Consider the following 461,373-nt stretch of genomic DNA (forward strand, 5'->3'; position numbering starts at 1 on the left):
CACAGGGCGTCCACCACTCATTTTAGAGCAGCGTTCCCAAGCTTTCTCCGGAGGGCCGCCACAGCCTGGTGGCCAAGCAGCAATAACAAGAATTAATTCTGCTCCCATTTCACCAAGCTGCGCTCCATTTTCTCCATACCATGCATCGGCACAAACCAACACTCCTATAGATACTCCCTCATAACGCAAACAAGTCAATCTTTTACCAGCAGTTGACCAACCTTCCGTTGCCGACCCTACAATTTTAAGTTTCCGATGCTTGTCGATAATTTCTCCTTTTGTATCAATAATCAAACAACTGTTATACTTTTTCCCATCGTCATGATCGAGTTCACCACACCCGAGAAAAACTGTAACCTGTAATTCCTTTGCCAAATCTAAAACAGGTTGAATGATATTCGTAATCTCTTTCTCCCAAACATATTCTCGACCCAGTTGCGTAAAAAAATATCCTTGCAATGCCATCTCTGGCGTAAGAATCCATTTTGCACCAGAGTTTGCTGCCATTTTTATTGATTTACATAAAACCTCTAGGTTTTTTTCTTGTGGTCCGCCACTTAAATTTAAATGTAATAATGCAATTTTCATCCCCATAAAAATCCTTTTTCTTTACAAATTCTTATCATTCACCTGAAAATGAAATATGCTGATTCGCAGGTTGTGCAAACGCATCCCCATAAACGGCATAAGCAATCTCCTTTACTCCATAGACAAAATCTTGCGAAGCGTTATAAATATACCCTTCTCTAGGGTAACGCAAGCCATTATTTTTAATTGCAGTAACCGTTTGAAGTGATGGATCATTTAAATATTCCTGATTAAATTCGCCGACATCGTAAGTTCCATGATCTTGATAGGAAGGCATTAAGAAAATATCCGGATTAATTCCTACAATCATTTCTTTCGTTAATACTTGTCCATTTTTTATTCCGGCTGCCGCTACGCCATTGATAACGCCTGCATAATTACACATCGCATCAAAGGTACAGCCACTTCCGCCATAAGTCGTCATCAAAGAAATCAAGACAATTTTTTTTCGCTGATTTTCAGGTATTTGCTCAACCTTTGCTTGAATATCTGCAAGTTCCTCCTTCATTTTTGCTAAGATTAAGTCACCTTTTTCTTCTTCTTTTAGTGCTTGCGCAATTAATTTAATCGTAGCTTGTGTATCAGCTAAGGTAGCCACCTCTGGAGTAACAATGACCGGAAATCCTAATTCCCTTAAAGAAGATACAGTATCAGCGGGTGTCCAGCCACTGGCAATAATTAAATCTGGTTTTAATGCAAAAACCTGCTCCGGCGAAGGGTCTTTGATTTTTACGGGAATCTTCTTCGCCTTTTCAACAATATTAGAGCTATAAGGATCATCTAATAAAGCATTAACCCCAACCATTTTATCTGTAGTCACCATGCCTAATGCAATAATGTCCGTATGCATAGACAAGGTTAAAATTTTATTTGGCTTATGCGGAATCTTTACCACGGTTCCTTGGCTATCCATGACCTCATAAGCATCTTGAGAAAGTTGACTTTCTCCGTTTTTCCCACACCCGCAGCATAAGAGGAATATAAAAATGCTGCATAAAATCAACCCAATTTGATATTTTTGCTTCCATTTATTTTTCATCATTTATTTCTTCCAAATCTCCTTCTAAGGATAAAAATAATTTTTCCAATTCAGCTTTTGTTTCTGGTTTCGCATTCCATAGCCCACGCTGATTGGCTTCTAATAGCACCTCAGCAATTCTGTGCAATGCCCATGGATTCACTTCCTGCATCCATTTTTGCATCTCTTCATTAAATGCATATTTTTCTGCGTATTTTTCATACATCCAATCTTCCATGACATTGCTTGTCGCATCCCATTGATAACTGACAGCAACGTAAGTCGCTAAATCACCGGCACCTTTATAACCATGTTTTTTCATCCCTTCAATATATTTAGGATTCATGGCTTCGCCTCTAAACCACCGTTTTAACTCTTCTGCTAAACTTCGCAACTGAATTTTTTTTCGATCTGAGCTATCGCTTACATAATTCCGTGGCATTTTACCGCTTATACTGCGGACAGCGGCTACCATACCACCACGATAATTATTATAATCATCCCCCGCTAACATAGAGGACTCGCGATGATCTACATTCTGCAAGGTAATCTCCATCTTTTCTAAACGCTTTTTAAATAGCTTTGGTAAATACGAACCAGCTGAACCGTCGCCATAGGCATGTGCGCCCCAACGAACGTACACATCGGCTAAGTCATCAATATTATCCCAATTTTTCGCTTCTAATACCGCACCAACACCTGCACCATGCGCTCCCGGTGGATCGCCAAAAATTCGATATGAAGCTTGTCGCCAAGCCTGTTCTTTCGCAGTACCTTCCTGTAGTAAGTCATCAACTTCCGCTAAAATATGTTTGCGAACATAATTTTGCTCAATACTTTCATCAAGCTGAGACACCATATCTACTGCTTTATTTAGCCAATCAATCGAAGCTAACATGCTATCACGAAACAGCCCGCTAATCCGTCCAGTTACGTCTATTCGTGGTCTTTTCAGCTTTTCTAGCGGAATAATTTCTAAGTCAATAACCCGCTTGCTGCCGCTTTGCCAAACGGGTTTTAAGCCCATTAAATATAAAAATTCTGCAACACATTGTCCATGATTACGCAAATTACTCGTTGCCCACAAAATAATGCCTACGCTCTCAGGATAATGCCCCTCCTCATTGATAAAACGTTCGATTACATAATCCGCCATCGTTTTACCGATTTCCCAAGCCGCCTCTGTCGGTAGAGTTTTGGGATCAACGCTATAAAAATTTCTCCCTGTCGGTAACAAATCCGCACCACCACTCGTTGGAGCTCCAGATGCACTTGGCTCAATATAAGCACCATTCAATGCTCGCAGGGTATTTTCAATCTCCAAAGTCGTCAAAAGTAAACTTGGTGCAATATGTTGACAAATATATCTAGCTACTTTTAAAAATTCTGTACGCTCTTGCTCAGTTAATTTTTCCGTCCAGGATAAATGGAAGATTCGTTCTGCTTGTTCTATCTCAAACTGCTGTTGATACAAGAGCACAATAACTTCACGACACTTTTGCCGAATTTCATCTAATAAAATGCCATAAGTCTTGCTTCCATCGGGAAGTAAAGTACCGCTATTTTCTAACAAGACGTAATAATCATATCCATAAATCATAGTCGCAATTGTTTTTGTCAGCGAGGGAATCTCACCATTTTCTAACCGTGTCAATTCTAACAAATACTCAATTAGTTCATCCCCTTCTGGAGGGCAACCCAAAATATGCAATCCATTATGAATCTGCATATTTTTTATATCCGTAATAAAAACGTGCAATTTCCCAAGATAATCATTAAAATCGCCATAATCAACGATTTCTTCAATCCTGCACTCAGCTGCTTTTTGCCTAATTAAATCTTCCAATATCGTTTTATTCTGCTCGGCAGCGATATCTTTTTGGAAATGAACATATTCTTCTAAAAGTTTTTCTAGCTCTTCTAATTCTTCATACACTCCGGCAACGGTCATCGGTGCAGATAAATAACTAATTAAACATGCAGCACTACGTCTTTTTGCCTGAATTCCTTCGCCAACACAGGTAATCCAATAATGATAAATATTCGGCATATTTCCCGTAGCAATGTCAGGATAGCAAGCGTTTGACATCGCTACGCCTTTTCCTGGAAGCCATTCCAAATTTCCATGCGTTCCTACATGAATCATCGCATCTGCTTGCCAAATCTCTTGTATCCAATGGTAAAAGGCTAAATAATGATGTGTTGGAGCACAATCCGGCGAATGATAAATTTTGGCCGGATCCTCGCCAAATCCACGTGGAGGCTGTACTGTAATATAAACATTTCCATTTTTCATTCCCGGAATCAGCAAAGTATCCTCATAACAAAATACTTCGCCTGGCACTCCTCCCCAATCATGGATCAACTGTTTTTTTGTCTCTTGTGGCAGAGTCTCAAAATAAGCTTGATATTGTTCTTTTGTTAATTTCCCATCAGCTTCTAAAATTTGTTTTTCTGAAATAAACCGCCGATCATTGGTGGCATGACTTGTTAGATCCGCAATAAATTCTTCGCGACTTACAGGCAAATGATCTACCTGATAGCCATCCTCTTTTAACCTTTTTAATAACAAGCGAATACTTTCAATAGAATCAAGGCTTGCTGCACTTCCGATGTTTGAATTTGTTGGCGGATAATTATGAAATATGATTGCAACTTTCTTTTCTTTATTCTGCTTTTTATTTAATTTAGCCCATTTTCCAGCCTTTTGTATTAACCGCTCAATTCGTTCTTCTAATATACATTTTGTATGTGCCCCCTCCTCTAATTCTTCTTGTGTTGCAACTGGTACACTATGAATAATTCCATCAAATTCAGGCAATGCAATCGCATAGGATAATTCATTCGCAGACATTCCTACAAAACTATTCTTCCACCATTGATACGTATTATATAAATGGTACGCTTGTAAGATTGGAACATTTAATTTTTTTAATGCTTCTAATGCAACAAATCCCGTAACCGTCAAAGAAAAAACAAAATTGTTAATTAACACGTCAATTATAGGGTGTCCATTTTGATAAAAAAACTTTTCTATATTGGTTTGTAAGTTAACCGCTCCTGTTTCTTCATTTGCCATTGTCGTAGTAAAAATCACAAGCGGAATAAATCCTTGCCTTTCAATTTCAGCAATTACTTGATTTGGATAAGATAAGTTCTGCCATAACCAATCTTCCCGCGAAAAAATCATACCAATGATCGGCTTATTGAGTGATTGCTTCTTTTCCAAATACTCCTCAATACTTAAGGTCTCATCCGGATAATTAGGATGATATACCCCAGCCCAGGGCATTTGTTTCGGTTCTTCTACTTGACAATTTTTTTTACAAAATGTTTTTGCAAGAAAAAGCCATAAATTTGAGAAATTCTCTAATCCTCCATAGCTAAAATATTTAAAAATTGTATTTTTTTCTTCGTGGGTTAAGCCTAAATCCAGTACATCGTCACCAGCATCCATGATGTGATAAAGATGACAAATCTCCTTTTGTCGCATATACATTGAGGACTTTTTTAGAAAATCACAACACAATCCCGTTCCCATCCATGAAATTAAAACAAAATCACACACTCGAATTTTCTCTTCCCAGCGTTTGTTCCAAATTTCACTATCATTTATATATTCTTGCACAAAAAAATTACTTAGCTGACTTTTTGCCTCTGCAAAAATTTGGGCTGATTTCATTCCAATATCATGATGTTCCATATTTGTAATAAATAATATCCTGCTCATATTCTTACTCCATTGCTCATTATATTAACAAAATAGGGCTGTTATCAGCCCTATTGCTTCTATCATCAAAATGCGAAAATGATTAAAATGAATATTGAACTCCAACTTGGAAGTTACGCCCTGGTGCTGAATACCAACTACCATCTGGATCCATATCATAACATTGATCTGTATAGAATTTATCAAAAATATTATTCACACGAATAAACGCTTTTGCATTGTCTTCGAATTGATAATTGATTGCTGCATCCCATATCCAAAAGGATGTAAATTCATCTGCAATATTTTTTCCCTTACGACCTTCTCGATCAATAATTCCTCTACCATTAAGCTGCATATCAAATTGATCCTTTTCATATTTCAACCCTAGATTCCAAGCACCACGCGGTAAATATCCATTCTGATTTGGATTTGAATATGCATTTTCCGGATCAATATATAAATGCGTATAACCTACATTTGCACTAAAATTATCATTCAATTGTTTTGTGAATTGGATATCCCAGCCACGGGCACTTTCTTCCCCAACATTGTAATATTTATAGGTATCCGAATTAAATCCGATCATATTTTCTGCTTTTCGCTTAAATATGTTGAAACTACCAGTGAAAGTTTTATCAAATTTGTGATTCACACCAAATTCTATTGTTTTTCCTGTTTCCGGTTCTAAATCTAAGCTGCCGTAAGAGGAATACAACTGATATTGATTTGGCGATACAAAGAATTCCTTATAACTCATATAGTAATTTGTATTGTCATTCGCTTCATAACCTAATACAACACTTGGCGTATTATGACGTCCATATACGGAATGATTGTCTGTACGAATCCCCGTCGTTAATGTCCATTCATCATTCATATGCCAAGCATCTTGCAAATAAAAGGCACGATTTGTAATCGTTCGATCTCGCCAAGCATCTGTATAACCATAACTTGTACTAGAATAATTCTTGATCTTATCTTGATAAAAATCAAAGCCGCCTACTAAAGTATGATTTTCTGTTGTATAGGTTACCTGGTCACTTACGCCTGAAGTCTCCAAGTCCATTAACCATACATTCATTGAGTCATTATAGTTATCATTGAGATAGTTCTTATTTTGATATAAGGAAATCTGATTTACTGCTCTTTCAGAAATGCGATTTGTGGATAAAATACTCAATCTTCTTTGGTCTTTTTCACCTTCACTAATTTGCGTTTCATGAAGGCCACCATTTTTGGGGCGTAAATAATCCGATTGATAAGATTCGTAAGTAAATATTAGCGAAGTATCTTCATCAAAATCTTTGCCGATTTTAAAATTAAAATCGTTTGCATTTACTTTATTTTGAATTGTATTGCCGCGCCCATCCTTAAAATCACCACTAATATCTTTTTGCGCGGCAAGCATCCAATAAACATTGTCATCCGTTCTTCCCGTATTCAAAAGACTATATTGTTCCTTGCCAAAACTGCCACCTGTAATTTCTAAGGAAGTTTTGTTATCACCTGCAGCGACTTTACGTGTAATGATATTGATTACACCACCTGAAGCATCTGAGCCATAAAGTGTTGAAGCTGACCCTTTTAATATTTCAATTCGTTCAATGCTATCCATATCTACTACTTCTGAAGCATTAAATTTTGAGAAAGTACTACCATTTGTATTTACTCTCATTCCATCAATAAGAACTACAATATTTTTTGTTCCATTAATATAAATACTGTTTGAAGTATAATTTCCGCCACCGTTTCCATAGTTTTGAATAGTAACACCTGGAACATCTCTAAGCACATCCGTTAAGTTTGTATAATGATTTTTTTCTAACATTTCACGCGTAACAACATTGATATTTGCAGGTGCTTTAAAAGCATTTTGTTCTATTTTAGATGCTGTAACAACAACATTGTCTAGCGTATATTCATCTAAGGTAGCGGCTTCTACACTTGGCAATGCTAACGAAACAAATGTAGTACAAGCAATCGTGGCTAAAACTGTTCTTTTTCGTAAAAAATCCCTTTTCATTGTAGATTCCTCCAAAAATAATTAATAGAAAAGAATAAAAAAACTCTGTTACGCGATTTGCGTACAGAGTTTTTCATGCAAAATAAACAGTATTCACTGTATATCTCCCATCCCTGTCGCTCGCAGGTCTAATGGTATGATCATGCAATGGCAGTTCTTCTGACTCAGATTCATCACTTCTCCAGCCTTCCCAAGATTTCTCTCAGTGACGTATTTGGAGTCGCTCCTCATTACAGCGGCGGGACCGTATCGGATTTACACCGATTTCCCTATTAAGCCTTTTGGCACCTATTGCGCGATTATGAAATTCGTTTTTCATCATAAACTATATAGTGGCTATATAGTCAAGCTTTTAAATGCATAAATTTATATTTTTCTCCAATTAACTACAATGAATTGCAGTCCGCTTCAAGCTACATTCCGAAAGATATGCCATTTTCTCTTTGCTGCCATACCATCTAGCAAAACACCCCCCGCCACACAACGAAAAATCCTTGCACTCTAAGCAAAAATGCAAACTATTTTTTATTACCTCTGCAACCTTGGCTTGTTTTTGTCTATCCACACCCGTTTTAATATTTCCAATATAAAAGTCAGGATTACCTACCAAAGAAGCACAAGCATAGATATCTCCAGTTGCATCAACATAAATTGCAGCACCATTCATCGCATGGCAATGAGCAAAAGTTGTTAAGCTGCCTTCCTTTAATTTTTCCACGCGTTCTAACTGCGCAAACAACATTTTACGTCCCGTTAATTTCTCAAGCTTTTGAGCTACGGTAAATGCTTCCTCTAATCCCGCTTTTACATCTTGAGGTTCCGCCGCTTTTATCTCTGCACCGCGTCCTTGTCCTCTTAGTAAATCAAACCCAATTCGCCTTACATTTCCAAGGTAATAGGCAAGCTCTACAATCCCTGTTAATTTATTTACATTTTGAGCTGTCACAACACAAGTCACACCGATTTGGATAGAATGATGTTTCAAAATTTCAATTCCATTTAAAATCGCCTGCATACATCCACTACCATTTGGAAAACATCTCTGCTTATCATTTTCCTGTGTTCTCCCATCTATGCTAACGCCAATTGCAACTTTTCCTTTTTTTAGGATTTTCGCGATTTTCTCAGTAATTAACGTTCCATTTGTTTGCACCTGCATTAATGCAGGAATTTTATTGTGCTGAACATATTCAATCACCGCTTGAATGACCGGAAAATTCAGCAGCGGTTCTCCACCACTAAATTGAAGGATAAACTTCTCTTTACTTCTTGCAGCAATATCTACTGCTTGAATCGCTGTCTCAACTGACATAAAATCAGCAGCATGTTCATTCGCATAGCAATACTTACATGATAAATTACAGGTACCGGTTAAACTAAGTAATAGCATCTTTGTCGATGTTTCAGATTGATTTAAAAACTCCATTTTTCTGCTCCATTAAATGCATAAATTCATTTGTTGTCATTACTTGTACTTGTGATTGCCGTATTAATGCATCGTATAAGTGTTTTGCTTCCCCATTTGTATAATCACGTTCTTCAATCGGTGTATCTTCCAAAATAATCAATTGTTTTGCAATAAATGCATCTTTTAAGTTCATTAAATTATTTATTCCATAGGCAATATTACAAAGTACTGTAAAGTTTGCATGACCAATTAACATGCGATTTTCCTCACTACTTGATTCATTGATAGGAGCAAAAGCTTCCTTATAAATCACCTTTGCTTTAAATGCAGACGCTACAATTGCGTCTCCATCTCCAGTTGATAATACCCCCGTACTAATCTTATAATGCTGTTCATATAACTTTCTTATTAAATCCGAAGCAATCCCTCCTCCACTAATAATGTGAATCCGTTGCTTGCTATCATTTCTATCCTCTTTATGATAAGTATAAATATCAAGCAGTCCCGATACATAATTATTAAACACTGCTGCATTCATCTGATACGCTTGATGTAAATTACCAGTAGTGATTACTTCTTCTGGTAATCCATCCGCTAAAACGTTACCTTTATTCAGTAAAATTAATCGAGAACAAAATTTTGCCGCCAAGCGAATGTCATGAACAACAATCAAAATAGTTTTTCCCTGACGACAAAGCTCTTTGCACTGACGAAAAATCTCTTCTTGATACGTTAAATCGAGACTAGCCGTAGGCTCATCAAGAAAGATCAAATCCGTTTCTTGGGTAAGAACCTTCGCTAATAATACACGCTGTTTTTCCCCACCTGACATATGATTAATATCCTTATCCGCTAAATGAGAGACACCTGTAAATTTCATATATTTTTCAGCAATTGCATAGTCCTCTTCACTTTCATTCTGCCACCATTCCAAATAAGGATATCGTCCTGCTAACACAACCTGTTTTGCTGAAAATCCAAATCCCGTATTAATTTCCTGCTGCATATAAGCAACTTTACGCGCAATCTGCTTTTCAGATAATGTATGTAGATTTTCCCCAAATATTTCGATAGTTCCTATTGCCGAATGAATTCCCCGTAAACTTTTTAGCAGCGTACTTTTACCTGCGCCATTGGGCCCGATAATACCAACAAACTCTCCTGGATTTACTGTAAAATTAATGTCCTGTAATATAGTATAATTGTCTATCGCTAATCCGACATTTTCTGCAATCAGTATAGGTTGTTTCATTATAGCTGCCCCTTCCGCTGCGCCCGTCTAAGTAAAAACAAAAAGTATGGTGCACCCATTAAAGCAGTCATTACACCCACGCGGATCTCCGCTGGCTGCGCAATCAATCTTCCCACCGTATCACACCCTAATAGAAAAGTCCCTCCAGCTAAGGCACAGGCTGGTAATAAAATCCGGTGTTCTGCTCCTAAGATAATCCTCATAATATGTGGCACCACTAACCCAACAAAGCTTATACTACCACTGACACATACTGCAGTAGCTGTTGTTAGTGAAGCAATGAATAATAAAAGCATTCTCAATTTGCCTACCGACATACCGACAGAGCGCGCTTCTTCCTCACCAAGAACAAGAATATTCAAATGTCTAGCTAATAAACATAAAATAATAATACCAAGCACAATTGGACCAACTGCCAAATACACATGTTCCCAGCGTCTATAGTCTAATCCGCCAACGGTCCAAAATAAAAATTCCCTCAATTTATATTCATTCATAAAAGTCAATATTCCTGAAGTTAATGCTCCTAAAAAAATACTAACAGCAACGCCGGCTAGTAATAATACCATGACGGGAATTTTCCCATTCCGCATAGCAAGAAAAATCGTTAATGCAACCGTTGCCAAAGATCCGATAAACGCAAAAAGAGGCATATAAAACATGCCTATAGCAGTCAATCCCGTAGAAATAGCTAATACAGCTCCCAGTGCAGCTCCACTTGATGCACCAATAATTCCCGGTTCTGCTAATGGATTACCAAAAACGCCCTGCATTACTGCACCCGTTACAGCTAACGCCGCCCCGACTAAAATGCCAACAAGCGTTCTAGGCATTCTAATATGCCAAATAACAGCGGTATCCTCAGCTGTTGGAACGGCATTCGTTAGTATTGGCAAATTTAATTGGTCAGTAAGAATATTTACGATAGATAAAAAAGGAATCTGAATTTGCCCAAAACTTAAGGACATTGCAAAAGTAAGCAAAAATAAAGCGACTAAAACAATTAAAATGATAATTTTTTTATTCAAAGCGTTCATAGCATATCCTTTTATTTAAAATTTTCTCAACGCACGTTGCTGTGTTCTTACTTTAGTTTGCCAATCCAAAGTTGATGTCTGCATAAATTCATGCACAAGATATTGAGGCTGTATCTTTTCCACAATTTTTTGCACCGTTTGTGTAGTAAACGGAAGATGTTCATCAATCTTTAGTACATGTTCCATAATATTGCCTATAGAATAATCACGAGTAATGTTTTCTTGTCTAATCTTTTTGACATACTCTCCCGATAATGAATAATGTAGATGAATTCCTTTTATATATCTGCTTTCTGCTCCCAAATTATTCAGAACTTGCAAAATATACTCTACACCATCTTCTTGCGTCACTAGGTTTTGATTTGTGTTCATCAAGTGTCCCGTATCCAGCATAATCCCTTTATTTTTATGCTGAATTCCAGCCATTAGTTTTTCTACGATATTTCTATCTAACAAAGTTAAGCCCGGCCACCATAAGTTCTCAAATAACAAAGTTACACCTTCTGGAATCACATCTGAAAGATCATTCACAAGTTCAATGATCGCTTCAATAACCATATTATCTTTATAATGAAACTTCCAATGATAAAGTTCCTCTTTTCTTGCCTGACTAACATGAAAAACAAGATATTTAGGATTCATTTTTATTGCTGCTGAAATATTCTCTTTATATAAAGCTAACCAATCATTTCGCGTCAAACCACCAAAGCAAGATTTAATCGCATCCGTATTTGGGAAACTTAATTTCAAGCCTTGTGAATTTCCTAGCCAAAAATCTAACCAATCACTCCAAAACCGTAAATGCACACCATAAATAAATTTTTCCGGATGCAAATTAGAATCCCACGGTTCCCAAAGCATCATCTCAATACCATCTAAGTTATTTTGCTTTAAAAATTTTCCAAGCTCTTTCGCATCATTTTTAATTAAATTATTATCCATGGAGTAATTTGATAAATTTACCAATTCAAGCAAGATTCAACTTCACCCTTTTCCTAATAACTTACCTAAAAAGTACATTTCATCCCGATTTGGATATTGCGTCCCATCATTGGATATGCACCCTGACTGCCAGCACATGGAGTTAATTCATAATCACGATTTGTAATATTATTAACTTTTAAATATGCTGTTAAATTATCTTCTACTGCATAGTTTATATTGGCATCCCATACCCAATATCCAGCAGAAGTAAAGTTATTTAAATTTCTCCCCGTAGCAGCAGTTCCAAATAAGTTTACATTCCAGCGATCAAGATTATAATGTATTCCAATGCGATATCCATTCGGTTGGCTATTATTTTTATCAGTAATATAATCCGCATTTGGCTGCTTATTCTCAACACTTAAATAAGAATATCCAACATCAATACTCCATATTTCACTTAATTTACTTTGTAAAGCTATTTCAAATCCTTTGCGTTTCTGCTCATCAATATTTTCAACTGTTGAAATATATGTGTTTGGATCATAATTCCAACGAATTGCATCTTTTACATTACTTCTAAATGCACTAGTAGATAGAGAAGTATTTTGAGATAACTGTTTATTAAACCCGATTGTAACTGTATCTCCTGTTTCCGGTTTTAAATTAGGATTTCCATACATCATCCAAGCTGGTTGATTCCAAAATAAATCATCCGCATTCGGCGCATTGAAAATTTTTCCCCATGAAATATATGCATTAGCCGATTCATCAAATTTATAATTAAAAGATGCTTTCGGCGTCGTTTTTCCACCAAACATATTGTGATGATCATAGCGTATCCCCGGTGTAAATGTCCAATGATCACTTAATGTAATTTCATCTTCCAAATAAATCGCTTTATTATTTATTTTTTCATCGTAATCACCAGCACCGTTGTTTATTACCCGTGTTTCTCGCCATTCAGCGCCGGCAATAACTTTATTATTTTCATTTAACCGCCACCCATCTTGCCAATCGAAGCCTTTTGCATGGTTGCTGTATTCCGCATATCCTGATCCACCATCAACATCATTAAATCCCTGTGAGGTATAGTTTGAATAATAACGAAAATATCCCGGAATATCTGTATCTTCTTTAAAATGATAGGTAATCGCCCAATTATTCATTAATTTATCCATCGTATCATTCTCATAATGGTTGGACACAAATCCACCCCAGCCCGAATAACCAAAGCCCGGAGCTTGATACCATTGACCGCTATGATCGCTCATATGTTCAACATTCAACGTTAACGAACTGCTATCATTAATCTCCTTATCCAAACGAAGCGTAAAATTATTTTTATCATAATTACTATTAGACATTTTTTTCGTATCACCGGTTTTAAAATCTTTATACTTCATATAATCCTGTTCAGATTTGCCAGCAGTTACGAACCAACTCCAATCCTTTTCACTGCCCTCAGTTGCAACTTCATAATTTTTCATTCCCCATGATCCCGAGCTTATATCAATCGTTGATTTATACTCTTTTGCACCTTTTTTCGTAATGATATTAATTACTCCACCAACGGCATCTGTCCCATAAAGAACGGATGCAGTTCCTTTAACAATTTCAATACGATCAATGTTCGCTAATGATGGAATTGTTTTTAAATCAATGCCGGCTCTATCCGTCGCCGTACCCTTATCCATATTCATTCTTCTTCCATCAACCATAACAATTACACGATCATCACCATTTAACCGAACAATATCTTGCCTACTCATAGATGCTTCCGTAACAGTAACACCATTAACACTTTTCAAAGCCTCCGCTAAATCACGAAAATGATTTTCTTCAATATCTTTTGCGGTAATAATACTCACATTTGCAGCTGTTTTTGATAATGGTGTCGCAACACGATTCGCTGTAACAACAACTGTATCAAGTAAATACTCATCCAATAACTCTTCTGGATTAGCATAAACTGAAGACATTGACAAAGACATCCCCATACAAACACTCAAAGTTAATAACATTTTCTTTTTATTTGTTCTACTCATTGTATTTTCAATCCCTTATTTTTAATTTATCATTACTCTATTTAAAAGAAAATTTTCACAATTATTAAATATAATCCGGTAATGGTCAATAACTATCCTTGCTTATCAAATTTAAGTAATTGTAAAGCTAAAGGTTCTATAAATATGACAACGAACTGCATCGCCATAGACGTTTTTTGCTGGTGAGAATGATAGGCGATACGCTGCTTTTACTGCCTCACTATCAAATGCATCATATCCAGAGGATGAAACTACCTCTACATTTTCCGCACTTCCATCTGTTCCAACAAGAACCTTTACCTTTACTGCCCCTTCAATCCCTTGCCGTTGCAATTTTTTCGGATAATTTGGCGCAGCATCAGCTATTAATTTAGGTGGTGTTTTAGGCTTTAATGCATCACCGTCTCCATTCCCATCGCCACTTCCATTTCCACTACCGCTTCCGTTTCCTGCTCCAGAATCACTTCCAGCGCCCTCTCCTTGTCCACTTCCTGAACCTTCACCTTTAGTCCCCTGCCCACTTCCAAGTGCAGAACCACTCGTGTTATTTCCATGATTCGTAGCAGTTTGATTAGGCGTACTTTTTTCAATGTGTTGTTTTCGTTCTTCTGTATACTGCTGCGTTACTGGTGGAATAGTTGTATCATTTTTTAATACAATATCTTCTACTGCTGGTTCTGTAACTTCTGGTGCAGCTCCATCATCACCACCGCCGTTATCACCACCACCAACATCTTCATAAACAGTCACATCAACCACCTTAGCCGTGCTACTATCCATGCGCATAAAAAGTCCAGTTGAAGCAACAAGAACAAATACAATAATATGTAAAAATAGCGATATTCCCAAGGACAAACGTTCTTCTTTGGATTGTTTATGCATGATTAACTCCTCCCAGATTCAGCAGCCAGACCAAATCGCGTTAATCCCGCACCTTTCAATTGATCCAAAAATACAATAACTTTTCCATAATCAATATCCTGATCAGCGCGTAGCACCACTGCAAATTTAGGATTTTTTTTATTTTCTGCCTTCGCTTGTGCAATCAATGTCTTTTCATCAATTTGTTGGTCTTCAAGCCATAAAGAACCATCTTTTTTCATCGTAACTAAATAATTCACATTTGTTTGCATTTCTGCGTTCTGCGCTTTTGGCATATTTACTGCTACAGTTTTTAAATCGACCATATATAATGTACTCAGCATAAAAAATACTAGTAAAAAGAACATAATATCGATCATTGGAATAATCATAACTTCTGGTTTTGCAAAAGAACGTCGATCACGCAGTCGCACGATGTATCACCTGCTCTTTATATGCCTCTACTACTGAAAAGCATTGCTCCATATCCGTTACAATATTTTCCAAGCGTTGTGCAAAATAAGAATGTACAGCTAAAGCAATAATTGCCACACATAACCCCATGGCTGTCGCAATCAAGGCTTCACCAACACCACCTGTAATTGCCATGGCTTGCCCAGATTCAAGGTTAAAAATACTAAATGCTGAAATCATCCCACTAATTGTACCCAACAATCCCAAAAGTGGTGCCATCGTAACAATTACATTTAAATAATATAAGCGTTTACGCATTTTAGACAACGCAACTCCAGATTGAATTTCTAAGTATGAACCTATTTTTTCATTATTTTTCGATTGTTTTATCATTGCCTGATATAAAATACCTGCTAAATCTCCATTGGTAGTATCCGCTAATTTTTTTGCTTCAGACGACTTCTCCTCTGCCATAAGTTCACAAAAATTTTCTGCAAACTTACGTCCTGAATCTGACCGTTTAAAATAAAAACCTCTCTCTACTCCAATTGCAACAACAAAAATAGAGCAAAGCAAAAGAATATACATAACAAATCCACCTTTGTGGAAAAACTCTACCCCTTGTACAAGAAAATCCATGTTAATCCTCCTCAACCTTTTTATAAAATATTAATTATTTTCCTTTACCTATTAAACACAAACTATGGTGATGCGAAAATCGCATCACCATTGATGGGAATTTAATAGTTATATAGATAACGCAAACCGACGTGTGTGCACCTAATAATGAGCAATCACTAAAAGAGAGTCAAATACTTATAAAGTAACTTTTAGGGTTGTGATATAGGAAGCCGGTTTGCGGATATCTCTTTTCTGCCACTTATTCTTCATAAGCGGCAAGCAGCCGCTGCATTGCCATAGTTGCTGAAATTTTACCTTCACCCACTTCTTCGTCAATGTGACTGCGGCATTCTCTTACCCGCTCATTTTGATAAAAGCGATTATGCAAATTTTCTTCAACCATTGAATATACCCATGCCAAAGTTTGTTTCTTACGACGAGAAGTAAAGACTCCACTTACGGTCACAGTTTCTTTAAACTTTTCGATAACATGCCACAAGTCATCAATACCTTCCCCCGTAAGCGAGGAACAAGTGTGTGCACGTGTTTGCCAACCTTCGGTAGCCTGTCGTAAATAATGAAGAATACGCTCATACTCCACTTTGACCATTTGGGCCTTTTGCTTATTATCGCCATCAGCCTTATTAATCAAAATTGCATCGGCAATTTCCATAACACCCTTTTTCATCCCCTGTAATTCATCTCCTGCTCCTGTTAAAACAACAAGCAAAAAGAAATCAACCATAGAGCGGACAGTAATTTCACTCTGTCCAACTCCAACGGTTTCTACCAAAATAATATCGTAGCCAGCGGCTTCACATAAAAGTAAAGTTTCTCTACTTTTTTTCGTAACTCCGCCTAATGTGCAACTCGACGGTGATGGTCTAATAAATGCATTTGGTTCCTTTGACAAATTCTCCATCCGCGTTTTATCACCTAAAATACTGCCCTTTGTAATACTGCTACTTGGGTCAACCGCCAATACTGCAACTTTATGTCCGCGCCCACACAATTTTGAACCAAGCGCTTCAATAAATGTACTCTTTCCCGCGCCAGGCACACCAGTAATCCCAACACGAATTGAGTTCCCTGTATGCGGTAATAATTTTTGCAATACTTGCTGCGCTAGCACCATATGCTTGGGCGAATTGCTTTCGATTAGAGTAATCGCCCTTGATAATAACATTCTGTCACCAGCTAAAACACCTTGCACATAATCATCGACTGTGAGCCTTGGACGTTTCACCCCACTTGCAGCTGTTTTTTCTAACGGGGCAGTCTTCTTTGTCATTCCGTCGTGCCCACCATCAACCCCAGTCATCACACGGCAGGCAAATTCACTGCCGGCACACTCAGGTTGCCAATCAGGTCGATAAGTTGAATTACTCATGATCCCAATTCAAGCGTTTTTTCAATTCTTCAAGGACTTTTCCGGCTGCAATCGGAATAATTGTCCCCGGTCCAAATATTGCTGCGGCACCATGTTCACGCAAGAAATCATAATCTTGGGCTGGAATAACACCGCCAATAACTACCATAATATCTTCACGTCCACGTTTTTTTAATTCCTCTATCAATTGTGGCAATAGAGTTTTATGCCCTGCGGCGAGCGAACTCATTCCCACAACATGGACATCGTTATCCACCGCATCTTGTGCAGTTTCCTCTGGTGTTTGGAATAACGGTCCGATATCAACATCAAATCCTAAATCCGCAAAGGCTGTTGCAATTACTTTTGCTCCACGGTCATGGCCATCTTGCCCCATTTTTGCAATCATGATTCTCGGACGACGACCTTCTGCATCTTCAAATTCATCTGTCATTTTGCGAACGCGTTTAATTTCATCTTCATCAGCAAATTCACTGCTATATACTCCAGAAATTGAACGAATAATGGCTTTATGCCGTCCAGAAACTTTTTCTACTGCATCGGAAATTTCACCAAGGCTCGCTCTTGCGCGGGCTGCATCTACTGCCAATGCTAATAAGTTTCCTTCCCCTGTTTCTACGGATTTTGTAATTGCTTCTAAACAAGATTGTACTTTATCATTATCACGATTTGATCGTAATTTTTCTAAACGACGAATTTGTGCCTGACGTACTGCTACATTATCAACATCAAGAATATCCAATGGATCTTCTTTATCTAAACGATATTTATTTACGCCAACAATCATTTCATCGCGCGAATCAATATGCGCCTGTCTACGTGCTGCCGCTTCTTCGATTCTCATTTTTGGCAAACCTGTATCAATTGCTTTTGCCATACCACCAAGTGCTTCAACTTCTTGAATATGTGCCCAAGCGCTTTTTACCAGTTCTTGTGTTAATGCCTCTACATAATAGGAACCGCCCCACGGATCCACAACTTTACAAATTTTTGTTTCATCTTGTAAATATAATTGTGTGTTACGAGCAATACGTGCCGAGAAATCTGTTGGTAAGGCAATTGCTTCATCAAGTGCATTCGTATGCAATGATTGTGTATGTCCAAGTGCTGCTGCCATCGCCTCAATACATGTCCGAACAACATTATTAAATGGATCTTGCTCAGTTAAGCTCCAACCAGAAGTTTGCGAATGTGTTCTAAGTGCCATGGATTTTGTTTTTTGCGGATTAAATTGTTTAATAATCTTTGCCCATAGCAAACGTCCAGCACGCATCTTAGCAACTTCCATAAAGTAATTTTTTCCCATTGCCCAAAAGAAGGATAATCGTGGTGCAAATGCATCTACACTTAATCCAGAATTTACCCCTGTTCTAATATATTCAAGCCCATCGGCAAGCGTATAACCAAGTTCAATATCCGCTGTCGCTCCAGCCTCCTGCATGTGATAACCCGAGATACTAATACTGTTAAACTTCGGCATAAATTGCGAAGTATAAGCAAAAATATCGCCGATAATCCGCATCGATGCTGCTGGCGGATAAATGTACGTATTACGCACCATGAATTCTTTTAATATATCATTTTGGATTGTACCAGCTAAAACTTCTTGTTTTACCCCTTGTTCTTCTGCTGCAACAATATAGAATGCTAGTACCGGAAGCACCGCTCCATTCATTGTCATTGATACTGACATTTTATCTAATGGAATTCCCGAAAATAAAATTTCCATGTCAAGGATTGAATCAACAGCAACCCCTGCTTTACCAACATCACCAACAACGCGTGGATGATCGGAATCATAGCCACGATGTGTTGCCAAGTCAAAAGCGATAGACAAACCTTTCTGCCCAGCTGCTAAGTTACGACGATAAAACGCATTACTTTCTTCCGCCGTAGAAAACCCTGCATATTGGCGAACTGTCCACGGACGAGTTACATACATTGTTGGATAAGGGCCACGCAGAAATGGTGGAATCCCTGCGACATAATGTAAATGATTCATCCCTGCTAAATCACTTCTCGTATATAGCGGTTTTAAATCAATTTGTTCCATCGTCCGTTGATACAATTCTTTAACACTACACCCTGTTTGTGCTTCTAATCTATCTTTCCATTCAGCAAAACTCTCTTGTTTTGCCTGTCCTTGAAAAGCCATTTTTGTAAAATCAGGTTGCATTATTTTATCCCTCCTTGTTGTTGTAGCCAAGTCAAGATATTATAGCAATTTGCCCGAACATGAATAAATTCCTCAACTCCTGCTTCACGATAAGATGCTTCATATTCTGGTGCTGGTGCGCCAGCAAGCATAACAATCATTTCTGGCTTTTCAGCTTTTATTTTTTTCGCAACTGGTGGAACAAGTTCCGGATACGTATCATCTGTTGAACAAATAATCGCGACTAAAGCGCCTGATTTTACTGCTGCTTCAGCTGCTTCATCGGTTGTCATAAATCCATCATTTTTAAGTACCTCAAAGCCACCTACTTCGAAGAACCCCGTACTAAAGTCAGCTCTAGGTTTATGTTGCGGTATTTTCCCCATATTCGCTAAAAAGATTTTTAATTTTTCGCCATGCTCTACTTCATAAGCTTTGGCTTTATCACGCAACTGTTCGAACTGTTCTGTAAAACGATGTTTTTCCACCATACAAGGAATATTTTCCCCTTCACTGGTTTCATATAAAACATTTCTTGCATCCTCTAATGTTGCACCTGCACTAAATACTGCTTCTAATACATTAATCAAATCATCTGATTTATTTTGAATACTTTGTCTTAACTGTAGTAATTTTTCATCACGAAATTTTTCATCAATGTCATCAACAAAATCATTAATTTGCTTTGTACGCATTTCTTTTATCGCTGCTACATCAAGTTCATTTTTCTCTAGCAATTCCTCTAGCGCATTCGCATACATATTTACACCAACGACACGATCTGCACGTTGTGCTAATTTTTTGAAGCGCTGCATCAATACATCTTTTACATCGCCTTGTACTTTTCCAGCCTTTAACGCTTCAATCATGCCGCCGTCAACTTCAACCTGTTGCATTACTTGCCATGACTTCTCAGCTACTTGTTTTGTTAAAGACTCAATATACCAGGATCCACCTGCTGGATCGACCGGTTGACATAAATTACATTCGTTTTGTAACATAATCTGCGTGTTTCTTGCAATACGTCTAGAAAACTCATCACCTAAACGAATCGCTGAATCAAAGGGTTGCACTTCTAAACTGTCAATACCACCAACAACCGCAGAAAAGGCTTCTGTTGTTGTTCTAAGCATATTTACATATGGATCATATACTGTTTTATTAAAGTTCGCAGTACATGCATGAATAATCATTTTTTGTGCTTCTTTATCACCGCCAAAACTTTCAACAACTTTAGACCATAACTGTCTTGCTGCTCTAAGTTTTGCAATTTCCATAAAGAACATTGCACCTAATGAAAAAGTAAATTGCATTTGTTTCGCAATTGTATTTATCTCTAGTCCACGTTTTTGTAATTCACGAATATAAGTAATCGCCGTAGCCAAAACATAACCTAATTCTTGAACAGCACTAGCTCCACCATCGCTATACACTTGCCCATCCAAGATAATCGTTCTTAACTCTGGCACATTTTTTTCTGTCCATTTCACTGTTTTTGCAAGTTCATCGAATAAATCATCTAACGATGCAGATAACTCCCCTTTTGCTACCAATACACCAATTGGATCAGCACCAATACAGCCATGTACATCAGTAAGTTTCTGAGAATTCGCTTTTAACATTGCACTGAGCATACTAATCATCAAGCTATTATTTGCACCACAATTGACATATAATTGATACTTTCTCAAATCCAATCCAGCAAAAACTTCGTACATATCTTGAATCGTACTGATTGATACACCACCCTTTTGAATTTGCTTGTCAATCTTATCACCATTTTGTCCTTGTTTTGTAAGTGCATCAAGTTTAATATTGATGGCAGTTGCACCTTTTTCCAACTCATGTTTAATTAATTTGTTTAATTCAGCTGGAATAACATCATCCATTTGTTGCGCAATAAGCCAAGGCTTTGTTATATAGCCCCCCTCATGTGTTCCCCGCATATAATTTTCCATGCCAGGCAAGTTTGATAATTCTTCTGGATTCGGTGCCATTTCCATAGTATACATTGGCTCTAAAGTAATGCCCTCATAGGTTTTCGTAAACAATTTTTTCTCGAAACTGCCACCTTTTAACGTAGCAATTGCTTCTTGTTTCCACTCCTCATAATCAGGAGCAACAAACTCATCAAAGCTAACCTTTGGAAGTTCAGCTTCTTGCAGCTCTTTTTCTTCTGTTTGTTTCATATTCCTAATCCTTTCTTGTAGCATACTGGTAACCTATTAAAGAGTTTTTATTAAAAAGGGAAGACAAGAGTGCCTCCCCCTTGTTTGAAAAAGGATGTCTCCGAGCGGAAACATCGGGCATACGCCCAGTACAATAAAAAATAAATATATGAGCAATGTTCTCCACCAAAGCTAAGAAGCGGAGAAAACTTTTTGACTAAAATAAAAAATCCTTCTTTGCCTACAATTGCAAAGAAGGATTTAAAGTTAATATATATTTACTAAATAAAAATCTCGACAAATATAAGTCGAGATAAATAGATTTAGAAATCTATAAATCTCCTTCCCATCGCTCGCAGGTCAAACGGTGATTGTTAATTAGGCAGTTCTCCTGGCTCTAGTTCATCGCTCGCTCAGTCTTCCCAGAATTTTTTCCAGTGACATTTGTTGAGTTCGCTCCCTAATACAGTGGCGGGACCGCGTTGGCATTTAACCAAACTTCCCTATTAAGTCCTTTCGGACACCTAATTCTATATATGAAATTTTATTTACTCTCATAAACAAGGCTTATCTTATCACTATGATTTATTTATGTCAATAGTGTTTGCGTATATTTTTTTACAAAAATTCTTATTTTACCAACAAATTTATGCAAACTAACATAAAGTTATTTAAAAATCTGAATTTGCCCGCACCACTTTTTCCATTCCAACGTCCCAGTAACAATAATATTAGGTGGCGTTCCAATCATCGTCATAATCCCACCAAACCCAGCAGCAAATGCTAGTGGCATCAACTGCCTAGATACAGGGATTTTCGCAACTGAACAAATGCCAATAATAACATCAGTCGTTCCTTTATTAGAACGAATAGAGGACAATATCGCGGCAACTAACATAATCGCAATCATTAGCTTATTTTCACTTTTTCCAGAGCCTTTTACGACGATATCGCCAATTTTCTGTGTGAATGAATCGAATCACATAGCCAAAAAAGCATAACACAAAAAATATAATGGACATGTTGACTGCTATATTTAAAAACGGATTTGTCGTCACTGGTTGCATATTACTTTCACCTCAATAATCATTTTAAAATTGCATAAAAAAACATATCTCTGCTAATCATTGAGATTGCCAAAAGCATCTATCCCATTATACAGTGGTGTGGATGATGGTGGAAAAGCATATGCTGTCAAAATGGAAAGGATCCATAGAGGTAACACACATAAAAAGTTGATGACGATTTTTTTATTTTTCTTTTCATAGTTTCCCCCTTTTCACTTTTTTGCAGATTTGCATTATCTTCTGCTCCGTTTTTGTATACAAATAAGTACTTCTTACAGAAATAAACTTCCTTATTATAATCTATGAAAAGAAGAATAAATTGGAAACAATCATTTTTAGGTTCTTCATCCTTTATCCGATGATTAACCTGCTCTAAGACTCCCATCTTCTACAAGCGGGAGTTATATCCATAGAGCACAGGCGAGCGACTAAATCCCTGGATAACGATTTCTAAAATTCAGATGGAGTTAAAACTCCATCTGAATTAAGAACTCTATTTATAAATATTGCTTTTATAGATGGTTATAACTATCTATAGGAGGTGATTTGATTGAGTCATATTGATATCAAAAAAACAATGGAGCAAACACTTTGTCAAAAGCAAGAGGAAATTAGAAACTACCAACGATTTTCACATGCATTTGATGACCCAGAAGCTGCAAAAATGTTTGCACATTTTGCAGAAGCAGAAATGTTGCATGCAACACAACTTATTGATATGCTAAAAAAATTCAATTAAAAAGCATAGTAAAATACGCCCAAGAGTTTATTCTCTTAGGGCGTATTTTTATCCGATCGATCATGTATCTCGGTAAGAGTTACAACTCCTACTGAGGCAGCTTTGTTTATCATTTGTCGTTTCAGTATGAACATGCTACAATGATATTCATCTACAAAGAAAAGAGGTTTAGCTGTGCAATTTATTAAAGAACTCCATCATTATCTACCAATAAACGAACAAGAAATCTCAGATAAAAAAGCGATGAGTCTAATGATTGAAAAATTTCCCGATACAATTTTATTACGTGACAACACACTTGCTCATATAGCTGTTTCTGGTTTTATTGTCAATCAAACTTATGATAAAACCTTGATGATTCATCATAATATCTATCAATCCTGGGGATGGACTGGTGGACACGCGGATGGGGATAGTAATTTATTGCAGGTTGCAATAAAAGAAGCAAAAGAAGAAACGGGAATCTCACAAGCTGCACCACTTACTAATTCACTTGCCGGAATTGATATTCTCCCTGTATTCAGTCATATGAAACAAGGGAAATTCGTCAATACACATTTACATCTTTGTTTTTCTTATCTGCTTCTTGCTGATGAGTCAGAAACATTACAATACAAACCTGATGAAAACAGCGGAGTAAAATGGCTACCCTTTAGTCAAATTTCTAACTATTGTTCAGAAGCTCATATGATCCCTGTATATGAAAAATTAATTCAAAAGGTAAAATACTATGCAAACAAATAGTACAACAATGATACTTAAAGAAATCGTTACACCCTTACTCCGTTGGTATCATAGCCATGCACGCATTTTACCTTGGCGTGAAAATCCTAATCCTTACTTCGTCTGGATATCCGAAATCATGCTCCAACAAACACGCGTCGAAGCAGTGAAACCATATTTCGATCGTTTTATTTCTGCCTTGCCAACCGTTGAGTCATTAGCTGAAGTTCCCGAAAATGAATTATTAAAACTTTGGGAAGGATTAGGATACTATAACCGTGCGCGAAATTTGCAGAAATCAGCACAAGAAATTGTTATAAATCATGATGGAAAGCTTCCTGCAAACTATAAAAAGCTTCTTTCCTTGCCTGGAATTGGGCCATATACGGCGGGAGCAATCGCTTCTATCGCTTATCAGATCCCCGTTCCAGCAGTTGATGGAAATGTTTTAAGAGTGATTACACGTTTACTAGCAAGTCGCGATGATATTATGAAAGAAAAAACTCGCAAAAAAATTGAATCGTACCTTGCGCAAGTTATCCCCGCAAATGAAGCGGGTAATTTTAATCAATCCTTAATGGAACTCGGTGCAACGGTTTGTTTACCAAAAGGAGCCGCAAAATGCTATAGCTGCCCGCTCAAGCAAATTTGTTTGAGTTTCGCTGAAGATTGCATAAGTGAAATCCCTGTCAAAACACCTAAAAAAACGAAACGCATCGAAAGTTATACAATGCTTCGCTTACAATATGAAAATAAAATTGCTTTGCAAAAAAGACCATCCACCGGCTTACTTGCAAGCCTATGGGAATTACCTCACCTAGATAATCACATGGGCCAAGCACAAATAATTCATTATCTCCAAGAAAAAAACTATAAAGTAAAAAATATTACTCCGCTTCCGCCTTCCAAACACATTTTCACCCATATTGAATGGCATATGATAGGATATTATATTGAGTTAGAACAAATCCCTGCCAAAAGCAATTATCATTGGATTTCACCACAAAACCTTATAGATGATTATGCCATACCAACGGCTTTTAAAGGTTATCTCTAAATTTTAAAAATAGATTTTCTATTAATAATGCTTTTATAAACTTTAAATATGTTTATAAAAGCATTATATTTCCCCTAATATATTTATTTTTGTCTAGTAAATCAATATTATGCCTTCATTATTTAGCTGACTTTACTTTGACAATAACACATCATTTCTACTATACTCTTATTTATGACATTTTAAGAATAATAGGAAAAGGTGTGATTTTTTTGAATCTATTCCGAACAAAAAGCATAGAAGATATGCGTGCCATGGCTAAAAATTCTGGCATGGTAAAAAACTTAGGAGCAATGGATTTAATTTTGCTCGGCATCGGCTGTGTTATCGGAACGGGAATTTTTGTGTTGACTGGCGTTGCTGCTGCAAAATATGCTGGTCCTGCAGTAATGATTTCTTTTATTATTTCTGGTTTAGCCTGTGCTTTTGCTGGCCTTGCCTATGCAGAATTTGCTTCTATCGTTCCTTCATCAGGTAGTGCCTATACATACACTTATGCATCCTTAGGTGAATTTATCGCGTTTCTCGTTGGTTGGAATCTAATTTTAGAGTACACTGTAACTTCTAGTGCCGTTGCTTCTGGCTGGTCGGGTTATGTTGTTGGATTACTAAAGTCGGCTGGGATAGAATTGCCACATGCATTCACTTTAGTTCCTGCTGATGGTGGCATTGTAAATATTCCAGCCATTTTAATTACAATGTTTTTAAGCTTATTGCTAATTCGTGGTACACAAGAAAGTGCCAAATTAAATAAAATTTTAGTATTTATTAAATTAGTAGCTGTATTTATCTTTCTTGCTCTTGCCGGTCCTAAAGTAAATCCTGTAAACTGGGAGCCATTTATGCCTTTCGGATTTTCTGGCATTGCGAGTGGTGCCGCTATTGTTTTCTTTGCTTACATTGGATTTGATGCTGTTGCGACCTCAGCAGAAGAATGTCGTAATCCATCTCGAGATTTACCAATTGGTATTATTGGGTCTTTACTGGTTTGTACAGTATTGTATGTTGTTGTTGCGGGAGTCTTAACAGGTGTTGTTCCTTATACTGAATTAAATAATCCCGAACCTGTAGCTTTTGCGCTGCGCTATATCGGGTACAATATCGGCTCTGCATTAGTTGCAGTAGGTGCAATTGCTGGTATTACTACAGTGTTACTCGTTCTTCTTTACGGACAAGCACGTATTTTCTTCGCGATGTCTCGTGACGGAATGGTTCCTGCAAAAGTATGTAAAATTCATTCCCGTTACAAAACACCATACCTTGTCACAATTCTTGGTGCAATTTTGGTATCGTTAATTGCAGGTTTTGCTCCTATCGGCTTGATTGCCGAAATGGCTAATATTGGTACATTAAGTGCATTTTTAATTGCTGCAATAGGTGTTTTGGTTCTGAGATTTACAAAGCCAGATTTACCGCGTAGCTTCAAGTGTCCTTTGATTTACCTTGTATCACCACTTGCTGTAATTTCATGTGGGTACCTCATGTATAATCTTCCCTTCGATACTTGGGTACGTTTCTTCGTTTGGTGCGCAATTGGCATATTCGTTTATTTTAGTTATAGCTACAAACACAGTGCAATCGCGGACCATGATGAAAATTAAAACAACTTTATAATTTATTAAAAAGCCCCTTAAATGTTTTCAAAACATTTAAGGGGCTTTTTAGTAGGATAGAAAATGAATATCTCAAGATTATATTAGTACTAAATACAATCTTTACTTTTATTGAAAAGTACCATTATAAATTAACCTTTGTCACTATCGACACATTATCCGCAGCAATAATTATTTTCGATACTAATTTTCTATTCAGTGAGAGTATTTCTCGTATGTATTAGTATTATTATCGCAATTATAGCAAATGAGCTACCATATAACCAAATCTCACCATACAAATTAGTATAGTAAAAATAATATTTTCTATTATCCTAAAAGATCATCTTTCACTTTTTCAATGCCAATTCGCTCAATCATACGACCAAACCGCTCATATTTTCTTGCATTTTCCTTATAATATTTTATTACTTTTTCAACTAAAGGCACTACTTCTTCTCTAGTAATATTTTCTGTCAATTTATCCGCTATTCTAGGTAAAACACCGGCACTACCGCCAATCACAATTGTATAACCTTTATTATTTCCCATAACCCCTAAATCTCTAACTGCATTTTCTGAACAGGAATTCGGGCAGCCCGATACGGCAATTTTAAATTTCGCTGGAAGCTCCATGCCGTGATACATTTTATCAATTTCTAATCCTAATGATACAGTGTCTTGTTGCGCCCGTTTACAAAAAGTTTGGGCAGGACAAATTCTAACACTACGTACACAGCTACCAATCGGACAACCTTTTTCCATTCCTAATTCGTTCCAAACAGCATCTAAATCATCTTCCTGAATACCTATAAGCGCTAATCGTTGCGAAGATGTAACTTTAATCGCAGCTGCGTTATATTTATCAAAAACATCTGCCATTTTCCGTAATATATTACTATCGGTAATAATGCCGCCCGGAATATGCGGAGCAACTGCATATGTTTTTTTATCTCGTTGAAGAATCGCACCTTGTTCTAAAATATCTTTTTTTATTTCCATAAAATATTTCTCCCCATAAAAAGTTATGTAAACTACATAATTAAAGAGGCAAGTATAATTTTCCTGCTTATTTTTTTAAATGAAGTAAGTGAAAAATCTAAAACTTGTTTATCTCTTCTGTTTACGTCGAAAATATAAAATACCAACAACTATTACCATCAATATAATAAAAACAATACTTACTTCATGTCCTATCGTTCGTAATACCTGCCAATTTTCACCTAATGCCATACCTATATAAAGAATTAACGCAGTCCATGGTAATGAACCTAAAATCGTATAAAATACAAATTTATATAGATTCACCCCTGCGAATCCAGCTGGCAATGAAATAAATGTACGAATAACAGGCAACATTCTACTAAAAAACACCGCACTAATTCCATACGTATCAAACCAATGCTGTGCACTATCTACATGCGATTTTTTCATTAAAAAATATTTTCCATACTGATCTACAAATGGTCGTCCACCATATTTCCCTACATAATAGGCAAAGAGCGAACCAACTAAACCACCAACCATTCCCCAAAACAAAGCTCCGCTAAAAGACATCTTTCCAATAAAAATTAAATACCCTCCAAACCCTAGAATTAGCTCACTAGGGATTGGAATACAAGCATTTTCCAATGCCATTAAAAAAGAGACTGCAAAATATCCCCATGAGTTAATAAACTCTAAAAAAACTTCCGTAAACTGTTCCATATAAATCTCCATTCCTGTCCTATTTATCAAATTATTTTATACTCTATTTTGAAAACAGACCATTATTATTATAAAACCAATAAAAATAATCGTCCAGTTATATCTCTATATTTTGCCTAGAGGCATAACAAATGTAAAAAGATTAATTAAACAATAATAACAACCACCCCGTAGAATTTTCAAGTTAAAGGTATTTTAAATCCTATTTGATTGAAAATATTTGGAATCCATTGTATAATTATTGTCATACATAGGAAATTATTATTTCTTTTTGTAAATTAATGCTGAAAAGGTGGGATTCTTATGGCAACGGTAAGAAATATCAATGGAACTTCTGACAGAAAGCCCGATGAATTTGATTCATGGAAAGATTTTTGGGAGTCTCGTACAGGGAAAAGTTTTGATAATTGCTCGTGCATCGGATGTTCAAACAAAGCCGAAATAGGTGGACATGTACAGAAGGAATCCGCTAACTCAAGAGATTTTTGGTATATAACTCCTTTATGCCAAAACTGTAATCACAAAACAGAACCATTCAGTGTCGTAGATTATAATTTAGAAAGAATAAATCCATACGATTAATAGAATTAACAAGCCCACTAAGAAATAAATCTTAGTGGGTTTTTTATTGTGTAAAAAACTTTTAGGTTTTCTTAAAAATATGAAAATCTAAAAAAATTCTATTATGAATGTCTTATTATAAAGATAAATCTAGCCATAAAATTTTTATAATTATTTAAATACTTTTTTATCTTCAATAACAATATGTTCAAATAACCACCTTTTTAAGAAGTCTCCAATTTCAACTAATACTTCATTAGGAGATTTTTTCAATTTATCATTATTAAAAGATAAAATAATATTTCTAAATTTTTTGTGTTTTTCTTGATGTTCTTTCAAATATTGAGGATCCATTTGTCTAATGAATAATTCTTCAAAATAAAAATGATATGTCGTATATTCTCTAAGTTTCGCTAAAACTTGGATGACCATTTCGCTAGTTATACCATAACATCTTATTAAAACCATCTGTTCGATATCTCGTGCTATTTTAAAAAGTTCCTTATGCTGCTCATCAATTTCCTCTACCCCAACACTGATAGACTCATCCCAATCAAATTTGAAATCAAACATTAAGACTCACCGCCTTTCACTTTCAATCATTTATCTCATAATGATTTTATACGGGTCTTAGCCTTTTGATTTTGGGTCCATCTGATCAAGAAGTTCTTGAATCTTTGGGGTGCAACGACGACCATGGCAAGACCCGGAACCCACCCCCGTGACTTTTTGCACTTCAGCTATCGTTCTTGCGCCATTGTCAATCGCTTTTTTTATACTAGTACGATTGATTCCTTTGCATAGACATACTTTTGTAAGTTTATCTAGAATGTTCTGAGGTAATGTCTCATTCTCCATGATTTGTCTCCTTTATGTTTCGGATATAATTAAATCTTGATATAGTATACTATATAATCTAGGAGTAAAATAAGTTATATAGTGCTGAACCACACAGCTTATTTTGTATTTTAAAAGCATTTTTTATGCAAACCCGTTTCGAAGTGCATTAACTGTTAATATAAAACTCTACTCTTTCTTAATTTGTTGAGCACAAAATAAATTATAGATCAACGGATTTTTTATAGATATTTCCTCCATCTAAACTTATAAAAAAAGTCATAATTTATATTTCCACACGTAAATATCCTATTAATTTTTAGAAAATCTTTGTTAAAAATAATTGCAAATGCAAAAGTAGAAAGAAAGAAATTTCACGGTGTCCGTCATAATTATTCAATACCAAGCCATAATGAAACAATTGTAAATGCTATAAAATATCTATATGAAAATCGAAATGGTATCAACAACACTTTATTTAAAAGCATTGTCGATACCATTTCGTTACCGTGATATACGGCTCATATTGTTACCAACCTTCCGACTGGTTATATTCACTGGTGCGCCTGGCACGATTCGAACGTGCGACACACGGCTTAGAAGTTTTTCAGCTATGATTTTATTGAAACTAATAGACCTTAATATAGCAAAACTACGTTAGTTTAAATAGTTTTCTTCCATATAATAGTGTTCTATCCATTTCATATTATCTTGTATTGGTGGACACAATCTGATATCCGTCCTTAAAGTTCCAACCAATTTTGTAACCTATCCATCCTTTATTTTAGCACCATCTTCGCTTTCTCTTCCGCATGACGAAATTGTGCATTTGCAAGTTTCAAAGGTGAAACCGTCTCTATTCGTTACCAGACGGTTCTGCGTATCGGGTATAACAACGAAACAAGGCCGTTAAAACCGTAGCAGTTCATCCCCTCTTTGAATTTCAAACTCTATTTTCTCCGCTATTCAAAATAGAGACACGTAAAAATAGTCCATTTTGTCACGATAATATCGCTAAAAAGAGTATCTCTGACTTTATTATTTTACACTTAATAGGTTTCATGTATCAACCTAAAGTTTCTACCACTCTATCAACGTTTGGGCGTTCATTAGGATTTTCCGACAACATTTCTAAAAATATATATTTAATATCATCATTAATACTACAATCATCAATTACGTCAATGTAATTATTTGATTTATTAACTAGTCTTCCATTTAATATAAACAAGCACGTCTGAGCCAAAGCATAAATATCCGCTTTGGCCCAATCAACATTAATTCCAACATTAGCGGCAATTACTTCAGGAGCAAAATACATATTACTCTTTTCGTTTAATATTTTCTTTTCAAGATTATTAAATACCGTATATAAAGCATACTCCGAAGTATCCTTCGTGCAATCAAAACGAGCTAACAAAGCCTTATATTTATCCTTTACCTTAAATATATAGAAAGCATCCGGACAAATATTTCTATGATAAAAGGGTGGTTCATACTCATGCATCGACATAATTCCACGACATATCCCTTTTATGATATCGATTTTTTCTTTTAGCGATAAATTTTTAAGTAATTCAAAATTTATTTTTAAAGGCCTTCCAGGTAATGAATATACTTGATATTTATAATCACCATTACTACTACAAATATTTTCAGTCGTACGTATTATATTGGATGGATCTTCAAAATTCTCGTCCCATAGCTTATTAACGGTTTCAATATCCCTTTTCTGGCTTAACGATATATTTTCAACATCAGAAGAAAATATATTATATAAAACTCTTCCATTCTTCTCATTTACAAATACTTTTTTTCCAGCTTCAAGATACAATCCCATATTTTCACATACTTTTTTAGGAACAGCTATATAGTCTCTAACAGGAATCATAGTGCTATCAAATTTGTGTTTTGCAGAATAATATATAGTCAAGAAATCATGAAATGAAACTAACATTTTCATACAATTTTCTTTATTGGGAATAAATTGATCTTTGATTTTCTTGTTAACATGTGAACTCTTACTTCCAAAATCATAAATATACTTTATAAATATTTTAATTGCTCTCCTATTATCTCTGTCATTTTTATTTCTATACTGATATTTTAATAACATAGGCTCAAAATCATTCACCCTATGTTTACATAATCCTATTATAATATTTTTGTAATTAATAATAGAAGCTGGTGTCGTAATTTCTGTTATGATTTCCTCCTCAATATCTTCATCTGTCTTTTCTGCATATTCCAATAACTGCTTTCTTCTTTTGCATTCTTCAAAGATTGCAAAATATTCATATGCCACACGCATTTTATGTGAAAAATCTATGTAATTAATTTTAAATACTTTCTCTGCTTCAAAAAATTTATTGAATAGCTCTATATCCTTTGTTACATGATAAACAAATGTAAAATTTCCCTTACCTATTATTTCTCCATTCTCTAATTTAATATATACCATTTAAATCACCCACCTCTTTTACAATTCAATATTTAATCTTTGTGAGTGAGACAGATTTTTTTTCATCTCCGCTATACATTGCGCAGATTCCGTATAATAACCTGTTTCCTGTCGAAATCCTCTTTGAGGATCCCCTTTGAATGAAAGCCAATTAAAGCTTGTAATTACCATAAATTCACTATCCATTATAAGCACTTTCTCGTGAGTATTATTTAATGCAATAAGTTCAAGGTTTTTACCATATTTCCTACTTTTTATATCATTAAGCTTATCAATAATCCATCTATCAGAATCTTCTTTCTTACTAATTCCATAGCCAATAATAACTCTCGTATTTCTTTTAGTAGCTTGATCAATTAAATCTAATACTTCATTATCAAGCCCCCCAGATTTAATCCAAGGGGAAATAATAAGCACTGAACTTTTAGCCTCTTTCAAGGCTTGAATAAGTAAGGGTCTATGGTCATAAGTAAATAAAATTCTATCGGCACCTTTACGCTCATTCTCCATTTCTTTAATTTTCTTTTCTAAAAAACGAATCTGTTGCGTTGCTGTTTCTTCATCTTCTTCAAAACCATCTTCTGTCTGCTCTTTAATAATAGTTAACTGCGTCTGCAATTGTGTGATTTGCTTTTCAAATTCTTTAGACTTCTGAGTAAATTCTTTAGCCCCTTGAATTACCTCATTGGGCAATAAATTAAGTAATGGACAATCCTCAATTTCATCAAAATTATTCTTTCTATCAAACTCAAATATTCTAGTATCATTATTGTACATATGTAATAGAATATTTTCATATTCCTGGCATCGTGTATGTTTATCAAATATCCTTAACTCAATGTCTTCTGTCCTTTTATTCATATATACTAAGACCGAGACCTTGTTGTATTCTACATAAACTTTTTCCATTTCAGGTATTGAAATTAAATCGCCTTCTAATTTATCTTTTGCAAAAACATTATCATTTTTAAATCTATTGATAGCTATCTTGACATTTTCAAAAGATAAATCGGTAAGTTCAGGTCTTTCTATATTGGGAATTATAGAAACTAAATCAAAATCTTTAATTTCTTTTTTTCTATATTTTCTCTTTGAGTCAAGATATACTTTTCCTGTAAACCCATCCATATATACTTTATATTCAACATCTTCCGGTATAATAAGAGCCGCCTCTTTTAATGCCTCTTTCCCTTTGTCATTCATCTTAACTTTTGAATTAAATATATCTACTGTTACAAGTTCTGTAGCCTGTAAATCTGCAATAGCAGAATGCACAGTACTCTTATTTACTCCTAAAAATTTACTAATAATGTCAATACTTTCCATGTCTTCATTTACGAATTTTAAAATAAATTCTTGTAATACAGATAAATTCTTTTTTTTCTGCATAGTGAGAATAAGTTCCATGCAAAATTGAGGAATCGCAGCTTCATAATATTTTACTATCTGAGCATTTGGAATTGCATGTGCATTCTTCTTTGCAAGTTCTTCTATTATCATTTACTTCACCTCTTCTACGAGACAATCTTCTCTATTCGAATATATATATTGCATAATTCCAACGAATGGATTATCTTGTCCATCTAATATAATCTTTCTCGTAACTGCCTGGTGATTACCAACAACTATTAAAAGCTCTCTAGCCCTTGAAAATGCGACATTCAAGCGTCTTGCATCTTTTAAAAAGCCTAAATTACCTTCTTCATTACTTCTTACCACACTATAAAATACAATATCCGTTTCTCTACCTTGGAATGCATCAACTGTATTAATTTCTATAGTAATATTATTAAATCTTGCTGAATACTTACTTTCGTAAATACTTGTAAGTAGATCTCTTTGTGCTCTATATCCGGCAATAATAGCTACTTCCTTTTTTAGCTTTAACTCTTCTAATTCATCATTAATAAGCAATAAATATTCAAAAATTACTGCAGCCTCACATCTATTCCTGTAAGTATAATATTGTCCAGATCTAATAATTTCTTCTTTATTATCGTTTCTACATGCTGTCGAAAGCCAAACTAATGAATTATTATCAAAAACCTTTAATGGAATTGATTTTTTATCTTTTGATGTCCTTGAAATAAGTTTTCCATCATAAAACATCTGACTAATGAGTTCTCCAATAATAGGATTCATTCTGTACTGCTCATCAAGAATACTCTTACACTTATCATTTAAATGTTCTTCTAAATACTCAAATAGACTTGTCTCCAAATCTTTTTTTGTAATATTATAATTGTTACCCTGTGGTTGTTTTATAAGATTTTCGTCTATAACTGGTGGAAGTTGCTTATGATCACCGACTAATACTATCTTCTTACCAAGAGCTATTGGTACTAGAATTTCAGGCGGTGTTGCCTTACCTGCTTCGTCGACAATAACCCAATCAAATTTCAAATCAACAGTAGCACCTAAACCTGCAATTCCAAGGCATGTCGCTCCAACAACTGTTGCATCTGCCACACTTTCCTGTAATAATCCATCTCCCTGCTCAACACGAGTAATCCACGCTTTGCATAATCCTTCTATTTTTGAAAACTGATTATACTTAATCTGATTTTCTTTTAATGAATTTTTTATAGTTACCTTTAGATTATCGTATTCTTCTCCTGATGATACACATAAAAAATCTTTCCAACACTCAATATCTTTTTCTTTTGATTCAATATCCACATTAATTTTCTCATATTTACGTTCAAATTCATCTTTCTGCTCTGAAAGATGAATAGATTCTTCTAAAACTTCTTCTAGTCTATTATTTAAAGCCATAATATCCTCTGTAAAAGTATCTACAATATTTGCAAGCTCTTCTCCTAAAATACAATTTGCTTTAATATGAACTAATTTTTTCATGGAAATTATCTTTTCATTGATAAATTTCCATTTATCATTTAATATATCAATTTTATTTTTTTCTTCTTCAATAACAGAAAGTTCCTCAGTTAGTTGTTCAATAGATTTAGATAATTGTTCGATTTCCAGAATTATATTGTTTTTTTCTTGTAAGGATTCATCAATACCTATTTCAGCTTTATAGCTTTCCACTGCTTCCTGACATTTTGCAATAACAGACGCTGTCCACTCTTGACAAAAAGCATCCAATGTATAATTAATAACACTTTCGGAGAATTTTTCCTTAATGCCAATACGAATCATTTTAATTTCAGACATTAATTCTTTAATTTTAGTAAGAGAATGATCTACCGCTACATGTGACTGTGAAGCTATAAGAATCTGATTCTGAGGATTTCTTTTTAAAATCTGATATACTAATTCACTAATAAATGTTGTTTTACCCGTACCAGGAGGGCCTTGCAACAAAAATAAATCATCAGCTGATAGTGCCATCTCCAAACTTAATAACTTAGATTTGTCTATAAAAGATGATTTACAATCTTTAGCACTAATTAATTCATTTTCTCTGGAAGTCGCTTTCTCTGGATTAAAAATAATATCACTAATTGTAGGATTAACAATCTCTTTAAATCTTACATTTTTCAAAGCCCTTGTTTGTCTATTTAATGCACTTTCAAACATTTTATTACTTATCGAAATCTCACCTGAATCAGCCACATTTTCTATATTAATATTTCTAGCCAAGTCAATAATCATCTTTGAATTTTTACATTCACGCATAAAACCTACCTCGTACACTTTGAAAATGCTGTTTCGCATAGTCATTGTAAGCATATTATCAGGTGAAAATTCTATTTCAAGTACATCTTTTTCAAGTTCAACCTCTATCGAATTCTCTTTTTCGTTAATAGTAAAACTCCTATAACGAATAGTACATTTTTCTTTTTCCATCTTGTTTCTTTGAAGTTTAAGAATTTCGCTCCATTTACTTGCAATATCCTTTACATGTAAATTATCAGCTTTAATCTGATTTTTCACTTTTTCATATTCCATAATTTCTTCAATAAGTTTATTTATATCTATTTCTCCTGTTGATACAATTCTATTACCTGAAGCAGATATTTTCACTTTGTATGGAACTTCATATGCATTTTCTTTTCTATCCATTAATTCAGCACCATTCAAAAATCTAATACTGATGATAGTAAAACGCTTGCTATTTCTATTATCAATTTTACAAATACAAATATACTGTTTTCCCATAAGATCATAAGATATTTCATTCATATCTGATCGCTTTGTCCTAATATAATGCTTTCCTGATAAGTCCTTTTCAATAGCCGCAGCTGCTAAAGGAAGTTCATCTTTATCTATATAGCCATACTGAAATAAAAGAGTAGAAGCTTTTTTAGTTAACCCTAAGCTAAGAAATTTATCCTGACTAAGTTGAGACTTAGTATATACTATATCACGCTTAATTTCTGATATTTTGGCATATCTTAAATTAGTTTCTTTATTAAGCATCTTAGAAATAATATCTTTTATTTCTTCTGGCAAGTCGCTAATATCTAAATTATCTTTATCTTTTATCTTTTCCCCTTTAAAAATTTCATAGAAAATAAGGCCAAGTGAATAAATATCACTTTGACCTGTTATTGTTTTCCCCTCTGCTTGCTCTGGTGAACGATATTGGGGTGTAGAATAATTACAAACAGTATAATCACTATAGAATGTATCTATGAATTTACTAATACCAAAATCAATAATTTTAACAACATTATCTTGGTTGAACATTATATTCGATGGCTTTAAATCTCTGTGTACAATATCTTTCTTATGTAAGTATTCTACTGCTCCAAGAACCTGCTCCATTAGCTCAAGCTTTGGATAATAATCATTAATACATAAATCTTCAAAAGCTTCTTCAAAATTCTTACCGTTAACATATTCCAAAACAATATAGAATTTTTCAAGAGCGTCATCAAATCCTTTATCGATGATTTCAACAATGTTAGTGTGTTGTACTTTTTCTAGAGATTCTACTTCGCGCTGAAATATTTTTTCTTGAAGGTCGTCATTCTTTCCACAAGAACATTTATCAAACAACTTAACGACAATAGGTGTACCATATTGATCTTCACATAAATACAGTGTAGACATATTTCCACCAGGGATTTTTCGTATAATACGATATTGGTCATCTACCCATTTGCTAGCCATGTCCATTTCTCCTTTAGTACTTAAAATAATTTAAGTTATAATAATTGTAGGGACGATTCTTTTGAAATAAATAAAAAATTTTAAAAATATATCCAAATTAGCGCACCAACGGTGCAAAAGTGAATATATTACATTGCCAAAAATAGCAAAGCTGACAGAGCTAACTCAAAGTATAATCGCTAAAACAAAACTATGTAGAATCTCCCCTTCGATTTTTTCTCCACATTTTTCTTTGATTATTAGCTCAAATTCTCGTATTCTATCTAATCATCCGTACTAAGCACAATAAATCTTGTAGCGACGTATATATGCCATTCTGTCATTATTCAACTTGATATGTCTGTTGCTGGCCCAATTTTACCTATTATAAGCTACAAATTTTTTCAATTTCCATTCTTCTAATGACTATAACATCTAAATTTGCTATAAAACAACAAAAATCCTGCCAAAATAACAAAAATTTGACAGCTATTCTAATTTTTATTGCCATTACCAATGATATGTTTCACCTAGATTAGTTTTATAAACGCTGTAAACAAATAAAAGGTCTATTAATGAAACCACTCATTGCCTCCCTAGACCCAAAAAAGGTTCTAGCAAAATGCTAGAACCCTTGATTTCATACGGTGCGCCTAGGGCGATCCCAAAGCTCGACACACGGTTTAGAATTTTTTCAGCTATACTCTTATTAGTTATAATAGGTTTTAATATAGCAAGAATGCACTAATTAAATAGTTTTATTCATCTCATGCTATGGGTTATTAGTGGGCAAAAAATGCTCATAGTACTAGAAAACAGATTTTTCCTATTCTTTTCACTTTTAGGGTAAGCCTACGTACCGTACTCCCCTGCTCATATATTGGTAAATATCCCCTGTAGTTTACAGAATAATTAAGTTATACTGTCACTTATAATGTATAAATCTGGAGGTAAGTATCATGACATATAACCCTAAACAAAATTCTGAGCTACAGGATATTAGAAATAAAATAAAAAATCTTAATGAAAAGCTTAGCCAACTTGAAGCAAAGTATGACAATGAAGAAAAACTTAATGAAGAAAATGAGAAAAGTAAGAAAGAGTTAAAAAAGCATCCATTTTTAGCTACTATGATTCCTCTTAATCTTATAGTTATTATATATGGTGTGTATTGTACGATATTAATCATTGCTCATGATTGTATGAAAGCATGGAACTTTGAGCCAAACACAATTGAATTTATTGGCACAGGTGCTAGCCTTATAGTTCCAATAGCGCTTTTACTAGGTTTGCAGAGATTTTTGAAACATCAGCAGTTAATTCAATATGAACCTTATTTTAAATTTGGGAATAGTATTTTGACTATTTTAGCATCAATTATTTCACTCTACCTTCCAGAATCGATTGTATTTTCGAGCAAGGGAGTTTTTGGAGTTGTGTACATTGCGTCATTAGTAAATTGTGCTATCAGTTACTATGGTTCGAAAAAGTAGGTTTTCTCTTTATTGACCCCACGCTTAACGGAGGCTGCTGAAAAATTCCTTTGTTTTAAATAAATGTATAATCGCATAGAAAAAGACCGTTAGAACGCATTCATTGCGCTTCAACGATCTTTCTTTTTAATTGCACTTTGGAGAATACAGACTTTTTTAGCAGCCTTCGCTTAACTGTATAAAATCAAGTCATATTCTCATGATGCGTTGACTGGTCAATTACCAACGCATCACACTTATAGCATTTACCTTAAAAGAGTTACTAACCTAACCTCATTCAACCGAAAACGTTCTCTTAATTAAGGTACTTTTAATATTATAAACTTGTCTTATAAGTCTTGTAAATAGGATAATATCCTCTTCAACGAGTCTCAAACGAATCGTAAAATTGTTTGAGCTTATTATTATTCTACTCAATACAAGCCGTATGGTGTTATATGTAACCACTCATTTCTTGAATTAATACGAAAATCAACACGAATATAGTTCCACTTCTGGAGAACAGCTATAAATTCAATCGTACTATCATTCACTCTTAGAAATTCAGTTTTAAAATTATTAAATATCTTCTTCTCTTCTTCATTTAACCTGTTATAGCCTTTAATCATGGGTAACACTCCTAGTTATGCTCCCGTGGGAACGTTTTTTGATGGCTATAGCTCACGTTAGGAGCGGAGTGAAGTCAAGTGATCATGGAATAGCGGAGCGTAGTGAGCATATGCCGTGAAAGCACTTGACGTAATGAGCACCGACAGTATAATTTTCATCACAAAAAACATTATTTCTAGTGCTTTTTTAAATCGTAAAATTGTTTGAGCTTATTAAGGGCTGTTTTTTCTAGATTGTCAAGAATACATAAATTGAATCTTGATATACCAATTCTCTTACCAATTGCAGTCCTGGTATAATCCGCATTGCAACCAATGCCAAACTTCATACAAATGACAATACGTTCTTCTTTAGATAGAATCTTTAATGCTTCTGGGAGTTTATCTATTTTCTTTTGCTGTTCTATTTTAGTTTCATTTTCTAATATTAACTCTTCAGGTGTTGGATCCCAAGATGCAAATAAAACTGTCTTAGTTCCAGCTTCATCAGCTTTTATTAGTCCATCTATATCAATAATTGACTCAGACATATTAGCAGCCGAAACAGTCTTGCTCATAAATTTTAGAGTGCAGTTTAATTCTATTGCTAATTCATTAATCTTAGGTGCTCGTCCTAAGATTTTTTCTAATTTGTTTCTCGCTGCATTATATTCCATAATTCGCCGAGTCATATATGGTCCGCAAATCGCTGAATAATTGTCTGTTATGTATTGATATATATGTTTTCTTATATTAGGAACAGCATATGTACTAAACCGACATTTTTTCTCTAAAGAAAAGCGTTCTATAGCATCATGTAATCCTTTATAACCTTCTTGAATTAAATCTTCTAATTGGATTAAGCATGATGACCTATATATATAATTTTTTGCAGTAGAATTGTATATTCTTTTCGCTACCATAATAACTAAAGCTCTATTACATATAAATAGTTTGGATCTTGCTGAATCGTCTTTATTCGTACACCATCTATGGAGCAAGTCGTATTCTTCTTCTTTATTTAGAGTACGATATAAAGGTTCTATTAATATCTGCTCTTTTTCATCTTCAAGATTAAAAAATCCTTTCAAAATTTTCACTCCTTTTTAGTAGGTGGGAGAAATCTTTCTGAATTAAAATTTTGGGTATCCTGGCTTGATGTGAAATTAGGTTTTCCATTTCTTCCTTCGTTTATTTTTTTATCATCACTCTTAATAAAACTTGATGGTTTTTCGGAGATTGAATGGTTGTCACCACTAAGATTATTATACTTTTCCGCTGAACCTACTCCCATGAAATTGCTTTTTACTTGACTATTAGAATCATCTGTAGGAGAACTAAAACCTCCACCACTTGAAGTATTATCTGATGCAGTAAAGCCACCTGTATCTTGCATTGTACTTCCACTGTCATTGGCGCCTGCAGTTGCAATTCTTAAGCCATTTGAAGCACCTCTTACTGTATTTGCCAAACCTCTTGCCGTACTTGAAGCAGCTTGAGAGATTTTAGTTGTTGCAAAACTTGCAGCCATCCCAGCCCCTAAAGCTGATCCTGCTGTCAATGATGGTGCTCCTCCCATAAATCCAGCAGCCATATTAGGAGCTTTCCATGCTAATAAGGCAACTGAAAATACCCCACTAATTAATCGTAAACAATCAACATTTGTTGGATTTTCAGGGCATGTCCACGTTTGCATTAATGGTAATGCTGCAGAAATAATAAATGTTAAAAACATCATTTTCACACCAAATGCAAAAGCCATTCCAATAGCCCTTGTAGCAATAAAAGACGTATATTGAAATGATGCAAAAGGTATTAATATTGGTAATAATGCAGCTGAAATTTTAAATTCTAATAAAGTCATGAATATTTGCCATGCGATAATATAAAAGCCAATAATTAAAACAATACTACTTCCAAAGAAAAATAAATTAGGAAATAATTTTGCTATGGTTAATTCTCCATTTAAGGTTGCAGCAATTATTTTAATTGTACTCCCAATAAAACTTCCATCTGGATTTTGGGCAGCTGTAAATGAATATACATTTTCACTTAAGTTATATCCAATCTCAATTATTTTTGATGGATTTGTTAACTCATCAATTGTAATCCCTCCACCTGCTGCCACGGATCCAGCCATAATTAAACTTTCCATTATGGCATTCATTAAAGTTGAGTAAGATTCTAGGAAAAAGGCGAACGTGCCATACTTTAATATTTTTGTTATTAAAAACGTATGTATTTCTACTTGTTCTAATTGTAATAATAGCGAAAAGAAAAAATCTAACGTAACAATAAGAATAAGTAAACTTTGAGCATGAGGCATAAGCAAAATTACCCCATTGTCACATATAGTTTGAAAATTAGCTAGTAAGCTAGTAAGCAAGCCCATTTTTATTTTCCTCCTATTTTGCCTATGCCAGCACCTTGATCATATTTTTCCCCCTCAACATGCTGTCTTTTTTCTACTGGAGTTTGTTTTTTATCTTCGTTATTAGCACTACTACCACAGCCGGCAATAAAGCTCATAGTGAAAATTAAAACTACTGAAAAAGCTACAATTTTTAAACTTCTAACTTTCATGATTTTCCTCCTAAAACGCGAATTATGCCTATCATATTTCCTAAAAGTAAAACGCCCCAAGCAACTAATAATAAAAGTCTAGTATTAGTAAAAATTTTTTGTTTGGGATTATATTGATAAGCACACCAAATCAAACACGGAAAAATGATAAGTAAAACAAAACTTAATATTTTGCTTGCAGTGGGGAATAAATTAATAGGAATCATTGGAACACCCCAAATAAATATTGAATAAATAATAAGGCTGCTTACTAGCTCTTTTTTATGAATTACACGACCCGTTTTGACTTCCATAATAAATAAAGCGATAAAAAAAACTACAAGTACGACTGTAAGAAAAACTTGTATATTTTGCACCCATTTCACATCCCTTTAATTTCTTTTTTTCGATACTTTTCTAAGTCTTCTTCCTGTATTTTCCCTACTGGTTTTGAGGTATATTTTTGATTAAGACTTTGTTGGCTTCTATCAAATTTTATAAAATTTGTTATATCATCTTTAAAAATATACACGTCAAATTTTTCATTATATTTGCTTAAATCATGAATTTTATGGGCTAAATTTTTATCCCGAACAAAATAGTTTACTTTTTTAACCGAATCATTAAAAATATATTGATTCAATATTTTTTTGAGCCTATCTCTATTCTTTTCGCTTATTTCAACTTCAATTGCTTGATCGCGAATAAGTAAATCTGGAATTCTCATCTTCCTTTCATTCAGATCACAATAACCTAAATCTCTTCTTGTTTCTCTGTCAGTTTCGATTTCGCCATCATCTTCTAAATTTTTCAAAAGGCTAAAATATAAATCAATAACGAGCATGTCATGCTCCAAGAAACAACGTTTCACATTTGTTGTTTTACAATTTAAATATTCAGCTCCATTTTCAGCAATTGTTATAATCGCTGGTTCATTTATTTGCAGTTTTGTTCTCATTAAATATTTTGCTTCTACCAAACGTTTCAAAACTCTATTTTGAATGATTTGATAACTTTTTTTATCAATAGGCATGTCCAATAACTGAATTAAATGTTTCTCATTACACCAACCAAACCGACCAATAAAATCTAAAACTTTGAAATCTCTTGGTACTAATAAAATTCTTTTCTCTTTCATGCTATACACTCCATTTTCAATTTTTTCGTTCCCCGTTCTAGGGAGGGTTGTAAGGGAGGGTTGTAAGGGAGGGTTGTAAGGGAGGGAACGGACCTTACGGAGGTAGTTTGAAGGAGGAAATCCTTCAAGGTCTTCATCTCTCTTTTCTTAATTTTTATCTTACTTTTTCTATTTTGTTTTTATTTACAAAACTAATTTATTGCTAATTTCTAAGCCAGTCGCCCCGCCATTTTTCTATGATTCTCTATTTTTCCAGACCTCACCCTAACATAAAGTATGTTGTTGGGGTGAGGTCTGGAAAAATAGAGAACGTAGCCGACAGGCGGAGAATAGAAGAATGGCGGGGCGACTGGCTGGCGTATGCATAGAAAAACCGTTGAACCCAAACTAGATTTTTCTATGCTTTTTTTATGACTTTTCAACAGATTATTGTTCAAAAACACCAGTTTTATTGTTGTATTTCGCCAATTTCACATTCTTTTTCATTACTTTTTTTTACATGAAAATTAATCGTTTTTTCAAGTGATTTTATAGCTTCTCCCTGTAAATTGGGCAGTAAATGAGAGTACGTATTTAAAGTCATTGCAACGGTTGCGTGACCCATTCTTTCTTGCACGATTTTTGGATTCACACCCGACATCAATAATTGAGACGCGTGCGTATGACGAAGGTCATGCGCCCTAAAACTTTCACTAATTCCTACCTTTTTTAAAAGAGGTTTAAAAATTCTTCTTGTGAAGTTACTTGGATGTAGTACATTACCAAAAATATTAGTAATTACTAAATCATTTTCATGATATTTATCTCCTAACTTTTCTTTATGAGCATTTTGCCAAGCTCTATATATTTTTAATGCTCTAATGGTAGATTCCATCAATGAAATTTGTCGCCTTGATTTTGCAGTTTTAGTATCTTGAAAATTTAAACTTGGCTTACTCGTATTGATTGTCCTTTTCACATAGATCAATCCATTTTCCAAATCGACGCAATCCCATTTCAATCCTATTAGCTCACCAAACCTCATCCCAGTTTCTAATGCTAAAACAATAAATATAAATGGTACTTGTCCATACTCTAATTTAAAATTTTTTGAGACTCGAATTAATTCATTCGACTGCTCAAAAGTTAAAATGTTAATTTCACTTTTTACATTTTTAAGTGCAACAGTCCCTTCCACTACATTCTTTTTAACGACACCATCTTTTTGTGCTTGATCAAGTGCTGCACGCAGATATTTTCTTGTAGCGTTTATCGTACTTGTTGAAATTCCAATTTCACCTTTACCGCCTTTTTCCAGAAGTTCATTTAGAACATGTTGTACCTGTACCCCTGTTAATTTTCGTATTTGCATATTACCAAGGCTGGGCTTGATATAACATCTTAGACATGACTCATATTTAGCAAATGTTTTTTCTCTAACTTTATTTTTCGCATAATTATCAAGCCAAAACTTTAGCCACTCCCAAAGAGTAATTTTTTCAAAATTGGGTAAAAGTCCATTTTCCACTTCTTTTTTCCATTGTTTACCTCTAGAAACTGCTTCACGTGCGGTTAGTGCTGAAAAACTTTTTCGCTTTGTTTTTCCTGTTTTAGGATCAAGATAGGAAAACCGTGCTTCGTAATTATTTCTTTTGGGGTTAAAAGATACTGTTCCCTCACCATGAAATCGTTTATTTGCCAAAATATCATCTACTTCCATTACTTTAAAATTGATTTAAATTCATTTCAAATCACTTCTATTGCATTTTATTTAATCTACCCAGACTGTTATTGTACTTTTTAAATTTATCTTGCCAGAATGAATTTTGAAAACTCGCATCACTTAAAACCGTATCATCGTCCAATTGTTGGTTTACCTGAATTCTCTTTTCTTTCATTTTTTCTCTTTCGCGTTTTTCAGTTTCATTAAATTGCCTATTTTTTCTAATAGAAGAAACAACCCATCCACTTAAATTACATATGCCAGATTTATTTGCTTCTGCATATTCAATGTTTTCTAGAATTTGTGTTGCATCATAATCTGAACAAAGTTCCTGTATGGTATTTTTTTCTATCTTATATTTTTCCAACAACATAATAATTTCTCTGTTGTTGTTGTTGTTGTTGTTATTAATATCTGTATTAGTACAATCATTATTATTATGTATTGGATTATCCGTCGCCGGATAATCGGTCTTCGGATAGTCCGGCGACGGTTTTTCCGTTTCTGGTGCAGTTTCAAAGATCACGTAATCATACCCAGCATATTTACCTTTTTCATTTCTTGCTTTAGTTCGAATTATATATCCGTTCTCTTCCAAGTTTCTCAATGCTGTTCGAATCGAATCACGTTTGTCATTTGACGATCGATTAACTAAATCTTCTACTCTGACTATCCAATTATCAGGCTTTGACATTAAATAAGCCCATACTCCTTTTGCTTTCCACGTCAGTCTGTTATCTTCAAGTGTTTTTTTATAAAGCTGAACAAAAGGATTTTCTTTATTTTTCTTTACGGTTACTTTTGACATAAAATTTATCACCTCTTAATTCTCTGTCAAATGACTTTTTTTCTAGTACGTGATATAATTTGTACAACAAATGTTTTACAATTGATTTACAAATTTAAATATTCCGTGAAGTCAAAAGTTCTTCAACGAACCAAGCTGGAATAAATGGCTTTCTTCCTATTTTGACAGCTTTAATTTCGCCGGTCTTGATTTTTGCATAAACTGTACTTTTAGATATTTTGTTGTTAAGTACTTCCCTGCGAAATTCGTCTACATCATAAAGCTTTTTTGTTGGTGTTGGCATTAGCTCTTCTTCCTTTGTAATTGTAAAAAGTTGTTCAGCTGGGACTTCAAAATATTTCGCAAGTTTTTGTGCTAATACCCATGATGGATCGTTTTGACACGTTATTAGAGAGCTAATCATTTGCCTACTAACACCTACTGATTTTGCTAGATCAGTAAAGGTTAAATTACGTTTTAAAATTTCTCGTTCAAAAAATTCACGTTTCATCTTTTTACCTCCTATTCTCTACCGCAACCACAGGTTGCTATTTATATTATTATATTACCGCAACCTACAGTTGCGGTCAAGGAGTTTTTATGTTTAATAAAGATATTTTTGTTAAAATTCTAAATCAATTAATGTCCGATAATAAAATTAGTAAACAAGAATTATCAAATATTGTAGGAGTTAGCCGCCAAGCGATTAGCAAAGTGGCAAACGGCATAAACCTTCCAACAATGGACAATTTAGTTATAATAGCTAATTATTTTGCAATTTCTTTAGATTATTTAGCCGGGCGTAACGATGATCCACAACATGAATACTATCTACAGAAAGCCGAAGAAGAGTTGTTAAAAGATGCACCAGAAGGTTTTGAAGATCACTACAAGTGCTATAAAGCAAGGTTTGACAACAAAACAGATTTGCAAATGATTATTAAATATCGTGAATTGAAAAAAGAATGGAATGAAGAAGGCATTATTAAATCCATTCAACGATACAATGATGTACGGAAACAGCTTCATCGACAACAACAAATTAATGATTTTTTAGAAAACCCAATAGATCAATTATTGGCTCCTAAAAAACCTGCTTTTCTAAATCAATATGCTGACCCAGAAATTCTGGGAAAAGTCGCATATAAAATGGCTAAAGAATATCAAACAAAAAAAGATAGCCAATCAGATTAATTCTGATTGGCTATCTTTCTTTATTGGTGGACAATTGGTGGACAAACAACAAAAAAGGCCTTAGCAAACTGCTAAGACCCTTGATTTCAAATGGTGCGCCTGGGGCGATTCGAACGCTCGACACACGGCTTAGAAGAGAGCTTTATATTTTTTTCTAAACTCTTCATGCATTTCACAAACTTCTCAAGCCCTTATAAATCAAGCTTTTCGGAATTTATCATTAAATAAACAAACACTACAATCCGTTAATATTTTTCATTATTTTTTATTAAAACCACATATTTTGTATCATTTTATCATTAATAAGCAGTTTATAAGCAGTGGATTTATCATTGAGCATATATAAAAAAATTACAATCGAAGTTGATAATTACAGCTTTAGATTCTCTCTTCAATCAAACTATCTATATCATTTACAATATAATTTGCACCTGTAGTATGCAAAGCATCATAACAGGCATAAAGATATTGGGATATATTGTATTTGCTAAATATATCTATGACCTCTTTTCCCGATATTCCTTTTTGACTCTTATATTCTTCTATACAATAAATTAAAAAAGGTAATTCTTTACTCATGCCTACCCCTCCTCTGGAAAAGTAATCTGTCCTGTTCTTTTTTCTTCATCATACATATGGTATAAAGTAAGCGGACTAAAATGCCAAAGTTTTGTACCTTCATCTTCCAGTAAACTATACAATTCAGATTGATATAGCTGATTTGTTGCTTCTATTTCATCAATATTTTCTTTATCGGAAATTATATAGATTAATTTTGGTAAAATTAATGTTAGTATCGCTTTAAAATGTTTATCTGACATTTTATTCTTCCCCCTTAATCGCCCCTTCAAAAGATAAATATTTAAGTGCTGTCTCTGTTGTAAATACAACTTGATCATATAATTTTTTTATTTTCAAATTATCTAAAGTTTGTTGTTTCGTTAATAGTCCCTCTGTATATAATGCAAAAGTTCGATAAACATCATCATCTGCGACTGCCCCTACGATAACATCGTATAGTTTATCGTTATATTCACCAGCTCGATTCATAGATACAAAATCAAGCCAGGCTTCATTTGCAAAATCAAATTTTAATATTTTTAAATGCTCAAATGCTTTTTCTTCATCAAAATTATATACATTAACTACAGGATTGCCAGTTTTTCGCCGTTTAATCACTTTATTAGCAAAACTGATTGCCTGATTTTTATTTGTTGTCGTATAAAATCCAAAACCAAAATCTAAAAATCTATTTTGTATAATCAATCTAGGTTGTTCAACAATCATATTAGAACCATGATAAAGTTTCATAACAAACATCCTTCTAATTTCAAAATAAAAATACTTGTAGTAATTATATCATATTAAAGGCAGCCTCATCTAGGCTGCCTTTAATTTATGCAACATTACTTCCATTATTTAATTTTTGACATTTCATACAAAGTGGTACCCCATGCTTACTTAGCGAATATTTATAAACCTTCTCCGTCAACTCATCTTTACATTTTTTGCAGAGATATTCATTAGCTACAACATTATTCGTTGTGGCTTTATTTTTTGCCGATTTCCCCTTATTTTCTTCATGTATTACATTAGATTCATCCGTACCACTATCTGCTTCTGGATCATCGCCGGTAGCAATGGCAAAGCTCATCATATACGCATATTTAATTCCTGCTGTTTGGGCTTTCATTATTGCTTTATCCCCTGAATCTTGACCACTGCCAAGTCCTATAAAGCTAACAGTTTCCCCACTATCCCCATCTACCAGCATTACGTCTACTTTTACTGTGACTAAATGCTCAATACTTCCTTTTGCCGTTGTTACTTCATCCATTCTCAGTAATTCAGTTAATACTATGGAACATAAATTATGTTTTACTAAGGCTTGGTTTATTTTTTCTAACACATCAGCACTTGTTGCATACGAATAATTATGAAAACTATTTCTTCCTTTCTTTTCTATATAGGACACTTCTTTCATGATTTCTACCAGTTTTTTTGCAATCTTTTGCATAATAAGACCACCTCTACTTACAAAGCTTACATTCATCACATTTTCTATGGAAATAATGTTCATCATCTACATAATAAAGGCAGGTAATCGGATTAAATATTGCTGTGCAGGTTGTTCCTTCATATTCAGCAATATATTTATTTCCGTCTACCTGCCTAATTAATGTTGCTACTGCAAAATCTCTTTTACTATGGATAAAGGCTCATACTTTTTTATTTTCTTTCCTTAGCCTGCTTTCCTTTCTTGTGTCGGCAACTGATAGGATTGGCTTGAATTTAGCAAGATTTCCTCCAAATAGCTAAATTCCATCGCAATGCTGCCAACATATTCTGTATCTATTTTTTCAATATCCGTATGGGATAGCATTATGTAAATGCTATCTGCTATTTCTTTTATTTGAGCGTAGCTTAATGTAAGTAACACTTCGGTATTACGACTTTTATTATTTAGCATAATACCGATAGATTGCTTGTTTTGTATAAGTTTTGCCTTTATTTCGCTATAGGTCATAACTGCATTGATAGTGCAACACATAATAATTCACTCCTATTTTGTTATTGTTCATCTTAGGCAATAGAATGATCGCCAAATTTATATTGACGTTTATATTTTTCAAATTCGCTTATTTCAAAAGTCCCATGACACCAATCTAAACAAGTACGTAAATCCTTAAATTCTTCAACAAAACATTCACCTTCGGTATTGTCAATACCAACAAACATTCCTTGATAACGGTAGTAAAAACACTGTCGAGGAACGAATCTTCTTTGGCACCATCTTTGCATTAGTTTTTGTGCTTTATGGTGGCTGATTCTCATTACATCCATCATATCTGCCATTATGCCAGCCTCCTTATCTTGCAATAGAAATTACATTTTTATTTTGTATCGGTGTTACATTTTTCATGGAAGGATTTATATCATTACTCGTCCTAGGATACGCTGATGCGACTAATTGATTCTTTATTGGTAATGCAAGTAGTTCTCCGCCTAGTCTTTCTAGCTCTGTAGCACGGTTGTAATCTTCTATATCTTGGCTAGACCTTGTGATTGCATTGATTAGCCCAAATTTTGAATTATCTCCTGCCATAATAAAGTGCCTTAAAATTCCGCCTCGTTCATTTTGATTGAGTACATATTTATCTGCTAACAGTTCTACTGTTTTAATAGGATCATCACCTGTAGATTGTTGTTTTGTTTGACGAAGTTTATCTACAGATAACATAAATTTCGCTTCATCTACAGCACATCTTACGGTATCTTGCACTTTCATAAAGAAAGCTTTATCATCAGCTTCTAATGTTTCATCACGATAGATTTCATAAGCGGATTCTTCACTTTCGACCTGTTTACCGACATGGTATCGCTTTTGGGCATAATCTTTAACAATTAAACCATTTTTACAAACTAAACGGTAAATTAATGGTTCTACTTTTAAACTGCCTAACCCGACTTCACTATTTGAGATAACAATTCCAGCTTGTACTATGTCATTTACATCAACTTCTGCTTTTAGCTTTTTATTAATGACTTTGATATACATGTGAGTATCAGTAATATCTGCGGAAACTATCTCTGCCCCTTTCATTTCTTTAATAATTGGCAGAACTGCTTCGGCTAATTCTAGGTTATCTAATCTACGGTAACGGTCGGATAGAAAGGCTCTAATATTCGTATCTAAGGTACGGAGCATTCTGCGTTCACCGTTTTTGCTAAACCAGCTATTGATATTTTCATCTAATAGCGATGGATATTCGAGTCGCATTTTCTGATAATACTTCAATGGAATCTGTAATCGGCTGGCAATTTGCTGATGGGTGAGGTCATTGACATTAAAGATTTGATTTGTATTTCCTAGGTCTACATCTAATTGGCTTTGTCCGTGTTCATTTGTTGTAATCATAAGACTACGAGTATCGGCAATAAAATCTTTTCTTGCCATACGTTGACGTTCTAATTCTTTGCATAATTCGATTAATGTTTTTCCTTGTTTCATGATAAATTCCTCATTTCTTTATTTTTACCTACTTATAAATAGGCAGAAAAATAGCAAGTGTACATCTATTCGCACACTTGCCATTGATTATATTTATTCAATTTTCCTGCGTTGTCATTTCACTCAATACATCTCTAATAATTATCAGCATAAACTCAATAAACACCGTAGAATCTGCATCACGATCTGCTTTACCTAATGCTTCATAATATTCTGCTTGTCTTTCTTTTACCAATGTTTCTATGGGAATCCAAGCAAATACTTCTTTCCATTGGCTCAAAAGCAACGTATGCCACATTCTCCCCATTCGTCCATTCCCATCAGCAAATGGATGAATAAACTCAAATTCATAGTGAAAAACACAACTTTTAATGAGTGGATGCACTTTAGATTCTTTATACCATTCAATAAGCTCCTGCATTAATTCCAGAACTCTATTTGCCGGCGGAGCTACATGTACGACTTTATCACCATTAAAAATACCTACACCACCACTTCTAAATCTCCCATTCTCTTTAACCAAGTCAAGCATAAGAATTTTATGTGCTTTTAACATATCTTCTATAGAAAGTGGCTCAAAGTCTAATAATATTTCATATGCTTCATAAGCGTTTTTTACTTCCCTAATCTCTTGTGGTGCTCCTAATATTCGTTTACCATTTAATATTGCTGTCACTTGATCTAGCGATAGTGAATTATTTTCAATCGCCAAGGAAGCTTGAATTGTTTTTATTCTATTTGCACGACGAAGTTTAGGATTTGTTGATAGATGATTTGATACATTTATGTGACCAATAAACTCACTAATCTCTGAGAGCATTTGTATCATATCATCAGTAATAGAAAATGGCGGTTTATATCCCATAAGTGTAATAACACTCTCCCTCTGATATTTTTCTATTCATTTATTATATCACACTTTTTAAACTTAATTTACAGCCTTATGTAATTTTATTCCATAACATTTATAAATAATCATAAAAATAGCGGATAAGCCTTTTCGCCTATTCGCTATCCTTCATATAAGAATTTAAATTTTTACTTACTCGTATTAAAATAATTTGCAAACCAAACACTATCCCAATGACTTGCTACCATCCATAAACAAATTAATGTTATCCCTATGCGTACAGGTTTAGGAAATTTTGACCCTGCCCACATTAAAATAATACCTACTGGCGGTATCATAATAAGCATTAATATAACAAACCACGTTGAATAGTACCACTTTTTCTTTTCCATAAATTCTCTCCTCTTTCTCTAACCAACAATTGCGTTTACAATCGACATTCCTATGTGATAAATAATATACATAACAATGAAAAATATCCACATCAAACAGCCTGGTTTTTTTCCCATATCTTTCACTCCAATCTAATAGAAACAATGCTTAAAATATTTTATTAATTATAATGAGTAAAATTAAAGGAACTCCAATTACGATTAACTTCCCAAATTGACCACAATATTCGCCTTTCCATAATAACTCTATATTTTTTGTATATGGTCCATCCACATTGCCTGAAAGCCCTTTATAAATTGTTTTGCCACTAAAAAACAGTACAAGTATCATTAAAATTCCTTTTATCATATTTGCCACCTTACATTTTCATCAATTTAATGTTTTTCAAAACTTTTATCTTTTTCATTTCTTACACCAAAGGCCATCGCATTAGCAGATTTTGAATAATACAAATAATAGATTTTATCGCCCCGTTTTACTTCTCTATCAATCTTTTTTAAATCCTCCCGACTAGATGTACCCCCAAGCTCATGGAATAAATTAAATGCATTCATTCCATCGCTATCTTTTAGCTCTGGGCTAATCGTATAAATAAATTGTACTCTAACCGCATTCAATATTTGCGAATCATTATTATAAGCTATTCGCTTTTCCATAGAATCTGACATCATCGCTGATCTGTCTGGTTCGTTGTATAAAAGAGTAGCATATCTAATGTTTCCATTTTTTTTATTAATTGTACAGCTTAAGAATAGATGGTCACTAAATCTATGTCCTGTGACATTTTGAACCTCACCTTCGTCTATTTTTAAATCTGGCATGACAATAGGTAAATTAGTTTCTTTGCTTAAAATATTAAATTGCTCTTGAAATTGTTTTGGCGTAAATCCGATAGAATAAGCTGTCTTACTTTCTCCTCCAGATGCCATAATTCCAACGACAAAGAATAATAAAATAATTCCCAAACACCCAAACGATCCTTTTTTCCATTTAGAAAGTTTTTTCTTTTCAGTTTCTACTTTTAAGTCACTTGTATTTTTGCTACTTTTACCAAACATATTGATCATTTCCTTTCATCATCTCAATTTTTAATACTAAATTCATTAGTTAGATAAATCTTTAAACTTAAATAACACCTCAATATTTATTCCTAAAGCATCAGCAATTGCAATAAGTACAGGTAATGAAACAGCATTTTTTACTAATCCACGTTCAATTTGCGACAAATAACAACTACTAATATTCACCTGTTCCGCTAACTGTGTTTGAGTTAATCTTCTGTATCTCCGATAGTAGCAAATATTTAAACCAATTTGACGCATTTGCTCTTGATATGCTAATTTCATTGTAAAAATTTCTCACCTCTCTTTGTTTAAATTATCTCATAATTCGTCATTTGCTCGCTTTAGAGAATAGTTATAATACTTTAACTACAGCTTATAGATTTAGACTTTTGCAATTCTTATTTTATTTGCCAATTAAAATAAGAAAGCAGCAACTAATTCTTTATCAGTTACTGCTTAGTAAATCTTGCTCTTTAAAGCTAAAATATGTATTTTTACCGATGATCACGTGGTCGAGAACTTTAATATTTATAATATCTCCTGATTTTACGACAACTTCGGTCATCCGTTTATCTTCCTCACTGGGAAACGGTTCTGAACTTGGATGATTATGTACTAATATGATATGGCTTGCCATAAGTTTTATTGCCGGGGAAAAGATTTCTCTTGGGGATGCTAAACTTGCATTGATTGTGCCTTTGGATATAAGCCTTTGACAAATAATATGATTTTTTGTGTTTAGCATAAGTATGCGAAATTCTTCTTGCTGTAAATCTTCCATATCGTGAAAATAGTCTGCAATATCTTGTGGTGATGAGATTTTTGTAATTCGCTTAGATTTTTCTTTTTGCATACGTGATAAAAGCTCTTTAATACAAGCTAATTTATGCAGCTTACTTTGTCCTAATCCTTTTGTAGTTTTTGCATCTACTGCTGATGTGTGCATGACAACACCATATAACGATTGATACTCTGCGATAAGCTGATTTACCGTAGATTCTGGTATGAAGGTACTTAACAATTCTTCATCTGATAAGCTTTCTAAATCTGATTTCATTTTAAAATCCTCCCTTAAAATAAACTTGGCACTAGCTAAATCAATAGCTAGTGCCTTTATGTATGTTCCTATGTTCCTTTGCAAGGGCTCTTCGTTATATGCGAAGGCTTGCAAGTTGTTTCATAGTTATAATATATAATCAAAAATTTATAATTTTACTATTTTATTTATATTATTTCCATTAATCATTTTTATGTTCTTTCCTCATAAAAATGATTCCATTATTCATTGTTCCTTTATAAGAAAAATTATTCTCTAATAAGACAGACTTATGAACAACAGCAATGGTTTCAAATATTTCTCCACCACTACTATCATACAAAACTACAGAAAAAATTTTATATCCTAACATATTCAAAACTGGATTCATATAAATTAAATCACATTGAATATAAATATAACCAATAATACACATTACACAAACCATTACTATAACATCTACAATATTTTCTAAAGATAAGCCTAAACATGGCAATAAATATAATGCAATATAATTCATAAAATATTCGCTACTTTTATTTTGTGCTTTACATATCGTATAAGATATATGATTTGTTTTTTCAGTCTCTTTTAAAATCCATTTCAAATATAAAAAAGATGTAATACTAATAACTAAAACAATTAGAAAAATCCAATTTTCTAATTCACTGCTAAAAATCATATGAACTACTTCTTCATACTCAATACAGTCCCTTCTATTTGGGAAAATCCTCTCAAAAAAATTCTTTATCAACATTAATAAAAACAATGGGATATACGATGAGCAAAATAACATTATTTTATGAAAATTTTTCATAAAAATCACCATCTATTTTATATTCTTTTCGACCGCTAATGCTAATAATCTTTCGTTACTTAATTCATCAATAACATAATGTCCTAATAATAAATCTAAAATTTCTTTTACTCCTCTTTTATTAGTATACGATATTTTTTTATCTTTTGTTAATGAGATTGATAGTTCTCTATTTTTTATTATTTGGGGAATATTTTTTATATATTGTGTATATTGCTGAAATTTATTTTCAACTACCAGACTTGCCAATCTAGGTAAATAAAATCCATTGCCCTTACAATCTTCAATAAATGAGTCTGCATCTTCTAATAAACCTGCTTTCTTTATACACTCGCTATTTTCTTCAATTACCTCAATAAAAACGTCTTTAAACCCAAAAATACTATTAAAACTATTTCTATTAATAATATAATAAATACCTTTATATAAGAATGCATCAACATGAGAATCAAAAGTTAAAATCTGCTCTTTTATTTCTTCAAGTTTATTTCCTGCAAAAATAAATTTTTGTGACCTTTTAAAAGCAGTATTAGGATGATAATACTTTTTAAACAATGTAACTTTTTCTTCTTTTTCTCCTTGATTAAAAAACATATCTAAAACAATAAAATCTATTTTTTCAAAATCTGTCTTTCGATCTACAAATTCAGGAGATTCCCCTGCAACAATATCTTGCAAAATTTCCTTGCCATTAATTACTTTTTCTTCATCAATCCATTGCAGTGAATCAGTTTGAGATGCAAGAAAATGAAATTTACAAACATCTTTATCTTTTAAAGAAATCAATATATTTTCTATGCTTTTTTTCATTATATCATTTATAGTTTCTTCATTTCCCGATAGAAAAAAAGCCTTATATTTATCTCTCTTCCTTTTAGTTTTTTTAAATAAAACCAGTTTATTAGATGCCTCTTCAATATTTTTTAAACAAAAATCGCATACCTCTTCTAATTTATCCTTTTCAAAAAAAATATTACCCATTTAGAACCTCCAAACATAATCTAATTTATTTTCGTATAAAAATTCAAACCATATTTTCTTGCCTAGTTAAGGGTTATTTTTACATTATCAAAAATTTATTGTCATCTTTTATTCTTCATCAGGTAATTCAATATCGAATCCATCTTCAAGTACAAATTTACGAAGTAATTCATCAATCCTAATATTTACTTTGAATAACGGAATACTTTTTCCTTCTATTTTTTCGAAGTATTCCTTTGCTTTTGTTTTATCTACCGAATTTTTCAACTCATCAAAACGCCCATACTCATTAATGTTTGTAGCATTCACTCTAAGTCCCATTAGATTTCTTAATATCTTCTGATCCACATTAAAAACTTTAGATAAACAATAAATTTGCTCCATTTTTGCCTTATCTTGATATTCAGTAATGTAATCTCTCAATGTTTTTCCTTCTTCTACCGTGACGTCACCTCTTTGAATATCATGAAGAAAAATATTTGCATATTTTTGTTCTTCCTGTGTTAATGTAGCAAAAGTTTTATGTAGCTCATTTAATGCTTGTTCAATAACTTCTTTAGCGGTTTCCTCCAAATGAATTAGTTTCAAATATTTATTAAAGCGAGAATTCATATAATCAGCATCAATTATACCTGTATCAATTTCAGTTAAATATCCTTCAATATTAAATGGAACATCGTTACTACTATTCTGGTTTTCTTCATTTGTTGAACCAAATAATTCCTTATAACGTAATGCCAAAATCAAATATGTATTTTCATTAAAACCTACTTTAACTTTTATTTTTCGTCTATCTTTTTCCTTTTTAATTTCATAAATTAACTTTTCCCATGTAAACCCTTGAATTTTAGCAGCTTCTAAATGCTCATTCAATTTTTTGAAAAGTGAGGCAAACTTTCCTCTCTCTGAATTATCATCAGGCAATTTTTCAAAATTAACAATTCCTGCATTAGTAAATACTTCACTAATTTCTTCAAAAAAGCTGTTCATCTTTTCTAAATTCTTATCAAGCTTTTGTACAAATAATCCAATCGGATTTTCGCCAGAATATTCTTTAATAGCATCATTTATATTCCTCTCCATTGTATGAGGCATACGATAATACCGAATCGTACCAAATGGTTTTTCGGGTCCAAATAAACGGTTTGTTCTTGAAAAAGCTTGAATAATATTTTCATACCGTAAAACTTTGTCCAGATATAATGTATTTACCCATTTAGAATCAAACCCTGTAAGCATTTGGTCAACAACAATCAATAAATCAAGTTGCAGTTCAGATTTTTCTGCAATTCTTGTATATGGTGCTTTATGTGATAATCTGGCAGCAATATCTTTTTTGAATTTATCGTGAGAAGAAAGTCCAAATTTCTGTCCGTATCTTTCATTGTAATCTTCCATGATTTCTACAAGCCCGTCCTCTTTAAAAATGCCACCATCCATATTATCTATATTGGGATCAAACAGTGCAGTTATTTTTAAATCAGGATTTTCCTTCTTTATCAAACGGTAATAATCAATCGCTTCCGGTATGCTACTGGTAGCAAAAATAGCATGAAACTTTCCTGCATGGCTTAATGTTAACCAATTTTCAATTATATCTTTGACCACTTCCCGTTTATGATCGTTTGTTTTATATTGACTTTTGGGAATATAATCTTCAATTCCTTTTATATATTTATCATTATCATCTTTAGAGCCTGCCATGGCAATTTCACTTTTATTTAAAAACCTATAATAAACTTCTTTCTTTTTTTCATCAGCAATTGCTTCTGCTTCATTTTTTGCTTTGGCTTGTTGTAAAGCCACTTCTTTACGTATATCAGTATCCTTAAATGTTGCCACTCTATATGTATCAAAACCCAGAACATTTTTATCACGTATACCATCTGCAATACTATAACGATGTAGTTCATCACCAAATACTGTTGATGTGGTATTCTTTTTCTTCTGATTTTTTTCGTTAATTGGCGTACCCGTAAAGCCAAAGAAAATAGCTGACGGAAATGTTCGCTTGATCGTTATTAACATATCGCCAAAGGTTGAACGATGAGCTTCATCGACAATAAAAACAATTCTCTTTGATTTCATTAATTCTAAATCTTTATCATTTAGCCCGTCTACTTCATCTTTTATATTGCTCATTTTTTGAATTGAAGTAACGATTAAAGTATCATGCGGATTAGAGCTTTTTAATTTTGTTACCAGAACACCTGTATTTTCAGTTGACTGCACCGTTTCATTTTCATCAGCAAATCCACGATATTCTTTTAATGATTGCGTACCAAGTTCAATTCTATCCATTAAAAATATAACTTTATCTGCGTCTTTGGAGTTAGCTATTAGCTGTGCTGATTTAAAGCTTGTCATAGTTTTTCCTGAGCCTGTTGTGTGCCAAATATGTCCACCTAATAAATTATTATCGCCCCACTTTGCTTTTGCAACTTTATCTGATATTGCATTTGCTGCGTAATATTGATAACTACGCATAACTTTTAACACACCATCTGTATCATCGGCAACAGTATAAAAACCAATTAGTTGATGTGCCATAGGGATTGATAGTAAAGAGGAAGCAATATCTTTCCATTCATTGATAGGTTGATTGTCAAAATTAGCCCAATGAAAATAATAATCACGATTAAACTTACCATCTATTCCAGGATTAGCAAAATAAAGCGTTTCTTTTGGTTCCATTGCGACAAAAACTTGTACTAATGAAAATAGGCCAGTAAAAATTCCTTCGTGCGAATATTTTTCAATCTGATTAGTAGCTTGACTAACGGCAATTCCATTTCTTTTTAACTCAATATGAATCACAGGCATTCCATTAATCAATAGCATTAAATCGCCACGTCGCTCATTTAAAATCTTGGATTTAGCTTTAAACTGTGGCTGCTGAGCTATTTGATAGCGACTCTGCCCTGCGGCAATTTCACTTCTATCGTATATTTTCAGGCTAACTTCTTTGCCAAAATGAAGTTCATCTACCGGATTATCTCTTGTAATCGCTACTGTTTTCCCATTGATAAACCCGTTCAATTTTAGTGGCGTTCTCAAGGTAGTAATCTGCTCAATAATTTGCTGCATCTCTCCATCTGTTAAAGGAATATTATTTAATCTATCACGGTCTTTATTATTTTGATAAAGAATAGTTGCCCAATTTTTTATTAAATCTTCTTCGGTAGGATATTTTAAGATATCAGTTTCCCACCCTTTACTAAACAGTACTTTGATTAGAGCTTCTTCAAAATCTTTTTCTTTTGTAAATATCATTCTCTTCTCCTGTTATAGCAAAATTTTACTTATTTAAGTTTTCCATTTTAAAAACGTTATAGCCTTCGTAATGATAACTAGCATCAATACCTTTCATATATACTTCACGGTCATCAATTTTATCAGTCAAGGCTTGCTTCAATAATAACTTTATTTCTACATCTTTAATCGGACTTCTTTCCATTGCCAACAGATAATCTTCTTTATCTACCTTGCTCCAGTCAACAACACATTTTATTTCTTTTTTTAGAATTAAATCAAGCCAAATTCTCGTACTACGACCATTGCCTTCACGGAAAGGATGAGCAACATTCATCTCAACATATTTTTCAATAATTTCATCAAAATTAGATTGAGGCATCTTATCAATATGATTAAGAGCAGCTTCAAGATACATTACAGGCACAAAACGAAAATTACCTTTTGCTATATTTACTTTACGAATCAGTCCAGCAAAATCATATAGTTCAGTAAACAAATACTTATGAATTTGAGCAAGCCCAACAAATTTACCAACTTCAAATGTATCAAGTAACCCTGTTTCGAATAAAGCAAGAGCCTTTTTTTTGCTTAGTTTTTCTTCGATTCTTGCCAACTCAGCAGAATCGTTAATTCCTAATTTATTCTCTAAAGCCATAATTGCCCCTTTCTTCTTAAACAAACATTTTTTCTAAACAAGATTTTTTGATATTTTTTAGTTTTTCTAACTGACGCTGATGAAGGGTGATAATGTTGTCGAGATTTTTGAAGTATACCCCTATTTGATACTGTGCCTCTACACTTGGTAGCTTAACTTCTGTTTTCAAAATATTATCATTGTATAATCTTTTGATTGTACTACCCTCAATTCCTGACCATACAGTAACCTCGTAAATATACTTCAAAAATGTATCATCAATTCTTTCATCGTGTTTTAACCATACAATATTAGAATCTTGAAAATACTCATCTTTTCCTGTAAATTCAACAGTTCTTCCAATACTCCCCGAAGCAGAAATTAAGATTGCCCCCTTATCAGGATATGGATATTTTGATTTATATGCCTCAAAAAGTTCTCTTGAAATATACGCATCGGGTTCTGCACCAAATGTTCCAATTTTATAAAATGGAACATCTCCTTCCTCTGATGTCTGTTCCTTGAAAATTCGTTTGCACATCGCAACAGAACCTAATTCTCCAAACTTACTCTGTTCCCAAGAGTCATTAAATCCTTTGAAACGAATTTCCGGTTTATCTTCGCCTTTTTTCGGAAACATTTTTTCTAGGCAAGACTTTTTAATATTTACTAATTTGTCATACTTACGCTGATGAAGGGTGATAAGGTTGTCGAGGTTCCTAAAATATGTTCCAATTACTTGTTGTTCCAAATACTCAGGTACTAAAACTTCGATTTCATTTATAGCTGTTTTTGATAAACTTGGAACTCCTGTTGACTCGTCTTTCTTTCTCCAATCAATATTCTGAAAAATATCAAAAGCAAAATTAAGGTCTATATCATTCCTCGGAACTGCGTAAAATAGCGTATCTACTGTCCAAAATGGTGCTTTTAGAATGTAAGGTTTATCAATCGTTCCTTTCCTTCCAATCCCAATAGCGTCATCATCATACGATAGAGCCTTATCTACACTTAACATATAGCCACCTGTTCCATACACAGGAATATCTCCCTCTGACAAGTGTTTATAATCTTTCCCACTGCAAACATCAACAACAGTTTCCAACTTACGCTGTTCCCACTCATCACTAAATTCCTTAAACCTAACCTCAGGCCTATTTTTCTTCTCAGTCATCCTATTCACCTTTTAATAGAGACTGAAATTCTCTAAGCCCTTTCATGTCAAACTCATTGCCTTCGATTTCATCAATTAAATCTGAAAGTGATATTTCTGCTTCTTTAATCTGCGTTGCAACATCCAAATAGGTAACAGCATATTTATCTGCAAGGTGCTGAATTTTCGTTACTAAATCCTTAATCATTGCTTCAGGTAAACTATGTATTGCCAAGGTTAGCGGATGAATCCACTTTTCTTCCAATAGTTCTAAAACTTGCTTGTCGGTTAGCTTTTCAATCGTTTCTTTTGTCAATAAATGAAGTTCATTACTCGCTTGTTTAACTTCTGTTTTTAGCCCTTTTTCTTCGACAAATAAATTGTTCACGCGGATTAGTTTTGCTTCCAGTGTATCTTCCGTAAAAGTTACATCTGATTGTAATTCTCTTATATAGGCACTTACTTTAGCTTTGGCATAAGTACCGTCTTTATTCGGTTCAATTTTTGACCATGACACTTGTGGATGATGTTTTACATAGTCTTCTTTTTCCGCTTTTTTAGCTTTCGCATCTAATAATTCCATATATCCGTTCAGGGCGATAATTTCGTCATTTTCAAATTCTGCATATATTTTCTTTACTTCTTCATTTAGTTCGGCTGAAACAAAAGCAGTATTATCTTCATTTAATGCTTTGGTAGTTTCTTTTTCCTCTTCGGTTAATGATTCCAGCATTTCTTCAAATTCTGCCGTAATTTCCAAAAGTCTATTTTCTTTTTGCTTTAACATGTTCGTTTCATCTTTTAAAATAATATTTTGTACCAACTCAAATGAAAGAACATGACCTATCCAACCTTCTTGTACTTCCTGTTCTTTCCCGTCCTTTTTCTTTACAACCATATTAGGATTCACTTTTTTAGTAGCCTCAAATCCTTCTGTTTGGATAATTTCAAGGTCTACGGCAATTTTTGACCACTCGTTATCTAACAATTGATAAGATTCATATTTATCAACTAGTGATATAGATTGTAATCGGCTGAATATTTCATCAGTAAGAATAGCTTCCTCTTGCGAAATATTTAATGTTGTCATTTTTTCAATGAATTCTTGTTTTAAATATCGCGGAAAATCAGCAAATGCACGATTAAAATTTTCAATAAAATTTTTAACATCGCGATGTTCAGTAACAGCATTCTTAATATTATCTACACCTAATGTGACGTAAGGTGTTTTATCATCAATAAATAAGGCAGTTTTAAGATTAGGAAAAGCTCTCCAGAAAACTTCTAATTCATTAAGTTCAGCTTTTGGAATTCCACCAAACATGGAAGCATAAATATCCCATGTTTCACTATTTTCGGATGAATCAACATACCGAGGAATATTCAAGTTATAGTCATTACTCCGAATTTCTTCAATGCTGACTTTCCGAGAGAATTTATCTACTTCTTCCCGATTTATTACAACATCTACTATTTTCTTTATGTCTGATGCTCTTAGTTGATTACTTTTTCCGACTTTTTCAAACCCTTTAGATGCATCGACAATCAATACGTCACTATGATCACGAACTTTTCTTAATACCATAATAATCGTAGGAATCCCTGTACCAAAGAAAATATTTGCGGGTAATCCTATAATCGCATCAATATGATGTCCTTCAACTAAGTTTCTACGAATATTGCCTTCTTCACCACCTCTAAACAGTACACCATGAGGCAAAACGATGGTCATAATACCATCAGATTTAACATGATATAAATCATGTAATAAAAATGCAAAATCAGCTTTGGATTTAGGTGCTACACCAAAGTTGGCATAGCGTGGATCAGTTTCTTTATTCGTAGTATCCCAAACTTGAGAATATGGCGGATTTGACACAACTGCATCTACGTGTAAAGGGTCATATGTGCCGATTGGGTCATTTTCCTCAAAAAATGGCCAGTCATCTTCTAATGTGTCCGCATTCCGCGTAACGATATTATCTGCGGAAATGCCACGCATAACTAAATTCATTCTAGTTAGATTGTAAGTATTTGCTTTTAGTTCTTGTGCGTAGTACTTGATAGGAGATTTCGCACTTATATGTTTAGCTACCGCCTGCCCTATATTAATTAGTAATGATCCAGAACCACTTGTCGGGTCATAAATTTTTATTTCATTTCTATCTTTAAGATGATTTGCTATGATTTCCGACATTAATACCGAGACTTCATGTGGAGTATAAAATTCTCCCGCTTTTTTTCCTGCGTTAGCAGCAAACATCCCAATCAAATATTCATAAATAAACCCAACTACATCATAGCCCTGTCTGCCATTCATCGGAATATCTTTAATAAGCTGAATTAAATCACTAATAGCTTTTGTCTGCGAACCTGAACTATCACCTAATTTACTTAGTCCTGTTTGCAACGTGTCAAAAATACGGTCAAATACTTTCTTATGGGCAGGATTAATCAAACGATTAAATGCCGATAATGCATCTCTAACATCTGAAACATCAAAATCCCGTCCTTTTTGGAGCCAAGTGGAGAAAAGGTCATCATAAGCTATAAAATATCCGACACCATTTTGAATAAATTTTACCGTCTCTTCATCCTCTTCAGTAAGTAGCTTTATATCCTCCTGTGTAAAATCATTTTCTTCTAAAAATTTAACTTCTTGATCCGATAAAAATTTATAAAAGATAAATCCTAAGATGTAATCCTTATATTCATTAGCTTCAATTTTGGAACGCATTTTATTTGCTGATTCCCATATTTTATTTGCAAGTTGTTGTTTATTCATAGTTCCTCCGATTGATTTATCTCTATATTTCTAAATAATAGTTTTATTATTACAAATTAGCTTTTTACATAACAAAAACCTTTTATAAAATTCTAAATAAAAGGCAACTTTTCTCTATAATTTTTCAATTTTTCGACTTCTTCAAAATATTGTTGTTTATTAAATGAAAATTTTCCCAGCTTATTGTATTGCCATGTTTTTCTATGTATTTGTTCAAAATCATACCATACAACAACATCTTTTCCTATATCAATTGCTACTTCTAGTGGCCAACATTCTACACAACCACATGTACAACCGTAAATAGGAACTTTCCATTTTGTAAAATTTTTCGATAAATCCTCATACAATTCTTTTGGAATAATTCCTATATAACTGCCTGCTAAACTTTTCTTTTTTTCTGCTGTAGCGAATGGCAACTCACATTCTTTTACCATATCAAGTAAATTTTCACCGTTTATAAAAATAGCAATTACATCATATAAACAATCATCACTTTGACAACCATCATCAAAAGAAATTTTTACAATTTTAAATTCAATCTTATCCATTCATATATTCCTCTAAACTCTTTAGATTATTCCCATAACTCATCTAGTGTTTTTGAATTTTTCAACTTCATATAAGATGTATATCTAGGCGATTGCGGTGCTTTTCCTTTTCCTCCTTTTAAAGCAATTCTTGAAATTTGTTTTAAACTACCTTTTTTGAAATTCACTATGTATTTATTGGTATCTTTATATTTTTCTATACTTTCCACTTCCGCTATATGTGTAATCGCAGAAATCGGCGCAACCTGATAAGCTGCTATATATTTTATTTTCTCAATCATCGCTGATGAAATACGGATGGAATACCATCTATCATTATTTAAAAACTCTTCATTAAAGCCCTCTTCTTGTGCAGGTACAACAATCGTATCTAGTTCATCATAGTCAATATTTTCGGCTAAGTCTACAATCACTTCATCTTGGAATGATGTTACTCTATGTATTTTGTCATTTCCACATGTATAGGTTTGAGCTTCAATAATATCCGTAGCAATTTTAATTTTTGCCAAAACACTTTCAAGCTCAGGGGTTTGTTCATCAATTACAATAATCACTGCTACATCTTTGTCAAAAATCAATTTATCCAATAACTCATTAGCATTACTAAATTTTGAGTTTTTAAAAAACTCATCCAATTTTTCTTGTTTTTTCGGATCTGCATTAATCTCATCAAGTAAAATTGTTTTAATTTTATGCTTACTAATATCAGAGGAAATTGCAAAACGCAATACTTGTTCCCCAATATGCCCATAAACATCATGACTATTAAGCTCAACTTCTACAAAATAAAGTGTTGGATTCTCATGAAACATTAGGTCTAAATAGTATCCATCCGGTATCGCTGCACCCTTATTCGATTTACCAATTTTCTTTTTTATATCAAAGTAAATTCCTTTATCACCAAAAATATAGTCAGAATGTTCAACAACCATTCTTTCATATTCTGCTTCCGTTTGATAGGAGTATAGGTTATATATCTTTTTCTTACTATCTATTATTTTGTACATATTAATCCCCCAAAAAGCTAAGATTTAAATTATGCTACACAATTTACTTTTTAAAGATATTATTTTTTTCATCATTCTATCTTAAAAAAATCTTGAATCCCCATTTTTCGCCATGCATCTAATTTCATTTGTTTTTCTTCCCGCGCTAATCGTTTTCTTTCTTCTTCCAATGATCTTAATTTTCCTTCCATGAAAAATATAGCTTCTCTTTGCTTTCTATCTTCAATATCTGGCAATAAAATACTTTTTAAGTCTTTAGTACTTAATAGTGGAATTGCCGTTCCAGATTTTTTCTTTGACAACATGTACTGCCCTACAGGACTTTCTAAGTACATTTTTATAATTTTAGAATGAAAATAGTCATTTTTTAATCTCATCCCATAAAAATTTTGCGACAATAATATTTTTCCCTTTATATATGGAATACGACAAATTTTTGTCAATTCCCCCCTAGCCGTAATAATAATGTCATTTTCTTGCACTTCGTACAGAGATACTTTCGCATTATTAGTTATCGTATAACTTTTTAACTTATCCATTACCAACTGACCATTTTGTACATCAGCAAGGTTAATAATTTTATATTCACCAGTTTCATCTTCTTGAATTTCTTTTGTTATATTTATCCCTCGATAAACATCTACAAATTTATCTAATGATGCATACTCTTTACCGTCTGGAAATGTCGTCCAATCAAAAGATACAACGCCCACACCCTCTACCGAAATTGTCCGTTTATATACATAACGACTAGGCAGTAAATTTGCTTCTTTTATCTCGTTTATATTAATAATACGAGATAACTCATCTTGATTTATTTTATTGCAATATATATCTACAATCTTTTGTATCTCAGTATCATCCAATATGCAATTTTTACGGTTTTGTACTCCCATGCTTTCAGCATTAATAAATAAAATTTTCTCTTTCATATTCTCTTGTTTATTTTTATTAAAAATAATTAAATTTACTGAAATTCCTGAATTTTTATAAAGTCCCTCTGGTAAAGCTACCACAGCTTCAATGACATCATTTTCTAACATTTTTTCTCTTACACGTTGGTCTTTTCCCGTACAAAAAAGACTTCCACTAGGAACCACTATAACTCCTTTTCCATCTTCTTTTAATGCATTCAATGTATGTGATGCAAAAAGTAATTCTGCTGAACGTGCATTTGCTAATCCATATGTAAATTGACCATATTTATCTATGACAATTTCATTCTCGATATTTTTCCACGTTAATCCAAATGGAGGATTCATTAAAACTAAATCAAACTGTTTCACTCGCCCATTTTCCATTATTGGTTCTAAAATAGGATTGGCAAACCTAGTAAATGACTTACTATATTTGAGAAATTCTCTTAATCGCCAAATATCAACATTGCTTTTATCCATATCACAGCGATAAATAATATCGTTTTGTACTTTTAACTGCATAAATTTCTCTTTACATAGTCCCATGCCAACAGCACCTAAGTATATTGATTTATCCTCTTGATTATTGAATATCTTCATTGCTAACTTCTCAATACTAGCAGGCAGAAACTTTGTTGCTATTGATTTACTTTCTTTTATAAGTAAATCATAAAATTCCACTAACTTATCGAAAGATATTTGATTAATTTCAGGTAATAGTTTTTCATTTACTATTTTTATTAACTCAAAATTAAAAATACTATTATTCTCATCATACGTCAAAATATTATATTGTAGATTTATTTCTTTAAAGTGTGTATTACCTAAATCATATGCTTCACTACTGCTGATCATATTATTAAACAATGTCGTACCATCTTCAAAATCCAGTTTTTTAATTACTAAGTATTTACCAATTAAAATTAAAGAACTTTTTTCATCTAATATCGAACATAAATTTTCTAGTAAATCCAAAACTATTTTTCTCATAAATGCTCTCCTAACTAAAATTATTACTCATTAAACAAATTCGTATGTAAACCCTTTTATCACGTAAAAAACCAAATTTTCACCGTATATATTACAGAAAAAATTAATGACATGCAGAAAAATATTCCGCCTATAAATGTACCTGCAAAACAAGATATGCAAAAAAACATCATAGCTCCAAACAAAACTCCTAAAAATATTGAAAGCGGCAATAAAAACAACCAATAAATTCCGTTTTTAACTATTATAATAATCACATCCTTTAGTTGCTTTATATAATACATTTCCAATAATATTTTAATTATAGTTTTTAAATTACTATTTTTATTTATTTTAGCATATTTATATTAAATTCAATACTATAAAATAGTTTTTATTTTACTATTTTATAAATTTTAATCTTAAATCAACTCTATTAATCTAACATAATAGTAAAAAAAACTTAAGGAGTTGATTATAATGCTGATTAATAAATCTGTTTTTCATGTATCTGATGCTGCCAGCTTACTTTGTTGTAGCTCACAAGTTATTTACGAACTTATTCATAACGATAAATTATTTGCCTACAAAGACGGTAAGGCATGGAAAATTCCAGAAAAGTCTATCACTGATTATATTAATGCCAGAATCATTAATACTGCTCTAACTAAACGATATTAAATTATACTCAAATACAATGCAATTTAATATTTCATGTCTAACATATTATTAAATACATTTAGCAGGAGGAATAAAATCATGGATAATCTTATTGGCGAAATAATAACTGTGGATGAACTATGCGAAACCTTAATGATTGGCAAAAATGCCGCTTATAAATTATTATCTTCTGGCGATATAAAAGCATTTCGTATTAATCGTATATGGAAGATTCCAAGACAATCCGTAACTGAGTATATTTATACCCAAATAACACAATCTCCCACAACCGATTAAGGTTGCGGGAGATTTATATTAGACTTAACTTTTATGTATTCTTTCATATCCATACTTCTAAGAATCGCTTTCAAATTTTTTAAAACTTTATCACCTTCTGTTTCCAAATTTAAAATAGGTTTTACCTCAGACAACATATAATTTAAGTATTTTTCAACTGACTTTTCCTTTTCATCCACCAATTTTTCTACTTTCAATGCCAATTGAAATTTTTCAACGTCAATACCTACTCCTTTAAACCCCCACAAATTATCTTTAGCAGATTTTCGAAGTCGACAATACTTAAACCCCAACTCTTGCAAAATATTAACCAAATCAACTCGTTTCATCGGAGCTTCTTGAAATCTTTTATTAAAATAATCGCAAAAAGCCGAATAAATGTCTTTTGCATAGCAATCTTTATTTTCATCAACTAAACAACAATCAATTAAAAATTTTTTTATAATTGCGTCATTTGTTAACGTGATTTTTTTCTTTTCTTTTTTCTTAGGATTACATAAAAGATTTAATCCATATGCTGTAAAAATCCAATTTATCCATTGAAAATCAACATCTGAAAAAACAATCTCATTTATCAGCTCTACTAATTTCTCATCTGCACTATCATTTTTTATTTCAATTATATTCAAAAGTTTAGGAAATTTTTTTATATAATCATCTATCTCTTTCTGAGTGGTAACCAAATGAATATATCGAAAATTACTAATAAAGGTTAAGTTGCCTACAACCTCGTCCTTCAATCTAATAGTTTTCCCCTTCAGAACACGCTGATAGTTTTTTACCATCTCTTCTGTTAACATTTGCTTTTTAAATGAAATATTAAGCATTCCCCCCTGCACCTTATCGCTTATCATTTCACTTAAACTTTTAATATTTTTTGTGTCCTGAATGTTATAATGTGATACAATATTTTCTTCAAAAAATTTCATTAAAAAAAGAGCAAATGCACCTGGAATATTTGTATATACTAAATTTAAAAATGGGGTAGGATCTTTTTCTAAACTTATCCTTGCAAATAATACTGCTAGTTGATTTATTAATGTAATATCATTTTGAGTAATTAATTCTAAAACCCTAATAAAACTTTCCGGCTTTTTCTTTAAAAAAATCGGCAATTTTTTTTCTAAATCATCTGCGTTCGTTACATTATCAACATATATAGTTTTTTTTCCTTTTCGAATATATGCAGCAGGAAAAGAATTTGTCTTAATTTTAGGGCTAGCTTCAATTTTAACTTTTTCACCTATATTTTTTTCATGAAATAAAGCTACAATCCTTTCCATAACAATACGTTGAAATGATTTATTTATTTTCATAGCAGGTTGATTTTTTAAATAGTACTTATTTACTAAATTTTTACAATTACACTTAAATACATTTTTCTTTAATATTGGTATTCTATGCTTAAATTTTTTTTTATTATAATCATTCAAAATTTCTTTATAACTAGCTTCACTTATCATCTTTGGAGATTGTTGTAAATTATTATTTTCTCCTAGATAAAAAATATTTGCATCAAACTTTTTAAAAGCTGTAGCTACATCAAAAAAATACTCTAAACAATTATTTTTAAATTTAAAAGCCATATAATCTCGCTCTGCTTTAGGCTCATCTTTCATACTATTTAATAAATCATATAAGTATTTAAACCATGCTTCATTTGGTTCTGGTAAATCCATATCTTTAAAAATTTTTTTGTAATTATTCTTATTTAATTTCCATATTTGTCCAAAAAGCCAAAACGCAATAACCCCATCAGAACAAATTCTAAAACAATTTACATTATACATAAATTGCACTTTTCCTTTAATTAACTCAACCTTTTGATAACCAATTATATTTTCCAAAGATTTATCAAGCACACGATAAAAAGGAATTCCTAATCGAATACATTCTCTATTTAAAACTTCTAAATAATAATTATTAACAAAATCAAAATACAATTTATATTTTTTTATATTTTTATTTTCCCATTCTACTTTTTTCATAATATCCAATATATCCCTTTAAACCATTTTACAAATTATAGGTGTGTCGAAAACAACTATGTGTCATTTTTTATTCTAAATCATTTAATTGTTTATGTAAATATTTTTTATTTATTATTTACTAAAATTTCAGTGGTTTTTTATTTATTATTTGTTATCTCTCTATTAAAATTTGAATTTATTGCGAATTTTATTATATCTATTTAACTATAAAATAAAAAAATACAGTAGGTATAACTAATATATAAATATATATTATATCTATTTACTATTACTTAATTTATAAAAATATAGTGTATAAATGGACATAAAATTCTCTACTATTTGGAGGGAGGTGTAAGCAAGGTAACGTTTTGTCGGACAAAGTCACCTTGCTTTTAAGATGAAAAAACACCAGCAAATTTACGAATCAAAAATCAGCACTCAAAAGAAGTTCAAAAAATCGTTTCGGTTAAATGAGGTCGAAGAAAAAAAGTTTCAAAAGCTTTTAAAATCCTCTGGTTTAAATCAAACAGATTTTATAAAAAATAGCTGTTTAAATAATCAGATCCACGCCATTCCCCATGCAAGTGAAATCGCAAGAACTTTAGCTGGGTTGCACAATAAAACAAACAGTTTAAATGATGATACTGTAGCACAAGAAATTAAAAATCAGATTAGCTATCTTGGTATGTTAATAACAAATCAACCGATAAAACCATTTTTTATTTGCAATAAAATAAGGAAGTGAATCCCATGGCTATTATAAAATTCATTGGAAACAATCGTCGAACTCTATATGGACAAGTTGAGTATCTCAAAGATCAAAAAAAGACTTCATCTGAATATAGCTATGGGTTTGGAGTAAATCCTGACTTCGCAACTGAAGATATGCGTACAATAAAGTTACTTCATCAACAAGAAGACGGCAGACAGTATAAGCAATTTATATTAAGTTTCGATAGGCAAGAACAAAATGAATTAACAACAGATAAACTAATGAAGATTGGTGTAAAAGTCGGACACTATTATTCAAACAATTATCAAATTCTAATGACTGCTCATTTTGATACCGACAATCTACATCTTCACTATCTTATTAATAGCGTAAACATTCATACAGGTCAAAAATTTACGTCTGGTCGACTAGATTTACATAAATTCAAGCTATATGTTGATGAGATATTAAAAAACTACAATATGCATCTGCGTATGTATTCCCCTGAGGTTTAAGCCATAATATTATTTGCTAAACTATATAAATTGAGTTATATATTATTGAATTGAGCAACGGAAATTTAATATTTTACACAACACCTAACTTTTCAGTAAAAATGAAAAGGAGGAATTTATATGATTTTAAAATATTATGGTGTTTTGGGAAGCAATGGAATCGGAGTTTATACGAATTGGAGGCTTGTAGAAGAATCAAAACCTTATATAAAAAATTTCATGAACAAAAAATTTTTTATAGCAGATGATGCATTAAAATTTGCGTGCTGGGGTGGTCAATATTCTCGTGGTATTAGATTACCTCTAGATAGTTTAACATTAGATAAATTGGAACTTAACCATTTTTATTATATTGACGAATTAAAAACATTATTAAACGCTGATTGTTCAAAAGGAGCATTTACCCCTTTTTATATCGTACACTAAAATGATGGACATTAAATTCAAATCAGAAGGGATAAAATAAAATGTACAAAAACAATAATGAAGTTGAATTTTTAACTGCTAGAGAAGTGTCTAGTGTATTCTTTCAAGGAAAGCTTCCCTATTCAGGAGTTCTTAAAATGACAAGAAATGGAGAACTACCAGCTATGAAACGCGGGAAATCTTATATTTATATGGTCTCCGCTCTAAAAGAATGGGCACAAAAAAACTTATCTAAACCTTCATGGGCAAATAAACAAAAAAATTTATAAAATAAATAAAAGCGTAAAAAGAGCTTAACTGAGTTATATCGGCTAGGCTCTTTTCTATTTAAAGGGGGTCATTATAATGCCAGGTTCATTGGTAGATTTAGGAAACAATAAATGGGAACTACGTGTTTCATTAGGCTACAATATCAACGGTAAACAAATCCGTAAAACCAAAAGAATAATTTCAAAATCAAAAAAAGCAGCAGAAAAAGAGTTAGCAAAATTTTATGTAGAAGTAACAAAGAATCCAGTCATTAAAGGTGATAAAATTTCATTTGGTGAATTTATTGAAATTTGGCAGCAACGTCATAATCAAAAATTATCCAACAAGACAAGTTATCGAAATAGCGAATTGTTGAAAAATAGAATTCTACCAGCGTTTTACTCCAAACAACTAGAAAAAATAACCGATATGGATATTGTGAAATTCATTGAAGAGCTTAAAAAGCCTCATATGAGACAAGATAAACGAAACTTAAATACATTATCTGATGGCAGTATTCAAATGCACTACAAACTAATCCGCAGTATATTAAATAAAGCTGTGCAGTGGCGTTATTTAGTTGAAAATCCCTGTCGTTTAATCGCCAAAGACGACATCCCAAAAGCAAATTATCGACGTTTACCAATTTGGCAGGAAAACGATTTAAAAAGGTTTCTTGCAACTTTAGAAAAAATAAGTAATTCACCACGTGAGCTTAAATATAAATTAATGATTAGCTTAGCCTTGATTACCGGTGCTAGACGGGGTGAATTTACAGCTTTGACTTGGGATTGTATTGATTTTGTAAATGCTAGAATTTATATTGAAAAAGCAAGTGAAGCTATAGCTAATAAGCCTCTTGCAATAAAAGTTCCCAAAACAAAATCATCTATACGCTGGTTGAATATAGATAGCTATACCGTCTCTTTGCTAAAGCTGCAAAAACAATTTCAAGATGAATTTTTAACCAAGCATCATTATTCGAATCCAAAGCAATTTATTTTCTTATCACGAAAAGTAATTAATCAAGAAGTTAGTCAAATCTATCCTTCTAGTTTGTACATATGGCTAAGTAAGTTTTGTAAAAAATATGATTTTCCAGCCATTACTGTGCACTCATTTCGACACATGGCTGCTAGCTATGCTTTAGCCTATGGAGTTCCATTGACAACTGTTCAACATATGCTTGGACACACGGATATAAAAACGACTGCTATTTACCTTCATGAACTTGAATCTAAACGTAAAGAAGCAGTACAGATACTCTCTAAACAATGGAATCAATTTAGAAATGCATAAAGCCCACAATTCTTGTATAATTTAAAAATTTTGATAAAAGTAAAAAGCCTTTGCAGATTGCAAAGGCTTAAATTTATTGTATATCTATAATTGGCTTATGTGATAAACAAGCAGTCGATAAGCAGTTTTATACAACAAAAAAGGCTCTAGCAAAATGCTAGAACCCTAATATTCACTGGTGCGCCTGGGGCGATTCGAACGCTCGACACACGGCTTAGAAGGCCGTTGCTCTATCCAACTGAGCTACAGGCGCGATTGATGGTCGGAGCAGCAGGATTCGAACCTGCGACCCCCTGGTCCCAAGCCAGGTGCTCTACCAAACTGAGCCATGCCCCGTCAACCACAATATATATTATAGCGATTTGAAATGTTCTTGTCAATAACTTTTTTTATTTATTTCAATTAAATATTTAAATAAAGTTCATTGGCTAACATCCATAATATATAGCTTTGTTAGTATAACAAATGAATTCCTATATGTCAAATAAAACTTATACTACTCACAAAAATAGCGCATACTTGTTTTTTTCCACTCTTTTACGGAATACAGCATCATATAATCTGATAAATTCGTTTGTTCCGCAATTCCATCGGCAATTTCAGCACACTCTTCTCGTGTATGAGCATGAATCATGGTATACATATTATATGGCCATTCTGGCACTGTATCTCTATCATAGCAGTGGGATACAGACGGATTCATCGCCATCAAAGCTCCAACTTCTTCAATCCGCTCCTGCGGAACAATCCATACACACAGAGAATTTGCAGCAAAACCTACTTCTCGATGTCTTAATACCGCACCAACTTTACGGATTCTTCCCGACCGTTTATATTCTTTTAACTTTGCTAGCAAAAGTTCTTCAGTAATTCCGATACGTTCTGCAATTTCTTTATACGGTTGAGCTACTAAAGGAAATTCTTCTTGTGATGCCCGAATAATTTTTTTATCTAGTTCATTCATTAAGCCTTCACCTACTTCAACGTAAACTGAACGCTAACCTTATATTTACGATTAGCAGCCATACTTATAATCTTTTCAACTCCAGAAATTTGACGAATCTCATCTAAAATTTTCGTTTGCGTTACTTTATTAGGTGTCAATAAAGTAAACCATAAGTTAAACTCACCTTCACGCTCATAATTGTGTGTCACACCTGGATATGTATTAATGGCAAGAGCAACATCATCCATACTTTCTTTTGTTACTTTAGCCGCTACTAACGTTCCTGCATATCCCAGTTTTGCGGAGTCAAAAAATGGACCTATCCTCCGCACATATCCATCTGCTTGCAATTCTTGCAATCGATGAATCACAGTCATTTCATCCGTTCCTAAAATCTCCGCTAAATCAGCAAATGGATGTGAACTTAACGGCAAATTTGTTTGCAGTAAATTCAGTAAATCTTTATCAAACGATGTTAACAAATTTCCCCGCTCCTCTATTATCTTTCCATTTCATAGATATATTTATATAAATAAAAGACAGTAATTACTGTCTTTTATCATCAACCTATTCTATTCTACCAAAACGGTACTAATCACGTCAAGCAAATCTGAACGTCCTTCACTTTTTACAGAAGAGTAAGGTAATACATCAAGATCTGGAACACCCAATACCTTTTTTATTTGTTTTACCTGCTTTTGTACAGCATTTTTACTTAACTTATCCGCCTTTGTTGCAATGATTAGTACAGGCAAATTATTTTCCACTAACCAGTTAAACATTTCAATATCACTTTTCATTGGATCATGACGAATATCTATCAATTGGCAAACAAATTGTAGCCGCGGCGATTTTAATAAGTATTCTTCAATGAATTTCGCCCATACTTTTCGATTTGCTTGCCCTGTTTTTGCATACCCATAGCCAGGTAAATCAACAAGAAAAAAAGATCTCCGTTCTTCTATGCTAGGGATTTTGGCACTTAATTCATAAAAATTAATCGTTTGTGTTTTTCCTGGTGTACCACTAACTCTAGCAAGTCCACCAACTCTGCTAAGCGAATTAATTAAGGACGACTTACCTACATTAGAGCGACCAATAAAGACAACCTCTGGTAAATCGCCTTCTGGGTATTGATCAGCACGCACTGCTGATGCAATATACTTTCCTTGTGTAATAATTATTTCTTCTTTCATTATTCACTCACCAACGCACATTTTAAAACTTCATCCATATTTTCTGCTAATACAAATTCTAATTGTTTACGCACATTTGCTGGGATTTCATCCATATCTCTTTTATTCTCGCTTGGAAGAATAATTGTCTTAATTCCCATACGATGTGCCGCCAATACCTTTTCTTTTAATCCGCCGATCGGTAAAACACGACCTCTTAACGTAATCTCACCAGTCATTGCAACATCGCTACGCACTTTTCTTCCGGTTAACGCAGAAATAACTGCTGTTGCCATTGTAATTCCAGCAGATGGCCCATCTTTTGGAATAGCACCCTCTGGTAAATGAATATGGATATCTTGCTTTTCATGAAAATCTGCTGGAATATTAAACTCTTCTGCTCTGCTTCTAATATAGGAAATACCTGCTTGCGCTGATTCTTTCATTACATCACCAAGCTGACCAGTTAAGATTAAATTTCCTTTGCCTTTCATAATCGTAACTTCCGTAGGCAATACATCCCCGCCAACCTCAGTCCAGGCAAGTCCAGTGCTTACACCAACTTGATGGTTTTCTTCTGCCTTACGATGCTGATATTTCGCTGCACCTAAAAATACATGAAGATTTTGCACCGTCACTTTGACAGACTTTTTATCTTCTTGCACAATCTGACGTGCAACTTTACGACAAACTTTTGCAATTGTCCGCTCTAAATTACGTACCCCAGCTTCTCGCGTATAATCACTAATAAGCTTTTTCAACGTTGCATCAGACAATTGTAATTGTTTTTCACTCAATCCATGTTCTTTTCTTTGTTTATCCACTAAATAACGCTTCGCAATTTGAATTTTTTCTTCTTCTGTATAACCTGCTAAGGTGATAATCTCCATACGATCACGAAGTGGTCTTGGAATATTATGAATACCATTTGCTGTTACAATCCAAAGAACTTTAGATAAGTCAAACGGAGCTTCTATATAGTGGTCACTAAAAGTGTTGTTTTGTTCTGGGTCAAGAACCTCAAGTAACGCCGCAGATGGATCTCCACGGAAATCAGCATTCATCTTATCAATTTCATCAAGCAAAAATACAGGATTTTTAGAACCTGACGTTTTCATGCCTTGGATAATTCGCCCTGGCATTGCACCGACATAAGTACGACGATGTCCACGAATTTCTGCTTCATCGCGTACGCCACCTAAGGAAGCCCTAACAAATTTACGCTGCATTGCACGTGCAATAGAACGCGCCAAAGATGTTTTTCCTACCCCTGGAGGACCAACTAGACATAGAATTGGGCCTTTCATATTATCCGCCAATTTACGAATTGCTAAATATTCTAAAATGCGTTCTTTTACTTCTTCAAGTCCATAATGGTCTTGATTTAGCACTTCTTCGGCGACATTAATATCTAGTCGATCTTCGGTAACTTCATTCCATGGCAAAGCTAATAGCCAATCAATATAAGTTCGAATTACGCCTGTTTCTGCTGAACTAGAGGACATTTTCTCTAAACGAGAAATCTCTTTATTGACTCTTTCAATAATCTCTTCTGGATAATTTCCATCTTCTAATTTTTTTCGGTATTCAGCAATCTCCACCGTTTTATCATCTTTATCGCCAAGCTCTTTTTGAATTGCTTTTAATTGCTCACGCAAATAATATTCTTTTTGCGTTTTTTCCATCTGCTTACGCACACGACCGCTAATTTTCTTCTCTAATTCAAGGATTTCCATCTCTCTGCTCAGAATTTCACACAGCTTTTCCAATCTGTCTTTCACTTCAATTGCATTCAATAGCTCTTGCTTATCTTCAATTTTTAAAGTTAAATGACTAGCAATCAAATCACTTAATCTGCCTAAATCTTCTACTACAACTACAGATACTAAAGTCTCGGGTGGAATTTTTTTGCTCAATTTTACCCATTGTTCAAATTGATGAATGACCGCTCTGCTTAATGCTTCAAGTTCTAAATTAGGTTCACTTTCTTCATTGAATTCTTTTACTTCGACTTCATAATGAGAACTATCTGTAACGTATTCAGTAATTTCTGCACGGTAAAGTCCTTCTACTAGAACACGAATCGTACCGCCTGGTAATTTTAGCAGCTGTTTAACCTCTGCAACTGTTCCTATCTTAAAAATATCTTCCGGTGTTGGATTATCAGTAGAAGCATCTTTTTGTGCTGCTAACATAATAATACGATCTTGTACCATTGCCTCTTCTAGCGCAGCAATAGATTTTTCACGTCCAACGTCTAAATGGATAATCATATATGGAAAGACCATTATTCCACGCAGTGGTAATAACGGTAACTTACGAGTTGTCATAATAAAAAACCTCCTATTTATAACTACTTTAATTAGTTTCAGCGTTAAGTGTCACAAATATTCTTATATTCTTACTCGCCCATTGAAAATCCTCTATTAACACCTATTTTTAGAAAAAAAATAGCTAAAAGTGCTTATTTTGTATAATTAAACACTTTTAGCTAACTTTATCCGCAGATTAACTCTATCTTAAGAAAATTTTTATGGAAAAAACAAATTAATTCTGCGTTGTTACGCCGGAAGCAGCAAGTATATCTGGTTTATCCATATGAATTTCTTTTATAGTAATTTCATTTTTATCCAAAATTGCATATGGAATAGCTTCACTAATATGTTCAATTGGAATAACTTCGATATCCATTTTTCCATATAAAACTTGCCAATTTTCTTTTGGAATTAGAACTCTTTGCGCCCCGGCTTGTTTTGCTGCTGCAACTTTTGCATTAACTCCTCCCACTGGTTTTACAAAACCACGGATAGATATTTCTCCTGTCATTGCCACTTTATTATCAATTGGCTGATTATAAAGTGCAGAATAGATTGAAATTGCAATGGTAAGCCCTGCAGATGGCCCATCTACAGGTGTTCCACCAGGAAAATTTACATGAACATCATAATCCGCAAAATCAATATGATATTGATTCGTAAGTACAGTCAAAACATTTTCTACTGATCCTTTTGCCATACTTTTACGACGCATTTTATGCCCCGTTGTCGTGATTTCCTCTTCGTCTACTACACCAGTAAGAGTTAATCGTCCTGTATGCGTTTTATTTGGCATCGCACAAACTTCTATCTCCATCATTGTCCCCAAATTTGTGCCATAGACCGCTAATCCATTTGCTACACCAATTTGCGGAATAACAGGAATCTTCTTGTCAGGTCTAGGGCTATACTGCCCAAAATTAATTACCCATTCTACATCTTCAGTTTTCACCAGGCTACCACGTTCATTCACTGCAATTCCCGCTGCAATCTGAGCAATATTTACTGCATCGCGTCCATTCATCGCATATTTTTTTATAATTTCTATCGCTTCTGACTCAACTTCAAAATGTATTTTACGAAAAGCATTTTGTGCTATAACAGAAATTTCTTCCGGCAATATTTGTCTAAAAAATACTTCGACACATCGTGATCTAATTGCGCTTGGTATTTCTTGTGCTTGCCTAGTTGTTGCCGCAATAAGACGAAAATCTGCTGGTAATCCATTCGTAAAAATATCATGAATATGACTTGGTATATTTTCATCTTCTCGGTTATAATAGGAACTTTCGAGAAAAACTTTACGATCTTCTAATACTTTAAGTAGCTTGTTCATTTGCAAAGGATGTAACTCTCCAATTTCATCTATAAATAAAATTCCACCATGTGCTTTAGTAACCGCCCCTGGCTTTGGCTGTGGAATACCGGCAACGCCTAATGCCCCAGCGCCTTGATAAATTGGATCATGCACCGTACCAATCAAAGGATCTGCAATTCCTCTTTCATCAAATCTTGCTGTAGTTGCATCGACTTCAATAAACTTTGCCTTTTTGCCGAACGGCGATACTGGACATTTTTTTGCCTCTTCCAAAATAAGTCTAGCTGCTGCTGTTTTACCAATTCCCGGCGGACCATAGATGATAACATGTTGTGGATTTGCACCGCATAAAGCTGCTCTTAAGGCTTTTATTCCTTCTTCTTGCCCAATAACTTCTTCAAAACTTTGCGGGCGTGTTTTCTCTGCAAGTGGTTCTGTTAGCGAAATTTCTCGCATGTTCGCTAACTTTTCCATTTCTTTTTTAGATTCCTTTTCAACAGCGACTTTATTGCCTTGTTGCGACTTCAACAGATTAAAAAAATAGAGTCCAATCACTATCGCAAAAAAGAATTGTATAACAGTAATAACATTAATTGCATAATCCACTTTTCTAAATTCCCCCTCATACTTATCCACTCATAAAGCAAAACTTGATTCATCTGGATTTTTAACTACATTTCTAGTATGAGCAAAGGGAATATTTTTATCCCCGAAAATAAATAAAGGGAGAGCATTTGCTCTCCCTTTATTTATGCAGATTCTTCTTTTGATTTCGCATCGTTTAGCGTTAAAACAGGCTCTGCTTTTTCTGAAATAACCTCTTTGGTTACCGTGCATTTTGCAACATCATCGCGTGAAGGAACTTCAAACATGACATTGCACATAGCAGCTTCAATAATAGAACGCAAACCTCTTGCACCTGTATTGCGCTTTAATGCTTCTTTAGCAATTAGCTTTAAAGCTTCATCTTCAAACTCTAACTTCACATTATCCATTTCTAAGAAACGCTGATATTGTTTTACCAATGCGTTTTTCGGTTTTAAAAGAATATTTACTAGTGTATCTTCGTCCAATGCATCCAAAGTAACCACTACCGGCAGTCTTCCAACGAACTCTGGAATTAAGCCAATTTTAAGCAAGTCTTCTGGAAGAACTTTTTTCAGCAATTCGCCAACTTTCTTCTTCTCCTTGCTTTTTACTTCCGCACCAAATCCCATTGTTTTTTTACCAATACGTGCTTCAATAACTTTTTCGATTCCATCGAAAGCACCACCACAAATAAATAAAATATTTGTCGTGTTGATTTGGATAAATTCTTGATGCGGATGCTTGCGTCCCCCTTGAGGTGGAACACTAGCAACTGTCCCTTCAAGAATCTTTAATAACGCCTGCTGTACGCCTTCACCAGATACATCGCGCGTAATTGATGGATTTTCAGATTTGCGAGCAATCTTATCAATCTCATCAATATAGATAATCCCTTTTTCTGCTCTTTCTACATCATAATCAGCAGCCTGAATTAATTTTAGTAAAATGTTTTCTACATCTTCACCTACATAACCCGCTTCTGTTAACGATGTAGCATCAGCAATTGCAAAAGGAACATTTAATATTTTTGCTAATGTTTGTGCTAGTAATGTTTTACCACTACCAGTAGGTCCAAGCATTACAATATTTGATTTTTGCAGTTCTACATCACCTGGTTTGTTGCCAAAATTAATTCTCTTGTAGTGATTATATACTGCAACTGCTAAAGCTTTTTTCGCATCATCTTGACCAATAACATATTGATCCAAAATATCACGTATTGCTTTTGGTTTGGGAACTTCTTTTAGCTCGACTTCAACATCTTCGCTAAATTCTTCCTCAATAATTTCGTTACAAAGTTCGATACATTCATCACAGATATATACCCCTGGACCTGCAACTAATTTCTTCACCTGTTCTTGAACTTTACCACAGAATGAACATTTTAGTTGACCTTTTTCATCCCCAAACTTTAACATACTATCACCTCACTATTTAGTGCTATCGGCTTTTTGATTAAGGCGAACAATCACTTCATCAATCAATCCATATTCCTTGGCTTGTTCACTAGACATAAAGTAATCACGTTCCGTATCCAATTGGATTCTTTCACGTGGTTGCCCAGTGTGTTTTACCAAGATATCATTACCAATCTCACGAAGGCGAAGAATTTCTTTTGCTTGAATCTGAATATCAGTCGATTGCCCTTGAGCTCCCCCCAAAGGTTGATGAATCATAATGCGAGCATAAGGAAGTGCAAACCGTTTTCCTTTAGCTCCAGCAGTTAATAGTAAAGACCCCATGCTAGCTGCCTGCCCCAAGCAGATCGTTGATACATCAGGTTTTATGTACTGCATTGTATCATAGATTGCTAGGCCTGCAGTTACAACACCGCCTGGACTATTAATGTATAAGTGAATATCTTTATCTGGATCTTCAGACTCCAAAAATAGCAATTGTGCAATAACTACATTCGCTACATTATCATCAATTGGACCTCCAATAAAAACGATACGGTCTTTTAATAAACGTGAATATATATCATAAGCACGCTCACCGCGATTAGATTGTTCCACTACCATAGGTACATAATTCATAAAATCACCTCGGTTATCAAATTAACCAAATGTCTTATTGTGCAATGCTGTCAATAATTAATTTTGCAGCTTTTTTGCGTAAAACTGTGCCAATAAGATCATTTACACGACCTTGTTCTTGAATAATTTTTTGGACTTGTTTAGGTGTAGCGCCATAAGCTTTTGCCATACCTTCTACTTCTGCTTGTAAGTCAACAGCTTCTACTTTCATTTCTTCTTTTTTCGCAATAGCTTCAAGCATCATATCAGTTTTTACATTGATTGTTGCTGCTTCACGATAATTGTTGCGAACTTGTTCCAAATCCATTTTAGTAAATGCTAAATATTGTTCTAAAGCCATACCACGATTTTGTAAATTGATATCTAGTTCTTCAATCATATGATCAATACGGTTTTCAATCATAAGTTCTGGTAGGTCAACTTTACAATTATCAGTTGCTTGCTTAATTGCTTCTGCACGCATTGAATTTTCAGCTTTTTCTGCTGCTGTTTTCTCTAAGTTCGCTTTAATATCTGCTTTTAATTCATCTACTGTAGCAAAAGCACTTGCGCCTTTTACAAATTCATCATTAAGCTCAGGAAGCTCTTTGCGTTTAACATCATTTACTTTAACTTTAAATAACGCTGATTTACCAGCAAGATTTGGAGCATGATATTCAGCAGGGAATACAACATTTACATCTCTTTCATCGCCAGCTTTTGCACCAACAAGTTGTTCTTCAAATCCTGGAATAAAGCTACCAGAACCAATTTGAAGTGGATAGCCTTCACCTTTTCCACCTTCAAAAGCTTCACCATCAACAAAACCTTCAAAATCAATCACAGCAAAATCGCCATCTTTTAATTCAGCGCCTTCAGCTACAACCATTTTTGCATTATGTTCAAGCATAGCATCAATTTGTTTTTGTATATCTTCTTCTTTAACTTCTTCAACTGTTTTTTCAACTTTTAATCCTTTATATTCACCAAGCTCAATTTCTGGTCTTGCTACAACTGTCGCTTTAAATACTAAATCTTTATCAACCGCTAAAGTAACAACTTCAATTTCTGGACGACCAACTGGAGTAATATTTTCTTTAGTTAAAGCTTCATTATATACTTTTGGAGCAATAATATCAAAAGCTTCATCTAAAATAGCTTGTTCACCAACACGGTTTTCAATTACTTTACGTGGAGCTTTACCTTTACGGAAGCCTGGTACATTGATTCTAGTTGCAATTTTAGCGATTGCTTGATCCATTGCTTTTTTTACATCTTCTTGTGGTACTTCCATTTCTAAAACAACTTTATGATTGTCTATTCTTTCCGCAGTAAGTTTCATTTATACTGTGCCCTCCGTTTTTTTCATATAAATATTTGTTTATTTTTGGCTTAAGAGTGTATTGCAGTCACAGCATTCCGAATCAGCAGAACCCAATACGCCATACAACCCATCATACCATAATTATCCGCCAAACACAAGTGAATACAAAATAAGCCCAGCAAAATCTGCTGGGCATAATCTTCATGGAGCGGAAAACGAGATTCGAACTCGCGACCCTCGCCTTGGCAAGGCGATGCTCTACCACTGAGCTATTTCCGCAGTTCACTGTAATGACCTTATACATAATAAAATAAATCATAATCCTTGTCAAGAAAGTTTTCTAATCCATTCAAAATGAAGAAAGTTTGATACATAAAACTAAAAACAAATCATATAGATGAAGAAAGTGATCATTGATTCTTTTATTTTTCGAAGGAGGTTATCTTTTGTATTATTATTTGCATTCACATTGTCATTTAGTTAAGGGTGCATTACGTGGTGCTATTTACGATTTACATACAAATAAAGTGTATTCAATCAATAACCGCGCTGTTGAACTTCTATCAAAATGTAAAGAAACTCCTATTGAAACTACTCTAACTTTAGAAGCAGAAAGTTTAGAGAAAAATGAACAAGAAAAACTTTTCTTTGATGAACTCACCAGCAAAAATCTTGGTGGATATTATTTTTTCCCCCGAATAGAAGAAAATAAAGAAGAAAATGTTTTTGTTCCTGCAAGGCTTGATTTCGCTTGGCTAGAACTTACAACCAAATGCAATAATCAATGCTTACATTGTTATACATCAAGCACTCCACAATCAACAAGTGATGAGATTCCTTTGCAACGCTGGTTAAGTTTAATTACAGAACTAAAAGAAAATGGTGCGACAGGATTGCAGCTCATTGGCGGTGAACCTCTATTATACTCTCATTGGAGGACAATCGTCTTGAAAGCCAAACAACAAAATTTTGATTTTATTGAGATTTTTACAAATGCTACATTAATTGATGATGATGATATTCGTTTCTTCTCTGAACACAACATTCATATTGCAACTACCCTTTATGCTGATAACGCCCAACTTCATGATGAAATCACACAATCCAGAGGAAGTTTCAATAAAACCGTCAATGCTATCAAAAAGTTACTCAATCACCGAATACCTGTGAGAATCGCATCTATCATTATGCGTAACAATGAAAATCAAGCGGAAGCAATTATGCAATTTTGCAACAGTCTAGGAATTGAGGCCTTACCACCTGACGTAATCCGTCCAGCGGGACGGGGGGCTAATGAAAATCTTTTACCGCTTCATTATAAAAAACCATCTATTCAACCTCCATTTTACGTAAATGAAACTGAATTTTACTTAGCTCAGCATTATAACCCTTGTTTAGTCGGCAAAATTGCAATCACAAGTCAAGGGAATGCCTTACCTTGTATCTTTTCCCGTGAATATATCGTCGGCAATATTAAAAATCAATCAATTCATGACATCGTAAACGCTGAACCTTTACAAAATTGCTGGACACTTAATAAAGATAAAATGCCAAAATGTAAAGACTGTGAATATCGTTACGCATGCCCTGATTGTAAAATTTTCTCACAATCCGATGCTTGTTCTTATGTAACAGAAAAATGTACTTACCAACCACAGCTTGGGACTTGGTCCAAGTAAAGCATGGATGAATTATCAGTTACTGCTCTTACGGTATATTAAGCTCAGCCTTCTATATTTAATATAATAAGTGCTTTTTGCTTATTTTCAATCAAATTTGCCTATTTCAGAAAACTTTATTAATATGATATAATAGTTTATAATCTTTGAAAAATTTTCTAAAAGCATAGAAGGAGAGTGATGGATTCATTGGACACCCCGTCAGTGAGTCTTGGATTATTTATAATTTTATCTTTAATTATTGGCAACGGAATCTTTGCCATGACGGAAAAAGCTGTACTTTCGGTGCGGCGAACAAAATTAGAAAAGCAAGCTGATAACGGCGATAAAAAAGCAACACGTATTTTAGATTTAATTGATGAACCGAATAAAGTACTATTAGCATTGCAATTGGGTATTACTTTAATTGGTATCTTAATTGGTATTTTAACCACAGCAGAGCTTATGCCTGCATTTTTATACTATATCGAGAATATTCCATTCTTAAATGAATATTCTACCTTTATCTCATGGACAGCAGCAATTGCCAGCACTATGTTCTTTACTTTAATTTTTGGCGAATTATTTCCCAAAAAGATAGCAGAGAATAAGCCTGAAGCAGTTGTAAAATTTATGGTAAAACCGCTAGAAATTTTCCTTAATGTTTCTACTCCGTTTATTGCTATTCTATCATTTATCAGTAATTTCATCTTGACCTTTCTTGGTTTGAAAGAAAAAAAAGAGATTACTGTAACTGAAGATGAAGTACGAACTTTAATTGAGCAAGGTACAGAAGAAGGTACTTTTGAAAAAACCGAACAAGACATGGTTGATAAAGTCTTTCGTCTTGGCGATCAGAATGCTTATGCTTTAATGACACCACGAACACAAATGATATGGCTCGATCTAGAAGAATCCTTAGAAGAAAATTTAAAGATTATCAAAGAGAATGAAGATACTACCTTTCCTGTTGGCAGAGGCAGTCTTGACGATTTCGTCGGTGTTCTTCATACAAAAGATTTGCTTTTAGATATTCTAGATGGTAAAAAAATCAATTTAGAACAATGTATCCGTACCCCTATTTTTGTTCCTAAATCCATGCAATCTTTTAAAGTTCTCGAAACATTAAAAGATGCAAGTATTCATGAAGCTATCGTTCTCGATGAGTTTGGTGGCGTAATTGGATTTATTACTATTCAGGACATTGTTTCTGAAATCGTTGGCGACATTTCTTTAGGTCAAGATGAAGAGGAAAACCAAATTATTGCACACGAAGATGGGTCTTGGTTAGTTGATGGTTTATTATCCATAGATGACTTTAAAGAATACTTTGATTTAGATGAATTGCCAGATGAAGATGAAGATCATTACCAAACTATGGGTGGCTTTGTAACCTCTTATCTGGATTATATCCCATCTCCAGCCGAAAAATTTATATGGAACAATTTTATTTTTGAAGTTATTGATATGGATCGCGCAAGAGTAGATAAAATCCTCGTAACAAAAAAAGCCAAAGAAAATATTGCTTAAAACAATGAAGAACCTCGAAGACTATCTGTCTTCGAGGTTCTTCATTGTTTTACCCGCCCATTTAGTGAAATAAGCAACTCATAAAAAATCAATGGTTTTAGTTACCGCCGTTACGGTTTCCATCTTCTATAATGTGGAGCCAAGGATCAGCTAAATCCCCGAATCAAGTTTTACTTTGTTAATCGCGCTCAATAATGCTTTTACCGAAGCAGTAATAATATCGTGATCAATACCTGCTCCCCATACAACTTTGCCCTTTTCACCCTTTAGGCTAATGTAAGCAACGGCTCTTGAAGTAGACCCTTGGTCCAATGCATGTTCTGTATAAGTTAAATCACTATAAGAAATATGCAAGTTTTCTTTTATTGCATTACTTACCGCATCTAATCTCCCATTTCCATGCCCTGAAATTTCTTGTTCCTTTCCATTCACAGATATCCTAGCCATAACCGCAAATCCATCTGTTTTAACAAAATGATAATCAAGAATATTTATTGGATTTTCTATGTTTACATACTCTTTATTAAAAATTTCGTAGATTTCTTCTGGCATTAATTCCTTATGTAGATGATCAGATACACTTTTTACTACATAACCAAAATGTTCGCGCATCTTTGCTGGCAATACAAAACCATATTTCTGCTCGAGTAGATATCCAATTCCACCTTTACCAGATTGACTATTAATCCGAATAACATCCCCATCATATTGTCTGCCAATATCTTTCGGATCAATTGGTAAGTATGGCACTGACCAATATCTTCGTTCTCCCTCTTCACGCCATTTCATACCTTTAGCAATTGCGTCTTGATGCGAGCCAGAAAAGGCTGCAAATACCAACTGTCCTGAATACGGCTGCCGGGCATATACTTTCATTCTGGTCATACGTTCATATAATTCAACAATTGCTGGCATATCCGAAAAATCAAGATTTGGATCAATCCCGTGAGAAAACATATTTAATGCAATCGTTACAATATCCGCATTTCCTGTTCTCTCACCATTACCAAACAAAGTACCCTCAATACGATCTGCTCCAGCAAGAAGCCCCATTTCAGAATCAGCAACCGCGCAACCGCGATCATTATGCGGATGAAGAGATACAATTACATTTTCTCTATATTTTAAATTCTGTGACATATATGCAATTTGACTAGCATAAACATGCGGCATTGACATAGATACCGTCACTGGTAAATTGATAATCACCTTATTATTTGCTGTTGGTTGCCACACATCTAGTACTTTATTACAAATTTCTAACGCAAAATCAATCTCTGTTCCAGTAAAACTTTCAGGGGAATATTCAAATTTAAAGTTTCCTTCATACTCATTTGCATATTTTTTAAGTAAATTTGCCCCAAATAATGCAATATCAATAACTTCTTCTTTCGACTTTCTAAAAACCTGCTCACGTTGTGCAACTGAAGTAGAGTTATATAAATGCACAACAGCCTGCTTAGCACCTCGTAATGCTTCAAAAGTCTTTTTTATAATATGCTCCCTTGATTGTGTCAACACCTGTATTGTAACATCATCGGGAATTAAATTCTCTTCAATTAGTTTACGTGTAAACGCATATTCTGTTTCTGATGCAGCTGGAAAACCAATTTCAATTTCCTTAAAGCCTAATTTCACTAAAAATTTAAAGAATCCAACTTTTTCATCTAAACTCATCGGAATAATCAACGCTTGATTTCCATCACGTAAATCTACACTACACCATATTGGTGCTTTATCCACATATTCTCTCTTTGCCCAGCTTAAATCTACAACAGGAGGCATAAAATACCCTCTAGTATATTTTTTACATTTGTCCATTTATTTAATCTCCCTTCCAATACTGTATAATAAAAAAAATCTTCCATCTCTATACTAAGAGACGAAAGACTTAAATCTTACGTGTTACCACTCTAATTCATTTGCTTTTGCAAATGCACTCTGTAGATACGGATTATAAAATAATCTTATATCCCCCTGTCTGATAACGGTCAGGCTCCGTCAATACCTACTCTTATACATTTCAGCATGCTGCCTTCAAGGCGAGTTCATATTTCCATCGCTATTGTTTTTCACCAACCAACAACTCTCTGAAAGCTTATGAAATACTACTATTCCTTTGCACTGCATTTCCATATTTACAACTTTACAAGTATGATATCACATTGACTCTTTCTTCGCAAGCCTCAAAAAGAATATTTCATAAAATAAAGGGTTTAACTATAAATATAGCGAAATGATTCAGTTATGACAAAAATATTTTGCAAATAAACATATAAAGGAAAGTTTATATGTTTTATCTTTTGTTATTTATTTTTTGGGGAGGTTTTATTATTTGCACAAGTTTTCAATTTTGCTTTTCTTACTTCTTACTTTTAATTTATTTGGCTGCATGCCAAGCAATACACCATATATTGATTTTGATAAAACACAATCTACCCCTCCAACAAATACGTATAATGATGAATCTAGTCGTCCGTTAAGAATCGCTGTTGCAACAGTTATTTCACCCCATGCTACAATAGAATATTACCGAAATGTTGCAAATCACATATCCAAACAATTAAATCGTCCCACAGTTCTAATTCAAAGAAAAACTTATGAAGAAGTAAATATGATTATGTCTAATGGAGATGCTGATATTGCTTTCATGTCTACGGGAGCTTATTCTGCATATCGAGGACTTACCGATATTGAGATCATCGCAATGGTGAATCACAGACAAACTTCATCTTACCATGCCCAAATCATTGTTCATAAAGATAGTGATATTTTCACTGAAGCCGATTTACAAGGAAAAAGCTTTGCGTTCACTGATCCTTTGAGCTTCTCTGGGCATATTGCAATCGTTGATCTTTTAAATAAAAGAAATATTCGGCCGGAGCAATATTTTAGTCGCTATCTTTATACCTACAGCCATGATAAATCAATTTGGGCTGTCGCTAATAAAGTTGTTGATGCAGCAAGTATTGACAGCATGATTTTTGATTACAGCCAAAAAATCCAACCTGAACTCGCAAAAAACATTCGCATTATTAGTATAATTGGACCTTATCCAACTGGTCCTGTAGTTGTTCGATCTAAATTAAATAAGGAACAAAAAGATGCAATCCAACATATCTTTTTAACAATGCACAAACATGAAGACATGCTAAATTCTTTAGATAATTTGCTTATTGATAATTTCATTCTTCCAAACGTTGAGCTATACAAACCGTTGCAAAAAATCTATGATCAAATTGGTGGCATATAATGAATTGGTTAAGAGAACAAAAATTATCAACAAAAATAAATACTCTCATCCTTGGAACACTCCTTACACTTAGTACAATTATGGTGATTCTAATGCATGGAATTACTAGAGATATTATGGAACGTCAAGTCGAACTGCGTGGCTATGAAATCGCAAATTATATTGCGGCTTCTGGGACAAATGATATTTTACAGGAGAATGCTTATGCCATCTTTGATCTAATAAAAAAGGTTAAAGATAATAATGAGGATGTTCGATATATTTTAGTTGTTGACTATTCGGGTAAAATTATTGGTAGTACATTTGAACAAGGTTTACCTAAAGGGTTGCCTGCTCATATTTCAACTGATAATATTATAAAAAGGCAAGTTGCCAAATATAATAGTTCAGAAGGAACGATTTATGAAGTTATCGTTCCATTAGAAAACGGTAACGTCGGTTCGATTCGCGTTGGAATGTCTAATAAGATCATGTATAATTTATTAGCCGTAACCTTAACAGAATTTTCTTTAACAATTTTTGCTCTAGCCTTCACCGCTGTTATTTTAACAGGCTGGTTAACTTCTATTATCATTAAACCTATTATTGATTTAGCTAAAGCAGCCGAAGAAATTAAAAATAATAACTATGCTGTTCAAACAGATTATGATACAAATGACGAAGTTGGTAATTTAGCGAAAACATTTAATGAAATGGCATTAAGTCTTGATCAGAAAGAAAAAGAAAATAATAAATTGTTAGAAGCTTTGCGCTTAAAGGAAATGAATCGTACCGTACTCCTTAACAAAATATTTACTGCGCAAGAAGACGAAAGAAAAAGAATTTCCCGTGAGCTGCATGATGGCGCTGGACAATCTATTACATCAATCCTCGCTTACTTGCGAATTCTGTTAGCAAAAACATCCGATGCATCCCAGCAATCGTTAATTTTAGCAGCACGTGACGTTATTGTTAATGTATTAAACGAATTAAAGCAGCTAGCTGTAGATTTACGCCCACCAGCAATTGACGATTTAGGTCTTATTTCTGCAATGGAAAAATATATTCATGGACTCACCGTTGCACACAATAACATTTATTTTAACGTAAGTTTACCAAAAGATGATTTTGAATTTCCTGATAAGATTACTTCTGCATTATATCGTATTCTACAAGAATCAACGAATAATATCATCCGACATGCTAAGGCAACAAATATTGATATTATTTTAAGTAAAAATCAAAATAACGTTCAACTTATCGTCCGTGATAACGGACGCGGTTTTAGTAAGGCAACATTAGAAAAAGCACAAAAAAATAATCACTTAGGTGTTTATGGTATGAAAGAACGTATTGAATTATTAGAGGGTGAATTTAATCTTAAATCTAAAATTGGCATTGGAACAACGATAACAATTAGAATCCCATTAAAATTGGAGTAGTGATATTATGAAAAAGACAAAAATTATTCTTGCTGACGATCACGCGATTCTCCGCACTGGATTAAAATTATTATTAAGCAATGAAGAATCCGTCGAAGTTGTCGGCGAAGCAAGTAACGGTAATGAAGTTTTAGAACTTACAGAAAAAATTCCAGCAGACGTCCTCATTCTAGATTTATCTATGCCAGGTGTTCATGGCCTTGATGTGATTAAAGAATTAAAAGAGCATAATAATCCAATTAATATATTGGTTTTAACAATGCATAGTGAGGAACAGTATATCAAAACTGCTATGGAAGCTGGTGCTTCTGGATATCTTGAAAAAAGCGCTTTCGATACGGAATTGCTTACGGCCGTAAAAACTGTTGCAGCGGGTAAAATTTATTTAAACAACCAGCATGCACTTCTGATGGTAAATTCTCTACTAAATAATACGTCAGAAGAAACAAAAGAAAAAGACCCTTACGTTCTTCTTAGCAAACGAGAAATTGAAGTATTAAAGCTTTTTGTTCGCGGTTATTCGCTATCCGAAATCGGCAAAATGCTTTCTCTAAGCTTAAAAACTATAGATACCTATAAGACTAGAATTTTTGTCAAGCTTGGATTAACAAAAAAAAGTGAGCTTGTTCAGTATGCATTAGAGCATGGTATTCTGACAGCTGATGATAATGATATGCCAACTTTAGATTGAGGAATAAATAATAAAAAAACAGTATCATAAATTATGATACTGTTTTTTTTATGTATAATCTACAAATAGAACATCATTACACCCTTTATTCTGGAAGGATATTCTATAACGACCTTTATTAAAGAATTACATAAGTAAATAAATAAAAGATTATGAATTAACTACACAACTTACGCCTATCCCATCTTTTTCTTTTAAATATTCGTAGATTTCCCCTACACCTTTAAAAATATAAGTTGGCTTTACATCTGACTCATTAACATCTTTCATTGTAGCTTCACCAGATAAAACAAGAATAGAAGTAATACCTGCATTTATGCCAGTTTTAACATCCGTATATAATCTGTCCCCAACCATTGCAAATTCTTCCGGTTTATACTGACATCTTTTTCTGAATACACTTTCTACAATTTCACGATTAGGTTTTCCAATAACTTTTGGCATTTTTCCTGTAGAAGCCTTGATTAACTCCATCATCGCTCCACAATCAGGAATATATGCATCGTTTGGCATTGGACAATTAAAATCAGGATGCGTTGCTATGTAAGGTACACCTGCACGAATTAAATCACAGCCTATAACAAGTTTTTCATAAGTTAATGTCTTATCAAAGCCTAAAACAACAAAATCTGGATTCTCATCTGTAAGAATAAATTTGTAGTCCAAAAATTGTTTTTCCAATTCTGGCGTTCCCATTAAGTAAACCCTCGCTTTTGGCTTTAAGCTATATAAATAGTTAACAGTAGCCTCTCCTGATGTCATTACGTCAATTGGATTACATGCTATACCCAGTCCTCGCATTTTTTGAACGTAATCATCACTGTTCTTTGAAGAATTATTCGTCATAAACAGATAGTCCCGACCACTTTCTTTTAGATATTTCAGAAATTCAGCTGCTCCTGGTAAAAGTTCATTACCAATTGTCACCGTCCCATCCATATCTAATAAAAAACACTTAATCTTTGATAAGTCTGTCATTTTATAATCTCCCATCATAAAAAATTTCTCTTTTCTCTTAAATTTCTATATTCAATTTTATTTTGTAATAAAAAGAAAAACCGCAATTAATATAAATTGCGGTTTTTGCTATATTCAGAGCACTAACCCAAAATTAACCTTTTGGTTTTGCATTCCATACTAACAATGCTAGTATGCAAGATAGAACTGCCGCACCAACCCAGAATTCACCAGCTGCGGTAAAATCGTAAATTGTTTTACCATCAACAACTGTTTTATTTGCATTGATGAAGTAACCAGTCACGTTTTCTTGAAGAGCAGCACCCATATAACTGAATAAACCAATCATACCCATTGCAGCACCAGTAGCTTTACGAGGTGCAATATCAACAGCCATTAAACCACCAAGGAAGCATACTAAGATACCCATGGAGAAACCGTAACAAACCATGCTGATAAGATCAATTGTGTCAGATTGAGGAGCCCATAAGAAAGCAGCTGTAGAAGCAGCATAAAGAATACCAAAAATTAAAGCTGGAACATTACGTCTTGAATTAAACACTTTATCAGAAATAAATCCACCAAGAATTGTACCAACAACACCAGCCATTTGCATTGTAGATAACAAACCAGAAGCACCAAGCATTGAATACCCTTTTGCTTCAGTTAAATATACAATCCCCCAAGACTCAATTGCATAACGAGTGATATAGCAACAAGCACTAGATAAACCAAGAATCCAAACTGCTGGACTTTTTACAACCATCATTTGTAATTCACTAACAGTTTTATCTTTCACCTCACCAGCAACTTCTTCGCCTTTGAAATCTGCAACGTTAGGTAAACCATATGTTTCTGGTCTATCATATAAAAACATATATAAGAACACAGAAGCAACCATAACAATGATACCAGGAGCAAGGAAACCTGCTTGCCAACTGTATTTTGTAACTAATACAGCAGTAACCATATAAGTAACAGCAGCACCAATATTATGACTCATAAACCAAATACCATAGAAGGTACCACGTTCCTTATTAGAGAACCATTGGTTCAACGCAATAATAGAAGGACCAGCACCAAAAGATTGAAACCAACCATTTAAACCATATAAAATTAATAAGAACGTAAATGTACTAGTTAACCCCATTAAAGCTGTACATAGACCAGATAAGAAAAGACCTGTAGCCATGAATTTTTTAACATTCAATCGGTCACATAAGAAACTATTTGCAAATTTACCAATAGCATAAGTGATAAAGAATGCCGATCCCATCATACCTAATTGTTGTGCATCAATAACCCCTGAATTCAATAAAGGTTTTTTAACAACTGAAAAGTTTAAACGTGTTACATAGTAAAAGGCATAACCTAATGTAATTGAAATAAATACTGACCAACGGGCTTTGTTAAAAGTTTTAGCAATAACATTTGGGTCATTACTAATTAACGGTTTATCCTCACCCGTTTTAAAAAAGTTCATAAAAGCTTGAAACATTTTTACAAGCCTCCTTAATATTTGTTCAAATGTAGAGTGTCCGATTCAGGAAAATAAATTCAAGCATTTATTTTCCTGAATTATTCAGTTTAATTAGTAAGCAGCGTCCATTCCGCCAGCAAGTTTTGTAGTGTGAACACGATTATAGTTAGTACCTGTATGATATTTGCTCTTTAAGTTAACTACAGGATCTCTTAATTCAACACCTTTTTCTTCAAGAACAGTTCTTAATAACCAAGGCTTATCAGAAATCATGCCATCAACACCCATATGTAATAGCATTTCCATATCTTCTCTACTATTTACTGTCCAAGGAACAACTTTCATACCTAAAGAATGTGCTAAAGCAACATCATCTTGGGAAATTTCTGGATAGTAAGGTGAAACAACATCCGCACCGATTGCTTTTGCTGCTAAATATGGATTACCTTGATAATCATCAATATCCAAGCCACCTAACCATGGAGATTTACCTTCTTCATATGCACGTAAGCATACGGAATCACGACCCCATGAAGGCTGTTCACACCACAATGCTACAGTTGTAATATTTGGATTAATTTGTTTCATGATAGGAATAGTTCTCCAATCAAATGTTTGAAGAGTTACACGATCTTCCATATCATATTTTTTAACTAATCTGTTAAATTCAGTTACAAAAGCAACTGGATCAACATCTTTTGTAGCTGTATAAGCAGCGCCACCTTCTGGATCTATGCACAACTTAGTTTCAGCATTAACTACAACTTTGTCATCACCATACTCTTTAATCAGTTGGAATAATTCTTCCAAAGTAGGCATTTGTGCACCTGGCTGAGCAATTTGAGTTTTTCCATGGCCTTCATAATATTCACCTTTTGGATCCATTACACCAATGTCAAATTTTTTAATTTCATTCACAGTCATTTGGCTGATAACATATTTGCCATTTTCAATGTAATTTCCATTTTTATCTCTCGTGATATCATGATTTAAAACTGGATTATGGCTCATTACGATTTTGCCATCTTTAGTAAATTGCATGTCACATTCAATCGAAGTAGCACCCATTTCCATTGCATATGCATAAGAATATAATGTGTTTTCTGGACGAGCATCACGGCCACCACGATGTGGTTGGAAGTCGAATACATCAAAGTTTACTTTTGCATAAGCTTGTTGTTGGTCTACCAAGCTGCCACCAAATCCGATTACGGCTGTTGCAACACCTGCAAGCACCATACGTTTCATTAATTTACTGTTCATTTTACTCCATCTCCTTTTCTCTAAATGAAATGACCCTTTCACTTTTCAAGTATACTATTTTCCCCAATTAATAAAATCAGATAAAATCTGAAGTTGTTGTAGGATTTTTATATCGATTTAATCGTTTTATTCCCCCATTTTTTATCGATATTTTATTATATTTTTTACGATATAAACTACAATAATATTGATTTTCCACGCTTTCTTATAATAAGAAAATTTTCCAAATTTTAAACAATCCCTTTATATTTCTAGTTACTAGTCAATAAATCCAAGAAAAATAAGTGTTTAAAAATTTCTTTAGAAATATTTGCATTTGTATTAAAAACAAAGAATATCTATCTATTTTTTCACTTCATTCCATTTATAGTAAGATTTATTCTTACTATAAATGGAATGAAGCTTTTTGCTAATCTGATATAAATTTATAATAATATAAGGCAGCCAATAAAATTTTTTTATTGGCTGCCTTATATAACTTTAATTTATTCTTCTATTATCATTATTATATTGACTATTTAATGGCTTTTTACTTGGTTCAGGGACTGCTATCCCATTTTCAATACAAACTTCTCGAAGTAAAGCTGGATCATCACTAATGATTCCATCAACTCCCAAATCTATTAATCTTTCCATTTCCGCTCTATCATTTACTGTCCATGGCAAAATTTTCATTCCTAATGCATGTGCTTCTTCTACAGTTTTTTTGGTCACCTGCGCATAATTAGGTGAAATAATATCAGCGGCGATTGCATGTGCAGCTTTTACAAAGTTTCCATCAAAAGCCTTTGCATCTAATCCACCTAACCAAGGGGAAGGTGCTGCTTTATCCATCGCCAATAATTTCGGATTTTTAGAAATCAAAGCTGCAAGTGTGATATCACTATCATATTGCTTCATTTCTATCAGCGTTCTCCAATCAAAAGATTGTAATACAACTCGATCTTGCATTCCATACTGAGTGATAACATCATGCAATTTTCTCACAAAAATATCAGGAGGCGTGTTATTAGCATGTTCCTTTTCATTTTTATCAGGAAATGATTTCGTTTCAATATTAAAAGTTACCTTATCATTGCCATATGCTTTTACCAGCTCAAAAACTTCAGCTAAAGTTGGATATTTAGCATCTTTGAAAGAAATTTGTTTTGAAAAATTATCATGATATTTATGCTCAGGATTAATTCCACCAATATCATATTTTTTCAATTGCTCTATCGTTAATAGGCGAACATCTTTTTCCTCGTTTTCCTTTAGCCATTTACCATCTTTTTTCGTCAAATAATAATATGTGCTTGGGTTATGAGACACAAACACTACACCATCTTTTGAAATATATGTATCCATTTCTAAGGTAGTAACACCTAGTTCCAATGCATTCGCAAATGCATCTAATGTATTTTCTGGACGAAGTGCACGTCCACCACGATGTGCCTCTAAGTCAAAACCTTCAATCACACATTTTGCCTCCACGGCCTGTTCAGTATGAAATCCAACCAAAAGAGAAGTCGCTATTAATGCACTGCTAATAATTTTTGCTAATCTTTTTTCATTTTTCATAAAAATCCCCTTTAACATTTATCTTTAATATTAAAATTATACGCAAACCTTTCTCTTAATGAAAACTTCAATGATTTGTTTTTGCACTGATTAATTAATACATCCGTTTAAGATCCTTTTAAGAAGTTCTAACCCTTTTCTTAAAATCATATAAAAATTTTTATAAGAAAGCAGTCGGATTTTTTCTGATTTTCATAGGATTTTTTCCGGAACGTTCAGTCAATTTCATTATTTATCTATTTTACAAATTCACAAAAACTTTTCTCACAATTTTATATACAAAAAGAAGGTATACAAATATTAAAATAAAAATTGTATACCTTCTTTTTATTAAAAATTGTATTTAAATCAATGACCCTAACGTATATTGCTTTATAAAATCATTAATTATCTATAACATCCTCTAAAAATAAAATTTTATTCAGCTGCATCTGCTCCACCCGTTAATTTTTTTGTTTCAACTTCAATATGCTCTGTTCCAGTATGATATATACTACCTTCATTTATTACAGGCTGTCTCATCGCAATTCCCCGTTTCTCAAGTACATTACGTAAAATCCAAGGTTTATCGGTAATAATCCCATCAACGCCCATATTTATCATCATATTCATATCATTTACATCATTTACTGTCCAAGGAACTACCTTCATCCCTAATTCATGCGCCTGCTCAACATTCTGTTTTGAAAATTCCATAAAATATGGAGAAACTACATTTACCCCAATTGCATGAGCAGCTAAAATTGGATTACCTTTATAATCATCAATATCTAGTCCACCAAGCCAAGGAGATTTACCTTCTTCATAGGCTCTTAAGGATAATGCATCTGGGCCCCATGATGCTTGTTCTTGCCATAAGGCAACAAGCTTAATTTTCGGATTAATTTTCTTCATTTCAATTAAAGTTCTCCAATCAAAAGACTGTAGTAAAACTCTGTCTTCCATATTGTATTTTTTCACAACTTCATTAAAGACTTTTACAAAACGTATTGGATCAACATTATTTTCATATGCAGCACCTGAAAGCGGATCAGGATAAGACTTAGTTTCAGCATTTATAATTACTTTGTCATCACCGTATTCTTTAATTAACTCAAAAACTTCATCTAATGTAGGAATTTTTGCACCAGGCACGCTAACTTGCGTTCTGCCATGCCCTTCATAATATTCACCACTATTAGGGTCCATTGTACCCACATCAAACTTTTGTATTTCTGCTAATGTCATATTGCGAATATCATATTTTCCGTCTTCAACATATTTTCCATTTTCATCTTTAGTTAAATTATGATTGAGAATTGGATTATGACTCATTACAATACGATCATCTTTTGTTAACTGCATATCACATTCAATCGTTGTCGCCCCCATTTCCATTGCATAAGCATAAGCGTATAAGGTGTTTTCAGGCCTTGCATCACGACCACCTCGATGTGCCTCAAAATCAAATAATTCATTTCCAAAGTCAACTTTTTCTTCATGCGCTTCTTCTTGTTTATTCGCTCCACCAATACCAAATAAAGCTGCTCCAACACCGACAACTGCAACCAATACTACAGCAACCAACACATACTTTAACCAATTATTTTGCCCCAACATCGTCATCTCCTTTTCAACTAAATAAAATTCTGTCAATTATCATCTGTATCAATTAAATTTTGATAAAGCAAAAATTATTTATCCAATAATTAACTCGTCCTAAAATTTCTTTTTGTTATAAATAGACTCTAGGACCAGCTAAACTTCTGGATAAATGTAACTAAAACTTAAATGGAGTTATAACTCCATCTAAGTTTTAGTCTTACTTTTCGCAACAAATCACTTGCATACGTTTATTATTTTCACTTTAAATGGTTTATTATACAATTTTGATTTTATAAGCTTTTAACCATGTATCCAATTGAATCAAATAGGCAAATAATTGTGCACCACCCATTAATTGCCCAAACCAAGGAATATTACTTGCTGCTAAATCTTGTTTAGCAATTTCATTTAATTTTTTAACATCCATTAATTCAGTCAACGGAGAATTTGCATCATTTAAAATATCCAGCGCCCAATTTCTAACAATATTTAAATACTCCGGATGATGAGTTTTGGGATAAGGGCTTTTTTTACGCCATAAAACATCATCAGGTAAAATTCCTGCCAACGCTTGACGCAGCAATCCTTTTTCGCGATTTTTATAATTTTTCATTTCCCATGGAATATTCCAAACATATTCCACTAAACGATGATCGCAATATGGTACACGTACTTCTAATCCAAAAGCCATACTCATTCTATCTTTGCGATCGAGTAAAGTCGGCATCCACCTTGTTAAACTCAAATAAAAAATTTCTCTCATACGTGCAGCAACTTTATTTTCTCCTTTTAACCGCGGAACTTCGCTAATTGCATCATCGTAACGAGTTTTTACATATTCAACCAAATCCATTTGTGATTTTACATTGTCATTTAGCCAATCTAAACGCATTTCAGGTTTAGGTGACCATGGAAAAGCATGTGAATTTATCATTTCCTCACGATAGAACCATGGATATCCACCAAAAACCTCATCTGCACATTCGCCAGATAATGCAACTGTGGCTCCCTTTTTTATCTCACGTGAAAACAAATATAAAGAGGTATCAACATCAGCCATACCTGGGAAATCCCTGGCTAACGTTGCTTTTGGCAAACTCTTCGCTAATTCAATATTATCAATTAAAATTCTATGATGACATGTATCACATGCTTTCACCATTTTTTCTACCCATGGTGCATCAGAATTTGGTTGAAAACTGCTCGCTTTAAAATAAATATCGTTGTCGATGTAATCCACCGAGTACGTATTTAACTTGCCTTTACCAGCCCTTTGAAATTCCATTGCTGCTAATGCAGTTAATGCACTAGAATCCAGTCCCCCAGATAAAAAAGTACATACATCAACATCGGCAACAAGCTGTCTTTGTGCCGTATCGATAAGTAATTCACGTACTTTTTGAACAGTTGTCTCAAAATTATCTTCATGCGCATGACTCATTAATGCCCAATAGCGATAATTACGACTTCCAGTTGCCGTATAAACAAAAGCATGCCCTGGTTTTAATTCAAAAACATTTTTAAACACGCCATTTCCTGGTGTTCTTGCTGGACCAACCATCAGAATTTCTGCCAACCCTTCAATATTAACTTCCGGCTTTATCAATGGATTTGCAAGCAAAGTCTTAACTTCTGAGCCAAAAATAAATTGACAATCTCTAATTGCATAAAATAAAGGCTTAACCCCTATACGATCACGCGCTAAAAAAAGTCTTTCTTTCGCTGCATCCCAAATTCCAAAAGCGAAAATTCCATTCAACTTCTCTACGCATTTCGTACCAAATTCCATATACGCGGTTAATAATACCTCTGTATCACAATTTGTTTCAAAATGGTAACCATATCCCTCTAATTCTGCCCTCAATTCACTGGTGTTATATAACTCACCATTATAAGTAATCACAAAATCGTGTCCATTTCTTCGTTTAATCATTGGTTGTGCCCCATTTGCAGGATCAACAACACTAAGGCGCCGATGCCCAAAAGCAATATTTGGACAAACATAACGCCCACTATCATCCGGGCCACGCATCTTTAGCGTATCAATCATCGCAGTCAAAGTTTTTTGGTTTACCGGATCCTCCAAACGATTTTCCCAGTCAATCCACCCAGCTATACCACACATCTCATTCAGCTCCTCTACGCAAAAAACAATCTATAGATTGTTATCTTTTAACAAAAACTCTCTTTTTATTCAGCAATTATTGCAATAACAATTCCAAATTTCAGCTTTTGATAAATAAATATTACATTTAAAAAGTAAATATTCCATATTCTTATTTCTATTCTTTCTGACAAAAACAATATGCCAATTTTTTCAATATCAAATAAAGTAAAATTTGAGTCCTTCTCCATTTGGATCCAATTTCACTTAACCAAAGACTTAAGCACTTTTAATTATCAGTTATAGAATAGGACAGTTTAACTTTTGTTTATTCATCAGATAAAATAAAATATGCACTTAAGCGGCTTTTTGCCACCCAGTGCATACTTTCTTAGCATATAAAATTTATTTTATTAAATCATTTAAATTCTAAACTATCCCCAACTACTCGTATTGTTACGTTATCGCCTTCTGATATTTCATTTGCTATAATTTTTTTACTTAATGCAGTTTCAACTTCTCGGCTTAATAATCGTTTTAGTGGACGCGCACCATATGCTGCATCATAACCGTGATCAGCAAGGAACTCTAGAACCGATTCATCCCAACTCAAATGAATTTTCACTTGTTTTTCCAACCGTTTATTTAAGTTTTCTAATAAAATAGCAGCAATTGCTTTTACCTGTTCTAACGCAAGTGCTTTAAACACTATAATATCATCTAAACGATTTAAAAATTCTGGTCGGAAATATTCCTTTAAAATCTCCATTACTGATTTTTCAGCTTCAATAAAGTCTTTTTGCAAAATTTCAGATGAACCTAAATTTGAAGTCATAATAATTACCGTGTTCTTAAAATTAACTGTTCTACCTTTACTATCTGTTAAATGTCCATCGTCTAGAATTTGTAACAGTACATTAAACACATCATGATGTGCCTTCTCAATTTCATCTAGCAATACGACACTATATGGATGACGTCGTACAGCTTCTGTTAATTGTCCGCCTTCATCATATCCAACGTACCCTGGAGGTGCTCCTATTAAACGCGCTACAGAATGTTTTTCCATGTATTCACTCATATCTAATCGAATCATATTGCGCTCATCATCGAAGAGAATTTCTGCAAGTGTTTTGGCAAGTTCTGTCTTCCCAACACCTGTAGGGCCAAGGAAAATAAATGAACCAATTGGACGATTCGGGTCTTTAATTCCTGCTCTCGCACGAATAATCGCTTCACTTACTACACGCACCGCTTCATCCTGTCCCACGACGCGTTTATGCAAAATATCTTGTAAATGCAAAAGCTTTTCGCGTTCACCAGTTAACATTTTCGTTACTGGAATCCCCGTCCAACGACTGACAACACGTGCGATATCTTCTTCTCCAACTTCTTCTTTAAGTAATTGATTGCTTTTTTCTTTTTCGGCTAAAGTTTCTTCTTCTTCCTTTAGCTGTTTTTCTAACGCTAATAATTTGCCATATTTTAATTCTGATAGACGATTTAAATCATACGCACGTTCAGCAGCTTCCATTTCACTTTTTACTGCATCGATTTCCTTTTTGATTCCACGCACACGTAAAATCGCTTGTTTTTCACTTTCCCACTTTGCTTTTAACTCATCAGCTTGCGCTTGCAAATCTTTTTTCGTATCCGCAATTGTCGCTAACTTTTCTTTTGATGCTTCATCCGTTTCTTTCTTTAGCGCTTGTTCTTCTATTTCAAGTTGCATAATTTTGCGCAAAACTTCATCTAATTGACTTGGCATAGATTCGATTTCAGTTCTCAATTTTGCCGCTGCTTCATCTACTAAATCTATCGCTTTATCTGGTAAAAAACGATCAGATATATAACGATCAGATAAAACTGCTGCTGATACTAAAGCTGTGTCACGAATCCTTACCCCGTGGTGTACTTCATAACGTTCTTTTAAACCACGCAATATAGAAATTGTATCTTCAACTGACGGCTGCCCAACCATTACTGGCTGAAATCTTCTTTCAAGAGCCGTATCCTTTTCAATATATTTTCTGTATTCATTAAGCGTAGTTGCACCAATACAACGTAATTCTCCACGCGCCATCATAGGTTTTAAAATATTTCCTGCATCCATTGCACCTTCTGCCGCACCTGCACCAACAACCGTATGCACTTCATCAATAAATAATAAAATTTTTCCTTCTGATTTTGCAATCTCTGTTAATACACTTTTTAAACGTTCTTCAAATTCCCCACGAAATTTAGCTCCTGCTACCATAGACCCAAGATCTAGAGAATACAGCGTTTTATTTTTTAAAGATTCCGGCACATCACCTGCAACGATTCTTCGCGCTAGTCCTTCAACAATCGCTGTTTTACCAACGCCGGGTTCCCCAATCAGAACCGGATTATTTTTTGTTCTTCTTGACAAAATTTCAATCGTACGACGAATTTCATCATCACGCCCAATTACTGGGTCAAGTTTCCCTTTTCTTGCTTGTTCTGTTAAATCACGCCCATATTTCTCAAGAGCTTTATATCCTTCCTCTGGGTTATCACTTGTTACATTATCCTTGCGATGCGTTTTTATTGCTGATTGAATTTTATTTTTTACTAAACCAAATTCTCTACACACGGCTACAACATCACTATCTCCATCTTCAACAACCGCTAATAATAAATGTTCTGTACTGATATAATCATCTTTCATTTCTGTTGCTAACTTTTCTGCTAAAGCCATTACACGATACATCGATGTACTCATCCGTATACCACTATCTTGACCACGTACAGACGGAATTCTTTGAATTAACTGTTCCATACGCGCTTTTAACAACTCTACATTTACATTACATTCATTAAAAATTGTGGACAGAAGACCTTCGCTTTCCTTTGCTAATGCAAGCAAAAGATGACTTGTTGTAATTTCTTGATTATAATGTAATGCTGCAGTTTGTTGTGCATCTTGTAAAACCGCCATTACTCTTTGCGTATATTTTTCTTGTGCCATAACTATAGCCTCCTTAAGATTTTATCTGCTTATTTATTGTTTACCAACGTTTACAAAAATATCATTAATTTTCTTTGATTATTATTATATCTCTAAAAGTCAAAAAGTCAAATATTTTTTTGACCTTTTGACTATATGACATAAAAAAAATGCTACAACTATGTAGCATTTTTTTATAAAAAACCCTTATTTTCAATCAGTCTTTGGCAAAAATTCTTATCATTCTGGCTGCACCTTTGCTTTCTTATAACGTTTATAGAGGTAAATCGCACCGCCTAAAGCTAGGACAAGAAGCAATGAATATATCGCAACTTCTTTTGCATTATTTTGAAAATAACGAACTGCGGGTTCGCCAAAATAATAAATAATAACAGCTTCTAAAAAAAATCTTTTTGCTCGTCCAAAAATTGATGCAACAATAAAAACAGGCCACTTTACATTAAAAGCCCCTGCGGATATGCTTACACATTTATAAGGAATCGGCGACATAGCTGCTAAAAAAATTGTCCATGACACGTTATCACTTTCTGAAAACTCCTGAATTTTATATGCGTATTTAGCTGGCATAACTTTATGTACCACAGGCATACCCCATTTATTTCCAATCCAATACCCAATAAAACCGCCTAAAACAGATACAATTGTCGCTACTGTTCCATAATAAATTGCCATGTTAGGATTTGCTAATGCCATAGGCAATAAAATTACATCTGGTAAAATCGGCGAACAAAAAGATTCAGTAAAAGTTACAACAATTAAACCTAGCATTCCCCATTCAAGCAACAAATCAATTAAACTTTCCATATATACTCCTCTGTAAAATAATCTTTTTATTCATTTATAACTCATGTCTTTTAAAAATAAATGAAGACACACATATTGTAAGTTTAACGATTATTTTGAGGAATTTCAAGTATTTTATACATGAATCAGCTCTAATTTTTGCAATACTTCTTTTAATTTCTCTGCATCTAAAGGCTTGGTAGCATATGCTTCGCAGCCAATTTCAAAAGCTTTATTCACATATTCTTTATCAGATAAAGCTGTTGTCATAATAACTTTTGCTTTTTTTTCACTCGGAATATTTTGCTGTTTCTCTAAGGCTCGAATTGTTTTCAAAACTCTTACTCCATCTACCTTTGGCATCATAATATCAAGACAAATTAAATCATATGGATTTTTTTCTTTTAATGCTAATAAAAAAGCATCTAACGCTTCCATTCCATCCACTGTAATATCACACTCGCCGTATTTTCCAAGCATTTTTGAAATCACCTTACGACTAATCAAATCATCTTCTGCTAATAGTATTTTCATTTTCTACACCCCTTTATTCATTAAAAATATTTAGTATATCTTTCAATAAATTTAACTGTTCCATTGCTTCGTCTAAATCTCCCCGTCTAGCTGCTAATTGAATTTTAAACAAAATACCATTTTCTTCTTCTTGATGATTTTCTTGAAAAATATCTCTCAACACTTCGGCTTTTCTTTCAATATTGTTAATATTTTCTTTACAAATTTCAACCTCTAAATCCTTAACTAATTCCAATAAATTTTTTACATGTATTTGTTGCTCATGCGTTTTATCACTAATTTTACTTAAACAATATGTCATTAAATCGTCTATATTTACTTCGTCTATATTCGTAGATGCGTTCTCAACATACTTTTGTAAGTGTGTATTTATCACTTCTTTTATTTTCGCATCCAACTCATCCATTGGAATTGGCTTTGCTATATATTCATCCATTCCATAGGACAAATATTTTTCCCTATCGCCACTTAGAGCATTTGCAGTAAGCGCAATAATTGGTGTATATGTCTCTTCCCTCTTTTCATAAGCTCTAATATATTGTGTTGCTTCCACACCACCCATTTCAGCCATTTGTATATCCATTAAAATACAATCATATTTATCAGTCTGCACGTTCTCTATAGCTTCTCTTCCATTGCTAACAACGGTTACATCATAATTCAATTCTTTTAAAATCTTACTTATAACAAGCTGATTTACGAGGTCATCCTCAACGAGTAAAATTCTTCTTTTTATCTTTTCTTTTCTATCTTCATTCGACGTACCTATACTTTTACTCTTTTCTATTTCTAAATTTTCAAGAGCTGAAACTTCTCTACAAGGCAAAACAAAGGTAAATTTACTGCCACTCTCATACGTACTCTCTACAAAAATTTCACCTTCCATCATTTCTACCAATTGTTTAGTAATCATGAGTCCTAATCCAGTCCCGCCAAACTTGCGTGTAATTGCCCCATCAACTTGACTGAATAATTGAAAAAGCTTTTTCTTATCATTTTCAGCAATTCCAATTCCCGTATCTATAACAGAAAAATTTAATTTTTCAATTTCATCTTCGACTATTTTTTTTGCAGTTAAAGTGACACTTCCTTCTCTGGTAAATTTAACCGCATTACTGATAAGGTTATCAAAAATCTGTTTTAAGCGTGTAGGATCACTAACAATATATCTAGGCAAATTTGAGGAAAGCAAGTAGGACAATTCTAAGCCTTTTTCTTCAGCCTTAACTGCATGTGCTTTGATAACATCTTCTATCACTCCATACAAATTAAACCGAATCATTTCCATTAAAAGTTTCCCAGCTTCCATTTTTGAAAAATCTAAAATATCATTGATAATTCTTAACAAAGAGGTAGAACATGATTTTGCTATCTTTAAATTTTCTCTTTGCTCTTCACTCAAGTTTCCTAATAAAGTTAAGTCAATCATTCCTACCATTCCATTAATTGGTGTGCGAATTTCATGACTCATATTTGCTAAAAATTGACTCTTAGCTTGATTTGCCTCTTCAGCTGCTAGTTTTGCTTTTTTCAATTGCTTCTCAGCCGATTTCTGCTCTGTTATATCTCTATATAATGCAGCAAAAAACCCTTTTTCCAAACTATAAACGGATAAATGCAACCATTTTTTAGTCATTCTACAATAAAACTCTTTATCAAATCTGCCACATCCAGCCAATGCAATTTTTCCGCATTCAGCAATCCAATCACTATAATTAATCGAGCACTCTGGGAAAATATCCGAAAAATTCATCCCAACAATTTTTTTCCTCCCAATCCCCATAATTTTTAAAAAATCGCTATTCACTTCAATAAATTGAAAATCCAGTGGTATATTTTTTTCATTCGTTACAATTCGATTATAAGTAAAGCCACTATGCATATTCATAAACAACGTATGATATTTAGTTCTACTATCTTGTACTGCCTTTTCAAACTCTTTTTTACTCGTAATATCGATACCAATCCCCACATATCCAGCTGGCAATCCGTCTACACCATATACTCTCTGATTTATGCACCATAACCATCTATAAATCCCTTGACAATTTTTCACCCGAAATTCAGCTTCATAATTATCTTTTGGATTCAGTTTTTTAAAAGAAGTACTTAAATCATCTGGATGTATATAATCAATCCATTTTGTATGATGAAGTTCCTTACTATCAAACCCTAAAAAATTTTTGCATTGATCATTTAAATAGATAAATTCCTTACCTTTAATCCACCAAACAATTCCGGGAAAACTTGATAAAATTTTAATATGAAAATCTCTAGAACGAGCAATTTCCAATTCTCGTTCTTTTCTTTCTGTTGTATCTAATAGACTAACGACAATATTCTGATTTTCTCCTTGTTTAGTTCGAGTTATACTTATTCTTAACCAAACGGATTTTTGTATTTCTCCATTTATATAATTAAGCAATGTTTCTATATTTTCTACCGCATTTACATTCGTAAGCACATTAATAATACCTGCACGAATTGCACATTCTTTGCAAGCAGAAGATTTTCCGCATCCGTATTCTAAACTATTTATACAGCAAAATGCATCTCCAAACTGGTTTCCTATAATACAATTACGATCTTTATTCATAATTAACAACGCAGATTGATTGATATTTGTAATTGCTCCGGCTTCATTTAGCGTGCACATTCCTACAGGCGATGAATTAAAAATTAATTGTAAATTTTCACGCTCATCTACAACATATTCTTCTAAATTATGCAATCTTGTAATATCACGTAATACTACCACACCACCAGCAATAGAATTATCATTTCTTCGTATTGGCGAACACGTTGCCGATAAATAAATTTTTTCTCCATCATTACGCTTTATTCCTGAGTTTTTTTCAAGCCCCACAACCTTTTCTTCAGAAATTGCACGTTTTATCGGACTATCCAAAATTTTCCCCGTATCCAAATTGATAATTGGACAAACCTCAGTAAAAGTTTTCCCATAGGATCCCTCAGTAGTCACATTAATAATCTTAGCAGCCGCCTCATTAATATAAACAACATTTCTCTGAATATCTGTCATAATGATCCCATCACCGATACAATCTAACACGTCATGGATTGGCATATACGATTCTTCAATACATTCTTTTAGCATAATATCACACTACTCTCTATACTAGATAAAAGAACAAATTTGCTCTGCGATTTGATCTAAAGGCACTTGTTTTTCCACTGCACCAATATTATAGGCGACGCGAGGCATACCATAAACAACTGAACTTCCCTCATCCTGTCCAATCGTTCTCGCACCAGCTTTACGCATATTGAGTAGCCCTTTCGCTCCATCATAACCCATTCCAGTCATAATTACACCGATTGCCTTATTACCATAAATCTCTGCAACCGAATTAAAAAGAACATCGACTGAAGGACAATGACCATTGACTTTTTCCCCTTCAAAACACTCTACGCAAATTTCCGCACCCCGCTTCTTTACTCTCATTTGCATATTCCCTGGAGCTATTAGCACTCTTCCTGGAAAAACTTCATCTCCATTTTTCGCTTCTTTTACTTCTAACTCACAAATTGAGTCAAGTCTTTTAGCAAACATATCTGAAAAAACCGGAGGGATATGCTGTACGATGACAATCCCTGGTATATTCCCTTTTAGCTCCGTAATCACATCTGTCAATGCAACGGTTCCACCTGTAGATGCACCAATTGCAATAATTTTATTTTGTACTTGATGAGAAGGCATAGACGAATCAATGAAAGATTTTTTATGTAATGTTCCTTGCTGAATTTTTGCATTTACAGCAATCTTTATTTTTGTAATCAAATCATTAAAAAAATCTCTATTCGTCAGGATCGCCTTTCCGTCAGGTTTTTTAATGAAATCAACGGCACCTAGTTGTATTGCCTCAAAAACACAATCATTTATAGAACTAATTACAATTGTTGGGATCGGATACTGAGGGATTAATTTTCGCAAAAATTCTATCCCGTTCATCTTTGGCATTTCTACATCTAAAGTCATAACATCAGGGTGATATTGAAGGATTTTATCTCTAGCATCGAATGGATCAACAGCAGTTGCAACTACTTCTATCATTAAATCTTTTGATAATGCTTTTGATAATGCCTCACGAAAAACAATTGAATCATCTACAATTAAAAGTTTTATTTTTCTCATATCATAATCCCTTTCTATACACAGCTGGCATTACATATTGAAAAGAAAAATCACCACGTTCAATAACTTCCGAATGCCCAATAAATAAATATCCTCCCGGTTCCAACCATTGATAAAATTTATTAACAAGTTCTTTTCTTGTCACACGATCAAAGTAAATCATTACATTACGGCAAAAAATTATATGAAACTTTTTTTTAAATAAAAATTGAGGATTATTTAAATTAAACTGCCTAAAAATAATTTCGTTTTTCAAAGAATTTTTTACTTGAAAATTATTTTCGTTTATCTGTTTAAAATAAGTTTTGCGCCACCTTTTAGGCAACATATCGATAGATTCATCATTATAAATTCCAAGGCGTGCATCATTCAAAGCAGAAGTAGATAAATCCGTAGCCAATAATTTTGTATCCCAAGACTGTTTTTGTAAAGAAAAAAAGTCTTGAATGATCATAGCTAATGTATACGCTTCCTCTCCCGTTGAGCATGCAGCACACCAAGTCCGCAAATCATTGTCTGAAAGTTTTTCTGAAAAATAAGGTAAAACCTCTTCCGAAAAATACTCAAAATGCTGAGATTCTCGCATAAAAAATGTATGATTTGTTGTAATTGCATTTGCTAAAATTTTATCTGCTTGCCCCGTTTTATCCTGTAATAAATATTGATAATAATCATTTGCATTATCAATTCCTAAACTCAAAAGCACTTTATGTAGACGGCCCTCAACAAGAGTTTTTTTCTCTCTTCCTAAATGAATACCAAATTTATTCTTTATATATAATGTTAATTTCCGAAAATCTTCTTCTGATAATATCCCCATTTTATCACCCGTTCGCTACCAACGATTATCAATTTAAAATTTGCTCGCATTAGATGATATATCATCTAATGCGAGCAAATAATTCCTAGTAATCAATACTTTCCAAATTCATCATCAGTTAAAGCAATTTGATTGATATCACTTTTCTTTTTACCATTTAATTTTATCTCAGATGATGATTTTTTCCTATCATCAAACTCAACTTTATCTTCATAAAAATTTTGCTTTACACTATTCTTTGTAAACTTAAATTCACCAATGGTGTCTTTTAATAAGCTTGCTTGTGCACTAAGTTCTTCACTAGCCGCTGCCGATTCCTCTGCTGTTGCCGAATTAGCCTGAACAACCTGTGAAACTTGAAGTACACCCTGATTAATTTGTTCAAGTGCTATGCTTTGTTCGTTAGAGGCATGAGCTATATTGTCGATAAGGCTAGCGACACCTGTTACTGCCTCTACGATAACATCAAGAGCTTCCGCTGTTTTATTCGCGATTTTTGTTCCCTCATTCACTTTAACAATAGACCCTTCAATCATCTCCGTAGTTTCTTCTGCTGCTTTTGCCGAACGCGCAGCTAGATTTCTTACTTCTTCTGCAACTACAGCAAATCCCTTTCCATGTTGCCCCGCCCGTGCAGCTTCAACCGCTGCATTTAATGCTAAAATATTTGTCTGGAATGCAATTTCATCAATTACTTTAATAATTTTTGAAATATTTGCTGAAGAACCGTTAATCTCCGTCATAGAAGTTAACATAGCTTTCATATGTTCATTACCTATTTTTGCATTTTTTTGCGCATTTATCGTAAGTTTATTTGCTTCATCAGCATGTTCTGCATTTAATTTTGTTTGGGATGAAATTTCTTCCAAGGACGACGATAATTCTTCCACCGAGCTTGCTTGTTCTGTCGCTCCTTGTGATAAAGATATACTGGCATCCGATACATTCTTTGCTCCCGCAGCAACCTGTTCCGAAGCTACATCAATATTAGCTAATGCAATATTCATATGATTCCGCATTTTTTCAAAAGCTTTTGCCAAAGAACCAATCTCATCTAGATTTTTTATTTTTAGTTGCGTAGATAAATCCCCATTCGCAATTTTTTCAGATGCATCTACCAATATATTTAATCGTTTAGCTATTGTACGAGCTAATAATATCCCTGCAACTATCGCTACAATTGTGACAACTAGCATAACAATCCACATCATATACATCGTTTGATGTGCGCGTTCACTAGCAGCTGTATTTTGCTTCATCCCATTTTCTTTTGCCAAATTATATAAAGATGCAAGACCTGTATTAATTTTATTTGAAGCCTCAACTGCTCCACTGTTAACCATAAAACTCCAAGCTTCTTTATCTTTATTCTGCAAAGCCATTTGAATGGCCTGATCCCTGAAATAGTTGTATTTTTCTAAATTATTTTTAAATTCACCTAGTTCTTTTTTTGCTTCTTCCGATTGTGCCTTTGAAAGAACTATTTGATAAGCATGCTCTAAATTTTTATCAACTTCTTGCAAGTTATGAATGCTTTCATTAATTGATTTTGCATCATCGTATAAAAAAACATCACGAAAAACACTGCGGCTCTGGTTGAAAATCGTCGCCATATTTGCGATTTCGCCTGTTGCCAAACCATAATTATTATAAATTTCACTATATTCATCGTCTAACTTATCCATTTGATATATCCCAGAAATACATACGCAAGCCATAATAATTGTGACACCAATCAATGCACACATAATTTTACTTCCAATTTTCATATTCTTCAAAAATCCCATCTTTATGCCTCCTCTAAAATTATATACTTATTTCAATTTTGATATATGTCTAAAAGTAAATTAAGCTTCCAATGCTGTAAATCTAGCTTTATCATCATCTCCAATTAATTTATCACAATCTAATAACAATTTAACCTCTTCACCAACTTTACCAATACCCTTGATGTATTTATTTTGTGAAGATTTAATGGCTGGTGGTTCAACAATATTTTCTTCTGGAATTGAAAGAACCTCTGATACACCATCCACAATAAAACCAATGGATATATCTCTAACATCAACAACAATAATACACGTTCGATCATTATATTCTCGAAATTCTTTTTTGAATCTTAATCGAATATCCATAACAGGAATGATCTTACCACGTAAATTAACAATACCGCGTACATATTCTGGAACTTCTGGGATTTCGGTAATTGGTTGAATCCCAATAATTTCTGTTACAACGGCAATTTCAATTCCATAAAATTCATTACCAATAATAAATGTAAGAAATTTTCCTTTTTGTGTATCTTCCTCTTCAATCATTTGTTCAACTATATTTTCCGCCATCTTATACCTCCTCCTTTTTCTTAAATTTTATTACTTAAACCAATCGCATCTAAAATTAAGCTGATACTGCCATCTCCTAGTAATGTACAACCAGTAATTCCTGCCATATTAGATATTTTCTTTATATAGTTAGGAACCGGCTTAACAACAATTTGCTGAACACCTACAAGATTATCAGCGAATATTGCCATTGTCATATGTTCAGATTCAACCATAACGATAATTCCTTTTGTTAAATCAATAACGTTTGTCTCAATATCATAAAATTTATGTAATCGTATAATTGGATAACATTGTCCTCGCACCATAATAAGCTCATTACCATTTGTATCGACTAAAATTTGTTTTTTAGCTGGTCTAAACGATTCTCGAATTGACATGATTGGTATCGTATAAGATGATTTTCCTACTTCAACAGTCATTCCATCTACAATTGCTAAAGTTAATGGAATCTTTAATGTAATAGTACTTCCTTTTCCTTGAATACTATCCAGTAAAATATTCCCACCAACCGCTTTAATATTCTGGACAACCACATCCATCCCAACACCACGACCGGAAAACTCTGTCACTTTTTCTTTCGTAGAAAAACCAGGTGCAAAGATGAAAGAATAAATTTCTTTGTCGGTGAGCTCTGATTCCGTTTTTGTTATTAAGCCATTGTTTCTTGCCCGCTCAAGAATTTTCTCACGATTAAGGCCTCTACCATCATCAATAATGTTAATAATAACTTCATTCCCGGCATTTTGCGCTTCAAGAGTTACTCTCCCTTTTATTGGCTTTCCTACAGCACTCCTCTCTTCCGGCATTTCAATGCCATGATCAATTGAGTTCCGAATAAGGTGCATCAACGGATCGGAAATATGCTCTATAACGTTTTTATCAACTTCCGTATCTTCCCCGACTAAAACTAATTCTACCTTTTTATCCAGCTTTTTCGACATATCCCGTACAATACGATTCATCTTCTGAAAGGTAGCATTTAAAGGAACCATACGAATTGACATCACACTATCTTGCAGCTCAGCACTAATCTTTCTCAATTGCCTCGACGCCTTATAAAAATTCTCCAACTCAAGATCTTTTAAGTCAGGATTTTGTGTCACCATTGCTTCAGCAATTACAAGTTCTCCCACTAAATCCATTAAATGATCCAATTTCCGAACATTTACACTGATCATACTTTGTGTAATGATCCCTTCGTGGCTTTCAGGTTTTAAAGATTTCTCTGTAAGAATCGGTTTTATTGGCAAGTCCTCAATAACAATTTCTTTTACAACTTTTTGTTCTTTTGGCCAATATTCACATTCCTGAACACTATCCAGCTTTTTTAATTCTAATTTTCTCAAAAATATAGTCTGATTCAATATCTGTTCAATTTCCTCATATGACTTATCAGTCGTTAAACAGATCTGAAAACCATTTGTACGAATTGCCAAAACCGTATCATCATCTTCTAAAATATTTTCTGGTTTATAATAAATTTCACTTACAACATCCTGTAATGCATTTAACACCGCATATCCTCTAATATTTTCCATTTCGCAATCTAATTCAAAAAATATAGTAGCATCAAATACATTTAATTCCTGATTACTTTTTATATTTTTATCTGCCCCTATATAATATTGCTGTTTTGGGGAAGATTTTTTCTTTTCTGAATTTTCAGATATATCTCCGTTTATTGACTTTAAATTTGTTAAAAAAGATTTAGTTTCTTCTACTAAATTGTCTGCAATTCCATCTGCATCATGCCCATCTTCAATTTTTGAAATCTCGCCCTTTATAAAATCAGCAGCTGATAAAATAATATCTGTTAAACCAGAACAATCTATATTAGGTGGATTTTTCTCGCGTATGTAATAAAAAATATCTTCAATCGCATGAGATAAACTCGATACCTCATTTACTAACATCATCGCCGATGATCCTTTAATCGTATGCATAATACGAAAGACTTCATTGACTTCATCATTGTTAAATGCACCATTTTTCTCACTTTGAATAGTCAATTGTTCCAGTTGTTCTAAAAGCTGATTTGTCTCAAAAATGAACATCTCCATCATCGGTTCATGTACATTTCCCACTTTATCATCTCCTTCAACCTATCCAATGGTTATTATATTTATCCTAAAACTAAATAAAGCACAAATTTTTTTCTACATTATAAAAAATTGCAGCACGAATGATTATCTACCTACAATCTTTTCAATTGTCTGAATAACAAAATCTTCTTTAAATGGTTTTACAATAAAATATTTAGCCCCTTGTAAAACAGCCTCTTTAATCATGGCCTCTTGTCCCATAGAAGAAACCATAATCACAACAACATCTTTATCTATCTTCCTCAACTCTTTTAAAGTAGTAATTCCATCCATATTCGGCATTGTAATATCTAATGTAACAAAATCTGGTCTGACCTCTTGATATTTTCGCAAAGCAATATTTCCATCATTCGCCTCAGCTGCAATTTGATATCCATTCTTTTCCAGCATTGTTCGCAATGCTAATCGAACAAATGCAGCATCATCCACGATAAGTACTTTTTTCATTTATCTTCCTCCACCAAAATCACCTATAAAAATTCTATAAATTAAATCACTTTATGAGAATCCACCTGGTACTTTTATCCTATTTTTGCTTCATTAGCCTAATTTCATATATTTCTTTCTTGTACTTATAATTAAACAAAAAGAATAAAAACTCCTACAAAATTCACGAAAATTATCCAAAAGATAATGAAATTATTTTCGCAAATTATAGGAGTTTTACACAAATCCATTTACTTTTTTTACTATTTTATTTTTTTTTACGGAAAAAGTTTAAAAATTTATCAAAAAAATCAGAAGATGCATTGGATGTAAATTTAAAACTAACGCGTTTATAATTTTCATTTGCACCAAAATAATTTTGTTTAGCAGCCATTCTATACCAGTGCATAGCAACTTCATCATTTTGTTCAACACCATCACCGAATTCATACAATCGTCCTAAAGAATCTTGTGCCGCTGCATTTCCATTATTCGCGGCTTTAATATACCAATCCGCTGCCGCCGTATAATTTTTCATATCTTCATATAATGCAGCTAAATTATATTCAGCTAAAACATAACCATTTGATGCTGATTCTTTATACCAACGAATTGCTTCGTCGTTATCTTTTTTCACACCTTTAGCAGACTCATATGCAACAGCTAAATTATTTTGCGCAACTCGTTCTCCTAACTCGGCGGCTTTCAAATAATACTCGGCCGCTTTTGCATAATCTTTTCTACAACCTTCACCCTTAGTATACATATAACCAAGTTTACATAATGCTAAAGGGCTATTTTGCATAGCAGCTTTCTCATACCAATTTAATGATTCTTTTAAATCTTTTTTTACTCCATTTCCCATGTAATATGCATAAGCTAATTGGCATTGAGCTTCTTGGTCTCCATTCTCTGCCGCTCTTTTACAATTTTCCATCATAACCTCCACTATACACTTCACAATACTATAATATGAGCTATTATAACATAAAAAAATAACGGTATCCACCACATGGGTGAATACCGCTTATCTCTACTAATATTATTTACTTGCTTCTTCAATTGCAACTGCTACAGCAACACTTGCGCCAACCATTGGATTGTTCCCCATACCAATTAACCCCATCATTTCTACGTGAGCTGGTACGGAAGAAGAGCCTGCAAATTGTGCATCGGAATGCATTCTACCTAAAGTATCAGTCATACCATAGGAAGCAGGACCTGCTGCCATGTTATCTGGATGAAGCGTTCTACCAGTACCGCCACCAGAAGCAACGGAGAAGTATTTTCTACCATTTTCAACACATTCTTTTTTGTATGTACCTGCTACTGGATGTTGGAAACGAGTAGGATTTGTAGAGTTACCAGTGATGGAAATATCTACACCTTCACTACGCATAATTGCAACGCCTTCTTGTACATCGTTTGCACCATAGCAACGAACTTTTGCTCTTTCACCATTAGAATAAGCAGTTTCGTTAACAATTTTTAATTCGCCAGTATAATAATCATAATCAGTTTGTACATAAGTAAAACCATTGATACGAGAAATTACTAATGCAGCATCTTTACCAAGACCATTTAAAATAACGCGTAATGGATCTTTTCTTACTTTATTTGCACTTCTAGCTAGACCAATTGCACCTTCAGCAGCCGCAAAAGATTCATGACCTGCTAAGAAAGCAAAACATTTTGTATCTTCAGTTAAAAGCATGGAAGCTAAGTTCCCATGACCTAAACCAACTTTTCTATTATCAGCAACGGAACCAGGAATACAGAAAGCTTGTAAACCTTCACCGATAGCTTTTGCAGCTTCAGCAGCTTTTGTGCAACCTTTTTTAATTGCAATTGCAGCACCTAAAGTATATGCCCAACATGCATTTTCAAAGCAGATTGGTTGAATACCTTTTACGATTTCTGCAACATTAATTCCTTTATCAAGACAGATTTTTTCTGCTTCTTCAAGAGATGCAATCCCAAAACCTTGCATAGCTTTTGTGATTGTATCAATACGACGTTCATAACCTTCAAACTTTGCCATACCAAAAATTCCCCTCTCTAAACTATTTTTGACTATTCTTGACGTGGATCGATATATTTTACAGCATCATCAAATCTACCATATTGACCAGTAGCTTTTTCCATAGCTTCAGCTGGAGCGATGCCTTTTTTAATCATTTCCATCATTTTCCCAAGATGAACAAATTTATAACCAATAATCTGATCATTTTCATCTAAAGCAATTTTTAAGATATAGCCTTCTGCTAATTCTAAATAACGAGGGCCTTTTGCCAATGTACCATATGTAGAACCAACTTGGCTGCGCAAACCTTTACCTAAATCTTCAAGACCTGCACCTACTGGAAGTCCGCCTTCCGAGAATGCAGTTTGTGTTCTACCGTAAACGATTTGTAAGAATAACTCACGCATAGCTGTGTTAATTGCATCACATACAAGGTCAGTATTTAATGCTTCTAATAAAGTTTTACCAGGAAGAATTTCAGAAGCCATTGCGGCAGAATGTGTCATACCGGAACAACCAATTGTTTCTACTAAAGCTTCTTGAATAATACCATCTTTAACGTTAAGTGTTAATTTACAAGCTCCTTGTTGAGGCGCACACCAACCGATACCATGTGTTAAGCCATTGATATCTTTAATTTCTTTGGATTTTGTCCATTTTCCTTCTTGCGGAATTGGTGCTGCACCATGATTTGTAGCACGTGCTACACAAGTCATTGCTTCTACTTCATGCGAGTAAATCATATTAGCTCTCCTCTCAAAATAAATAAACTCATGCCAAATAAGCGGCAATCGTTGTTAACCCAAATACACGTTAAAAGGACATAACCCCATAACCATATTTATATTACAACATTTTCATCATTATTGTAAATAGTCGTTTGATGTTATTCTTTAAAACTTTTCCAGATATATTGTCTAATTGACTACATTTATCGGCGCATTTGCAATAAAACCTGTTAAATTATCCGTTGCTATGTTCATTAATCTCCTGCGGGCTTCCAAAGGTGCCCATGCAATGTGCGGCGTAATAATGCAGTTTTTTGCCTTTAACAACGGATTATCTTTTTGCATTGGTTCAACAGCAATTACATCTACTGCCGCTCCATAAACTTTACCTGTATTTAGTGAATCAGCTAAGTCCTGTTCAACAACTAAAGCCCCACGTCCTGTATTTAAAATAATCACGCCATCTTTCATTTTGGTAATATTTTCTTTATTGATAATCCCTTGCGTCTTTTCAGATAGTGGACAATGAAGCGAAATCACATCCGAAACACTAAAGAGCTCATCCAACGAAACAAATTTAAACGTATCACTTTCTAAATTCTTGTCTGGATAATGACTATAAACAACCACTTTCATTCCTAATGTTTGAACAATCTTTGCTACAGATTTGCCAATTTTGCCAAAACCAATAATCCCAAATGTTTTTCCGTCTAGTTCGATAAGCGGTGTATTCCAATAAGAAAAATCCTTACTTCTCGTCCATTCGCCTGACATAACGCCAATGCTATGACTGCCAATGTTATGACAAATCTCCAATAATAGCCCTAATGTAAATTGCGCGACCGACATCGTACTATAGGCCGGCACATTGCAAACAGTAATTCCTAGTTTACGTGCATAATTTACATCAAGCACATTATAACCTGTAGCTAAAACACCGACAAATTTTAACTTTGGACACGCTTTTAGTATTTCATTCGTTAAAACTGTCTTATTAGTGAAGATGGCCTCCGCATCACCAATACGCGTTAAAGTTTCTTCCGGTGTAGTTCTATCATAAACTTTTAATTCCCCTAACGCTTCAATTCCACTCCAACTTAAATCCCCTGGATTGAGTACATATCCGTCTAACACAACAATCTTCATCATGAACACCTCACCTTAAAAAATATCCACTTACTCATTTCAACATTTCTATCTGTATTCCCTGTCTCCTTGGTTAATTCTTTATGGAGTATCTTTATTAAATTCTATCCTTGAAACTCATCGTATAAATTGAGCAAAGGTAAGCATAATGATTATCCATCACCCTAATATAAACGTTTCTTATACAGTGTGCCTTTTTCGCTGGAAACCAAAGGATAATAATCTTTGGCAACCTGCATTTGTGAAAATTTACTCAAGCTATATTCGTGTACAATTAAATAAACTTCTTTTTCTTCTTTTGTCCTTTCGATAAAATCTTCAAGTTTCTCTCTAGGGTATAAATATTTTCTTGACCAAATTCCAGTATCTACATGTTCATCTGGTAAGATAACCGACTTTATTTCACCATTCCAATAAAATAAAGCTGATGTTTGATAATCTCCGATATTTTCTACAATTGCATTTGGTGGAATAAACGCCGCCAAATGTCTTGCAGTCCTCATTTGTGCGTAATTGGGTAAAATGATCCCAGCCAATAAAAGATAGCCTAAAATAAAACTTACAGCAATATTACATAAAATTTTTCTTTGTTCTCTGGCAAATAAAATTGAAGCCCCGCCCCATAAAGCAAATATAGCACAGCCAAAATAAATAAATTCTTCATTTGTCTTTATCGCTTTTGCATTCCCCACACCTATGCCAAGAAGCAAAAATAACATTGGAATCATTACCCATAGCCAAATCTTTTTATCGTCCCTCTTCAAAAATTCATTTAATGTATATGCACTTAGAATAGCCGCTGGAAATAAAACCGGAAAGCTATAAGTTAAATATTTTGTCGCCATACAGGTGTAAAAAGCTACAGGTAGAACCAACCAAATAAGATAAAACCAATTTCGATCGGTTAGATTTCTTTTTTTGATTATCTCATAAATTGTTCTGATAAATATACCAGTCCAAGGGAGTAGAGCAACCGGTAACACTAAAAGATAGTAATAAAAAACATTCATTTCTGGATGTTCTGATATTGTAGCCCTTGCAATATTATGAAGACCAATAAAGCTATCAATAAAATCCCAGCCATGATGGATAAACATATAAACATACCATGGCATTCCTACGAAAACAAAGGCTAAAATACCTTGCCATGCATATAAATACTTAAACATCCCCCAGGACTTTGTGATAAAAATATATGCAAATAACGTTAGCATTGGTAATAAAAACCCTATCGGACCTTTCGTCAGCACTGCCAATCCTAAAGCAATATAAGCGATTATCCCATAAATTGCTCTTTCCTTTTTCCACGCTAAATAAAATAGACCTAGTGCAGAATTATGAAAGAAAAATAAAAATGCATCTGTAACAATTACTCTAGATAGTACCCAAAATTGTAATGATGTCGCTAATATGAATGCGCTCAAAAAAGCCATCGTTTTGCTTTTTTCATTGTACCATACAAACCAATACATAAAAGCAACACTTAAAGAGCTAGCAGCTATCATAGGAAAGCGTGCGGCAAATTCATTTAGCCCAAATATTTTATAGCTAGAAATCAGCATCCAATACGTAAATATTGGCTTATCATACCAATATTCACCGTAAATTCGCATAGACAAAAAATCATGACTTAACAACATCTCTTTAGCCGTGAGCGCATAATTAGATTCGACTGGATCTGTAATTGGAAAACTCCAAGTAAACATCCCATAAAAAATTAAACAAGAAATAAAAATTAAACATTCATTACGGTATTTCATCTTTTCGGTAAAACTACAGTAAATGTAGTTCCTTCTCCCAATTTACTCATCAATTTTATTTCTCCCTTATGCATGGTTACAATCCATTTCGCAATAGATAATCCCAAGCCACTTCCACCTATCGCTCGCGAACGAGCTTTATCCACACGATAGAATCGATCAAAAATATGATTTTGATCAGATTCGGATATTCCAATTCCAGTATCGATAACTTGAATAAAAACATTATTTTCATAACGATTCAAACTCGCTTTAATCGTAATTTTTCCTCCATCTAATGTATATTTGATTGCATTATCAAGCAAGATTAAAATAAGTTGTTTTATTCGCTCTAAATCAGCAAAAACTTTGATGTCAAATTCATTATTAAAACGAACTTCTATGGACTTCTCACCTGCCAAAGAACGGAGTTTTCGTATCGTTTCCTCAATTACTTCTCCTAAATAAAACTCGGTCTTGTTTAATTTATACCCTTGCCCCTCCGACCTGGCCAGGGTTAATAAATCCGTAACCAGCCTTGACATTTTGCGAATTTCATCTTTCATATCCATGATAATTTGTTCAATAAAGGGCGATTTGCTTAATGTCTGCTCTTGTTCGATCACCTCGACTGAAGACATAATTACACTTAATGGAGTCCTAAGCTCATGGGAAGCATCCGCAGTAAATTGTCGCTGTTTATCATATGCCAGTTTTATCGGCACCATTGCTTTTTTAGCCATGACATGACCAGCGATTGCCGCAATAATAAGGGCGATAATTGATACAACGATTATAATTGTTGTGGCTTTACGCATCCCTTTATAATACGTCGTTACATCGCGTCCAACATAAATCATTCCCACTTTTTCACCATTTACCATAATCGGAAGCGCTGACATCATGATTTTATATTCATCATCAAACTTTAATGTCGTAATTTTTCCAGTACCATCTTGCCAATGATTAATTTTATCCAATATCTGTGCTTTTATCTCCTCGGCCGGATTCAGTGCATTAAATAACTGCCCACTATTGTCATAGGCATAAAAAAACAAACGACGATTGTTGTTGTCTTCATCTTCGTCCATAAAAAACTCATTATGTTGAAAAAATATTGCATGTTCAACAGCTTCTTCCTGCGCGTACAACAAGACTTCATGCTCTTGCTCATTCGTGATTGACCATATCATACTCTCATGTACACAAAAAACTAATACGATAAAAAACATCGCCATAATCGCAGTATAATATAGACTTAATTTGCGGTGAATTTCATTAAACACGTAGCTATTCCTCCAATTTATATCCAATCCCACGAATCGTTTTAATCATAGTTCCAGCTTCATCAAGCCCCATTTTTCTTCTTAACAATTTTATATAAGACTCAATAATATTAGAATTAACTTCACCTTCAATTCCCCATACTCGTTCAATAATCCGATCACGCGATATTACGATTCCTTTATTTTGAACAAGCAAATCGAGAATCTGAAATTCACGTGGTGATAATTGGATCACGCTATCCCATCTTTTTACTAGTTTTTGTGTTCTATCTAGAGTAAACTCTCCAAAAACAATTGTTTCCTTTTGTATTTTTAAATTAGTCCGCCTTGCTAGAGCACGAATTCTTGCAAATAATTCTTCAAATTCAAACGGCTTTACTAAATAATCATCCGCTCCTCCATCAAGTCCCACCACTCGATCTTCAATCGAATCACGCGCCGTTAACATTAGAATTGAACTTTCACAACCATTTTCTCGCAATCTTTTACAAGCATCTATCCCACTTTCAACCGGCATCATCCAGTCCAATATAATGATATCGTAAGGATCAAACATGGCATATTCATATGCCATGTCTCCCGATGTTACCCAATCAACGAAATGTCCTTTTTGCTGTAACATATATTGAATTAATTTACCTAATTTCATATCATCTTCAGCTAATAAAATTCGCATAAACTCACCCACTTTGGACTTTATAGAGTAATAACACATCTTTTTGTTTATTAATAATCATTAAATTTTCTTTTTCCTTTATTGACAATTGATCAAAATTCTTTTCTCGAACTAAAAAGTACGCTTCTTTTTCCCCTTTCACTGCCGCCTGTAAATCTGTTTTTAATTCCCGTCCGGCAACTCCCGTATAATAACAAAAACCTGGTCGGTAAAACTTTTCAACATATACAGGTGTAGATTGATTAACATATACTTCATTAAAAACCTCAGCAGTCGGTTTTACTGATACAAAATCAGTAATGGCTGGAAAAATGCAATTCATTAAAATAACAACAAACCCCATCATTCCAACAACAATCCCCAATAAATAACATCGTCTATTCTTTACAAAATTACTCAAAAACACCCAACTAACCATTCCCACAAAAAGAACGCCCAGATATTTTATCCCGTTAATTTGGATTCCTAATTTATATTCGGCCGTTATTTCCAATACAATAAAAATTAAGAGACTAATCAACATCATCCCTGCTCCAGCGAAATTTAATGTTTTTATTCGAAATTCTTTAATACAGCGATTCATATACCAGCCTGTCAATAATGCCATTGGTGGATACATTGGTAGAATATAAGAAATTAATTTTGTCTGTGAAACACTGAAAAATACAAAAACAATACTAAGCCATATCATCAAAGCTAAAATATTTTTCCCCTTTTCTTTGTTTTTCTCCCTCCACCCTTCATAAAGAGCTGGCAGTAAGTAACTGACCCAAGGGAAAAATCCTATACAAAGAACAGGAAGATAATAATACCAGATCTGCCCTGATTCATGCTCTGGTGATAAAAATCGCGTAACATTATGAAAGCCTAAAAAAGTTTCAATAAAATCCATTCCATGTAAATTATACATCATTCCATACCATGGAACAGTAATTAACAAAAATATTATACCACCTTGAAAAATTTTTAAATTAAAAATTTCTATCCAATTCTTTGTTGCGATTAAGTGCAACAAAATAATTGCAAGTGGCAAAACAATGCCTACTGGACCTTTGGTTAATACCGATAACCCCATAAATACATACATTAATCTATATTGTTTGCTAAGATAAGCAAATATTACTCCGCTAAAAAAACAACTTAAGGTAATATCCGTAACCGCAGCTTTCCCCAGATAAAAATATTCAAAACTCGTTACTAATATCAAAGCTCCATATAGCGCTGACCTGCGATCAAATAAACGATTACCATAGTAGTAAACGAGCATAGCTCCAGCAATTGCCAATACCGCTGACGGTAAACGCGCCGAAAGTTCGGTTGCTCCAAAAAATTTTACCGCCAATGCAATCAACCAATAATACATTGGCGGCTTATCATACCAAAAATCCCCATATATTCTTGGGGAAATAAAATCATTATGATTTAGCATCTCTAGTGCCGTTTGTATATACACTGGTTCATCAGGATCTAAAAGTGGGACTGCCCCTAATTTAAATAACATAATAAATCCAGCCACGATCAATATAATTATCACATCTAAATTTTTTCTTTCCACAAAATCACCTATTTTCTAAATCTACTGCTACCACTATAAACCGCAAAAATGAAAAATAGCTGAAAAAGAAAAATTGTGCTAGAATAAACTAAAGAAGATTCGGAGGGGAATATATGGAAAATGAAACTGTATTATACGCATTAGAAGATGAGATTGCAACAATTACATTAAACAGACCTAAATCACTGAATGCAATGAATGAAGAACTCGTCGACAGTCTTAGGCATTGCTTAACTAGGGCAAGCCAAGATGAAAGCCGTGCGATTATCCTCACGGGGAATGGACGCGCCTTTTGTGCCGGCGGTGATTTAGCGCACCTGTCTACATTAACCGCACCAATCAAAGCAAAAGAATTTATCACTAAGGTTGGTAAGCTCGTCAAGCAAATCCAAGCAATTCAAAAGCCTGTCATCGCAATGGTAAACGGTGTAGCTGCTGGTGCCGGCTTTAATCTTGCCCTTGCCTGTGATATTATTTATGCGGCAAAATCCGCACGCTTTGCCCAGAGCTTCGCTAAGGTGGGACTTGTGCCGGATTGCGGCGGCATGTACTTATTACCAAGAGTTATCGGCCTACATAAAGCAAAAGAATTGATGTTTACTGCAGATTTAATCAATGTAGAAACAGCGAATCAACTCGGGCTAATTAACCATATTTCTGAAGATAATGCTCTTGCAGATGAAACTTACGCCTTTGCCAAAAAGCTAAAAGAATCAGCACCAATCGCTTTAGCAATGATAAAACAAACGCTAAATGAATCCGCTGATTTATCTTTAAATACTCTATTGAGTAAAGAGGGCGCTCTGCAAACCATTTGTATGCAGACAAAAGACTATCAAGAAGGACTTACTGCATTTAAAGAAAAACGTTCACCGTTATTTTCCGGGAAATAAAAATGCTGTTGTAGTAAGAGTTCATCACTCTTACTACAACAGCATTTTTCTAATTTCACATACTTCCGATTAGTTTTGCTATTTCTGTCAGTTTCTCGGCTGGTTTGACAAGTGCCATACGAATGTACTTCTCACCTAACTTTCCAAAAGCAGTTCCCGGTGTAACGACTACCCCAGTTTACTCTAATAATTCTTCGCAAAACTCCACCGATGAATTATGCATAATCCATTTTTTCCTCCTACTGCTTTAGCATGAAATATAATTTCTGTTTTAATTCTTAAATAAATTTCAAACTCCTGCCAAATTTGATAAATAGATGACGTCAAATGATTTCTTCTATAGACTCATTTGCTAATAGTATAAATTAAAATTTTATTATCGAAATTCACTTAAAACTAATTTTTTCATTTAATCTAAGGTTTTGCTAAACTTTTTAATACTGATTCCTAATGTTGCTGTAATAAAAATAACCAGCGCCAATATCTGGCCCCAAAGCAACTGAATGCTATTCCCTTTCAAAATAATTCCTCGCAAAATTTCAAGAAAATAAGTAATTGGTAGTAATCTTCCGAGATGATAAAAAATTTCTGGCATCGCATCGCGCGGAAACATAAATCCAGATAATAAAATACTTGGTAAGAAAATAAACAACGACATCTGCATTGCCTGCATCTGCGTTCTTGCATAACTCGAAATCAAAATTCCCAGAGTTAAGGAAGCAATAATAAATAAAGATGTCAATCCATATAGCAAAGCTATACTACCTCGAATCGGTAAGTCAAATACGATAATCCCTATCAATAAGGCAATAGTGGCTTGTACATAACCAACAAAGCTATAAGGAATAATTTTACCTAACATCAATTCGTATGATTTAAGCGGTGTAACAATCAACTGTTCCAACGTACCATTTTCCCGTTCTCGAACAATTGCCATAGAAGTAATCATCACCATCGTCATCGTTAAAATTACCCCCATGATTCCAGGAACCATATAATATGCACTCACAAAATCCTGATTGTACCAACTACGTATTCGTATATCATATAAATTCGCCTGTGTGTCTTTCCCTTTTTTGCTAAGCAACACTTCTTGTGATTTTAACTGTCCAATAGATTGTGCAGCACCAATTGCCGAAGATGCTGACATAGAATCCGAAGCATCTACTAATACTTGAATTGGTGTCGATTTTTCATGTTTAATATTCTCTGCTAAATCGGGCGGAATAATAATCCCAACTTTCGCTGATCCATCTTCAATGAGGCGATTTACCTTTGAAAAATCATCTACTACATATTCTACAGAAAAATATTCACTGGAGGTAAAACTCGCCAATAACTCTCTGCTTTCTGTACTAAGCGACTGATCAAAAACAACCGTTTTTAAGTGCTTAACATCCGTATTAATTGCAAAACCAAAAATCAGCAATTGAACAATCGGTAAGACCAGCATCATCGCTAAAGTTAAATTGTCACGCCGCATTTGAATAAATTCCTTTTTCAACAATGCTTTAAGTCTAATCATTAATCTCACCTCGCTTTAACTTGACATAATAAACAAATACATCTTCCATCGTCGGTACAATTTTTTTATATGTATATGCTGAAAAATAGCTTTCATTATCTTTTTCCAAAAGGACACGAAGAGTTTTTCCATGAATATATGCATCTTTAAATGGTAACCCGGTCTCTTTTATCTCTTGCAATAAGCCTAATGAATCATTACTTTCCAGTAAAATCAACGTCCCATCAATACTTTTTTTAAGCTCTCCTACACTGCCAAAAGCAATTAATTCTCCTTGATACATAAACCCAACAACATGGCAGTGTTCTACTTCATCCATAAAATGCGTACTAACCAAAACCGTTGTTCCCTGCTCCGCCAAGTCATAAATAATTTGCCAAAACATCCGTCGCGCTTTTGGATCTACCCCACCGGTTGGTTCATCAAGAAAAAGTAATTTTGGTTGATGTAAAATCGCACACCCCAATGCCAAACGTTGTTTAATCCCTCCAGATAGATTGGCTACAAGTGTCGACATCATATTTCCCAAATTTACCGTTTGCATTACCTCACGAATTCGATTTTCTTTTTCTCTCCCTGCTAAACCATACATTCCTGCATAAAAATCCAAATTTTCTATTACCGTCAAATCAGGATACAAACTAAATTTCTGCGACATATAACCAATTTTTTGTTTGATTTGCTCACTTTCCTTCGCAATATCAAAGCCCAATACTTTTCCACTACCGGCAGTTGGTGATAAAATCCCACATAACATTCGTATTGTCGTAGATTTTCCCGAGCCATTTGGTCCTAAAAACCCACAAATCCGCCCACGTTTCACTTGAAAATTAAGTTTATTCACTGCAATAAAATCACCAAATTTACATAATAAATCCTTCGTTTCAATTGCCAACTCCATTATTTATCACCACCCATATGCGCAATAGCAACAAAGACATCTTCTAAACACGGGGTTGTTTCTTCTAAACGATTTATTGCAATTTTGTGATTTACTAACGTGTCTTGTATCGCCTTTTTCACTACTTTATCATCCTTCACTATCAGATGATATTTTTCACCAAAAGAATTAATATCCAAAACAATTAATTTTAACAAATCACCAAGCACACGTTCATCTTTCATCGGCGTTTCCAAGGATAATATTTTATAGGGATAATTCTCTATCAATTGGTTTGGTGTTGCACACGAAACCAAACTACCATCTTTCATCAATGCAACTCGATGACACAATTCAGCCTCATCCATATAAGGAGTGGCAACAACAATCGTCATCCCCGTTTTATTCAACTCGTAGAGTAACTGCCAAAACTCTCTTCTCGCTACAGGATCAACACCTGTCGTCGGCTCATCAAGGAAAAACACCTCAGGCTTATGCATCAATCCTGCCGCCAACGCCAATTTTTGTTTCATTCCACCTGATAAATTCCCACTCAAACGATGTCTAAACTCCCACAAACCAGTAAATGTTAAAATTTTTTCTGTTTTTTCTTGAATTTCACTGTTTTTTACACCGTATAATGCACCAATTAACTCAATGTTTTCTAACACACTTAAATCCTGATATAAACTAAATTTTTGTGGAACATAACCAAAACGCCCTTTGATTCTCTCGATATTCTCTGTTCCTAAAACCGTGATTTTTCCTGTGAAATTCTTCAAAAGACCTAACATTAAACGGATTGTTGTCGTTTTCCCTGCACCATCTGGTCCCACGAGACCAAAAATTTCTCCTTGCTCAATTCGTAAATTCAAATCTTGGACGCCAATTACCTCCGAAAAATTTTTAGTTACATGCATTAACTCAATCATTAAATCTCACATCCGCAGGCATTCCTGGCTTTAATATGCCTTCTGTATTTTCCACCGCAATTTTTACTGCAAATACCATATTCGTGCGTTCATTTTTCGTAATGCTTTGCCGTGGTGTAAACTCAGCTTTTTCACTAATCTCTTTTACCCTGCCTACAAAGATCCGTTCCGGATAAGCATCTACAAAAACTTTTACCTCTTCTTTTAATTTCACCTTACCAATCTCAGTTGAAGGAATATAGATTTTCACCCAACAATCCGATAAGTCTCCTAAAGTAAAAAGGGAACTTCCAACCCCGACGTATTCACCAGCCTCAAAGTTTTTCGTCAATACAACACCATTTATCGGACTATAAACATCATGATCTTGGTAATTAAGCTTCGATGCCTTTAACACAGCCGTTAATCGCTCAACCTCAATTTTTTGCGCTAGAATAACATCACTGCGGTTCCCCGCTAAAACCAGTTTTTCATTTTCTTTTGCAGCCTGTAAATTTTGATAAGCAACTTCATAAGCTGATTTTGCATTATCTAAGCTTTGCTTTGCTACAACACCACCGTTATACAATTCTTGATAACGTTGATAATCAGCTAACGCTTTTTGATAAACTGACTCCATCGCCGCTGTACTTGCCGTTGCCGCATTGATTTCTTCAACTCTTGCACCTTTTTCTAAATCCATTAGCTGAACTTTTGCTTTTTCTAATGCCAGTGTATCACGATCTAACTGCGCCCTGCTATCCGCTTGATCAATTCTAGCTGCTAACGCCCCTTTTGCTATTGTATCACCTTCTTTTACTTGAAGAGAATCTATGTACCCATTCGTCTTCGTTGTAATATCTACTTTTGTCACTTCTACCGTTCCTGTATAAACAAGTGCATCTTCCTGCTGTTTATATAGTTTATAGCCTGCTATACAGAATAATACAATTAAAAATATGGAAACAAAAACCTTCTTTTTCTTCTGCATTTCCTTCACCTCTTTTTTAAATCATATTTACTCACTTGCAATCCCATAAAGATAATTTTTTAGTACATTAGTTAGATAAGCATCCACTGAATTTTCTTTATTCGGCATAATTTTTCTACGAATCGGTTTTGTAACAAAATAAAAAATTATCATTCCAGCTAAAGAAAATGCCGTATGTGGAATATCTAAATCACTTTTAAACTCCCCATCTTCTACACCAGCTTTTATCGTTTGATAAATAAAACGATAAACTTTCGAACTTTGATTCTCAACTATCGCTCCTCCATATTCTGTCGGACTTGTTACTTCATTCATCATAAATCTTGTCAAGTAAGGGTAATTTAAATGAACTTTTGCAACCTGGTTTGCAAAAAAACGAAATCTTTCCATAGCAGATAAACCGATTTGTTTTTCAACTAAGTCCAAAGCTTCTAAAACCGGTTTTAATTGATTCTTAAGTACCTCCTGATAAAGCCCTTCTTTACTCTGAAAATAATAAGAAATTGCTGATACATTCACCTGAGCTATACTTGTTACTTCCCTTACTGATACAGCAAAAAATCCTTTTGTAGCAAATAATTTCGTAGCAATTTCAATTAATTTTGTACGCGTATCTTTCTCCATTTCAACCTCCAAACAAACGATTGTTTGAATTCATTTTATCAAGCCATTTATTTACTGTCAATATAAAAAACAACCGCCCTTTGCATTTTTGCAAAGGGCGGTTATCCTCTATTTATTCTTCGTTACGATAATATTTATCTTTTACGATAACGTCGTGAGAGCTTCCTTCAACAATACTTGTTGCAGAAATCAATGTTAATTTCGCATTTTTTTGTAACTCAGGAATTGTTAATGCACCACAGTTACACATCGTTGAACGAACTTTATTTAACGTAACTGTTACATTATCCTTTAAGCTACCAGCATATGGAACATAGGAGTCAACGCCTTCTTCGAAGGATAATTTTTTATCTCCGCCCATGTCATAACGTTGCCAGTTACGCGCTCTATTGGAGCCTTCGCCCCAATACTCTTTTAAGTAATTTCCTTTAATTTTAACTTTATTTGTTGGACTTTCATCAAAGCGGGAGAAGTATCTACCGAGCATTACGAAATCAGCACCCATAGCTAAAGCTAAAGTTACATGATAATCGTGTACAATACCACCATCAGAACATACCGGAATATAAATTCCTGTTTCTGCAAAATATTCATCACGTGCAGCAACTACATCAATCAACGCTGTAGCTTGTCCACGTCCAATCCCTTTTTGTTCACGAGTGATACAAATAGAACCACCACCGATACCGACTTTAATGAAATCAGCACCTGCTTCAGCTAAGAAACGAAAGCCTTCACGATCTACAACGTTGCCTGCACCAACTTTAACTTCATTGCCAAAGTTTTTATGAATATATTCAAGTGTGATTTTTTGCCATTCAGAGAAACCTTCTGAAGAATCAATACAAAGTACATCTGCACCAGCAGCAATTAACGCAGGAACGCGTTCCGCATAATCACGTGTATTAATACCAGCGCCTACAACATAACGTTTTTGCGCATCAATTAATTCATTTGTATTCTCTTTATTATCCGTATAGTCTTTACGGAATACCATGTATTTTAAGCGTTGATTTTCATCTATTAATGGCAGCATATTTAATTTATGTTCCCATATTAAGTTATTCGCATCTTTTAAGGAAGTCGTATCCGCGTCTGCCCAAATTAATTTTTCAAAAGGCGTCATGAAATCTGCAACTTTTGTATCCATAGACATTCTTGTTACACGATAGTCACGACTTGTTACAATACCAAGTAATTTTCCTTCTGGCGTACCATCTTCAGTAACTGCCATCGTAGAATGACCTGTTCTTTCTTTCAGGTCGACAACTTCACGTAAAGTTGTACTTGGAAGAATATTAGAATCGCTTCTTACAAAACCTGATTTGTAATTTTTCACTCTAGCAACCATCGCTGCTTCATTTTCGATGGATTGAGAACCATAAATAAATGAAACACCACCTTCTTTAGCTAAAGCAACAGCCATTTTATCATCAGAAACGGCCTGCATAATCGCAGAAGTTAATGGAATATTCATCGAAATCGAAGGTTCTTCACCCTTTTTAAATTTTACAAGAGGAGTTTTTAAACTCACATTTGCTGGAATACATTCTGTAGAAGAATATCCAGGTACTAATAAGTATTCACCAAAAGTATGAGATGCTTCTGAAAAATAATATGCCATATATCTATACCTTCTTTTCTTTAAAGTTATTTTCCTTATTTTTATATTGTTTTGTATAATACTACTTTTTTATTACCCTTGTCAATATGCCTACTTTATTTTTAAAAATAAAGTACAAACTTCTTTTACACTAAGAATATTTTAACACTTTTTTTATTTATTATTAAATTTATTCTAACTTTTGTATACACTATACAATTTTCATTATTTCCCATAATCGAAGTTCAGATTAGCTTTTTCATCGCCCAATGGCTTGTCTTTCAAAGGACTTTTGGTTAACATTGGCACTAAACTTTCAGCCTCTTTTTTGGCTTTTTTAAAGATAGCATTATATTTATTTGAAAAAGAAGGCATACCATCTTTAATCCACTCATGTGCCACTTTCCCAATTGCATAAGTAGTGCAAATTCCTATTGGTATTTGCAATGGAGGAAAAGGGAAAACCGTAGTTAAAGTCTGACCTGCAAATACGCCTCCTAAAGCACCAAAAAACGCCCCTGCTGCACTTTTATCTAGCTTGTATCCATATAAATCAGCAATTTTTTTTATCATATAAAATTCATTTGCCATGAGACTTAAACTCCCTACTAGCGGTAAAACAACAATTGCACCGGCTCTAGCAGCACCCCAGCGGCATAAACTCTCAACTTCTTGTTCAATATCTAAAAATTCATTCATTCTCACGCCTCCTCTCAAAGCCTTCTTAATATATTATAACGTATAAATATCATAAAAAATACTATAGAACCAAAAGGTTCTACAGTATTTACAAATATATATTATATTACAAATCCACAAATTGATTAATCGCCGCTCCAGCTTTTGCCATTGGACTTACATATTCTTTTATCACATTGACAACAATAACCTGCGGCGTATTATTTTGTAATGCATGTTTAAATGCTAAACAAAATTCCTGATTTGTATTTACAGCTACACTTTCTATACCAAAGCTTCTTGCATAGGCAGCAAAATCCATTTCTTTTTCTAGCAAGCATGAAGCATAACGATCTTGGTAGAAAACATGTTGTAACTGCCGTATCATTCCTAAGCTACTGTTATTTATGATGATTGAAATAATCGGTAGATTCTGTGCTGCAATGGTATAGTATTCACTCCCTGTCATTTTTATCCCGCCATCACCAGCAATATGAATAATCCGTTTCTCCTTTTTTGCCAGCTGGGCCCCCATTGCTGCTGGCAACCCAAACCCCATTGTTCCTAGTCCACCCGAAGAAATCCAACTGCGAGGTTGATTTAACCTAAGATGTTGCGCAGCCCACATTTGATGCTGTCCCACATCTGTAACAAAAACAGTATCCAAATTTTCCGTTTGCTCTGCAAGAGTTCTCATTACCCAAGGTACATTTAAATAGGTATCATCATATACAAATTGATATTTTTCTCTCCATTGAAAAATCATCTTCCACCACTCATTATGATTTTCAATTATATCCATATCCGTAAGCATCATAAGTATAGCCTTCATATCTCCAGCTAAGCCAATACTGCTCATTACATTTTTGTCTATTTCTGCCGGATCAATATCAATATGTATAACATTCGTTCCTTTAATATATTTTTCACGATTTCCAGTAAGACGATCACTAAACCGGCTGCCTACCGCTATAATAACATCCGCTTCATACACAGCATTGTTTGCAGTTTCCAAGCCATGCAGCCCTGTCATTCCAAGAAATTGCTCATGATTGCTTGGAAATGCGCCTAGTCCCATTAATGTTGTTACTACTGGAAAATGGTGTCTTTCGGCAAAAGCCAATAATTCTTCACTTGCTCCTGCTGAAATTACACCACCGCCGGCAACAATCAATGGTTTTTTTGCCTGATTTAAGACTTCAGTTACCTGCATCATCAAATCTTCTATATCGTCTTTTCGTTTCCATTCTGGCATAATTGTCGTTGGAATAGGATCGAAATTTACTTCTTGATAAAAAATATCACGTGGAATATCAACGAGAACAGGACCTGGTCTGCCTGAACTTGCTACTTTAAAAGCTAATCTTATCATCTGCATTAACTTATTTATATCTTTGACTTGAAAATTGTGCTTCGTTACAGGCATAGTCACACCAATAATATCGACCTCTTGAAAAGCATCACGCCCTAATAGTGAAGTTGGCACTTGCCCCGTAATCGCAACAACTGGAATCGAATCCATAAATGCAGTCGCTAAACCCGTAACAAGATTTGTCGCTCCAGGCCCAGAAGTTGCAATGCAGACACCAACTTTCCCACTCGCTCTGGCATACCCATCTGCCGCATGCGCAGCACCTTGCTCATGCGCAGTTAATACATGATGAATTTTATTTTCATCATATAATGCATCATAAAGAGGTAATACCATGCCGCCTGGATAACCAAAGACGGTATCCACACCTTGTTCTAATAAACATTGTACTATCGCCTCAGCTCCTGTAACCAGCATGATGATTCCCCCTTAAATTTATTAAATACGTTCGGCAATTCGCGCCGCCATCTCTTCTGTTGTTACCTTTTTAAAACCATCTCTATATAAATCAGCTGTCCGGTAACCATCTTTTAATACTTTTTCTACAGCTTCTTCAACGCAAACTGCGGCATTTTCTTCATTTAAAGAATAACGGAGCAGCATTGCCGCTGATAAAATCGTACCAATTGGATTTGCAATACCAAGCCCAGTAATATCCGGTGCCGAACCATGAATTGGTTCGTAAAGGCTCGTGCATTCGCCGATGCTCGCCGATGGCATCATGCCAATTGAACCGCCGAGTACTGCGGCTTCATCACTTAAAATATCACCAAATAAATTTCCAGTAACGATAACGTCAAAATTTTTCGGTTTTAATGCCAATTGCATTGCACAGTTATCCACATACATATTTGATAGTTCGATATCTTTATATTCTTCAGCAACTTTCGCCGCGGTTCTACGCCATAATCTAGAAGAAGCTAATACATTCGCTTTGTCTACCGATACAACTTTTCCCTGGCGTTTTTGTGCGGTCTCGCAAGCGAGACGTACAATACGATCAACTTCAGATACACTATAGTTTTCTAAATCCCATGCACGTTCTACCCCATTAACAATTTCAGATTCACATTTCTCACCAAAATAAATTCCACCAATTAACTCGCGAACAATTACAATGTCCGTACCACTTACGATTTCTTCCTTTAGCGGTGAATATTCACAAAGTGAATCTGGCACTTTTACCGGGCGTAAATTTGCATATAAGCCAAGTTCTTTACGCAATCCTAAGATTGCCTTTTCTGGTCGTAATGAAGGATCAACATTATCCCATTTATCTCCGCCCACTGCACCAAATAATACCCCATCAGATGCCTTAGCAGCATCAATTGTACTTTGCGGCAATGGAGTACCATATAAATCATATGCAGTTCCGCCTGCATGATGCGTTTCAAATGTTAATTTAAGATTACACTTTTCAGCAACTTTTTTCAAGACCAAAACTGCTGCAGTCGTGATTTCTTCCCCAATTCCGTCTCCTGGTATAACAACAATCTTTGCCATATTAGTAATTCTCCTTTACGTAATTTACTAAACCGCCAGCTTTTGCAATATCTTGAATAAAGCCTGGTAGTGGCTGAGAATTACAAACAATCCCTGTATTTAAATTTTCAATGGTACCCGCATTTAAATCAATACGAATTTTATCACCTGCATTAAAATTCTTTACAGCTTCGCCAATTTCTAATAACGGCAAACCGATATTAATTCCATTGCGATAAAAAATTCTGGCAAAGCTATCAGCAATGACCACAGGCACACCAGACGCTTTAATCGCTACCGGAGCATGCTCACGTGATGAACCACAACCAAAGTTTTTATCTGCAATAATAATATCGCCTTTTTGTACTCTCTGGGCAAATGTCGAATCAATATCTTCCATGCAATGCATTGCTAATTCTTTTGGATCTGCTGTATTTAAATAACGTGCAGGAATAATTACATCCGTATCTACATTATCACCATAACGCCACACTTTTCCTTCTAATATCATCTTACTTTACCTCCTCTGGAACTGCAATTTTACCTAAAATAGCACTTGCTGCCGCAACATAAGGCCCTGCCAAATACACTTCACTATCTACATGCCCCATACGTCCACGGAAATTACGATTTGTCGTAGATACACAACGTTCGCCTGCCGCTAAAATCCCCATATATCCACCAAGACAAGGACCGCAAGTTGGTGTGCTGACAATCGCACCAGCTTCAATAAACGTCTCAATATAGCCTTTTTTCATTGCATCAAGATACACCTGCTGACTACCAGGAATAATAATTGCCCGTACATCTTTATGCACTTTATGCCCTTTCAATACACTAGCTGCTTGTTCCATATCTTCTAAACGACCATTCGTACAAGAGCCAATAACAACCTGATTAATTTTAATGTCTTCTAATTCCGTAACCACTTTTACATTCTCAGGTAAATGAGGTAGAGCAACTACAGGTTTTAAATCATCTAAATGAATCGTTACCGTGCGTTCATATTCAGCATCTTCATCAGCGCATACACAAGCATAAGATTTTTTTACTCTGCCTGTAATATAATCCATCGTTACTTGATCTACAGGGAAAATTCCATTCTTCGCCCCTGCTTCAATTGCCATATTTGCTATTGTTAAACGATCCGTCATCGTAAGACTGGCCACCCCTGCGCCTGCAAACTCTAACGATTGATAGCGTGCACCATCCACACCAATCCTGCCAATCAAAGTTAAAATGACATCTTTCCCTGTAACGCCTTGTGCTAATTTTCCTGTTAATTCAACTTTGATTGCCGATGGAACCTTAAACCAAGTTTCACCTGTCGCCATTGCCGCACCCATATCAGTTGAACCAACACCGGTAGCAAATGCACCAACTGCGCCATAGGTGCAAGTATGTGAATCTGCACCAATAATTAAATCTCCCGGTGCAACTAAGCCTTTTTCCGGTAAAATTACATGTTCAATTCCCATTTGCCCCACTTCAAAATAATGAACAATTTCATGCTGACGCGCAAAATCACGTACGATTTTTGCCATTTCAGCAGATTTTATATCTTTATTCGGTGTAAAATGATCAGGCACCAATGCAATTTTCGTTTTATCAAATACGGGCTTACCAATCTTGTTAAACTCTTTAATTGCTGGTGGTGTTGTAATATCATTCCCTAACACCAAATCCAATTTACATTTAATCAATTGTCCTGGTACCACTTTATCTAGCCCAGCATGTTTGGCAAAAATCTTTTCTGTCATATTCATTCCCATGCAAAAATCCTCCTCCAAGTTACCACATAATAACTTCACTTTATTTATTCAATAGCTAGCCCCTAATTCATTTGTTCTGCTTCATTTAATAGCGGCAGTTTAAAACTCCCATTCGACCCAACTTGTTTATTGATTGCATTTACGTATGCTTTTGCGGTTGCTTCCAGTACATCAGTACTAAGTCCGCGCCCACTATAAACAATGCCGGCCTCTTCAAGCCAAACAGTCGCTTCCCCCAATGCATCCTGCCCAGACGTAACAGCCTTTAGTTGATAATCCTTTAAAGAAAACTCTCTGCCAATTGCTTTTTTTATCGCCTTAAATAATGCATCTACTGGCCCGTCACCACAACTCGCTTCCTCCAAGACATCACCATTCATCTTTTCTAACCGAACTGAACCTGTTGCAATCGTAGCACTCCCACTTAAAATACTGTGAGAAAGCAAACGATAATGTTCCTGAATTTGTTGTTTTTTTGAATTAATTAACGCTTCAATATCACGATCGTAAACAAGTTTTTTCCGCTTTGCCAATTCTCTAAATTGTACATATAACTGGTTAACCACATCTGCACTTAATTCATAGCCAAGGTGCGCTACTCGTTCTTCAAACATCTGTCTTCCCGATAATTTATTAAGAACCATCGTATTGCGGCTGATTCCGATTGATTCAGGCCGCATAATTTCAAAGGTCGGCGCATGATTTGATACACTATGTTGATGACCTCCCGCCACATGAATAAACGCATTATCTCCAACAATTGCTTTATTCGGCGACACCATAATTCCACTTAATGTACTTACCAATCTAGATGCACGATAAATTTGCCGAGTATCAATATTCGTCGATTTCTTGTAATATTCATAACGAGTTGCCAACGCCATAACGATTTCTTCCAAGCTGGCATTGCCAGCTCTCTCGCCCAACCCATTTATCGTACACTCCACCTGCGTTGCTCCATAGATAACCCCAGCCAAAGAATTCGCTGTTGCCATTCCTAAATCATTATGACAATGTACACCAATTGTTACTTTATCTATATCATGAACATGCTCTTTCACATACTTCACTAAATGTCCAAATTCATCTGGTGTAGCATATCCTACAGTATCAGCAATATTAATTGTCGTCGCACCAGCTGCAATTACACCATTAAAAACCTGACAAAGAAAATCCCAATCAGAACGTGAAGCATCCTCAGCCGTAAATTCTACATCATCAATAAATTGTTTCGCATAACGTACAGCTTCTTGCGCATGTGCCATAACTTGCGCTCGCGACATTTTCAATTTATGCGCTAATTGAATATCACTCGTCGCTAAAAAAGTATGAATTCTCACGTTCTCATTTTTTCCTAGCGCCTGCTTTGCAATATCAATATCTTTTTGATTTGCCCGTACCAATGCCGAAACAATTGAAGTGGAAATTGTTTGACTAATCTTTTCTACTGCATGGTAATCACTCTTGGAAGCAACAGGAAAACCCGCTTCGATGATATCAACTTTCATCTTTGCCAAAGCTTCAGCGATTTCAACTTTCTCATGAGTTTCAAAACAGACGCCTGATGTTTGTGCCCCATCGCGCAAAGTTGTATCAAATATTTTGATTTTTCCCATCTTCTCCGCCTCCTTCATCCTTAGAAATCCTATTATAAAAGGGGATGCTGCTCAGCAACATCCCCTCTCTTTCACGCAGAGTCTTAATTTATGGACTCGCCTTTATCTAGCTTTCTATTCAATTAGTTATTAATTAATTTATCCTCGCCATTCCAGCTGTACAATTTACGCAAATCCTTACCAATTTCTTCCGATGGATGAAGCACTGCATTTTTGCGCATTGCATTAAATTGTGGACAACCTACTTCGTTTTCAACTAACCAATTTTTCGCAAAAGTACCATCTTGGATATCGGATAGAACTTTTTTCATTGCTTTTTTCGTATCTTCAGTAACGATTTTTGGTCCAGTAATATAGTCACCATATTCGGCTGTATTAGAAATGGAATATCTCATACCTTCAAAACCACTTTGATAAATAAGATCAACGATTAATTTCATTTCATGGATACATTCAAAGTATGCATTTCTAGGATCATAACCAGCTTCAACTAATGTTTCAAAACCAGCTTGCATAAGCGCACAGACACCACCACAAAGTACAGCTTGCTCACCGAAAAGGTCAGTTTCTGTTTCAGTTCTAAAATCAGTTTCAAGAACACCAGCTCTAGCACCACCAATTGCTGCGGCATAAGCAAGTGCCATTTGAAGAGCATTCCCTGTTGCATCTTGATGTACAGCAACTAAGCTTGGAACACCTTTACCAGCTTGGTATTCGCTTCTTACCGTGTGTCCAGGGCCTTTAGGAGCAATCATCGTTACATCTACATCTTTTGGCGCTACAATTTGACCAAAATGAATTGCAAAACCATGTGCAAACATTAACATATTTCCGGGTTTTAAGTTTGGCTCAATAGACTCTTTATACATTTTTGCTTGTTTTTCATCATTGATAAGAATCATAATGACATCAGCAAGTTTTGCAGCCTCGGCTGCTGTATATACTTTAAAACCTTGCGCTTCGGCTTTTGCCCAAGATTTGCTTCCTTCATATAAACCGATAATAACATTACAACCGGATTCCTTTGCATTTAATGCATGCGCATGACCTTGGCTACCATAACCAATTACAGCGATTGTTTTCCCTTTCAATAAAGATAAGTCACAATCTTGTTGATAATAAATTTTCGCCATTTTAACTCCTCCTAAAATTAAATAAAATAGAGATTAATTATTACTTGAAAATAAATTATAATACATCCTCACCATAATAATCTCTTTCTTCTCGTTGTTGATAAATCGTATGATCACCCCGTTCAAGTCCAATGAGACCTGTACGAATTGTCTCAAGAATACCATACGGTGATAACAGCCTTGTAAAAGCATCTATTTTCTCATCATCGCCAGTAATCTCAAAAATAAGTGTTGCCTTCTGCACATCTACTACTTTTGCCCTAAAAATTTCAGCAATTTTTAAAATGTCTAAGCGATTGCTTTCCTCCGCTTTGACTTTAAGCAGTGTCATTCCTCTATATACAGCTGAATCAGCTTCTAAAAGCTGCACAGCAACGACTTCCAAAAGTTTTTCTAGCTGCTTTACCATTTGTGATATTACAGCTTTATCACCATGAATAACGACTGTCATCCGAGAATACTCTGGTGATTGAGTTACACCAACAGATAAACTGTCAATATTAAATTCTCTGCGAGAAAACATACTAGCCACACGAACTAATACGCCGGGCTGATTTTGTACCAAGACGGATACAATATGTCGCTTACTCACCGCTTTCCCCTCCTAAAATAATCAAATAAAAACCGCCCCTACTGACAGAATCTACTCCATCAATAGGGGCGGATAAAATCCGCGGTACCACCCTACATTATACTTATATCGCCCGTAACCAGGCTCCCCTCTAACGTTGGGTTAACGTTTCCGCCTAACTCAAGAAGTTTCAGCAGAAAAGCTCACAGGCGAAGTCAGATTATACTTCCATACCGATTCACAGCAACCATCGGCTCTCTGAAATGTTCTTGTAAAACCCTTTACCTCTTCATCGCTTTTGCTTATTCATTTTACATCAAGTTAAATTAAAAATCAATATGTAAACTTGTAAATTTAAATCAAATTTGTATACATTATTGCAGTATTTTTAAACTTTGTCAAGGATTTTTTGTAAAGTCCGTATTTTTAGTAAAGATTTTTTGCAACAAAAATCTCTATTTTAAAAAACATACACAACAAATAATGTCACGTATTCTTTCATTGAAAAAACAAATAATAATGTCGTTCCCAAAATTCAAGATAAAAAAGGAGGCTTTTTCTATGAAAACAAACAAAAATAAAACTGCAGACAGCAAAAAGAAATATGGTACAATGACTGCTTCAGCGGATGCAAACAACGATTATACTAGCTCAACTGGCAGTAATTCAGCTACAAGCTCTATTACTTCAGAAAGCATGAGTGAATACGGTACAATGACTGCCTTAGAAGATAGCAATAAAGATTATAAGAAGAATTCACAAAGCAGTCAAAAAAGCTCTACCCCAAATCAAGGTTCTTTAACCTCTTCTTATGATTCAAACCAACAATCTTAATTATTACGAATGACGGGAGGATGCCAGTTTTGGCATCCTCCTTACTTATTCAAACCGTTTATTGCTAAGTACAAAGCTCCGTCCCGTTCCATTTTCATCAGAGAAATCAGATGGTTTTTCATAATTAATCGTTGAATTAACGACAAAAAGCTCCGCTCTTATATATATAATGCCTGTCAATACTGAATTAGAAATACCTTCAGGATATTTTGGCGTTTTATATTCAGAAAATGATATCCACCTTCCATGAATATCATTTTGTCCCTTTGCCCCCGTCATGCTTAACGCTTCACCTGAAACAATAAGACAATCTTTTGCTACGACAGCCTTTCCACTAGTATCTGGCGATAAGTCTACTCTTCCGTCTACAATAATCCTACAATTGCGAATATTCGCAGCTTCACCGATAAATAAATTTCCCTCTATCATAAGTATCTGATTGGCAATCGTATTGTTAATTACAAAAGTAGATTGCGTATGATCCATCACTCTTCCATTTTCCTTATTTACATAGATGCCATTTTCATATATATATTGTTTTTTTATTTCCTCTTTTGTTATCACCTTTGTAGATAATGAATTAAAATATTTTTCTTTAAACTGATTATATGTACCAAATGGCCAGTTTTTTTTCTCTTTTTCATAATTATAAATTTCACCCTTAATTTTACTTTCTCTGTTAGTTACCGCTCCATTTTCCGAATAAATCACATACTTATCGAATTCATCAAAAGGTATTCCAGAATCCTCTACCTTAAGGTCAGCAACGAGCACCTTTTTTGCCGAATTCACTCTTCCGATTGACTTAATTTTATAATTGCCCGCTGGAAGTTGTTCATTATTAGCAGGGATAAACGGTTCATATTGATTCTCTCCAACTAATTTTTCAATTTCCACTGTATAAGTTTCTTGACAACTCTCGTTTGCCACACCACCATTACGAAAATCCTGTAAAGTCTGAAGCCAAGACCAGTTTGCCATTTTGGCTTTTTTATCTTCTAATGCTAAAAACGTAATGCCTGCTTCTGCCGCATATTTTGCTTCGCTAGCATCCCGCGCCACGACTCCAGCCTTCACTTCCATATTAGAGAAACCAAATATACCACCTAAAAGAATACTCAATGCCATTAATACCAATAAACCGAAAATTACAGTACTCCCATTTTGATTTTCTTTTAATGCAAACACTTCATCACCAGCCTAGCAAAAATTTCTGATTGGCAAACTTCCATTTACTATCCATACAAATGCAGTTAATTAAGCATCGTTATAACTTCTTTCATTATTTTACTTTGATTTTTATATACAACATGTACCGTAAATTCTATTTGCTGATGATTTCTCCTATAAAAAGTTATTGACTTCAGACCTTCAATATGAAAACTTTTATTATCTATATTCGATTCAAGACGCAATTCATCTTGATTATTCTCATTTTGATATAACGCATAAAGCTGACCACCCTTTTGGTATTGCAATCGAGAAACTGCCACGGGTTCTTTTTCCTCTGCAATTGGGCTGCTAATAATTTCAGCTGCTTCTATCTCGTTTTTTGCAATTGCTAATACTGCTCGACCACTTTGTAAAGCCGTATCCCGTTCAATTGAGCTTTCATAAACTTGATAAGCAGATGAAAAAATTTGTGACATTCCTGCAAAAATGATAGCAAATAATGCAATACCAATGCATAATTCAATTAGTGTAAAACCTCTTTCCGACATATCTTTCATTCGCTTTATCATCCTTCTTCCCCATCATGATAACTCGTCAGCTGCACTTGCCCGACTTTATTCATATCATTCCACTTTACCGTAATATCGATTCTTTGTAGATTCCCGGTAATTGTCGTAGGTTCTATTAATACCTTATATTGTTTTCCTTCTGCTGATGGCACTTGTTTTTCCACTTTACTTAAAATTCCTTTTGTTAAACGAACATATCCTACTTGTTCACGTGCAATAGAGAGTGCCGATTGATAATTCTCAGCATAATTTACCCGATAAGGAATCGTATTATATGCGCCAATAATAGCTACTAAAGCAATACTTAAAATGACAATACCAATAATAACGTCAATTAAAATCCAGCCTTTTTGATGCATTATTCATGCCTCCCATTTTATACGATTCTCTAAAATATTTCATTCATAATTTAGAAAATTATGATTATATCTCTCTATATTTACCTATATATTATATTTTTTCCTTATAGTAAACAAGTCCTAACTTTTCTAAAATACATAAAAAAATCCTGTAGAGGCATAGATTTAAAAATCTAACTTCTACAGGAATTTTTATTATTTACCAGCTAATCTTTCATAGTTTTCACGACGTTCCTTCGCATCCTGTTCGGTTTTTGCAAATAACTTTTCTGCAATATCAGGATATTGTTTTTGCAATGCAGTATAACGAACTTCGCCTTCAAGGAATTCTTTAAAGTTTGCTGTAGGTGCTTTAGAATCTAAAATAAACGGATTCTTGTCTTGATCTTTTAATAACGGATTATAACGATACATTGACCAGTATCCTGCATCTACCGCACGCTTAGTTTCGAAATGACTGGATCCCATCCCTAGTTTTATTCCATGACTAATGCATGGTGCATACGCAATAATTAAAGATGGTCCCGGATATGCTTCTGCTTCTGCAATCGCTTTTAATGTTTGATTTTTATCCGCCCCCAACGCAACTTGTGCAACATAAATATAACCATAGCTCATTGCCATCATCCCGAGATCTTTCTTTCGCGTCATTTTCCCCTTCGCTGCAAATTGTGCGGTTGCTGCCGCTGGCGTTGATTTCGAGGATTGCCCACCTGTATTTGAATACACTTCCGTATCAAATACCAAGACGTTAACATCCTCTCCTGATGCCAATACATGATCTAATCCACCAAAACCAATATCATAAGCCCAGCCATCGCCACCAAAGATCCATTGCGAACGTTTTACTAAGAAATGTTTATTATCATAGATTTTATTTAATAATCTGTCATCACCTTTTTCTTTTTCTAAAATCGCAACTACAGCCTCAGCACGATCACGTGTTCCTGCACCTTCATTCATCTTATCCAGCCATTCTGTCAAAGCAGCTTTCAATTCTGGACTAATTGCTTCATTTAATACTGATTTTACATTTTCCGCAATCCCTTCACGAATCGCATTCACTCCAAGCAACATCCCTAAGCCAAATTCCGCATTGTCTTCAAATAATGAATTCGCCCATGCTGGTCCTTGCCCTTTATGATTTGTTGTATATGGAATAGATGGTGCACTCGCTCCCCAAATAGAAGAACACCCCGTTGCATTCGCAACCATCATGCGATCACCAAATAATTGTGTAACCAGTTTGGCATATGGGGTTTCTCCACACCCAGCGCAAGCTCCGGAAAATTCCAATAAAGGTTTTTCAAACTGGCTTCCTTTTACCGTCATTTTATTTATAGGATTTGGTTTAGGGGATACATTCATTGCATATTCCCAATTTGTATTTTCTTTATGAATCTGCGTTGCAAGAGGTTTCATTACCAATGCTTTTTCTTTCGCTGGACATACTTGTGCACAATTTCCACATCCTGTACAGTCATAGGGAGAAATCGCCATCGTATATTTCAAGCCTTTAGCTCCAACAGCATCTTTTAACCTCATCTCTTTAGGTGCGTTTGCCGCCTCTTCTTCATTAAGTAAAGCCGGACGAATCGTTGCATGCGGACAAACATAAGAACATTGATTGCATTGGATACAATTTTCAACAATCCATTCTGGAACTTTAATTGCAGCTCCACGTTTTTCATATGCAGATGTTCCAAGCGGGAAAGTACCATCTTCCATACCCTGAAATGCACTAACTGGTAAATTGTCACCTTCTTGACGATTCATTGGCTCAAGAATATTTTTAACGAAATCAGGAATATTTCTTCGCTTCATTTCTGGAATTTTTATATCAGCCCAGCTATCCGGCACTTCTACTTTAACTAAACTGTCAATTCCACGATCAATCGCCGCACAGTTCATATTGACAACTTTTTCTCCTTTATTTCCATAGGAAGTAATAACGGCATCTTTCAAATGCTTTACTGCCATATCAATCGGAATAATATTAGCCAATTTAAAGAAAGCCGATTGCATAATCATATTAAAACGTCCACCCAACCCAATTTCCTGGGCAATACCAACTGCATTTACTGTATAAAAATTAATTTTATTTTTAGCAATATACTGTTTCATTGCTAACGGTAGATTTTGCTCTAATTCTTCTCTAGACCAACTGGTATTCAATAAAAATGCTCCATTTGGTTTAAGCCCAGCCAATAAATCATATTTATCTACATAGGCTTGTTGTGAACAAGAAATAAAACCTGCTTTATGAATTAAATAAGGCGATTTTATTGGGGATTTTCCAAAACGAAGATGCGAGATCGTAATCCCACCAGATTTTTTAGAATCATAAGCAAAATATGCTTGTGCATACAAATCGGTATTATCACCAATGATTTTGATTGCACTTTTATTAGCACCAACTGTACCATCAGAACCCATTCCCCAAAACTTACATGCCGCGGTTCCTTCTGGAGTAGTATCAATATCATGTTCTGGCAATGGTAAAGACGTAAACGTTACATCATCTACTATTCCCACTGTGAAATTATCCTTTGGTTTTTCTTGTTTCAAATTTTCATAAATTGAAACAATATGACTAGGCGTAATATCTTTGCCACCTAATGCATAACGTCCGCCAATAATCATCGGACGCATATCAGTATTATAAAATGCATTTTTTACATCTAAATACAGTGGTTCTGCCAAGGCTCCAGGTTCTTTTGTTCTATCAAGAACGGCTACCCGTTTTACTGATTTCGGTAAGTATTTAAAGAAATGTTCAATAGAGAAGGGACGATATAAATGGACATTTAGTAGTCCGACTTTTTCTCCTTTTTCCCTTAAATAATCAACAGTTTCTTCAATCGCTTCACAAACTGATCCCATTGCAATAATAATATTTTCTGCGTCTTTTGCTCCATAGTAGTTGAATAAATGATAATCTTTACCTGTAATTGCATTGATTTTTTCCATATATTCTTCAACAATCTCTGGAAGTGCATTATAAAATTTATTTACAGATTCACGTTCTTGAAAGTAAATATCTGGATTTTGTGCTGTTCCACGCAAAACTGGATGATCTGGATTTAATGCTGATTTTCTAAATGCTTCAACAGCATCCATATCAAGAAGTTTTCCCAGCTCGTTATACTCAAGCACCTCAATTTTTTGAATTTCATGTGAAGTTCTGAAACCATCAAAGAAATTAATAAACGGTACTCTCCCTTTAATCGCGGCTAAATGCGCAACTGCACTTAAATCCATAACTTCCTGTACACTGCTTTCGGCAAGCATTGCACAACCAGTTTGCCTAGCTGCCATTACATCTTGATGATCACCAAATATATTTAAGGAATTTGCCGCAATAGCTCTAGCACTAACATGAAATACTGCTGGTAGTAATTCCCCTGCGATTTTATACATATTGGGAATCATTAGCAATAAACCTTGCGATGCTGTATAAGTAGTTGTAAGTGCACCCGCTTGTAATGAACCATGAACTGCTCCTGCTGCTCCTGCTTCTGACTGTAATTCAATCACTTTTACTGTTTGCCCGAAGATATTTTTCTTTCCTTTTGCAGCCATTTCATCGGCATACTCTGCCATTGGCGATGATGGAGTAATTGGGTAAATCGCCGCAACATCAGTAAAAGCATAAGAAATATACCCCGCAGCAGCATTACCATCCATCGTTTTCATTTTTCTTCCCATAATAAATCCCCCTTATCATCCCTGTAATATAATCAATAAAAATTTACAACACTTCACTAAATTAGAAAATTACCTTTATATGAAATATAGTAACGCTTTAAATAGAAAAATATTCAAAGGTTACTATAATACATAAGCAAATTATTTTATTTTTATATCCATTTAGTGTATTTTTATTCTTTTTCTTCTTATTTTTATTCGTCAGTTACTCCTTTATTATTGATATTATACAATGATGAAAGTAAAAAGTAAATATATACCGCTTAATCATATTATTATAATCTATAATAAAGCTGTTATTTATAAATAAAATTTATTATACTATCAATAAGAGAAGCAAAAATCTTTTTTACAAAAGCTTTTTGCTTCTCTTATACTTATAAAAAAGAATAGCTTTTATTTATGATTTAATCCGCTATGTGAATAACCATACACAAAATAAATAATTGTACCTAATATACTCCATGCAATAAATCTAACCCATGTCATAAATGCCAAATTCAACATAACATAAGCACATGATATGACTGCGCAAGCTGCAATCACATAAACTGCCGGGCATTTAAAAGGTCTCTCTGCATCAGGATATTTTTTTCTCATCACAACAACCCCAATTGAGGCGATAATAAATGCGAATAATGTTCCACTACTACACATTTCAGCAACTAAATGAATTGGTGTAAATCCACTAATCAATGCAACACCTAAGCCAACTAAAATTGTAATGATATGAGGTGTTCCAAAGCGCGGATGAATTGTACAAAGCCATTCAGGAATGAGACCATCACGTGAAATTGCATAAAATGCCCGTGTTTGCGCATACATCATAACCAATAAAACAGTCGTAAGACCTGCTAATGCACCCGTCCCCACAATCGCTGAACCAAAATGATAACCAAGTTGCCTTAAAACGAAAGTAACCGGTTCTGCTGTATCAAGTAATTCATAATGGACAACCCCCGTCATAACACCTGACACCAAAATATATAGCAGCGTACAAATTATCAAGGACCCAATAATACCAATTGGCATATCCCTCTTAGGATTTTTTGTTTCTTCTGCTGCTGTTGCGACAGAATCAAATCCTAAATAGGCGAAAAAAATAACTGCTGCCCCTGCTGAAACACCAGCAAAACCAAATGGCATAAATGGTTGCCAATTTGTTACATCTACTCTAGGACCTGCAAGAAATAAAAATAAGAAAATCGCACCAAATTTTACAGCTACTAAAATTTTATTTGCCGTAGTACTTTCTCTAATTCCTAAAACTAATAAATAAGTCATCAACAAAGTAATAATAATCGCTGGTAAATTCACTATTCCGCCATCGGCCGGAACTGCAGTAATTGCTAAAGGGATATCAATGCCAGCCGATTTTATCAATCCAACAAAATAAGCAGACCATCCACCAGCTACAGCACTAGCACCCACAGAATATTCTAAAATTAAATTCCATCCAACTAGCCAAGCGAGAAATTCTCCCATTGAAGCATATGTATATGTATAAGCACTACCAGAAACCGGAACCATTGAAGCTAACTCTGCATATGCCAAACTTACAAATGCACAAGTGACACTCGCAATTACAAAAGATAGCATTAGAGCTGGACCCGCATATTGTGCCGCCGCTACACCAGTTAAAACAAAAATCCCCGTTCCAATAATAATCCCCACGCCTAGCATAATAACATCAAACGCGCCAAGCGTCCTTCTTAACGATGTATTGGAAGCTTCCTGAGATAAAACTTCCATACTTTTTTTCCGAAAAATATTCATTTAGACACTCCTTTATCAAGTGAGACTTGATTCTCCTTTTAAAATTCTAGAATTTTAAAGAGGTTGGTCATCAAATCAAGCCCCCTGTAAGCATGCATATTATTATATCACATTTTGTTTATTATTTTACGTAAAAATTTAAAAAAGCACACATAGTATAAACCGATTTTACAAACAATAAACAAAATCTTTAAATATCATTTTTCCTAAAAAATTAGCAACCTATTTTAAATTATATCATTGAGGAGTGTATAAATGGAATTTCATGAAGTATTACGCGATACGTGGCAAACAGCCCTCGTTTTTCTCAGCTTACTTGTCTTCACAAGATTTCTTGGTAAAACACAAGTTGGACAACTTACTTTTTATGAATATATCAGTGGCATCACGATTGGCTCTATTGCTGGTAATATCATTGCTGCCGAACAAGAAAAATTCATTCCCCATTTTTACGATCTAATTCTATTTGTCGCCTTAACTTATCTTCTTTCAGTAACTACAATAAAAAACAGGTATCTTCGTCATATTATTGAAGGGTCAGCAACAATTATTATTGAAAATGGAAAAATACTGCGCGACAATATGAAGTCTCTGCGTTATGACTTAGATGAATTAAATGCTCAATTACGCCAACAGGGGATTTTAGACATTAGCGAAGTACAGTTTGCAATCTTTGAAACTACAGGCGAGTTAAGTATAATAAAAAAAGTCCAAGACCAACCTGTAAGCAAAAAAGATTTAAACATCACACCACAAGAAATTCAAATGCCTATTGAGTTGATCATGGACGGTGAAATTATTCATAAAAATCTAGTAAAACAACAGATATCAAGAGAATGGCTAGATGCACAACTTCAAAACCAAAATATTATTAGCCCACATGAGGTAATGTACGCAGGTTTAGATTCACAAGGACAATTTTTTTTAATAAAAAAATAGAATTTTGCTAAGAAAAAATTTTCTTATACCATTGATTAATTTTTGCGCCAAGCTGAATTTTTTCAAAAAATAAGAAGATAATTGGTATAACAAGCAAAGTAAATATAGTTGAAGATAATAGACCTCCGATAATTACCCATGCCATACTTACGCGAGTTTCAGATCCTTCTGTCATCGCTAAAGCTGTCGGCATCATGCCAACGACCATCGTAAGCGTTGTCATAAAAATAGGTTTTAATCTTACCTTACCAGCCTCAATAATCGCATCGTATGCATTCATTCCTCGATCCATAAGCGTCAAGGTATAGTCTAGTAATAAAGTACCATTTTTCGCTACCAATCCATCCATCACTAAAATTCCAATTAACGAATACAGATTGATTGAATTATTTGTTATCAGCAAAAATAACAATGACCCAATCATGCCAAGTGGCAAAGAAAACATCCGAATAAATGGGGTAAGTACAGATTCATACAGAACAGCTAATAACATATAAACGAGAATCAGTGATAAAAATAAAGCTTGCAGCATTTCAGTAAAGGTATCCATCATACGATCAGCTGCACCTTTAAATTTATAGGAAATACTTTTATCTAGATTTGCCCTATCCAGCGCCTGCTTTACTTCTGTCATCAATTCATTTAGCGTGCGATCGCCTGGATTCACGCTGATATTAATTGCACGTTGTTTATCTACACGCCGAATTGTAACCGGACCAACACCTTCTTCAATTTTTGCAATATCCCCCAAAAAGATCGCTCTGCCACTGGAGTAAATCGGTATTCTCTCGATATCAGAGCGTTTAAACCCGTCACTGCCCTTAAAACGAACATTAATATCTGTATCTTTATCATTATTATGTGCATCATTGGCAATTACACCTGCACCTTTTCCTGCAATCGCCGATGCAAAGGCCTTCTCCACATCGCCAATTGAAGTATTGTAATAATTCAATTTTTCTCGATCAAGTGTTAGCTGCATTTCTGGCATTCCTTCCGTATAGGAACTGCGCACATCTTTTACACCCGAAATATTTGCGAAAAGATCCTGCACTTGATATGAAGTATTTACCAACGCATCTAAATTATTACTATACAATTCGACTTGTAAAGAGTTCCCGCTCCCACCTCTACTGCCACCACTGGATACCCCAGCAATGGATGACTGCGTTTCCGTTACCCTTACCGTTGCATCCGTAACCTCTGTTTTGCAGAATGTTCTTACTTCATCAGCAATTTCCCAAATACTGCTCGACCGCTCTTTACGGTCAACTGTTTGCACCATAATTCTCCCACTGTTTGCCGTTTTTCCACCAATGCGCGATAAATAATGCTTTACTTCCGGTATTTGTTCTACACAATTTTCAATTCGCGCAATTACCATATCGGTCTGTTCAACCGTTGCACCTACTGGTAATTCTACATTGATTTCAAAACTACTTTCATCAGTTTTTGGCATATATTCTGCACCAATAATGCCTAAGGGAAATAAACTCATTGCTAAAACAAAGAGAAATAATGCCCCCGTTAAAATTTTTTTTGCATGAGATAAGCTCCACTTTAAAATTCTTTCATATTTTGCTACGGCTGATTCTTCTAACCAGTCCATCCATCGCCAAACTTTCCCTACAGGCATTTTTATGCCATTTGGGAAAAATCTTGATGCTAGCATTGGCGTGAGCGTATAAGAAACAAACAGAGAAAATAACGTAGCAAAAACGATCGTCAAAGCAAATTGCCTAAAAAACTGTCCTGTCATTCCAGTCATAAAGGCAATTGGCAAAAATACTACAACATCGCAAAGTGTAATTGCGATTGCCGCCATGCCAATCTCAGTTCTTCCTTCTTCAGCTGCAAGCTTACTCTCTTTCCCCATATTCATGTGCCGATAAATATTTTCAAGTACAACGATAGAATCGTCAACCAATATCCCTACACATAAAGCCATCCCCATCAATGACATCATATTAAAGGTAAAACCAGCGATATACATAACAAAAAAAGTAGAGATAAGCGACGTTGGTATTGCAAGCATAACAGTAAGTGTTGAACGCCAGCCACGTAAGAATAAGAATAATACTAGCCCAGTTGTACATAAACCTTCAATTAGCGTCATCAATGTATTGTTCAACGAATTTCGCACATATTCTGCCGAATTCGTTACAACAATAAATTTATATTTAGGATATTCCGCCTCTAATTCGGAAACTTTTTTTAACACTTCATCCGCAGTCGCTACAATATTCGCATCGCTATTTTTATAAATCGCCAAAGAAATTGCGTCCTGCCCATTGACTCTTCCATATCGGTCGGCACGGGCATCTTGTGCTTTAATATTTGCTACAGCTGTGATTGGAATATTCTGCCCTAAATTATTTGCAACTTTTATTTTTTCAATTTCAGCAGCATCCTGATATTGCGCAGTTACCCGGATATCCGTCTTTCGTGTATCTGTATATACGGAACCAGACGGCATAAGTTCATTTTCCGAATTAATTTTATTGATAATTTGATCTAAAGACAAATGATAAAATGCCATTTTATCCTTATCAATATCAATTGAAACCTCTTTAGCACGCCCGCCATATATTTCAATTTCTGCTACACCCGAAGCTTGCTGAATCCGCTCTTGAAATGTATTACTCACCATTGAATACATATCACTTAATGAGTCGTCAGATAAAACCGCGAGTTCAATCACTGGAGAGTCATTCATATCCCGTTTCATTACCACAGGTTCCTTTACTTCATCCGGTAAACGACCTCGGATTGCATTTACTTTTTTCGTCGCTTCAATGGAGGAGTAGTCTGCATTTGCTGAAAAATCCAGCTCTAAAAAAATTCGAGCATTCCCCGACGATGCCTCTGCCGTCATATGTTTTAAATCTGGAACGGAAGATAAAGCATCCTCAAGCGGTTTTATTACTTGCTGTTCCACAGATTCAACACTTGCACCTGGATAATCTACCGAAACTGTAACATATGGAGTATTTAATGACGGTAAAAGTTCCACACCAATTCGATAATAACTAAACAAGCCTAATACTATGAAAAAAAGCACAATCATTGTTATGCCAATAGGCCTTTGAATAGAAAATCGCGTTAAATTCATGATGGATCCACCTGCGATTCTTGACTGATTGCATTGATAGACATATTATTTTTCAATCTTGCCAAATTGCTGATCGCAATGATATCCCCTTCTACAACGCCACTTAAAATTTCAATTTCTTCGTCATTTCTAAGACCTGTAGTAACTTCTTTCTCTTGTGTTTTGTTGTTCTCATCCACTAAGAAAATATATTCTTTACCATTTCGCTGCATCAATGATTCTTTCGGAATCGTTAACGTTTGCTTGCGCTGTAAACTATAGAGGTCAGTACGAGCAAACATACCACTTAGCACTTGTGCATCTATATTTTTCAATTCAATTCTTACTATATAATGTTTAGTTGCAACGTCCGCAGCTGGACTGACATAAATAACGTCACCATGATATGTATTGCCTAAAGCTTCAATATTGATATCGACAGGCAAACCAACTTTAACTGCTGCAATATCCATTTCAGAAAGTTCACAATCCACATAAATCTTACTATTATCCACCAAAGATAATACTTTTTGCCCAGCCTGTGCAATCGCACCTACTTCAGCATTTCGATATCCAATCACGCCATCACGTGGCGCATACAATATTAAATCATCGCGTTGTTTCGCTAGCATTGCTTCACCTTTTTGTGATTTCTCCCAAGCCGCAAGCTTTGATTCTACACTCGCAGGAGTTTCTTCTGCCATGCGTTGATTAAGCAATGTATCTAAAGCTGATTTACTATCAATCATTTTCTGCGATACTTTCTCTAGTTCTTCTTTTGAAATTGCCCCTTGATCATATAACGTCGCATATCGTTCATAATTCGTTTTATCATGCTGATAATTTGCATTCACTTTATCATACAACGCTTGATAAGTTGCCACTGCTTCTTGTGCGTCAGCTTCAGCCTGACGACTTGCCGCATTATTTTGTAAAATAGATAAATCTAAATCGCCAGTATCTTGAACCAGTAATACATCTCCTTTATGTACTACTTGCCCTAAACTCACACGCACATCTTTTATTCGCCCCGTATATTTAGGAGCAATATCAATATTCGCCTCAGCAATAGTTTCTCCATATAACGAAATCCTTCTCATCATATCTTTTCTCTGCACAGTATAAGTGAGAACTTCTGGCTTGACTACCTCTCTATTTTTTTGAACCTCATTACGGTTCAATAAAAAATGAAAACCGCTCAATATTACACACGTTAAAATTAAGATAATTACCAACTTTTTTTTGTCAAGCTTAGACAAATCATATCTCACTCTATTCACCCCATGAAATCCCAAAATTTAAATTAAACATATCACAAAACCGTGACAAAACCGTGACAAAGATCTATTACTCATAAAAAATAACCGTCTTTCCAAAGGGATGACAGTTATTTTCAAAATATCACGCAATGAAATTTTTTTAATAATTCGAATCGAATTTCTTATGATAATTATGTCATTTCTTTATTAATAAGAATATTCTCCCATAGTCGCAATAAGCTCAATTTCAACTAATGCACCTTTTGGCAGGTTACTAACTTCAACACATGCCCTAGCTGGACATTGTTCTCTAAAATAATTTGCATAAACTGTATTCATCGCTACAAAATCATTAATATTTTTTAAAAATACAGTTGTTTTCACCACATTTTCAAAACCAATTCCAGCGTCATTTAAAATTGCTTTTAAGTTTTCTAAAGATTGCCTTGTTTGAACATCTACTCCGCCTTCAACAATCTCACCACTTTCTGGATTGATTGGAATTTGTCCTGATACAAATAAAAAACCATTTGATTTAATTGCTTGCGAATATGGTCCAATAGCCGCTGGGGCACATTTAGAATGTACAACTTTTTTCACTATTTCATCACTCCTTATCATGAATTAATCTAATATATTCTTTGCTAAATCCGGTCTTAAACAGTTAGATTCTCCTAAATATACATGAGCAATTTCCTCTTGTTTTTTATCTGTATTTACCAATAAAAGAACTCTCACACACATATCTAGACCATTTTCAACATCAAGTTCTTGCGTGCCAAACAAAGGAACTAAATTCCAACCAATTTTTCGCGCTGCCGCTGCTGGGAAAGCAGCATTTAAATCTGGTGTTGCACTAAAAATAGCAGCTCCAATATCAGATAACGCTAAATCATTTTTTTCTACTAATTGATTCAATAGATCTTGTACAGCTTCAAAAATTATTTCTTTTTTATTTTCACCTACAGTAATTGCGCCCCGTATCCCTTGCAAAAGTCAAACCTCCTAAAAATAAAAGCTTACACTATTTTTATTCGCACTATTTGTCAAAAATCCTATCAGCTTTACAAAATATTTCTTAAATCCTTTCTAACGCACTTTTAATATATGGACTACTTGTACATTTTTTATTAAATCTTTCATCATACTATAATCAATATTTCAATGTTATAATAAGCAAAGCTTCAGCCAATATTTTTATTTTAACTAAAAACATAGTCGCAATCTAAGTCTCTATAAACCCCTAGTTTTCACCAAAAACCAAGACATGTAAAGTGCTGAACTAAAAGCTTTGATTTGGTACAAAAGACTTAAATTTTTAGATAACCAACTTAGCTAGTAAATAAAATTACGATTAAAAAAGCCTAGCAGATAGCTAGGCTTTAATTTATTTTTACAAATACAGGAGTTTTTATGACAAATAATTTAAAAAAACATTTAGCTTTTTTACCTTAATAAAAAATGGCAATCCTTCCACAAATTTTCTCAATCAACGGAATATGGCTTGTTGTACCGTTTGCGGATTTATGCACATTTATCCTTGCTTATTATTTCATTCGAAAATACAACATCTTGCAAGGCTATCTAAAAGAATAGCTTATGGTAGCTGCCGACATAATGGATGTAATAACTTATTTTCCTTCTGCTCATATATTTTTTTGTATTTCTTTTTATAGTAGCTAATATTTTCTGCAATTCGGCAAACGTGCTGGATAAGTTTATCCGCCTCTTGATATGTGTTATATATCCCCAAACTTACTCTAACTAAACCCGGAAAATTTACTTGCGGATTCTGCCGATACCATTCAATATCCGCCTTGCTTAATCCCAACAGTTTCTGAACATATGGATGTGCACAAAATAATCCGCTACGTACAGCAATTCCACCTTCATAAGAAAGAATTTTCGCAATCAAACGATGCTCTATTTCTGGAAGTGTAAATGCAATGATACTAACTTTATCCTTGCATTCCCTAGGGCATCCATACAACCCAATTCCCTTTATTTTTCGGAGTCCTTTAATAATATACGTAATCAGATCTTGTTCATATTCATGAACCTCTTCCATATCCAGCTTTTGCAGGCAATGAATCGCAGCTAACAGAGCTGCCACCCCCATAACATTTGGCGTCCCTGCTTCCTCTTTATAAGGAGGTTTATCCCAATCAACAAAATCATGGGTAACAAGTGTTACAGCTCCACCACCTTTTGTGTTTGGTTGGCAGTGAGTAAATATTTCTGGTTTTCCAATCAGCGCTCCAGAACCAAAAGGTGCATACATTTTATGCGCCGAAAAAGCTAGATAATCAATTCCTTCTTCTTTCATATGAATCTCACGATGTGGAACCAATTGAGCTCCATCAATCAAAAGCTCAGCTCCATACCGATGTACTAAGTAACTGATTTGTGGAATGGAGTTAATATAGCCTGTAACATTAGAAGCTCCAGTGACCGCAACCAATCGAACATTTCCTTGGTATCCTTTTAATTTATACTCCAGATCATTTAAATCAAGTTTCCCCTCATGATTTATCCTCACATAGTCCATCGCAAAACTACTACGCCAAGGTAAATCATTTGCTAAATGCTCCATATCCGTACTAAGCACAATTTTTCCTTCTGCCTGATAACGCAATGCATTTGCGACAATATTAATTGCTTCTGTCGTATTCTTTGTATAAATTACAATATCATCACAATCAGCGCCTACAAACTTTTTGATAAGTTTTCTACCATTTTCAAATAAATCCGAGGATAAAATTGATTTATATCCTGTCCCTCGATGAATAGATGAGTACCATGGTGCAAAATCATTTAACTCTTTTAATACACTTTTAAAAGGTGGTGTTGTCGCCGCATTGTCAAAATTTATTCCAACTACTTCAGAACCATCAAGTAAAGGAATACATTCATCTACTCCTGCAACTAAGCGACGAAATTTTTGTTCAGGATTTTTCTTCATACTTTCATACCTCAACTACAGATTATTTATTTCTATAAAGTAGACTAGATTCGGATAAAGACTAGCTACTTTATAACCTAGCCACTCTTATCCTAGAACTTAGCCACTCTTAACTATCATTAATAAAAAATAGGATTTTTATAAGCAATTCATACTAAAAATTTTTATATGAATCCGTATTTCGCTAATTTGAGTGGAATAGCCCTCAGATAAAAACAACCTAATAAAATAAATTTCCTTTCAGTTTATGAGTATATAAGAAAAAAAAGAATAATAAACTCCATTTAATTCATTATTCTTGATGAAATTTATGTATAAAATCAATGTAGCAATAGTAATTTTTCCAGCTCTTTTACAGAATGAATAAGATAATCAGCATTTGCAGCTTTCAATTCAGCTTCTCCCCCAAAGCCATAAGTAACACCAATAGAATCAATACCATTTGCTTTGGCTCCGATAATATCATGTTCACGATCACCAACCATTACGACTTCCTTTAAATTCACATGGGGCAGCTGTTGTAAATCGAATGCAATAACTTCCGCTTTATTTATTCTCGTCCCGTCAAGATTACTCCCCGATATTGTATGAAAAAATTTTGTTAATTCATATCGTTCTAAAATAATTTTCGCTTGCACAGTAGGTTTTGCCGTTGCCAATAAAACAATTTTACCCGCTTGAGATAAATTTTTAATTAATTTATCAACTCCTTCATATAAAGTATTTTCTAAAATTCCAATTTTATCAAATCTTTCCCGATAGAAATGAATAGCCTTCCATCCGTCTTCCATATTCATCCCATATAGATTACAATAGGTTTCCAATAATGAGGGTCCAATGCAGCGTCGTAGTTTTTCTGTATCACTTTCTACTATTCCCATCTTTTTTAAAGAGTATTGCAGACATCTTACAATTCCCAGTTCAGAATCTATTAAAGTGCCATCTAAGTCAAATAAAATTATATTATACATATTTATTACCTCCAAGAGCTACAATTGATTTGATTATATACTATTATTACATTAAAGTATATTATATACTTTTCAGTCTATTATCTGGGAATACAATTAAATCGAAAAAAAACTGGTAAAAAAACAAAAAAATAAAAAAGGTATTTATTGCCACGTGTGGTATATAATATATTTGTGTGCAATTTGTAAAATAAATTTACGTTGGGAGATTACATTTAATGAGCAGTGCAATGATAAATGAACTTTGGGAATCCACTGACGATTTCTATACTCAAGCTTTTGAACATAATCCAACCGCATTACTTGTTATTGATGACGATATCAAAGTACTCCAAGTAAATGCGGCCTACGAAAAATTATTCCAAGTAAAACGCAAATTCATTATCGGAAAGAAGTTCCAATCGCCTATTCTTTCTAGCGATTGCTATCAACATTTACTTTATAATCATCGTCAGCGATATATTAATCCTGGTAGTGTACCTTCCCAATACATAATTGATTTAAAATTTAAAGATAATAGAAGTTTGACTGTATATATATCTGTTACAGTTCTTCCGAACCGCCAAAGCATAATTTCTATTTTAAATATGACTTCAGTACAAATTCTTCAGCCAAGATCCTTTAGCAGTGAAAAAAATCTTGAAACAGAGTACTCCTATATTGAAAATCTAAAAACTACTAGTGAATTGGCAGCTAGTGTTGGTCATGAGATTCGTAATCCAATGACTTCAATTCGTGGATTTTTGCAAATGATGCAAAAGAAATCCGAATATAATCAACATAAAACTTTTTTTGATCTTATGATTGAAGAACTTGATCGTGCAAATACAATCATTACCGAATATCTTCTATTAGCTCGCAGTAAACCAATGAAACCTAATGCGGAGAACCTAAATGACTTAATCACTCGTATTATGCCTTTGTTAAAAACAAGCGTGACAATTATTAATCAAGATATCAATACAGATTTAAATGAAATTCCTAAATTCTTAATGAATGGGAAAGAAATTCGTCAGCTTATTTTAAATTTTGTTCGCAATGCATTAGAAGCTATGCCAAACGGCGGCGAAGTAAAAATCACTACAAAATTAGAAAATGAAAATACAGTGTTACTATCAATCAGTGATCAAGGATTAGGAATTCCTCCCGAAATTATCAAGAAAATTGGTACGCCATTTTTTACAACAAAAGAAAATGGAACCGGGTTAGGTTTAGCAATTTGCTATAATATCGCAATCAAACATAACGCTACTATAAATATTGACTCCTCTGAAAATGGTACGACTTTCTATATTCGGTTTCAATTAAAATAGCTATCATTTCCTTTCTTTTTGTATAAATTCATTGTTAAAATAATTGCTTGCGTAGTCATATAACAAATGACTATATCAGTTATCAAAAAAATTTTTTTTTTTAGCCAAGAAAAGGATACGATTTTCTAGAAATAGAATCGTATCCTTTTTAACATCATAGAATAAAATTTTTGCAAATATGTCGAAAAGAATTATATAATATTCTGAGGAAAGGCTATGCTATCATGCCTGCAAATTCATTTGCAGACTATCAGATGTCTTAGACCCCATCATTGATAAAACTACCAAACTGAATATTTTCTTCTTTGAATTAGTAAGCTTCTTTCTATGCTTCTTATGACCATTCCATCATACTTCAGGTACGCTTTGCTGCATGACTTTACTCCATATTTTCTTATCATTCATAAAAAATTCTTTAACATCTAATACAATAATTGCATAATAAGTAAAAAAGAACCTCGAAGCAAAGAATCATCTTCGAGGTTCTCATTTTAATTTTTATATTTTTCTTTTTGTTGTTTTTTTACTTCTGCATTTTCTAAATATTCATCGTAAGTCATCGTTCTATCAATTAATCCATTTGGCGTAATTTCGATGATACGATTTGCAATCGTTTGAATAAATTCATGGTCATGCGATACGAAAAGCATCGTGCCCGTAAACGCAATAAGCCCATTATTCAAAGATGTAATAGATTCCAAATCAAGATGATTTGTTGGTTCATCTAATAGCAATACGTTTGAGCCACTCAGCATCATCTTAGAAAGCATACAACGAACTTTTTCTCCCCCTGAAAGTACAGATGCTTCTTTTAGTGATTCTTCTCCGGAAAATAACATTCTGCCTAAAAAGCCACGAATAAAGGATTCATCTTGGTCAACAGAATATTGACGAAGCCAATCTACCAAATTTAAATGCACGCCATCAAAATAAGCGGAATTATCTTTTGGCAAGTATGCCTGCGTTGTAGTAATTCCCCATTTAAATTCACCAGCGTCCGCTTCCATTTCACCCATAAGAATTTTAAACAACGTCGTCTTTGCCAACCCATCTGAACCTACAAATGCAATTTTGTCGCCTTTATTTACAAAGAAGCTGACGTTATCAAGTACTTTTTCACCATCAATAACTTTCGTTAAACCTTCAACTTGTAACAATTGATTGCCGGCTTCGCGCTCTGGTTTAAATGCGATATATGGATAACGGCGCGTTGATGGTTTAATATCATCAAGCGTAATTTTTTCTAATAATTTTTTACGAGACGTTGCCTGTTTAGACTTTGATGCGTTTGCACTGAAGCGTTGAATAAACGTTTGCAAATCTTTCATCTTTTCTTCTTTTTTCTTATTTGCATCTTTTGCCAATTGTAATGCTAACTGACTAGATTCTAGCCAAAAATCATAGTTACCAACATACAGTTGAATACCTTCAAAATCAACATCGGCAATATGCGTACATACTTGATTTAAAAAATGACGATCATGTGATACAACGATAACTGTATTTTCAAAATTTGCCAAGAAATCTTCCAACCAATTAATGGATTCAATATCAAGATGATTTGTCGGTTCATCCAATAATAAAATATCAGGATTACCAAATAAAGCCTGTGCTAATAATACACGTACTTTCTCTTTCCCACTCAAATCCGCCATTTTTTGTGTATGAAGTTCCTCTGGAATTCCAAGGCCATTTAATAAACGAGCTGCTTCTGGCTCTGCTTCCCAGCCATCTAATTCAGCAAACTCACATTCCAGTTCTGAAACACGCATACCATCTTCATCAGAAAATTCAGGTTTTGCATAAATTTCATCTTTTTCATCCATAATTTCGACTAAACGTTTATGCCCCATAATTACTGTACGCAAAACTTCATATTCATCAAATTCATAATGGTTTTGTTTTAATACTGCCAATCTTTCGCCAGGCGTAATGTCTACCGTACCTTTTGTCGGTTCAATATCACCAGCTAATAATTTCAAAAATGTAGATTTACCAGCACCATTTGCACCAATCACACCATAACAATTTCCAGGTGTAAATTTTATGCTTACATCTTTAAATAATATTCTTTTCCCAAATTGTAAAGTTAAACCACTCGTACTAATCATATGTTACTTAATCAATCCTTTTTCTATATTATCATATTTTATTAACCATTCAAAAAACCATACCATAGCTCATTATTCTATCATATTATATGAGTCTAGTCTAATAAATTCTGTAAATCTACAATTAAATTCGCTTCGCTATTTTTCCCCAATCTTCTTTATCTAAAAAAGACCCTGCTGAATTTTTTTCCATCTCTTGAAACATTTCAAAAGGAACTGTAAAAGAAAGTGTTTCAGCAGGAACAATTGGGCGTGCCGTTATATCTGTCATACCAATAACCGCTTTAGGTAACGATTTTTTCCCTTGTGCATACGGCAATAGACAGATAGATTGGCACCCCGCCGCAAATGGAATCACAACATTATCATTTGTCTCCCTATTATAATTTGCCAAAACAACTAATGCTGAAAGCTGATCCGGATTTGCATACATGCAAACTAAAGCTGGCTTTTCCGCTGCACAATCAACATCTTTTAACGGTTTGAAAATAACATACTCTGCTTCAATATCTGTATACGGAAGCGAATCAACAAAAGCTTTGGCTAATTCCGGCGTTTTTATATAACCTTCGCCTGCTGGATAGCCTTCGCCCCGACCCGTTGAAAGGAAATAATCAATACCACCTGGCATTAAATGATACTGATTGCCAAAGCAAATTCCTGCCATGCCACCGACACAGCCAGCAGTTTTACGATCAAATACCGCCGTTTTTCCTTTTGTGGCCGCAGTCAAAAGTGCAATTACGCAAGCGCGTTTTCCTTCTTGAAACTGCATTGCTTCCTTTGGCTTTTCATTACTAAACAAAATTGCAACTGGAGAATACTTTAATTTGAGTTTTTCTACTAATTGACTATTCATATCTCCCACTCCCATAAAATCATTTTTTAAGAAAAAAGAGACTAATTCAGCAGTAGCCAGACCAGTCTCATTGTATATAGGTTTACCTATGAATAATTAAATTAAATACATTCTCTACATCTTCTCGAAAATATTCAGTTTTATTTATAAAATTCGCGCAAAACTTCAAAATTCCTCTTCTTTTTTATATCGCATTAAATTATATCTGCAATTTCACGTTTTCCAACTTGCAAAGTTGGAATAAGGGACGATTCTCTTGGTTGCAAACTTATGTCATTAAAATTATATTTTTAACCTTTTTAATCGCTTTTTCATCAGTAACTTGATAACGAATTGTTCGTCGTTCTCCAAAATGTTTTTCTGCTAAATTTCTATTTATCATTACTTGAATACCTTTTTTCTGCACCTCTTTTACTTCAATAAGAAAATCAAAGGTTTATCTGACAATAAGTTTTGCCTGATGAGTCGGCAAAATAGTTATCAATTGTTCTTGTTGTACTACGTAAAGAACAGTAAAAGAAAGTTCTGGATTCACTGCCATATACCAAAGCTGTCTAAGAGGTAAGAATTGCTTTACATAATTTTTTCTTAGTTTTATTTTTATCATGAAATAAAATCCTCCTTAACATTTGTACGTTCATCATACAACTTAAGGAGGATTTTTTGTTATTATCATGTTAAATTTTTATAAATCAAAAAAATTTGTTTTTTCTTCTCACGATAATAATCTTTTTAATATTTTTCCAGTCTGACTTTTAGGGAAATGATCGACAATATGAATTTCCCTTGGTACTTTATAAATCGCCAGATTTCGCTGCAAATAATCCTTTACTTCTTTTTTATCAATGACTACACCATCCGCAGGAACGATATAAGCAACTACAGCCTGTCCTCGCAATTTATCTTCCCTACCAACAACAGCAGCTTCCATTACTCCATCATACGTATACAAGACCTCTTCAATTTCGCGCGGATAAACATTTTCTCCACTACTAATTAACATATCTTTCAACCGATCAACAATAAAAATAAATCCATCTTCATCTTGATATGCAATATCTCCTGTATGCAGCCATCCATCTGGTTTTAGTGCAGCCTTTGTAGCCTCAGGCAAATGATAATAGCCTTTCATTACATTATCACCTCGAACGATTAATTCACCGACTTCACCCCGAGACACCCCTTTTCCATTGGCATCAATAATTTTAACTTCGATGTCTGGTAATGGACAACCAATAGATCCCAAACGATATTTATTTTTCGTATTTACCGCGACAACAGGTGACGCTTCCGATAATCCATATCCTTCTAAAATTGTTAAGTTAAATTTTTTCGCAAAATCTGTAGCAATTTTTATTGGCAAAGATGTTCCCCCAACGATAAAAGTATGAACATTTGCCAAAGCTTCTGTCGGAGCTGTACGGGTAAGTATATTACAAATCGCCGGAACAGCATAAATTAAGTTGACATCAAACTTTTGTATTGCAACAACTGTTTCTTTTGGATTAAATGCATCTAAAATAGTAATTCTAGCTTTTGAATACAATGGATTTAATACTGCGCAAGTCCACGCAAAACAATGATACATCGGAAGTACACACAAAACATTATCATTTTCATTAATTCCAATTGCCTGTTTAAACATTCGAGCATTACTCACCTGATTTTTATGAGTAAGCATCGCACCCTTTGGATTTCCTGTTGTTCCTGAAGTATAAATAATAACACAGACCTCATCTTCCGTAAACGATTCCGGCAAACTCGGTGCAGGAACATATTTCCCTTTAATTTTTGCTTTGACTTCAATATCAGTTAACAACATTTTTTTCACTGGAAATTTATACTGATAAAATTCTAGTTCTTCTTTAATCTCAACTTCAACATCACTAATAAAAAACTTCATTTCTGCATCTTGAACAATATAAGCAATTTCACGTGCAGTAAGTTGAAAGTTGATCGGGACAACAACTGCTCCTAAACTTACAATTGCCATATATGCATAAATATAATACGCAGAATTTTTAGAAAGCACTCCGACATTATCACCTCTACGAATGCCTATTGAATATAAATAATTACGATACTCCTCTACGCTTATTTGTAAATCTCGATAAGTAATCTTTAGTTCGCCATCAATTGCAACTTTATCTGCTTGCCCTTGGTATATCAGATCTTGTACAAACACTTATTTAATCCCCCTATAATATAGAAATTAGCCAAATACAATCATATTTGGCTAATTAAACTTGCCCCTATTTTTGATAAATAAATTTTATCATATTTCTTTTATTTTCACCAAGCAAAAATTCTCCATCTTATTTTATCCAATGACTATCCTACTTATTTGACGAAATAAATGATTTACACAAAATCAAAAATTTTAATTTTTTCAAGCCAAAATTTTCATATTAAAATATATTAAAAAAATTTTTCAACAAAACCTTACGAGATTATTTATAACATATTTAAAGTCATTCTTGCGTATTTATTTCTTCCGATATTCCAATAGCTTTTATTGGCTGCCCAAATTGATCGAATATATTTGTATACGTAATATGATGCCAAAGATATCTTCCTTGTATATTTCTAATTTTAACTAAACATGTGACTGTTTTTTCTCCATTATATATCTTTTGATGAGCAACTAAATAATCCTTTGCCGTATCGGGATGTATGATTTCTTCTTTAATCAATGAATATGGCGCATCTTTAACTATTAAATCAACATCATATTGCTCAGCTATTTTTTGTGCATTCTTAAACTCATGTTTATTCAAATCAAATTCCCATATATAAGTATGAGTTTTATCTAAAGCAATTCGAAAACGTTCCTCGCTCACTTTTAACTCATCTAACGCCTTCTTAAGTTTCGCAGTCGTTGCTAAACTATCTTTTAATAAAATAATATTTTCTAAAATAGAACTGGTCAGTTTTGCAACACGTTTGGCAGTCTCAATTTCTTCATATGTCCATATGTGTTTTTCCCTTGTGAAAGAAAAAATCACAGCAGCACTCACTTTTTTTTCGCAATAAATTGGCATAGACAACTCTGCTTGAATCCCTTTATTCAAATAAAACTCCCCTAGGTCAAGTGGCAGTAAACTCACATCATTGCAAATCCAAGTTTCACCTTTTTCAACTATTCGAATTGCCCCTTCTTTATATTTACCTAAAAAAGTAAAATAATCTAAATACTCGATTAATTTATTTTTTGCAGACCACTGTGCAAGAATTCTAAACTCCCTAAAATTTACTATCGTTATATTATCAATTTCATAATGCCGCGCTACACAGTCTAATAAAATATTTAACGTATCTATACTTAAACCATTTTCAAACAAAATATTAGGTAGTAAGCTATTAAATTCATCCGTTTCTTTATAAAAGCCTTCAATCCGATGATTTTTCTTTTTCTTTAGTTCAGAAATCATGCTTTTATCATAAATCTTCCATTGATTCTTGCCATTCTTTTTTGCCTGATATTGCGCCTCATCACCAGATCGATAAATTTCTGTAAAAGAACTTCCATCATCAGGTGCAAAGGCGACTCCTAATGAACACGACAAACTAAATTCCGCTTTGCCAAAATTGATAGTATCTGGCATCGCTTTGCATATTTGATCTACCTTCTTTAAAACTTCTTCCCTTGTAGTAAAATAAGAAATAAAAATAGCAAATTCATCTCCACCGAGTCGCCCAATAACACCAAAATTCCCAATAATTGATTTTAGCAATGCTGTAATTTTTTTTAATACATTATCACCATATACATGACCAAAACTATCATTAATCCATTTAAAATCATCTATATCAAGAACAATCAAGGCCATTTCACTTTTAATCTTCTTTAGACGATCTTCTAAGAGCATTTCAAAAGTAACGCGATTATACACCCCTGTTAACTGATCACGTTCAGCACGCTCCCTTAATCCTAATTCATATTGCTTTTTACTATTAATATCTTTTACATACCATCGACAGCACAAATGCCCAGTGTTGCAATCATAAATTAAATTGGCGAAAGATGCCGCCCAAAAATAGTCATTACTCGCTGCATGAAAAGACCGATAGTCAAAAGATAAAATATAATTATTTTCATTTGATGCTAACGCCAAATAATTTATACTTAAATTCTTCAAAAACATCTCGCGGTCACTAGGATAAACAAGCTCATTTGCAACTGCCTCAATTACATCAGAAAAACTTGCACTTTTAGACAAAGATAAGGTTTTTAATATTCTTGGAGCTATTTCTTTTATCGTATTATTAGTTAAATCAAATTCAGCACAAAGAATAGCGTCTGAAATAATGACATCTTGATATTGTTTTTCCTGTAAATATTGAGTCTGTACCTTCATTTTCTCATCAATATCCGTTACAAAACATATATATGCTTCCTTTTCATCCTCCATCTCCATAGGAAAAATTAATAACGACACCCAATGATATTTTTCATCATACCATAATTGACGAAGCTCAATTGAAATAAAAGGTTTCCTATTAGATAAATTTTCTCTAACATTCGTTAATGATACAAATCTTAAAAAACGCTCTTTATCATCAGGATGTATTATTTTACTTGTAGCATTTTTTATTCCTTCATCAATACTCCCATTTTTAATTAAGGTTAAATATTTATTCTGTATATGATAAAGAATCTTATAAGTTCCATCAGTAACATTAATTTCAAATAACTCATGATAAAATTTTTGTACAGCTTTATTGTATTGTTCAAGCATTCGCGGAGTAAAATTTTCAAAATAAGTTACTATTTTTTTCATGCAGATACATCCTTCCACTATGACTAGCATCTATATATAAATGACAAAATTCATTTTTATTTTATAAAATATTACTCATATAGTTTATTATACCATTAATTATTTTTTCTGTATATTTACAATTTCATGCTCTTAAATTAAAGAAAACTCCAGGCTGATTTAATTCGCCTAGAGTTTTACTTAGCTTAATTATTCTACTAGAATTCTTTTTTAAAAAGCTTTTTTAATGTTATATAGTAAGCAATAATCAGTGGGATAGCCGATCCTATCCATGCTAATGGGCTAGCACTCGCTACACCTGCAAACCCAAAAAATTTCGCCATAACCATTGCAGCAAATACCCGCATAATAAGTTCCATAATTCCTGCAACTGTAGGAACTACACTTTTTCCCAACCCTTGCAAAGTATATCGGTAAATAAACAATAATGATAGCACCCAATAAAACACACCATTAATATTTAAATAAACTTGTGCTAAACGAATGACCTCTGTTTCATCATTTCCAACAAAAAAGCTAGTCATCCAGCCTCCAAAGAAGATATTTATCAATGCAATAAAAATACTAAAACCAACCGACATCAATATACATTGATTCACCCCTTGATTAATTCTTTCAATGTTTTTCGCCCCATAATTTTGTGCTGTATAAGCAGCCATTGCCATACCAAATGACATCATCGGCATAATTGCAATCATATCAATTTTTTGTGCTGCTGCAAACGCGGCAATCGCATTTGCTCCCAGATGATTTAGCGCAACTTGTAATACAATTGCACCAACTGCGATAATCGCCGCCTGAAACCCCATAGGAAATCCAATTTTTATGTGATCCCAAAGGATATTCCATTCAACGCGCCAATCAGACTTCTTAACATGTAATATTGGTAAATATTTTATGATATACCAGATGCACAATATTGCTGAAACAGCTTGCGCAACGACAGTAGCAAGAGCAGCTCCTTGAACCCCCATAGAAAATACTAAGATAAAAATCAAATCGAGACCTATATTTAATAAACTCGCTACAATAAGAAAAAATAAAGGCGTTCTGCTATCTCCTAAAGCACGAATCAAATTAGATAACATATTAAATATCATTGTAATTCCTATACCACTATATATTACAACAATAAATTGATAAGCATCCTCAAGAAGTTCTGGTGGAGTTTGCATAGTTTCTAAAAAAAATCGTGCAGTTAGTATACCAAAAATCGTTAAAAATACGGTAAAAGTTAACGTTAAAATTGCACAAGCAACGACACTTTTTCGCACGCCGATTTTATCATTTGCACCATACCGTTGTCCCGTAACAATAGAGAATCCTGAAGTCACTCCGATTAAAAAACCGATCATTAAAAACATTAAGCTTCCAGTAGAACCAACAGCAGCAAGCGCATGAATTCCCAAGGTTCGTCCTACAATTAAGGTATCAATTACAGCATATAATTGTTGGCATATATTTCCTATAATTAGCGGTATTGTAAAGCCTAGAATTAATTTTGCAGGGTTTCCTGCCGTTAAATTTTTTTCCATATATAATCTTCAACCTTTATTTTTATGGTTTCCTACCCTTCTTATTATTACCATTTTGTTTTTTAACTTTCATCATAACGACAATTTTCAAAATAATCCATATCCCATACGTAGACAAACAGAGAATATCTAAAAATTTTAAATTTTGAAAATCCATTCCCAATAATAATATAATACCTAAAATAATTGTAATCCACTCTAACTTAGATAACCTTAGCATAACTAATCTCCTATAAATTCAATAATTTTCTACTATTATATCATAGCTATATCCTGATACAGCTATTTTTCTAAAGCTTTTCCAAAATAAAAACCGTAAGAAAGTTCTTCTTACGGTTTTTACATCAAATGATGCATTTTAGTTAAATATTATCTCGCTGCTTTAATTTCAGTCCATGCTTTATCATATTTTACAAGATTTTTTGATAAATCATCAAATACTTCAGTATTTGCTAAAATTTGATCTCCAGGATATGCTGCAATATCCGCTTGTACATCTGGATCCAAATTCTTTTCTACTTCTGGAATCGGCGTAGCATAACCAATATATTCAACATTTCTTTGTGCAATATCTGGCCTTGATAAGTAGTTGATAAACTCTTCAGCTTCTTTTTTATGTTTTGCTCCTTTTGGAATTACGATAGAATCAAACCATAAATTTGTTCCTTCTTTTGGAATTGCATATTCTAGGTCGGAATTTTTCTCTTTCATGAACATAGCATCGCCAGACCATACCACAGCCATAGCAGCTTCACCAGATATCATCTTATCCTTTACTTCATCAACTACATATGCTAAAACAAGCGGTTTTTGCTCAATTAATTTTAGCTTAGCAGCTTCAATTTCATTATCTTTATCAGTATTTAAAGAATATCCAAGATATTTTAATGTAACACCAATAGAGTCACGAGGACTGTCTACCATTAGAATTTGTTTAGCATATTTCTTATTCCACAAAATTCCCCAACTATCCACTGGCTCTTGTACCATAGTTTTATTATAAATAATACCTACAGTTCCCCACATATAAGGTACAGAATACTCATTTTTCGCATCAAATGCTAAATTCTTAAATTTATCAGAAATGTTTTTATAGTTTGGTACATTGTTATAATCAATTTTTTCTAAAAGATCTTCATTAATCATACGTTTAATCATATAGTCAGAAGGAATTGCAACATCATAATCACTACCACCTGATTTAATTTTCACATACATATCTTCATTTGTCGCAAAAGTATCATAGATAACTTTAATTCCAGTTTCTTTTTCAAAATCTTTGATTACCTCAGGATCAATATAGTCTCCCCAATTATACACTTTTAACTGACGCTGTGCACTTTTTTCGCCACCACAACCAGTTAAAGCTACCACACTAAATACACATAGAGTTATAAAGAATAAAATCTTTGTTAATTTGCCCAATTTCACGCCTCCTTAAAATTCTCTTCATCTTTCGCAATGCGCCTATTAACCGCTAATAATAATATCAAAACAGCAGCAAATAGTAAAGTAGATAACGCGTTAATTGTTGGATGAATTCCCCTTCTCGCCATCGAATAAATTAAAATAGATAAATTATTCACTCCTGACCCCGTCGTAAAAAAGCTAATAACAAAATCATCAATGGACAAAGTAAAAGCAAACAATGCTCCAGTAATAATCCCCGGCATAATCTCCGGTAAAACAACTTTCTTAAACGCATAAGATGGACTGGCTCCTAAATCTAACGCAGCCTCATATAAGCTATTATTAAACTGTTTCAATTTCGGTAAAATTGCCAAAATAACATAGGGAACGTTAAAGACCGTGTGCGCAATCAATAATGAAAAAAATCCTAAGTCCATTTTAACAAAAATAAACAACAACATTAACGAAATTCCTGTTACGATATCAGGATTTAATACTGGTAGATACGTTAAATTCATAACGATATTTTTTTGAATAGGCTTCATATGATTATGAATTGCTAAAGCGGCAACCGTTCCAATAATCGTCGCTAAAATCGCTGATATTACTGCAACAGAGAGTGTGTAATAAAGCGCCGTTAAAATTTCACTATTATTAAATAACTCCTCATACCAGCGCAAAGTAAAGCCGTCCCAGCTGCCTCTAGATTTTGAATCATTAAAAGAGAATATAATGAGTACAAAAATCGGCGCGTACAGAAAGGCAAAGACAATTCCGGTGTAAGATTTTTTAAAAAAATTCATCACCAAAACATCCCTCCCCCTCTATTATCTTTTTCATAGCGTCCCATGAATGCTAAACTGCATAAAATCAAAGCCATCATAACAACGGATAATGATGCTCCAAAATTCCAATCACCAATCGCCAAAAATTGCTGTTCAATTAGGTTTCCTATTAACATATATTGACCACCACCAAGCAAACGTGAAATAACAAATGTAGTGACGGCAGGCATAAACACCATAATCATCCCAGCATAGACTCCTGGTAAGCTTAATGGGAAAGTAATCTTACGAAAAGACGTCAATTTATTTGCTCCAAGATCATCTGCCGCCTCTAGAAGACTCTTATCCAATTTCATTAATACCGAGTAAATAGGCAATATCATAAATGGCAGAAAATTATAAACCATCCCTAAAATAACTGCATAGTCGGTATAAAGAATATTAATTGTAGGTAAATGTAGATTCGTCAAAATAGAGTTAATTAACCCTTTTCTCTCTAAAAGAGTCATCCAAGCGTAAGTACGAAGTAAAAAATTCATCCACATTGGAATAACTACCATTAAAACTAGCATATTACGATACTTTATCGAAGTTTCAGATAAAATTAATGCCATTGGGTAACCAATAATAAAACAAATCACTGTACTAACTAATGCCAAATAAATTGAACGCAACAAAACTTCTAAATAAAGTGGTTCCATTACACGTTTTATATTCTCTAAAGAAAATGTAAATTCATTCGGTAATGTAAAAGCATAAAAGACAATTAATGCTAACGGCACAACTGTAAAAATTGCCATCCATATGTGATACGGATAAGCAATCCAACGTTTTTCCATTAAACTCTCACCTTCTTCATTACATGAATTTCATTTGGTCCAATATTCATTCCAATCGTTGCTCCAATTGGTGCCATTACTGTACTATGCACCATCCAAGCAAACTCGGCCGCTTTTATCATCATCTCATAATGTACTCCTTTAAAAGTAACCGACTCTACCCGACCAACCAACATTCCCGATCCTTGGTCAACAACTTGAATATCCTCTGGACGAACAACAATATCGACAGCTTCATTCTCTTGAAATCCGCCATCAACACAAACAAATTCACGTCCTGCAAAAAACGTCAAACCATCTTTTATCATTTTTCCATCAATAATATTACTTTCACCAATAAAATCAGCAACAAAAGGATTCTTCGGCTCATTATAAATATCTTCCGGATGACCAATTTGCTGAATTCGCCCACCATTCATAATTACAATAGTGTCACTCATAGTTAGAGCTTCTTCTTGATCATGAGTAACATAAATAAAGGTAATGCCAACTCGTTTCTGTATCTTTTTTAATTCAGTCTGCATATCCTTTCGAAGTTTCAAGTCTAATGCACCTAACGGCTCATCTAGCAATAATACCTCTGGCTCATTAATCAAAGCCCTTGCGATAGCAATTCTCTGCTGCTGTCCACCGCTCAAAGAATCAATTTTTCTTTTTTCAAAACCAGAAAGATTAACTAGCGCGAGCATTTCCTTTACTCGTCTTCTAATTTCATCTTTGGATACCTTTTTTATCGTTAAACCAAAAGCCACATTTTCAAATACATTCATATGCGGAAATAATGCATATTTCTGAAAAACTGTATTAATTCTTCGTTTATAAGGTGGAACATGATTAATATCTTTGCCCTCAAAAAGAACTGTTCCTTCCGTTGCTTGTTCAAAGCCAGCAATAATCCTTAACATTGTCGTTTTTCCACAACCACTAGGTCCTAATAAGGTTAGAAACTCATTTTTCCTAATATATAAATTAATCTTATCTAAAACGGTATGATCATCAAATTGTTTAGTAAGATTGACTAAATTGATAATATTTTGCTCATGTTCATGCATCAACTAAATCTGCCTTTCTCTATAAAATTACGCCTGTACCCCGACAAAATCCGGCAGACTACTACATAAATAAAATCACATTTTGCCAATAAAGTCAAGGAATAAAAATTTACAATAAATTAGTTATTTTTTTACGTTCTTCAACTAGTAATTAACGATATTTTAAAAGTTCCCTTTATCGTCATTTCTAATACAAAAATTTGAAAATTCATTCAAAATAGTAAAGAATACTAACAAAAAAAGCTTTGGATAAATCCAAAGCTTTACATTCCTATAATGGCGGAGTGGGTGGGGTTCGAACCCACGCACGCTTGCGCGTCTAACGATTTAGCAAACCGTCCTCTTCAGCCTCTTGAGTACCACTCCATGGACAATATAAAGTTGGCAGGGGCAGTAGGACTTGAACCCACAACCAATGGTTTTGGAGACCACTACTCTACCAATTGAGCTATACCCCTGTATATTATATGGGGTGACTAGTGGGAATCGAACCCACGAGTAACGGAGCCACAATCCGTCGTGTTAACCACTTCACCATAGCCACCATATAACAAAAGCCAAACGAATACTTATATTCATTTGGCCCTCTCTAACTAGCAACTACCTAACCTCCCAGGACGTTTCCATCCAAGTACTTTCGGCGTATATAGGCTTAACTACTGTGTTCGGTATGGGAACAGGTGGTACCCTATAGCTATCATCACTAGATTTCAACTGGCATCTACCTAACCTCCCAGGACGTTTCCATCCAAGTACTTTCGGCGTGTATAGGCTTAACTACTGTGTTCGGTATGGGAACAGGTGGTACCCTATAGCTATCGACACCAGATCCGTCTGTCTATAAACGCACATCTACTTCGTTACTGCTCAATCCGTTCAGTCAACGTAATTCTCATTACGCCTCCCTCTCTTCTTTCCGCTGCGCCTTGTATCTGCACATTTCTAGTCATCCGTGCTTTTTGAAGTGAACTTTCTTTTTAGATATGTTCCTTCAAAACTATACAGAAGAATTGAAATTAATCTTAACTACATTTTATTCTTGCTTTATTCCGCTTCGCTTAGATATGAAACTCACTCGCTCCATTTCTTTACGCTCGGAGTAAAGCGATTCGCTCAATCTACTTCATTCGCTTTCGCTCATGGTATATTGGCTCTCTGCTTTAAGTCAAGCCCTCGACCTATTAGTACCAGTCAGCTAAATACATTACTGTACTTACACATCTGGCCTATCTACCTTGTCTTCTTCAAGGGGTCTTACTAGATTACTCTATGAGAAACCTCATCTTAAGGCTGGTTTCACGCTTAGATGCTTTCAGCGTTTATCCTTTCCGAACGTAGCTACCCAACTGTACGCCTGGCGGCATAATTGGTACACCATTGGTTCGTCCACTCCGGTCCTCTCGTACTAGGAGCAGCTCCCTTCAAGTTTCTTACGCCCGCGATGGATAGGGACCGAACTGTCTCACGACGTTCTGAACCCAGCTCACGTACCACTTTAATGGGCGAACAGCCCAACCCTTGGGACCTACTTCAGCCCCAGGATGTGATGAGCCGACATCGAGGTGCCAAACCTCCCCGTCGATATGGACTCTTGGGAGAGATTAGCCTGTTATCCCCAGGGTAGCTTTTATCCGTTGAGCGATGGCCCTTCCACTCGGTACCACCGGATCACTAAGCCCTACTTTCGTACCTGCTCGACCTGTCCGTCTCGCAGTCAAGCTCCCTTCTGCCTTTACACTCTTCGCGCGATTTCTTGCCGCGCTGAGGGAACCTTTGGGCGCCTCCGTTACTCTTTCGGAGGCGACCGCCCCAGTCAAACTGCCCGCCTGACACTGTCTTGATGTTTGTTATTCATTCAGTTAGATTTTCAGTAAATAAAGGGTGGTATCCCAACATTGACTCCTATGATACTAGCGTACCATATTCTCAGTCTCCCACCTATCCTGTACATTATTTACCAAAAACCAATGTCAGGTTGCAGTAAAGCTCCATGGGGTCTTTCTGTCCAGTCGCGGGTAACCTGCATCTTCACAGGTATTTCAATTTCACCGGGTCCCTCGTTGAGACAGTGCCCAAGTCGTTACACCTTTCGTGCGGGTCGGAACTTACCCGACAAGGAATTTCGCTACCTTAGGACCGTTATAGTTACGGCCGCCGTTTACTGGGGCTTCAATTCAGATCTTCGAATTACTTCTAAACCCTCCTCTTAACCTTCCAGCACCGGGCAGGTGTCAGCACATATACTTCAGATTTCTCTTTCGCATGCACCTGTGTTTGTGGTAAACAGTCGCTTGGGCCTCTCTTCTGTCGCCTTCTTCAGCTCTGCTAGCTTGTAGCTTCACCAAAAATGGCTATCCTTTTCCCGAAGTTACGGATACATTTTGCCGAGTTCCTTAACGAGGGTTTTCCCGCGCACCTTAGGATTCTCTCCCCGCCTACCTGTGTCGGTTTGCGGTACGGGCACCTTTAATCTCACTAGAAGCTTTTCTTGGCAGCGTGGTCCAGTTAAATTCAATGTAATTGCTTACATCTTTCCGTCACTTCTCAGGTTTTTAAGATGCGGATTTGCCTACATCTCACCCTACCAGCTTAGACAGGCGTTTCCATCTGCCCGCTTAACCTTCCTTCTGCGTCACTCCATTGCTCAAACAATTATCGGTGGTACAGGAATCTTTACCTGTTGTCCATCGCCTACGCTCTTTGCCTCGGCTTAGGTCCCGACTTACCCTGAGTCGACGATCGTTGCTCAGGAAACCTTAGGCTTTCGGTGGGAAGGATTCTTACCTTCCTTTTCGCTACTCATACCGGCATTCTCACTTCTATACTCTCCAGCACTCCTTTCGGTATACCTTCGTCGTGTATAGAACGCTCCCCTACCCAACATACTTTAGTATGCTGACGCGACTTCGGTTCTGTGCTTTAGCCCCGGACATTTTCGGCGCAAAGCCTCTCGACCAGTGAGCTATTACGCACTCTTTAAATGGTGGCTGCTTCTGAGCCAACATCCTGGTTGTTTGTGAAGCTTTACATCCTTTGCCACTTAGCACAGCATTGGGGACCTTAGTCGGCGTTCTGGGCTGTTTCCCTTTTGACTACGGGTCTTATCACTCGCAGTCTGACTCCCAAGTACAAGTATAGCCATTCGCAGTTTGACTGGGTTCGGTAAGCTTTACGCCCCCTAGCCCGATCAGAGCTCTACCGTCTATACTTTTTACCTTGAGGCTAGCCCTAAAGCTATTTCGGGGAGAACCAGCTATCTCCGCGTTCGATTGGCATTTCACCCCTATCCACAACTCATCCCAAAACTTTTCAACGTTCACGGGTTCGGTCCTCCACTCAATTTTACCTGAGCTTCAACCTGGTCATGGATAGATCACTGCGGTTTCGGGTCTACAATATCTAACTTTCGCCCTATTAAGACTCGCTTTCGCTTCGGCTCCGTGTTTTCCACTTAACCTCGCTAGATACTGTAACTCGCCGGTTCATTCTTCAATAGGCACGCTGTCGCACATTTATAGTGCTTCAACTGCTTGTAGACATACGGTTTCAGGTTCTTTTCACTCCCCTCCCGGGGTTCTTTTCACCTTTCCCTCACGGTACTATACGCTATCGGTCGCCAAGGAGTATTTTGCCTTGGAGGGTGGTCCCCCCTGCTTCCCACAAGGTTCCTCGTGTCTCGTGGTACTCTGGATTCTGACCCACTTATTTATCTTTCATCTACAGGAGTTTCACCTTCTACGCTTGACTTTCCCAAGTCATTCGATTAGATAAATTTCGCTTTTTGTCAGTCCTCAACCCCAGTTGACCGAAGTCAGCTGGTTTGGGCTCTTCCCCGTTCGCTCGCCGCTACTTAGGGAATCTCATTTGATTACTTTTCCTCCGGGTACTTAGATGTTTCAGTTCCCCGGGTCTACCTTCTCATGCTCTTTGGCATGGATAACAGTACATTACTACTGCTGGGTTCCCCCATTCGGACATCCATGGATCAAGACTTACTTGCAGTTCCCCATGGCTTTTCGCAGCTTATCGCGTCCTTCTTCGGCTCTTGGCGCCTAGGCATCCGCCGTATGCCCTTAGTAGCTTGACTTACGTCATTTAAGCTCTAAGTTCATCATTTTTGATGCTTAGTTTGTTTTTTTGAATCCTAAAATGTCGTTAATTTACTCTCTCTTTTGAGAGGTTGATTAATTTCATTTGTTTCTTCTGTGTAGTTTTCAAAGAACATTTTTGAGTCAATACATACTTGTATTCCCTCAAAACTAATCAATGTAGATGCCAAATGTGTCGACCTGGATGACAAGAATTCTATTTCAAATTCTCATGTCTCCTTAGAAAGGAGGTGATCCAGCCGCACCTTCCGATACGGCTACCTTGTTACGACTTCACCCCAATCATCGGCCCCACCTTAGACGGCTAGCTCTCGTTAGAGTTACCCCACCGGCTTTGGGTGTGACTGACTTTCGTGGTGTGACGGGCGGTGTGTACAAGGCCCGGGAACGTATTCACCGCAGTATGCTGACCTGCGATTACTAGCGATTCCGACTTCATGTAGGCGAGTTGCAGCCTACAATCCGAACTGAGAGATTGTTTCTGGGGTTTGCTCCATCTCGCGATTTCGCTTCCCTCTGTCAATCCCATTGTAGTACGTGTGTAGCCCAGGACATAAGGGGCATGATGACTTGACGTCATCCCCGCCTTCCTCCGCGTTATCCGCGGCAGTCTCATTTGAGTTCCCACCTTTACGTGCTGGCAACAAATGATAGGGGTTGCGCTCGTTGCGGGACTTAACCCAACATCTCACGACACGAGCTGACGACAGCCATGCACCACCTGTTTTCTTGTCTTCCGAAGAAGAGGTACGTATCTCTACGTCTTTCAATCAATGTCAAGCCCTGGTAAGGTTCTTCGCGTTGCGTCGAATTAAACCACATACTCCACCGCTTGTGCGGGCCCCCGTCAATTCCTTTGAGTTTCAACCTTGCGGCCGTACTCCCCAGGCGGGGTACTTATTGCGTTAACTCCGGCACAGAAGGGGTCGATACCTCCTACACCTAGTACCCATCGTTTACGGCCAGGACTACCGGGGTATCTAATCCCGTTCGCTACCCTGGCTTTCGAGCCTCAGTGTCAGTTACAGTCCAGAAAGTCGCCTTCGCCACTGGTGTTCCTCCTAATATCTACGCATTTCACCGCTACACTAGGAATTCCACTTTCCTCTCCTGCACTCAAGAAAAACAGTTTCCATTCCATCACGGGGTTGAGCCCCGCACTTTTAAAACAGACTTATTTTCCCACCTGCGCTCCCTTTACGCCCAATAATTCCGGACAACGCTTGCCACCTACGTATTACCGCGGCTGCTGGCACGTAGTTAGCCGTGGCTTTCTCGTTTAGTACCGTCATTACCTCATACTATTCGCATAAGGCACATTCGTCCTAAACAACAGAGCTTTACGATCCTAAAACCTTCTTCACTCACGCGGCGTTGCTCCGTCAGACTTTCGTCCATTGCGGAAGATTCCCCACTGCTGCCTCCCGTAGGAGTTTGGGCCGTGTCTCAGTCCCAATGTGGCCGTTCATCCTCTCAGACCGGCTACTGATCGTTGCCTTGGTGGGCTGTTATCTCACCAACTAGCTAATCAGACGCAGACCCATCTTTTAGCGATAGCTTATATATAGAGGCCATCTTTAAATAACGAAACATGCATTTCATTATCAACATTCGGTATTAGCACCGCTTTCGCGATGTTGTCCCCATCTAAAAGGTAGGTTGTCTACGCGTTACTCACCCGTTCGCCACTAAGAATTACCGAAATAATTCTCCGTTCGACTTGCATGTGTTAAGCACGCCGCCAGCGTTCGTCCTGAGCCAGGATCAAACTCTCCAATAAATTTATTATTAGAAAGCCTAAATGGCTCAATAATTATCTTTTCTTTAAAAGAAATTGTTGTTACTTTTTTGTAACATTTGTTTTGTGTTTCGTTTAAAACGAAACCCGCACATCTGGCATAATTGAATCAAGTAATACATTACTTAATATCTACATTGTTTAGTTTTCAAGGAACACTTGGTTGCTGGCGAACCAGCTCATTTATATTAACACAATCAAGGATTGTTGTCAACATATTTTTTTGAAATTCTTTTTGATGAATTTCTTTTTAGTTAGTGCCGTAAGCGTTTCCCGCTGACGACTTTTATTATGATATCAGAAGAAATGTGCCTTGTCAACATATTTTTTGAAAAATCGACAAGGCATTGCATTCTTATTTTATTAAATTATTTTTCGTGTGCTAAATTATATAATTCAGCTGCTGTTTCTGATAATTTTACTAGTTCGTTTGCTACGCTTTCAATTGCGCTAGTCTGTTGACTAACAATTTCTAATGTAGCTGCCCCTTTATCTACAGTTTCATTTACAGATGAATTAATCATCCCTGTAAATTCTCTTATTTTTTCTACGGTTTCTTTCGAATTGCCGGATAACTTGCGAATTTCTTGAGCAACAACACCAAATCCAGCACCAGCTACGCCTGCACGAGCAGCTTCAATAGACGCATTTAATCCCAGCAATTGTGTTTCATTCGCAATATCTTTGATTAAATCTGTCACTTCGTTAATTTTTACTGAAATAAGATTTACATTTTTAATTTCATTATTTAAATTATTCTGATTTTCATTTACATCATTTGCTGATGCCGCTAATTCTTCCATCGTCGCAGATACATGCATTAGTTTTTCATTAATAGTTTCAGACATATCTTTTAAACAGAATTTATAATATCCCATTTGAGAAAATGCATTTGCCATTAAAAATAAAACATTTGCCGCTGCCTCTAAATTTTCCCGTGGCATATAATTAATCTCACGAACCGCTGCAACATATTTCTCTGGATTAACGCCAATTTCTTCTGCAATTTTTCTGTATTTGCTTTCTACTAACGGTTCAGTTAAAACTTGACCTCCTAAAATTGAACCAATCTGCTTCCCATTTAACATAATTGGAGCTGCAAAATCCATCAAACCAGCATGACATTCATAAATTGCAGGTCTACCATTTTTTGCTGATGTTTCTCCACCAATACGGTCACACTCCATACAACGCTTATTTCCAATTGGTGAATTACGCGTATATTCCATGCAAAATTTTGTCCAGTAACTAGGGCGTGTTATTGGATTTCCTTCTAAATCAACAGTAACAGCTGTCATTCCTAAACTTTTTGCAAAAGAATCTTGGAATGCTTGCAGAAACTTCATATCAAAAACATCTTCTACTTTTAAATTTTCTAAATCCTTTTCAATATTATTTGTCATAAACAATCACCTTTCTTCTTTATTATTTTATTTATAATCGAAAATTCATATTTTTAATTTTATGAATTTTCTGTTTATTTTTCCGTTAGAACCAGCTAACCTCATCTTTTAGATAACGCCAGCCAGCCTATTGAGCACACCCTATGTATCTTCTTCATTTAAAATTTATCTCTGTAAGTATTCTTTGTAACTCTTCTTTTAACTCTCTCAGCCTTTTTTCTATTTCCAAATCATCCTCAGTAATAATAGCTTTTTCTAGTTCCATCGCTTTTTCCCGCATATTAGTTATTCCTAAATTAGCTGATGTTCCTTTTATCGTATGAGCTAAAAGTCGAGCATCCTCATAATTTTTTTTATTAATAAGTTCTTTTACTTCCCCATCAGCATTTTTATATGAATTTATGTACTTATTAAATAAACGATTGAATAAATTTATATTTCCCCCTAACCGTTCCATAACATCGGCTTCATTAATAAAACTATAACAGATTTGTTTTTTCTCCATACTAACACCTCAAAATTTCAGCTATAAGTCCTTTGTGTTCCAAAAATTAGCATCTTTTTTAATAAAGTCTCTAATATGAATCAACTTTAACGCTAAATTTATTTGAGTACGAACATTGATATCGTCAATGGATGATTCTAAAATCTCTTCTATTTTTTGTTTACGCCATAAAACAGTATTTGGATGTATAAATAAACTAGCAGCAACACTTTTTATACTATTTGAAAAGATTAATTGTTCTAACGTTAACAAAAGTTCACTATTATTTTTACAATCATGCTGAATGATCTTCCCCAATGCATTATCGATAAAACGCTCTATATCCATTTTTTCAAAGGTATGAACAATAACTTCATATAATCCATTTTGCGAATAATCCAAGATAGCAACATCACGATTCTCATCTATTGCCATCATTAATCCAGCTAAAGCATCATAATATAATTGTTTAAAGTTAAGAATCATTCCTCTCGTAGTCGATACCCCAATACGAATTACTATTTTGGGAAATCGCATTTCTATTGACTCCTTTAAAAGTCCTGCAATTCTTTCCACATCGCCCATACTGCTTGGATACTGCATAAGTATACCTATACCAAAATTACTGTTCCATATCCATCCATAACCCTTTTCAATTAACCATTCTCCGATGCTTGCACGAATATTTTCTGGAGAATATGCCGTTTCATCTAACAGAGAGGTCGAAACCACATAACAAACTAATGGTTTTTGATTCTCAATTCCATATACGCTTAATAGTTGATTTTGCTGTTCTTGACTATATCCTCCCGTTAAAACACTGTTAAAAAAGCGACTGCGTTTTTGATATTCATATGTTAAATCGACTTTTCTCTCGGTCAGACGGCGTTCTGTTATATCTTGAACATGGGCGGAAATTATCTTTTTGTTATGAACGGAATTATCCATAATCGACATCGTAATTTGCAAAATGAAACGATTTGCACCAATAAATTCTGTCTCAAATTCAAAATTTTCTTCTGAGTTTATCACAGCTTCTATCGCAATCATAAATTGCTTCTGTAAATACTTCGGCAAACATTCAAGCAGATTTATGTTAACAAATTGTTCAGGAATTTCAGGAAAATAAACATGGTAATTACCAAACAATTCAAGAATCTCAGCTTTCTCATTCATAATAATTGCCGCATCTGAAATAGAACTAGCAAAATTCTTTAAAAGAGCTAGAGACTTCTTATGTCCTTGCTGCAATATTAATTGATTTTTTATTTTAGCATTAATAACCGTAAGATTATAAGGCTTTACAATATAGTCAACGGCTCCTAACTCTAACCCTTTCGTTACATCTTCTGTATCCGCTAAGCTGGTTAGAAACATAATAGGGATATGCATCGTTCTAATATCTTTTTTTAATAATTTGCACACTTGATACCCATCCATATCTGGCATCATAACATCTAACAGTATTAAATCTGGGATTTCTTTTTTTATATATTTTAAAACTTCTTTTCCACTATAGGCAGCCGTTAAATGACGTTCTTCATCGGCAATACCCGCCATTAATATTTCAACATCAGTCTCACTATCATCAGCAATTAAAATTTTATATTGATTTTTCTTTTTACTATTCATCTACATTCCACCTAATTATTTTTCCGTCCAAATTCTTTATTTAAACTAAATTCGCTATTGATAAAACATTTTCCTACATATAAAATTTTTTCACTATTTTTTTATAAAAAAATATAAATCTAGGACAAATTCACTGTTTTATTTTCCAAAACTTATTTTTATGTAAATTAATATCATATTGTGCACTATTCTTATTATATATGAATAGTAAGGAGTTTTTCCAATAAATCATAAATAAAAATTTATAAAAATTATTAACCCTTTCATATTCCTATGAATTCTAATTAAAAACCACGTACTAAACTCCAGTACGTGGCATAATTTTATAAAGAACAAAATTCTATTTTTTATTTTAGATCGAAATCCATCAGACTAAACATATCAACCTTATCAACCTTAAACTAAAAAGATGCTATCCAAATAAAATTATAATAATGGATAGCATCTTTCACTTATTAGATAAAAGCAATTTGTAACCGCATTTTTGCAATGTAAATTACAAGTTTATTTATGTCTCATATGTGGGAATAAAAGAACATCACGAATTGATGTGCTATCAGTTAAGAACATAACTAAACGGTCAACACCAATTCCCAAACCACCTGTTGGAGGTAGCCCATATTCAAGTGCCGTTACATAATCATGATCCATCATATGAGCTTCATCGTCACCGGATTCGCGTTGTTTTGCTTGCTCCAAAAAACGACCTTCTTGATCAATAGGGTCATTTAACTCGGAGAATCCATTTGCAAGTTCTCTTCCATAAATAAATACTTCAAACCGATCCGTATTTTCAGGCTTTTCTTTATTTCGCTTTGCAAGTGGCGATATTTCTGTTGGGTGACCAGTAATAAACGTAGGTTGAATCAAATGTTCTTCTACTTTATCTTCAAATATGGCATTTAAAATACCACCAATACCATGATTTTTTTCATATTTTACGCCTAGTTTATCAGCAATTGCACGAGCTCCATCAATAGTAGTAACATTACTAAAATCTTCACCTGTGTATTTTTCTACAGCTTCTGTCATGCTAAGGCGCGTCCAAGGTGAGCCAAGGTCAATCTCTGTTCCTTGATAGTTTATTGTTGCTTTACCCAGCACTTCTTTAGCAATACTTACAACAATTCCTTCTGTAAGTTCCATTAAATCATTATAGTCCGCAAATGCTTGATAAATTTCTACCGACGTAAATTCAGGATTATGACGAATAGAAATGCCTTCATTTCTAAATACACGCCCTAATTCATAAACTTTTTCAAAACCGCCAACAATTAAGCGTTTTAAGTAAAGTTCCGGAGCAATGCGTAAATATAAATCCATATCTAGCGCATTGTGATGAGTGATAAACGGACGAGCTGCAGCCCCGCCGGCAATTGGATGCATCATTGGAGTTTCTACTTCTAGGAAATCTCTTGCATCTAAATATCCACGCATCGCTTTAATAATTTTACTGCGTAATACAAAAGTATCTTTTACTTCTGGATTTACAATTAAATCTAAGTAACGTTGACGATAACGAGTTTCTACATCTTTTAATCCGTGGAATTTTTCCGGTAATGGACGAAGTGATTTCGATTGAATCTCAAAATTAGTTACTTTTAAACTGATTTCACCACGTTGTGTTCTAAACACAATTCCTTCCGCCCCAATAATATCACCAATATCAAGAAGTTTGAAATTCGAATAAATTTCTTCTCCCAATACATCTTGGCGAAAATAAAGCTGTATTTTTCCACTCATATCACCTACCGTAGTAAAACTAGCTTTACCATGTCCACGTACTGCCATTAAACGACCCGCAACACTTACCGTTTTTCCTTCTAATTCTTCAAAATTATCTATAACATCCTTCGCATGATGCGTATAAGCATAACGGCGACCAAAAGGTTCAATACCTTTTTCAGCAATCGCAGCCATCTTTTCACGACGAACTTTCATTAATTCATTTAATTCATCATTTTGAAGTTGTTGTTCATTTACTTCACTCATTAAAAACTTCTCCTCCAGCACTTACAACTTTCCCAGTTATCTTTTTATTTCAACAATTCTATATTGTAAAACCCCTGCTGGTACATGTACTTCTACTGTACTACCAACTTTTTGCCCAATAATAGCAGAACCTACAGGAGATTCATTGGATATTTTAAACTCAGTAGGATCCGCTTCTGCTGAACCTACCAAAGTATATTCTAAATCTTCATTGAACTCAAGGTCTTTAATAATAACAGTACAACCTAAATGAACTGTATCATTATTAGCACCTTCTTCAATGATATGGCTATTACGAAGCATTTTTTCAAGAGTCATAATTTCCCCTTCAATAAATGCTTGTTCATTTTTTGCATCTTCATATTCAGAGTTTTCGCTGATATCACCGAATTCAATTGCTTGTTTGATGCGTTCAGCTACTGCACCTCTACGAACAGTTTTTAAGTGATCCAGCTTCTCTTCAAGCTTTTTTAAACCCTCTTCAGTAAGCATTACCTGCTTTTCAGCCATCTAAAATATCCCCTTTTATACAATCTATTTTGTTTCTAGTAAATAAAAATAATCATGATTTCTATTATAAAAATCAAAAATCAGTGCTTTAGGCAATATAAATAGTGTCAAGTATAACTTGACACCTAGTCAATCCCTGCCTAACTGATTATTCATCATTATATGTTTTTTTTAAATCTTTGTCAATTACTTCTAAGTCTATCCTACATCTTGAATTGTTTTTTTTACATTTTTTAATTTTGCTTTTATCGCCTCAATTTTTTCTAAAGTTACAGGCTTTTCAAAACTTCTAAGCCCAGCCAATTTAAATCCATGTTTTTTTGCTAAACCCCCTATTACTTTTATTTGCTTAACTGTTAAGTCCCTACCAATGGTAAAGTTCTCGTATCTCTTTTCCAAAGCTAAAATCATAGTCTCAGCAATGCAAGCATAAGCAGTGTTTACAGGAAAGCCAAAATTTATTCCAAAATCTATATCACCAGGAATTTCAACAACGCCGCCTTCAATCACCAATACATCATCACGTATTTCATTTACCAATTTAGATACATTTCGCGGTCTAGCAACGTCACAAACGATTGCCCCTGTTTTCAAATCCTCTGGCATAATAATGCTATCAACTGCACTCGTTACCGTAATAATAATATCAGCTTTCTTTACTGCACTTTGTATTTGATTCGTTACCCTAACCGCAACTCCATGTTCACGGAAAATTTTATTTGCGAGCTTTTCTAATTTATTTACATTTCGTGCAGCTAAGGTTAACGCTCTTACTTCATCTGCTAAAATACATGCACACGCAGCACCAATCGAACCCGTTGCCCCTAAAATCAAAACATTTGCATTATATAAGTCTATTTCCATTAATTTTGCAGCTAATTTAGTCCCTTCTATCGCAGTCGCTACGGTATAGCTATTTCCAGTTGTTACAGGAATCGATAAATTTTTTGCTATTGTAATCCCTGCATCCCCAACAACAGACGTAAACGCACCAAGACCTAAAATTTTTGCTCCTAATTTTTCTGCTAATTTTCCTGTTTTAATTATTTTCTTAATCACATATTCTTGCGGTAACTCAAGAATCTGTTTAGATGTAAGCGGACAGGCAACAAAATTCCCTTCCACTTGATTATATTTAGATTTTACTCCACTAATTTTTGAAACTTTTAATGGCGGAAGCCATCTCATAAAATATTCCAATAACTCCGGCGGACAATATTTTGCATAAGAAAATTTATGAATTAAATCTTCCGGTGATAATGGATGTACAACAAATGCGAATTGTTCCATACTCTTAAATCACCTCAAAAAAATTGAATTCGTGGCTTTAATCCATATTTTTGGATTAGCCATTCATAATCATTTTGTTTCATTGCGCCTCCTTTGTTTGCCAATGCTACTAATACAGCTTCAATAACATTTGTTCCAAAAGACCGTCCTTCTAATAACGGTGTAGTCGTAATTAATAATTTGATTCCTAACGTTCTGAGTAAAAATTCATCCTCTTTCGTTACTGTATTGGTAATAATAATTTTCCCCTCAAGCTTTGGAGGTAAATTTCGTTTAATTATATGAAAATCACCAGCAATTACATCTGCATCAAGAAAATATTTTGTATAATGCGGATTCATTTGCTCTTGCGCTTTTCCTGTTGGATAAAGATATCGAATTGGAACCTGTGTAATAATTGGTAGAATAAGTTTGGCCGCAAAATTAAGAACTGTGAGGTGATGAATAGGAATCGGTATACTAAGCCCATAGAGCAAATCGCCAAATACAATATTTTTTGATATTTTCGACAAACTTCGTGCCATACCAAATCTATCTACCCCACAGACAAGTAACACTGATAAATTTTGAAAATTTATCACTTTATTATCTTGCAGCTTATAAATCACTTTTTCTTCTAGCGTATTTTTTAATCCACTCCCATCGACAATAGGAGTCTTTTTCACGATCTGCAGCAATTTTTTTGATTCTTTAAATGTATATTGTTTATCTCCCGCATATATGTATAAATCTGTTCCACCCAACCCAAAAGCATCTACTTTTCCATCAAGCTCCTGTAAATGCTGCCTGAGCACCTGCACATTTCCATCTGTTCCGATCCGTTTAATACTAACTTCTTCTCCTGCAAAATGTGTAACCACTTGATGATCTCGAGTTGATGAACCCAAACTAATACTTACAATTCGTTTCATAATCTCACCAGCTTAAAATAAAAATAACTACAGTCGATTGACTGTAGTTATTTTGTCCAAAAAAAAATTTTTTACTATATATCAGCTTCATCCAGTACACGAATAAAATCCGCTCTTGTCTCTGCTTGATTAAATTTTAATCTTAATTCCGAAGAATGTGCCAATCCCTTGGTGTACCACGTTGCATGCTTTCTCATTTCCCTAGCTCCAATATAATCGCCTTTATGCTCAATTAGCATATCCAAATGACGAATAATTACTTCTCTCCGCTGGGCAAAATTAGCTGACGGCAACTCCTCTCCAGTTAATAAGTAATGTGTTAATTGACGAAAAATCCATGGATTCCCTTGTGCCGCCCGTCCAATCATCACAGCATCACAGCCAGTATGAGCAAAAATTTTCTTCATATCCCGACATGTGCGAATATCCCCATTTCCAATTACAGGAATACGAATATTTTGTTTGACTTCGGCAATGATATCCCAATCCGCTTGTCCTGAGTAGTAAGCTTCACGTGTTCTCCCATGAACGGCAACTGCTGCAATCCCCGCTGCTTCTGCAAGTTTTGCCATTTCGACAACATTTACCGTATTATCGTCCCAGCCTTTACGAAATTTAACTGTAACCGGTAATTTTACCGCCTTTACTACGCTTTCCATAATAGAAAATGCAATTTTCGGAGTTTTCATCAAAGCTGACCCCTCATGGTTTTTCGTTACTTTTGGAGCCGGACACCCCATATTGATATCTAAAATATCTGCAACGCCTAGACTCTCTACATATTTTGCCGCTTCACTGATACTTTGCGGCTCCGCTCCAAACAATTGCAAAGAAATCGGTCGTTCAGCTTGATCAGTTTCTAGCATTTCCAAAGTATGTGAATTACGATAATTAATCCCCTTATCGCTGACCATTTCCGAGTAAACAAGCCCACACCCAAGCTCTCTCGCTAAAATTCGATAAGGTAAATCTGTAACTCCAGCCATTGGCGCTAAAAAAACTGGATTCGCGATCTCTACATTGCCTATTTTCACCCCATAAACCTCCTAAAAACGAATCGCCCGAACTCAAATAGCACGAGCGACAAAAAACTTTATCAACCTTATTATGAATTTCGTTTATATAATATATACAAACCATCTAATGTAAGAAAAGGCTCTACAATATCAATCGCCTTTGATTGTTTTGCAATTAAATTTGCTAAACCACCCGTTGCAACGACCTTTGCATCTTTGCCTAATTCCTCTTTCATCCGTCGAACAATTTCATCTACTTGCCCAGTAAATCCAAAGATAATTCCCGATTGCATACTTGCTACCGTATTGCGACAAATCACAGACTTCGGTGTAACAAGTTCAATCCTTGGTAACTTAGCTGCACGCTGAAATAAAGCCTCTGTTGAAATTCCAATTCCAGGCGCAATCGCGCCACCTAAGTAATCACCATTATCATCAATTGCACAAAATGTTGTTGCTGTACCAAAATCAATAATAATTAAGGGACCGCCGAACTTTTCATATGCACCAACAGCATTGACAATACGATCCGCTCCAATTTCACGCGGATTTTCATATTTTAATCGGATCCCCGTTTTTATTCCTGGTCCAACAATTAACGGCTCAATATTAAAATAGCGCTTACACATTTTTGAAATAGGTACAACAAGCGGCGGTACAACCGAAGAAATAATAATCGCCTGAATATCTTTTACATTTAATTTATGATGTTCAAATAAATTGTTAATTAGCAAACCATATTCATCACCGGTTTTTTGCCGATCTGTAGAAATTCTCCAATGGCGTAATAGTTGCTCGCCTTTATATGCACCCAATACAATATTACTATTGCCTATATCAAATACCAATAACATTTATAAATTCCTCCATCATTTTACGTTTTCGGCCTAATGGATACATCTCCAGCTAAAACACGCTCAACCCCATTTTCTGTTTCTACTAACAACGCACCATCTTCATCAATATCTTTTGCAATTCCAGAAAAAGTTTGATCAATCCCAATTACATTTACTGCTTGTCCTAATGTAATCGAATATGTTTTCCATTCGTTTAATATATGAAGGAACCCATTCTTTAATATTTCTAGATAAGCACTTTCTAATTCTACTAAAACTTGACTCAATAATTCTTTTCGCTCTATTGCATTGCCACTTATCGCTTGCAGAGATGTAGCAATCCTCTGTAACTCTTCAGGAAACTCTGCCTGCGCAATATTCACATTAATCCCAATACCAATCACAATATAATTCACGGCATCCATTTCCGCATTCATTTCCGTTAAAATACCAACAAGCTTTTTTCCTTCGTAAAATATATCATTTGGCCATTTTATCCCGCAACGAATTCCTGTGAATTTTTCAATAGCTTTCGTTACAGCTACAGCTGTCACCAACGTACATTTTGATGCATGTTGTGGTGCAAAAGATGGACGTAAAATAACAGATAGCCAAATTCCTTTACTTGCCGGCGAAAAAAATCCTCTTGAAAGCCTGCCTCGTCCACTATTTTGTGCTTCGCTAACTACAATTGTCCCCTCGACGGCTCCATCTGCAGCCAATTTTTTTGCTTCATTATTCGTCGAATCTGTGTCAAAAAAATGAACAACTTCTTTCCCCAGTAAATCACTTTTTAAAACAGACTTCACCTCATTCGGCAGCAATAAATCTGGAGTCCCCATTAGGGCATATCCACGTTTGGCATGACTGACAATCTCATATCCAGTCTGTTTCAATTCCCTAATATGTTTCCAAATTGCTGTTCTTGAAACATTTAAGTGTTTTGCAATCTCTTCTCCTGAAATATAATTTCCCGCCCTGCTTCTTAGCAGTTTTAGCACACTAGAACGCATATTTTTATGCTCCTTAATCTCACTTTCTATATTCAATAGCACTAATCAACCTAATCATAACGTATCATTTGTTGATAATCAAACAATATTATACAAAAATACAAGATATTTTTTCACTATTAAAGATACAGCAAAAGTTCACCTTAAACTATTCTTCAAAATATAAAATGTAAGTATTTATAATTCCAAGCAAATATGATAGCATATTTGTAAATATGTCACAATATAGCGAGGGATAATTTTAATGAAAATTTTAATTGCTGACGATGAATCTTCGATTCGCGAGGTCGTAGCTCTTTATTTAAAGAAAGAAGGTTTTACTGTCTTAACAGCTCGTGACGGTGAAGAAGCATTAACAATCGAAACAAATGAGCGACCTGACTTACTCATTTTAGACATCATGCTACCAAAACTTACAGGACTTGAGATTTGTCAATCGATTGAGCGTTCTGTTCCTGTTATTTTTCTTACAGCAAAAACAGCCGAGGAAGATAAAATTACAGGCTTCTCTTTAGGTGCTGATGATTATATTACCAAGCCATTCAGCCCTCGAGAATTAGTTGCTAGAACAAAAGCAGTCCTACGTCGTAGTGGATTGCTTCATGAATCAGATAATAATCTCTCTGTTGACGGAATGATGATCAACCAAGCACTAAAATCAGTTACAATCAATCAAAAAGAAATCTCCTTATCACCAAAAGAATTTGAACTACTCTCTTTTTTAATCCGCCATCCAAAACAAACCTTTTCCAGAGAGCAACTTTTAACAAATATATGGGGCTATGATTACGATGGAGATGGCCGAGCAGTTGATGCAACAATAAAACGACTTCGTCAAAAAATTGCCCATCCAGATTACAATTACATTCACACGATACGTGGATTTGGCTATAAATTTGAGGTTCAACATGATTAAATCACTCTTTGGAAAAATTTTCACCGCACATATTGCATTAATCTTAATTTTCACCTTAACGTTAGGCTTATTTCTTTCTCATGTCATCACTGAATACCTCATTGAAAGCAAACGTGATGATCTCTATAACAAGGGCATTGCCGCTGCCAGATTTCTTGATGCTGCATTTTACAATGAAAAAGTTCTAAACGAATTAATTGATGGATTAAGCGAATTATCTGGTTCGCAAATGTTTCTCATGGATAAAAACGGCATGATTTGTGCCGGAGTAGAACCTGGTCCACGTCCTCGCGAAGGACGAGAAATCCGCAATGGACAAAATCACAGTAAACATCATCAAAAGTTACTTGAAAAGGCCAAAATCGCATTTGAGCAAAATACGCCATGTTCTTGGATACAAAAAACGCCTCAAAACGATGAAGATCCTGCGATCTCTGTTGTAATTCCCTTAAAAGATCATCCTGATGTTGCCCTATTTATGCGAACCCCTATTCAAGGGCTTACGAAAACCTCTAGCGCAATTACAAACTTATTGTTATCTTGTTTAATCGCCACTTTAGTTCTAGCTGCTGTCCTGGCTTATTTTGTTTCACGCAATCTAACCAAACCAATTTCTGATATCACTAAAGCAGCACAAAATTTTGCCAAGGGCGATTATAGTAGCCGAACCAACGCCATTGGAACAGATGAAATTGGAAAGTTAGGGAATACTTTTAATGCAATGGCGACAAGTCTTGCTACCATTGAAAAAAATCGTCGTGAATTTTTTTCAGATGTAACACATGAATTAAAAACTCCATTAGCCGCAGTACAAGCTTTGACTGAAAGCATGTTAGATGGTGTTATTAATAGTAAAGAAGAACGGCAACGTTATCTAAGCACGATTGTAAAAGAAACGAATCGCATGAATCATTTAATTAATGATTTATTAGATTTAGCGCGTCTAGAGTCGTTATCTACAGATTTTAAGAATGAAAAACTTTCTCTTAAAGATTTTACTGATTCGCTACAATTAAAATACAGCTCCCTCTTAGAAGATAAAAATCTGCATTTTTCTTTCTTCTATGATAAAAACATTACTCATATTATCACTGACATTCGTTATTTTGAACAAATTTTTGCTAACTTAATCAGTAATGCAATTCGCTATTCTTTCCCTGATACAATCATTAAAATTACCTTTGCCCGGACTTCGCAACTTTTCCAAGTCGCCGTTGAAAATTCAGGGCACGGTATTCCCGAAAAAGATTTACCATTTATTTGGGATAGATTTTATAGAGTGGACAAATCACGCTCGCGCGAAAATGGTGGTACTGGCTTAGGGCTTTCAATTACAAAACAATTAGTAGAGCGCATGGGAGGAACTATTACTGCTCAAAGTACCATAGATGATAAAACTACTTTCAAATTTACTCTTCCTCAGATGAAAAGCTCATAAAAATTTTCTAATCTATCACTTTGTCACAGCTTTGTCATATTATTGCTTTATAGTAAAGTCAAACAAAGAGATGGAGGGATACAGCATGAAAGTATCTAATTTAAAAACAAAACTTTTAACAAAAAAATTTATTGCGCTAGCATTAGCTGGAACATTTGCCCTTGGAGGATTTGCTTTAACAAATTTACCTGAATCTATCGCTAATGCCGCAGCAAAATCGACGCAAAATTTTGATTGCCCAACAATGCACCCACGCTTCGGCGGAGATCAACAAATAACAAATGAAGAAATGGCGAAAAATATGGAACAATGCTTTGGAATTAGCCAGCAATCCATTCTAGATTATCACAATCAAGGTTGGCAAATGCATGATTTGCATCGAGCCGCTTCTATCGCTAAATTAAGCGGTAAACAAATAGGAGATATATTGAACGCAAAAACTACAACAAATACTTGGAGAGATGTTGCTGACTCTTTTGGCGTGACTAAAGAACAAATGAATGAGTTTAGGCAACAATTAATGTCTGAACGTATTGCAAAATCGACAGGAATGAATAAATCTATACTTAATCAACTTGTAAAAGAGGGCTACCATCCACATGATATCGTGATGGCAAATGCATTAGCTGAGAAATCTGGGAAAGATATTAAATCTGTATTGAGCATGAAGCAAATCAATAATCATTGGAAAGATATTGCTTCCCAACTTGGTATCGATGATAATGGATATCAAGAATGTCGTGAGCAAATCAAAAATTGCTTTGATGGGGATAGACCTTTTGGCAAACATGGTAATTTTCATCAAGGTGGGCGTAAAGACGGACATGGACCTCATAACAGAATGAATTAGGATGATTAAATAAAAAAAGCAATCAATTGATTGCTTTTTTTATTTAATCTTTTCTATAAATCTTTATTTAACAACTAAAACTGGAAAATGCCCTCTAGTTAGTAAAAACTGACTTACACTTCCCAGCAACATACTTTCGGCTAAATTTAAACCTCTTGACCCCATGATAATCAGAGAACTATTTAATTCTGAAGCTGTGGCTAGAATAGTTTCTGCTGGAAGCCCTGTTTTGCAATGAATATTTACTTTCATTCCTCTTGGTACATTTTTTACCACTCTTTCAAGAACTTTTTTCCCAGAGGTTTTCAAATTTTCTAAAACTTCAGCTGGTAGATTTAAATCACTTTTTAAATGATTTCCACCGGTAATCCCTGTAATATTTGCAACATATAAGAAATCAATCGTCCCTTCACTCAATTGAGCCAAGTTTATCGCTTTTTGTGCCGCCCGTTCAGAAATTTCTGATCCATCCACAGGAACTAAAATACGTGAAAAATCATTCATAAAAAGTCCTCCTTGCAGTAATTTTAATTTATCTATTTCTCTAAATAAATATAAAATCCTTCATTTGGTAGATACCGAAATCCAATTAGCCTTGTTCATCTAGTATCTTACAAGAATTTACTATTCAAAATCAAATTATATATTAACATTAAAGCTGTTCCCCAAATAAAAAGAGATGATATTTTATTTATTATTTTTATTTTATTTCCTAAGTTATCGGCAGCCCCCAAACATCGCCCTGCGAATGCAAGCAAAAAAAACCATATCCAAGAAACCAAGATACATGCGAATGTAAACAAGATTTTTTCTTCATTTTCATACTGTAAAGAACTTGTACCAATCACTCCTATAATGTCCAAAAAGGCATATGGATTAAGAAAAGACACAGACATAGCAAAAACAATCTGCTGTTTAGGCGAAAATGCTTTTACATTCACACCTGCCAAATCACCACAATTTCGCCAATTGATATATCCCATATAAAGTAAAAATAATATTCCGCATACTAACAAACAATCTTTTAATACACGAAAATGTATAAAAACCATAAATACTCCGCTGACTGATAAAATAATAAGGATAGTATCACTAATTGCCGCCGTTACAACTACAGGAATTGCATATAACAGTTTTCTTTGGACGATTCCTTGCTGAAAAACAAATAAATTTTGTACCCCCAAAGGTAAAATTAAACCTAAAGCTAAACAAAAACCATGAACAAATGCGATCATTTTCAATCTCCTCAACTAAAGCTTTTCTTTATCCAGCAACTAAGTAACTCTAAGACTTTTCACTTCTATAAGTTTGAGTCTAAAATAGTTTAATTTCTGGATAGGGATGACGCGATTCAAACAGAATAAGATTTCCATCTGAATCACGTCTACTTTATTATAAAGAATCTATCTTTCCATGTCTCCATCCAATCGGTTTATTTTTATACTATCCAATTGTTGAAGACGATGTTTATCATGAGTTATGGCTACATGAGCCTCCTCCATTACCATTAAGTCGCCTCATAGACAATCCCCAAAGGAGGATTTTACATATGGCTAAAAATAAATAAGCCGATATCAATTTATAAGCTATTTAAAGGCGCTCTCTCTTATCATATTTTGGTCAATCCAGGAAATCTTTACGATAATCTAAGTAATACTAATTTGCGCATTGCATATGCATATGCTAATATAAACGATTTAATTTATTCACTTCAGAAACTATCTGAACTAATTAAAATTGAATTTTAAAAATAGGAATAAAGTCCTCCCAAAAACATAAAAAATCTGCTATATTCTATCAGATTATAGCAGGAAAATTATTCTTAAAAATAGAATTTTTAACTAATTATATTTTTCGTTCTATTCTCGAATCTACATTAAGGAGAGGAACAATGTCGCAAATAATATTAAAGAGATATCCTTTAGCAGAACTAAAAGCTGGAATGATTGTAGGAAAAACTATTTATGACCACTTTGAGAGAGAACTTATTACGAAAGGGACCATTTTAACCAAGCAAATAATTGATGCCTTAGCAACTTATTTTGTAAGCTTTGTTACGATTGCCGAAGCACTTCCAGAAGATTCAGGTAAACCTATCGAAAACATAAAATTCTCTACGCCTAAAATCAAAGTTGCTGCAACATTAGATGCCTATGTAATCGATCAAGATTTTGTTGAATCTTATTATGTAGTATTTGATGCATTAAAACAATTATTTTCAATTTCTCGATATACAGGAAATATTAATCAACATTTATTAGCACAACTTGTTAACCATCATTTTTTCAAACTTTCTGATGGATTCAAAGCAATTACGCATTTACATAACCTTTCTAGAGACGGATATTATCTATTGCACCATAGTATTAATGTCGCAATTTTATCGGGAGTATTAGGACGTTGGTTACATCTGCCTAAACAAGAACTACATAATTTAATTATTGCCGGTTTACTACACGATATAGGAAAGACACAAATAGATAAAGAACTTTTAAATAAACCAGGAAAATTAACACCGATCGAGTTTAAAGAAGTTAAACAGCATTCCAAAAAAGGCTTCGACATCCTCCAACATACTAAACTTTTTGAAAATAAGGATATCCTATTAGGGGTATTACAACATCATGAACGTTTGGATGGTTCCGGATATCCTCTTGGCGTAACAGCAGATAAAATTCATAAATTTGCTAAAATTATTGCCATAGCAGATATTTATGATGCAATGGCATCCAATAAAGTTTACGCTGGTAAAAAGAATCCTTTTGACATTTTCACCGAACTATCTAATGAAATGACGAATAAACTAGATACACATTATTGCGTTTTATTTATCAAAAATGTATGTCATGCTATGATTGGAAATTGGGCAAAGTTAAGCAATGGAATGAAAGTGAAAATTATTTATATTGATGAAACTAGAATTTCGTCACTACCAATCGTTCAGTCAAATACGGGGGATTTTATCGATTTAAATAAAGAAAATGATATTACCATCGTCGAACTCTTAAGCGCTACAGATAATGAAACATTAAACTAAGAGTATCCGAAACAACGAAAAGCCATTCATAAAGTATCTTATATAATACTTTACGAATGGCTTATTTTTATTTACAGGTAAGTTTACACTTCAACAAACTTTACTAACTCTTCATTAAATCTGTCCTTTTCATCATAAAATGCTGCATGCCCACTATAATAAAATGGTACTAGCCTTGAACTTTTGATACTTTTGCTTTGTATTTCACCAAGTTGAAAAGGAACAACTTGATCATGAATACCATGAATAATTAAAGTTGGAACCGTAATTGTTTCAAGATCAGAAAATAAAACCTCACGAATCCACATATTTGCAATCGCCGCAGTTGCCCATCCAGCTGCCTGTAATCCTAACTGAAAGAACCATTCTGAAAAAGCTTGTGTAATATGTTGAAAGAAAAAAATATTGCCAAAATCCTGAAGCATTTTAGGTCGATCTGTATCTGTTTGATGAATCAGTTGTACAACGGTTTCCTTATCCAATCCATAAGGGAAGTTCGGGCGTTTAATCAGACTGGGTGCTGCTGCTGCAAATAGAGCCAGCTTTGATACACCATTACTATGATGCCGAGCCATGTATCGAATAGCAATTGCGCCTCCTGTTGAGTGTCCTGCCAGTATAATATCCTTTAATTCTAATGCATTAATAACATACCAAATATCATCAGCCAATGTATTATAATCATACCCCGTCCAAGGCTTATCAGAATTTCCAAATCCCCTGGTATCGACCCCGATACATCTATATCCCAGCTTTGGTAAACAATCGAATTGATATTCAAACAATTTATGACTTCCTGGCCAACCATGAACAAATAGAATTGTCTTTCTCCCTTCTGGGTTCAAATCTTCCACATAAATTTTTATATCTTCTGCAGCACTAACATAATACCCCATAAATATCCTCCAATACATAAACACCTATTTGAAATATCTTATTCATGTAAACAATAGTTTATGAAGAATCCAACCTATAATCTAATAATACAGATAATCTTTATCATTTTATAATGCTACACATAATCAGATGAAGAAATTGTAAAAAAGCATCCATCACTCAACTACATTATTTCATAAAAAAATGGACTCGGCATAATGCCAAGTCCATGGAATTCATGGTGGTCGGGGTGACAGGATTCGAACCTGCGACCTCATCGTCCCGAACGATGCGCGCTACCAAACTGTGCTACACCCCGAATTCACTATTTATTTTACTCCTCTAAATAAAAAAATCAACAGCTATTTTACGATTTTTCTAATTGTATAGGCATAAAGATATACTTTCCAGCCTTATTTTTAAAGACCTCTGCTGTTACTCCAAATACCCGTTCAAACATATTAACATCAATTACATCTTCTGGACTGCCCTGTCCTTCAATTTTTCCATCTTTTACAATGATAATTTCATCAGCAAATTGCATGGCATGATTAATATCATGTAATACCATAATAATAGAAATCCCATTTTTTTTATTTAGTTCGCTAATAATATTCATCACTTCTAATTGATGTGAAATATCTAAATAAGTAGTCGGTTCGTCAAGCATCAATAAAGACGGTTGCTGTGCTAGTGCCATTGCAATCCAAGCACGTTGTCTTTCTCCACCCGACAAAGTATTTACCAGTCTATTTTGCAAAGAAAGAATTCCCGTTTGTTTTAACGCCCACTCTACAGTATCCTTTTCATTAAATTCTGACTTACCCCACCACTTCCGATGCGGAAAGCGCCCGTATTCAACTAAATCTTTTACCGTTACATCAGCCGGAACTTGAGGTGCCTGCGGTAAAATTGCCATTTTTTGCGCCAATTCTCTCCTACCCATTTTTTTTATGTCTTCTTCCATAAAAGATATAGAGCCTGACTTACACTTTATCAAACCTGATAAGGCTTTTAATAACGTGCTTTTCCCGGATCCGTTAGGCCCAATAATAGCGGTTCGTTTGCTCCTTTCTATTTGCACTGATATGTCCTTTAAAATAACTTTTTCATTTATTTCTACTGTAATATGTTCACCTTTTAAAATTGTCATTACAACTCTCTCCTTAATAAAAACAAAAAGAAAGGAGCACCAATAAACGCCATAATAATCCCTACCGGTAATTCTATTGGAGCGAATGCCGTACGTGCAAACGTATCACTAAATGTAACTACCGACATTCCTAATAATGCCGAAGCAGGAACTAGGTACCGATAATCAGACCCGATAATCAATCTAGCTGCGTGTGGAACAACTAATCCAACAAAACCTAGTAAACCAACAACACTTACTGCACTTGCCGCTAAAAGCGCTGCTACTGCAGTCATCAGAATACGTGTTAATTCCACGTTAACACCTAGTCCACGAGCAATCTCATCACCTAGCTGCAAAATATTAAGATATTTCGCACCGAAGAAAGCAAGAAGAAAACCAATAATAGCATAAGGAAGAATAATATCGACATGCGGCCAGCTACGCGCTGCGAGACCTCCAACCATCCACATCAAAGCTCCATGTACTCTGTCACTATAAAAAATCATCAATGCAGATATTCCCGAACCAAGAAAAGCCGAAACTGCTACGCCAGCCAGAATAATACGAACGGGTCTGATTCCACCTTTCCAAGCTAAGATATAAATACAAACGGCTGCGAGCATTGCACCAATAAAAGCTACAGGTGTAATCAAATATTCCATTGCCGGAAATAGAATCATAATTGTAACTCCTGCGAGTCCTGCTCCTGATGATATCCCAATGATATGTGGATCAGCTAATGGATTTCGCATAATCGCTTGTAAAATTGCTCCCGATAATGCTAAATTCATTCCTACTAAAAGTCCAACAATTGTTCGCGGCAATCGAATATTATAAATAATTTGCTCATTTGTTCCTACTATCCCACTAAATAATGCTTGATAAATAGATTGATAAGAAATATCTACAGCTCCTTTAATCAAGCTGATCATAATTCCTCCAAGCATTAATATCGTAAATAAAATGAGAACAGATATCCGCCATACTTTAATTGGAATCCCAAACTTTTTATATTCATTTTCCTGTATTGGATTATTCTCCATTCATAAATACCTCTGGATATACTAATTTAGCCATCCTATGAACTGCTTCTGGATAGTGAATACTTGGATTAAGTAAAAATAACTCTTGTGGCAAGAAATATATCTTTTTATTCTTTACCGCTTCTAAAGAATTCCAAGCAGGATTACTTTCTACATCTTCTAACATGCGTTTTTTTATCGCCTCTAGTTCCCCCATAGTAACAACAAAAATAACTTCTGGGTTACTTTCTACTAATTTTTCTAAACTATATGGAGTAGAGTCAGGATCACTTTCTAAAGCTTTGCTACCTGTAGCAACATTTTTAAAACCAAGCATCTTTGCAGTAGATCCAGCTATACTACTATCCAGTTCTACGGTTACACTTTTAGCTGTAGAATGAAGAATTGCCACTCGTTTGCTTTCCTTTGGAACTTTATCAACAATATTTTTCACTTCTTTTTGCATTTTTTCAACCAATGCTTGTCCCTTAGCTTCATTTCCAACAACTTTCCCTAATGATTGAATTTTATCTATTACATCTTCATATGTTTTCATTTTTAATACAATCACCGGAATATGATTTGATTCTAAGATTGGAATAAATTTATTATGCATACCTTCATAAGCTATGACTAAATCAGGCTGAAGCCCGACAACTTTTTCAATATTAATCTGATAAACAGCGCCAACTTCTTCTATTGCTTTGAAATTTTCGGGAACATTAGATTTCGAGCTTGGTCTGCCAATGAGCTCTGCGTCAACTTCACTAAGAATTTCTAAAAAAGACGGTGATAATGCTACGATTTTTTTAGGATATTTATCAATGAATACGCTTCGATTTAAATCATCAATAACCGTTATTTTATTCTCCGCTGAATCAGCAGTATCCATCTGCTGTTTTTGATTGCCACATCCAGCTATAATCGATAAAGCAATCACAATGGCAAGAATAAAGAGACTTCTATATTTAAACTTTCTCATATAAATCTTTTCCTCTTCTTTTACCTTAAAATAAACTCAGCTTCACGTGGAACATAATTCCAGATGAAGCTGAGAAAACTATCTACGACGAGATAAAATAGTCGATAAGTAATTAACTTTTTTATCTTTCGCTTTTTCTAAATCATGAATAATTTCTTCTTCCGGCAATCCACAACGACTAATCATAACCGCTTTATCCGTTAACTGATTCTCTGTTAAACAATCTACGATTTCAGAGAAATTCTTATATACTTTCATCAAAACTACATTATCAGATACGGCAATTGCCTGTTTTACTTTAGCTTCTTCTGCTGTTGCTGGAATAATCGTTAAAATATCATTACCTTCAACTAGAGGATAACCAAGTTTACTCCCTATCGCGCAAAAAGCTGGTATTCCTGGAATTGTTTCAATTGGATACCCTTCGTTTTCTAACAATCTAAAAACATAAATATATGTACTATAAAACATTGGGTCACCTAAAGTTAAAAAAGCAATCTTTTTACCAGCTTTTAGTAATGCTAAAATTTCATTTTTGTTATTTTCCCACGCTTCAGGTGATTTCTCAAAGTTGACTACCATTGGGAAAACTTGTTTTACAATTTCTACATCATCACGAAGATATGGCCTAGCAATAGAAAGTGCTACACTATCCTCTTTTTTTTCAGTTTTTGGTGCAATAATGATATCGACTTCTTTAATCGCATTGATTGCCTTCACCGTTAATAATTCTGGATCCCCAGGCCCAACGCCGATACCATAAAAAATTCCTGACATTCGTTATCCTCCTAACTTACCTAACCAAATATGCTCTTATAGCATACCACATTATTTGAACATAGCCAACATAGTTCCTGCTGCAACAGCAGTGCCGATTACACCAGCAACATTAGGCCCCATTGCATGCATTAACAAATAATTGGACGGATTCGCCTTTTGACCAACAACTTGACATACTCGCGCTGCCATTGGAACAGCTGAAACGCCCGCTGCACCAACTAATGGATTAATTTTTCCTCCACTTGTCCAGTACATAACTTTACCTAAAAGAACTCCAGCTGCTGTACCAACTGCAAAAGCAAATAAACCTAACCCGATAATTTTTATTGTTTGTATATGTAAGAAATTTTCTGCTGACATCGTAAGTCCAGTTCCTGTCGCTAAGAAAATTGTTACAATATTAATTAAAGAATTCTGCGCTGTATCTGACAATCTGTCTGTTACTCCAGATTCTCTAAATAAATTTCCAAGCATAAGCATACCAATCAATGAAGTAATTGGTGGTAATAATAAACTAATTACAATCGTAGATACTACAGGAAATGCAATACGTTCAAATTTAGTTACTTCACGTAATTGTCCCATCTCCACCGCACGTTCTTTTTCTGTTGTTAAAAGTTTCATAATTGGCGGCTGAATGAGTGGGACTAACGACATATATGAATATGCGGCGACAGCAATTGCGCCTAACAGATGAGGTGCTAATTTAATTGTCATATAAATTGCTGTAGGACCATCCGCCCCACCAATAATCCCAATCGCAGATGCTTCTTGTACAGTAAACCCAAAGAACATTGCACTTGCTAAAGCCGCAAAAACACCAAATTGTGCTGCTGCACCTAGTAATAACATTTTGGGATTTGCAAGAAGCGGCCCAAAATCTGTCATTGCACCTACACCTAAGAAAATCAACGGTGGAAAAATTTCATATTGAATCCCGTAAGAAATCGCCTGCATGACACCAGGCTCAACATCAAAACCAGTCTTAGGTATATTTGCTAAAAGACAGCCAAATGCAATTGGACCTAATAATAATGGCTCAAATTTTTTGCCAAATGCTAAATACAATAAAAGAATACCAACTAAAATCATGATGCCATTGCCTATACTAAACCCGGCATATCCACTATTCGCCCAAACTGACTGCAACGCAATACTAAATGCTTCCATTTATTTATACCTCCTGTAAATAATTCTTTTTACTTTAATAGAGTTAATCGTGTATCTCTTTTATCGAGGTAATTCTCACGTCGCGATACCCATACGCCATAATTGCTGTGGTGATAACTGCAACCAACTCTTTTTCCTGTAATTTATCTGGTAAATCATCTTCAGAAACAACAACTGTCGCTGGCTGCATAGGTGCAGTCGAAATAATTTTTTCCGTGTTTTTTTTCTTCGTCGGATCAATAAAATGAATAAACTTAATCATACATCCAAGCAACCATAAAACACCGAATACAATGGTCATGTTAATTAACATGATTAAAAAGGGATTTGTTGTTACTGGTTCTCCATTCATAAAAACCCCACCTTTCTTCGTATTTTGTATACATATTAAACGTATCAAAAAATACCCTATAAGTAGAAATACTATATAAAAGTGGATTTTCCTTGTCGTTTTAGTAGAAATTATTAAATATCTTACAAATCCCAAGGATTTAACACTTGAAAAAATTTTTTATAAGTGAACTTTATCAACAGTTCGTCTCATAACTAAAGTCTTTAACTAGATTAAATATATGAAAAGATATGCACCCTTAATGCATATCTTTTCATATATTTTAATATTTTATTATTTCAAAGCTTCAAGAGCATGTTCTACATAAATTGCTTGAATTGCCACGTTACGTCCAATTCCACCAAATTGAACTTTAGTTTTATAACCATCCTTTTCAATCATAGATTTCCAAGAATCTTCTTCATCACCAGCCATATCATTATTGGCATGATCACCAGACACTACCATCAATGGCATAAATACTGCAGATTTATATCCACGTTCTTTAAACATCGCATACATGTCTTCAAAATTTGGATGGTCAACTTCTTCAACAACACCAATTAAAACAGACATTTTTTCAGCATCAAATGCAGCTTGTAATGTTTTATAAGTGTTGCCAAATGACTTGTTATTATCACGCGGCGAGCCATGCCCCATGAAAATGACAGCTTCATCTTTTTCTAAAGCTGGGAATTGTGTTGCTAAAGCAGTAGCCACAATTGCATAATCTTTTTCGTCAGTCATCAAAGGTTTTCCCACGGAAACTTTAGCAAACTCCTTTTCAAATTTGCTAACTGTTCCTAAAACTTTTCCTTCGTATTCTTCTCCATGAATCAAATGCGTTGGCTGAATTAAAATATCTTCATAGCCTTCTGCTTTTAATTCTTTTAATGTTGTTTCTAAATCATTTACTTTAATTCCTTGGTTTTCTAACATACGTTTCATTACTATTTTAGATGTAAACGCTCTTCTAAACTCACGATCAGGGAAAGCCTTCTTTAATGCATTTTCAATCCCTTCAATATCATTTTGTCTAGCTTCCTCAAAAGTAGTACCAAAACTTACAACAACTAAAGCTTTTTTACTATTTGCCTGTGCAACAGAAGCTCCCGTCATAAATACCGCTGAAACAGAAAAAACAACTGCCATTACTCCACATAATAAAGTTTTCATAAAATCCTCCCATATTTTCATCTTTAGAAAAATAAAAACCTTTTCTACTTCGCATAGAAAAGGTTCATCATATTCAGTAATAAATATAAGACTGACGAATCCCCCTCCCTATCGCTCGTAGGTATAACGGTGATGTTAAACAGGCAGTTCTCCTGGCTCTAGTTCATCGCTCACTCAGCCTTCCCAGAATTATTTCCAGTGACATTTTTGAGTTTGCTCCCTATTACAGTGGCGGGACCGCGTTGGCATTCAACCAACTTCCCTATTAAGTCCTTGCGGACACCTGTTTCTTTTATTTAATTTTACAATTGAATCGATTCGTGTCCAATAATACCATTAATGAATACCACTGTCAATAAAGACTATAACAATTTCTTAATTTTTCCTATGTAAATCTCTTGTACCTCTTTATTTTCACAAATTCCATGCGGATAAACTTCCACCTCATACCCCGCCTGTTTTAATCTATTTTTCCATGAACTTTTATCATCAGTCAGCAATTCCTGTTCTACATGTCCACCCGCAATAAATAATAATGGCATGAGAATAATTCTCCTGCCTTTAGACTTTACCGCCAAACGCTCTACTATATGCTCAAGACTAAAACATTCCTCCATTAACCCAATAAATACAGGAAGCTTGATTTTATTAAATGTTGATTGCAATAATTTATATTCTTGTAAGCACCGATTTTTTACACCATGCCCCATGAAAACAAATTCACAATCATCGAAATTCTTAAACTGCTTTTGTAGTGCACGGGCTAATAAAGTATAATTCACTTCATTTTCGCTTGCAGTTCCAACATACATTAATGGTTTTCCAATTTTTAAACTATTAAAAATCTGCCTCATTTTTTCTGCAACTTTAACAATTTTCTCTTCATACTCTTTTCCTGTCGCCAAATTTGTTGGCTGTATAACAACATCTAAAATACCTGCTTGTGCAAAGTCTTCTAAACATTCCTGAACACTTTTAACAGTAATTCCTTTGTTGTTAAGGTTTTTAGAAATAAATACTGAAGTAAAAGCGTTTTTGACAACTGCATCTGAAAAATTCAATTCTACTTGTTTAACAAAATCATTCAATAATGAATGTGCGTTTAAATTTGCAGATCCAAAACTTGTAATTAAAATTCCTTTTTTCTTTTCCATTTCAAATTCCTTTATGATAATAAAATAACAAAAAGCCCTCTAACCTATGTGTTAAAGGACTTCTATCTCATAAATGGTGATCCACCCGCGACTCGAACGCGGGACACCCTGATTAAAAGTCAGGTGCTCTACCGACTGAGCTAGTGGATCAAAATGGCTGGGGCAGCTGGACTCGAACCAACGCATGCGGGAGTCAAAGTCCCGTGCCTTACCAACTTGGCTATGCCCCAGTATTTTATGGGGTGACTAGTGGGTCTCGAACCCACGAATACCGGAGCCACAATCCGGCGTGTTAACCGCTTCACCATAGCCACCATAAAAACTGCTGTAAACCGTCATTTATTATAACAAAGCAATAACTTTATGTCAACTTCTTTATAAATAAATGGTGACCCTGGCAGGACTCGAACCTGCGACCCTTTGATTCGTAGTCAAATACTCTAATCCAACTGAGCTACAGAGTCACGTGCTTTACTTGTAATATTATATATATAAACAAATAGATTGTCAACATAATTTTTAAAGATATTTCAATAATTTTTAAAATGATTTATTTTGCTAAAATTTCTACACCATCATCAGTAATTAAAACAGTGTGTTCCCACTGTGCAGATAGCGAGTGATCTTTTGTATAAACAGTCCAATCATCATTTTTATCTATATAAACAGCATATTTTCCTGTATTAATCATTGGTTCAACCGTTAATACCATACCTGGGACAAGAAGCATTCCTGTTCCAGCTTCACCAACATGAGGTACAAATGGTTCTTCGTGGAATTTCTTTCCAATTCCATGTCCTCCTAAATCCGTTACTACTGAATAACCATGCGCATGCGCATGTAATTGTACAGCTGCACCAATATCTCCCAAAAATCCCCATGGACGAATAGCTTCAATTCCTTTTATCATACATTCACGTGCTACACGAACCAATTTTTCAGCCTCTTCACTTACATTGCCAATCATAAACATTCTCGATGCATCCGCATAATATCCATTGTAAATCGTTGTGATATCCACGTTGACAATATCACCATCTTTTAAAATTGTATCTTTAGATGGAATTCCGTGACATACAACATCATTAATTGAAACACAAATACTCTTTGGATATCCTTCATAATTTAAGCAAGCCGGAATGCCTCCTTGTGAAACAATATATTCATGAGCCAATTGGTTTAGCATCTCTGTATCAACGCCAACTTTCATATGCTCTGCAACTAAATCTAATGCTGCATCATTAATGACCGCACTTTTTTTTATTCCTTCAATATCGGTTGGTGTCTTTATAATTGTATGAGGTGGGCGAATTTGACCTTTATAAAAATCCAGTTTTATACTCATTATCTTTTCATCAAATTCCAAGTGACATTTTTTGTATTTTTTCCCACTTCCACACCAACATTGCGAATTTCTATCCATGTATTTATCCCTCTTTCCGTCTTTTACAATGTAATTATTATATACCGTAAGTAGAAAAAACAAAAGGCTTGCTTTTATTCTATGCAATTTAGAATTTATTTTACATTTAATCTTTTTTTGAAAAATGGCAAACAAAAAATTAAATTGCCATGTTCATCAGGATAACTAAGCCTCGGTAAATAAACTCTTACCATGCTACCTACCAAAAAAGCGGAAATCACCGTACCTTCCCGAATACCACGAATTTCGCCAAAGTAAATCAAAGATAACGTAAGCGCTATAATTACAAGTGAAACATCAAAAGCGATTTTTGTATAACCAAAATTAAACTTCCACTGCATTGCAATCGCATTTACTAAGCCTTCGCCTGACATCATAACTACATTGCCAATTACCTGCAACGTGACTCCTAATCCCAACAAAGCGCAGCCAATAAACAATAATAATAATTTAAATAAGTAATTTTCTGGCTGTATCAGAGAAAATAAAAGCATCGCCAGATCTATAAAACAACTAAAAATTAGCGTCATTGGAATCTGCAAAAATTGAATGTACTGAAACTGCCGTCGTAAAATAAATATTTGCCCTATAATAAAAAGCATATTAACAATGAATGTAAAACCACCTAAAGTAATCGGATAACGAAAGCTTAAGATATAAGGTACACTTGAAATCGGCGATGTTCCCAAGAAACTTTGAATAATTAAAGCAATGCCTAATGCCATAAAGAAAATTCCACATATAAACAAACAATATCGTTTTAAAACGGTCACTTTGTTTCACCTTCTTTAATTTCTAAACTATATAAAAACAAAACCCTCATCAAAGATGAGGGTAATATTTCTTAGTATGGTGGGCGATAACAGGATCGAACTGCTGACATCCTGCTTGTAAGGCAGGCGCTCTCCCAGCTGAGCTAATCGCCCATATAAAATTGGTGACGCGTACGGGATTCGAACCCGTGAAGCCGCCGTGAAAGGGCGGTGTCTTAACCACTTGACCAACGCGCCATGGCTCCTTGAGTAGGACTCGAACCTACGACCGATCGGTTAACAGCCGATTGCTCTACCAACTGAGCTATCAAGGAAGGAACATTTATTATTATAGCGGATTATTTTAAATAATGCAAGTACTTTTTTTATTTTTTTTGCAGGTTTTATAAATTTTTTTCCGAATTCTATCTAATACTAGCTTTAAACGCTAAATAACATCTAAAGGAGTCTTTATTTCATGGATCCAAGAATAGAAAAATTGGCTCATCAATTAATTCACTACTCAACAAGATTGCAAAAAGGTGAAAAAATCCTCATTGAAGTATTCGACGATGCACATCCACTTGCAAAAGCATTGATTAAAGAAGTATACAAAGTAGGTGCACTTCCTTTCCTAACCGTCAAAAGCAATGTCTTACAAAGAGAACTATTGCTAGGTGCAAGCAGAGAGCAACTCGACTTTATCGCCTCTTATGAATCTATACGTATGCGTGACATGAATGCCTATCTCGGTATACGCGCAAGTCAAAATGTCAGTGAACTCTCCGATGTACCAAGTGAAAAAATGAGTTTATATCAGCAGTATTGGCAACATCCAGTCCACAGTAATATCCGTGTTCCTCATACGAAATGGTGCGTTATGCGCTACCCTAATGGTGCAATGGCACAACTTGCTAATATGAGCAGTGAACAGTTTGAAGATTTCTATTTCAACGTATGTAACCTCGATTATGCAAGAATGGCTGAATCAATGACACCACTTATTCAGCTAATGAATCATACAGACAAAGTAAAAATCGTGGGTCCTAATACCGATTTGACTTTTTCGATCAAAGATATTCCCGCAGTAAAATGTTGCGGTCTCCGCAATATTCCCGATGGTGAAGTTTATACCGCACCAGTTAAGACTTCTGTAAACGGAAAACTATCCTATAATACACCTGCCGTTTATCAGGGGGTATCTTACGAAAATATTTCTTTAGAATTCAAAAACGGAAAAATTGTAAATGCAACAGCAAATCATACAGAGCAAATCAATAAGGTATTTGATACTGATGACGGATCTCGTTTTATCGGTGAATTCGCACTTGGTGTAAACCCATATATCACAAAGCCGATGAAAGATACTTTATTTGATGAAAAAATTTCCGGAAGTTTTCATTTTACCCCAGGTATGGCTTATAAAGAAGCGAATAATGGAAACTCCTCCTCCATTCATTGGGATTTAGTTTGTATTCAAACTTCTGAATATGGCGGTGGTGAAATCTATTTTGATGATGTATTAATCAGAAAAGATGGACTCTTCACCATACCAGAACTTCAAGGACTCAATCCTGAAAATTTAAAATAGCATTCCAAACGTTTCTGACTGGAAATAATACTTGCTCTTCGCTTATTTCCAGTCAAAACTTTTACTTTACATAAAGAAAGAGGTATTTCGATGATTATTATTAATCATTCTATATTACATATATTTGATTTCAATTCAGGTGTAACTGTTTTTTCTGATAAAGAATTAGCCATAGAAAATAGTGTAGAAACATTCTTGCTAAAACACTTAGAAAAATCATTTACCGACACTAATCTTAAAACAGGTAATTTTTATGAAACCAGTCCATTTAAATCTTCCCTTAGTAGTTATTTAAATGAGGAACTTCCTTTTGTTGATTTTTCTAAAGCACTCGCCAATTATGCTTATACAATGATTCAACGGGTCGAAAATCCTGAATCTACCGATCTTTTAATCTGTGACATTGATGTAGATACTGTCCGTTATATCGCTTTATTAAAATGCAATAATCGTATGGGCTTTGTTCATCAAGTCATGCAAGATGATGGTGGTGTTAAAAATGATATTATCAACCATTACGCGATTATGCCCATGTTATCACAAAAAATTGATGAATGTGCATTTATTAATGCTGAAACATTAGAAATTAAATTTACAGATAAAAAATACTCTATCGATGGTGATGCTGCATTTCTTCTTTCTGACTATATTTTGCAATGTAACTTTCAACTATCAAGTAAAGACTCATTAAAAGCAATGCAGACAATTGCCAAAAAAATAGCTGAAGATCATGGGCAGAATAGCGTCGACGCCATAGTAAAAACTAAAAACTACATTGTAGATAATATTGAATACTCTGAATCTGTAAATCCCGAAACATTAGGTAGGCAAGTCTTTGCCTCCTCCCCTATGCTGCAAGAGGAATATATTAAAGAGATTCGAACTGCTGGAATCAGCTCTCAAGTGAATCTTGATCGTGAATTTGCCATCAAAAAAACAAAAACGCACAGAATTAAAACTGACACAGGTATTGAATTAATTATCCCTGTTGAATACTTTGAAAATCAAGACTACGTTGAATTTATCAATAATCAAAATGGTACCGTCTCTATCAACTTGAAAAATATTGCAAAACTCATCAATAAGTAAAAGGAAATCCATATGTATGCATCACTTCCATACATATGGATTTCTTTCATTTCATTACCCTTCCACCTAATATTCCTAACCATTCATGAAAAAATATACAGGAAGTTTGTAAAGCGAAACTTGATGGAACCATTTTATTTACATAAAAGTCATTTTTACCACTTACTAAATAATCCGTTGGAACGGGCAAAGCATCAATGCCTTCTTTCTTAAAATTCATCATAGAACGCTCCATATGAAATGCAGATGTAACTAAGATTGCTTTTTCATATCCATTTTGCTTCATAATTTCGTGTACCAATTGCGCATTCTGCCGCGTATTTAAACTATTGTCTTCAATGATGATTTTTTCTTCTGCGACACCAATCCCCATTAGCATTCTCTTTGCAACTAAAGCCTCTCTGCCTGAATCAGAAAAAACCTTTCCACCAGACACAACAATCGGAATCTTTAGTTGATGTTGTAACCTCGCTGCCATCAATAAACGATTTGCTGCACTGCCAGATAAGTTTCCCTCTCCATCAATATCCGGAGTTTCCGCTGTAGCACCTCCGCCCAGCATAATGATAACATCCCCATGAATCGTTTCTGGAACCGTATATCGACTTTCTAAAGAATGAACTAAATAAGAACTAACATAGGAAGTAGAAAAAATATAAAAAAATAATGTAATTCCCATCAAAATTTTTGACCAAAACCGATTCGTTCGCCAAATTAAAATACTTACGAAAAAGAAAAGAAGAATAAAAATACCCGGTGGTAATAAAAAAGCAGCTATATTTTTTAAAGCATAAATCAATATGATTTACCTCCCCTCTATTTTTTTATTAATTTTATCAAAACTATATCTAACATGCAAAAATTTCCCCAAACTATGAGATTGAAAAATTATCTATTTATATATCAAATTAAATTCTTGCTTAAAATCAATTTAATATATAAATAGACAGGTTCTCCCGAACCTGTCTAAAGCGTTATTTATTGTTTATTCTGCGGAATCCCCACCGCCAGCCATTTTTTTCGTTTTTACGTCTACATAATCTACGCCCGTATGATATTTACTATTAGGATTTATCATTGGTTCATGCAATTTAATTCCACGTTTTTCTAATACACTGCGTAAAACCCAAGGCTTATCTGAAATCATACCATCCACACCCATATCAATCATCATATTGATATCAGTTACACTGTTTACTGTCCAAGGAACTACCTTCATTCCAAGCTCGTGTGCCAAATCCACATCTTGCTTAGAAATTTCCGGATAATAAGGTGATACAATATCTACGCCAATTGCTTTTGCCGCTAAAATTGGATTGCCTTGATAATCATCAATATCCAATCCACCAAGCCAAGGCGATTTTCCTTTCTGATATGCTCTTAGTGATACTGCATCGGGACCCCAAGAAGGCTGCTCCTGCCACAAAGCCACCAAGGAAATATTCGGATTCAATTTTTTCATTTCGATTAAAGTTCTCCAGTCAAACGACTGTAATAAAACGCGATCTTCCATACCATATTTTTTAACAACATCATTAAATGCCTTTACAAAACGAACAGGATCTACACTATTTTTATAAGCATCCCCAGATAATGGGTCAGGATAAGATTTTGTTTCTGCATTGACAATAACTTTTTTGTCTCCATATTCCTGAATTAATTCAAACAATTCATCTAACGTCGGTATCTGTGCACCTGGTACTGTTATCTGAGTCTTCCCATGCCCTTCATAGTACTCTCCACAATTAGGATCCATAACGCCCACATCAAATTTTCTAATTTCATCTAATGTCATTAATCGAATATCGTATTTTCCATCTTCCACATAATTTCCATTTTTATCTCTTGTGATCTTGTGATTTAAAATTGGATTATGACTCATCACAATACGATTATCTTTTGTCAATTGCATATCACATTCAATTGATGTAGCTCCCATTTCCATTGCATATGCATAAGAGTATAACGTATTCTCTGGACGCGCATCACGTCCACCACGATGTGGCTCAAAATCAAATACATCAAAACTTGCTTTTGCATAAGCTTGCTGTTGACTGACAAAACTTCCACCTAACCCAATCACGGCAGCTGTTAGACCTGCAATCACCATACGTCTCATTACCTTGCTTCTCTGCATCTCTTATCATCCCCTATATAATTATAAATAAAATTTTCCATTTATATTATATCTTTAATTTTTTAAAGATACAGTCAGATAAATTCTGATTTTTATTACAGAATATTTTAGGAGTAACTCAATTTAATTATATTATAAGGATAAATTTATGGCTGTCTTAAATTTTTATCTTAAGACAGCCGTTTTTATCCTTATTTAATTAACTCTTGTACAAATTGAGGCAATGCGAAACATGCTTTTTGTATTGCTGCTGTGTGATAACGGGTTTCTAATTTTTGACGATTCGTTAAATCTGTATCCATTGGTTTATGCTTTTTAGAACCAATAGTAAAACAATGCATTCCACCTGGATAAATAGGAATATATGCTAAATACATATCATGAATCGGGAAAATGCCTTTTACATCTTTCGTAATTTTTTTAATTAATTCTTGATGATAAAAAGGCGATTCTGTCTGCTGGACAAATAAACCATCCTCTTTGAGTGCTTTATGTACATTCTTATAAAATTCTTTTGTGAATAGCCCTTCCCCTGGGCCAATTGGATCAGAACAGTCTACAATAATTACATCATACGCATTTTCTGCAGCCGCCATATGAGCAATTCCATCACCAATTTTCAACTCTAGCTTAGGATGGTTTTCACGCATTGCCACGCTGATTTCCGGCAAATACTTCTTAGCAGCTTCAACTACCATACCGTCAATTTCCACCATTTCAACTTTTTCTACACTATCGTGGCGTACAACTTCACGTACAGCTCCGCCATCACCACCGCCAATGACCAAAACGCGTTTAGGATTAGGATGCATGTAAAGCGGAACATGCGCAATCATCTCATGATAAACAAATTCTTCTGCAATACTCGTTTGAAAAACTCCATCTAAAACAAGCATTCTGCCAAATTGATATGAATCTACTACTGCAACATCCTGAAACTCAGATTTTCCAGTAAAAAGGGTTTCTTTTACCCTTGTTGTTAAACCAAGATATTCAGTTTGATTTTCTGTGCACCATAACTGCATAACGATTACCTCCAATAGACAAAAATTCTCTGATAATAGAATTACTTTATCTTAAAAAAACAAATTAGTCAAATCTAGTTTCTTTAAGAATAATAAATGAGAATAAATCCATACCATTAAAAAGTTAATAATAACAAAAAGCTCCATGATATAAAATACCATGGAGCCAATAAAAATCAACTGGTGCGCCTGGTAGGAATCGAACCTACGCACCTGCCTCCGGAGGGCAGCGCTCTATCCACTGAGCTACAGGCGCAAATCATAACGAATAATATTATACCATATATAAAGCAGTAAGTCGAGTAAAATTAATTTACTTTACAAACCAAATGCTTTCTGTAGTAGTTTTATCTTCTACTGAAACCAACCGCCCATTAGCCATCGGATAAAAATTTTTTAATAAGTTTTTATATTATCCCTATCATACTCTATGCATTTTCTTTTTATTCAAGATTTTGTTTCTACTTTTATGTTGATACATTCTTGCATCTAAAATTTGCATAATTTCATCGAAAGTCAGTTCATTTCTATAGGTATATTCTAAAACGCCAAAAGCAAAAGATCGTCGGTAACCATCTTTTGCTGTTTTATTTAAAGAATTCAAATTTTTATTAATGCGCTCTAATAAAGTTATAACTTTTTTCTCTCTAAGGTTAGAAAAAACAATAATAAATTCATCTCCACCGTATCTACAAATAATATCCTGTGGCTGAGCTTTTTCCTTTAAGAGACCAACAACTGTGCGTAAATATTCATCGCCTTCTTCATGCCCATAATAATCATTTGCAATTTTTAAATTATCTAAATCAATAAAAGCAAAGGTTAATATCGCCTCTTGACTTATAGGGTTGTTTAATAATTGATGAATAATCTCGTAACCTGATCTTCTTGTATATACATCCGTCAACTCATCTTTTGTATATCTCGACATAGATTCTTCCATAATCTGCACTTTCTCTTCTAACCGCTTTCGTTGAGAAGATAATTTATCTAATGCCATTTGCATATAAGAAATCAGCGTTCCGATCTCGCCATAACTCACTTTTTTCCCTTCATCTGAAGCTTTACCGAACGTATCAAGAATTACTTTTCGATTATCTTGATACTGTTTTTCCAATACTTTATCATAATTAAAATCCGTGATTAATGAAGAAAAAATCATATCAATATTCATTTGATTTTTATTCGGTTCGCCCTTTTCACCGTTTTTAGCTCGACGATATTCATTTAAAATTTCAAGGACTTTCTTTTCTAAATCATTAACAATCTGCATTTGCTTCAAGCGTCTTAATAGAAAGTACCCTTTAAATTCCGCGTAATAAATAGGGAAATAATCATAATATTTATCTTCATATGAAGCATTTTTATCCACTCTAAAAAAGAAAACCGACGTTAAAGTATCATTTAACGGAATCCCCATAAACTCACCAAAGCATGAAAATCCTCCAATTGTAATATCTTTAAAAAGATTCATTTTATGAAGTTCTTCACTATTGACTACTCGCCTAGTAATACAATCATTCAATATTCCGGCAAAAGGTTTTGGTTTGTTCTTCATAAAAGCATCCCAATCGCATTGTAATGTCTCTAAAAAAGATGCCCGATGAATAACTAAAAGTTTTTCTCCAATGCCAATATCACAATAAAAATAAACTCTATTTTGTGTCTCGTCAATTTTTAAAATTGTTCGCGCAAAAATCTCTCCATTGACATCTATTGCAAAACTGTAATTATAAATAATCTTTTCTAACTCTTCTACTGTTTTACAAGAAAATTTGAACTTTAGCGCATCAATAAAATCTACAAAGCGTCCCTGCTCATCCAAAACTTTTGAAACATATCTCAGTGAAGGATTTGCATCCGCAATAATAAAGGAATTCCCAGTGCGACAAAATCCCTGACTTTTAAACACACCAAATTTATATCCCGAGTTTATTTTTAGCAGGCAAACCATTAGATGATTTTCTATTACTCGTTCCCCATTATACAAGTACGCACTTCCCAAGGCTTCATCATTTCCCGATGATCCTCCAACGAAAATACAAGGAAACTTTTGACTATCGTATACAGCTTGCATAACAAACGTTTCACATTTTGCCATTCCATCTATATAGGCAAGTGCAACCGTATCTTGCGCATTAATTGCCATACTAACATTCTGATTTTTTAACTTTTCTACAATAATGTCAGTTCTTTCTTTAGGCGTCATTATGCTCTCATTTTTTAATAAGTCATCATTCGGTAAATCTATAGTGAAAATTTGGCAATCGTTAATCATTCTATTTGAAAATGCCTGCAAAACTATTTTCTTTCTGCCAATTTGATTTGGCGGATAAATAGAATTTTTCCCTTCAAAATGGCAGAGTTCTCCCGCTGTAGAAATCATCATAAATTTTGTATTAACTGGTAAACATGCCTTTATAAACGCCCCTACTTTTGACATGTTACAAGCAGAGGATATAAATGCAATAAGCAATGCTACACCATCTGCTAAATTACATACATTAGCAACAGATTTTTGATTCAACTCAGACTGGTCAAGATATTCTACTCTTACATCATCTAAAGTTTGTCTTTCTAAACTTGTCTCATCAAATTGATTTTTCAGCATAGAACTCTACTCTCTTTCGTATCTCAGCCTTTTGTCCTACTACCATTTTATTTTCTATTTTACTATAAAATCTTACAAAAATCAGCATATTTTCATTTAAAGTAAATATTTTTTACATATTATAAAAAAATTAGATAAATTATTTCTTTATTTTAGTTTTTCTTCAATTATTTCTACTATAAATCTCAATACATTTTCTAGGCAAATAAAAAAGCTCGGAATACTCCGAGCTAGAATTGATTATTATTTAAAGCTAATTATTTAATTTAATAAATGGTGCGGGAGAAGGGACTTGAACCCCCACGCCAAAGGCGCCAGATCCTAAGTCTGGTGCGTCTGCCAATTCCGCCACTCCCGCATCAGTTAGCTTTTATATATTATCATTGATTAATCCTCTTGTCAATATTTTTATTATTTTTTAATAAATTTTCAATCAATACATCCATTTTTTCCTCTAAACCATCAATTCGAGATTTTATATCATTTATTTCATTCTGTAGCATAACTCCCTCTCGAGCTACTTTTTCTTCTGCTTCTTTATCCACTCTTCTTTGGTCATAATATACCATAACAGCTATAATCGCACTGAGTAAATCTACATAGACAAAAATTTCCTCCAAATCATTTAACGATTCTTCATCGAACACAACGTCACCCCATATAAAAGCCAATCTTCATCTAAGATTTTTATCATTTCACAGCGTAAGGTTTCATCACTAAAGTAACAAAAAATAGTATTGAAGAAATTAAGACAATGGTTGCCCCTGTAGCTGTATTAAAATAATATGAAGCAACAAGTCCAAAGATACCTGATAGCAAAGCAAATGTAATAGATATGCAGTGGTAACTCTGAACGCTATTCGTAATATTTCTAGCAGCCGCTGCAGGCAGGACAAGCATCGAATTAATAATCAATAAGCCTACCCATTGAATGCTAATTGCAACGACTATTGCTAACATAGCCGCAAAAATCATTTCAATAGCCATAGTATGAATACCTCTGCTTGATGCAAGCGATGTATTAATACTGATTAAAAGCAATTTATTAAATATAATCATCCAAACAATGAGTACTGCAATAAAAACGAAAAAAAGGACAACTAAGTCACTATCTGAAATACTCAATAAATCTCCAATCAAATAGGAAGAAAATTTATTAAAACTTCCTCCATATGACATAAGCATAAGCCCAATAGCAATCGCTGTTGAAGAAAAAACACCAATAATCGTATCCGTCGATGCACTGCTCTTTCCCTTAATATAAGTAATAATCCCTGCAAAAAGAACGGAGAAAAGAACAATTGATAAAAGTGGCTCTATACTTCCAAGGAGTGCACCTATCGCAACGCCAGTAAATGCACCATGCCCTAATGAGTCAGAAAAAAAAGCCATCCGATTGCTGACAACCATCGTTCCTAATAAGCCAAATAGGGGAGTAATCAAAATTATTGCTAGAAAAGCATTTTTCATAAAAGTATAAGACAGCCATTCAAAAGGCAAAGCCATATCGATAACTTGATAAATGAACTCCATTTTATTCCCCCCGTTCTCCATGATTTACTAACATCCCAAAAATCTTATGTGTCCGTGCATCCCTAAATACCTCTTTAGGTACTCCATTGCAAACTACTGTCTTATCTAATAACACGACTCTATCTGCATGTTTTGCTACTAAATTAAAATCATGAGAAATTAAAATAATTGCTAAATCATGACTTTTTCTCAACTCCGAAACAATTTCATAAAATATTTCTAATCCATTTTGGTCTACACCCGATACAGGCTCATCTAATAAGAGTAAGTCAGGCAGTGGGTTAAGTGCCAAAGCTAATAACACCCGTTGCAATTCTCCTCCAGAAAGTGCGCCTAATCGCCTATCTATTAAATGTTCTGCTTTTACCTTTTTCAATGTATGTAATACACTTTCCCGTTCTTTCGCTTTACTTTGAAACCAAGCTGGTCGATTGCTTAATGACACTCTAAACAAGTCCAATACACTCGTAGGGGTACTTAAATCGAAATTCAAATATTGTGGAACATAGCCAATCACTGGATTTCCGGTATGTTTTCCTTTAGCATCAAAATAATAGAGATTCCCTTGATGATCAATCTCACCTAAAATAGCTTTTAGTAAAGTACTTTTACCTGCACCATTCGGTCCAATTAAAGCGGTTAACTCCCCGCAATGAATATGAATATTCACATCATGAAAAACATCATTTTTCCCAAACGTAACAGAAAAACCATCTATTTTCGTACAGCATAATTTATTGCACTTATCGTCCGCTTTTCCTGTATGATGATGAAAAAACTTTCTTAACACCTTAAATCCTCCTAAATTACTCTTTAAACTCTTTACAATTTTTACAGTAACCATACACTTCAAAGATATGCCTTTTTACTGCAAATCCTTTTTTCTCCGCTTCTTCAAAATATCTATCATTGACAGGGCAATTTTCCATGCATTCCATCTCACCACATTTTAAACAAACCAAATGATGATGATGACCTGAGATCATCAATTCAAAAACATTTCCCTCTCTATTATTTGTATGAATCTCATGTACCAACCCTAACTGAACAAATATATCCAAATTGCGATATACTGTGTCTAGGCTAACATCTGGATTAGATTGCTTTACAAAGTCTAGAATCTGCTGCACAGTTAGAAATTTATCACATTTTAATAATGCTAAAATAACCGCACGCCTTTGTGGTGTAATTTTATAACCATTTTCTCTAAGTACCTTTATTATTTTTTCCATTTCATCAACTTCCTAAATAGTAAAATTCTTATTTAGTTTATCACAAATTTATTTTATTGCAAACAAAATTCCGGTAGTAATATTATTTACTACCGGAATTTTTCTGTATAATTCGGTTTAAATCTCGAATCTGATGCAATAAATGTTCATATTCCAAATCGTTGCTGACGTGAATAATCTGCTTGCGCAACATTTCTACTTGATTCTTTAATTTAGATATTGTTACTTCATTTAAGCCTTTCTTCTCTGTCATTTGAAAACCCCATTTAAAATTGATATGTTATTGTACCTGTTAGTGCATCTAAAAAAGAAATTCCACTATATCTTTTTAAAGACAAGTCACTAACTACAACTTTCATTACTCTAACTTTTTCTTTTATGCCATTTTGATGGAGTGTATGGCTTCCTAATGAATGAATAATATAAGGTGTATCATTTGTCATACCTAGATAAAGCATTACGTGCCCGTCAAAAAAAATTACATCACCAGCATTTAGTTGCTTTAAAGTATCCATTCTCTCTTCACTTGACATAGAGGACATCGGGATATACTTTCCTGCTGTCAATTCCTGTTCATCTGCATTACGTGGCAAATCAATGCCAAAAGAACGATAAATATCAGCAATAAAACTTGAACAATCCACACTATTTTTTAACCCACCCCATCCGTATGGTTCTTGCAGAAACTTAAAGGATTGTTGAATAATGTTATTTTTCGTATAGGGTAAGTTTCCTTCTATTAACTCAATGGTTTTCGCTATGTTTTGAGAAATCTCTATTAAATTCCCGTCTGCATTACGTGTCGGTAAAATTACTTGATAAAAACTTTCAGCACTTTCTGCTAATTTTATCTTACTCCCCATTTGATAAATTACAGCTTCATTTGCCCCTTGCAGTGCTATCTTATCTGTTAAGACAGTAAGAAAACGATTTGGCTGTACATAGGTGAGCCACATTTCGCGATTCGCTAATGCAATATCCTTTTTTAATACCCAGCCATAGTAATTGCGCATTTGAACAAAATAAAATTCTTTGGACTTGCTTTCATGTAAAATAACGACTGGTTCAGATGGATCAACTGCAGTTTCTTGCAAGTAATCAAACTCTTTATCTTCGGCTGATTCAAATATCCCTTCCACTGTCGGTAACGTCCGTAAATTACTTCTTCTTACAACAACGCCATACTGAACTTTATTATCTTCAAAAATCTCAGTCAAATTTCTTTCACTTAGTAATCTTTCTTTTTCTGCCTTAGACATAAGGTGCGATCCGATAAAAACAGATTCATCTAACACCTCTGTTTCTAACATTTTTTTCAATTGAGTTCCTGAAATTAATGTTGGATATTTGCTTAAATCATATACGCTGTTACTTCTATCTATTATTTCTTGATTAAATCTTGCTACTTCTTCATCATTTAGTATAAGTTCATCGCCATCTTTCTCTATTCCTTGCCAAAACTCTGCTGTATTTAGACGTGGATAATTTGTTATTCCAGAAGCAAAACATGCTTCTGTCATAACCCCCATAAAAACGAATACAAGAAAAATGTATAGCATAAAGCTCCCCCTCATTACGGTTAATAAGCTTTTTTTATTTAAAGTATATGTAAAGAGTTGAAAAAATTTGTTCATACTTTTGTTTCTTCCTTAAAATTTTATTCTAAACTCTATTACTTTAACACTTAAAAAGAAAATTGTAAATAAAAAGCCCTGCGCTTTAGCGCAGGGCTTTAACAAACATTTCTTATTTATTAAATAAGTTTTTTAACGCTTGCTTATTTGTATCTCTGTTTAATTGTGCCAGATATTCAGTAAGTTTGATATCTTTTGGACATGCTTGTACACAGTTTTGGCTGTTACCACAGCTACTAATGCCACCTTTGTCCATTAAAGCATTCAAGCGTTCTTCTTTAGAATACGCTCCAATTGGATGTAAGTTGAATAAATGCGCTTGAACTGTAGGTGCAGGACCAATGAAATCAGAACCTGCATTTACGTTAGGACAAGCTTCCATACAACAACCGCAAGTCATGCAACGAGAAATTTCGTATGCAGTTTCAGCAGTTTTAGGGTTTTGACGCGGAGCGTCATTATGAACTTCCCAAGTACCGTCAACTTTCACCCATGCTTGTACACGTTTTAAGCTTTCAAACATTACAGAGCGGTCAATCGCAAGGTCGCGGATTACAGGGAAAGTACGAGCTGGTGCTAAACGAATTGGTTGTTCCAAATGATCAATCAAAGCTGCACAAGCTTGGCGAGCTTTGCCATTGATAACCATCATGCAGGCACCGCATACTTTTTCCAGACAGTTACATTCCCAAACAACAGCAGTTGTTTTTTTACCATCTTTTGTTACAGGGTTCTTTTGAATTTCCATAAGAGCCGCAACTACGTTAAGAGCTGGACGATAGTCAACTTCAAATTCTTCTGTGTAAGGAGCACTTGTAGGGCTATCTTGTCTTTCAATAATAAAATGTACTTTTTTCTTAGTTTCTGCCATGATTATTTAGCCTCCTTCTTAGCAACAGCATAGTTACGAGGACGAGGTTTTACTAAAGAATGATCAAAATCTTCATAACTGATTACAGGTTCTTCAGTAGCTGGATCATAAGCAGCAACAGTAATCTTCATGAAACGCTCGTCATCACGTTGAGGGAATTCGCGTTTGAAGTGAGCACCGCGACTTTCATCACGCAAACGTGCAGCTTTTGTTACAACTAAAGCATAAAGAATCATATTGCGAAGTTGTCTTACAAACATAGCTTCTTGGTTTGCCCAGTTTCCTTTATCCGTTAAACCAATATTTTCCCAACGTTTAAGAATCTTTTTCACTTCTGCAAAACAGTAGTCAAGATCTTTATTTACACGTTCAATTGTTACATATTTGTTCATCAAATCGCCAAGTTCATGGTGAAGTTGATGCGCATTTTCAGAGCCATCCATTTTCAAGATCGCTTGATATTCGTCAAGACATTCTTTTTCTGCTTGTGCTAATTCAGCATCTGTAAGTTCAGACCCTTTTTCGCCTTCTTTAGCCCAACGCATAGCTTCTGGACCAGAAACTGTTCCCGAATATGCAGCGGAAAGAAGAGAGTTAGCACCAAGACGGTTTGCACCATGATATTGGTAATCACACTCACCTGATGCCATAAGTCCAGGAATATTTGTGTTATGTTTTCTGTCAACCCAAATACCGCCCATAGAATAATGAACTGAAGGATAAATTTGCATTGGAACTTTACGAGGATCATCACCAACAAATTCTGTATAAATTTCAATGATACCGCCCAATTTATGTTCCAAATAATCAGCTGGAATATGAGAGAGATCAAGATATACTCTGTTTTCGCCGTTAATACCAAGTTTTTGATTCATGCAAACATCATAAATTGCACGAGATGCTACGTCACGAGGTACAAGGTTACCATATGCAGGGTACATTTCTTCAAGGAAGTACCAAGGTTTACCATCTTTATATACCCAAACACGTCCACCTTCACCACGACAAGCTTCGGACATTAAACGATTTTTATCTGTACCAGGAATAGCAGTTGGATGAATTTGAATAAATTCAGGATTACCGATATGTGCACCTTGTTGATATACTGCGGATACTGCTGAACCGTTACAGATTGTAGAAGCAGTACATCTACCAAATACCATACCAGGACCGCCAGTAGCTAAGATAACTGTATCAGCACGGAAAGCTCTGATTTCCATAGAATTCATGCTTTGTGCTACGATACCACGGCAAACGCCTTCTTTATTTTTAATGATTTTAATGAATTCCCAGAATTCATATTTTTTAACTGTGCCTTTTACTTCCCATGCACGCACTTGTTCGTCTAGTGCATAAAGAAGTTGTTGACCTGTTGTGGAACCAGAGAAACAAGTACGTTTATTTTTCTGACCACCAAAGTTACGAAGGTCAAGTAAACCTTCATCTGTACGAGTGAATGTTACGCCCATACGGTCAAACATTTTAATTAATTTTGGCGCTGCTTCACACATACCTTTTACTGCCGTTTGGTCAGCTAGGAAGTCGCCACCATATACAGTATCATCAAAATGTTCATATGTGCTATCATTTTCACCTTTCGTATCCATACATGCGTTAATACCGCCTTGTGCGCAAAGGGAATGAGAGCGTTTTACTGGGCAATAGGAGAATAATTCTACTTCGCCGCCAGCTTCACAAATCTTTAAGGTAGCCATCAAACCAGATAAACCGCCACCTACAACTATAATTTTACTTTTCACGCAGGTTCTCTCCTTAATCTAGATTATATAGAATCGTCATCTCTATATCGATGTTATTAAGCAATAAAACGAGTAAGTGATACTACACCTAATACGGATAAAATCACGCATAAAGCCCATGCACATTTATTAACTACAGATTGAATGCGAGGACCTTTTGCGATACCCCAAGTGATAGTAAATGTGAATAAACCATTTGTGAAATGGAATACCGCTGCAACTACACCAATCGCATATAATACAAATATGATAGGATTGCTTAAATGTGCGCTCACAAGTGCAAAATCAATTGGTACGCCTGAACCTTTCATTGCAAAACGTAAATAGCCAACATGACCAATTAAAAATAATAAAGTATACCAAGCAGTCAATCTTTGTAAATAGAATTGCCAGTTACGAGTATACCCATATCCTCCAATTGCATTGTTTCTAGCTTGTAATGCAATATATGCACCATAAAGACCATGGAATAATAGCGGAATCGCGATAAAACAAACTTCCATAAAAATTAAAAGTTCATGAGGAATTGCTGCAAGTTTTGCTACAGCATCGTCAAAGCTTTTTGCCCCACCCATTACTGTCGAAACTGTAATCAAGTGTTCCAATAGGAAAACACCGACAGGTACTACACCTAATAATGAATGCAGACGACGTACATAAAAATCATTGTTACCCATGTTAAACCTCCTATATTTTTTGCGACCCTCACGAGTCAAATATTATAACTTACGATAAGGTGCTTGACCCTGTTCGTAGAAGTTATTACCTTCTGAATCAATTACTACGATAGCCGGAAAATCTTCAACTGTTAAAGCAGCAACTGCTTCTGGACCAAGTTCTGGATAAGCAAGCACTTCATATTTTTTAACCGATTTTGCAATAAGTGCTGCTGCGCCACCAACAGCGGCAAAATAAGTAACACCATGTTTTTTCATTGCTTCTACGACTTCTGGGCTACGGGAGCCTTTACCAATCATCCCTTTAATACCTTGATCAAGCATTGTAGGTGTATAAGCATCCATACGACCAGCTGTAGTAGGACCAGCAGAACCAATTGGATCACCAGGTTTTGCAGGTGTTGGTCCTAAATAGTAAACGATTTGATTTGTCCAGTCCACTGGCAATTTTTCACCACGCGCTAATGCTTCTGTCATCGCTTTATGAGCAGCATCACGTGCACTGAAAATCGTTCCGCTGATAAGTACACTATCACCAGCTTTTAAGCTGCGAGAGACTTCTTCTGTTAACGGCGTTGTAATACGAATTTTTTCACTCATTTTACATTCCCCTCCTATAACACAACTTCAGCATGACGCATTGCATGACAGCAGATCGTTACACAAACAGGTAAACCGGCAATATGCGTAGGATACCATTCAATGTTAACTGCAAGAGCTGTTGTCGTACCGCCAAGTTGAGGCCCGATACCAGTTTTGTTAATCATTTCTAAGAGTTCATTTTCTAATTTTGCATATTCAGGATGTGCATTACGAACATTAATGGAGCGAACAAGTGCTTCTTTAGAAAGAAGAGCTGCTCTATCCATAGTACCACCAATACCTACACCAACAACCATTGGTGGGCAAGGGTTAGGACCAGCATGTTTGATAATATCAAGGACAGCTTTTTTCACGCCTTCTACACCATCAGCAGGAACAAGCATTTTCAATCCGCTCTTGTTTTCACTGCCAAAACCTTTTGGTGCAAGTTTAATTTTTAATTTGTCACCTGGTACGATGGAAGTATAAATAACCGCAGGTGTATTATTTGTTGTATTCTTACGATCAAATAACGGTTCCGCCACAACAGATTTACGTAAGTAACCACTTATGTAACCATCAGCTACACCAGCATTTACTGCTTCAACCAAATCACCACCAACTAAATGAACATCTTGTCCAACTTCTAAGAAGATGATAGCCATACCCGTATCCTGACAAATTGGTCTATCTTCAGCCTTTGCAATTTCAGCATTTTTAATGATTTGATCTAAAACGTCTCTACCTACTGGAGATTCTTCAGTCCTACGACCTTCTACCAAAGCTGCATAAACATCATCCGGTAAATAATAAGCTGCTTCTTTACACATTTTTGAAACAACTTCAGTAACTTGTTTCACATCAATTTCGCGCAATTCAGACCCTCCCAATAATAAATTTTTTATATACTCAACAGCAACATGATAGCACATTTACTATGCCATTTCAACAATTTTTCAAAAGACTTTTAAACATATAATTGCCTTCCAAGCTAGATTATTCGTGCCTTTATGAGCTGTATAAGCCAAAGAACCCCAAACAATAAACTTTCATTATAATATAATAAATATATTTTACGATAATTATACCAATTCTATGATTTCAGGTTTAATATTTCCCCAATCATCAATTTCAATAATGGCAAATGTCGGATTTTTAAATCTAGGACGCGATACACTTCCAGGGTTTAAAATTAATAATTCATCCTCCCAATGCATCTCTGGAATATGTGAATGTCCGTAAATGGCAATATCAACCTCATATGTTTTAGCCATCCATTCTAATTCGCGAGTACTGGATTTAACCCCATACCGATGCCCATGACAAATCCATATTTCTTTCCCTGCACATTGAACAAACTCTTCTTCTGGACACTTTATTCCAATCCCATCACAGTTTCCTGCTACAGAAACAATTTTTGTTATATGATTTTTGCGAATAAAGTTAACATCATGATAATAATCCCCTGCATGTAACCAAACATCGACGTTACCTGCACTTTGGACAGCTTTTTTTACCGCATCTTCATCACCATGGCTATCACTCATTACACCTATTCTCATCTTAAGTACCCTGCTAATTTTTCAGCCATTTTTTTTAAAGCCTTGCCGCGATGACTAATTTTATTTTTTTCTTCCATTGATAATTGTGCCATAGATTTATTTAATTCAGGTAGATAAAACAAAGGATCGTACCCAAATCCACCATCACCAGAAGGCGCAAAAGCAATTTCTCCCTCGCAACTTCCATCGCAAGTAATTACAGTACCATCCGTATCTAAAAATGTTAACGCACAACGAAATCTTGCTTGCCGTTTATTTTTTGAAATATTCTCTAATGAAACTAATAATTTTTGGTTATTTTCCGCGTCAGTAGCATGTTCTCCCGCAAATCTAGCCGAATACACTCCTGGAGCATAATTTAAAGCATCTACTTCTAGCCCAGAATCATCGGCTAAACAAGCTTTCCCCGTATGCAAAGCATAATAACTTGCCTTAATGAGAGAGTTTTTTTCAAAAGTATCTCCATCTTCAATTGGCTCATCAACCTCAGGAAATTCAGCCAATGAAATTACTTTTACCGATAAGGTAGCAAAATACTTTTCAATTTCTGCAATTTTTCCTTTGTTTTTGCTCGCAATTACAATTTCTTTCACGGTTCGCGCCCTACTTTCCAAACCAATTGTCCAAGTACATCCTTTTGGTAATCAATGAGCTCTTGTATCCCCTTTTCGGCTTTTTCAAGCATAGCATTCATTTCTATCCGAGAAAAAGGGCGCTCTTCCCCAGTTCCTTGAACTTCAACAAAATTACCTTCTCCTGTCATAATCACATTCATATCTACAGCAGCATTTGAATCTTCTTCGTAACATAAGTCAAGGATAGATGTGCCGTCTTTTAATAAGCCAACACTAATTGCCGCAACAAAGTCTTTTACCGGAAATGGTTTCTCCGGATGATAAATTGTAGCTACAGCATCCACCAATGCCACAAACGCTCCTGTAATCGAAGCAGTTCTTGTCCCACCATCCGCTTGAATAACGTCACAGTCAATCATAATGGTTCGTTCACCTAATGCTTTTAAATCAATTACACTGCGAAGTGACCGACCAATTAATCTTTGAATTTCATGTGTCCTTCCCGACACCTTTCCACGCATTGATTCACGTGCATTACGTGTTTGCGTAGAACTTGGAAGCAAAGAATATTCTGCCGTAATCCAACCTTCTCCACTTCCTTTTAAAAATGAAGGAACTCTTTCTTCAATTGTCGCGGCACAAATTACCTTTGTATTTCCAAACTCAATTAAAACCGAGCCTGCTGGGTATTTTAAATAGTTCCTAGTTATTTTTACTTTTCTCATTTCATCGACTTGTCGTCCATCTACTCTAATCACAATTTCACCTACTATCAATTTGTTAACGTCATTTAAGCGAATTTTATACAAATCCTCTACTATTTTTAGCTACCTCTTATTTTATAACTACTTTGTGAAAACAGCAACTTAGTTAATCAATTTTTTCTTAAAATCTATCAAAACACAAGGAAAGAGGATAGATTATAGTCTATCCTCTTTCGCCGTGGTTTCATACTCTGCACTAGCCATTATATTTTGTAAAATTTTTTATAATTACAATCGGTGTTTTTTGTGACGCATTTCCAAACGGATTATCAATAAGTAAATGTGCAACTACTGCGCCATCTGTACCTTCGGTTACGCCGACGATACGAGAACGTTTCAAATCGTTAACATCAGCAATAACTACACCGTGACAACCTAACCGCTCTTTTATTTCATTCACTACATTTTGTGGATTTGCTGGTCCATACACAATATGTTTATCAAACGGAGGCATCGTACCTGTAACATCATCAATTAAAGCTGTTTGTTCACCACCCAATTGATAAAAAACGCCACGTTTACCAACTGCCATTGCAAGCATGCCAACAATAAAAGCAAAAAAGACACGCCACATACCTTCTACGTTCATTAACGCCTGCATTCCATAAGGGCTTGCTAAACTCCCATCCTGATGAATAAATCTGCATAAAACCCGTGCCAAAAAACAAGGCTGTATTTCTTCTGGTCTAACAATTCTTCCTTGTGTAATCGCCACTACACTCTCAGCCACAGATACTACATCATTCGGACCTATTTTATCTTTCACGTATTTATCCATTACATCTAATATATTATCTTTATCTGTTAAAATCCGTGTTGGTACCGGTATAATTTCTACATTCGCCATCTTTACATCTCCCTATTTATATAAAAACACTTCGAAGGAAGTCTAGACCTGCTTATCTCCCCAGCATAAACTTTCATTCACTGAAATTATGCCAAAGTAATTCCCACAGCTTGAGCTACCTCACTCGCTTTTAACTCAATTCTAGATTTCTCAATATGCCAATCCTTACGTGTTACCATTTGGTAGACAATATCAATTGGCATGTCCACCATATTAACTAAAGTATCTTTAATTGACTCATCTTTACGCGCAATAAGTTCTACTTCAACGATTAAGATAGCTTTGCTTCGTTGATAAATAATAAACGATTCAAAATAGTCATCCTCACGCAATGCATCCTTACGCTGAATCCGCGAATCCACTTCAACACCATCAAAATATTCATAAGGCATTAGATGACGGCTATAACAATCCATAATTGTGCCACATTGTTTACCTTCATTTGCAATTTCAACTTCACATTGCAGAGTAATACTCTTTTGAGACTGAGCGACTAATTTAAATTCGCTGCGCTCAGTATTTTTCACTACGAATTGAGCATTCCCCTTATTTTCAATATACAACCATGTCGCTAAAACAACGATGACTGCTATCCCTACTAAACCATATAAAACTACCAAAACTTACGCCCCCAATTATACTAATCTATACAATATTAGTATTATATCAAAAATTTGGTCAAATCTACATAAAAACATCAATAATCTGCTAAATTTATTAAATTAAATTTAGCTTTGTCAGTATTTAATATTAAATGGGTCATTTGCTTAGCTTTTTCGATATCAGCCGAAAAACACATTGTCAAATCTCCCATACTCTCATTCGCTGTTAATAGCTGTTCGCTTTGCAAGAGATTCATTGCATCCATCGCCGTAGATTTCGCCGGGTTGATTAAATGAATCTGACTTCCAACATATTTTTGCAAAATATCACAGATCAAAGGATAATGTGTACAGCCTAAAATTAATGAATCAATTCCACTCCCTCTAAATTCATTCATATACTCAGAAGTAACCTGTTCAAGCTCATTTCCTCTTATTTTTCCTCCTTCAATTAATGGAACAAAACTCGGACAAGCCATCGCATAAATTTCTACCTCAGCATCAATTTTTTCAGCCGCTCTGCTATGCATTTGATTCATGATTGTCCCTTGGGTAGCAATTACGCCAATTTTTTTTGTTGGACTTACTTCAATAGCGTCTTTAACAGCACTATTCATTGGCACAAGCAAAAATTGGTACATTGATGCAGCCTCTGAAAATCCACAAGCTGTCATCGTATTACAGGCAAATACCACCATCTTCACTTTTTGTTTTGCAAAAAATCGCAAAGTCTGATGCATAAAACATTTTACTTCCTCTGTCGCTCGGGATCCATACGGAACTCTTGCTGTATCTCCTACATAAATAATATCTTCATGTGGTAATAAAGCACGCACTTCCTTTACCACCGTTAAGCCACCGATTCCCGAATCAAATATACCGATTGGTGCATTCTTATTAATCATTGCACCCCCTCCTTAGCCCATGGATTACTTCAATATAAAAATAAAACACAGAATAAATCTTACAATTCTGCTATTTTCTTTAATTTTTCTACATACTCAGCCTCTAAACGAATAATTTTCCCTTCCATGTTTGTAAATAGATTTTGTGTTTTCCCCTCGGCTAACAAAGTATGATCTGCTTCACGAAACACTTGATAGGTAAAAGCCATTTTCACAGGAGTTAAAGCCGTCGGCGTCACTTCAATCACAATCCAATCATCAAATTTAGCAGAAGCCTTATACTTACATGAAACCTCCGTAATCGGAAAAACAATTCCCTTTGCCATTAATTCATTCAATGTAATTCCAGCTTTACGCAAAAATTCAACCCGTCCCATTTCAAACCAACGAAAATAATTTGCGTGATGAACCACAGCCATAGCATCCGTTTCATAAAAGTTAACTTTTGTTCTTACACTAAACATAATATCCTCCGCTCTAGTATTGTGATATTCAAAACAGCAAGATAAATGGAGACTTAACCATTTGGATAAAACACAATATTGTTTTACTCTTTGCAATAGTACATAAACTACAGAGTAAATCAAAAAATTCATATTGTCAATATAAATAAGTCTTGTTTAAGAACTAGATTTAAATTCTAAATTACATCCTATCTTAAATCATTAAAACTACAACCTAAGAGTAACCATTCTATCCTATAAAAATATACTATAAGAGAACGTATACTCACATTAGAATTAAACTCCTTTTTTTATACTTAATATCTATAAATTCATCGAAAAAATTAAAAATACCATGTTAACATTATTTGGATTCAGCCTTATATTTAATATAGTATTTAACTAAATAGTGCTTCCTCGTTAGGTGAGGCTCCTATATAAACATAGGCCACTGCCCGGAAATGTCGAGAGACGCCAATGGGTAGAACAGATATTATCAACATAAGGTTTTACTTAAAATGGCAGAGTTTTAACTTTACTCTACGCTAAACTCAAACGAGTGGTGAGGTCATTTACTGCTGTTTTGTTATGCATTTTTCTCGACTTTAGAGACCTTCCTGTTAGGAAGTTTTTTTTATTTGTAAAGGAAATGAGTATAGAGTGAGTGCAAATAGTTCTGATCCTAAAAGTCTTGTACCAGATGTGCTGACCAGCTATTTACACACAAACACAATTAAATTAGGAAGTGATTTATATGTCTGTATTTAGTAGTCACATACCCACCCGTCGGTTTTGTTTCGCCGACATACTGGTTATCGGATTTGTATTTGCAATCTTGTATTCCCTCCTACATCTGGGAGTAGGAATGACCGTTCCATTTTCAACAGAAGTCCAAATGGAAATTTCCACTGATCCTTCTGATTTACCTTATTATGCTGGACGGTCACTTCTTAGAATGTTTTTAGCTTATGGTGCATCTCTAATTTTCACTTTGATTTACGGTAGTATTGCCGCTAAAACTCGTATAGCGCAAAAGGTTCTCATTCCACTATTGGATATTTTACAATCTGTGCCGGTACTTGGATTTCTGTCTATTACTATTACCATGTTTATGGGACTATTTCCCGGTAGCTTGCTAGGTGTTGAACTTGCTTCCATCTTTGCTATTTTTACCGGACAGTGTTGGAATATGACTTTTAGTTTTTATCATTCGCTGATTACAATTCCTAAAGAACTTCATGAAGCGGCGGCAGTACTTCGCTTGAATTGGTGGCAACGATTTATTCACTTGGAAGTACCTTTTTCCATGATTGGCTTAGTATGGAACAGCATGATGTCCTTTGGCGGCGGTTGGTTTTTTCTGGCGGCTAGTGAGGCTATTACCGTTCTCAATGAAAGTATCCGGTTGCCTGGTGTTGGATCTTTCATGGCTACTGCCGTAGAAGAAGGCAATATGAAAGCACTCGTTTATGCTATTTTAACGATGGTTATTATGATTGTGCTGATTGACCAACTTTTTTGGCGTCCACTTGTAGTATGGTCGCAAAAATTTAAAATGGAACGAACAGAAGCTCTTGAAGTTCCAACCTCATTTGTATACGACATTTGTAAACAATCGATATTTTTAGTATGGTTACAAAAATATGCATTAATTCCTCTGTGGAAAATATTTTATAATATATTTAATTTTATCGCCCATGTTACTAATCGAACATCAGCTAAAATTCAAAGTATCACTTCCTGTTCTTATTTATCTTTCACTATAAAATGGACCTTGTTTTCTATAACGCTGTACTACACAGCACAACAAGCTTATGAAGGCTATCATATGATGGCCTCTATGGGATTTGAAAAGCTGGTAAATATTATCCAAGCTGGGTTCTACACTCTTGGGCGAGTAATGGCGTCCAGCCTAATCGGGCTACTATGGACAGTGCCTGTTGGAGTTTGGATCGGAACCAGTCCTAAGTTAAGTAAAATTTGTCAACCCATTGTGCAAGTAGCGGCTTCTTTTCCGGCAAATATGATCTATCCTTTCCTTGCTATATTCTATATAAAATACGCTGTTAACTTTGAATTTGGTGCCATTCCCCTAATGATGCTTGGTACTCAATGGTATATTTTATTTAATGTAATCGCCGGCGCTATGGCAATTCCTAACGACTTAAAAGAGGTTGCTACAGTCTTTAATCTTTCCAAATGGCAAAGATGGCGTAAACTGATTTTGCCATCCATCTTTCCCTACCTCATTACCGGTTGTCTCACTGCTTCTGGTGGCGCCTGGAATGCTAGTATTGTATCCGAACTGGTAATTTGGAAATCTAATCAACTCAGCGCTACAGGTCTAGGAAGCTTCATTAACCAAGTTACAGCTACGGGCGATTGGCCAGGGATTATTAGCGGTATTACCGTCATGTGTGCTTTTGTCGTCCTGATTAACCACTTGTTTTGGCGCAAACTTTATCAACTAGCTGAAACTAAATACCATTTGAATTAAAGGGGAAAAGCATTATGAGTAAACATGCTCTGATAGAATTAAAAAATGTCCAGAAAAAATGGGATATGGGTGGTAATGCTACTATTCCAGTTTTGACTAACATAAACCTCACCATTCGCGCTGGGGAGTTTCTTGCAATATTGGGCCCATCCGGCTCAGGAAAATCTACTCTTCTCCGCATTATCGCTGGGCTAACGCCAGTCAGTTCTGGGGAAATAATTTATTTAGGGAAGGAATATCACGGTGTAAACCCTGGTGCTGCTATGGTATTTCAGTCCTTCGCTCTATTCCCTTGGTTAACAGTATTAGAGAATGTAACGCTTGGTTTGGAATCTAAGCCCATTGCTGATGATGAAAAGAAAGAAAAAGCATTGCACATTATCGATGTAATTGGCCTTGATGGTTTTGAAAATGCATACCCCAAGGAGTTATCAGGTGGTATGCAGCAACGTGTTGGACTTGGGCGCGCTTTAGTAAGTGACCCCGATGTACTCCTGATGGATGAACCTTTTTCTGCCTTGGATGTATTAACAGCAGAGAATCTCCGGCGAGATTTATTAAAACTTTGGCGAGATAAAAAGATTCCCACCAAGACGATCATCATGGTAACCCATGGCATTGAAGAAGCTGTCTATATGGCTGACCGTATAATCGTAGTATCTGGTAACCCGGCACGCATTAATTACGATATGCAAGTTACTTTACCTCATTGTCGAGATAAAAAGGACCCATTGTTTACCAATTTCGTTGATAAACTATATTCTCTTATGATGAAGAAAGAACATATTGAGACGCATAGAGTCATTACTGTGAAAAACCGCGAAATAGCCATGATTCCTCAGGTATCAGCAGGTGCACTTACTGGTTTTTTGGAGTTTCTAAAGGATCTGAACAAAAAAACCGACTTATATAAATTAGCTGATCGTTTTATGATGGACAGTGAAGACTTTTTTCCTATTGTCGAAGGTACTACACTTCTCAAGTTTACTAAAGTCACAGACGGAGATATTGAACTTACACCGGAAGGTATTCTTTTCGCTCAAGCTTCCGTACTAGAGCGGAAGAAATTATTCCGCTCTCAACTTATACAACATGTACCTTTTATTAATAAAATTATAGCCATACTACAATCAAAATCTAATAAACGCATGAGCATTGAATTTTTTGAAGATATTTTGACCAATTCATTTTCCCCAACAGAAGTCCAAAAGCACATGAATATTCTAATCACTTGGGGACGCTACGCCGAATTGTTTGCATACGATGAAAAAAGCAAACAACTGTATCTAGAGGATACTACAAATTCCTAAATTACTATAACCTACTTATAATTAAAACCCCCAGCTGAGCTGGGGGTTTTATCATGCCTGTTCGGCGTCATTAATTTTATTCATTATTTAACTAAACAATTAACGACGGTCAAGAGAATAAATAACAAAAAACTTTATTATACTTTTAATAAAAAATCTAACATTAAAATAAAACTATATTAAAAAGCATAATTCAAGGTGGCTTCAAATGATTTATTTTTCATATCTTCACTTATCGTCTTTTGATCTTTATAAACTAAATTTACATTCGCATTATCATTCAATTTATGTGTAAGACTATAATGTATGCCGCGATTATCAAAGTCAAAATCACTTTGTTGCCCCATAGAAGCAAATTCCTCTACTCTAAATCCAGTAATAGAAATATCATTTTTGTCATCAAATTCGTAATTCAGTGCGATTGCATACGCTTTATTATCTGAATCACTATTGGATTTTGCGAACTCAGCAGTTAAGCTGCTCTTACCATATGTATAAGTTACATCTGCTGCCCAATGATTTGTACTAGCATCCCCTTGATAGCGTCCCAAAGTAACTCCATAACTAAAATCTTCGCTAGGGCTATAACCCGCTCTCATTGCATAAATTTTATTTTTAGATTCATTATCAGAATTATCTTCACGAGCAATTACCCCAGATAATTCAAAACTCTCATTTTCCTGCGCAAAAGAAATTCCATCTACAAAAGCCTTTTTCCCAATATTAGAATCCGGACGACTATATAATAAAGCAGTCTTGCCGATCGTTATATCCTGACGTCCAATCTTTAATGCTAATTCATCAGATTGATAATTAAATCCAAATTGATCTAACGTAGCAACTGTTTTTTTATTTTCTCCATATACTTCAGGAGAAATATTATAATCTGCTAATAGTGGATTCGTTGTCGTCTGAGCACCCAATCGTCCATATAACGACCAATTTGACCCCAGCTCAATTTCTCCCATGAGCTTTATGCTAGTAATCGTTCCAGAGATTGTATCTTCTCCTTCAGCAGTATCTCTTTGGTATTTTATACTTGCATCTCCTGTTACTTCAAGAGGTGCAGCGTACACCGGTATAGTTGTCATAATAACCCCTGCAACCATCATTGACATTATCTTTTTCATAAAATCATCCCCTACTACAATTTTTATTTAATCTAATAAATTCATTCCATACATTTACCATTACTGTAATATTTCGATTGTAACTGCACTAATTTTAACTCTGTCATTTTCTCTTTTATTCACCTAAAATCAAGAGAAAGTAAATTAATAATGTTTCTTTCCTCCTTACTCTTTTTATAAAATTAGAATTTAAATAGATTTAAAACTATATTTGATTTTGATATTGATAATTATTCTCATATTATAGTAAAAGAAATATCTTTTTTTGTCAAGAGAATATATAAGACCTCTTGAGCTTGAACTCAAGAGGTCTTATAACTTAATTTTTATTCAACTGTAACCGATTTTGCAAGGTTACGAGGTTTATCAACGTCACAGCCTCTTGTAATTGCTGCATAATAAGCAAGCAATTGAAGTGGAACAACAGCTAAAAGCGGTGCCAATAATTCATCTGTCGTTGGTACTTTAATAATATGATCCACATATTTTTCAATTTGATCATCATTTGCAAGTGCTATCCCAATAACGACTGCATCACGCGCTTTTACTTCTTTAATATTACTCAAAGTTTTTTCATAAACACTTTCTTGCGTAGCAAGTGCAATCACTGGTACACCTTCAATAATAAGTGCTAACGTACCGTGTTTTAATTCTCCTGCCGCATACGCTTCCGCATGAATATAGGAAATTTCTTTTAATTTCAATGAACCTTCTAACGCTACAGCATAGTCTAAGGAACGTCCAATAAAGAACACATCTTCATTAAATCCATATTTTTGCGCAAACGTTTTAATTGGTTCGACATCTTCAAGAATTTCATGAATCTGACTTGGCACTTGACGAAGTGCACCAATGAGATGTTTTGTATAATCTTTTTCAATCGTTTTCTTAATCTCAGACATATAAAGAGATAACATAAACATCATGATCAATTGTGTTGTATAAGCTTTTGTAGAAGCAACCGCAATTTCAGGTCCAGCCCAAGTATAAACTACTTGATCTGCTTCACGAGCAATAGATGAACCAACTACATTCGTTACCGCTAACGTTTTAGAACCAAGGCGTTTCGCTTCTTTTAGTGCAGCTAAAGTATCACTTGTTTCTCCTGATTGACTGATTACGATAGTTAACGTACGATCATCAATAATCGGGGAACGATATCTAAATTCAGATGCAATGTCCACTTCAACTGGGATACGAGCCAATTTTTCAATATAATACTTGCCAACAAAGCCTGCATGATATGCCGTACCACAAGCAACGATGAAAATTTTGCGAATAGAATTTAAAAACTCTTTATTCCATTTTAATTCATCCATTACGATAGCACTATCATCTTTTGCAATACGTGCAGACATTGTTTCACGAACCGCTTTGGATTGTTCATAGATTTCTTTTATCATGAAATGTTCATAGCCGCCCTTTTCCGCAGCTTCTGCATCCCAATTTACTTCAAATACTTTCTTCGTAATTGGCACACCTTCACGATTTGTAATCCAAACAGAATCCGATTTTACAACAGCAATTTCTCCATCACTTACAATATATGTTTTACGCGTTCTGGCAATAATTGCAGGAATATCAGAAGCGATAAAGTTTTCTCCTTCACCAAGGCCAATCACTAATGGATTGTCTTGTTTCGTACAAATTAATCTATCCGAGTCATGGCGAGACATAAATACAAGAGAATAAGATCCTTCAATTTTCTTTAATACTTTACGAACAGTTTCTTCAAAGTTACCATCATATAATTCTTCCATTAAATGCGCAACAACTTCTGTATCTGTTTCTGAAGTAAATACATGACCTTTTTCAATTAAATCTTCTTTTAGGTGCAAGTAATTTTCAATAATTCCATTATGAACGACAACAAAATCACCTGTACAATCTGTATGTGGATGAGAATTGCGATCAGATGGGCGACCATGTGTTGCCCATCTTGTATGCCCAATACCAACCGTACCAGTTGGAAGATTATTTTTAATTTTTTCTTCTAAAGCATTTAAACGTCCTACGCTTTTTTCTACATTTATTTTTTCACCATCAAATACCGCGATACCAGCCGAATCATAACCGCGATACTCAAGTTTTGTTAAACCTTCAATCAAAAACGGCGTTGCTTGCGCTGCGCCTACATAACCAACAATACCACACATAAAAGGATTCCTCCAATAAATTAAAATTCACATGATTATATTTTTTACTATATTACTGATTAAACTGCTTTGTCATACAAATCACTTTGTATTTTTCTCAGTTATTCACGACCTCAGTCAGCCGAGAGGCATCCGCCGACAATTCGATAAACCTCTCCCTCGTCATCTCATCAAATGAGAGCTAGCGCTATAATTATTTTATGATATTCTCTTTACAAATATTCTATCCGCCTCCTTTTTGTCCTTTACATAGAACAGAGGAGCTTAATTGCTCCTCTGCATGTACACATTTTAATATAATATTTCTATTTGGTCAATCATTATTTAACCTTGTTCTTTTTTGACTACATCGGCAATTTCATGACAAATTCGATCAAGCTGTGGTTGGTCAGGTCCCTCTGCCATTACGCGAATTAAAGGTTCTGTACCAGATGCACGGACTAAAATACGTCCGGATTCACCAAGTTCTTCATCACCAGCCATTATCGCCGCTTTAATTTTTTCATTTGCTTCCCATCCAGCTTTATCTCCTACACGTACATTTACCAACAATTGCGGATACCGTGTCATTACTCCGGCAAGCTCGGCAGATGTTTTGCCACTTCTTTTTACAGCTGAAACAAGCTGTAATGCCGTAATAAGTCCATCACCAGTCGTAGAAAATTCACTAAAAATAATATGCCCAGATTGTTCTCCACCTAAATTGTAACCATTTTCCAACATATTCTCTAATACATAACGATCACCAACTGCAGTGATTTCCAATTTACCACCATTTGCTTTAATCACTTGGTGCAATCCAATATTACTCATCACCGTTGTAACTAAAGTATTATCTTTTAGTGTACCCTGTTTTATTTTCTCTAAAGTACAAATTACCATGATCTGATCGCCATCAATCAATTGTCCTTTGTTATCTATAGCTAAACACCGATCGGCATCACCATCATGTGCAATTCCAATATCTGCTTTATGATCCAGTACCGCCTTTTGCAAACTTTCAATATGCGTTGAACCACAATTGTCATTGATATTCGTACCATTCGGGCGGTCATGAATCACGATAACTTCCGCACCAAGTTGTCTAAATACAATGGGTGAAGTTTCATAAGACGCACCATTGGAACAGTCCATAACAATTTTCATTCCGGCAAAACTATCTTTCACTGTATCAATCGCATAATCAATATATTCATTGATATACTCATGATGATACTCTACTTTTCCCACTTTATCCGCCAATGGGCGATAGTATGTATCATTTGTTTCCATCGTCCGTACAATTTCTTCTAATTCATCTTCTACAGCATCCGGTAATTTATAACCGCTTGCACCAAAAAACTTAATTCCATTATCATAATATGGATTATGTGATGCAGAAATCACGACACCTGCTTGCGCTTCCATTTTTCGAGTTAAAAAAGCTACTGCCGGCGTTGGCACTACACCAACAAGCACAGCTCTACCACCAGCACTACAAATACCTGCCGCTAATGCAGATTCAAACATTTTTCCTGAAATACGCGTATCACGCCCAATAATAATTACTGGTTGCTTGTGCGTATGTTCACCGAAATAAACTGTAGCAGCTCGTCCTAAACGAAATGCTAATTCTGGCGTAAGCTCACGATTCGCTTCACCACGTACCCCATCTGTTCCAAAAAGTCTAGCCAAATTTGTTTGCTCCCTTCAAATCACTCTATTCAATCTATTAAAATTATCTTGATTTAAAACGACTTATATTTGCGAATTACAGCTAAAGCAGCATTTAATCCATCTAATGCTGCGCTCATAATTCCCCCTGCATACCCTGCACCCTCACCAATCGGATATAATCCCTCAGTACTAATAGATACATACTCTTTATCACGAATAATCCTGCATGGCGCTGACGAACGAGATTCAATGCCTGTCATTACTGCTGATGGATGATCAAAGCCTTTAATTTTCCGTCCAAAATCAGCCAATGCATGTTTTAATGTATCCGTAATAAAATTAGGCAAACACTCTCTTAAATCCACTGGAGTTACACCCGGACAATAGGTTGGCTGAACAAGAAAATCTTTACTGCCACTTTTACCATTTAGAAAATCTCCAACTGTTTGCACTGGTGCAAAATAATTACTACCGGCACATTCAAACGCCAACTTCTCATATTTGCGTTGAAAAGCAATTCCATCTAAAACATCACTGCCAAAATCCTCTGGTCCAACGGTCACAAGTAACGCACTATTTGCCACACCTGAATCACGTCTAAAGTTACTCATTCCATTCGTTACTACCTGATTGAATTCAGATGTCGCCGCTACAACTTCACCACCTGGACACATGCAAAAAGAATATGCACCACGATTTGTTTCTTTATCTTGATAAGTCAATGCATAATCTGCAACCGGTAGCCGCTCGTGTCCAGCTTCTTTTCCATACTGTACAGCATCAATAAAGTTTTGCGGATGCTCAATGCGCACACCTACAGCAAAAGGTTTTGCCTGCATCGCAACCCCTTTTTGATAAAGCATTTCATAAGTATCCCGTGCACTATGACCGATTCCCAACATAAGCAGAGAACATTTTATCTGTGCATCCTGATTTACAACAACGCCACATACTCTACCTTCTTTGATTTCAACATCGGTAACTTGTGCTTCAAATAACACTTCGCCGCCCAATTGGATAATCTTTTTTCTCAAGTTTTTTACCATGATTTTCAGCTTATCCGTTCCAATATGCGGTTTATGTAAATATTTAATCTCCGCTGGTGCGCCCGCTTCCACAAATAAGTTTAACACATCACGCATTTTACTATCATTTACGCGTGTCGTCAACTTACCGTCAGAAAAAGTCCCCGCACCACCTTCACCAAATTGCACATTCGATTGCTCCGATAGTTTTCCAGTTTGCCAAAACAGCTCAATATCGTCATTACGACGATCAACATCTTTTCCCCGCTCCAATACCAACGGCTTATACCCATGCTGCGCTAAAGTAATCGCTGCTAAAAGTCCTGCTGGCCCAAGCCCCACAATGACAGGTCGCTCTTTTAAGCCAATATCACCATAATGAAGAACTTCTCTTTCTTTAGGTTCTACAATCGCGATATTTTTATCATTTTTTAATCTAGCTAAAACTTTTCTTTCCTCTACATCAACTTTTACATCCAATAAATACACAAAATAAATTGGACTGTTCTTTCTCCGCCGTGCATCAATAGCTTTACGCACAACAACCACCTCAAGTACGACTTGAGGTGGTATTTTTAAACGTTTTGCTACTAATTCTTTTAAAGGAGAAACATCGTCAAACGGCACATTAAAATTATTTATGCGTAACAATAATCTAAATCTCCTTGTGCTTTATTTCTTTTCTGCAACATCAATCTCAACCTGAATTACATCATTTATTACGGTAATACCAATCGGCAGCTGTAATTTGATCTGCTTTTTCGTCAAGCCTTTGACATCTGCTAAACTAATTGGTTCTGTATATACAACTTCTAATGTATCAACCACACGTTGATCCCCATAGATATCAATCTTTACTGGATTTAAGCGAACACCATGTAATACATAATTTGCCGCTAAATCATCTTTTACATTTGGCTTAATATCTACATATTTTTTATACAATCCTTTGACAACAGATACATCGACTTTGACCACTGCTGGCGTTATTTGTACATCTGAGACTTCTTTTCCATCATTATTCACTGCAACCACTGGAACAGCAACGTTAAAGTCGCTGTCTCTACCAGATAAATTTAAATACCCAACAACCTTTGCTACTTCATGTATGGCATTACTTGGTCCTTCAATTCGAACCTTTTCAAATGCAGGAACTACTTTTCCTATGGTCGCCCCAGATTCTAATGCTCCGGAAAAAGCAATTTCAACTGATACATCTTTCTGCACGATTTTGTCAATTTCAAAAATTGCACTTTCTGGCGATACAGTAACAACTTCAAATCCTTGTGGCAATGAAGTCTGTATTTTCATTGAATGCTTTCCTTCTGTAGCACCATTTAAATCAACATAAGCTTTAAAATCACGCTCTGTAGCCATAGCAAATAAACTTCGTGGACCTCTTATCTTTAACTTTACAGTCTCAACGGTTCGATTCACCACATAGCCATCAGCAGCATTTTGTACTTCTAATGGCACAGTTATATTGCTATCAATCGCGGGATTCTGTTCATTCATCACAAAAAACCATAAAATAATAGCTACAATTAAAGCGATAATTTTCGCAGCAACATTTCTATTTAACATATCCATCATTTCGAGTGCCTCCAATTAAACCAATCCATGATACTGGTTGGACGAGTCGTAAATAATGGTTTAAGATTTTGTTTCAGTTTTTCCGAATCAAGATGACGAGTCAATCTCCCACCTCTTGCAATAGAAATCGTTCCGGTTTCTTCACTTACAACTAACACAATTGCATCCGATTGTTCCGTAATCCCAATCGCCGCCCGATGCCGAGTTCCGAGTTCCTTACTAAGTGTCCGATCATCTGTTAACGGCAACAAACAGCCTGCTGATATCATTCGATTGCCGCGAATAATTGCCGCGCCATCATGCAATGGTGTATTCGGAATAAAAACATTAATTAAAAATTCAGATGATACCAATCCATCAATTTGAATACCCGTTGCAATATAATCACTCAATATATTTTCGCGCTCTAAAACAATCAATGCACCAATTTTATTTTGCGCCAGCACCATGACCGCCTTATCCAATTCGTTAACCAAAGATTTAGCTTCTTCTATATTTAAGAATACAGATTTACCAAATAATTTCCCCTGCCCTAAATGTTCCAAAGTTCGTCTAAGCTCTGGTTGAAAAACCAGCGGCAAAGCAACGAATACAAGCGTAACCGTTTTTTGCATTAACCAATAGATTACATTAAGACCTAGCCAATTGCTGACCATTGTAAGCACCAAAAGAACTAAAAGCCCTTTCACTAAAGTGATTGCCCTAGTATCTTTTAGTAGCATATAAAGTTTATATAAAATAAACGCTACAATCAGAATATCAACTATGTCAAGGAAGCTAATGGTTGAAATTAATCCTTTTAATTGTATTGGCATATACAAAACCCCTCAACTTAGTGTTCATAAAAAGCTATTCTCTTTTTTAAGGGTAAAAACCTTTTTTGTTTTGCGATGTTTTTAGATAAATAAGAAAAATAAACCTTAATGCCTATAACACCCTATATATTCTACACCGAAAATATGTCAAATACAAACATTATGACTGCATTTTTCTAATATATCTTATTGTATCTAATTATTCATAAAAAATCCCCGAATCATGATTTTTTCAGTCATCGGGGATTCTCTTTCATCCTTATTATAATTTTATAATTTCTTCAACAAAACCTAATGTATCTTTAACTTCACCGCTATGCAATCCCGTAATATGATCATACATCTTTTGCGTAAATGGACCTATTTTCCCATCATTGATAACCATCTTTTCGCCTTTATAATAAAGCTCACCTACAGGAGAAATTACAGCTGCTGTTCCTGATCCAAATACTTCTTCCAACTCGCCATTTTGATAAGCTTCATGTACTTCATCTATCGTAATACGACGTTCTGAGGTAGGTACACCCCACTCTTTTGCAACGGCTAAAACAGTTTTGCGCGTAATACCTGAAAGGATACTGCCACAAAGTGCAGGTGTAACAATTTCACCTTTTATTTTAAATAGGATGTTCATTGATCCGACTTCCTCAATATACTTACGATGTACACCATCTAGCCATAACGTTTGATCATAGCCTTTTTCATGTGCAACAAGACCAGCATGTAAACTTGCCGCATAATTTGCCGGTGTTTTTGCCTCGCCTAATCCACCCGGAACAGCGCGTACATAAGTATCTTCAACCATAATTTTTACTGGATTAAATCCAGCAGCGTAATAAGCTGCTACCGGGGATAAAATAATCATCATTTTGTATGTAGCACTTACACTAACACCTAAATAAGGATCTGTTGCAAAAATAAATGGACGAATATATAAACTTGTTCCTTTTTTCGCTGGAACCCACTCTTTTTCAATTTCAATTAATTTTCTTAATCCTTGATGAACCGTTTCGACATCCACTTCTGGAATATCAAGAATACGTGCTGAATTATTTAAACGATTAATATGGTCAAGCGGTCTAAAAATAACAATCCGATTGTCATGAGTACGAAAAGCTTTCATTCCTTCAAAAATTGCCTGCCCATAATGAAGCGTACAATTTGCTGGGCTGACAGATATATCACGATATGGAACAATTCTTGGATCATGCCAACCTTGTTTTGGGTTATAATCCATTTCGAACATGTAGTCCGAAAACTCTTTGCCAAATCCAATTTTGGATACATCAGGTTTCTCTTTTAATGCAGCAGCCTGCTCAAATCTAATTTCAGCCATAAAAACATCCCCTTAACGCTAATTCAAAAGCTATCTCCGAATCCGTTTCAACTCTAGAAAATCCAGAAATATACTTAAATCTATAATTACTTATTATATTGCTCTAATTGTATACATGTCAAGCTTACAGTCAGTGTTTTCTGATTTATTTCTCTATTCTGTATCTTTAGTATTTAATATATAAACAAAGTTTTCCTCCCAGTGGATTTATTCGTAAGATTTTTTCCTACATTATCTAAATTTAGGAAGGATTTTTTGCTATTTTTGTAGAATAACCAATGATAAAGTCAATGATTTATTAAATAGCCCAAAGAAAAATGCAAATATTTGATTATTTTTATTTATTATGTAATCACATATCTTTTTGATTATTTTAAGTTCAAGTTATTATATCATTATTTAGATATGTGAATTCTTTTTGTTTTCCCAAGAATGACCGGTCATTCAAATTAATTTAATCCACTAGGAGGTAAATTCTTTGAATCAAATTAGTAAAAATCATGGTTTCATTTTAGTAGATGTACTAACAGCTGTTATTGTCATTAGTATTGCATTCATTTCTGTTCTTGGACTTTATATTATGGTTAGTAAAACAAATATTATGAATGACGATGAAAAAACAGCGGTAATATTAGCACGTACGCAAATAAATTATTTAAAACAATATGAATATAGAGGTTTTGACCGATTAAATCTAAACTGGTGGAACATTTGTCCAGAAGTTTATAACCATCCTAGCAATCGAGCAAATGGGCAAGGAGAACATAAATACACTATAGAATGTACGGTTTTACCCGGATACGACTATATTAATGAAACAACAAAATCTCAAATAATAGATAATAATGGCTATCCAATAAAAAGCGGCAATAAATCCTTAATTGAGTTAGCAGAGCAAAACAATCAAATTATAAGTATAAAAAATGTTGATGATACGCTTCCAACTTGTGAAATACCTAATGAAATTCTTTCTAAATTCGATATTGTTCCAATAAAAATCACGGTTACTTGGCAAGAAAATATTAACGGAAATTCGATAGATAGAAGTTATGAAGTCATAAAATATTTTCTCAGCAAGCCTCAAAATTTATAGGAGGTCAACACTATGCAGAAACAAAAAGGATTTACCTTAATTGAATTGATGATTGGCATTTCTATTCTCACCATTATTCTTTCAATACTATTTTCAGTTTTTTCTTATTCGTATGCAACTAGTAGAAATCAACTCTCAAAACAATTTATTGAGACACAAGAAAAATTAATTCATCAAATATTGCAAGAAGAATTTAGAAATATGACTACAATTCAATTACCCGCAAAAGGAATAAAAGATATAAATAAAAATGATGATGATCCTTTCCAAGACACTACTAATCAAACAACTTGTCAATATAGTACATCATCTGGAACTCATCACATGCGCGAAGTCAATGCTTGCTTTATGGTCACAGATGCAAATGGTAATGAAATTCGTCGCACTCCAGAATGCATTGATATTACTCGCTCAACTCTGTTTACTGCCAGCTTTGAAGATCGTCGGTATATCCGCGTTCGAATGTTTCTCTTCGATCCTGATAATCCCAATTATCCAGCAGTCGAATATCAAGAAACTTTCTTCGCACCAAATGTGACAAGGGAGCCATAATTATGCTTAATAATAAAGGTTTTTCTACCGCCATTGCTTTAATTATTACAGCAATAATCCTTGCTGTAATAGCAGGATTATTGCCAGCAGCAACAAATATGCTACATATGACAAAAATAGATCAAAACGGAGAAATCGCTCAAGCAGTAGCTGAAGCTGGTGCAAAAAGAGTTCTTGCCGAATTTTATGAAGACATTAATGATGACTTAACAATCCATGATTATAATATCCCGCAACGAGTTACAACTGATTCCGATTCTCCTATTTATACTGCTACTTATACAACTACACATACCCATGCTTCCGGCACTAATAATTACACAATAATTTCTACAGGTAGATACAACAATAGTGAAAGAACCGTACGAGTAGATGTGCAAGCAAAAACAAAAGAAACTGCGGACTCATGGAATAGTTTTATGTATGATAAATTCTTTTTTGCTTTTGCTGAGGGTAAGATAGATTTATTTGCCGGATTATGGGGAGGAAATATATATTCTAAATCCCATATTGATTTATTAATTTGTATTGCTTGGGAAGCTATGCCTATCTATGCTTGTCCAGAAAATAATGTGCGAACAATATTAGGGCTGAGATCTCTAGATCCACAATCTAACCTTCTAATTAAAACCTATAATTATGTTAATAATGATGCAGGAATTTATAACCTTCCTGATAGATACATTGAAAACGCTCGTAAATTAGCACCTGAATGGGCTAAGGATAGCAATGTATCGGTATCAACAGCTAACGGGAAAAAAACTTACAAATTATTGCGAGATAAAGTATATCCCCCTGGTGAACGACTTTATATTGATGGAAATTTAATCATTGATGGCGATATCTCCCGCGAATTTCTCTATTTAACTTTGAAATTATCCCGCCCAGGTCAATTGGAAATTTTTGTAGACGGAGACCTTACAATACAAAATTCGGCTTGTATTGGCGATTATATAGAACAAAATCCAAATAAACAGATTCTATTAATTGTTCGAGGTAACGTTTTCGTTAATAAAAATGCTGGTCTTGATTATGTCACTTTGATTTCTTTTGGCAATATTACTTTTAAAAGTAGCGATGTTAATTTTTTTGGTGCTATGCAAGCTAAAGGAAATATTATTGCTGAACCTGTGCTTGGAAAGGTTGGCTCTATCTTAAAATATAAACGAAGTGCAATCAAACCATTTCGAGATATTGTAACGATAATTAACTCACCTCCAGGTAATGTCACACCTGCTGAATTTAAAATTTTAAGATGGCACTAAAAAGAAGCAGGCAGTCAAATCATTGACTGCCTGTTACTTTTTATTTCGTCGCTAATATATCACTATGAATTTTTAATATCTTTTGACCATACCCATTCCCAGGGATTGCCCATCTTCCATTTAAATCCGACCATGTTTTTGCTTTACCAAAATTGCGCGTAGTTTTTACCACATCATAACGTGGATCAACGATTGTTGCTTGTGGTTTTTTCGTTGTTGCATATGCCATAATATGTTGAATATGCGCTCTAACGCCAATTTGTGCCGATTTAAACCATGCACCTTTTACTCCACCGCCTATAGTACCTAATCCACAGTAATTATTTTGACCTGCCACCACTGATCCACCATAGCGGAAATAGCCAGTTTCTTGTAATGCTTGCGCAAAAGCAATATCCGGTCTGATTCCCTCGCGGTTTCCCTCTTCATAATAGTAATCTACTAATTGTTTAGGACTAACGGTAAGAGACGGTCTTGGATTAGATTTTAACAAGTATTTCAAACATTGCTCTTTTGTTGCAATTGCATCCCCCATAATGGAATATTCCTTGCTATTATTGCCATAGTCTTTTGGCTTATCTACCCATACAAACGGTTTTGCATTTGCAATCATACTAAATCCAGCAAAAACAAAAACAAAGGTCAAACAAACAATAGAAAATTTTTGTATGATCTTATTCTTCATATACTACCTCTACAACTTAAAATTCAAAAATTAGTGATGTAAAAAACCTAGTTGAATAATGAAAAGAACCATAAATACATACATCAATGGATGTACTGTTGATCCTTTACCACGTAACACTTTAATTAGCGGATATACGATAAATCCTACACCAATACCAGTCGCAATACTATAGCTGATTGGCATTAAGAACAATACTAGGAATGCAGGAAAAGCTTCCTCCATATCAGACCAATCAATTTTGCGAAGTCCGCCCATCATTAAGAAACCAACAACAATCAAAGATGGAGCTGTAACAGCTGGAACTGAAGCAAGCATCTGTGCAATTGGTGCACAAAATAGTGTAAGTGCAAATAAAATTGCAACAACAACCGCAGTAAATCCTGTACGTCCGCCTGCGGCTACGCCTGCGCCAGATTCAACATAAGAAGATGTTGGACTTGTACCAAGCATAGCACCGACTGTACTACCAATTGCATCAGCAAGTAAAGCGCCTCTTACTTTTGGGAATTTACCATCTTTAAGTAAGCCAGCTTGCTCAGCAACACCAAGCATTGTTCCAGTAGTATCAAATAAAGTAACAATTAAAAATGTAAATACAATTGCATATAAACCACCACTAAACACACTTTCAACATCCATTTGCATCATTGTGTGCTCAAGACCTGTTGGCATTGAAAAGAAACTTTCTGGAATAACAACTAAACCTTCAAAATATGCAATAACAGCTGTAACAATCATCCCAATAAATAAAGAACCTTTTACATTATAAACCATTAATACAGCTGTAACAATAAGTCCAATAATTGAAAGAAAAGTCATTGGCTCAGCTAAATTCCCCATAGTAACCAAAGTGGCTGGTGAATCTACAATAATTTTTGAATTTTGCAAACCAATAAATGTAATAAAAAGTCCAATTCCTGCTGTAATCCCTTGTTTTAAACTCATAGGAATTGCGTCAATTAAAGTATTACGAAATTTTGTCAATGATAATAAAACAAATATAACTGCTGATACAAATACTGCACCTAAAGCACCTTGCCATGCAATTCCACCTGCAATAACCACACCAAAGGCAAAATACGCATTCATTCCCATACCAGGTGCAAGAGCGATAGGATAATTCGCAAAAATCCCCATAATTAAAGTAGCAACAATCGTTGCCCCAATCGTCGCAACAAATACACCATTAAAGTCCATACCTGCTTGACTAAGAATTGCCGGATTTACGATTACTATGTAAATCATAGTAACAAAAGTAGTAAGACCCGCTAATATTTCCGTAGAAATATTCGTCCCACGTTCCGAAAACTTAAACCAGTTATTCACGATTTCTCCCCCTATAAAATCTCTCAAAAAATATTTATGGTACATATTAAAAACAGAAAAAGCTCATAACCCAATAGTCATAAGCTACTTAAAAATATATACCACTTTAGTATTTTATCATATTTATGATAAAATACCAGCTTTTTTGTAAAAATAAACGAGATATTGCCAAAAGCAATATCTCGTTTATTTTTACAACTTAATTTTTTTATCGTATTCATCAACAATTGCTTGCTGATTTTTCATGATTTCTTTTGCCGTTTTAATTTGTAATTCTACTTGTTGATAAGAAGTACCCCCAAAGGAATTACGGTTTGCAACACAAGTTTCTGGTTTGATTTCTTCTAAAATATCTTCTTCAAATAATGGCGAGAATTGTTTAAACTCTTCTAAAGTTAAATCCATCAGCCATTTCTTTTGTTCAATACAATAGTGTACACTCTTTCCGGAAACTTCATGTGCTTGTCTAAACGGTAAGCCTTTTTTTACAAGGTAATCTGCTAAATCCGTTGCGTTGGAAAAATCCTCACGGACAGCTTTTAGCATCAGTTCTTGGTTGACACGCATCGCACGAATCATTGCACTATATACGCTTAAACTAAATTTAACCGTATCAATTGTATCAAATAAACCTTCTTTATCCTCCTGCAAATCTTTATTATATGCAAGCGGCAACCCTTTTGCCGTTGTCAGCATCGCCATTAAATGACCGATCACTCTGCCTGTTTTCCCGCGTACAAGCTCAGATACATCAGGATTTTTCTTTTGCGGCATCATACTTGAACCAGTACAATGTGCATCGTCTAATTCAATAAATGAAAATTCACGTGAACACCAAAGAATAATTTCCTCACTGATGCGGCTTAAATGCATCATCATAATTGATGCAAAAGATAAAAATTCTAAGATATAATCACGATCACTAACAGCATCTAAACTGTTATTGTAGACTGCACCAAAATTTAATTGCTCAGCTACAAGTTGGCGATCAATCGGGAACGTCGTTCCCGCTAATGCACCTGCACCAAGCGGCATAATATCTGCCCGCTCATATACGCCTTTCAAACGGGAAAAATCACGATTTAACATTGAAAAATACGCTAACATATGATGTGCAAAAAGAATCGGTTGTGCCCGTTGTAAATGCGTATATCCAGGCATAATCGCATCTGAATATTTTTCCGCAACTTCAACGAGTGCTTTTTCCATATCAAGCACCAATTTTGCAATATTGGCAGTTTCTTTGCGTACATACATATGCGTATCTAAGGCAACCTGATCATTACGACTACGCGCCGTATGTAGTCTGCCACCCGCTTCACCGATACGATCAGTCAGCCTTTTTTCTATATTCATATGAATATCTTCAAGTGCGACATCAAAAGAAAAATTACCAGCTTCAATATCAGCTAAAATTCCTTGCAATCCATCAATAATTGCTTTTGTATCACTTTCTGGTATAATCCCGCATTTTGCAAGCATAGTTGCGTGAGCAATACTGCCTGCGATATCTTCTTGATACATTCGTTTATCGAATTGAATTGACGCTTGAAATTCATTAATCATTTCATCTGTAGTTTTTGAAAATCTTCCGCCCCAAAGTTTGCCCATTATTTACCTTCTTTTTGTTGCATTAAAGCTCTAACTTTTAACGGTAAACCGAATAAGTTGATAAAGCCTTCTGCATCCGCTTGATTATAAACTTCATCACGACCAAATGTAACAAATTCTTCACTGTACAAGGAATAAGGAGATTTGGAACCAGCTGAAATGATGTTACCTTTATAAAGTTTTAAACGAACTGTACCTGTTACAGTTTCTTGTGTCTGATTTACAAATGCATCTAATGCTTCACGCAATTGACTGAACCACATTCCATCATAGACAAGTTCTCCATAACGAATTGCTACAGTTTCTTTATAATGGAAAGTTGCGCGGTCTAAAGTTAAGTATTCTAATTCACGATGTGCATAATAAAGAATTGCCCCACCTGGATTTTCATAAACACCACGAGATTTCATCCCGACAAGACGGTTTTCAACAATATCAGTAATACCAACGCCATTTGCCGCACCAATTTCATTTAACTTTGTCAATAATTCTACTGCACCAAGCTTTTCACCATCTACAGCTACTGGAATCCCTTTTTCAAATTCAATTTCTACATAAGCAGGTTCATCTGGTGCTTGTTCTGGTGATTTTGTTACAAGATATACATTATCTTTTGGTGCATTCCATGGATCTTCAAGATCAGAACCTTCATGGCTTAGATGCCAGATGTTCCTATCCATACTGTATGTTTTATTGCTCGTTGCAACTGGAACGTTGTGTTTCGCAGCATAGGCAAGTGCATCTTCACGGGAACGAATATCCCAAATACGCCATGGAGCAACGATTTGTAAATCTGGTGCTAGCGCTTTTACCGTAAGTTCAAAACGAACTTGGTCATTGCCCTTACCTGTTGCACCATGCGCAATTGCATCTGCGCCTTCTTGACGAGCAATCTCAACTAGTGCTTTCGCAATAATTGGGCGTGCGAAAGAAGTGCCTAATAAATATTTTCCTTCGTATACAGCTCCTGCTTTTAATGTTTGCCATACGTATTCTTCAAGGAAAGGTTTTGTTAAATCTACGATAAACACTTTGCTCGCACCGGATGCTAATGCTTTATCATGAACAACGTCTAATTCGTCGCCTTGCCCAATATCTGCACAAACTGCAATAACTTCACAACCATTATAATTTTCTTTTAACCAAGGGATAATTACGGATGTATCTAACCCTCCGGAATATGCCAATACTACTTTTTTAATATCGCTCATTGTTTCCACTCCTCAACTCTAATTACTTTATGTATTAATCACACATCGTTAATGCCATAATGGCTTTTTGCACATGCAGACGATTTTCAGCTTCATCAAAAATTTCATCAGCATGTTTTTCTAAAATCTCTTCACTGATTTCTTCGCCGCGATGTGCTGGCAGACAATGCATTACCATCGCATCTGCTTTCGCATGTTGCATCAATTCTGTATTGATTTGATAATCCTGAAAGATTTTTACCCGTGCATCATGCTCAGCTTCTTGCCCCATGCTTGCCCATACATCAGTATAAACGATATCGGCATCTTTTACTGCCTCAATTCTATCGTTTGTTACTAAAATTGAACCACCCGTTACTTTTGCATCTTCGATTGCTTTTGCCGTAACCTCTGGGTTTGGTTCATAACCCTTTGGCGTAGCAACAGCAAAATGCATACCAACTTTTGCACAGCCGTACATCAAAGAATGCACCATGTTATTGCCATCACCGACATACGCTAATTTCAGACCTTTTAAGTTTTGTCCTTTATATTCTTGAATGGTCAATAAATCCGTTAATACTTGACATGGATGAAGTAGGTCAGTCAGCCCATTAATTACAGGAATGTCAGCATATTTAGCAAACTCTTCGACATCATCATGATTAAATGTACGAATCATAATCCCATCTAAATATCTTGACATTACTCTAGCAGTATCTTTAATCGGTTCACCGCGACCAATTTGCAAGTCATTCCCCGATAAAAATAATGCACTGCCGCCCAATTGATACATCCCAACTTCAAAAGACACACGTGTTCTCGTCGATGATTTTTGAAAAATCATGCCTAGCGTTTTTCCTTTTAATAAATGATGCTCAATTCCGGCTTTTTGTTTTGCTTTTAGCTCTTTTGCCAAGTTAAGAATTTGCTTTACTTCTTCACTTGTTAACTCGTGGATCGATAATAAATCTTTCCCTTTCATTCTATAAAACCCCCATACCGTACTATTATAGCACGCAACAAGAAAATATTTAATACTTTTACCGTTTCATTTATTGATGTTTTGCCAACACTTTATCCAAAATCACAATTAATTCATCGACATTTGCTTCCGTAATGATTAATGGTGGCACAAAACGTAGGACATTGCCTGCTGTACAATTGATAATTGCACCGTTTTTCAAGCATTCATCCACGATTTCACGACCTGGTTTTGTAAGCTCTACACCGAGAATAAAGCCTTTTCCACGCACAGTTTTGATGAGCCTGCTATATTTTACTTTTAACTTTTGAAGTTCACTTATAAAATACGCCCCTACTGTTTTTACATTGTCCAGTAAATTTTCTTCATCAATTGTATCCAATACCGTATTTGCCGCCGCACAGGCTAACGGATTGCCGCCAAAAGTTGAGCCATGATCGCCCGCATGAAAAGCAGCTGCATATTTGTCAGTAGCAATAAACGCCCCAATCGGTACACCACCGGCTAATCCTTTTGCCAAAGTTACAATATCCGGTTTTACCCCAAATTGTTCATAGGCAAACATCGTTCCACTGCGTCCAATGCCTGTTTGAATTTCATCGAAAATTAGCGCCGCATGGTATTTATCACATAATGCACGAACCTTTTGCAGATAATCCGCATCAGGAACATTTACGCCACCTTCGCCTTGAATCGGCTCAAGCATTACAGCACATGTTTTTTCGCTTATTATTGCTTCTAACGCTTTGATATCGTTGTACTCTACATAACGAAAACACTCTGGCAATGGACCTACACCCTGTTGGTATTTCGGCTGTGCTGTTGCTGTAAGCGTAGCTAAAGTACGCCCATGGAAGCAATGATTCGCCGTAATAATCTCTGATTTATCCGCATCGAATTGATGTGCATACTTACGCGCAAGTTTCATTGCCCCTTCATTTGCTTCCGCACCGCTATTTGCTAAAAATACTTTGCCAAGGCCGCTTAACTTTACTAACTTTTCCGCTAAAACTACTTGCGTCTGCGTATAATACAAATTCGAACAATGAATCATCTTTGCTGCTTGGTCACTAATCGCTTTGACGAGTTTTGGATGTGCATGACCAAGAACATTTACGGCAATCCCAGCCAAATAATCTAAGTACTGTTTTCCATCGGTATCATATGCATACACGCCTTTTCCATACGATAAAACGAGCTGATAGCGTGCAAACACCGGCATATAATAATCTTTATCCTTTTGAAAAATTTCTTCATTTGTCATCTAAGGTTCACTCTCCCTATTTTACAACTTCAGTTCCAATCCCCTGTGGAGTGAATACTTCTAGAATTAAGGAATGTGGCTGACGTCCATCAATAATATGTGTCTTGCCTGCCCCAGCTTCTAAAGAACGTAGACAAGCTTCTACCTTCGGAATCATCCCACCTGCAATCGTACCGTCATGAATCATATTCCGTGCTTCTTGTTGCGTAAGCGTCGAGATAAATGTACTCTTATCATGATAATCACGATAAATCCCTTCAATATCTGTTAGTAGTAACAGCTTTTCAGCTTCCAACGCACCTGCGACCTCTGCCGCTACATAATCTGCGTTGATATTATAACTTTCATTACCCTCACCAACGCCGATTGGCGCAATGACTGGAATATAATCTTGATCTAATAAGTCATTTAATATCTCCGTATTGATTTTCTTCACATCACCAACAAAACCAATATCAACTTTACGCAGTATTCCATTTTCATGTACAACTGCCAAATGCTTTTGCGCTTTGATTAACTCCGCATCTTTTCCACTAAGACCAACTGCTTTTACGCCATTATGATTTAATAAACTTACGATTTCCGTGTTAATTTTACCGACAAGAACCATTTCCGCAATCTGCACCGTTTCTTCATCCGTTACACGCAATCCACTGACAAATTCCGTCTCTTTGCCGACTTTTTTCAAAAATTCAGTAATATCAGGCCCGCCCCCATGCACGATCACTGGGCGCATTCCCACAAACTTCATTAAAACAATATCTTGGATAACTTTCGCTTTTAACTCATCATTAATCATCGCATTCCCGCCATACTTAATGACAATCGTCTTCCCATAAAAATGCTTGATATAAGGCAAAGCCTCCACCAAGACAGAAGCCTTATCTTCCGCTAAAAAACTCATCCTCCAAAACCTCCCCAAAACAAAACCTTTTAAACTAGCACTAAGAACGATTGCCGGCAGACGAGAAGTGCTTAGATGCTAGGTGCGCACCACAGCGATGTGAGAAAGTCGTACTTCACATACGTCGACCGAACCTGCGAGGAACAACGACGCAGCTATGTGCTTATCGGCTGCCCACCATCGTTCTGTCCCTATAATTTAACTCAGGTATGGTATTCTCCGTTTATCTTTACATATTCATAGGAGAAATCACACGTCCAAACCGTTGCGTTTTCTTCTCCTAAATGTAAATCAAGATTGATTGTGATATCATGCTCCGCCATAACATCACGAAGTGCATCTTCATCAAACTCTGCACCAAGACCTTGATCGTATACGACAATATCGCCAAGCGAAACAACTGTCTTTTCTGGTACCATTTTTGCTCCTGCATAACCGGCGGCACAAATAATTCTGCCCCAGTTTGGATCTTGACCGAAGCACGCTGTTTTTACTAATGGCGATTTTGCAATACTCATTGCAATTTTTTTCGCATCTTCAAAACTTTCGGCACCCTTTACATTGACTTCAAGGAATTTCGTTGCGCCTTCACCATCGCGGGCAACTAATTTTGCAAGCTCTGTACATACCGTATTTAATGCCGCTAAGAATGCATCATAATCTGCATCTTCCGTAGTAATCATCACATTTTCTGCCATGCCATTTGCCATAACAAGAACCATATCATTTGTACTTGTATCACCATCGACTGAAACCATATTAAAAGAAGTCGTTACAACTTTAGCTAATGCTTGTTGTAACAAGTCATGGCTGATTGCTACATCCGTTGTCACAAAACAAAGCATTGTTGCCATATTCGGATGAATCATCCCTGAACCTTTTGCAATACCGCCAATGTTTACTTTTTTCCCACCAATTTCAAAAGTAAAGGAACATGCTTTTGGATAAGTATCCGTTGTCATAATTGCTTTTCCCGCTGCAATACTACCATTATCATCCAGAGCTGTTGCAGCTTTTTTTATGCCAGATTCGACTTTATCCATTGGTAAATTCACACCGATAACGCCTGTAGACGCTACAAATACTTCTTCAGCGTTTACATTCAATTCCTTTGCTGTAAGTTCAGCCATTTTTTTAGCGTTTGCAAACCCAATTTCTCCAGTACAGGCATTTGCACAACCTGCATTGGCAACAATCGCTTGCCCTACACCATTTTGTGCAACTGCTTTCGAAACCCATACCGGCGCAGCAGCAACAAGGTTTTGTGTAAACACACCAGCTACAGTCGCAGGTACTTCACTATAAATGATTGCTAAATCATCTTTACCACTCTTTTTAATTCCGGCTTTGATTCCGGATGCTTTAAAACCTTTCGCAAGTGTAACACCTGCGTTATTTTCTCTTAACATAATAAAACCCCCCTAATATTTCTTTTTTATCTTTTATCAAAATCACGGATATAAAGGTACACCCTCTAATCCCATCTTTTCTTCAAAACCACACATAATATTAAAATTCTGCACAGCCTGCCCAGCCGCACCCTTAACTAAATTATCAATCACCGATAAGACGATGACTCTGCCCACACGTTCATCCACATGCCAGCCAATATCACAGAAGTTTGAACCACGAACATTTTTCGTTGCTGGATAGCCCCCCTGGCCAAGTAAACGAATAAAATATTCATCCTTATAAAGCTTTTCAAATGCTTCATTAACCATCTGCGTTGTAACACCCGGTTTTAAATTTGCATAACAAGTGCTTAATATTCCGCGTGACATCGGAATCAAATGTGGCGTAAAACTAAGTACAACCTCTTCACCTGAAAATTCAGACAGAGCCTGCTCAATTTCTGGAGTATGTCGATGCCCCCCAACGTTATATGCTTTCAAATTATCATACAGCTCGGTAAACAAATTCTCTACTTTCGCTGAACGACCCGCACCCGATACTCCAGATTTTGCATCAATCACTACAGTATGTAAATCGACTAATCCTTCTTTTGCCAATGGTGCTAAGGCAAGAATGCTTGCTGTTGTATAACAGCCTGCATTACCGACAATTGTCGCATTTTTGATTTGGCTACGATATAATTCTGCTAATCCATACACGCGTTTCGCATCTTTATGCGTATGATCAACTTTATACCACTTCTCATAAATGCTCGTATCTTTAAAACGATAATCCGCCCCCAAATCAATCAGCTTTACATTTTTCCCTTCAAAAGCTTTTCCTACCGCCATTGCATGACCATGTGGCAAAGCAATAAATACAACCTCACTATCTTTAGCAATCAAATCAATATCTTTCATACTAATTAATTTTTTTGTATAAACATTGTTTAAATGTGTGTATATATTTTCAATTCCCGTTCCAGTTTGACTTTCGGATGTAATATGAACAACTTCTACTTTCGGATGATTTTTTAATAATCTTAATAACTCTACTCCTGCATATCCTGTAGCTCCGATAACACTTACTTTCATCGAATTCCTCCTTACCAAGCAACTCTGTTAATTATTATACACCTTTTATGAATAATAATTCAATACTTTTTGCAAATTTATTCACATATATTCTATAAATATTTATTTATTTTTCTTAACTATATAAAACAAAACCTCTGAATATACACTTTCACTTTGTATATTCAAAGGTTTTATTCAGTCTTTATTATGCAATAAAAATATACACTGCTTCTCTTCGATAAATCCTTGGGTAAACATTTGTGGTGTTACCTCTTTTCCACCTACTACCCCAAGAAGTAAAAATAACTTACTAAAAGCTTCTTCATCTTCTAATGGTATAACTGATTTATCCATATTCAAAAGTGTCTTTATCTCTGCTTTCTCTATCGCTACACCAACATCCTGAATAATTTTCTTATCATCAGCTTGTCCAAATTTATTGAATTCTCCGACGGTCAGTACTATAACCCTTTTATTTACCTTATCAATTGCCTTCTGTAAACTCTTCCCAAAAGTATACATTTCTTCATATGGAAGCTGATTACAAGCGATACTGACAACTTGCCCTTTAAAGCCAGCTTTATACAAATAATAAAGTGGAATAAAACTTTGATGATCCATATCTCTTGATAGATGATTATCTTCCGCCTGCTGTGATAATTCTTCCAATTCAATACCTACACGCTTGCTCTGATTCATAATGCTTCGCATGAGTAAACTATCAGTTTCAAATCCAAGCACCATATCCGTTAAACCGAATTTACCCATATCACCTTTTATTCTTGGCTGTACATCGATCGTAATCGCTGATGGAAATAAATTTTGCTTTGTTACTATAACAATCGTTTGCGGTTTATACTGACAAATCATTTGCGATATTTTTTCCATATAATCTACTATTTTTTGTGTTTGCTTTTCTTTTGTCTCATGCAGCAGTTCAATCATACAGGACAAAAATGCTCCTCCAATTAATTTAGCCAACTCGATACCTCCTCAGCCTCCAGAATTTTGATGAAAATGATAGGATAATGCTTTTGCAATTTGATTTACCATATTTTCCTGATAATTTTTATCAGATAACAATTCAGATTCTTTTCGATTACTTAAATATCCTGTTTCAAGCAAAACTCCTGGAATATTGCTGGATTTTAAAATTAATATACTATTATCCAATTTTTCCGCTCTTTTATTATTAGGCGGATATTTTCTTAATAGCTCTTGCATAGTATGAGCTAAAATTTTATTTTCCATTAGTTTATCTGAATAAAAAACTTGTGCACCCGACCATCTTGTTGCTTTATCCGCATTACAATGAATACTCACAAATGCATTTGCACCTGAATTGTTAATCATATCCACTCTTGTTAACAAGTCATTCCTTTTCCCGCCCTTTCCCCGTGTATAATAATCAACATCACTTTCTCTTGTATAAATCACTTCTACACCATTCTCTGTTAAAATCTTTCCAAGCAATAAACTAATTTCCAAAGTAAGATCTTTTTCCTTCAAACCATAATAAGTTGCTCCGCTATCTATGCCACCATGACCAGCATCAATAATCACTTTTGTTCCTTGTAAATAATCTAACGAGACCATTTCCAGCTCATTATCGGCCAGATATTTTATCATTAAACTATGTGCTAAGAAAATAGTAATACTAAATAATACTACGCGCTTTAGCAGTGGAATCGAAATAAAATACGCTCGCATACTATGTGCCTCCTTAGCAAAACAATAAAATAGATTTAATTCAGAGACTTAGAGGCTCACCTATGCCTCATGGGTATAACTTCCACTTATAAAAGATAGAGTCTTAACACAGGTTAGTCATTGAATAAAAATTTTTAGAAAAAGAATTTATTTTTAAAATATGCGGCAAAATTCATTTATATGAAATGAATTTTACGTTTGAAAAGTTTAATATTTAGGGTAAAATATAATGAGATTTTAACTTGTATTATTATTGGAGGTTAGATATGCAACGTTTTCGTTTTGGACGTTTTTTTCTATATTTATTCATTTTGTTTTTTCTTTGTTTTTGGTTTTCGGGCGGTAATACTATTCTCAATTTTTTCGATCCTGCTTTAAAAACTACAATAAAGCAAGCTTTAGATGCAAATCAAATATCCTCTTTGACAAATGTGACAAATGAAACGAAAAATGATTTAACGTCTACTTATGACCGCATCTACCGTTTAATTGCACTTAAATCATCAGTAGATAGCAAAATTGCCAAACAAAATTATGTAAAGCTCGAAAATATTAGTTTATCTTTACAACAAGCAATCATCGCTACTGAAGATAACCGTTTTTATACGCATCCAGGTTTTGATGTTGAGGGAATTATGCGTGCGAGTCTAGTAAATCTACAATATGGAGAAGTTACCGAAGGCGGCAGCACAATCACTCAACAGCTTGTTAAAAATCTTTTTCTTTCACAAGATCGCTCCTTAAATCGCAAGATGGAAGAGTTTGCTTTAGCTGTCGATATGGAAATGCGCTATTCCAAAGAAGAAATTTTAGAATTATATTTAAATACCATTTACTTTGGTTCTGGTTTTTATGGCATCAGTGAAGCATCTATGGGGTATTTTGCAAAAATGCCAAATGAATTAACGCTTGCTGAAGCTGCAATGCTAGCGGGACTTCCTAATGCACCATCAGTTTATTCTCCTTATGTCGATTTTAATGCTGCAAAAAAACGTCAATCCGTCGTTCTAAGTCGTATGGCAGACACAGGCTATATCACACCTACAATTGCAAATGAAACAAAATCAGCACCTATCTACTTAGCAGAATAAAAAATGAGCATTTGACTGAAAATCAAATGCTCATTTTTTTATTTTATTTTCTTGCCGAACCCTGCATAAAAATCTTTCACGATCCGTTTATACATATCAATTAAATCTTTTTCAGCTTCACGGTAATCTACATAGCTATAAATTAAAGTATTATCTGCCGTCGTGAAAACCTCAAATTTCACCCTGATATGTGCAATGTATAGATATTTACCCTCAACGTAGTGTTCTACAGTCTCAGGAACTTTCACTTCATACTTCTTTCCGTCAACCCAATAGCTATAATCTCTATACTCAGTCGTTGTATAGTAATAAGGGTCTTTCCAAACCTTATCTATCCAATATTCTTGAATAGTTTCTTTAATCCAAACATCAGAAAATTCTTTAATCGCATCTTGCCATACTTGATCTCGTTCACTTTCATCAGTAATTGCATCTAAGTCAACAAGTTTATAACGAAGCAATTTACTCTTGATATCACGTGCAGTAAAAAAATTTCCATTCTTTACTTTTGAACTTCCATCATAAAAAGCATCACAAAGCAATCTCTGTGTTATCTCTTCATCAATATCATCAGAATAAGTAGGCTCCTCCATATATACATTTTGAATACCGCTAAAATTAAAATTACGATCTGCCCAAGTTTGATTTTCTGCAAAAACCATAGAAGTAGTTAAACTTAATAGAAAAATAACTAGAAAAAAAATCTTAAATCGTTTCATTAGCCTCACCTCTTTAAAATTAAATTTAGACTTTCTGACTAAAAGGATTATGATAATCCTAAAAACGAATTCATAAACGCAAGATCAATTCTACTATATTTTTTATTTTATTCGCTAAATTACTTTCTTTTCCCTTGTTTCTTTATTTTTAAAAATCTATTAGTCTTCATCTAGCCAAAATCTATTTTTTAATTTTTCGCAAAATATTACTTCTTTATTCACTACTATTATCATCGAATAAAAATACAGCTTATCTTAAAAAAGATAAGCTGCTATAAAGTAAGACTTGATTTTAGCGTAATTTTAACTTCGTCTAAATCATCAAATAAAGATCGAAATATTTAATTATTGTGATTTTCCTCTACAAAGCACTGGAATTTCTTTTATTACTTTACCATCAGTGACAAGATAAGCTTTTTCATATAAATTGCATGTTGGACAAATATGATTTGGAATTACTTCTACTTTGTCACCGACAGCAATTGCTTCACGAAATCCTCTATTGTAAAGTACAGCATGCTCATCAAATACGCCACTTAATCGTACATTATTTGAATTTTTAATCAGTCCATAGCCATAAGTAGTGCATATTCCTTCCGTGCGATTTTGTGAAGTCAATGCTTTTGCACCGGCATCGAGAACGACACGTTCAGCAGTAGGTCGACTAATTACACTAGACAAAACTGTTGCCGCACATTTACTAAAATCAGAAATTGCACTACCTTGTCCTACATCCATTAAAATGAAAGTTCCGGGACGAATTTCAGTAACACCTTCCGCAATTCCACCATGCATCAAAGATGGTGTTGAACCAATACTTACAATATCAATTTTATGTCCCATTGTTCGTAAAAGTTCGGCAGCTGCAACAGTACGTCTGTGCGCAATTCGTGCTAATCTAATGCATTCTTCCGCGCAGCTTGCTTTATAACAGTGTCCTTCGTGAGAAAATACACCTTTAAGCACTACATTTTTTTTAGAAAGAATATATTGACCTAATTCAAATAAAGCCTCATCTTCAATAACCCCCGAACGATTTTCCCCAACTTCAATTTCAATTAATACTTCTAAAGGTTTCGATGTATTTACAAATACCTTTTCGATTTGATCAATTTGTTCTTTGCCATCAACGCCGATGCGAATTTCAATTTTATCATGTAAAGCTTTTAATCTATTATATTTTATTTCACCAATGATTTCATTTGCAATAAAAATATCCTTTATCCCATTCTCTGCCATGACTTCCGCTTCACCAATCTTGGCAACAGCAATTCCTTTTGCCCCTTCATTAAGACAAAGCCTAGCAAGTTCAGGCATACGATGCGTCTTTGTATGAGGTCTTAAATTTACTTTACTTTCTTCCGCCTTATTTATCATCGACCGTAAATTCTGCATCATAATATTCTGATCAATTAACAATGCTGGAGTATCAATCATTACATATGGACTTTTAAAAGATTTCAATATACTCACCCCTTATTTTCTTCAGATTCTACTGCCGCAACCGCATCTATTTCAATAAGTGAATTAAAATGTAACCCTGCCGTCGGTACAATCGTACGAGCAGGCTTATGCTCACCAAAAAATTCGGCATAAGTTTGATTTACTTCTTCCCAACCATCAATATCCGATACATATACCGTTGTTTTTAAAACCGATTTTCTACTGCTACCACATTGAATCAAAACAGCTTCTAAGTTTGATAAAGCTTGTTTTACCTGATCTTTTAGAGACCCTTTGGGGAATTTTTCTTTTAGGTCATAATTTATTGGTAACTGCCCTGAAATATAGGCAATTCCATCATGAATAATCGCTGGACAATAATGTCCACTTGAAAATTTTGAGTGATTCGTATGAATAAACTCCATATTTCCACATCCTCTTTTCATCGAACTTGATTTTATAGAAAATTTTATATAAAATGAACTTAATTAAATTATTCTACGTCTATAATACATAATTTTTTCTATATTATCAATCTTTTCATAGAAAAATTTATATTTTAAAGGAGCTTTTATGAAAAAAGAATTAAGCAAATATATTCCTATGATAAAAATGCTTGCGCAAACTTTTGGGAAGAGCTGTGAAATTGTTCTGCATGATTTATCACAGCCTCAGTCTTCCGTCGTCTATACGATAAACAATCATGTTACTGGACGTCAAATTGGTCAACCATTTGATCATTTAATTAAACAAGTGCTTCTAGCAAAAGATTTTACCGATGATTATAAAGCAAACTATTTAATTTGTACGCCAGATAAAAGAGAAATAAAATCTTCAACAGTATTTTTGCGTGATTCTACTGATAAAATTATTGGTGCAATCTGTATTAATTATGATTTATCAGCATTGCGTAACATCCAAAATTTTTGCAATGATATGTTAATGATAGATACTGAAACGATTCCATCTGAAATTGAACCTTTTGATCATGTAGTAGAAATCGTGGATGATTTAATTGATAAAATTATCTCTAATACAGATGTAGCAACATTAAAACGTAAAGATAAAATTGAACTCATTCATTTCATGGAGAAAAAAGGCGTATTTTTAATTAAAGGAAGTATTGATAAAGTCGCTGAAAAAATGAACATTTCTAAAGTAACTGTCTATAGTTATCTTGATGAAATAAAAAAAATGGAAAACTAATAACGAAAGAGGATACACCATGACAACATTACCCAAAATTAAAGTTTTAGCAACCGGTGGTACAATCGCTGGAAGTTCAGCTTCTAGCACCGAAATGACAGGCTATCAAGCTGGCACATTAGGAGTTGACCTTTTACTATCTGCTGTACCCGGAATACAAAAAATTGTCGATATAAGCGGCGAACAAATTTCTGAAATTGACAGTTGTAATATGACTGAAGAAATATGGTTTAAGTTAGCGAATAAACTTAATGCTTTACTCGCAGACGATGAAATTACTGGTGTCGTTATTACACATGGTACCGATACAATGGAAGAAACTGCTTACTTTCTAAATCTCGTTTTAAATAGCAGCAAACCAGTCGTATTAGTAGGTGCAATGCGGCCAGCAACAGCCATTAGCGCTGATGGTCCGTTAAATTTATTAAACGCTGTAAAAATCGCAATTCATCCAGATTCTATTGGACAAGGTGTTCTTGTCACGATGAATGACGAAATTCATTCTGCCCGCGATGTAACAAAAACCAATACTTTCATGGTAAATACCTTCAAAGCAACAGAATTGGGTATTCTCGGCTATATTATTAATGGCGAAGTAAAATACTATCGTGCAACTACTCGCAAGCATACCACAAATGTAGATTTACCCTTAGAACATATAACAGAGTTGCCACAAGTAGAAATTATTTATGCACATGCCAATCAAAATCGTATTTTAATTGATGCTGCTGTAGAAAGCGGAGCTAAAGGAATTATTTATGCTGGTATGGGAAATGGCAGCATTCACTGCAACGCTGAAGCAGCTTTAATTGATGCAGCTAAACAAGGGGTAATCGTTGTACGAAGCAGCCGTGCAGGAAATGGTGTTGTCGTTACAACTAATCCGTTCTGGGATGAAAATAATTTTGTAAAATCAGATACTCTTAATCCTCAAAAAGCAAGAATTCTCCTCGCTTTAGCTTTAACCCAGACAAATAAACCCGAAGAAATCCAGAAAATGTTTAGTGAATATTAAAAAATCATTTTACTATTAGGAAGTGTTATTACGAAAAGAAAAGTTTTTTTTCTTCTTACATTACTATTCTTTACTACTTCCAGTTGTTTTGCTGAAACGATATCCGTACCTAAACGTATTGCGATTTTACCTACGATCAATCAAAGCGTTCCAAATTTAGAATTAGAAAACTATCTAAGAAGTGAATTGACAAAGAAATTACGTATTCCACTGAATGATATCATCCATGCCCACGAATATATTGCTGTAGAAGAAATCGAAGTCATTTTACCTGAGTTAAAAACACAATTCAATAATCCAGAAAAATTAAAAATTGCTGCTGATAAACTTTCGGCGGATTTAATCATTGGTATTGTAATTTTGAGTGCACATGAACGTCAATATCAAAACCTATGGAATGGCGAAACTTATTTATCAAGTAATATTTCACTGCGTTTAATTAGTTATGAGCGAGATACTGACACATTTTTTAACAAGAAAAAAAGTACTTCTTATCATGGAACATATATGTTGTTTGGACGTCTCCAACCTTTAGCTAAATCTACTATTGACAAACTATTAAACTCCTATCCCCTAAAAAAATTTTAAAATATTATTTTTTTAACATTGAATCTCTTTATTTCATTTATTCATTCTAAAAGTTCGTCTAAAAATACAATAGATTTGCATTAAAATAGGCTCCAAAGATAATTTATCTTTGGAGCCTATTTTTAATCTTTTAAATTTTAAATTTATTAATCATGGTTTGCATATCTTCTGCCATTTGCGCTAATGATCTTGATGATGATGCAATCTCTTCAGTTGATGCCGATTGCTGCTGTGTCGCTGCTGAAATTGATTGTGCCTGGTCTGTTGCCTGATGACTTACTTTATTCACCTTTTCAATTGATTCCACTATTTTTTCACTGCCTGTGGAAACTTGTTTTACCGATTGAGCAACTGTACCCATATTATCCGTGATTTCCTGTACCATATTCAAAATTGCTTTAAATGCACTTCCTACTTCTCTTATTGATTCCGACCCCGCTTTTACCTCCTTACTTCCGTTATCCATAGCTTCAACGGCCTGCATCGTATCTTTTTGAATGCTTGTAATAAGATTTGTAATTTCCTGTGTTGCATTTTGAGATTGTTCTGCTAATTTTCTTACTTCTTCTGCTACAACGGCAAATCCTCTTCCCTGTTCCCCTGCTCTAGCCGCTTCAATCGCTGCATTTAATGCTAATAAATTAGTTTGTCCTGCAATTCCAGAAATCGTATCAACGATTTGTCCGATTTGTTTTGAGTTTTCTCCTAGTCTTGCTACAACTTCTGCTGAATCAACAACCGTCTTTTCAATTTGTGTCATTTGTTCAATTGCATCCGACATTAATTTTTGACCTTGTTGTGCCTCTGTTGCTGTCTTATTAGAAATTTCACTTACTTTATTTGTTTGGTCTGCTACTTGTGCAACTTCATTTGCTACACCTGCAACTTCACTTGATGTTGCTTCTAACGTTACCATTTGATTTTGCATTCCTTCTGCCACGTTTACCACTGTTCCTGCAACATGATTTGCTGCTTCTGCAGATTGATGCGCACTTGCTGTCAATTCTTCTGATGATGCTGCAATCATTTCCGAGGAACCGGATACTTGACGAATGAGATCTCTTAGGTTGTCACTCATTGTATTAAATGCCTTAACTAAAGTACCAATTTCATCATTTGTCGTTACTTGCAGCTTTTCTCCTTGTAAATCTCCATTCGACATCTTTTCAGCGCTATTCGTTAACATGATAATCGGTTTTGTAATCATATTAGAGAAACGTAATCCTAGTACTAACAATACGATAATACTAATAATAGTGATAATAGTATAGTTGATTTTCATCGTTGCTAAATCGCTATAAACAAAGCTTTCTTCAACCATAATACCTACAATCCAACCCATATGTTCTACTTTTGCATAGCTAAAAATCATTTTTTGTCCATTGACGTTCACTTCAAAGTTTCCTTTATCATTAGTCTGCATCTCTTGCCAATGACTTTTAAATAATTCACTTTCTTGCATGTCTTTTTCTTCAATTCCGCCTTCACCTTGCGCAATTACAACTCCAGCTTTATCTATAATAAAGCCTTTTCCATGCTTATCAATATTTATGTTCTTTGCTATCTCGTTCATAATATCAAGAGAAATATCCATTGCCAAAACGCCTTGCGTTTTCCCCATAGCATCTTTATATGGAACTGCTGCACTAATAACATTTTTTTTAGTACCAATATCCATATATACATCAGTGAATATCAAGGTCCCTGAATTTTTTGCATTTACATACCACCCACGGGTAGTCGGATTATAGTCTGGTGGTAGAATATCTGCTTCATTCGATCTAATAAATAGACCATTTTCTCTCCCATTATAAAAATTTTGAACATCTTTATCATTCGCTAATCCCATTACAGACCCTTTTGCATTGATGATATCTTCCGGCATATGTAAAAAAGTATCTGCAATCATTGTCATTTTATTCGCTTTCGACATCATCCAGCTGTCGACTTCATATGCTTGCTGATCGACAATCATAGCTAACCTGCTTTCAATACTTTCTGTTAATTGCTTTTGAGAATTATAATATCCAATCCCCGATACAATAATTAAAATCGCTGCGATAACTGCAATTAACACCAAAAATTTATTTTTCATCCCCATACATATCCCTTCTTTCAGCATATTATACATTTATTATAACAAAATTCTAAAATAAGTTCATTGTTTTTTAGCTATTATTGTTATTTTGTGAAATAAGTCCTAGGAAAATTAAAGACTGATTCACGTTGAACTTCTCTAGAGGAAATAAGCATGCAAAAAAAATCCACCAGCTTAGCTGGTGGTATTTCATATGACGCCTGAAAGGCTACTTTACCAACAACATCAACAGGCGCATATGACGTCCTACAGCCGCATAAGTTTATTACTTGCTACCCGTGAACGGGTTATAGAACTCCTTAAAACTTAATTGATCATATATTTTATCTTCATGTAACTGATTCGCTATGTACTCTACTATTTTTTATCGTTTTTTCCTGCTGTATCTACATAAAATCCTCTACACCAAAATCTTCTGTTTCCATATTTGTATTTAAGATTTGCATATCTATCAAATATCATTAGGCTGCTTTTTCCTTTTAGATATCCTACAAATGCTGATACACTCATTTTCGGTGGTATTTCTACTAGCATATGTATATGATCTGAACAAACTTCGGCTCGTACTTCCATTCACATAATTCTCTTAATATCTGAGCGATTTCTTTACGCTTCTCTCCATAAAATATTTTCCTTCTATATTTTGGTGCAAATACTATATGATATTTACATCTCCATTTTGTATGTGCTAGGCTATTAGTGTCATCCTTTTGAATAGCCTCCTTTTGATTTTAGTTGCGGCTAATCAGACCTCTTCTAAATTTATCAAAAGGAGTTTTACTATTCATAGCTAAAGCTTTTCTGAACCACTGGCACAGCCAGTGGTTTTCTTTATACAAAAAGACTGATTCAACATAAAAGTTTGAATCAGTCTTTAAAATTATAATATAAATCTCTGGATAGCAATTTTTAAGATTCAGTTGGCCTTAAAACTTCATATGAAACAAGCGCGCCGTTTATCTCATAAATGTTTGCGATGCAATGTTCGTAATCAATGCAACTTTTTCTGGGCAAATCCCAATTAAAATTGTTGCAATTGAGCTAATTAATACTACCGCTCGAATTGCGCCAGAAATTACAATTTTGGTTTCATCTTCATCGTATTCCATATACATTGCTTTTGCTACCATCAAATAATAATATACAGAGATCATCGACATGATAAAGCCGACAAATGCCAACCATAAATAGCCTTGTTCAACAACAGCAGTAAATAAATACAATTTACCAACAAAACCAGCTGTTGGTGGAATTCCAGCCATAGAGAGTAGCGAAATCGTCATCACAGCTGCTAAAATTGGAGCTGTCCTCGATAACCCCTTAATATCTTTCGTATCTGTGCCACCTTTATATTTATCAATCACAGCAAGCACAGCAAAAGCACCTACATTCGCAAATACATATAAAAGCGCATAAAACATTACCGCTTTCATTCCTGCCACATCAGCGGCTACGATACCGACCATCATATAGCCTGCTTGTGCAATCGAAGAATATGCTAGCATTCTTTTTAAATTTTCTTGACGAATTGCCATAATATTACCAAATATCATACAAATTGCTGCAAAAATAGAGAGTATCGGTAACCAATAGTCAGCAGTAATCGGAAATGCCGTATATAAAATACGCATAAATACTGCTAAGCCTGCGGCTTTAGATCCCATTGCTAAAAGCGCTGTTATAGGAGTTGGTGCTCCTTGATAAATATCAGGCGCCCACATATGAAATGGAATGACTGATAATTTAAAGAAGAATCCAATCATCACCATTGTAATCCCTGCAAGTCCTGCTGCATAAAACAAATGATAATTCATACAAATGCCTGCAAAAGTAATCTGACTTGTCACACCATACACCAAACTGATTCCATATAACATCACTGCTGTAGATGCAGAACCTATCAATAAATATTTTACTCCGGCTTCACTTGATAAACGATTTCCTAACTTATAGCCAACTAAAATATAAAATGAAATCGTCATTAATTCTAACCCAACAAACATTGTTAAGAAATCATTCGCTGATGCCATTACCATCATACCTAATAAAGCAAACAGTAAAATAACATAATATTCACCACGATATTTTGGCAATGTCTCTACATAATCTAAGGAAAATAAAATGGTAAATCCTACAGATAAAATAAAGAGTTGTTTAAAGAATATCGCAAAGTTATCTAAGATAAATAAATTTTGATAAAAATATTCACTATGTCCTAAATGATACTGAGTGAACGTATGAAGAAATAAACCAAGCAGACCAAAAATCGCAATATAACCAATACTGCGTCGTGTCTCTTTTGCCGGCAGAATTAAATCAACTGCCATTAAAACTAATGCTAATACTAAAACTAGCAGCTCTGTGCTGATTATCGAAAAATTCATTTGCACATCCCTCCCAGTAAAGTCGGTGCATCACTTAATTGAGCAAATAAAGGCATTAGCGGTTCTACACCACTATTAATCACACCCATTAAAAGTTGAGGGAATATACCAAAACCAATTAAGACGATACCCAAAAGAATAAGCGGCATTAATTCCACGCCTTTAGCATCACGATATTTATCAAAACGTACTGAACGTGGACCAAACAATACTTTAGCTAATACCCGTAAGGTATATAAAGCGGTAAAGATAATGCCTGAAATTGCTAAAACCGCACAAACTGGATATTCACCAAAGGAACCAACAAAAATTGTAAATTCCGGCACGAATCCAATTAATCCAGGTAATCCAAGTGATGCCATCCCTGCAAGCATAAAACCTACTGCTATGCGTGGCATCTGATGAGCTAAACCACAAAGCTCATCTACACTGCGTAAATGCGTTTTCTCATAAACATAACCAATCATCGCAAAGAACAATGCACTCATCACACCATGTGCAACCATATTGGCAATCGCACCATTCACACTAATTACATTGAGTGCTGCAAAACCTAATAATACATATCCCATATGTGATACCGAAGAATATCCAATCACATATTTTAAATCTTTTTGCGCTAAAGCAATATACGCTGCATAAACAACATTAATCATTGCCAAAGCCGCAATGAGCGGTGCCCAAAATTTTGCGCCTAAAGGCAATACAAGAAGACCTAAACGAATCAAACCATATCCACCAATTTTTTTCAAAACACCAGCATGAATCATCGATACTGCTGTCGGTGCACCTGCGTATCCGTCTGGTGACCAACTATGAAAAGGAAACATCGATAAAAGAGATCCAAAACCAATAAGCAATAACAAGAAAGCAAAGATTTGAAATTCTTCGCTAAAATGCCCCATCTGCTGTGCAGCTACAAGCGCCTCCATACTAAAGGTTCTAAGTGGCCCCGGATAGGCCTGTAAATAAAGCGCAACGATACCAACGAGCATGAATGCTGACCCCATTAATAAATATATCGTTAATTTCATACCAGCATATTCTTTGGCAACTCGTTTTGTCGATCCCCAAATAAGTACCATGATATAAATTGGAATAACCACTAACTCATAGCACAGTAAGAAAATAAATAAATCACGTGCAATAAATGTGCCTGTTACACCAGCAATCAAAACTAATAATAGAATAAAGAACTCTTTGGAACGATTATCTATATTCCAGGAGCTAAATACTGCTGCCAAGCCAATTAAATTCGTTAATAATAACATAGGAAGCGATATTCCATCCACACCAACGGCATAAGCTACACCTAAGTCCGTAATCCACGGAATTTCTTCCACAAACTGCATTCCACCTAAAGAAATATCATAAGTTACATAAGCAAAAACTGTCATTCCTAAAGCTGCAATCATCGATCCAGCAGCAATTAATTTTGCAACTTGTTTTGATTCTTTAGAAACAAAACAAAGCATCAATGAGCCGACAATCGGTGCTAGCAAAATCGCCGTCATCAAAGGAAATTCACCCATTAAAAAGCACCTCCTGCCCGCATAAGTGCTAGCATCTTATACGCATAAAACAGACTAAATGCCAATAATGCGATTACACCGCAGAAAAAGACTGCTGCATATTGTTGTACTTGGCCAGTTTGTCCTCTGCTTAATAAGTTGCTAAACATTCCAGTAAATCTTGCCAATGCATTCACAATGCCATCGACAATATAAATATCAATTAAATATAAAATCTTACCTATACCATCAACAAAGTATTTTGTGAGTATTGCATAAAACTCATCAATATAATATTTATGGAAACTCCAGTCATAAAGACAACCAAATTTTTCGCTGATTGCATCCGCCGACCAACGTTTTGCAACATAAATATTCCAAGCTAAATACATTGCAAGTAACGATAATATAATAGAGGTTCCCGCAATCGTATAATCAATCCCGCCATGATGCGGAGATCCAAACCGTACCCAATCACCAAAGCCAAAAAGGTGTCCAAACAAACCACTCACTACTGCAAGTGTAGCCAAAACAATCAATGGTAACTTCATGCTAAATGGTGCTTCATGTGGTGTATGTTCATTTCGCGCTTCGCCGAAGAAAGTCACGAATAATAATCTAAACATATAGAAGGCCGTCATAAAGGCCGTAAGCGTTGCCAGTAAATATAGTGGCGTACTAACCGCCGCCGCTGCCGCTAAAATTTCATCTTTAGAAAAGAAACCGGCAAATGGAGGAAGTCCAGAAATTGCAAGGACACCAATTGTCATTGTAGCAAAGGTAACCGGCAATTTTTTTCTCAATCCACCCATTTTAAAGATATCCGCCTCATCATGTAGAGCATGCATAACTGCACCTGCGCCTAAGAATAACAGTGCTTTAAAAAATGCATGTGTCATCAGGTGAAACATGGATGCAGTAAGCGATCCTACGCCTAAAGCAAGCATCATATAGCCAAGCTGACTTACTGTAGAATATGCCAAAATACGTTTAATTTCACGTTGTGTAAATGCAATGCTAGCAGCAAAAAATGCAGTAAATGCTCCAAGCCATGCAATCACATCCATCACAAAAGGTAACTGACTAAATAAGAAATAAGCTCTAGCAATCAAATATACCCCAGCTACGACCATTGTAGCCGCATGAATTAATGCCGATACTGGCGTTGGTCCTTCCATAGCATCAGGAAGCCATACATGCAAAGGAAACTGACCAGATTTACCGATTGGTCCAACAAAAAGAAGTAACGCAACTACTGTCAAAAATGCTGTACCATAGACTGCAATATAGCCTGGCAACATCTCACGAAGCGATACAAAATCTAGCGTACCAAACGTAATTTGTAATAATAAAATACCGAGCAGCAAACCAAAATCTCCGACACGCGTTGTAATAAAAGCTTTTTTCGCCGCTTCTCTTGCCGAGATTTTGTGAAAATAATAACCGATTAATAAATAAGAGCATAAACCTACCAGTTCCCAAAAAACAAATAGTTGAACAAAGTTTACAGCGATAACTAAACCAAGCATCGAAGCCGCAAACAATGATAAATATGCAAAGAACCGTCCAAAGCCATTGTCTCCATGCATATATCCTACAGAATAAATCTGTACTAATAAAGAAACTAACGTAACAACAAATAACATCATCGCCGTCAATGGATCAATTAATACACCCATATCAATATGTAATCCAGGAATGCTCATCCAAGAAATTCTTTGTACAAATGGCGTTTCAACGGTGATATTTAAATTTAAAACCGCTTGTGCAATTCCAAGTGCCAAAGCAAAACTTGCTGTACTCATCGTAATCGCAACTGCTGCAGATAACCGCCAGCACTTTCTTACTCCAAGTCCAACAAACAAAAAAGCAATTGCAGGGAGTAGTGGAATCAACCAAGCGTGATGAAGTGCAAATTCACTAAACATAAAACTCCTCCTTCCTACCCTTTCATGCCATCTAATTCGTCTGCATTCACAGTAAATTTATCGCGATAAATTCTAAACGCCAAGGCAAAACCTATTGCAACTTCAGCAGCCGCAACGGTAATTGAAAATATCGTCATTACTTGTCCCGTAAGATCACTTACTGGAACAAAATGATTAAAAGCAATAAAATTAATATTCACTGCATTGAGCATTAACTCAATACACATCAAAATAGCAATAATATTTCTCTTTACAAATAAACCGTATAAACCTATACAAAACAAGAGCGCGGCTAAAACTAAAAAATGTGTTAGACCAATCGTCATACTTCATCCGCCCCTTTTGCTAAAATAATTGCCCCGACCATTGCTACTAATAACAATGCAGCTGCAACTTCAAATGCGACAATATATTGATTAAGTAATAACTCAGCAATCCCGCCTACCGTATCAGTAAACAAATTCGCATCTAATTGCCAAGGTGTAGCAACAAAAATGCTAATCATTACAATGGCAAATAAACCGACTAAAAATAGCGATGTCATTTTATGTCCATGATCCGGATTTGAATCATCCATACTTTCACGTCTTGTTAACATTACCCCAAGCGTAATCAAAATCGCAACTGCTCCTGCATAGACAAGAATTTGAACTGCCGCTAGAAAATCTGCATGTAATAAGATATAAACACCAGCTACACCAATAAAAGATACAGTAAGAAGCAATGCACTATGCACTAAGTTTTTCTTTGCAACAACACCAATTGCTGCAAACAAAGTAACTGCTGCAAGCAGATAAAAAGCAACTGAATACACTAACTCATTCATCTTCTTTCACCTCTTGCTGTTTTATTTTTATACAATCATACTCTGTATCTTTTTTGAAATAAACCGCATTTTCATAGTTTTTATCCCATGTTAAACACTTTACTGGACATGCTTCTAAGCATAAATTGCAATACATACATCTTCCTGAATGATGTATATACTTCTCAAGATGCCTTTTTTTATTTTCATCTACACTAACATCAATGGAAATTGCTTCGTTTGGGCAAGAAATCGAACACATTTTACATCCGATACATTTATCCTGATCAACAATTAATTGCCCACCGCGAAAACGCTCTGACATCGGCAATTTTTCTTCTGGATATTGAACGGTTTCCTTTTTCCCAAAACAATGTTTCCATGTGATGCCCATTCCGGTTAGTAAACCTTTGCCCCACATGTCATTTCACTCCTAACATAACCATCTATACACGTATACACCAATACCTGTTAATAATACATTAACTAATGCTACAGGCAATAGTACTTTCCAACCAAAAGATAGCATCTGATCTACCCTAAAGCGTGGGAATGTCCATCTAAACCACATAAAGATAAAAATCATTGCAAACACTTTAATCCAGAACCATAACATTCCCGGCAAATACGGACCATGCCAACCACCTAAAAATAAAGTCGTTGTCAAAATAGATGCCGCCAATAAATTTGCATATTCGGCTAAGAAAAATAAAGCCCAGCGCATACCACTATACTCAGTAAATGGGCCACCAATAATCTCTGATTCCCCTTCTACTAAGTCAAACGGAGTACGATTCGTTTCCGCAGTCGCACAAATAACAAAAATTAAAAAAGCTAGAGGTTGTAATGCAATAAACCAAACTTCAGACTGCATTTCTACAATTGTACTCATTTTCATTGAACCGGTAATCATCACAATACCAAGCAATGCAAACACCAGTGGAATTTCATAGCTAAGCATCTGCGCTACCGTACGCATTGCACCAATAAGCGAGTATTTATTATTCGATGCAAAACCACCCATTAAAAAAGGCAATACCGATTGAGCAGAAATTGCAATCACAAAGAAAATCCCAATATTCAAATCTGCAAAAATCGCACCATCATCAAAAGGAAACACAGAATATACAAGTGCCGCTGGCACAAATAACAACATTGGTGAAAGCGCCCAGACAATTTTATCTACCCGTTCGGGGATAATATCCTCTTTTCCTAACAGCTTCAACATATCAGCTACCGATTGTAAAGTTCCTCGTGGGCCAACACGATTCGGCCCTAGCCGAACCTGCATAAACCCGCATATTTTTCGCTCCATATAAACAAGAACAATTGCGGATGTTAAAACAACACCAAATATTCCACCAATTTTTACAAAAAGCATAATTATACTAACGATATCCATATTGCCGATGAACGCCATAAGTAAATTTTCTATCCAATCGGCAACAGACATCAATATCCCGCTATGCATACTCTCACCTGCCTAAACAAAAGTTTACTAACAATCCACTTCACCCATCAGTGGATCTATCGTTGACAATACCGCTACTACATCACCGATTAACATTCCCTTACACATCGTATCTAGTGCCTGCAAGTTAATAAACGACGGTCTTCTAATATGTATGCGATATGGCTTTAATGTTCCGTTGCTTACAATATAAAACCCTAGTTCACCACGAGGATTTTCCACACTATGATAAATTTCACCAGCCGGCGGTTTTAACGCCCGTGGCACTTTCGCCATAATTTCGCCTTCTGGCAATTGATCTAAAGCCTGACGGATAATCTTCGTGCTTTCCTCAATCTCTTTAAATCGAACGATATATCGATCCCAGTTATCGCCGTTTTTCCCTATCGGTATATCAAAATCAAAACGGTTATAAATACCATAGCCACCATCGGCTTTTCTCAAATCATATGCGATGCCGCTAGCACGAAGCGTAGGACCTGTTACACCAAAATGCATTGCCTCTTCTGCTGTCAAAATAGATGTCCCTTTCAAACGCATTTGAAAAATTTCATTTCCAGAAAGCAAATCATCATATTCTTTTAACATTTTAGGTACATAATCAAGAAAATCATAAGTATCTTTGATAAACTCTGGCTGTGCATCAGCAGCTACCCCACCGATACGTATATAGTGAAAAGTCATTCGTGCGCCACAAATCAAATTAAACAAATCAAGAATTTTCTCTCTATCACGAAATGCATAAATCATTCCCGTGCTTGCACCTAAATCAATTGCTAGAGTACCAATGAAAATTAAATGACTGGCAATACGATTAAGTTCAGCTACAATTACTCTAATATATTCAGCCCGCTGTGGCACCGTAATATTCGCTAATTTTTCAACCGTTTGACAATATGCCAAGTTGTTATTCATTGAAGAAACATAATCCAATCGATCTGTATAAGGAACTGCTTGCACATAATTTCTGCTTTCCAATAATTTTTCAATTCCACGATGTAAATATCCCATATGGGGTGTAACTTTTATTACTCGTTCACCATCAAGCTCCAATTCAACTTGTAAAACCCCATGCGTACTTGGATGCTGGGGTCCCATATTTAAGGTGTATTTTTCTGTAATAGGCATTCTCTAGCACCCCGTTTCCCGTTTTAAAGCTTTAAAGTTCTTTTGTAATGGATGTCCTTCAAAATCATCTGGTAATAAAATTCGTTTTAAATTTGAATGACCTTCAAAAATAATTCCCATTAAATCATAAATTTCCCGTTCTTGAAAATCTGCACTCTGCCAAATTTTAGTGATGCTTGGTACAACTGGATTTTCCTTTGGCAATCTAACTTTTACCACTACTGTATGACCCACCATCTGAGAATACAAATGATATACCATTTCGTAATACTCCGGATAATCTACAGCCGTTTCATTACTCAGCATATTTAGCCATATTGCCGGTTCCTTTTTTAAATATGTTAATACATCTAATAAATGTTTCGCATCTGTAAGAATCGCTGGAGAGTCTTCTTCACCGATAAACTCTACTGAATCCTTAAATATATTTTCAATTTTCCCCAATAAAACTTTATTCAGATATTTCCTGCTCATCTTTTCCCATCCTTACTACTTCAGGATTTTGAATTTTTTCTTTTAATTGCATTAGACCATAGATTAAAGCTTCTGGTCTTGGCGGACATCCTGGTACATATACGTCCACCGGTAAAATTTGATCAACGCCTGGGACAACAGAATATGAATCTGCAAATGGGCCTCCAGCATTTGCACAATTTCCCATTGCAATTACATATTTAGGTTCTGGCATTTGCTCATATAATCTTTTTAATGGCGGTGCCATTTTCCAAGTCAACGTCCCTGCAACGATTAATAAATCAGCTTGACGCGGCGAAGGTCTAAATACCTCATAGCCAAAACGAGACACATCAAAACGGGCTGCTGCCGAACACATCATTTCGATAGAGCAACATGCAAGGCCTGAAGTTAGCGGCCATAAAGAATTTCCTCTAGCCCATTTAAACAAACTATCCACACTTGTCACGATTACATTATCCTTTAACGAAGGTGGTACTAAATCAACTATTTCCATGTCAAAGCTCCTTTCTTCCAGGCATACCATAGACCCATAACTAAGATGCCCAAAAAGATAAACATTTCAATTAAAGCAAATAACCCTAGTTCACCAAACTTAACTGCCCATGGATATAAAAATACAGTTTCAATATCAAACACTAAAAATACTAATGCATATAAAAAATAACTCACTCGATATTGAACCCAGCTCTTGCCGATTGTATCGACGCCACATTCATAAGGCTTTTGTTTTTCCTCGGTTGGCTGACGAGGTTGTATAAGCCACGATGGTAATAATGCCATCAATGGAAAAAATAATGCAATAACAAGAAAAATTCCAACGCCACTAAATTCAGCCATTTTATCCTCTCCTTAAATTATTTTAAGTATATTATGAAAATTAAAATATAAATAAAGCTATTGCAATAAAGTATTTCACTTTCTGTAATAAAAATACTTAATCCACAAATTTCTAATTTTTTATTTTTATATGCTAAGCAACAAGATAATAAAAGCCCTCATCGAGGGCTTTTCCAGGCTCAAGATAAAAACATAGTAAAAATAATCAAATAATTTCAAATAAATAACAGTAATACCTTAATAAATCCTAACTATTTTACAGACATAAAAAAAAGCTGACTATAAAGCGGTCAACAAAATGACATCATTAAGTGATTCTATTAATAATATCAATTACAGACAATTATACTTATCGTCTAGATAATTGTCAATAAAATATACAAAAAAATACACAATCATTCATTTTTTATCTATAACTGTAAAGACATAATTCTCATTTATAGGTAAATCCATTTTATTGAAGATTCTAACTTCTTTCTTTACTTTTTATAGAAATATAAAAATGCAGCAAAAAGATTGAGAAATCTAATTTACTGCATTTTATTTTTATCCGATGGCTAACGTGCTCTAATACCCCTGCTTCTTTAAGTGGAAGTAAAGACCTTGTAAGCCCCTGGATTACGCGTCTGATTTCAGTGTGAGTTAAAACGCCTACTGAAACAGCCTTGTTTATGCTGCTTTATCTGATTTCTTCTCCAATTTTGCTTTGCCCGTTAAAAGCTGATTAAACTCTTTATAAAATTGTTTCGTTGCATCTTCATATAATTTAGCTGATTGTGCTCCACTCACACTAACACGCTCACTATAAATTAACTTTTGAGTAGTAACTTCATACACTTCAAAAAATATATGTGTATTTCGTTGTCTAACAACAGTTGGTACCATATAGACCTCTGCGTATTTCGCTAATGAGCTTAATTGGTCTTGATTGATTTTTCCCGTATAATCTCTTATCCCACTAATTTGCAAATTTACCTTATCAGGTCTAGTCAAAAAAGCGTGATAAAGAGCATCATTCGTTAAGGAATCCTTTTCAGTTGAATTATTTGCTTCACAAACAATCAATCTTCTAATGCTTGTAAAATCGAAATCTGAATCCGTTAGAATATTCTGCGCCCCTGCGACTTGTCCGTTAGATATGAATGTCCCTACCATAAATAACACTAATGCTAACTTTTTCAAAACACTCAACCCCGTTTCCTATATTTAACTATACATGACAAATTATACAACAAAATAGAAAAATTTTAAATAGAAAAATCAATAATATCCAATAATCTTTGTGGCGTATGAATAATATGGTCTGCCTTTGAATTTTCTAAAACCGTACAATCACGAAATCCCCAAGTAACTCCAACTGATATTACTCCTGCATTTTTCGCGGTCATTATATCCACTTCAGAGTCACCAACATATAAAGCATTTTCTGTCTTTACTCCGAGTTCTTCTAACGCTGCAAATACACCTGAGGGGTTCGGTTTTTTTGGCACTGTAATGGATTCGCCAATAGCTACCTGTATATATTCACTAAATAACTCTTTCTTTAATTCTTTTACTGCAGCATCAAATTTGTTGGATACAATTGCCATTTTTATCTTTCGTTCATTTAATCCTTGGAGGAGTTCTTTTATTCCTTCATATAAACATGTTTTATTTCGCATATTTTTTGCGTAATAATTACGAAAGACTTCCAAACAAGCCAAAGTCTTTTCCATAGTCGTCTGCTCTGGTACAGCACGTTCTATTAATTTTTGTACACCATTACCAACGAAAGCACGAACTTCTGCAATGGTTCTTATTGGATAACCAAATTGCTTTAGAGCAAAATTTACACTATCAGCTAAGTCTTCCAATGTATTTAATAAAGTTCCGTCCAAATCAAAAATTACTGCTTGATACTTCATCTTTCTCCCTCATTTTTTAATAAAATCAAAATAGTACAAAAAACCCTGCAACCTTGAGGTTTGCAGGGTTTGCAATTTCCATATGAAAATATAAATATTAACGTTTGGAGAATTGGGATGCTTTACGAGCTTTTTTCAAGCCGTATTTACGACGTTCTTTTTCACGTGGGTCACGTGTCAAGAAACCAGCTTTTTTAAGAGCAGGACGTAATTCAGCATCTACTTTTAAAAGAGCACGGGAAATACCATGACGGATAGCGCCAGCTTGTCCGGATGGACCGCCACCTTCTACCTTTGTAATTACATCGTATTTACCAAGAGTATCAGTCAAGTTTAAAGGTTGTTTAATAATCAATTCAAGAGTTTTCAAACCAAAGTATTCTTTAAGTTCACTACCGTTGATAATGATTTTTCCTTCACCTGGAACCAGACGAACTCTAGCAACGGAAGTTTTTCTGCGGCCTGTGCCGTAGTAAGTAACTAATGCCATTAATGATGTTCCTCCTTCCAGTTATTATCTAATATTTAAATTAAGTACTTCCGGCTGTTGAGCAGCATGTGGATGCTCAGAACCAGCGTATACATTTAATTTAGTGTACATTTTTGCACCAAGTCTATTTTTTGGTAACATTCCTTTAACAGCCATTTCTACGACTCTCTCAGGTCTTGTTGCTAGCATCTTGCCAGCTGTTGTAAATGTAGTTCCTCCTGGATAACCCGAATGGCGGAAATAAGTTTTTTGGATTAATTTTTTACCAGTGAATACTACTTTATCTGCATTGATAACGATGACATGATCACCAGTATCAACATGAGGTGTAAAAGTCGGTTTATGTTTACCGCGAAGCACTTTCGCAACTTCAGCAGCTAATCTACCTACAGTTTGACCTTCAGCGTCTACTACGTACCATTTACGTTCAATGTTTGATACGTTTGCCATAAACGTTGTTTTCATTCGATATTTCCCTCCTTGTAACAAACTTTCATACAATTCATAATCGTTGTGAAGATTTGTCCGTATTCCCGGGGCTAGTGGGAACTTGGTAAAAGCCTCATAGAGTCATTTTAATAAAAATAGTAAGTAAAGTCAAGCTATTTTTACTTTTTTAACAAAGTTTTCAATTCATCCAACTTCTCTAATCTACTCAATCCGCCCAAATCTTATCCACATACTTCTTGTGGATAATTAACAACACGAAATATTATACCAGTCTAGAATCCTCTTGTATAGCCTTTATTTAAAAAATCATTATATTTTTGCATAAAATAAACTTAATTAAAGTAGTTTTTAACTCTTTTGAAAATCTAATCGCTTTTATCCACATTTTCTTGTTCTTTTCTTGTCAATAGTTCACTTCTTTTAAATAAAGTCCTTGTGCAGGTGCCGTCGCACCTGCTTTCTTTCGATCCTTTGAGTAAAAAATTTCTCTAAATTTTTCAATTGAGGTTTTTTCTAATCCCACATTAACAATTGTTCCAACAATATTACGCACCATATGATAGAGAAAACCATTTCCCCAAAAAGTAAAAATAATTTCATTATTTTGCTTTTCACAATCTGCACGATAAATCGTCCGAACTGGATGCATAGGTGCACTGCCAGCTGCTTGAAAAGCCGAAAAATCATGTTCCCCAACGAGCATTGCCAATGCTTGATTCATTAAATCAATATTGAGGCTCTTTTTAACAAACCAAGTGTAACTGCGTAAAAATGGATCTAACAACTCTCCCTGCTGTACTCGATAAATATAAGTTTTATCTTTTGCCGAATGCCTTGCACTAAACTCCATATCCATTTCTCTTGCCTTTTGTACTACAATATCATCAGGTAATAAACTATTGATTGCTTTTACCACACGATCAATAGGAATTGTACCTATAGTAAAAAAATTGACAACTTGTCCATAAGCATGTACACCTGCATCTGTTCTTCCCGACGCTGCAAGTTCAATTGTATGACCAAATAGAACAGCTAGCTTCTGTTCTAAAATATTTTGTACTGATATAGCATTTTTCTGCCGCTGAAAGCCATGATATTGTCCTCCATCATAGGCAAGAACTAACATGATATTCCTCGCATTTTCTTTTAATTTCATTGATAAGTCAACCATACTAATACCCACACATATTTAGTAAAATTAATACTCCAAAAAAAATTACCATAATCCCATAAGATATGTAATCAATATATTTCAATTTTAGTTCTTTCATTCGTGTCCTATTTTCCCCACCACGATAACAACGAGCTTCCATTGCTGTTGCCAGATCATCAGCACGGCGAAAAGCACTAATAAATAAAGGAACTAATAATGGAATCATATGTTGCACACGCTTTTTTAAAGAACCTGTGGTAAAGTCTGCACCTCTAGATTCTTGCGCTTTCATTATTCGATCCGTTTCTTCTAACAACGTCGGAATAAATCTAAGTGCAATCGTCATCATCATTGCCAATTCATGAGCAGGCACTCCAAATTTTTTCAATGGATTTAATAAGCTCTCAAGTCCATCCGTTAAGGCCAGAGGAGATGTCGTCAAGGTTAATATAGAAGATAATACAATCAGTAAAATTAATCGAATTGAAATAAGTGCAGCCTGCGCAATACCTTCTTGCGTAATCGACAAAAATCCTATAGTCCATACTGTGATTCCCGGTGTAGAAATTAAATGGATAAGTATCGTGAATACTATAATCCATAAAAGAGGCTTTATTGATTTTAACAACATAATTATCGGTAACCGCGACAGAATAATAATAACTGCTGTAAAAGCAATTAAAAGACTATATGCAGAAAATGAATGTATCATAAAGATTATGCTAATCAAAGCAAGTAACTGAAGAATTTTTGTTCTCGGATCAAGTTTATATAAAAAAGAATTCCCCGGGAAATATTGACCTATGATTATATCACTTAGCATGATTTTTCCCCCTTAAAGCTGATAAAATGCTATCTACAGCTTGATTTATTGTTAATACATCCGTATTAACAGGAAGTCCTCGTTTTTCTAAAGCACGCATAAGCGATATAATTTGTGGTATGTCAAGTCCAGTATTTACTAACGTTTCTGTTTCTTTAAATACATCTGCCGGTTTACCATCAACTGCTACTTCACCTGATTTCATCACGATAAGTCTAGAGGCCATCTTTGCTACATCATCCATATTATGTGATACTAAAATAACTGCTATCCCAGTCTTTTTATGTAATTCAACAATTTTATTGAAAATTGCATCTCGTCCACATGGGTCTAGCCCTGCTGCTGGTTCATCAAGGACTAAATAATCTGGCTGTAACGCAACAACTCCAGCAATTGCTACACGCCTCATCTGCCCCCCACTAAGCTGAAATGGAGAACGTTCCTTGTACATATCGTAATCAAGATTAACAAAATTCATAGCACGGCGGACACGCTTATCAATTTCTTTTTTACCCAATCCCAAATTTTTAGGACCAAACGCGATATCCGCATAAATCGTCTCTTCAAATAGTTGATGTTCTGGATACTGAAATACCATGCCAACCTTTTTTCTCGCCAATTTAGATTTTTCATCTTTTTTACCAAGAACTATTTCATCAATTGTAATGGAACCATTTGTCGGCTTTAATAGCCCATTTAAATGCTGTACAAGTGTAGATTTTCCAGAACCAGTATGCCCAATAATCGCAACAAACTCACCCTTTTTTATTTCAAGATTGATATTCTTAATTGCTTGTTTCTCAAAAGGTGTCCTTGCCATATAAGTGTAAGATACATTGTTTAATTGTATTGACATAATGCCTCCACCAAAGCTTTATCTGTAATAATATTTTGTGGAATATCTATTCCTTTTTTTCTTAGTTTATATACGATTTGCGCTGCTAAAGGGACATCTAATCCTAACTCTTGCAATTTTTCTACTTCTGAAAAAACTTGTACAGGATTCCCTTGCATACAAATACTTCCTTTTTCCATAACAATAACACGATCTGCTTCTACAGCTTCTTCCATAAAATGTGTAATTAAAATAATTGTAATGCCTGATTCTTTATGTAAATTTTTTAATGTTTCTAATACTTCTGAACGTCCTTGTGGATCTAACATCGCTGTTGGCTCATCAAGTACAAGACACTCCGTTTGCATAGCCAAAGTTCCAGCAATCGCGACACGTTGTTTTTGTCCGCCTGATAATAAATGTGGTGCATGACTTCGATAAGATTCCATCCCTACCTGCTTCAATGCTTTTGTGACACGTGCTTTTATTTCATCACTTGGAACCCCTAGATTTTCTGGACCAAAAGCAATATCCTCTTCAACAATTGCTGCAACAATCTGATTATCTGGATTTTGAAAAACCATTCCTACCTTCTGTCTTATTTTCCATAAATCTTCTGATGATTTAGTATCTAATCCATCTACTTTACAAGTACCATTGGAGGGCATAAGAAGTGCATTAAAATGTTTTGCCAATGTCGATTTTCCTGAACCATTCGTACCAATAATAACTAAAAATTCCCCTTCATGTACATTTAAATTAATATCATGCAAAGCAATAAATTCATTTCCTGTATTCTCATGATAAATATGACTTAAATTTTTAACTTCTATTATGTTTTTCATCATTCACCTCTCAGATTAACAAATATAGTTCAGCAAGATTTAAATCTCCATTGAAAATGGATACACAGCCTAAAGATCTTTGTTTCCTCCTAAACCTGCAGGAGATTATTCTAAATAATATATAAAAAATCTTTTGCATCTTACTTAGTTCTTTATAATTATTTAATAGACTAAGTAAACCTTCTTATACAAAAAAATCGCCTTTATTGACGATTAAAAGTTTTAACCGTCAATAAAGGCGACCTTCAAGGTCGCCTCATTAAATACTTATTACACTAATTCAAGAATTGCCATCGGCGCAGCATCACCGCGACGAGGACCAAGTTTTAGTACACGAGTGTAACCACCTTGGCGTTCATTGTATTTAGGTGCAATTTCATCAAATAGTTTTTTCACAACTTCTTCGTCCATAAGACGTGCTAAAACTTGACGGCGAGCATGTAAGTCGCCACGCTTAGCCAAAGTAATTAGTTGATCTGCAAGACCACTAATTTCTTTTGCTTTCGCTTCAGTAGTTTCAATACGCTCATATTTAAAGAAGGAAGTCAAAATACTACGAAATAATGCTTTACGTGCGCTTGAATCACGGCCTAATTTTCTGTAGCCCATTCTCTTCCCTCCTCCTATTCTTCAAATTCAACAAGTGATAATTCTAGCTCATCAAGTTTTTTCTTAACTTCTTCAAGAGACTTGCGACCAAGGTTTCTCACTTTCATCATATCTTCTTCACTCTTTTGAGCTAATTCAGCAACTGTGTTAATGCCAGCTCTTTTTAAGCAATTGTAGGAACGAACTGATAAATCCAAATCTTCAATTGTCATTTCTAAAGTTTTAGAAACAGCACTTTCCGCTGGTTCAGTAAATGTTCCTTCAGTTTCTTCGTCTTCTTGAGGAACTCCGGCCATGTTCTGGAATAGTCTAAGATGAGCAATCATAATGCTTGCAGCTTTACTAACTGCTTCTTCCGGTCTCATACTACCGTCAGTCCATACTTCCAAAGTTAATTTGTCGTAATCTGTGACGTTACCCACACGAGTATCTGTTACCGTATAGTTAACCCTCTGAATTGGCGAAAAAATTGAATCGATAGGAATAATCCCAATGACATGATCAGGTTTTTTATTCTTATCGGAAGGGACATAGCCGCGGCCACGTTCAACGGTAAGTTCCATTTTCAGTGAACCGCTGGCATCTACTGTAGCAATGTGTAATTCAGGATTTAAAATTTCTACATCCGCATCAGTGATGATATCAGCTGCAGTAACGTTTTTTTCACCGCTTACATCAATTCTGATTACTTTTGGCTCTTCACAGTATGTTTTTAGGCAAAGTGATTTTAAATTTAAAATGATGTTAGTAACGTCTTCCCGAACACCTGGCACAGTAGAAAATTCATGAAGAACTCCTTCAATCCTAACTGATGTAACAGCTGCACCTTGCAAGGATGATAACAAGATTCGGCGCAAACTATTGCCAAGTGTAGTTCCATAACCACGCTCTAACGGTTCGCAGACAAATTTGCCATAACGATTGTCTTCACTAATTTCCACTATCTCAATCTTCGGTTTTTCGATTTCGATCATCTGGAATAACCCTCCTCATTTATGCGCAATACCAAGTTACGCTATGCCCACGGGTGAGGGCAGCTTATCTGGAGTACAATTCAATGATCATTTGTTCTTCGATAGGTACATCAATTTCATCACGATTAGGGAATCTTGTTACTGTACCGCCTAAGTTTTGCGCATCTACAGTAAGCCAAGCTGGTGTACTTAAAGAATCAAATGATTCTGCAAGACCTTTAAAGAATTCGTTTGCACGACTGGATTCTTTAATTGAAATTACATCGCCAACTCTTACTAAAGCGGATGGAATATCAAGGCGCTTGCCATTTACTAGGATATGACCATGAGAAACTAATTGGCGGGATTGTCTGCGAGTAGCAGCTAATCCTAAACGATAAACAACGTTATCTAATCTTCTTTCTAAAAGACCAAGTAGGTTTTCACCAGTAATACCAGGCATTTTTTTCGCTTTATCATAATAAGCTCTAAATGGTTTTTCTAAAACACCATAAATGAATTTTGCTTTTTGTTTTTCTCTTAATTGGATTCCGTATTCACTCATTTTTTTGCCAGCACGTCTTGGTTGACGTTTGGATTCTTTACTTAATCCAACTACAGCTGGTTCAATTCCAAGTGCTCTACATCTTTTAAGAGCAGGAACTCTATCTATTGCCATCTATTTTGCACCTCCTATTAAACTCTTCTACGTTTTGGTGGGCGACATCCATTATGAGGAATTGGAGTAACATCTTTAATTAAGTTAACTTCCAATCCAGTCGCTTGTAATGATCTGATTGCAGCTTCACGACCTGATCCAGGACCTTTTACAAATACTTCTACTTGTTTAAGACCATGCTCCATAGCGGCTTTTGCTGCTACTTCAGCTGCCATTTGCGCAGCAAATGGTGTGCTTTTTCTGGAACCTCTAAAACCAAGTCCGCCTGCACTTGCCCAAGAAAGTGCATTTCCTTTTGTATCCGTAATCGTTACGATTGTATTGTTAAAAGTAGAACGAATATGAGCAATACCATGCTCGATATTTTTACGTTCTCTTCTTTTTGGACGAGCAACTTTTTTAGCTACCAATGCTTAACCCTCCCTTACTTTTTCTTTTTAGCGCCAACAGCTCTTTTTGGACCTTTACGAGTACGCGCATTAGTTTTAGTTTTTTGACCTCTAACAGGAAGACCCATACGATGTCTTCTACCACGATAGCAACCAATTTCAACTAAACGTTTAATATTTAAAGAAATTTCACGACGTAAGTCGCCTTCTACTCTATAATTTTTATCGATGATCTCACGAAGTTTTGCAACTTCATCTTCAGTTAAATCACGAGTACGAGTATCAGGATTAATACCAGTAGCTGCTAAAATCTCTTTTGAAGTTGTAAGACCGATACCAAAAATGTATGTTAAAGCGATTTCGATTCTCTTATCACGAGGTAAATCTACTCCGGCAATACGTGCCATATAATAAGCACCTCCTAACCTTGTTTTTGTTTATGTTTGGGATTCTCGCAAATCACCATTACGTGACCCTTACGTTTAATTACTTTGCATTTCTCACAAATAGGTTTAACCGACGGTCTAACTTTCATTGCGTTTATGCCCCCTTTTCTTACATTGTCAATTTACTTGCCTGATGCCTGTTTGCACCAGACATCAAAAAGACTATTTGAAACGGTAGGTTATACGGCCACGTTTTAAATCATATGGCGTAAGCTCAATTGTAACTTTATCACCAGGTAAGATACGAATAAAATTCATCCGAATTTTACCTGAAACATGTGCCAATACAACATGACCATTTTCTAATTCAACTTGGAACATTGCGTTTGGCAATGCTTCAAGTACTTTTCCTTCAACCTCAATTACGTCTTGCTTGGACATGAGATCTCTCCCTCCTCGTCCGCTTGTCACAAATTATCCGATGTGCACTTGACGATAGCTAGGCGAATATCTTCATCCGTAACTTTTTTGTTACTTGCAAATTTATCAGCCACAGCCTCAGCAATCCACTTGTAAACTTTGACATGCCGAATATTTTTTTTCTTTGGATTGGCAAGCTTTCTTTCTCTGCCATTAGCGAGAAATACTTCCTTCCCTTTTATTGCGACAACCAGATAAATCTTATTTGCATCACGACCGGTAATGCTTTCGACTTTCTGACCTAATGATATAGGATAAACGCTCTTCACTTTTTAGATCACCTCAGCGTTTTGTTAAAATCTCGGGCTTACCATCAGTAACAACGATTGTATGCTCGAAATGTGCCGAAGGCTTTTTATCTTTTGTTACAACCGTCCATCCATCATGTAATGTCTTTACTTCGTGAGTTCCTAAATTAATCATCGGCTCTATCGCTAATGCCATACCAGCTTTCAACCGTGGTCCGCGACCAGCAGCACCGAAATTCGGTATCTGAGGATCTTCATGCATTTTTCTGCCAATTCCATGCCCCACATAGTCACGGACGATTCCGTAACTATGTTTTTCGGCGCATGTTTGAACAGCATTAGATATATCTCCGAGACGATTACCATCAATTGCTTGTTCAATACCCTTGTATAAAGACTGCTCGGTAACATTTAATAGTTCCTGCATCTCATCTGTAACTTCACCAACTGGAAAAGTCACAGCCGAGTCACCATTATAACCATTAATTACCGCACCAACATCAATACTGACATTATCTCCATTTTTTAACTTTTTTAAACCAGGGATTCCATGAACAACTTCTTCATTAATTGATGAACAAATTGTCGCTGGAAAACCACCATAGCCTTTAAAAGCGGGAATTGCTCCGCAGCTTATTATATATTTCTCGGCGATTTTATCAAGCTCGAGTGTACTAACTCCCGGCTTAACAGCGTTCTGAATCTCAACCAGCGTTTGTGCTACAATCTTACCAGCATCACGCATGTAGTCAATTTCTCGATCAGACTTTAGGATGATCATCCTATTCGCTCCTCAAGCTAGCAACAATATCGGTAAGAACTTTATCAATTGCCTGCCTACCGTCGATTTCAGTATATAAACCTCTATCTTGATAGTATTCCACTAACGGTTTAGTCTGCTGAGCATAAACCGAAAGACGTTTTGTCATGGTAGCTTCGCTATCATCAGCTCGTTGATATGTTTCTCCGCCACATGTATCGCATTTACCTTCTACTTGAGTAGGCTTATAAGTAACATGGTAAGTAGCACCACAGTTCTTACAAATACGGCGTCCAGTTGCCCGGCTGATTAAATCTTCAGCCGGAACACTGATGTTTATCACGCGATCAAGTTTTATCTTTAGTTCTTCAAGCGTGTTATCAAGTGCATCCGCTTGCTCAATAGTACGTGGAAAACCATCAAGAATAAAACCATTTTGACAGTCTGGTTTTGCCAGACGTTCTTTTACAATACCGATAGTTATGCTATCCGGAACCAATTGACCAGCATCCATACATGCTTTTGCTTGTTTACCCAGCTCAGTTCCTTCACTTACCGCAGCCCTAAACATATCTCCTGTAGAAATATGAGGGATTGTAAACTTTTCAACTAACATAGCCGCCTGAGTACCTTTACCAGCACCCGGAGGGCCCATTAATAGGATATACATTCGATTTCCTCCCTACTTCATGAATCCTTGATAGTGACGCATTAAGACCATAGCCTCAATTTGCTTCATCGTATCAAGTGCTACACCGACAATGATCAGTAGGGCAGTACCACCAAAATAAACCCCATCAATATTTGTAACAGCCGCGATAAAATTTGGTAAGATTGCGATTAAAGCAAGGAAAACTGCTCCAGCGAGAGTAATTCTGGTCATAACGCGGTCTAAATATTCTGCCGTTGGCTTGCCAGGACGTAATCCCGGAATAAAACCACCGTATTTTTTCAGATTCTCTGCCATATCCGATATATTTACAGTAACCGCAGTATAGAAATACGTGAAGAAAATAATCATAAGCGCATAAAGCACTGTTTGAAGTGGAGTTCCCCACGCAAAATATTCCGCAATTGTTTTTACCCATCCAATATCAATAAACTGGGCAATAGTTACTGGAAACATCAGCACGGATGACGCAAAGATTATTGGAATAACACCCGCTTGATTTACTTTAAGCGGAATGTGTGTTGAATGACCACCATACATTTTGCGACCAACGACACGTTTTGCATATTGTACAGGAATGCGACGTTGACCTTGTTGTATTGCAATTACAAATACAATCATCGCAATTGCAATAATTGCAAACAATAAAACATTGAATAAATTAATTGCGCCTGCTTGTAAGTACTGCCAAATGTGCATTACCCCTTCAGGCAATCTTGAAACTATACCAGCAAAGATAATAAGAGATATCCCATTACCGATGCCTTTTTCAGTAATCTGTTCACCAATCCACATCAAAAATGTAGTACCAGCTGTAAGCGTAATTGCTATTAAAAGAATTGACGCGAACCCTGGATTTATGATCGCAGCTTTTAATCCATAAGCCATACCAATCGCTTGAATAAAAGCTAAAAAAACAGTTGCATACCGAGTAATACGGGTAATCTTCTTTCGCCCTTCTACTCCTTCCTTAGACCATTGCTCTAATTGTGGTACAACTACTGTTAATAATTGCATAATAATTGAAGCATTGATATAAGGTGTAATACTCATCGCAAATACTGAGAATTTACTTAAAGCACCACCGGAAAATAAATCCAAAAGGCCAAAAAGGTTGCCGCTCGTGAACAATTTTTCGATTACACTCGCATCAACACCCGGAACAGGAATATGAGTTCCTAGTCTGAAGATAGCAAACATCGTCAGTGTGAATACGATTTTTTGTCTGAGCTCAGTTATCTTGAGTATATTTGACAGGGCCGAAAGCACCTTAGATCACCTCGACTTTTCCGCCAGCTGCAGTGATCTTTGCTTCAGCGGATTTTGTAAAGCCGTTAGCGATTACAGTTAATTTCTTTGTTAATTCGCCGTTACCTAAAATACGTACACCATCGCGTACATTTTTAAGAATACCAGCTTCAATTAAAGTTACTGGCGTTACTTCAGCACCGTCTTCAAAACGATTTAAGTCAGCAATATTCACTTCTGCGTATTCTTTTCCAAATATGTTAGTAAAACCACGTTTTGGTAGTCTACGATAAAGTGGCATTTGACCGCCTTCAAATCCTGTACGAACGCCACCACCGGAACGAGCGTTTTGTCCTTTATGACCTCTACCGGATGTTTTACCTAGGCCAGAACCTAAACCACGACCAACACGGGTACGTACTTTTTTAGATCCAGGCGCTGGAGCTAATTCGTGTAATTTCATGCATAGCACCTCCTTGAACTTAGTCTTGCAATTCTTCAACTGTAACAAGATGTTCAATTTTATGAACCATGCCGCGAATCACCGCATTATCTTCTTGTTCTACTGATGAATTGATTTTTCTTAAACCTAAAGCCTTAACAGTAGCTCTTTGTTTTTCAGGTCTGCCGATCAGGCTTCTGGTAAGAGTGATTTTTAGTTTTGCCATCAAAAATTCCTCCTTAACCCAAAAGTTCTTGAACAGTTTTACCACGAAGTTCAGCTACTAATTCAGCTTTTTTCAATTGTTCTAACCCTTTTAACGTTGCACGAACCATGTTATTTGGATTAGATGAACCAAGTGATTTTGTTAGGATGTTATGAATACCAGCAAGCTCAAGCACGGCACGTGCAGGACCACCAGCAATAACTCCAGTACCTTCAGCAGCAGGTTTTAAAAGTACGCGACCTGCACCAAATACACCAATAATTTGATGTGGAATTGATCTCTCTACTAGCGATACGCTAATAAGATTTTTCTTAGCATCTTCGATGCCTTTTCTAATTGCTTCAGGAACTTCGCCGGCTTTACCTAAACCAGCACCAACGTGACCGTTTCCATCTCCAACAACAACAAGTGCGCTGAATGAGAAACGACGTCCGCCTTTAACAACTTTCGCAACTCTGTTGATATAAACAACTTTCTCTTGTAATTCTAGAGAAGTGTAGTCTATTCTGGCCATAATTTACCTCCTTTTTTAAAACTTTTAGAATTTTAGTCCAGCTTCACGAGCTGCCTCTGCTAATGCTTTAATTCTACCATGATAGATATAACCACCACGATCAAAAACTACATCTTCAATACCTTTTTCTAATGCGCGTTTTGCAACTGCTGCACCAACTGCTTTTGCAGCTTCGATATTTCCGCCATAGTTCAATGCTAAATCTTTATCTTTAGAACTTGCTGCAACTAAAGTTACACCATTCACATCATCAATGATTTGCGCATAAACATTACTTAAGCTACGGAACACGTTTAAACGTGGTTTTTGAGCTGTACCAGAAATATTTTTACGTACTCTTAAATGACGTTTTTGACGAGCTTTATTTTTATCTGCTTTAAGAAGCAAGTTAGTCACTCCTTTCACTTAAAGATTACTTCTTGCCTTTACCGCCGGCTTTACCAACTTTACGACGAATAGTTTCACCTTCGTATTTAATACCTTTACCTTTGTAAGGTTCTGGTTCTCTGTATCCACGAATGTTAGCTGCCATTGCGCCAACTTCTTCTTTATTAATACCGGATACAATGATTTTATTTGGAGCAGGAACATCTAAAGTAATACCTTTAGGTGGTTCAACTACTACTGGATGAGAGAAACCAAGTGATAAGTTTACATTGTTACCAGCTTTCGCCGCTCTGTAACCAACACCATTGATTTCAAGAGTTTTTGTAAAACCGGTTGTTACGCCGATTACCATATTATTGATTAATGTGCGAGTAAGACCATGCAATGATCTATGTTCTTTTACATCGGAAGGACGTTTTACTGTAAGAACGTTACCTTCAATTTCAATAATCATATCTTTATGAAAAGCGCGAGTTAATTCGCCTTTTGGACCCTTTACAGTCACCGTATTATCTTCCATTTTTACTGTTACGCCAGCTGGAATCTCAATAGGTGCTCTACCAATTCTTGACATTCGTACACCTCCTAGCTACACAAACTATATTACCAAACGTAAGCGATTACTTCGCCACCAAGACCATTGCGACGAGCTTGCTTATCGCTCATCATTCCTTTTGAAGTAGAAACAATCGCGATCCCAAGTCCACCAAGTACACGAGGTAATTGCTCACTTTTTGCATATACACGTAAACCAGGTTTGGAAATACGTTTAATGCCAGTGATTACTTTTTCGCGATTAGGACCATATTTCAGGCTAATGCGAATAACACCTTGTTTATTGTCAGAAACGAAATCAAAATCTTTAATGAAGCCTTCTTCTTTTAAAATGTTAGCAATTGCTTCTTTAATTTTTGATCCCGGTATTTCTACTTTCTCATGATATACAGAATTTGCATTACGCAAACGAGTCAGCATATCAGCAATTGGATCAGTCATTACCATAGGTAGATATCCTCCTTCCGTTAATGTTTACCAGCTAGCTTTGGTTACCCCAGGGATAGCACCTTTGTAGCTTTGTTCTCTGAAACAAATACGGCACATTTCAAACTTACGAATAAATCCATGTGGACGGCCGCAAATTTTACATCTGTTATACGCACGAACTTTAAATTTAGGTTCGCGATTCCATTTCTCAATCATCGCCTTTTTGGCCACAATAAGTACCTCCTTTACGCGCTAAATGGCATTCCCATTAATTTTAGAAGCTCTCTCGCTTCTTCGTCTGTTTTTGCAGTTGTTACAATGATAATATTCATTCCACGAACTTTATCAATTTTGTCATACTCGATTTCAGGAAAAATTAATTGCTCTTTCAGACCCATGGAGTAATTTCCACGTCCATCGAATGCTTTTGCACTGATACCACGGAAGTCACGTACACGTGGAAGAGCAACATTCATAAATTTATCCATGAAATTGTACATGCGTTCACCGCGAAGTGTTACTTTCGCACCAATTGGCATGCCTTGACGTAATTTCCAAGCAGCTAAAGATTTCTTAGCACGAGTAAGCACTGGTTTTTGACCAGAAATAAGAGTTAAATCTGCTACTGCTGAATCAAGAACTTTAGGATTACCTACAGCCTCACCAACACCCATGTTAATTACGATTTTTTCTACTTTAGGAATTTCCATTACGTTTTTATATCCGAACTTTTCAGTCATAGCCGGAGCTACTTCATTAAGGTATTTCTCTTTCAGTCTATCCACTGACAGGTTACCTCCTTTCCATCATTTCTTATTTATCAACGATTTCGCCGCATTTTTTGCATGCGCGAACGAATTTACCATTTAATTCTTTTTTTGCAATACGAGTTGCTTTAGAGCATGCAGGACAAACCAACATAACTTTTGCAACATTCATTGGAGCTTCTTTTACCACGATGCCACCTTGTGGAGCACTTTGGCTAGGTTTTGTATGACGTTTCACTTTGTTTACGCCTTCAATAACAACCTTAGCTTTTTTCGGTAATGCTTCAATGATTTTCGCTTGTTTGCCTTTATCTTTGCCGGATAAAACAAGAACTGTATCGCCTTTTTTTACGTGCAATTTACTTTGTGACAAACTAGGCACCTCCTACCTTAGATTACTTCTGGAGCTAGGGATACGATCTTCATAAAATCTTTTTCACGTAACTCTCTAGCTACTGGTCCAAATATACGAGTACCTCTAGGTGTCTTATCATCTTTGATCACTACCGCAGCATTTTCATCAAAGCGAATATAAGAACCGTCAGGACGACGTAAACCTTTTTTAGAACGTACAACTACAGCTTTAACAACATCACCTTTTTTCACCATACCACCTGGAGATGCGGATTTAACTGCAGCTACAATTACGTCACCAATGTTAGCAAATTTACGGTAAGAACCACCAAGCACACGAATGCACATGATCTCTTTCGCACCAGTATTATCACCAACATTAAGCATTGTTTGTTGTTGAATCATTGTTTTCCCTCCTTTATGAAATTCTTCCATTCATAGAGAATACAAAAGTCGTTGTATTCTTATTTAGCTCTTTCAAGAACTTCAATAACTCTCCAACGTTTGTCTTTAGACAATGGACGAGTTTCCATGATTTCAACAGTATCGCCAATATGGCTGTCATTGTTTTCATCATGAGCTTTAAATTTTACAGTCTTTTTCACTGCTTTTTTGTAAAGTGGATGTTGCTCTAAATCTTCAACAGCAACTACAACTGTTTTATCCATTTTGTCGCTCACAACTTTACCGATTCTAGTTTTACGTTCATTTCTTTCACTCATGTAAAAAGCCTCCTTCCGTTGCATATCATTCTAGCCGTCGAAATCCTTACGCTTGCTCAGCTTTTAACTCTTGCTCACGTTGGATTGTCTTAATACGGGCAATCGTTTTCTTTACTTCTTTGATACGCATTGGATTTTCAAGCTGACCAGTAGCAAGTTGAAATCTGAGGTTAAATAATTCTTCTTTTAGGGAAGCAAGTTTTTGGTTAAGTTCACCAGCACTCATATCGCGTATATCATTAACCTTCATTTACTTCACCGCCCTCCGCTTGCGCTTTCGCCTGCGCTATTGATTGTGCTTTTGTTACGAATTTTGTTTTAATAGGAAGTTTGTGTGCTGCAAGACGCATAGCTTCTTTAGCTACTTCTTCAGCAACGCCATCCATTTCAAACATGATACGACCTGGTTTTACTACTGCTACCCAGTATTCAGGTGAACCTTTACCACTACCCATACGAGTTTCAGCAGGTTTTGCAGTTACAGGCTTATCAGGGAATATTTTAATCCAAACTTTACCACCACGTTTGATGTAACGAGTCATCGCAATACGTGCAGCTTCAATTTGTCTATTTGTAATCCATGCTGGTTCAAGCGCTTGTAAGCCAAATTCACCATGACTTACTGTGTTACCTCTTAGCGCTTTACCTTTCATACGACCACGGAACTGTTTACGGTGTTTCACTCTTTTTGGTAATAACATTATGCTTCGCTCCCTTCCACTTCGGCAGCAGCAGGTCTTTTTACTTCTGGTAAAACTTCACCTTTGAAAATCCATACTTTTACGCCAATTAAGCCGTAAGTTGTATGTGCTTCAGCAGTACCGTAATCAATGTCAGCTCTTAAAGTATGAAGTGGAATACTACCTTCACGATAAGATTCACTTCTTGCAATTTCAGCACCGCCTAAACGACCGCCTACCATTACTTTAATACCTTTCGCGCCCATACGCATTGTACGACCAACAGCTTGCTTCATCGCACGACGGAACGCAATACGACGTTCTAATTGAGCTGCAATATTTTCAGCAACTAATGTTGAATCAAGATCAGGTTGTTTAATTTCAGCAATATTGATATCAACGTGTTTAGTTGTTAATTTTTTTAAGCCTTTTTTAATAGTTTCAATTCCTGAACCGCCACGACCGATAACCATACCTGGTTTCGCTGTGTGAATCGTTAATTTTAAACGATTTTGTCCACGTTCAGTTTCAATTTTTGATACGCCCGCAGTACGAAGTGATTCTTTCAAATACTTACGAACTTTTATATCTTCATGCAAATTATTTGCATAATCTTTATCAGCATACCACTTAGCATCCCATGTTTTTACAACACCAAGACGTAAGCCATGTGGATTAACTTTTTGACCCAATTCGTTTCCCTCCTTCTTATCTTTCTTTTACAACAACTGTTACATGACTGGAACGTTTTAGGATTTTAAACGCTTGCCCACGGGAACGTGGATGAATGCGTTTTAATGTAGGTCCTTGATCTACATATGCTTCTGCAACGTATAATTTATCAACATTCATATCAAAGTTATGTTCAGCATTTGCTACCGCTGAGCCTAACACTTTTTCTATTACATCAGCACCAACTTTTGGTGTGAATTTTAAAATCGCAAACGCTTCTGCAACGTTTTTGCCACGGATTAAGTTCATGACAATACGAATTTTACGAGGCGTAATACGAATATATTTTGCAACTGCTTTAGCTTCCACAGATTAGCCTCCTTTCGGCAAAACTACTTAAGTGATGTACGTCTTTCTTCGCCAGAATGACCCTTAAATGTACGAGTCGGTGCGAATTCACCAAGTTTGTGACCTACCATATCTTCTGTTACATAAACAGGTACATGTTTACGTCCGTCATGTACTGCAATAGTATGACCAACAAAACTAGGAAGAATAGTAGAACTACGTGACCAAGTCTTTATAACCTTTTTTTCATTAGCATCATTCATAGCGTCAATTTTTTTCACTACGCTTTCATGCACATAAGGTCCTTTTTTAATCGATCTTGACAACGATGTATCCTCCTTTCGCAAGGCAGCGATGCTGCTCGTATAAAATGTGTTTTAATTATTTATTATTTCGTGCGAGCTTTAACAATAAGTTTGTCAGAAGCTTTTTTACGACGAGTTTTAGCACCCATAGCACATTTACCCCATTTAGTAACTGGATTTTTACGACCAACTGGGCTACGGCCTTCACCACCACCATGTGGATGGTCATTAGGGTTCATTGCAACACCGCGGTTTTCTGGGCGAACGCCTTTCCAACGATTACGGCCTGCTTTACCAATTGTAATATTTTCATGTTCAAGATTACCAACTTGACCGATTGTTGCACGGCAGTTGATGTGAACTTTTCTTAGTTCACCTGATGGCATACGAAGCAGTGCATAATCTCCCTCTTTCGCCATTAATTGAGCACCTGTACCAGCAGAGCGAACTAACTGTCCACCTTTACCGATTTTCAACTCAATGTTATGAAGCATAGTACCAACTGGAATATTTTTAATAGGTAATGCATTACCTGGTTTAATATCAGCATCAGGACCACTTACAACTTTATCTCCAACTTTTAAACCGTTTGGAGCTAAGATATAACGTTTTTCACCGTCAACATAGTTTAAAAGTGCAATACGCGCTGAACGATTAGGATCATATTCAATTGTTGCAACATTTGCAACAATACCATCCTTATTACGTTTGAAGTCAATGATTCTATAACGACGTTTATGACCGCCGCCTTGATGTCTTACAGTTAAACGACCTTGTTGATTACGACCGCCAGTTTTATTAAGCGATACAACAAGAGATTTTTCTGGTTTATCAGTAGTAATTTCATCGAAACTAGCTACTGTCATAAATCTTCTACCTGCAGAATATGGTTTAAAACTTTTTACTGCCATTGGGTTACCTCCTTTTCCAAAAAATCAGCTATTATACGCCTTCGAAGAATTCAATGCTTTCTCCTGGAGCAAGTTTAACAATAGCTTTTTTATAGTCTGGGCGTTTACCTTGAGTACGCCCCATACGTTTTGTTTTTCCTAAAACACGAACTGTGTTTACACTTGCAACTTTTACTTTGAAGATTTCTTCGACAGCTGCGCCGATTTCAATCTTGTTAGCACCCTTTGCTACAACGAAAGTATATTTACCTTCTTGCATTAAAGCAGTGGACTTTTCAGTTACAAGTGGACGGATTAAAATATCACGTGCATTTGCCATTACGCAAGTACCTCCTCAATGCGGGTAACTGCATCTTTAGTAATGAAAAGCTTATTATGATTTAAGATATCATAAACATTAAGCCCACAAGAACTAATAGCTTTTACACCAGGAATATTACGGGAAGATTTCTCCACGTTTTCAATCATATCAGCTGTAATGATAAGAGCTTTCTTATCAAAACCAAAATCTTTCATCATTTGTACAACGTTTTTAGTTTTAGGTGCTGCAAAATCAATGCTGTCAACTACCACTAATTCACCATTTTGTACTTTTGAAGATAACGCACATTTAATTGCTAAACGACGTTGTTTGCGAGGCATTCTGAATGCATAAGAACGAGGTGTTGGTCCAAAAACTGTACCACCGCCTACCCAAATTGGGGAACGAGTACTTCCTGAACGAGCACGACCTGTACCTTTTTGTTTCCAAGGCTTACGGCCACCACCACGTACTAAACCTCTAGTTTTTGTTGCATGAGTACCAAGACGTTGGCTTGCAAGTTGCATTACCACAGCTTGATGAACAAGAGCTTCATTCACTTCTACGCCAAATACGCTTTCATTTAATTCTAACTCGCCGGCCTCTTTGCCTGCGATTGTATAGACTGCTACTTTAGGCATAATATAGCACATCCTCCTTTCGAGCTACAAGAGCTTATTTCTTAGGTTTTACAGTATTTCTTATCACTACGAAGCTACCCTTAGGTCCAGGAATAGCACCTTTAATTAAAACTAAATTACGTTCAGCATCTACTCTAACAATGCTTAAACGTTGAATTGTTACTTTATGAGCACCCATGCGGCCTGGTAATTTTTTACCTTTTAGTACTCTACCGCCGCCACCACTGATCATTGCACCAGTTGAACCTGGTTCACGATGTGACTTGGAGCCATGCCCCATAGGTCCGCGTCTGAAATTGTGACGTTTGATACCGCCAGCAAAGCCTTTACCTTTTGCAGTACCAGTTACATCAATCAATTCACCAGCACTAAATATGTCAACGCCGATAACATCACCGACTTTATATTCAGAAGCATCAGTTAAGCGCATTTCACGAATAAATTTTACAGGAGTTACACCAGCTTTAGTGAAATGACCTTTCATTGGTTTCGTAACTTTTTTATCTTTAACAGTACCAAAACCTAATTGTACCGCATTATATCCATCGTTTTCAACAGTTTTGTTTTGAACAACAAAGTTTTTACCGGATTCAACAACAGTTACAGGAACTACTTTGCCTTCTTCAGTAAAGATCTGTGTCATACCAAGTTTTTTACCTATAATTGCTTTAGCCATTTATTCCACCTCCTCTTACAATTTAATCTCGATATCCACACCAGCTGGCAAATCTAAGCGCATTAAAGCATCTACAGTTTTGGAAGTTGGTTCTAAAATGTCAATTAGACGTTTATGTGTGCGCATTTCAAATTGCTCACGGGAGTCTTTATTAACATGTGGAGAACGTAGGATTGTAAAGATTTTTTTCTCCGTAGGTAGTGGAATTGGACCAGATACCATTGCACCTGTTCTTTTTGCAGTTTCAACAATTTTCACCGCGCTTTGATCAAGTGCTTTATGGTCGTATGCTTTTAAACGAATTCTAATTTTTTGTTGTTTTGGCAATTTAATTTCCTCCTTATCGCCCTTTTCTAGAACGGACATTTCTCCGCGCAAGTTCCCTTATCAATGATAAGCAATCTTCCACGTCATCGCATTTGGGGTACCAAAAGCCTTTTTTATAGGGGCGACTTCTGTCGCCCCTATAAAGCTAAGACTATAATTATGCTTCAATGGAAGTTACTACGCCAGCGCCTACTGTACGGCCACCTTCACGAATAGCGAAACGAAGACCTTCTTCAATAGCGATTGGAGTGATAAGTTCGATTGACATTTGAATGTTATCACCAGGCATAACCATTTCTACACCTTCTGGTAAGTTAACTACGCCAGTAACGTCAGTTGTACGGAAGTAGAACTGTGGACGATAGTTAGTGAAGAAAGGAGTATGACGTCCGCCTTCTTCTTTGGATAAAACGTAAACTTCACCTTTGAATTTAGTGTGAGGTTTAATTGAACCTGGTTTTGCAAGTACTTGACCACGTTCGATTTCTTTACGATCAACACCACGAAGTAATGCACCAATGTTATCACCAGCAACTGCACTATCAAGCAATTTGCGGAACATTTCAACACCTGTTACAGTAGTTGATTTAGGTTCATCGTTCATACCAACGATTTCAATAACATCGCCAACTTTAACTTCTCCACGTTCAACACGGCCAGTAGCTACTGTACCACGACCAGTGATTGTGAAAACGTCTTCGACTGGCATTAAGAAAGTTTTATCAGTATCACGAACTGGAGTTGGGATGTATTCATCAACAGCATCCATTAATTCAAAAATTTTAGCTGTATAAGTTGCATCACCTTCAAGAGCTTTAAGAGCTGAACCAGTGATTACAGGAATGTCATCACCAGGGAAGTCATAGCTGGAAAGAAGTTCGCGAACTTCCATTTCTACCAATTCCATAAGTTCTTCATCATCAACCATATCTGCTTTGTTTAAGAAAACAACCATAGCAGGTACGCCTACTTGACGGGAAAGAAGAATATGTTCACGAGTTTGTGGCATAGGACCATCAGCAGCACTTACAACTAAGATAGCACCATCCATTTGCGCAGCACCAGTGATCATGTTTTTTACATAGTCAGCATGGCCTGGGCAGTCAACGTGAGCATAATGTCTTTTCTCAGTTTCATACTCAACGTGGGAAGTGTTGATTGTGATACCACGTTCTCTTTCTTCTGGAGCTTTATCGATCATGGAGTAATCCATGAAATCAGCGCCGCCTTTTTCTGCTAATACTTTTGTAATTGCAGCAGTTAAAGTAGTTTTACCATGGTCAACGTGACCAATTGTACCAATGTTTACATGTGGTTTACTTCTTTCAAACTTTTGTTTTGCCATTGTTAAAAAATCCTCCCTTATTCGCCTTTGTTTTTAGCTGTAATAGCTTCTGATATATTTTTAGGAACTTCATCATAATGTGAAATTTCCATAGAGTAATTACCACGACCTTGTGTTTTAGAACGTAGGTCTGTTGCGTAACCAAACATTTCAGAAAGTGGAACGAATGCATTTACTACTTGAGCACCTGCGCGTGGTTCCATTCCTTCTATACGGCCACGTCTCGAGTTGATATCACCGATAACATCGCCCATATACTCTTCTGGAACAACAACTTCAACTTTCATATATGGTTCTAAAAGTACTGGAGATGCTTTTTGAGCACCAGCTCTAAAGCCCATGGAACCAGCAATTTTGAACGCCATTTCTGAAGAGTCAACATCATGATAAGAACCATCATAAACAATAACTTTAATATCAACCATTGGATAACCAGCAACAACACCGTTTTCCATAGCTTCTTTTACACCAGCTTCGATTGGACTGATATATTCTCTAGGAATCGCCCCACCGACAACCTTATTTTCAAAGCTAAATCCTACACCAGGTTCTTGAGGAACAAGTTCAAGCCAACAATGACCATATTGACCACGACCACCAGATTGACGAACAAATTTTCCTTCAGATTTAACTGTTTTACGGATCGTTTCACGATAAGCAACTTGTGGTTTACCTACGTTACAATCCACTTTGAATTCACGAAGCATACGGTCAACAATGATATCAAGATGAAGTTCACCCATACCGGAAATGATACATTGACCTGTTTCTTGGTCGGTAGCCATACGGAATGTAGGATCTTCCTCAGCAAGTCTTGCAAGTGCAATACCCATTTTTTCCTGATCGGCTTTTGTTTTTGGTTCAACAGCAACCGAAATAACAGGGTCTGGGAATTCCATGGATTCTAAAATGATAGGTGCTTTGTCATCACAAAGAGTATCACCTGTTGTAGTATCTTTTAAACCAACGGCTGCCGCAATATCACCACTGTAAACCATTTCGATTTCTTCACGACGATTCGCATGCATTTGTAAGATACGACCAATACGTTCTTTCTTGCCTTTTGTGGAGTTAAACACATAAGAACCAGAACCGATTGTACCAGAGTACACACGGAAGAACGCCAATTTACCAACATAAGGGTCAGCCATAATTTTAAACGCTAAAGCAGAGAATGGAATCTCGTCACTAGCTTCACGATGATCTTCTTCACCGCTATCAGGATTAACACCTTTAATAGCTGGAATATCAAGTGGAGATGGCATATATTCAATTACTGCATCAAGCATCGGTTGAACACCTTTATTTTTGTAGGAAGAACCACAAAGAACAGGAGTCATTTTGCAATCAATTGTAGCTTTACGAACAGCCGCTTTAATTTCTTCTGTTGTTAATTCTTCGCCTTCAAGATATTTCATCATCAACTCATCATCAGATTCTGCAACAGCATCCAATAAGATTTGACGATACTCTTCAGCCTTTTCCTTCATTTCATCAGGAATTGCTACTTCTTCACTCACTTTACCAAGTTCATCTGAATAGATGATAGCATCCATTTTAATCAAATCAACCATACCAATAAAATCTTCTTCAGAACCGATTGGTAATTGAAGTGCTACTGGATTAGCATTTAAGCGAGTTTTCATCATATCAAGAACACGGTAAAAATCCGCACCCAAGATATCCATTTTATTTACGTAAGCCATACGTGGAACATGATATTTATCTGCTTGACGCCATACTGTTTCAGATTGAGGTTCAACTCCACCTTTTGCACAGAATACAGCAACAGAACCATCAAGCACTCTCAACGAACGTTCTACCTCAACTGTAAAGTCCACGTGTCCTGGTGTGTCAATGATGTTAATGCGATGATCTAGCCATTGGCAAGTAGTAGCAGCAGAAGTAATGGTAATACCTCTTTCTTGCTCCTGCGCCATCCAGTCCATAGTTGCCGCACCTTCATGAGTTTCACCAATCTTGTGCACTTTCCCAGTGTAAAATAGAATACGTTCAGTAGTAGTGGTTTTTCCGGCATCTATATGAGCCATAATACCAATGTTCCGAGTCTTTTCAAGTGGAAACTGTCTACCCACTATTACATCGCTCCTTAATTAAGTATAGAGATAAAATTCTATTTAGATACTACCAGCGATAATGAGCAAATGCTTTATTAGCTTCAGCCATCTTATGAGTATCTTCTTTTTTCTTAATTGCTGCTCCTGTATTATTCGCAGCATCCATTAATTCAGCAGCTAATCTTTCATTCATTGTTTTTTCACCACGTAGTCTAGCGTAGTTCACAACCCAACGAATACCTAATGTCATACGACGATCAGGACGAACTTCTACTGGAACTTGATAGTTAGCACCGCCGACACGACGAGCACGAACTTCTAATACTGGCATTACATTTTTCAAAGCAGTTTCAAACACTTCTAATGGATCTTTACCAGTTTTTGCTCTGATACTTTCAAATGCATCATAAACAACTTTTTCTGCAACGCTTTTTTTACCAGATAACATAACTTTGTTAATAAACTTAGTTACGACTTTGGAATTATACACCGGATCTGGTAACACGTCACGTTTTGGCACAGCACCTTTTCTTGGCATATGAATCCCTCCTATTGGAAATTATCTTCAAATTATTTTTTTTGTTTAGCGCGTTTCGCACCGTATTTAGATCTACCTTGCATTCGATTTTGAACACCAGCAGTATCTAAAGCACCGCGAACGATATGATAACGAACACCTGGTAAATCTTTTACCCTGCCGCCTCTAATCAATACAACGCTATGTTCCTGAAGATTGTGACCAATACCAGGGATATATGCAGTTACTTCAATGCTATTAGTTAAACGAACCCTTGCGACTTTTCTTAATGCAGAGTTAGGTTTTTTAGGAGTAGTTGTATATACTCTCGTACACACACCGCGCTTTTGTGGACATTCTTTCAAAGCTGGCGCTGTGGATTTCTTCGTCATACTTTCTCTACTTTTACGTATTAATTGGCTAATTGTAGGCATACATGCACCTCCTTCCTCAAAATAAAGATTCATTATTTAATAACTTCAACTCAATTTATAAAAGAGTTGAAATTTTTAACAAAATTACTTTAGAATAGCGACCGCCGCTGCCCCAACTTCAATTTTGCAGGCTTCACCAAGTTCAGCCATCGTATATTCTTCAGAAAAAAGAATATTTTTCGCTTCGCATAAATTTTTTAGCGGAACAATTACACGCGCATCAGCATCATTTCCTAAAAAAACACTTTCTACTACATCTTTATTAATAGATTTTGTGACTTGCTTGATGCCAATAACCCGATTCGCATTCTTCAAACGATTAAGCGCCATAATTTTCACTCCCGTGTTTCACAGATGATTCTTCTCATTTCTGGCACTCGTATATAATACCATTTGAAATAATCATTGTCAACACTTATTTAATCAATATTTTTAAGTACACGGTGCGTGGTGTGTCATTAATTCATTATAACAAAAATCCAGAAAATTATACCTTTTATTTCTATTTTTTAATTTTTTTAATCGTCTATTATTAATCTACATCTATATTAAAAGAAAGATTTTAAAATTTTCATAATATGAAAGCAACAAATTCCTATTAATTCTTTATAAAAGAAAAAAGAGGACGAAAATCGTCCTCTTTTCTTATTCTTCAGTTGCAACAACTTCATCTTGTGATGGATGATTTTTTACAACATTAATATTACGATAACGTGTCATGCCCGTACCAGCTGGTACTAATTTACCGATAATAACATTTTCCTTTAAGCCGAGCAATGGATCAACTTTACCCTTTATTGCTGCATCAGTAAGAACACGTGTTGTTTCTTGGAATGATGCTGCAGATAAGAAGGAATCAGTAGCAAGAGAAGCTTTTGTAATACCAAGTAAAATTGGTCTAGCAACTGCGGGTTCTCCGCCAACTTCAATTGCTTTTGCATTTTCAGTCTCAAAGTTGTTTACATCAATATATTCACCAGGTAAGAAATCCGTATCACCAGATTCTTCAACTTTAACTTTATGAAGCATTTGACGAACCATAACCTCAATATGTTTATCATTAATTTCAACACCTTGAGATTTATATACTTTTTGTACTTCATATACTAAGTAACGTTGTGTAGCCTTTAAACCACAAACCCTTAGAATATCGTGTGGATTGATAGATCCTTCTGTAAGTCTATCTCCAGCTTCTACCATTTGTCCGTCTTTCGCAATAATGCGTGCACCGTAAGGAATTTGGTAAACACGTTCTTCGCCAGTTTCTGGGAAGATAGTTACTTTGCGCATCCCTTTTGTATCTTTAACTTCAGCGCGACCATCAATTTCAGCAATGATGGATTGACGTTTCGGTTTACGAGCTTCAAATAACTCTTCGACACGTGGCAAACCTTGTGTAATATCGTCACCGGCTACCCCACCCGTATGGAACGTACGCATTGTAAGCTGTGTACCAGGTTCACCGATAGATTGAGCTGCGATAATACCAACCGCTTCACCGACATCCACCTGATGACCTGTTGCCAAATTACGCCCATAACATTTGATACATACACCAAATTGTGACTTACAAGTAAGTACAGAACGAATTTTTACTTTTTTACGTACTTTACAAATACGTTCTGCTAAATCTTCATCTACTGCTTGATTAATTGCTGCAATAACTTCTCCTGTTTCAGGCTCAACAATATCTTCTGCAAGAACACGACCGGCAATACGATCTTTTAAGTGTTCAATAACAGCAGCACCTTCCATAATTGCCTGAACTTCAATACCGCGAATATTATTGTTACGAACTCGTACCTCTTTTGCATCGCTAGCTAGAATTGCTTCAATATGATCTTCTGTAAGCGGTACATTTGCAGGTACAATTTCATTTTCATTTTGATCAAATACAGCACTTGTTGTATTTTTACCAAGCATTTCGCGAATCATTGATTTTTTGATTGTCTCACGAACATGTTCTTCTGGCGCACCTAATGTGATTGTTTCTGTTGTCGTTGCATTGCTGATATCTCCTTCATAAGAAGTACCACGTACAACGATTTCAGGAATTGAATGTTCAGCAATCAGTTTAAGCTTTTCTTCATCAAGCACTGTTTCAATAGGAATGATTACTTCGCCCGTTTTCGGATCAGTTACTTCCGCTGCAAGCAAGCGTCCTAATAAAGAGTCTTTTAAGAACTCAATTGCTCCACTTGTAGAGTTTGCCAATTTCGCACGTTCACGAACTAAATTGATACCTACAATATCACAATCATCTTCACGAACAATTACATCTTGTGCAACGTCAACAAGACGACGTGTCAAATATCCAGAATCGGCTGTTCTAAGCGCTGTATCCGCAAGTCCTTTACGAGCACCATGCGTAGAAATAAAGTACTCTAATACCGTTAATCCTTCACGGAAATTTGCTTTAATTGGTAAGTCGATAATTTTACCTGATGGATCCGCCATAAGTCCGCGCATACCAGCGAGCTGACGCATCTGTTGGATATTACCGCGGGCTCCAGAGTTAGCCATCATGTAAATCGGATTAAATCTATCCAAGTTATCCATCATGGCTTTTGTTACATCATCTGTAGCTTTCGTCCATAAGCTGATAACTTTGTTATATCTTTCATCATCGGTGATGAGTCCACGACGATATTGTCTTTCGATCGAATTAACTTGTGCTTCCGTATTTGCAAGAATTTCTTTCTTCTCTTTCGGAATTTTGATGTCGGCAATCGCAACTGTCATACCAGCACGACAAGCATAAGAATAACCAAGATTTTTTACACGGTCAATAACTTCTGCAGTTTTTGCATTACCAAAGTTACGGTAACAGTTACCAACAAGTTTACCAAGGTTTTTCTTATCCATAAGAATACCTAAGCACCATTCCTCATTATCATCCTTATAATAATAACGAATTTCTGGTGGCAAGCTTTCATTAAAGATCATACGGCCAAGCGTGGTGTTAACCATACCATAACCTTCAACGCGCACTTTAATTTGCGCTTGCAATGATAATTCTTTATGTTGATAAGCAAGCAATGCTTCATTAATGCCAGTCATTACTTTGCCTTCACCTAAAGCACCTGGTTTAACAATTGTTAAATAGTACGCTCCAAGTACCATATCCTGCGTAGGAACAGCAACTGGGCGACCATCTTTCGTCGAAAGAATATTGTGTGCGGAAAGCATTAAGATACGTGCTTCTGCTTGTGCTTCTGCTGATAGTGGTAAATGGATCGCCATTTGGTCACCATCAAAATCGGCATTGTAAGCAGTACATACAAGTGGATGTAATTTTAACGCACGCCCTTCTGTAAGTACAGGTTCAAATGCTTGAATTCCTAATCTATGAAGCGTTGGTGCACGATTTAAAAGTACTGGATGCTCTTTAATAACTTCTTCAAGTACATCCCAAACTTCTGGCCTAATTCTTTCCACCATACGTTTTGCACTCTTAATATTATGTGCGTGACCAGCATTCACTAATTTTTTCATTACAAATGGCTTGAATAATTCAAGTGCCATTTCTTTAGGTAAACCACATTGATGTAACTTAAGTTCCGGTCCAACAACGATAACGGAACGACCAGAATAGTCAACACGTTTACCAAGTAAGTTTTGACGGAAACGCCCTTGTTTACCTTTAAGCATATCGCTCAAAGATTTAAGCGGACGATTTCCTGGGCCTGTTACTGGACGGCCACGACGACCATTATCGATTAATGCATCCACCGCTTCTTGTAACATTCTTTTTTCGTTACGAACAATAATATCGGGTGCACCCAAATCAAGTAACCGTTTTAAACGATTATTACGATTAATAACACGACGATATAAATCATTTAAATCAGAAGTAGCAAAACGGCCACCATCTAGTTGAACCATTGGACGTAATTCCGGTGGAATTACTGGTACAACATCCATGATCATCCACTCTGGTTTATTGCCAGATTTGCGGAAAGCTTCAACTACTTCCAAGCGACGAATCGCACGAATTTTACGTTGCCCGCTCACTTCTTTTAATTCTTGACGTAATTCTTTGCTCATTTTTTCTAAATCAAGTTCAGCAAGAAGCTTTTTAATAGATTCAGCACCCATACCAACTTTAAATGCTGCACCGTATTTATCTCGGTTTTCACGATACTCATTTTCTGTTAAAAGTTGTTTTTTTATCAAAGGAGTATCTGCAGGATCAAGTACGATATAAGAAGCAAAATATAAAACTTTTTCTAATGATCTAGGTGATATATCTAGAATCAATCCCATGCGACTTGGTATGCCCTTGAAATACCAAATATGCGATACTGGGGCAGCAAGTTCAATGTGCCCCATTCTATCACGACGTACTTTCGAACGCGTAACTTCAACACCGCAACGATCGCAAATAATACCTTTATAACGAATACGTTTATACTTACCGCAATGACATTCCCAGTCACGTGTTGGTCCAAAAATTTTTTCACAGAATAAACCCTCACGTTCTGGTTTCAATGTACGATAATTAATTGTCTCTGGTTTTTTCACTTCACCATGTGACCATTCTCTGATCTTTTCTGGCGAAGCTAAACCTATACGCATCGAATCAAAATTGTTTACATCCAACAAGGGGGTGTCACTCCCTTCTATTATTCGAAGTCATCTTCGACTAAATCATCAATTTCTAAAGATACATCAGCATCTTCATCGTCCAAATTCTCATCATTCGGGAATTTTCCAAGTTCAGCAATAATATCTAAATCAGCTGTATCAGGTTCAGCCTCTTCATTTCCTTCAGCATCATCGTTATATGCCTCAGGTTTTAAAGCTGGCTCCGTTGGTGGCTTTGGTTGTACGCCATCCACATTTAAATCTAATTGTTTTGCTGTTTCATTAATATCTTCATCTGTATCACGAATCATAATTTCTTGCGCATCTTCAGTTAATACTTTAATGTCAAGTCCGATACTTTGTAGCTCTTTAATCAATACTTTAAATGATTCTGGTACACCTGGTTCTGGTATATTTTCGCCTTTTACGATCGCTTCATACGTCTTAACACGTCCGACGACATCATCAGATTTTACTGTTAAGATTTCTTGCAATGTATAAGCAGCACCATAAGCTTCTAATGCCCAAACTTCCATTTCCCCAAAACGTTGTCCACCAAATTGAGCTTTACCACCCAATGGTTGTTGCGTTACTAAGGAGTATGGACCAGTTGACCGAGCATGAATCTTATCGTCAACTAAATGCGCCAATTTTAACATATAAACACAGCCAACAGTTACAGGGTTATCAAATGGATCTCCTGTACGACCATCGTAAAGAATCGTTTTACCATCATCACGAAGCCCTGCTGCTTTTAACGTTGAAAACACTTCTGTCTCTTTCGCGCCGTCGAATACTGGGGTTGAAATATGAATACCCGCAACATCAGGTACCGGCATACCATTTTTATCTATATCATAACCTAAGTCACGTAATCTAGTTTCTACTGTAGGATCACCAGCTTTAATCTGCATACCAAGCGCACGAGCTGCCATACCTAAGTGAGTTTCAAGTACCTGACCAATATTCATACGCGAAGGTACACCTAATGGGTTAAGTACAATCTGTACTGGCGTTCCATCTGGTAAAAACGGCATATCTTCCTCACGCATAATACGTGAAACAACCCCTTTATTACCATGGCGACCGGCCATTTTATCGCCGACAGAAATCTTACGTTTCTGTGCAATATAACAACGTACAAGATGATTTACTCCTGGTGGCAATTCGTCACCATTTTCACGACTGAACACCTTAACATCAACAATCTTACCAGCTTCTCCATGTGGTACACGAAGTGATGTATCACGTACTTCACGAGCTTTTTCACCGAAAATTGCCCGAAGTAACCGTTCTTCCGCCGTAAGCTCAGTTTCGCCTTTCGGCGTTACTTTACCTACTAAGATATCTCCTGGACGAACTTCAGCACCAATGCAGATAATACCGCGATCATCTAAATCACGTAAAGCTTCTTCAGCTACATTTGGAATATCACGTGTAATTTCTTCTGGCCCAAGTTTTGTATCACGAGCATCACATTCATATTCTTCAATATGTATGGAAGTATAGATATCTTCTTTTACTAATTTTTCACTAAGTAAAATCGCATCCTCGTAATTGTAACCTTCCCAAGGCATAAATGCTACCAACACATTATAACCAAGAGCTAATTCTCCATTGTCAGTCGCCGGACCATCAGCAAGAACTTGTTTTTTTACAATTACATCGTCTTTATGAACAATTGGACGCTGATTAATGCAAGTACCTTGGTTAGAACGAAGGTACTTTTGCATTTTATAAATATCTAACGCACCTTTTTCAGTGCGAATATGAATTTCATCTGCTGTTACTTTTTCAACCACACCAGAATTTTTAGCAAGAATCATTACCCCTGAATCGCAAGCAGCTTTATATTCCATACCAGTTCCAACAATCGGAGCTTGTGTACGAAGTAACGGTACCGCTTGACGTTGCATGTTCGCCCCCATTAAGGCACGATTCGCATCATCGTTTTCAAGGAAAGGAATCATTGCCGTTGCTATAGATACAACTTGTTTTGGCGAAACGTCCATATAGTCTACGCTTTCCCCCGGAACGAGTAATGTATCATGTTTATAACGCGCTGTAACGCGCTCATCAGCAAACCATCCATCATCATTTAATTCTTGGTTTGCCTGTGCAACAATCATTTCATCTTCTTCATCGGCAGTTAGATAACGAACATCATCTGTAACTTTGCGATTTACTTTATCTACTTTACGATATGGAGTTTCAATAAAACCAAATTCATTAATTCTACCATAAGTAGAAAGCGAACCAATCAAACCGATGTTAGGACCTTCTGGTGTTTCAATTGGACACATACGGCCATAGTGAGAGTGATGGACGTCACGAACTTCGAAGCCCGCGCGTTCACGACTTAAACCACCAGGACCTAATGCACTTAAACGGCGTTTATGTGTCAATTCACTTAATGGATTATGTTGGTCCATGAACTGTGACAACTGGCTGGAACCAAAGAATTCTTTAATCGCAGCTACAACTGGACGGATGTTAATTAAAGCCTGAGGGGTAATTACATCAACGTCTTGAATTGTCATACGTTCTTTTACGACACGTTCCATTCTGGATAAACCAATTCTAAATTGATTTTGCAACAATTCACCAACAGAACGAACACGTCTATTCCCTAGATGATCGATATCATCAGTATTGCCGAACCCATCCATTAAGTTTAATAAGTAGTTAATTGAAGCAATAATATCTTCTTTTGTAATTGTTCTATGTTTATACGGTAAAGTAGGCGAACAAATCATTTTGATTGGATTACCTTCTTTATCCTTAATTTTAATTTCAATTACTTGATCTGCTTCAAATAATTTAACTTCATCAAGCTCTTCTAGCATACTTTCAGTAACAACAGTATCTGCTGGAAGAATGATTTCCCCTGTTTCTTTATCAACAATAGGCTGATAAAGAGTTTTACCCATCAAACGTCTCTTCCAACCTAATTTTTTCGTCAATTTATAACGACCAACCGTAGCTAAATCATAACGTTTTGGATCAAAGAATAATGATTCTAATAATTGGGTAGCATTATCTACAGTTGGAGGTTCACCTGGACGAAGTCTTTTATAGATTTCAACCAAGGCTTCTTCTCTTGAATCCGTATTATCGCGTTCTAAAGTCGCTTTAATACGAACATCGTCACCAAATAATTCTGAAATCATCGTATTAGACCCATAGCCTAATGCACGAATCAATACAGTTACAGGTAACTTACGAGTTCTATCAACTCGTACCGAAATAACATCATTCGCATCTGTTTCTAATTCTAGCCACGCACCGCGATTCGGAATTACCGTAGCATTGTACAATTTTTTACCACTAGCATCAATCGTTTCACCATAGTACGCTCCTGGAGAACGTACTAACTGACTTACAATAACACGTTCCGCACCGTTAATAATGAACGTACCAGTATCAGTCATTAACGGAAAATCGCCCATAAACACTTCTTGTTCTTTTATTTCGCCTGTTTCACGATTAATCAATCGTACATTTACTCTTAGTGGTGCAGAATGCGTGACATCACGTTCTTTGCATTCATCAACATCGTATTTTGCTTCACCTAAGTTAAAAGCTTCAAACGATAACACTAAGTTTCCTGTAAAATCCTGAATAGGTGAAATATCGTGGAAGATTTCCTGTAAACCTTCCTTCAAAAACCACTCATAGGAATTTCTTTGAATATCAAGAAGATGAGGCATGTCCAGTACTTCTTTAATTTTTGCATAGCTATACCTGACTCTTTTGCCCACCGGAACAGGATTGAACATTAAATCCTTCACCCCTTAGCCCAATTTGACTAAACTTCGCAGTCATGGCAGGATAAAAATGATAAATGGAGAAGATATATAATATCAAAAAAAGACAAGGCTTTTGCTAAATAACATTTCACCTTGCTTTTTTATTGATGAGATACCATCTTCATCCTCCATTATATTACTATTTCCTACCAGTTCGCATGTTATACCTAAATTGAATATTTTTATTGCAGAAACCTACACAATCGTAGAAATATGTATTTTTATTATACGTTCTGCATTAAAAAATATTATCACAAACATCTTCATTTGTCAATCTTTTATTTATGAATTTATAGCAAAATTAAAGAGTACCTTTTGGGTACTCTTTAATTTTTCATATCAGTTAAAATTATTTAACTTCTACAGTTGCGCCAGCTTCTTCAAGTTTTGCTTTAAGAGCATCAGCATCAGCTTTACTTACTTTTTCTTTTACAGCTTTAGGAGCACCATCAACTAATTCTTTAGCTTCTTTAAGACCTAAGCCAGTTGCTTCGCGAACAGCTTTGATAACATTAATTTTGCTAGCACCAGCAGATGCTAAGATAACGTCAAATTCGCTTTTTTCTTCAGCAGCAGCAGCGCCAGCTACAGGAGCAGCAGCCATAGCTACAGGAGCAGCAGCGGATACACCAAATTTTTCCTCTAAAGCTTTCACTAATTCAGATAATTCAAGAACTGTCATGTTCTCAATAGCTTCCATAATTTGTTCTTTATTCATTATAAAATACCTCCAAAAATTCATTTTTATTAATTTATTGTTTTATTAATTCACGCATCACGCAGATTCTTTTTGTTGACGAATTGCATCAAGCGCATAAACCACATTGCGGATAGAACCTTGCAATACATTGACAAGACCGGCAATTGGGGATTGCATACCAGCAAGAACTTGTGCAATAAGCACTTCGCGTGCAGGTAATGCAGCAAGAGCTTTAACGCCATCGGCGTCAATTACTTTGCCTTCTACAAGACCAGCTTTTACTTCTAGAGCTTTTAATTTGTTTTCTTTAATAAACTCAGAAATAAGTTTTGCCGGAGCTACTGGATCAGTCGCAGAAATTGCGATTGCAGTAGTACCTTCAAGATATTGTTCTAAACCTTCAATACCTAACTCATTAGTCGCAATGCGAAGCATCGTATTTTTTACAACACGATACTCAACACCCGCTTCACGTAGTCTAGCACGAAGTTCAGTATCTTGAGCAACACTTAAACCACTATAAGTAGTTAATACAGCACCTTGGGCACTGCCAATTTTTTCTTTTAAACTAGCAACAACTGCTTGTTTTGCTGAAGTTACAGCCATGAACTACACCTCCTCTCATTAAATAACGCGAAAAGACCTCCGGCAGTAAATACCGGAGGTCGTAAATGGCAATGTAAGCCACACTTAAATCTCCGACCTCGGCAGGAGGACTACTCCATTATGCATACGCACCTGCTATCTACAGCCTTAAAAATTATTAAGTTGTAAGACTAAAATTAGCCTTTGGCGGAAACTTTAAGTGGATTAACCTTAATGCCAGGGCCCATAGTTGCGCTTACAGAAATTGAACGCATATATTGACCTTTAGCAGCAGCAGGTTTCACTTTATTTAATGTATCAATTAAGGTCTGGAAGTTTTCTAATAACTTCTCAGCATCGAATGACACTTTACCGATAGGGGCATGGATATTCCCAGCTTTATCTGTACGGTATTCGATTTTACCTGCTTTAATTTCATTAATAGCACGAGTAAGGTCTAAAGTTACAGTACCAACTTTAGGATTTGGCATTAAACCTCTTGGACCAAGGATTTTACCTAAACGTCCAACCGTACCCATCATATCAGGAGTAGCTACAGCAACATCAAAGTCTGCCCAGCCTCCTTGAATTTTTGCAACAAGTTCATCAGAACCAACAAAATCAGCACCAGCTGCTTCTGCTTCTTTCACTTTGTCGCCCTTAGCAAATACTAACACACGTTTACTTTTACCAGTACCATGTGGTAATACAACAGCACCACGAACTTGTTGATCAGCATGTTTAGGATCTACACCTAATTTTACAGCAAGTTCAACACTTTCGTCAAATTTAGCTGTAGCCGTTTTTTTCACAAGTTCAATCGCTTCTTGCGGATCATATAATTTATCTTCAATAAGTTTTGCAACTTCTTGATATTTCTTACCGAATTTTGGCATCTTTCTTTCCCCTTTCGTGGTAATAGCGGTTATTCCTCCCACAGATATCAAATGCAGAATTAATCTACGATTTCAATACCCATGCTGCGAGCAGTACCTTCAATCATGCGAGTAGCAGCTTCAAGGTTAGCAGCATTTAAATCTTTCATTTTACTTTCAGCAATTTCCATAGCTTTAGCACGTGGTAATTTAGCAACTTTCTTCTTGTTAGGTTCACCAGAAGCAGTTTCAATACCAGCAGCTTTTTTAAGAAGAACAGCAGCTGGAGGAGTCTTCGTGATAAATGTAAAGGATCTATCTTCAAAAACTGTAATCTCAACTGGAATAATAAGACCAGCTTGTTGTGCAGTTCTTTCGTTAAAGTCTTTTACGAAAGCCATGATATTAACACCAGCTTGACCTAGTGCAGGACCAACTGGAGGAGCTGGAGTAGCTTTACCAGCAGGAACTTGCAATTTTACAAGTTTAACAACTTTTTTCGGCATTTGTATTACACCTCCTTAATATAAACCATTAAATCTTTTCTACTTGAGTAAAATCCAGTTCAACTGGAGTTTCACGTCCAAACATACTAACAAGAACTTTTATCTTGCTACGTTCAGGATTAATTTCTGTCACTGTAGCTTCAAAATTCTCAAAAGCACCAGAAGTAATTTTCACCGCTTGTGATACTTCAATATCAAACTTCGGCTTCAACTCTTCAATCCCCATGGATTTAAGAATTCGTTTCACTTCAGCATCTGTCAAAGGTATAGGCTTCGTTCCAGAACCAACAAACCCAGTAACACCCGGTGTATTACGAACAATATACCAAGATTTATCACTTACAATCATTTCAACCAATGCATATCCAGGAAAAACTTTTTTCTTCGTGACTTTTTTTTGGTCACCTTTGTATTCAACTTCATCTTCCATAGGAACTACAATGCGAAAAATCTCATCTTCCATTCCCATAGAATGAACTTTACGTTCTAGATTAGCTTTTACTTTATTTTCATAGCCTGAATATGTATGGATTACATACCATTTTTTTTCGGATTCCATCACTTAAGGGACGACAACTACGTCCCCCACCCCCTTAGCCGAATTAACGTAAAAAAAGTTCTAGCAAACGCGCAAATACACCGTCAATTAAACCGATAAGCGCAGCTATAAACACTACAGAAATAAAAACCACACCTGTATACGCTATAAGTTCCTTTTTATTAGGCCATGATACTTTACGCATCTCCGCCTTTACTTCACGGAAAAATTTCTTAACACGTGAACCGTTAGCTTGAACAGCTGTTTCTTGAGCAGCCATCATTTCACATCCCCGTAACATACTGCTAGATACACCACAAAGTAAATTGGCAGGGGCAGTAGGACTTGAACCCACAACCAATGGTTTTGGAGACCACTACTCTACCAATTGAGCTATACCCCTATATCAAAACAAATTTAAGCAAAATTTTATTTTGTTTCTTTGTGTAAAGTGTGTTTTTTGCAAAACTTGCAGTATTTGTTGAATTCTAATCTATCCGGGTCATTTTTTTTGTTTTTATTGGTCTGATAATTACGTTGTTTACATTCAACGCAGGCCAATGTAACTGCATTACGCATCCTATGCACCCCTCTTGCCTGAAAATATACTACATTTCAAAATGTCACTAATATAATTTATCATAATTAATCCAAGCTGTCAACAGCTTATCCACACCTTTTTCTATCAAGATTATTCCAGCAAAAACTTATTTTAAAAACCTTCACAGTAATAAGTTGAAATAAACAGATACTTATGTAGATATTTTACTTATTATATACATTAATAAAACCTATATACATAAGTTTATGATAAACAGATACCTTGACATAAATAAAAACCCCAATAGGGGTTTGTTTTTTTGTTGGTGGCGGCGCAGAGATTCGAACTCCGGACACTGCGGGTATGAACCGCATGCTCTAGCCAACTGAGCTACGCCGCCGTATTTATGGAGCTAATGACCGGGATTGAACCGGTGACCTTATCCTTACCAAGGATACGCTCTACCGACTGAGCTACATCAGCGATCACTAACTTTTGTTTTGGTTGCGGGGGCAAGACTCGAACTTGCGACCTTCGGGTTATGAGCCCGACGAGCTACCAACTGCTCCACCCCGCGATATTAAATTAATGGTGGATGGGGTTGGATTCGAACCAACGAAGGCAGAGCCGGCAGATTTACAGTCTGCTCCCTTTAGCCACTCGGGAACCCATCCTTATTATGGAGCTGGCAAGAGGACTTGAACCCCCAACCTGCTGATTACAAGTCAGCTGCTCTACCAATTGAGCTACACCAGCGTTAACAACCTCATTTATTGTACACCGTTTCTTTTGCTTTGTCAACACTTTTTTTTGGTTGCGGGGACAAGACTCGAACTTGCGACCTTCGGGTTATGAGCCCGACGAGCTACCAACTGCTCCACCCCGCGATGTGTTTTATCAACCGGTGACGATATATAATATTATCACATGTTTTTTGATTTGTAAATACCTTTTTGAAAATATTTTATTTATTTTTTAAAAAATTATACACATTCTTAACATTTTACTAAAAATGTTAAGGTAATACTTGATCCAGGTAAAGTTTTCACTCTATCTGAACCTTAGTTGATCGTATCCAGAAACTTAGCCGCTCGCCTATGCCTGTGGGTATAACTAACTCCTCCTTATAAAGGTTAAAAGTCTTAGCGCAGCTTAGCTATCAGATAAAAGATGAAGAAAAATCAATTTTCTTCATCTTTCCATTCTCTATTTTACAAGATATTCGTATTTTTCTTTAAAGCGTTCAGGTGTTAAGTTAAATTCTTTTGCTAAAATTTTCAATTTATCCTCATTTATAAAATCATCTTTTACTAAACGAATCATATATTCTGTAGCAATAAAATAATTTAATGAATGAATATCCACATATCTTACTTTTGTTTTTCCTGTATTTTCATCGCGAATTTCTTCATATTTCAAAGGAACAATTTTATTATTTTGAATACTTACAACTGCATCCGTTCCACCGTCCATAAGGAAACTTACTGCTGCATAGCCAAGCGATCGCGTATAATCAATATCAAAAGAAATCGGTGCAGCGCAACGAAGCTCATAACCAATTTCCTTATCTATAATCGTTACGTTCAAACCAATCTTTTTCAATTCTATTATCACTAATTTTTTTAATACATCACCAAAATCAAGTTCCGAATAGCGAAGATGACCATGATCATCAAAACAAGCTGCGCCTAGCACACTAAAATCTTCTGGGGCAATCCTGTCGATAACACCTTCTGCGATAACCGCTACACCATAGTTACGACCAGTTGCATTCCTTTTTACAATCGAACCAACAAGTAAATCAACTACATGTTGCAGCCTAACTTCCTTTGTTTTAAACTCTTCAGGAATGATTGTAATAATCGCTCCAGCACTTTTTCCCATGCCGAGCGCTAAATGTCCAGCTGTACGCCCCATAGCAATTGCAAAATACCAACGATTATTTGTCGTACGTGCATCTTCCATCAAATTTTCTAACTCTGTAGTGCCTAATGCTCTAGCTGTTTCAAAACCAAACGTACTAATCCCTTCTGGCAAAGGTAAATCATTGTCTATTGTTTTAGGTACATGAACGGAATTGATTACTTTTCCACATTTTCGTGCATATTCTGAAACCTTTGAAGCACTGAAAGCAGTATCATCCCCACCTATTGTGACCATATACGTTACACCAAGTTCAAGCAAAGTATCTACCACTCTAGCTAAATCATCTTCATTCTTTGTTGGGTTGTATCTAGACATATGTAGAATACAGCCACCATTTAAATGAATGCGACTTACCATATCATAATTCAAAACTACATAGTTTTTCTTTCCTTGTGCTAGATGTGAAAAACCATCATACATTCCCAATACTTCAATGCCTTGTTTATGCGCTTCCATCGTAACTGCACTAATTACACTATTCATTCCTGGTGCTGGACCACCGCCGCAAATAATCGCCAATCTTTTCTTGTTTGTCATTCCATTTCCTCCCAAAATTTTTATCCTTGCTATCAGCTAAAAATTCACTTACAGATAGACAACGTTAAAAGAATATTCTTTAAAACTTTATATTATGAATATCTTGGTAAATAATTCCGGATAAAAGTTTTATCATTTATGTATTCGTCAAAATTACTATTTCATCCTTCATACAATACAAAACATACCATAAAAAAGGCATCTAATCATTTAATAGATGCCTTTTTTATATGACACAATCTCAATTTTTCTTTTATAAATGAGTATTTCTAATCAATTTTAACCTTGTCCACTTTTTATATTCGCATTAACTTTCTATGCTTTTTATCAATCGTGTCCCAGTCCACCACATAATCCATGTAGTTGCTTATTTATCGTCGTAAGTCCATTGTATACAGTATTTACATCTGTATCATCACTACGATTTTCTAAATAGCGTTCTAATTTACGTTTTACACGTTGCAAAGCATTATCTATAGATTTTACATGACGATCAAGCTCTACTGCAATTTCCTGATAAGATTTTCCATCAAGATATGCCATTAAAACTTTCCATTCAAGATCACTTAGGATTTGTCCCATTTTGGACTCAATATCTATAAATTCTTCTCTGCTAATTACTAATTCCTCTGGATCTGAAATTTTCGAACCAGATAGTACATCAAGTAATGTGCGATCTGAATCTTCATCATATATAGGTTTATTTAAAGAAACATAAGAATTTAACGGAATATGTTTCTGTCTTGTAGCTGTTTTTATTGCTGTAATAATCTGTCTGGTAACACAAAGCTCAGCAAAAGCCCGAAAAGAAGATAACTTATCGTTACGAAAATCACGAATTGCTTTGTATAAACCAATCATACCTTCTTGAATAATATCCTCACGGTCAGCACCAATCAAAAAGTAAGAACGAGCCTTCGCTCTAACGAAATTACGATACTTATTAATTAGATAATTTAGTGCGATAGTATTATTATTTTCTTTGGCTTCAGCAACAATCTCTTCATCTGTCATGTTCTCAAAGACACTATACAAATCTTCACTTTGAGTATTTGTACGCATCGCACCACCTCCTAACGGCATTTCCCAAACACTATATTTAATATAAACCAAACTCTTTCATGAAGAGTAACACCTAAAACTTCTAAATGAATTCAAAATAAACACTTTCGTTTAACTTGCAGACCAATAAAACAGAAAAAAAAACGCAATTAAGCGCCTCCAAAAAAGCAACAGACATGTTTACTTTACTGCAAATTATACCCTAGCACCCCATACTAGTCAAGCATTTTAAGAAATACTCCTCATATTTCCATACTTTCTATTGCTTTTTCCGCAAAATATCTAATTTTTTTGCAATATCATCATTTATTCGACCGCCTAATTCACGTCTCTGAATTTTATGTTTAGGCAAAGTATATTCCTCTGCTATTTTCTTCTTTGTCTTTTTTACATTCCTTAACATTTCTTTTGATGGAATACGATATGCTCCTGCTCCTAATATCACACTTTGTTCAATTCCGTCCGAGGTAACTACATACACTTCTTTGCCCTCGCGTACCAATTGATAAGCAAATTTTTCAATATAGCTATCTGCGGTCTCTCCTTCCTCAGTGTATACAACCACTAAATTTTCATTTATTTCATAATGTGATTCATTTCCACCAACAAATAATGCATCAAAAACTATCGTTATATCATAATGTTCAAACGCTCCATATTCAGCCATAATATCAATTAGACGATCTCTAGCATAGGATAAATTATCACGTAGTGCAACAAGCTCTGGCCATGAATTTATTACATTATATCCATCAATGATGTAGTGCTCTTTTTTATGCTTTTTCATCTTGTATCTCCTATGAATCTACAATCTCTATTCATTATAAACTACCCTTAATATAAAAGAAAGAGATACTCTTACAGTACCTCTTTCTTTTATATTGGCTTAATCCTATTCTCATTTAATTTGACGTTGTTTCATAGATTCATACATTAAAATTGATCCTGCTACCGATGCATTAAGTGAGTTTATTTTCCCCTGCATCGGAATCCTTACGAGAAAATCACACACTTCTTTGGTTAATCTGCCAATTCCTTTACCTTCGCTACCAATGACCAATACTAACGGACCTGTTAAATCCGCTTCATAATAATCTTTATCGCCGTCCATATCTGCCCCGACAACCCACATGCCAAGTCTTTGCAATTCCTTAATCGTTTGTGCGACATTGCCAATTTTCGCAACGGGTACATATTCTACCGCACCCGCCGAAGTTTTTGCAACTGTAGCCGAAAGTGGACAACTACGACGTTTTGGTATAAGCACACCATGTACTCCTGCTGCGTCAGCAGTCCGAAGAATCGCCCCTAAATTATGTGGGTCTTCTAATTCATCTAATAAAACAATAAAAGGTGGCTGACCAGCAGCCTCCGCTTTTGCTAAAATATCTTCAAGCTCAACATATTCAACAGGTGCAACATACGCCAAAACGCCTTGATGTCTCAAGCCTTTTGCCAAATCATTAATTTTCTTTATATCAACATCTTGAATCAGTATACCTTTTTCTTTTGCCACACCAATAACTTCACGAATCGAACCCTGTCTATCACCTTTTGCCAACAAAATCTTATTTACCCGTCCACTTTTTATAGCTTCCATCACACTGTTTCTGCCAACAATCATCTCATCTGTCATATTGTTTTCCATAGCCATCTTCCTTTTATTAAAGTTTTGCAAATAACTCCCGAACTTTTCCTGCTTGTCCACAAGACATTTTTCCTTCACGACAAATACCTTTTACACAAGAAGGTAAAGCTTTTTCATATAATACAGGTGATAAAGTTCTAAGCGCGATCACTTTTTTAATTGCCAATTCACGAATTTCCCATTGCGCATTCATACAAGTTCGATCTGCAAGCATGGAAATATCCGCCCGTGCATTTGTGGAAATCATCAATTTTATTTGATCACAATTTAATAAAAAGCACATTGCTTTATCCATACCATAACGCTTAGCTATATCTAAACGAAAATCTTTAAATTTTCTCGTCAATTCAATAAAGCGCTCTTTAAATTTAGAATTATTAATCGTCTGTGGAATTTTCACTTCACGATTTTCATCTAAGATTACTTTTACAAAATCCTCCCGATAATTCGATGTGATTCTATGGCGTTCTTGTTGATGATACGTCACTAAACTACACATCATCGCAAAACGGACTCTTGCCTGTTCGGCAATGCTGTCATGTCCATATCCCAAAACACGCTCTACTACTCCGCGAGCCTTTGTATCTGCTTCCTCACCCCAGCGTGCAATCACAGCTGACGGCGCGTCTTTCATCGTACTCGTCAACGCACCAAATCCTACTTTTTTATCTAGTTCCCCACATTGATCGAAAAAAACTAAATTATCCGTCGGTGATAATTTAGCAAACATCTCTGCATAAAAACTTTCCACTAATTCTGAATGTATCTCACGATTATTTTGCTGACAAATTAGCATAAATAAACGCTTTGGAACGAACTCTTGCAAACTTTCAGCGATTTCATCAAATAATGCACCATACTGTACATCATTAAATAAACGAAATAAATCAATTAGTTTGTCTCCTGCCATTGCTGTACATACATTTGTTTTTGCCATTAAAGGCAAAATATAGCGTGCATCTTCAATTGGGATCCCATGTAAGTAATGCTCAATTTTGGGACGACCTTTAAACTCGCCCGCTTTTTTTTCTGACATTTCGGCGTATAGAGAAAAGGCTTCTTTTAACAATGATTTCGCTTGAGTTTCATCCTCTTTGCTCAACTCCGGCAAGTCATAAGCCTCTTCCGTTAATGACACATATCGTTGACTCTGCTGCACATAGGAGTCTTTGCATTCACAAATTAACGTACTTTGCAAGCGATTGATATCCTCATAAATAAACGACAAGTTAATCGTCTTTAATAAACTTCTTAATTCACTTTCGCCAATTCGATTAATTTCATTCATCTCTAAACAAGCTTCTAATTCCTGTAAGCCAGTTGCGGTAAATTGCGTAATTTTCATCAATATCCCCCTAAATTTACACAAATCAAAACAACAAGAGAACGCTGGCTGGCAAAACCAAGGTTCTACCAGCCAACATTATGATCTTCGAAATCATTTTTTTCGTGTTTTTTGCATCATCGCTTTTGCAATAATTTGAAAAGATTTTTCTACAAGGTCATTTAAGCGGTCAAACCTCTCACTTAAATAGAGTGCTCCCAATAATGATTCAAAGCCGGTACTTGCACGATACTCAGCAACTGTCGCACTTTTAGGCACATGACTTTTTGCGTTACGCCCTCGCTTAAAAAATGTTTGCTCTTCTTCTGTTAATTCTTCAGCAATTCCTTGATAAGCAACTGCCTGCCAAGCTGCCGAAACAATTTTCGCCCCAAAACTATGCAGTACTTGCACCTTGTTCTGTTCATAAGCCAAAAGTTTTCCCCGTACATATAAGTTGAAATATGCATCACCAATATATGCTAAGACCAATGGATTCATTGCTTCTACTTTTATATCGTAATACTTCTGTTTCAATCCGCCTGTTTCTTCTTCTTGAAACATCGTATCCACAAGATATTTAAAATGTTCAAATTGCATTATTTTTTCCACCTAACGCCTGTTGGTGAATCTTCTAAGGTCACACCAATTGCATTTAATCCATCGCGAATTTTATCTGCAGTTGCCCAGTCCTTATTTTGACGTGCTTCTTGACGTAACTCAATAATAATCTTCATCAAATCTTCAACCATTTCTTGATTCTCCTCTTGTTTTCCCTCGCGTACATCAATTAAAATTCCCAAGATATCCGCCATATCAAAATAAACATCACGGGCAATGATAAAATCTTCTTTCGCGTGTGTAATTTTCCCTGTTGTTATCGCATTATAATATACATTAATTTCTTTTGCTAAGGCAAACATACTGCTTAGTGCTAATGCAGTATTAAAATCATCATCCATTGCCGCATAGAAATCTGCTTTTGCCTGTTTCGCAGCATCAACTAAAGACTTGCTAATTTCACTTGTTTCTCCTTCTGCATGTTTTTCTAATTCCATACAGTTTTCCATTGCCGTTTTTAGACGGTCAAGGCTGCGCGCTGCTTCGTTTAAGCGTTCATCACTAAAGTCAAGCGGACTACGATAATGTGTAGCAACAATAAAGAAACGTAAAACTTCTGCCGGATATTTTTCCAAAATATCTAATACAGTAAAGAAATTATTTAGCGATTTGCTCATTTTTTCTTCATTAATTGTAATAAAGCCATTATGTAGCCAATATTTTACGAAGCTATCATGATTAGAGCAACAAGCCTGTGATTGGGCAATTTCATTTTCATGATGAGGGAAAATCAAATCACTGCCACCACCATGAAAGTCAAACGTTTCCCCTAAATATTTAAGCGACATTGCCGAGCATTCAATATGCCAACCCGGTCTGCCTTTTCCCCAAGGACTTTCCCAAGCCGGTTCACCCGGTTTCGCACTTTTCCATAGAGCAAAATCCATTGGTTTTTGTTTACGTTCATCTATATCCACACGTGCACCAGCTTGCATATCTTCTAATTTTCTACCACTTAACTTACCATAACCTTCAAATCTTTCAACACTATAATATACATCACCATCTAATGGATAAGCGTAACCTTTTTCCACTAGAACTTCAATCATATGAATAATCTCATCCATATGCTCAGATACTTTTGGATAAACATCGGCGCGCTCTACATGTAATTGATCCATCACTTTAAAATATGCATCAATGTAACGATTGGAAATGTCTGACCATTTTACCCCTTCTTGATTTGCCGTCCGAATAATCTTATCATCAACATCTGTAAAATTTTGAATATGTTTTACTTTATACCCTGACTTTCTTAAGTAACGTTTAATTACATCCCATGTAACAAAAGGTCTTGCATTTCCTATATGAGGATGATTATACGGTGTAACTCCACATACATAAATACTTGCTTCACCTGCTACTTGTGGTACAAATTCTTCTTTTCGTTTCGTCAATGTATTATATACTCTCAAACTCACTGTTTCTACTCCTTTTCCAAATGCTTAATACGTTCTTCCAGCTGTTGAATGTTACGATGCATACACAACCACATTTCTTCTTCTGGATCTGGTAAATTATTATGTTCCAAATCAATAGATCTCGAATCTTCGTCTATTTTTTTACCATACATTAATACAACTTTCCCTGGAATACCTACTACTGTCGCATACGGTGGTACAGGTTTTAAAACAACAGAACCTGCACCAATTTTCGCATGTTCTCCAACGGTGAAAGATCCCAATACTTTAGCTCCACAGGCTACAACAACATTGTTTTTAATCGTCGGATGACGCTTCCCTTTCTCTTTACCAGTACCACCCAAAGTAACGCCTTGATATAGCGTTACATTATTACCAATTTCTGCTGTTTCTCCAATGACAACACCAGAACCATGATCAATGAATAAACCTTTGCCAATCGTTGCTCCTGGATGAATTTCAATTCCCGTTAAAAAGCGAGCAAAATTTGAAATCATTCTCGGCAAAACGACCCAACCACGTACAAATAAATAGTGTGCAATCCGATACAACCAAATCGCATGCAAGCCTTGGTAGCAAAATAACACTTCCCAAACACTCTTTGCCGCAGGATCACGATCAAAAACTACATCAATATCCTCTTTTATACGAGCAAACATCATATTCCTCCTTTAAAAATGAATAAAAAAAGACCGCCATCTCATACAGAGACGGTGGTCCGCGGTTCCACTCTGTTTAGACAAATAAAAATAAATGTCTCACTTACACAATAACGGTTGTTGCCGATTTGACCTACTATCTTCAGCCAAATAACTCCGAGGTGCATTTGGGTGATCGCCCCTTAGCATTGCTTCCAGCTTTGCAACGCCTCTCTGTCAAGATTCGATTCACTTACTCTCCTCATCATTGTTTTTACCTTGTATTCTATGATATACATCGTAAAATAATGCTTACTTATCCTCTAACACTCTGCATTGTTTTATCAATGCGTTGAATAACTCTTTCACGACCTAATACTGCAATTAATTGTACTAAATCTGGACCATGCATCTGACCAGTCATTGCAATACGAATTGGCATGAATACTTTTTTCCCGCCCACTTTTAACTCTTTTGTAATCGCTTTTAAAATTGGTTTTACTCCTGTAGCATCTACTATTTCTAAAGCATTCAATTTTTCTTTAAATAATGCAATCACTGCTGGAATTTCTTCATCGAGTAGCATTGCTTTTGCTTCCTCTGCATCTTCACCTTCGATAACAACATCATCATTAAAATAAATGCCTGCATAATCTACAATTTGTGCTGCATAACTTAAATGATCTTGTACAACTGCTACGAACTCTTTAAGTTTCGCTTTTCCCTCATCAGTTAACTCACCTTTAATATATCCAGCTTCAACTAGATGTGGAACTGCTAAATCCGTAATTAACTGTGGATCAGCTTCCTTCATGTAGTGTGCATTAATCCAATTTAATTTATCAATATCAAAAACAGCTGGATTTTTTGCAACTCTATCCATAGAGAATTCTTGAATTAATTCTTCACTTGAGAAAATTTCCTGTTCACTATTTGGTGCCCACCCAAGTAAGGCTAAGAAATTTACAATTGCTTCTGGCAAATATCCAAGTTTACGATATTGTTCAACCGAAGTAGCACCGTGACGCTTACTCATTTTTGTTTTATCTTTACCTAGAATTAAAGAAATGTGCCCAAAGGTCGGAACTTTTAATCCTAAAGCTTCATAAAGCACAACTTGACGAGGCGTATTGGAAAGATGCTCTTCGGCACGAATAACATGTGTAATTTTCATCGATGCATCATCAATAACTACAGCATAATTATAAACTGGAATTCCATCTGATTTTACGATAACAAAATCACCAACACCATTAGATTCAAAACACATTTTCCCACGAACTAAATCATCGAACACAATCTGCCCGTTTTCCGGTGTTCTAAAACGAATTGTCGGTTTACGCCCTTCAGCAATAAATTTCGCTTTTTGCTCTTCCGTTAAATGGCGACAGCGCCCTTGGTAAATCGGCATTTCATTTTTTTCCATCAACGATTTACGTTCCGCTTCTAACTCTTCATCCGTGCAGTAACAATAATATGCTTTACCTTCAGCAATTAATCTATCTGTATATTCTTTATAAATATCAAGGCGTTCTGTTTGGCGATATGGACCATACTCACCACCTACATCTATCCCCTCATCCCAAGTAATACCTAACCACTTTAGTGCTTCTTTGATGTTTTCTTCTGATTCTTTTGTCGATCTTGCGCGATCTGTATCTTCAATACGTAAAATTAATTTCCCATTTTGATATTTTTTTGCCAATAACCAATTAAACAATGCAGATCTTGCTCCACCAATATGAAATGGTCCGGTTGGACTTGGCGCAAACCGTACACGTATTTCTTCTGACATATGTAAAAACCTCCAAAACAATAATATGTATATTCTATCAAATAATATCTATACATGCAAAATAGCTAAGACAAGAAAAATCTTATCCTAGCTATTTTATGCTATTTTTTTCATTAATGCAATTTAAAAACGAAAAAACCTGACTCAATTTCCGGAGTAATGATAACCGTTTTACCATCACTTTGATTTGCCACTGCTGGCCGTGCATAATCTTTTCCAGCAAAAAAAACTGACCAAATCAATTGATTATCATACCAAAGCCGCCCCGATAAATGAGAATCTTCGCCCATTGATAACTCCAGATTTAATCCATTTGCTTGTACACAACTTGCAGCCATCATGAAATAAATTAATATAGTACAAATAAAAGTACGCATCGCAAGTCCTCCCTGCCAAATCATTACTTTTAATATATACCATTAGAAAAAAATTATACAAATAAATTTATCCGATGGCTAAGATTTAGGCGAAGTGAACACTCCACCTAAATCAAGTCTACTTTATACTTTTTTAATTCCAACAACAGCGTATGAAGCAATTCCTTCTTGCATACCCGCAAAACCTAGCCCTTCTGTTGTCGTCGCTTTTACATTCACACCATCTAAATCAATTTCCAAAACTTCGGAAATATTTTTATTCATTTGTAGAATAAATCCCGCTAATTTTGGTTTTTGTGCAACAATTGTTGCATCGATATTATTTACCATATACCCTTTTTTCATTAATAAATTTTTTACATGTTTTAGTAAAACCAAACTAGAAATTCCTTTATATTTTTCATCTGTATCGGGGAAATGACGTCCTATATCGCCGAGTGCAGCGGCACCAAGCAACGCATCTGAAATTGCATGTAATAAAACATCTGCATCCGAATGTCCTAATAACCCTAATGTATGTGGTATTTCTACGCCTCCTAAAATCAATTTACGTCCTTCGACTAATTTATGTACATCATAGCCCATTCCAAATCTAATCATTGATTACTCCTCCGTTTGATAAACGATTCCGCCATAATTAAATCTTCCGGTGTCGTTATTTTTATATTTGTATAATCGCCTTCCACGACTTTGACTTTTCTGCCCATTCGTTCTACTAAGCTAGCATCATCAGTTCCAAGAAAATCATCTTCTTTTGCTTTTTGATAAGCATCCTTCAAAACATCTGCTTGAAACCCTTGCGGTGTCTGAACCGCCCACAGTCCATTACGCTGGGGAGTATCAATAACAATTCCCTTTTCATCAACCACTTTAATCGTGTCCTTAGCTCGGACCGCAGTAATCGTCGCACCATGATGACGGGTTTCCTCTATGACCTTTTCTATAATTTTAGTTGAAATTATAGGCCTAGCCGCATCATGCACTAAAATAATTTTAGTTCCCGGGGAAACGACTTCAAGCGCATTCTCAATTGAGTATTGTCTTTCTAAGCCGCCTGCAACTACCTGCCAAGGTTTCAAGCCATCCATTGTCTTTAATAATTCACGTACAACTGTTACCTCTTCTGGCGAAGCAACTACAACCAACTCATCAATCATTTCACACTTTGAAAAAGTATATAGCGTATGATATAAAACTGTTTTTCCCCCTAAAGACAAAAAAATTTTATTTACTTTCATCCCCATGCGTTTGCCTTGACCGGCAGCAGGAAAAATCGCTGTTATCATGATTATTATTTCCCTCATTTTCCGAAATACTTTTTTCCGATATTATAAAAGTTCAACCAAAACAAAAAAAGTCCTACTTTCTTTTACAAAAGTAGAACTTTTTCTTTAGTGAAATTCAAAATTAGGCTCATGCGCCTTTTTCTACCGCAGTTTTAGGTTTCGCAAAAATCATTCTACCTGCCGCAGTCTGCAACACAGAAGTTACAACTACTTCAATCGTTTCTCCCATGAATTTTTTACCGCCTTCAACAACAATCATCGTGCCGTCATCTAGATAGGCAACACCTTGACCAAATTCTTTACCGTCTTTTACTACACAAACAATCATATCCTCACCTGGAATCACAACCGGCTTTACGGCATTTGAAAGCTCATTGATATTCAAGACAGGTACCCCCTGCAATTCTGCAACTTTATTTAAATTATAGTCATTGGTAATGATTTTCCCCTGCACCACTTGTGCTAGTTTAATTAATTTTGAATCAACTTCACTAACATCTTCAAAGTCTCGTTCATCAATTTCAACAAACATCTCAAATTCTTTTTGAATTCGATTCAACACATCTAGACCACGTCGGCCTCGATTTCGTTTTAAAAGATCTGCCGAATCAGCAATATGTTGTAACTCCTCTAAAACAAATACCGGGATTAAAAGCGTTCCTTCAATAAAACCACTTTTACAAATATCAGCAATACGTCCATCAATAATTACACTTGTATCTAGAAGCTTATATTTGCTTTTATCGGATTTTTTCTGTTTATCTTTGTCTTTTTCTTTGTCGCGTTCACGAGGAATTTCTCTTACAAGTCTGGTAAACAAAGCAACCAATCCTGCCATCATACTTGCAATTTCGTCGCGTTTTTGCAATGTAATATGCATTCCTAAATAACCAAGTACAATACTAAAGATAACCGGAACATAATTCCCAACAATCGGAAGAGAAGAAAAAGCAGAACCTAATAAATTAGCAATTATAAGTCCAATAGCCAAACCAATGGCCCCAGTAATTACATCATGAATCGGCATTTTGTTTAATTGTGCTTCTACCCACACAGAAAAGCTGATTAACTTTTTAATCATCCATGGAGATGAATAAAAACCAAGCGCTCCCCCTAAAATAGCACCAAATAAAACAGATAATATATTAGTTAAGGTCATGCCAAATATGCCCATCTGGGAAAACTCTGCACCGATGAGCAACGTGACAAGCGGACTCGCCATTCTCATCAACATTAAACCAACAATAGCCATTAAAATCGTGATAACAAATCTTAACACTCTATCTAACATAGATTCACCTCCTTTTAACATTATTATACCTAACATATTACAATTCTAACCAAAAATCAATAAAAAAATACGTCAGTCACCTGGCGTATTTTTATCAAGCAAATCATAAACCCATGCCTCAACTGTTGAAGCATCCTTATCACAGGCAAATACCAGCTCACTAACTAATATTTGCTTTGCAGTATCCAATAACCTTCTTTCACCAGTAGATATTTTTTTTGAACGGTCCTGTAATATCAAATTTCTTACAACTTCAGCAACATCGTATATACTGCCACTTTTAATCTTCAATAAATTGGCATTAAACCTACGGTTCCAACTTCCTGTCGTTTGCTCAGGTTCATTTTTAAATACTTCAACAACTTTTTCAACATCTGATGCAGTAATGACTTCACGCAAGCCTATATTTTCAACATTGTCCATTGGAATCATCACTTTCATTCCACCAAAAGGCATCATTAAAATATAATAATTCTTGCTCTTGCCCATTACTTCACATTCTTCTATGCCTTCAATAACTCCAGCACCATGCATTGGATATACTACCTTATCACCTACATTAAGCACAGCAGCACCTCCTATATGCTAAAATTATAACATAGAATTATTTATTTGTCAAAATTTATTATTTTAGCACGCAATCATCACATTGTCAATCCAGATAAAAACTTTTTTCTCTTTTATTTATTCAATGTCTATCCCTCTCTTCTCAAAAAATAGCAATTCACGGAAAACAAAAGATTTTGATTCACATCTTTCCAGCTTCCTACCTTTTATCGTTAAAGTTAAAAACAGCTAATTCGTTAAAAATAAGATTTAAATAAAAGCCCTGCACCAAGTCTTCCTTTATTATAAAATTATACATAAAAATAATTCCTCCGGTTAAGCTACAATCAAAAATCCCACCAAATTGAGGTGCGCTATGAAAAAATTTAACATTTACATTTTATGGACACTATGTATCATATTCTGTTTTATTGGAATTTATACATTTTATTATCATATGAATGACAATTTCCCCCTAACGCCTTCACCAGAGATAAAAACAGCTAAACCTTTTGATTATTATCGCATCACCGATGAGACTGGAACAATTGAATTAATGACCGTTTCCGTTCAGGTTTATATCGGTGATGAAGTCCTTGCTGAAGACAACAGCTTATATGAAGTCGTAAAATTAGATGGCAATCATGCATTTGCTAGGTTTGTAAAAAAAATACACTTATAACCTTTACCGAAAAGCGATTTCTAATGCTTCGCGGACATTTTCAACTCCATAGAATCTTACCAATTTATCTGTAGATAAATTGGTAAGATTCTTTTTGGGTAAAATGATATGTTTAAATCCCATTTTTACCGCTTCACGTACACGGCTTTCCACTTGTGTAACAGCTCTTACCTCTCCTGCAAGCCCTACTTCACCAAAAATAACAGTTTCATTCATTATTGTATTGTTGCGAAAGCTTGAAGCTAATGCAATCGTAAGTGCCAAGTCAATTGCTGGTTCATCAATTTTAATTCCCCCTGCAACTTTTACATATACATCACAATTTCCCAATAGCATTCCTACTCGCTTTTCTAAAACAGCAAGCAATAGCTGGATACGCTTTACATCCACAAAATCAGCCGTACGACGCGGCGGCATATAAGGTGTTTGACTGACTAATGCCTGTACCTCAACTAATAAAGGTCTTGTTCCCTCAACCGTTGGAATAATCACACTGCCTGGTACATTCGTTGGCGAATCTGACAGAAATAATTTTGATGCATCAGGCACATCTACTAATCCTTCTCCCCGCATTTCAAATAAACCAATTTCATTCGTACTGCCAAATCTATTTTTTACTGCTCTAAGTACTCTAAATTGTGCGTTTCTCTCACCCTCGAAATAAAGAACTGTATCCACAATATGCTCTAAAACTCGCGGGCCTGCTAAAACACCATCTTTCGTAACATGCCCGACTACAAAGACAGCAATTGAATTTAATTTTGCAATTCTTAGTAGTTCCACAGCACTTTCACGCACTTGGCTTACACTGCCTGGTGCACTTTGAATTTCTGGTTTAAAAACGGTCTGAATCGAATCAATAACAAGCAGTTCAGGATTCACCTCTAAAACCTGTTTTGCAATCATTTCTAAATTCGTTTCACTAAGTACAAGTAAATCTTTTTCTATTGCATCCAATCGATCTGCCCGCATACGTACTTGACGAGTACTTTCTTCCCCCGTGACATAAAGTACTTTACCTTGTTTTTTCGCAACATTTGCACAAACTTTTAATGTTAAACTCGACTTTCCTACTCCTGGATCCCCAACCACAAGTACCATAGAGCCCGGAATAACACCACCACCCAAAACTCTATCCAGTTCCATAGATCCCGTATGAAATCTTGGCATATCTTCCGTAGTGACTTCGTCAATTGCAATAGGCGAACTCCCTGTCGAAAGCCCCAAACCAAGTCCCCCTTGCCTTTCTGGCTGAAGCCTTTCCTCAACTAACGTATTCCATTCACCACAGCCAGGACATTTACCTAACCATTTTGTTGCATTATATCCACATTCTTGGCAAACATAAGCTGTCTTTTTTTTCGCCATCAAAATTCCTCATTTCACTTTTGCAATCTATACAATACTTCTCAAAAATAAAATTAAATCCTCTTTTCTCCTAAAGACAAGCTTCATTTCTTTTAGTATAATAAATAAAAAAGGAGGATTTATCAATGAAAAAAAGTATCGCTCAAATTTCTATTATCTTTATGATTTTTACTTTATGTTTAACAATTGTTCCTCAAACTTCTTTTGCTGCAGAAGTACGTAATGAACAATATGCGACTGGTGTCTATTCATTAGCTTTTCCTCAACTTGTAAACAACGATAATCTACAAGTTCAAGATAAAATTAATCATGACATTCAATTATTTTTAATGAAGTTTATGCAGCCGGATGGAAAAGTCAAACCAGAAGAAGCTAAATTAACTTATGAAGTTCACTACTTATCCAATGACTTGTTTAGTATTGAGTTTACAGCTTATACCTTCTGGGGTGGAGCTCATGGGCAAACGATTTCCACATCTTTTAATTATGATTTGAAAACAGGCGAGGAGTTAAAATTGACTCAGATGTTCGACTATAAACCATCTGAAATTAACAAAGCAATTTTTGCTCACTGTGAAAAAAATTCTATTCCTCTTTATAACGATTTTAAAGGAATTACACAGTATCCAAGTAATTTTTACTTAACGAGTCCAACCACACCAGTTTTAGTTTTCCAACAATATGATATTGCACCTTATTCCAGCGGTATTATTAAAGTAGAATTAAAATAAAAATTAATCTACGCCCTGATTTCACCTGGAAATACATTCTTTGTGAAACAAATTAATTTATCCTTTAACATTATAAATTAAATAGCTAATAAAAATAGATTGTACAAATAAAATTTGTACAATCTATTTTTATATCACCAGAAAATTTATTTTTGCAAAAGCAATTCAGCAGCTGAACCTGCAATAATTTTCACCGCTAATCCAAGTGACCTTTCATCAAAATCAAAATATGAATCATGGTGTCCTGCCGCTAAATCTGCACCTACCATCATATAAGCAGCCTGTCCACCATTTTTTTGTACACGTTCCATGAAGTAAGAAAAATCTTCACTAGCGCCAAAATCACTATGCGGAATAATTTCATTAAATATATCTAAGCGCTGTGCAACAGTAGTTATCTTATCCGCTAAATTCTTTGTGTTATTTCCGCCTGCGGCACCACCCATTTCAGTAATTTTTACCTTTACCTCATACATTTGAGCCGCAGCTTCAATAATCCGCTTTGCCTCTTTGGACATATATTCATTAATAGTACTTGTCGCACCACGAGTTTCTAGCTTTAAAATTGCATTTGCCGGAATGACATTGCGTCCACTTCCTGCATTCAAAACTCCAACATTAATTCGTGAAGTTCCATCACTATGACGTGATATAGCATGAAGATTTAAAGCTGCTGTAGCTGCTGCTAATAACGCATTACGCCCTACTTCCGGAGCCGCACCAGCATGAGCCGGAACCCCAGTAAATTCTGCATCAAATTTGCTAGTTGCTAGAAATCCAGTTACATTACAAGCAATTTGCCCCGTCTTATTCGCCTTAAACCCAAAATGTGCACCTAACATATAATCAATATCATCCGCTAAACCGCTCTCAACCATAGCCTTTGCTCCACGTACACCTTCTTCAGCTGGTTGAAAAAATAATTTTACCGTACCTGCTAATTCATCCTTCATTTGCATCAAAATTTCTGCTACTGCCAATCCAACTGAAGTATGTCCATCATGTCCACAGGCATGCATAGCATTCGCATTTACAGATGCAAAGCCGCATTTATTGGGGCGATGATTCGCTTCTGTTGTTTCATTAGCATCATTAGCATCCATATCAAAACGTAGACCAAGTACTGGGCCTGGTTTACTAAACTTGTAGCTTGCAACAACTCCAGTTTTTCCGCCTATCATTTTCTTTACTAAATCCGGATCTGCCCCCTGTGAAATTGCTCTTTTCATTTGGTCTTCTAGTATTATTTCTGATGGTACGCCCATCATTTTACTCTCTACAATAACTGCTTCGCCAAATTGAACATCATAGCCAAGCTGCTGCAATGTTTTTATAACAATTGATGCTGTACGAAATTCTGTCCAAGCAGTTTCAGGATATTTATGTAAATCACGTCTTCTTGCAACAATTGCCCCCTGTAATTTATCTGCTAAGTTTATAATTTTTTTATCAACCGCATCCATTTTCGCTTTCTTCCCTTCTTTTATTATTTAAATACAAATTACATAGCTAAAACAATCATTCCTGCAATCATTGCAAAAACAATTGGTAATCCATTACGTTTTGTAACTTCCATTGGATTTACTCCAGCAATACCTGCTACGATAATTGTCGCACCAGCAATTGGCGAAATTGTACGCCCTAACGTACCTCCCAAAGTAGACATACTTCCCATTTGCAATGAAGTCATACCAAAGTCTACCGCGTGAGGTGTTACTGCTTCATTAAAGGCAAACGTTGCAGCATCCCCTGAGCCTGTAATAAAGCCTAATAAAAATGGTCCCATAGCTGCGCAAATTTTTACAATTGCAGGATTATCAATCATTGCAGAAATAAAAGTTTTTACCAATCCCATCGATGTTAATCCAGATACAAATACCCCTGCTGCAATAATAATACCTAAAATATCTGCATAAGCTTTTCCCATCCCGTCAAAAAAGGCATTCGTTAAATTTACAGGATTCGTACGTGTTGCTAATAAAGCTAATATAGATCCAATAATCATTGCTGCCGGAACATCCATTTTAAACGCTGGTACCACTCCAGATGAACCGAGAATCAAAATCAAAATAGGGAGAATTGGCATACATGCGTATAATACATTTACTTTAAATGAACCTTCAATCTCAAGACCTTCTGCCGTATATCCCTTATGCTCTTTTCTATAATAGGCAATCAACGTAATTAATACCGCTGCTACGATAAGGGAAGTAATATTCGCTTTATATTGAAATGCAATAACATCCATTACATCAACCCCTGCAATTTTAGCAACAAAAGGATTATGGGCTAATCCAGGATTAAGCATACTTCCATATGTACCACACTTTACAGCAGCTGCTGCCATCGCCGGATGAATTCCTGCCCCCATCATTAATGGAACAAAAATTGCACCTGCTGCAGCTGCTGTTCCTGCTGCGCTAGGTAAAGCAATATTGATAGCAAAAGTTCCTAAAACAACACCTGGAATTAATAATGGACGAAATTTAGAAAGTCCATTTGCCATTAAATTGATTAAATGTTTATCACATTTTGTATAGCGCATCACCATTGCAAACCCCATAACGGAACAAACAGCTTGTATCAATCCACTATTCGTCATACTCTTTGAAAAGGCAGCAAACGCTTCCATTGGAGTTCCAGCTACAGAAGCCATAATAATGCCAGATGCCAATAATACCAAACGCGCATCATAACGTTTCACCAAAAAATAAATTGTAATTAAAACCATAACTATTCCGGCCCAAATCATCATAAACATTCCTCCTGCATATAACTAGATTAATTATAAATATGTGCAATTTCTAGATTATAATATTTATCCCCCTTCTTTAATTGTGATTTTCTTTTCCTTTTCATTTCCTATATAAAAAAAACAAAGACAACTCCAACTATTTTAAGAAGGAATAGCGTCTTTGCTACTATACTTTCCCATTATAACAAAACCACATCATAAAATCTATTGATTTTGTATACAAAATTATATATTCTTTTTTGTTATTAATTCTAAAATATATTTAATAATGAAGAATTTAAGTTAAAAATAAAAAGTTGGAGCAATGCTCCAACTTTTTATTTTCTTCCAAAATGTAATTTTTCATTTTGGCTTTCTACTATTAAAGAATCACCTTTAGTAATTTCACCTTTTAATAATAGTTCAGCAATTTCATCTTCGATTAATTTTTGAATTGCTCGCTTTAATGGACGTGCCCCATAAGTAAAGTCACTACCTTCTCTAATGATCACATCTTTTGCCTCCGCTGTGACTTCCATCTCAATCTGCATTTCTTTTAATCGTTTATTTACGTCCTTGAGCATAATATCAATAATTTGTACAAGTTCTTCTTTGCCTAATGCTTTAAATACGATCAATTCATCGATACGATTAATAAATTCCGGTCGGAATATGCGTTTTACTTCATCTAGCACTAACTTCTTCGCCGCCATATCGTCACGTTCTTTATCAATGCCAACATTAAATCCAACCGCTTTGCCTTCTTGTTTTAAGTGTTTTGCTCCAACATTAGAAGTCATGATAATCACCGTATTCTTAAAATCGACGGTTCTGCCTTGACTATCCGTTAACCGTCCATCTTCCAATACTTGCAATAATATGTTGAATACATCATAATGCGCTTTTTCAATTTCATCTAATAAAATTACCGCATATGGTTTACGACGTACTGCATCGGTTAACTGTCCGCCCTCTTCAAAACCAACATAACCCGGCGGTGCACCAATTAACCGAGATACGGTATGCTTTTCCATGTATTCAGACATATCGAAACGAATCATCGCATTTTCATCACCAAATAAACTTTCAGCAAGCGCTCTCGCAAGTTCTGTCTTTCCTACGCCAGTTGGTCCTAAAAATAAGAAGGAACCAATTGGACGTTTTACTTCTTTTAACCCTGCTCTCGCCCTCCGTACAGCTTTTGCCACCGCTTCAACCGCATCCTCTTGGCCAATTACACGAGCATGAAGAATATTTTCTAAATTTAGCAACCGCTCTGATTCTTCGGCGGCTAATTGTTTCACTGGAACTCCCGTCCACGCCGCAACAACATCAGCAATATCATTTGCCGAAACGACAATGCGTGTACTTTCACGTTCATTCCATTCCTTTTGCTTAATTGACAAAGCGTCTTTAACCTGTGCTTCACTATCACGAATTCTTGCCGCCGCTTCGTACTCTTGTGAAGTGATTGCCGCTTCCTTTTCCATTTTAAGACGTTCCAATTCTTTTTCTAATGATTTAATATCCACAGGATGAGAAGAAGCCTTTAATCTCACTCTTGAAGATGCTTCATCCATTAAATCAATCGCTTTATCTGGCAAAAACCGATCAGAAATATAACGGTGAGATAATTTCACAGCGGCCTCAATTGCTTCATCTGTAATCTTTGCCCGATGAAAAGCTTCATATTTATCGCGAATCCCCTCTAATATTTTAATTGCCGCCCCTACTGTAGGTTCTCCAACAAAAATTGTTTGGAATCTTCTTTCCAAAGCGGAATCTTTCTCTATATATTTTTTATATTCATTTAATGTAGTTGCACCAATCGCTTGCAATTCCCCACGTGCCAATGCTGGTTTTAAAATATTTGCCGCATCAATTGAACCCTCTGCAGCTCCAGCACCAATTAAAGTATGCAATTCATCAATAAATAAAATAACATCGCCAGCAGCTCTTACTTCATCAATAATCTTGCGCAATCTCTCTTCAAATTCCCCACGATACTTTGCCCCTGCAAGCACTGTTGCAATATTAAGTGACATTACGCGCTTACCTATCAAAACTTCTGGTACAGCTCCCATCACAATTCTTTGTGCAAGCCCTTCAGCTACTGCGGTTTTTCCTACGCCTGGTTCGCCAATCAATACTGGATTATTCTTCGTTCTACGGCTTAAAATTTGAATCACACGTTCAATTTCAACTTCACGACCAATAACTGGATCAAGTTTTCCTTCCTCTACTAACGCATTTAAATTACGGCTATAACTATCTAAAGTAGGTGTCGTCATATTACCAGATTTTCCTTTACCTCGTGGTTTTTCGCCACCACTTGGACTTTGCCCACCGATACTACTTCCAAGCATTTCTAATACAACTTGGCGAACTTTGGACAGATCAGCTCCCATTGACTGCAATACCTTGGCAGCAATCCCTTCATTTTCACGCAACAGCCCCAATAAAATATGTTCTGTACCAATATAATTATGTCCCAGGGCTTGTGCTTCTGCTAGAGCTAATTCCATTACACGTTTTGCACGCGGCGTGTAATAAAGCTCATTTGCATTCCCTTGTCCTGTACCGACACCCATTACGATTTTCTCACGAAGTGTATTCAAATCCACTTGCATGAGTTGCAATGCTTTGGCGGCAACTCCTTCCCCCTCATGTACTAATCCCAATAATAAATGTTCTGTACCAATATAATTATGTCCTAATTCTTGCGCTTCATATTGCGCCAATTTCAATACTTTCACAGCTCTTTCTGTAAATCTACCTTGCATTTTTTTCACCCCAACTTAGCAATTAAGCATTTGTTAAACTACTCAATACAGCGCGAATCACGCTTGCACGTTCACGATTAATTTCACTTTGTGATAAATTTGCATGTTCTTTTTTATTTTGTAAAAAATTAGGTCGCGTAGACACCAATAATTCATTGAAAACTTCAGCCGGTACATTTTGTATAATTCCCAAATCAATTCCCATACGAATTTCACTTAAAAGTCCTAAAGCTTCACTTGCAGCTATACTACGCGCATATTTTAATATACCAAAAGAACGCCAAACTTTATCGCTCATACTATCCGGTGATTGAGAATATAGTGCTTTTCGTGCCGCCCGTTCGTGCGTTAAAATTTCCATAACAGCACTTGATAAATTCTCAATAATTTCTTTTTCACTAAATCCCATCGTCAATTGATTTGAAATTTGAAAAATATTTCCGATGACATCAGTGCCTTCTCCGTATAATCCACGCACTGCCAATCCTAATTGTGTAGATGCATTGATAATTTTATTGATTTGCCTTGTAAAAACTAGACCTGGCAAGTGCATCATTACCGAAGCACGAATCCCCGTGCCCAAATTCGTCGGGCAAGAAGTTAAGTATCCGATTTGCTCATTAAACGCCAAATCCAATTTGCTTTCAATAACATCATCAATCTGAGTTGCTAATCTAAACGGTTCAACTAAATCAAAACCAGATACCATACATTGGATTCTCAAATGATCTTCTTCATTCACCATGAGGCTGACCTTTGTATCCTCACTAAGTAGTAATGCCCGATTTTCTGGATTCTCAACGTGGTTATTGCTAATCAAATGCTTTTCAATTAATACATTGCGCTCTAAAGAAGTCAATTGATCTAGTTCAATGAAATCACACGCCTTTCCTGTTACCGTTTCAATATCCGATAATAGTTCTACAACCTTTCTTTCAACCGCAGCCAACTGCGCAATATCAGCGCGATTTGGAAAAGGAATACGAACGAGATTTCTCGCCAAGCGAACGCGGCTTGATAATACAATATCACTTTCGTTTCCGCTGCCGTCCATCCATGAACTGTTTGGCATTAAAAGTAACTCTTTATTCATGTTCTCGCCCCACTTCACTAGATAATTCCTTTTCTAATGCTTTAATCTCATCGCGTAACTTAGCGGCTTCTTCATACTCTTCATTTACTACGTAATTTGATAAGACTTTGCGCATTTTTGTAATCCGTTGCCGCAATTCTATTTGTCCACCAGATCGTTTTGGAATCTTTCCTGTATGCGAACTATCTCCATGTAATCGGCGCAATAACGGTTCTAATTTTTTTGCAAAAATTTCATAACAAACACTACAGCCAATCTTCCCATTTCGGCTAAAATCCCGATATGTCATATGACAATTCGGGCATTCCTCGACTCTAGGTTGCGCTTGCGGTGTATCAGGTAAACTTTTATTAAACATTCCCGCTAAAAAATCATTCACCGAGAAATTTTGATTTACATTAAAAATAAAATCACCATATTTTTTTGCACATTCCTCACATAAATGCTTATCTATTTTACTCGCATTTACATTACTCACCTGTGTTAAACGAATACACGCTTGATTTTTCTTACAATCATCACATAGCATGTTAAATCCTCTCCCTTACGAAAAATCAGCCAAAGTCAAAAAGATTGCTTGCAATGCTTTTTTTCGCTCTTCTAAATTAGGCTGTTGAAAAGCCAACGTGGTAAATTGCATAACCAATGCAGCTTCACGATTACTAATTAAACGATTTTTCAATAAATAGTGAACAATAGATTTTACCTTCTCAAAAGGTATGTCTTCATCTATTTCTTGCAAAATATCCCGATAAATCATTTTTTGGATAGGTACACGTGTGATACGAATAAATCCCCCTAATCCTCTTCGAGATTCTACAGTAAAACCCCGTTCAAGTGTAAATCGCGTATTTAAAACATAACTAATTTGAGAAGGTGCACATTCAATTTCACCAGCAATATCCGTTCTCCTCAGTTCAACCTTCCTACTATCTTCAGCGGCTAATTTACGCAAAATATATTCTTCTATTAAATCCGCAATATTACTCAATTTTATCACCTGCTGTTCTCATTCTGACTTTTTGACCTTTAAGTATATTATATTTTACTACAGATTGATTCGCAACAGTAAAATCAAAACTTAGTCTGTCTTATTTAGAATAAATTTATCCGATGGCTAAGCTTTAGATGGATCCTATTCGCACTTTATTATAAAAAAAGAACTATGCATTATTTTTCCTAAAGCATAGTTCTAACAATTAATTTTACATATTGATTGATTTTCTTTTACTTGGTCCAAATGCAGGAATCTTCAACAAAACGAATTTTCCAATGAGATAGCATAACGTTAGCGATACTATACATACAATTGCATATTTTACAAATGCATTTGTATCCATTGGTCGTACTGCCCAATTCATTTCTTGGACAATCGTTTGATGTACATAATAGATTGGATAAGAAGTTGCAGATAACGTCGCCCACATTGGTGTCGTATAATCAAAAGTAACTTTAAACAATGAAAGCAAACCAAAAACGGAAGCTAAACAAAAAAATGAATGTAAGGTTGCATTAAGCACTAAGTAATCTGTAGGAGATAATTGAAAAATTGCTTGCGTTAATAATTTATGCGCGGTGTATACAATTGACATAAGGATAAACGCAGGAATCCAAAACTTTGCACATGGGGAATACCCCATTTGCGTAAACCATTGTTTTCTATATGCATAAATGCCTAGTGCAAAATAAATCAAATACAAAGGTACACGAGTTGGTTGCAATACCAGTAAATATAGTGGATGTATCCAAACACCATCACTATAAATTAAATTCACCACACCAACACCAATCGCACCAAGAATTCCTAAACCAAAAATAAATCTTCCAGACGGTTTTGAAGCTATTTTCTTTTCTTTTAATTCCGGATAAATCATACATACAATTATCATTAATAAATATAATGCCATCAATGCACCTAAATACCAATAATGTGATTGCTGATACGCTACACCCCAGAATAAGTTTCGATAAAAGTCCCAAAAGCTCATCGGAATATCACGACTTGCAAGCATCAAATAAGCAGTATGCGGAGCAAATACCATCGCACCAAAAATCCAAGGGAGGCCAATCCGCTTCCATTTTTCCTTCCAAAAAGTAGCTTGGCTGCGTTTTGCAAATGATTTAATACCAAAATAACCCGAAATAAAAAACATTACCGGCATAATAAAAATATCTGCCCAAATAACAAAAATATCTGCCAACAGAACACGCTTCGTATCCACGACATACCACCACTCTGGTGCATAAATCATGTAAGCTAATGCCGCATGAAAAACCACTACTAAAAGAATAATTGCTGACCGTAAATTATCAAGGAAAAAAATTCGATTTTGATTCATAAATGCGCCTCCTTTGACTTTTGATTTTATTTAATCTCATTATAAACCGTCCAGACGGTACAGTAAATAGTTAAAATAAAAAAAGAAATAAAATTTCTTTTTTAATGACTGATTATATATTATAACGCGGCAATAAATAACTCTTTCTCCACGATCCTTGCCAAGCCTCACGTTCATCTGTTAAATCCAACATAGTCTTTTCCAGTTTTTCTCTCATTTCTGGGTTTATTGCTGACTGACCTAATGCTTCATGAAATTGCAGACCATCTGCTGCCAAACGAAGAATCGTTGCCATCAGTGGATTTATTTTATCCGACTCACTACATTTTTGCATATATGCTTGTTTTTCTTGATACATCATTCTATCTTCATTTTGCAGTGCTGCCAAAGTCAGCAGTACCGTAGAATAATCATTGTCTTGTGCTTGCGTTTCAAAGGATTCTTTAATATAAGCTCTCGTCCATTTTCCGCCATTGCTTAAATTTACATCCTTTGCTTCTGCAACTCGTGTTTGAATATTATCCATGTACTGATTGAGCAAATATTCATTCATACATTTAATCAGTGTATCTTTGTTTGGATAATGATAGAGCAAGCCACCTTTACTGATTCCAGCTTCTTTCGCCGCCGATTCCAGAGTAAGCGCAGTAGCGCCTTCCCTTTTTACAATTAAAGCCGCCGCATGTAAAATCTTTACTTTCGTCTCATTCAGTTCGGCATTATGTTTACTCATTGTATCTCCTTTACACGAACACTTCTTATCTTAACAAATCAAATATAATTTATTAAATTCTATTTATCATTATACCACAAGAAAAATAAAAGTAGTTTCAAAATGTTATAGAAAAATACGCCTCTATTGTTTTGCTTTACAATAGAGACGTACTTTTTTTATTTTATTAAGACCTGCCGCCATTCCAACCATATCCTGCTCTGCAATACCTACATCAATATATCGATCTGGACAAACTTTAGCAAAACTATCTGCTTTTGTCGCTTTTCCTAAATCTGCATCTAGTACAACAATTCTATCATCATCTTTTAATTCTTGTAGTGTCATCCCAAAAATTCCTCTTAACGCTAAGCTCATTTTCTATCTCCTCCTAACTCAACTAATGCTAAATTACATTCCGCTTCATTAGGCGTAGTTCCATGCCATTTAAGCACATTTTCCATAAAAGATATTCCCTTACCTTTTACTGTTTTGGCAACGATAACTGTGAGTTTATCCATACATGAGAACGAGGAGAGCAGATAATTTATCTAAAGAATTGTAGTGCATTACCTAACAAGATACCGACTACACCAAAGTCAGCATCACTAAACGTTGTATTTGCAAAACCTAAATCTCCAAGTACCGGCATCAATAATACAGGTAGGAACGTAATCAATAACCCTTGTACAAAAGCACCACTGATTGCGCCTTTCAATCCACCGGTAGCGTTACCAAATACACCAGCCGTTGCCCCGCAGAAGAAATGTGGTACCACCCCCGGTAAAATAATTGGCAAACCTGGAATAGATCTATCAATCATAAGTAAAACTAACATTCCTACCACGCCACCAACGAAACTTGATAAGAAACCAATCAACACAGCATTAGGCGCATATGGATATACAACTGGGCAATCTATTGCAGGTTTAGCATCAGGAACTAAAGTAGTTGCAATCCCACTAAAAGCCGGAATAATTTCTGCCAAAACAAGTCTCACCCCTGCTAAAATGATATATACACCACCGGCGAATGTAATCGCTTGTAAAATTGAAAAAACGATAAAATGCTGCCCGCCACTTAACTCTTTTTCAACATAAGCCGGTCCTGAAGCGAATGCCACAATTAAATATAAGACAAGCATAACTAAAGAAACTGCTAAAGATGAATCGCGTAAAAAACTTAACCCTTGTGGGAAATTAATATCCTCTGTGGTTTTTTCTTTATTTCCAACAAGTGAACCAATCCAAGCAGATAACACATAACCTACCGTACTGAAATGACCAAATGCAACTTCGTCGCCTCCGGTTATTTTACGCATTGTCGGTTGTGCAATCGCCGGGAAAACTGCCATGATAAAACCTAATAATAGCGAACCAATAATTACAAGCAAAACTCCCTCTACTCCACCTACGACAAGAATAGATGCGATCATACAAGCCATATAAAGCGTATGATGCCCCGTTAAAAAGATATATTTTAGCGACGTAAATCTAGCAATTAAAATATTAACAACCATACCAAATGCCATAATAAGTGCAGTTTGCGTACCATATGTTTTTAATGCCATCGCTACAATTGCTTCATTATGAGGCACTACCCCATTTATATTAAACCCTTCTTGAAACATTGCCCCAAAACTTGATAAAGCATCAACAACAATTCCAGCACCACCACCAAGAATTAAAAATCCAAGAATTGTCTTGACTGTTCCTTTAATGATATCTGCTCCACTCTTTTTTAAAGCAATTAAACCTATCATGGAAATTAGACCAACTAAAATTGCCGGAACACTTAAAATATCCAAAATAAATTGCAACATATTCTTTCCCCCATCTCTTATTCTATTTCATGCTTTTCCTTTTCTTTTACTCGAATGCTTGGGCGATTTTTTCTTTTAATTCATTTTTATCGATCATGCTATTTAATGAAATTACTTTACCGCCCAGAGAAGTTAATTGTGATGCAATATCACGCGTTCCGACATAAATATCAGCCTTAATTCCTGCTGCTGACGATAAATCTGAATGCTCGACTGTAGCTTCCAAACCAAGTTCTTTTAATACCTTTTTGATATTCATTTCAATCATAAAACTACTTCCCAACCCACTGCCACAACACACTAAAATCTTCATTTCATATCCTCCTCACAAAGTAAAATTTGTTTTAACTTCATCTACCTTATCTATAGACTTAGTCGCGCTTAACTTCATTTATTCTTAGAATGCCTTAGTCCTTTGATAAGATAAATTCATTTGTATTTTTTTATTATGGACTCAACTTCACTAACGGTCTGCGCCTGCATGATGTTTTTTACATCAGCTTCATTAGATAATAGTTCCATTAGAGACTCTAAAAGTTTTAAATGTTCTTGACCGTTCGTTGTTGCCAATGTAATAATCAGTTTTACCGGATCATTCGTTTCATTGCCAAAAACAATTGCATTTTTTAAAGTAATTAGACTTAATGAGATTTCTTTTGCCCCATCTTCTGGTCTAGCATGCGCAAGCATAATTTGTGGAGCAACTACCATATAAGGACCAATTGTCATATGATTTTTTATAATGGCTTCTTCATAGCTTGATTCTATATATCCTTTTTTTAGAAGTAACTCGCATCCTGCTTTTACTGCTCCCTTCCAATCTTTACAATCTACATTCACTCTTATTGAATCAATTCCTAAAAATCCGGTCAACATAATTATTACCCCATTTTACTCTGATTTTCGTCTTCTCCTATAAATTTCATACAGGTCAAAATAGTCATGATAATAATATCAATTATTTCCATATTTATCTGTTTTAATTCATAAATAGAAACCGTTTTTGCAACTCTCTTCTATTAATCACAATTGAAACTCGCTCCTTTTATTCAAGACCTTTTTAGAGTTATACTTTTATTACTTTCCTTTTACTGAACAAGTTTTGTAATTGTCATATTATTCTTTCTATTTTTTCTCTTATAAAAGGAATAGAGCTACTGACTCTTAATCAGTAGCTCTATTCCTTATCAATTCAATCATTCTTTTCGTACTATACTGGACAACGACCATATACGTCACAATAAGTCCGATGCCTATATCTTCACTTATCGTGCAACCGTCTGGCAAATCGTATATAATGTTTCGTCAATAGACTTTTTCATCATGAGCCCTTCGTTTATGTTATAGTCCGTCAACGCATTACCTTTCATCGCTACGAGCCGATTTCCCCGTCCCGCGCGTAAAAGTTCAACTGCAAAATACCCCATCCGCGTTGCTACGACTCGATCCCTTACCGTCGGTGCTCCGCCGCGCTGGATGTGACCAAGGACCGTTACGCGCGTACTAATCCCCGTTTCTTTTTCTATTATTTCAGCAACATCCTGGACTTTATCTCTGCATCCTTCCGCCATGATAATGATATGATGTGTCCGCCCCTTTTTTTGTCCCTCTGTAATATTGCGGCAAATTTCGTTCTTTATATCGTATTCTTTTTCCGGCACCAATATCGCGCTCGCCCCGGCTGCAATTCCAACTTCAAGCGCCAAATGACCTGCCTTTCTCCCCATGACTTCAATCAAGCTGCATTTTTCATGGCTCTGCGCCGTATCACGCAGCCGATCAATCGCTTCCATTCCGATATTGCAGGCTGTGTCATAGCCAATCGTGTATTCCGTACATACGATATCATTATCAATTGTTCCCGGAATCCCAACGGTCGGCAATCCCATTGCACTAAGTTTTTCTGCCCCGCGGAAAGAGCCATCACCGCCGATAACGACTATTCCTTCAATTCCATGCTTCTTTGCCATTTCAAAGGCTTTCTTTTGACCTGCTTCTTCCATGAATTCCATGCAGCGAGCTGTATAAAGAAACGTTCCGCCACGCTGTATCATATCACCGACAGCACCTGCATCCAACGCAATAAAATCTCCATGAATCAGCCCGTTATAACCGCGTTTTATTCCTATGACTTCCATATCAAAACCAATTGCGGTACGAACCGCCGCACGAACCGCTGCATTCATCCCAGGAGCATCTCCGCCACTGGTCAGTATCCCAATCTTTCGAATCGTTTTTTTATCCATTTTCTCACCGCCATTTATCCGATGACTAACGGAGTCTACTAAAAGACTAGGCAATTCACACAAATTCTTCTGCTCACACTATGTTCGCAAGAATTTTGTTCATCGCTTATAATCCTCGCCTCTTCATACGGAAGTAAAGACCTCGTAAGCCCCTTGATTACGTGTCTGCTTTTAATGGAAGTTAAAACTCCTACCAAAACAGCCTTGTTTATAAGCTAAGTTCACTTTGCAAAATCATATTTGCTTTCTATTTTTATCATGTACCTTTTTCATAATTTTTACAACATTTTCTATCGTAAATCCATACTTTTTAAACAATATCTCTGGCGGAGCTGATGCACCGAACCCCTGCATCGTAACGTTTGCTCCATCAATTCCCGTGTATTTGCCCCATCCAAAATCAGTTCCGGTTTCAATTGCCACCCTGCTTCGAATTCCTCGGGGAAGGATTTTTTCTTTGTAAACTTCGTCCTGCTGTTCAAACAACTCCATACATGGCATACTCACAACGCGCACATCTATATTTTCCTTTTCCAATTCCGCTTTTGCCGCCATTGCCAACGACACTTCCGATCCGCTGGCGATTAATATTCCATCGGCCTGCTCTTTTTTTGCATCAGCTATAATATACGCACCTTTCAATGCTTCTTGACTACTGTCGGCAAGCTGTGGCAAATTCTGCCGGGTAAGTACCAATGCCGTCGGCGTTTTCTTACTCGTCACTGCCAAATACCACCCCACGGCTGTTTCTGTTGCATCTGCCGGTCGAAATACTTGGAAATTCGGCATAGCCCTCAGCATTGCCAGTTGTTCGATTGGTTCATGAGTTGCTCCATCTTCACCGACTCCAATGCTGTCATGCGTCAATACATAGACCACGGGAAGTTCCATCAATGCTGCCAGCCGAGCCATCGGTTTCATATAGTCGCTAAATACAAAAAAGGTCGCGATATACGTTTTGAGACCGCCATGCAATGCGATGCCGTTGCCGATTGCCGCCATAGCAAGTTCTCTTACGCCAAAATGTAGGTTACGCCCCCGATAGTTTTCTTTTCCAAAATCGCCTCCATCTTTCATATAACTTTTATTTGATGGGGCGAGGTCAGCACTGCCGCCAATCAGATTTTCCAACCGCTCTTTGAGGCGATTAATCATGATGCTCGATAGATTTCTTGTCGCCTGTTCCTTTTTTTCATACGCCCAAAATTCCTTGTCTTCGAGCAGTGCTTTTGCATCAACATCTCCATGATATTTTTTCCAGCGTACTTGTTCTGCTGGATATTGCTCACTATAGGCAGCAAACAGTTCGTTCCATACAGCTTCTTTTTGTTCACCGTTTTGCGCAAGGCACTGATACCGCGCATATACATCTTCCGGTATAGAAAAGGCTTCTTGACTTTTCCAGCCAAGCTTTTCTCTTAAGGCTTTGATATTTTCTTCGCCGAGCGGTTCGCCGTGAGCACTAGATTTTCCTTGTTTTGCCGGACAGCCATAACCAATCTGCGTTTTTACCGTGATAAAGGATGGATGCTTCGTATCTGCTTTTGCCGCTTCAATTGCCGCTCCGATCGCTTCGAGATCGTTGCCATCTTCAACGGTAATTGTCTGAAATCCAAAGGCTTCCATACGTTTTTGAACATTCTCTGTAAAAGCGATATCCGTACTGCCTTCGATTGAAATTCGATTACTGTCATAGAATACGATTAGCTTGTGGAGTCCTAAAGTTCCAGCAAGCGAAAATGCTTCTGATGAGATTCCTTCCATCATACAACCATCTCCGCCTAGCACAAAAGTATAGTGATCTACGATTGGAAAATCCGCTTTGTTAAACGTGGCAGCCAAATGTGCTTCCGCTATTGCCATACCAACGGCCATCCCCATTCCTGCACCGAGCGGCCCGGTCGTCGCTTCGACGCCAACCGTATGTCCATATTCCGGATGCCCTGGAGTAAGGGAACCATCCTGACGAAACTTCTTTAAATCTTCGATTTGCAGCCCATAGCCAAACAGGTGTAGCAATGAATACAAGAGCATCGAACCATGTCCGGCAGAAAGTACAAAACGATCTCGGTTCTCCCATTTTGGATTCTTCGGATTGTGTTTCATATGATACCCCCACAGCTCATATGCCATAGAAGCACTGCCAAGCACCATTCCCGGATGTCCCGATTTTGCTTTTTGCACGCTGTCAGCAGCCAGTATTCGAATAGCATTCACCGCTTTTATATCCTGTTCTTTATTTCTCTCTATTTGATAATCGAACATATAAACTCTCCCTTCAAAATGTACTGCCGATCGAATAAATGACCGGCAGCACATTTTTCACCCTGTTTATTTTCCCAGAGCATCGTATTCTTTTAATTGTTTGCAGATATCCCCTACACCATCGAAAATAAAATTTGCCTTAACTCCATATTTATCAAGATCCTCAACCGTCGATTCCCCAGACAAAACCAAAATAGAAGTAATTCCCGCATTTTCACCGGTCTTGATGTCCGTGTAAACTCTGTCGCCAACCATAGCAACTTCATCTCGATTATGCTGCTTCATTTTTCGAAATGCACTTTCAATGATTTCCTTATTCGGCTTGCCGATGACCTGCGGCATTTTCCCGGTAGAAGCCTTGATGAGCTCCATCATCGCTCCCGTATCGGGAATATAGCCATTTTCTACCGGACAGTTGAAATCCGGATGCGTCGCAATATAGGTGACCCCTTGACGGATGAAATTACAACCTTTAACAATCTTTTCATAAGTCAGCGTCATATCAAAACCCAAAATTACAAAATCCGGATTTTTATCAGTCAAAACAAAGCCATATTTTTGAAACTCCATTTCCAGCTCCGGAGTTCCCATAAGAAAGACTCTCGCCTTTGGCTTTAGGCTGTAAAGATAGCTGATGGTAGCATCCCCTGATGTCAATATATTTTCAACATCGCACTTAATTCCTAAATGACGCATTTTTTTCACATAATGCGCGCTGTCCTTAGAGGAATTATTCGTAAGAAACAGATATTCCCGACCACTCTCTTTTAAATAGTCGATGAACTCTTTTGCTCCAGGCAGCAAACTCTGTCCAAGATTGATCGTGCCATCCATATCCAATAAAAAAGCCTTAATTTCTCCAATACTCTTCATAAAGGCTCTACACCCCTTTTTCCGTTTTTTTAATACCACGCCAATTTGATCCTGCTCATTTATCGAAATAAGCGATTCACACAAAATCAAAGATTTGGGTTCGTGGCTTTACAGACTTCCAACTTCTATAAGTGGGAGTAACTCCAGAGCACAAGCAAGCAGCTAAGCGACTGGATAAGGTCGGCTAAGATTTAGGTGGAGTGAAAACTCCACCCAAATCAAGTCTACTTTATTTTAATTCCTTGCCAATTTTCTCAGAAAATTGATCAAGCATCCCTAAATCCGCCAACAGCCCCAGAATCGTATACCGATTCCGAACTTCTTTTGCCATACGAATGGCATCTACTGCCATCTTACAATCAATCCCAACATTCTGCGGATTGACTGGAGCATTGGCACTATACAAAATTTCCTTAATCTTTTCAGAGGACACAATATCAGTACATACTTCATGGATTTCTTGCCAATGCTTTTCAATCGTTTGTAGACGTTCCAACCGATTCGTCAATGAATTTCGCCCATCTTTTTCGCTCAATGCTAAAATTTCCGGACTGCATTGACGATAATATGTTTCGACATCCGCCTTCCACTTGGCTACATCAAACGCTTTAGCTTTTTGAGCTGCCTGCACAAAGTCTACATCCGCATCACGAAGCAGTTCATACAGCCGAGTCGTAATCGCCGTTCCAATACCGACCTTAGTTCCATGGAAAATCGCCTTTTTATGCGCGAAAAGGAACTGCATTTCCCAATAATGTGCTAAGTGATGCTCTGACCCCGATGCCGGTCGCGATATGCCGACAAAGCTCATGGCAATTCCCGTTAATACCAGTCCCTCCATCAAGTTCTTAATCGCCACAGCATCCCGTTGTTTTATTTTTTCAATATTGTCCATACAAGTCTTTATTGATTTTTTTACCATCTTTACTGTGACATCGCAGTAAAATTCATTATTAATAATCTGGCTAATCTTCCAATCAGCCAACGCTGAATATTTGCCGATGATATCACTCCAGCCGGCGATAATCATTGGCATTGGTGCATTTCTCAAAATATCTACATCGCCAATAATGGCACGCGGGCAAACCGCCTGATACGAAGTTTTTAAATCTCCGACAATCAGCGCAGCTCCCGTTGAAGCAAATCCATCCATCGAAGGCGCAGTCGCTACGATTACCGTATCAATGTTCAACTTACAGCTGACAAACTTTCCTAAATCATTCAATACACCTGAACCTACCGTCAAAATAACATCTACATCTGCGTCTGCCTGAATAAATATTTTTCCGGTTGCCGCTTCATCTGGTACCAAATCATCCGAACTTTCAGCAAAAATGCAGGTTTTAAATGGAAAAGCTTCCTTTTCCAAAACCATGGCAACCAACTGCCCACAAGCCTTCCATGTGTTTGCATCGGCAACGAGCAGTGCTTTTTTATACCCGAGTTCTTTGAGTACCTGCGCCGTTTTATTCACTGCTCCTTCTTCAATGACAATCTTGTCCATCTGAATCGAATGAGGTTTGCCACAGGTGCAGGAAAGTTCCCCACCAATATAATCCGTAATCTTTAACGCATCTATATTATCCAAGGTCAATTGCATAATTCAATCACCTCTCCTTTATCTATTAGAAGATACCTAAAATACCGGTAATCGCACCAAAGGCAATCAATATCCCCATTAGTTTAATTGGTGACACCCCGGCTTTTACCATTTTGAGAACAGCTAAAGTCAATACCAGCGGAATCAAGCCCGGCATCAATTTATCCAGTAAATCCGCCTGCAAATTAAACTGCATACCGCCCAAATCCAAATTAGCGGCAAACTGTAGCGGGATAAACCGTCCTACTAATCCCCCCATAACAAGTGTACCTAAAATAGATGCGCCTTCGATAACGCGGTTGATTTTACCGCCTTCCATAATCTGTTCTACCGCTATGCGCCCATATTTATAGCCATTCATCCACAAACTGAAAGAAATCGTTGTCATAATGAAAAACTGTGCCAATACGAAGATAATTGGTCCGGCAATATTATTATTATTTGTAATCCCGATACAAATCGCCAGCATGATCGGAGTAATTACCCCCTGCGTAAGCGTATCGCCGATTCCGGCAACAGGTCCCATCAATCCTGTTTTAATCCCATTAAAAGCCTGATCACTAATCGGTTTGCCATTCGCTCGTTCTTCTTCCATCGCAACCGTAACCCCATGGATAACCGACCCGCAGATAGGTTCCGTATTAAAGAAAGACAAATGACGTTTAACACCTTCTTTTTGCTCCTCTGCTGTCTTATATAATTTCTTGATTACCGGCAGCATTGAATGGGCAAATGCGGTTGCCTGTAATCTTTCATAATTATAATTTGACTGAGCAAACATAAACCAATTAAACCAGGATTTTATTACATCACTTTTTGAAAGATTGTTCGTTCCCATGTTTCATCCTCCTCCACTTTCTATGCTTCACCGCTCGAATTATTTCGTAAAGAACTCACTGTTAATGCCAAAACAACCCCTATGATGGAAATGATAACGATATCCATTTGGAAATGAACCGAAAGGATAATCCCCAAAACGAAGAACGGCATCGTAAAAGAATTCCCGATTAGCTTTAAGTTCATTGCAATCCCAAGTGCCGGAAGCATGGCTCCGATTACGTTGAATACATGCAAAACATCATCCGTCAAAATACTGAGCATTCCGTTTACTGCATTTGGTCCATAGTATACAACCAAAGTTGCCGGAATGAAGCTAACTAAAAATAACAAAATCTGCGGTGGAACCACATTGATGAATGCGACCATATTGAGATTCCCTTTTTCAACTTCTTTATCCGCCCAATGCACGAAAAACGAATTTACTGTCATCTTTGCAATCCAAAGTACCGTCGCAATCGTTCCAAGCGGAACGGAGATTGCCATTGCTGTACTTACATCTAAGTTAGAAATGATAGCCAAAGCCGTACCAACATATCCGGCAAATGACGGATCTCCCATTTGCGCCCCGCCAGCTGAAATAAAGCCCAGATAAATCACATTTATACCAGCTCCAATTAATGCCCCTTCTAAAGGCTGACCTAATATAATCCCCGTAATAAAACCTGCCAATAAAGGTCTGTTCAACGTAAAGAATCCAACATACGTACACCAAGGACTCCATGAGAGATAGTAAAAGAAACCGATTAACGCCGCCTGAAAAATTGAAATTTCCACGTTATTTCCCCCTCAATATTTGATTTTACTTTCTCGTTTTTGTTAAAGCAGCTTACAGTAATTTTCCGATATCCATTGCCGAAGCATCAGGTACAATCTGTACATAAACATGTATACCCTGCCGCTCTAACAATTTAAAGGATTCCCTTTCATCATCCGATATCGAGATATTGCGATAAAATTGTTTTCTCCCCTGAATAGCTCCCATTCCGCCGAGATTCAACTCTTTTATTTCTACATTATTTTCGATCAACGCTTCAATCGTTTTTGGTGTTTTTACCAAGACAATAACCCGTTCACCGGTATCCTCACCCTTTAATATTTCACTTGCATCAGCGATAGTATGAATTCCTATTTTAAACGACCTCGGCGCCGCCATCTTTAAGATTTTGACCATAAACTCATCCATTGCCACTTCATCATCAACTACAATAATCCGATTTGCCTTCGTGATTTTAGCCCAAGCCGTAACCACCTGTCCGTGGATTAAGCGGTCATCAATTCTAGTCAATACAATATTCAGCATAATTTTCACCCTTCTTTACGTTTATTTTTTAATTTTTTCTTCTGATAAAGCATTCATTTCGCTAAATAATTCCTTGATTCCATCCTTGCCTGCATTCATACAATTATCCGTAAGCTCGTTAAGCGAACAAGATTCCCGCATTGTAAGTGCTTCTAAAACCATTGGAAAACTGATGCCCGCTACACAGCGAAATTTTTGCTCAATGCCGGTGCTTACTAATGCTGTAGCATTATATGGACTTGCACCAAACAAATCAACAAAAACCAATACGCCATCACCTGTATCCATGCCTTGAATTGCATCTCTCACCCGTTCGGAAAACACAGTAATATCATCGCCCCTATTCAACCCAATCGCCCTGACTTGCTCCAAACCTCCGACAATCAGTTCGGCGCTCTTTAACATCGCTGCTCCGAAATTTTCATGTGTTAATAACAATATCCCAATCATCTTATCACCTCACTTTTCTATCCTCTGTTTTATCAGTGCTTTCTCTTTACACCTATTAATTAATGCAAGTATCATGCCAATACACATCGAGAATGTGTATCAAAGTGTTTTGCTTCGCTTTCCATTCCTTGTATAACATGCTGTTTCGCTAAAAACAGTTAGGATTTTTTATTTTTATCCGCAGAATATTTTTTTCATCATCATGGATTTTTTTATGTGTATCAAGTAAACCTCCCCTTATCTGTATCAACATGTGTATCACTATCTATAGAAAAAAACGAGTTGAATCCGTGCGAATTCAACTCGTTTTTTCTATCCTTATCTATTTTTTCACCTTCAAAATACTGTCATCTACGCCAGTATGGTAGAAATGTGTATTGAGCATCTCTACAATATAGGCAATCTCTGTTTCCGGAATCGAAATTCCAAAAATCTCCTCTACAATTTCAAAGTTTTGTTCCACAAATTGAAAAACGCTTTGATGTTCTTGCTTAATTCGGGCAAACTTTTTATACGGCAAAGGTTCTTTTCGCACCAAACGTTCAATCATGCACGAGCAATGGAACAAAAATTTTAAATGAATCGTATCATCTACGATGAAGTTGCAGTCAGCGGCAATCTTGTCCAAGACTTCATCAAGCACCCGACAAGCCTTTTTTACATTAAGAAATGCCAATACATCTTCCAGCATCGTGATGATTCCATGCGAATAACTCATCGTTTGAGCCTTTAGCGGCTCAAACTGAATCTCCTCTTCCACGGCAACCTTTACGCGTCCACCGATAAAACCACTCATTGTAATTACACTTTCCTCGAGCTCCTCCAATGTCATATTCGTCATCATCGCTTTTCTCGCCGCTTCTATCACCATCGGTGTACTGACCATGCGGATAGTTCTCGTCGGTATCCCAGTCCGACTGGTGATAACTTCGGAAAAAGTCGTCAATGATCCCATATCGACCAGAAGCAAAACTCCGCCGCCCGTGTTAATTCGCTTGACAAGCTCCACCGCCTTATTCAAAGTAACCGTAACCTTTTCTTCCATCGGCATATCTAAGGCATGTAAACAATCGTATCCGAGCAGCATCTTGGCAACCTCAACCATATTGGTCGCCGTCGAAATTCCATGCGACAGGACTAATATCTGTATATTCCCTTCTTTTTTTATATTCATTGAATACAAAGCCATAGCAATAAATGCCGCTTCATCACTTGGAATAATCACATTCAATGCTTTTTCGACCCGAACTTTTATCTGCATCGCTACACGATATTCTTCCGGGTGATCGCTACTTACCTTGACACTGTTAGGATAAATTCTAACTTCCCCCTGGCGCAAACGTTCAATCAAAGTTTCCATATGAAGCGCCAAGCTGTAGACCATCTTAGCATCAATAATCCTGCCAAATACAGCATTGGCTTTTTCAAGCTCCTCTTCGATGATGCGAACGATTTCCGGCGTTGCAATCTTGGATAAGACCTCTTTATCTACGTGGAGATTGTTTGCACGGGCTTTCGGTACCGATTGATACATTCTCTTTTGGACCTGTCCTACTATATTATCCTTGATCTGATCTATTTCTAAGCCTTGATTATATAGTTTTTGCGCACTTTCTAAAATCAAATCGTAGAAATCTTCTCCCGTCTGATATTCATCATACAATAATACATTGTGTAGGTTTTCCGTCAATCCATCCTTCATTCCATCAAATATTATCGTTTCACAATCATTCAAATTGAAGTTTTGCATAAGCTCCTGCCTTTTTTCATCAATTGCAAAAAAGCCTTCTTTTAAGTTTTGCGACAATTGTGATAATTTTATCTGCACACCATTTTGCTGGTTCGTAATATATTCCACAAATGCATTCGCACAAATCAGCTGAATATCATTACGCAGTTGTCCAATATTTCCCGGACATTTGTATAGAAGCAATACTTTGAGCACCTCTTTTGCAACCATCAAAGGAACTTTTATTTTCACTGATTCTTCCCGAAAGAACTGACAAATCAGCTTCATCCGCACTTTGAGATTACGCTCATTCAGGCCCGGTAACGTAATGACCAAAGGAATTCTCCTCAAGAAAGTTCCTAAGATCGCAGACTGTGGATCCTCCGTCGTCGCTGCAATAATCAAAACATTAGCCGTTCGAACACCCTCAGCTTCCCCCAACCGCCGATACGTTCCGCGGTCAATCAAGGAAAACAGCATTTCCTGCCCTTCCGGCGGCAAACGGTGTATCTCATCTAAAAACAATATCCCACCGTCTGCCTGATCAATCAAGCCACGGCGCTCGCGTTCAGCTCCGGTATAAGCTCCCTTTACATGACCAAATAAATGTGAAATCAACAACTGTGAATTTTCGGCATAATCGGCACAATTGAAAATCACATAAGATGCTGTTGATGGCATTTTCCCAGTATCAATCGCATAGCGATACATAATCCCGGCAAATGTCGTCTTACCGCTCCCCGTCGGTCCGATAATCAGCGTATGTAATCCATTCGGCGGATATAAAATAGCAGCCTTAGCTTGCTTTACCTGTAACTGCAAATCATCTTCAGCCCCAGTGATATTTCCAAAAATCTGATCATGCTGTTTTATTTCTTTTTCTATTTTTTCTTGTTTTACCTGCTGTAAATCGGATTGTAAAAGATTTTGCGAAATCTCTTTTTCTGCTGGGGTGTCATCCTGATCTGGACACAAGCATTGCTGCAATTGAGAAATATTCTGAAAGACACTTTGGTTCAAAACATTGCCATAAGTTTTTTTCAAAACCTCTGTCGCTAAATACAGAACCGGTTTTCCAGAAATCTTAATTGCCTTATTTTCTCCCAATAGACAATTCAATTCTTTGCTGACATTGCTTCGAACAAGTTTCAATCGAATAGCAATCTCATTCGCAGAAAAACCTATTTTTTTATTCGTCTCAGCAAGTTCACAGACAATCGACTGTGTCATTATAGACAATTCATTCTCGACTCTGCTTTTGCGATTGAGATTAACTAAATCTTTATACATTTGCTCCCCCTTAAAAGTACTAATATACTAGATATTCATCATTAAAATACGGGCTATTCCATCAGCTATTGTTTTGATGAAGATTTCATTCAGATGATATTAGGATAACATTCATTTTACCCCATACATGATTAAACATACAATTCATTTAAAATCGGCAACCGTTTGCTGATTACATTCCATTGCAAAGTATAGACGCGCCCCTTTCAATGAAAACAACTATTATTTTAACATGTTTAAACATGCAAGTACAAATGCCTATACTTTAGGCAGTACTCTCTGGCTCTTTCTCTATTTGGGATATTCATCCTTTTCTAAATTTTACAATTGTTGTAACCGTTTTTATTGAGGTTGAAGAGCTTTCCTTTTTCTACTCATAGCTTTAATCTTTCCGAACTGCACGCTTAACGTAGGATTTTCTTTATACAAAAAAACTAGCAGCCATAGTAACTTGGCTGCTAGTAAAAATTTAAAATAGAAACAATTAACTCGAAAATCAATATCTCTTATATAATCAATTTAACGCCTCTTTTAAGACTTTAGTGTTTTTCTTCATTATATTAATATAATCATCTGCTGCATTACTATTTGCCTCTCCGCTTACCACAGGATCAAGCGTGTACACTTTTGCACCAGTTTCTTTTGCAATTGTATCAGCCGAACCCGCCGGATATTGTGGTTCCGCAAATAATGCTTTAATATGCAAATCTTTTATCTGCTCAATCGTTGCCTCTAATTCTTTAGGTGATGGTTCTGTTCCAGGTTCACGTTCAATGACTGAAACAATGTTGAGATTAAACTCTTTTGCAAAATAAGGGAAAGCCTCATGAAAAGTTACAATATTTTTATTCTCGGAAGAATCTATCTCGTCATGCATTTCATGTTTCAATTGCTCAAGTTTATCTATATATGCTTTTGCATTCTCCTTGTATTGCTCGGCATGCTTTCCATCTAATTGGGCTAACTGGCTAGCAATATTATTCACTTGCTCTATAGCATCGCTTACACTAACCCAAACATGAGGATTTTCCTCACCACTCGAGTCTTTTAGCAACTCAATTCCTCGGCTTGCATCAATAATATGTAAATTTTTACGGCCGTTGATTACCTTTTCCATAAAGGACTCCATCCCTGCTCCATTAATAATAAAAACATCGGCCTTATCTAATGTCTTTACATCTTCGGGCGTCAGTTGATAATCATGTAGACAACCTGTTTGTGGTTTTGTCATATTAATTACTTCCACGCCTTCAATGCCTTTAGTCACATTTAAAGCTGTAATATACATCGGATAAAATGAAGTCACAACACGATACTTTCCCTCTTTACTTTGCTCTACAGTTTTATTTCCTGCGCAGCCGATAAAAAATAATGACATAACCATTATGCCAATAAAAACACTTAAAAGTTTTCTCCCCATTATTTACCTCCATACTCGCTAAATAAGAATATTACTATTTAGTATAATATATTAATAAAATATTTTTTGCAAGCAAAAAGCAAGAGTTATTTTGAACTCTTGCTTTTTTATTTCTATTTAAAGTTAAGATTTGAGAGATTTAAAACTTCACCAGAATCAAATCTCACTTTATCATAATTGAATTTTTTGCGCTTTTGCCAACGTTTCTTTTGCTTCGGCAATAATTGTATCAATAATTACTTTAGCCGGTTCAACCTTTTTCAATGGTAATAAAGTTTGCCCTGCTTGAACCATACCATTTTCTACATCGCCATCTACAGCAGCAAGTCTATTTGTTCCAGTAGCTAGTTTAATTAATTCTTCTTCTGATGTTCCTTTTTTCTCTAAATCTACAAAATTTAAAGAAAACTTATTTTTTACTCCGCGAACAGCATGGCCAATCGTTTGTCCGGTTACAATACTATCTGTATCAGCTGCTTCAATTAATTTTGCTTTAACATTTGCATGTACTCCACATTCTTCAGCTAACAAGAATCTTGTTCCCATTTGTACACCAGCTGCTCCCATAGTAAGTGCTGCTGCTAGCCCCCGTCCATCACCAAAGCCTCCAGCTACAATTACGGGGATATTCACCTCTGGAATTACCTGTGTCATTAATGGCATTGTAGTAAGTACACCAATATGTCCACCCGCTTCCATACCTTCTACAACAATTGCATCTGCACCAGCTGCTTCAACACGTTTTGCTAATTTCACATTTGGTACAACAGGAATCGTTTTTACACCTGCTTCTTTAAACTTTGCTAAGAAAGGTACTGGATTGCCTGCACCTAATGTAACAAAAGCCGGTTTTTCTTCACAAACGACACTTACAATTTCATCTTTATTCGGTGCCATCAATTGTATATTTACACCAAAAGACTTATCTGTTAAAGTTTTTGCTAATTGAATTTGTTCACGAATATATTCAGCAGTTCTACCACCAGCAGCAATGATGCCAGCTCCTCCTGCGTTTGACACGGCCGCAGCTAATTTAGCTTCTGAAATCCAAGCCATACCACCTTGAATAATCGGATATTTAATATTTAAAACTTCCATTATATTTTTCATTAATAAAACTCCCTCCAATATATATTTCAAACTTATATTACTATTTTAACATATCTTAGCAAACTATATCCAAAATTCTTTTTTACAGTAAGTATCTTAGTACTTTGATAATATTCTTTACTTTTTTTTAAATACAATCTATAATATTAGATTGTATAATAGTATATTTTTATTAACTGGGCTAATTTGAGGAAATTTGCCTCAACAAGATTATTAAACAAACAAAAGGGGCGACATTTCATGAAATTAATCGCAAGGCATCTAACAGTTGATATGTATGGTTGCAAAGCAAAGAATCTAAGCGACTTAGATTTCATTAAAAAAATTATTGATATCACCGTTGCTGATGCAAACATGACACTAATTGACTCCTCTATTCATTTACTTGATGATAAAAATCTAAATGCAATTGCATTGGTAAAAGAAGGTCATATTAGTATTCATACGTATCCTGATTTAGGATATACTGCTGTAGATGTATTCAATTGCAGTGACAACAGCCGTCCAGAAAAAATAGTGGCAACAATTAAAAGCTTTTTAAAACCAGAAAAAACAAAAACAACTTTTTTAAAACGCGGTGATTTTGGTGCAATTAAAGATATGAAACCAAAAATCAAAGTAAGTGTAGCTCCCTTTAGACGTATTCGGAACACAGGTGCTCGCGTAATTAAATTACTTTCCCGTAAACAACGTTAATTGGCTTTATAAATAGCAGGAGAAAATTTCTCCTGCTATTTTTTTAAGACTCATATCCGCTTAATACCAAAATATCGCCTTCTTTAATGCGATTTTTCCCTTTAGGAATAATTGTCGCCCCATCTGCATGCTTAATAATCATCACTAAAGTCTCGTCAGGAAGTTCTAGTTCTCTTAGCGTTTTATTCAGCCAAGGATGTCCTTCCTCTATTTTTATTTCCGATAACATAACATTACCATCATCGTAATAAGTTTCCCCACTTAAAATTAGAAAATCACCAGCAAAAATTATAGTGTCACCTTTTGGAATAATCGTTTCATCGCCTCTTTTAATCATCACAACTAAGATATCAATCATCAATTTTATCTCACTAATTGACTTTCCGATCCACGGATGACTTTCCGGGATATATGTTTTAATTAATTGCATTTCTGTATCTTCTTGATAATCATTAAAGGTTTTAAGAACATTATCCTGATTATCCACCATATCTAATTTTTCTGACACCCACGGAAGTAAAGTCCCCTGGAAAGCCACTGAAAGTAAAGCAATACAAAATACAATATGAAAAACATCATTATTAGTATCAACACCACTACTCACAGCCATTATAGCAAAAACAATAGAAGCAGCACCACGCAATCCTGCCCACGATACTAAAAGACTCTGCCTAATATTGCATCCTGCTGGACCTAAAATCGCAAAAATTGCAATTGGTCTTGCAATAAAAGTTAAGAAAATAGCTATACAAAACGCTGATAAGAATATTGCTGGTATTTGCGAAGGAAACGCTAGTAATCCAAGCAAAAAGAAAATTGCAATCTGAGATAAACCCGTGATTCCATCAAAAAAATGAATCAGCACCGTTTTATTCTTTATTTTACTATTTCCCAGCAAAAGGCCTACGAGATATGCACTTAGATATCCATTCCCCCCAATTATTTGTGGAAAAGCATAAGCCGCCACAGCTATAGCAAAAACAAAGATTGCATCTAATCCATCTTTCATAAAAGAAGCTCTTTTTAGCATAAGTTTTGCAAATAAAAAAATTACAACTCCTGAAAAAATCCCCAATACGATTTGATTAAAGGCCATTATTCCTAATTTACCTAGGGACTCCCCGCCTATCATAATAATTGCCATCATAGTAAGCATATAAGAGGCAGGATCATTACTTCCGCTCTCCACTTCTAGAAGTGAAGCTGTGCCATATTTTAAATTCAATTTTTTTGAACGTAAAATTGAAAATACAGATGCAGCATCTGTCGAACTAATAACAGCTCCTAGCAGAAAACTTTCAAATAGATCAAACCCTAGAACGTAATAACAAAAAACTCCTGTTAAAGCTGCTGTCAAAATAACACCAAGAGTAGAAAGACACACGGCTTTTCCTATAATCGGCTTTGCAATTTTCCAATTGGTTACGAAGCCTCCATAAAACATAATAAAAATTAATGCAAAAGAGCAAATACGCTCTGCAAATACATAATTATCGAAATGAATTTTAAAAATACCATCTGAGCCAAATAGCATTCCGAGAAAAATAAAAATTAATAATGAAGGTACTCCATATTTGTTTGAAATTCCACTAGATGCAATACAAAGGATAATAACGATAGCTGAAACTAAAAATATAAATTCCATAAAAGCCCCCTTTTGATTTTTATATATAAACAGCTCTATACCTTCTATTTTATTTAGACATCTAGAGCTTAAAATCATCTGTAAATATAATTATACTATATTACTCTATCTTTTCACAAAAATACTTTTAAAATAGAATTTTTGAAATTATTTATCATTACTAAAAAATAAAAGTAAAGGTATAAATATCCTTTACTTTTATTTTATCGCCCTGCTTTATTTATCTATACTTTCATATCCATCAACAACAATATCAACTTTTCCTGTTTTAGGATCAAAAATTAAACCATGAATTGCAATATCCTTTGGTATTAAAGGATTGGTTTTTATTTTTGCTACAACGGTTTGTATATTTTGTAAAGGATCTTGAAAATCATCAATCCATCTTTCTAATTCACTTTGAATCATTTGAATTGCTTCTTTTGCAATACCGCGCTCAAGCATTTTCTGAATCAGCTCTTTTGAATTTGTATTCGCAACGCCACAGTCATGGTGACCAATAACAAATATCTCTTTAACTCCTAACTCAAATATACTTACAACTAAACTGCGTATTGTAGCTTCAAACGTTCCTGTTACTGTATTGCCTGCATTTTTAATAATTTTGGCCTCACCACGACTAACTCCAAGTGCAGGTTCCAAAAATTCTACTAAACGGGTATCCATACATGTAACAATAGCCATATGTCGTTTTGGTAATTTTTCATTATTCTCTTTTTTTTCAGAATAACTTTTAGGTAAATGAGTAGTAAAATACTCATTTGCTGTCATTATTTCACTTAAAATGGACATCTACATCAACTCCAAATAATAAATCAAAACTAAGAATTTATAAAACTTCGTCATTAAAAAGTTAACTTCCTGCTCTTTACTTTATTGTATTATGTATATTTTTATATCTAAAGAAATGAAAAAAAGCACTCACCAAAGTGAGTGCTAAACAAAACTGGCATCTACCTAACCTCCCAGGACGTTTCCATCCAAGTACTTTCGGCGTGTATAGGCTTAACTACTGTGTTCGGTATGGGAACAGGTGGTACCCTATAGCTATCGACACCAGATCCGTCTGTCTATAAACGCACATCTACTTCGTTACTGCTCAATCCGTTCAGTCAACGTAATTCTCATTACGCCTCCCTCTCTTCTTTCCGCTGCGCCTTGTATCTGCACATTTCTAGTCATCCGTGCTTTTTGAAGTGAACTTTCTTTTTAGATATGTTCCTTCAAAACTATACAGAAGAATCGAAATTAATCTTAACTACATTTTATTCTTGCTTTATTCCGCTTCGCTTAGATATGAAACTCACTCGCTCCATTTCTTTACGCTCGGAGTAAAGCGATTCGCTCAATCTACTTCATTCGCTTTCGCTCATGGTATATTGGCTCTCTGCTTTAAGTCAAGCCCTCGACCTATTAGTACCAGTCAGCTAAATACATTACTGTACTTACACATCTGGCCTATCTACCTTGTCTTCTTCAAGGGGTCTTACTAGATTACTCTATGAGAAACCTCATCTTAAGGCTGGTTTCACGCTTAGATGCTTTCAGCGTTTATCCTTTCCGAACGTAGCTACCCAACTGTACGCCTGGCGGCATAATTGGTACACCATTGGTTCGTCCACTCCGGTCCTCTCGTACTAGGAGCAGCTCCCTTCAAGTTTCTTACGCCCGCGATGGATAGGGACCGAACTGTCTCACGACGTTCTGAACCCAGCTCACGTACCACTTTAATGGGCGAACAGCCCAACCCTTGGGACCTACTTCAGCCCCAGGATGTGATGAGCCGACATCGAGGTGCCAAACCTCCCCGTCGATATGGACTCTTGGGAGAGATTAGCCTGTTATCCCCAGGGTAGCTTTTATCCGTTGAGCGATGGCCCTTCCACTCGGTACCACCGGATCACTAAGCCCTACTTTCGTACCTGCTCGACCTGTCCGTCTCGCAGTCAAGCTCCCTTCTGCCTTTACACTCTTCGCGCGATTTCTTGCCGCGCTGAGGGAACCTTTGGGCGCCTCCGTTACTCTTTCGGAGGCGACCGCCCCAGTCAAACTGCCCGCCTGACACTGTCTTGATGTTTGTTATTCATTCAGTTAGATTTTCAGTAAATAAAGGGTGGTATCCCAACATTGACTCCTATGATACTAGCGTACCATATTCTCAGTCTCCCACCTATCCTGTACATTATTTACCAAAAACCAATGTCAGGTTGCAGTAAAGCTCCATGGGGTCTTTCTGTCCAGTCGCGGGTAACCTGCATCTTCACAGGTATTTCAATTTCACCGGGTCCCTCGTTGAGACAGTGCCCAAGTCGTTACACCTTTCGTGCGGGTCGGAACTTACCCGACAAGGAATTTCGCTACCTTAGGACCGTTATAGTTACGGCCGCCGTTTACTGGGGCTTCAATTCAGATCTTCGAATTACTTCTAAACCCTCCTCTTAACCTTCCAGCACCGGGCAGGTGTCAGCACATATACTTCAGATTTCTCTTTCGCATGCACCTGTGTTTGTGGTAAACAGTCGCTTGGGCCTCTCTTCTGTCGCCTTCTTCAGCTCTGCTAGCTTGTAGCTTCACCAAAAATGGCTATCCTTTTCCCGAAGTTACGGATACATTTTGCCGAGTTCCTTAACGAGGGTTTTCCCGCGCACCTTAGGATTCTCTCCCCGCCTACCTGTGTCGGTTTGCGGTACGGGCACCTTTAATCTCACTAGAAGCTTTTCTTGGCAGCGTGGTCCAGTTAAATTCAATGTAATTGCTTACATCTTTCCGTCACTTCTCAGGTTTTTAAGATGCGGATTTGCCTACATCTCACCCTACCAGCTTAGACAGGCGTTTCCATCTGCCCGCTTAACCTTCCTTCTGCGTCACTCCATTGCTCAAACAATTATCGGTGGTACAGGAATCTTTACCTGTTGTCCATCGCCTACGCTCTTTGCCTCGGCTTAGGTCCCGACTTACCCTGAGTCGACGATCGTTGCTCAGGAAACCTTAGGCTTTCGGTGGGAAGGATTCTTACCTTCCTTTTCGCTACTCATACCGGCATTCTCACTTCTATACTCTCCAGCACTCCTTTCGGTATACCTTCGTCGTGTATAGAACGCTCCCCTACCCAACATACTTAGTATGCTGACGCGACTTCGGTTCTGTGCTTTAGCCCCGGACATTTTCGGCGCAAAGCCTCTCGACCAGTGAGCTATTACGCACTCTTTAAATGGTGGCTGCTTCTGAGCCAACATCCTGGTTGTTTGTGAAGCTTTACATCCTTTGCCACTTAGCACAGCATTGGGGACCTTAGTCGGCGTTCTGGGCTGTTTCCCTTTTGACTACGGGTCTTATCACTCGCAGTCTGACTCCCAAGTACAAGTATAGCCATTCGCAGTTTGACTGGGTTCGGTAAGCTTTACGCCCCCTAGCCCGATCAGAGCTCTACCGTCTATACTTTTTACCTTGAGGCTAGCCCTAAAGCTATTTCGGGGAGAACCAGCTATCTCCGCGTTCGATTGGCATTTCACCCCTATCCACAACTCATCCCAAAACTTTTCAACGTTCACGGGTTCGGTCCTCCACTCAATTTTACCTGAGCTTCAACCTGGTCATGGATAGATCACTGCGGTTTCGGGTCTACAATATCTAACTTTCGCCCTATTAAGACTCGCTTTCGCTTCGGCTCCGTGTTTTCCACTTAACCTCGCTAGATACTGTAACTCGCCGGTTCATTCTTCAATAGGCACGCTGTCGCACATTTATAGTGCTTCAACTGCTTGTAGACATACGGTTTCAGGTTCTTTTCACTCCCCTCCCGGGGTTCTTTTCACCTTTCCCTCACGGTACTATACGCTATCGGTCGCCAAGGAGTATTTTGCCTTGGAGGGTGGTCCCCCCTGCTTCCCACAAGGTTCCTCGTGTCTCGTGGTACTCTGGATTCTGACCATTAAATGCAGTCTTTCACTTACAGGAGTTTCACCTTCTACGCTTGACTTTCCCAAGTCATTCAGTTAGACCATTTTTAAATTATGTCAGTCCTCAACCCCAGTTGACCGAAGTCAGCTGGTTTGGGCTCTTCCCCGTTCGCTCGCCGCTACTTAGGGAATCTCATTTGATTACTTTTCCTCCGGGTACTTAGATGTTTCAGTTCCCCGGGTCTACCTTCTCATGCTCTTTGGCATGGATAACAGTACATTACTACTGCTGGGTTCCCCCATTCGGACATCCATGGATCAAGACTTACTTGCAGTTCCCCATGGCTTTTCGCAGCTTATCGCGTCCTTCTTCGGCTCTTGGCGCCTAGGCATCCGCCGTATGCCCTTAGTAGCTTGACTTACGTCATTTAAGCTCTAAGTTCATCGTTTTTGATGCTTAGTTTGTTTTTTTGAATCCTAAAATGTCGTTAATTTACTCTCTCTTTTGAGAGGTTGATTAATTTCATTTGTTTCTTCTGTGTAGTTTTCAAAGAACATTTTTGAGTCAATACATACTTGTATTCCCTCAAAACTAATCAATGTAGATGCCAAATGTGTCGACCTGGATGACAAGAATTCTATTTCAAATTCCCATGTCTCCTTAGAAAGGAGGTGATCCAGCCGCACCTTCCGATACGGCTACCTTGTTACGACTTCACCCCAATCATCGGCCCCACCTTAGACGGCTAGCTCTCGTTAGAGTTACCCCACCGGCTTTGGGTGTGACTGACTTTCGTGGTGTGACGGGCGGTGTGTACAAGGCCCGGGAACGTATTCACCGCAGTATGCTGACCTGCGATTACTAGCGATTCCGACTTCATGTAGGCGAGTTGCAGCCTACAATCCGAACTGAGAGATTGTTTCTGGGGTTTGCTCCATCTCGCGATTTCGCTTCCCTCTGTCAATCCCATTGTAGTACGTGTGTAGCCCAGGACATAAGGGGCATGATGACTTGACGTCATCCCCGCCTTCCTCCGCGTTATCCGCGGCAGTCTCATTTGAGTTCCCACCTTTACGTGCTGGCAACAAATGATAGGGGTTGCGCTCGTTGCGGGACTTAACCCAACATCTCACGACACGAGCTGACGACAGCCATGCACCACCTGTTTTCTTGTCTTCCGAAGAAGAGGTACGTATCTCTACGTCTTTCAATCAATGTCAAGCCCTGGTAAGGTTCTTCGCGTTGCGTCGAATTAAACCACATACTCCACCGCTTGTGCGGGCCCCCGTCAATTCCTTTGAGTTTCAACCTTGCGGCCGTACTCCCCAGGCGGGGTACTTATTGCGTTAACTCCGGCACAGAAGGGGTCGATACCTCCTACACCTAGTACCCATCGTTTACGGCCAGGACTACCGGGGTATCTAATCCCGTTCGCTACCCTGGCTTTCGAGCCTCAGTGTCAGTTACAGTCCAGAAAGTCGCCTTCGCCACTGGTGTTCCTCCTAATATCTACGCATTTCACCGCTACACTAGGAATTCCACTTTCCTCTCCTGCACTCAAGAAAAACAGTTTCCATTCCATCACGGGGTTGAGCCCCGCACTTTTAAAACAGACTTATTTTCCCACCTGCGCTCCCTTTACGCCCAATAATTCCGGACAACGCTTGCCACCTACGTATTACCGCGGCTGCTGGCACGTAGTTAGCCGTGGCTTTCTCGTTTAGTACCGTCATTACCTCATACTATTCGCATAAGGCACATTCGTCCTAAACAACAGAGCTTTACGATCCTAAAACCTTCTTCACTCACGCGGCGTTGCTCCGTCAGACTTTCGTCCATTGCGGAAGATTCCCCACTGCTGCCTCCCGTAGGAGTTTGGGCCGTGTCTCAGTCCCAATGTGGCCGTTCATCCTCTCAGACCGGCTACTGATCGTTGCCTTGGTGGGCTGTTATCTCACCAACTAGCTAATCAGACGCAGACCCATCTTTTAGCGATAGCTTATATATAGAGGCCATCTTTAAATAACGAAACATGCATTTCATTATCAACATTCGGTATTAGCACCGCTTTCGCGATGTTGTCCCCATCTAAAAGGTAGGTTGTCTACGCGTTACTCACCCGTTCGCCACTAAGAATTACCGAAATAATTCTCCGTTCGACTTGCATGTGTTAAGCACGCCGCCAGCGTTCGTCCTGAGCCAGGATCAAACTCTCCAATAAATTTATTATTAGAAAGCCTAAATGGCTCAATAATTATCTTTTCTTTAAAAGAAATTGTTGTTACTTTTTTGTAACATTTGTTTTGTGTTTCGTTTAAAACGAAACCCGCACATCTGGCATAATTGAATCAAGTAATACATTACTTAATATCTACATTGTTTAGTTTTCAAGGAACACTTGATTGCCGGCGTAACCAGCTCATTTATATTATCAGAAGCGATTTGTTTTGTCAACATCTTTTTTTAAGATGATTGATAAAGTTCACTTCCCGTGCCGCTCGTTAGCGACTTGTATTATATTACACGCTTCATTCTTTTTTGTCAATATCTTTTATGAAAAAAATACGAAAATTATTTTAAATGATAAATTATAGCAAAGTACTTAAAATATCCTTACTTTATTTTATTATTACGCCTAATACATTCTTCATTTCTGCCAATGCATTTTCATGCGCCTTTTTATCAAAGCTAGCAACAGCATCTTTATATATAATAACTCTTTTGTCACGATTACATAACTCTTCGGCAGTAAATAATACACAAATATTTGTACATACACCAACTAATACAACTTCATCTATACCAACTAATTTTTCTTCTAAATTAGTTTGATAAAAAGCACTGTAGCGTTGCTTTAAAATCATATGATCATCTTTACAGGCAAAATTAAGAGACGAAATTACCTCAGCACCAATTGTTCCTGTAACACAATGTTTGGGAAATCGTTTAAATTCTAGATCGTCTTCTCTATGTGAGTCACAAATATAAAAGATTTCTGCACCTTCGGATAAAAATTCTTCTATTATATTCTTTATAACGGGAACAATTTTTTCACCTTCGCTTCCACAGTAAAGTGCGCCAGCAGGGTCAATAAAATCATGTAACATATCAATTACCAAAAGTGCTTTTTTCATATCAAACTCTCCTAATATAATATACTTATATTTTTTTTCTTAAAACAGGAGCTACAACTACAGCAACAATAAATCCGGCAGTAGATGTCATAATGGAACTAGGAATATAACTTATTGCGATTGTTAAACTTCCCGTTACATACCACCACGCCAATATATATCCACCTAAAGTCCATATCGCTGCAATAACCATGCCAAGCAAAGCTTTTTTTAACCACCCATCAAAAGTTTTTTTTGGCCATAATCCGTGCGCAATTGTTCCAATTAAAAATCCAGCTATCCCTTTTATAAAAAATGACCATAAAGTATACGGTGAAAAACCCATTAGCAAATCAAAAAAGCCTGAACCAATCGCTGCAGCGAACCCAGCATAAATTCCGCCAAATAAAATACCAATTAAAAATACACAGGCAGTTCCTAAATGTACCATTGCATCGGCGCCAAAGGGAACTTTTATTGAAGTCATAATAGCACACATAGCAGCGAGCATTCCTATCTTTACAATATCATTTACCTTTAAAGCTCTATTTTTCTCAAATCCCATAGATAATATCCCCCTAAAAATCCATATACGACTTTATAAATTTCGTCACAAAATTATATTATCCTACTAAAAAAATTATTTTTCAAGCAAAAAAAAAGACTAAACAGTCCTAAAAGAGACTATTTAGTCTCCATTTACATTATTTTTTTTTATGATACAATAAAAAACATCATTTGATAAATGCTACTTTTTATTAAACAAAAAGCGAAATTTTACTCATTGATAGCTATATTTTTTATTTTTATTTTTAGGAGGAAACATGAAGAAATTACTAGTAGGATTTATTTGCACTTTATTTCTTACAATAAACTTAACAACAGGGGAAGCTGCAAAATTAGAACCAAATGAAACATTAGTTGAATTAGGAGGTTCATTTGATGCAAAAGCTTCAGCTAAAGGCGCTATTCCGGAAGAAGTAGATGGAAAGTCTGGATATAAGCTTTCAATCACGCATGCACTTAATAATAATTTATCTCTACAATATAAACGAAGTGATTTTAAGTCAGAAGAAAAAAATGTGATTGGTATAACTACACACGCTAAAGCAATCTTAAACGATATAAACTTAATTTATAAAGCAAATAATTATATTGATCTTGTATTTGGTTATGAGGATAATGAATTCAGTTATGGTAAAGCAGTATCACCTGCTACAAAATCTACTCTTCATTTTGGTTTAACTGCACATACAGATTTAAATGATAAAACTATGTTATTTGGCACTTACTTAAAAGGAAAAGATGTTTCCTTATCTGAAATAGGCATAAAGTATGATCTTACTAAGAATAGTGTTGTGACAGTGTCTTATATCGAGCGTCAAGTAAACGATATGGACGTTGATATTGATCTTTACAATCTGCATACAAAAGCAGATTATAAACTATCTGGTTTATCTCTAATGTATGGCCTTAAATTCTAAAAATATTTATTATAAGAATAACGTTTAATAGTACAGATGTATTATTAAACGTTATTTTTATCTCTATTTACATTTCTTTTCATTATGATACAATAAGACTGTTCATTTTATATACTACTTTTTCCAGAGTAAATTTATTAATAAACCTACTCATAAACTTTAACACTTTTTAAACTTTACTTTTAGGAGGAATCATGAAAAAATTTATAGCATTTGCTGCTTTAGGGTTATTTATTTTTTCAACCCCTGCGATAACAGAAGCAGTAGAATTACAAAGTAATGAAACACAGATTGAGGTTGGTGGAGCACTTATTTCCAAAGGAGAAGCAAAAAGTTTTTTATCTGCCGATGCCCATGCAAAATCTGGCTATGAATTAGCAATCACCCACGCTCTTACTGATAAATTATTAGTAAGATATAATTTAGGTAGCTTTCGTTCCGAAGATAAAGAAATGCTTGGTATGGTTTCTTATTCGAAAACTAAACTAAATGATTTTAATTTTATTTATAAAGCAAGCGATAACTTTGATATCATCGCAGGCTATGAAAATAATAAGTTTACTTTTGGACAAGCTGTAGAACCTGCAACAAAGGCATCTTTTCATTTTGGATTTGATATTCATAAAAATTTAAATGATAAAACTCTTTTATATGCGGCTTATATCAAAGGGAGGGATTCTTCCTTATCGAACATTGGAATAAAATACGATTTTACAAAAAATAATATGCTTAGCTTGTCTTATGCTAAACGCAAAATTAATGACGTAGATCTTAATATCAACAATTTTAATATACATACAAAAGCAGATTATACATTATCTGGGCTATTATTAATGTATGGTATGAAAATATAAGCGTGATATTTCTAAGCAACTCTTAGTTAATCATACCTGAAACAAGATACTAGCATAAAATAAAGGTGTTGGGAAAATTCCCAACACCTTTATTTTATGCTAGTATCTTAGCCAAACGCGCTAATTCTGGATCAAGCGTTTTCTTATTATTCACAGCGTTCGTTAAATCTATAGTCACAATCTTTCCCGCATCAAAACCAAAAAGAACATTTGAAATTCCTGCAATTAATGCTGATGCAGCTCTTTCCCCAAGCATGCTTGCTTTTATTCGATCTTCTACTGATGGAGAACCTCCACGTTGAATATGTCCTAGTACAGATACCCGAGTATCAATGCCTGTAACCTCGGCAACTTTCTTTCCAATTTCCACTGCACATCCATATCCCTCTGCTACAACGACAATGCTATAACGTTTTCCTTTATCATAGGATTCCTTTAACTCTTGACAAACTATGTCAAGATTATTTCTTACTTCTGGAACAAGAATTTGCTCTGCACCACCAGCAATTCCAGCAGTCATTGCCAACCAACCAGATTTTCTTCCCATAACTTCAATAATAATAATTCTCCGATGTGCAGATGCTGTATCACGTAATTTGTTAATTGCATCTACGATTGTATTTGCAGCCGTATCTGAACCAATTGTATAATCAGTTCCCCAAACATCATTATCAATCGTTCCCGGCAATCCAACTACAGGCATTCCTAAATCATTCAATAATTTTGCCCCAGTTAAGCTTCCGTCGCCACCAATGACAACTAAACCTTCAATCCCACGTTTTTTCAAAACCTCAAAAGCTTTTTGACGTCCTTCCGGCGTTGTAAACTCACTGCAACGTGCCGTACCAAGAAATGTACCACCACGTTGGATAATATCACCTACAGAACGTGATTCTAATTTTACGATATCGTCTTTGAGCAGCCCTTTATATCCGTTATTTATGCCCCAAACTTCAGCACCTTGGTGTAATGCCGTTCTAACAACAGCTCTAGCCGCTGCATTCATTCCTGGACTATCTCCACCACTTGTCATTACTGCAATACTTTTTAACATATCTATTCCACCTTCTCTAAATTGCTACTCTCCTCAAATATCTATTTATACTCACTCTTACATTCTAAATAAATATTTTCCAATTGTAAAGTAAACAAAATAGTAATCTATGTTTTGTTCTAGCAGATATAACTATATATTATGAGTGATTAAAAATTAAAGCTTCTCGTTCTTGTTTGACTTGCAAAGCGCCATTTAATATCGTTCCAAGTGGAGTTGAATCATTACTGCCTCGTGCCGAACTAAAGACAGCTTCCAATTGTTCCGTTTCTACATTATACAAAATATCTTCAACTGCGATATAAAAGTCATTATATCGCTTTTGCATTTGCTTGCTTTCTACATTCGTCAACACTAACCATTTACATCCAGCATTTTTTGCTTTTTTAATTTCCTCGTTTAATGTTCCCCTTTTTTCCGTATTTATGATAAATCCATGTTCGCTCCAACGATGCACATCTTCTAATATCTCTTTCACATATTTTTTATCTTCTATTGTAATATGATCTAAGTTAAGAGTTGGCGCAGAAATATATACCATTTCTTTTCCTTGCTTTTCATTAAGAAATTCAACATCACTTGCAAGCGAACTATTCTTCAATTTTTCTTTCTTGTCATAATAAATTCGCATTGCAGAATCCAAATAAACTGCAATTTCATGTTTAAAATTTTTCAAAGTATAATGACGTCTCCATACGACTTTATCACCAAACTGCGTATATCCACCAGAAATCCCTTGCAAAGCACCTTGTACAGGATCCCCACTTAAAACAATACGCCTTAAATTAATTCTACTTCCATAACTATCTGCAAAAACTTTATTTCCAACAGCCGGGGCTCCAAAAGAAACTACTTCTATTTGCTTAGGATTTACTCCCATACTAATTAATCTAGCTGCTTGCAAAGTTGCTGCTGCTCCACCCAAACTATGACCTGTCAAGTAGATCTTTCTATTACTATCCTCTTTTAAAATGCGCGCTAAATAAACTCCATAAGTTTCTCCAGTATCATCTTGACCATAAAAAGCTGCATTTGCATACTTATTAAAACCACTATGTACCATAGGGTCTTGACTAGTCAATTTGTCACGTTTTGCAAATTCAACAAATTCTTCCGGAGTCGTTCCCCCAAAAAATACTTTATGAAAGTTGAGGTCTAGCATAACATCCTTATGGCTTTCTGTCCCCGTAATTGCAACAATATATAAGTTACGTTCCGGCCTATTATCTTGACCTTTTACAGTAATAAATTTGACCTCTGTTCCATCAACATTATCCTTGAAGGGCGAAACATCCCAACCAAGCTCAGATAATTCATAACGCGCAAAACGTCCATTGTAATCACCGTACGTAGCCATGCAGACAACTGCATTAATATAATCGAGCTTTGCCTGCTCATATTCTTCAATAGCTTCAGCAGACACAGTTAAAGGTTTTAAAAAAATAAATATCCACAATATAAATCCTAGAATAAGCTTTGTCATTTTAAGCCCTCCTAAATTTAATATTATTATATATAAATTGTAAATATATTTCTATGGAAAGAATCACCTCATTATTAGTGGATTAATAGGGCTAGAATTTATCAATATCCCATTTATCAATCAGCTTCCCACTTTGCGATAATACTTTTACTGTAAACTTCTTTTCATTTACACTTATCATTGAGTATGTAGGTTCATCTAGTGGATTTAAAAACGTACTATTCCATTCTTTCTTTATTACTGTTTGGTATACCTTCGTTCCGCTTCTTCCCGTTGTTGCGTAAATAACTCCATCATCTGTTAAAAGCCCCGCCCTCATTGCTGGTGTTCTAGCACAAACATGATCATGCGCTGTAAAAACTACATCCACATTAAATTCTTCAAAAATAGGCACAAATTTTATCGTTTGATCAAAACCTTTATCCACACGATTATGATAAGGTGCCCGATGCATAAATACTACTCTCCATTTTTTATCGGTTTCTGCTAAGTCCTTTTTTAGCCATTCTATTTGTCTTTCTAATGAATCCGGAACAAAACTTCGTTCTTCACCAAACTGTGTATCTAATACAACAAAATGTACATTCGCATAATCAAAAGAATAAACCTGCTCTTTTAATTTTTCTGGCCCATTTTGCGGTAAAACAAACTGAGAAGTGAAATATTTGGGCATAGAAAAAATACCTTTTTGCGGTGTATACGTCTCATGATTTCCCACTACCGGTACAATTGGCAAATGCATCATGATATCCTTTCCATTCAAAAACCAATTCTCCCATTCACTTATACGCTGTCCATTGTCAACCAAATCTCCTACATTTACAAAAAATTCTGCATTAGGATTTTGCGCATAAGCAGCTTTCAAAGTCTCTCCCCATACTTTGTAATTATAACTTTGCGAATCACCAAAAACCAAAAAATCACAAGAATCTAAATTTTTTCCCATTTTAAAATTTGCTTCTTTTATTTTGGTATCGCCATCAACAATCCGATAAAAATACTCTTTATTCGATTTTAACCCCTGTAAGGTAACATGATATATATGCTTTACTCCTGTTTCATCGGAAAAAGGCTCAATATCAGCCATAACTTTTTTCGAGAAATCGGCAGGTAAACCTATTTCACCATATTCTACACGGATATTCGGGTTAAATTCATGCATTTGCCAAGTAATCGTCTGCGTCGATTTAGTATCTTCACTCCAGGTAAGGTGAAGTGCTCTGATATCTTCTTGGGCAAAAGCACTAGAATTGAGATTCACTAAAAGTAAAGTTAAAAAAATTAAAACTATTTTTTTCATAAAATCACCACACTTATTTATATTATACATGATTTTCATTGCGAAAAAATAGCAAAAAACTGTTATAGCGTAAAGTTGGGCTGAAAAATCCGATAACACCCAAATCTAAATCTATAACAGTTCCTATAGCTACTTCGCTAATTGCTTTCTTTGTACTTTCACTAATCGAATGATTAATGCAACCGCTCCAGCAACAATTCCCGCAATTAAACCAACCCAATATCCATACGGACCAACGCCAAAATAGTTAGCAAATGCATACCCAACTGGCAAACCAATAATCCAATAAGAAATGACAGCTAAAATCAGCGTTATTTTTACATCTTTATATCCACGTAAAGCACCTTGTAACGGTGCACTTATTGCATCCGAAAATTGCAAAACTATCACATAAAGTAAAAATATCTGTATCATTTGATATACAGCCTCATCCTTTGTATATAAGGCTGCAATTTCACCTTTAAAATTCGCTAAAATCAAGGTAAGCGAGCCAGAAAATAAAATGGATAAAGCAACGCCCAAATAACTATATTTCTTCGCATCTTCGTAGCGCTTCGCGCCTACTTCATAGCCAACCATAATCGTAAGTGCCATACTAATACTGAGTGGAATCATATATACCATCGTTGAAAAATTCATTGCAGCCTGATGCGCTGCAATTACCGTTGTTCCATAAGCTGCCATAAACAAGGCAACCGCTCCAAAGATACTTTGCTCACAAAACATAGCAAATCCAATGGGAAGACCAATAGATAATAACTGCCGCCAAGCGGCAAAGTCAGGTTTTCCAAAAACCCGAAAGATATCGTATTGCGAAAAAGGTTTGACATGTTTAATGACTAACAAGTTAATAAATAAAACAAACCAATACGTTATTGCAGTACCAACACCTGCACCAATTCCCCCCAAAGCAGGAAACCCCATTTTTCCAAAAATAAATAAATAATTCATACAAATATTGATAGGAACAGCACATACGGTAACAACCATCGTCACCCTTGTATACCCAAGCGCATCAACAAAGTTTCTAAAGACCGCAGCAATTAAGATCGGAGAAATCCCAAAAGCACAAGCAAGTAAAAAACCTTTTGCAACAATTTTAACTTTAGCTTCTAAATTCATAACATTAAGCAATGGATCAATAACTATAAATCCAAGAATAATCAAACAAATGGCTATGACAATCGCTAAGTAAATTCCCTGCACAATGATAAAAGGAAGCTCCTCTTTTTTATTTGCGCCATACAATTGCGAAATCGTTGGCGTTAATCCCGAAAGAACCCCTAATATACTACCAAATACAGGCATGAATATATTTACTGCAATCGCAACACCAGCTAAATCATATTCACTTACATTTCCCGCCATTACAGTGTCAAAAAAACCAGTTGACATTAAAGTAATTTGTGTAATAAAAATTGGAAGTAAAACAATCATAAATTGTTTTACTTTTTCTTGATAAGAATATGTTTGTCTCAACTACCCACCCCAAAATCGGTTCGGTTTATTTGCCTATTGCAAACAACATTTTTTATACTTTTTCCCACTGCCACATGGACATGGATCATTGCGTCCAACGGAAGCCTTTGCCGGGACAAATCTCATCCCATCAGCTTTCGTTTCCACAATACGATAATTTTCTACACAATCGAGCGGTACAGTGCCAAGTTCTTTTATACTATAACCTTTTAACCGCCACAGCCCAATTGTATTCTTCATCTCAACAAAAACTTTTAATAATTCTTCCGTGACTAATTTCGTCGGCACTTTTAATGCCACTTGAAAATAACTAAGCATTTCATTCATATCATCTCCATTTTGGAGCATAATACACAGTTCATCCGCAATATCATTTGCCTCTTTAAAATCCAGCTCAAAATTCACCTGCATAAGTGCAATTAATTGCTGATAGGCATTATTTTCTGAAACATAATCTACTGCACCAGCTTTAAAAGTTTCATCATAAGAAAACTCTTTGTAGGTTAAATTTGCATTTTTCTCACGCTCATATTCAAGTGCATCTTCATCAAGCACACCATAATGAATCATTCCAGCTTCAGAAATTAAAATATTTTCTTGCCAGCAACTTGCATTAATTAAGATACCCATAAACTTTTTAAAATCAAATTCAGCTATTTTTGCAATTTTTTGTACACGCTCAAATAAAATATCATATGTTAAAAATCCATATTGTGTTAACAATCCCGAGACCAAACGAACAACTTCTTCATTAGCTTTCACGCGACTTAAGAATTCAACATCTAGCTTGTTCCACACTTTTAATATTTCATCAGACATATACCAAACGTTTTCCCCTTTAATGCGTCCAGTATGTAAAATTCCCAAACTGCGAATATAATCTAATCTCGTATCTTCCATATCTACGTTGGCGCTAGCACCACCATTTTTCGCAATATCCGATAAAATATCATATTGACTTGATATGATATTCTCAAACCAGCTAGTAGAAAAATCAAGAATTGGATTTACAAGAGCTTGTGCCATTTCTTGTTTCTTCAATTTACTAATTCCATGCACACATAAATTTACACGAATATCATCTAATTCATTTTTCATTAGTAAAGTTAAAGCATCTACCAGTTTTCTTTTTTCATCTACGTTATTTTTCCAAAAAGCCTTTTCGCGCTCTTTCATTTGTCTTGCTATCTCAGCATTCAATTCTTCAAGTGAATTTGCATTTTCCAGTTTTTCTTGATCTAACATCAACATACCTCACTTTATTTATCTTATGACTAACGTGGTCTAATCACCGCCTATTAGGGCGCAGAAAGACACCGTAAGTCCCTGGATTACTCATCTGCCTTCAGTAGAGTTAAAACTCCCTCCGAGACAGCCTCATTTATCATAAGAAAAATATTTATTTAAGCCGTCAAAAATTCCTTTTGCAGCCTTTCTAACACCATCAGATGATTTTAACAAACGTTCTTCATTTGGATTTGATATAAATGCCACCTCCGCTAAAGTCGCTGGCATCGTTGTATATTTAACTACATAGAAATTGCAATCACGAGTCTTACGATCTTGTGTATTCAGTTGATTAATTAGCCCTTCGCGAACAAATCTTCCCAAGCGCTCGTCACCATTGGTTTTTTGATAAATATAAGTTGATGTTCCTTGTGCCTCTTGATTCACAAAAGCATCCATATGTATGCTAACAAAAACAGTAGCATTTGCCTTATTCGCAATATCTACCCGCGCTTGTAACTCTTCTCTCGCCGAAGCATTTGGACGGGCAACATCCACATCTGTCGTACGCGTCATTACGACTTTTGCCCCTTCAGCTTCAAGCATTTTCTTCAACTCTAAACCGACAGCTAAAGTAACTTCTTTTTCAGTTATACCAGTAGGTCCAATTGCTCCGCCATCACTTCCGCCATGCCCCGGATCCACAGCAATAATCTTATCTTTTAATCCCGGTTTATCAAATAGTTGTATCGTACGCATTTTCACCTCTGGTAAAGGTGTACTAATCGTTTCCTCTTGCGGAGTTTTACCAACTTCCTCTTGTGCTAAATCACCAAAATCCATAACAATGCGAGGCATTTTATCATTTGCTGAATCCGCTTTTAAAGAAAACACTCTATAGCGGTCTTTGCTGACATTTGCCTCAACAACAATCCTTACTGTTGTCGGATCGAATTGACTAGCTCTTACCTTGCCCACTAACCCACTATTTACCGGAGTAGCTTTACTTACATTAGGACTTAGCCATGCCCCTTTAATATCAATTGCAATTCTCGTTGGATTTGATAAGACAAATGTGCGGTATTCTACTTCCTTTGTCGTATCCAACACTACCCTAACTTTACTGTCACCATTGGTATATACCCGCACTCCATCAACTTTAGCTAGCCCACTAACTCTATCTTTAAAATCAGCAGCATAAGATATTGTGGTAAAACTAAGTAACGAATATATCATCACCATACACATAATCATAAATCTACGCATTCTATTTTCCTCCCAAAAAGGTCTGTCCTTTATTATAGGATTTTTCGCTATAAAAATGCAATACCTTCTACTAATATTCCTAAATATTACACCATAAAATTACAAACATTTGTTAAATTTACGTTGACAAAATTGCTTTTATTCTTTAATTTCTGTATACTTAATGATGTATTTCACTGAAAATTTCAAATCAATTGGGGGGTTAGCATGATTAAACATATTTTGTTTGATTTAGATGGAACTTTAATTCATTTTGATCATCATTTATTCATGGAAAACTATTTAAATTTACTTGGACGTAAATTCGCTAATATTACAGATCCAAAAATCTTTGCCAATCATGTTTTAACAGCAACAGGACATATGTTAAAAAACGTTGAACATACAAAAACAAATGCCGATGTTTTCTGGCAATATATTGATCAAAACGTTGACATATCACGTACAACACTAAACCCATTAATCGATGACTTTTACCAAAACGATTTTAATGAACTAAAAAAAATAGTCACTGTGCCAAAAATCTTACCAATTTTGAATAACCTCATTGAAAAGGCTATCCCGGTTTCCCTTGCAACGAATCCTGTTTTCCCTTTAATTGCTGTAAAGTCGCGTTTGAAATGGGGAGGTCTGGATCATATTCCATTCCAACGTATTACACACTATGAAAATAGTCATTTCTGCAAGCCTCAGCTCGCTTACTATCAAGAAATTCTTGATGTAATTGACTTGAGCCCTGAAAATGTTCTAATGATTGGTAATGATGTTCATGAAGATTTAATTGCTGGAGAGCTCGGAATAAAAACCTATCTGTTAACTGATTTTATCATCAATAAAGATAATCGTCCAATCAAATCCAACTATATTGGAACAGTAGATCAACTGGCAAAAGATTTGCCAAAAATATTAGCATAAAAAAGACTGATTCCTATGTATTTTCACCCTCTATGAATCCCCGTCTCATAACCATCGGAAAAACCTCAAAAAAACCCTATCAAATTATCCACTTTATTCAGCATATATCTATGGATAAATTGATAGGGTTTCGTTATCTAAAAAATTCCTTCTATATATTCATAGAAGGAATTTTTTAGCTCTATTAAGGTTTTACACTTGCTTTAAATTCTTGTTTGCCATTTTTCATTTCAATTACAACCGCATTCTTCACTGCATCATGTGTTGCATTCAATGTTGTATCACCAGAAATTGCTGCAAAATCTTTTGTTTCAGTCAAAGCTGCTTGGATTTTTGCTGGTTCAGTACTGTTTGCACGAGTAATTGCATCAATTAATACTCTCGCCGCGTCATAACCAAGTACCGCAAGCGCATCTGGTTTTTGACCATATTCTTTTGTATAAGCTTCAACGAATGCTTTAGACTTTTCATCATCGGAATCAACAGAATAGTGATTTGTAAAGAATGTATTATTTAAAGCATCTGCACCTGCGATTTCTCCTAATTTAGGAGAATCCCAGCCATCTCCGCCCATGATTACGCATTTAAGGTCAATTTCACGCGCTTGTTTTACAATTTTACCTACTTCTTCATAATATCCAGGAACATAAATGATTTCAGGGTTTAACGCTTTGATTTTCGTTAAAATTGTTTTAAAATCCTGATCTTTTTGTAAATAAGCTTCTTCACCTAAAATTTGGCCATTTTTTGCTGTGAAAGCTTTCTTGAAGAAATCTGCTAAACCTTTACTATAATCACTGCTGTTATCTACAAGAATAACCGCTTTTGTTAATTTTAAATTATCAGTAGCAAAGTTTGCCGCTACAGTTCCTTGGAATGGATCGATGAAACACACACGGAAAACATAATCAAATACTTTACCACTTTTCTCATCTACCGTAACTTTCGGATTTGTCGCACCAGCTGCTAAATAAGGAACTTTTGCCGCTTCAGCAACACTTGCTGCTGCAATTGCATTAGAACTTGAAAAAGTACCTGTTACTGCAACTACTTTATCTTGATTGATTAATTTTGTAATCGCATTTGCAGCTTCTGCTGGTTCAGATTTATTATCTGCTACTACAGCCTCAATTTGTTTTCCAAGTACACCACCATTGGCATTGATTTCTTTAAATGCTAACTTTGCACCGTTTGCTGCCGATGTACCAAGCGTAGCATTACCACCTGTCATTTCATTTAATAAACCAATTTTTATTGTGTTGGAGTCACTTCCACCACAACCAGTTAACCCAACAGCCAACATACAGATCATCATCATAACCGCTAATAACTTTATCTTATTATTTTTCATAAAACCTCTCCCCTTCTTACTATCTTAAAACTTTTCTCCCACCTACATCGCGTCAAAAGAAGGGCATTGTCTAGCTAAAAAGAAAAGAGCCAAACCATTATGATTTGACTCTAAAAAGCATAAACAAATACTAGGCAAAACTATAACATAACCAACAATGATTTGTTATAGCCTGTCTCTGTCCTTTTGCCTGAGAGATTTGCAGACTTCTTACTCAACGTCTGTTTTCACCTTCGGCGTCCCACTTAAGGGCCCTCTCCAGAGTCACGTCCATCTACGGTTTATACGATAACTCGATGCCTGAGAGCGTTACTCCTTCGGCGGGCCTTATAGCCACTCTTCCGTAGACTTCATCCGAAATACATATGTAATTGTGTGGAATACTTCAATGAACACTATTATAATGCAAGTTTTCAATTATAGCAATAGGTATTAATAAAAAAATGAACTATTTTTACAAAATAGTTCATTTTTCGTTATTTTTTATTTCAAAATCCGAGAAATTTATCGTTTCTACAGCATACTCTTTAAAAAAGCTTGTGTGCGCACTTGACGTGGATTGGCAAAAAACTCTTCTGGACTGCCTTGCTCAACAATATCTCCATCTGCCATAAAAATCACATGGCTAGCCACTTCACGGGCAAACGCCATTTCATGCGTTACGATAATCATCGTCATCTTTTCTTCCGCAAGTTGTCGCATCGTTTTTAAAACTTCTCCAGTCAGTTCTGGATCAAGTGCAGAAGTCGGTTCATCAAACAGCATGATATCTGGACTCATCGCCAAAGCCCTAGCGATCGCAACCCGTTGCTTTTGTCCACCAGATAACCTGGATGGATAACTATCCTTTTTTTCACTTAGACCTACTTTTTCTAGTAAGTTTTCCGCAACAGGAATAATTTCTTGAAGTTTCATTCCTTTTACATGCACTGGTGCTTCAATCAAATTTTCCATTACCGTCATATGAGGAAACAAATTAAATTGTTGAAATACCATGCCCATTTTCGCACAAATCTGACGCGCTTTCTTTTCCTCTACATATTTTCCATCTTCAGCAAGTAAATCACCTTCTACTTCAATATACCCTTTATCAATTGTCTCCAAGCGATTAAGACATCTAAGCAAAGTACTTTTCCCCGAACCTGATGGTCCAATAATTGCAACAACTTGCCCGCGTTTTACTTCCAAATCAATGCCCTTTAGTACATTTAAGTTATGAAAACTTTTATGGATGTTTCTCATCCGAATCATACATTCACTCATGCTATTTCCTCTTTCTATTCATCATATTTGGCATATCGAGATTCTAACTTTTTAAATCCCCAAGTTAATACAAAAGTCATCGCCAAATAAAACGCTCCAGCAATTGCAAACGGCATCATATCAAATTCACGCTGTACAATTGTTCTCGCGGCTCTCAATAAATCATTCATTGCTAAAACATATACTAAAGAAGTATCCTTGACCAAAGTAATCGTTTCATTACTGATCGGCGGTAATACACGTTTAATCATCTGCGGGATAATAATACGACGCATCGTTTGTACATAAGTCATACCCAAAGTTTTTGCCGCTTCATACTGCCCACGTTCAATCGACTGAATTCCAGCCCGAAAGATTTCAGCAAAATAAGCACCATAATTTAACGTAAACGCCAAAAGTGCCGATCCAAAATCCGGTAATTTTATCCCAAAGGACGGCAATGCAAAATAGACAAATAACAATTGTAACATAAGCGGTGTACCACGCATTAACCAAATATAAACTTCCACGATAAAGCTAAGCGGGCGACAATTTGATATCCTTGCCAGCGCTAATAATAGCCCTAGCGGTAACGATAATGCCAAAGTAATGACAAAAATTTGTAGAGTAACTGTTAACCCATCTAGTAAAGGTGGTATCATTGTCAAGATTTTTTCCATTTATTTTCTCCTTATTCTTACTCAGTAAACGCACATAAGACCAATGGTATTTTCACCATCGGTCTTATGACAACCTTCAATTCTTCATCCGAAACTATTTTGTTATATCTTTGCCAAACCATTTCGTTGAAATTTTTGCAGTCGTACCATCTTTTTTCATTTCATCAAGAACTTTTTGAACTTCAGCTTGTAAATTTGTATCATCCTTACGGAAACCAATGCCAAAGTCTCCAACAGGACCTACCGGAGCTTCTAAAGCCACAAACTTATCTGGGCTTTTACCCATATAGTAACGACCAACAATTTCATCTGTAATAATCGCGTCTACACGTCCAGCTTCCATATCCATCATTGCAGCAATGCAATCAGGATATTTTTTTACTTCTTTGATCGAAGCTTGTAAATTTTTATCAGCTTCAAAATTTTCTTCAGCGGTGCTTGCACTTTGCATACCAATTACTTTGCCTTTTAAATCAGCTTCTCCTTGAATAGGAGAACCTTTTGGTACAAAAATTAATTGTTTACATTCCATATAAGGTTCACTAAAGAGCATATTTTCTTTACGTTTTTCAGTAATATTTAACCCATTCCAAAGTACGTCAATACGTCCACTGCTAAGTTCAGCCTCTTTACTGCTCCAATCGATTGGCTTGAACTCAACTTCACGACCAAGTCTTTTCGCAGCTTCATTTGCTAAATCAATATCAAAACCAACAATTTTATCATTTTCATCTTTAAATCCCATTGGTGGAAAGTTATCATCTAAACCAACCACGATTTTTTTCTTGCTAGCATCTTCTTTCTTCGCGTCATTTCCACCGCAACCAGCAACTAAAGCACCAACCATCATAACGAGCATGAATAAGGCAATTATCTTTTTCATCAAAAATCCTCCACCCAAAATCTTATAATTTAATTACAAATACGATTATACTTTAGTTCGTTAAAATATGAAACCTTTAAAACATTACACTTAATCATCAAAAAATAAAATTACATTCTCCATTCTCTCTCAATCTCAAAAATTCGTATTTTTTTATATTTCTTTGTTTCCTAGAAATCCTCCTTTGAATTTACTAAACCAGTAATAATCTTCCCGATAATTTCCACACCACGCCAAATCGCTTCAGGAGAAACTGTAGCAAAACTAATGCGAATATAACGATCAACCGCTTGACGTGGGAAAAATGGAGTACCTTCCGTCAACAATACTTCTTTCGTTCTAGCAGTTTCTACAACAGCTTTTGCAGAAATCCCCTCTGGCAAAGTAAGCCAAATGGATAATCCCCCTTGCGGTCTTTTGTATACAACATCACTCGGAATAAATCGCTCTATCGCATCCAAAGTCATCTTAAATCGATCTAAATAAAGTTTGCGAATCGTCTCAATATGCTCTAACCATATTCCTTTTCGTAAGTATAAATCAAACGCACGCTGTGTAAGCCCCGACGTTGATATATCCGAATTATGCTTGATTGCTAAGAGACGATTCACCAACTTTGCAGGTATCGTTAAAAATGCAAGCCGAAGTCCCGGCATAAAAATTTTCGAAAAGCTTTTTAAGTAAATCACCCGATCATCGCGATCAATGGCTTTTAATGGCGCCATAGACTTCTTGCTATAAGTAAGTTCACTGATATAATCATCCTCTAAAATAATCGTATTATAATACCGAGCGAGTCCCATCAATCGATTACGTTTCACCGTAGAATAAGAATACCCCGTTGGATTTTGAATATTCGGCATAACATAAATTAGCTTGGGACGAAAAGTTCTTAGCTTTTCTTCTAATTCTTCGATTTTTATTCCATCCTCTTGCATACTGATTTCGATAATCTTAGCACCGCGTGAACGAAATGCAGCAATCGCACCTGAATAGGTCGGATTTTCCACAAAAACATAGTCGCCATAATCAAGCAGTGCTTTTGCAACAATATCAATTCCTTGCTGCGCACCAGAAATGATCTGCACATTGCTAGGCCTAGCCTCAACGCCACGTTCTTTTAAGTAGACGGATATTGATTCGCGAAGCGGATAAAACCCTTGACTTTCCTGATAACTAAATGCATAGCCCCGATCGCGATCCAGCACTTCATTGATTACCCTTTTAAAAGATTCTACAGAAATTAACTCGGGGTTAAGCGCAATGCTTGCAAGGTTGATATAAGATTCGTCCATTGTAGGCGTGAGCATGGATATCGCATCAAACTCATCTTCCTTTTCACTCTTTTCATCTGCTTCTGCTGCTTTTAATTCGGCAACATAACTCCCACTTCCGCCCCGAGAAAATATATAGCCATTCTGTTCTAACAACTTATACGTATTCATCACCGTTCCCGCATTAATTGTCAAGAACGCAGCAAACTTACGTACAGGTGGTAACAAATATCCATGACTCAATTTTCCTTCAATAATAAGTTCACGAATCGCATCATATAGCTGTACATATAATGCGATTTTCTTCGTCTTATCTAATTGTATTGAGATAAAATTAACAAATTGTTCATCTTGCCCTGTCATCACAAACCCCTTCTACAAAAGTTAAAATATTTAATTGAAATCGTATCAGTACGCTTTTCATTGTAACATACTCCAGATGTAAACACGAGTTACTCCAAAATAAACCAGTCAAAACTAAAAAAAATCCTGTTAACCACCACTTGGGTTAGCAGGATTTTTTAATGCTCAACCATTTTTTTCATTTTTCAACTCTCGCCGTTTTACTTTAAGAACTTCCTCACTTAAACTATGCCAAATTTGCTGAAATAGCTCATTATATCGCAAAGAAGTTCGTATTTTCGAAATATCACGTGGCCGCTTTAAATCAATATCGACGATCTCTTTCACCGTTCCAGGATGGGCAGTCATAATCATAATACGGTCACTCACACATAACGCTTCATCAATACTATGGGTGATAAATATTGTTGTTTTCTTCATTCGGCACCAAATATCGAGTAATTCTTGCTGAAGAATAATACGGTTTTGCTCATCTAATGCACCAAAAGGTTCATCCATCAATAAGATTGCTGGATCATTTGCAAAAGCTCTCGCTACACTCACCCTTTGTTTCATTCCGCCCGATAATTGACAAGGATATGATTTTGCAAACTTCGTTAATCCAATCATATCAATGTAATAAGCGGCAACCGCTTCCCTTTCTTTCCTGGGCACATTACGCATTTTTAATCCATAAGCAACATTATCTAATACGGTGAGCCAAGGAAAAATAGATTGCTCCTGAAATACTACTGATGTTAACGGTTTGCTACGGTCACGTAAATTTATATTGATTGACCCTGTCGTTGCCTTTTCTAACCCTGCCAAGATTCTAAGCAACGTCGTTTTCCCACAACCACTCGGTCCAACGATAGAAAAAAACTCGCCTTCTTTTATTTTTACATTCACATCTTCTATAGCTGAAACTTTGCCTTGTGCTGTCTGGAACACCCTGCCTACGTGATCAATCTTAATGTATTCCTTATCTTGATTCATCGAAAAACCTCCATTCAAGATTGCTGTTTCCACGGCAATGCTAAACGTTCCAGCCAATCTAAAATAATTGAGAATATATACCCAAGTACAGATAGCATCATCAATGCTACAAACATCCTCTCAATATCAAACATGTCATAAGCTCGCCAAATCATCCAACCTACACCAGCTTGCGCCGCTGACAGTTCTGCAGCGACAATTAAAATTAACGCCATTCCCATCCCTAGTTTTAATCCGGCAAAAATCATCGGCAACGCTCCTGGCAATGCTACTGTCAAATAGAAGTTTTTCTTACTTGCGCCAAAATTTTTGGCAACATCTAAATAAATTTTTTCAATATTTAATACACCAGTTAATGTGTTAATAACTACTAAGTAAAACACACCAATTGCAATTGTAAATATTTTCGAAGTTTCTCCAAGTCCAAAAATCAATAAAATCAAAGGCATCAATGCCAGTTTTGGAATCGGATACGTCGCGTTAATCATTGGTTCTAATGCACACCTAACGATCGGGGATAATCCCATTGCAATACCTAAAACGATTCCTGGAATAGCTCCAGCGACAAACCCAAATAATATCCGCTGTACACTAATCATCGTATGATAAAGTAATTCTCCTGAAAAAAGTAACGGTAAAAAAGCTTTTAATATAAGATACGGACTAGAAAACAGGCGAATATCAATCAATCTGCACTGCGCTAACGCTTCCCATATGACAAGTAGTGTAACGGGCGACAATATGGAAATGACACGAAGCACGCTTAGATTATTTGATTGTATTTTCATCTGTTTACCTCACCAACTTTAAAGTTATTTCTCCCTTAAGAAAGATGAATCATTTTATTTATATTCTCCTAATTGCGTTAATGCATAATTAACAAAGTTATTATCTAATGTTTCATCTAATTCAATCGATTGCTTCAGTAAATCATTTTTCTTATACCAATCTAAGTCTAAAGCTACCCCATTTGCTTTCACATAACCATTTGGATTAATACCTGTTGGAAACATCGTTTTATAGAGATTAGCATCTTTAACTACAGAATATTTGCAAAGTAAATCAATCATTTCAGCTTTATTTATCCCTTTGAAAAAAGCATCGTTATAATCGCGTACTGATTTTATATAAGCAGTCATAAAACGATTCGCCACATCTTTATTTTGCGTTAAACTTTTTCCAAAGACTAAGATTGCAGTTTGCGCCTGAGGATCATATTCTACTGGATCTTTCCATGGAGATAATAAACCTTTATTCATTCCTTGTGTCACAAAAGGTTCGATCAACATTGCCGCATCAATACTTTGGTTACCAAAGGAAACTAAGATATCAGCAAATGAACGAATTACCTGTACATCTACATCAGCTAATGTCATATTTCCCTTTGCCAAAACTCTGTCTAAAGAAATTTCATCTAAAGAGGCAGTTCCTACAATTGCAATTTTTTTACCTTTAAGATCACTATAATTTTTAATTGTATTTTCTAAATCTTTACGAACTACCAATCGATAGTACCCTTGATCTGCAACATTGTTCCCCTTATCCGCTACAATCTTTATTGGAATATCCCTTGACATCGCATTAAATAAACCTGCCGATGAAACAGTAGCACCAACATCTAGTTGTCCTGCTGCCAGTTGATTGATCATTTCTTGCCCAGTATTAAACTGAACTGGTTCAATTTTAATTCCCAGAGCTTCATAATAACCTCTTGCCATCCCAATTAAAATGCCAGCATCCGAAGTCACCAGCTTCATGCCAACTGTTACTGTGACTGGCTCACTTAATGGTTTTAAGTTCGGCGCCCAAACAGGTGCAGTTTGCTTTTGGTCAGCAGTTATGTTTGCTCCGCAGCCAGTAAAGAAAAATACCATTATCACGGCTAAACTAATAACCTTACATAATTTACCCAATTTCATAAGCACTTCCTCCATTGATATATTACTGCTACATACTATTCATTAAATGATATTTCGGTTCTAGGAATTGTATAGCTGCAACTTAGAATAAAAATAAGCGCTCATTTTACTTTACATAAATAGATTATTGTATCTTCATTATCATATTTCTTGTTCTCTTCAACTACTTTATTTTAAAATTGTATCAATACAAAATTAATAAATTATCATACTTTACTTGCTATAGCAAAATTATTCTGCTAAAATTAGAAAAATTTCGTACGAAAGCGCAAAAATCGTATTAGTACAATTTTTATTTTAATCTATTACAGTGAAGAATGTGAGGTATTTCCATGGAAAACAGATATCAATTAAACAAAAATTTAGCTCAAATGCTTAAAGGCGGCGTCATTATGGACGTAACCAATGTTGAGCAAGCAAAAATTGCCGAAGCAGCCGGTGCTGTCGCTGTCATGGCACTTGAACGCGTACCTGCGGATATTCGCAAAGAAGGTGGCGTCGCTAGAATGTCCGATCCAAAAATGATTCGCGAAATCAAGGCAGCTGTTTCTATTCCTATTATGGCAAAAGCAAGAATTGGTCATTTTGTTGAGGCACAAATTCTAGAAGCTATCGGTATTGATTACATAGATGAAAGTGAAGTATTAACACCTGCTGATGATGTAAACCACATCGATAAATCCGCATTTAAAATTCCATTTGTTTGCGGTGCACGAAACCTTGGTGAAGCGTTACGCCGTATTGGTGAAGGTGCATCCATGATTCGTACCAAAGGTGAAGCCGGTACAGGGAATGTTGTCGAAGCAGTTCGCCATATGCGCACAATGGTAAACGATATGCGTCGCGTACAAATGGCATCCGAAACTGAATTAATGACCATTGCAAAAGAATTCGGCGCCCCTTTTGATTTAATCAAATACGTACATGAGCACGGTAAATTACCAGTCGTGAATTTTGCAGCAGGCGGAATCGCGACACCTGCGGATGCAGCCTTAATGATGCAGCTTGGCGTTGACGGTGTATTCGTAGGTTCTGGTATCTTTAAATCCGGCGATCCAGTAAAACGCGCCAAAGCAATCGTAGAAGCAACAACTTTCTATAATGATCCTGTCAAATTAGCTGAAATCTCCGAAGATCTAGGCGAAGCAATGGTTGGCATTGAAATTGATACATTAGATAAAAATGAACGCCTCGCTAGCAGAGGTTGGTAAGATGAAACGTATTGGTATACTCGCTCTCCAAGGTGCAGTAGCTGAGCATATGCATGCATTATCTAAATTGCAAAATGTAACTACTTTGGCAGTGAAAACAATAGATGAAATTAAAGAAGTGGATGGATTAATCTTACCCGGTGGCGAATCTACTGCTATGGGGAAATTACTCGATTATTTTCAAATGCTTGAACCTTTAAAAAATCTAATCAATCAAGGGCTCCCCGTTTGGGGAACTTGCGCCGGAATGATTTTGCTGGCTAAAGAAATTTCCGCCCAAGAAACAAGCTATTTACAAGCAATGGACACTGTGGTAAAAAGAAATGGCTACGGCAGTCAGCTAGACAGCTTTCAAACCACCGCATCCATTCCAGAAATATCAACAGCTCCAATTCCACTTACCTTTATCCGAGCACCTTATATCGAATCAGCAAAAGAAAATGTAAAGGTACTCGCAAAAGTCGATAACAAAATTGTAGCTGCCCAGCAAGACCATATGCTGGCGACTGCATTTCATCCCGAACTAACAAACGATTTATCCTTCCATCGCTATTTTGTTGAAAAAGTTGTATAAAAGTTAAGTACATCACAAAATAAAAATTCCCATATAAGTCAGATTTACAATTGATACGTTTCATATCATTGTATCCGACTTATATGGGAATTTATTTTTATGTACTGTGGTATGATTAAAATGCTTTATCTGGGTTGATGTTTACTTTATTATTGCCTGGATTAAATTCTGCACTTCATTTGGTTTTTTATTGTTTTTTGTGTCCATTAGACCGAGAAGACTGCAACTATATTTTGATATCCTACCGCTGCATTATTTATTTTTGCTTCCTTTTCTTCTTTTGTTTGAGCATTTTTTAACTCTTTTAGCTTTTTCTCTGGTTGCTGATGTAAAATTTTTCACTTATATGGTGATTCATATTCTTCTACAAAAAGCCCCATATTTATAGCTCCTTTGATTGCTTTTTTACATAACCGCCAACTGCAAATATACATATAGTAATCATAACCAAAATGTATATACATAATATTGTCATGTTCTAGCTTACACCAAAGATCTTCTCGCAAAATCATTCGGGCTAAAATTTTAATTTCTTCTACATTTAAAATATCATTTTCCTTTAAATTATGATATAGATTAATCATTTTCTCAGAATAAAAGTCATCTTCCATCTTTGTGAATTTGCATTTTTCGATACCTACTACCTTTAACGACTTTATATCATTACTACTCATGAACGCTACTATTGTATCAATATAAGCATCTTCTACAATAATATAATCCATCTTAGTCACTTTATATTCGTTGAAAGTTTTCCCTATATCTGAAAATGATGTCCATTCATTACAAGTATATTTATCAAACTCATCACGGTAAACAGGATTATATTTCGTTATGCGCCAAGAAAACATTTTCTAATCTCCTATCCAATTTAACTCAGCATCGTAAGTACCCAACCTAGTTTTCTTACTCCCTAAATCTTCTACTGACCTTGCAGCTTTCCAAACACCTCCATTATGGCTATCTACATCTGGAGTAATGTATAAATTGCTCTTTTTATAGACAGGTTGACCATGTGAATAACCGTCAATTTTTTGGAACCCTAAGTCTTTTGCTGCTGCAGTAGCGTCCTTTATGTTTCCAAAGACTCTAATTGCACCACGTTCATTACCCAGAACTTCAAATACCTCTGCAAACCTCAGTACCTTTTGTACCAATTTCTCAGCAATTCCTACATCGAGAAGTGTTAACCCTAAATCTACTGATAATCGCCCTATTTCATATCCTGTAGCATACGCAGAACCATCCGCTATGTTATCAAAGCGATCTTGGATTCCTTGAAGTGCATTTTCACCTATTTCTTTAACAATGCTAGGATCTTTCCATATATCAGCAATAACGCTACCTATACCTTCCATAGTATCAATTGAATGCTCAATTATACTCTTGAATGCTTCTATAGTTTCAATCCCTTGATCTTTTAATCCATATTTAAGCCCTTCATATACTTCTGCAGTATCTGTAACGATATGACTTAATCTGTTATTTCTCACTTCACTAACTGCTACACTTGCACCAGTTTGGGCATTCCCTCCAACTACTTTTGCGGCGGCTGCTCCTACGATGGCTGTTGCCCATTGGAGTAATGCTGGGTCTTTTATGTTTTTCAGTTCGTTCATTACTAGTTGGGTAAGTCCTGCACTAGCTGCTCCTTCGGCAAATTTTCCTCCGCCTACTTTGGACATGATTCCGCCTAGTACCATATCTAGTGCTGCTTTTTCTGGACTTCCTTCTTTGAGCCCTAAGTCGCCTATTGCTTTAAATGCTACTTCACCAAATAGCTGTGCCAGTTCTTGTTGTTCGGCAACAGTTTTTCTGTCAAAGATTTTTTCTAATGTATTTAGTGAATTTTGAGTATCTCTACTTAGCCCAGTTAAATCTTGGTCTGGATTGCTTCTGATTTCTATTGTTCCTTCTGCTATTGCGGATTTTGTTGTGGAATCTGCTTCATCACTTGAAGTTACTCCGATATTAGGGGTAATTCCTTTGTCTTTATCTTTTGCATTTGGTTTTGTATTTACATTAATTCCACTACTACTTGATTCATATTCCGCCTTATTCTCAATATCAGAATACGTCAATGTATCTGTGCTAAGTTTATTTTTACTAGCATCCGCTTCACTTGCAATGACTACACCTTTTAAGTCAGTATTTTTGCCAACTTCAATATCGAAGCCACCTTTGCCTGCATAAATGCCGGCTTGGTCGGTTACGCTTTCGTAGTTGGAGTTGGTTTTGCCTTTGTTTTTGCCGCCTGTGATTCCTGCATTTTCATAGGTGGCTGGCTTTCCTTTTGGCTGTGATACGTCTACACTAAAGTTAAAGCCACTGCTATTATTCTTTTCGTCATAGGTTTCTTTATCTTGAAGGCTTTCGATATTTAGGTCTTTACCTACTTCCATTTTTATGGTTTCGCCTTCGAGTTTACTGCCGATGATGTTGGTGTCTTGTCCGGATTTTGTGGCAAGTGTATCTTGGGCTGTGATTGTGCTTGCTACGTGTGTTTCGGCATTTTCTTTTACTTCGCCGTTTGCTTTGTTATAGCCTGCATTGATTCCACTTATTCCACTAAAGTCTATACTTACGCCGATGCTTGCGGAGCTACTGGAGTTATCTCCTTTGCCTATGTTTTTATTTTCTCCGGCAATGATATCGATATTTTCGTTGGCTTCGAGATTTACGTTTTCGCCGGAGATTTCACTGCCTTTGACGGTGGTGTCTTTTTCAGTTGCTTTGACGTTTAACAAAGGAGGTTGTCAGTAACGATTAAAGTATCGTACCGCAACCTCCTTTGCTTCTGTTTTTGCAGAATTATTTAGTATTACTGAATCTAAGGTTCAGACAAGAAGAACCGTCTCCCCGTCTTTTTATGCAAGTATATCATTTTGTTGTCAAAAAAGGAACGTCCCTTCTGTCCTCCTGTCCTCCCCATTTTTATGGTTTCGCCTTCGAGTTTACTGCCGATGATGTTGGTGTCTTGTCCGGATTTTGTGGCAAGTGTATCTTTTGCTGTGATTGTGCTTACATGTGTTTCTGCGTTTTCTTTTACTTCGCCGTTTGCTTTGTTGTAGCCTGCATTGATTCCGGTTATTCCACTGCCTTTGACGGTGATGTCTTTTTCGGTGGCGTTTAACAAAAGAGGTTGTCAATAACGATTAAAATATCGCACCACAACCTCCTTTGCTTCTGTTTTTGCAGAATTATTTAGTGCTACTGAATTTAAATTTTAGACAAAAAGAACCGTCCCTATGTATTTTTCCATTCTCTTCATGGATACTCATTTGCGTTTTTCAGCTCTTCTAATTAGTTGGAGATGACTTCATGAGAAAATATATAGGTCGATATAAAATTCAGCTTGTATATCGTGAGCAAACTCAATAAATTTACTATCAAAATACATTGTTGGTTTTTCATTACTCTCTATATTTACAACTATTCCAAAGAGGTAATCAACATTATATGTCCTCTTTAATTCTATAAGCTTCTTCTGTTTATCTTCTAATATTGCAACCACTTTTAGTAGCTGTTCATTGATGTCGAGTGATTCTTCATATTCTGTACTTATAACCCAACAGGTATCCTTCCTTTTGAAACTTCTCCCTTCAATATCATCCCCCTTAACCCACGATTTCTGTGGATTAATCTTTAATTGCTCTGTTGCGATACATGGATGAAGAGTATCACCAATTATTGAAAAATCAACTTTTATATTAGTTTTATCCAAAATATAACCTCCCCCAAAGGTAACAACATTCTATCATTTTATATACTCTCCAGTAGAAAGACCTTCACCCTTTCCTCCTTTTAAATAAATTAAAAGCTCCCCTGTATCTTTATCAACATATAAATCGTAACGAGCAATATTTTTCTTGCCAACGAATTGCTCTTTTAATTGATGCGCATCGACTCCCATATTTTTTAAATATCCATCACTGACTTTATTTATATTGATGGAACTACCTAATCTCATGGAGCCACGTTCATTATCTAATGCTTCAATCGCTTTTGAGAGAGTAGGTACTTTTTGAACTAATTTATTCGCTAATCCTAAATCTAAAAAGGTGAGTCCAACATCTACGAATAAATACCCTAATTGTTCTCCTGTTTCATGCGCAGAACCATTAGATAAAGTATCTAAACGATCTTGATATTCTTGAAGCGTATCCTCACCGATTTTTGCTATAATACTAGGATCGTTCCATGCATCAGCAAGAAAGCTCCCAATTCCTGTCACAGTATCAATCGGATGTTCAATTATTTGCTTGAACGCGTCTACAGCCTGAATACCCTGACTTTGAACTCCATCAATAAATCCTTCTCCAGTTGTAATAGGATGAAGCAAGATATCTCTTAATTCATTATTTTTCGTTGCACTTGCTGCAACGCTTCCACCTGTTTGCGCATTTCCATGAGTAAGTTTAGCTACTGTTTTCCCAAGGATATAGCTTGCCCATTGCATTAATGCAGGGTCGCCTAATTTAGCGATTTCATTTATAAAAATTTCATTTACAGCACCAGATATAGCACCACTCTTAAAGTCACTCCCACCTAGTTTTGCACTAGTTCCTGCCACAGCCGCATGAAGAATAGCTTTATATACACTTCCATCATCCCAGCCCAATTCTTTACTGATCCTATGTATTTCATTATTGGCAATTTCGCCAAATAGCTGTGCGAGTTCTTGTTGTTCCGCTACTGTTTTTCTATCAAAAATTTTTTCTAATGCATTTAGTGAATTTTGAGTATCTCTACTTAGCCCAGTTAAATCTTGGTCTGGATTGCTTCTGATTTCTATTGTTCCTTCTGATATTGCGGATTTTGTTGTGGAATCTGCTTCATCACTTGAAGTTACTCCGATATTAGGCGTAATTCCTTTGTCTTTATCTTTTGCATTTGGTTTTGTATTTACATTAATTCCACTACTACTTGATTCATATTCCGCCCTATTTTCTATATCAGAATAAGTCAGCGTATCCGTGCTAAGTTTATTTTTACTCGCATCCGCTTCACTTGCAATGACTGCACCTTTTAAGTCAGTATTTTTGCCAACTTCAATATCGAAGCCACCTTTGCCTGCATAAATGCCGGCTTGGTCGGTTACGCTTTCGTAGGTGGAGTTTATCTTGCCTTTATTTTTACCGCCTGTGATTCCTGCATTTTGGTAAGTAGCTGGCTTTCCTTTTGGCTGTGATACATCTACGCTAAAGTTAAAGCCACTGCTATTATTCTTTTCGTCATAAGTTTCTTTATCTTGAAGGCTTTCGATGTTTAAATCTTTGCCGACTTCCATTTTTACGGTGTTGCCTTCAAGTTTACTGCCTATGATATTGGTGTCTTGTCCGGATTTTGTGGTGAGTGTGTCTTTTGCTGTGATTGTGCTTGCTACATGGATTTCTGCGTTTTCTTTTACTTCGCCGTTTGCTTTGTTATAGCCTGCATTGATTCCACTTATTCCGCTAAATCCTATGCTTACGCCGATGCTTGCGGAGCTACTGGAGTTATCTCCTTTGCCTACGTTTTTGTTCCGGCAATGACATTGATATTTTCTTTACTGATTTTTCATTTAGCTATTAAGTTTTTAGACAAAGAGTCCCGTCATTTTTTATAAAAAAAACATATAGGTCTATGTAAAATTCAGCTTTTATGTCATGAGCAAACTCAATATCTTTACAATCTTATAAAATATAAAATCCTTCTTCAAATATATCCCCACTATTAAAAACTTCCTCAAGGGATTTTTCATTAACAGATATATTCATCACCAAATTACGCGGATTATCATAGAATTTACTTATTCGATTATTATTGCATACAAAATGCCAACCTTTAGGACTATGGATTATTCCATACAAATCCCCCATATATTTAAATTAAATTTCTCGCCCGTCTGCCAAATCACATAATAATAAATTATAATTATAATTTTTCAAATCTAATCCTCCTTTTTAGTAATCATTCTCTTCTTACATTCTTCCACTTATGTCTATGTGGGAAAGTATGACTCCCATCTGGATTAAGTAAATCAACTGACGAATTAGGTTCCTTTTTTTTGGCAAACTGTTTCCATCCGTTGTAGAATGATTATCCGTAGGATTTCTCTTTTCCACTACATCTTTAATATCTGAAGATAAATAAATATCATATGCCCAATCTTTCATTTCTGAAAAAGAATTTCCTAGCCACTCACCAGTAGAGCTAACCCAACCACCAACTTCAGCAGACCAAGTTGCTATTACTTCTCCTGCCTCATTTTTTAAAACTTGCACTCCTGCGTCTATAGCAATTACAATTCCAGCAGCTGCTAAAAGATCTTTCATTCCTGGTATCTCTAATGCCCAATGCGTTAAAAGGTTATTTCTTACTTCACTAACCGCTACACTTGCACCAGTTTGAGCTTTTCCTCCGACTACTTTTGCAGCGGCTGCTCCTACGATGGCTGTTGCCCATTGGAGTAATGCTGGGTCTTCTATATTTTTTAGTTCGTTCATTACTAGTTGGGTAAGTCCTGCACTTGCTGCTCCTGCTTTGAAGCTACCTCCACCTACTTTGGACATGATTCCCCCAAATACCATATCTAGTGCTGCTTTTTCTGGACTTCCTTCTTTGAGTCCTAAGTCGCCTATTGCTTTAAATGCTACTTGTCCAAATAGCTGTGCGAGTTCTTGTTGTTCTTGCACTGTTTTTTTATCGAAGATTTTATCTAATGCATTTAATGCATTTTCTGTGTCTCGACTAAGGTTAGCGATATTTTGCTGTGGATTGCTTTTGATTTCTATTGTTCCATCTGCTATTGCAGCTTTTGTTGTTGAATCAGCCTCACCATTTGATGATGTTCCCACTACTGGTGTTGCCCCTTGATTTTTATAGTTGGGGTCACCTTTATCGTATTTTCTGCTATCATAGGCTATACCTGAACTACTTGCTTCATATTCTGCTTTATTCTCTATATCAGAATATGTAAGCGTATCCGTACTAAGTTTATTTTTACTCGCATCCGCTTCGCTGGCTATGACTGCACCTTTTAAGTCGGTATTTTTCCCTACTTCAATATCGAAGCCACCTTCACCTGCATAGATGCCGGCTTGATCGGTTACGCTTTCGTAGTTGGAGTTGGTATTACCTTTGTTTTTACCGCCTGTGATTCCTCCATTTTCATAGGTTACTGCCTTTCCTTAGATTTATGTTTTTGCCGGTGATTTCACTGTCTTTGACGGTGATGTCTTTTGCGGTAGCTTTGATGTTTTCACAAAGGAGGTTGTCAGTAACGATTGAAACATCGTACCGCAACCTCCTTTGCTTCTGTTTTTGCAGAATTATTTAGTATTACTACATCTGGTTTTAAACAAGAATAACCGACCCTTTGTCTTTTCTATTAAGTTTTTAGACAAAGAGTACCTGCACCCTTGTATCACTTACGCTATATTTCATTCATGGTGCACTACGCGTCATCTTTGTCTATTTTTAATTGACTAACAACTTCATCTTTATCTATTCTATTGTTTCATATTTTATTTGATGTAAACGTTCTTCAATTTTTAATATTTTAATCCAAATTTTATTTTCTTCGTTTTTATCAGATATTTTTTTTAATTTATTAAATAAATTTATCAAAGATTTTTTTAGTTCTAGTTTCTCTGATCGCACCTTTCCATCTTTCAACTCAGCATCTATGGAGAACATTGTAAAATCTTTATTGAAATTTATTCTCGCATTTGTTAAAGAGTATGATTTATTTGCACCTCCATATATTTTATCTGCATCTTTATCACTCTGCCCTTCATCTTGCCAGTCACACAAAATACATATATCAAATGTTGGCATTTGAGGAAAATCTCTAAGTGGTAAAGTTGGATATCCGCAACATTGACAAACCCCTCTTCTTTTATCCATAATATTCCTTCCCTTAATTATAAATCAGCATATTTAGCTACCTGCTCTAACCAATATTGTCGCCCCTCATTAGGTCTCATCATTGTTGAAATAGTCCCATTTGGATGACCTATTGCAAATTCATTTGTTACTTTGTTATATCTAAATGTATACCCTAAATTATTAGTAAACCCTTCTATTTCTGCTTCTACATTACTATTAAGTAAATTACGCGCTTTTTGTACATATTCTGTTTTTGTTATATTTCCCCATTCCTTTCCGTGACGTACAAAGTGATCTACTAGCTTTGATTCATTTTGAAAAGTAGCTTCTCCCCATTTTCCTACCCCTATAGCTATCGGTGAACTAGCTTTTACCCAACTTCCATTATATTTATACAGAACAGCTCCACCAACAACTACAGATATTGATCCAGCAGCTATTATCGTTGGATAATCAACCGTAGGAAGATTTTCTAAAAATGAGTTTTGAAAGTTAGAACTTGCTTCTAATTCTTGTGCTTGATTAGATATACTTTCTAATAATTTTGAATTAATTGGGTCTGTCCAATCTATTAAGTTAGGATTAATCCCCATTGAATTGAAGATTTGATCTTGTGCTTCATCGATTCTATCCCAATAAGCTACTTTTTCCCAATCTTCTTCGTCTATAGCTTTTTGTCGTTCTTCCTTTTGCCAATGAAACAACCAATTATTTTTTACTTCACTGACCGCTACACTTGCACCAGTTTGAGCTTTTCCTCCGACTACTTTTGCGGCAGCCGCTCCTACGATGGCTGTTGCCCATTGGAGTAATGCTGGGTCTTTTATATTTTTTAGTTCGTTCATTACTAGTTGGGTAAGTCCTGCACTGGCTGCTCCTTCAGCAAATTTTCCTCCGCCTACTTTGGACATAATTCCACCGAATACTATATCTAATGCTGCTTTTTCTGGACTACCTTCTTTGAGTCCTAAGTCGCCTATGGCTTTAAATGCTACTTGTCCAAATAGTTGTGCGAGTTCTTGTTGTTCGGCAACAGTTTTTCTGTCAAAGATTTTTTCTAATGTATTTAGTGAATTTTGAGTATCTCTACTTAGCCCAGTTAAATCTTGGTCTGGATTACTTCTGATTTCTATTGTTCCTTCTGCTATTGCGGATTTTGTTGTGGAATCTGCTTCATCACTTGAAGTTACTCCGATATTAGGCGTAATTCCTTTGTCTTTATCTTTTGCATTTGGTTTTGTATTTACATTAATTCCACTACTACTTGATTCATATTCCGCCCTATTTTCTATATCAGAATAAGTCAGCGTATCCGTGCTAAGTTTATTTTTACTCGCATCCGCTTCACTTGCAATGACTGCACCTTTTAAGTCAGTATTTTTGCCAACTTCAATATCGAAGCCACCTTTGCCTGCATAAATGCCGGCTTGGTCGGTTACGCTTTCGTAGGTGGAGTTTATCTTGCCTTTATTTTTACCGCCTGTGATTCCTGCATTTTGGTAAGTAGCTGGCTTTCCTTTTGGCTGTGATACATCTACACTAAAGTTAAAGCCACTGCTATTATTCTTTTCGTCATAGGTTTCTTTGTCTTGAAGGCTTTCGATGTTTAAATCTTTGCCTACTTCCATGTTGATGGTTTCGCCTTCTAGTTTACTGCCTATGATGTTGGTGTCTTGTCCGGATTTTGTGGTGAATGTGTCTTTTGCTGTGATTGTGCTTGCTACGTGTGTTTCTGCGTTTTCTTTTACTTCGCCGTTGGCTTTGTTATAACGTCATTGTTCAAAGTTTTCCTCTGGAAAACCTACCGCTTAACGTTTCAACGAGGCAGGAGATATATACTCACTGCCTATTAGTTACAGTTGTGCCATTCACCTATAGAGGTGGGGAAAATCTTATTCCGAGTTATAGCCTGCATTGATTCCGGTTATTCCACTGCCTTTGACGGTGATGTCTTTTTTGGTGGCTTTGATGTTTTCACAAAGGAGGTTGTCAGTAACGATTGAAACATCGTACCGCAACCTCCTTCGCTTCTGTTTTTGCAGAATTATTTAGTATTACTGAACTTAACTTTTAGACAAAAGAACCGTCCCCTATATCTTTTTCACTTAGACTTTTTAATGTATTTTGTTCTTCTTTACTAAATTCTTCAAATTTATCAATCTTAACATATTCTTCGCCGTATTCTCCCCCCCATGTAAATTTTTCACTTTCCTTTTGAGATATTTCTTTCATCTGCTTAATCGTTCCATCGAGTAAGTTTATAACTATATAACCTTTGGCTTCACTTATATATAAAATATTATCTTTAAATAAATATTTACAGTTTTCCCCTAGTACTCTGCGTTTTTTTACATCAAATAAAATTAATCCAGCCTTATACCCTGGGAAAATTTGAAATCTTCCTTCTCCATAGCTTTCTAATATCCCTCCTTTCTTATCCTTTACGCTAGAATATTTATATATCCAATTATAGAAATATTCACAAGCCTCATCCTCTTTTAAAAAAATTTCCAGACAATTTTTATTTCCTTTTTCACTATAATATACTTCCCATTTTCCATCATTGATTCCCAAACAAAATTCTTCATTTTCCCATTTACCTATAAAATTATAAGTAATTGGTTTTACCTTCTCTTGAATCAATCTTTGCTCCAATTCTTTCCTGTTCATTTTATTTTATCTCCTTTATGTAACCCAAATCTAATAAGGTTTCTATTCTTTGAGCAAATTTAAATTGGATTCCGCCTCCTATTTCACCAAACCATGGCGCTATCTCCCCTCCTAACGCATCCATTGGCTTCACAACCTCATAAACATGATAACTTTCAAGATTTGTATTTGGTGATAAAGCTCTCTGTGAATAAGGCGTTCCTTCCGCCGCTACAAAAAATCCAGTTTTTTCTCCGTACCGATCTATTCTCGCACCAGGTTGAAGCGTTACATTTTTAGGGGTTCCTACAAATCCATCATTAGTTGGCCATTTGGAATTACCTGCGGCATCTTTCCACCCACTACTTTTTTCTACCTGTGCTGCTGCTTGTGCCACCATTCTTTCGGATTGTGTCGCATATAATTGAGATATTTCTCTTGCTGTTTGTGGGCCTAACTGTATACTGACTCCTACCTTAGGAACTCCTATTACCATCGAAACTTTACTTGATAGGTTATCAGATATAGATTGCTTTTCTGCTTGATCACGATAATACTCTTCTAAATCATCTGGATGTGGCACTCCTGTTTCTGGATCTATTCTCCATTGTTTATAATTGTCATTATAACTGTAAAGCCAATTTATATCATCTAAGTTCTTTTTACTATAATTACCTCCACTAAAAGCCCCATTTTGTTCTAATTGATTCCTGTATTCATTTGCTAATCGGAACATTTCTGGATCTCTATTGATAATTTTATCTAGTGTATAATTTAGACCTCCCTTTAACCATTCTTTTTCATCTGCTCCAACTAAACAATCTATTACTGGATAAAGGCTTTCTGTTATTCTTTCATCATCACCTTCACCAGTTAATCCATGTTGTGCATTATAATTGCTTTGCGCATAGTATCTAGCTAAAACATCTCTCTTATAATCTTCATCTTTACTATCCAATGCTTTCGCTAATTCATTAGCAAAATCATATTGTTCATGCCCTAGCCAATTATTTTTTACTTCACTGACCGCTACACTTGCACCAGTTTGAGCTTTTCCTCCGACTACTTTTGCGGCAGCCGCTCCTACGATGGCTGTTGCCCATTGGAGTAATGCTGGGTCTTTTATATTTTTTAGTTCGTTCATTACTAGTTGGGTAAGTCCTGCACTGGCTGCTCCTTCAGCAAATTTTCCTCCGCCTACTTTGGACATAATTCCACCGAATACTATATCTAATGCTGCTTTTTCTGGACTACCTTCTTTGAGTCCTAAGTCGCCTATGGCTTTAAATGCTACTTGTCCAAATAGTTGTGCGAGTTCTTGTTGTTCGGCAACAGTTTTTCTGTCAAAGATTTTTTCTAATGTATTTAGTGAATTTTGAGTATCTCTACTTAGCCCAGTTAAATCTTGGTCTGGATTACTTCTGATTTCTATTGTTCCTTCTGCTATTGCGGATTTTGTTGTGGAATCTGCTTCATCACTTGAAGTTACTCCGATATTAGGCGTAATTCCTTTGTCTTTATCTTTTGCATTTGGTTTTGTATTTACATTAATTCCACTACTACTTGATTCATATTCCGCCCTATTTTCTATATCAGAATAAGTCAGCGTATCCGTGCTAAGTTTATTTTTACTCGCATCCGCTTCACTTGCAATGACTGCACCTTTTAAGTCAGTATTTTTGCCAACTTCAATATCGAAGCCACCTTTGCCTGCATAAATGCCGGCTTGGTCGGTTACGCTTTCGTAGGTGGAGTTTGTCTTGCCTTTATTTGTACCGCCGGTGAGTCCTCCATTTTGAAATTGGTTTTTCCCTGTATCTGCATTTGCTTTTATGTCTGCACTAAAGTTAAAACCACTGCTACTGTTCTTTTCATCATAGGTTTCTTTATCTTGTAGGCTTTCGATATTTAAGTCTTTACCAACTTCCATTTTTACGGTGTTGCCTTCAAGTTTGCTGCCTATGATGTTGGTGTCTTGTCCGGATTTTGTGGTGAGTGTGTCTTGGGCTGTGATTGTGCTTGCTACATGGATTTCGGCGTTTTCTTTTACTTCGCCGTTAGCTTTGTTATAGCCTGCATTGATTCCACTTATTCCGATAAATCCTATGCTTACACCGATGCTTGCGGAGCTACTGGAGTTATCTCCTTTGCCTACGTTTTTATTTTCTCCGGCAATGACATTGATATTTTCTTTAGCGTCTAGATTTACGTTTTCGCCAGTAATTTCACTGCCTTTGACGGTGATATCTTTTTCGGTGGCTTTGATGTTTACGTCACCGGTTGCGTGAATTGTACTGCCTTGATTAACCTTTGTATCACTTTGGTAGCTGCTTTCGGCTTTGCTTGTTCCTAGGCTGACGTTGAGCTGTAGGTTCGAGCTTTTCGGATTGTCAATATTTTTTATGTCTTCTAAAGCACCTTTATTTTCTTTTAGTGTTTCATAGGCTTTGTATTGATAAAGCTGTTTTAGGCGTTCATCTTCTACTTGGTCTGCTCGTTTTAATGAAGCTGCAATAGATTGTGCCGTTTCAATTGTTTGACCGCCTAGCGATACTGTGAGTCCACTTTGTTTAAATTCGTGTTTTTCTTGTGCATTATATGTATTGTTGGCATTTTCTATCGTTACATTTTTACCTGTGATATTAATATCTTTACCTGCGATTACTTCACTGGCGGTTATTTTTACTCCTTCACCAGTTTCTATCGTAACGTTATTATCTAAACTCCCAATTGTACTGCCAATTTGTTCGTTATTTTGGTTCGCATAGCCGTCTTTTTGTTTTTGCTTACCTATGGTAATTCCTAATCCACCGCCACCAAAGATGCCTGATTTTCTTACTTCTTTAATGTATTCGCTTGTACTTGTCTGCGTTGCACTCGTAATTTGTATATCATTTTTTGCTTGTAAATTTACTTCATTTGTTGCAACGATTGTCCCCGCTTGCAGCGTAAGGTCATTTCCTGATTTAATTTTTATTTTCTCTCCTGATAAATCACTGCCTACAACTGCATCAAGTCTTTGATAGTCATAAATATCTGTTGTTTTACTTGAAAATGCTCCACTTTTCTTTTGGTGTGAAATATATTCTCGTTCATGTTTTTCGGTAGCCGAATCAATCGTTATATCTTTTGCTGCTTCTACGTTGATTTCACCATTTTGACTTGTGACTTGACTGCTTGTGATTTGAATCTTACTGTTATCTCCGTCTGCTTTGATAGAGATATCGCCGTTTGCAGCTAAATTTGTTCCAATGACGGTTTCGTTATCTGTATTGGTTTTTGCCCAACCACCACTGATTCTTTTATATTCTTTTGTTTCTATTTCGTCTTTTACATTTTCTAAGGTGATATTGCCTTTGGCAGATACATCAATTTTATTTTGTGCTATAACTTGTGCGCCTTGTAGATTCATATCATGATTACTGTTTAGCGTAATATTTTCTCCTGCATTAAGGCTAGAAAGTATATTTTTATTTTGTGTCGTTTCTGTTTCTTTTCGTTTAAAATGTCCATTAGCTAATTTATCTTTATCATAAATTGTATCTACTTCGCTTGTTATATTGAGATTATTGCCGCTTGTAAGAGAAATATCTTCCTTGGCGGTAAGAGTACTGCCTTTTATATCAATATCATGTTGGGCATTGATTGCAAGATTGCCACTTGCATTGATTTGGCTTATTGTATTTATTTTTTCTTCATGAATTTTATGTGATTTATCCCAGGTATCCGTTTTCTTTTCGCTTATACTTGTTCCGATATCTACATTTCTTCCAGCATCTATTGTAATGTCTTTTCCAGAAGCTTTACTTCCATTGTTGACAAAATCTCTATTGGCATCTATTTTTAAGTTTTCTGTTGCTGAAATTTCAGCCTGTTGATTCATGAATACTTTTTTACCAGTATCTCCATAGGAAATTGTACTGGTTATCAGCTCATTTTTTATATCTTGTCCTGCATTTAATGTAATATTTTTACCTAAAATTTGTGCATTTTGATTTAAAACATTTTCTTGTGCCGTTATATTTAATTGATTCCCTGCTTGTATTGTTCCACCTTGATTGGAGATATTTTTTACGTTTAAATCAAGATTCTGATTTGCTTGTATATGTCCTTGATTTGAAACATTTTCCAAGGCATCTACTTTTACACTTCCACCGGAAATAATTGCACCGTTTTCTTTTAGCACCGCTTGATTTGAGTTCGCTAGATATACGACTGGAACTAATACCTTTTCACCGTCAATTTCTTTTTCTTCGAGCCAAACAATATTTTCTGTTAATGCGTTGATTTGTTCCGGAGTTAAGCTTATTCCGATTTTTAATTGTAATGATTCAGTAACATTTGCAGCATTTTCAAGAAGTTGTTTAAATTGTTCTTCTCCATCTGTATATCCAGTTAAAAGATTACTGCCAATTTTTTGACACAATTGTTTTTTTACTAATTCTTGCTCATAAAATCCATCTCCAAGTCTCTTTTGCACTTTATCTGATGGGTAAGCAATTCTTGATAAAAGATAGTCACTAGAGATAAAATTTTTATACTTTGTAAACCTAGTATCAGTCTCTACTAGGTATTTACTTGTCGGTGTTTTACTAATATGGTAAAGCCCATTCTCTGGTAATACAAAGCTATCATCTTCCTTTATTGTAGCATTCTTATCTTCGATAGTGTTTTGAGTATTTTTTATTACGGTCGCATTTTCTAATATATTTTCAGTCTTCGTTGTGCTCGTATTATTTAGTCCTATCGTATTGATTTCTACAGATTGATTGCCACTAATCGTTGAATCGTAGCCAGGAATAAGTTCAACGATTTCTTCATGGTAATCACCTATTTTCTTTGTTGTCTCTACCGTATGTGGATTTGAACCACCACCATCGCCCCCTGAAGGCGATGCATAGTATGCATAATTATATTCCATAAGGTCGCCATCTTTAACGGTTGTAATCTTATAATCTACCGCAATATTATTTAGTTGATTGCTTGCAATTGCTAAATGACGATTAGCAAGAATTCTACTTACATAGTTTGTCAATAAATCCGTTTGAATTTTTAAATCTTTTCCTGCTTGAATAGTTGCTATTCCTGAATCTTTTTCTATCGTTGTACTCTTTTTTGTCTCTATATATTTTCTATAAATTCTTGTATACCCATTCCTCGTAGAAACCTTTGACACAGTCTCTTCTTTTTCTTTTGGTATTTTCTCTATTCTCGTCTTCCCTGTAAACGGATTTTGTTTTTTTATTTCTTCACACTCAACTGTTACCTTTTCGCCCATTTCAAATTCAGTGCGTTTATTGATAATCTCTTTAGCACTAAGGTCAATATTTTCTCCAGCTTCAATCGTTGCCGATTGGTTTAAAATCTGATTTGCCATATCACCAGTTTCATTTGCCGCAATTTTAATATTACCTAAACTATAAATGGTCGCATGATCTTGATTATCTAAAGCATTTTTTACATATAAGTTTGCATCTTGTGTTGTAGCTAAAATTGCTTGGCTTCCCGTATTGGTTAAGTCGTTTGTATTTACTGTTAGATTTTCTCCTATGACAGTACCTTTGTTATGAACTATATTACTATCTAGCGAAATTTGGTTACTATCTATTCTTCCATCATTATTAAAGGTATCTAAGGTTTTTATTTCAATTTTTTCGTTTGCTGTAATTGTTCCTGCATTATTAAGTCCGTTTCCATTGATTCCAATTTGGTTTACAGCATTCATCATTCCTTGGTTAACAATATTGCCTGTTGCTTTAACATTTAGGGTTCCATTAGATTTTAGGCTACTGTCTTGGCTGTTTGTATAGTCTCCATTGACATCAACGTTTATAAATTGTTCTGCTTGGATGATTCCATTTCCCTGCATCGAATTGGTATGAAGATTAATTCCTTGCCCTGCCTCAATATGTCCATTTGCATTTTGTAAATCTTTTACTTGAATTGTACTTATTTTTTGCGTTTGAATATTGCCATTGTTGTTATTGAGTGTATTTTGTGCTTGAAGGTTGATTTCTGTTTGTGAGATAATCTTCCCAGCTTGATTGGCAATATCTGCTGCGGATAAAGTTACCGTTTGATTACTGCCAATAAGTCCTTGATTTTGGATTGTTTGCGCATTGGCTCCAAGCGCTCCTTCTATGCTGATGATTTTACTTTGTTCATCGTTAAGAAGTTGTTTTGCCTTTGTTGTTAATTTTTTTTGTGCTTCAATTGTTCCGCTTTTGTTAATTAAGTCATTATCTGTTTGAAGTGTAATGTCTCCTGCGCTAAATAGGCTGCTTTGATTGTTTTCAATTGTATTTCCTGCTTGAAGAAGCATTGTCTTACCGCTGACAATCTGGCTATTTTGCGTGTTGTTTATATTTTCTTTTGCTATTAGCGTAGTTGTATCATTTGCTAAAATTGTACTGTTGTCATTTTCTATGGATTGATTTGCCTGTATAGTAATATCTTTGCCCGCATAGGTTTTGGCCTTTTTAAGCGCAATTGCAGCCGCTTTTATTTCTAGGCTACCTGTTTTAGCCAACGTTTTATCTTCATTGATGCCTGCGCCTAAAATGCCTGTAGAGGTTATTGTATTTGAGTTTAGTTTTGCATCTTGCTTCGCTGCAATTAAATTTTTATTTGTAATTGTTTCGCTTTGAATGGATAGGTTTCCATTTGTATAGAGTTGTCCTTGGTTTTCTAGTTCATCTTGCGTTAAAACATCTAGCTCTTGATTCGCGAGTGTTGTTCCTTCTAAAAAGATTTTTCCTTGTTGATTCAGTTTAAGGCTGTCTGTTGCGACAATTGTGCCTTTGCTATTTACACCTACACCGTTTTGTGTGCCGATAAGTTTTATTTTATCTGCATACATTCCGCCTAAAATGCCTACATCTAGTGCTACACCGCTATTTTCATTTTGTTTTGTGGATTGAATATTTAGGTCAGTGTCTACTACATTATCTCCTGTTACTACATTGAGCTGCTTTGCCCATATGCCAGCATTGACTTCTACCGCTTTGGCAAGTAAGTCGACGCGATCAATTTCTTTTGCATTGAGTCCTTGCCCTTGTATAGAGATTGTTCCAGTGTTTACATTAAATCCGTCTAATGTTCCTTGATTGCCGAAGGTTGGCGTTCCTGTGGTAAGCGTTGCTTTTGATACATTGATAAAGCCGAATCCATTGCCAACAATTCCATTTGGATTGGCAATGATAAGTTCAGCTTTCTTTCCGGCAATCTCCATATATCCATTTAAGTAGCTTGGCTGCGTACCCATGACTTCATTTAGAATAACCCTTGCTGGATTTGTCCCTATATTTGGATTGCCTAGAATATAGCCTGCAAGGGTTGTGTTTGCAATTGCACCTGAGTTGTTAAAGATAAGTCCGTTTTCTTTTACGTTAAATTGATCGTATTGATTATGGGATAGCCCATTTTGATTGGGTGCATTGATTTCTACAATTTCTACACCATTCGGTGCTACAGTTGTTTGTGGATTCGCTAGTAGTATGGTGATTGGTTGAAGTAGATAGATGATAAGGGTAATATAGCTTATTATTTTGTATCTAAATCTTTTTGCTGTGTTATACTGATTTTCCATTATTTTTACTCTCCTCGTCCTTGAAGGGAATTAGAATTTGTACATGACTTGAAATCCATAGGTTTGGTTTGATGCATTTATTTCTTCTGGATGTTTTAGCGGCCAACCGACAAAAACTTCGTATTGCATGTTTTTTATGAGTTGCCCTCGTAGTCCAGCTACTGCTCCTAATAGATATTTATTGGTGTATTCTTTGGTTGACGGTCCAGTCACGCGCCCATAGTCTATTCCAATAAATAGTTGGTGTTTATCTTGAATTGGAATACTTAGTTCGTTTTGTAGGTAGAAGCCTTTTTCGCCGATTAGTGTTTCTTCTCCGTCAAAGCCTCGTACTGTGTATCTGTTTCCTATACTCATGCAGTCAACTGCATAGAGGTAGTCTTTCGTATATTGCCCGCTAAAGGTGAATCGCTATTGGAGTTGTTTTTTCCCGATGGAGATTGGCTTTATGTAGGTAGCATCAAAGTTCCATAGGTTGTAGTGGGTGGTTGGAAGCTGGTTGTTTTTTTCGGCTAAGTCTTCTTGTGCATTTAACCAGGGAACGCCTCGTTTATAGGATAGGTTTAAGTCTAGAATGTCTTGGTTGATGTATCTTCTATGGTAAAGACCAAGATTTAACGCTGTTGTGTCTTTTCGTTGTACTAAAATTTCCGCATCTTGTAGATAGCTGCGGCTTTTTTTATGTTGAATTCCCATTTCTAAGTAAGTCTTGCTCGTTTGGTTACGGGAAATAAGTTTTTCTGTTTGAAATTTGTATTCTTCACTTGATCCTGAGAAAGTAAGGTGATCTATATTGCTTATTATGGTCTGGTGATATTGATAGTTATTTTTTGAGAAGGTGTATGTCCAGTTTCCATAAGGAACGGAGTAGTTAAAGCCTTCTCCGTGAGTACCTTTGTTATCGCCTTTCTTTTCTGCGTCGTCATTGATGTTTACGGTTAAAATGTCGTTAGCGTTAAATAGATTGTCTATTTTTAAGGTATTGTACATTTGTAGTTTTCCTGTTGCTTCACTTCCGTAATCTCCAATATTAGTACTTAGGCTGATTGGGGTTGTTTGTTTTGCTGTGATTACGATATCACTCATTCCAAGCTGTTCTGCGGGAATGATTTGCATATCCACTTCACGAGATTGAATGCGCTTTAGTTGCTCTAACCCTTGTTCTAAGTGCCGTAAGTTTAAAATATTTCCCGGTCTGGTTGGAAAAGCAGTTCGCCAATTTTTTTGACTATCGGGGTTTTCAAAGCGGATTTGATTGATTTTCCCAACAATAAGGCTTAAGCTTAGTGTTCCGGTAGACAAATCTTGCTCAGGTACAACGATGCGAGTTGTGATGTAGCCTCGGTTAATTAAACTATTTTCTAGTTGTTTGGCAATTTTTTGTACACCTTGTATGCCGATGTTTTTTTCTTGATAATGTGTAAGCTGCTTGGTTAGCCAGAGAAATTGAGCGGCTTCTTGTCCTTCTAGTTTGATTTGTTTGATATAGAAACTAATGTCTTCTTGTGGCAGGGAAAACTGTTCACTATCCTCTTCTTTTTCTTGCATAAACACGTCTTTTTGCTTTTGCCGCGCTTCTTTTTCAAAATTTTCTTGAATAAGTCGTTGGTTTTGTTCTTCTCTCACTGTCGGTGAGATATTCGCTGCCAAAGAGTAACCCGTGCTTATTTGTAGGACAATTAGACTAGCTAGTGTAATCTTACTAAAATATTTTCTGTATTTGGTGCTATGGCGATTAAGTTTCATCCGTGAACTCCTTATTTTGCAATTTCAAAAACTCCTTTCAAATTGCATTTTACACCTAACCAATGTAAAACTATGTCATTATTTGTTTCATAATTATTATTTTTACAAAATTGGTACTTAAGTACTAGATAAAAGAGAAAAAGAGCAGGAAAATAAATCAGGTTCCTGCTCTTTTGACTCTTGTATATTATTCAATATTTATGTATAAACATTTTTGTACTTTTTTGTATACTTTTTTTTACACAATTCATATTACTGCTTTTTTAGTTCCTTGATTTATAAGCCTCCTCTAGGGGATAATCTGTATTATTTGCAACCCAAGATACAGTGCTCACTTTGTTATCTCCTACATTAATTCTTTTTATCTTTTTCACATCAATGAACAATATTTTTCTACCTACATAGTTCTGAAAAATCAAGACATGATATGACTAAACAAATTTTATTATGGAGGCTGCTTTATGACGAAACAAAGATTTGCAGACAAAGTTTTTATCATCACTGGCGCAGCAGGAGGAATCGGTTATTCAATCGCTGAAATGGCTGCTCGAGAAGGCGCATCCATCGTTTTTTCCGATCTTAAAGAAGGCATAGGAAAACAAGCGCGTGATAAGCTGCGCAAATTAAATCCTGCTGTTGATTTTTTGCCAATTGACATGACAATCCAAGAAAATGCCCAAGACCTAGTAGATTTTACAGTCAATAAATATGGTCGTGTTGATGTTTTGATAAACAATGCAGGAGTTTTGGGTGTTAAAGGGGCAATTCATAATATAGAAGATATATCTTCCTTCAAAAAAGTTCTTGATTGTAATGTTATGACTATGGTTTATTGTTCACATTATGTAGTAAATCAAATGTTGAAACAAACAAGTGAAAGTGCAATCGTTAATATTGCTTCTATCGCAGGCATGATTGGCTTCCCTGGAAATATCGCGTACGGTACTTCAAAACACGCGGTAATCGGGCTGACAAAATGTATGGCATTAGATTACGCAACTAAAGGAATCCGAGTTAACTCTGTAAGCCCGGGAGTTATCCAAACTCCAATGCTTGATGCAGGAATTGACCGTGTCAATGAAAATCGTAAAGCCTCTGGAAAGGAACCTGTCTTACCGAATCACCTTCTATCTCCACAAAATAGAGTTGCCGCCCCAGCTGAAGTAGCAAACGCCGTTTTATTTTTAGCTTCGGATAAAGCAAGTCATATTACAGGAGTCAACCTTCCTGTAGATGGGGGTTTTACCACATAATAAAATAGGTCACAAGTTTCCTTGCGACCTTAACATGAATTTCTGCCTATATATAAGCATTTTTATTTTACTAAAAAGCATAAGAGAGGCCAAAATAAGGGCCTTGAAATTTCGCATCAAAAAAGTTTTTCATACTATAATATGCGCTTTCAATATGCACTGAACGATAGCCTAAATTCATTGCAATATCATTCATCTTAATTTTTATCCCTGTGTCTAGGTCAAAATATGTTCCTAAATCACCTAAAGGTAATCCCATAACCTCACCATACACCTGCACTTTGTCTTGAATATTTTTAGTAACACCAAAACCAAGTGTTGGGGCAATGCCTCGCAAATTAAAAATCTCTTGGTTTAAAACTTCATTTTCCATTAGATGGGCCTGCATATTCGATTGAATCTCATACCCTTTTACGTCAAAAATCATATGCATATCTACCCCAAATGGACTAGCAATCGGCATTAAATAACCAATCCCACCATAAGTCAAATTCCATTGACTAGTTAAATCATTATTTAATTTTATCTTTGAAAAGAACTGTTTCTGACCCTCGTAACTAAAATCAGCATAAGAGAGACGAACTCTATCATTGATAAATAAACTACTTTGAACGGAATCTCCCTTCATTACACCAGCCTTTTCCGTAATATCAATCTCTTGACCTAAGAAATTTGCCTTTAACTTTAACTCTGGTCTTGACACTTGCAAATCAAATCCACCGTCAGAACTAAATGCATTGACTGGTTGAAATGTGCTAAGAAGAATTAGACAGCAGGCTAAAATAATTTTTTTCATCATGGACTCCTTATCTAAGTCAAAATTCATCCACTAAAAATATTTAACCACACTGCGATTCATCTCGCAATGGTGTTTTATGGCTATCCAAAGTGCAAATTCTATTGTTTTTTATTTTGTTTATCGTATAATAATAACTTTTCAAAAGCTGTTTTTCCAATTGGCTTTGAATAATAATAGCCTTGTACAATATCACTAATCAATCATGTTTAAAAAATTTACTTGATAGATGTTTTCTACCCCTTCTGCCACTACTTTCATGTCTAACTTATGTGCCATATCAACAATACTTTCAAGAATAATATGTTCTTTTTGCGTCGATTTATCTTGCCTAAATAAACCCTTGTCGAGCTTTAATACATCAATAGGTATATCTTTCAATAAATTCAAACTAGAAGTTTCACTCACTCTCCTCCTTATATTAATTTTTCATTACAAGACACAAATTTTTTCATTTAAAAACACAAAAAGAGCATTGCATTTTGCAATACTCTTTAACTGTATACTCAAATTCATATAGAAGGCTTCGTCGCTAAAAGTTCATTATTCATTTAAAAAAACCTTTTGTTTTGCAAGCAGACTTCTATACATTTCTAAAAAATTTCTATTTTTATAGTATACTAAATTGATTTATTTATCAATGTCTTGATTACATCCACACGACTTATAATTCCGACAAGCTGCCAACCTTTCATTACCGGAATGCGTTTAATTTGATGCTTCATCATTAGCTGACACGCTTTACTAACTTCCATATCTTCCTCAATCGTTACTACTTTACTTGTCATAATTTCCTCTGCTGATCGCGCCATTAATTTCTTTACTTCTTCATTATAGCGTTCAACACCATTATAAAAAATAAATGCCCCTAAAATATTCACTATATCTGGAACTTGTGGTGAAACCTCTTTATGTAGTAAATCGCCTTCACTGACAATCCCAACAAGATTACCAACATCATCAACTACCGGAACACCCGATATTTTATTTTCTACTAAAACTTTCGCAATTTCCTCAATCGAAGCTCCCGGTAAAACGGAGACAACCTCTCTCGTCATAATATCTTTTACTTTCATAAAATAGCACCTCCCAGATATCGGTTCACTAACAATAAACCAAATCTACATCTTCTTGTTTCAGAATATTCGCTCTTTCGCTAAAAAGTTCCTGCTATTTTAAACCTCCTCTAAATAAAAATTCAGCGATTCATACAAAGGATAATACTTCATACAAACCGCTGAACAATTATTCATAACGTAAGGCTTCAATTGGATCAAGCAAAGCGGCTTTTCTCGCTGGATAAATTCCAAAAAATAATCCAATCCCTACTGAAAAACTAAAAGAAATGATAATTGGTGCCAGAGTAATTGTTGTGTTTAATCCTCCTAATTTAGAGATTAAAACAGCTACAAAACATCCGATAAGAATACCAATCAATCCTCCAATGACACCGATTACTACGGACTCAATCAAAAACTGCATCATAATATTATGATATGTTGCCCCGAGCGCTTTACGAATTCCTATTTCTCGAGTTCTTTCCGTCACAGATACCATCATAATATTCATAATTCCGATTCCACCTACCAAAAGTGAAATGGCTGCAATACTTCCCAATAGAAGTGTAATCATTCCCGTTGTTTCCGTCATCATTTCTAACAAACTCGTTAAATTGTGTACCGTAAAATCATCTTCTTTATCACCAATAATCTTATGACGCTGACGGAGCAGGTTCTCAATTTGCGCCTGTACCTGATCAATTGCCTCTGCTGAAGAAACTTGTATATTAATAGATTGAATATAGTTTATCCCTAATAATCTTTCTTGCGCAGTTGTCAACGGAACGATGATAATATCATCTTGGTCTTGCCCCATCGAAGACTGCCCCTTACTATCTAGTACCCCAATCACTTTATAAGGCGTATTATTGATCCGAATATTTTGCCCCGTTGGGTTCATTTCACCAAATAAATTTTCAGCTACCGTCGCCCCAATAACAGCCACACGAGTTCTAGAGTTTAAATCCTGTTCACTGATAAACGTCCCACTTCCAACCGTCAGATTGCGAATTGACATGAACTCTGAAGTTACCCCTTGTACGCTCGTATTCCAGTTCTGATTTCCCGCCACGACCTGATAAGATTTACTTACCGTTGGTGAAACATAGTCAATATTTTTTATATGTTCACGAATTGCGTCAGCATCTTCTGTTTTTAGCGTAATCATACTGCCAGCACCACCACGGACACCACCGGAATTCGACGAACCCGGTGATACGATTAGCATATTACTACCTAAACTTGCGATGGAAGATTGTACATTGTCTCGCACACCCATTCCTATTGATACCATCGCAATCACCGCACCAACACCAATAATAATTCCGAGCATCGTTAAGATTGACCGCATTTTATTTGCGATCAGGGCATGAAAAGCAATGCGTACACTTTCTCTAAACATCACTTTCCGCCCCCTTCACCTCATCGCGCACTAGCTTTCCATCACGTACGATTAATTGACGCTCAGCATATTCAGCAATGTCAGGTTCGTGGGTAACGAGGATAATCGTCTTCCCTTGTTTATGCAACTGACCAAATAACCCCATAATTTCAACACTCGATTTTGTATCGAGGTTTCCAGTCGGTTCATCCGCCATAATAATGCGCGGATCATTGACCAAAGCTCTTGCAATCGCGACTCTTTGGCGCTGTCCACCTGATAATTCGTTTGGCAGATGATCCATACGTTTTTCTAAACCAACAGAATTAAGTAATTCTCTCGCTCTATTTAAACGTGTTTTCCGATCAACGCCAGCGTAAATTAAGGGCAATGCCACATTTTCTAAAGCACTAATTCGCGATAATAAATTAAAATTTTGAAATACAAAACCAATTTTTTTGTTTCGCGTAATTGCTAAATCATCATCATTTAACTTTGCAACTTCTTCATTATCCAAAACATAAGACCCAGAAGTTGGTCGATCTAAACATCCTAATATATTCATCAATGTAGATTTTCCTGAGCCAGAAGGTCCCATAATCGCTGCAAATTCACCTTTTCTAATATGAAGGTTTACGCCATCTAGTGCAGCAACAGTAGAGTCTCCAATCGTATAAATTTTTCGAATGTCAGAAAGTTTTATCGTCATCGCTTACTCCTCCCTACATCCGCGGCTGCTGACGATTTCCATTGCTAGAACTGCTATTTTTTGATTTGGTATAAGAAACAGCCAACATATCCCCTTCAGCCAATCCGCTGGTAATCTCTACTTTATCATCACTATAAATTCCTACCGTTACCTGTACATTTTCCGTTGTTCCATCTGCATTTACGCGTTCAACATATTGTCCTTCATTATTTGTCTTTAATGCGGCAAGCGGTACCAGCAGCACATGATCTTTTTCAGCTACATTAATATTCACCCGTGCTGTCATCGATGGTTTTAGTAAATTATCTGGATCTTCTACATCTAAGGTTACATCATAATAAATAACACTTGAAGATGTTGTCGTTGAACTCGACCAACTCTTATTTACATCCGTCTGAGAAATATTTGCTACTTTTGCAGTAAACGTTTTACCATTATACGCATCTACAGTAAACACAGCACTCTGCCCAATTTTCACATTTCCAATATCCGTCTCATCTACTTTCGCACGAATCTGCTTGGTAGATAAATCCACAATATTCATGATGACCGTAGGATTATTTACCCCTTGTGCCACTAGAGTTCCTACACTAAGTGGTTCACCAATTACATAGCCATCAATTGGTGAGACAATAATCGTATCATCCACATTGGATTGCACCCCTTCAAGGCTAGATAATGCATTTTGATATTCATAAAGAGCATCTTCTAACTCTGAATCCGATTTTGCACCAATAGAATGCAAATAAGCAGTACGATCATATTTTGCTTTTGCATTTGTTACTTTATATTGTGCTTGATCAAGCTTTGTATCGAGTTCTTTATCTTCAAGGATAACGAGCGTTTGATTTTGCTTAACATGATCATTCTCTTTTACTGGAATTTCTTTGATTCTCGCTGTAATCTTAGAACTGATTTCTACTGAATTTACCGGCTTAATTGTCCCCGTTGCCGACACGGTAGAACTAGCTTTACCACGCTCTACTTTTACCGTTTGTCCAATCGGAGTCCCAGTTGTTTGTTTGCTCTGATAATATAGGTAACCACCACCAGCCAATCCAATAAAAATAACTGCAACCGCAACCCATTTCATCGTTTTCTTGTTCATTATTCCGCCTCCTCGCTAACACCCATCACATTATCAAGCGTAGCTTTATACGATGCATAATCATATTGCGCTTGAATATAGTTCGTCTTTGCCGTAGTCAGCGCTAACTGCGCATCAATAATATCTAATATAACGCCTGCACCGGCTTTATATTTTTCTTTCGCAATAAAATAGTCTTCTTCTGCCTTACTAACTGCTACTTTTGTTGTATGAAAACGTTTTTCTGCCTCTTGCATATTTAAATACGCTTCTCTAACTTCTAAATCAATCGCATCTGCTTGTTTGTAATATTCAAGCTCTGCTTGTTCCAAAGATAATTCAGCATCCTTAATTTTCGCAGCAGTAATATTACCGTCAAATAAATTCCAGCTTGCTTCGACTGCAGCAGTTAATGAATGGTTTGCATGATCGGGTAAAATTTGTTTATTCCACCCTGTACCTACGGAAAGTGAAACCGATGGTTTTTTATCGCCTTTGGCAATATCAATATCTTTTTGTGCCTGCTCTATTGCCACTTGATATTTTTTTAAATCCACACGATTTTCTTTTGCATAAGCAATACATTCCAATAAATTGCGTTCAACCGCATGATATTCTACATCATCTAATAAGTCAATCGCATCTTCACTATCAAATTTAATGATATTCTTCAATTTACTTACTGCAATATCATAAGAATTTTGTGATTTAAGCAATGTCTGCTGTGCATTTACTAATTCTACTTCCGATCTCAATAAATCTACTTTTGGCGTACTACCTGCCTGGTAAAGATTTTTTACATCATTCAAATGTTCTTGATAATTATCTACTGTTTCCTTATCAACAGCAACAATCTTTTCCGCTTCTAAAACATTGTAATAGGCTGTTATCGTATCAAGCATCGTATTTTCTTTCGTACGGATTAGAGCAAGTTCACTCGCTGTAATTGAGTCTTTTGCTTTTTCAATATTCAACTCATTTTTTCCACCTGTATAAAGCGGCATAGACATACGAATATTGTTATTGTTGCTTCGCTCAAAACCATTATCATTCACATCCGTTATCCCCATACTAACGTTTGCACTCACAGATGGATCCTGCTGTGACTTTGCACTTTTTAATGCTGCCTGAGCTTTTGCTTCGTCTTTTTCAGCAATCTTGATATTATAATTATTTTTTAAAGCCATATCAATCGCCTCATCAATAGATAGCGTCAATGGCATTGCAAAAGTTATTGTCGCATTACTCATTAAATAGGTAGTAATAAGAGCAGCTAAAACTTTGCGCATTTTTCCCTTCATAAAAATCCACCCCTTACTAAAAAGAATCCAATTTATATTGTAAAGTCTGATTATTTGAAAATTCTTTGTACGACTTTCACTCAGCTATATTCTTAAATAAAATGAAAAACTGCTGAAATCTCATCCAGCAGCCAAAAAATTTATTTAGCCTCTTCTATAGCTTCACGTTTGAACCATTCTTGATATCCACGTTCGCAGTCATACATTGGAGGCGCCATACAAACCGTCTCCATAGTCCCTGTCTGTTCACCTGCAAAACAACAATATTGACATGATGACTGTGAAAAATCATTCATAAATGCAGCTAATTCAGCATCATTCATCGCTCTGATTTTATCCCCATTACGCATATAAATCCTCCCACGATTTTTTTCTTCTTCATCATACCACGATATACATAAAAAGAAAATATGATAAAATTCGCTACACTTATCATGGGAAAAATTCCCCGATTTACAGGTAATTATTTACCTGTAAATGCAAATATAAAAGTTTTTAAATAAAAAATTTTATATTTGCATTTACAACTCCCCTTATAAATACTGGCTTTTCTTATTTATTTCTAAAAATTTAATAGTTGGCACGCTTCTTGCATTATTAGAAGGTATAGGAAAAACTTTTCCTATTATAAAATAAGGGGGGTGAATTTGATGAGCGCATTGAGAACAATTGTTGGAACAGCAATAGCTGGTATATTCGTAATGAGTGTATGGGGAGCCTTTTCCAATGCTTATGGTATTGGTGGCGGTTGGTTCGCAGGATTTATGATTATTAGTATTATGTGGTTTATGAATCATTTTGTTGGTATTATGCATAATCCAGCAGGCGGAGCTTGGGTAGACATGGCATTAGGAATCGCAATCTGTGGCACAATGAGAGATGTATTTATGGCTGGTTCTGTAGTTCCTCTTATGGAATCTATACCAACTATACTGGTTGTAGTCTTGGGCGGTATTACTGGTGGTATTACAGCAGTTACATTCCAAAAAAACATTCAGCCTGTTGCAGAAACAAAGAAAGAAAATTCTCTAAAAGCATCCTAACGAATAATTGAAAATTCAGGAGGTGAGTTTTATGACAGTCAATTTAATGATAGCTACTTTTGTTGGAGCTTTTATCTTCCCGTTTTTACTTCGAGTATGTGTTGATCCTTTAATTAAAAATTTCGGTCCTGTAGGTGGTTGGCTCTTTGCCGGATTCGTCGTCGGAACTTGTTGGACCCTAAATCACGGGTTAAGCATGATATTTCAATCCGGTCACGCTTGGGTAGATATGGCCTGGGCAGCAGGATTCGGCTTATGGGCAGCATCCATTTATTCTGGCGATAGTCTGCCAAAATCCATTCCAACTTTTATTAATGCAATTATCGGTGGTACTCTCGGTGGTTTTATATTATCTTGCTTTTTAAAATAAATCTTTTCGTATACAATGCCTTATTTTTTAAATTTTCCAATGTCAAAGTCAGATAAACTGATTTTATATAACTCCATTACTTTGTAAAAGAAAATGGTTCAGCCATAGCTTCGCCTCTATGAGTTGAATCATTTTTCTTTTTATTTTTATATCCAAGTTTGAAATGTAGCTGTTATTTTATACGGCCTTAATTTTTATGGCTAGTTTATTAAAACCTATCCGCCCTAATTCAACAAAATATTTAGACTATTGCTTTTTTCATTGTAGTATCCTAAAGATATTTTAATTATTGATAATGATAATCATTTAGCTAGCTTTTTCTTTAAAACTATGCTATTATGCAATATATAAAATATTTGTAAATACAGAGGTAATAATATGAATACAAAAAAAGAACACCATCACTCTCATCATACTGATAATCATTGCGGATGCTCATGTGGCTGTCATGATAATCATCGCCAAGAGCATCGAGATAAAGATGCTATGATTGAATCAATAGAAAACGTAACAAAATTATCACTAACCAACTCCCAAATATCTGTATTGCTTGAATTACATCATTGTAAATACTTACCGGTGACTAGGTTTATCATGAGAAGCAGCGTAGAAGAAGGTGCCGTATTTACTGCGCTTGCTCCAGTATATTTGACTGCCCTTAGCGAAACATTAGAAAATGTAAAAGCAATGGGGAGAATCTTTTCTGCTTTAGCTGAAAAAGGTTTGATTTCTCTAGATTATCATTTACCTTTGAATAATTATGATTATAAATTATATACTGATTCTGACGTATATAATTACTTCAAGAAAACTGTAAACGAAGGAAAATCAAAAGAAAAATTCTTATGTGATATTGCTGAAATTGAACTAGGTAGTATGGCATTAACGGAATTTGGCGAACAAGTGACGAGAAGTTTAATTGCAGAACACCATAATGAAGTAGAGTAAATAAAAAAGCATTGGATGATGCGAGGTGCCCCCATGAGTTAGATTTATGTCTAACCTATGGGGGCACCTCAATGTCAATGCTTTTTTATTTATTTTAATTGGTTAAATATTACCCCATCCATATTCTGCTATACGTCACGTCTCCCAGCTTCCATCAATCTTGTGAAAATCTCTTGTTCGCGTTTTTCCACTGAAATATCACCTAACTGAATTGATGGTTTTGCTCTACCATGAAAATCACTTCCAGCAGTCGTCAGTAGCTTATATTTTTCTGTCATGCTTTTATAAAAATCAATTGTTAACAAATCATGATAAGAACTGTATACTTCCACACCTTTTACCCCTGCCTCGATAATTTCATGAAGTAATGTTTCCTTCCTGCCAATGTTATTGCCGGGATGTGCCAAAATCGCAACCCCACCGGCTTTTTCAATCACTGCGACTGCTTCTGCTAGACGAATAAATTCCACATGTACATAGGATGGTTTCCCCTGACTAAAATAATCCCAATAAAAATTTACAAACGGACTATCACTACGCATACCCCCAGGGAAATAGGGTTGCAATAAAGGATGATGGCGATTGCGTGTATCTTGCATAGCTACATAAACCATACTTTCTACTTGAATAACCCTATCTTTTCCAACTAGCTGATAAACTTTTTCTTCATCTATGAAGATTCCCATCTCCCGAATCCTTTGCATGCGCTTTACACTCGCTATCTTTTCTTGCTGAAAGATTTCTTGCTCGATTTTATCAAATATTTTTGCATGCGCTTGATAATCAATCTTATATCCTAGCACGTGCAAATTAGTACCATTATGCTGACAATCTAACTCCACTGCCGGAATCAAGGTCACTGCATATTTTTCTGCCGCTTTTGCGGCTTCAGACAAACCACGTATAGAGTTATGGTCAGCAATTGCCGCTACTCTTACACCGGCTTTCTGACAAAGCTCCATCATTTTCCCCGGTGCAAATTCACCATCACCACTAATTCTTGAATGCATATGCAAATCTAGCCAACTCATATTATCTCTCCACCTTTTCCTATTTAAACGAGGGAAAATTTTTATTTCACGCTTTTGTTCTTTTATCTACATTTCACTATAGATATAGTTCCCCTTCACAAAAGACAAATACAACATATGCTAAATTATGCTATTCGGGAAAACAACCTTCTTATTTACCTAAATTCCCCAATGGCTTAGCAAGAAAAACAATGCTGGATATACTACAAATATAAACAATGCTGTTGTTACAATAAACGCAGCTACACAAATATTAATATTAAGTTTATATAGTCTAGCAATAATTACTGCATTCACTGCCGCAGGGCAACAGGCTAAAATTAGTAAACTATTGCGCATAATTTCATCCGCAATTACGAATTGAGAAAATAAATAAATAACGAGCGGTGTGGCGAGAAACTTAATCACCGATAAATCAAGCAATTCATGATAATGTCCGCGCATTTTTGCAAAATCCATCGAATAGCCTACGGGAAGCAATGCTGTCCATGCACCTAAGTGAACAAAAATACTAGCAACACCGTCTAATTCATGCGGTCGAGGCACACCGAAAGCCTGTAAAACACCACCAAGCAGAATCCCAACCACCGCTAATTGATTACGACTAAATAAAATTGAAAAAACTGAAATCCGCTTTACTTTCTCCCCACCATGACTCCGTTGATAATAATACTGCGCAAGGGGATAGCAAAACATGAACATCAATATGTATTGAAATAACACTATTAACTGTTGATAGGCATAACCAGTTTCTCCATAAATAAGAAACACACACAGCCCGCCAATTGTCCCCAAGTTAGATAGAATTGCTGACATTACATAACTGCCACGATCTGCATCCTCTGTATATTTACGTTCAGCAACAAAATAGGCAATCAATCCCGGAACAAGTCCTATCATAATTCCAATCACTGGCAGCCACATCAAATCACTTGTTAACGGCAAAATCCAAAAGCTCAAAAAAGATAAGATCGGATAAACAACTAAGATATTGTTTAAAATCATTTTATTAAAGACATGGTCTTTAATTACACTTTGATATCGACATGCATACCCAATACAAAGCGGTAAAATGAGATCAATACCAAAAAAAACCAATTTCATTTTTATATCCACAGCAAAACTCCTTTTAAAGCAAAATCAAACTTAAGTATAGCATAATTAAAGGTATATTCCAGCATTTTGTCGAAGTAGCCATAACTATTTCGATTTTAAAGGCAGGTATTTTATATGTTTTCACAGGCTAAACAAATTTTAAAGCGCTTTTATGGCTACGATAGTTTCCGCCCCGGTCAAGAAAAAATCATCAAGAGTTTCCTAGCTGGCGAAGATACCGTTGCTATCATGCCGACAGGTGCCGGTAAATCTATTTGCTTTCAAGTCCCGGCACTTCTGCTTGATGGCTGTACACTTGTTATTTCCCCTTTAATTTCCCTAATGAAAGACCAAGTAGATGCCCTCATAAATCAAGGAATACCTGCTACTTATATCAACAGCTCTCTTTCCTCTGCTGAATTAAATCGTCGTCTATACGATATTTCCGCAGGTAAGTACAAACTGATCTATGTTGCTCCAGAGCGTTTGTCCGCAGATTTTTTCCAAACCTGCCTAATTAAAACTACAATTAGTATGATTGCAATAGATGAAGCCCACTGTCTTTCTCAATGGGGGCATGATTTTCGACCAAGTTATCAACTCATCTACCCGTTTATTCGTCAATTGCCAAAACGTCCATTAATCGGCGCATTTACTGCAACAGCTACCCCTGAGGTTAAAGACGATATCATCAATTTACTCGGACTTTATCATCCGAACATTCAGGTAAGTGGTTTTGACCGTCCTAATTTGTACTTTAATGTATTACGCGGGGAAAACAAACAAAAATTCATTCTCCATTATGTCAAAACTCACGCTTCTCAATCAGGAATTATTTATGCTGCAACACGCAAAGAAGTCGATGCGATTTTTGCTTTATTATCAAGTAAAGGCTATAAAGCAGGACATTATCATGCGGGTTTAAGTGATGAAGAACGCATTCGTGAACAAGATCGCTTTCTTTATGATGACATTCAAGTCATGGTTGCTACCAATGCCTTTGGTATGGGAATCGACAAATCCAATGTTCGTTATGTTATTCATTATAATATGCCACGCAATATGGAAGCATATTATCAAGAAGCCGGACGTAGTGGTCGCGATGGCGAGCCCGGGGAATGTACCCTTCTATTCAGCCCACAAGATACAATGCTACAAAAATTTCTGATTGACAAATCTGTAGAAAACCCAGATCGCAAACAACATGAATTAAGCAAATTACAAACGATGGTCGATTATTGCCACACCCCAAACTGTTTAAGAAATTATATTATTTCGTATTTTGGCGAAACCGATGCCCCAACAAGTTGCGATAATTGTAGCAATTGTACAGATGAAAGCGAATTAATTGACATTACCGTAGATGCGCAAAAAGTATTTTCCTGTATTCTTCGTTTAAATGAACGTTTTGGAATCACCATGATTGCCGAGGTCTTAAAGGGATCACAAAATAAAAAATTATTGCAATTTCGTTTTGACAAATTATCTACCTATGGCTTATTTGCAAATAGAACGGTGAATGATATCAAGCTCTTAATTCAACGATTAATTGCCACACAATATCTCATGCTTACAGAAAGTGAATATCCAGTTGTTCGCCTTACTTCTTTGGCTTATACTGTTTTAAAAGGAGACCAAAGCGTCTGGCAGAAGGTAATAAAAACAAAACAAGTAGCCTCAGATGACCTTTTATTTCAAGAACTTCGTAAGTTGCGTAAAGAAATTGCAGATGCAGAAAAAATTCCTCCATATCAAGTCTTTGCTGATAGCACCCTTCATGAAATGTGTAAATATCAACCGACAACACTAGAAGCAATGCAGGATATTAAAGGTGTTGGCGAAGTCAAACTAAACAAATACGGACAATTTTTCATTACAGCCATTCGTGTATTTACCCCTGAAGATACAGTATCTTCCCCATCAAAAACAATGGAAAAGCCACCTTCAACCAGCGAACCAAAAACCCCTACCCATTTACTTACACTTAACTTATTCACCCAAGGGCTTTCATTGACGGAAATCGCAAATGAAAGATCCTTAACCACCGCAACGGTTTTTAATCATTTAGTCAAAGCTGCAAATGAAAATTGTGTTGTCGATTGGGATAGATTTATTCGCCCTGAATATGAAGAGCAAATTCTAAACGTTATTCACAAACTGGGCCCCGCACCGCTTCGCCCATTAAAGGACGAACTGCCAGAAGAAATCACTTATGATGAAATCAAGGCAGTGATTGCGAAACATTTTGCTAAATCATCGAATAAAAACTAAGCATTCATCTTTAACCTAATATTAAGGGGAGATAGCATGAAACTCTTTCATACTATCTCCCCTAATTTAATTTTTTTCTTTATTTTATCATGATAAAAATATATTTCTTGAACAATATAGTACTCTTTGAAGCAACTGTTTAAATTTTCATTTTTAAAATTTTTCTCGATGATAACGCTCTTCTCTACCTTCTATAAAAAACGACCTGAAATCACACATTTCCCCGATAACATTATAAGGCAAATAATAGCAAAAGCTTATTTTTTTGAGTTTTTTTCCCATTTTATATAAAGAAAATAATATAGCAAGAAAATAATAATTTAATAAAAAAGCCAGAACATCCCCTACCATCTACCGACAAAATGTGATATATTATTCTTTGTGTGCAATATTAGGGCACAAATGTTTTTTGTAAGGAGAGAATAAATTTCATGGATTTACTTCAAATATTAAACGAAATAGATAGTTTCGTTTGGGGACCACCATTAATCACATTGCTGATTGGCACAGGTATTTTACTTACAATTCGCTTAGGTCTTATTCAAGTCTTTCGATTACCTTTAGCGTTAAAATTAATTTTTACATCACAAAGCAAAGGTTCTGGTGACGTAAAAAGCTTCAGTGCATTATGTCTAGCACTTGCGGCTACCGTTGGAACAGGTAATATTGTCGGCGTAGCAACTGCAATTAAAGCAGGTGGTCCAGGAGCATTATTTTGGATGTGGCTTGCCGCTTTCTTCGGCATGGCAACAAAGTATGCCGAAGGTTTATTAGCAGTAAAATATCGCATCACAGATGCAAATGGTCAAATCGCTGGCGGTCCAATGTATTACATTGAAAAAGGTCTTGGTGAAAAATTTCGTCCTTTAGCTATCTTTTTTGCATTTAGTTGTATTCTTGTAGCTTTACTTGGTATCGGTACATTTCCACAAGTGAATGCAATCGTATCTAGCATAGAATTATCTTTCGGACTCCCAATTATTGCAACTTCATTAATTTTAACTGGTGTTGTAGCTGCGGTTACCTTAGGTGGTATTCAAAGTATTGCTAAGGTTTCTTCTAAAATCGTTCCTGCAATGGCTTTAATTTATATTGCTGTCTGCACATCAATTCTTGCTCTTAATTTTGATAAACTTCCTGATGCAATTTCCCTTGTAGTGAGCAGTGCATTTTCTGCTACAGCAGCTACAGGTGGGTTTCTTGGAGCAACAGTCATGATGGCCATGCGTAACGGGATTGCTCGTGGTGTTTTCTCTAATGAATCCGGTCTTGGAAGTGCGCCGATTGCCGCTGCGGCTGCAAAAACAAAATGGCCTGCTGAACAAGGCTTAATCTCTATGACAGGTACTTTTATTGATACGATTATTATTTGCTCCATGACTGGCTTAACTTTGATTTTAACTGGCGTATGGACAGGTGATGCAGCTGGAGCTGCAATGACTTCTGATGCTTTCTCAAGTATCTATGGCATGCTTGGGTCACAAGTATTAACACTTTGTCTTGTATTATTTGCCTTTACCACAATTCTCGGCTGGAATTATTATGGGGAACGCAGCTGTGTATATTTATGGGGGGTAAAAAGCATTAAACCTTTCCGTTATATCTTCATTTTAATGATTTTGTCAGGTGCTTTCTTAAAACTCGATGCAATCTGGATTCTTGCCGATATTGTAAACGGGTTAATGGCATTGCCTAACTTAATTGCCCTTATTTGTTTATCCGGCATCATTGTAAGCGAAACGAAAAAATATATGCAGCATTTAAAATCCCAGAAAAATAAATAACAAGAAAACCAAAAGCCCAAGTAGCGAAAACTCTCTACTTGGGCTTTTTTTATTTTTAGCAATAACGTTTATCAATCACACGGGCTGTTTTCTTTTCACTGCGAGGTAAATCACCAATACAAACTACCTCTGTTTCTATCATAATACCGATTTTCGTTTTAAAGTGACGTTTTAGCGATTTTTCAATTGCTTGATTTTCTGCATCAGCTTGTTTTTCCACACGAAGTAACATACAATCTTTATTTTCTTTACGGTCGAGAACAATTTGATATTCGCTGCTCGTTCCATCAATCCCTTTTAGTACATCTTCAATTTGTCCTGGATAGATGTTTACTCCTTTAATCTTTATCATATCATCCGTTCTACCAAGAATAATATCATGACGCGGGTACTCAAGCCCGCAAGAGCATTTTCCTTTTAATAATCGCGTTAAATCATGCGTACGATAACGAATGAGTGGTGCTCCTTCTTTTGTTAATGTTGTAACAACTAATTCACCAACCTCACCTTCTGGTAAAACTTCACCACTCACAGGATCAATAATTTCAAAATATAAATGGTCATCCCAATAGTGTAAACCGTTATTTTCTTTACAACTAATTGAGATACCAGGCCCATAGATTTCTGTTAATCCATAAATATCATAAATATCTACACCTAATTCATCAACAATACGATTACGCATTTTTTCGCCCCAGCGCTCTGAACCAATAATTGCTGTTTTTAATTTGATTCTATCTTTCATCTGACGTTTTGCAATCTCTTCAGCCAATAATAACGCATAAGAAGATGTTGCTGTAAGTGCAGTTGCCCCTAAATCCACCATCATTTTTAACTGTTTTTCTGTATTCCCCGGCCCCATTGGGATTGCCATTGCTCCAAGTTTTTCTGCGCCACGTTGAAACCCAATGCCTGCTGTCCATAAGCCATAGCCTGGCGTAATTTGTATGCGATCTTTTTTCGTTAATCCCGCAATCGTCATACAACGCTGCATCATCATACCCCATGTTTCCACGTCGTTTTCTGTATACGGAATAACAATTGGATCACCTGTCGTTCCAGAAGAGGAATGAATACGTACAACCTCTTCATCCGGCACTGCTTGAATATCCAATGGATAGGCTTTTCTCAATTCTCCTTTCGTTGTAAATGGAATCTTTGCAATGTCATCAGGCGATTTGATATCTTCAAAAACTAAGCCAGTCTCTTTATATTTCGCCCGATAAAATGGACTATTTTCAATTACTCTAGCAAATACGCGTTGAAATTTTTCAAATTGTTCCTGTTTCATTTTGCACACTCCCTTACGTCGTAAGAATATCCAATATCGAAAGCCTTGCGATTTAGCTCTAAAAATCTTGGTGGCAAATTTTCTTCTAACGTTTTTATAATGTCCGCCTTTGTAAAGGGAAGTAACTGCGCTTTTATTGCTACACCAAGCATGATTACATTCAATACTTTTGCCGAACCTGCTTTTTTACATAATGCATTTCCATCTATAACAATCACTTTTTTTGCTTGCTGTTTTGCAAACGCAATAATCTTTTCCACTTCATATGCGCCAACACCAAGCGAAGCTGTAACAGGCATAATTGGATTCACATTTAATAACACTGTTCCTTCATTATGCAAATAGGAAATGTTTCTTACCGCTTCTGCTGGTTCAAACCCAATGACAACTTCTGCCTGCCCTTTAGGAATTGCTGGCGAACAGCTTTCCTGCCCAAGCCTTACATGACTGACTACTGAACCACCGCGTTGTGCCATCCCAATCGTTTCAGAGGTATGCGCTGGATAAGCTTGATTGATTGCTGTCTGCGCTATGATTTTTGATGCGAGTACCGTACCTTGCCCACCTACACCTGCTAATAAACAATTCAAATTCATGCTTCACAACCTCCAATCGCATTTACCGGACAAACCTGGCTGCATAATGTACAACCATAACATAAATTTGTATCAATGATCGATTTACCATTACTCGTTAAAGAAATCGCCGGGCAGCCAATCTCTCTAATACACTTTTTACAACCAATACATTCTTCATTTACCTTTAATTTAGGTCTAGGTTTTACGATTGCAATGCATGGTGCTTCGAACAGTACAACGGATACTTTCGGAAATGCTACCGCCTCTGTTACTGTTTCAATCGCCAATTTCAAATCTAATGGATTTGCTCTTTTTATAAATTCAACATTGCAACCACGAAGCACTTTTTCAATGTTGACTTTCTCCGTAACATCGCCCATCATCGTCTTCCCAGTTCCCGGATGTGGTTGATGGCCTGTCATCGCGGTTGTTGAATTATCCACAATAATTACGGTAATATCCGTTCCATTGTAAACGGCATTAATAATTCCTGGAATTCCAGTATGGAAAAACGTTGAATCGCCAATGAAAGCAATATGTTTTGCACTCTTATCCGCTCTAACTAAACCCTGTGCCATCGTAATACCTGCCCCCATACAAAGACAAGTGTCTACCATATCCAGCGGTTTTGCATTCCCTAGTGTATAGCAACCGATATCTCCTGTAAAAATAGCTTTTTGCTTTGCTCTTTTCATTGCCATTTTTACACTATAGAATGAAGCTCGATGCGGACAGCCCGCACATAATACCGGCGGACGAATTGGCAGCTCTGGCAACGTTATTTCATTACTCTGCTTTTGTTCTATACCAAAAAATTTATGTATTGCAGATTTTACGGTTTCATAATTATTACTCCCTGCAACATTTGTATCTTGCGTTAACTTTCCGCGAATTTCTACTGGCAAATGATATTTTCCACAGATTTTTAAAAGCGCTTCTTCAATGACCGGATCAAGTTCTTCAACGACAAGCACTTCATCCACCCCATCTAAAAACTCTCTTGCTAAATTTTCTGGAAATGGATGACTCGTCGCCAGCTTTAACACTTTTGCCTCTAGCTTCTCATCTGATAAAACTTCTTTAACATAAGTAACCGATACTCCATTTGCTACAATGCCGCGTTTTCCTTTACCTGTAATCATATTGTAATGAAGTGTTGAAAAATCTTCGCCAATCTTTCCTTCATTAGCATGAATTTTTAAATGATTTTGATAAGATAGCTTCGGAAAAATCACCCATTTCGAATCTTTTACAAAGCCTTCAATTTCACGTTTAACGACTCTTTCATCTACATCCACCGTCGAGCAAGCATGACAAACTTGTGTCGTTGGGCGAAAAATTACAGGGGTCTGATATTTTTCTGAATAATTAAATGCATCACCAATCATTTCATATGCTTCTTCTGGAGTAGAAGGATCAAAGACTGGTAAATGAGCAAACTGCGCAAAATGCCGTGTATCCTGTTCTGTTTGCGAAGAGATCGGCCCTGGGTCATCAGCAACTAAGACTACCATACCACCTTTTACCCCAATATAAGCGAGACTCATCAATGGGTCACTTGCTACATTTAAGCCAACTTGTTTCATTGTGACTAAACTTCTAGCACCTGTATAAGCAGCACCAGCCGCAACTTCAAGCGCAACTTTTTCATTAATTGACCATTCTACATATAAATCAGCTTTTGCTTTTGCAATTGTCTCCAATACTTCTGTTGAAGGTGTCCCTGGATAACCTGACACGACATTTACACCAGCACGAATCGCCCCTAATGCAATTGCTTCATTTCCCATCAATAATCTTTTTGCCATCTTTTTATCTCCTCTACTCAAAAATACAAATAAAAAAGCATCTGTCCATATAAGGACAGATGCATGATCTGCGTTTACCACCTTGTTTGCCACTATAAAAAGCGACCACCTCTATTGAATGCTATCACATTCTCAGCTCATTAACGTAAGCATACGTTGTCGCTAATAAATTAAAATCGTTCACGACACCCTCAAGGGCCCACTTATTCATTCCGCTTCCTGCTAAGTTCCAGCCCCCTTAGCTCTCTGTGAGTGCGCTAATGATTTTACTCCCCTATCACCAGTTTCAATCTTTATTCATCTTTTAATACACTTAATCTAACACATCAGTTTTATATTGTCAATATTTTTTCTCTATGTTTTTACTCAAAGGACAAATGTTTAACCTGTCTACATGATCCTAAACCTAAGCTTTAGGTATGATGACTTAACACTTTACTATACAAGTAACCTTCTCGAACACCAGACATACTTACCCTTAATAAGCAGCTTTCATACTTTTTTAACAATGTGTTTAAAATAATCAATCCAGGCATCAACGTACGCAAACGATATGGTGCGATTCTCGAAATCACATCTAAAAGCTGCCGTGGAGCTTTTTCTCTTTCTTGCATTAACACCTCTGTAATTTGATAAACATCTTTTGATTCCAATTCATTACGCCATTGTAGATTTTGATAAAAATTCTGCTTTAATTTATTTACCGCTCTTACCGTTCCCCCCACTCCATACCCAAACTTATATTGCGCATGTGTAAAATCTTTATCATCCGTTTGCTCTAATTTTTCTAAAACAGCCCGTTCAATCTTCTCTTTTTCCTCTATTGTTGGATGTAATCCTACAATATAATCCCGATAAGCACTCAAAGACCCTATTTGTAAACTCAAAGCTTTCTGATAAATTCCTTTTTTATAGATGACCAATTCCGTACTACCGCCACCAATATCAATCAATATTCCATCTGATAATGATTGCAATCTTGATGCACCAATAAAACTTAACTTACCTTCTTCCTCTCCCGATATCACTTCTATTTTTAAATTTGTTTGTTGCTCAATTTCATCTACAGCTTCCCTACTATTTGATATATTACGAAATGCAGCTGTAGCAAATGCATATTTATTCTGCACATTAAAATTTTCTAAAATCATTCTATATTTATTTAAAACATGACATGCTTTCTCAATTCCTTGTTTAGACATCGCTCCATTTTTTACATAAGAAGCTAAACCAGTTGCATCTTTCTTATGCAATAAAACACGAAACTTAACATTTTCAACTTTATAAATCGTCATTCGAATTGTATTTGAGCCAATATCGATAACTCCATATACCAAGGCAATCTCTCCTAACTATGACACCGCTAACTACTTTGAAGTAAAATTCGACATGAACGTAAAAATTACCTTTGACCATAATTTAAATTGTAGTATAATTGATAAATATTGCGTAGATGGGAGAATTTTATCATTGTTAAACTATAAAAAAATTTTGTTTTTTATTTTCTGTCTTTGCTTTTTTCCAATATCCAGCTTCGCAAATACACCTGAATATTCAGATTCTGAAAAGTTCTCTATTATTTCTTTGTCAGAACTTGAAACGTTAGCCTATAACGCCAAACCAGCTTTATTAAAAGCAGCGCAAGCAAAAAATCGTCCCATTAAAATTTACCTACATTGGACTGGTATGCCTTATAGCGAATTATTTGATGCTTATCATATTAATATCGACTACGATGGAGCAATCTATTTATCAGGCAAAAGTTTATCTGAACTTCGTCCGCATACCTATATGCGGAATAGCGGAAGTATTGGGATTACAATAAATGCTGCTTATCAAGCGACGCCGGAAGACATAGGGCCCGAACCGCCGACCAAAGTTCAAATTGAGAATTTAGCCAAATCAATTGCAGTTCTCGCCTATGCGTTAGATATTCCAATTGATATTGAACACGTAATGACTCATGGAGAAGCTGGCGATAACGTCGATAGAATTTTCCCGCCTTATGAAAATAACGGAGTTCCTTATGGAATGTATGGGGACTTGCATTCTAAAGAAAGATGGGATTTGGCCATTTTACAAAATGATGATGAATTTGGCAGCGGAGGATCCACAATCCGAGCAAAAGCAAATCAATATCTCGTACAATTAAAATATCCAAAAAAGAAATAAATTCTTGACTTTACCCTTCCAAAGAGTATCATATAGTATTGTATGACTTATTCTCAGGGTAGGGTGAAATTCCCAATCGGCGGTAATCAATATTGAAAGTCCGCAAGCGTTTCTTTTTAGAAAGTCAGCAGAACCGGTGCGAATCCGGTACCGACAGTTAAAGTCTGGATGAAAGAGAGTAGGCAGTAATATTCTGTCTTTTTACTCACCCTTCTATAAGTCCAAATTATTATTTGGAGGAATTTTTGATGAAGGAAAATTTATTATCTCAATTCGGTACAGAAATTGAACGCGTTGAAAAAGCAATCCGCGCATTTCAACAGGGTAGGGGCGTCATCGTTGTCGATGATGAGAATCGCGAAAATGAAGGCGATTTAATTTTCGCTGCGGAAACTCTAACCAATGAGCAAATGGCAATGCAAATTCGCGATTGCAGTGGCATTGTTTGCCTTTGTTTAACAGAAGGCAAAATTGCTGAACTTGGAATCCCAATGATGGTTGAACATAATACGAGTCCTTTTGGCACAGGATTTACTGAATCAATTGAAGCGGTTATGGGTGTAACGACAGGAGTATCAGCGGCCGATCGCGTTACTACAGTCAAAGCTGCGATTGCCGATGGAGCCAAACCATCCGATTTAAATAGACCAGGACATGTGTTCCCGCTTCGTGCAAAACAAGGCGGTGTTCTTGAGCGTGACGGTCATACCGAAGCGACTGTCGATTTAGCAAGGCTTGCCGGATTGAAACCATGCGGTGTTCTTTGTGAGATAACAAACCCAGATGGAACAATGACTCGCTTACCAGGTCTTGTCGATTATGCAAAAAAACATAACTTTCCGATTGTAAGTATTCCTGATCTTATTGCATATCGCAAACAGTTTAATAAATAAACAAAACAGCTATGAGCCATCTCAATTGAGATATTTCATAGCTGTTTTTATTATCCATAATTAACGTATAAAATTTACGATGCAGTTGTGTTTTAATACCTCTTGTTTATGCATGTTCGGTTTATACCCGATTGCCAATGCACTAGAATAAATATATTCTTCGGGAATATTTAAGTCTTGTTTTAACTGACATCCTTCTTCGCTTTTAAATAAGGATTGAATAAACGGCAACCAACAACAGCCTATACCCTTTCTATCGCCAGCCAGCATCATATTACCAATCGTCGCATTCGCAGCATTAATCGTGTCTGTATCATCCTTTTGACTTGATACAATAATTAATGTCGGCGCCATCGAGATACTATTTTGCATCGCCCGATTATTACTTAATTCATCTTTCCATAATTGACGAATACGATTTAAAACTTCCGTTTTCTGAATAACGAGAAAATGCCAATTTTGAATTTGAATTGTATCTGACACAAATTGCCCAGCATCTAAAATATCACATAATTCATCCCCAACAATTTGCCTTGATTCAAATTGATAAACGCTTTTTCTTGTTAATACATTCGATAATAATTCATTCATCTTCCTAACCCCACTCTATCGAAGTTTCCCTATTTTAACGATTATCTACCCTATCCATACCAACTAAATCATGTGCTTTAAAACGTTCCCACGCCATTTCTTCGTATTTTGTTCCCGGTCTGCCATAATTACAATATGGGTCAATCGAAATTCCTCCACGCGGTAAAAATTTTCCCCAAACCTCTATATATTTAGGATCCATTTTAGCTATTAAATCCTTCATTATAATATTTACAACATCTTCATGGAATCCACCATGATTTCTAAAGCTGAATAAATATAGTTTCAAAGATTTACTTTCTACCATTTTTATTTCCGGTATATAGCTGATATAGATTGTTGCAAAATCAGGCTGCCCTGTAATCGGGCATAAACTTGTAAATTCCGGACAATTAAATTTCACCCAATATGCGTTATCTATGTGTTTATTATCAAATGTCTCCAATACTTCAGGATCGTAATTATAATTATAGGCAGTGCCTTGTTTTCCCAATAAAGTTAAATCTTTCATTTCCTCTGTTCTATCCATTTATTCATCTCCTTGGCTACCATTTACTCACTTTATTATATATTTTTTGGTTTTATCATGCAAACATTAAAACAGTAATTCTCTTATTTTTTAATTTCTTTTTACTACAACTTTTCAAGTATTGTAAAAAAGAGAAAGACTACTTACTATTCACATTAGCATTAGTCTTTCTCTTTTTTGTGTGAGTATTTATATATTTTTAGAGAGTGAGCAAAATTATTTTAGTATACCTAATGCAAAACCTGCGATACCAATCGCGAATAAACCAAAGATAATCCAAAGTGCATTTACTTTCTTTTTCAATAAATTCATGCACATGAATGTTAATAAAAGTGGCACTAAGCCAGGCATCAATTGATTTAAAATATCTTGTACAGTCGTAACTACAATTGTACCATCTTGCATTGCTATTTCTGATACAACAAGCGGAATATTTACTGATGTCCACTTACAAACTAATGCACCCATGACGAATAATCCAAGAATAGAAGCACCTTCTGTAATCTTTTGCAATTTATTACCTGCAAGATCTTTTACGATATCGGTTCCTTTTGCATATCCATACTGAATTCCATACCATCTAACACCTAAGCGAACTGCATTGAAAAGTACAAAAAATAAAATCGGACCAAATAAACTTCCACCTAAAGCAAGTGATGCCCCCATAGCAGCTACCATTGGACGAAGTGTTCCCCAGAAAATCGGATCACCAACACCAGCAAGCGGGCCCATCATTCCTACTTTAATCCCATTGATTACACCATCAGGAATATCTGCTCCATTGGCTCTTTGCTCTTCCATTGCTGCCGTAATCCCAATAATCGGTGCAGTAACAAATGGTTGTGTATTATAAAATTCCAAATGTCTTTTTAATGCATCTACACGTTCTTGCCCTTGATACAATCTTTTTATAATTGGAATCATCCCAAAACAATATCCAAGCGCCTGCATTCTTTCAAAGTTCCATGAACCTTGTAAAAAATTTGAGCGAATAAATGCACTAAACATATCACCTTTAGTTAATTTTTTCTCTGCTCCCACGATTATCATCCTCCTTTTATTTCGCAAATTAATCGTCTAAATCGTCGTCTAAATCGTCATTTAAGTTATTTGCTGATGCATTTCCAGCAACTGCTGGAGCACTTGCAACTTGGTATTTAGGATTTAATTGAATATATACAATTGCCATTACAAGACCAATTACACCAAAAGCAACAAGATTGAAATTGGTAAACGCTGCACAAACAAAACCTAAAAAGAAGAAAGGCATTAAATATTTAGCACCCATCATATTGATTACCATTGCATACCCTACAACTACGATAAATCCGCCAGCTACTTGTAATCCCCCAGTAACTACTGGTGGAATCGCAGCTAACATGCTTTGTACTGCACCAGTACCGACAAACATTGCAACTAATGCAGCTGGAACTGCAACACGCAATGCTTGAATAAATAAAGCCGCGATATGGCAAAAATCTACACCATTTAAATTACCTGATTTAGCAAAATCATCTGCTTTATGCTGGAAAAAGATCGTGATCGTTCTTGCAAAAATCGTAAGTACTTGACCTGCTGCAGCAAGCGGCATTGCAATTGCAATACCAGCACCAATACTTTGATGTCCTGCAATAACTAAAATCGTAGAAATAACAGAAGCCAATGCTGCATCTGGCGCCATTGCAGCACCAATATTCATCCAGCCAAGAGCAATCATTTCTAATGTACCACCAATAATAATTCCTGTTGTCATATCACCTAAAATAAGACCTACTGCTGTACAAGCGATTAATGGCCGATGAGTTTGAAACTCGTCTAGTACACTCCCCATACCACTAATACACGATACGATAAAAACCGCAATAATCTGCATAGTACTAAGTTCCATGTTTATCCCTCCATTTTCTCTATTCTCTTTTCATAAATAAAATTTTACTTTCAATTATTTCAATATACTCATCAAATCAATTTTTGTATCTGTATTTACTTTTCTAATTTCTAACTCAATGCCTTTTTCATGCAAAGCTTGGAAAGCTTTACGATCTTGATCGTCGACAGAAACTGCTTGTGTTAGCTGAGTTTTACCTTCTTTAAAACTCATTCCCCCAATGTTTACCGAGGCAATTTGAACTCCACCGTCAACCATTCTAAGAACGCTCGTTGGATTTGTGAAAAGCAACATTACTTTTACACCTTCATACTTAGGATTCTTATATGCACGAATTGCTTTGTCTACATCAACGACATTTGCTTTAATTCCAGGAGGTGCAACTTGTGTCAATAACGTTTTTCTAATCGTATCGTTGGCAACATCGTCATCACAAACGATAATACGTTCGCATCCCGTGACTTTCGTCCAAATTGTTGCTACCTGTCCATGAATTAAACGGTCATCAATTCTTGCTAATACAATATTCATCATTATAAATCATCCTCCTCATTTTGAATTGTGCTCATATGAAAACACTGCATTCCATTTTTGCCTGCATCTACTGCTTTTTCCATGGCACCTATGATATCTACCTCAGAATACGCTTGCTGATAGCCGAACATTTCAATTAGCATTGACAAGTTTACGCCCGTAACCACTCCGTACTTTTCCTGCCCTGCCGCAATTCGACAAGCGGCATTATAAGGACTACCACCAAACAAATCATTCAAAAATAATACTCCATCCTCAATATCCAGTTCAGATAAAGCAGTTTCATATTTCCTTGCTAAATCCTCTGCACCTTCTCCCGGCAGTAAAGTTACAGCCTTTACATTGGATAAAGTACCACAAATCATTTCACAAGTACGAATCAGTTCTATCGCAAAATTCCCGTGAGTCCCTACGATAACTGCCAGCATTTGGTATCCTCCTTCTGGTTACTTTTCTTTTTTCTATACACCCATAATATATTGCAAATCGCGTGCCAACTTTGTGTATTATTTAAAATTAACTTTATCCGATGACTAACCCGCTCTAAAATTCCCACCTTTCTGAGCGTGAATAATCCCCAAAGAGCATAGGTGATCCGGTTGAGTCTCTGAATAAGGGCGACTAAGATTCAAAAGAAATAAAAGATTTATCTGAATCAATTCTACTTTATTATCTGCTTTACAAGCTAAAAATATCCTTTTCCAATACTCTACGGCTCTAAATAATACACTATCTTAAAATTTATTAATACACTATTTAAAAATAGAAAAATACACTATCTCAGTATTTCCCCAAGATAGTGTATCGAAAAGTTAAAACATTTGCGCCATGTAATAAATTTCATCATCGCTTAATATGATATTCAACGTTTTTTCAAATACACTTGCGGCCTTTTTTATCCTCTCAACCTTCAGTGTATCAACCTCATCAATTTCCCCCTGATATTTTAGCCCCTCTTGAACGACCATTCTTTCTAATGCACAACCACAATGAACGATTAAACGAATTCTAAGTGGATTATTCCATTTTCGTTTTGATTCTTTTTCTAATACACTTTGAAATTCTATTAATACACTCATAATCTTTTTGGGATTTAAATAAGTTAAAAACTTTTCTAAAGATTCTTCACATAAATTCCGTACCACAACATTCTTATCGTTTTTGACAGTTTTTAAATCGCTTTTTAATATTTTACGCAAAAAATCTTTAGCCTCACCACTGATTACTTTTTCCAAGGGGATAAACGGAATATCTAGTGGTGGCTTTACCATGCCAACCGCAGCAATAATTTTATAACTTGTTTGTAAATCAAGTATACTTGATTTCATCTGATTAACACCAATAGGAATTACATCAACTTTTCGATTTGTAATGCTGTCTAACTCTTCTTCAATAAGTTCTTTCAGCTTTACTGCCGCACCTTCACCAGAAGTGCATATAGTAATAATTACTTCTTTTGCCTTTTCTTCTGGTGCAGTAAAGTCAATATCATAACCTTTAAAATTCACTAGCGAGTCATAAATACTATCTAAATCCATCCCCACAATATCAGCTTTTCTCATTGCCTCTAAAATTAATGGCGTTGACACCATATCAATCGTCTTAACCTTGACTGGAAGCTTTTCCATGATCAACGTTCCAAAATTAGCTAAAGAACCCATATCAACCAGTAATAAAACACCTTTTTGATAATTTAATTCATTTAGTTTGCAAATCATTTTTTCGAGAATGTCTTTAGGATTTATATCTAAAGGCATATCAATAGCTATTAAATTTGCATCATTACTACCAAATAACCCCTGAGCGACTTCCACCATTGAGGCAGCTGTACTTTTCCCATGTGCTGCGACAATAATAACAACCTTTTCATCTTTTTCATCTTCCATTGTTGAAACCAATAATAATGCAAAATATTCAATTTCATTTCTTGGCACTTCTATATGGTAATGTTCCTCAATTTTATCCTTAATCTCTATTGCAACTTTAAACTCTAATGAATCCTTGGAAACTCCGCCCTCAAGTTCGATATCTGGCAATTCTTCCTCATCTTTAATTCTTTTTAGAAACGCACTTAAATGCAAACTAAATGCATATAGAAATCGTTCTTTATATTCTCTATTTAAACGATTTTGTACTAATGTATTAATCTCCTGAGCAAAATCAGCTAAGCTTTTATCTACAATTTTAAGCAATCGTTCACGTACTGACATATTAATATTTTGCTTATGGTAAAACGATTTAATATATACATTCACATCTGTTGCCACAATCTGCTTAATTAACTCGTCGCTAATATTTTCTCCTTTTAAAAGATTGACCTTATCTTCAACTACTTGATACAAATTGAAATCTTCTTGGCTTTCTTTAGAATCAACAGGCTTCTTCTCGCCTTCTGGAACAACAAATAAAGATTCATTAATATAGGTATTCAGCTCTGCCAAGGCTTTGCGATCTGCACTCAACGTTAACAAGCCATTTTTGATTTTTGTCGGCAGAATTTTAAAATCAATTTCAATGTAATTTGGATTATCGATACTATTAAGAAAAGCTTTTGCACAAAGCAGTTTAATGTTGGATTTAAGCTGCCCTACATTTCCATAAGAAATACTACCAATCAAGCCTTTAATAGATTCTACAGAAATTTTAACCGGCTTTTGAATCCGTTCCACTTCCTGTGCTATTAAAATCTTAATAATATCAACTTTTTCCTTCATTGTGCGTTCAGCCAAAGGCTTAATCGTGATTACATTTGGAATACGCCGAACAAAAGTCTTCGTTAATGAAGATTCTGGATCTTCTGTTGTCGCACCGATAATTAAAACCTTTGCTTTTCTATGGCGTGTTGTCTCGCCCAGTTTATTAAAAGTTCCCGTATCAATGAAATAGAAAATCATTTCCTGTCCTTCTGGGGGTAGACGATGGACTTCATCGAGAAACAATATCCCTTTATCAGCCGATTCAATCAATCCACTTTTATTACTATCGGCTCCTGTAAAGGCTCCCTTTACATGTCCAAAAATATGGGATACCAATAATTGTGGATTATTATAATAATCTGCGCAATTAAAAGTAATAAACGGTGCTTCAGGAGGTAATTTATGCACAGCTTTTCCGTATTCATACATCATATGCGCAAACAAAGTCTTTCCAACTCCAGTTTGCCCTAGGATCAATGTATGTAGTCCGTCTGGGGGATATAAAATTGCCGCCTTTGCTTGCTCAACCTGTTTCTTTAGGCTGATATCTGCTCCTACAAGATAATCAAACGGCGTTTTCATTTGATGCTTCGGTAAAATTTCTTCGATAGAATTTACTTGATTCGTCGAATTTGCTAAAGATTCACCAAGTAAATTTTCTAACACCTGTCGATCAAAAAACAAAACAGGTCTTCCCATAATTTTTATGATTTTGCCTTGCCGATAAAGTGCATTTAACTCCATGCTGACATTATTGCGCAAAATATCTAAATCCTCAGCAATCTTTCCTGCGTCTATCCCTACTCTGCCTTGTAAATCAGAAAACTTATACAAATTTGATTTTTCTTTTATATATGCGTGAATCTTCTCAATGCGCTTCATTTATACCCATCCCTAAATTTTTTTATCCGATGACTAATCTGCTCTAAGACCCCCAGAAATTATACCCATAGGGCATAGCGAGTAGCTAAGCCCCTATCCAATGTCTAATCCACGATATCGTTTGGAAAAGAAAGTCCAATCTGCCGTCTCACTTCATCCATAATTTCTCTTACTGCAAGCGCAAGCTCAAATGAATTTTCTGCTGATTCAATACGTTTTTCTTTTATCATCTCCATAAATTCTTTTGCTTCAAAATACATATAGTCTCGCATTGGATCAAATTCAACTGCTTCAACTTTTTTATTATTATCATGATAATAAATATTCACCTTACTAATCTCATTGATAATACTAAAGGTTAAAGTCCCAGCTTCCCCCTGAATTTCCGAAGGAAGAGCAGATGCCGTTATCTTTGAAAACATAATGACTGCATCCATGTCCTTATATCGACAAATAAGTGCTGTTTCACCATCAACGCCCGACGAAAGTTTTACTGTACTTGCTAAAATAGATTCCGGCTTGCCGAAAAGATATACCATTGGATAAATACAATAAATCCCCAAATCCATTAATGCACCGTTTGCAAAGGCAGGGTTAAAGGTATTATTATATTTTCCCGCTTTATATGCATCATAACGAGATGAATATTGGCAATAGTTTCCGAAATAGCGTCTTACTTTGCCAACTTTATTGAGATTTGCTTTAATTGCCTGCATCCCCGGTTGTAAAATAGACTTCATCGCCTCCATAAAAGCAACCTTATTCGCTTTCGCCGTTTGTATCATTTTTTTCAATTCTTCTACATTTGCCGAAGCGGGCTTTTCGCACAATACATGCTTTTGATGTTCCATAAATAATAGTGATTGCTCTGCATGAAGTGAATTGGGACTGGCAATATACACAGCATCAATCAAATCACTTTTTGCCATCGCTTCTAAATCCGTAAATATATGCTCTGCCCCTACTTTGTTTGCAAATTCGTCAGCTTTTTCTAATGTTCTCGAATAGACTGCACTCATTTTAAACTCCGGATAAAGTTTTGCACAACGAATAAATTCCTCTGTAATCCAGCTGGTACCAACAATTCCAAATCGAATCATCTTATCCACTTCCTCATAAATATATTTAATTATTCACGAATCTGTTCTAACCATAAATTATCAAAAATATTTAACCTATCTACATCTGCTTAAATAATTCCAGAAAAAATACATTTATCCTCTCTAAAGATAAAACAAAGGCTGTTTAATCTACTTTTATCGTAGTTAAACAGCCTTTATTAAAAAATTTTAAGCACTTTATTTTTTCTGGGCTTGAATCTGGTCTAAAACACCAGTATCATCTAAAATTTTCTTTAAATTTTCATTTTCTTTTTGCCATTTTTTCATTAATTGTTGTGAATCTAAATACTCAGCTTCTGCCCCTAACTTTTCAATATTTTCTTGAAAACTTGGGTCTAGAATCATGTCTTTAAAAGATTGTTCTAATTTCTTCTTAACCTCTGGCGATAATTCTTTAGGTGCTACTACACCAAACCAAACTTCTAAAACAACATCATATCCTAATTCTTCGAATGTAGGAATTTGCTTCAATTCTGGATTTTTTAACCTTTTATTAGTTGATATAGCTAAAGCTCTTATTGTTCCACTCCGCAATTGTTCCATTAATGTCCCGGTATTAGTTACAACAACTTGTACATGATTTCCTAATAATGCTGCTGTCGATTCTGAACCACCACGAAATGGAACCTGTTCAATATCAATATCAGCTTCTTTCTTAAATAACTGACCAACTAAATGACTGGTTGAACCTATTCCACCATGCCCAAATTTTATTTCCTGTGGATGTTGTTTGCAATAGTCAACTAATTCATCAAGGGTTTGCCATGGTTGATCAGCTTTTGCAACAAGCATAAATGGAACAGTTGAAAATTGTACTAAAGGTTCTAATGCTGTCGGATAATGATATTTATTTTCGCCATATAAAGATTGTAGAATTAGTCCAGAGTCACTAATTCCTAGGGTATAACCATCTGGAGATGTAGTTACCAATTCATTCCATGCAATTGCCCCCCCACCTCCTGGTTTATTAAGAATTGCAAAATTTTGACCAATGTATTTTGGTGCTAATTTTTCTAATGCCCGCACTTGTAAATCCATTCCTCCACCTGCGCTAAAAGGAACAATAACATTGATCGGTTTCGTCGGGAAATCTACTTTATCTGGTTCGTCTGTTAACCCATTATTACATCCACTTACACACATTGTTACTCCGAGTAAACTTAACATAAACATCCGCATTATATTTTTCTTCATTTTTAGCACTCCTTTTCTTTTTACAAAAAAAATCATGTTCCCCATTATTTCAAATATTTTCTTTCTAATTCGTTCTCGCCTAGGAAAAAACCTGCAAAATATGTAATAATATTCATAAAATTATACATATTGTATAATTAAAATTTTTTCAAAGGTATTTTCATCCTTCTTATAGAATTCCTTTTACATTATCCTAAAAATATTGCCAATAATAAGTAGTAGAAATTTATTACATCAACTATAATAAAGATATTGGAGGTGTAAATCATGGACACAATTATTATCGGAAACGGCCCAGCAGGGATTTCTGCAGCATTATATACCTGCCGCGCAAATCTAAAAACATTAATTATCGGTCGTGATGGCGGTTCCTTAGAAAAAGCAGAAAAAATCGAAAATTATTATGGTTTTGCCGAACCTATTTCAGGGACCGAGCTCCTCGATAAGGGTCTTGCACAGGCTAAACGGTTAGGTGCTGAAATAATAAATGACGAAGTAGTCGGCGTAGGCTATGATGGACAATATATTATTAAGACAAATCACGGTGAATATAAAGCACCGTCAATGATTTTAACCACTGGCGCGATACGAACTATTCCACGAATCAAAGGGCTAAAAGAACTTGAGGGACGAGGGGTAAGTTACTGTGCAGAATGTGATGCATTTTTTTACCGTGGTAAAGATGTCGCGGTATTAGGTCATGGAAATTATGCTTTACATGAAGCACAAGTCTTACTTCCAGTTGCAAAATCCGTAACTTTACTTACTGATGGAAAAGAGCCCAAAACCTCAGTTCCCGAGTCTATTAAAGTAAATACCGCTAAAATCAATAAAATAAACGGAAATAATATCATTGACTCTATTGAATTTGAAAATGCTGCTGAGCAAAAGATAAATGGTCTATTCGTTGCAATTGGAGTTGCGGGAAGTGCTGATTTAGCCAGAAAACTCGGTGTCACATTAAATGGGAGAAATATTGCCGTAAGTGAACGAATGGCTACTAACCTGCCTGGTCTATATGCCGCTGGAGATTGTACCGGTGGTATGCTGCAAATTGCTAAAGCAGTCCACGAAGGTGCAATTGCAGGACGTGAAGTCATTAAATATATAAAGAGCTTAAAAAAATAATTAAAGGCAGTATCAGAAGATACTGCCTTTACCATAGCACTATTGGGAGAGATCTAAAGTGAATTCTATCGATTTTGTAAAAAATACATTAACTTTTTGGGATAAGATAACACCTATTGATCGACGTTTAATTATGGATAACATTGCCCTTCTCCATTATAAAAAAGGAACCCATATATATCATACAGAGTTAGATTGCATGGGGATTTTAATTGTAAAAAGCGGCGAGCTCAGAGTATATCTACTCTCCGAAGATGGCAGAGACATTACATTATATCGCCTAACCCCTGGTGAAGTCTGTGTTTTATCAGCATCCTGCGTTTTAAAAAACATTACATTTGATGTACATATTGATGCTGAGCAGGATTCCGAATTATTGCTTTTAAATGCAAACTTTTTTCAAGAACTATATAATAAAAATATTTATGTAGAAAACTTTGCTTCTAAGCTTACCATTCGTCGTTTCTCTGAAGTTATGTGGGCAATGCAGCAAATTCTCTTTATGAGTTTTGACAAACGTCTTGCCCTATTTTTACTTAATGAAAGTAAAAAAAACAATTCCGACATTATTTATTTGAGCCACGAACAAATTGCGAAATACGTCAGTAGTGCCCGCGAAGTCGTATCACGTATGTTAAAATATTTTTCCAATGAAGGAATTGTGAAATTATCCCGTGGTCAAGTAATCCTTCTTGATAAAGCCAAGTTAGAAAAAATACTTTAAATTACGCAAAACGTACATGTTTCGTCCTATCTAACAAATCAAACACTTCTACATCATTTAAAACATCTGTAATAAAGAACCGACTTTGCTTTGCCAAATCAACGCAAACTTCCCCCGATACTTTATTATAATTTGAATCAGCTAAAAATTTTACTTTTGGAGTAAAGGTCTCACCATTTTTAATCTCGATTACAATAGCATAGCCTCCATCATTTAACATAACTGTTGTACCCACAGGAAAAACTGCTACATGATTAAAAAATAATTCGAAAAGTTCAGGATCAAAATGACTATTTACCATTTCTATCATAATTTTGTAAGCTTCATACGGATGACACGCCTTTTTATATGCTCGATCAGAAGTTAAAGCATCATATACATCTGCAATAGCTACAATTCTAGCATATTCATGAATTGAATCACCTTTTAAACCTCTCGGATATCCCGTCCCATCAAATTTCTCATGATGTTGATAGGCAACATGCATTGGAACTACAGATAATTCACGATTCTTCCTTAAAGTTTTAAACCCTTCTTCAGAATGAGTCTTCATTACCTGCATTTCTTCATCTGTCAATTTTTCTGGTTTATTAAGAATATTCGGTGATATTTTGACTTTACCTACATCATGTAGTAACGCACCAATAGAAACCTCAGATAATCGTTTAGGTGAGTATCCACGTAATATCCCTAACATCGTTGCCAAAGCACAAACACTAATCGAATGATAGAAAGTATAGTTATCATATCTTCGAACATCTGTTAACTGATGCACATTGTTTTTATTTTGCAATAAATTTTCTATAATTGTTTGTGTTGTTTTTTGAACTTTTTTTACATCTAAATTATTGGTCAACTGACATTTTTGAAATGTTCGAAACAAATTTTTTGTTGCTAAAATCTTTGTTTCTTCTGACAAAACCTCTTCCGGAAGTTCTACGTCAAAGTCTTGGTCACCTAAATGTACATATACCCCCGGAATAGATAAGTTTTTCAACTTCATAATATATTGTTGATCGAGCACCGTTCCTACCGCTAATAGCATTTTTCCATCTACGTTATATATATTGCGTGCTAAAGTCATCCCAACCCTTAGGTTGCACGTGGAAAATCTTTGCATAAGCTTCTATCGCATACTATAATGAACCCGTCGACTATCAAGTCAATTTTTCATACATAAATCTCAAAAAATCTCTAATACATTTATCATTCGTTATAACCAAGTATGCGCATCCTCCTCGATTTTATCTAACTTTATCTAACTATATAAAATATTACCATTTAAAATAAATAAATGTCAATCCCATATAAGTATTTTATACAAAACTTATATGAAATCTCTCTTTACTATACAATAATCATAAATTTTCTAACTCTTTACTTATTTTTTGATAAAATTTTATCATCCAAATCATAAGATTAACTAAACTATTTGATAAAAAATTTTAATAAATCTCTGTCAATACTATTTTCCTATAATTTGCATATCACTATAGTTAGAAATGTCCAATTTTTCATGTCTAAGGAAATTTACTTTGCATATTTCTTTGTTGCATATTATAATAAAACAAATATATCTTTGTGTATAATTACAAAGATATATTTGTAAAAGTCTTATTATTTATATTTTTATCATAAAATTCATGTTAATCCCTTTAATAAGGATAAGGAGTAATTTTATGCCCACTTTACAAACTCGACTCCGTTTAATCTTGGAAGAGCAAAATATTAAACAAGTTGATTTTGCAAGAACCGTAGGTGTTAGTGCAAATTATATCAACTTATTAGCTAATGGAAAAAAACTAAATATCTCATTGCATTTAGCCAAAATAATAGAAGATAATTATGGTTATTCACGGTCTTGGATTCTTTCAGGAAAAGGTGAAAAATTAATGTCTACCACGATAACGCCATTAAGATTAAAACTAATGCAAAAAATCAATCAATTAAATGAAAAAGATTTAAATTCAGTATTAGGATTTATCCAATTACTAGAAGAAATTTCGCATACAATATAAAACCGCATCGGTAGATATTATTTACCGATGCGGTTTTATATTGTATTAAATTTGTTTATTTAAGAAATTTTTTAATTGCTTCTTTATCCATAAATCCAATAGATGTATTTACAGCTTTCCCCTCTTTAAATAAAATTAACATGGGAATGCTCATTACTTGGAATTGTGTAGCTAACTCTGGCTCTTCGTCAACATTCACTTTTCCGACCTTAATTTTTCCCGTATTTTCATTTGCAATTTCATGTATGATTGGGGATAGCATTTTACAAGGCGTACACCATTCTGCCCAAAAATCAAGTAAAACAGGAATATCCGAATGAATTACTTCTGCATCAAAGTTACTTTTTGTAATTTTCATCACACTCACGTTTATAACCCCTTTTCACTTTAATATAAATTTACTATTTATTATACCCTAATTTATTTATTTTTCTGTGATTTAGTCACCAAAACTTTAAATATATTTTGTATTTAAAAGCTACATTATAATCACCGATTTATCTAAAGCTCAACTACAATCCGAATAAAGTTTTAATTCCTAATAGAGAAAAATTAATAATTAGTATTTTTTTTACGTTTCAAGATTTTAAGTCTTTCTTTGTCGCAAGCATTTACGCGACGAGACTCAATCATCTTTTGTAACGCTTTATTAAATGTAAAATCATCCAATCGATTCTTCCCCAAAAATTCTTCTGTATGATTCTTATGCTTAATATAACAAACAGAGAGTGCCCATGCGACAGCCATTTTTACATAGTAACCTTCATGTTTTATAGAGTCTAATCTTTGCAGTACTTTTTCAATATATTCATCTTCAAGAAAAAAATCCAAAGCCATTACTACCGCAAAACGAATTTCGTATTCTTGAGATGACAGAAAATATGGCTGTATAAAATCCCACATTACTTTTTTATTCTTATTTGTAATTTTTAATGACGCACAAAAACTATCACAAAGAGACCAATTATTAATTTTAGGCACAAATTCTTGAATATAAGGCAAAATAACTTCTATATTTCCACGTATTTTACCAATAACAAATCCTTTTAGCATGAAATCTTCAAAATATAAGTCATTTTCTTTTCTTAGAAAACTCTGCCAGTCATTATTCGCTATTTCCTGGGCAATTTTTTTCAAAATCGGCAATCTTATTCCCAAAAGATTTGTATCTTCCGGTAAAAGTTTAGCTGCGAACTGTCGATAAGTTTCATCAATGTTTTCTAAAAAAAGCTCATGAATCCCACAAAAATATCCCATTTCTCTTAATCCAATCTTTTATTTAAGGTTAAATCCTACACACGTACTTTCTGCTGATTGAATCGTATAAGCCGCTACTTCACTACCAAACTTAACAGCCTCTTCCAATGGTTTATTTTGTACTAATGCACTTACTACACCAGAAAAAAAAGAATCTCCCGCTCCAGTAGAATCAATCATCTTAACAGGATTTACTTTATGATATACCGCTTCTGCCATTGATTTTTGATAATATACCGCACCTTTTTCTCCCATTGTAACAATCATTGATTTTATCTCCATTTTATTAGCAAAATTTTCAACCTCTGCTTTAATTAAATCAAGATCATCATTTCCAAAAGAGCAATCGAAAATCTTTTCAGCTTCAATATCATTACAGATGAAACATTCCATCCCCATTAAAATATCTTTATCAGCTAAAATAACAGATAAGTTCCCTGGTAAGCCATAAATGGGCTTCTTTAAGCGATTTGCTGTATCTACAATCTTTCTAGAGATTTTTTGATTTAAATCAATTTCCAGAGCTACATGAGAAGATCTCTTGATAATTTCTTCACATTTTTCTTCCAGCAACGTTTCAAAAAAAATGAAATCTGGAGGGCTTGATATCGAACCTGCTAAATCCCCGTTATTATCTAGAATCGCCATAAACATCCCCATGCCATTTTGTTCAACTTTTTTTAGATATTCCGTATTGATATTATATTCCCATAAACGTTTTTCTACATCTATTCCCATTGCTGTATCATCAACGGTACTTACAAAAGTCACAGGTGTTCCTAATACTCCCATATCTTCTGCAACATTTCTTCCGACACCACCATGAATAAACTGTACATTACCTACATTACGCCCAACTGGGTCATACTTATTCTTTGAAAATCCTTTAATATCAATAAAAACCGTACCAAACAAAGCGATTTCTTGCATTCTTTTCTCCTTAGAGCATCATATATTTTTAAAATCCTATACCATTCTACAAAATATTCTATTGATATAATTTTATGGTATTCCCAAATAATTTGCAACGGATATGATAAGTTAGGCATTATTTTTTTTCATATATCTTATGAATACACCAATGCTAATAAGAATCAATAGAGTTCCTGTAAAAACAAAAACAAATTCAATACCAATTAATGTAGCAATCATGCCGCCCACTAAAGGGCCAACCATTGAACCAAGTTGATTTGCTGTTGTCAATAATCCAAATATACGTCCTCTAAAACCTTCATCGCTTGCATTTACTAAAATTGCACTTATGGCCGGATTAATCCCAACAATAAAAATTCCTACCATAAACTGCAAAGCTCCAAACATAAAAACGTTTTTTGGAAAAAATTGAAGGAAGCAAAAGATCCCTGCACCAAGAAAAGTAATTGCCAATACATTGAAATACCCTTTATTTTGACCAATTCTTCCCCAAACAGGTGCCGAAAAAGCACCTGCAAATCCACCTAAACTAAATACCAAGCCAGCAGTAAAGGCCACACCTTCCATACTGCCTTGCAACTTTCCAATATAGAGAGTAATAATCGGCTGCAATACCATAATCGCTAATTGAACGACAAAAGTAAGCAAAAGTAACTCGCGCATTACTTTTGCTTTACAAGCTATTTTTAAATCATCTAACAAACCACCCTTTGGATTGTTATTTATTGTACTCTCTGGTTCCCGTACCAAAAAAGCTACTGCAACCGTAACGAGAAACAATGCACCCGCCGCTGCAAAAAAGGCCATACGCATTCCTAAGTAATGTGATAAAGTTCCTCCCAGCAAAGGACCTATAATACTGCCAATCAATAATCCCGTCTGCATACAGCCTAAACTAAACCCGAGTTTTTCATTTGGCACACTTGATGCCACAATTGCCAATGAGGCAGGCAAAAATCCATTAGCGAATCCTTGCAAAATTCTCACTCCTAGCAATTGTAATGGATTCGTTACAATTGCACCTAGCACATAACAAGCGGCTAAACTGTAGCCAGCTCTAAGAACCATTCGTTTTTTCCCATTTTTATCTGCAGATCGCCCCCATATCGGTGCCATAATTGCTGCAATTAAAAAGCTAGCAGAAAATACTACACCTGACCATAAAGAAATATCGCCTTCCGATACGCCCAATTCTAGTAAGTATACCGGTAAAAACGGAATAATCATCGTATAGCTCGCCGCTGAAAAAATAACACTAAAACATAATGTCCATAAATTTCTCTGCCAATTCATAAAAACGCCTCCAAGTTACTCCGTAGCAGACGAATTTTGATACCGTTTAATTTTTTCTTTTAATTGTTTAAATCCGCCCATTTGAGTCACTAACATACCAATCATCATTAACGTACAACCGGTTAGCTCTCTTACTCCAAGAATTTCCCCCAATAAGAAATAACCTGCTAATGCACCGAATACAGTCTCCATACTCATAATAACCGCAGCATGCGCAGGCTCTGCATATTTCTGCCCTACAATTTGAAGCGTATAAGCAACACCAACTGACATTAACCCTCCATAAGCAATTGGTACTGCACAATCGATAATACTTGCTAAAGAAATCGTTTCTGTTACGATTGCTACTATCCCACTAAATAAAGCACAAAAGAAAAACTGAAAAAATGCCAATTGAATTGAATTAATTGCTTTTGCATAACGATCAATCACCAAAATATGTACTGTCCAAAAAAAAGCACTTCCTACAACCAATAAATCACCATATTCCATATAAAATCCTTCTTTTACACAAAGAAAATATAGTCCTATGATAGATAAGAATGCACCAAACCATGTACTTCCACTAATATGTTGTTTTAAAAGAAACCCAACTAACGGAACAAATATAATATATAAACACGTAACAAAAGCCGCCTTACCGGCAGTTGTATAGATTAAACCAATTTGCTGTAATGACACCGCAATACACATAATTAAGCCTGTAAATAAGCCAACTTTCCAAGCACTTGTTTTGCTATCCTGCTTATCCTTCTCCTCTTTTGAATCACGGAAATAATATAAAAGTGGCAACAAGGAGAAACACCCCAAAGCAAAACGTACTCCCGTATAAGTAAATGGTCCAATATATTCCATTCCTGCCCGCTGCGCAACGAAAGCCACGCCCCAAATCATAGCGACAAGTAATAAAATCAAATTTCCTTTTAATTTCAAAATTTAAACCTTCTTCCTATTCTTAATTGATTTTATTTAGCAAATATTTTCATAATAACATCTTTATAATGATTTATGCAAATATTACTTTAAATTTATTTGCAAATTAATTTATCTAGGAATTAATATGTTTGCCATCAAACAAAATAGTCTATACTATTGGCAGGATAAATCTATAATATTGTCAAAAAATATATAAAAATAACTAAAGGACGGTGATTTCATGATAAATAAAATACGTATATTAGAAGAATTCTTGACTTTAGTAAAAATATCTTCGCCTACAGGAAATGAACGCCAAATAGCAGATTATTTAAAAAATCTCTTAACGGATATTGGGCTAACCGTAACTGAAGATAAAACGGGCGAGTCTTTTGGCGGCAATTGTGGTAACGTAATCGCCTATTTGAATAGCACTAAAGCAAATACACCCACTTTGTTATTATCCGCTCATATGGACTGCGTTAACCCTTGTGAAAACGTAAAACCCCGTTTAAAAAATGGAATGATTACCTCTGATGGCACGACCATTCTTGGCGGTGATGATAAAGCGGGTATCGCCAGTATTCTCGAAGCTATTCGTATCGTTGAAGAAAAAGAAATTCCCCATGGCGGCATTCAAGTGATTTTTACTGTAGCCGAAGAAGGCGGACTCAACGGCTCAAAATACCTAGATAAAGAATGGATTAAATCAGATTTTGGCTTTTGCCTAGATTCTAGCGGCAATCCAGGTAAAGTTATTATCAAAGCGCCAGGGCAGGATAATATCACTGCTAAAATCAAAGGAAAATCTGCTCATGCTGGTATTGCTCCTGAAAGTGGCATAAATGCAATTACCATCGCCAGCAAAGCAATTGCCACTATGAAATCTGGAAGAATTGATGAAGAAACAACAGCGAATATCGGTATTATTCATGGCGGTATTGCAACAAATATTGTTCCAGAATATGTAGAAATATTCTGTGAAGCCCGTAGTTGTTCTCCGCAAAAATTAGCGAATCAAACAAAGCATATGTCAGATACATTTTCCAAAGTAGCGATAGAGAATAAAGCCAGCATAGATATTATTTTAGAGCATGAATATTCCTCTTACGAACTTGATACCAGCAGTCAATTAATCCAAATTGCAACAGAAGCAATAAAAAATGCACATATTGATTTAGAGCTTGCTGCAACTGGAGGAGGCAGTGATGCCAACTATTTTAATGCTAAAGGTCTTCCATGTGCTGTACTAGGTGTAGGAATGAGCAAAGTCCATACAACAGAAGAGTTTATCCTTGAAGAAGATCTTTATAAAACGGCCACCATCGTTTTAGAATTAATTAAATCCTGTGCCAACAAAGTAAAATTATAACAACGGCGCTAATAACCGAAAAACACCTTCGATCATCCGCTCGCCCCAATTGCGATTGTTATATTCTTGCAATGTAAAGGGGCGAGCCTCTTTCATATCGTCAGAAAAAATTCTTTTACAGCGTTTTGCAAATTCTTCATTGTAAAAAAACGCATTCACTTCAAAATTCAAAGAAAAACTGCGCATATCCATATTTGCCGATCCAATTGTTGCAACAGTTTCGTCAATTACCATCATCTTTGCATGCAAAAAACCTGGATATAAGAAAACCTCAACTCCATAGTCAAGAAGCTCACCTAGATAAGATAAACTTACCTTATGCACGACCATATTATCCGTTTTATGCGGAATCATAATCATAACTTTAATTCCTGATAAAACAGTTATTTTTATTGCTTCAATAAATGATTCATCTGGTACAAAGTAAGGTGTCTGAATACATACCGTGGATTTTGCCGAATTTAATAAATTCATTAAGTTCCATTTTATTTCTTCCTCAGCCGTATCTGGTCCACTAGAAACAATTTGCATGGGTATAATACATTCTTGATTCACCGGTGGAAAAAACTTTTCGCTATCAGAAAACTGTTCTACATTACGATAATTACATGCAAATAACCAGTCCTCAATAAATCTAGATTGAAGAAAATAAACACTTTCGCCTTGGATTCTTAAATGCGTATCCCGCCAAGGAGAATGTTCGGGACTAAGCCCCATATACTCATCCCCGATATTCATTCCACCTAAATACCCGATTTTACTATCTATAACAGCAATCTTTCGATGATTACGAAAATTCACCCTTAAATAATTGCTTATACTAATAGGGAAAAAACGTTTCACTTCTCCACCACAGTCAATAATAGGTGCAAAAGTTCTACTTGGTGTCAAAATACAACCAGCATGGTCATAAAGAAGCCTTACCTTCACTCCTTCTTTTGCTTTCTTAGCCAAAGCTGCAATAATTTTTCTGCCAATTTTATCATCACGAATAATAAAATATAGTAAATGAATACTCTCCTTAGCTTGTTTTATATCATGTAAAAGTTGAAAATATTTCTCTTGGGCATCAATAAAAATTTGTACATCATTATGAAACGTACAGGGACATGTGCCAACATTGTAATTAAAATTTAGTAGCTTCTGGTAAGTAAATAATTCTTTATGCTGTAATGCTAAAGAATCACCTTTTAGCTTTATTCTTGTAATAGTACTTAGATGATAAAAAAGATCTTGTTGTCTTTTCATTTCCAAAGTTTTCTTCTTCCGAATCACAATATTAGTACCAAATAATAAATACAAAATAAACCCGATAATCGGTAAGAACACTAACGCTAAAATCCAACTTAAGGCTAAAGAAGGATTCTTTCTTTCAATACATAAAATAAATAAAACAAATAAAAAATTGGCCAATAAAATGAAGATCATAATAAAATTGCCCGCAATATTCTCCATACACTTATCCTTTATCCACTGTTAACAGTGTCTTTATTTTCACACTACCTATCAAAAACTTCCCCCTAATAAAAAAAAATATGTATGGATATTATCCCCAACGAAAAAAAGACTTTTCATTTTAGAAAAGTCTTTTTAAAACTATCCAACCAAGTGTAGCCCAATAAAAATAATACAGCCAATAGATGCCCCAACTATACACCCATTCATTCGAATCCAAATTAAATCTTCTTCAACTTTTTCATAAATTAATCGATTAAGTTCTTCTTTTGTTAACCCTTCTAATACATCGCGAATAATTACCGCCATCATATTGCGCCCTTCAAGTAATGCTCTCCCCACAACATCTTGGAGATAAGATTCTAAATTACGCTTCAATACAATATCATTCTTTAATGTATATAAAGCATTCTCAACATTTGTTGTAATAATTTCAACTAAAGGAGCCTGCCTCACGAGTGCATTTCCCTCAGAGTCGGGACGTTTTAAGGATATTATTATAGATTCAATTAATTCCTTTAATAACTGTTTGGTTTGTAATCCGCTAAAAACGCTCATCTTTAAAGATTCAAAGCTTTGACATAATTCAATATTGTCTGGTAAACGGTGCAGACTATTTTTAAGCTCATCTATCAAAGCTCTTCGCATCTGATGGTTATGGTTTTCACGCATCTCTGTAAGGGTATAAATAAGTTGCGCCTGTACAGTTTGGGCAATTTCATCAACATTTAAAACATTGCTTTGCTTTGCCACAAACATCATCATCATCGACAATAGCCCTTGACTCTTTTCCTCCAGATACTCTTCTAAATAAGCTTTGACTTTATCGTTAATCGCGCCTTCTTCTACCTTTTGGATCGCCCGTTTAAGCAAAATATCTATTTGTGTAGACCCTTTCTCAGAATTTATAAAGTCTATCATCATATTCTTTACTTGGGGCAATAACTTCGTGTTCTGCACTTTTTCATGAATTAACATGTCAAGCTGCATTGCCAACGCTTCTGCGTTCAGAGAAGATAATAGCTGCTCAAAATAATCTAGAATTCTTCTGCTGATTTCCTTTTGAAAATTATTTTTTTCTACATAGGCCAATATATAGTCGATAAATCCTCCTTCTTTAGACCATAACAACATTTGCTTTTTCGTAAAAAATTCCTTTTGTACGAGCTTAATACACCCTTCAATGACTTGCTCACGTTTACGCGGAATAATTTCCGTATGATAAGGGAAACCAAGCGGTTTTTTGAACAACGCTGTAACAGCAAACCAGTCGGCTATCCCGCCAATCAACGCAGCTTCTGCACAAAATAACAATCCTTTAATATAAATAGATTGCGGATAATAAATTTTTAATAGCAGACAAATAACAAATAAAATTGCAGCAACCCCTAAAGCTTTGTCTGCTTGATTAAGCCTTCTTTGCATCTTAAACAAACCTTTCTACAAGAAATGTAAGGACATAAAGCATCATACCAGCTATTGCGCCTACAACAGAACCATTAATACGAATCATCTGCAAGTCGTCCCCCACCCGATTTTCCACAAGATTCTTCAAATCATCATTAGACAATCCATCTAATTTTTCTCGTATTTTCGTCTCTAAAACAATATGTTTTTCAGAAATAACATGCATAACGATTTCTTTCATAAATTGCTCGCATTTCTCCTGCAATTTATCATCACTACGCAATCGTTGAATTTGATTATCAACAATTTGATCAATTAAGCGTCTTAAATTCATTTTTTGCTCTTCCAAAAGAACGTTTAAAAAATTTACAATCGCATTACTTACATTTAGTTTTTCGTTAATCATATATTCTAAGAATTGGTTTAAACTTTCTTCAAGTTGTTTATTTTCCTTCTGATTAAGTAACCATTCAATGATGCGAACTTTCAAATCAATTCTTAGTGGATGTGTACGAAATTGTAAGTCACGCAAATATTGAATAATTTCTCTCTGTACCATTTTTGCAATTTTTTCTTCTGATAAATCTAAGAAACGACTTGCCATTTCACGCATTTCTGCCTGACCAGTATATTGCTGCTTAATCTGCGTTACAATTTGCTCAATTACGCCTACAACAGCAGGATGGTGAACATATACTTCCAATTCTACGAGTAATTCTTTAATGAAAGCATCTTCTTCATCACGCTCAAGCGTATGAATCAAAGCTTCAATCACCGGTTTAATTGTATTCATTTCTTTTACTTTTTCTTGCAATAAATTTTCTAAAATTTTAGCTAACTGCTCTTTATTTGATTCTTTAAGAAAAAGGGTAACCATCTGATAAAGAAATTGTTTGATTTTTTCATCACCTTTTGATTCATCAACATAGGTAAGCGCTAGCTTCATTAATGAATAACGATCTAAAACCCTTATGATGTTTTCTTTTCCAAGTAAATCTTTACTAATAAACGTAATCATATCGCAAAAAATCTGTTCGCGATTACGTGGGATTACTTCTGTTCGATAACCTATTCCCAATGGCTTCTCAAACAATGCTCGCACAGCAAACCAATCAGCTAAGCCACCAATAACAGCCGCAAGCATCCCAGCATTGAATAAGCCGCCCCAAAAACCATCGCGATATGGATAGCTGAGTATAAATAAAATCATCATTAAAAACAATAAAAACGTTGCTTTATTCTTTTGTAACATCTAAAATCTCCCTCACTTGCTTTCACTTATTCCGACTTAAAAATTCTCCCCCAATCGCGAAAATCCTTTTTCTATGGAAACGCTACAAAAAAATGATGTGCAAAGAAAGAAAAATCTCTCTACACATCATCTCACTTATCATCGTATGATGAAATTATCTTATTTATTTTCTTCCGTTTTGTTAATTACAACTGCTGCTGCCGCATCACCTGTAATATTTAGAGTTGTACGACACATATCAAGTACACGATCAATACCAGCAACTAACGCGATTCCCTCTAGTGGAAGGTTAACTGCTTGTAATACCATAGCTAGCATAATCATCCCAGCACCTGGGACACCAGCTGTACCAATAGAAGCCAAAGTACCAGTTAGCACTACGATTAACATTTGTGCTGCAGTTAAGTCAACACCATATACATTCGCAATAAATAATGTACAAACACTCATATAGATTGCTGTACCATCCATATTGATGGTAGCCCCCAATGGTAATACGAAACTAGAAACTTCTTTAGATACACCAAGCTTTTCTTGACAGTTCTTCATATTAACTGGAAGCGTACCTGCACTGCTACAAGTAGTAAATGCAATCATCATCGCTTCAGCCATACCCTTAAAGAATTTAATCGGACTCATTTTCCCTACAACTTGTATTACACTTGCATAAGTAATAACAGCATGAATAATGCTAGCAACAAATGCCGCAATAATTACAGATAATAAAGGCAATAAAACTTTTGGTCCGTTTGCCGCAACAACTGGTAATAATAACGCAAATACGCCATATGGAGCAAGTTCCATGATAAGAGTAATAATTTTATAACTCACTTCCGCTAACGCTTCAAAGACATTTTGTAATGGCAATGCTTTTTGTCCAACATGCGTAATTCCAATACCAATAATCAATGAAAATACGATAATCGGTAACATGTCCACATTTGTCATCGCTTTTAACGGATTCGCTGGAACCATGTTAACAATTACTTCCATAATTGTCGGAGCAGCTTTTACATCTGTTTTTGCTGCCTCTGCTGCAATGCTGATACCATCACCAGGATGAACTACACCAGCAACACCCAAACCAATAATCATCGCAATGGCTGTAGTAATTAAGTAAAATGCCATAACCTTTACGCCAATTCTACCTAACTTTCTCGTATCACCTAAGCTAGCTGCACCTACGATAATTGATGCCATAACAACTGGAACGATCATCATTTTGATTAAATTGATAAACATTGTCCCAATTGGTGCAATCCACAGCTTAATCCAAGGTAGATTTTCCGCCCCAGCGATTAATCCGGCAATAATTGCTAGAATCAATGAAATTAAGATTTTTACGGATAAATTCAAATTTCTTCCTCCTATCATTACCTTTATTTATTAAATTCTACATATTAATTATACATAAAAATATTCTAATATGCAAAATATTTTGTATATTTTGTACAATTTCTTTTTTTCTACAAAAAAAGACAAAAGTATATCAGCTATACCTTTGCCTTTTCTTAGATTTTTATCTATTCTTAGTGATGCCCACCGCAGCATCCATGACCATTTTGCCCGTGATGCCCACCACCGCAAACATGGCGTTCACCATTCATCAATTTAATCTTTTTTAAGCTGCCGCATTTTGGGCACTCAATTTCATATCCATGTTTACCACCTTCACTACAAGGTGCTACTTCCCATACATGTTTACAATCCTGACACTCAAATTTTCTGTTTGCCATTTTAAAAAATCCCCCTTCAATCGATATATTGCAGCCTTTAACTAAAGCTTCTGCAACTTTTTGTTTTGCCGACTGCAATACCCTTTGAAAAGTTGCTCTTGAAAGCCCCATTATTTTTGCGGCTTCATTTTGCTCCAGACCTTCATAATCTTTCAATCGAATCGCCTCATACTCTTCCACCTGCAAAAGTATTGTTTCCGCATTCTCTGCTTCCGCTAAAAATCTCTTGCATCTAGGAAGGTCATCGACAATACCACAACAACGTATTCTCACCATTACAGTCGACCTCCAATTGAGCATATGCTCATTTATATTATAGCGCCTATAGTAATTTTAAGCAAGAAAAAAACCGCCCAAAGGCGGCTTTATCTAAATTATCGTCGTTTCTTCGGTCTGCGCGATGCAGTTTCGCGACTTTGTTGCCCTGTTGGCTTTGGTTTACGGCGACTGCGCTGATTCACTCCACCATGGCCACTGCCTTTGCGATTTGCATATTTGCTTAATGGCGCACGTTTTTGCTGTTCAGGTTTTTCATTTTTCTTTTCATTTCCTTCTTTTGAAGATTTCGCCACCTGCTCTTTGTTTGCTTTTACTGTTGCCTTTTCCTTCTGAATTCTAGTTTGAATTCCCTGCTCAATCGTGCGAAGATAATCGTATTGACGAGCATTAACAAAAGTAATCGCTTTGCCAATTTCACCAGCGCGTCCAGTTCTACCGATCCGATGAATATATGTTTCCACATCATGTGGAATATCATAATTAAATACATGGGTCACACCTTCAATGTCTAGCCCACGGCAAGCAATATCCGTAGCTACAAGAACCTGCAATTTCGCAGTAGCAAATCTCCGCATAACAAGGGTACGCTTCGCTTGCGTAAGATCTCCGTGCAATTCATCAACTAAATACCCACGTTTTGCAAGTTCCGCAGTCACTTGTATAACACGTTGTTTTGTATGACAAAATACCATTGCTAGATATGGCTGATATTGATTAATCATCGCACATAATTGATCTAGTTTTGATGCTTCATTTGTATCAATAATAATTTGCTCTATACCCTCTAATGTAATCGTCTCTGACTTAATATTAATATCTTGCGGCATTCGCATGTAGTGGCGAGATAATCCACGAATCCTATCAGGAATCGTCGCCGAGAAAAACATCAACTGACGATCTCCAGCAGTTTCTTTCAAAATTCCTTCAACTTCTTCAATGAATCCCATATGCATCATTTGGTCCGCTTCATCTAAAACCACTTTGTTTACACTAGATAAATCCAGCGTTTTACGACGTAAATGGTCAAGAATCCTCCCTGGCGTTCCAATAATAATATGTGGATTCTGTCCTAGCTTTTGTACTTGCCTATCTACTGCCTGTCCACCATAAACAGTAAGGGAACGCACACCTATTGGCGCACCAATCTTTTGTGCAACGGCTGTAATCTGAAGTGCTAATTCTCGTGTTGGTGCAACAATTAGAGATTGTGCAACTGGCACATTCACTTTTATTTTTTCCATAATTGGCAATAAAAAAGCCAGTGTTTTCCCTGTTCCCGTTTGTGCTTGCACAACAACATCATTCCCACTTCTTATCGCTGGAATAGCCGCTGTCTGGACAGGTGTCGCCTCTGTAATTCCATTTTCTTTTAAAACTTTGCACAAATTCTCACTAATTTTTAATTCTTGAAAAAATTTTTTCATTCTCTATCCCCTTTAAATTTTAAATAATTACTTTATTGACGTTTTTCTTTCAATAGATTATGACTATTCTATTACTTCTTTATACTTTATACTTTATACTATATATTAGATGAATTTTTCATAAAAAACAAATTTTCTTCAAAGAATTATGCGATATAGTAAAAACGCTATAGAATGCAAATGAAAGGATTTTATCATGAAATTACTTTTAATTGAAGATGAAGTTAAGTTAAGCGAAGCATTAACTGTCCTGTTGAGGCGAGCCGGTTATACAGTCGATACAGCTTTAGACGGATTAACAGGATTAAATATGGCTTGTACAAATCCCTATGATGTAATTATTCTCGACCGCATGTTGCCACATTTAGACGGTTTATCTGTATTAAAAGAAATACGAAAATTAAAACTTACTATCCCTATACTTTTTTTAACAGCAAAAGATGCTCCTAGTGACCGAGTGGAAGGTTTAGAGTGTGGAGCAGATGATTATCTAATCAAACCATTTTTTACAGAAGAACTTCTTGCACGTATTAAAGCATTGTTACGCCGTACAAATAAAAAAACAACAGACAATACCATTTCTATTGGTGATCTTACGCTTCACATTCTGCACGGAGAAGCGATCAAAGGTAATGAAAAAATTCAATTAACAGCAAAAGAAGCCGCTCTCTTATCACTGCTTATGCATAATGTCGGACAAGTGATTACCAAAGAGCGAATCATGGAGAAAATCTGGGGCTACGACAGTGATGCTAATATTTCCAATGTGGATCTTTATATCTATTACCTGCGCAAAAAGCTTAACATTCCTAATATAAAAACAATCCGTGGTATTGGGTACTCATTTGAGGAGGATATTGATGTTTAACAAGTTGCGTTTAAAATTAACTTTTATTAACGTCGCTATTATTATGGCATTATTTACAGTTCTTATCACAGGTACCTTTATGTTAACAAACTATGGCGTAAATCAAGGTTCTTATCACGTGATGAGTAAATTAAGTGAGGAAATTAGGTCTGGCCAGCTTACAGATATTCCAGAACGCAAGCGTCAGCATCCCCCAACAATCATTGGTATGATTCCCCCACCAGAACCCAGTTTTTTTTATTTAAAGGTAAAAGATCAAAAAATTATCGCTTGTTCCTCAGGGATTACTATTAAAGATGATTTAATCCCTGCCTTTGTTGAAAAGATTTTAACACTTCCTCAAACTGAAGGAAAAATTTCTTTTGTTAATACGGACATTATCTACACCAAAACAATGTTAACCGATTCCGAAACGCTAATCGTATGTAATGATTTATCTAGACAAAATGAGTTGTTACAATCTCAGCTCTACATATTTCTTCTCGTTGGACTCTGCTGTGCACTTCTTTCCTTTGCTGCAAGCTTCTTCATGGCAAACAAAGCAATAGCACCAATTCGTAAGGCTTTAAAAAATCAAAAGAATTTCGTATCTGATGCTTCGCATGAATTAAGAACGCCATTAACAATTATTCAAACCAATTTAGATATTTTAAAAGGAGCAAACAGCAAAGAAACTATCGATGAAAACACTCATTGGATTCATAATATTCAAGAAGAAACAACTCGCATGTCACAGCTTATTAACTCTCTGTTATTTTTGGCACGCGCCGATGCTAAACAACAGCTACTAAGCATGAAAAAAATTCGAATTGATGAATTAATTATCGATACATTGAAATCCATTCAATTATTAGCCGAGAAAAAATCCTTACGACTTAACTATTCATCATTCACTCCGGCAACGATACTTGCTGATGAACCTAAAATTCGTCAAGTCCTCACCATCATTTTAGACAATGCAATACGTCATACAGATACTAATGGCATAATTACAACCAAGCTTACTATTTCTTATGATAAATGTATTATTACAATTAACGATACAGGAGAAGGTATTGCCAAACATCACCTGCCTAAATTATTTGACAGGTTCTATCAAGTAGACGAATCTCGTCATAAAGGCGGCAGTGGTCTCGGCCTCTCCTTAGCCAAATGGATTATCGAACAGCATAACGGAAGTATTACAATTGACAGCCAATTAAAGGAGGGAACTACCGTAACAATCAAATTGCCATTATCAAAATGAAGTAGTCTTGATTTAAGTGGCGTTTTCAATTTATCTGAATCCTATCTCTGGACAAAAAGTGCCATTGCAGGCACTTTTTTCATGACTATACAGACAAAAATAATCAGAGCCAAAGCTCTGATTATTTTCGAATAAGATAAAATGGATGTGTGTACTTAGTGAGGTAAGTACATTTGTGATGAAGTAAATGGGTTCATCTACATCTTCTATTATCTTATAGTTTTCTTTGAAAATTCTTTGAAAAACTAACCTTACCTAAAATTACTTGTCCGCCATCAATTTTGCAATTTTATTTGCAAAACCAATTGGATCTTCTGGCAAGAGGCCTTCAATCAATAAAGCTTGTGCATAAAGCATTTCACAGTAATCTTTAAAGGTATCGTTCTGCTCGCCATTATGAAGTGAT

Annotated in this window: 419 protein-coding genes, 23 tRNA genes, 7 rRNA genes, 2 pseudogenes, 6 riboswitches and 4 other annotated features (2 of these 461 running past the window's edge); of the genes and pseudogenes, 60 read left to right on the forward strand and 391 right to left on the reverse strand. The window is 35.6% G+C overall.

Annotated features, from left to right (window positions below):
* The 16 genes from P3F81_RS07810 to P3F81_RS07885 all read right to left on the reverse strand — a co-directional run.
* Positions 1-588: the 5' portion of a carbon-nitrogen hydrolase family protein gene (locus P3F81_RS07810; RefSeq protein ID WP_309320258.1), read on the reverse strand. It extends 183 nt beyond the left edge of the window; the window shows 588 of its 771 coding nt (coding positions 1-588); the start codon lies at positions 586-588; its stop codon lies beyond the left edge, outside the window.
* Positions 589-622: 34 nt separating this feature from the next.
* Complete coding sequence (locus P3F81_RS07815) at positions 623-1,630, reverse strand: ABC transporter substrate-binding protein (protein ID WP_147669857.1); 1,008 nt, start codon at positions 1,628-1,630, stop codon at positions 623-625.
* Positions 1,617-5,336 carry a cobaltochelatase subunit CobN gene (gene cobN / locus P3F81_RS07820; protein ID WP_147669856.1) on the reverse strand — a complete coding sequence of 1,240 codons (3,720 nt, stop codon included), beginning with the start codon at positions 5,334-5,336 and terminating at the stop codon, positions 1,617-1,619. The genes P3F81_RS07815 and cobN overlap by 14 nt, the downstream gene beginning before the upstream one ends.
* 82 nt (positions 5,337-5,418) lie before the next feature.
* Positions 5,419-7,341: a TonB-dependent receptor plug domain-containing protein gene (locus P3F81_RS07825; RefSeq protein ID WP_147669855.1), complete on the reverse strand. Its 1,923-nt coding sequence runs from the start codon at positions 7,339-7,341 to the stop codon at positions 5,419-5,421.
* A 132-nt stretch (positions 7,342-7,473) separates the two neighbouring features.
* Positions 7,474-7,649, reverse strand: a riboswitch (cobalamin riboswitch).
* Positions 7,650-7,723: 74 nt separating this feature from the next.
* A complete protein-coding gene (locus tag P3F81_RS07830) occupies positions 7,724-8,767 on the reverse strand; it encodes a radical SAM/SPASM domain-containing protein (RefSeq protein ID WP_147669854.1) in 1,044 nt (347 codons plus the stop codon).
* Positions 8,745-10,001 (reverse strand): ABC transporter ATP-binding protein, encoded by a 1,257-nt coding sequence (locus tag P3F81_RS07835; protein ID WP_147669853.1) that lies wholly within the window; start codon positions 9,999-10,001, stop codon positions 8,745-8,747. Before P3F81_RS07835 ends, P3F81_RS07830 begins: the two co-directional genes overlap by 23 nt.
* The gene (locus P3F81_RS07840) at positions 10,001-11,038 is read right to left on the reverse strand and encodes a FecCD family ABC transporter permease (RefSeq protein ID WP_147669852.1); all 1,038 of its coding nucleotides are present in this window, start codon (positions 11,036-11,038) and stop codon (positions 10,001-10,003) included. The genes P3F81_RS07835 and P3F81_RS07840 overlap by 1 nt, the downstream gene beginning before the upstream one ends.
* 15 nt (positions 11,039-11,053) lie before the next feature.
* Positions 11,054-12,013: a TIM barrel protein gene (locus P3F81_RS07845; protein ID WP_147669851.1), complete on the reverse strand. Its 960-nt coding sequence runs from the start codon at positions 12,011-12,013 to the stop codon at positions 11,054-11,056.
* Positions 12,014-12,045: 32 nt separating this feature from the next.
* On the reverse strand, positions 12,046-14,010 hold the full coding sequence (locus P3F81_RS07850; protein WP_147669850.1) for a TonB-dependent receptor plug domain-containing protein: 1,965 nt from the start codon (positions 14,008-14,010) through the stop codon (positions 12,046-12,048).
* A 111-nt stretch (positions 14,011-14,121) separates the two neighbouring features.
* Positions 14,122-14,892, reverse strand: coding sequence for an energy transducer TonB (locus tag P3F81_RS07855; protein WP_147669849.1), 771 nt, complete (start codon positions 14,890-14,892; stop codon positions 14,122-14,124).
* 2 nt (positions 14,893-14,894) lie between these two features.
* Entirely contained in the window at positions 14,895-15,305 is a 411-nt protein-coding gene (locus tag P3F81_RS07860; protein WP_147669848.1) for an ExbD/TolR family protein, read from the reverse strand.
* Positions 15,292-15,924: a MotA/TolQ/ExbB proton channel family protein gene (locus P3F81_RS07865; RefSeq protein ID WP_147669847.1), complete on the reverse strand. Its 633-nt coding sequence runs from the start codon at positions 15,922-15,924 to the stop codon at positions 15,292-15,294. The genes P3F81_RS07860 and P3F81_RS07865 overlap by 14 nt, the downstream gene beginning before the upstream one ends.
* Positions 15,925-16,165: 241 nt before the next feature.
* Positions 16,166-17,296 carry a methylmalonyl Co-A mutase-associated GTPase MeaB gene (gene meaB, locus P3F81_RS07870; protein ID WP_147669846.1) on the reverse strand — a complete coding sequence of 377 codons (1,131 nt, stop codon included), beginning with the start codon at positions 17,294-17,296 and terminating at the stop codon, positions 16,166-16,168.
* Positions 17,289-19,472, reverse strand: coding sequence for a methylmalonyl-CoA mutase (gene scpA, locus P3F81_RS07875; protein ID WP_147669845.1), 2,184 nt, complete (start codon positions 19,470-19,472; stop codon positions 17,289-17,291). Before scpA ends, meaB begins: the two co-directional genes overlap by 8 nt.
* Positions 19,472-21,640: a methylmalonyl-CoA mutase family protein gene (locus P3F81_RS07880; RefSeq protein ID WP_309320263.1), complete on the reverse strand. Its 2,169-nt coding sequence runs from the start codon at positions 21,638-21,640 to the stop codon at positions 19,472-19,474. Before P3F81_RS07880 ends, scpA begins: the two co-directional genes overlap by 1 nt.
* Before the next feature lie 343 nt (positions 21,641-21,983).
* A riboswitch (cobalamin riboswitch) is annotated at positions 21,984-22,162 on the reverse strand.
* Positions 22,163-22,286: 124 nt separating this feature from the next.
* Positions 22,287-22,529: an SLC13 family permease gene (locus tag P3F81_RS07885; RefSeq protein WP_309320264.1), complete on the reverse strand. Its 243-nt coding sequence runs from the start codon at positions 22,527-22,529 to the stop codon at positions 22,287-22,289.
* A 707-nt stretch (positions 22,530-23,236) separates the two neighbouring features.
* Here P3F81_RS07885 and P3F81_RS07890 point away from each other — a divergent pair.
* From P3F81_RS07890 to P3F81_RS07905, 4 genes are all read left to right on the forward strand, one after another.
* Entirely contained in the window at positions 23,237-23,425 is a 189-nt protein-coding gene (locus P3F81_RS07890; protein ID WP_147669842.1) for a ferritin family protein, read from the forward strand.
* A gap of 174 nt (positions 23,426-23,599) precedes the next feature.
* Positions 23,600-24,169, forward strand: coding sequence for an NUDIX hydrolase (locus tag P3F81_RS07895; RefSeq protein ID WP_147669841.1), 570 nt, complete (start codon positions 23,600-23,602; stop codon positions 24,167-24,169).
* Positions 24,156-25,205, forward strand: a complete 1,050-nt coding sequence (gene mutY, locus P3F81_RS07900; protein ID WP_309320266.1) for an A/G-specific adenine glycosylase — start codon at positions 24,156-24,158, stop codon at positions 25,203-25,205. The genes P3F81_RS07895 and mutY overlap by 14 nt, the downstream gene beginning before the upstream one ends.
* 212 nt (positions 25,206-25,417) lie before the next feature.
* Complete coding sequence (locus P3F81_RS07905; RefSeq protein WP_147669840.1) at positions 25,418-26,806, forward strand: amino acid permease; 1,389 nt, start codon at positions 25,418-25,420, stop codon at positions 26,804-26,806.
* A gap of 321 nt (positions 26,807-27,127) precedes the next feature.
* Here P3F81_RS07905 and P3F81_RS07910 read toward each other — a convergent pair whose 3' ends face one another.
* Positions 27,128-27,799 carry a ferredoxin-like domain-containing protein gene (locus P3F81_RS07910; protein WP_147669839.1) on the reverse strand — a complete coding sequence of 224 codons (672 nt, stop codon included), beginning with the start codon at positions 27,797-27,799 and terminating at the stop codon, positions 27,128-27,130.
* Between the two features lie 108 nt (positions 27,800-27,907).
* Positions 27,908-28,504 (reverse strand): DedA family protein, encoded by a 597-nt coding sequence (locus tag P3F81_RS07915; RefSeq protein WP_147669838.1) that lies wholly within the window; start codon positions 28,502-28,504, stop codon positions 27,908-27,910.
* A 303-nt stretch (positions 28,505-28,807) separates the two neighbouring features.
* Between P3F81_RS07915 and P3F81_RS07920 the strand changes: the two genes are divergently transcribed.
* Complete coding sequence (locus P3F81_RS07920) at positions 28,808-29,086, forward strand: hypothetical protein (protein WP_147669837.1); 279 nt, start codon at positions 28,808-28,810, stop codon at positions 29,084-29,086.
* A gap of 150 nt (positions 29,087-29,236) precedes the next feature.
* Here the strand turns inward: P3F81_RS07920 and P3F81_RS07925 are convergent, their stop codons facing one another.
* From P3F81_RS07925 to P3F81_RS07945, 5 genes are all read right to left on the reverse strand, one after another.
* Positions 29,237-29,638 carry a bacteriohemerythrin gene (locus P3F81_RS07925; protein WP_147669836.1) on the reverse strand — a complete coding sequence of 134 codons (402 nt, stop codon included), beginning with the start codon at positions 29,636-29,638 and terminating at the stop codon, positions 29,237-29,239.
* Positions 29,639-29,695: 57 nt separating this feature from the next.
* Positions 29,696-29,923, reverse strand: coding sequence for a (2Fe-2S)-binding protein (locus P3F81_RS07930; RefSeq protein WP_147669835.1), 228 nt, complete (start codon positions 29,921-29,923; stop codon positions 29,696-29,698).
* Positions 29,924-30,968: 1,045 nt separating this feature from the next.
* Positions 30,969-32,363 (reverse strand): protein kinase family protein, encoded by a 1,395-nt coding sequence (locus tag P3F81_RS07935; RefSeq protein ID WP_147669834.1) that lies wholly within the window; start codon positions 32,361-32,363, stop codon positions 30,969-30,971.
* An 18-nt stretch (positions 32,364-32,381) separates the two neighbouring features.
* A complete protein-coding gene (locus P3F81_RS07940; RefSeq protein WP_147669833.1) occupies positions 32,382-33,863 on the reverse strand; it encodes a phospholipase D-like domain-containing protein in 1,482 nt (493 codons plus the stop codon).
* Positions 33,864-37,445 carry an AAA domain-containing protein gene (locus P3F81_RS07945; RefSeq protein WP_147669832.1) on the reverse strand — a complete coding sequence of 1,194 codons (3,582 nt, stop codon included), beginning with the start codon at positions 37,443-37,445 and terminating at the stop codon, positions 33,864-33,866. It abuts the gene before it with no gap.
* Positions 37,446-38,383: 938 nt separating this feature from the next.
* Between P3F81_RS07945 and P3F81_RS07950 the strand changes: the two genes are divergently transcribed.
* Entirely contained in the window at positions 38,384-38,917 is a 534-nt protein-coding gene (locus tag P3F81_RS07950) for a hypothetical protein (protein ID WP_147669831.1), read from the forward strand.
* Positions 38,918-39,330: 413 nt separating this feature from the next.
* Here P3F81_RS07950 and P3F81_RS07955 read toward each other — a convergent pair whose 3' ends face one another.
* From P3F81_RS07955 to P3F81_RS07995, 9 genes are all read right to left on the reverse strand, one after another.
* Complete coding sequence (locus P3F81_RS07955; protein WP_147669830.1) at positions 39,331-39,525, reverse strand: hypothetical protein; 195 nt, start codon at positions 39,523-39,525, stop codon at positions 39,331-39,333.
* A 176-nt stretch (positions 39,526-39,701) separates the two neighbouring features.
* A complete protein-coding gene (locus tag P3F81_RS07960) occupies positions 39,702-40,595 on the reverse strand; it encodes a sigma-70 family RNA polymerase sigma factor (RefSeq protein ID WP_147669829.1) in 894 nt (297 codons plus the stop codon).
* Positions 40,596-40,600: 5 nt separating this feature from the next.
* Positions 40,601-41,896: a type IV secretion system protein gene (locus P3F81_RS07965; RefSeq protein ID WP_147669828.1), complete on the reverse strand. Its 1,296-nt coding sequence runs from the start codon at positions 41,894-41,896 to the stop codon at positions 40,601-40,603.
* A 2-nt stretch (positions 41,897-41,898) separates the two neighbouring features.
* Positions 41,899-42,087 (reverse strand): hypothetical protein, encoded by a 189-nt coding sequence (locus P3F81_RS07970; RefSeq protein WP_147669827.1) that lies wholly within the window; start codon positions 42,085-42,087, stop codon positions 41,899-41,901.
* Positions 42,084-42,443, reverse strand: a complete 360-nt coding sequence (locus P3F81_RS07975) for a hypothetical protein (RefSeq protein WP_147669826.1) — start codon at positions 42,441-42,443, stop codon at positions 42,084-42,086. Before P3F81_RS07975 ends, P3F81_RS07970 begins: the two co-directional genes overlap by 4 nt.
* A 5-nt stretch (positions 42,444-42,448) precedes the next feature.
* Positions 42,449-43,204, reverse strand: coding sequence for a hypothetical protein (locus P3F81_RS07980; RefSeq protein WP_147669825.1), 756 nt, complete (start codon positions 43,202-43,204; stop codon positions 42,449-42,451).
* Between the two features lie 448 nt (positions 43,205-43,652).
* Positions 43,653-44,885 carry a tyrosine-type recombinase/integrase gene (locus tag P3F81_RS07985; RefSeq protein WP_309320270.1) on the reverse strand — a complete coding sequence of 411 codons (1,233 nt, stop codon included), beginning with the start codon at positions 44,883-44,885 and terminating at the stop codon, positions 43,653-43,655.
* 55 nt (positions 44,886-44,940) lie between these two features.
* A complete protein-coding gene (locus tag P3F81_RS07990; protein ID WP_147669823.1) occupies positions 44,941-45,714 on the reverse strand; it encodes a helix-turn-helix domain-containing protein in 774 nt (257 codons plus the stop codon).
* Positions 45,715-45,808: 94 nt separating this feature from the next.
* The gene (locus P3F81_RS07995; protein ID WP_309320273.1) at positions 45,809-46,204 is read right to left on the reverse strand and encodes a helix-turn-helix domain-containing protein; all 396 of its coding nucleotides are present in this window, start codon (positions 46,202-46,204) and stop codon (positions 45,809-45,811) included.
* Between the two features lie 89 nt (positions 46,205-46,293).
* On the opposite strand from P3F81_RS07995, the gene P3F81_RS08000 reads away from it, so the two are divergent.
* Positions 46,294-46,887, forward strand: a complete 594-nt coding sequence (locus P3F81_RS08000) for a helix-turn-helix domain-containing protein (protein WP_147669822.1) — start codon at positions 46,294-46,296, stop codon at positions 46,885-46,887.
* Positions 46,888-47,265: 378 nt separating this feature from the next.
* Here P3F81_RS08000 and P3F81_RS08005 read toward each other — a convergent pair whose 3' ends face one another.
* The 22 genes from P3F81_RS08005 to P3F81_RS08110 form a co-directional block, all read right to left on the reverse strand.
* A complete protein-coding gene (locus P3F81_RS08005) occupies positions 47,266-47,466 on the reverse strand; it encodes a DUF3791 domain-containing protein (protein ID WP_147669821.1) in 201 nt (66 codons plus the stop codon).
* Between the two features lie 2 nt (positions 47,467-47,468).
* Entirely contained in the window at positions 47,469-47,708 is a 240-nt protein-coding gene (locus tag P3F81_RS08010) for a hypothetical protein (RefSeq protein ID WP_147669820.1), read from the reverse strand.
* 1 nt (position 47,709) lies between these two features.
* Entirely contained in the window at positions 47,710-48,198 is a 489-nt protein-coding gene (locus tag P3F81_RS08015; protein WP_147669819.1) for a DUF3990 domain-containing protein, read from the reverse strand.
* Between the two features lie 85 nt (positions 48,199-48,283).
* Positions 48,284-48,904: an ERF family protein gene (locus P3F81_RS08020; RefSeq protein ID WP_147669818.1), complete on the reverse strand. Its 621-nt coding sequence runs from the start codon at positions 48,902-48,904 to the stop codon at positions 48,284-48,286.
* A 225-nt stretch (positions 48,905-49,129) separates the two neighbouring features.
* The gene (locus P3F81_RS08025) at positions 49,130-49,438 is read right to left on the reverse strand and encodes a hypothetical protein (RefSeq protein WP_147669817.1); all 309 of its coding nucleotides are present in this window, start codon (positions 49,436-49,438) and stop codon (positions 49,130-49,132) included.
* Between the two features lie 32 nt (positions 49,439-49,470).
* Complete coding sequence (locus P3F81_RS08030) at positions 49,471-49,743, reverse strand: hypothetical protein (RefSeq protein WP_147669816.1); 273 nt, start codon at positions 49,741-49,743, stop codon at positions 49,471-49,473.
* A 13-nt stretch (positions 49,744-49,756) separates the two neighbouring features.
* A complete protein-coding gene (locus P3F81_RS08035; RefSeq protein ID WP_147669815.1) occupies positions 49,757-50,899 on the reverse strand; it encodes a DUF932 domain-containing protein in 1,143 nt (380 codons plus the stop codon).
* A gap of 97 nt (positions 50,900-50,996) precedes the next feature.
* A complete protein-coding gene (locus P3F81_RS08040; RefSeq protein WP_147669814.1) occupies positions 50,997-51,764 on the reverse strand; it encodes a Fic family protein in 768 nt (255 codons plus the stop codon).
* Between the two features lie 173 nt (positions 51,765-51,937).
* On the reverse strand, positions 51,938-52,141 hold the full coding sequence (locus P3F81_RS08045) for a hypothetical protein (RefSeq protein ID WP_147669813.1): 204 nt from the start codon (positions 52,139-52,141) through the stop codon (positions 51,938-51,940).
* Between the two features lie 148 nt (positions 52,142-52,289).
* Positions 52,290-52,490, reverse strand: coding sequence for a hypothetical protein (locus P3F81_RS08050; protein ID WP_147669812.1), 201 nt, complete (start codon positions 52,488-52,490; stop codon positions 52,290-52,292).
* Positions 52,491-52,516: 26 nt separating this feature from the next.
* Positions 52,517-53,200 carry a hypothetical protein gene (locus P3F81_RS08055; RefSeq protein ID WP_147669811.1) on the reverse strand — a complete coding sequence of 228 codons (684 nt, stop codon included), beginning with the start codon at positions 53,198-53,200 and terminating at the stop codon, positions 52,517-52,519.
* 45 nt (positions 53,201-53,245) lie between these two features.
* Positions 53,246-53,488 (reverse strand): helix-turn-helix domain-containing protein, encoded by a 243-nt coding sequence (locus P3F81_RS08060; RefSeq protein ID WP_147669810.1) that lies wholly within the window; start codon positions 53,486-53,488, stop codon positions 53,246-53,248.
* A 163-nt stretch (positions 53,489-53,651) separates the two neighbouring features.
* On the reverse strand, positions 53,652-54,263 hold the full coding sequence (radC, locus tag P3F81_RS08065) for a RadC family protein (RefSeq protein ID WP_147669809.1): 612 nt from the start codon (positions 54,261-54,263) through the stop codon (positions 53,652-53,654).
* Positions 54,264-54,444: 181 nt separating this feature from the next.
* The gene (locus P3F81_RS08070; protein ID WP_491524962.1) at positions 54,445-55,071 is read right to left on the reverse strand and encodes a KwaA family protein; all 627 of its coding nucleotides are present in this window, start codon (positions 55,069-55,071) and stop codon (positions 54,445-54,447) included.
* Positions 55,072-56,040 carry a Kiwa anti-phage protein KwaB-like domain-containing protein gene (locus P3F81_RS08075; RefSeq protein WP_147669807.1) on the reverse strand — a complete coding sequence of 323 codons (969 nt, stop codon included), beginning with the start codon at positions 56,038-56,040 and terminating at the stop codon, positions 55,072-55,074.
* 108 nt (positions 56,041-56,148) lie between these two features.
* Complete coding sequence (locus P3F81_RS08080) at positions 56,149-59,313, reverse strand: type I restriction endonuclease subunit R, EcoR124 family (protein ID WP_147669806.1); 3,165 nt, start codon at positions 59,311-59,313, stop codon at positions 56,149-56,151.
* Positions 59,314-59,338: 25 nt separating this feature from the next.
* Positions 59,339-59,950 (reverse strand): protein adenylyltransferase Fic, encoded by a 612-nt coding sequence (gene fic / locus P3F81_RS08085; protein ID WP_147669805.1) that lies wholly within the window; start codon positions 59,948-59,950, stop codon positions 59,339-59,341.
* A gap of 16 nt (positions 59,951-59,966) precedes the next feature.
* Positions 59,967-61,103 carry a restriction endonuclease subunit S gene (locus P3F81_RS08090; protein WP_147669804.1) on the reverse strand — a complete coding sequence of 379 codons (1,137 nt, stop codon included), beginning with the start codon at positions 61,101-61,103 and terminating at the stop codon, positions 59,967-59,969.
* Between the two features lies 1 nt (position 61,104).
* Entirely contained in the window at positions 61,105-63,867 is a 2,763-nt protein-coding gene (locus tag P3F81_RS08095) for a type I restriction-modification system subunit M (protein WP_147669803.1), read from the reverse strand.
* A 92-nt stretch (positions 63,868-63,959) separates the two neighbouring features.
* Complete coding sequence (locus P3F81_RS08100) at positions 63,960-64,418, reverse strand: hypothetical protein (protein WP_147669802.1); 459 nt, start codon at positions 64,416-64,418, stop codon at positions 63,960-63,962.
* 26 nt (positions 64,419-64,444) lie between these two features.
* On the reverse strand, positions 64,445-65,425 hold the full coding sequence (locus P3F81_RS08105; RefSeq protein WP_147669801.1) for a DUF8743 domain-containing protein: 981 nt from the start codon (positions 65,423-65,425) through the stop codon (positions 64,445-64,447).
* A gap of 71 nt (positions 65,426-65,496) precedes the next feature.
* Positions 65,497-67,332: a type I restriction-modification system subunit M/S gene (locus P3F81_RS08110; RefSeq protein WP_147669800.1), complete on the reverse strand. Its 1,836-nt coding sequence runs from the start codon at positions 67,330-67,332 to the stop codon at positions 65,497-65,499.
* A 459-nt stretch (positions 67,333-67,791) separates the two neighbouring features.
* Here P3F81_RS08110 and P3F81_RS08115 point away from each other — a divergent pair, with 459 nt between their 5' ends.
* Together P3F81_RS08115 and P3F81_RS08120 are read left to right on the forward strand one after the other, a co-directional pair.
* Positions 67,792-67,992 carry a helix-turn-helix domain-containing protein gene (locus P3F81_RS08115; protein ID WP_147669799.1) on the forward strand — a complete coding sequence of 67 codons (201 nt, stop codon included), beginning with the start codon at positions 67,792-67,794 and terminating at the stop codon, positions 67,990-67,992.
* Positions 67,993-68,070: 78 nt separating this feature from the next.
* The gene (locus tag P3F81_RS08120; protein ID WP_147669798.1) at positions 68,071-68,268 is read left to right on the forward strand and encodes a helix-turn-helix domain-containing protein; all 198 of its coding nucleotides are present in this window, start codon (positions 68,071-68,073) and stop codon (positions 68,266-68,268) included.
* Here P3F81_RS08120 and P3F81_RS08125 read toward each other — a convergent pair.
* Positions 68,265-70,256, reverse strand: a complete 1,992-nt coding sequence (locus tag P3F81_RS08125; RefSeq protein WP_147669797.1) for a hypothetical protein — start codon at positions 70,254-70,256, stop codon at positions 68,265-68,267. The two genes, P3F81_RS08120 and P3F81_RS08125, sit on opposite strands and share 4 nt — an antisense overlap.
* Before the next feature lie 382 nt (positions 70,257-70,638).
* Here P3F81_RS08125 and P3F81_RS08130 point away from each other — a divergent pair, with 382 nt between their 5' ends.
* The 5 genes from P3F81_RS08130 to P3F81_RS08150 all read left to right on the forward strand — a co-directional run bounded on the left by P3F81_RS08130 (position 70,639) and on the right by P3F81_RS08150 (position 73,442).
* Positions 70,639-70,986, forward strand: coding sequence for a plasmid mobilization protein (locus P3F81_RS08130; protein WP_147669796.1), 348 nt, complete (start codon positions 70,639-70,641; stop codon positions 70,984-70,986).
* A 5-nt stretch (positions 70,987-70,991) separates the two neighbouring features.
* Positions 70,992-71,468 (forward strand): relaxase/mobilization nuclease domain-containing protein, encoded by a 477-nt coding sequence (locus tag P3F81_RS08135; protein ID WP_147669795.1) that lies wholly within the window; start codon positions 70,992-70,994, stop codon positions 71,466-71,468.
* Positions 71,469-71,588: 120 nt separating this feature from the next.
* Entirely contained in the window at positions 71,589-71,894 is a 306-nt protein-coding gene (locus P3F81_RS08140; protein ID WP_147669794.1) for a hypothetical protein, read from the forward strand.
* A 41-nt stretch (positions 71,895-71,935) separates the two neighbouring features.
* A complete protein-coding gene (locus tag P3F81_RS08145; protein WP_147669793.1) occupies positions 71,936-72,163 on the forward strand; it encodes a helix-turn-helix domain-containing protein in 228 nt (75 codons plus the stop codon).
* A gap of 76 nt (positions 72,164-72,239) precedes the next feature.
* Positions 72,240-73,442: a site-specific integrase gene (locus P3F81_RS08150; protein WP_147669792.1), complete on the forward strand. Its 1,203-nt coding sequence runs from the start codon at positions 72,240-72,242 to the stop codon at positions 73,440-73,442.
* A gap of 176 nt (positions 73,443-73,618) precedes the next feature.
* Here the strand turns inward: P3F81_RS08150 and P3F81_RS08155 are convergent.
* From P3F81_RS08155 to P3F81_RS08205, 11 genes are all read right to left on the reverse strand, one after another.
* Positions 73,619-73,695 (reverse strand) — tRNA-Arg (locus P3F81_RS08155).
* Positions 73,696-73,701: 6 nt separating this feature from the next.
* Positions 73,702-73,778 (reverse strand) — tRNA-Pro (locus P3F81_RS08160).
* A gap of 160 nt (positions 73,779-73,938) precedes the next feature.
* Positions 73,939-74,406, reverse strand: coding sequence for a siroheme decarboxylase subunit beta (ahbB, locus tag P3F81_RS08165; protein ID WP_147669791.1), 468 nt, complete (start codon positions 74,404-74,406; stop codon positions 73,939-73,941).
* An 11-nt stretch (positions 74,407-74,417) separates the two neighbouring features.
* Complete coding sequence (gene ahbA / locus P3F81_RS08170) at positions 74,418-74,870, reverse strand: siroheme decarboxylase subunit alpha (RefSeq protein WP_147669790.1); 453 nt, start codon at positions 74,868-74,870, stop codon at positions 74,418-74,420.
* A gap of 90 nt (positions 74,871-74,960) precedes the next feature.
* Positions 74,961-75,584, reverse strand: a complete 624-nt coding sequence (gene yihA, locus P3F81_RS08175) for a ribosome biogenesis GTP-binding protein YihA/YsxC (protein WP_147669789.1) — start codon at positions 75,582-75,584, stop codon at positions 74,961-74,963.
* Positions 75,584-77,893, reverse strand: coding sequence for an endopeptidase La (gene lon / locus P3F81_RS08180; RefSeq protein ID WP_147669788.1), 2,310 nt, complete (start codon positions 77,891-77,893; stop codon positions 75,584-75,586). Before lon ends, yihA begins: the two co-directional genes overlap by 1 nt.
* A 217-nt stretch (positions 77,894-78,110) precedes the next feature.
* The gene (gene lonB, locus P3F81_RS08185) at positions 78,111-79,802 is read right to left on the reverse strand and encodes an ATP-dependent protease LonB (RefSeq protein ID WP_147669787.1); all 1,692 of its coding nucleotides are present in this window, start codon (positions 79,800-79,802) and stop codon (positions 78,111-78,113) included.
* A gap of 143 nt (positions 79,803-79,945) precedes the next feature.
* A complete protein-coding gene (gene clpX, locus P3F81_RS08190; RefSeq protein WP_147669786.1) occupies positions 79,946-81,202 on the reverse strand; it encodes an ATP-dependent Clp protease ATP-binding subunit ClpX in 1,257 nt (418 codons plus the stop codon).
* Positions 81,203-81,214: 12 nt separating this feature from the next.
* The gene (clpP, locus tag P3F81_RS08195; RefSeq protein ID WP_147669785.1) at positions 81,215-81,820 is read right to left on the reverse strand and encodes an ATP-dependent Clp endopeptidase proteolytic subunit ClpP; all 606 of its coding nucleotides are present in this window, start codon (positions 81,818-81,820) and stop codon (positions 81,215-81,217) included.
* Positions 81,821-81,854: 34 nt separating this feature from the next.
* Entirely contained in the window at positions 81,855-83,141 is a 1,287-nt protein-coding gene (gene tig / locus P3F81_RS08200) for a trigger factor (protein ID WP_147669784.1), read from the reverse strand.
* A gap of 186 nt (positions 83,142-83,327) precedes the next feature.
* Positions 83,328-83,402: transfer RNA gene (locus P3F81_RS08205), tRNA-Gly, on the reverse strand.
* 167 nt (positions 83,403-83,569) lie between these two features.
* Here P3F81_RS08205 and P3F81_RS08210 point away from each other — a divergent pair.
* Entirely contained in the window at positions 83,570-84,802 is a 1,233-nt protein-coding gene (locus tag P3F81_RS08210; RefSeq protein WP_309320288.1) for a radical SAM protein, read from the forward strand.
* A 180-nt stretch (positions 84,803-84,982) separates the two neighbouring features.
* Positions 84,983-86,311, forward strand: a complete 1,329-nt coding sequence (locus tag P3F81_RS08215) for a hemolysin family protein (RefSeq protein WP_147669782.1) — start codon at positions 84,983-84,985, stop codon at positions 86,309-86,311.
* A 150-nt stretch (positions 86,312-86,461) separates the two neighbouring features.
* On the opposite strand, the gene P3F81_RS08220 is transcribed toward P3F81_RS08215, so the two are convergent.
* On the reverse strand, positions 86,462-88,132 hold the full coding sequence (locus tag P3F81_RS08220) for a 2-isopropylmalate synthase (RefSeq protein ID WP_147669781.1): 1,671 nt from the start codon (positions 88,130-88,132) through the stop codon (positions 86,462-86,464).
* A gap of 54 nt (positions 88,133-88,186) precedes the next feature.
* Positions 88,187-88,445 (reverse strand) — a binding site (T-box leader).
* 201 nt (positions 88,446-88,646) lie between these two features.
* Here P3F81_RS08220 and P3F81_RS08225 point away from each other — a divergent pair.
* From P3F81_RS08225 to P3F81_RS08235, 3 genes are read left to right on the forward strand one after another with little or no spacing between them, the layout of a single operon-like run.
* Positions 88,647-89,564 carry a substrate-binding domain-containing protein gene (locus P3F81_RS08225; protein WP_309320290.1) on the forward strand — a complete coding sequence of 306 codons (918 nt, stop codon included), beginning with the start codon at positions 88,647-88,649 and terminating at the stop codon, positions 89,562-89,564.
* Positions 89,564-90,985 (forward strand): ATP-binding protein, encoded by a 1,422-nt coding sequence (locus P3F81_RS08230; protein WP_147669780.1) that lies wholly within the window; start codon positions 89,564-89,566, stop codon positions 90,983-90,985. The genes P3F81_RS08225 and P3F81_RS08230 overlap by 1 nt, the downstream gene beginning before the upstream one ends.
* 4 nt (positions 90,986-90,989) lie before the next feature.
* A complete protein-coding gene (locus tag P3F81_RS08235; RefSeq protein WP_147669779.1) occupies positions 90,990-91,676 on the forward strand; it encodes a response regulator transcription factor in 687 nt (228 codons plus the stop codon).
* Between the two features lie 150 nt (positions 91,677-91,826).
* Here P3F81_RS08235 and P3F81_RS08240 read toward each other — a convergent pair whose 3' ends face one another.
* The 24 genes from P3F81_RS08240 to P3F81_RS08355 form a co-directional block, all read right to left on the reverse strand.
* Positions 91,827-92,654: an HAD-IIA family hydrolase gene (locus P3F81_RS08240; RefSeq protein WP_147669778.1), complete on the reverse strand. Its 828-nt coding sequence runs from the start codon at positions 92,652-92,654 to the stop codon at positions 91,827-91,829.
* A 133-nt stretch (positions 92,655-92,787) separates the two neighbouring features.
* Positions 92,788-94,131, reverse strand: a complete 1,344-nt coding sequence (locus P3F81_RS08245) for an MFS transporter (RefSeq protein ID WP_147669777.1) — start codon at positions 94,129-94,131, stop codon at positions 92,788-92,790.
* Between the two features lie 93 nt (positions 94,132-94,224).
* Complete coding sequence (locus P3F81_RS08250; RefSeq protein WP_147669776.1) at positions 94,225-95,376, reverse strand: glycerophosphodiester phosphodiesterase; 1,152 nt, start codon at positions 95,374-95,376, stop codon at positions 94,225-94,227.
* A 480-nt stretch (positions 95,377-95,856) separates the two neighbouring features.
* Positions 95,857-96,936 (reverse strand): glycerophosphodiester phosphodiesterase, encoded by a 1,080-nt coding sequence (locus tag P3F81_RS08255; protein WP_309320293.1) that lies wholly within the window; start codon positions 96,934-96,936, stop codon positions 95,857-95,859.
* Positions 96,937-97,353: 417 nt separating this feature from the next.
* Positions 97,354-98,535 (reverse strand): glycerophosphodiester phosphodiesterase, encoded by a 1,182-nt coding sequence (locus tag P3F81_RS08260; protein WP_147669774.1) that lies wholly within the window; start codon positions 98,533-98,535, stop codon positions 97,354-97,356.
* Between the two features lie 259 nt (positions 98,536-98,794).
* A complete protein-coding gene (gene asnB / locus P3F81_RS08265; RefSeq protein WP_147669773.1) occupies positions 98,795-100,645 on the reverse strand; it encodes an asparagine synthase (glutamine-hydrolyzing) in 1,851 nt (616 codons plus the stop codon).
* A 397-nt stretch (positions 100,646-101,042) separates the two neighbouring features.
* Positions 101,043-103,613, reverse strand: a complete 2,571-nt coding sequence (clpB, locus tag P3F81_RS08270; RefSeq protein ID WP_147669772.1) for an ATP-dependent chaperone ClpB — start codon at positions 103,611-103,613, stop codon at positions 101,043-101,045.
* 219 nt (positions 103,614-103,832) lie between these two features.
* Positions 103,833-104,417 carry a YqaA family protein gene (locus tag P3F81_RS08275; RefSeq protein ID WP_147669771.1) on the reverse strand — a complete coding sequence of 195 codons (585 nt, stop codon included), beginning with the start codon at positions 104,415-104,417 and terminating at the stop codon, positions 103,833-103,835.
* 114 nt (positions 104,418-104,531) lie between these two features.
* Positions 104,532-104,930, reverse strand: a complete 399-nt coding sequence (locus P3F81_RS08280; RefSeq protein WP_147669770.1) for a response regulator — start codon at positions 104,928-104,930, stop codon at positions 104,532-104,534.
* Positions 104,931-104,943: 13 nt separating this feature from the next.
* Complete coding sequence (locus tag P3F81_RS08285) at positions 104,944-108,048, reverse strand: PAS domain-containing hybrid sensor histidine kinase/response regulator (RefSeq protein ID WP_147669769.1); 3,105 nt, start codon at positions 108,046-108,048, stop codon at positions 104,944-104,946.
* 21 nt (positions 108,049-108,069) lie between these two features.
* On the reverse strand, positions 108,070-109,086 hold the full coding sequence (locus P3F81_RS08290) for a protein-glutamate methylesterase/protein-glutamine glutaminase (protein ID WP_147669768.1): 1,017 nt from the start codon (positions 109,084-109,086) through the stop codon (positions 108,070-108,072).
* 1 nt (position 109,087) lies between these two features.
* The gene (locus tag P3F81_RS08295; protein ID WP_147669767.1) at positions 109,088-109,906 is read right to left on the reverse strand and encodes a CheR family methyltransferase; all 819 of its coding nucleotides are present in this window, start codon (positions 109,904-109,906) and stop codon (positions 109,088-109,090) included.
* Between the two features lie 92 nt (positions 109,907-109,998).
* The gene (locus P3F81_RS08300) at positions 109,999-111,693 is read right to left on the reverse strand and encodes a methyl-accepting chemotaxis protein (RefSeq protein WP_309320296.1); all 1,695 of its coding nucleotides are present in this window, start codon (positions 111,691-111,693) and stop codon (positions 109,999-110,001) included.
* A 60-nt stretch (positions 111,694-111,753) separates the two neighbouring features.
* Positions 111,754-112,248: a chemotaxis protein CheW gene (locus P3F81_RS08305; RefSeq protein ID WP_147669766.1), complete on the reverse strand. Its 495-nt coding sequence runs from the start codon at positions 112,246-112,248 to the stop codon at positions 111,754-111,756.
* A gap of 20 nt (positions 112,249-112,268) precedes the next feature.
* Positions 112,269-114,335: a chemotaxis protein CheA gene (locus P3F81_RS08310; protein WP_309320298.1), complete on the reverse strand. Its 2,067-nt coding sequence runs from the start codon at positions 114,333-114,335 to the stop codon at positions 112,269-112,271.
* A gap of 102 nt (positions 114,336-114,437) precedes the next feature.
* Entirely contained in the window at positions 114,438-114,800 is a 363-nt protein-coding gene (locus P3F81_RS08315) for a response regulator (protein ID WP_147669765.1), read from the reverse strand.
* 247 nt (positions 114,801-115,047) lie between these two features.
* Positions 115,048-115,716 (reverse strand): tetratricopeptide repeat protein, encoded by a 669-nt coding sequence (locus P3F81_RS08320; RefSeq protein WP_309320300.1) that lies wholly within the window; start codon positions 115,714-115,716, stop codon positions 115,048-115,050.
* A gap of 105 nt (positions 115,717-115,821) precedes the next feature.
* Positions 115,822-116,820, reverse strand: a complete 999-nt coding sequence (locus P3F81_RS08325) for a GGGtGRT protein (protein ID WP_147669763.1) — start codon at positions 116,818-116,820, stop codon at positions 115,822-115,824.
* 32 nt (positions 116,821-116,852) lie between these two features.
* Positions 116,853-117,545, reverse strand: coding sequence for an iron-sulfur cluster assembly scaffold protein (locus tag P3F81_RS08330; protein WP_147669762.1), 693 nt, complete (start codon positions 117,543-117,545; stop codon positions 116,853-116,855).
* Between the two features lie 174 nt (positions 117,546-117,719).
* A complete protein-coding gene (locus P3F81_RS08335) occupies positions 117,720-118,676 on the reverse strand; it encodes a D-2-hydroxyacid dehydrogenase (protein WP_147669963.1) in 957 nt (318 codons plus the stop codon).
* Between the two features lie 164 nt (positions 118,677-118,840).
* Positions 118,841-120,436: an ArnT family glycosyltransferase gene (locus P3F81_RS08340; RefSeq protein WP_147669761.1), complete on the reverse strand. Its 1,596-nt coding sequence runs from the start codon at positions 120,434-120,436 to the stop codon at positions 118,841-118,843.
* Positions 120,433-121,701 (reverse strand): ATP-binding protein, encoded by a 1,269-nt coding sequence (locus tag P3F81_RS08345; RefSeq protein WP_147669760.1) that lies wholly within the window; start codon positions 121,699-121,701, stop codon positions 120,433-120,435. The genes P3F81_RS08340 and P3F81_RS08345 overlap by 4 nt, the downstream gene beginning before the upstream one ends.
* A 4-nt stretch (positions 121,702-121,705) precedes the next feature.
* Positions 121,706-122,377: a response regulator transcription factor gene (locus P3F81_RS08350; RefSeq protein ID WP_147669759.1), complete on the reverse strand. Its 672-nt coding sequence runs from the start codon at positions 122,375-122,377 to the stop codon at positions 121,706-121,708.
* A 4-nt stretch (positions 122,378-122,381) separates the two neighbouring features.
* Entirely contained in the window at positions 122,382-123,932 is a 1,551-nt protein-coding gene (locus P3F81_RS08355; RefSeq protein ID WP_147669758.1) for an ArnT family glycosyltransferase, read from the reverse strand.
* 113 nt (positions 123,933-124,045) lie between these two features.
* Between P3F81_RS08355 and P3F81_RS08360 the strand changes: the two genes are divergently transcribed.
* On the forward strand, positions 124,046-124,825 hold the full coding sequence (locus tag P3F81_RS08360) for an enoyl-CoA hydratase/isomerase family protein (protein ID WP_147669757.1): 780 nt from the start codon (positions 124,046-124,048) through the stop codon (positions 124,823-124,825).
* Between the two features lie 409 nt (positions 124,826-125,234).
* Here the strand turns inward: P3F81_RS08360 and P3F81_RS08365 are convergent, their stop codons facing one another.
* From P3F81_RS08365 to ilvN, 14 genes are all read right to left on the reverse strand, one after another.
* Positions 125,235-126,350: an ABC transporter permease gene (locus P3F81_RS08365; RefSeq protein WP_147669756.1), complete on the reverse strand. Its 1,116-nt coding sequence runs from the start codon at positions 126,348-126,350 to the stop codon at positions 125,235-125,237.
* The gene (locus tag P3F81_RS08370) at positions 126,343-127,251 is read right to left on the reverse strand and encodes an ABC transporter ATP-binding protein (protein WP_147669755.1); all 909 of its coding nucleotides are present in this window, start codon (positions 127,249-127,251) and stop codon (positions 126,343-126,345) included. Before P3F81_RS08370 ends, P3F81_RS08365 begins: the two co-directional genes overlap by 8 nt.
* Positions 127,251-128,162 (reverse strand): ABC transporter ATP-binding protein, encoded by a 912-nt coding sequence (locus P3F81_RS08375; protein ID WP_147669754.1) that lies wholly within the window; start codon positions 128,160-128,162, stop codon positions 127,251-127,253. The genes P3F81_RS08370 and P3F81_RS08375 overlap by 1 nt, the downstream gene beginning before the upstream one ends.
* A complete protein-coding gene (locus tag P3F81_RS08380) occupies positions 128,155-129,132 on the reverse strand; it encodes an HlyD family secretion protein (protein ID WP_147669753.1) in 978 nt (325 codons plus the stop codon). The genes P3F81_RS08375 and P3F81_RS08380 overlap by 8 nt, the downstream gene beginning before the upstream one ends.
* A 27-nt stretch (positions 129,133-129,159) precedes the next feature.
* On the reverse strand, positions 129,160-129,756 hold the full coding sequence (locus P3F81_RS08385) for a TetR/AcrR family transcriptional regulator (protein ID WP_147669752.1): 597 nt from the start codon (positions 129,754-129,756) through the stop codon (positions 129,160-129,162).
* A 112-nt stretch (positions 129,757-129,868) separates the two neighbouring features.
* Positions 129,869-131,380 carry an IMP dehydrogenase gene (locus P3F81_RS08390; protein ID WP_147669751.1) on the reverse strand — a complete coding sequence of 504 codons (1,512 nt, stop codon included), beginning with the start codon at positions 131,378-131,380 and terminating at the stop codon, positions 129,869-129,871.
* 204 nt (positions 131,381-131,584) lie between these two features.
* Positions 131,585-132,058, reverse strand: a complete 474-nt coding sequence (locus P3F81_RS08395) for a hypothetical protein (protein WP_147669750.1) — start codon at positions 132,056-132,058, stop codon at positions 131,585-131,587.
* 106 nt (positions 132,059-132,164) lie between these two features.
* Positions 132,165-133,826 carry a biosynthetic-type acetolactate synthase large subunit gene (ilvB, locus tag P3F81_RS08400; protein ID WP_147669749.1) on the reverse strand — a complete coding sequence of 554 codons (1,662 nt, stop codon included), beginning with the start codon at positions 133,824-133,826 and terminating at the stop codon, positions 132,165-132,167.
* A 21-nt stretch (positions 133,827-133,847) separates the two neighbouring features.
* A complete protein-coding gene (gene leuB / locus P3F81_RS08405) occupies positions 133,848-134,912 on the reverse strand; it encodes a 3-isopropylmalate dehydrogenase (RefSeq protein WP_147669748.1) in 1,065 nt (354 codons plus the stop codon).
* A 1-nt stretch (position 134,913) separates the two neighbouring features.
* On the reverse strand, positions 134,914-135,402 hold the full coding sequence (locus P3F81_RS08410) for a 3-isopropylmalate dehydratase small subunit (RefSeq protein ID WP_147669747.1): 489 nt from the start codon (positions 135,400-135,402) through the stop codon (positions 134,914-134,916).
* 1 nt (position 135,403) lies between these two features.
* Entirely contained in the window at positions 135,404-136,663 is a 1,260-nt protein-coding gene (gene leuC, locus P3F81_RS08415) for a 3-isopropylmalate dehydratase large subunit (protein WP_147669746.1), read from the reverse strand.
* Positions 136,664-136,725: 62 nt separating this feature from the next.
* Positions 136,726-138,279: a 2-isopropylmalate synthase gene (locus P3F81_RS08420; RefSeq protein WP_147669745.1), complete on the reverse strand. Its 1,554-nt coding sequence runs from the start codon at positions 138,277-138,279 to the stop codon at positions 136,726-136,728.
* 122 nt (positions 138,280-138,401) lie between these two features.
* Positions 138,402-139,412, reverse strand: a complete 1,011-nt coding sequence (ilvC, locus tag P3F81_RS08425; RefSeq protein WP_147669744.1) for a ketol-acid reductoisomerase — start codon at positions 139,410-139,412, stop codon at positions 138,402-138,404.
* A gap of 55 nt (positions 139,413-139,467) precedes the next feature.
* Positions 139,468-140,004: an acetolactate synthase small subunit gene (gene ilvN / locus P3F81_RS08430; protein ID WP_147669743.1), complete on the reverse strand. Its 537-nt coding sequence runs from the start codon at positions 140,002-140,004 to the stop codon at positions 139,468-139,470.
* 61 nt (positions 140,005-140,065) lie between these two features.
* Positions 140,066-140,285: a binding site (T-box leader), on the reverse strand.
* A gap of 259 nt (positions 140,286-140,544) precedes the next feature.
* Between ilvN and P3F81_RS08435 the strand changes: the two genes are divergently transcribed.
* A complete protein-coding gene (locus P3F81_RS08435; protein ID WP_147669742.1) occupies positions 140,545-140,817 on the forward strand; it encodes a hypothetical protein in 273 nt (90 codons plus the stop codon).
* Positions 140,818-140,862: 45 nt separating this feature from the next.
* On the opposite strand, the gene P3F81_RS08440 is transcribed toward P3F81_RS08435, so the two are convergent.
* From P3F81_RS08440 to P3F81_RS08460, 5 genes are all read right to left on the reverse strand, one after another.
* The gene (locus tag P3F81_RS08440; protein ID WP_147669741.1) at positions 140,863-142,005 is read right to left on the reverse strand and encodes a pilus assembly PilX N-terminal domain-containing protein; all 1,143 of its coding nucleotides are present in this window, start codon (positions 142,003-142,005) and stop codon (positions 140,863-140,865) included.
* Between the two features lie 65 nt (positions 142,006-142,070).
* Positions 142,071-142,559 carry a PilW family protein gene (locus tag P3F81_RS08445; RefSeq protein WP_147669740.1) on the reverse strand — a complete coding sequence of 163 codons (489 nt, stop codon included), beginning with the start codon at positions 142,557-142,559 and terminating at the stop codon, positions 142,071-142,073.
* On the reverse strand, positions 142,556-142,918 hold the full coding sequence (locus P3F81_RS08450; protein ID WP_147669739.1) for a type IV pilus modification PilV family protein: 363 nt from the start codon (positions 142,916-142,918) through the stop codon (positions 142,556-142,558). The genes P3F81_RS08445 and P3F81_RS08450 overlap by 4 nt, the downstream gene beginning before the upstream one ends.
* Positions 142,919-143,113: 195 nt before the next feature.
* Positions 143,114-146,626, reverse strand: coding sequence for a pyruvate:ferredoxin (flavodoxin) oxidoreductase (nifJ, locus tag P3F81_RS08455; RefSeq protein WP_147669738.1), 3,513 nt, complete (start codon positions 146,624-146,626; stop codon positions 143,114-143,116).
* A 396-nt stretch (positions 146,627-147,022) separates the two neighbouring features.
* Positions 147,023-148,402, reverse strand: coding sequence for an amino acid permease (locus P3F81_RS08460; RefSeq protein ID WP_147669737.1), 1,380 nt, complete (start codon positions 148,400-148,402; stop codon positions 147,023-147,025).
* Positions 148,403-148,657: 255 nt separating this feature from the next.
* On the opposite strand from P3F81_RS08460, the gene P3F81_RS08465 reads away from it, so the two are divergent.
* Positions 148,658-149,341: a YetF domain-containing protein gene (locus tag P3F81_RS08465; protein WP_147669736.1), complete on the forward strand. Its 684-nt coding sequence runs from the start codon at positions 148,658-148,660 to the stop codon at positions 149,339-149,341.
* Positions 149,342-149,348: 7 nt separating this feature from the next.
* Here the strand turns inward: P3F81_RS08465 and P3F81_RS08470 are convergent, their stop codons facing one another.
* The 6 genes from P3F81_RS08470 to P3F81_RS08495 form a co-directional block, all read right to left on the reverse strand.
* Positions 149,349-152,453 (reverse strand): efflux RND transporter permease subunit, encoded by a 3,105-nt coding sequence (locus P3F81_RS08470; RefSeq protein WP_147669735.1) that lies wholly within the window; start codon positions 152,451-152,453, stop codon positions 149,349-149,351.
* On the reverse strand, positions 152,450-153,703 hold the full coding sequence (locus P3F81_RS08475) for an efflux RND transporter periplasmic adaptor subunit (RefSeq protein WP_147669734.1): 1,254 nt from the start codon (positions 153,701-153,703) through the stop codon (positions 152,450-152,452). Before P3F81_RS08475 ends, P3F81_RS08470 begins: the two co-directional genes overlap by 4 nt.
* A 195-nt stretch (positions 153,704-153,898) precedes the next feature.
* Positions 153,899-154,291, reverse strand: coding sequence for a RidA family protein (locus tag P3F81_RS08480; RefSeq protein WP_147669733.1), 393 nt, complete (start codon positions 154,289-154,291; stop codon positions 153,899-153,901).
* Between the two features lie 24 nt (positions 154,292-154,315).
* Positions 154,316-154,684, reverse strand: coding sequence for a chorismate mutase (gene aroH, locus P3F81_RS08485; RefSeq protein WP_147669732.1), 369 nt, complete (start codon positions 154,682-154,684; stop codon positions 154,316-154,318).
* Positions 154,685-155,288: 604 nt separating this feature from the next.
* Positions 155,289-156,653, reverse strand: coding sequence for an aminotransferase class V-fold PLP-dependent enzyme (locus P3F81_RS08490; protein WP_147669731.1), 1,365 nt, complete (start codon positions 156,651-156,653; stop codon positions 155,289-155,291).
* Between the two features lie 320 nt (positions 156,654-156,973).
* Positions 156,974-157,624, reverse strand: a complete 651-nt coding sequence (locus P3F81_RS08495) for an HAD hydrolase-like protein (protein ID WP_147669730.1) — start codon at positions 157,622-157,624, stop codon at positions 156,974-156,976.
* A 218-nt stretch (positions 157,625-157,842) separates the two neighbouring features.
* Between P3F81_RS08495 and P3F81_RS08500 the strand changes: the two genes are divergently transcribed.
* Positions 157,843-158,937 carry a two-component system sensor histidine kinase NtrB gene (locus tag P3F81_RS08500; RefSeq protein ID WP_147669729.1) on the forward strand — a complete coding sequence of 365 codons (1,095 nt, stop codon included), beginning with the start codon at positions 157,843-157,845 and terminating at the stop codon, positions 158,935-158,937.
* Between the two features lie 491 nt (positions 158,938-159,428).
* Here the strand turns inward: P3F81_RS08500 and P3F81_RS08505 are convergent, their stop codons facing one another.
* From P3F81_RS08505 to P3F81_RS08645, 29 genes are all read right to left on the reverse strand, one after another.
* Positions 159,429-161,048 carry an ABC-F family ATP-binding cassette domain-containing protein gene (locus tag P3F81_RS08505; protein WP_147669728.1) on the reverse strand — a complete coding sequence of 540 codons (1,620 nt, stop codon included), beginning with the start codon at positions 161,046-161,048 and terminating at the stop codon, positions 159,429-159,431.
* 124 nt (positions 161,049-161,172) lie between these two features.
* Positions 161,173-161,907, reverse strand: a complete 735-nt coding sequence (locus P3F81_RS08510; protein WP_147669727.1) for a DUF169 domain-containing protein — start codon at positions 161,905-161,907, stop codon at positions 161,173-161,175.
* 268 nt (positions 161,908-162,175) lie between these two features.
* On the reverse strand, positions 162,176-162,313 hold the full coding sequence (locus tag P3F81_RS08515; protein ID WP_309320311.1) for a hypothetical protein: 138 nt from the start codon (positions 162,311-162,313) through the stop codon (positions 162,176-162,178).
* Positions 162,314-162,343: 30 nt separating this feature from the next.
* The gene (locus P3F81_RS08520; RefSeq protein WP_309320313.1) at positions 162,344-162,514 is read right to left on the reverse strand and encodes a hypothetical protein; all 171 of its coding nucleotides are present in this window, start codon (positions 162,512-162,514) and stop codon (positions 162,344-162,346) included.
* Between the two features lie 108 nt (positions 162,515-162,622).
* The gene (locus tag P3F81_RS08525; RefSeq protein WP_147669726.1) at positions 162,623-164,092 is read right to left on the reverse strand and encodes a class I adenylate-forming enzyme family protein; all 1,470 of its coding nucleotides are present in this window, start codon (positions 164,090-164,092) and stop codon (positions 162,623-162,625) included.
* Between the two features lie 286 nt (positions 164,093-164,378).
* Positions 164,379-166,688: a diguanylate cyclase domain-containing protein gene (locus P3F81_RS08530; protein WP_309320317.1), complete on the reverse strand. Its 2,310-nt coding sequence runs from the start codon at positions 166,686-166,688 to the stop codon at positions 164,379-164,381.
* A 197-nt stretch (positions 166,689-166,885) separates the two neighbouring features.
* Positions 166,886-168,223, reverse strand: coding sequence for an MATE family efflux transporter (locus P3F81_RS08535; RefSeq protein ID WP_147669724.1), 1,338 nt, complete (start codon positions 168,221-168,223; stop codon positions 166,886-166,888).
* A 22-nt stretch (positions 168,224-168,245) separates the two neighbouring features.
* Positions 168,246-168,443, reverse strand: a complete 198-nt coding sequence (locus P3F81_RS08540) for a hypothetical protein (RefSeq protein ID WP_147669723.1) — start codon at positions 168,441-168,443, stop codon at positions 168,246-168,248.
* A gap of 149 nt (positions 168,444-168,592) precedes the next feature.
* Entirely contained in the window at positions 168,593-169,648 is a 1,056-nt protein-coding gene (locus P3F81_RS08545; RefSeq protein WP_309320319.1) for an ABC transporter substrate-binding protein, read from the reverse strand.
* A 2-nt stretch (positions 169,649-169,650) separates the two neighbouring features.
* Positions 169,651-170,436, reverse strand: coding sequence for an ABC transporter permease (locus tag P3F81_RS08550; protein WP_147669962.1), 786 nt, complete (start codon positions 170,434-170,436; stop codon positions 169,651-169,653).
* On the reverse strand, positions 170,436-171,257 hold the full coding sequence (locus P3F81_RS08555; protein ID WP_147669721.1) for an ABC transporter permease: 822 nt from the start codon (positions 171,255-171,257) through the stop codon (positions 170,436-170,438). Before P3F81_RS08555 ends, P3F81_RS08550 begins: the two co-directional genes overlap by 1 nt.
* Positions 171,257-172,309, reverse strand: coding sequence for a spermidine/putrescine ABC transporter ATP-binding protein (gene potA / locus P3F81_RS08560; protein WP_147669720.1), 1,053 nt, complete (start codon positions 172,307-172,309; stop codon positions 171,257-171,259). The genes P3F81_RS08555 and potA overlap by 1 nt, the downstream gene beginning before the upstream one ends.
* A 277-nt stretch (positions 172,310-172,586) precedes the next feature.
* A tRNA-Ser gene (locus tag P3F81_RS08565) sits at positions 172,587-172,675 on the reverse strand.
* Positions 172,676-172,691: 16 nt separating this feature from the next.
* Positions 172,692-172,767, reverse strand: a tRNA-Trp gene (locus tag P3F81_RS08570).
* A 10-nt stretch (positions 172,768-172,777) separates the two neighbouring features.
* Positions 172,778-172,853, reverse strand: a tRNA-His gene (locus P3F81_RS08575).
* Between the two features lie 47 nt (positions 172,854-172,900).
* Positions 172,901-173,017: ribosomal RNA gene (rrf, locus tag P3F81_RS08580) — 5S ribosomal RNA — on the reverse strand.
* Positions 173,018-173,021: 4 nt separating this feature from the next.
* Positions 173,022-173,138, reverse strand: a 5S ribosomal RNA gene (gene rrf / locus P3F81_RS08585).
* 332 nt (positions 173,139-173,470) lie between these two features.
* A 23S ribosomal RNA gene (locus P3F81_RS08590) occupies positions 173,471-176,396 on the reverse strand.
* A gap of 245 nt (positions 176,397-176,641) precedes the next feature.
* Positions 176,642-178,198: ribosomal RNA gene (locus P3F81_RS08595) — 16S ribosomal RNA — on the reverse strand.
* The 16S, 23S and 5S rRNA genes sit together here with 3 tRNA genes alongside, the layout of an rRNA operon.
* 386 nt (positions 178,199-178,584) lie before the next feature.
* The gene (locus tag P3F81_RS08600; protein WP_147670571.1) at positions 178,585-179,619 is read right to left on the reverse strand and encodes a PocR ligand-binding domain-containing protein; all 1,035 of its coding nucleotides are present in this window, start codon (positions 179,617-179,619) and stop codon (positions 178,585-178,587) included.
* 154 nt (positions 179,620-179,773) lie between these two features.
* Positions 179,774-180,124, reverse strand: a complete 351-nt coding sequence (locus P3F81_RS08605) for an Hpt domain-containing protein (RefSeq protein ID WP_147670569.1) — start codon at positions 180,122-180,124, stop codon at positions 179,774-179,776.
* A 21-nt stretch (positions 180,125-180,145) separates the two neighbouring features.
* Complete coding sequence (locus P3F81_RS08610; protein ID WP_147670567.1) at positions 180,146-181,735, reverse strand: response regulator; 1,590 nt, start codon at positions 181,733-181,735, stop codon at positions 180,146-180,148.
* A 504-nt stretch (positions 181,736-182,239) separates the two neighbouring features.
* Positions 182,240-183,727: a lysine--tRNA ligase gene (gene lysS / locus P3F81_RS08615; protein WP_147670565.1), complete on the reverse strand. Its 1,488-nt coding sequence runs from the start codon at positions 183,725-183,727 to the stop codon at positions 182,240-182,242.
* 36 nt (positions 183,728-183,763) lie between these two features.
* Positions 183,764-184,237 carry a transcription elongation factor GreA gene (greA, locus tag P3F81_RS08620; RefSeq protein WP_147670563.1) on the reverse strand — a complete coding sequence of 158 codons (474 nt, stop codon included), beginning with the start codon at positions 184,235-184,237 and terminating at the stop codon, positions 183,764-183,766.
* 198 nt (positions 184,238-184,435) lie between these two features.
* Complete coding sequence (locus P3F81_RS08625; RefSeq protein WP_147670561.1) at positions 184,436-185,527, reverse strand: shikimate dehydrogenase; 1,092 nt, start codon at positions 185,525-185,527, stop codon at positions 184,436-184,438.
* Between the two features lie 14 nt (positions 185,528-185,541).
* Entirely contained in the window at positions 185,542-186,438 is an 897-nt protein-coding gene (locus P3F81_RS08630) for a DUF8754 domain-containing protein (protein ID WP_147670559.1), read from the reverse strand.
* 74 nt (positions 186,439-186,512) lie between these two features.
* Positions 186,513-187,472, reverse strand: coding sequence for a tRNA dihydrouridine synthase DusB (gene dusB / locus P3F81_RS08635; protein ID WP_147670557.1), 960 nt, complete (start codon positions 187,470-187,472; stop codon positions 186,513-186,515).
* Between the two features lie 71 nt (positions 187,473-187,543).
* Positions 187,544-188,308, reverse strand: coding sequence for a type III pantothenate kinase (locus tag P3F81_RS08640; protein WP_147670555.1), 765 nt, complete (start codon positions 188,306-188,308; stop codon positions 187,544-187,546).
* 20 nt (positions 188,309-188,328) lie between these two features.
* Complete coding sequence (locus P3F81_RS08645) at positions 188,329-189,303, reverse strand: biotin--[acetyl-CoA-carboxylase] ligase (RefSeq protein WP_147670553.1); 975 nt, start codon at positions 189,301-189,303, stop codon at positions 188,329-188,331.
* A gap of 238 nt (positions 189,304-189,541) precedes the next feature.
* Here P3F81_RS08645 and P3F81_RS08650 point away from each other — a divergent pair, with 238 nt between their 5' ends.
* The 3 genes from P3F81_RS08650 (at position 189,542) to P3F81_RS08660 (ending at position 192,507) form a co-directional block, all read left to right on the forward strand.
* Entirely contained in the window at positions 189,542-190,219 is a 678-nt protein-coding gene (locus tag P3F81_RS08650) for a response regulator (protein ID WP_147670551.1), read from the forward strand.
* The gene (locus P3F81_RS08655) at positions 190,212-191,657 is read left to right on the forward strand and encodes a sensor histidine kinase (protein WP_147670548.1); all 1,446 of its coding nucleotides are present in this window, start codon (positions 190,212-190,214) and stop codon (positions 191,655-191,657) included. Before P3F81_RS08650 ends, P3F81_RS08655 begins: the two co-directional genes overlap by 8 nt.
* 85 nt (positions 191,658-191,742) lie before the next feature.
* Positions 191,743-192,507 (forward strand): hypothetical protein, encoded by a 765-nt coding sequence (locus P3F81_RS08660; RefSeq protein ID WP_147670546.1) that lies wholly within the window; start codon positions 191,743-191,745, stop codon positions 192,505-192,507.
* A gap of 63 nt (positions 192,508-192,570) precedes the next feature.
* Here the strand turns inward: P3F81_RS08660 and P3F81_RS08665 are convergent, their stop codons facing one another.
* Positions 192,571-193,011: a universal stress protein gene (locus P3F81_RS08665; RefSeq protein WP_147670544.1), complete on the reverse strand. Its 441-nt coding sequence runs from the start codon at positions 193,009-193,011 to the stop codon at positions 192,571-192,573.
* A gap of 107 nt (positions 193,012-193,118) precedes the next feature.
* Complete coding sequence (locus tag P3F81_RS08670; protein WP_147670543.1) at positions 193,119-193,742, reverse strand: LysE/ArgO family amino acid transporter; 624 nt, start codon at positions 193,740-193,742, stop codon at positions 193,119-193,121.
* A gap of 656 nt (positions 193,743-194,398) precedes the next feature.
* Between P3F81_RS08670 and P3F81_RS08675 the strand changes: the two genes are divergently transcribed.
* Positions 194,399-195,544 carry an HD-GYP domain-containing protein gene (locus P3F81_RS08675; RefSeq protein ID WP_147670542.1) on the forward strand — a complete coding sequence of 382 codons (1,146 nt, stop codon included), beginning with the start codon at positions 194,399-194,401 and terminating at the stop codon, positions 195,542-195,544.
* 83 nt (positions 195,545-195,627) lie between these two features.
* On the opposite strand, the gene P3F81_RS08680 is transcribed toward P3F81_RS08675, so the two are convergent.
* From P3F81_RS08680 to P3F81_RS08770, 19 genes are all read right to left on the reverse strand, one after another.
* A complete protein-coding gene (locus P3F81_RS08680) occupies positions 195,628-196,440 on the reverse strand; it encodes an alpha/beta fold hydrolase (RefSeq protein WP_147670541.1) in 813 nt (270 codons plus the stop codon).
* A 222-nt stretch (positions 196,441-196,662) separates the two neighbouring features.
* A tRNA-Pro gene (locus tag P3F81_RS08685) sits at positions 196,663-196,739 on the reverse strand.
* A gap of 48 nt (positions 196,740-196,787) precedes the next feature.
* Complete coding sequence (locus P3F81_RS08690) at positions 196,788-197,573, reverse strand: ABC transporter ATP-binding protein (protein WP_147670540.1); 786 nt, start codon at positions 197,571-197,573, stop codon at positions 196,788-196,790.
* Positions 197,573-198,502 (reverse strand): FecCD family ABC transporter permease, encoded by a 930-nt coding sequence (locus tag P3F81_RS08695; RefSeq protein WP_309320791.1) that lies wholly within the window; start codon positions 198,500-198,502, stop codon positions 197,573-197,575. Before P3F81_RS08695 ends, P3F81_RS08690 begins: the two co-directional genes overlap by 1 nt.
* Positions 198,503-198,587: 85 nt before the next feature.
* Positions 198,588-199,559 (reverse strand): ABC transporter substrate-binding protein, encoded by a 972-nt coding sequence (locus P3F81_RS08700; RefSeq protein ID WP_147670538.1) that lies wholly within the window; start codon positions 199,557-199,559, stop codon positions 198,588-198,590.
* Positions 199,560-199,637: 78 nt separating this feature from the next.
* The gene (gene cobI, locus P3F81_RS08705) at positions 199,638-200,336 is read right to left on the reverse strand and encodes a precorrin-2 C(20)-methyltransferase (protein ID WP_147670537.1); all 699 of its coding nucleotides are present in this window, start codon (positions 200,334-200,336) and stop codon (positions 199,638-199,640) included.
* A gap of 51 nt (positions 200,337-200,387) precedes the next feature.
* Entirely contained in the window at positions 200,388-201,509 is a 1,122-nt protein-coding gene (locus tag P3F81_RS08710; RefSeq protein WP_147670535.1) for a sodium ion-translocating decarboxylase subunit beta, read from the reverse strand.
* 43 nt (positions 201,510-201,552) lie between these two features.
* Positions 201,553-201,861, reverse strand: coding sequence for an OadG family protein (locus P3F81_RS08715; protein ID WP_147670533.1), 309 nt, complete (start codon positions 201,859-201,861; stop codon positions 201,553-201,555).
* Between the two features lie 273 nt (positions 201,862-202,134).
* Complete coding sequence (locus tag P3F81_RS08720; protein WP_147670531.1) at positions 202,135-203,016, reverse strand: sirohydrochlorin cobaltochelatase; 882 nt, start codon at positions 203,014-203,016, stop codon at positions 202,135-202,137.
* Between the two features lie 125 nt (positions 203,017-203,141).
* Positions 203,142-203,318: riboswitch (cobalamin riboswitch) on the reverse strand.
* A gap of 60 nt (positions 203,319-203,378) precedes the next feature.
* Positions 203,379-204,170 carry a sirohydrochlorin cobaltochelatase gene (locus P3F81_RS08725; protein ID WP_147670529.1) on the reverse strand — a complete coding sequence of 264 codons (792 nt, stop codon included), beginning with the start codon at positions 204,168-204,170 and terminating at the stop codon, positions 203,379-203,381.
* A 74-nt stretch (positions 204,171-204,244) separates the two neighbouring features.
* Positions 204,245-204,320 (reverse strand) — tRNA-Lys (locus P3F81_RS08730).
* Positions 204,321-204,324: 4 nt separating this feature from the next.
* Positions 204,325-204,400 (reverse strand) — tRNA-Gln (locus tag P3F81_RS08735).
* Positions 204,401-204,408: 8 nt separating this feature from the next.
* Positions 204,409-204,484 (reverse strand) — tRNA-His (locus P3F81_RS08740).
* Positions 204,485-204,556: 72 nt separating this feature from the next.
* Positions 204,557-204,634 (reverse strand) — tRNA-Arg (locus P3F81_RS08745).
* Between the two features lie 86 nt (positions 204,635-204,720).
* Positions 204,721-205,593 carry a type I methionyl aminopeptidase gene (gene map, locus P3F81_RS08750; protein ID WP_147670527.1) on the reverse strand — a complete coding sequence of 291 codons (873 nt, stop codon included), beginning with the start codon at positions 205,591-205,593 and terminating at the stop codon, positions 204,721-204,723.
* A 95-nt stretch (positions 205,594-205,688) separates the two neighbouring features.
* Positions 205,689-206,366 (reverse strand): YczE/YyaS/YitT family protein, encoded by a 678-nt coding sequence (locus P3F81_RS08755; RefSeq protein WP_147670525.1) that lies wholly within the window; start codon positions 206,364-206,366, stop codon positions 205,689-205,691.
* Positions 206,367-206,443: 77 nt separating this feature from the next.
* Positions 206,444-206,519 (reverse strand) — tRNA-Val (locus tag P3F81_RS08760).
* Between the two features lie 9 nt (positions 206,520-206,528).
* A tRNA-Glu gene (locus P3F81_RS08765) sits at positions 206,529-206,603 on the reverse strand.
* A gap of 1 nt (position 206,604) precedes the next feature.
* A tRNA-Asn gene (locus tag P3F81_RS08770) sits at positions 206,605-206,680 on the reverse strand.
* A gap of 143 nt (positions 206,681-206,823) precedes the next feature.
* Between P3F81_RS08770 and P3F81_RS08775 the strand changes: the two genes are divergently transcribed.
* Together P3F81_RS08775 and P3F81_RS08780 are read left to right on the forward strand one after the other, a co-directional pair.
* Positions 206,824-207,936 (forward strand): aminopeptidase, encoded by a 1,113-nt coding sequence (locus P3F81_RS08775; RefSeq protein WP_147670523.1) that lies wholly within the window; start codon positions 206,824-206,826, stop codon positions 207,934-207,936.
* Positions 207,937-208,026: 90 nt separating this feature from the next.
* On the forward strand, positions 208,027-209,025 hold the full coding sequence (locus tag P3F81_RS08780; protein ID WP_147670521.1) for a nucleoid-associated protein: 999 nt from the start codon (positions 208,027-208,029) through the stop codon (positions 209,023-209,025).
* Positions 209,026-209,071: 46 nt separating this feature from the next.
* Here P3F81_RS08780 and P3F81_RS08785 read toward each other — a convergent pair whose 3' ends face one another.
* The 24 genes from P3F81_RS08785 to P3F81_RS08900 all read right to left on the reverse strand — a co-directional run bounded on the left by P3F81_RS08785 (position 209,072) and on the right by P3F81_RS08900 (position 228,806).
* Entirely contained in the window at positions 209,072-209,824 is a 753-nt protein-coding gene (locus P3F81_RS08785) for a YdcF family protein (protein ID WP_147670519.1), read from the reverse strand.
* A gap of 186 nt (positions 209,825-210,010) precedes the next feature.
* Entirely contained in the window at positions 210,011-211,162 is a 1,152-nt protein-coding gene (locus tag P3F81_RS08790; protein ID WP_147670517.1) for a glycerophosphodiester phosphodiesterase, read from the reverse strand.
* Positions 211,163-211,353: 191 nt separating this feature from the next.
* Positions 211,354-212,187, reverse strand: coding sequence for a polyamine aminopropyltransferase (gene speE / locus P3F81_RS08795; protein ID WP_147670514.1), 834 nt, complete (start codon positions 212,185-212,187; stop codon positions 211,354-211,356).
* A gap of 181 nt (positions 212,188-212,368) precedes the next feature.
* Positions 212,369-212,443 (reverse strand) — tRNA-Arg (locus tag P3F81_RS08800).
* A 165-nt stretch (positions 212,444-212,608) separates the two neighbouring features.
* The gene (locus P3F81_RS08805) at positions 212,609-214,798 is read right to left on the reverse strand and encodes a sensor domain-containing diguanylate cyclase (RefSeq protein ID WP_147670512.1); all 2,190 of its coding nucleotides are present in this window, start codon (positions 214,796-214,798) and stop codon (positions 212,609-212,611) included.
* Between the two features lie 274 nt (positions 214,799-215,072).
* Positions 215,073-215,156, reverse strand: a tRNA-Leu gene (locus P3F81_RS08810).
* Between the two features lie 22 nt (positions 215,157-215,178).
* The gene (locus P3F81_RS08815) at positions 215,179-215,445 is read right to left on the reverse strand and encodes a hypothetical protein (protein WP_147670510.1); all 267 of its coding nucleotides are present in this window, start codon (positions 215,443-215,445) and stop codon (positions 215,179-215,181) included.
* Between the two features lie 43 nt (positions 215,446-215,488).
* Positions 215,489-216,331: a metal ABC transporter permease gene (locus tag P3F81_RS08820; RefSeq protein WP_147670507.1), complete on the reverse strand. Its 843-nt coding sequence runs from the start codon at positions 216,329-216,331 to the stop codon at positions 215,489-215,491.
* A gap of 1 nt (position 216,332) precedes the next feature.
* Positions 216,333-217,121 carry a metal ABC transporter ATP-binding protein gene (locus P3F81_RS08825; protein ID WP_309320332.1) on the reverse strand — a complete coding sequence of 263 codons (789 nt, stop codon included), beginning with the start codon at positions 217,119-217,121 and terminating at the stop codon, positions 216,333-216,335.
* Positions 217,122-217,137: 16 nt separating this feature from the next.
* Positions 217,138-217,563 carry a Fur family transcriptional regulator gene (locus P3F81_RS08830; protein ID WP_147670505.1) on the reverse strand — a complete coding sequence of 142 codons (426 nt, stop codon included), beginning with the start codon at positions 217,561-217,563 and terminating at the stop codon, positions 217,138-217,140.
* Between the two features lie 82 nt (positions 217,564-217,645).
* The gene (locus tag P3F81_RS08835; RefSeq protein ID WP_309320333.1) at positions 217,646-217,816 is read right to left on the reverse strand and encodes a hypothetical protein; all 171 of its coding nucleotides are present in this window, start codon (positions 217,814-217,816) and stop codon (positions 217,646-217,648) included.
* A 13-nt stretch (positions 217,817-217,829) separates the two neighbouring features.
* Positions 217,830-219,122, reverse strand: a complete 1,293-nt coding sequence (locus P3F81_RS08840; protein WP_309320335.1) for a C40 family peptidase — start codon at positions 219,120-219,122, stop codon at positions 217,830-217,832.
* Between the two features lie 187 nt (positions 219,123-219,309).
* Positions 219,310-220,068, reverse strand: coding sequence for a succinate dehydrogenase iron-sulfur subunit (gene sdhB, locus P3F81_RS08845; protein WP_147670500.1), 759 nt, complete (start codon positions 220,066-220,068; stop codon positions 219,310-219,312).
* A gap of 2 nt (positions 220,069-220,070) precedes the next feature.
* Positions 220,071-221,783 carry a succinate dehydrogenase flavoprotein subunit gene (gene sdhA / locus P3F81_RS08850; RefSeq protein ID WP_309320792.1) on the reverse strand — a complete coding sequence of 571 codons (1,713 nt, stop codon included), beginning with the start codon at positions 221,781-221,783 and terminating at the stop codon, positions 220,071-220,073.
* Positions 221,784-221,884: 101 nt separating this feature from the next.
* Complete coding sequence (locus P3F81_RS08855) at positions 221,885-222,505, reverse strand: succinate dehydrogenase/fumarate reductase transmembrane subunit (RefSeq protein WP_147670496.1); 621 nt, start codon at positions 222,503-222,505, stop codon at positions 221,885-221,887.
* Between the two features lie 42 nt (positions 222,506-222,547).
* The gene (locus tag P3F81_RS08860) at positions 222,548-223,105 is read right to left on the reverse strand and encodes a Fe-S-containing hydro-lyase (protein ID WP_147670494.1); all 558 of its coding nucleotides are present in this window, start codon (positions 223,103-223,105) and stop codon (positions 222,548-222,550) included.
* A gap of 14 nt (positions 223,106-223,119) precedes the next feature.
* Positions 223,120-223,917, reverse strand: coding sequence for a fumarate hydratase (locus tag P3F81_RS08865; protein ID WP_434064771.1), 798 nt, complete (start codon positions 223,915-223,917; stop codon positions 223,120-223,122).
* A gap of 252 nt (positions 223,918-224,169) precedes the next feature.
* Positions 224,170-224,649: a metallophosphoesterase gene (locus P3F81_RS08870; RefSeq protein WP_147670490.1), complete on the reverse strand. Its 480-nt coding sequence runs from the start codon at positions 224,647-224,649 to the stop codon at positions 224,170-224,172.
* Positions 224,646-225,242: an XTP/dITP diphosphatase gene (locus P3F81_RS08875; protein WP_147670489.1), complete on the reverse strand. Its 597-nt coding sequence runs from the start codon at positions 225,240-225,242 to the stop codon at positions 224,646-224,648. The genes P3F81_RS08870 and P3F81_RS08875 overlap by 4 nt, the downstream gene beginning before the upstream one ends.
* The gene (gene rph / locus P3F81_RS08880) at positions 225,239-225,982 is read right to left on the reverse strand and encodes a ribonuclease PH (protein WP_147670487.1); all 744 of its coding nucleotides are present in this window, start codon (positions 225,980-225,982) and stop codon (positions 225,239-225,241) included. Before rph ends, P3F81_RS08875 begins: the two co-directional genes overlap by 4 nt.
* Before the next feature lie 202 nt (positions 225,983-226,184).
* Entirely contained in the window at positions 226,185-226,835 is a 651-nt protein-coding gene (locus P3F81_RS08885) for a coenzyme F420-0:L-glutamate ligase (RefSeq protein ID WP_147670485.1), read from the reverse strand.
* Between the two features lie 86 nt (positions 226,836-226,921).
* Positions 226,922-227,455, reverse strand: coding sequence for a hypothetical protein (locus P3F81_RS08890; protein ID WP_147670482.1), 534 nt, complete (start codon positions 227,453-227,455; stop codon positions 226,922-226,924).
* A gap of 77 nt (positions 227,456-227,532) precedes the next feature.
* On the reverse strand, positions 227,533-228,342 hold the full coding sequence (murI, locus tag P3F81_RS08895) for a glutamate racemase (RefSeq protein ID WP_147670480.1): 810 nt from the start codon (positions 228,340-228,342) through the stop codon (positions 227,533-227,535).
* Between the two features lie 59 nt (positions 228,343-228,401).
* Positions 228,402-228,806 carry an acyl-CoA thioesterase gene (locus P3F81_RS08900; RefSeq protein ID WP_147670479.1) on the reverse strand — a complete coding sequence of 135 codons (405 nt, stop codon included), beginning with the start codon at positions 228,804-228,806 and terminating at the stop codon, positions 228,402-228,404.
* A 388-nt stretch (positions 228,807-229,194) separates the two neighbouring features.
* Positions 229,195-229,356, forward strand: a riboswitch (M-box (ykoK) riboswitch).
* Between the two features lie 294 nt (positions 229,357-229,650).
* Between P3F81_RS08900 and P3F81_RS08905 the strand changes: the two genes are divergently transcribed.
* On the forward strand, positions 229,651-231,282 hold the full coding sequence (locus P3F81_RS08905) for an ABC transporter permease (protein ID WP_309320337.1): 1,632 nt from the start codon (positions 229,651-229,653) through the stop codon (positions 231,280-231,282).
* Positions 231,283-231,296: 14 nt separating this feature from the next.
* Positions 231,297-232,592, forward strand: a complete 1,296-nt coding sequence (locus P3F81_RS08910) for an ABC transporter ATP-binding protein (protein WP_147670475.1) — start codon at positions 231,297-231,299, stop codon at positions 232,590-232,592.
* A gap of 179 nt (positions 232,593-232,771) precedes the next feature.
* On the opposite strand, the gene P3F81_RS08915 is transcribed toward P3F81_RS08910, so the two are convergent.
* The 7 genes from P3F81_RS08915 to P3F81_RS08945 form a co-directional block, all read right to left on the reverse strand.
* On the reverse strand, positions 232,772-233,722 hold the full coding sequence (locus tag P3F81_RS08915; protein ID WP_147670473.1) for a porin family protein: 951 nt from the start codon (positions 233,720-233,722) through the stop codon (positions 232,772-232,774).
* 326 nt (positions 233,723-234,048) lie between these two features.
* Complete coding sequence (gene glmS / locus P3F81_RS08920; protein ID WP_309320338.1) at positions 234,049-235,878, reverse strand: glutamine--fructose-6-phosphate transaminase (isomerizing); 1,830 nt, start codon at positions 235,876-235,878, stop codon at positions 234,049-234,051.
* 324 nt (positions 235,879-236,202) lie between these two features.
* Positions 236,203-237,552, reverse strand: coding sequence for a phosphoglucosamine mutase (gene glmM / locus P3F81_RS08925; RefSeq protein WP_147670469.1), 1,350 nt, complete (start codon positions 237,550-237,552; stop codon positions 236,203-236,205).
* A 53-nt stretch (positions 237,553-237,605) separates the two neighbouring features.
* Positions 237,606-239,210 carry an NAD(P)/FAD-dependent oxidoreductase gene (locus P3F81_RS08930; RefSeq protein WP_147670467.1) on the reverse strand — a complete coding sequence of 535 codons (1,605 nt, stop codon included), beginning with the start codon at positions 239,208-239,210 and terminating at the stop codon, positions 237,606-237,608.
* A gap of 21 nt (positions 239,211-239,231) precedes the next feature.
* Positions 239,232-240,152 (reverse strand): CdaR family protein, encoded by a 921-nt coding sequence (locus P3F81_RS08935; RefSeq protein ID WP_147670465.1) that lies wholly within the window; start codon positions 240,150-240,152, stop codon positions 239,232-239,234.
* A complete protein-coding gene (gene cdaA, locus P3F81_RS08940; RefSeq protein ID WP_147670463.1) occupies positions 240,149-240,967 on the reverse strand; it encodes a diadenylate cyclase CdaA in 819 nt (272 codons plus the stop codon). Before cdaA ends, P3F81_RS08935 begins: the two co-directional genes overlap by 4 nt.
* A gap of 262 nt (positions 240,968-241,229) precedes the next feature.
* Positions 241,230-242,303 (reverse strand): branched-chain amino acid aminotransferase, encoded by a 1,074-nt coding sequence (locus P3F81_RS08945; protein ID WP_147670461.1) that lies wholly within the window; start codon positions 242,301-242,303, stop codon positions 241,230-241,232.
* A 478-nt stretch (positions 242,304-242,781) separates the two neighbouring features.
* Here P3F81_RS08945 and P3F81_RS08950 point away from each other — a divergent pair, with 478 nt between their 5' ends.
* Genes P3F81_RS08950 through P3F81_RS08960 form a run of 3 tightly spaced genes read left to right on the forward strand, consistent with a single transcriptional unit; the run spans position 242,782 to position 245,213 of the window.
* Positions 242,782-243,396 (forward strand): hypothetical protein, encoded by a 615-nt coding sequence (locus P3F81_RS08950; RefSeq protein WP_147670459.1) that lies wholly within the window; start codon positions 242,782-242,784, stop codon positions 243,394-243,396.
* 12 nt (positions 243,397-243,408) lie between these two features.
* Positions 243,409-243,948 (forward strand): prepilin-type N-terminal cleavage/methylation domain-containing protein, encoded by a 540-nt coding sequence (locus P3F81_RS08955; RefSeq protein ID WP_147670457.1) that lies wholly within the window; start codon positions 243,409-243,411, stop codon positions 243,946-243,948.
* A 2-nt stretch (positions 243,949-243,950) separates the two neighbouring features.
* A complete protein-coding gene (locus tag P3F81_RS08960; RefSeq protein WP_309320339.1) occupies positions 243,951-245,213 on the forward strand; it encodes a hypothetical protein in 1,263 nt (420 codons plus the stop codon).
* A gap of 40 nt (positions 245,214-245,253) precedes the next feature.
* Here P3F81_RS08960 and P3F81_RS08965 read toward each other — a convergent pair whose 3' ends face one another.
* The 11 genes from P3F81_RS08965 to P3F81_RS09015 all read right to left on the reverse strand — a co-directional run bounded on the left by P3F81_RS08965 (position 245,254) and on the right by P3F81_RS09015 (position 257,359).
* Positions 245,254-245,898, reverse strand: coding sequence for a glucosaminidase domain-containing protein (locus tag P3F81_RS08965; RefSeq protein WP_147670453.1), 645 nt, complete (start codon positions 245,896-245,898; stop codon positions 245,254-245,256).
* A gap of 30 nt (positions 245,899-245,928) precedes the next feature.
* Positions 245,929-247,227, reverse strand: coding sequence for an NCS2 family permease (locus tag P3F81_RS08970; RefSeq protein ID WP_147670451.1), 1,299 nt, complete (start codon positions 247,225-247,227; stop codon positions 245,929-245,931).
* A gap of 192 nt (positions 247,228-247,419) precedes the next feature.
* Positions 247,420-248,838, reverse strand: a complete 1,419-nt coding sequence (argH, locus tag P3F81_RS08975) for an argininosuccinate lyase (protein ID WP_309320340.1) — start codon at positions 248,836-248,838, stop codon at positions 247,420-247,422.
* On the reverse strand, positions 248,838-250,049 hold the full coding sequence (locus P3F81_RS08980; protein ID WP_147670447.1) for an argininosuccinate synthase: 1,212 nt from the start codon (positions 250,047-250,049) through the stop codon (positions 248,838-248,840). Before P3F81_RS08980 ends, argH begins: the two co-directional genes overlap by 1 nt.
* 34 nt (positions 250,050-250,083) lie before the next feature.
* Positions 250,084-251,013 (reverse strand): ornithine carbamoyltransferase, encoded by a 930-nt coding sequence (gene argF, locus P3F81_RS08985; protein WP_147670445.1) that lies wholly within the window; start codon positions 251,011-251,013, stop codon positions 250,084-250,086.
* A gap of 70 nt (positions 251,014-251,083) precedes the next feature.
* The gene (locus tag P3F81_RS08990; RefSeq protein WP_147670443.1) at positions 251,084-252,277 is read right to left on the reverse strand and encodes an acetylornithine transaminase; all 1,194 of its coding nucleotides are present in this window, start codon (positions 252,275-252,277) and stop codon (positions 251,084-251,086) included.
* A 16-nt stretch (positions 252,278-252,293) separates the two neighbouring features.
* Positions 252,294-253,181: an acetylglutamate kinase gene (argB, locus tag P3F81_RS08995; RefSeq protein WP_147670441.1), complete on the reverse strand. Its 888-nt coding sequence runs from the start codon at positions 253,179-253,181 to the stop codon at positions 252,294-252,296.
* Positions 253,182-253,384: 203 nt separating this feature from the next.
* Positions 253,385-254,590, reverse strand: coding sequence for a bifunctional glutamate N-acetyltransferase/amino-acid acetyltransferase ArgJ (gene argJ, locus P3F81_RS09000; RefSeq protein ID WP_147670439.1), 1,206 nt, complete (start codon positions 254,588-254,590; stop codon positions 253,385-253,387).
* A gap of 42 nt (positions 254,591-254,632) precedes the next feature.
* A complete protein-coding gene (gene argC / locus P3F81_RS09005) occupies positions 254,633-255,667 on the reverse strand; it encodes an N-acetyl-gamma-glutamyl-phosphate reductase (RefSeq protein ID WP_147670437.1) in 1,035 nt (344 codons plus the stop codon).
* A gap of 177 nt (positions 255,668-255,844) precedes the next feature.
* On the reverse strand, positions 255,845-256,630 hold the full coding sequence (locus tag P3F81_RS09010) for a DODA-type extradiol aromatic ring-opening family dioxygenase (protein WP_147670435.1): 786 nt from the start codon (positions 256,628-256,630) through the stop codon (positions 255,845-255,847).
* 12 nt (positions 256,631-256,642) lie between these two features.
* Entirely contained in the window at positions 256,643-257,359 is a 717-nt protein-coding gene (locus P3F81_RS09015) for an N-acetylmuramoyl-L-alanine amidase (protein WP_147670433.1), read from the reverse strand.
* Between the two features lie 266 nt (positions 257,360-257,625).
* Here P3F81_RS09015 and P3F81_RS09020 point away from each other — a divergent pair, with 266 nt between their 5' ends.
* Positions 257,626-258,450, forward strand: coding sequence for a transglycosylase domain-containing protein (locus P3F81_RS09020; RefSeq protein WP_147670431.1), 825 nt, complete (start codon positions 257,626-257,628; stop codon positions 258,448-258,450).
* A gap of 38 nt (positions 258,451-258,488) precedes the next feature.
* On the opposite strand, the gene P3F81_RS09025 is transcribed toward P3F81_RS09020, so the two are convergent.
* The 3 genes from P3F81_RS09025 to P3F81_RS09035 all read right to left on the reverse strand — a co-directional run bounded on the left by P3F81_RS09025 (position 258,489) and on the right by P3F81_RS09035 (position 261,037).
* Complete coding sequence (locus tag P3F81_RS09025; RefSeq protein ID WP_147670429.1) at positions 258,489-259,169, reverse strand: hypothetical protein; 681 nt, start codon at positions 259,167-259,169, stop codon at positions 258,489-258,491.
* A gap of 345 nt (positions 259,170-259,514) precedes the next feature.
* Positions 259,515-260,633: an alanine racemase gene (locus tag P3F81_RS09030; protein ID WP_309320341.1), complete on the reverse strand. Its 1,119-nt coding sequence runs from the start codon at positions 260,631-260,633 to the stop codon at positions 259,515-259,517.
* A 5-nt stretch (positions 260,634-260,638) separates the two neighbouring features.
* Positions 260,639-261,037 carry a RidA family protein gene (locus P3F81_RS09035; protein ID WP_147670427.1) on the reverse strand — a complete coding sequence of 133 codons (399 nt, stop codon included), beginning with the start codon at positions 261,035-261,037 and terminating at the stop codon, positions 260,639-260,641.
* A 148-nt stretch (positions 261,038-261,185) separates the two neighbouring features.
* Here P3F81_RS09035 and P3F81_RS09040 point away from each other — a divergent pair, with 148 nt between their 5' ends.
* The 3 genes from P3F81_RS09040 to P3F81_RS09050 all read left to right on the forward strand — a co-directional run bounded on the left by P3F81_RS09040 (position 261,186) and on the right by P3F81_RS09050 (position 263,421).
* Complete coding sequence (locus P3F81_RS09040) at positions 261,186-261,818, forward strand: helix-turn-helix transcriptional regulator (protein WP_147670424.1); 633 nt, start codon at positions 261,186-261,188, stop codon at positions 261,816-261,818.
* Positions 261,819-261,837: 19 nt separating this feature from the next.
* Entirely contained in the window at positions 261,838-262,833 is a 996-nt protein-coding gene (locus P3F81_RS09045; RefSeq protein WP_147670422.1) for an asparaginase, read from the forward strand.
* A gap of 186 nt (positions 262,834-263,019) precedes the next feature.
* Positions 263,020-263,421 (forward strand): restriction endonuclease FokI recognition domain-containing protein, encoded by a 402-nt coding sequence (locus P3F81_RS09050; protein WP_147670420.1) that lies wholly within the window; start codon positions 263,020-263,022, stop codon positions 263,419-263,421.
* Between the two features lie 130 nt (positions 263,422-263,551).
* Here the strand turns inward: P3F81_RS09050 and P3F81_RS09055 are convergent, their stop codons facing one another.
* The 88 genes and pseudogenes from P3F81_RS09055 to P3F81_RS09490 form a co-directional block, all read right to left on the reverse strand.
* Positions 263,552-265,522 carry a methyl-accepting chemotaxis protein gene (locus P3F81_RS09055; protein ID WP_147670418.1) on the reverse strand — a complete coding sequence of 657 codons (1,971 nt, stop codon included), beginning with the start codon at positions 265,520-265,522 and terminating at the stop codon, positions 263,552-263,554.
* A gap of 262 nt (positions 265,523-265,784) precedes the next feature.
* Positions 265,785-266,235 (reverse strand): annotated as a pseudogene (gene tnpA, locus P3F81_RS09060) (IS200/IS605 family transposase).
* Positions 266,236-266,475: 240 nt separating this feature from the next.
* Positions 266,476-267,903, reverse strand: a complete 1,428-nt coding sequence (locus P3F81_RS09065; RefSeq protein WP_147670415.1) for an NADH-quinone oxidoreductase subunit N — start codon at positions 267,901-267,903, stop codon at positions 266,476-266,478.
* On the reverse strand, positions 267,900-269,435 hold the full coding sequence (locus P3F81_RS09070; RefSeq protein ID WP_147670413.1) for a complex I subunit 4 family protein: 1,536 nt from the start codon (positions 269,433-269,435) through the stop codon (positions 267,900-267,902). The genes P3F81_RS09065 and P3F81_RS09070 overlap by 4 nt, the downstream gene beginning before the upstream one ends.
* The gene (gene nuoL / locus P3F81_RS09075; protein ID WP_147670411.1) at positions 269,435-271,342 is read right to left on the reverse strand and encodes an NADH-quinone oxidoreductase subunit L; all 1,908 of its coding nucleotides are present in this window, start codon (positions 271,340-271,342) and stop codon (positions 269,435-269,437) included. The genes P3F81_RS09070 and nuoL overlap by 1 nt, the downstream gene beginning before the upstream one ends.
* Before the next feature lie 14 nt (positions 271,343-271,356).
* Positions 271,357-271,668: an NADH-quinone oxidoreductase subunit NuoK gene (nuoK, locus tag P3F81_RS09080; RefSeq protein ID WP_147670409.1), complete on the reverse strand. Its 312-nt coding sequence runs from the start codon at positions 271,666-271,668 to the stop codon at positions 271,357-271,359.
* On the reverse strand, positions 271,665-272,168 hold the full coding sequence (locus P3F81_RS09085) for an NADH-quinone oxidoreductase subunit J family protein (protein ID WP_147670407.1): 504 nt from the start codon (positions 272,166-272,168) through the stop codon (positions 271,665-271,667). Before P3F81_RS09085 ends, nuoK begins: the two co-directional genes overlap by 4 nt.
* Positions 272,161-272,568, reverse strand: a complete 408-nt coding sequence (locus P3F81_RS09090) for a NuoI/complex I 23 kDa subunit family protein (protein ID WP_147670404.1) — start codon at positions 272,566-272,568, stop codon at positions 272,161-272,163. Before P3F81_RS09090 ends, P3F81_RS09085 begins: the two co-directional genes overlap by 8 nt.
* 12 nt (positions 272,569-272,580) lie before the next feature.
* On the reverse strand, positions 272,581-273,618 hold the full coding sequence (gene nuoH / locus P3F81_RS09095; RefSeq protein ID WP_147670401.1) for an NADH-quinone oxidoreductase subunit NuoH: 1,038 nt from the start codon (positions 273,616-273,618) through the stop codon (positions 272,581-272,583).
* Between the two features lie 27 nt (positions 273,619-273,645).
* On the reverse strand, positions 273,646-274,746 hold the full coding sequence (locus tag P3F81_RS09100) for an NADH-quinone oxidoreductase subunit D (protein WP_147670399.1): 1,101 nt from the start codon (positions 274,744-274,746) through the stop codon (positions 273,646-273,648).
* Between the two features lie 3 nt (positions 274,747-274,749).
* On the reverse strand, positions 274,750-275,220 hold the full coding sequence (locus P3F81_RS09105; protein ID WP_147670397.1) for an NADH-quinone oxidoreductase subunit C: 471 nt from the start codon (positions 275,218-275,220) through the stop codon (positions 274,750-274,752).
* On the reverse strand, positions 275,198-275,716 hold the full coding sequence (locus tag P3F81_RS09110) for an NADH-quinone oxidoreductase subunit B (RefSeq protein ID WP_147670395.1): 519 nt from the start codon (positions 275,714-275,716) through the stop codon (positions 275,198-275,200). Before P3F81_RS09110 ends, P3F81_RS09105 begins: the two co-directional genes overlap by 23 nt.
* Positions 275,707-276,060 carry an NADH-quinone oxidoreductase subunit A gene (locus tag P3F81_RS09115; protein WP_147670393.1) on the reverse strand — a complete coding sequence of 118 codons (354 nt, stop codon included), beginning with the start codon at positions 276,058-276,060 and terminating at the stop codon, positions 275,707-275,709. Before P3F81_RS09115 ends, P3F81_RS09110 begins: the two co-directional genes overlap by 10 nt.
* A 669-nt stretch (positions 276,061-276,729) precedes the next feature.
* The gene (locus tag P3F81_RS09120; protein ID WP_147670391.1) at positions 276,730-277,242 is read right to left on the reverse strand and encodes a hypothetical protein; all 513 of its coding nucleotides are present in this window, start codon (positions 277,240-277,242) and stop codon (positions 276,730-276,732) included.
* 65 nt (positions 277,243-277,307) lie between these two features.
* A complete protein-coding gene (locus tag P3F81_RS09125; protein WP_147670389.1) occupies positions 277,308-277,964 on the reverse strand; it encodes an HAD family hydrolase in 657 nt (218 codons plus the stop codon).
* Between the two features lie 97 nt (positions 277,965-278,061).
* Positions 278,062-278,454, reverse strand: coding sequence for a 30S ribosomal protein S9 (gene rpsI, locus P3F81_RS09130; RefSeq protein WP_147670387.1), 393 nt, complete (start codon positions 278,452-278,454; stop codon positions 278,062-278,064).
* 24 nt (positions 278,455-278,478) lie between these two features.
* Positions 278,479-278,919 carry a 50S ribosomal protein L13 gene (rplM, locus tag P3F81_RS09135; protein ID WP_147670385.1) on the reverse strand — a complete coding sequence of 147 codons (441 nt, stop codon included), beginning with the start codon at positions 278,917-278,919 and terminating at the stop codon, positions 278,479-278,481.
* A 388-nt stretch (positions 278,920-279,307) separates the two neighbouring features.
* Positions 279,308-280,075 (reverse strand): tRNA pseudouridine(38-40) synthase TruA, encoded by a 768-nt coding sequence (truA, locus tag P3F81_RS09140; RefSeq protein WP_147670383.1) that lies wholly within the window; start codon positions 280,073-280,075, stop codon positions 279,308-279,310.
* 1 nt (position 280,076) lies between these two features.
* Complete coding sequence (locus tag P3F81_RS09145) at positions 280,077-280,880, reverse strand: energy-coupling factor transporter transmembrane component T family protein (protein ID WP_147670381.1); 804 nt, start codon at positions 280,878-280,880, stop codon at positions 280,077-280,079.
* The gene (locus tag P3F81_RS09150; RefSeq protein WP_147670379.1) at positions 280,870-281,736 is read right to left on the reverse strand and encodes an energy-coupling factor transporter ATPase; all 867 of its coding nucleotides are present in this window, start codon (positions 281,734-281,736) and stop codon (positions 280,870-280,872) included. Before P3F81_RS09150 ends, P3F81_RS09145 begins: the two co-directional genes overlap by 11 nt.
* Positions 281,721-282,560, reverse strand: coding sequence for an energy-coupling factor transporter ATPase (locus P3F81_RS09155; protein WP_147670376.1), 840 nt, complete (start codon positions 282,558-282,560; stop codon positions 281,721-281,723). Before P3F81_RS09155 ends, P3F81_RS09150 begins: the two co-directional genes overlap by 16 nt.
* A gap of 270 nt (positions 282,561-282,830) precedes the next feature.
* Positions 282,831-283,169, reverse strand: coding sequence for a 50S ribosomal protein L17 (gene rplQ, locus P3F81_RS09160; RefSeq protein WP_147670374.1), 339 nt, complete (start codon positions 283,167-283,169; stop codon positions 282,831-282,833).
* 14 nt (positions 283,170-283,183) lie between these two features.
* Positions 283,184-284,143 carry a DNA-directed RNA polymerase subunit alpha gene (locus P3F81_RS09165; protein WP_147670372.1) on the reverse strand — a complete coding sequence of 320 codons (960 nt, stop codon included), beginning with the start codon at positions 284,141-284,143 and terminating at the stop codon, positions 283,184-283,186.
* A gap of 64 nt (positions 284,144-284,207) precedes the next feature.
* Entirely contained in the window at positions 284,208-284,801 is a 594-nt protein-coding gene (rpsD, locus tag P3F81_RS09170) for a 30S ribosomal protein S4 (protein WP_147670370.1), read from the reverse strand.
* Between the two features lie 17 nt (positions 284,802-284,818).
* Entirely contained in the window at positions 284,819-285,211 is a 393-nt protein-coding gene (rpsK, locus tag P3F81_RS09175) for a 30S ribosomal protein S11 (protein WP_110955714.1), read from the reverse strand.
* A 14-nt stretch (positions 285,212-285,225) separates the two neighbouring features.
* Complete coding sequence (gene rpsM / locus P3F81_RS09180; RefSeq protein WP_147670368.1) at positions 285,226-285,597, reverse strand: 30S ribosomal protein S13; 372 nt, start codon at positions 285,595-285,597, stop codon at positions 285,226-285,228.
* Between the two features lie 14 nt (positions 285,598-285,611).
* Complete coding sequence (gene rpmJ / locus P3F81_RS09185; RefSeq protein WP_004092858.1) at positions 285,612-285,725, reverse strand: 50S ribosomal protein L36; 114 nt, start codon at positions 285,723-285,725, stop codon at positions 285,612-285,614.
* 73 nt (positions 285,726-285,798) lie between these two features.
* Complete coding sequence (infA, locus tag P3F81_RS09190) at positions 285,799-286,017, reverse strand: translation initiation factor IF-1 (RefSeq protein WP_147670366.1); 219 nt, start codon at positions 286,015-286,017, stop codon at positions 285,799-285,801.
* 26 nt (positions 286,018-286,043) lie between these two features.
* Positions 286,044-286,325, reverse strand: a complete 282-nt coding sequence (locus P3F81_RS09195) for a KOW domain-containing RNA-binding protein (RefSeq protein ID WP_147670364.1) — start codon at positions 286,323-286,325, stop codon at positions 286,044-286,046.
* Between the two features lie 13 nt (positions 286,326-286,338).
* Positions 286,339-287,085, reverse strand: coding sequence for a type I methionyl aminopeptidase (map, locus tag P3F81_RS09200; RefSeq protein WP_147670362.1), 747 nt, complete (start codon positions 287,083-287,085; stop codon positions 286,339-286,341).
* A gap of 1 nt (position 287,086) precedes the next feature.
* On the reverse strand, positions 287,087-287,734 hold the full coding sequence (locus P3F81_RS09205; RefSeq protein ID WP_147670359.1) for an adenylate kinase: 648 nt from the start codon (positions 287,732-287,734) through the stop codon (positions 287,087-287,089).
* Between the two features lie 12 nt (positions 287,735-287,746).
* A complete protein-coding gene (gene secY / locus P3F81_RS09210; RefSeq protein WP_147670357.1) occupies positions 287,747-289,003 on the reverse strand; it encodes a preprotein translocase subunit SecY in 1,257 nt (418 codons plus the stop codon).
* Between the two features lies 1 nt (position 289,004).
* Entirely contained in the window at positions 289,005-289,445 is a 441-nt protein-coding gene (rplO, locus tag P3F81_RS09215; RefSeq protein ID WP_147670579.1) for a 50S ribosomal protein L15, read from the reverse strand.
* 19 nt (positions 289,446-289,464) lie between these two features.
* Entirely contained in the window at positions 289,465-289,650 is a 186-nt protein-coding gene (gene rpmD / locus P3F81_RS09220) for a 50S ribosomal protein L30 (RefSeq protein ID WP_147670355.1), read from the reverse strand.
* A gap of 13 nt (positions 289,651-289,663) precedes the next feature.
* Positions 289,664-290,164, reverse strand: coding sequence for a 30S ribosomal protein S5 (gene rpsE, locus P3F81_RS09225; protein WP_147670353.1), 501 nt, complete (start codon positions 290,162-290,164; stop codon positions 289,664-289,666).
* A gap of 24 nt (positions 290,165-290,188) precedes the next feature.
* Positions 290,189-290,551 (reverse strand): 50S ribosomal protein L18, encoded by a 363-nt coding sequence (gene rplR, locus P3F81_RS09230; protein WP_147670351.1) that lies wholly within the window; start codon positions 290,549-290,551, stop codon positions 290,189-290,191.
* Positions 290,552-290,576: 25 nt separating this feature from the next.
* The gene (gene rplF / locus P3F81_RS09235; protein ID WP_147670349.1) at positions 290,577-291,125 is read right to left on the reverse strand and encodes a 50S ribosomal protein L6; all 549 of its coding nucleotides are present in this window, start codon (positions 291,123-291,125) and stop codon (positions 290,577-290,579) included.
* Positions 291,126-291,154: 29 nt separating this feature from the next.
* A complete protein-coding gene (gene rpsH, locus P3F81_RS09240; protein WP_147670347.1) occupies positions 291,155-291,553 on the reverse strand; it encodes a 30S ribosomal protein S8 in 399 nt (132 codons plus the stop codon).
* A gap of 27 nt (positions 291,554-291,580) precedes the next feature.
* On the reverse strand, positions 291,581-291,766 hold the full coding sequence (locus tag P3F81_RS09245) for a type Z 30S ribosomal protein S14 (RefSeq protein WP_147670345.1): 186 nt from the start codon (positions 291,764-291,766) through the stop codon (positions 291,581-291,583).
* Positions 291,767-291,780: 14 nt separating this feature from the next.
* The gene (gene rplE, locus P3F81_RS09250) at positions 291,781-292,320 is read right to left on the reverse strand and encodes a 50S ribosomal protein L5 (protein ID WP_147670343.1); all 540 of its coding nucleotides are present in this window, start codon (positions 292,318-292,320) and stop codon (positions 291,781-291,783) included.
* Positions 292,321-292,348: 28 nt separating this feature from the next.
* Positions 292,349-292,675: a 50S ribosomal protein L24 gene (rplX, locus tag P3F81_RS09255; protein ID WP_147670341.1), complete on the reverse strand. Its 327-nt coding sequence runs from the start codon at positions 292,673-292,675 to the stop codon at positions 292,349-292,351.
* Positions 292,676-292,692: 17 nt separating this feature from the next.
* Positions 292,693-293,061, reverse strand: a complete 369-nt coding sequence (gene rplN / locus P3F81_RS09260; RefSeq protein WP_147670339.1) for a 50S ribosomal protein L14 — start codon at positions 293,059-293,061, stop codon at positions 292,693-292,695.
* A 59-nt stretch (positions 293,062-293,120) separates the two neighbouring features.
* Complete coding sequence (gene rpsQ / locus P3F81_RS09265) at positions 293,121-293,378, reverse strand: 30S ribosomal protein S17 (protein WP_147670337.1); 258 nt, start codon at positions 293,376-293,378, stop codon at positions 293,121-293,123.
* 46 nt (positions 293,379-293,424) lie between these two features.
* Positions 293,425-293,628, reverse strand: coding sequence for a 50S ribosomal protein L29 (gene rpmC / locus P3F81_RS09270; RefSeq protein ID WP_147670335.1), 204 nt, complete (start codon positions 293,626-293,628; stop codon positions 293,425-293,427).
* The gene (gene rplP / locus P3F81_RS09275; RefSeq protein ID WP_147670332.1) at positions 293,618-294,079 is read right to left on the reverse strand and encodes a 50S ribosomal protein L16; all 462 of its coding nucleotides are present in this window, start codon (positions 294,077-294,079) and stop codon (positions 293,618-293,620) included. The genes rpmC and rplP overlap by 11 nt, the downstream gene beginning before the upstream one ends.
* Positions 294,079-294,750 (reverse strand): 30S ribosomal protein S3, encoded by a 672-nt coding sequence (gene rpsC / locus P3F81_RS09280; protein ID WP_147670330.1) that lies wholly within the window; start codon positions 294,748-294,750, stop codon positions 294,079-294,081. The genes rplP and rpsC overlap by 1 nt, the downstream gene beginning before the upstream one ends.
* A gap of 16 nt (positions 294,751-294,766) precedes the next feature.
* Positions 294,767-295,099 (reverse strand): 50S ribosomal protein L22, encoded by a 333-nt coding sequence (gene rplV / locus P3F81_RS09285; RefSeq protein ID WP_147670328.1) that lies wholly within the window; start codon positions 295,097-295,099, stop codon positions 294,767-294,769.
* Between the two features lie 23 nt (positions 295,100-295,122).
* Positions 295,123-295,404 (reverse strand): 30S ribosomal protein S19, encoded by a 282-nt coding sequence (gene rpsS, locus P3F81_RS09290; protein ID WP_147670326.1) that lies wholly within the window; start codon positions 295,402-295,404, stop codon positions 295,123-295,125.
* A gap of 62 nt (positions 295,405-295,466) precedes the next feature.
* Positions 295,467-296,294, reverse strand: a complete 828-nt coding sequence (gene rplB, locus P3F81_RS09295; protein ID WP_147670324.1) for a 50S ribosomal protein L2 — start codon at positions 296,292-296,294, stop codon at positions 295,467-295,469.
* A 31-nt stretch (positions 296,295-296,325) separates the two neighbouring features.
* Positions 296,326-296,613: a 50S ribosomal protein L23 gene (gene rplW / locus P3F81_RS09300; protein WP_147670322.1), complete on the reverse strand. Its 288-nt coding sequence runs from the start codon at positions 296,611-296,613 to the stop codon at positions 296,326-296,328.
* The gene (gene rplD / locus P3F81_RS09305; protein ID WP_147670320.1) at positions 296,613-297,236 is read right to left on the reverse strand and encodes a 50S ribosomal protein L4; all 624 of its coding nucleotides are present in this window, start codon (positions 297,234-297,236) and stop codon (positions 296,613-296,615) included. Before rplD ends, rplW begins: the two co-directional genes overlap by 1 nt.
* Positions 297,237-297,270: 34 nt before the next feature.
* Positions 297,271-297,912 (reverse strand): 50S ribosomal protein L3, encoded by a 642-nt coding sequence (rplC, locus tag P3F81_RS09310; protein WP_147670318.1) that lies wholly within the window; start codon positions 297,910-297,912, stop codon positions 297,271-297,273.
* Between the two features lie 15 nt (positions 297,913-297,927).
* Complete coding sequence (gene rpsJ, locus P3F81_RS09315; protein WP_309320343.1) at positions 297,928-298,239, reverse strand: 30S ribosomal protein S10; 312 nt, start codon at positions 298,237-298,239, stop codon at positions 297,928-297,930.
* Between the two features lie 157 nt (positions 298,240-298,396).
* A complete protein-coding gene (gene tuf, locus P3F81_RS09320; protein ID WP_147670314.1) occupies positions 298,397-299,584 on the reverse strand; it encodes an elongation factor Tu in 1,188 nt (395 codons plus the stop codon).
* 17 nt (positions 299,585-299,601) lie between these two features.
* Positions 299,602-301,680: an elongation factor G gene (gene fusA / locus P3F81_RS09325; protein ID WP_147670312.1), complete on the reverse strand. Its 2,079-nt coding sequence runs from the start codon at positions 301,678-301,680 to the stop codon at positions 299,602-299,604.
* 49 nt (positions 301,681-301,729) lie between these two features.
* Positions 301,730-302,200, reverse strand: coding sequence for a 30S ribosomal protein S7 (gene rpsG, locus P3F81_RS09330; RefSeq protein WP_147670310.1), 471 nt, complete (start codon positions 302,198-302,200; stop codon positions 301,730-301,732).
* 32 nt (positions 302,201-302,232) lie between these two features.
* Positions 302,233-302,613, reverse strand: coding sequence for a 30S ribosomal protein S12 (rpsL, locus tag P3F81_RS09335; protein WP_147670308.1), 381 nt, complete (start codon positions 302,611-302,613; stop codon positions 302,233-302,235).
* An 84-nt stretch (positions 302,614-302,697) separates the two neighbouring features.
* The gene (locus tag P3F81_RS09340; RefSeq protein ID WP_147670306.1) at positions 302,698-302,943 is read right to left on the reverse strand and encodes a ribosomal L7Ae/L30e/S12e/Gadd45 family protein; all 246 of its coding nucleotides are present in this window, start codon (positions 302,941-302,943) and stop codon (positions 302,698-302,700) included.
* A gap of 315 nt (positions 302,944-303,258) precedes the next feature.
* Positions 303,259-307,218, reverse strand: a complete 3,960-nt coding sequence (gene rpoC / locus P3F81_RS09345; protein ID WP_147670304.1) for a DNA-directed RNA polymerase subunit beta' — start codon at positions 307,216-307,218, stop codon at positions 303,259-303,261.
* A 20-nt stretch (positions 307,219-307,238) separates the two neighbouring features.
* Positions 307,239-310,979 (reverse strand): DNA-directed RNA polymerase subunit beta, encoded by a 3,741-nt coding sequence (gene rpoB, locus P3F81_RS09350; RefSeq protein ID WP_147670302.1) that lies wholly within the window; start codon positions 310,977-310,979, stop codon positions 307,239-307,241.
* A gap of 379 nt (positions 310,980-311,358) precedes the next feature.
* Positions 311,359-311,727 carry a 50S ribosomal protein L7/L12 gene (gene rplL, locus P3F81_RS09355; RefSeq protein WP_147670300.1) on the reverse strand — a complete coding sequence of 123 codons (369 nt, stop codon included), beginning with the start codon at positions 311,725-311,727 and terminating at the stop codon, positions 311,359-311,361.
* Between the two features lie 57 nt (positions 311,728-311,784).
* Complete coding sequence (gene rplJ / locus P3F81_RS09360) at positions 311,785-312,315, reverse strand: 50S ribosomal protein L10 (RefSeq protein WP_147670298.1); 531 nt, start codon at positions 312,313-312,315, stop codon at positions 311,785-311,787.
* 19 nt (positions 312,316-312,334) lie between these two features.
* Positions 312,335-312,478: a sequence feature (ribosomal protein L10 leader region), on the reverse strand.
* Positions 312,479-312,491: 13 nt separating this feature from the next.
* A complete protein-coding gene (rplA, locus tag P3F81_RS09365; RefSeq protein ID WP_147670296.1) occupies positions 312,492-313,190 on the reverse strand; it encodes a 50S ribosomal protein L1 in 699 nt (232 codons plus the stop codon).
* A gap of 59 nt (positions 313,191-313,249) precedes the next feature.
* Positions 313,250-313,675 (reverse strand): 50S ribosomal protein L11, encoded by a 426-nt coding sequence (gene rplK / locus P3F81_RS09370; RefSeq protein ID WP_147670294.1) that lies wholly within the window; start codon positions 313,673-313,675, stop codon positions 313,250-313,252.
* 28 nt (positions 313,676-313,703) lie between these two features.
* On the reverse strand, positions 313,704-314,234 hold the full coding sequence (nusG, locus tag P3F81_RS09375; protein ID WP_147670577.1) for a transcription termination/antitermination protein NusG: 531 nt from the start codon (positions 314,232-314,234) through the stop codon (positions 313,704-313,706).
* Positions 314,235-314,277: 43 nt separating this feature from the next.
* The gene (secE, locus tag P3F81_RS09380) at positions 314,278-314,493 is read right to left on the reverse strand and encodes a preprotein translocase subunit SecE (RefSeq protein WP_147670575.1); all 216 of its coding nucleotides are present in this window, start codon (positions 314,491-314,493) and stop codon (positions 314,278-314,280) included.
* A gap of 47 nt (positions 314,494-314,540) precedes the next feature.
* Positions 314,541-314,616 (reverse strand) — tRNA-Trp (locus P3F81_RS09385).
* Between the two features lie 26 nt (positions 314,617-314,642).
* A complete protein-coding gene (gene rpmG, locus P3F81_RS09390) occupies positions 314,643-314,792 on the reverse strand; it encodes a 50S ribosomal protein L33 (RefSeq protein ID WP_110955668.1) in 150 nt (49 codons plus the stop codon).
* A gap of 285 nt (positions 314,793-315,077) precedes the next feature.
* Positions 315,078-315,154, reverse strand: a tRNA-Met gene (locus P3F81_RS09395).
* A gap of 7 nt (positions 315,155-315,161) precedes the next feature.
* Positions 315,162-315,237 (reverse strand) — tRNA-Thr (locus P3F81_RS09400).
* Between the two features lie 18 nt (positions 315,238-315,255).
* A tRNA-Met gene (locus P3F81_RS09405) sits at positions 315,256-315,331 on the reverse strand.
* A gap of 12 nt (positions 315,332-315,343) precedes the next feature.
* Positions 315,344-315,428 (reverse strand) — tRNA-Tyr (locus tag P3F81_RS09410).
* 6 nt (positions 315,429-315,434) lie between these two features.
* Positions 315,435-315,510, reverse strand: a tRNA-Thr gene (locus P3F81_RS09415).
* A 55-nt stretch (positions 315,511-315,565) separates the two neighbouring features.
* A tRNA-Met gene (locus P3F81_RS09420) sits at positions 315,566-315,641 on the reverse strand.
* Between the two features lie 319 nt (positions 315,642-315,960).
* Positions 315,961-317,217, reverse strand: coding sequence for a diphosphate--fructose-6-phosphate 1-phosphotransferase (gene pfp / locus P3F81_RS09425; protein ID WP_147670292.1), 1,257 nt, complete (start codon positions 317,215-317,217; stop codon positions 315,961-315,963).
* Positions 317,218-317,544: 327 nt separating this feature from the next.
* Positions 317,545-318,279, reverse strand: coding sequence for an RNA polymerase sporulation sigma factor SigH (sigH, locus tag P3F81_RS09430; protein ID WP_147670290.1), 735 nt, complete (start codon positions 318,277-318,279; stop codon positions 317,545-317,547).
* 259 nt (positions 318,280-318,538) lie between these two features.
* Positions 318,539-319,066 carry an NYN domain-containing protein gene (locus P3F81_RS09435; RefSeq protein WP_147670288.1) on the reverse strand — a complete coding sequence of 176 codons (528 nt, stop codon included), beginning with the start codon at positions 319,064-319,066 and terminating at the stop codon, positions 318,539-318,541.
* 111 nt (positions 319,067-319,177) lie between these two features.
* Positions 319,178-319,927, reverse strand: coding sequence for a 23S rRNA (guanosine(2251)-2'-O)-methyltransferase RlmB (gene rlmB / locus P3F81_RS09440; RefSeq protein WP_309320345.1), 750 nt, complete (start codon positions 319,925-319,927; stop codon positions 319,178-319,180).
* Between the two features lie 16 nt (positions 319,928-319,943).
* Positions 319,944-321,272: an FAD-dependent thymidylate synthase gene (locus P3F81_RS09445; protein WP_147670286.1), complete on the reverse strand. Its 1,329-nt coding sequence runs from the start codon at positions 321,270-321,272 to the stop codon at positions 319,944-319,946.
* Between the two features lie 93 nt (positions 321,273-321,365).
* Positions 321,366-321,851 (reverse strand): Mini-ribonuclease 3, encoded by a 486-nt coding sequence (locus P3F81_RS09450; protein WP_147670284.1) that lies wholly within the window; start codon positions 321,849-321,851, stop codon positions 321,366-321,368.
* The gene (cysS, locus tag P3F81_RS09455) at positions 321,851-323,293 is read right to left on the reverse strand and encodes a cysteine--tRNA ligase (protein ID WP_147670282.1); all 1,443 of its coding nucleotides are present in this window, start codon (positions 323,291-323,293) and stop codon (positions 321,851-321,853) included. The genes P3F81_RS09450 and cysS overlap by 1 nt, the downstream gene beginning before the upstream one ends.
* 5 nt (positions 323,294-323,298) lie before the next feature.
* The gene (cysE, locus tag P3F81_RS09460; protein WP_147670280.1) at positions 323,299-323,952 is read right to left on the reverse strand and encodes a serine O-acetyltransferase; all 654 of its coding nucleotides are present in this window, start codon (positions 323,950-323,952) and stop codon (positions 323,299-323,301) included.
* 44 nt (positions 323,953-323,996) lie between these two features.
* Positions 323,997-324,209 (reverse strand) — a binding site (T-box leader).
* 38 nt (positions 324,210-324,247) lie between these two features.
* On the reverse strand, positions 324,248-325,726 hold the full coding sequence (gltX, locus tag P3F81_RS09465) for a glutamate--tRNA ligase (protein WP_147670278.1): 1,479 nt from the start codon (positions 325,724-325,726) through the stop codon (positions 324,248-324,250).
* A 113-nt stretch (positions 325,727-325,839) separates the two neighbouring features.
* Positions 325,840-326,103: a hypothetical protein gene (locus P3F81_RS09470; RefSeq protein ID WP_147670275.1), complete on the reverse strand. Its 264-nt coding sequence runs from the start codon at positions 326,101-326,103 to the stop codon at positions 325,840-325,842.
* Positions 326,104-326,226: 123 nt separating this feature from the next.
* Positions 326,227-326,703, reverse strand: coding sequence for a 2-C-methyl-D-erythritol 2,4-cyclodiphosphate synthase (gene ispF, locus P3F81_RS09475; RefSeq protein WP_147670273.1), 477 nt, complete (start codon positions 326,701-326,703; stop codon positions 326,227-326,229).
* Positions 326,700-327,389 carry a 2-C-methyl-D-erythritol 4-phosphate cytidylyltransferase gene (ispD, locus tag P3F81_RS09480; RefSeq protein ID WP_147670271.1) on the reverse strand — a complete coding sequence of 230 codons (690 nt, stop codon included), beginning with the start codon at positions 327,387-327,389 and terminating at the stop codon, positions 326,700-326,702. The genes ispF and ispD overlap by 4 nt, the downstream gene beginning before the upstream one ends.
* A 127-nt stretch (positions 327,390-327,516) precedes the next feature.
* The gene (locus P3F81_RS09485) at positions 327,517-328,680 is read right to left on the reverse strand and encodes a PIN/TRAM domain-containing protein (RefSeq protein WP_147670269.1); all 1,164 of its coding nucleotides are present in this window, start codon (positions 328,678-328,680) and stop codon (positions 327,517-327,519) included.
* A gap of 72 nt (positions 328,681-328,752) precedes the next feature.
* A complete protein-coding gene (locus P3F81_RS09490; protein WP_147670267.1) occupies positions 328,753-329,247 on the reverse strand; it encodes a CarD family transcriptional regulator in 495 nt (164 codons plus the stop codon).
* Between the two features lie 355 nt (positions 329,248-329,602).
* Between P3F81_RS09490 and P3F81_RS09495 the strand changes: the two genes are divergently transcribed.
* A complete protein-coding gene (locus P3F81_RS09495; RefSeq protein WP_147670265.1) occupies positions 329,603-329,908 on the forward strand; it encodes a stage II sporulation protein P in 306 nt (101 codons plus the stop codon).
* 3 nt (positions 329,909-329,911) lie between these two features.
* Here P3F81_RS09495 and radA read toward each other — a convergent pair whose 3' ends face one another.
* Entirely contained in the window at positions 329,912-331,279 is a 1,368-nt protein-coding gene (radA, locus tag P3F81_RS09500; protein ID WP_147670263.1) for a DNA repair protein RadA, read from the reverse strand.
* Between the two features lie 122 nt (positions 331,280-331,401).
* Between radA and P3F81_RS09505 the strand changes: the two genes are divergently transcribed.
* Complete coding sequence (locus tag P3F81_RS09505) at positions 331,402-332,007, forward strand: DUF3298 and DUF4163 domain-containing protein (protein ID WP_147670261.1); 606 nt, start codon at positions 331,402-331,404, stop codon at positions 332,005-332,007.
* A gap of 146 nt (positions 332,008-332,153) precedes the next feature.
* Here P3F81_RS09505 and P3F81_RS09510 read toward each other — a convergent pair whose 3' ends face one another.
* The 23 genes from P3F81_RS09510 to P3F81_RS09620 all read right to left on the reverse strand — a co-directional run bounded on the left by P3F81_RS09510 (position 332,154) and on the right by P3F81_RS09620 (position 358,613).
* Complete coding sequence (locus tag P3F81_RS09510) at positions 332,154-333,470, reverse strand: amidohydrolase (protein ID WP_147670259.1); 1,317 nt, start codon at positions 333,468-333,470, stop codon at positions 332,154-332,156.
* Positions 333,471-333,508: 38 nt separating this feature from the next.
* Positions 333,509-334,762: a C4-dicarboxylate transporter DcuC gene (gene dcuC, locus P3F81_RS09515; protein WP_147670257.1), complete on the reverse strand. Its 1,254-nt coding sequence runs from the start codon at positions 334,760-334,762 to the stop codon at positions 333,509-333,511.
* 317 nt (positions 334,763-335,079) lie between these two features.
* Complete coding sequence (locus P3F81_RS09520) at positions 335,080-337,524, reverse strand: ATP-dependent Clp protease ATP-binding subunit (protein ID WP_147670255.1); 2,445 nt, start codon at positions 337,522-337,524, stop codon at positions 335,080-335,082.
* A gap of 22 nt (positions 337,525-337,546) precedes the next feature.
* Complete coding sequence (locus tag P3F81_RS09525; RefSeq protein WP_147670253.1) at positions 337,547-338,617, reverse strand: protein arginine kinase; 1,071 nt, start codon at positions 338,615-338,617, stop codon at positions 337,547-337,549.
* The gene (locus P3F81_RS09530; protein ID WP_147670251.1) at positions 338,610-339,146 is read right to left on the reverse strand and encodes a UvrB/UvrC motif-containing protein; all 537 of its coding nucleotides are present in this window, start codon (positions 339,144-339,146) and stop codon (positions 338,610-338,612) included. Before P3F81_RS09530 ends, P3F81_RS09525 begins: the two co-directional genes overlap by 8 nt.
* Positions 339,147-339,161: 15 nt before the next feature.
* Complete coding sequence (locus P3F81_RS09535; protein ID WP_147670249.1) at positions 339,162-339,608, reverse strand: CtsR family transcriptional regulator; 447 nt, start codon at positions 339,606-339,608, stop codon at positions 339,162-339,164.
* 214 nt (positions 339,609-339,822) lie between these two features.
* Entirely contained in the window at positions 339,823-340,956 is a 1,134-nt protein-coding gene (locus P3F81_RS09540; RefSeq protein ID WP_147670247.1) for an acyltransferase family protein, read from the reverse strand.
* 112 nt (positions 340,957-341,068) lie between these two features.
* The gene (locus P3F81_RS09545; protein ID WP_147670245.1) at positions 341,069-341,689 is read right to left on the reverse strand and encodes a TetR/AcrR family transcriptional regulator; all 621 of its coding nucleotides are present in this window, start codon (positions 341,687-341,689) and stop codon (positions 341,069-341,071) included.
* A 123-nt stretch (positions 341,690-341,812) separates the two neighbouring features.
* The gene (locus tag P3F81_RS09550; protein ID WP_147670243.1) at positions 341,813-342,046 is read right to left on the reverse strand and encodes a transketolase family protein; all 234 of its coding nucleotides are present in this window, start codon (positions 342,044-342,046) and stop codon (positions 341,813-341,815) included.
* A gap of 169 nt (positions 342,047-342,215) precedes the next feature.
* Positions 342,216-343,490, reverse strand: a complete 1,275-nt coding sequence (gene ulaA / locus P3F81_RS09555; RefSeq protein ID WP_147670241.1) for a PTS ascorbate transporter subunit IIC — start codon at positions 343,488-343,490, stop codon at positions 342,216-342,218.
* 46 nt (positions 343,491-343,536) lie between these two features.
* Positions 343,537-343,803 carry a PTS sugar transporter subunit IIB gene (locus P3F81_RS09560; protein WP_147670239.1) on the reverse strand — a complete coding sequence of 89 codons (267 nt, stop codon included), beginning with the start codon at positions 343,801-343,803 and terminating at the stop codon, positions 343,537-343,539.
* A gap of 116 nt (positions 343,804-343,919) precedes the next feature.
* Positions 343,920-344,366, reverse strand: coding sequence for a PTS sugar transporter subunit IIA (locus P3F81_RS09565; protein WP_147670237.1), 447 nt, complete (start codon positions 344,364-344,366; stop codon positions 343,920-343,922).
* A 389-nt stretch (positions 344,367-344,755) separates the two neighbouring features.
* Positions 344,756-345,736, reverse strand: coding sequence for a 6-phosphofructokinase (pfkA, locus tag P3F81_RS09570; protein ID WP_147670234.1), 981 nt, complete (start codon positions 345,734-345,736; stop codon positions 344,756-344,758).
* Positions 345,737-345,970: 234 nt separating this feature from the next.
* Entirely contained in the window at positions 345,971-348,001 is a 2,031-nt protein-coding gene (gene tkt / locus P3F81_RS09575; protein ID WP_147670232.1) for a transketolase, read from the reverse strand.
* A 66-nt stretch (positions 348,002-348,067) separates the two neighbouring features.
* On the reverse strand, positions 348,068-348,874 hold the full coding sequence (locus tag P3F81_RS09580) for an HAD-IIA family hydrolase (RefSeq protein ID WP_147670230.1): 807 nt from the start codon (positions 348,872-348,874) through the stop codon (positions 348,068-348,070).
* Between the two features lie 229 nt (positions 348,875-349,103).
* Entirely contained in the window at positions 349,104-350,474 is a 1,371-nt protein-coding gene (locus tag P3F81_RS09585; RefSeq protein WP_147670228.1) for a sn-glycerol-1-phosphate dehydrogenase, read from the reverse strand.
* A gap of 25 nt (positions 350,475-350,499) precedes the next feature.
* On the reverse strand, positions 350,500-351,312 hold the full coding sequence (locus P3F81_RS09590; protein ID WP_147670226.1) for a PTS system mannose/fructose/sorbose family transporter subunit IID: 813 nt from the start codon (positions 351,310-351,312) through the stop codon (positions 350,500-350,502).
* A gap of 20 nt (positions 351,313-351,332) precedes the next feature.
* Positions 351,333-352,088, reverse strand: a complete 756-nt coding sequence (locus tag P3F81_RS09595; protein WP_147670225.1) for a PTS mannose/fructose/sorbose/N-acetylgalactosamine transporter subunit IIC — start codon at positions 352,086-352,088, stop codon at positions 351,333-351,335.
* Between the two features lie 52 nt (positions 352,089-352,140).
* Positions 352,141-352,614: a PTS sugar transporter subunit IIB gene (locus P3F81_RS09600; protein WP_147670224.1), complete on the reverse strand. Its 474-nt coding sequence runs from the start codon at positions 352,612-352,614 to the stop codon at positions 352,141-352,143.
* Positions 352,615-352,635: 21 nt separating this feature from the next.
* Positions 352,636-353,064: a PTS sugar transporter subunit IIA gene (locus P3F81_RS09605; RefSeq protein WP_147670223.1), complete on the reverse strand. Its 429-nt coding sequence runs from the start codon at positions 353,062-353,064 to the stop codon at positions 352,636-352,638.
* 322 nt (positions 353,065-353,386) lie between these two features.
* A complete protein-coding gene (locus tag P3F81_RS09610) occupies positions 353,387-356,083 on the reverse strand; it encodes a sigma-54-dependent transcriptional regulator (protein ID WP_147670222.1) in 2,697 nt (898 codons plus the stop codon).
* A gap of 514 nt (positions 356,084-356,597) precedes the next feature.
* Positions 356,598-357,503, reverse strand: coding sequence for a metal ABC transporter substrate-binding protein (locus P3F81_RS09615; protein WP_147670221.1), 906 nt, complete (start codon positions 357,501-357,503; stop codon positions 356,598-356,600).
* Positions 357,504-357,674: 171 nt separating this feature from the next.
* Positions 357,675-358,613, reverse strand: a complete 939-nt coding sequence (locus tag P3F81_RS09620) for a nitronate monooxygenase (protein ID WP_147670220.1) — start codon at positions 358,611-358,613, stop codon at positions 357,675-357,677.
* 240 nt (positions 358,614-358,853) lie between these two features.
* Between P3F81_RS09620 and speD the strand changes: the two genes are divergently transcribed.
* Positions 358,854-359,309: an adenosylmethionine decarboxylase gene (speD, locus tag P3F81_RS09625; RefSeq protein WP_147670219.1), complete on the forward strand. Its 456-nt coding sequence runs from the start codon at positions 358,854-358,856 to the stop codon at positions 359,307-359,309.
* Positions 359,310-359,352: 43 nt separating this feature from the next.
* On the opposite strand, the gene P3F81_RS09630 is transcribed toward speD, so the two are convergent.
* The 7 genes from P3F81_RS09630 to P3F81_RS09660 form a co-directional block, all read right to left on the reverse strand.
* Positions 359,353-360,954 (reverse strand): potassium/proton antiporter, encoded by a 1,602-nt coding sequence (locus P3F81_RS09630; RefSeq protein ID WP_147670218.1) that lies wholly within the window; start codon positions 360,952-360,954, stop codon positions 359,353-359,355.
* 216 nt (positions 360,955-361,170) lie between these two features.
* Entirely contained in the window at positions 361,171-361,746 is a 576-nt protein-coding gene (locus P3F81_RS09635; RefSeq protein ID WP_147670217.1) for a beta-class carbonic anhydrase, read from the reverse strand.
* A gap of 152 nt (positions 361,747-361,898) precedes the next feature.
* Positions 361,899-362,015 (reverse strand): 5S ribosomal RNA (gene rrf / locus P3F81_RS09640).
* Between the two features lie 332 nt (positions 362,016-362,347).
* Positions 362,348-365,273 (reverse strand): 23S ribosomal RNA (locus P3F81_RS09645).
* A 245-nt stretch (positions 365,274-365,518) separates the two neighbouring features.
* Positions 365,519-367,075, reverse strand: a 16S ribosomal RNA gene (locus P3F81_RS09650).
* 397 nt (positions 367,076-367,472) lie between these two features.
* Positions 367,473-367,988 carry a cysteine hydrolase family protein gene (locus P3F81_RS09655; protein WP_147670806.1) on the reverse strand — a complete coding sequence of 172 codons (516 nt, stop codon included), beginning with the start codon at positions 367,986-367,988 and terminating at the stop codon, positions 367,473-367,475.
* 25 nt (positions 367,989-368,013) lie between these two features.
* A complete protein-coding gene (locus tag P3F81_RS09660) occupies positions 368,014-368,532 on the reverse strand; it encodes an ECF transporter S component (RefSeq protein WP_147670807.1) in 519 nt (172 codons plus the stop codon).
* A gap of 259 nt (positions 368,533-368,791) precedes the next feature.
* Between P3F81_RS09660 and P3F81_RS09665 the strand changes: the two genes are divergently transcribed.
* Together P3F81_RS09665 and P3F81_RS09670 are read left to right on the forward strand one after the other, a co-directional pair.
* Positions 368,792-369,451 (forward strand): hypothetical protein, encoded by a 660-nt coding sequence (locus P3F81_RS09665; protein WP_147670808.1) that lies wholly within the window; start codon positions 368,792-368,794, stop codon positions 369,449-369,451.
* Between the two features lie 194 nt (positions 369,452-369,645).
* A complete protein-coding gene (locus P3F81_RS09670) occupies positions 369,646-370,305 on the forward strand; it encodes a hypothetical protein (protein WP_147670809.1) in 660 nt (219 codons plus the stop codon).
* A 94-nt stretch (positions 370,306-370,399) separates the two neighbouring features.
* Here the strand turns inward: P3F81_RS09670 and pfkA (P3F81_RS09675) are convergent, their stop codons facing one another.
* The 6 genes from pfkA (P3F81_RS09675) to P3F81_RS09700 form a co-directional block, all read right to left on the reverse strand.
* Complete coding sequence (pfkA, locus tag P3F81_RS09675; protein WP_147670810.1) at positions 370,400-371,359, reverse strand: 6-phosphofructokinase; 960 nt, start codon at positions 371,357-371,359, stop codon at positions 370,400-370,402.
* A 139-nt stretch (positions 371,360-371,498) separates the two neighbouring features.
* Positions 371,499-372,842, reverse strand: a complete 1,344-nt coding sequence (locus P3F81_RS09680) for a lipase family protein (protein WP_147670811.1) — start codon at positions 372,840-372,842, stop codon at positions 371,499-371,501.
* A 91-nt stretch (positions 372,843-372,933) separates the two neighbouring features.
* Complete coding sequence (locus tag P3F81_RS09685) at positions 372,934-374,142, reverse strand: purple acid phosphatase family protein (RefSeq protein ID WP_309320346.1); 1,209 nt, start codon at positions 374,140-374,142, stop codon at positions 372,934-372,936.
* Positions 374,143-374,271: 129 nt separating this feature from the next.
* Complete coding sequence (locus P3F81_RS09690; RefSeq protein ID WP_147670813.1) at positions 374,272-375,621, reverse strand: MATE family efflux transporter; 1,350 nt, start codon at positions 375,619-375,621, stop codon at positions 374,272-374,274.
* A 33-nt stretch (positions 375,622-375,654) separates the two neighbouring features.
* On the reverse strand, positions 375,655-376,866 hold the full coding sequence (locus P3F81_RS09695; RefSeq protein WP_309320347.1) for a YecA family protein: 1,212 nt from the start codon (positions 376,864-376,866) through the stop codon (positions 375,655-375,657).
* A gap of 132 nt (positions 376,867-376,998) precedes the next feature.
* Positions 376,999-378,114, reverse strand: coding sequence for an N-acetylmuramoyl-L-alanine amidase (locus P3F81_RS09700; RefSeq protein WP_147670815.1), 1,116 nt, complete (start codon positions 378,112-378,114; stop codon positions 376,999-377,001).
* Between the two features lie 207 nt (positions 378,115-378,321).
* Here P3F81_RS09700 and P3F81_RS09705 point away from each other — a divergent pair, with 207 nt between their 5' ends.
* Positions 378,322-379,029, forward strand: coding sequence for an HAD family hydrolase (locus P3F81_RS09705; RefSeq protein WP_147670816.1), 708 nt, complete (start codon positions 378,322-378,324; stop codon positions 379,027-379,029).
* A 184-nt stretch (positions 379,030-379,213) separates the two neighbouring features.
* Here the strand turns inward: P3F81_RS09705 and P3F81_RS09710 are convergent, their stop codons facing one another.
* The 8 genes from P3F81_RS09710 to P3F81_RS09745 all read right to left on the reverse strand — a co-directional run bounded on the left by P3F81_RS09710 (position 379,214) and on the right by P3F81_RS09745 (position 387,716).
* The gene (locus P3F81_RS09710; RefSeq protein ID WP_147670817.1) at positions 379,214-380,380 is read right to left on the reverse strand and encodes an ABC transporter substrate-binding protein; all 1,167 of its coding nucleotides are present in this window, start codon (positions 380,378-380,380) and stop codon (positions 379,214-379,216) included.
* A 168-nt stretch (positions 380,381-380,548) separates the two neighbouring features.
* A riboswitch (glycine riboswitch) is annotated at positions 380,549-380,652 on the reverse strand.
* A gap of 241 nt (positions 380,653-380,893) precedes the next feature.
* Entirely contained in the window at positions 380,894-381,643 is a 750-nt protein-coding gene (locus P3F81_RS09715; RefSeq protein WP_309320348.1) for an amino acid ABC transporter ATP-binding protein, read from the reverse strand.
* A gap of 14 nt (positions 381,644-381,657) precedes the next feature.
* Positions 381,658-382,302, reverse strand: coding sequence for an amino acid ABC transporter permease (locus P3F81_RS09720; RefSeq protein WP_147670818.1), 645 nt, complete (start codon positions 382,300-382,302; stop codon positions 381,658-381,660).
* Positions 382,303-382,396: 94 nt separating this feature from the next.
* Positions 382,397-383,185, reverse strand: coding sequence for an amino acid ABC transporter substrate-binding protein (locus P3F81_RS09725; protein ID WP_147670819.1), 789 nt, complete (start codon positions 383,183-383,185; stop codon positions 382,397-382,399).
* A 170-nt stretch (positions 383,186-383,355) separates the two neighbouring features.
* Entirely contained in the window at positions 383,356-384,822 is a 1,467-nt protein-coding gene (gene pdxR / locus P3F81_RS09730; RefSeq protein WP_147670820.1) for a MocR-like pyridoxine biosynthesis transcription factor PdxR, read from the reverse strand.
* 165 nt (positions 384,823-384,987) lie between these two features.
* Positions 384,988-385,797 carry an ABC transporter ATP-binding protein gene (locus P3F81_RS09735; protein ID WP_147670821.1) on the reverse strand — a complete coding sequence of 270 codons (810 nt, stop codon included), beginning with the start codon at positions 385,795-385,797 and terminating at the stop codon, positions 384,988-384,990.
* A 14-nt stretch (positions 385,798-385,811) separates the two neighbouring features.
* Positions 385,812-386,585 (reverse strand): ABC transporter permease, encoded by a 774-nt coding sequence (locus P3F81_RS09740; protein WP_147670822.1) that lies wholly within the window; start codon positions 386,583-386,585, stop codon positions 385,812-385,814.
* A 54-nt stretch (positions 386,586-386,639) separates the two neighbouring features.
* On the reverse strand, positions 386,640-387,716 hold the full coding sequence (locus P3F81_RS09745; RefSeq protein ID WP_309320349.1) for an ABC transporter substrate-binding protein: 1,077 nt from the start codon (positions 387,714-387,716) through the stop codon (positions 386,640-386,642).
* Between the two features lie 332 nt (positions 387,717-388,048).
* Here P3F81_RS09745 and pdxS point away from each other — a divergent pair, with 332 nt between their 5' ends.
* The gene (gene pdxS, locus P3F81_RS09750; protein ID WP_147670823.1) at positions 388,049-388,927 is read left to right on the forward strand and encodes a pyridoxal 5'-phosphate synthase lyase subunit PdxS; all 879 of its coding nucleotides are present in this window, start codon (positions 388,049-388,051) and stop codon (positions 388,925-388,927) included.
* Between the two features lies 1 nt (position 388,928).
* Complete coding sequence (gene pdxT, locus P3F81_RS09755; RefSeq protein ID WP_147670824.1) at positions 388,929-389,501, forward strand: pyridoxal 5'-phosphate synthase glutaminase subunit PdxT; 573 nt, start codon at positions 388,929-388,931, stop codon at positions 389,499-389,501.
* A 338-nt stretch (positions 389,502-389,839) separates the two neighbouring features.
* Here pdxT and P3F81_RS09760 read toward each other — a convergent pair whose 3' ends face one another.
* The 11 genes and pseudogenes from P3F81_RS09760 to P3F81_RS09810 form a co-directional block, all read right to left on the reverse strand.
* Positions 389,840-390,352 carry a hypothetical protein gene (locus P3F81_RS09760; protein WP_147670825.1) on the reverse strand — a complete coding sequence of 171 codons (513 nt, stop codon included), beginning with the start codon at positions 390,350-390,352 and terminating at the stop codon, positions 389,840-389,842.
* 3 nt (positions 390,353-390,355) lie between these two features.
* Entirely contained in the window at positions 390,356-392,248 is a 1,893-nt protein-coding gene (locus P3F81_RS09765) for a hemagglutinin repeat-containing protein (RefSeq protein ID WP_147670826.1), read from the reverse strand.
* Between the two features lie 83 nt (positions 392,249-392,331).
* Positions 392,332-392,637 (reverse strand): hemagglutinin repeat-containing protein, encoded by a 306-nt coding sequence (locus P3F81_RS09770; protein WP_147670827.1) that lies wholly within the window; start codon positions 392,635-392,637, stop codon positions 392,332-392,334.
* 183 nt (positions 392,638-392,820) lie between these two features.
* Positions 392,821-393,225 (reverse strand): DUF4279 domain-containing protein, encoded by a 405-nt coding sequence (locus tag P3F81_RS09775; protein ID WP_309320350.1) that lies wholly within the window; start codon positions 393,223-393,225, stop codon positions 392,821-392,823.
* A 33-nt stretch (positions 393,226-393,258) separates the two neighbouring features.
* On the reverse strand, positions 393,259-394,980 hold the full coding sequence (locus P3F81_RS09780; RefSeq protein ID WP_309320793.1) for a hemagglutinin repeat-containing protein: 1,722 nt from the start codon (positions 394,978-394,980) through the stop codon (positions 393,259-393,261).
* Between the two features lie 484 nt (positions 394,981-395,464).
* Positions 395,465-396,340, reverse strand: coding sequence for a hypothetical protein (locus P3F81_RS09785; RefSeq protein WP_147670830.1), 876 nt, complete (start codon positions 396,338-396,340; stop codon positions 395,465-395,467).
* A 649-nt stretch (positions 396,341-396,989) separates the two neighbouring features.
* Complete coding sequence (locus tag P3F81_RS09790) at positions 396,990-397,391, reverse strand: CPCC family cysteine-rich protein (protein WP_147670831.1); 402 nt, start codon at positions 397,389-397,391, stop codon at positions 396,990-396,992.
* 17 nt (positions 397,392-397,408) lie between these two features.
* Positions 397,409-399,085: a hemagglutinin repeat-containing protein gene (locus P3F81_RS09795; RefSeq protein ID WP_309320794.1), complete on the reverse strand. Its 1,677-nt coding sequence runs from the start codon at positions 399,083-399,085 to the stop codon at positions 397,409-397,411.
* A gap of 358 nt (positions 399,086-399,443) precedes the next feature.
* Positions 399,444-400,043: a hypothetical protein gene (locus P3F81_RS09800; protein ID WP_309320351.1), complete on the reverse strand. Its 600-nt coding sequence runs from the start codon at positions 400,041-400,043 to the stop codon at positions 399,444-399,446.
* Position 400,044: 1 nt separating this feature from the next.
* Complete coding sequence (locus P3F81_RS09805; RefSeq protein ID WP_309320352.1) at positions 400,045-407,610, reverse strand: hemagglutinin repeat-containing protein; 7,566 nt, start codon at positions 407,608-407,610, stop codon at positions 400,045-400,047.
* A 30-nt stretch (positions 407,611-407,640) separates the two neighbouring features.
* A pseudogene (locus P3F81_RS09810) lies at positions 407,641-409,356 on the reverse strand (ShlB/FhaC/HecB family hemolysin secretion/activation protein).
* Positions 409,357-409,817: 461 nt separating this feature from the next.
* On the opposite strand from P3F81_RS09810, the gene P3F81_RS09815 reads away from it, so the two are divergent.
* Entirely contained in the window at positions 409,818-410,609 is a 792-nt protein-coding gene (locus P3F81_RS09815; protein ID WP_147669977.1) for an SDR family NAD(P)-dependent oxidoreductase, read from the forward strand.
* A gap of 70 nt (positions 410,610-410,679) precedes the next feature.
* Here P3F81_RS09815 and P3F81_RS09820 read toward each other — a convergent pair whose 3' ends face one another.
* The 8 genes from P3F81_RS09820 to P3F81_RS09855 form a co-directional block, all read right to left on the reverse strand.
* Entirely contained in the window at positions 410,680-411,405 is a 726-nt protein-coding gene (locus tag P3F81_RS09820) for a hypothetical protein (RefSeq protein WP_147669978.1), read from the reverse strand.
* 195 nt (positions 411,406-411,600) lie between these two features.
* Entirely contained in the window at positions 411,601-411,813 is a 213-nt protein-coding gene (locus P3F81_RS09825) for an EAL domain-containing protein (protein ID WP_309320353.1), read from the reverse strand.
* A gap of 212 nt (positions 411,814-412,025) precedes the next feature.
* Positions 412,026-412,481, reverse strand: coding sequence for a CBS domain-containing protein (locus P3F81_RS09830; RefSeq protein WP_147669980.1), 456 nt, complete (start codon positions 412,479-412,481; stop codon positions 412,026-412,028).
* 169 nt (positions 412,482-412,650) lie between these two features.
* Positions 412,651-413,868, reverse strand: coding sequence for an ABC transporter permease (locus P3F81_RS09835; protein WP_147669981.1), 1,218 nt, complete (start codon positions 413,866-413,868; stop codon positions 412,651-412,653).
* Entirely contained in the window at positions 413,858-414,553 is a 696-nt protein-coding gene (locus P3F81_RS09840; RefSeq protein ID WP_147669982.1) for an ABC transporter ATP-binding protein, read from the reverse strand. Before P3F81_RS09840 ends, P3F81_RS09835 begins: the two co-directional genes overlap by 11 nt.
* A 13-nt stretch (positions 414,554-414,566) precedes the next feature.
* Complete coding sequence (locus tag P3F81_RS09845) at positions 414,567-415,661, reverse strand: efflux RND transporter periplasmic adaptor subunit (RefSeq protein WP_147669983.1); 1,095 nt, start codon at positions 415,659-415,661, stop codon at positions 414,567-414,569.
* Positions 415,661-416,941 (reverse strand): TolC family protein, encoded by a 1,281-nt coding sequence (locus P3F81_RS09850; RefSeq protein WP_309320354.1) that lies wholly within the window; start codon positions 416,939-416,941, stop codon positions 415,661-415,663. The genes P3F81_RS09845 and P3F81_RS09850 overlap by 1 nt, the downstream gene beginning before the upstream one ends.
* Before the next feature lie 140 nt (positions 416,942-417,081).
* Positions 417,082-417,291, reverse strand: a complete 210-nt coding sequence (locus P3F81_RS09855; protein ID WP_147669984.1) for a hypothetical protein — start codon at positions 417,289-417,291, stop codon at positions 417,082-417,084.
* 300 nt (positions 417,292-417,591) lie between these two features.
* Here P3F81_RS09855 and P3F81_RS09860 point away from each other — a divergent pair, with 300 nt between their 5' ends.
* The 3 genes from P3F81_RS09860 (at position 417,592) to P3F81_RS09870 (ending at position 419,302) form a co-directional block, all read left to right on the forward strand.
* Positions 417,592-417,984, forward strand: a complete 393-nt coding sequence (locus tag P3F81_RS09860; RefSeq protein ID WP_147669985.1) for a Lin0368 family putative glycerol transporter subunit — start codon at positions 417,592-417,594, stop codon at positions 417,982-417,984.
* 31 nt (positions 417,985-418,015) lie between these two features.
* Positions 418,016-418,354, forward strand: coding sequence for a Lin0368 family putative glycerol transporter subunit (locus tag P3F81_RS09865; protein ID WP_147669986.1), 339 nt, complete (start codon positions 418,016-418,018; stop codon positions 418,352-418,354).
* A gap of 378 nt (positions 418,355-418,732) precedes the next feature.
* Positions 418,733-419,302, forward strand: a complete 570-nt coding sequence (locus tag P3F81_RS09870) for a hypothetical protein (protein ID WP_147669987.1) — start codon at positions 418,733-418,735, stop codon at positions 419,300-419,302.
* Between the two features lie 128 nt (positions 419,303-419,430).
* Here P3F81_RS09870 and P3F81_RS09875 read toward each other — a convergent pair whose 3' ends face one another.
* Positions 419,431-420,333 carry a PHP domain-containing protein gene (locus P3F81_RS09875; protein ID WP_147669988.1) on the reverse strand — a complete coding sequence of 301 codons (903 nt, stop codon included), beginning with the start codon at positions 420,331-420,333 and terminating at the stop codon, positions 419,431-419,433.
* A gap of 159 nt (positions 420,334-420,492) precedes the next feature.
* A complete protein-coding gene (locus P3F81_RS09880) occupies positions 420,493-421,449 on the reverse strand; it encodes an AEC family transporter (RefSeq protein ID WP_309320355.1) in 957 nt (318 codons plus the stop codon).
* A gap of 114 nt (positions 421,450-421,563) precedes the next feature.
* Here P3F81_RS09880 and recQ point away from each other — a divergent pair, with 114 nt between their 5' ends.
* Both recQ and P3F81_RS09890 read left to right on the forward strand, forming a co-directional pair.
* Complete coding sequence (gene recQ / locus P3F81_RS09885; protein WP_147669990.1) at positions 421,564-423,699, forward strand: DNA helicase RecQ; 2,136 nt, start codon at positions 421,564-421,566, stop codon at positions 423,697-423,699.
* A gap of 431 nt (positions 423,700-424,130) precedes the next feature.
* A complete protein-coding gene (locus tag P3F81_RS09890; protein WP_147669991.1) occupies positions 424,131-425,483 on the forward strand; it encodes an alanine/glycine:cation symporter family protein in 1,353 nt (450 codons plus the stop codon).
* A gap of 55 nt (positions 425,484-425,538) precedes the next feature.
* On the opposite strand, the gene P3F81_RS09895 is transcribed toward P3F81_RS09890, so the two are convergent.
* The 4 genes from P3F81_RS09895 to P3F81_RS09910 all read right to left on the reverse strand — a co-directional run bounded on the left by P3F81_RS09895 (position 425,539) and on the right by P3F81_RS09910 (position 430,497).
* Positions 425,539-426,774 (reverse strand): phenylacetate--CoA ligase family protein, encoded by a 1,236-nt coding sequence (locus tag P3F81_RS09895; RefSeq protein ID WP_147669992.1) that lies wholly within the window; start codon positions 426,772-426,774, stop codon positions 425,539-425,541.
* On the reverse strand, positions 426,771-427,370 hold the full coding sequence (locus P3F81_RS09900) for an indolepyruvate oxidoreductase subunit beta (RefSeq protein WP_147669993.1): 600 nt from the start codon (positions 427,368-427,370) through the stop codon (positions 426,771-426,773). Before P3F81_RS09900 ends, P3F81_RS09895 begins: the two co-directional genes overlap by 4 nt.
* Positions 427,367-429,160: an indolepyruvate ferredoxin oxidoreductase subunit alpha gene (iorA, locus tag P3F81_RS09905; RefSeq protein WP_147669994.1), complete on the reverse strand. Its 1,794-nt coding sequence runs from the start codon at positions 429,158-429,160 to the stop codon at positions 427,367-427,369. The genes P3F81_RS09900 and iorA overlap by 4 nt, the downstream gene beginning before the upstream one ends.
* A gap of 413 nt (positions 429,161-429,573) precedes the next feature.
* Complete coding sequence (locus P3F81_RS09910) at positions 429,574-430,497, reverse strand: Ppx/GppA phosphatase family protein (protein ID WP_147669995.1); 924 nt, start codon at positions 430,495-430,497, stop codon at positions 429,574-429,576.
* A 133-nt stretch (positions 430,498-430,630) separates the two neighbouring features.
* Between P3F81_RS09910 and P3F81_RS09915 the strand changes: the two genes are divergently transcribed.
* On the forward strand, positions 430,631-431,332 hold the full coding sequence (locus P3F81_RS09915) for an N-acetylmuramoyl-L-alanine amidase (RefSeq protein ID WP_309320356.1): 702 nt from the start codon (positions 430,631-430,633) through the stop codon (positions 431,330-431,332).
* Positions 431,333-431,377: 45 nt separating this feature from the next.
* Positions 431,378-431,516: riboswitch (FMN riboswitch) on the forward strand.
* A gap of 64 nt (positions 431,517-431,580) precedes the next feature.
* Positions 431,581-432,225 (forward strand): 3,4-dihydroxy-2-butanone-4-phosphate synthase, encoded by a 645-nt coding sequence (gene ribB, locus P3F81_RS09920; protein WP_147669997.1) that lies wholly within the window; start codon positions 431,581-431,583, stop codon positions 432,223-432,225.
* A 60-nt stretch (positions 432,226-432,285) separates the two neighbouring features.
* On the opposite strand, the gene P3F81_RS09925 is transcribed toward ribB, so the two are convergent.
* From P3F81_RS09925 to P3F81_RS09965, 9 genes are all read right to left on the reverse strand, one after another.
* Positions 432,286-432,816, reverse strand: coding sequence for a nitroreductase family protein (locus tag P3F81_RS09925; RefSeq protein WP_147669998.1), 531 nt, complete (start codon positions 432,814-432,816; stop codon positions 432,286-432,288).
* A 34-nt stretch (positions 432,817-432,850) separates the two neighbouring features.
* Positions 432,851-433,345 (reverse strand): preQ(1) synthase, encoded by a 495-nt coding sequence (gene queF / locus P3F81_RS09930; RefSeq protein WP_147669999.1) that lies wholly within the window; start codon positions 433,343-433,345, stop codon positions 432,851-432,853.
* Positions 433,346-433,561: 216 nt separating this feature from the next.
* Positions 433,562-434,353: a PTS mannose transporter subunit IID gene (gene manZ / locus P3F81_RS09935; RefSeq protein WP_309320795.1), complete on the reverse strand. Its 792-nt coding sequence runs from the start codon at positions 434,351-434,353 to the stop codon at positions 433,562-433,564.
* Positions 434,354-434,414: 61 nt separating this feature from the next.
* On the reverse strand, positions 434,415-435,233 hold the full coding sequence (locus P3F81_RS09940; RefSeq protein ID WP_147670001.1) for a PTS mannose/fructose/sorbose transporter subunit IIC: 819 nt from the start codon (positions 435,231-435,233) through the stop codon (positions 434,415-434,417).
* 54 nt (positions 435,234-435,287) lie between these two features.
* Positions 435,288-435,764, reverse strand: a complete 477-nt coding sequence (locus P3F81_RS09945) for a mannose/fructose/sorbose PTS transporter subunit IIB (RefSeq protein WP_147670200.1) — start codon at positions 435,762-435,764, stop codon at positions 435,288-435,290.
* A 2-nt stretch (positions 435,765-435,766) separates the two neighbouring features.
* Positions 435,767-436,195 (reverse strand): PTS sugar transporter subunit IIA, encoded by a 429-nt coding sequence (locus tag P3F81_RS09950; protein WP_147670002.1) that lies wholly within the window; start codon positions 436,193-436,195, stop codon positions 435,767-435,769.
* Positions 436,196-436,579: 384 nt separating this feature from the next.
* Positions 436,580-439,345: a sigma-54-dependent transcriptional regulator gene (locus P3F81_RS09955; protein ID WP_147670003.1), complete on the reverse strand. Its 2,766-nt coding sequence runs from the start codon at positions 439,343-439,345 to the stop codon at positions 436,580-436,582.
* Between the two features lie 104 nt (positions 439,346-439,449).
* Positions 439,450-440,445, reverse strand: a complete 996-nt coding sequence (locus P3F81_RS09960; RefSeq protein ID WP_147670004.1) for a Gfo/Idh/MocA family protein — start codon at positions 440,443-440,445, stop codon at positions 439,450-439,452.
* Between the two features lie 198 nt (positions 440,446-440,643).
* Positions 440,644-441,660, reverse strand: a complete 1,017-nt coding sequence (locus P3F81_RS09965; RefSeq protein ID WP_309320357.1) for a Bug family tripartite tricarboxylate transporter substrate binding protein — start codon at positions 441,658-441,660, stop codon at positions 440,644-440,646.
* A gap of 267 nt (positions 441,661-441,927) precedes the next feature.
* On the opposite strand from P3F81_RS09965, the gene P3F81_RS09970 reads away from it, so the two are divergent.
* A complete protein-coding gene (locus P3F81_RS09970) occupies positions 441,928-442,788 on the forward strand; it encodes an NAD(P)/FAD-dependent oxidoreductase (RefSeq protein ID WP_309320358.1) in 861 nt (286 codons plus the stop codon).
* A 58-nt stretch (positions 442,789-442,846) separates the two neighbouring features.
* The gene (locus P3F81_RS09975) at positions 442,847-443,512 is read left to right on the forward strand and encodes a Crp/Fnr family transcriptional regulator (protein WP_309320359.1); all 666 of its coding nucleotides are present in this window, start codon (positions 442,847-442,849) and stop codon (positions 443,510-443,512) included.
* Position 443,513: 1 nt separating this feature from the next.
* Here P3F81_RS09975 and P3F81_RS09980 read toward each other — a convergent pair whose 3' ends face one another.
* Complete coding sequence (locus P3F81_RS09980) at positions 443,514-444,596, reverse strand: HD-GYP domain-containing protein (protein WP_309320360.1); 1,083 nt, start codon at positions 444,594-444,596, stop codon at positions 443,514-443,516.
* Positions 444,597-445,191: 595 nt separating this feature from the next.
* Here P3F81_RS09980 and P3F81_RS09985 point away from each other — a divergent pair.
* Entirely contained in the window at positions 445,192-445,530 is a 339-nt protein-coding gene (locus P3F81_RS09985) for a helix-turn-helix domain-containing protein (RefSeq protein WP_309320361.1), read from the forward strand.
* 55 nt (positions 445,531-445,585) lie between these two features.
* On the opposite strand, the gene trxA is transcribed toward P3F81_RS09985, so the two are convergent.
* The 5 genes from trxA to P3F81_RS10010 all read right to left on the reverse strand — a co-directional run bounded on the left by trxA (position 445,586) and on the right by P3F81_RS10010 (position 449,946).
* On the reverse strand, positions 445,586-445,888 hold the full coding sequence (gene trxA / locus P3F81_RS09990; protein WP_434064772.1) for a thioredoxin: 303 nt from the start codon (positions 445,886-445,888) through the stop codon (positions 445,586-445,588).
* Positions 445,889-446,082: 194 nt separating this feature from the next.
* Entirely contained in the window at positions 446,083-446,787 is a 705-nt protein-coding gene (locus P3F81_RS09995) for a DNA alkylation repair protein (protein ID WP_147670009.1), read from the reverse strand.
* Positions 446,788-446,805: 18 nt separating this feature from the next.
* A complete protein-coding gene (locus tag P3F81_RS10000) occupies positions 446,806-447,717 on the reverse strand; it encodes a PfkB family carbohydrate kinase (protein ID WP_147670010.1) in 912 nt (303 codons plus the stop codon).
* Positions 447,718-447,828: 111 nt separating this feature from the next.
* Positions 447,829-449,013 carry an MFS transporter gene (locus P3F81_RS10005; protein WP_147670011.1) on the reverse strand — a complete coding sequence of 395 codons (1,185 nt, stop codon included), beginning with the start codon at positions 449,011-449,013 and terminating at the stop codon, positions 447,829-447,831.
* Positions 449,014-449,028: 15 nt separating this feature from the next.
* A complete protein-coding gene (locus P3F81_RS10010; protein WP_309320362.1) occupies positions 449,029-449,946 on the reverse strand; it encodes a DMT family transporter in 918 nt (305 codons plus the stop codon).
* Positions 449,947-450,169: 223 nt separating this feature from the next.
* Between P3F81_RS10010 and P3F81_RS10015 the strand changes: the two genes are divergently transcribed.
* Positions 450,170-451,300: a M20/M25/M40 family metallo-hydrolase gene (locus P3F81_RS10015; RefSeq protein WP_147670013.1), complete on the forward strand. Its 1,131-nt coding sequence runs from the start codon at positions 450,170-450,172 to the stop codon at positions 451,298-451,300.
* Here the strand turns inward: P3F81_RS10015 and cls are convergent.
* The 6 genes from cls to P3F81_RS10045 form a co-directional block, all read right to left on the reverse strand.
* Positions 451,295-452,755, reverse strand: a complete 1,461-nt coding sequence (gene cls / locus P3F81_RS10020) for a cardiolipin synthase (protein WP_147670014.1) — start codon at positions 452,753-452,755, stop codon at positions 451,295-451,297. The genes P3F81_RS10015 and cls overlap by 6 nt on opposite strands.
* 141 nt (positions 452,756-452,896) lie before the next feature.
* A complete protein-coding gene (locus P3F81_RS10025) occupies positions 452,897-454,180 on the reverse strand; it encodes a DUF445 domain-containing protein (protein ID WP_147670015.1) in 1,284 nt (427 codons plus the stop codon).
* 1 nt (position 454,181) lies between these two features.
* Positions 454,182-455,414 carry a DUF445 domain-containing protein gene (locus P3F81_RS10030; RefSeq protein ID WP_147670016.1) on the reverse strand — a complete coding sequence of 411 codons (1,233 nt, stop codon included), beginning with the start codon at positions 455,412-455,414 and terminating at the stop codon, positions 454,182-454,184.
* Between the two features lie 159 nt (positions 455,415-455,573).
* Positions 455,574-456,770 (reverse strand): dicarboxylate/amino acid:cation symporter, encoded by a 1,197-nt coding sequence (locus P3F81_RS10035; protein ID WP_309320363.1) that lies wholly within the window; start codon positions 456,768-456,770, stop codon positions 455,574-455,576.
* Positions 456,771-456,943: 173 nt separating this feature from the next.
* Entirely contained in the window at positions 456,944-457,426 is a 483-nt protein-coding gene (locus P3F81_RS10040; RefSeq protein WP_147670018.1) for a DUF134 domain-containing protein, read from the reverse strand.
* A gap of 98 nt (positions 457,427-457,524) precedes the next feature.
* The gene (locus P3F81_RS10045; protein WP_147670019.1) at positions 457,525-458,853 is read right to left on the reverse strand and encodes a DEAD/DEAH box helicase; all 1,329 of its coding nucleotides are present in this window, start codon (positions 458,851-458,853) and stop codon (positions 457,525-457,527) included.
* A 196-nt stretch (positions 458,854-459,049) separates the two neighbouring features.
* On the opposite strand from P3F81_RS10045, the gene P3F81_RS10050 reads away from it, so the two are divergent.
* Together P3F81_RS10050 and P3F81_RS10055 are read left to right on the forward strand one after the other, a co-directional pair.
* Positions 459,050-459,721, forward strand: a complete 672-nt coding sequence (locus P3F81_RS10050; RefSeq protein WP_147670020.1) for a response regulator transcription factor — start codon at positions 459,050-459,052, stop codon at positions 459,719-459,721.
* Positions 459,714-460,967: a sensor histidine kinase gene (locus P3F81_RS10055; RefSeq protein ID WP_147670021.1), complete on the forward strand. Its 1,254-nt coding sequence runs from the start codon at positions 459,714-459,716 to the stop codon at positions 460,965-460,967. Before P3F81_RS10050 ends, P3F81_RS10055 begins: the two co-directional genes overlap by 8 nt.
* Positions 460,968-461,228: 261 nt before the next feature.
* Here the strand turns inward: P3F81_RS10055 and htpG are convergent, their stop codons facing one another.
* Positions 461,229-461,373, reverse strand: partial view of a molecular chaperone HtpG gene (htpG, locus tag P3F81_RS10060; protein ID WP_147670022.1) — the end only. The gene runs 1,793 nt beyond the window's last position; the window shows 145 of its 1,938 coding nt (coding positions 1,794-1,938); the start codon falls outside the window, past its right edge — the gene reads right to left on this strand; its stop codon occupies positions 461,229-461,231.

Origin of the sequence: Selenobaculum gibii, from assembly GCF_030273445.1 — a bacterium.
GTDB lineage: Bacteria > Bacillota > Negativicutes > ICN-92133 > ICN-92133 > Selenobaculum > Selenobaculum gibii.

Coding starts and splice junctions, on each gene's coding strand:
- P3F81_RS07815 (WP_147669857.1), bottom strand. CDS start 1,630: ATGATGAAAAATAAATGGAAGCAAAAATATCAAATTGGGTTGATTTTA.
- cobN (WP_147669856.1), bottom strand. CDS start 5,336: ATGAGCAGGATATTATTTATTACAAATATGGAACATCATGATATTGGA.
- P3F81_RS07825 (WP_147669855.1), bottom strand. CDS start 7,341: ATGAAAAGGGATTTTTTACGAAAAAGAACAGTTTTAGCCACGATTGCT.
- P3F81_RS07830 (WP_147669854.1), bottom strand. CDS start 8,767: ATGGAGTTTTTAAATCAATCTGAAACATCGACAAAGATGCTATTACTT.
- P3F81_RS07835 (WP_147669853.1), bottom strand. CDS start 10,001: ATGAAACAACCTATACTGATTGCAGAAAATGTCGGATTAGCGATAGAC.
- P3F81_RS07840 (WP_147669852.1), bottom strand. CDS start 11,038: ATGAACGCTTTGAATAAAAAAATTATCATTTTAATTGTTTTAGTCGCT.
- P3F81_RS07850 (WP_147669850.1), bottom strand. CDS start 14,010: ATGAGTAGAACAAATAAAAAGAAAATGTTATTAACTTTGAGTGTTTGT.
- P3F81_RS07855 (WP_147669849.1), bottom strand. CDS start 14,892: ATGCATAAACAATCCAAAGAAGAACGTTTGTCCTTGGGAATATCGCTA.
- P3F81_RS07865 (WP_147669847.1), bottom strand. CDS start 15,924: ATGGATTTTCTTGTACAAGGGGTAGAGTTTTTCCACAAAGGTGGATTT.
- meaB (WP_147669846.1), bottom strand. CDS start 17,296: ATGAGTAATTCAACTTATCGACCTGATTGGCAACCTGAGTGTGCCGGC.
- scpA (WP_147669845.1), bottom strand. CDS start 19,472: ATGCAACCTGATTTTACAAAAATGGCTTTTCAAGGACAGGCAAAACAA.
- P3F81_RS07880 (WP_309320263.1), bottom strand. CDS start 21,640: ATGAAACAAACAGAAGAAAAAGAGCTGCAAGAAGCTGAACTTCCAAAG.
- P3F81_RS07885 (WP_309320264.1), bottom strand. CDS start 22,529: ATGATTGCGATTATGTTAGTTGCCGCGATATTGTCCTCTATTCGTTCT.
- mutY (WP_309320266.1), top strand. CDS start 24,156: ATGCAAACAAATAGTACAACAATGATACTTAAAGAAATCGTTACACCC.
- P3F81_RS07910 (WP_147669839.1), bottom strand. CDS start 27,799: ATGGAAATAAAAAAAGATATTTTAGAACAAGGTGCGATTCTTCAACGA.
- P3F81_RS07915 (WP_147669838.1), bottom strand. CDS start 28,504: ATGGAACAGTTTACGGAAGTTTTTTTAGAGTTTATTAACTCATGGGGA.
- P3F81_RS07920 (WP_147669837.1), top strand. CDS start 28,808: ATGGCAACGGTAAGAAATATCAATGGAACTTCTGACAGAAAGCCCGAT.
- P3F81_RS07925 (WP_147669836.1), bottom strand. CDS start 29,638: ATGTTTGATTTCAAATTTGATTGGGATGAGTCTATCAGTGTTGGGGTA.
- P3F81_RS07930 (WP_147669835.1), bottom strand. CDS start 29,923: ATGGAGAATGAGACATTACCTCAGAACATTCTAGATAAACTTACAAAA.
- P3F81_RS07935 (WP_147669834.1), bottom strand. CDS start 32,363: ATGGTATATATTAAATTAGAGAATGGAGAAATAATAGGTAAGGGAAAT.
- P3F81_RS07940 (WP_147669833.1), bottom strand. CDS start 33,863: ATGATAATAGAAGAACTTGCAAAGAAGAATGCACATGCAATTCCAAAT.
- P3F81_RS07945 (WP_147669832.1), bottom strand. CDS start 37,445: ATGGCTAGCAAATGGGTAGATGACCAATATCGTATTATACGAAAAATC.
- P3F81_RS07950 (WP_147669831.1), top strand. CDS start 38,384: ATGACATATAACCCTAAACAAAATTCTGAGCTACAGGATATTAGAAAT.
- P3F81_RS07955 (WP_147669830.1), bottom strand. CDS start 39,525: ATGATTAAAGGCTATAACAGGTTAAATGAAGAAGAGAAGAAGATATTT.
- P3F81_RS07965 (WP_147669828.1), bottom strand. CDS start 41,896: ATGGGCTTGCTTACTAGCTTACTAGCTAATTTTCAAACTATATGTGAC.
- P3F81_RS07970 (WP_147669827.1), bottom strand. CDS start 42,087: ATGAAAGTTAGAAGTTTAAAAATTGTAGCTTTTTCAGTAGTTTTAATT.
- P3F81_RS07980 (WP_147669825.1), bottom strand. CDS start 43,204: ATGAAAGAGAAAAGAATTTTATTAGTACCAAGAGATTTCAAAGTTTTA.
- P3F81_RS07990 (WP_147669823.1), bottom strand. CDS start 45,714: ATGTCAAAAGTAACCGTAAAGAAAAATAAAGAAAATCCTTTTGTTCAG.
- P3F81_RS07995 (WP_309320273.1), bottom strand. CDS start 46,204: ATGAAACGTGAATTTTTTGAACGAGAAATTTTAAAACGTAATTTAACC.
- P3F81_RS08000 (WP_147669822.1), top strand. CDS start 46,294: ATGTTTAATAAAGATATTTTTGTTAAAATTCTAAATCAATTAATGTCC.
- P3F81_RS08005 (WP_147669821.1), bottom strand. CDS start 47,466: ATGAGTAAAGAATTACCTTTTTTAATTTATTGTATAGAAGAATATAAG.
- P3F81_RS08010 (WP_147669820.1), bottom strand. CDS start 47,708: ATGTCAGATAAACATTTTAAAGCGATACTAACATTAATTTTACCAAAA.
- P3F81_RS08015 (WP_147669819.1), bottom strand. CDS start 48,198: ATGAAACTTTATCATGGTTCTAATATGATTGTTGAACAACCTAGATTG.
- P3F81_RS08020 (WP_147669818.1), bottom strand. CDS start 48,904: ATGCAAAAGATTGCAAAAAAACTGGTAGAAATCATGAAAGAAGTGTCC.
- P3F81_RS08025 (WP_147669817.1), bottom strand. CDS start 49,438: ATGTGTTGCACTATCAATGCAGTTATGACCTATAGCGAAATAAAGGCA.
- P3F81_RS08030 (WP_147669816.1), bottom strand. CDS start 49,743: ATGGCAGATATGATGGATGTAATGAGAATCAGCCACCATAAAGCACAA.
- P3F81_RS08035 (WP_147669815.1), bottom strand. CDS start 50,899: ATGAAACAAGGAAAAACATTAATCGAATTATGCAAAGAATTAGAACGT.
- P3F81_RS08040 (WP_147669814.1), bottom strand. CDS start 51,764: ATGGGATATAAACCGCCATTTTCTATTACTGATGATATGATACAAATG.
- P3F81_RS08045 (WP_147669813.1), bottom strand. CDS start 52,141: ATGGAAAAGAAAAAGTGGTACTATTCAACGTGGTTTGTTATATTAATG.
- P3F81_RS08050 (WP_147669812.1), bottom strand. CDS start 52,490: ATGATAAAAGGAATTTTAATGATACTTGTACTGTTTTTTAGTGGCAAA.
- P3F81_RS08055 (WP_147669811.1), bottom strand. CDS start 53,200: ATGTTTGGTAAAAGTAGCAAAAATACAAGTGACTTAAAAGTAGAAACT.
- P3F81_RS08060 (WP_147669810.1), bottom strand. CDS start 53,488: ATGAAATTAGCATATCAAGAGCAAATGCGTCAAATTGGTTTAAATATT.
- radC (WP_147669809.1), bottom strand. CDS start 54,263: ATGAAATCAGATTTAGAAAGCTTATCAGATGAAGAATTGTTAAGTACC.
- P3F81_RS08070 (WP_491524962.1), bottom strand. CDS start 55,071: ATGGTGATTTTTATGAAAAATTTTCATAAAATAATGTTATTTTGCTCA.
- P3F81_RS08075 (WP_147669807.1), bottom strand. CDS start 56,040: ATGGGTAATATTTTTTTTGAAAAGGATAAATTAGAAGAGGTATGCGAT.
- P3F81_RS08080 (WP_147669806.1), bottom strand. CDS start 59,313: ATGATATTTACAAAAGAAAAAGATTTTGAAGAAGCTCTAATCAAAGTA.
- fic (WP_147669805.1), bottom strand. CDS start 59,950: ATGGCTTTAGAGAATAAATTAGGAATTAACGATTCTGCTGAGTTGGCA.
- P3F81_RS08090 (WP_147669804.1), bottom strand. CDS start 61,103: ATGACTGAGAAGAAAAATAGGCCTGAGGTTAGGTTTAAGGAATTTAGT.
- P3F81_RS08095 (WP_147669803.1), bottom strand. CDS start 63,867: ATGAATAAACAACAACTTGCAAATAAAATATGGGAATCAGCAAATAAA.
- P3F81_RS08100 (WP_147669802.1), bottom strand. CDS start 64,418: ATGGATAAGATTGAATTTAAAATTGTAAAAATTTCTTTTGATGATGGT.
- P3F81_RS08105 (WP_147669801.1), bottom strand. CDS start 65,425: ATGTACAAAATAATAGATAGTAAGAAAAAGATATATAACCTATACTCC.
- P3F81_RS08110 (WP_147669800.1), bottom strand. CDS start 67,332: ATGAGAAAAATAGTTTTGGATTTACTAGAAAATTTATGTTCGATATTA.
- P3F81_RS08115 (WP_147669799.1), top strand. CDS start 67,792: ATGCTGATTAATAAATCTGTTTTTCATGTATCTGATGCTGCCAGCTTA.
- P3F81_RS08120 (WP_147669798.1), top strand. CDS start 68,071: ATGGATAATCTTATTGGCGAAATAATAACTGTGGATGAACTATGCGAA.
- P3F81_RS08125 (WP_147669797.1), bottom strand. CDS start 70,256: ATGAAAAAAGTAGAATGGGAAAATAAAAATATAAAAAAATATAAATTG.
- P3F81_RS08130 (WP_147669796.1), top strand. CDS start 70,639: ATGAAAAAACACCAGCAAATTTACGAATCAAAAATCAGCACTCAAAAG.
- P3F81_RS08135 (WP_147669795.1), top strand. CDS start 70,992: ATGGCTATTATAAAATTCATTGGAAACAATCGTCGAACTCTATATGGA.
- P3F81_RS08140 (WP_147669794.1), top strand. CDS start 71,589: ATGATTTTAAAATATTATGGTGTTTTGGGAAGCAATGGAATCGGAGTT.
- P3F81_RS08145 (WP_147669793.1), top strand. CDS start 71,936: ATGTACAAAAACAATAATGAAGTTGAATTTTTAACTGCTAGAGAAGTG.
- P3F81_RS08150 (WP_147669792.1), top strand. CDS start 72,240: ATGCCAGGTTCATTGGTAGATTTAGGAAACAATAAATGGGAACTACGT.
- ahbB (WP_147669791.1), bottom strand. CDS start 74,406: ATGAATGAACTAGATAAAAAAATTATTCGGGCATCACAAGAAGAATTT.
- yihA (WP_147669789.1), bottom strand. CDS start 75,584: ATGAAAGAAGAAATAATTATTACACAAGGAAAGTATATTGCATCAGCA.
- lon (WP_147669788.1), bottom strand. CDS start 77,893: ATGACAACTCGTAAGTTACCGTTATTACCACTGCGTGGAATAATGGTC.
- clpX (WP_147669786.1), bottom strand. CDS start 81,202: ATGTTAAAGTTTGGGGATGAAAAAGGTCAACTAAAATGTTCATTCTGT.
- clpP (WP_147669785.1), bottom strand. CDS start 81,820: ATGAATTATGTACCTATGGTAGTGGAACAATCTAATCGCGGTGAGCGT.
- tig (WP_147669784.1), bottom strand. CDS start 83,141: ATGAAACTTACTGCGGAAAGAATAGACAATCATAAAGTTGTTTTAGAA.
- P3F81_RS08215 (WP_147669782.1), top strand. CDS start 84,983: ATGGATTCATTGGACACCCCGTCAGTGAGTCTTGGATTATTTATAATT.
- P3F81_RS08220 (WP_147669781.1), bottom strand. CDS start 88,132: ATGGACAAATGTAAAAAATATACTAGAGGGTATTTTATGCCTCCTGTT.
- P3F81_RS08230 (WP_147669780.1), top strand. CDS start 89,564: ATGAATTGGTTAAGAGAACAAAAATTATCAACAAAAATAAATACTCTC.
- P3F81_RS08240 (WP_147669778.1), bottom strand. CDS start 92,654: ATGACAGACTTATCAAAGATTAAGTGTTTTTTATTAGATATGGATGGG.
- P3F81_RS08245 (WP_147669777.1), bottom strand. CDS start 94,131: ATGTTTCAAGCTTTTATGAACTTTTTTAAAACGGGTGAGGATAAACCG.
- P3F81_RS08250 (WP_147669776.1), bottom strand. CDS start 95,376: ATGAACAGTAAATTAATGAAACGTATGGTGCTTGCAGGTGTTGCAACA.
- P3F81_RS08255 (WP_309320293.1), bottom strand. CDS start 96,936: ATGAAAAATGAAAAAAGATTAGCAAAAATTATTAGCAGTGCATTAATA.
- P3F81_RS08260 (WP_147669774.1), bottom strand. CDS start 98,535: ATGTTGGGGCAAAATAATTGGTTAAAGTATGTGTTGGTTGCTGTAGTA.
- asnB (WP_147669773.1), bottom strand. CDS start 100,645: ATGTGTGGTATAGCTGGGTGGATTGACTGGGAAAATCGTTTGGAGGAT.
- clpB (WP_147669772.1), bottom strand. CDS start 103,613: ATGGCACAAGAAAAATATACGCAAAGAGTAATGGCGGTTTTACAAGAT.
- P3F81_RS08275 (WP_147669771.1), bottom strand. CDS start 104,417: ATGGAAAGTTTAATTGATTTGTTGCTTGAATGGGGAATGCTAGGTTTA.
- P3F81_RS08280 (WP_147669770.1), bottom strand. CDS start 104,930: ATGAAAATACTATTAGCAGAAGATGATTTGATTAGTCGTAAGGTGATT.
- P3F81_RS08285 (WP_147669769.1), bottom strand. CDS start 108,048: ATGCTAAAAGAATGTATTGAAGAATCGTATATGCCAATCCATGACGTG.
- P3F81_RS08290 (WP_147669768.1), bottom strand. CDS start 109,086: ATGAGAAAAATAAAACTTTTAATTGTAGATGATTCAATTGTTTTTCGT.
- P3F81_RS08295 (WP_147669767.1), bottom strand. CDS start 109,906: ATGGGGATATTATCAGAAGAAGATTTTCGGAAATTAACATTATATATA.
- P3F81_RS08300 (WP_309320296.1), bottom strand. CDS start 111,693: ATGGGATTTTTGAAGAATATGAAAATTGGAAGTAAAATTATGTGTGCA.
- P3F81_RS08305 (WP_147669766.1), bottom strand. CDS start 112,248: ATGGCGGAAAATATAGTTGAACAAATGATTGAAGAGGAAGATACACAA.
- P3F81_RS08315 (WP_147669765.1), bottom strand. CDS start 114,800: ATGAAAAAAGTACTTATCGTGGATGATGCTGCATTTGTTCGATTAGCA.
- P3F81_RS08320 (WP_309320300.1), bottom strand. CDS start 115,716: ATGGAAAATTGTAAAAGAGCGGCAGAGAATGGAGACCAAGAAGCTCAA.
- P3F81_RS08325 (WP_147669763.1), bottom strand. CDS start 116,820: ATGGCAAAGTTTGAAGGTTATGAACGTCGTATTGATACAATCACAAAA.
- P3F81_RS08330 (WP_147669762.1), bottom strand. CDS start 117,545: ATGATTTACTCGCATGAAGTAGAAGCAATGACTTGTGTAGCACGTGCT.
- P3F81_RS08335 (WP_147669963.1), bottom strand. CDS start 118,676: ATGAAGATTGTTGTGTTAGACGGATATGTACTCAATCCAGGGGATTTA.
- P3F81_RS08340 (WP_147669761.1), bottom strand. CDS start 120,436: ATGAAATACCGTAATGAATGTTTAATTTTTATTTCTTGTTTAATTTTT.
- P3F81_RS08350 (WP_147669759.1), bottom strand. CDS start 122,377: ATGCGAATTTTATTAGCTGAAGATGATATGAAATTAGGTAAATTAATT.
- P3F81_RS08360 (WP_147669757.1), top strand. CDS start 124,046: ATGGAAAATGAAACTGTATTATACGCATTAGAAGATGAGATTGCAACA.
- P3F81_RS08365 (WP_147669756.1), bottom strand. CDS start 126,350: ATGATTAGACTTAAAGCATTGTTGAAAAAGGAATTTATTCAAATGCGG.
- P3F81_RS08370 (WP_147669755.1), bottom strand. CDS start 127,251: ATGGAGTTGGCAATTGAAACGAAGGATTTATTATGTAAATTTGGTGAT.
- P3F81_RS08375 (WP_147669754.1), bottom strand. CDS start 128,162: ATGATTGAGTTAATGCATGTAACTAAAAATTTTTCGGAGGTAATTGGC.
- P3F81_RS08380 (WP_147669753.1), bottom strand. CDS start 129,132: ATGCAGAAGAAAAAGAAGGTTTTTGTTTCCATATTTTTAATTGTATTA.
- P3F81_RS08385 (WP_147669752.1), bottom strand. CDS start 129,756: ATGGAGAAAGATACGCGTACAAAATTAATTGAAATTGCTACGAAATTA.
- P3F81_RS08390 (WP_147669751.1), bottom strand. CDS start 131,380: ATGGCATATTATTTTTCAGAAGCATCTCATACTTTTGGTGAATACTTA.
- P3F81_RS08395 (WP_147669750.1), bottom strand. CDS start 132,058: ATGAATGAATTTTTAGATATTGAACAAGAAGTTGAGAGTTTATGCCGC.
- ilvB (WP_147669749.1), bottom strand. CDS start 133,826: ATGCTGGTTACAGGAGCTGAGGCGATAGTACAATGTTTATTAGAACAA.
- leuB (WP_147669748.1), bottom strand. CDS start 134,912: ATGGCAAAGATTGTTGTTATACCAGGAGACGGAATTGGGGAAGAAATC.
- P3F81_RS08410 (WP_147669747.1), bottom strand. CDS start 135,402: ATGATATTAGAAGGAAAAGTGTGGCGTTATGGTGATAATGTAGATACG.
- leuC (WP_147669746.1), bottom strand. CDS start 136,663: ATGGGAATGAATATGACAGAAAAGATTTTTGCCAAACATGCTGGGCTA.
- P3F81_RS08420 (WP_147669745.1), bottom strand. CDS start 138,279: ATGGGAAAAATCAAAATATTTGATACAACTTTGCGCGATGGGGCACAA.
- ilvC (WP_147669744.1), bottom strand. CDS start 139,412: ATGGCGAAAATTTATTATCAACAAGATTGTGACTTATCTTTATTGAAA.
- P3F81_RS08435 (WP_147669742.1), top strand. CDS start 140,545: ATGAAAACAAACAAAAATAAAACTGCAGACAGCAAAAAGAAATATGGT.
- P3F81_RS08445 (WP_147669740.1), bottom strand. CDS start 142,559: ATGATAAAGCGAATGAAAGATATGTCGGAAAGAGGTTTTACACTAATT.
- P3F81_RS08450 (WP_147669739.1), bottom strand. CDS start 142,918: ATGCATCAAAAAGGCTGGATTTTAATTGACGTTATTATTGGTATTGTC.
- nifJ (WP_147669738.1), bottom strand. CDS start 146,626: ATGGGAAGAAAAATGAAAACGATGGATGGTAATGCTGCTGCGGGGTAT.
- P3F81_RS08460 (WP_147669737.1), bottom strand. CDS start 148,402: ATGAATATTTTTCGGAAAAAAAGTATGGAAGTTTTATCTCAGGAAGCT.
- P3F81_RS08465 (WP_147669736.1), top strand. CDS start 148,658: ATGGAATTTCATGAAGTATTACGCGATACGTGGCAAACAGCCCTCGTT.
- P3F81_RS08470 (WP_147669735.1), bottom strand. CDS start 152,453: ATGAATTTAACGCGATTTTCTATTCAAAGGCCTATTGGCATAACAATG.
- P3F81_RS08490 (WP_147669731.1), bottom strand. CDS start 156,653: ATGAAGAAAAATCCTGAACAAAAATTTCGTCGCTTAGTTGCAGGAGTA.
- P3F81_RS08495 (WP_147669730.1), bottom strand. CDS start 157,624: ATGTATAATATAATTTTATTTGACTTAGATGGCACTTTAATAGATTCT.
- P3F81_RS08500 (WP_147669729.1), top strand. CDS start 157,843: ATGAGCAGTGCAATGATAAATGAACTTTGGGAATCCACTGACGATTTC.
- P3F81_RS08505 (WP_147669728.1), bottom strand. CDS start 161,048: ATGATTAGTACGAGTGGTTTAACTTTACAATTTGGGAAAAGAATATTA.
- P3F81_RS08510 (WP_147669727.1), bottom strand. CDS start 161,907: ATGAATAGTCAATTAGTAGAAAAACTCAAATTAAAGTATTCTCCAGTT.
- P3F81_RS08520 (WP_309320313.1), bottom strand. CDS start 162,514: ATGATAAAAATAAAACTAAGAAAAAATTATGTAAAGCAATTCTTACCT.
- P3F81_RS08530 (WP_309320317.1), bottom strand. CDS start 166,688: ATGAAAAAAATAGTAACTTATTTTGAAAATTTTACTCCGCGAATGCTT.
- P3F81_RS08535 (WP_147669724.1), bottom strand. CDS start 168,223: ATGGAAAAAAATTTAACGGCAGGAAACCCTGCAAAATTAATTCTAGGC.
- P3F81_RS08540 (WP_147669723.1), bottom strand. CDS start 168,443: ATGCTAAGGTTATCTAAGTTAGAGTGGATTACAATTATTTTAGGTATT.
- P3F81_RS08550 (WP_147669962.1), bottom strand. CDS start 170,436: ATGAATTTTTTTAAAAAATCTTACACCGGAATTGTCTTTGCCTTTCTG.
- P3F81_RS08555 (WP_147669721.1), bottom strand. CDS start 171,257: ATGGAAAAACGTTGGATTGCTTATCCGTATCACATATGGATGGCAATT.
- potA (WP_147669720.1), bottom strand. CDS start 172,309: ATGCATGAACATGAGCAAAATATTATCAATTTAGTCAATCTTACTAAA.
- P3F81_RS08600 (WP_147670571.1), bottom strand. CDS start 179,619: ATGACAAATAATATTGAAAAGGATTTAGAAAATTTAAAAGTAGAAGAT.
- P3F81_RS08605 (WP_147670569.1), bottom strand. CDS start 180,124: ATGGAGAAAAAACAAATCTGTTATAGTTTTATTAATGAAGCCGATGTT.
- P3F81_RS08610 (WP_147670567.1), bottom strand. CDS start 181,735: ATGAATAGTAAAAAGAAAAATCAATATAAAATTTTAATTGCTGATGAT.
- lysS (WP_147670565.1), bottom strand. CDS start 183,727: ATGAGTGAAGTAAATGAACAACAACTTCAAAATGATGAATTAAATGAA.
- greA (WP_147670563.1), bottom strand. CDS start 184,237: ATGGCTGAAAAGCAGGTAATGCTTACTGAAGAGGGTTTAAAAAAGCTT.
- P3F81_RS08625 (WP_147670561.1), bottom strand. CDS start 185,527: ATGGAACAATTCGCATTTGTTGTACATCCATTATCACCGGAAGATTTA.
- P3F81_RS08630 (WP_147670559.1), bottom strand. CDS start 186,438: ATGAAACGAATTGTAAGTATTAGTTTGGGTTCATCAACTCGAGATCAT.
- P3F81_RS08640 (WP_147670555.1), bottom strand. CDS start 188,308: ATGTTATTGGTATTTGATATAGGCAATAGTAATATTGTATTGGGTGCA.
- P3F81_RS08645 (WP_147670553.1), bottom strand. CDS start 189,303: ATGCGTTCTAGTGTGCTAAAACTGCTAAGAAGCAGGGCGGGAAATTAT.
- P3F81_RS08655 (WP_147670548.1), top strand. CDS start 190,212: ATGATTAAATCACTCTTTGGAAAAATTTTCACCGCACATATTGCATTA.
- P3F81_RS08660 (WP_147670546.1), top strand. CDS start 191,743: ATGAAAGTATCTAATTTAAAAACAAAACTTTTAACAAAAAAATTTATT.
- P3F81_RS08665 (WP_147670544.1), bottom strand. CDS start 193,011: ATGAATGATTTTTCACGTATTTTAGTTCCTGTGGATGGATCAGAAATT.
- P3F81_RS08670 (WP_147670543.1), bottom strand. CDS start 193,742: ATGATCGCATTTGTTCATGGTTTTTGTTTAGCTTTAGGTTTAATTTTA.
- P3F81_RS08675 (WP_147670542.1), top strand. CDS start 194,399: ATGTCGCAAATAATATTAAAGAGATATCCTTTAGCAGAACTAAAAGCT.
- P3F81_RS08680 (WP_147670541.1), bottom strand. CDS start 196,440: ATGGGGTATTATGTTAGTGCTGCAGAAGATATAAAAATTTATGTGGAA.
- P3F81_RS08690 (WP_147670540.1), bottom strand. CDS start 197,573: ATGACAATTTTAAAAGGTGAACATATTACAGTAGAAATAAATGAAAAA.
- P3F81_RS08695 (WP_309320791.1), bottom strand. CDS start 198,502: ATGCTTGGAGGAATTATGATCAGCTTGATTAAAGGAGCTGTAGATATT.
- P3F81_RS08700 (WP_147670538.1), bottom strand. CDS start 199,559: ATGAGAAAGTTTAAATATAGAAGTCTCTTTATTCTTGCCATTGTGATT.
- cobI (WP_147670537.1), bottom strand. CDS start 200,336: ATGTCAGGAATTTTTTATGGTATCGGCGTTGGGCCTGGGGATCCAGAA.
- P3F81_RS08710 (WP_147670535.1), bottom strand. CDS start 201,509: ATGGAAGCATTTAGTATTGCGTTGCAGTCAGTTTGGGCGAATAGTGGA.
- P3F81_RS08715 (WP_147670533.1), bottom strand. CDS start 201,861: ATGAATGGAGAACCAGTAACAACAAATCCCTTTTTAATCATGTTAATT.
- P3F81_RS08720 (WP_147670531.1), bottom strand. CDS start 203,016: ATGAAAACTTTATTATGTGGAGTAATGGCAGTTGTTTTTTCTGTTTCA.
- P3F81_RS08725 (WP_147670529.1), bottom strand. CDS start 204,170: ATGGAAAAGAAAAAAGGAATTTTAATTACAAGTTTTGGATCTGCAAAT.
- map (WP_147670527.1), bottom strand. CDS start 205,593: ATGGATAGAAATTCGCAATGTTGGTGTGGAAGTGGGAAAAAATACAAA.
- P3F81_RS08775 (WP_147670523.1), top strand. CDS start 206,824: ATGGATCCAAGAATAGAAAAATTGGCTCATCAATTAATTCACTACTCA.
- P3F81_RS08780 (WP_147670521.1), top strand. CDS start 208,027: ATGATTATTATTAATCATTCTATATTACATATATTTGATTTCAATTCA.
- P3F81_RS08790 (WP_147670517.1), bottom strand. CDS start 211,162: ATGCAGAGAAGCAAGGTAATGAGACGTATGGTGATTGCAGGTCTAACA.
- speE (WP_147670514.1), bottom strand. CDS start 212,187: ATGCAGTTATGGTGCACAGAAAATCAAACTGAATATCTTGGTTTAACA.
- P3F81_RS08805 (WP_147670512.1), bottom strand. CDS start 214,798: ATGCTGAAAAATCAATTTGATGAGACAAGTTTAGAAAGACAAACTTTA.
- P3F81_RS08820 (WP_147670507.1), bottom strand. CDS start 216,331: ATGGAGTTCATTTATCAAGTTATCGATATGGCTTTGCCTTTTGAATGG.
- P3F81_RS08830 (WP_147670505.1), bottom strand. CDS start 217,563: ATGGAAAAAATAATAAAGGTACTTAGAGAAAATGGTTATAAAATTACA.
- P3F81_RS08835 (WP_309320333.1), bottom strand. CDS start 217,816: ATGACAGAGAAGAAAGGCTTAAATGAAGTAACAATATCTAAATTAAAG.
- P3F81_RS08840 (WP_309320335.1), bottom strand. CDS start 219,122: ATGCTATACATTTTTCTTGTATTCGTTTTTATGGGGGTTATGACAGAA.
- sdhB (WP_147670500.1), bottom strand. CDS start 220,068: ATGGCAGAAACTAAGAAAAAAGTACATTTTATTATTGAAAGACAAGAT.
- sdhA (WP_309320792.1), bottom strand. CDS start 221,783: ATGGCTACCTTAAAGATTTGTGAAGCTGGCGGCGAAGTAGAATTATTC.
- P3F81_RS08855 (WP_147670496.1), bottom strand. CDS start 222,505: ATGGGTAACAATGATTTTTATGTACGTCGTCTGCATTCATTATTAGGT.
- P3F81_RS08860 (WP_147670494.1), bottom strand. CDS start 223,105: ATGAGTGAAAAAATTCGTATTACAACGCCGTTAACAGAAGAAGTCTCT.
- P3F81_RS08865 (WP_434064771.1), bottom strand. CDS start 223,917: ATGTGTAAAGAAGCAGCTTATTATTTACCGGATGATGTTTATGCAGCT.
- P3F81_RS08870 (WP_147670490.1), bottom strand. CDS start 224,649: ATGAGAATAGGTGTAATGAGTGATAGCCATGGTGATGAAGATGCGGTA.
- P3F81_RS08885 (WP_147670485.1), bottom strand. CDS start 226,835: ATGGCGAATGTAGAAATTATACCGGTACCAACACGGATTTTAACAGAT.
- murI (WP_147670480.1), bottom strand. CDS start 228,342: ATGATTAATAAGAATGCACCAATCGGTATATTTGATTCGGGAATCGGT.
- P3F81_RS08900 (WP_147670479.1), bottom strand. CDS start 228,806: ATGTTTAGTGTAAGAACAAAAGTTAACTTTTATGAAACGGATGCTATG.
- P3F81_RS08905 (WP_309320337.1), top strand. CDS start 229,651: ATGACCGTTCCATTTTCAACAGAAGTCCAAATGGAAATTTCCACTGAT.
- P3F81_RS08910 (WP_147670475.1), top strand. CDS start 231,297: ATGAGTAAACATGCTCTGATAGAATTAAAAAATGTCCAGAAAAAATGG.
- P3F81_RS08915 (WP_147670473.1), bottom strand. CDS start 233,722: ATGAAAAAGATAATGTCAATGATGGTTGCAGGGGTTATTATGACAACT.
- glmS (WP_309320338.1), bottom strand. CDS start 235,878: ATGTGTGGTATTGTTGGTTATGTAGGCGCAGCGCAAGCAACGCCGTTT.
- P3F81_RS08935 (WP_147670465.1), bottom strand. CDS start 240,152: ATGATGGATATGTTAAATAGAAATGTTGCTGCGAAAATTATCGCTTTA.
- cdaA (WP_147670463.1), bottom strand. CDS start 240,967: ATGCCAATACAATTAAAAGGATTAATTTCAACCATTAGCTTCCTTGAC.
- P3F81_RS08945 (WP_147670461.1), bottom strand. CDS start 242,303: ATGGCTGAAATTAGATTTGAGCAGGCTGCTGCATTAAAAGAGAAACCT.
- P3F81_RS08955 (WP_147670457.1), top strand. CDS start 243,409: ATGCAGAAACAAAAAGGATTTACCTTAATTGAATTGATGATTGGCATT.
- P3F81_RS08960 (WP_309320339.1), top strand. CDS start 243,951: ATGCTTAATAATAAAGGTTTTTCTACCGCCATTGCTTTAATTATTACA.
- P3F81_RS08965 (WP_147670453.1), bottom strand. CDS start 245,898: ATGAAGAATAAGATCATACAAAAATTTTCTATTGTTTGTTTGACCTTT.
- argH (WP_309320340.1), bottom strand. CDS start 248,838: ATGGGCAAACTTTGGGGCGGAAGATTTTCAAAAACTACAGATGAAATG.
- P3F81_RS08980 (WP_147670447.1), bottom strand. CDS start 250,049: ATGAGCGATATTAAAAAAGTAGTATTGGCATATTCCGGAGGGTTAGAT.
- argF (WP_147670445.1), bottom strand. CDS start 251,013: ATGAAAGGGAAAGATTTATTATCGATCCACGAGTTAACAAGTGAAGAA.
- P3F81_RS08990 (WP_147670443.1), bottom strand. CDS start 252,277: ATGACAAATGAAGAAATTTTTCAAAAGGATAAAGATTATTATATGCCG.
- argB (WP_147670441.1), bottom strand. CDS start 253,181: ATGAGTTTTTTAGCGGAAGATAAGGCTTCTGTCTTGGTGGAGGCTTTG.
- argJ (WP_147670439.1), bottom strand. CDS start 254,590: ATGTTAAGAGAAAATAACGCAGGTGTTACACTTGCGAAAGGTTTTAAA.
- argC (WP_147670437.1), bottom strand. CDS start 255,667: ATGAAAGTAAGTGTTATCGGAGCTACAGGATATGCAGGAGTAGAGTTA.
- P3F81_RS09015 (WP_147670433.1), bottom strand. CDS start 257,359: ATGCGAGCGTATTTTATTTCGATTCCACTGCTAAAGCGCGTAGTATTA.
- P3F81_RS09020 (WP_147670431.1), top strand. CDS start 257,626: ATGCAACGTTTTCGTTTTGGACGTTTTTTTCTATATTTATTCATTTTG.
- P3F81_RS09025 (WP_147670429.1), bottom strand. CDS start 259,169: ATGAAACGATTTAAGATTTTTTTTCTAGTTATTTTTCTATTAAGTTTA.
- P3F81_RS09035 (WP_147670427.1), bottom strand. CDS start 261,037: ATGGAGTTTATTCATACGAATCACTCAAAATTTTCAAGTGGACATTAT.
- P3F81_RS09040 (WP_147670424.1), top strand. CDS start 261,186: ATGAAAAAAGAATTAAGCAAATATATTCCTATGATAAAAATGCTTGCG.
- P3F81_RS09045 (WP_147670422.1), top strand. CDS start 261,838: ATGACAACATTACCCAAAATTAAAGTTTTAGCAACCGGTGGTACAATC.
- P3F81_RS09055 (WP_147670418.1), bottom strand. CDS start 265,522: ATGGGGATGAAAAATAAATTTTTGGTGTTAATTGCAGTTATCGCAGCG.
- P3F81_RS09065 (WP_147670415.1), bottom strand. CDS start 267,903: ATGAATTTTTCGATAATCAGCACAGAGCTGCTAGTTTTAGTATTAGCA.
- P3F81_RS09070 (WP_147670413.1), bottom strand. CDS start 269,435: ATGGGTGAATTTCCTTTGATGACGGCGATTTTGCTAGCACCGATTGTC.
- nuoL (WP_147670411.1), bottom strand. CDS start 271,342: ATGTTTAGTGAATTTGCACTTCATCACGCTTGGTTGATTCCACTACTC.
- nuoK (WP_147670409.1), bottom strand. CDS start 271,668: ATGACGATTGGTCTAACACATTTTTTAGTTTTAGCCGCGCTCTTGTTT.
- P3F81_RS09085 (WP_147670407.1), bottom strand. CDS start 272,168: ATGAATGAGTTAGTGTATTCAGTTGCTTTTTATCTGCTTGCAGCAGTT.
- P3F81_RS09090 (WP_147670404.1), bottom strand. CDS start 272,568: ATGTGGGGCAAAGGTTTACTAACCGGAATGGGCATCACATGGAAACAT.
- nuoH (WP_147670401.1), bottom strand. CDS start 273,618: ATGCATAGCGGGATATTGATGTCTGTTGCCGATTGGATAGAAAATTTA.
- P3F81_RS09100 (WP_147670399.1), bottom strand. CDS start 274,746: ATGCCTATTACAGAAAAATACACCTTAAATATGGGACCCCAGCATCCA.
- P3F81_RS09105 (WP_147670397.1), bottom strand. CDS start 275,220: ATGAGCAGGAAATATCTGAATAAAGTTTTATTGGGGAAAATTGAAAAT.
- P3F81_RS09110 (WP_147670395.1), bottom strand. CDS start 275,716: ATGGAAATAGTTGATTTAGTACCACCTTCGTTAAAGGATAATGTAATC.
- P3F81_RS09115 (WP_147670393.1), bottom strand. CDS start 276,060: ATGGCTGAATTTAGTGGCGTTGGAATTTTTCTTGTTATTGCATTATTT.
- P3F81_RS09125 (WP_147670389.1), bottom strand. CDS start 277,964: ATGAAGTATCAAGCAGTAATTTTTGATTTGGACGGAACTTTATTAAAT.
- rpsI (WP_147670387.1), bottom strand. CDS start 278,454: ATGGCATTAGTTACTTACTACGGCACAGGCCGCAGAAAAACTTCCGTT.
- rplM (WP_147670385.1), bottom strand. CDS start 278,919: ATGAAAACAACGTTTATGGCAAACGTATCAAACATTGAACGTAAATGG.
- truA (WP_147670383.1), bottom strand. CDS start 280,075: ATGGTTGACTTATCAATGAAATTAAAAGAAAATGCGAGGAATATCATG.
- P3F81_RS09145 (WP_147670381.1), bottom strand. CDS start 280,880: ATGCTAAGTGATATAATCATAGGTCAATATTTCCCGGGGAATTCTTTT.
- P3F81_RS09150 (WP_147670379.1), bottom strand. CDS start 281,736: ATGTCAATACAATTAAACAATGTATCTTACACTTATATGGCAAGGACA.
- P3F81_RS09155 (WP_147670376.1), bottom strand. CDS start 282,560: ATGAAAAACATAATAGAAGTTAAAAATTTAAGTCATATTTATCATGAG.
- rplQ (WP_147670374.1), bottom strand. CDS start 283,169: ATGGGCTACAGAAAATTAGGCCGTGATTCAAGCGCACGTAAAGCATTA.
- P3F81_RS09165 (WP_147670372.1), bottom strand. CDS start 284,143: ATGATCGAAATCGAAAAACCGAAGATTGAGATAGTGGAAATTAGTGAA.
- rpsD (WP_147670370.1), bottom strand. CDS start 284,801: ATGGCAATAGATAGAGTTCCTGCTCTTAAAAGATGTAGAGCACTTGGA.
- rpsM (WP_147670368.1), bottom strand. CDS start 285,597: ATGGCACGTATTGCCGGAGTAGATTTACCTCGTGATAAGAGAATCGAA.
- rpmJ (WP_004092858.1), bottom strand. CDS start 285,725: ATGAAAGTTAGACCGTCGGTTAAACCTATTTGTGAGAAATGCAAAGTA.
- infA (WP_147670366.1), bottom strand. CDS start 286,017: ATGTCCAAGCAAGACGTAATTGAGGTTGAAGGAAAAGTACTTGAAGCA.
- map (WP_147670362.1), bottom strand. CDS start 287,085: ATGATCATCCTAAAGTCTGATCGAGAAATTGACTACATGCGTGATGCT.
- P3F81_RS09205 (WP_147670359.1), bottom strand. CDS start 287,734: ATGTATATCCTATTAATGGGCCCTCCGGGTGCTGGTAAAGGTACTCAG.
- rplO (WP_147670579.1), bottom strand. CDS start 289,445: ATGAAATTACACGAATTAGCTCCAGCGCCTGGATCTAAAAAAGTACGT.
- rpmD (WP_147670355.1), bottom strand. CDS start 289,650: ATGGCAAAACTAAAAATCACTCTTACCAGAAGCCTGATCGGCAGACCT.
- rpsE (WP_147670353.1), bottom strand. CDS start 290,164: ATGGCCAGAATAGACTACACTTCTCTAGAATTACAAGAGAAAGTTGTT.
- rplF (WP_147670349.1), bottom strand. CDS start 291,125: ATGTCAAGAATTGGTAGAGCACCTATTGAGATTCCAGCTGGCGTAACA.
- rpsH (WP_147670347.1), bottom strand. CDS start 291,553: ATGGTAATGACTGATCCAATTGCTGATATGCTGACTCGTTTGCGTAAT.
- rplN (WP_147670339.1), bottom strand. CDS start 293,061: ATGATTCAACAACAAACAATGCTTAATGTTGGTGATAATACTGGTGCG.
- rpsQ (WP_147670337.1), bottom strand. CDS start 293,378: ATGAGTGAAAGAAATGAACGTAAAACTAGAATCGGTAAAGTTGTGAGC.
- rpmC (WP_147670335.1), bottom strand. CDS start 293,628: ATGAAGGTTAATGATATACGCGATATGAGTGCTGGTGAACTTAACCAA.
- rplP (WP_147670332.1), bottom strand. CDS start 294,079: ATGTTATTACCAAAAAGAGTGAAACACCGTAAACAGTTCCGTGGTCGT.
- rplB (WP_147670324.1), bottom strand. CDS start 296,294: ATGGCAGTAAAAAGTTTTAAACCATATTCTGCAGGTAGAAGATTTATG.
- rplW (WP_147670322.1), bottom strand. CDS start 296,613: ATGGCAAATGCACGTGATATTTTAATCCGTCCACTTGTAACTGAAAAG.
- rplD (WP_147670320.1), bottom strand. CDS start 297,236: ATGCCTAAAGTAGCAGTCTATACAATCGCAGGCAAAGAGGCCGGCGAG.
- rplC (WP_147670318.1), bottom strand. CDS start 297,912: ATGGCTAAAGCAATTATAGGTAAAAAACTTGGTATGACACAGATCTTT.
- tuf (WP_147670314.1), bottom strand. CDS start 299,584: ATGGCAAAACAAAAGTTTGAAAGAAGTAAACCACATGTAAACATTGGT.
- rpsG (WP_147670310.1), bottom strand. CDS start 302,200: ATGCCAAGAAAAGGTGCTGTGCCAAAACGTGACGTGTTACCAGATCCG.
- rpsL (WP_147670308.1), bottom strand. CDS start 302,613: ATGCCTACAATTAGCCAATTAATACGTAAAAGTAGAGAAAGTATGACG.
- P3F81_RS09340 (WP_147670306.1), bottom strand. CDS start 302,943: ATGGCGCTTAATCGTTTGAAGAATGCGAATCGGGTTATTGGCATCAAG.
- rpoB (WP_147670302.1), bottom strand. CDS start 310,979: ATGTTCAATCCTGTTCCGGTGGGCAAAAGAGTCAGGTATAGCTATGCA.
- rplL (WP_147670300.1), bottom strand. CDS start 311,727: ATGAATAAAGAACAAATTATGGAAGCTATTGAGAACATGACAGTTCTT.
- rplJ (WP_147670298.1), bottom strand. CDS start 312,315: ATGGCTGTAACTTCAGCAAAACAAGCAGTTGTTGCTAGTTTAAAAGAA.
- rplA (WP_147670296.1), bottom strand. CDS start 313,190: ATGCCAAAATTCGGTAAGAAATATCAAGAAGTTGCAAAACTTATTGAA.
- rplK (WP_147670294.1), bottom strand. CDS start 313,675: ATGCCGAAAAAAGTTGTTAAACTTGTAAAATTGCAAGTTCCTGCTGGT.
- nusG (WP_147670577.1), bottom strand. CDS start 314,234: ATGGAATCCGAAAAAAAATGGTATGTAATCCATACATATTCAGGCTAT.
- secE (WP_147670575.1), bottom strand. CDS start 314,493: ATGGCTGCTCAAGAAACAGCTGTTCAAGCTAACGGTTCACGTGTTAAG.
- rpmG (WP_110955668.1), bottom strand. CDS start 314,792: ATGCGTAATGCAGTTACATTGGCCTGCGTTGAATGTAAACAACGTAAT.
- pfp (WP_147670292.1), bottom strand. CDS start 317,217: ATGACAAACAAGAAAAGATTGGCGATTATTTGCGGCGGTGGTCCAGCA.
- sigH (WP_147670290.1), bottom strand. CDS start 318,279: ATGCGTACAAATACTCAAAGTGAAGATTTGTATAGTGTCTTTGAGAAC.
- P3F81_RS09435 (WP_147670288.1), bottom strand. CDS start 319,066: ATGAAAAAGCATAAAAAAGAGCACTACATCATTGATGGATATAATGTA.
- rlmB (WP_309320345.1), bottom strand. CDS start 319,927: ATGGAAAACAATATGACAGATGAGATGATTGTTGGCAGAAACAGTGTG.
- P3F81_RS09445 (WP_147670286.1), bottom strand. CDS start 321,272: ATGAAAATTACGCAATTTACCGCAACTGGCTTACAGGAATTAGAAGCT.
- P3F81_RS09450 (WP_147670284.1), bottom strand. CDS start 321,851: ATGCAATTTGAACATTTTAAATATCTTGTGGATACGATGTTTCAAGAA.
- cysE (WP_147670280.1), bottom strand. CDS start 323,952: ATGTTTGCTCGTATAAAAGAGGATATTGATGTAGTTTTTGATCGTGAT.
- gltX (WP_147670278.1), bottom strand. CDS start 325,726: ATGTCAGAAGAAATACGTGTACGGTTTGCGCCAAGTCCAACCGGACCA.
- P3F81_RS09470 (WP_147670275.1), bottom strand. CDS start 326,103: ATGCGTACTTTTATTTGTACTATATTAATTTATTTCATGATGGCTGCA.
- ispF (WP_147670273.1), bottom strand. CDS start 326,703: ATGATTAGATTTGGAATGGGCTATGATGTACATAAATTAGTCGAAGGA.
- ispD (WP_147670271.1), bottom strand. CDS start 327,389: ATGATAACAGCGATTTTTCCTGCTGCCGGTCAAGGCAAACGCATGGGG.
- P3F81_RS09485 (WP_147670269.1), bottom strand. CDS start 328,680: ATGTTAGATAGAGTGTTAAGATTTGTTATCACGATTTTAATGGCTATT.
- P3F81_RS09495 (WP_147670265.1), top strand. CDS start 329,603: ATGAAAAAATTTAACATTTACATTTTATGGACACTATGTATCATATTC.
- P3F81_RS09505 (WP_147670261.1), top strand. CDS start 331,402: ATGAAAAAAAGTATCGCTCAAATTTCTATTATCTTTATGATTTTTACT.
- P3F81_RS09510 (WP_147670259.1), bottom strand. CDS start 333,470: ATGGATGCGGTTGATAAAAAAATTATAAACTTAGCAGATAAATTACAG.
- dcuC (WP_147670257.1), bottom strand. CDS start 334,762: ATGATGATTTGGGCCGGAATAGTTATGGTTTTAATTACAATTTATTTT.
- P3F81_RS09520 (WP_147670255.1), bottom strand. CDS start 337,524: ATGCAAGGTAGATTTACAGAAAGAGCTGTGAAAGTATTGAAATTGGCG.
- P3F81_RS09525 (WP_147670253.1), bottom strand. CDS start 338,617: ATGAATAAAGAGTTACTTTTAATGCCAAACAGTTCATGGATGGACGGC.
- P3F81_RS09530 (WP_147670251.1), bottom strand. CDS start 339,146: ATGCTATGTGATGATTGTAAGAAAAATCAAGCGTGTATTCGTTTAACA.
- P3F81_RS09540 (WP_147670247.1), bottom strand. CDS start 340,956: ATGAATCAAAATCGAATTTTTTTCCTTGATAATTTACGGTCAGCAATT.
- P3F81_RS09545 (WP_147670245.1), bottom strand. CDS start 341,689: ATGAGTAAACATAATGCCGAACTGAATGAGACGAAAGTAAAGATTTTA.
- P3F81_RS09550 (WP_147670243.1), bottom strand. CDS start 342,046: ATGAGCTTAGCGTTAAGAGGAATTTTTGGGATGACACTACAAGAATTA.
- ulaA (WP_147670241.1), bottom strand. CDS start 343,490: ATGTTGCAATTTATTTTGGATATTTTAAGTGTTCCGGCAATTTTAGTT.
- P3F81_RS09560 (WP_147670239.1), bottom strand. CDS start 343,803: ATGAAGATTTTAGTGTGTTGTGGCAGTGGGTTGGGAAGTAGTTTTATG.
- P3F81_RS09565 (WP_147670237.1), bottom strand. CDS start 344,366: ATGTTGACCGGATTTTTAGGAATTGATTCAATAAGAGTGAATGTAGAT.
- pfkA (WP_147670234.1), bottom strand. CDS start 345,736: ATGGATAAAAAAACGATTCGAAAGATTGGGATACTGACCAGTGGCGGA.
- tkt (WP_147670232.1), bottom strand. CDS start 348,001: ATGTTCGATTATCAAATAGAGAGAAATAAAGAACAGGATATAAAAGCG.
- P3F81_RS09580 (WP_147670230.1), bottom strand. CDS start 348,874: ATGAAGAGTATTGGAGAAATTAAGGCTTTTTTATTGGATATGGATGGC.
- P3F81_RS09585 (WP_147670228.1), bottom strand. CDS start 350,474: ATGCAATTGACCTTGGATAATATAGATGCGTTAAAGATTACGGATTAT.
- P3F81_RS09590 (WP_147670226.1), bottom strand. CDS start 351,312: ATGGGAACGAACAATCTTTCAAAAAGTGATGTAATAAAATCCTGGTTT.
- P3F81_RS09600 (WP_147670224.1), bottom strand. CDS start 352,614: ATGCTGAATATTGTATTGACTAGAATTGATGACCGCTTAATCCACGGA.
- P3F81_RS09605 (WP_147670223.1), bottom strand. CDS start 353,064: ATGATTGGGATATTGTTATTAACACATGAAAATTTCGGAGCAGCGATG.
- P3F81_RS09610 (WP_147670222.1), bottom strand. CDS start 356,083: ATGTATAAAGATTTAGTTAATCTCAATCGCAAAAGCAGAGTCGAGAAT.
- P3F81_RS09615 (WP_147670221.1), bottom strand. CDS start 357,503: ATGGGGAGAAAACTTTTAAGTGTTTTTATTGGCATAATGGTTATGTCA.
- P3F81_RS09620 (WP_147670220.1), bottom strand. CDS start 358,613: ATGAAAAATATAATGGAAGTTTTAAATATTAAATATCCGATTATTCAA.
- speD (WP_147670219.1), top strand. CDS start 358,854: ATGAAATTAATCGCAAGGCATCTAACAGTTGATATGTATGGTTGCAAA.
- P3F81_RS09630 (WP_147670218.1), bottom strand. CDS start 360,954: ATGGAATTTATATTTTTAGTTTCAGCTATCGTTATTATCCTTTGTATT.
- P3F81_RS09635 (WP_147670217.1), bottom strand. CDS start 361,746: ATGTCCATTTTAAGTGAAATAATGACAGCAAATGAGTATTTTACTACT.
- P3F81_RS09655 (WP_147670806.1), bottom strand. CDS start 367,988: ATGAAAAAAGCACTTTTGGTAATTGATATGTTACATGATTTTATTGAC.
- P3F81_RS09660 (WP_147670807.1), bottom strand. CDS start 368,532: ATGGGATTTGAGAAAAATAGAGCTTTAAAGGTAAATGATATTGTAAAG.
- P3F81_RS09665 (WP_147670808.1), top strand. CDS start 368,792: ATGAAGAAATTACTAGTAGGATTTATTTGCACTTTATTTCTTACAATA.
- P3F81_RS09670 (WP_147670809.1), top strand. CDS start 369,646: ATGAAAAAATTTATAGCATTTGCTGCTTTAGGGTTATTTATTTTTTCA.
- pfkA (WP_147670810.1), bottom strand. CDS start 371,359: ATGTTAAAAAGTATTGCAGTAATGACAAGTGGTGGAGATAGTCCAGGA.
- P3F81_RS09680 (WP_147670811.1), bottom strand. CDS start 372,842: ATGACAAAGCTTATTCTAGGATTTATATTGTGGATATTTATTTTTTTA.
- P3F81_RS09685 (WP_309320346.1), bottom strand. CDS start 374,142: ATGAAAAAAATAGTTTTAATTTTTTTAACTTTACTTTTAGTGAATCTC.
- P3F81_RS09695 (WP_309320347.1), bottom strand. CDS start 376,866: ATGTTAGATCAAGAAAAACTGGAAAATGCAAATTCACTTGAAGAATTG.
- P3F81_RS09700 (WP_147670815.1), bottom strand. CDS start 378,114: ATGCGTAGATTTATGATTATGTGTATGGTGATGATATATTCGTTACTT.
- P3F81_RS09705 (WP_147670816.1), top strand. CDS start 378,322: ATGATTAAACATATTTTGTTTGATTTAGATGGAACTTTAATTCATTTT.
- P3F81_RS09710 (WP_147670817.1), bottom strand. CDS start 380,380: ATGAAAAATAATAAGATAAAGTTATTAGCGGTTATGATGATGATCTGT.
- P3F81_RS09715 (WP_309320348.1), bottom strand. CDS start 381,643: ATGAGTGAATGTATGATTCGGATGAGAAACATCCATAAAAGTTTTCAT.
- P3F81_RS09720 (WP_147670818.1), bottom strand. CDS start 382,302: ATGGAAAAAATCTTGACAATGATACCACCTTTACTAGATGGGTTAACA.
- P3F81_RS09725 (WP_147670819.1), bottom strand. CDS start 383,185: ATGAAAAAGATAATTGCCTTATTCATGCTCGTTATGATGGTTGGTGCT.
- pdxR (WP_147670820.1), bottom strand. CDS start 384,822: ATGACAGGGCAAGATGAACAATTTGTTAATTTTATCTCAATACAATTA.
- P3F81_RS09735 (WP_147670821.1), bottom strand. CDS start 385,797: ATGAATCAAGATAAGGAATACATTAAGATTGATCACGTAGGCAGGGTG.
- P3F81_RS09740 (WP_147670822.1), bottom strand. CDS start 386,585: ATGAAAATACAATCAAATAATCTAAGCGTGCTTCGTGTCATTTCCATA.
- P3F81_RS09745 (WP_309320349.1), bottom strand. CDS start 387,716: ATGAAATTGGGTAAATTATGTAAGGTTATTAGTTTAGCCGTGATAATG.
- pdxS (WP_147670823.1), top strand. CDS start 388,049: ATGGAAAACAGATATCAATTAAACAAAAATTTAGCTCAAATGCTTAAA.
- pdxT (WP_147670824.1), top strand. CDS start 388,929: ATGAAACGTATTGGTATACTCGCTCTCCAAGGTGCAGTAGCTGAGCAT.
- P3F81_RS09760 (WP_147670825.1), bottom strand. CDS start 390,352: ATGTTTTCTTGGCGCATAACGAAATATAATCCTGTTTACCGTGATGAG.
- P3F81_RS09790 (WP_147670831.1), bottom strand. CDS start 397,391: ATGGATAAAAGAAGAGGGGTTTGTCAATGTTGCGGATATCCAACTTTA.
- P3F81_RS09800 (WP_309320351.1), bottom strand. CDS start 400,043: ATGAACAGGAAAGAATTGGAGCAAAGATTGATTCAAGAGAAGGTAAAA.
- P3F81_RS09805 (WP_309320352.1), bottom strand. CDS start 407,610: ATGGAAAATCAGTATAACACAGCAAAAAGATTTAGATACAAAATAATA.
- P3F81_RS09815 (WP_147669977.1), top strand. CDS start 409,818: ATGACGAAACAAAGATTTGCAGACAAAGTTTTTATCATCACTGGCGCA.
- P3F81_RS09820 (WP_147669978.1), bottom strand. CDS start 411,405: ATGAAAAAAATTATTTTAGCCTGCTGTCTAATTCTTCTTAGCACATTT.
- P3F81_RS09830 (WP_147669980.1), bottom strand. CDS start 412,481: ATGAAAGTAAAAGATATTATGACGAGAGAGGTTGTCTCCGTTTTACCG.
- P3F81_RS09840 (WP_147669982.1), bottom strand. CDS start 414,553: ATGACGATAAAACTTTCTGACATTCGAAAAATTTATACGATTGGAGAC.
- P3F81_RS09845 (WP_147669983.1), bottom strand. CDS start 415,661: ATGAACAAGAAAACGATGAAATGGGTTGCGGTTGCAGTTATTTTTATT.
- P3F81_RS09850 (WP_309320354.1), bottom strand. CDS start 416,941: ATGAAGGGAAAAATGCGCAAAGTTTTAGCTGCTCTTATTACTACCTAT.
- P3F81_RS09855 (WP_147669984.1), bottom strand. CDS start 417,291: ATGCGTAATGGGGATAAAATCAGAGCGATGAATGATGCTGAATTAGCT.
- P3F81_RS09860 (WP_147669985.1), top strand. CDS start 417,592: ATGAGCGCATTGAGAACAATTGTTGGAACAGCAATAGCTGGTATATTC.
- P3F81_RS09865 (WP_147669986.1), top strand. CDS start 418,016: ATGACAGTCAATTTAATGATAGCTACTTTTGTTGGAGCTTTTATCTTC.
- P3F81_RS09870 (WP_147669987.1), top strand. CDS start 418,733: ATGAATACAAAAAAAGAACACCATCACTCTCATCATACTGATAATCAT.
- P3F81_RS09875 (WP_147669988.1), bottom strand. CDS start 420,333: ATGAGTTGGCTAGATTTGCATATGCATTCAAGAATTAGTGGTGATGGT.
- recQ (WP_147669990.1), top strand. CDS start 421,564: ATGTTTTCACAGGCTAAACAAATTTTAAAGCGCTTTTATGGCTACGAT.
- P3F81_RS09890 (WP_147669991.1), top strand. CDS start 424,131: ATGGATTTACTTCAAATATTAAACGAAATAGATAGTTTCGTTTGGGGA.
- P3F81_RS09895 (WP_147669992.1), bottom strand. CDS start 426,774: ATGAAACAGGAACAATTTGAAAAATTTCAACGCGTATTTGCTAGAGTA.
- P3F81_RS09900 (WP_147669993.1), bottom strand. CDS start 427,370: ATGAATTTGAATTGTTTATTAGCAGGTGTAGGTGGGCAAGGTACGGTA.
- iorA (WP_147669994.1), bottom strand. CDS start 429,160: ATGGCAAAAAGATTATTGATGGGAAATGAAGCAATTGCATTAGGGGCG.
- ribB (WP_147669997.1), top strand. CDS start 431,581: ATGAAGGAAAATTTATTATCTCAATTCGGTACAGAAATTGAACGCGTT.
- P3F81_RS09925 (WP_147669998.1), bottom strand. CDS start 432,816: ATGAATGAATTATTATCGAATGTATTAACAAGAAAAAGCGTTTATCAA.
- queF (WP_147669999.1), bottom strand. CDS start 433,345: ATGGATAGAACAGAGGAAATGAAAGATTTAACTTTATTGGGAAAACAA.
- manZ (WP_309320795.1), bottom strand. CDS start 434,353: ATGTTTAGTGCATTTATTCGCTCAAATTTTTTACAAGGTTCATGGAAC.
- P3F81_RS09940 (WP_147670001.1), bottom strand. CDS start 435,233: ATGGAACTTAGTACTATGCAGATTATTGCGGTTTTTATCGTATCGTGT.
- P3F81_RS09945 (WP_147670200.1), bottom strand. CDS start 435,764: ATGAATATTGTATTAGCAAGAATTGATGACCGTTTAATTCATGGACAG.
- P3F81_RS09950 (WP_147670002.1), bottom strand. CDS start 436,195: ATGCTGGCAGTTATCGTAGGGACTCACGGGAATTTTGCGATAGAACTG.
- P3F81_RS09955 (WP_147670003.1), bottom strand. CDS start 439,345: ATGAAGCGCATTGAGAAGATTCACGCATATATAAAAGAAAAATCAAAT.
- P3F81_RS09960 (WP_147670004.1), bottom strand. CDS start 440,445: ATGATTCGATTTGGAATTGTTGGTACCAGCTGGATTACAGAGGAATTT.
- P3F81_RS09965 (WP_309320357.1), bottom strand. CDS start 441,660: ATGAAGAAAAATATAATGCGGATGTTTATGTTAAGTTTACTCGGAGTA.
- P3F81_RS09970 (WP_309320358.1), top strand. CDS start 441,928: ATGGACACAATTATTATCGGAAACGGCCCAGCAGGGATTTCTGCAGCA.
- P3F81_RS09980 (WP_309320360.1), bottom strand. CDS start 444,596: ATGACTTTAGCACGCAATATATATAACGTAGATGGAAAAATGCTATTA.
- P3F81_RS09985 (WP_309320361.1), top strand. CDS start 445,192: ATGCCCACTTTACAAACTCGACTCCGTTTAATCTTGGAAGAGCAAAAT.
- trxA (WP_434064772.1), bottom strand. CDS start 445,888: ATGAAAATTACAAAAAGTAACTTTGATGCAGAAGTAATTCATTCGGAT.
- P3F81_RS09995 (WP_147670009.1), bottom strand. CDS start 446,787: ATGGGATATTTTTGTGGGATTCATGAGCTTTTTTTAGAAAACATTGAT.
- P3F81_RS10000 (WP_147670010.1), bottom strand. CDS start 447,717: ATGCAAGAAATCGCTTTGTTTGGTACGGTTTTTATTGATATTAAAGGA.
- P3F81_RS10005 (WP_147670011.1), bottom strand. CDS start 449,013: ATGAATTGGCAGAGAAATTTATGGACATTATGTTTTAGTGTTATTTTT.
- P3F81_RS10015 (WP_147670013.1), top strand. CDS start 450,170: ATGATAAATAAAATACGTATATTAGAAGAATTCTTGACTTTAGTAAAA.
- cls (WP_147670014.1), bottom strand. CDS start 452,755: ATGGAGAATATTGCGGGCAATTTTATTATGATCTTCATTTTATTGGCC.
- P3F81_RS10025 (WP_147670015.1), bottom strand. CDS start 454,180: ATGCAAAGAAGGCTTAATCAAGCAGACAAAGCTTTAGGGGTTGCTGCA.
- P3F81_RS10030 (WP_147670016.1), bottom strand. CDS start 455,414: ATGTTACAAAAGAATAAAGCAACGTTTTTATTGTTTTTAATGATGATT.
- P3F81_RS10040 (WP_147670018.1), bottom strand. CDS start 457,426: ATGGTGAGAATACGTTGTTGTGGTATTGTCGATGACCTTCCTAGATGC.
- P3F81_RS10045 (WP_147670019.1), bottom strand. CDS start 458,853: ATGAAAAAATTTTTTCAAGAATTAAAAATTAGTGAGAATTTGTGCAAA.
- P3F81_RS10050 (WP_147670020.1), top strand. CDS start 459,050: ATGAAATTACTTTTAATTGAAGATGAAGTTAAGTTAAGCGAAGCATTA.
- P3F81_RS10055 (WP_147670021.1), top strand. CDS start 459,714: ATGTTTAACAAGTTGCGTTTAAAATTAACTTTTATTAACGTCGCTATT.